At 70.2% G+C, this 461,373-nt stretch carries 377 protein-coding genes, 3 tRNA genes and 1 pseudogene (1 of these 381 cut by a window edge); 196 read left to right on the top strand and 185 right to left on the bottom strand.

Annotation, left to right across the window (positions count from 1 at the left end; genetic code table 11):
- The first annotated feature begins 171 nt into the window (after positions 1–171).
- The 5 genes from LXT21_RS19405 to LXT21_RS19385 all read left to right on the top strand — a co-directional run bounded on the left by LXT21_RS19405 (position 172) and on the right by LXT21_RS19385 (position 4,849).
- Positions 172–705, top strand: a complete 534-nt coding sequence (locus LXT21_RS19405; protein ID WP_254039620.1) for a hypothetical protein — start codon at positions 172–174, stop codon at positions 703–705.
- 77 nt (positions 706–782) lie between these two features.
- Complete coding sequence (locus LXT21_RS19400) at positions 783–2,792, top strand: DNA polymerase (RefSeq protein ID WP_254039619.1); 2,010 nt, start codon at positions 783–785, stop codon at positions 2,790–2,792.
- Between the two features lie 232 nt (positions 2,793–3,024).
- Complete coding sequence (locus tag LXT21_RS19395; RefSeq protein WP_254039618.1) at positions 3,025–3,408, top strand: hypothetical protein; 384 nt, start codon at positions 3,025–3,027, stop codon at positions 3,406–3,408.
- On the top strand, positions 3,339–3,638 hold the full coding sequence (locus tag LXT21_RS19390; RefSeq protein ID WP_323394677.1) for a helix-turn-helix domain-containing protein: 300 nt from the start codon (positions 3,339–3,341) through the stop codon (positions 3,636–3,638). Before LXT21_RS19395 ends, LXT21_RS19390 begins: the two co-directional genes overlap by 70 nt.
- Positions 3,635–4,849 (top strand): tyrosine-type recombinase/integrase, encoded by a 1,215-nt coding sequence (locus LXT21_RS19385; RefSeq protein ID WP_254039616.1) that lies wholly within the window; start codon positions 3,635–3,637, stop codon positions 4,847–4,849. The genes LXT21_RS19390 and LXT21_RS19385 overlap by 4 nt, the downstream gene beginning before the upstream one ends.
- A gap of 47 nt (positions 4,850–4,896) precedes the next feature.
- Here LXT21_RS19385 and LXT21_RS19380 read toward each other — a convergent pair.
- From LXT21_RS19380 to LXT21_RS19355, 6 genes are all read right to left on the bottom strand, one after another.
- Positions 4,897–4,978 (bottom strand) — tRNA-Leu (locus LXT21_RS19380).
- 88 nt (positions 4,979–5,066) lie between these two features.
- Positions 5,067–5,480, bottom strand: a complete 414-nt coding sequence (gene secG / locus LXT21_RS19375; protein WP_254039615.1) for a preprotein translocase subunit SecG — start codon at positions 5,478–5,480, stop codon at positions 5,067–5,069.
- Positions 5,481–5,567: 87 nt separating this feature from the next.
- Entirely contained in the window at positions 5,568–6,341 is a 774-nt protein-coding gene (gene tpiA, locus LXT21_RS19370) for a triose-phosphate isomerase (RefSeq protein WP_254039614.1), read from the bottom strand.
- A 54-nt stretch (positions 6,342–6,395) separates the two neighbouring features.
- Entirely contained in the window at positions 6,396–7,583 is a 1,188-nt protein-coding gene (locus LXT21_RS19365) for a phosphoglycerate kinase (RefSeq protein ID WP_254039613.1), read from the bottom strand.
- Positions 7,584–7,610: 27 nt separating this feature from the next.
- Positions 7,611–8,621, bottom strand: a complete 1,011-nt coding sequence (gap, locus tag LXT21_RS19360; RefSeq protein WP_254039612.1) for a type I glyceraldehyde-3-phosphate dehydrogenase — start codon at positions 8,619–8,621, stop codon at positions 7,611–7,613.
- 102 nt (positions 8,622–8,723) lie between these two features.
- Entirely contained in the window at positions 8,724–11,591 is a 2,868-nt protein-coding gene (locus LXT21_RS19355; RefSeq protein WP_254039611.1) for a golvesin C-terminal-like domain-containing protein, read from the bottom strand.
- A 78-nt stretch (positions 11,592–11,669) separates the two neighbouring features.
- Between LXT21_RS19355 and LXT21_RS19350 the strand changes: the two genes are divergently transcribed.
- Positions 11,670–12,365 (top strand): diacylglycerol kinase family protein, encoded by a 696-nt coding sequence (locus tag LXT21_RS19350; RefSeq protein ID WP_254039610.1) that lies wholly within the window; start codon positions 11,670–11,672, stop codon positions 12,363–12,365.
- Positions 12,366–12,458: 93 nt separating this feature from the next.
- Here the strand turns inward: LXT21_RS19350 and LXT21_RS19345 are convergent, their stop codons facing one another.
- Positions 12,459–12,662 carry a hypothetical protein gene (locus LXT21_RS19345; RefSeq protein ID WP_254039609.1) on the bottom strand — a complete coding sequence of 68 codons (204 nt, stop codon included), beginning with the start codon at positions 12,660–12,662 and terminating at the stop codon, positions 12,459–12,461.
- Positions 12,663–12,992: 330 nt separating this feature from the next.
- Between LXT21_RS19345 and LXT21_RS19340 the strand changes: the two genes are divergently transcribed.
- The 5 genes from LXT21_RS19340 to LXT21_RS19320 all read left to right on the top strand — a co-directional run bounded on the left by LXT21_RS19340 (position 12,993) and on the right by LXT21_RS19320 (position 19,788).
- Positions 12,993–14,588 (top strand): NAD(P)/FAD-dependent oxidoreductase, encoded by a 1,596-nt coding sequence (locus tag LXT21_RS19340; protein WP_254039608.1) that lies wholly within the window; start codon positions 12,993–12,995, stop codon positions 14,586–14,588.
- A gap of 37 nt (positions 14,589–14,625) precedes the next feature.
- Positions 14,626–14,994 carry a hypothetical protein gene (locus tag LXT21_RS19335; RefSeq protein WP_254039607.1) on the top strand — a complete coding sequence of 123 codons (369 nt, stop codon included), beginning with the start codon at positions 14,626–14,628 and terminating at the stop codon, positions 14,992–14,994.
- A 113-nt stretch (positions 14,995–15,107) separates the two neighbouring features.
- Complete coding sequence (locus LXT21_RS19330) at positions 15,108–16,247, top strand: class I SAM-dependent rRNA methyltransferase (protein WP_254039606.1); 1,140 nt, start codon at positions 15,108–15,110, stop codon at positions 16,245–16,247.
- Between the two features lie 49 nt (positions 16,248–16,296).
- Positions 16,297–17,826, top strand: coding sequence for a 3'-5' exoribonuclease YhaM family protein (locus LXT21_RS19325; RefSeq protein WP_254039605.1), 1,530 nt, complete (start codon positions 16,297–16,299; stop codon positions 17,824–17,826).
- A gap of 6 nt (positions 17,827–17,832) precedes the next feature.
- Positions 17,833–19,788, top strand: a complete 1,956-nt coding sequence (locus LXT21_RS19320) for an HD domain-containing phosphohydrolase (RefSeq protein WP_254039604.1) — start codon at positions 17,833–17,835, stop codon at positions 19,786–19,788.
- On the opposite strand, the gene LXT21_RS19315 is transcribed toward LXT21_RS19320, so the two are convergent.
- The 3 genes from LXT21_RS19315 to metG form a co-directional block, all read right to left on the bottom strand.
- A complete protein-coding gene (locus LXT21_RS19315; protein WP_254039603.1) occupies positions 19,775–20,551 on the bottom strand; it encodes a TatD family hydrolase in 777 nt (258 codons plus the stop codon). The two genes, LXT21_RS19320 and LXT21_RS19315, sit on opposite strands and share 14 nt — an antisense overlap.
- Positions 20,548–21,522: a HEAT repeat domain-containing protein gene (locus tag LXT21_RS19310; RefSeq protein WP_254039602.1), complete on the bottom strand. Its 975-nt coding sequence runs from the start codon at positions 21,520–21,522 to the stop codon at positions 20,548–20,550. The genes LXT21_RS19315 and LXT21_RS19310 overlap by 4 nt, the downstream gene beginning before the upstream one ends.
- A 307-nt stretch (positions 21,523–21,829) precedes the next feature.
- Positions 21,830–23,950: a methionine--tRNA ligase gene (metG, locus tag LXT21_RS19305; protein WP_254039601.1), complete on the bottom strand. Its 2,121-nt coding sequence runs from the start codon at positions 23,948–23,950 to the stop codon at positions 21,830–21,832.
- A 114-nt stretch (positions 23,951–24,064) separates the two neighbouring features.
- Between metG and LXT21_RS19300 the strand changes: the two genes are divergently transcribed.
- Positions 24,065–24,874: an NRDE family protein gene (locus LXT21_RS19300; protein WP_254039600.1), complete on the top strand. Its 810-nt coding sequence runs from the start codon at positions 24,065–24,067 to the stop codon at positions 24,872–24,874.
- Here LXT21_RS19300 and LXT21_RS19295 read toward each other — a convergent pair.
- The 4 genes from LXT21_RS19295 to holB all read right to left on the bottom strand — a co-directional run bounded on the left by LXT21_RS19295 (position 24,834) and on the right by holB (position 28,357).
- A complete protein-coding gene (locus tag LXT21_RS19295) occupies positions 24,834–25,385 on the bottom strand; it encodes an AraC family ligand binding domain-containing protein (RefSeq protein WP_254039599.1) in 552 nt (183 codons plus the stop codon). The two genes, LXT21_RS19300 and LXT21_RS19295, sit on opposite strands and share 41 nt — an antisense overlap.
- Before the next feature lie 101 nt (positions 25,386–25,486).
- On the bottom strand, positions 25,487–25,948 hold the full coding sequence (locus LXT21_RS19290; protein WP_254039598.1) for a hypothetical protein: 462 nt from the start codon (positions 25,946–25,948) through the stop codon (positions 25,487–25,489).
- 61 nt (positions 25,949–26,009) lie between these two features.
- Positions 26,010–27,326, bottom strand: a complete 1,317-nt coding sequence (gene holA / locus LXT21_RS19285; protein WP_254039597.1) for a DNA polymerase III subunit delta — start codon at positions 27,324–27,326, stop codon at positions 26,010–26,012.
- The gene (holB, locus tag LXT21_RS19280) at positions 27,323–28,357 is read right to left on the bottom strand and encodes a DNA polymerase III subunit delta' (protein WP_254039596.1); all 1,035 of its coding nucleotides are present in this window, start codon (positions 28,355–28,357) and stop codon (positions 27,323–27,325) included. Before holB ends, holA begins: the two co-directional genes overlap by 4 nt.
- A gap of 81 nt (positions 28,358–28,438) precedes the next feature.
- Here holB and LXT21_RS19275 point away from each other — a divergent pair, with 81 nt between their 5' ends.
- From LXT21_RS19275 to nadE, 10 genes are all read left to right on the top strand, one after another.
- Positions 28,439–29,935, top strand: coding sequence for a mechanosensitive ion channel family protein (locus LXT21_RS19275; RefSeq protein WP_254039595.1), 1,497 nt, complete (start codon positions 28,439–28,441; stop codon positions 29,933–29,935).
- Positions 29,936–30,103: 168 nt separating this feature from the next.
- Entirely contained in the window at positions 30,104–30,784 is a 681-nt protein-coding gene (locus tag LXT21_RS19270; protein ID WP_254039594.1) for a hypothetical protein, read from the top strand.
- Positions 30,785–30,931: 147 nt separating this feature from the next.
- Positions 30,932–33,337, top strand: coding sequence for an ABC transporter permease (locus LXT21_RS19265; RefSeq protein ID WP_254039593.1), 2,406 nt, complete (start codon positions 30,932–30,934; stop codon positions 33,335–33,337).
- Positions 33,338–33,524: 187 nt separating this feature from the next.
- Positions 33,525–34,388, top strand: coding sequence for a hypothetical protein (locus tag LXT21_RS19260; protein WP_254039592.1), 864 nt, complete (start codon positions 33,525–33,527; stop codon positions 34,386–34,388).
- 46 nt (positions 34,389–34,434) lie between these two features.
- A complete protein-coding gene (locus LXT21_RS19255) occupies positions 34,435–34,938 on the top strand; it encodes an acyltransferase (protein WP_254039591.1) in 504 nt (167 codons plus the stop codon).
- The gene (locus LXT21_RS19250) at positions 34,935–35,525 is read left to right on the top strand and encodes an acyltransferase (protein ID WP_254039590.1); all 591 of its coding nucleotides are present in this window, start codon (positions 34,935–34,937) and stop codon (positions 35,523–35,525) included. The genes LXT21_RS19255 and LXT21_RS19250 overlap by 4 nt, the downstream gene beginning before the upstream one ends.
- Before the next feature lie 91 nt (positions 35,526–35,616).
- A complete protein-coding gene (locus LXT21_RS19245) occupies positions 35,617–35,871 on the top strand; it encodes an acyl carrier protein (RefSeq protein ID WP_046713040.1) in 255 nt (84 codons plus the stop codon).
- 12 nt (positions 35,872–35,883) lie between these two features.
- Complete coding sequence (asnB, locus tag LXT21_RS19240) at positions 35,884–37,851, top strand: asparagine synthase (glutamine-hydrolyzing) (protein WP_254039589.1); 1,968 nt, start codon at positions 35,884–35,886, stop codon at positions 37,849–37,851.
- Complete coding sequence (locus LXT21_RS19235; RefSeq protein WP_254039588.1) at positions 37,848–39,431, top strand: class I adenylate-forming enzyme family protein; 1,584 nt, start codon at positions 37,848–37,850, stop codon at positions 39,429–39,431. The genes asnB and LXT21_RS19235 overlap by 4 nt, the downstream gene beginning before the upstream one ends.
- A 22-nt stretch (positions 39,432–39,453) precedes the next feature.
- The gene (gene nadE, locus LXT21_RS19230) at positions 39,454–40,449 is read left to right on the top strand and encodes an NAD(+) synthase (protein WP_254039587.1); all 996 of its coding nucleotides are present in this window, start codon (positions 39,454–39,456) and stop codon (positions 40,447–40,449) included.
- A gap of 64 nt (positions 40,450–40,513) precedes the next feature.
- Here the strand turns inward: nadE and LXT21_RS19225 are convergent, their stop codons facing one another.
- Positions 40,514–41,506, bottom strand: a complete 993-nt coding sequence (locus tag LXT21_RS19225; RefSeq protein ID WP_254039586.1) for a hypothetical protein — start codon at positions 41,504–41,506, stop codon at positions 40,514–40,516.
- Positions 41,507–41,676: 170 nt separating this feature from the next.
- Between LXT21_RS19225 and LXT21_RS19220 the strand changes: the two genes are divergently transcribed.
- From LXT21_RS19220 to LXT21_RS19210, 3 genes are all read left to right on the top strand, one after another.
- Positions 41,677–43,122 (top strand): C39 family peptidase, encoded by a 1,446-nt coding sequence (locus LXT21_RS19220; protein ID WP_254039585.1) that lies wholly within the window; start codon positions 41,677–41,679, stop codon positions 43,120–43,122.
- Between the two features lie 105 nt (positions 43,123–43,227).
- The gene (locus tag LXT21_RS19215; protein ID WP_254039584.1) at positions 43,228–43,434 is read left to right on the top strand and encodes a hypothetical protein; all 207 of its coding nucleotides are present in this window, start codon (positions 43,228–43,230) and stop codon (positions 43,432–43,434) included.
- A 114-nt stretch (positions 43,435–43,548) separates the two neighbouring features.
- On the top strand, positions 43,549–44,301 hold the full coding sequence (locus tag LXT21_RS19210) for a hypothetical protein (RefSeq protein WP_254039583.1): 753 nt from the start codon (positions 43,549–43,551) through the stop codon (positions 44,299–44,301).
- Positions 44,302–45,066: 765 nt separating this feature from the next.
- Here LXT21_RS19210 and LXT21_RS19205 read toward each other — a convergent pair.
- Both LXT21_RS19205 and LXT21_RS19200 read right to left on the bottom strand, forming a co-directional pair.
- A complete protein-coding gene (locus LXT21_RS19205; protein WP_254039582.1) occupies positions 45,067–49,992 on the bottom strand; it encodes a myxosortase-dependent M36 family metallopeptidase in 4,926 nt (1,641 codons plus the stop codon).
- Between the two features lie 228 nt (positions 49,993–50,220).
- Positions 50,221–50,961, bottom strand: a complete 741-nt coding sequence (locus LXT21_RS19200) for a PLP-dependent lyase/thiolase (RefSeq protein ID WP_254039581.1) — start codon at positions 50,959–50,961, stop codon at positions 50,221–50,223.
- A 232-nt stretch (positions 50,962–51,193) separates the two neighbouring features.
- On the opposite strand from LXT21_RS19200, the gene LXT21_RS19195 reads away from it, so the two are divergent.
- The 3 genes from LXT21_RS19195 (at position 51,194) to LXT21_RS19185 (ending at position 54,659) form a co-directional block, all read left to right on the top strand.
- Positions 51,194–53,023, top strand: coding sequence for a sensor histidine kinase (locus LXT21_RS19195; RefSeq protein WP_254039580.1), 1,830 nt, complete (start codon positions 51,194–51,196; stop codon positions 53,021–53,023).
- Positions 53,020–53,736, top strand: a complete 717-nt coding sequence (locus LXT21_RS19190) for a response regulator transcription factor (RefSeq protein WP_074957595.1) — start codon at positions 53,020–53,022, stop codon at positions 53,734–53,736. Before LXT21_RS19195 ends, LXT21_RS19190 begins: the two co-directional genes overlap by 4 nt.
- Before the next feature lie 167 nt (positions 53,737–53,903).
- On the top strand, positions 53,904–54,659 hold the full coding sequence (locus LXT21_RS19185) for an energy transducer TonB (protein ID WP_254039579.1): 756 nt from the start codon (positions 53,904–53,906) through the stop codon (positions 54,657–54,659).
- Between the two features lie 15 nt (positions 54,660–54,674).
- On the opposite strand, the gene LXT21_RS19180 is transcribed toward LXT21_RS19185, so the two are convergent.
- Complete coding sequence (locus LXT21_RS19180; RefSeq protein ID WP_254039578.1) at positions 54,675–55,790, bottom strand: tetratricopeptide repeat protein; 1,116 nt, start codon at positions 55,788–55,790, stop codon at positions 54,675–54,677.
- Positions 55,791–56,032: 242 nt separating this feature from the next.
- On the opposite strand from LXT21_RS19180, the gene LXT21_RS19175 reads away from it, so the two are divergent.
- Positions 56,033–57,520, top strand: coding sequence for a phytoene desaturase family protein (locus tag LXT21_RS19175; RefSeq protein WP_254039577.1), 1,488 nt, complete (start codon positions 56,033–56,035; stop codon positions 57,518–57,520).
- Between the two features lie 9 nt (positions 57,521–57,529).
- Here LXT21_RS19175 and LXT21_RS19170 read toward each other — a convergent pair whose 3' ends face one another.
- The 6 genes from LXT21_RS19170 to LXT21_RS19140 form a co-directional block, all read right to left on the bottom strand.
- Positions 57,530–58,684, bottom strand: coding sequence for a hypothetical protein (locus LXT21_RS19170; RefSeq protein WP_254039576.1), 1,155 nt, complete (start codon positions 58,682–58,684; stop codon positions 57,530–57,532).
- The gene (locus LXT21_RS19165) at positions 58,681–60,573 is read right to left on the bottom strand and encodes an ATP-binding protein (protein ID WP_254039575.1); all 1,893 of its coding nucleotides are present in this window, start codon (positions 60,571–60,573) and stop codon (positions 58,681–58,683) included. The genes LXT21_RS19170 and LXT21_RS19165 overlap by 4 nt, the downstream gene beginning before the upstream one ends.
- Before the next feature lie 94 nt (positions 60,574–60,667).
- Complete coding sequence (locus LXT21_RS19160) at positions 60,668–61,648, bottom strand: TIGR02757 family protein (protein WP_254039574.1); 981 nt, start codon at positions 61,646–61,648, stop codon at positions 60,668–60,670.
- Positions 61,649–61,777: 129 nt separating this feature from the next.
- Complete coding sequence (locus LXT21_RS19155; RefSeq protein WP_254039573.1) at positions 61,778–63,808, bottom strand: M20/M25/M40 family metallo-hydrolase; 2,031 nt, start codon at positions 63,806–63,808, stop codon at positions 61,778–61,780.
- Between the two features lie 177 nt (positions 63,809–63,985).
- A complete protein-coding gene (locus tag LXT21_RS19150) occupies positions 63,986–64,453 on the bottom strand; it encodes a MogA/MoaB family molybdenum cofactor biosynthesis protein (protein WP_254039671.1) in 468 nt (155 codons plus the stop codon).
- 415 nt (positions 64,454–64,868) lie between these two features.
- Positions 64,869–65,186 (bottom strand): Rieske (2Fe-2S) protein, encoded by a 318-nt coding sequence (locus LXT21_RS19140; RefSeq protein WP_254039572.1) that lies wholly within the window; start codon positions 65,184–65,186, stop codon positions 64,869–64,871.
- A gap of 78 nt (positions 65,187–65,264) precedes the next feature.
- Here LXT21_RS19140 and polX point away from each other — a divergent pair, with 78 nt between their 5' ends.
- The 4 genes from polX (at position 65,265) to LXT21_RS19120 (ending at position 70,760) form a co-directional block, all read left to right on the top strand.
- Positions 65,265–67,007, top strand: coding sequence for a DNA polymerase/3'-5' exonuclease PolX (gene polX / locus LXT21_RS19135; protein WP_254039571.1), 1,743 nt, complete (start codon positions 65,265–65,267; stop codon positions 67,005–67,007).
- A gap of 19 nt (positions 67,008–67,026) precedes the next feature.
- The gene (locus tag LXT21_RS19130; RefSeq protein ID WP_254039570.1) at positions 67,027–67,650 is read left to right on the top strand and encodes an MXAN_2756 family trypsin-like serine endoprotease; all 624 of its coding nucleotides are present in this window, start codon (positions 67,027–67,029) and stop codon (positions 67,648–67,650) included.
- On the top strand, positions 67,647–68,375 hold the full coding sequence (gene mrtX / locus LXT21_RS19125; RefSeq protein WP_254039569.1) for a myxosortase MrtX: 729 nt from the start codon (positions 67,647–67,649) through the stop codon (positions 68,373–68,375). Before LXT21_RS19130 ends, mrtX begins: the two co-directional genes overlap by 4 nt.
- A gap of 288 nt (positions 68,376–68,663) precedes the next feature.
- Positions 68,664–70,760, top strand: coding sequence for a M4 family metallopeptidase (locus LXT21_RS19120; RefSeq protein ID WP_254039568.1), 2,097 nt, complete (start codon positions 68,664–68,666; stop codon positions 70,758–70,760).
- On the opposite strand, the gene LXT21_RS19115 is transcribed toward LXT21_RS19120, so the two are convergent.
- From LXT21_RS19115 to LXT21_RS19085, 7 genes are all read right to left on the bottom strand, one after another.
- Positions 70,757–72,166, bottom strand: coding sequence for a S28 family serine protease (locus tag LXT21_RS19115; protein WP_254039567.1), 1,410 nt, complete (start codon positions 72,164–72,166; stop codon positions 70,757–70,759). The two genes, LXT21_RS19120 and LXT21_RS19115, sit on opposite strands and share 4 nt — an antisense overlap.
- Positions 72,167–72,259: 93 nt before the next feature.
- Positions 72,260–72,598: a DUF1330 domain-containing protein gene (locus LXT21_RS19110; protein ID WP_254039566.1), complete on the bottom strand. Its 339-nt coding sequence runs from the start codon at positions 72,596–72,598 to the stop codon at positions 72,260–72,262.
- Positions 72,599–72,621: 23 nt separating this feature from the next.
- Positions 72,622–74,361, bottom strand: a complete 1,740-nt coding sequence (locus LXT21_RS19105; protein ID WP_254039565.1) for a GYF domain-containing protein — start codon at positions 74,359–74,361, stop codon at positions 72,622–72,624.
- Between the two features lie 221 nt (positions 74,362–74,582).
- Positions 74,583–75,050, bottom strand: a complete 468-nt coding sequence (locus LXT21_RS19100; RefSeq protein ID WP_254039564.1) for a GNAT family N-acetyltransferase — start codon at positions 75,048–75,050, stop codon at positions 74,583–74,585.
- 13 nt (positions 75,051–75,063) lie between these two features.
- Complete coding sequence (locus LXT21_RS19095; protein WP_254039563.1) at positions 75,064–76,485, bottom strand: NAD(P)(+) transhydrogenase (Re/Si-specific) subunit beta; 1,422 nt, start codon at positions 76,483–76,485, stop codon at positions 75,064–75,066.
- Complete coding sequence (locus LXT21_RS19090; RefSeq protein WP_046713014.1) at positions 76,482–76,775, bottom strand: NAD(P) transhydrogenase subunit alpha; 294 nt, start codon at positions 76,773–76,775, stop codon at positions 76,482–76,484. Before LXT21_RS19090 ends, LXT21_RS19095 begins: the two co-directional genes overlap by 4 nt.
- A gap of 1 nt (position 76,776) precedes the next feature.
- Positions 76,777–77,916, bottom strand: a complete 1,140-nt coding sequence (locus LXT21_RS19085; RefSeq protein ID WP_254039670.1) for a Re/Si-specific NAD(P)(+) transhydrogenase subunit alpha — start codon at positions 77,914–77,916, stop codon at positions 76,777–76,779.
- 264 nt (positions 77,917–78,180) lie between these two features.
- Here LXT21_RS19085 and LXT21_RS19080 point away from each other — a divergent pair, with 264 nt between their 5' ends.
- The 16 genes from LXT21_RS19080 (at position 78,181) to LXT21_RS19005 (ending at position 96,210) form a co-directional block, all read left to right on the top strand.
- On the top strand, positions 78,181–79,902 hold the full coding sequence (locus LXT21_RS19080) for an AMP-binding protein (protein ID WP_254039562.1): 1,722 nt from the start codon (positions 78,181–78,183) through the stop codon (positions 79,900–79,902).
- Positions 79,903–80,084: 182 nt separating this feature from the next.
- Entirely contained in the window at positions 80,085–80,471 is a 387-nt protein-coding gene (locus LXT21_RS19075; RefSeq protein WP_254039561.1) for a DUF4280 domain-containing protein, read from the top strand.
- On the top strand, positions 80,464–81,510 hold the full coding sequence (locus LXT21_RS19070; protein WP_254039560.1) for a type VI secretion system protein IglI family protein: 1,047 nt from the start codon (positions 80,464–80,466) through the stop codon (positions 81,508–81,510). The genes LXT21_RS19075 and LXT21_RS19070 overlap by 8 nt, the downstream gene beginning before the upstream one ends.
- Before the next feature lie 4 nt (positions 81,511–81,514).
- Positions 81,515–82,408: a type VI secretion system baseplate subunit TssG gene (locus tag LXT21_RS19065; protein ID WP_254039559.1), complete on the top strand. Its 894-nt coding sequence runs from the start codon at positions 81,515–81,517 to the stop codon at positions 82,406–82,408.
- A gap of 63 nt (positions 82,409–82,471) precedes the next feature.
- Positions 82,472–83,074, top strand: a complete 603-nt coding sequence (gene tssB, locus LXT21_RS19060; protein ID WP_254039558.1) for a type VI secretion system contractile sheath small subunit — start codon at positions 82,472–82,474, stop codon at positions 83,072–83,074.
- 46 nt (positions 83,075–83,120) lie between these two features.
- Positions 83,121–84,611 (top strand): type VI secretion system contractile sheath large subunit, encoded by a 1,491-nt coding sequence (tssC, locus tag LXT21_RS19055; protein ID WP_254039557.1) that lies wholly within the window; start codon positions 83,121–83,123, stop codon positions 84,609–84,611.
- A gap of 58 nt (positions 84,612–84,669) precedes the next feature.
- On the top strand, positions 84,670–85,248 hold the full coding sequence (locus tag LXT21_RS19050; protein ID WP_254039556.1) for a hypothetical protein: 579 nt from the start codon (positions 84,670–84,672) through the stop codon (positions 85,246–85,248).
- Between the two features lie 23 nt (positions 85,249–85,271).
- On the top strand, positions 85,272–86,522 hold the full coding sequence (gene tssK, locus LXT21_RS19045) for a type VI secretion system baseplate subunit TssK (RefSeq protein ID WP_254039555.1): 1,251 nt from the start codon (positions 85,272–85,274) through the stop codon (positions 86,520–86,522).
- A gap of 1 nt (position 86,523) precedes the next feature.
- On the top strand, positions 86,524–86,925 hold the full coding sequence (tssE, locus tag LXT21_RS19040) for a type VI secretion system baseplate subunit TssE (RefSeq protein ID WP_254039554.1): 402 nt from the start codon (positions 86,524–86,526) through the stop codon (positions 86,923–86,925).
- Positions 86,922–88,571 carry a hypothetical protein gene (locus tag LXT21_RS19035; protein ID WP_254039553.1) on the top strand — a complete coding sequence of 550 codons (1,650 nt, stop codon included), beginning with the start codon at positions 86,922–86,924 and terminating at the stop codon, positions 88,569–88,571. Before tssE ends, LXT21_RS19035 begins: the two co-directional genes overlap by 4 nt.
- 24 nt (positions 88,572–88,595) lie before the next feature.
- Positions 88,596–89,198, top strand: a complete 603-nt coding sequence (locus LXT21_RS19030; RefSeq protein WP_046713003.1) for a hypothetical protein — start codon at positions 88,596–88,598, stop codon at positions 89,196–89,198.
- 13 nt (positions 89,199–89,211) lie between these two features.
- Positions 89,212–90,858 (top strand): type VI secretion system baseplate subunit TssF, encoded by a 1,647-nt coding sequence (locus LXT21_RS19025; RefSeq protein ID WP_254039552.1) that lies wholly within the window; start codon positions 89,212–89,214, stop codon positions 90,856–90,858.
- Positions 90,858–91,496, top strand: coding sequence for a DotU family type IV/VI secretion system protein (locus LXT21_RS19020; RefSeq protein WP_254039551.1), 639 nt, complete (start codon positions 90,858–90,860; stop codon positions 91,494–91,496). The genes LXT21_RS19025 and LXT21_RS19020 overlap by 1 nt, the downstream gene beginning before the upstream one ends.
- A 7-nt stretch (positions 91,497–91,503) precedes the next feature.
- A complete protein-coding gene (locus LXT21_RS19015; RefSeq protein ID WP_254039550.1) occupies positions 91,504–91,812 on the top strand; it encodes a hypothetical protein in 309 nt (102 codons plus the stop codon).
- A 4-nt stretch (positions 91,813–91,816) separates the two neighbouring features.
- Positions 91,817–95,689: a type VI secretion system membrane subunit TssM gene (locus tag LXT21_RS19010; protein WP_254039549.1), complete on the top strand. Its 3,873-nt coding sequence runs from the start codon at positions 91,817–91,819 to the stop codon at positions 95,687–95,689.
- Positions 95,686–96,210 (top strand): hypothetical protein, encoded by a 525-nt coding sequence (locus LXT21_RS19005; protein WP_254039548.1) that lies wholly within the window; start codon positions 95,686–95,688, stop codon positions 96,208–96,210. The genes LXT21_RS19010 and LXT21_RS19005 overlap by 4 nt, the downstream gene beginning before the upstream one ends.
- A 48-nt stretch (positions 96,211–96,258) precedes the next feature.
- Here the strand turns inward: LXT21_RS19005 and LXT21_RS19000 are convergent, their stop codons facing one another.
- The 3 genes from LXT21_RS19000 to LXT21_RS18990 all read right to left on the bottom strand — a co-directional run bounded on the left by LXT21_RS19000 (position 96,259) and on the right by LXT21_RS18990 (position 100,605).
- A complete protein-coding gene (locus LXT21_RS19000) occupies positions 96,259–96,483 on the bottom strand; it encodes a hypothetical protein (RefSeq protein WP_254039547.1) in 225 nt (74 codons plus the stop codon).
- A 500-nt stretch (positions 96,484–96,983) separates the two neighbouring features.
- Entirely contained in the window at positions 96,984–98,624 is a 1,641-nt protein-coding gene (locus tag LXT21_RS18995) for a YhgE/Pip domain-containing protein (RefSeq protein WP_254039546.1), read from the bottom strand.
- Positions 98,625–98,670: 46 nt separating this feature from the next.
- Positions 98,671–100,605 carry a hypothetical protein gene (locus LXT21_RS18990; protein WP_254039545.1) on the bottom strand — a complete coding sequence of 645 codons (1,935 nt, stop codon included), beginning with the start codon at positions 100,603–100,605 and terminating at the stop codon, positions 98,671–98,673.
- Positions 100,606–100,833: 228 nt separating this feature from the next.
- Between LXT21_RS18990 and LXT21_RS18985 the strand changes: the two genes are divergently transcribed.
- Complete coding sequence (locus LXT21_RS18985) at positions 100,834–102,279, top strand: OmpA family protein (RefSeq protein WP_254039544.1); 1,446 nt, start codon at positions 100,834–100,836, stop codon at positions 102,277–102,279.
- On the top strand, positions 102,276–110,768 hold the full coding sequence (locus LXT21_RS18980; protein ID WP_254039543.1) for an Ig-like domain-containing protein: 8,493 nt from the start codon (positions 102,276–102,278) through the stop codon (positions 110,766–110,768). The genes LXT21_RS18985 and LXT21_RS18980 overlap by 4 nt, the downstream gene beginning before the upstream one ends.
- Before the next feature lie 54 nt (positions 110,769–110,822).
- Here the strand turns inward: LXT21_RS18980 and LXT21_RS18975 are convergent, their stop codons facing one another.
- From LXT21_RS18975 to LXT21_RS18940, 8 genes are all read right to left on the bottom strand, one after another.
- Entirely contained in the window at positions 110,823–111,458 is a 636-nt protein-coding gene (locus tag LXT21_RS18975; protein ID WP_254039542.1) for a T9SS type A sorting domain-containing protein, read from the bottom strand.
- Positions 111,459–111,616: 158 nt separating this feature from the next.
- Positions 111,617–112,039 (bottom strand): hypothetical protein, encoded by a 423-nt coding sequence (locus LXT21_RS18970; RefSeq protein WP_254039541.1) that lies wholly within the window; start codon positions 112,037–112,039, stop codon positions 111,617–111,619.
- Between the two features lie 32 nt (positions 112,040–112,071).
- A complete protein-coding gene (locus LXT21_RS18965) occupies positions 112,072–112,749 on the bottom strand; it encodes an STAS domain-containing protein (RefSeq protein WP_254039540.1) in 678 nt (225 codons plus the stop codon).
- Between the two features lie 24 nt (positions 112,750–112,773).
- Positions 112,774–113,262, bottom strand: coding sequence for an STAS domain-containing protein (locus LXT21_RS18960; RefSeq protein WP_254039539.1), 489 nt, complete (start codon positions 113,260–113,262; stop codon positions 112,774–112,776).
- Positions 113,259–113,834, bottom strand: coding sequence for a SpoIIE family protein phosphatase (locus LXT21_RS18955; protein ID WP_254039538.1), 576 nt, complete (start codon positions 113,832–113,834; stop codon positions 113,259–113,261). The genes LXT21_RS18960 and LXT21_RS18955 overlap by 4 nt, the downstream gene beginning before the upstream one ends.
- On the bottom strand, positions 113,825–114,514 hold the full coding sequence (locus tag LXT21_RS18950; protein WP_254039669.1) for an ATP-binding protein: 690 nt from the start codon (positions 114,512–114,514) through the stop codon (positions 113,825–113,827). Before LXT21_RS18950 ends, LXT21_RS18955 begins: the two co-directional genes overlap by 10 nt.
- Positions 114,511–114,969: an ATP-binding protein gene (locus LXT21_RS18945; RefSeq protein ID WP_254039537.1), complete on the bottom strand. Its 459-nt coding sequence runs from the start codon at positions 114,967–114,969 to the stop codon at positions 114,511–114,513. Before LXT21_RS18945 ends, LXT21_RS18950 begins: the two co-directional genes overlap by 4 nt.
- Positions 114,970–115,241: 272 nt before the next feature.
- Positions 115,242–116,078, bottom strand: coding sequence for a class II glutamine amidotransferase (locus LXT21_RS18940; RefSeq protein WP_254039536.1), 837 nt, complete (start codon positions 116,076–116,078; stop codon positions 115,242–115,244).
- A gap of 200 nt (positions 116,079–116,278) precedes the next feature.
- On the opposite strand from LXT21_RS18940, the gene dnaK reads away from it, so the two are divergent.
- From dnaK to LXT21_RS18920, 3 genes are all read left to right on the top strand, one after another.
- Positions 116,279–117,883, top strand: coding sequence for a molecular chaperone DnaK (gene dnaK / locus LXT21_RS18935; protein WP_254039535.1), 1,605 nt, complete (start codon positions 116,279–116,281; stop codon positions 117,881–117,883).
- 1,128 nt (positions 117,884–119,011) lie between these two features.
- A complete protein-coding gene (locus LXT21_RS45390) occupies positions 119,012–120,133 on the top strand; it encodes a J domain-containing protein (RefSeq protein WP_254039668.1) in 1,122 nt (373 codons plus the stop codon).
- A gap of 21 nt (positions 120,134–120,154) precedes the next feature.
- Positions 120,155–120,922, top strand: a complete 768-nt coding sequence (locus LXT21_RS18920; RefSeq protein WP_254039534.1) for a CvpA family protein — start codon at positions 120,155–120,157, stop codon at positions 120,920–120,922.
- Here LXT21_RS18920 and clpX read toward each other — a convergent pair.
- Positions 120,912–121,988, bottom strand: a complete 1,077-nt coding sequence (gene clpX, locus LXT21_RS18915; RefSeq protein WP_254039533.1) for an ATP-dependent Clp protease ATP-binding subunit ClpX — start codon at positions 121,986–121,988, stop codon at positions 120,912–120,914. The genes LXT21_RS18920 and clpX overlap by 11 nt on opposite strands.
- A 227-nt stretch (positions 121,989–122,215) precedes the next feature.
- Here clpX and speA point away from each other — a divergent pair, with 227 nt between their 5' ends.
- Entirely contained in the window at positions 122,216–124,222 is a 2,007-nt protein-coding gene (speA, locus tag LXT21_RS18910; protein WP_254039532.1) for a biosynthetic arginine decarboxylase, read from the top strand.
- A gap of 82 nt (positions 124,223–124,304) precedes the next feature.
- Here the strand turns inward: speA and LXT21_RS18905 are convergent, their stop codons facing one another.
- The 4 genes from LXT21_RS18905 to LXT21_RS18890 all read right to left on the bottom strand — a co-directional run bounded on the left by LXT21_RS18905 (position 124,305) and on the right by LXT21_RS18890 (position 126,213).
- Positions 124,305–124,874, bottom strand: coding sequence for a hypothetical protein (locus tag LXT21_RS18905; RefSeq protein ID WP_254039531.1), 570 nt, complete (start codon positions 124,872–124,874; stop codon positions 124,305–124,307).
- A gap of 61 nt (positions 124,875–124,935) precedes the next feature.
- Complete coding sequence (locus LXT21_RS18900; protein WP_254039530.1) at positions 124,936–125,370, bottom strand: OsmC family protein; 435 nt, start codon at positions 125,368–125,370, stop codon at positions 124,936–124,938.
- A gap of 90 nt (positions 125,371–125,460) precedes the next feature.
- Complete coding sequence (locus LXT21_RS18895; RefSeq protein ID WP_254039529.1) at positions 125,461–125,730, bottom strand: hypothetical protein; 270 nt, start codon at positions 125,728–125,730, stop codon at positions 125,461–125,463.
- A 12-nt stretch (positions 125,731–125,742) separates the two neighbouring features.
- Entirely contained in the window at positions 125,743–126,213 is a 471-nt protein-coding gene (locus tag LXT21_RS18890) for an RrF2 family transcriptional regulator (protein WP_254039528.1), read from the bottom strand.
- An 85-nt stretch (positions 126,214–126,298) separates the two neighbouring features.
- Between LXT21_RS18890 and LXT21_RS18885 the strand changes: the two genes are divergently transcribed.
- The 3 genes from LXT21_RS18885 (at position 126,299) to LXT21_RS18875 (ending at position 129,268) form a co-directional block, all read left to right on the top strand.
- Positions 126,299–127,117 carry a PHP domain-containing protein gene (locus LXT21_RS18885; protein ID WP_254039527.1) on the top strand — a complete coding sequence of 273 codons (819 nt, stop codon included), beginning with the start codon at positions 126,299–126,301 and terminating at the stop codon, positions 127,115–127,117.
- Positions 127,118–127,251: 134 nt separating this feature from the next.
- Complete coding sequence (locus LXT21_RS18880; protein WP_254039526.1) at positions 127,252–128,919, top strand: arylsulfatase; 1,668 nt, start codon at positions 127,252–127,254, stop codon at positions 128,917–128,919.
- A gap of 124 nt (positions 128,920–129,043) precedes the next feature.
- A complete protein-coding gene (locus tag LXT21_RS18875; RefSeq protein WP_046712978.1) occupies positions 129,044–129,268 on the top strand; it encodes an amphi-Trp domain-containing protein in 225 nt (74 codons plus the stop codon).
- A 3-nt stretch (positions 129,269–129,271) separates the two neighbouring features.
- Here the strand turns inward: LXT21_RS18875 and LXT21_RS18870 are convergent, their stop codons facing one another.
- A complete protein-coding gene (locus LXT21_RS18870) occupies positions 129,272–130,837 on the bottom strand; it encodes a methyl-accepting chemotaxis protein (RefSeq protein ID WP_254039525.1) in 1,566 nt (521 codons plus the stop codon).
- Between the two features lie 248 nt (positions 130,838–131,085).
- Between LXT21_RS18870 and LXT21_RS18865 the strand changes: the two genes are divergently transcribed.
- Positions 131,086–131,457 carry an NADH-quinone oxidoreductase subunit A gene (locus LXT21_RS18865; protein ID WP_254039524.1) on the top strand — a complete coding sequence of 124 codons (372 nt, stop codon included), beginning with the start codon at positions 131,086–131,088 and terminating at the stop codon, positions 131,455–131,457.
- A 6-nt stretch (positions 131,458–131,463) separates the two neighbouring features.
- On the top strand, positions 131,464–132,027 hold the full coding sequence (locus LXT21_RS18860) for an NADH-quinone oxidoreductase subunit B (protein WP_046712975.1): 564 nt from the start codon (positions 131,464–131,466) through the stop codon (positions 132,025–132,027).
- A gap of 91 nt (positions 132,028–132,118) precedes the next feature.
- On the opposite strand, the gene LXT21_RS18855 is transcribed toward LXT21_RS18860, so the two are convergent.
- On the bottom strand, positions 132,119–132,595 hold the full coding sequence (locus tag LXT21_RS18855; protein ID WP_254039523.1) for a PaaI family thioesterase: 477 nt from the start codon (positions 132,593–132,595) through the stop codon (positions 132,119–132,121).
- Positions 132,477–134,615, bottom strand: a complete 2,139-nt coding sequence (locus tag LXT21_RS18850) for a sulfatase-like hydrolase/transferase (RefSeq protein ID WP_254039522.1) — start codon at positions 134,613–134,615, stop codon at positions 132,477–132,479. Before LXT21_RS18850 ends, LXT21_RS18855 begins: the two co-directional genes overlap by 119 nt.
- 77 nt (positions 134,616–134,692) lie before the next feature.
- Here LXT21_RS18850 and LXT21_RS18845 point away from each other — a divergent pair, with 77 nt between their 5' ends.
- The 7 genes from LXT21_RS18845 to LXT21_RS18815 all read left to right on the top strand — a co-directional run bounded on the left by LXT21_RS18845 (position 134,693) and on the right by LXT21_RS18815 (position 142,675).
- On the top strand, positions 134,693–135,973 hold the full coding sequence (locus LXT21_RS18845; protein WP_254039521.1) for an adenylate/guanylate cyclase domain-containing protein: 1,281 nt from the start codon (positions 134,693–134,695) through the stop codon (positions 135,971–135,973).
- A gap of 180 nt (positions 135,974–136,153) precedes the next feature.
- Positions 136,154–136,672 (top strand): NADH-quinone oxidoreductase subunit C, encoded by a 519-nt coding sequence (locus tag LXT21_RS18840; protein ID WP_254039667.1) that lies wholly within the window; start codon positions 136,154–136,156, stop codon positions 136,670–136,672.
- A gap of 10 nt (positions 136,673–136,682) precedes the next feature.
- Positions 136,683–137,942 carry an NADH dehydrogenase (quinone) subunit D gene (gene nuoD, locus LXT21_RS18835; protein ID WP_254039520.1) on the top strand — a complete coding sequence of 420 codons (1,260 nt, stop codon included), beginning with the start codon at positions 136,683–136,685 and terminating at the stop codon, positions 137,940–137,942.
- Positions 137,939–139,825 carry a 2Fe-2S iron-sulfur cluster-binding protein gene (locus LXT21_RS18830; RefSeq protein ID WP_254039519.1) on the top strand — a complete coding sequence of 629 codons (1,887 nt, stop codon included), beginning with the start codon at positions 137,939–137,941 and terminating at the stop codon, positions 139,823–139,825. Before nuoD ends, LXT21_RS18830 begins: the two co-directional genes overlap by 4 nt.
- 2 nt (positions 139,826–139,827) lie before the next feature.
- Complete coding sequence (locus LXT21_RS18825) at positions 139,828–141,252, top strand: complex I subunit 1/NuoH family protein (RefSeq protein WP_254039518.1); 1,425 nt, start codon at positions 139,828–139,830, stop codon at positions 141,250–141,252.
- A 29-nt stretch (positions 141,253–141,281) separates the two neighbouring features.
- Positions 141,282–142,058 (top strand): NuoI/complex I 23 kDa subunit family protein, encoded by a 777-nt coding sequence (locus LXT21_RS18820; protein WP_254039517.1) that lies wholly within the window; start codon positions 141,282–141,284, stop codon positions 142,056–142,058.
- 248 nt (positions 142,059–142,306) lie between these two features.
- The gene (locus tag LXT21_RS18815; RefSeq protein ID WP_254039516.1) at positions 142,307–142,675 is read left to right on the top strand and encodes a (2Fe-2S) ferredoxin domain-containing protein; all 369 of its coding nucleotides are present in this window, start codon (positions 142,307–142,309) and stop codon (positions 142,673–142,675) included.
- Positions 142,676–142,872: 197 nt separating this feature from the next.
- On the opposite strand, the gene LXT21_RS18810 is transcribed toward LXT21_RS18815, so the two are convergent.
- Positions 142,873–145,410 carry an adenylate/guanylate cyclase domain-containing protein gene (locus LXT21_RS18810; protein WP_254039666.1) on the bottom strand — a complete coding sequence of 846 codons (2,538 nt, stop codon included), beginning with the start codon at positions 145,408–145,410 and terminating at the stop codon, positions 142,873–142,875.
- 168 nt (positions 145,411–145,578) lie between these two features.
- On the opposite strand from LXT21_RS18810, the gene LXT21_RS18805 reads away from it, so the two are divergent.
- A complete protein-coding gene (locus tag LXT21_RS18805) occupies positions 145,579–146,448 on the top strand; it encodes a hypothetical protein (RefSeq protein ID WP_254039515.1) in 870 nt (289 codons plus the stop codon).
- Positions 146,449–146,455: 7 nt separating this feature from the next.
- Here LXT21_RS18805 and LXT21_RS18800 read toward each other — a convergent pair whose 3' ends face one another.
- From LXT21_RS18800 to LXT21_RS18765, 8 genes are all read right to left on the bottom strand, one after another.
- Positions 146,456–147,349 carry a hypothetical protein gene (locus tag LXT21_RS18800; protein ID WP_254039514.1) on the bottom strand — a complete coding sequence of 298 codons (894 nt, stop codon included), beginning with the start codon at positions 147,347–147,349 and terminating at the stop codon, positions 146,456–146,458.
- Between the two features lie 162 nt (positions 147,350–147,511).
- A complete protein-coding gene (locus LXT21_RS18795; RefSeq protein WP_254039513.1) occupies positions 147,512–147,805 on the bottom strand; it encodes a YtxH domain-containing protein in 294 nt (97 codons plus the stop codon).
- Positions 147,806–147,850: 45 nt separating this feature from the next.
- On the bottom strand, positions 147,851–148,303 hold the full coding sequence (locus LXT21_RS18790; RefSeq protein WP_254039512.1) for a hypothetical protein: 453 nt from the start codon (positions 148,301–148,303) through the stop codon (positions 147,851–147,853).
- Positions 148,304–148,338: 35 nt separating this feature from the next.
- On the bottom strand, positions 148,339–148,539 hold the full coding sequence (locus LXT21_RS18785; RefSeq protein ID WP_046712964.1) for a hypothetical protein: 201 nt from the start codon (positions 148,537–148,539) through the stop codon (positions 148,339–148,341).
- A gap of 63 nt (positions 148,540–148,602) precedes the next feature.
- Positions 148,603–148,824, bottom strand: a complete 222-nt coding sequence (locus LXT21_RS18780) for a DUF3618 domain-containing protein (RefSeq protein WP_254039511.1) — start codon at positions 148,822–148,824, stop codon at positions 148,603–148,605.
- Positions 148,814–149,275 carry a phage holin family protein gene (locus tag LXT21_RS18775; RefSeq protein ID WP_254039510.1) on the bottom strand — a complete coding sequence of 154 codons (462 nt, stop codon included), beginning with the start codon at positions 149,273–149,275 and terminating at the stop codon, positions 148,814–148,816. The genes LXT21_RS18780 and LXT21_RS18775 overlap by 11 nt, the downstream gene beginning before the upstream one ends.
- Positions 149,276–149,415: 140 nt before the next feature.
- A complete protein-coding gene (locus LXT21_RS18770) occupies positions 149,416–150,183 on the bottom strand; it encodes an endonuclease/exonuclease/phosphatase family protein (protein ID WP_254039509.1) in 768 nt (255 codons plus the stop codon).
- A 10-nt stretch (positions 150,184–150,193) separates the two neighbouring features.
- Entirely contained in the window at positions 150,194–150,730 is a 537-nt protein-coding gene (locus LXT21_RS18765; protein WP_254039508.1) for a hypothetical protein, read from the bottom strand.
- A gap of 306 nt (positions 150,731–151,036) precedes the next feature.
- Between LXT21_RS18765 and LXT21_RS18760 the strand changes: the two genes are divergently transcribed.
- Complete coding sequence (locus tag LXT21_RS18760; protein WP_254039507.1) at positions 151,037–152,026, top strand: M23 family metallopeptidase; 990 nt, start codon at positions 151,037–151,039, stop codon at positions 152,024–152,026.
- 10 nt (positions 152,027–152,036) lie between these two features.
- Here the strand turns inward: LXT21_RS18760 and LXT21_RS18755 are convergent, their stop codons facing one another.
- The 11 genes from LXT21_RS18755 to LXT21_RS18705 form a co-directional block, all read right to left on the bottom strand.
- A complete protein-coding gene (locus LXT21_RS18755) occupies positions 152,037–152,831 on the bottom strand; it encodes an enoyl-CoA hydratase/isomerase family protein (protein ID WP_254039506.1) in 795 nt (264 codons plus the stop codon).
- Complete coding sequence (locus LXT21_RS18750) at positions 152,768–153,481, bottom strand: TetR/AcrR family transcriptional regulator (protein ID WP_254039505.1); 714 nt, start codon at positions 153,479–153,481, stop codon at positions 152,768–152,770. Before LXT21_RS18750 ends, LXT21_RS18755 begins: the two co-directional genes overlap by 64 nt.
- Positions 153,482–153,591: 110 nt before the next feature.
- Positions 153,592–155,130 (bottom strand): hypothetical protein, encoded by a 1,539-nt coding sequence (locus LXT21_RS18745; protein WP_254039504.1) that lies wholly within the window; start codon positions 155,128–155,130, stop codon positions 153,592–153,594.
- Positions 155,131–155,288: 158 nt separating this feature from the next.
- The gene (locus LXT21_RS18740; RefSeq protein WP_141329836.1) at positions 155,289–155,639 is read right to left on the bottom strand and encodes a helix-turn-helix domain-containing protein; all 351 of its coding nucleotides are present in this window, start codon (positions 155,637–155,639) and stop codon (positions 155,289–155,291) included.
- Positions 155,640–155,698: 59 nt separating this feature from the next.
- The gene (locus LXT21_RS18735) at positions 155,699–158,359 is read right to left on the bottom strand and encodes an LPS-assembly protein LptD (protein ID WP_254039503.1); all 2,661 of its coding nucleotides are present in this window, start codon (positions 158,357–158,359) and stop codon (positions 155,699–155,701) included.
- Positions 158,360–158,405: 46 nt separating this feature from the next.
- Complete coding sequence (locus LXT21_RS18730; RefSeq protein ID WP_254039502.1) at positions 158,406–159,782, bottom strand: AMIN domain-containing protein; 1,377 nt, start codon at positions 159,780–159,782, stop codon at positions 158,406–158,408.
- Between the two features lie 94 nt (positions 159,783–159,876).
- A complete protein-coding gene (locus tag LXT21_RS18725; RefSeq protein ID WP_254039501.1) occupies positions 159,877–161,151 on the bottom strand; it encodes an alpha/beta hydrolase in 1,275 nt (424 codons plus the stop codon).
- Between the two features lie 176 nt (positions 161,152–161,327).
- On the bottom strand, positions 161,328–162,620 hold the full coding sequence (locus tag LXT21_RS18720; RefSeq protein ID WP_254039500.1) for a bifunctional folylpolyglutamate synthase/dihydrofolate synthase: 1,293 nt from the start codon (positions 162,618–162,620) through the stop codon (positions 161,328–161,330).
- A 25-nt stretch (positions 162,621–162,645) separates the two neighbouring features.
- Positions 162,646–163,497 carry an acetyl-CoA carboxylase, carboxyltransferase subunit beta gene (gene accD / locus LXT21_RS18715; protein WP_254039499.1) on the bottom strand — a complete coding sequence of 284 codons (852 nt, stop codon included), beginning with the start codon at positions 163,495–163,497 and terminating at the stop codon, positions 162,646–162,648.
- Between the two features lie 81 nt (positions 163,498–163,578).
- The gene (locus LXT21_RS18710; protein WP_254039498.1) at positions 163,579–164,334 is read right to left on the bottom strand and encodes an MBL fold metallo-hydrolase; all 756 of its coding nucleotides are present in this window, start codon (positions 164,332–164,334) and stop codon (positions 163,579–163,581) included.
- 1 nt (position 164,335) lies between these two features.
- Entirely contained in the window at positions 164,336–164,992 is a 657-nt protein-coding gene (locus LXT21_RS18705) for a Crp/Fnr family transcriptional regulator (protein ID WP_256571785.1), read from the bottom strand.
- A gap of 152 nt (positions 164,993–165,144) precedes the next feature.
- On the opposite strand from LXT21_RS18705, the gene purM reads away from it, so the two are divergent.
- Genes purM through LXT21_RS18690 form a run of 3 tightly spaced genes read left to right on the top strand, consistent with a single transcriptional unit; the run spans position 165,145 to position 167,665 of the window.
- A complete protein-coding gene (gene purM, locus LXT21_RS18700; protein ID WP_254039496.1) occupies positions 165,145–166,182 on the top strand; it encodes a phosphoribosylformylglycinamidine cyclo-ligase in 1,038 nt (345 codons plus the stop codon).
- Positions 166,179–166,844, top strand: a complete 666-nt coding sequence (gene purN, locus LXT21_RS18695) for a phosphoribosylglycinamide formyltransferase (protein ID WP_254039495.1) — start codon at positions 166,179–166,181, stop codon at positions 166,842–166,844. The genes purM and purN overlap by 4 nt, the downstream gene beginning before the upstream one ends.
- On the top strand, positions 166,841–167,665 hold the full coding sequence (locus tag LXT21_RS18690) for a 2-thiouracil desulfurase family protein (RefSeq protein ID WP_323394650.1): 825 nt from the start codon (positions 166,841–166,843) through the stop codon (positions 167,663–167,665). Before purN ends, LXT21_RS18690 begins: the two co-directional genes overlap by 4 nt.
- Before the next feature lie 494 nt (positions 167,666–168,159).
- Here LXT21_RS18690 and LXT21_RS18685 read toward each other — a convergent pair whose 3' ends face one another.
- Positions 168,160–168,633 (bottom strand): MarR family winged helix-turn-helix transcriptional regulator, encoded by a 474-nt coding sequence (locus LXT21_RS18685; RefSeq protein WP_254039494.1) that lies wholly within the window; start codon positions 168,631–168,633, stop codon positions 168,160–168,162.
- A gap of 104 nt (positions 168,634–168,737) precedes the next feature.
- Between LXT21_RS18685 and LXT21_RS18680 the strand changes: the two genes are divergently transcribed.
- Positions 168,738–169,550 carry an alpha/beta fold hydrolase gene (locus LXT21_RS18680; protein WP_254039493.1) on the top strand — a complete coding sequence of 271 codons (813 nt, stop codon included), beginning with the start codon at positions 168,738–168,740 and terminating at the stop codon, positions 169,548–169,550.
- A gap of 4 nt (positions 169,551–169,554) precedes the next feature.
- Here LXT21_RS18680 and LXT21_RS18675 read toward each other — a convergent pair whose 3' ends face one another.
- The gene (locus LXT21_RS18675) at positions 169,555–170,634 is read right to left on the bottom strand and encodes an enoyl-CoA hydratase/isomerase family protein (RefSeq protein WP_254039492.1); all 1,080 of its coding nucleotides are present in this window, start codon (positions 170,632–170,634) and stop codon (positions 169,555–169,557) included.
- Between the two features lie 85 nt (positions 170,635–170,719).
- On the opposite strand from LXT21_RS18675, the gene LXT21_RS18670 reads away from it, so the two are divergent.
- The 6 genes from LXT21_RS18670 (at position 170,720) to LXT21_RS18645 (ending at position 176,676) form a co-directional block, all read left to right on the top strand.
- On the top strand, positions 170,720–171,406 hold the full coding sequence (locus LXT21_RS18670) for an HAD family hydrolase (protein WP_254039491.1): 687 nt from the start codon (positions 170,720–170,722) through the stop codon (positions 171,404–171,406).
- 85 nt (positions 171,407–171,491) lie between these two features.
- The gene (locus tag LXT21_RS18665) at positions 171,492–173,015 is read left to right on the top strand and encodes an NAD(P)-binding protein (RefSeq protein WP_254039490.1); all 1,524 of its coding nucleotides are present in this window, start codon (positions 171,492–171,494) and stop codon (positions 173,013–173,015) included.
- A 105-nt stretch (positions 173,016–173,120) separates the two neighbouring features.
- A complete protein-coding gene (gene rpmB / locus LXT21_RS18660; RefSeq protein WP_043403428.1) occupies positions 173,121–173,312 on the top strand; it encodes a 50S ribosomal protein L28 in 192 nt (63 codons plus the stop codon).
- Positions 173,313–173,328: 16 nt separating this feature from the next.
- Positions 173,329–174,303, top strand: a complete 975-nt coding sequence (locus tag LXT21_RS18655) for an N-acetylmuramic acid 6-phosphate etherase (RefSeq protein ID WP_254039489.1) — start codon at positions 173,329–173,331, stop codon at positions 174,301–174,303.
- Positions 174,304–174,313: 10 nt separating this feature from the next.
- A complete protein-coding gene (locus LXT21_RS18650; RefSeq protein ID WP_254039488.1) occupies positions 174,314–175,468 on the top strand; it encodes an anhydro-N-acetylmuramic acid kinase in 1,155 nt (384 codons plus the stop codon).
- Positions 175,465–176,676, top strand: a complete 1,212-nt coding sequence (locus tag LXT21_RS18645) for a GTP-binding protein (RefSeq protein WP_254039487.1) — start codon at positions 175,465–175,467, stop codon at positions 176,674–176,676. Before LXT21_RS18650 ends, LXT21_RS18645 begins: the two co-directional genes overlap by 4 nt.
- Before the next feature lie 22 nt (positions 176,677–176,698).
- Here LXT21_RS18645 and LXT21_RS18640 read toward each other — a convergent pair whose 3' ends face one another.
- A complete protein-coding gene (locus LXT21_RS18640) occupies positions 176,699–177,784 on the bottom strand; it encodes a DUF4388 domain-containing protein (RefSeq protein WP_254039486.1) in 1,086 nt (361 codons plus the stop codon).
- A gap of 32 nt (positions 177,785–177,816) precedes the next feature.
- Here LXT21_RS18640 and LXT21_RS18635 point away from each other — a divergent pair, with 32 nt between their 5' ends.
- The 7 genes from LXT21_RS18635 (at position 177,817) to LXT21_RS18605 (ending at position 190,843) form a co-directional block, all read left to right on the top strand.
- A complete protein-coding gene (locus LXT21_RS18635) occupies positions 177,817–178,752 on the top strand; it encodes an alkaline phosphatase family protein (RefSeq protein WP_254039485.1) in 936 nt (311 codons plus the stop codon).
- Positions 178,753–178,772: 20 nt separating this feature from the next.
- Positions 178,773–179,699 (top strand): hypothetical protein, encoded by a 927-nt coding sequence (locus LXT21_RS18630; protein WP_254039484.1) that lies wholly within the window; start codon positions 178,773–178,775, stop codon positions 179,697–179,699.
- A gap of 145 nt (positions 179,700–179,844) precedes the next feature.
- Positions 179,845–181,704, top strand: coding sequence for a hybrid sensor histidine kinase/response regulator (locus tag LXT21_RS18625; protein ID WP_254039483.1), 1,860 nt, complete (start codon positions 179,845–179,847; stop codon positions 181,702–181,704).
- A 225-nt stretch (positions 181,705–181,929) separates the two neighbouring features.
- Entirely contained in the window at positions 181,930–183,108 is a 1,179-nt protein-coding gene (locus LXT21_RS18620) for an MdtA/MuxA family multidrug efflux RND transporter periplasmic adaptor subunit (protein ID WP_254039482.1), read from the top strand.
- The gene (locus LXT21_RS18615; RefSeq protein WP_254039481.1) at positions 183,109–186,219 is read left to right on the top strand and encodes a multidrug efflux RND transporter permease subunit; all 3,111 of its coding nucleotides are present in this window, start codon (positions 183,109–183,111) and stop codon (positions 186,217–186,219) included.
- Positions 186,216–189,320: a multidrug efflux RND transporter permease subunit gene (locus tag LXT21_RS18610; protein ID WP_254039480.1), complete on the top strand. Its 3,105-nt coding sequence runs from the start codon at positions 186,216–186,218 to the stop codon at positions 189,318–189,320. Before LXT21_RS18615 ends, LXT21_RS18610 begins: the two co-directional genes overlap by 4 nt.
- 17 nt (positions 189,321–189,337) lie before the next feature.
- The gene (locus tag LXT21_RS18605) at positions 189,338–190,843 is read left to right on the top strand and encodes an efflux transporter outer membrane subunit (RefSeq protein WP_254039479.1); all 1,506 of its coding nucleotides are present in this window, start codon (positions 189,338–189,340) and stop codon (positions 190,841–190,843) included.
- Between the two features lie 22 nt (positions 190,844–190,865).
- On the opposite strand, the gene LXT21_RS18600 is transcribed toward LXT21_RS18605, so the two are convergent.
- The 4 genes from LXT21_RS18600 to LXT21_RS18585 form a co-directional block, all read right to left on the bottom strand.
- Entirely contained in the window at positions 190,866–191,843 is a 978-nt protein-coding gene (locus LXT21_RS18600; protein WP_254039478.1) for an OmpA family protein, read from the bottom strand.
- A 492-nt stretch (positions 191,844–192,335) separates the two neighbouring features.
- A complete protein-coding gene (locus tag LXT21_RS18595; RefSeq protein ID WP_254039477.1) occupies positions 192,336–194,021 on the bottom strand; it encodes a TldD/PmbA family protein in 1,686 nt (561 codons plus the stop codon).
- Positions 194,022–194,192: 171 nt separating this feature from the next.
- The gene (locus tag LXT21_RS18590) at positions 194,193–195,512 is read right to left on the bottom strand and encodes a nucleotide sugar dehydrogenase (protein WP_323394688.1); all 1,320 of its coding nucleotides are present in this window, start codon (positions 195,510–195,512) and stop codon (positions 194,193–194,195) included.
- A gap of 67 nt (positions 195,513–195,579) precedes the next feature.
- On the bottom strand, positions 195,580–197,655 hold the full coding sequence (locus LXT21_RS18585; protein WP_254039476.1) for an alginate lyase family protein: 2,076 nt from the start codon (positions 197,653–197,655) through the stop codon (positions 195,580–195,582).
- A 204-nt stretch (positions 197,656–197,859) separates the two neighbouring features.
- On the opposite strand from LXT21_RS18585, the gene LXT21_RS45385 reads away from it, so the two are divergent.
- Positions 197,860–198,870, top strand: coding sequence for a histidine kinase dimerization/phospho-acceptor domain-containing protein (locus tag LXT21_RS45385; RefSeq protein ID WP_254039475.1), 1,011 nt, complete (start codon positions 197,860–197,862; stop codon positions 198,868–198,870).
- Between the two features lie 188 nt (positions 198,871–199,058).
- On the opposite strand, the gene LXT21_RS18575 is transcribed toward LXT21_RS45385, so the two are convergent.
- From LXT21_RS18575 to LXT21_RS18550, 6 genes are read right to left on the bottom strand one after another with little or no spacing between them, the layout of a single operon-like run.
- Positions 199,059–201,602: a hybrid sensor histidine kinase/response regulator gene (locus tag LXT21_RS18575; protein ID WP_254039474.1), complete on the bottom strand. Its 2,544-nt coding sequence runs from the start codon at positions 201,600–201,602 to the stop codon at positions 199,059–199,061.
- Positions 201,603–201,611: 9 nt separating this feature from the next.
- Complete coding sequence (locus LXT21_RS18570; RefSeq protein WP_254039473.1) at positions 201,612–202,172, bottom strand: chemotaxis protein CheW; 561 nt, start codon at positions 202,170–202,172, stop codon at positions 201,612–201,614.
- 7 nt (positions 202,173–202,179) lie between these two features.
- Positions 202,180–202,587: a response regulator gene (locus LXT21_RS18565; protein ID WP_254039472.1), complete on the bottom strand. Its 408-nt coding sequence runs from the start codon at positions 202,585–202,587 to the stop codon at positions 202,180–202,182.
- Positions 202,584–204,188, bottom strand: a complete 1,605-nt coding sequence (locus tag LXT21_RS18560; protein WP_407667000.1) for a methyl-accepting chemotaxis protein — start codon at positions 204,186–204,188, stop codon at positions 202,584–202,586. Before LXT21_RS18560 ends, LXT21_RS18565 begins: the two co-directional genes overlap by 4 nt.
- A 28-nt stretch (positions 204,189–204,216) precedes the next feature.
- A complete protein-coding gene (locus LXT21_RS18555; RefSeq protein WP_254039471.1) occupies positions 204,217–205,686 on the bottom strand; it encodes a CheR family methyltransferase in 1,470 nt (489 codons plus the stop codon).
- Positions 205,683–206,246 (bottom strand): chemotaxis protein CheW, encoded by a 564-nt coding sequence (locus tag LXT21_RS18550; protein WP_074957366.1) that lies wholly within the window; start codon positions 206,244–206,246, stop codon positions 205,683–205,685. Before LXT21_RS18550 ends, LXT21_RS18555 begins: the two co-directional genes overlap by 4 nt.
- Positions 206,247–206,493: 247 nt before the next feature.
- Here LXT21_RS18550 and LXT21_RS18545 point away from each other — a divergent pair, with 247 nt between their 5' ends.
- Positions 206,494–208,536, top strand: a complete 2,043-nt coding sequence (locus LXT21_RS18545; RefSeq protein ID WP_254039470.1) for a protein kinase domain-containing protein — start codon at positions 206,494–206,496, stop codon at positions 208,534–208,536.
- 74 nt (positions 208,537–208,610) lie between these two features.
- On the opposite strand, the gene LXT21_RS18540 is transcribed toward LXT21_RS18545, so the two are convergent.
- The 3 genes from LXT21_RS18540 to LXT21_RS18530 are packed head-to-tail and all read right to left on the bottom strand — an operon-like array spanning position 208,611 to position 210,981.
- A complete protein-coding gene (locus LXT21_RS18540; RefSeq protein WP_254039469.1) occupies positions 208,611–209,525 on the bottom strand; it encodes a myxosortase-dependent metalloprotease, MXAN_2677/MXAN_2678 family in 915 nt (304 codons plus the stop codon).
- Positions 209,522–210,418 carry a myxosortase-dependent metalloprotease, MXAN_2677/MXAN_2678 family gene (locus tag LXT21_RS18535; RefSeq protein ID WP_254039468.1) on the bottom strand — a complete coding sequence of 299 codons (897 nt, stop codon included), beginning with the start codon at positions 210,416–210,418 and terminating at the stop codon, positions 209,522–209,524. Before LXT21_RS18535 ends, LXT21_RS18540 begins: the two co-directional genes overlap by 4 nt.
- On the bottom strand, positions 210,415–210,981 hold the full coding sequence (locus tag LXT21_RS18530) for a hypothetical protein (RefSeq protein WP_254039467.1): 567 nt from the start codon (positions 210,979–210,981) through the stop codon (positions 210,415–210,417). The genes LXT21_RS18535 and LXT21_RS18530 overlap by 4 nt, the downstream gene beginning before the upstream one ends.
- Before the next feature lie 89 nt (positions 210,982–211,070).
- Between LXT21_RS18530 and gltX the strand changes: the two genes are divergently transcribed.
- The 5 genes from gltX (at position 211,071) to LXT21_RS18505 (ending at position 214,049) form a co-directional block, all read left to right on the top strand.
- On the top strand, positions 211,071–212,510 hold the full coding sequence (gene gltX / locus LXT21_RS18525) for a glutamate--tRNA ligase (protein WP_254039466.1): 1,440 nt from the start codon (positions 211,071–211,073) through the stop codon (positions 212,508–212,510).
- Positions 212,511–212,587: 77 nt separating this feature from the next.
- Entirely contained in the window at positions 212,588–212,974 is a 387-nt protein-coding gene (locus LXT21_RS18520; protein ID WP_254039465.1) for a hypothetical protein, read from the top strand.
- Positions 212,975–213,050: 76 nt separating this feature from the next.
- Positions 213,051–213,121: transfer RNA gene (locus LXT21_RS18515), tRNA-Gln, on the top strand.
- A 111-nt stretch (positions 213,122–213,232) separates the two neighbouring features.
- Positions 213,233–213,304: transfer RNA gene (locus LXT21_RS18510), tRNA-Glu, on the top strand.
- Positions 213,305–213,365: 61 nt separating this feature from the next.
- Positions 213,366–214,049, top strand: coding sequence for a DUF2625 family protein (locus tag LXT21_RS18505; RefSeq protein ID WP_254039464.1), 684 nt, complete (start codon positions 213,366–213,368; stop codon positions 214,047–214,049).
- 18 nt (positions 214,050–214,067) lie between these two features.
- Here the strand turns inward: LXT21_RS18505 and LXT21_RS18500 are convergent, their stop codons facing one another.
- The gene (locus tag LXT21_RS18500) at positions 214,068–215,039 is read right to left on the bottom strand and encodes a response regulator (protein WP_254039463.1); all 972 of its coding nucleotides are present in this window, start codon (positions 215,037–215,039) and stop codon (positions 214,068–214,070) included.
- Between the two features lie 58 nt (positions 215,040–215,097).
- Between LXT21_RS18500 and LXT21_RS18495 the strand changes: the two genes are divergently transcribed.
- Positions 215,098–215,694, top strand: coding sequence for a hypothetical protein (locus LXT21_RS18495; protein ID WP_254039462.1), 597 nt, complete (start codon positions 215,098–215,100; stop codon positions 215,692–215,694).
- On the opposite strand, the gene LXT21_RS18490 is transcribed toward LXT21_RS18495, so the two are convergent.
- Both LXT21_RS18490 and LXT21_RS18485 read right to left on the bottom strand, forming a co-directional pair.
- Positions 215,666–216,823 carry a sensor histidine kinase gene (locus LXT21_RS18490; protein WP_254039461.1) on the bottom strand — a complete coding sequence of 386 codons (1,158 nt, stop codon included), beginning with the start codon at positions 216,821–216,823 and terminating at the stop codon, positions 215,666–215,668. The genes LXT21_RS18495 and LXT21_RS18490 overlap by 29 nt on opposite strands.
- Before the next feature lie 238 nt (positions 216,824–217,061).
- Positions 217,062–217,364, bottom strand: a complete 303-nt coding sequence (locus tag LXT21_RS18485) for a DUF2795 domain-containing protein (protein WP_254039460.1) — start codon at positions 217,362–217,364, stop codon at positions 217,062–217,064.
- Positions 217,365–217,542: 178 nt separating this feature from the next.
- Here LXT21_RS18485 and LXT21_RS18480 point away from each other — a divergent pair, with 178 nt between their 5' ends.
- Complete coding sequence (locus LXT21_RS18480; RefSeq protein WP_254039459.1) at positions 217,543–217,788, top strand: hypothetical protein; 246 nt, start codon at positions 217,543–217,545, stop codon at positions 217,786–217,788.
- 69 nt (positions 217,789–217,857) lie between these two features.
- Here the strand turns inward: LXT21_RS18480 and LXT21_RS18475 are convergent, their stop codons facing one another.
- From LXT21_RS18475 to LXT21_RS18445, 7 genes and pseudogenes are all read right to left on the bottom strand, one after another.
- Positions 217,858–219,477: a pyruvate dehydrogenase complex dihydrolipoamide acetyltransferase gene (locus LXT21_RS18475; RefSeq protein ID WP_254039458.1), complete on the bottom strand. Its 1,620-nt coding sequence runs from the start codon at positions 219,475–219,477 to the stop codon at positions 217,858–217,860.
- Between the two features lie 5 nt (positions 219,478–219,482).
- Positions 219,483–220,487, bottom strand: a pseudogene (locus LXT21_RS18470) (pyruvate dehydrogenase complex E1 component subunit beta); the annotation flags it as partial.
- A gap of 31 nt (positions 220,488–220,518) precedes the next feature.
- A complete protein-coding gene (pdhA, locus tag LXT21_RS18465; protein ID WP_254039662.1) occupies positions 220,519–221,643 on the bottom strand; it encodes a pyruvate dehydrogenase (acetyl-transferring) E1 component subunit alpha in 1,125 nt (374 codons plus the stop codon).
- Positions 221,644–221,777: 134 nt separating this feature from the next.
- Positions 221,778–222,524, bottom strand: a complete 747-nt coding sequence (locus tag LXT21_RS18460; RefSeq protein WP_254039456.1) for an HAD family hydrolase — start codon at positions 222,522–222,524, stop codon at positions 221,778–221,780.
- Between the two features lie 55 nt (positions 222,525–222,579).
- Positions 222,580–224,145 carry a hypothetical protein gene (locus LXT21_RS18455; RefSeq protein ID WP_254039455.1) on the bottom strand — a complete coding sequence of 522 codons (1,566 nt, stop codon included), beginning with the start codon at positions 224,143–224,145 and terminating at the stop codon, positions 222,580–222,582.
- Positions 224,146–224,217: 72 nt separating this feature from the next.
- Positions 224,218–225,678, bottom strand: coding sequence for an MFS transporter (locus LXT21_RS18450; RefSeq protein WP_254039454.1), 1,461 nt, complete (start codon positions 225,676–225,678; stop codon positions 224,218–224,220).
- An 84-nt stretch (positions 225,679–225,762) separates the two neighbouring features.
- Positions 225,763–226,443 carry an NUDIX hydrolase gene (locus LXT21_RS18445; RefSeq protein WP_254039453.1) on the bottom strand — a complete coding sequence of 227 codons (681 nt, stop codon included), beginning with the start codon at positions 226,441–226,443 and terminating at the stop codon, positions 225,763–225,765.
- Between the two features lie 141 nt (positions 226,444–226,584).
- Here LXT21_RS18445 and LXT21_RS18440 point away from each other — a divergent pair, with 141 nt between their 5' ends.
- The 4 genes from LXT21_RS18440 to LXT21_RS18425 all read left to right on the top strand — a co-directional run bounded on the left by LXT21_RS18440 (position 226,585) and on the right by LXT21_RS18425 (position 234,456).
- Positions 226,585–229,095, top strand: coding sequence for a bifunctional metallophosphatase/5'-nucleotidase (locus LXT21_RS18440; RefSeq protein ID WP_254039452.1), 2,511 nt, complete (start codon positions 226,585–226,587; stop codon positions 229,093–229,095).
- Positions 229,095–231,101 (top strand): hypothetical protein, encoded by a 2,007-nt coding sequence (locus LXT21_RS18435; protein WP_254039451.1) that lies wholly within the window; start codon positions 229,095–229,097, stop codon positions 231,099–231,101. The genes LXT21_RS18440 and LXT21_RS18435 overlap by 1 nt, the downstream gene beginning before the upstream one ends.
- A 79-nt stretch (positions 231,102–231,180) precedes the next feature.
- A complete protein-coding gene (locus LXT21_RS18430) occupies positions 231,181–232,713 on the top strand; it encodes a hypothetical protein (RefSeq protein ID WP_254039450.1) in 1,533 nt (510 codons plus the stop codon).
- A gap of 294 nt (positions 232,714–233,007) precedes the next feature.
- A complete protein-coding gene (locus tag LXT21_RS18425) occupies positions 233,008–234,456 on the top strand; it encodes a hypothetical protein (protein ID WP_254039449.1) in 1,449 nt (482 codons plus the stop codon).
- A gap of 78 nt (positions 234,457–234,534) precedes the next feature.
- On the opposite strand, the gene LXT21_RS18420 is transcribed toward LXT21_RS18425, so the two are convergent.
- From LXT21_RS18420 to LXT21_RS18390, 7 genes are all read right to left on the bottom strand, one after another.
- Positions 234,535–236,379 (bottom strand): GspE/PulE family protein, encoded by a 1,845-nt coding sequence (locus LXT21_RS18420; protein ID WP_254039448.1) that lies wholly within the window; start codon positions 236,377–236,379, stop codon positions 234,535–234,537.
- Positions 236,364–238,160, bottom strand: coding sequence for a zinc metalloprotease (locus LXT21_RS18415; protein WP_254039447.1), 1,797 nt, complete (start codon positions 238,158–238,160; stop codon positions 236,364–236,366). Before LXT21_RS18415 ends, LXT21_RS18420 begins: the two co-directional genes overlap by 16 nt.
- Positions 238,161–238,283: 123 nt before the next feature.
- Entirely contained in the window at positions 238,284–239,018 is a 735-nt protein-coding gene (locus LXT21_RS18410; protein WP_254039446.1) for a uroporphyrinogen-III synthase, read from the bottom strand.
- Positions 239,019–239,060: 42 nt separating this feature from the next.
- A complete protein-coding gene (gene hemC, locus LXT21_RS18405) occupies positions 239,061–240,002 on the bottom strand; it encodes a hydroxymethylbilane synthase (protein WP_254039445.1) in 942 nt (313 codons plus the stop codon).
- The gene (hemA, locus tag LXT21_RS18400; RefSeq protein ID WP_254039444.1) at positions 239,999–241,333 is read right to left on the bottom strand and encodes a glutamyl-tRNA reductase; all 1,335 of its coding nucleotides are present in this window, start codon (positions 241,331–241,333) and stop codon (positions 239,999–240,001) included. The genes hemC and hemA overlap by 4 nt, the downstream gene beginning before the upstream one ends.
- Positions 241,334–241,335: 2 nt before the next feature.
- Complete coding sequence (locus LXT21_RS18395) at positions 241,336–242,151, bottom strand: cytochrome C assembly family protein (protein WP_254039443.1); 816 nt, start codon at positions 242,149–242,151, stop codon at positions 241,336–241,338.
- Between the two features lie 34 nt (positions 242,152–242,185).
- Positions 242,186–242,566: a hypothetical protein gene (locus LXT21_RS18390; RefSeq protein ID WP_254039442.1), complete on the bottom strand. Its 381-nt coding sequence runs from the start codon at positions 242,564–242,566 to the stop codon at positions 242,186–242,188.
- A 178-nt stretch (positions 242,567–242,744) separates the two neighbouring features.
- Between LXT21_RS18390 and trxA (LXT21_RS18385) the strand changes: the two genes are divergently transcribed.
- Together trxA (LXT21_RS18385) and LXT21_RS18380 are read left to right on the top strand one after the other, a co-directional pair.
- Positions 242,745–243,074: a thioredoxin gene (gene trxA, locus LXT21_RS18385; protein WP_254039441.1), complete on the top strand. Its 330-nt coding sequence runs from the start codon at positions 242,745–242,747 to the stop codon at positions 243,072–243,074.
- A gap of 465 nt (positions 243,075–243,539) precedes the next feature.
- Positions 243,540–243,866, top strand: a complete 327-nt coding sequence (locus tag LXT21_RS18380) for a hypothetical protein (protein ID WP_254039440.1) — start codon at positions 243,540–243,542, stop codon at positions 243,864–243,866.
- Positions 243,867–243,980: 114 nt separating this feature from the next.
- Here the strand turns inward: LXT21_RS18380 and LXT21_RS18375 are convergent, their stop codons facing one another.
- The 5 genes from LXT21_RS18375 to mreC form a co-directional block, all read right to left on the bottom strand.
- The gene (locus LXT21_RS18375) at positions 243,981–244,667 is read right to left on the bottom strand and encodes a PilZ domain-containing protein (RefSeq protein WP_254039439.1); all 687 of its coding nucleotides are present in this window, start codon (positions 244,665–244,667) and stop codon (positions 243,981–243,983) included.
- A gap of 137 nt (positions 244,668–244,804) precedes the next feature.
- The gene (gene rodA / locus LXT21_RS18370) at positions 244,805–245,956 is read right to left on the bottom strand and encodes a rod shape-determining protein RodA (protein ID WP_254039438.1); all 1,152 of its coding nucleotides are present in this window, start codon (positions 245,954–245,956) and stop codon (positions 244,805–244,807) included.
- Positions 245,940–247,979 (bottom strand): penicillin-binding protein 2, encoded by a 2,040-nt coding sequence (mrdA, locus tag LXT21_RS18365; protein ID WP_254039437.1) that lies wholly within the window; start codon positions 247,977–247,979, stop codon positions 245,940–245,942. Before mrdA ends, rodA begins: the two co-directional genes overlap by 17 nt.
- Complete coding sequence (locus tag LXT21_RS18360) at positions 247,976–248,476, bottom strand: hypothetical protein (RefSeq protein ID WP_254039436.1); 501 nt, start codon at positions 248,474–248,476, stop codon at positions 247,976–247,978. The genes mrdA and LXT21_RS18360 overlap by 4 nt, the downstream gene beginning before the upstream one ends.
- Positions 248,473–249,333 (bottom strand): rod shape-determining protein MreC, encoded by an 861-nt coding sequence (gene mreC / locus LXT21_RS18355; protein WP_046712898.1) that lies wholly within the window; start codon positions 249,331–249,333, stop codon positions 248,473–248,475. Before mreC ends, LXT21_RS18360 begins: the two co-directional genes overlap by 4 nt.
- 218 nt (positions 249,334–249,551) lie before the next feature.
- Between mreC and LXT21_RS18350 the strand changes: the two genes are divergently transcribed.
- On the top strand, positions 249,552–251,120 hold the full coding sequence (locus LXT21_RS18350; protein WP_254039435.1) for a peptidylprolyl isomerase: 1,569 nt from the start codon (positions 249,552–249,554) through the stop codon (positions 251,118–251,120).
- Between the two features lie 82 nt (positions 251,121–251,202).
- Here LXT21_RS18350 and LXT21_RS18345 read toward each other — a convergent pair whose 3' ends face one another.
- The gene (locus LXT21_RS18345; RefSeq protein ID WP_254039434.1) at positions 251,203–252,297 is read right to left on the bottom strand and encodes a sensor domain-containing diguanylate cyclase; all 1,095 of its coding nucleotides are present in this window, start codon (positions 252,295–252,297) and stop codon (positions 251,203–251,205) included.
- Between the two features lie 50 nt (positions 252,298–252,347).
- On the opposite strand from LXT21_RS18345, the gene LXT21_RS18340 reads away from it, so the two are divergent.
- Positions 252,348–252,947, top strand: a complete 600-nt coding sequence (locus tag LXT21_RS18340; RefSeq protein WP_254039433.1) for a Maf family protein — start codon at positions 252,348–252,350, stop codon at positions 252,945–252,947.
- Entirely contained in the window at positions 252,944–253,615 is a 672-nt protein-coding gene (locus LXT21_RS18335; protein WP_254039432.1) for a YggS family pyridoxal phosphate-dependent enzyme, read from the top strand. Before LXT21_RS18340 ends, LXT21_RS18335 begins: the two co-directional genes overlap by 4 nt.
- A 15-nt stretch (positions 253,616–253,630) precedes the next feature.
- Here LXT21_RS18335 and LXT21_RS18330 read toward each other — a convergent pair whose 3' ends face one another.
- Entirely contained in the window at positions 253,631–253,861 is a 231-nt protein-coding gene (locus LXT21_RS18330) for a hypothetical protein (protein ID WP_323394638.1), read from the bottom strand.
- A gap of 308 nt (positions 253,862–254,169) precedes the next feature.
- Between LXT21_RS18330 and LXT21_RS18325 the strand changes: the two genes are divergently transcribed.
- The 6 genes from LXT21_RS18325 (at position 254,170) to LXT21_RS18300 (ending at position 261,761) form a co-directional block, all read left to right on the top strand.
- A complete protein-coding gene (locus LXT21_RS18325) occupies positions 254,170–254,976 on the top strand; it encodes a DUF3108 domain-containing protein (protein WP_254039431.1) in 807 nt (268 codons plus the stop codon).
- 25 nt (positions 254,977–255,001) lie between these two features.
- Positions 255,002–256,693 (top strand): DUF4091 domain-containing protein, encoded by a 1,692-nt coding sequence (locus LXT21_RS18320; protein ID WP_254039430.1) that lies wholly within the window; start codon positions 255,002–255,004, stop codon positions 256,691–256,693.
- Positions 256,694–256,715: 22 nt separating this feature from the next.
- A complete protein-coding gene (locus LXT21_RS18315) occupies positions 256,716–257,630 on the top strand; it encodes a DUF3108 domain-containing protein (protein ID WP_254039429.1) in 915 nt (304 codons plus the stop codon).
- Positions 257,631–257,766: 136 nt separating this feature from the next.
- A complete protein-coding gene (locus LXT21_RS18310; protein ID WP_254039428.1) occupies positions 257,767–259,251 on the top strand; it encodes a hypothetical protein in 1,485 nt (494 codons plus the stop codon).
- A 41-nt stretch (positions 259,252–259,292) separates the two neighbouring features.
- Positions 259,293–260,396: an imelysin family protein gene (locus tag LXT21_RS18305; RefSeq protein ID WP_254039427.1), complete on the top strand. Its 1,104-nt coding sequence runs from the start codon at positions 259,293–259,295 to the stop codon at positions 260,394–260,396.
- 27 nt (positions 260,397–260,423) lie between these two features.
- Complete coding sequence (locus tag LXT21_RS18300; RefSeq protein ID WP_254039426.1) at positions 260,424–261,761, top strand: di-heme oxidoreductase family protein; 1,338 nt, start codon at positions 260,424–260,426, stop codon at positions 261,759–261,761.
- Between the two features lie 42 nt (positions 261,762–261,803).
- On the opposite strand, the gene LXT21_RS18295 is transcribed toward LXT21_RS18300, so the two are convergent.
- On the bottom strand, positions 261,804–262,697 hold the full coding sequence (locus LXT21_RS18295) for a LysR family transcriptional regulator (protein WP_254039425.1): 894 nt from the start codon (positions 262,695–262,697) through the stop codon (positions 261,804–261,806).
- A 108-nt stretch (positions 262,698–262,805) separates the two neighbouring features.
- Here LXT21_RS18295 and LXT21_RS18290 point away from each other — a divergent pair, with 108 nt between their 5' ends.
- Complete coding sequence (locus LXT21_RS18290) at positions 262,806–263,699, top strand: SDR family oxidoreductase (protein WP_254039424.1); 894 nt, start codon at positions 262,806–262,808, stop codon at positions 263,697–263,699.
- A gap of 70 nt (positions 263,700–263,769) precedes the next feature.
- Complete coding sequence (locus tag LXT21_RS18285; protein WP_254039423.1) at positions 263,770–264,132, top strand: hypothetical protein; 363 nt, start codon at positions 263,770–263,772, stop codon at positions 264,130–264,132.
- 320 nt (positions 264,133–264,452) lie between these two features.
- On the opposite strand, the gene LXT21_RS18280 is transcribed toward LXT21_RS18285, so the two are convergent.
- From LXT21_RS18280 to cysS, 6 genes are all read right to left on the bottom strand, one after another.
- Positions 264,453–265,817, bottom strand: a complete 1,365-nt coding sequence (locus LXT21_RS18280; RefSeq protein WP_254039422.1) for a hypothetical protein — start codon at positions 265,815–265,817, stop codon at positions 264,453–264,455.
- Between the two features lie 70 nt (positions 265,818–265,887).
- On the bottom strand, positions 265,888–266,406 hold the full coding sequence (locus tag LXT21_RS18275; RefSeq protein WP_046712884.1) for a DUF507 family protein: 519 nt from the start codon (positions 266,404–266,406) through the stop codon (positions 265,888–265,890).
- Positions 266,407–266,543: 137 nt separating this feature from the next.
- The gene (gene uvrC, locus LXT21_RS18270) at positions 266,544–268,484 is read right to left on the bottom strand and encodes an excinuclease ABC subunit UvrC (RefSeq protein ID WP_254039421.1); all 1,941 of its coding nucleotides are present in this window, start codon (positions 268,482–268,484) and stop codon (positions 266,544–266,546) included.
- 12 nt (positions 268,485–268,496) lie between these two features.
- On the bottom strand, positions 268,497–270,599 hold the full coding sequence (gene uvrB, locus LXT21_RS18265; RefSeq protein ID WP_254039420.1) for an excinuclease ABC subunit UvrB: 2,103 nt from the start codon (positions 270,597–270,599) through the stop codon (positions 268,497–268,499).
- A gap of 84 nt (positions 270,600–270,683) precedes the next feature.
- Positions 270,684–272,381: a M28 family peptidase gene (locus LXT21_RS18260; RefSeq protein WP_254039419.1), complete on the bottom strand. Its 1,698-nt coding sequence runs from the start codon at positions 272,379–272,381 to the stop codon at positions 270,684–270,686.
- A gap of 44 nt (positions 272,382–272,425) precedes the next feature.
- On the bottom strand, positions 272,426–273,898 hold the full coding sequence (cysS, locus tag LXT21_RS18255; RefSeq protein WP_407666998.1) for a cysteine--tRNA ligase: 1,473 nt from the start codon (positions 273,896–273,898) through the stop codon (positions 272,426–272,428).
- Positions 273,899–274,090: 192 nt separating this feature from the next.
- Between cysS and LXT21_RS18250 the strand changes: the two genes are divergently transcribed.
- The gene (locus LXT21_RS18250) at positions 274,091–275,875 is read left to right on the top strand and encodes an FHA domain-containing protein (RefSeq protein WP_254039417.1); all 1,785 of its coding nucleotides are present in this window, start codon (positions 274,091–274,093) and stop codon (positions 275,873–275,875) included.
- Here the strand turns inward: LXT21_RS18250 and LXT21_RS18245 are convergent.
- Positions 275,838–276,506 carry a hypothetical protein gene (locus LXT21_RS18245; RefSeq protein ID WP_254039416.1) on the bottom strand — a complete coding sequence of 223 codons (669 nt, stop codon included), beginning with the start codon at positions 276,504–276,506 and terminating at the stop codon, positions 275,838–275,840. The two genes, LXT21_RS18250 and LXT21_RS18245, sit on opposite strands and share 38 nt — an antisense overlap.
- Before the next feature lie 72 nt (positions 276,507–276,578).
- A complete protein-coding gene (locus tag LXT21_RS18240; RefSeq protein WP_013939202.1) occupies positions 276,579–277,073 on the bottom strand; it encodes a CarD family transcriptional regulator in 495 nt (164 codons plus the stop codon).
- A gap of 191 nt (positions 277,074–277,264) precedes the next feature.
- Between LXT21_RS18240 and LXT21_RS18235 the strand changes: the two genes are divergently transcribed.
- Complete coding sequence (locus tag LXT21_RS18235) at positions 277,265–279,724, top strand: DNA internalization-related competence protein ComEC/Rec2 (RefSeq protein ID WP_254039415.1); 2,460 nt, start codon at positions 277,265–277,267, stop codon at positions 279,722–279,724.
- A gap of 4 nt (positions 279,725–279,728) precedes the next feature.
- Positions 279,729–279,983, top strand: coding sequence for a hypothetical protein (locus LXT21_RS18230; protein ID WP_254039660.1), 255 nt, complete (start codon positions 279,729–279,731; stop codon positions 279,981–279,983).
- 18 nt (positions 279,984–280,001) lie between these two features.
- On the opposite strand, the gene LXT21_RS18225 is transcribed toward LXT21_RS18230, so the two are convergent.
- Complete coding sequence (locus LXT21_RS18225; protein ID WP_254039414.1) at positions 280,002–281,198, bottom strand: carbohydrate-binding family 9-like protein; 1,197 nt, start codon at positions 281,196–281,198, stop codon at positions 280,002–280,004.
- Between the two features lie 152 nt (positions 281,199–281,350).
- Between LXT21_RS18225 and LXT21_RS18220 the strand changes: the two genes are divergently transcribed.
- From LXT21_RS18220 to LXT21_RS18205, 4 genes are all read left to right on the top strand, one after another.
- A complete protein-coding gene (locus tag LXT21_RS18220; protein WP_254039413.1) occupies positions 281,351–281,968 on the top strand; it encodes an LppP/LprE family lipoprotein in 618 nt (205 codons plus the stop codon).
- 19 nt (positions 281,969–281,987) lie between these two features.
- On the top strand, positions 281,988–282,701 hold the full coding sequence (locus tag LXT21_RS18215; RefSeq protein WP_254039412.1) for a hypothetical protein: 714 nt from the start codon (positions 281,988–281,990) through the stop codon (positions 282,699–282,701).
- A gap of 64 nt (positions 282,702–282,765) precedes the next feature.
- The gene (locus LXT21_RS18210) at positions 282,766–283,521 is read left to right on the top strand and encodes a YqjF family protein (RefSeq protein WP_254039411.1); all 756 of its coding nucleotides are present in this window, start codon (positions 282,766–282,768) and stop codon (positions 283,519–283,521) included.
- A 109-nt stretch (positions 283,522–283,630) separates the two neighbouring features.
- Entirely contained in the window at positions 283,631–284,488 is an 858-nt protein-coding gene (locus LXT21_RS18205; RefSeq protein WP_254039410.1) for an FHA domain-containing protein, read from the top strand.
- 4 nt (positions 284,489–284,492) lie between these two features.
- On the opposite strand, the gene LXT21_RS18200 is transcribed toward LXT21_RS18205, so the two are convergent.
- From LXT21_RS18200 to trxA (LXT21_RS18160), 8 genes are all read right to left on the bottom strand, one after another.
- Positions 284,493–284,924, bottom strand: a complete 432-nt coding sequence (locus tag LXT21_RS18200; RefSeq protein WP_254039409.1) for a PH domain-containing protein — start codon at positions 284,922–284,924, stop codon at positions 284,493–284,495.
- 63 nt (positions 284,925–284,987) lie between these two features.
- Entirely contained in the window at positions 284,988–286,601 is a 1,614-nt protein-coding gene (locus LXT21_RS18195) for a tetratricopeptide repeat protein (RefSeq protein WP_254039659.1), read from the bottom strand.
- Between the two features lie 104 nt (positions 286,602–286,705).
- On the bottom strand, positions 286,706–288,016 hold the full coding sequence (locus LXT21_RS18190) for an adenylosuccinate synthase (protein WP_254039408.1): 1,311 nt from the start codon (positions 288,014–288,016) through the stop codon (positions 286,706–286,708).
- A 12-nt stretch (positions 288,017–288,028) separates the two neighbouring features.
- On the bottom strand, positions 288,029–291,694 hold the full coding sequence (locus LXT21_RS18185) for a UvrD-helicase domain-containing protein (protein ID WP_254039407.1): 3,666 nt from the start codon (positions 291,692–291,694) through the stop codon (positions 288,029–288,031).
- On the bottom strand, positions 291,691–294,930 hold the full coding sequence (locus LXT21_RS18180) for a PD-(D/E)XK nuclease family protein (protein WP_254039406.1): 3,240 nt from the start codon (positions 294,928–294,930) through the stop codon (positions 291,691–291,693). Before LXT21_RS18180 ends, LXT21_RS18185 begins: the two co-directional genes overlap by 4 nt.
- A 187-nt stretch (positions 294,931–295,117) precedes the next feature.
- Complete coding sequence (locus LXT21_RS18175) at positions 295,118–295,936, bottom strand: GNAT family N-acetyltransferase (protein ID WP_254039405.1); 819 nt, start codon at positions 295,934–295,936, stop codon at positions 295,118–295,120.
- Between the two features lie 506 nt (positions 295,937–296,442).
- Positions 296,443–298,092, bottom strand: a complete 1,650-nt coding sequence (locus LXT21_RS45190; RefSeq protein ID WP_267145411.1) for an FHA domain-containing protein — start codon at positions 298,090–298,092, stop codon at positions 296,443–296,445.
- Between the two features lie 3 nt (positions 298,093–298,095).
- Positions 298,096–300,402 carry a thioredoxin gene (gene trxA / locus LXT21_RS18160; protein ID WP_254039404.1) on the bottom strand — a complete coding sequence of 769 codons (2,307 nt, stop codon included), beginning with the start codon at positions 300,400–300,402 and terminating at the stop codon, positions 298,096–298,098.
- A gap of 72 nt (positions 300,403–300,474) precedes the next feature.
- On the opposite strand from trxA (LXT21_RS18160), the gene LXT21_RS18155 reads away from it, so the two are divergent.
- Together LXT21_RS18155 and LXT21_RS18150 are read left to right on the top strand one after the other, a co-directional pair.
- Complete coding sequence (locus LXT21_RS18155; protein ID WP_254039403.1) at positions 300,475–301,392, top strand: phosphatase PAP2 family protein; 918 nt, start codon at positions 300,475–300,477, stop codon at positions 301,390–301,392.
- Between the two features lie 128 nt (positions 301,393–301,520).
- Entirely contained in the window at positions 301,521–302,633 is a 1,113-nt protein-coding gene (locus tag LXT21_RS18150; RefSeq protein WP_254039402.1) for a dienelactone hydrolase family protein, read from the top strand.
- A 13-nt stretch (positions 302,634–302,646) separates the two neighbouring features.
- Here LXT21_RS18150 and LXT21_RS18145 read toward each other — a convergent pair whose 3' ends face one another.
- From LXT21_RS18145 to LXT21_RS18135, 3 genes are all read right to left on the bottom strand, one after another.
- Positions 302,647–303,558 (bottom strand): metallophosphoesterase, encoded by a 912-nt coding sequence (locus tag LXT21_RS18145; RefSeq protein WP_254039657.1) that lies wholly within the window; start codon positions 303,556–303,558, stop codon positions 302,647–302,649.
- A 192-nt stretch (positions 303,559–303,750) separates the two neighbouring features.
- On the bottom strand, positions 303,751–306,696 hold the full coding sequence (locus tag LXT21_RS18140) for a choice-of-anchor D domain-containing protein (RefSeq protein WP_254039401.1): 2,946 nt from the start codon (positions 306,694–306,696) through the stop codon (positions 303,751–303,753).
- Between the two features lie 275 nt (positions 306,697–306,971).
- Positions 306,972–307,877: a DMT family transporter gene (locus LXT21_RS18135; protein ID WP_254039400.1), complete on the bottom strand. Its 906-nt coding sequence runs from the start codon at positions 307,875–307,877 to the stop codon at positions 306,972–306,974.
- Positions 307,878–308,058: 181 nt separating this feature from the next.
- Here LXT21_RS18135 and uvrA point away from each other — a divergent pair, with 181 nt between their 5' ends.
- Both uvrA and LXT21_RS18125 read left to right on the top strand, forming a co-directional pair.
- Entirely contained in the window at positions 308,059–310,959 is a 2,901-nt protein-coding gene (gene uvrA, locus LXT21_RS18130; RefSeq protein ID WP_254039399.1) for an excinuclease ABC subunit UvrA, read from the top strand.
- Positions 310,960–311,436: 477 nt separating this feature from the next.
- A complete protein-coding gene (locus LXT21_RS18125) occupies positions 311,437–312,885 on the top strand; it encodes a POT family MFS transporter (RefSeq protein ID WP_254039398.1) in 1,449 nt (482 codons plus the stop codon).
- A gap of 118 nt (positions 312,886–313,003) precedes the next feature.
- On the opposite strand, the gene LXT21_RS18120 is transcribed toward LXT21_RS18125, so the two are convergent.
- The 4 genes from LXT21_RS18120 to LXT21_RS18105 form a co-directional block, all read right to left on the bottom strand.
- Positions 313,004–314,398, bottom strand: coding sequence for a peptide MFS transporter (locus LXT21_RS18120; protein WP_254039397.1), 1,395 nt, complete (start codon positions 314,396–314,398; stop codon positions 313,004–313,006).
- A 176-nt stretch (positions 314,399–314,574) separates the two neighbouring features.
- On the bottom strand, positions 314,575–317,493 hold the full coding sequence (locus tag LXT21_RS18115) for an ATP-binding protein (RefSeq protein ID WP_256571725.1): 2,919 nt from the start codon (positions 317,491–317,493) through the stop codon (positions 314,575–314,577).
- Positions 317,490–318,278 (bottom strand): methyltransferase domain-containing protein, encoded by a 789-nt coding sequence (locus LXT21_RS18110; RefSeq protein ID WP_254039396.1) that lies wholly within the window; start codon positions 318,276–318,278, stop codon positions 317,490–317,492. Before LXT21_RS18110 ends, LXT21_RS18115 begins: the two co-directional genes overlap by 4 nt.
- Positions 318,269–320,698, bottom strand: coding sequence for a PilZ domain-containing protein (locus LXT21_RS18105; protein ID WP_254039395.1), 2,430 nt, complete (start codon positions 320,696–320,698; stop codon positions 318,269–318,271). The genes LXT21_RS18110 and LXT21_RS18105 overlap by 10 nt, the downstream gene beginning before the upstream one ends.
- A gap of 369 nt (positions 320,699–321,067) precedes the next feature.
- Here LXT21_RS18105 and nadA point away from each other — a divergent pair, with 369 nt between their 5' ends.
- From nadA to LXT21_RS18090, 3 genes are all read left to right on the top strand, one after another.
- Entirely contained in the window at positions 321,068–322,000 is a 933-nt protein-coding gene (nadA, locus tag LXT21_RS18100) for a quinolinate synthase NadA (RefSeq protein ID WP_254039394.1), read from the top strand.
- Between the two features lie 77 nt (positions 322,001–322,077).
- The gene (locus LXT21_RS18095) at positions 322,078–322,677 is read left to right on the top strand and encodes a zinc-ribbon domain-containing protein (RefSeq protein WP_254039393.1); all 600 of its coding nucleotides are present in this window, start codon (positions 322,078–322,080) and stop codon (positions 322,675–322,677) included.
- A gap of 7 nt (positions 322,678–322,684) precedes the next feature.
- A complete protein-coding gene (locus tag LXT21_RS18090; RefSeq protein WP_254039392.1) occupies positions 322,685–323,497 on the top strand; it encodes a methyltransferase domain-containing protein in 813 nt (270 codons plus the stop codon).
- On the opposite strand, the gene LXT21_RS18085 is transcribed toward LXT21_RS18090, so the two are convergent.
- Entirely contained in the window at positions 323,490–323,873 is a 384-nt protein-coding gene (locus tag LXT21_RS18085) for a metallothionein (RefSeq protein ID WP_254039391.1), read from the bottom strand. The genes LXT21_RS18090 and LXT21_RS18085 overlap by 8 nt on opposite strands.
- Positions 323,874–324,051: 178 nt before the next feature.
- Here LXT21_RS18085 and LXT21_RS18080 point away from each other — a divergent pair, with 178 nt between their 5' ends.
- Together LXT21_RS18080 and LXT21_RS18075 are read left to right on the top strand one after the other, a co-directional pair.
- Positions 324,052–325,617 carry a hypothetical protein gene (locus LXT21_RS18080; protein WP_254039390.1) on the top strand — a complete coding sequence of 522 codons (1,566 nt, stop codon included), beginning with the start codon at positions 324,052–324,054 and terminating at the stop codon, positions 325,615–325,617.
- A gap of 277 nt (positions 325,618–325,894) precedes the next feature.
- Positions 325,895–327,127: a hypothetical protein gene (locus LXT21_RS18075; RefSeq protein ID WP_254039389.1), complete on the top strand. Its 1,233-nt coding sequence runs from the start codon at positions 325,895–325,897 to the stop codon at positions 327,125–327,127.
- 24 nt (positions 327,128–327,151) lie between these two features.
- Here the strand turns inward: LXT21_RS18075 and LXT21_RS18070 are convergent, their stop codons facing one another.
- The 3 genes from LXT21_RS18070 to LXT21_RS18060 form a co-directional block, all read right to left on the bottom strand.
- A complete protein-coding gene (locus LXT21_RS18070; protein WP_254039388.1) occupies positions 327,152–327,958 on the bottom strand; it encodes a hypothetical protein in 807 nt (268 codons plus the stop codon).
- Positions 327,959–328,114: 156 nt separating this feature from the next.
- Positions 328,115–330,856 (bottom strand): serine/threonine protein kinase, encoded by a 2,742-nt coding sequence (locus LXT21_RS18065; protein WP_254039387.1) that lies wholly within the window; start codon positions 330,854–330,856, stop codon positions 328,115–328,117.
- 205 nt (positions 330,857–331,061) lie between these two features.
- Positions 331,062–332,144: a hypothetical protein gene (locus LXT21_RS18060; RefSeq protein ID WP_254039386.1), complete on the bottom strand. Its 1,083-nt coding sequence runs from the start codon at positions 332,142–332,144 to the stop codon at positions 331,062–331,064.
- A gap of 151 nt (positions 332,145–332,295) precedes the next feature.
- On the opposite strand from LXT21_RS18060, the gene LXT21_RS18055 reads away from it, so the two are divergent.
- Genes LXT21_RS18055 through LXT21_RS18045 form a run of 3 tightly spaced genes read left to right on the top strand, consistent with a single transcriptional unit; the run spans position 332,296 to position 334,461 of the window.
- On the top strand, positions 332,296–333,114 hold the full coding sequence (locus LXT21_RS18055) for a glycerophosphodiester phosphodiesterase (protein WP_254039385.1): 819 nt from the start codon (positions 332,296–332,298) through the stop codon (positions 333,112–333,114).
- Between the two features lie 11 nt (positions 333,115–333,125).
- Positions 333,126–333,887: a deoxynucleoside kinase gene (locus LXT21_RS18050; RefSeq protein WP_254039384.1), complete on the top strand. Its 762-nt coding sequence runs from the start codon at positions 333,126–333,128 to the stop codon at positions 333,885–333,887.
- Positions 333,888–333,942: 55 nt separating this feature from the next.
- The gene (locus LXT21_RS18045) at positions 333,943–334,461 is read left to right on the top strand and encodes an acyl-CoA thioesterase (protein ID WP_254039383.1); all 519 of its coding nucleotides are present in this window, start codon (positions 333,943–333,945) and stop codon (positions 334,459–334,461) included.
- Positions 334,462–334,545: 84 nt separating this feature from the next.
- On the opposite strand, the gene LXT21_RS18040 is transcribed toward LXT21_RS18045, so the two are convergent.
- Positions 334,546–334,935, bottom strand: coding sequence for a HesB/IscA family protein (locus LXT21_RS18040; protein ID WP_223746714.1), 390 nt, complete (start codon positions 334,933–334,935; stop codon positions 334,546–334,548).
- A 134-nt stretch (positions 334,936–335,069) separates the two neighbouring features.
- Between LXT21_RS18040 and moeB the strand changes: the two genes are divergently transcribed.
- Together moeB and LXT21_RS18030 are read left to right on the top strand one after the other, a co-directional pair.
- On the top strand, positions 335,070–336,230 hold the full coding sequence (gene moeB / locus LXT21_RS18035) for a molybdopterin-synthase adenylyltransferase MoeB (RefSeq protein WP_254039382.1): 1,161 nt from the start codon (positions 335,070–335,072) through the stop codon (positions 336,228–336,230).
- 18 nt (positions 336,231–336,248) lie between these two features.
- The gene (locus tag LXT21_RS18030; protein WP_254039381.1) at positions 336,249–336,581 is read left to right on the top strand and encodes a rhodanese-like domain-containing protein; all 333 of its coding nucleotides are present in this window, start codon (positions 336,249–336,251) and stop codon (positions 336,579–336,581) included.
- 51 nt (positions 336,582–336,632) lie between these two features.
- Here the strand turns inward: LXT21_RS18030 and LXT21_RS18025 are convergent, their stop codons facing one another.
- Positions 336,633–338,957, bottom strand: coding sequence for a serine/threonine protein kinase (locus LXT21_RS18025; protein ID WP_254039380.1), 2,325 nt, complete (start codon positions 338,955–338,957; stop codon positions 336,633–336,635).
- Between the two features lie 112 nt (positions 338,958–339,069).
- Here LXT21_RS18025 and LXT21_RS18020 point away from each other — a divergent pair, with 112 nt between their 5' ends.
- From LXT21_RS18020 to LXT21_RS17955, 14 genes are all read left to right on the top strand, one after another.
- Positions 339,070–339,711 carry a hypothetical protein gene (locus LXT21_RS18020; protein WP_254039379.1) on the top strand — a complete coding sequence of 214 codons (642 nt, stop codon included), beginning with the start codon at positions 339,070–339,072 and terminating at the stop codon, positions 339,709–339,711.
- A gap of 213 nt (positions 339,712–339,924) precedes the next feature.
- Complete coding sequence (locus tag LXT21_RS18015) at positions 339,925–341,247, top strand: hypothetical protein (protein WP_254039378.1); 1,323 nt, start codon at positions 339,925–339,927, stop codon at positions 341,245–341,247.
- A gap of 15 nt (positions 341,248–341,262) precedes the next feature.
- Positions 341,263–341,976 (top strand): VTC domain-containing protein, encoded by a 714-nt coding sequence (locus LXT21_RS18010; RefSeq protein WP_254039377.1) that lies wholly within the window; start codon positions 341,263–341,265, stop codon positions 341,974–341,976.
- A gap of 5 nt (positions 341,977–341,981) precedes the next feature.
- Positions 341,982–343,697 carry a dTMP kinase gene (gene tmk / locus LXT21_RS18005; RefSeq protein ID WP_254039376.1) on the top strand — a complete coding sequence of 572 codons (1,716 nt, stop codon included), beginning with the start codon at positions 341,982–341,984 and terminating at the stop codon, positions 343,695–343,697.
- Between the two features lie 15 nt (positions 343,698–343,712).
- Positions 343,713–344,417: a DUF4956 domain-containing protein gene (locus LXT21_RS18000; protein ID WP_254039375.1), complete on the top strand. Its 705-nt coding sequence runs from the start codon at positions 343,713–343,715 to the stop codon at positions 344,415–344,417.
- Complete coding sequence (locus LXT21_RS17995; protein WP_254039374.1) at positions 344,414–345,196, top strand: hypothetical protein; 783 nt, start codon at positions 344,414–344,416, stop codon at positions 345,194–345,196. The genes LXT21_RS18000 and LXT21_RS17995 overlap by 4 nt, the downstream gene beginning before the upstream one ends.
- A 132-nt stretch (positions 345,197–345,328) precedes the next feature.
- Positions 345,329–346,954, top strand: coding sequence for a metallophosphoesterase (locus LXT21_RS17990; protein ID WP_254039373.1), 1,626 nt, complete (start codon positions 345,329–345,331; stop codon positions 346,952–346,954).
- A 131-nt stretch (positions 346,955–347,085) separates the two neighbouring features.
- Positions 347,086–348,519, top strand: coding sequence for an RsmB/NOP family class I SAM-dependent RNA methyltransferase (locus tag LXT21_RS17985; RefSeq protein WP_254039372.1), 1,434 nt, complete (start codon positions 347,086–347,088; stop codon positions 348,517–348,519).
- Between the two features lie 25 nt (positions 348,520–348,544).
- Positions 348,545–350,323 (top strand): M61 family metallopeptidase, encoded by a 1,779-nt coding sequence (locus LXT21_RS17980; RefSeq protein WP_254039371.1) that lies wholly within the window; start codon positions 348,545–348,547, stop codon positions 350,321–350,323.
- A gap of 12 nt (positions 350,324–350,335) precedes the next feature.
- Positions 350,336–351,787, top strand: a complete 1,452-nt coding sequence (locus LXT21_RS17975; protein ID WP_254039370.1) for a hypothetical protein — start codon at positions 350,336–350,338, stop codon at positions 351,785–351,787.
- Positions 351,784–352,221, top strand: coding sequence for a carboxypeptidase-like regulatory domain-containing protein (locus LXT21_RS17970; RefSeq protein ID WP_254039369.1), 438 nt, complete (start codon positions 351,784–351,786; stop codon positions 352,219–352,221). Before LXT21_RS17975 ends, LXT21_RS17970 begins: the two co-directional genes overlap by 4 nt.
- 282 nt (positions 352,222–352,503) lie before the next feature.
- Positions 352,504–353,388: a ribonuclease HII gene (locus tag LXT21_RS17965; RefSeq protein ID WP_254039368.1), complete on the top strand. Its 885-nt coding sequence runs from the start codon at positions 352,504–352,506 to the stop codon at positions 353,386–353,388.
- Positions 353,385–354,020 (top strand): hypothetical protein, encoded by a 636-nt coding sequence (locus LXT21_RS17960; RefSeq protein WP_254039367.1) that lies wholly within the window; start codon positions 353,385–353,387, stop codon positions 354,018–354,020. The genes LXT21_RS17965 and LXT21_RS17960 overlap by 4 nt, the downstream gene beginning before the upstream one ends.
- Positions 354,021–354,081: 61 nt before the next feature.
- A complete protein-coding gene (locus LXT21_RS17955; RefSeq protein ID WP_254039366.1) occupies positions 354,082–354,720 on the top strand; it encodes a histidine phosphatase family protein in 639 nt (212 codons plus the stop codon).
- Positions 354,721–355,221: 501 nt separating this feature from the next.
- Here the strand turns inward: LXT21_RS17955 and LXT21_RS17950 are convergent.
- From LXT21_RS17950 to LXT21_RS17940, 3 genes are all read right to left on the bottom strand, one after another.
- Positions 355,222–356,577, bottom strand: a complete 1,356-nt coding sequence (locus tag LXT21_RS17950; RefSeq protein ID WP_254039365.1) for an aminotransferase class I/II-fold pyridoxal phosphate-dependent enzyme — start codon at positions 356,575–356,577, stop codon at positions 355,222–355,224.
- Between the two features lie 274 nt (positions 356,578–356,851).
- On the bottom strand, positions 356,852–358,807 hold the full coding sequence (gene acs / locus LXT21_RS17945) for an acetate--CoA ligase (protein WP_254039364.1): 1,956 nt from the start codon (positions 358,805–358,807) through the stop codon (positions 356,852–356,854).
- A gap of 67 nt (positions 358,808–358,874) precedes the next feature.
- Positions 358,875–359,354, bottom strand: a complete 480-nt coding sequence (locus LXT21_RS17940) for a hypothetical protein (protein ID WP_254039363.1) — start codon at positions 359,352–359,354, stop codon at positions 358,875–358,877.
- Between the two features lie 70 nt (positions 359,355–359,424).
- Between LXT21_RS17940 and LXT21_RS17935 the strand changes: the two genes are divergently transcribed.
- The 3 genes from LXT21_RS17935 to LXT21_RS17925 all read left to right on the top strand — a co-directional run bounded on the left by LXT21_RS17935 (position 359,425) and on the right by LXT21_RS17925 (position 362,643).
- The gene (locus LXT21_RS17935; protein ID WP_254039362.1) at positions 359,425–359,847 is read left to right on the top strand and encodes an NUDIX domain-containing protein; all 423 of its coding nucleotides are present in this window, start codon (positions 359,425–359,427) and stop codon (positions 359,845–359,847) included.
- A 15-nt stretch (positions 359,848–359,862) separates the two neighbouring features.
- Entirely contained in the window at positions 359,863–361,809 is a 1,947-nt protein-coding gene (locus LXT21_RS17930) for a M50 family metallopeptidase (RefSeq protein WP_254039361.1), read from the top strand.
- Between the two features lie 156 nt (positions 361,810–361,965).
- The gene (locus LXT21_RS17925; protein ID WP_254039360.1) at positions 361,966–362,643 is read left to right on the top strand and encodes a hypothetical protein; all 678 of its coding nucleotides are present in this window, start codon (positions 361,966–361,968) and stop codon (positions 362,641–362,643) included.
- Between the two features lie 7 nt (positions 362,644–362,650).
- Here the strand turns inward: LXT21_RS17925 and moaD are convergent, their stop codons facing one another.
- The 11 genes from moaD to LXT21_RS17870 form a co-directional block, all read right to left on the bottom strand.
- Positions 362,651–363,325, bottom strand: coding sequence for a molybdopterin converting factor subunit 1 (gene moaD / locus LXT21_RS17920; protein ID WP_254039359.1), 675 nt, complete (start codon positions 363,323–363,325; stop codon positions 362,651–362,653).
- Positions 363,322–365,184, bottom strand: coding sequence for a PKD domain-containing protein (locus tag LXT21_RS17915; protein WP_254039358.1), 1,863 nt, complete (start codon positions 365,182–365,184; stop codon positions 363,322–363,324). The genes moaD and LXT21_RS17915 overlap by 4 nt, the downstream gene beginning before the upstream one ends.
- Positions 365,185–365,190: 6 nt before the next feature.
- Positions 365,191–365,919: an MXAN_2562 family outer membrane beta-barrel protein gene (locus LXT21_RS17910; protein WP_254039357.1), complete on the bottom strand. Its 729-nt coding sequence runs from the start codon at positions 365,917–365,919 to the stop codon at positions 365,191–365,193.
- The gene (locus LXT21_RS17905; RefSeq protein ID WP_256571723.1) at positions 365,916–366,812 is read right to left on the bottom strand and encodes an MXAN_2561 family MXYO-CTERM-anchored protein; all 897 of its coding nucleotides are present in this window, start codon (positions 366,810–366,812) and stop codon (positions 365,916–365,918) included. Before LXT21_RS17905 ends, LXT21_RS17910 begins: the two co-directional genes overlap by 4 nt.
- Positions 366,813–366,937: 125 nt before the next feature.
- Positions 366,938–367,966 (bottom strand): aspartate-semialdehyde dehydrogenase, encoded by a 1,029-nt coding sequence (locus tag LXT21_RS17900; RefSeq protein WP_254039355.1) that lies wholly within the window; start codon positions 367,964–367,966, stop codon positions 366,938–366,940.
- A gap of 59 nt (positions 367,967–368,025) precedes the next feature.
- Entirely contained in the window at positions 368,026–368,760 is a 735-nt protein-coding gene (gene tsaB, locus LXT21_RS17895; protein WP_254039354.1) for a tRNA (adenosine(37)-N6)-threonylcarbamoyltransferase complex dimerization subunit type 1 TsaB, read from the bottom strand.
- 9 nt (positions 368,761–368,769) lie between these two features.
- Positions 368,770–369,261, bottom strand: a complete 492-nt coding sequence (locus tag LXT21_RS17890; protein WP_254039353.1) for a septal ring lytic transglycosylase RlpA family protein — start codon at positions 369,259–369,261, stop codon at positions 368,770–368,772.
- 7 nt (positions 369,262–369,268) lie between these two features.
- Positions 369,269–370,909, bottom strand: coding sequence for an RIP metalloprotease RseP (gene rseP / locus LXT21_RS17885; protein ID WP_254039352.1), 1,641 nt, complete (start codon positions 370,907–370,909; stop codon positions 369,269–369,271).
- An 84-nt stretch (positions 370,910–370,993) separates the two neighbouring features.
- The gene (locus LXT21_RS17880; protein ID WP_254039351.1) at positions 370,994–371,824 is read right to left on the bottom strand and encodes a phosphatidate cytidylyltransferase; all 831 of its coding nucleotides are present in this window, start codon (positions 371,822–371,824) and stop codon (positions 370,994–370,996) included.
- Entirely contained in the window at positions 371,821–372,612 is a 792-nt protein-coding gene (locus LXT21_RS17875) for an isoprenyl transferase (RefSeq protein WP_223746684.1), read from the bottom strand. The genes LXT21_RS17880 and LXT21_RS17875 overlap by 4 nt, the downstream gene beginning before the upstream one ends.
- Positions 372,613–372,764: 152 nt before the next feature.
- Positions 372,765–373,724: an SDR family oxidoreductase gene (locus tag LXT21_RS17870; protein WP_254039350.1), complete on the bottom strand. Its 960-nt coding sequence runs from the start codon at positions 373,722–373,724 to the stop codon at positions 372,765–372,767.
- Positions 373,725–373,839: 115 nt separating this feature from the next.
- Here LXT21_RS17870 and LXT21_RS17865 point away from each other — a divergent pair, with 115 nt between their 5' ends.
- On the top strand, positions 373,840–374,811 hold the full coding sequence (locus tag LXT21_RS17865; protein ID WP_254039349.1) for a helix-turn-helix transcriptional regulator: 972 nt from the start codon (positions 373,840–373,842) through the stop codon (positions 374,809–374,811).
- Between the two features lie 158 nt (positions 374,812–374,969).
- Here the strand turns inward: LXT21_RS17865 and LXT21_RS17860 are convergent, their stop codons facing one another.
- Both LXT21_RS17860 and LXT21_RS17855 read right to left on the bottom strand, forming a co-directional pair.
- A complete protein-coding gene (locus tag LXT21_RS17860; RefSeq protein ID WP_254039348.1) occupies positions 374,970–375,914 on the bottom strand; it encodes a DUF6624 domain-containing protein in 945 nt (314 codons plus the stop codon).
- Positions 375,915–376,212: 298 nt separating this feature from the next.
- Entirely contained in the window at positions 376,213–378,294 is a 2,082-nt protein-coding gene (locus tag LXT21_RS17855; RefSeq protein ID WP_254039347.1) for a serine/threonine protein kinase, read from the bottom strand.
- 130 nt (positions 378,295–378,424) lie between these two features.
- On the opposite strand from LXT21_RS17855, the gene LXT21_RS17850 reads away from it, so the two are divergent.
- Positions 378,425–379,552 carry a serine/threonine-protein kinase gene (locus tag LXT21_RS17850; RefSeq protein WP_254039346.1) on the top strand — a complete coding sequence of 376 codons (1,128 nt, stop codon included), beginning with the start codon at positions 378,425–378,427 and terminating at the stop codon, positions 379,550–379,552.
- Positions 379,549–380,505 carry an RluA family pseudouridine synthase gene (locus tag LXT21_RS17845; protein WP_254039345.1) on the top strand — a complete coding sequence of 319 codons (957 nt, stop codon included), beginning with the start codon at positions 379,549–379,551 and terminating at the stop codon, positions 380,503–380,505. Before LXT21_RS17850 ends, LXT21_RS17845 begins: the two co-directional genes overlap by 4 nt.
- A 117-nt stretch (positions 380,506–380,622) precedes the next feature.
- Here LXT21_RS17845 and LXT21_RS17840 read toward each other — a convergent pair whose 3' ends face one another.
- From LXT21_RS17840 to LXT21_RS17815, 6 genes are all read right to left on the bottom strand, one after another.
- Positions 380,623–382,620, bottom strand: coding sequence for a protein kinase domain-containing protein (locus LXT21_RS17840; RefSeq protein ID WP_323394620.1), 1,998 nt, complete (start codon positions 382,618–382,620; stop codon positions 380,623–380,625).
- A gap of 51 nt (positions 382,621–382,671) precedes the next feature.
- Positions 382,672–383,085, bottom strand: coding sequence for a secondary thiamine-phosphate synthase enzyme YjbQ (locus LXT21_RS17835; protein WP_254039344.1), 414 nt, complete (start codon positions 383,083–383,085; stop codon positions 382,672–382,674).
- A 302-nt stretch (positions 383,086–383,387) separates the two neighbouring features.
- On the bottom strand, positions 383,388–383,639 hold the full coding sequence (locus LXT21_RS17830) for a hypothetical protein (protein WP_254039343.1): 252 nt from the start codon (positions 383,637–383,639) through the stop codon (positions 383,388–383,390).
- A 48-nt stretch (positions 383,640–383,687) separates the two neighbouring features.
- A complete protein-coding gene (locus LXT21_RS17825; RefSeq protein WP_254039342.1) occupies positions 383,688–383,981 on the bottom strand; it encodes a hypothetical protein in 294 nt (97 codons plus the stop codon).
- A gap of 110 nt (positions 383,982–384,091) precedes the next feature.
- Positions 384,092–384,388, bottom strand: coding sequence for a hypothetical protein (locus tag LXT21_RS17820; protein ID WP_254039341.1), 297 nt, complete (start codon positions 384,386–384,388; stop codon positions 384,092–384,094).
- Positions 384,389–384,505: 117 nt separating this feature from the next.
- Positions 384,506–385,108: a hypothetical protein gene (locus LXT21_RS17815; RefSeq protein ID WP_254039340.1), complete on the bottom strand. Its 603-nt coding sequence runs from the start codon at positions 385,106–385,108 to the stop codon at positions 384,506–384,508.
- Positions 385,109–385,586: 478 nt separating this feature from the next.
- Between LXT21_RS17815 and rpsD the strand changes: the two genes are divergently transcribed.
- Positions 385,587–386,219 (top strand): 30S ribosomal protein S4, encoded by a 633-nt coding sequence (gene rpsD / locus LXT21_RS17810; protein ID WP_254039339.1) that lies wholly within the window; start codon positions 385,587–385,589, stop codon positions 386,217–386,219.
- A 58-nt stretch (positions 386,220–386,277) separates the two neighbouring features.
- On the opposite strand, the gene LXT21_RS17805 is transcribed toward rpsD, so the two are convergent.
- Together LXT21_RS17805 and LXT21_RS17800 are read right to left on the bottom strand one after the other, a co-directional pair.
- Complete coding sequence (locus LXT21_RS17805) at positions 386,278–386,907, bottom strand: HAD hydrolase-like protein (protein WP_254039338.1); 630 nt, start codon at positions 386,905–386,907, stop codon at positions 386,278–386,280.
- A 64-nt stretch (positions 386,908–386,971) separates the two neighbouring features.
- Positions 386,972–387,892 carry a LysR family transcriptional regulator gene (locus LXT21_RS17800; protein WP_254039337.1) on the bottom strand — a complete coding sequence of 307 codons (921 nt, stop codon included), beginning with the start codon at positions 387,890–387,892 and terminating at the stop codon, positions 386,972–386,974.
- An 81-nt stretch (positions 387,893–387,973) separates the two neighbouring features.
- Between LXT21_RS17800 and LXT21_RS17795 the strand changes: the two genes are divergently transcribed.
- A complete protein-coding gene (locus LXT21_RS17795; protein WP_254039336.1) occupies positions 387,974–388,957 on the top strand; it encodes an aldo/keto reductase in 984 nt (327 codons plus the stop codon).
- Positions 388,958–389,015: 58 nt separating this feature from the next.
- Positions 389,016–390,224: a DNA polymerase IV gene (dinB, locus tag LXT21_RS17790; protein WP_254039335.1), complete on the top strand. Its 1,209-nt coding sequence runs from the start codon at positions 389,016–389,018 to the stop codon at positions 390,222–390,224.
- 11 nt (positions 390,225–390,235) lie between these two features.
- Here the strand turns inward: dinB and LXT21_RS17785 are convergent, their stop codons facing one another.
- From LXT21_RS17785 to LXT21_RS17750, 8 genes are all read right to left on the bottom strand, one after another.
- Positions 390,236–391,168, bottom strand: coding sequence for a DMT family transporter (locus tag LXT21_RS17785; RefSeq protein ID WP_254039334.1), 933 nt, complete (start codon positions 391,166–391,168; stop codon positions 390,236–390,238).
- On the bottom strand, positions 391,165–392,889 hold the full coding sequence (pcnB, locus tag LXT21_RS17780) for a polynucleotide adenylyltransferase PcnB (RefSeq protein ID WP_254039333.1): 1,725 nt from the start codon (positions 392,887–392,889) through the stop codon (positions 391,165–391,167). Before pcnB ends, LXT21_RS17785 begins: the two co-directional genes overlap by 4 nt.
- Before the next feature lie 512 nt (positions 392,890–393,401).
- Positions 393,402–394,451, bottom strand: coding sequence for a phosphatase domain-containing protein (locus LXT21_RS17775; RefSeq protein WP_046712794.1), 1,050 nt, complete (start codon positions 394,449–394,451; stop codon positions 393,402–393,404).
- On the bottom strand, positions 394,448–395,494 hold the full coding sequence (gene plsX, locus LXT21_RS17770; RefSeq protein ID WP_194869621.1) for a phosphate acyltransferase PlsX: 1,047 nt from the start codon (positions 395,492–395,494) through the stop codon (positions 394,448–394,450). The genes LXT21_RS17775 and plsX overlap by 4 nt, the downstream gene beginning before the upstream one ends.
- A gap of 1 nt (position 395,495) precedes the next feature.
- Complete coding sequence (locus LXT21_RS17765) at positions 395,496–396,776, bottom strand: MFS transporter (RefSeq protein WP_254039332.1); 1,281 nt, start codon at positions 396,774–396,776, stop codon at positions 395,496–395,498.
- Between the two features lie 115 nt (positions 396,777–396,891).
- Complete coding sequence (gltC, locus tag LXT21_RS17760; protein ID WP_407666995.1) at positions 396,892–398,982, bottom strand: adventurous gliding motility protein GltC; 2,091 nt, start codon at positions 398,980–398,982, stop codon at positions 396,892–396,894.
- Entirely contained in the window at positions 398,979–399,761 is a 783-nt protein-coding gene (locus LXT21_RS17755; RefSeq protein ID WP_254039331.1) for an outer membrane beta-barrel domain-containing protein, read from the bottom strand. The genes gltC and LXT21_RS17755 overlap by 4 nt, the downstream gene beginning before the upstream one ends.
- Positions 399,758–400,582, bottom strand: a complete 825-nt coding sequence (locus LXT21_RS17750) for an outer membrane beta-barrel domain-containing protein (RefSeq protein WP_254039330.1) — start codon at positions 400,580–400,582, stop codon at positions 399,758–399,760. Before LXT21_RS17750 ends, LXT21_RS17755 begins: the two co-directional genes overlap by 4 nt.
- 264 nt (positions 400,583–400,846) lie before the next feature.
- On the opposite strand from LXT21_RS17750, the gene cglC reads away from it, so the two are divergent.
- From cglC to ybaK, 5 genes are all read left to right on the top strand, one after another.
- A complete protein-coding gene (gene cglC, locus LXT21_RS17745) occupies positions 400,847–401,380 on the top strand; it encodes an adventurous gliding motility lipoprotein CglC (protein WP_254039329.1) in 534 nt (177 codons plus the stop codon).
- A gap of 86 nt (positions 401,381–401,466) precedes the next feature.
- On the top strand, positions 401,467–402,885 hold the full coding sequence (locus tag LXT21_RS17740) for a vWA domain-containing protein (protein ID WP_254039328.1): 1,419 nt from the start codon (positions 401,467–401,469) through the stop codon (positions 402,883–402,885).
- A 130-nt stretch (positions 402,886–403,015) separates the two neighbouring features.
- Positions 403,016–403,513 carry a 5-(carboxyamino)imidazole ribonucleotide mutase gene (gene purE / locus LXT21_RS17735; protein WP_046712787.1) on the top strand — a complete coding sequence of 166 codons (498 nt, stop codon included), beginning with the start codon at positions 403,016–403,018 and terminating at the stop codon, positions 403,511–403,513.
- Positions 403,510–404,652 carry a 5-(carboxyamino)imidazole ribonucleotide synthase gene (gene purK / locus LXT21_RS17730; RefSeq protein WP_254039327.1) on the top strand — a complete coding sequence of 381 codons (1,143 nt, stop codon included), beginning with the start codon at positions 403,510–403,512 and terminating at the stop codon, positions 404,650–404,652. Before purE ends, purK begins: the two co-directional genes overlap by 4 nt.
- A 4-nt stretch (positions 404,653–404,656) precedes the next feature.
- Positions 404,657–405,133, top strand: coding sequence for a Cys-tRNA(Pro) deacylase (gene ybaK, locus LXT21_RS17725; RefSeq protein WP_254039326.1), 477 nt, complete (start codon positions 404,657–404,659; stop codon positions 405,131–405,133).
- 14 nt (positions 405,134–405,147) lie between these two features.
- Here the strand turns inward: ybaK and LXT21_RS17720 are convergent, their stop codons facing one another.
- Positions 405,148–406,176, bottom strand: a complete 1,029-nt coding sequence (locus LXT21_RS17720; protein WP_254039325.1) for a zinc-binding dehydrogenase — start codon at positions 406,174–406,176, stop codon at positions 405,148–405,150.
- Between the two features lie 73 nt (positions 406,177–406,249).
- On the opposite strand from LXT21_RS17720, the gene LXT21_RS17715 reads away from it, so the two are divergent.
- Together LXT21_RS17715 and LXT21_RS17710 are read left to right on the top strand one after the other, a co-directional pair.
- A complete protein-coding gene (locus tag LXT21_RS17715) occupies positions 406,250–407,455 on the top strand; it encodes a hypothetical protein (protein ID WP_254039324.1) in 1,206 nt (401 codons plus the stop codon).
- A 204-nt stretch (positions 407,456–407,659) separates the two neighbouring features.
- Positions 407,660–408,793 (top strand): EAL domain-containing protein, encoded by a 1,134-nt coding sequence (locus LXT21_RS17710; RefSeq protein WP_254039323.1) that lies wholly within the window; start codon positions 407,660–407,662, stop codon positions 408,791–408,793.
- Positions 408,794–408,889: 96 nt separating this feature from the next.
- On the opposite strand, the gene LXT21_RS17705 is transcribed toward LXT21_RS17710, so the two are convergent.
- From LXT21_RS17705 to plpQ, 4 genes are all read right to left on the bottom strand, one after another.
- On the bottom strand, positions 408,890–410,560 hold the full coding sequence (locus LXT21_RS17705; protein WP_254039322.1) for a hypothetical protein: 1,671 nt from the start codon (positions 410,558–410,560) through the stop codon (positions 408,890–408,892).
- Positions 410,561–410,590: 30 nt separating this feature from the next.
- Entirely contained in the window at positions 410,591–412,948 is a 2,358-nt protein-coding gene (locus LXT21_RS17700; RefSeq protein ID WP_254039321.1) for a PhoX family protein, read from the bottom strand.
- A 160-nt stretch (positions 412,949–413,108) separates the two neighbouring features.
- Positions 413,109–413,663 carry a DUF192 domain-containing protein gene (locus LXT21_RS17695; RefSeq protein WP_254039320.1) on the bottom strand — a complete coding sequence of 185 codons (555 nt, stop codon included), beginning with the start codon at positions 413,661–413,663 and terminating at the stop codon, positions 413,109–413,111.
- Complete coding sequence (gene plpQ, locus LXT21_RS17690) at positions 413,660–414,061, bottom strand: motility regulator PlpA (RefSeq protein ID WP_046712779.1); 402 nt, start codon at positions 414,059–414,061, stop codon at positions 413,660–413,662. The genes LXT21_RS17695 and plpQ overlap by 4 nt, the downstream gene beginning before the upstream one ends.
- Positions 414,062–414,086: 25 nt before the next feature.
- On the opposite strand from plpQ, the gene LXT21_RS17685 reads away from it, so the two are divergent.
- The 3 genes from LXT21_RS17685 (at position 414,087) to LXT21_RS17675 (ending at position 417,580) form a co-directional block, all read left to right on the top strand.
- Complete coding sequence (locus tag LXT21_RS17685; RefSeq protein WP_254039319.1) at positions 414,087–416,447, top strand: hypothetical protein; 2,361 nt, start codon at positions 414,087–414,089, stop codon at positions 416,445–416,447.
- 65 nt (positions 416,448–416,512) lie between these two features.
- Positions 416,513–417,040, top strand: coding sequence for a hypothetical protein (locus LXT21_RS17680; protein WP_254039318.1), 528 nt, complete (start codon positions 416,513–416,515; stop codon positions 417,038–417,040).
- A gap of 72 nt (positions 417,041–417,112) precedes the next feature.
- Positions 417,113–417,580 carry a nuclear transport factor 2 family protein gene (locus LXT21_RS17675; RefSeq protein WP_254039317.1) on the top strand — a complete coding sequence of 156 codons (468 nt, stop codon included), beginning with the start codon at positions 417,113–417,115 and terminating at the stop codon, positions 417,578–417,580.
- A gap of 4 nt (positions 417,581–417,584) precedes the next feature.
- On the opposite strand, the gene LXT21_RS17670 is transcribed toward LXT21_RS17675, so the two are convergent.
- Complete coding sequence (locus LXT21_RS17670) at positions 417,585–418,556, bottom strand: homoserine kinase (protein WP_254039316.1); 972 nt, start codon at positions 418,554–418,556, stop codon at positions 417,585–417,587.
- Positions 418,557–418,648: 92 nt separating this feature from the next.
- On the opposite strand from LXT21_RS17670, the gene LXT21_RS17665 reads away from it, so the two are divergent.
- Positions 418,649–420,229: a tetratricopeptide repeat protein gene (locus tag LXT21_RS17665; RefSeq protein ID WP_254039315.1), complete on the top strand. Its 1,581-nt coding sequence runs from the start codon at positions 418,649–418,651 to the stop codon at positions 420,227–420,229.
- Between the two features lie 107 nt (positions 420,230–420,336).
- Here the strand turns inward: LXT21_RS17665 and LXT21_RS17660 are convergent, their stop codons facing one another.
- The 3 genes from LXT21_RS17660 to LXT21_RS17650 are packed head-to-tail and all read right to left on the bottom strand — an operon-like array spanning position 420,337 to position 424,226.
- Positions 420,337–420,831: a hypothetical protein gene (locus LXT21_RS17660; RefSeq protein WP_254039314.1), complete on the bottom strand. Its 495-nt coding sequence runs from the start codon at positions 420,829–420,831 to the stop codon at positions 420,337–420,339.
- Between the two features lie 7 nt (positions 420,832–420,838).
- Positions 420,839–422,170 (bottom strand): cyclic nucleotide-binding domain-containing protein, encoded by a 1,332-nt coding sequence (locus LXT21_RS17655; RefSeq protein WP_141332363.1) that lies wholly within the window; start codon positions 422,168–422,170, stop codon positions 420,839–420,841.
- Between the two features lie 37 nt (positions 422,171–422,207).
- On the bottom strand, positions 422,208–424,226 hold the full coding sequence (locus LXT21_RS17650) for an FHA domain-containing protein (RefSeq protein WP_254039313.1): 2,019 nt from the start codon (positions 424,224–424,226) through the stop codon (positions 422,208–422,210).
- Between the two features lie 254 nt (positions 424,227–424,480).
- Between LXT21_RS17650 and LXT21_RS17645 the strand changes: the two genes are divergently transcribed.
- From LXT21_RS17645 to LXT21_RS17550, 20 genes are all read left to right on the top strand, one after another.
- Positions 424,481–425,959: a TldD/PmbA family protein gene (locus LXT21_RS17645; protein WP_254039312.1), complete on the top strand. Its 1,479-nt coding sequence runs from the start codon at positions 424,481–424,483 to the stop codon at positions 425,957–425,959.
- 18 nt (positions 425,960–425,977) lie between these two features.
- Positions 425,978–427,324 (top strand): TldD/PmbA family protein, encoded by a 1,347-nt coding sequence (locus tag LXT21_RS17640; protein WP_254039311.1) that lies wholly within the window; start codon positions 425,978–425,980, stop codon positions 427,322–427,324.
- Between the two features lie 125 nt (positions 427,325–427,449).
- Positions 427,450–428,460, top strand: coding sequence for a ParB/RepB/Spo0J family partition protein (locus LXT21_RS17635; protein ID WP_254039310.1), 1,011 nt, complete (start codon positions 427,450–427,452; stop codon positions 428,458–428,460).
- 33 nt (positions 428,461–428,493) lie between these two features.
- Complete coding sequence (locus LXT21_RS17630; protein ID WP_254039309.1) at positions 428,494–429,885, top strand: sigma-54-dependent transcriptional regulator; 1,392 nt, start codon at positions 428,494–428,496, stop codon at positions 429,883–429,885.
- Between the two features lie 195 nt (positions 429,886–430,080).
- Positions 430,081–430,983: a type II secretion system protein GspC gene (gene gspC / locus LXT21_RS17625; protein ID WP_254039308.1), complete on the top strand. Its 903-nt coding sequence runs from the start codon at positions 430,081–430,083 to the stop codon at positions 430,981–430,983.
- A gap of 24 nt (positions 430,984–431,007) precedes the next feature.
- Positions 431,008–433,617, top strand: coding sequence for a type II secretion system secretin GspD (gene gspD, locus LXT21_RS17620; RefSeq protein ID WP_254039307.1), 2,610 nt, complete (start codon positions 431,008–431,010; stop codon positions 433,615–433,617).
- A 5-nt stretch (positions 433,618–433,622) separates the two neighbouring features.
- Positions 433,623–435,437, top strand: coding sequence for a type II secretion system ATPase GspE (gene gspE / locus LXT21_RS17615; RefSeq protein WP_254039306.1), 1,815 nt, complete (start codon positions 433,623–433,625; stop codon positions 435,435–435,437).
- A 40-nt stretch (positions 435,438–435,477) separates the two neighbouring features.
- Positions 435,478–436,734: a type II secretion system inner membrane protein GspF gene (gene gspF, locus LXT21_RS17610; protein ID WP_254039305.1), complete on the top strand. Its 1,257-nt coding sequence runs from the start codon at positions 435,478–435,480 to the stop codon at positions 436,732–436,734.
- A 12-nt stretch (positions 436,735–436,746) separates the two neighbouring features.
- Positions 436,747–436,902: a hypothetical protein gene (locus LXT21_RS17605; RefSeq protein WP_170300454.1), complete on the top strand. Its 156-nt coding sequence runs from the start codon at positions 436,747–436,749 to the stop codon at positions 436,900–436,902.
- Between the two features lie 58 nt (positions 436,903–436,960).
- Positions 436,961–437,386: a type II secretion system major pseudopilin GspG gene (gene gspG / locus LXT21_RS17600; RefSeq protein ID WP_254039304.1), complete on the top strand. Its 426-nt coding sequence runs from the start codon at positions 436,961–436,963 to the stop codon at positions 437,384–437,386.
- Positions 437,387–437,423: 37 nt separating this feature from the next.
- A complete protein-coding gene (locus tag LXT21_RS17595) occupies positions 437,424–437,870 on the top strand; it encodes a type II secretion system protein GspG (protein ID WP_254039303.1) in 447 nt (148 codons plus the stop codon).
- On the top strand, positions 437,867–438,592 hold the full coding sequence (locus LXT21_RS17590) for a prepilin-type N-terminal cleavage/methylation domain-containing protein (RefSeq protein ID WP_254039302.1): 726 nt from the start codon (positions 437,867–437,869) through the stop codon (positions 438,590–438,592). Before LXT21_RS17595 ends, LXT21_RS17590 begins: the two co-directional genes overlap by 4 nt.
- Positions 438,589–439,500 carry a type IV pilus modification PilV family protein gene (locus LXT21_RS17585; RefSeq protein WP_254039301.1) on the top strand — a complete coding sequence of 304 codons (912 nt, stop codon included), beginning with the start codon at positions 438,589–438,591 and terminating at the stop codon, positions 439,498–439,500. The genes LXT21_RS17590 and LXT21_RS17585 overlap by 4 nt, the downstream gene beginning before the upstream one ends.
- A complete protein-coding gene (locus LXT21_RS17580) occupies positions 439,497–440,168 on the top strand; it encodes a type II secretion system protein GspJ (RefSeq protein WP_254039300.1) in 672 nt (223 codons plus the stop codon). Before LXT21_RS17585 ends, LXT21_RS17580 begins: the two co-directional genes overlap by 4 nt.
- Positions 440,168–441,559: a type II secretion system minor pseudopilin gene (locus LXT21_RS17575; RefSeq protein WP_254039299.1), complete on the top strand. Its 1,392-nt coding sequence runs from the start codon at positions 440,168–440,170 to the stop codon at positions 441,557–441,559. Before LXT21_RS17580 ends, LXT21_RS17575 begins: the two co-directional genes overlap by 1 nt.
- A 1-nt stretch (position 441,560) precedes the next feature.
- A complete protein-coding gene (pilM, locus tag LXT21_RS17570; protein ID WP_254039298.1) occupies positions 441,561–443,165 on the top strand; it encodes a pilus assembly protein PilM in 1,605 nt (534 codons plus the stop codon).
- A gap of 2 nt (positions 443,166–443,167) precedes the next feature.
- On the top strand, positions 443,168–443,722 hold the full coding sequence (gene gspM, locus LXT21_RS17565; RefSeq protein WP_223746636.1) for a type II secretion system protein GspM: 555 nt from the start codon (positions 443,168–443,170) through the stop codon (positions 443,720–443,722).
- Between the two features lie 4 nt (positions 443,723–443,726).
- A complete protein-coding gene (gene gspN, locus LXT21_RS17560; RefSeq protein WP_254039297.1) occupies positions 443,727–444,698 on the top strand; it encodes a type II secretion system protein GspN in 972 nt (323 codons plus the stop codon).
- A 93-nt stretch (positions 444,699–444,791) separates the two neighbouring features.
- Positions 444,792–446,432, top strand: a complete 1,641-nt coding sequence (locus tag LXT21_RS17555; protein ID WP_254039296.1) for a sigma 54-interacting transcriptional regulator — start codon at positions 444,792–444,794, stop codon at positions 446,430–446,432.
- 235 nt (positions 446,433–446,667) lie between these two features.
- Entirely contained in the window at positions 446,668–447,177 is a 510-nt protein-coding gene (locus tag LXT21_RS17550) for an RNA polymerase sigma factor (protein ID WP_254039653.1), read from the top strand.
- 6 nt (positions 447,178–447,183) lie between these two features.
- Here LXT21_RS17550 and LXT21_RS17545 read toward each other — a convergent pair whose 3' ends face one another.
- On the bottom strand, positions 447,184–447,846 hold the full coding sequence (locus LXT21_RS17545) for a high-potential iron-sulfur protein (RefSeq protein ID WP_254039295.1): 663 nt from the start codon (positions 447,844–447,846) through the stop codon (positions 447,184–447,186).
- Complete coding sequence (locus LXT21_RS17540; RefSeq protein ID WP_254039294.1) at positions 447,846–450,023, bottom strand: S46 family peptidase; 2,178 nt, start codon at positions 450,021–450,023, stop codon at positions 447,846–447,848. The genes LXT21_RS17545 and LXT21_RS17540 overlap by 1 nt, the downstream gene beginning before the upstream one ends.
- Before the next feature lie 140 nt (positions 450,024–450,163).
- Here LXT21_RS17540 and LXT21_RS17535 point away from each other — a divergent pair, with 140 nt between their 5' ends.
- From LXT21_RS17535 to LXT21_RS17525, 3 genes are all read left to right on the top strand, one after another.
- Positions 450,164–450,901 carry a M50 family metallopeptidase gene (locus tag LXT21_RS17535; RefSeq protein WP_254039293.1) on the top strand — a complete coding sequence of 246 codons (738 nt, stop codon included), beginning with the start codon at positions 450,164–450,166 and terminating at the stop codon, positions 450,899–450,901.
- 96 nt (positions 450,902–450,997) lie between these two features.
- The gene (locus LXT21_RS17530; protein WP_254039292.1) at positions 450,998–453,142 is read left to right on the top strand and encodes an InlB B-repeat-containing protein; all 2,145 of its coding nucleotides are present in this window, start codon (positions 450,998–451,000) and stop codon (positions 453,140–453,142) included.
- Positions 453,143–453,462: 320 nt separating this feature from the next.
- On the top strand, positions 453,463–454,188 hold the full coding sequence (locus LXT21_RS17525; RefSeq protein ID WP_254039291.1) for a hypothetical protein: 726 nt from the start codon (positions 453,463–453,465) through the stop codon (positions 454,186–454,188).
- A gap of 61 nt (positions 454,189–454,249) precedes the next feature.
- Here LXT21_RS17525 and LXT21_RS17520 read toward each other — a convergent pair whose 3' ends face one another.
- On the bottom strand, positions 454,250–454,906 hold the full coding sequence (locus tag LXT21_RS17520; protein ID WP_254039290.1) for an MBL fold metallo-hydrolase: 657 nt from the start codon (positions 454,904–454,906) through the stop codon (positions 454,250–454,252).
- Between the two features lie 96 nt (positions 454,907–455,002).
- On the opposite strand from LXT21_RS17520, the gene LXT21_RS17515 reads away from it, so the two are divergent.
- The 6 genes from LXT21_RS17515 to LXT21_RS17490 form a co-directional block, all read left to right on the top strand.
- Positions 455,003–455,674 carry a hypothetical protein gene (locus tag LXT21_RS17515; protein WP_254039289.1) on the top strand — a complete coding sequence of 224 codons (672 nt, stop codon included), beginning with the start codon at positions 455,003–455,005 and terminating at the stop codon, positions 455,672–455,674.
- A gap of 204 nt (positions 455,675–455,878) precedes the next feature.
- Positions 455,879–456,394 (top strand): TlpA family protein disulfide reductase, encoded by a 516-nt coding sequence (locus tag LXT21_RS17510; RefSeq protein ID WP_254039288.1) that lies wholly within the window; start codon positions 455,879–455,881, stop codon positions 456,392–456,394.
- A 35-nt stretch (positions 456,395–456,429) separates the two neighbouring features.
- Positions 456,430–456,735 carry a hypothetical protein gene (locus tag LXT21_RS17505; protein WP_254039287.1) on the top strand — a complete coding sequence of 102 codons (306 nt, stop codon included), beginning with the start codon at positions 456,430–456,432 and terminating at the stop codon, positions 456,733–456,735.
- A gap of 153 nt (positions 456,736–456,888) precedes the next feature.
- A complete protein-coding gene (locus tag LXT21_RS17500) occupies positions 456,889–457,158 on the top strand; it encodes a hypothetical protein (protein ID WP_254039286.1) in 270 nt (89 codons plus the stop codon).
- The gene (locus LXT21_RS17495; RefSeq protein ID WP_254039285.1) at positions 457,159–458,715 is read left to right on the top strand and encodes an efflux RND transporter periplasmic adaptor subunit; all 1,557 of its coding nucleotides are present in this window, start codon (positions 457,159–457,161) and stop codon (positions 458,713–458,715) included.
- Between the two features lie 3 nt (positions 458,716–458,718).
- A protein-coding gene (locus tag LXT21_RS17490) for an efflux RND transporter permease subunit (RefSeq protein ID WP_254039284.1) crosses the window boundary here: on the top strand, positions 458,719–461,373 show its 5' portion. The gene runs 489 nt beyond the window's last position; 2,655 of the gene's 3,144 nt are visible here — the first part of the coding sequence; the start codon lies at positions 458,719–458,721; its stop codon lies off the right edge, out of view.

The following is a 461,373-nucleotide window of genomic DNA, read 5'->3' as shown; positions in this document are numbered from 1 at the left end:
TTCAGCACCTCGGCCACCTAAAATTCCAGACACATTCGCCGCAATGCGATTCTGTTCTGTCCGCCATCTGGCCCCAATAGGCCATACGTGGACCACTCCCGGAAAGCGTCCCCATAAAGGGACGTGAGGACGTCCTCTCGACGTCTCGCCACCTGACCGGGAACACGGGACATGAGCAACGCCGCACTCGCACGAATCGCCACCGCCCAGGCCGCCGTCGGCGCGCAGTACCTCAAGGCCGGACGCTACCGCCTGGAGGTCCAGTCCATCCGCACCAAGGACGGCTTCAAGGGTCTTTCCGCCATTGCTGAAATCAAAGTGGTGACGTCCGAACGGACCCAGCCCACAACCACCGAGCCTACGCGGGCCGGCCTCATCGCCAGTTACGTAGAGAACCTCTCGGACTCGAAGAAGAACGGGGGCGGACGCTTCAAGGCGTTCCTCATGGCCCTGGCCGGCGCCGAGGAGCACGAAGTCACGCCCGACTTCATCGCCAAGTTCACCGAGGCGAAGCAGGCCGGCGCCTTCCTCCTGGTGGACTGCGACGTCTTCCCCAAGACGCTCCCCGAGAAGGACGGAAGGCCCGGCAAGGTCATCGAAGGCTACCGCTGGAGCAACGTGAGCCCCACGGACGCGGAGCTGGCCGCCATCGAGTCCAAGCGCGCCGCCGCGAAGCTCCCGCCGCTCGCTGACGCCCTGGCCTGACGCCCCCTTCTGCTCTGGACGTCTTGGCGCCCTTTCAAGGGCGCCCGGCTGGCCCACGTCACGGGCCTTTCGGTGTTGTGCCCGTCCTCTTCAGCTTCGACACCGAGACCTATCCAATTCAGCCCGGACTCCTGGCGCCGCCGCTCGTCTGCGCATCAATCGCCCACGAAGCACCGGGTAGCGAGCGACTCCTCTCCGCCGACCTTGCGCGCACGTGGTTCCGTGAGGCCCTCCGCACGCCGGACGTACACCTGACGGGCGCAAACCTCGCCTACGACCTGGGCGTCATGTGCGCGGATGACCCGCGACTTGTGGACGCCGTCTTCGCCGCCGCCGAGGCGGGCCGCTTCCATGACGTGGCCATCCGCGAAGCCATCCTGGACATCGCCCGGGGGCTCCACGGCGTGGACCCGGAGACAGGCCGCCCGCTGGGCGATGACGAGGGCGCCCGCTATCCGCTGGCCCTCCTGGTGCGGCGCCACCTCGGCCTCGACATCAGCGCGGACAAGCATGCCCCCGACGCATGGCGCCTGCGCTACGGCGAGCTGGATGACGTGCCGCTGGAACAGTGGCCCGAGGGCGCCCTGAAGTACCCGCTGCGCGATGCGCGCTACACGCTGGACGTCCACCTGTCCCAAGAGCGCGCCGCGTCCAGCGTCCCCAACGAAGGCAACCTGCACGCCGAGGCGGACCAAGTCCGCGCCGCGCTCGCGCTCCACTTCGCTGCCATCTGGGGCCTACGCACTGATGCCGGACGCGTCGAGGAGCTGCGCCACCGCGTCGAAGCGGAGTGGAGAGCGAACCGCGCGCGCTTCCAGGCCGCCGGCATCTTCCGCGCCAACGGCTCGAAGGACGCCAAGCGCCTCGCCCACCTTGTCACCACCGCCTACAACGGCACGCCCCCCGTCACCCCTCCCTCGCCGCGATTCCCCGAGGGCCAGGTGGCAACCGACAGGGACACCCTCTTGGACTCCGGAGACGCGCTGCTGGAGGAGCTGGGCAAAGCCGGCAAGGTCGACAAGTACCGCTCCACCTACCTGGGCAAGTTGGAGGCCGGCACCACCGTCCCCCTCAACCCGCGCTTCAACGTGCTGGTGTCGACGACGCGCGTTTCCAGCGACTACCAGCAACTTCCCCAGCGCGGGGGCGTGCGCGAGTGCCACGAGGCCCGCCCCGGCTACGTGTTCTGCTCCGTCGACTACGCGGGCCTCGAGCTGCGCACCATGGCTCAACGTGCCATCTGGGATGTCGGCTATTCGCGCATGGCCGAAGCTCTGCTGGCCAAGGAAGACGTCCACACCTCCGCCGCGGCCACTTTCTTGGGCGAGAGCTACGACACCCTCCTTCCGCGAGTGAAGGCCAAGGAGCCCACGGCCACGTCCTTCCGCTCGCTCGCCAAAATCTTCAACTTCGGCAAGGGCGGGGGCCTCGGGGCCGGGGGCATGGCGTACCACGCACGCGCCAAGGACGGCGTCCGGTTCTGCCTGCTGGCGAAGGTACCGGACACATGCGGCGTGGAGCGCGTCCCGGTGAGGGTTCAGGGCAAGTTGAAGATGGTCTGCGCCGCGTGCGTCGAGGTGTCGCGCCACTACGGCAACCGGTGGCTGGACGCATGGCCCGAGCAACGCGCCCTCTTCGGACGCGCCAGCGCTCTCACACGTAACGGACAGCTCGTGGACGTGATGATTCCAGGCGCCAACATCCTCCGGGGAGGTTGCGGCTACACCCAGTGGCTCAACACGCCTTTCCAGGGCCTCGGCGCCGTGGGTGCGAAGCTGGCCACGTGGCGCGTGTCCCGGGAGATGTACGCGGACCGTCGCTCCCCTCTCTGGGGCTCGCGTCTTGTCCTCATGGTGCACGACGAGTTGGTGGCGGAGCTGCGCGCGGACTGTCCTAACCGCCTCCACGATGCAGCCGAGCGAATGGCGGAACTCATGCGGCAGGCCATGCGCGAGGTGACTCCGGACCTGGCGGGCGCCATCGAAGCCGAGCCGGCCCTCTCGCGCGTGCTCTCGAAGGACGCGGCCACGGTGCGGGACGCGGGCGGGCGGTTGCTGGTGTGGGAGCCGGAGGCCAAGGCTGCCTGAACCATTCGGGGAAAGTGTCCCCATTGAAGAAGGAGTGAGCACCTGCCTCCTTCCTGAGACTCCCTCCGAGCAACGCCCCGCGAAGCTCGTGTCCATTGACCCGGGCCTTCGGCACTGCGGCGTTGCCGTGTTCGACATGCCGATTGGCGAGCGCGCAACGCTCCTGGCGGCCGGACTCCCGAAGAACCCCGCGCGTCAGGACGGGGAAATGTCGCTGGCCTCGTGGGCCTCCATGGCCTTCGCAGTCCGCGAGTGGCTCCGTCCACGCCTAAGCGACGCGCCCCACCAACTCATCATCGAGTTGCCCCGCGTCTACAGCGCCGCGCACCAGAAGGGCGACCAGAACGACCTCATCCAACTGGCGGGCGTCGTCGGCATGCTCGGTGGTCTCCTGCCGAGCGTCGCCAGCCGCCGCAGCGTCTACCCACGCGACTGGAAGGGCACCCTCGACGCAGACGCGTTCATCGAGCGCATCAAGCAGCGCCTCGACGCCACCGAGCACCTACGCGTGGAGCTGCCCGCCACCTCCTCGCTCCATCACAACGTATGGGACGCCATCGGCATCGGGCTTCACGCCCTCGGTCGCCTCGCGCCCCGCCGCGTCTTCCCGAGGTAGCCATGTCAGCGCCCACACCTAACAGCCCGCCAGTTCTCCCGGACTTCCTCACCGTGGACGAAGCCGCCAACTTGCTGCGCGTGAACCGGAAGACGCTCTACGAGGCAATCCGGCTCGGCAGCGTCCCCGGCGTCGTCCGCATCGGGAAAGCCCTCCGCGTCCGGCGAGACGCACTGGTAGGGTCCTCTCTGGGTCAAGGCGGTCCTGCACTCAAGGAGCACCACTCATGAGTGTGAGACTGAGGAAGTACACCGACAAAGACGGAAGGAACCAACAGGTGTGGTTCGTGGACATCAAGTTCAAGCACGCGAACGGGAAGGTCGAGCGCGTCCGCAAGGACAGCCCGGTCAACACCCGACGCGGTGCCGAGCAGTACGAACGCGACGTCCGTGCAGCCCTCTTGCTGGGGACCTTCGGAAAGGAAGTGCCAGAGGACACGAAGAAGGAGGAATCGAAACCCCTGACGCTGAAGGAGTACACCCAGCGATTCCTCACCTACAGCGAGAACAACAACAAGCACTCCAGCGTCGTGAGCAAGCGGCAGATCTTGGACGACCACCTCATTCCGTTCTTCGGGGGGATGGCACTCGACGCCATCGGCCCGGCCGAGATTGAGGACTTCAAGGCCGCGATGAAGAAGAAGCCTCGACGGCTCAGCGGCCACTCGGAAACCGCCTCCAAGCGCGCTCTCCGCAGGCGCAAGGTCCGTACAGCCAAGCTTTTGAGCCTGAAGACCATCAACAACGCCCTGGCCGTCCTCAGCAAGCTCCTCAACCTCGCCCAAGAGCAAAGCGTCCTGGCTCATGCCCCGGACGTGAAGCTCTTCAAGGTGCAGAAGCCCGACTACGACTTCCTCGCGTTCGAGGAGGTGGAGCGGCTCATCGAAGCCGCTGCGCCTCAGGACCTGGCCCTGCTGACGACAGCTCCCAAGACGGGACTACGGCAGGGGGAACTCATCGGGCTCCAGTGGTCGGACGTCGACCTCGTCCGCGCCAAGCTCCACGTCAAGCGGACCATCTGGCGCGGCGTCGAGGGCACTCCCAAGGGCGGCAGCTCCCGGACGGTGGATCTTCCGCAATCCGTCGTGGATGCCCTCAAGGCCCACCGGCACCTCCGAGGCCCCTTCGTCTTCTGCCAGGAGAACGGAGAGCACCTCACCCCGGGAATGATGGACCACCTGCTCATCACCACGCTGAAGCGGGCGGGCGTCACGCGCGACAAGAGCACCATCGGATGGCACGACCTCCGTCACACCTACGGAAGCCACCTCGCCATGAGGGGCGTGCCGCTGAAGGTCATCCAGGAGCTGATGGGCCACGCCACGCTCGACATGACCATGAGGTACGCGCACCTGAGTCCCCAGGTGAAGCAGGACGCGGTGCAGCTCCTCGACGGCCCCTTGCTGGCGAGGGGCAATACAGGGGCAATGACCGGAAGCTAAAAAAGCAGAAGGCCCGTAACCCCGGAGGATTACGAGCCTTCTGAGATTGCCCAGGGCGGGATTCGAACCCGCACACCTTTCGGCGCCACCCCCTCAAGATGGTGTGTCTACCAGTTCCACCACCTGGGCGTTGCTGCGCGGACCATCTACAGGACCGCTTCGGATCACGCAACGAGTTTCTAACCGCTGCGTGCTCCGATTTGTTTCAACCGGCCCCTCAGGGAGCCGGGGTCGGCGCGGGGGCCTGCTGGCCCTCGGCCGGAGCCGCCTCACCGCGCGGCTGCTCCACCGTCCCAGGGGCCGCCTGCTGACCCGCCGGAGACGACGTCTCACCCGCTGGAGCCGGCGCCGCGGGAGCCGCCGGAGCAGGCGCCGCGATCGAACCGCCCGCCGCCACCGAGGACTTCAGGCCCACGAAGGACAGGCCCAGCGACGTGAAGAAGAACATCGCCGCGCACACGCCAGTGAGCTTGCTCAGGAAGGTCACCGCGCCACGACCACCGAAGGCACTCGTGGCCGCGCCGCCGCCGAGGGCCGAGCCCATGCCAGCGTCCTTACCCGGCTGCAGCAGGATGACGAAGATCATGAACACGCACACGAGGACGTGCACGATCGTGACGAAGGTCAGCATGTGGAGTTTTCCGAACGTTCCGTGAAAAGAGGGCGCACCTTATTGCAGAAAACAGTGCGCCGATAGCACCAAATCGCGCGCCCTACCCTACCGGGCCGCCTGGATGATGGCCGCGAAATCGCCGACCTTCAGGCTCGCCCCACCCACCAACGCCCCATCCACGTCCGGCTGCCCCAGCAATTCCGCGGCGTTATCCGGCTTCACACTGCCGCCGTACTGGATGCGCACCTGGGCGGCCGTCTCCTCGCCGTACAGCCGGCCCACCAGCGCCCGGATGGCCGCGTGGACCTCCTGCGCCTGCGCCGACGTCGCGTTGCGCCCCGTCCCAATCGCCCACACCGGCTCGTACGCCAGCACGAAGCCCGCCACGTCCTTCGCCTCGAAGCCCTCGAGCCCACCCCGGACCTGGCGCTCCACCACCTCTAACGTCCGGTTCGACTCGCGCTCCGCCAGCGTCTCGCCCACGCAGAGGATGGGCGTCATCTTCGCGGCCAGCACCGCCTTGGCCTTCTTGTTCACCGTCTCGTCCGTCTCGCCGAACAGCTGCCGGCGCTCCGAGTGCCCCACAATGACGTAGGCACACCCGAGCTCCGCCAGCATCGACGCGGACACCTCGCCGGTGAACGCACCCGACGACTCCCAGTGGCAGTTCTGCGCCGCCAGCTGCAACGGCGCGCCTTCCAGCGCGACGTGCACCGCCTGCAACGCCAGGTACGTCGGCGCCACCACCACCTCCACCACATCTCCCACGGAGGTCACCGCCCCCCGCAGCTCACGGACCAGCGCCAGGGCCTCCGGCACCGTCTTGTTCATCTTCCAGTTGCCGGCGACGATCTTCCGACGTCGAGACGAGACGGCCATGTGTCACTCCCCCAGCGCTGTGGATGTGGTGGTGCTGCTTGGGCGCCGCAGAGACTACCGCGTCTCCAGCGCCTTGATGCCCGGAAGCTCGCGGCCTTCCAGGAACTCCAACGAGGCCCCTCCGCCCGTGGACACGTGGCTGAGCTGATCCGCCAGCCCCATCTGCTCCACGGCCGCCGCGCTGTCCCCGCCGCCAATCACGGTGGTGGCCTGCTTGTTGTTCGCCATGGCCGTGCCCACCGAGCGCGTGCCCTCGGCGAACTTCGCCACTTCGAACAGGCCCATCGGCCCGTTCCACACCACCGTGCGCGCGTCGCGGATGTGCTGCGTGAAGAGCGAGCGCGTCTTCGGACCGATGTCCAGGCCCATCATGTCCTTGGGCACCGCGTTGTCCGGCGTCTCCTGCGCGGAGCTCTTCTCCGTCGGCTCGGTGCCGACGATGTGGTCCACCGGGAGGACAATGGGCGTCTTCAGCCGGTGCGCCGCCTCGAGCAGGCGCGTCGCGAGCGAAAGCTTGTCCTCCTCGACGCGGGACTTGCCCACCTCCACGCCCTGCGCCTTCAGGAACGTGTACGCCATCGCCCCGCCCACCAGCAGCGCGTCCACCTTGGGCAGCAGGTTCTCGATGACCTTGATCTTGTCGCTCACCTTCGAGCCACCCAGGATGGCCACGAAGGGCTTCTCCGGCGTCTTGAGCACGCGGCCCAGGTACTCGATCTCCTTCTTCATCAGGAGGCCCGCCGCCTTCTCCTTCACGAAGGGCACCATGCCCGCCGTGGAGGCGTGGGCGCGGTGCGCGGTGCCGAAGGCGTCGTTGACGTAGACGTCCGCCAGCGCGGCCAGCTCGCGCGCGAAGGCCTCGTCGTTGGCCTCCTCCTCCTTGTGGAAGCGCAGGTTCTCCAGCACCACCACCTGCCCCTCCTTCAGCTCCTTCACCTGCTTCTTCACGCCGTCACCCACGCAGTCATCCGTGAGGATGACCTCGTGCTTGCCCCCGAGCAGCTCGGCCAGCCGCACGGCGACCGGCTCGAGCGACAGCTTGGGGTCCGCGCCTTTGGGACGTCCCAGGTGGGAGGCCAGGATGACCTTGCCGCCCAGCTCCAGCGCGCGGCGGATGGTGGGCAGCGCCTCACGGATGCGGGTGTCGTCCGTCACCTTCCGGCCGTCGAGCGGGACGTTGAAGTCCACGCGGATGAAGGTGCGCTTGCCCGTGAGTTGCAGCTCGTCGATGTAGCGGATCATCTTGGCTCTCCCTGGACCGGAAACGGACTACACGCCCTTCGACACGAGGAACTTCGCCGTGTCGACCATGCGGTTGGAGAAGCCCCACTCGTTGTCGTACCAGGCCATGACCTTCAGCAGGTTGTCGCCCATCACGAAGCAGTTGGTGGAGTCGAAGATGGCCGAGTGCGGGTTGCCGTTGTAGTCCACCGACACCGTCTGCGCGTCGCTGAACTCCAGGATGCCCTTGAGCGGGCCGGCGGCGGCCGCGCGGTACGCCTCCACCACGGCCTCCTGGGTGATCTTCTTCTCGGTGTTCACCGTCAGGTCCACCAGGGACACGTTCGGCGTGGGGACGCGGACGGCCAGGCCGTGCATCTTGCCCTTGAGCTGCGGAATCACCTCGCCAATGGCCTTCGCGGCGCCAGTGCTCGTGGGAATCATGGAGAGCGCGGCGGCACGAGCGCGGCGCATGTCCTCGTGCGTGAGGTCCAGGATGCGCTGGTCGTTGGTGTAGCTATGCACCGTCGTCATCAGGCCCTTCTCGATGCCGAAGTGGTCCACCAGCACCTTGGCGATGGGCGCCAGGCAGTTGGTGGTGCACGAGGCGTTGGAGACGATGTGGTGCTTGGACGCGTCGTACTCGCCGTGGTTGATGCCGAAGGCGATGGTCAGGTCCGGGCCCTTGGCCGGCGCGGAGATGAGGACCTTCTTGGCGCCCGCCTTCAGGTGCTTCTCGGCGCCCTCGCGGCCGGTGAAGCGGCCGGTGCACTCGAGCACCACGTCCACGTTCAGGCTCTTCCAGGGCAGCGCCGTCGGGTCCTTCTCCGCGGTGACGACGATCTCCTTGCCGTCCACCACGATGCCCTTGTCCGTCGCCTTCACCTCGCCCGGCCAGGTGCGGTGCACCGAGTCGTACTTGAACAGGTGCGCCAGGGCGGCGGGCTTGTCCAAATCATTGATGGCGACGATCTCCAGGTCTTCCTTGCGGCTGAGCGCGGCGCGGAGGATGCAGCGACCGATGCGTCCGAAGCCATTGATGGCGATGCGAGTGGCCATGTGCGTGTCTCCTTGAAGAGGTGGGCGCGAAAGGCGCGCCCACAAACGGTTTTCACGTCAGAAAACGAGGGCCGCCGACCGTAGGCACGCGGCCCCGCTGAGTCAACGCTTCACCTCGCGCGTGCGACGGCGCGCGCGTCGAAGCTGAACAATCACCCCGAGCAACAGCCACAGCCCCGCGCCCGTTCCCCCGCCGGCCCCACAGCCGCAGCCCGAGTCGCCGAGCGGATAGTAGAACTGCGGCAGCTCGTCCAGGACGATGGGCGCCGGGGGCTCCGGAGGCTCGGGCTCCTCGGGCGGATGCGGGTCCACCCCGCGCGGTGCCACGCATCCGCTCAGCAGGCCGGGCCCCGTCTCACCGGAATCCCCGACGGGCGGCGAGCTCGGCGAGGGGAAGCCCGCGCGCACCAGGAACGCGGACAACAGCCGCGCCCGCGCCGCCCGGTCCACCACCGCCTCGAAGGGGACACCCAGCAAGAGCACCTGCCCCGCCGGCATGGAGAACACGCCCGCCCCCAGCTCCGTGCCCGAGTACCGCACCACCGCCGAGCCTCCCGAGGCCGGGGTGAGCAAATCGGTGGACCCCACCGGATAGGCGCCCCGGGTGCCGTCGTCCAGGGCCACGCCCGTCCAATCCGCCAGGAAGTCTCCCGGCACGCCCTCCACGCTCCGAGGCGGCGCGCCGGTCCCCACCGACGCCCGGAGGATGTCCGTGAGGAAGGCCTTGTCATCCACGTCCCCCACCGACAGCGCGGACGCGACCTGGCTGCCCGACAGCAGCAGATGTCCACCGCCCATCACATACGCGCGCAGCGTGTCCTGTTGCGCGCGCGTCAGTCCGGCGCCGGCCTCGCCACCCCGCCCGGTGAACCAGTCCACCACCCGGTAGCCCGCTCCGACGGACACCAGCCCCGCCGCCACCGCCCCGCTCGTCGCGCTGTCGAAGGCCACGCCCGACTGGCTCATCGCATCGCCGTGCCGGCGCACGTAGGTGCCGTCGTTCATCGTCTCCAGCAGCACCCGCAGCGGGGCCTCCAGGTCGTACGCGTCCAGCGCCTCGCCGCACGCCAGCGCGGAGTCCAGCCGCTCGAAGGCGTTGACCACCAACGCCGGGGGCCCGTCCCCCGAGCGCACGCCGACGATGGCGGAAGGGAAGCCCTCGCCGCCCGCGCTCACCGCCGCGACGCGGAAGTAGCGCGAGACGCCCGCCGCCAGCGGCACGCTCAGGCTCGTCACCGACACCTCGGTGCCGTCGTCCCAGGCCTGGCCATCCTCGCTCTGGTAGACGCGGTACGCGGTGGGCGCGTCGCGGCCCTCCTCGTCCGGGTTCGCCTCGGGCGCGGCCCAGCGCACCTCCACCGTGCCAGCCGAGACGTTGCGCGCCACCACCGCGTCGGGGGGCTCGGGCGGAAGCGTCACCGCCACGCCGTCCCGCGCGGCGTAGTACTTGATGAGCCCCTGGAGGATGGCGCGCGCGGCGACGCGGCGGAACGCCGGCTCCTTCAGCCGGTTCGAGTCCGCCACCGCGTCGTGGTACGCGATCTCCAGCAGCACCGACGGCATCTCCGGGTTGTGCGTGGGGTTGACCTCGCCCAGGTTCGCCGAGCGCAGGCTGCGCACGCGCCAGGTCGGGTCCACCTCGCGCTTGAGGTCCGTGCCCAGCTCGTCCAACAGCGCCCGCCCCAGCACGTCGCTGCCGGGCACGCCCGTGAAGTTGAGCGTGCCGTCCACCGGGTTCGGCCCGTAGACATACGCCTCGGTGCCCACCACGTTGCCGGTGGTGGAGGCGTTGGTGTGCCAGGCCACGTACACCGCGTCCTCGCCCTCCTCGTGCAGCCACGCGGCGAAGCGAGCGCGGGCCGTCACGTCGGCATTGCGCTCGTTGGCGATGGCGTTGGCCCCGGTGGGCGCGTACACGGTCGCGGGCGCGCCGCTGAACTGCACGTGGTAGCGCGCGGCCTCCTCGTAGCGAGGGCGCTGCAGCGCGGCCATCTGCGCGTCGCCGATGACGCCCGAGCCTCCGCCGAAGCGCACCGCGTCCACCGACACCGTGGCGCCATCCTCCGCGTCGTTCATCAGCAACACCGCCGCGCGCTCCGGCCCCGCGTTCGCCTTGAAGAAGAAGCGGCCCAGCAGCACCCACGTCCCGCCGTGGCGGCGCTGGTTGACGCGGAAGTGGCTCTCGCCGCCCGCGTGGCGCACGACGTAGTGCGCGTTCTGGGTGCGCGTGGGCGCCGCGCCATAGGAGACGTACACATGGTAGTTGCCGTCCGCGGGCACCCCCGGCGCCCAGGTCGCCGTCGCCGTGGGCGCCTGCGTGGTGAGCAGCTCCCGCGTGGTGCCTTGCGTGAACGGCTCCACGCCGTTGCCCATGGGGAAGACAGGCGTCGCCCAGCCCTTCTGCTCCGTCGCCCGGAACCGCCCCGTGTCACCCGACTCGGAGTAGCCCGCGCCGCCGTCGTCGACGATGACCATGCGCGAGTTGAGGTCCGCCTCGCGCACCGGCACCACCGTGGCGCCCGCGCCCATCAACATGGGCAACAGGTACTGGTTCACCACCTCCGCGGAGATGAGGTCCTCCACCACCGCCCAGGTGTTGGGGCGCTGCGTGGCCCAGCGCGACAGCGTGGGCGCCCGGTAGAAGCCGTGGCCGGGGCTCAGGTAGATGACCTTGCCGGACAGCGCGCCCGCCCGCGTCCGCGTCTGGGGCACGCCCGCGAGCGAGGCCCGGGTGGTGCCGTCCCGCTGCTCGCGCCGGACCACGGGCGCGTCGGAGGCGCTCAGCTTCCTCGTCTCGTGCGCGCGGCGGGTCGGCGCTGGCAGGTACACCGCGTCCGGGGGCTCCAGGCCACAGGCGCCCACTTCTCCCTCGTGGGTGTGGAGGGGGGCCTGGGCGGAGGCGACGGTGGAGGTCAACAGGAGGGCCAGCAGCACGCCACCTGGACGCGCCCGGAAGAAGTCGGTGCTCATGGCCGCCGACCTTACCCATTCACATCTCCACGGCAATCGAACCCGTGAGTGCTAGCCTGCCCGTCCCTTCAGGTTCCGATGACCGTACCTGCCCGGCCACCTCCCAGCTTCCCTCCCCGTCGCGGCTCGGGGTTCCTCGCCTCGTTCGGCCATGCCTGGGCGGGCCTCATCCACACCGTCGTGTACCAGCGCAACATGCGCCTGCACCTCATCTCCGCCGTGCTGGTGGGGCTGGTGGGCAGCGGCATCCCCCTGGGACTCGCCGAGAAGGTCACGCTCATCTTCTGCGTGTTGCTCATCTTCTTCGCGGAAATCCTGAACAGCGCGCTGGAGCACCTGGTGGACCTGGCCGTCCAGCAGTTCGACGAGAAGGCCCGGCTCACCAAGGACGCGGCCGCCGCGGGGGTGCTGGTGCTCGCGCTGGGCACGGTGGTCATCTTCGCCGCCATCCTGGTGCACAACTGGGAGACGGTGCGCACGAGCACCGACGCCATCGTCCGCCAGGTGGCGCTCGGCCTGCCGCTGACGGCGTGCGTGGTGGTGCTGGTGCTGCCCCAGCGCCGGCCCGTCGGCGTGGACGTGGGCGCGTTCATCGCGGGGGGCGTGCTGCTCGCGTTCCTCGCCCAGTACACGGCCAGCACGGTGTTCAGCGCGATGACGGCCGGGCTGCTCTTCGTCGCGGGCTCCGCGGCCTACACCCGCCGACGCGAAGCCGGCTCTCCAGGGGCGCCGGCGGGCGATTCGCCAGTCAACGGACATAAAAAAACCGGCTGACGCCGGTCCACCACCACCTCGAGGGCGGGAGCCCCGGAACCCGTCCGGAGCTCGCTCACCCGCCGAGGGTCGCTTGGGGTGAGTCTCGCACGCTCAGGCGCGCTGACGCCACTCGGAGCCCTGCTCCGGGGACGCAGGCACGGCGACGGACTTGTCGCCTTCCTTCAGGTCCGAGGTCACCAGATCGAGCAGCTCCGTGGCGATACCGATGACCTGGTGCGGCGTGTAGCCGCTGGCGCGGAGCTGGTTGAAGAAGGTGCGCGCCAGGATCCGGGTGCCCTTTTGATCGGTGCTCACAGTCAATGCCTCCAAATGGGGGGCGGCGCGAACAGAGGGGGCCGCCGGCTAATCACTCGAGCCTTGTTCTTCAACCCCCGTGCCAGTCGTTCTCTTCCAGAGGGATTCACCAGCAGTTCCCAGGGGTTGAAGAGCACCAAGGGTCGGCATGGGGTGAAATGGGGTGCGAAGGGGCCTACGCACCCAGGGAGACCCCCGAGGGAACTGGATGGCCGGGTGCATCACGAGGTACGCACCCGTTCCGCGGCCTCGAGCCCCTCGTGGTTTCAAGTGCTTGCAATCTTTCAGCAGGGTGGAGCAGAACGCGCGCCCCACCAGGAGCGAACGGCAATGGCGTATCGGGTGAACAACATCGGGCTGTGGCTGGACGAGCCGGAGGAGCTGCTCGGTCAGCGGGCCGCGGAGAAGCTGGGCGTCACCCGCTCCGACCTGGCCTCCGTGCGGGTGGTGCGCTCCGTGCTGGATGCCCGCAAGAAGGGCAGCCCGCGCTACATCTACACGCTGGAGGTGGAGATGGCGCCGGGGAAGAAGCCCAGGCAGCTGCCTCCGGACGTGGGCGAGGCGCCGCCTCCCCCCGAGCCGCTGTCGTCGGTGAAGCCGCCCGAGCAGTGGCCCATCATCATCGGCACGGGCCCCGCGGGGCTGTTCGCCGCGCTGGGGCTGCTCGAGCGCGGCGTGAAGAGCATCCTCATCGAGCGGGGACGCGAGGTGGTGGCGCGGCGCAAGGACGTGGCGAAGCTGATGCGCGACGGCACGCTGGACCCGGAGAGCAACATGAACTTCGGGGAGGGCGGCGCCGGCGCGTACACGGACGGCAAGCTGTCCACGCGCATCAACCACCCCATGGTGCGCAAGGTCATCGAGGCCTTCGCCCGCTACGGCGCGCCGGACGCCATCCTCGTCGAGGGCAAGCCGCACATCGGCTCGGACCTGCTGCCGGGCGCGGTGGCGAAGCTGCGCGAGGAGCTCATCGCCGGCGGCTGCGAGGTGCACTTCGGCCAGCGCGTGGACGACCTGCTCTACAAGGACGGCCGCATCGCCGGCGTGAAGCTCGCGGACGGGCGCACGCTGGAGAGCGACCGCGTCATCCTGGCCCCCGGCAACTCCGCGCGCGAGCTGTACGAGCGCTTCGCCGCCGACGGCCGCGTCAGCGTGGAGGCCAAGCCCTTCGCGCTGGGCTTCCGCGCCGAGCACCCGCAGGCGCTCATCAACGGCATCCAGTACGGCAGCGCCGCGAAGAACCCGAAGCTGCCCCCCGCCGACTACAAGCTCGCCGAGAACCTGGACGTCGACGGCGAGGTGCGCGGCGTCTACTCGTTCTGCATGTGCCCGGGCGGAATCGTGGTGCCCACGCCCACCGAGGACGGGCTGCAGTGCACCAATGGCATGAGCAACTCGCGCCGCAACGCGCGCTACGCCAACGCGGGCATCGTCGTCTCCGTCTCCGTGGCGGACTTCGAGCGCGAGGGCTTCCACGGACCGTTGGCCGGTCTACAGTTCCAGCGACACTGGGAGCAGAAGGCGTACGAGCTGGGCGGCGGGAAGTTCTTCGCCCCGGCACAGACGATTCCGGACTACCTGGCCGGGCGCGTGAAGAAGGACCCGGGCGGCACCAGCTACCGTCCGGGGCTGGCGCACGTGGACCTGAACCGGCTGTTCCCGGAGCGGCTCACCACGTCCCTCAAGCAGGCGCTGAAGACCTTCGAGCGGAAGATGCGCGGCTTCATCAGCGAAGAGGGCAAGCTCATCGGCATCGAGAGCCGCACGTCGTCCCCCGTGCGAATCACGCGGGGCGAGGACCTGCAGTCGGTGTCCTGCAAGGGCCTGTACCCCGCGGGCGAGGGCTGCGGCTATGCGGGCGGCATCGTCTCGTCGGCCATTGATGGTTTGCGCGTCGCGGAGCAGATTGCCACCGAGCTGGCGTGAGCCACGCCAGTGCCCGCAAGAGGGAGGGAGCCCTGCCATGCGTTACGTCGTGCGCACTCCGGATGGTGAGCTGACCTACCCCAGCCTCCTGGACGTGGAGCGCGCCTACGTCCAGGGTCTGGTGGACGCCGACGACGAGGTGCGGGAGGAGAGCTCCCAGACGTGGCGCAAGGCGGGCAGCCTGCCGGTGCTCGCGCGCGCGAAGTCCCCGGCCTCGGGGCTGGCGGCGCGGGGCCAGTGGCTCACCGTGGCGGGCGCGGTGCTGGTGGGCGCGCTGGCCCTGTCGCTGGTGCTGCGCGACTCCTGGCACCTGCGCATCCTGGGCATCGTCCTGGCGCTGGTGGTCAGCTCGCTGCTCACGCGCGTGACGTTCAAGGCCTTCAAGCGGCCCCCTCCCCAGGCCTGAGGCCCGCCTCCTCCCCTGCTCTCCAGCCGGAGGGCCCGACGCCCGCCGACATCGGCAAGCGGACGGCCCATCTTGTCCGCTGGAAGTCAGCCACGCGAGAGGGGAGGACGCACTTGCTCAGCACCTATCTGTCCAAAGATGCCGCCCGCCGTCTGCGCCATGGAGCCCCCTGGTTGCGCCGGGAGGACATCGTCTCCATGGAGGGAACGCCCCAACCCGGCGAGCCCGTGCAACTGAGAGACGAGGACGGCGCGGTGCTCGGGCTGGGGGACGTGGACCTGGAGGCGTCGCTCGCGGTGCGGCGGCTGGGCATGCCCGACGAGGCCGTGGAGGGGCTGATTCCGCGCCACCTGCGCCGCGCCTTCGAGCGCCGGGGCCGCATGGTGGACGACCCGCGCTTCTGCAGGGTGGTGAACGATGACGGGGACGGGCTGCCCGGCCTCATCGTGGACCGGTACGACACCCACTTCGTGGTGCAGACGCTGACGCGCTCCATGGACGCCCGGCACCAGGACATCACGCGCGCGCTGGTGGAGGTGACGGGGGCCAGCTCGGTGCTCCTGCGCAACGACTCTCCGCGCCGCAAGGCCCTGGGCCTGCCTACCCAGCGCCCCCATGTCCTCTACGGCACCCCGCCCCGCTGGTGCCGGCTGTTGGAGCTGGGCGCGCGGTTCACCGTGGATCTCACGTACGGCCAGGGCACCGGCTACGCGTATGACCAGCGGGAGCTGCGCCGCGTGGTGGGCCGCATGGCCTGGGACGGCCGGGTGCTGGACGCCGCCTGCAACGTGGGCGGGCTCTTCGTGCACGCGGGCCTGCACGGGGCGCGGCACATCCTCGCCTTCGACGCGGACGCGGACGCCGCGGACCTGGCGCGCGAGAACGCCGAGGCCAACGGACTCCTGGGACGCGTGCTGGTGGAGAAGGGCACCGCGCTCCAGGCCTTGCGCGCGGTGCGGGAGACCTTCGACCTGGTGCTGCTGGACACACTCCGGGTGGCATCCGAGGAGGAGTTCGTGGAGCACCTGCGGTACGCGCTGCGACGCACCCGGCATGGGGGCCGGCTGATGGTGGTCGGCTATCACCCACCCCTGGCATTCGGCGGCTTCGACGAGCTGGTGGCCACCGCGTGCGAGGCGGAGGCGCGAATCGCCACCCGGCTGGCCCGGCCCGGGTTGCCTCCGGACCACCCGACGCTCGTGGGGTCCCCGGGCGCGGAGTACCTCGACACGGTGGCGCTGGAAGTGAGCTGACGCGGAAAGCACCGCACAGCCGTGGGGAGTGCTAGTGTCCGCGCCCGCGATGACCAACGAAAACGCCCCCCAGACCGCGACCTCCACCCCGGCGGATTCCGTCGAGACCGTCCGCAAGGTGTACGCGGCCGACCTGCGTGAGAAGGACCGCGTCCACACCGTCTTCCGCGTCACCAAGAAGGAGAAGGTGACGGCCCGCAGCGGCAAGGTGTTCCTGGCCCTGACGCTCGTCGACAAGAGCGGCGAGGTGGACGCGCGCGTGTTCGACAAGGTCGACGCGCTCGAGCCGTCCTTCCAGTCCGGCGACTTCGTGCTCGTCCAGGGCGGCGTCATCCAGTTCCACGGCCGCACGCAGGTGGTGGTGGAGGGCCTGGAGCGCCTGGACCCCGAGCCCCTGGACCCGAAGGAGTTCGAGCCGCCCCCGGCCCCGCCCGCCGAGGCCAAGGCCGCCCCGGAGGCGAAGCCCGCCGCCGAGCCGCGCGCCGAGAAGGCCGACAAGGTCGAGCGGAACGACAAGAGCGAGCCCCGTCACGACGGCGGCGGTGGCGCCCGGGCCGCGGGCCTCATCCGCGAGCTCATCCACGAGCGCATCAATGATCCGTTCGTGAAGCAGCTGTTGATTGCCTTCCTGGACGACCCGCAGGTGGCCGCGGGGCTGCCGGTGGCGCCGGCCGCCAAGGGCATGCACCACGCGTGGCGCGGCGGGCTGGCCGAGCACCTGCTGTCGGTGATGCGGCTGACGCTGCGGGTGGCGGACCACTACCCCATGGCGGACCGCGACCTGTTGCTCGCGGGCGCGTTCCTGCACGACGTGATGAAGGTGGCGGAGATCTCTGCGGACAAGGGCTTCGACTACACCGACGAGGGCAAGCTCGTGGGCCACCTGGTGATGACGGCCCAGAAGATCCGCGAGAAGACGCTGTCCATCCCCGGCTTCCCGCCGCTGCTCGAGAACCACCTCACGCACCTGGCCATCTCGCACCACGGGCAGCTGGAGTACGGCAGCCCCAAGGTGCCGATGACCATCGAGGCGCACATCGTCCACGCGCTCGACTCGCTCGACTCGCGCATCGCCTCGTGGCTGGAGGCCATGCAGCGCGACTCGAACGAGAAGTGGACGGACGTGCAGCGCCACTACGACCGTCAGCTCTGGAAGGGTCCCCTGCCCACCGTGCGGGGCCGCGGCCCGGTCGAGGGTGGCGGCGGCGGTGGAGGCGGACGCCGCAAGTCACGCGAGGAGAAGCGCAAGAACCGAGGCGACAAGGCTCCGCAGCAGCCGCCGCAGCAGGCTCCCGCGCAGGAGGGCGGCGCGCCGGTGGTGGCGCGTGAGGAGCAGCAGCCGCAGCAGCGTCCTCCCCGCCGCGAGCGTCCGCCTCGCGAGGAGCGCCCGCCCCGTGAGGAGCGCCCGCCGCGCGAGGAGCGCGCCCGGGACGAGCAGCGCGCGCCCCGCGAGGAGCGCCCGCCGCGTCCGCCGCGGGATCCCAACAGCCTGCCGAAGGAGCTGACCTTCAAGCCCTTCAGCGCGCTGACGACGCTGTCGTCGGGCGACAAGAGTGGCGAGGGTTCGTCGGAAAGCTGAGTCGTCATGGCGAAGAAGCTGGGTGAGCGCCTCATCGAGGCGGGGCTCGTCAATGCCGGGGCCGTGGAGCAGGCCCTGGAGCACCAGAAGATCACCGGCCACAAGCTGGGGGACTGTCTGGTGGAGCTGGGGCTCCTCCAGGAGGCGGCGCTGCTGCGCTTCCTGGCCGCGGAGTTCCAGACGCGCTTCGTGAGCGCGGACAAGCTGGCCAAGGCGAAGATCGCCACCGAGGTGCTCGACAGGCTCCCGGTGCGACTCGCCGAGGCGCAGAACGTGCTGCCCCTGGCGGTGGACCCGGACCGGAAGCTCCTGTCCGTGGTCGCCGCCGAGCCGCAGAACAAGGCGCTGATGGACGAGATTGCCCTGGTCACGGGCATGTCGGAGGTCTACGCGTACGTGGGCCTGCGCGGCGCCATCGCTGCGGCCATCCGCAAGCACTACTACGGCGACCCCACCGCGTTCGCCGCGCTGTTGGAGGCGGCGAGCGCGCAGTCCGGCCCCGCCGAGTCCACGTCGCGCACCGGGGCGCCGGAGCACAACCGCACGTCCACCAGCAACCGCAGTAGCCTGTCGTTCCGCATGGAGACGGACCCGCGCATGCGGGTGCAGCGTCCCAGCGGCGGCACGCAGGTGGCCGGTCGTCCGTCGTCCACGCAGCGGCGCGAGCCGGGTGGCCCGCGAGGGCTGGTCAGCGACATCGACTACGTGGAGACGCTGGGCATCCTCGTGGGGCTGCTGGAGCAGGACCGCCAGCGGCACCGGGGACACTCCGCGCAGCTGGCGCGTCAGGCGGGCATCGTCGGTCAGCGCATGGGCATGCCCCACAAGGAGCTGGCCGCGCTGTCCATCGCCGCGTACCTGCATGACCTGGGCAAGCCGTCCGAGCGGCACTTCTCGCTGGCGAGCAACGCCGTCAACTCGGAGTGGAAGGCGCAGGCCCGCGCCGCGTGCCGCGCGCCCACCAAGTTGTTCGAGACGGTGCACCTGCCCGCGCAGGTCAACACCATCCTCGCGCAGCTGTACGAAGCCTGGGATGGCTCGGGCACTCCGCAGGGCGCCAAGGGGGAGGAGATCACCCTGGGCGCGCGCATCCTCGCGGCGGTGGACAGCTTCCTGGAGCTGACCAAGAACCCCGGCAACGCGCTGGGCAAGGCGCTGCCCAAGGAGCAGGCCCTGGAGCACCTGCGCACGAACGCGGGCGTGCTCTACGACCCGGTGGTGGCCGACATCGTCATCCAGTTGCAGAGCGGCGAGCTGCTCCGCCACCGGCTGGAGAGCGAGGGCCGGCAGGTGCTCGTGGTGGAGCCGGACGAGACGGCTCGCGGCGAGCTGCTGGAGGCCGTGCTCAAGCAGGGGCTGGTGGCGCACGCGCTGTCCACGCAGGAGGGCGCGCAGGACGGCCTCGCCCGGCAGGACTGCGATGTGCTGGTGGTGAGCCTGCGTCTGGGTCAGCAGGAGGTGCTGGACCTGCTCCAGCAGGCCCGCTCCACGCCGGAGACGGCGGGGCTGCCCATCGCGGTGGTGGGCGAGCCGGATGCGCCCACGCGCGAGCGGCTGATGATGGGCGGCGCGACAGAGCTGCTGCCTCCCGGGGACAAGTCCCTCATCGCCAAGGCGGTGCGCGCGCTGCTCGAGGACCGGGTGCTGCACAACGGCCCGGGGCGCGTGGTGCGTGGCAGCTTCGACGAGCTGCCTCCGCGGGAGCTCCTGCGCACGCTGGGCAGCGCTCGCAAGAGCGGCAAGCTCAACCTGCGTCAGCACACGCTGGAGGGCTCGATGCACCTGGAGAGCGGCCGCGTCGTGTTCGCCTCCTTCGGCGGACACACCGGAGAGCCCGCGCTCCAGGCGCTGCTGAAGCTCAAGCAGGCCGACTTCCAGTACGACCCGGACGCGCTGCTGCTGGACGTTCCGCAGATGGACCAGGACCTCCAGGCCCTGGCCGGCGGCGTCAGCGCAGGTTGAGGTTGAAGAGGGCGGCGGCGTTGGCGGTGGTGACCTCGGTCACCGTCTCCAGCGTCACGCCCTTGAGCTCCGCCAGCTTCCGCGCCGTCTCCACCACGTGCGAGGGCTCGTTCTTGCGCCCTCGGTGCGGCACCGGCGCCAGGTACGGGCTGTCGGTCTCCACCATCAGCCTGTCGAGCGGCGCGAAGCGCACCGCGTCCTGCAGCGCCTCCGTCTTCTTGTAGGTGATGACGCCGGAGAGCGAGAGGTAGAAGCCCCGGTCCAGGTAGCGCCGCGCGGCGTCGGTGTGCCCGGTGAAGCAGTGGATGACGCCCTTGGACACGCCCACCTCGCCGAGAATCGCGTCGCAGTCCTCGTGCGCGTCACGCACGTGCACCACCAGGGGCTTGCCCAGCTTCACGGCGAGCTCGCACTGGAGTCGGAAGATGCGCGCCTGCGCCTCCCGGGGCGAGTGGTCGTAGTAGTAGTCGAGGCCCGCCTCGCCCACGGCGCGGACCTCGGGACGGGCGCAGGTGCGCTCCAGCGTGGCCAGGTCGTCCTCGGTGGCCCGCGCGGCCTCGTGCGGGTGGATGCCGAGCGTGGGCGAGAGGAACTCGGGATGCGCGGCGGCCAGCTCCAGCGCGTTGCCCCAATCGCCGGGACCGTGGAACTGGCCCACGATGATGGCGTGGATGAGGCCCGCGGCGCGCGCGCGCTCCAACACGGGGGCCGCGTCCGCGAAGTCCTTCACTTCCAGGTGGCAGTGCGCGTCCACCAGTCTCATGTTCCCTCCTGAAACAAGTCGTCCAGTTCCTGCCGTGCCTCGGGTGAGGTGAAGGTGCTCACCGCCGCGCGCACGCGCTCGCGGCCCTCGGGGAGGCCCAGCCTCCACAAGCCATCCGCCGCGTCCAACCGGTCCTCTTCCTGGGCGCTCATGTCCTGCAGCACCGCGAGCAGCCAGGGCAGGGCCCGCTCGTCCCCCAGACGTCCCAGGCCGCGCGCGGCGGCGCCTCGGCAGGAGTCCTTCGGGTCATCGAGGATGGCCTTCAGTCGCTCCAGCGCGCCGGCGGCCTTCACCTCACCGAGCAGCTCCACCGCGAGCGCGCGGTCCTGACTCCACGTCTTGCGCGAGCGCTGGAGCAGGTGCGCGGCGCCGTCGGCGTCACCCAATCGGGCGAGGACTCCGGCGGCCTGCGTCTTGTCGAAGGCGGGGAGCAGCCAGCGGCTGAACAGCTTCTTCACGGCGGGCAGCGCGCGAGCGTCCTCCAGCTCAGCCAGGGCGCCCAGGGCACGGAAGCGGAGCAGGTCCGCGTCCAGCGCGTCGATGAGCACCTCGAGACCGGCGGGGTGCTTGAGGGCGGCGATGCCTCGCGCGGCCTCGAAGCGCACCTCGGGGACAGCGTCTTCCAGCATGCCCGCGAGCGCGCCGCGCAGCTCCGGACGGGCCATGTCCGCCAGTCGGCCCGTGGCCTCCAGGCGCACCAGCGACTCCTCGTCGCGAAGCCGCGAGATGAGCAGCGCGATCGCCTCTTCTTGAGGCAGCACCACGGTGGCCAGCGCGATACCGGAGCGCTTCACCTCCGGCTGCGCGTCCGACAGCATCCGAGGCACCACCTCCGTGAACTCGGGGGCGCGCGAAGGCACCTCCGCCGCGAGGTGATGGAGTTGCTCGGCCGCCTCCGCGCGAAACGCGGGGCGCTTCTCGTTCTCCAGCGCCAGCAAGGCCCGGTCCCGCTCCGCACGCCAATCCGTCACGTCCCATCACCTCGCTTGCCCGACAGCGTCCGCTTCGAGCGAAGCACAACACCTCGACGACTTCACGCCGCCACCTGGCGCGACGTTGCCCGAGTCGAACGGGAGCAGGCTGTCGTCTGCCCGCCCCGTCCGCACCGACGGCCTCACGTCGCGACCCGGCGGGACACTGCCCGATTCGAACAGGGGCAGGCGGTTGTCGCCCTGCCCCTTCCGCCCACCGCTCGACGACTTCACGTCGCTGTCCGGGCGGGACACTGCCCGATTCGAACGAGGGCAGGTCGTTACCTCCCTGCCCCGTCCGCGCCGACTACTTCACGTCGCTGCCGGGAGGGACGTTGCCCGGGTCCAACAGGGACAGGTCCTTGCCGCCCGGGCCCGCCGTCAGGAGCATGCCGCGCGACGAGATGCCCTTGAGGCTGCGGGGCTTCAGGTTCGCCACCACCACGACGTTGCGCCCCACCAGCGTCTCCGGAGCGAACGCCTCGGCGATGCCCGAGACGATGGTGCGCGGGCCCGTCGCCTCACCCACGTCCACCGTGAGCTTCAGCAGCTTGTCCGCCTTGGGGACCTTCTCCGCCGCGAGCACCTTGCCCGACTTGAGCACCACCTTGGCGAAGTCCGCGTACTCGATTTCAGCGGACGCCTCCCCTGCCCCCGCGCCCTCCGTGGCCTGAGTGACGGGCGCGGCCTCGGCCGGCTTCTTCTCGGCCTTCTTCTCCTTGCCACCCTCCGCCTTCTTCACCTCGGCGGCCGGGGGCGGCGCGCCACCCGCGGGCAGCGAGAGGATGGCGTTGACGCGCTCCTCCTCCAGCCGGGGCAACAGCGGCTCCGGCGTGCCGATGGGGCGGCTGCGGTCCAGGAGCGGGTACTTCGCACCCTCCAGCGCCTGGAACGTGAGCGGCGGCGCGCCCAGCTGCGCGAACAGCTTCTCGGACAACCGAGGCGTCACCGGGGCCAGCAACGCGCCCAGCAGGTACACGACATCCGCCGCGTCGGAGAGGTCCGCGCGCGCCGCCTCCGCGTCCTTCTTCACCAGCGCCCACGGCGCCTGCGCCTGCACGAAGGCATTCGCCGCCGACGCGATGTCCGTGATGACGCGGATGGCGTTGCGGTACTCGAGCTTCTCGAACGCCTCTCGCGCCTCGCCGACCCGGGCCAGCACCGACTCCACCAGCGCGCGTCCAGGCCCCTCGGCCCGCGCCGGCGCCAGCGTCCCGCCCAGCGGCCCGGCCAGGAGCGACAGCGCGCGGTTGGCCAGGTTGCCCACGTTGTTGACCAGCTCCCCGTTCACCCGCAGACGGAAGTCCTTGAGGTTGAGGTCCAGGTCCTCCACGCCCGCGCCCAGGTTGGCCGCGTAGAAGTAGCGCAGGTAGCTGGGGTCCAGCTGGGTCAGGTAGTCGCGCACCGGAATCATGGTGCCGCGGCTCTTCGACATCTTCTCCCCGTTCACCGTGAGGTGCCCGTGGACCTTGATCTCACTCGGCACATGCAGGCCCGCCACGTCCAGCACCGCGGGCCAGAACAGCGCGTGGAAGTAGACGATGTCCTTGCCGATGAAGTGGACGATGCGCGCGCCGCTGTCCTTGCTCCAATAGTCCAGCGCGCTCTGCGCCTTGCCCGTCTGCTTCGCCCACTTCTCCGTCGTGGCGATGTAGCCGATGGGCGCGTCCAGCCAGACGTAGAAGTACTTGTCCGTCTCACCGGGAATCGCGAAGCCGAAGTAGGGCCCGTCGCGGCTGATGTCCCAGTCCGCGAGGCCCTTCTCGAAGAAGCCCTGCAGCTGCGTCGCGAGCCCCGGGTGGAGGAAGCCCGGCTTGCGCAGGAGCGCCTGGAGGAAGTCCGCGTGCTTCGAGAGCTTGAAGAACAGGTGCGCCGATGACTTGCGCACCGGCGGCGTGCCACACAGCGAACAGTGCGGGTCGATGAGGTCCGTGGGGCTGTACGCCTTGCCGCACTTCTCACAGACGTCACCGTACTGGTCCGGCGACTTGCAGTTGGGACAGGTGCCCTTGATGAAGCGGTCGGGCAGGAACCGGCGGTCCTTCTCGCAGTACGCCTGTTCGACGTCCTTGCGCTCGATGTCGCCCTTCTCCTTCAGCCGCCCGTAGATGAGCTCCGCGTAGTGGCGGTTCTCCGGCGAGTTGGTGGAGTGGAAGGCGTCGAAGCGCACGTCCAGGTCGTGGAAGTCCTTCTGGTGCTCGTCCTGGAAGCGGGCGATGAACTCCTCGGGCTTGAGCCCGTGCTTCGCCGCGTTGAGCTCGATGGGCGTGCCGTGCGTGTCGTCCGCGCAGAAGTAGACGACGTCCTTGCCGCATGAGCGGAGGAAGCGCACGTAGATATCGGTCTGGATGTACTCGACGGCGTGCCCGAGATGGATGGGGCCGTTCGCGTACGGAAGCGCACTGGTGACGAGGATTCTCTCCGCCATGGACTCTCCTGGGGGCGGCGGACATTAGCCGCTCGGGGGGCCGAGGTCATCGACGGCGTGGGGCCGCGCGCACGAATGCACGACGGAGCCGGGGATGTTATCGACCGGATACGAATGTGCACCATCGTCATCCTTCGTCAGGTCCACCCCGAATGGCCGCTGGTGCTCGCGGCCAACCGGGACGAGTTCTACGCACGTCCCACGACGGGCCCCCAGGTCCTGCTCGAGTCCCCTCGCGCCGTCGGCGGACGGGACGTGGAGCGCGGCGGGACGTGGATGGGAGTGACTAACGAGGGCCTCTTCGTGGGCCTGACGAACCAGCGCGGCGGACAAGGGAAGGGCCCGGCCCCCCGCTCGAGGGGAGAGGTGGTCCTCCAGGCCCTGCGGGCCGCCAGCGTGGAGGGCATCGAGCGCTACCTGGACACGCTGTCCGGCGAGGACTTCCTGCCCTTCAACCTCCTCTACGGTGATGCCCGGACGCTGCGGGTCGCCTACGCCAGGACCGGCCAGGCCGAGCTGCGGCGCGAGGACGTCCCCCCAGGCATCCACGTGCTCCCCAATGACGTGCTCGACAGCCCGGAGCTCCCCAAGGTGGCGCGCGCCCGGGTGCTCGCCGCGGAGCTGCCGCACGAGCCCTGGCCCCGGTTCGAAGCGGGGCTCAAGGCCCTGCTCGGCGACGACCTGCTGCCCCCGACGACGGGGACACCGCTCCCCGCGCCCGGTGAGTCACTGCCTCCCGAGTTCCTGCGTCGCCTGCAGGCGCTCTGCATCCACACGCCCGCCTACGGCACGCGCTGGTCCTCCATCGTCGCCCTGGCTCCGGGACGCGTGGGGCACTACCTGGTGTCGCAGTCCGCGCCGTGCGAGGGCCCCTGGGAGGACATCACGGCGATGCTCGATGTCCCCCACCCCACGTCGCGCTGAGCCCACCGCGGCCCTGACGCAGGCGCGCCAGCAACCGGGAGAGCAGGGGCCACAAGTGCGCCCCCGACTCGGCGGCGAGCCCCCGCAGCGCGCGGTGCAGCGCCACGAAGTCCCGCGCCACGTCCGGGTCGGCGAGCACCGCGCCCCCTCCGGGAAAGAGGTCGTCGACGATGGGCGGTCCCTCCTCCTCCCGGGCAGGGCGCGACGGCGGCCTGAGGAGGGCCACCGGCACGAGCATCCCGCACAGCACCCCAGGCCGACCGCTCTCGGCGTGCAGCGCGTGGACCTCGCCCGGAGGAATCACGACGAGGCTTCCGGGGGGGGCCATCAGCCGGACCCCTCCGCAGCACACCTGCTGGACATGCCCCACGTCCAGCGTGAGCTGGAGCTCGTCATGGACATGCAACGCCTGCGTGGTGGCTCGGCCACTCACCCGGTACAGCACCAGTCCTGGGTATGTGCCGGGTCGCCAGACCTGCGCCGTCGCATGCCCGTCCCACTCCGTCACCATCTCCCGCTCCCCGCGTCGATGTCCGGGAAGCTAGACGCCGAAGCGGGGTCGGGGCAGCCAGCCCCCGGGACACCGGACGTGTCGTCGGGCGGGCACTCGCCTCAGGCCGGCCCGACGGGGGCAGGCTCGCCCACGAGGACGCGTGCCCGGCCGTCCATGGAGAGCTTCACCTCCTCGACAGTGGTGAAGCCGGACGCGCGCGCCAGCTCCGCCAGGTGACGCATCCACGGGTTGTAGGGCATCCCGTTGTCCGAGCAGCACGGCACCACCGCGAACGGCAGCCGATGCCTCGCCGCGTACTCGATGATGACGCGGGTGGCGCCGTCCGGGTGCATGCCCACCACCAGCTCCGCCTCGCACGGCTCGTCGACCGTGAAGATGCGCTGGGCGTACGTCACCGGCAGGTGCTTGTGCCGCAAATCGAAGGTGGTGACGGCGCGGCCCCGCCGCGTCAGGGCCTCGTTGAGGCGCCCCTGCCCTCCCGCCACGTCGAAGACGCGAGGGGCCATGAAGCGCGACACGATGAAATCCGCGAAGAGGTCGAAGCGACGCTTGTCCGCCATACGCCGCCTCCTCTACCCGAGCCGGACTCCGAGTGCACGTCCCAGCGTGCCCGCCCGCCCCTCAGGCGCCGAGGCACACGGTGGCCAGCAGCCGCTCGATGACCAGCCGCCCGTTGCCAGACGACTTCAGCGACAGGTCCGCCTCCGCGCATGCCACCAGCGCGCCGAGCAGCTCCTTGCGCTCGTAGCCCGCGGCCGCCTTCATGCTGAAGGTGAGCGCCCACGCGTTGGGCATCTTGCGCCGGGTGCCCTTCAGCTCCGCCTCCAGCTTGGGGAACACGCGGGCCTCCACGTCCTTCGCGGTGCGCGGCGGCGTGCCTCCCGCGTAGCGCGTCAGCCACTCGTGGCTCTCCAGCAGCGTGCGGACGATGGAGGCCACCGCGCCCAACAGCTGCAGCGCGTGCGTCCCCTGCCCCATCGCGTCCTCCGCGTAGGACAGCGCGCCGCGGAAGTCGCGCTTCTGGAGCGCCTCGGACAGCTCGAAGAACTCCTCCTCGCGCGCGTGGTGCACCAGCATCACCACGTCGGAGCGCTCGATGGCGGGCCCCTCCGAGTACGTGGCCAGCTTCTCCAGCTCCGACTGCAGCAGGCGGATGTTGCCGCCCACGCGCTCCTTGAGCTCCTCCAGCGCGCCAGGCCCCAGCTTCTTCTTGAAGGGCGCCAGGAACTCCTTGGCGATGTCGGAGAGGTCCAGGTCCTTGTGGCGCGCGGCCACCTTGCGCTCGACGACGTGGCCCTTGTCCTGCGCCAGCTTCACCAGCGGGTTCTTCGCGTCCACCTCCGTGGCCGCCATCACCAGCGCGTGTCCCGCCGGCGCGCCCTTCTGGATGAGGTCGATGAGCACGGTGGCGTCGCCCTCGGGGGCGCTGATGCGCTCCTCCTTGCAGAAGGCCGCGGCCTCCTTCAGGAACGCCACGTCCGCCTCCGCGAGGTCGACGTTCAGCTCCTCCTTCCACTGCTCCACCGACGGCGCCTTGGACGCGGACGGGTCCAGCTGGTCCACGCCCCAGCCCGCGCGCGCCGCCAGCGCCAGCAGTCGCCGGGCGCCCTCCTTGCGCTTGCCCGCCTTCCACGCCTCGCGCGCCTTGGCCAGCGGATCTCCGCGCCCCTTCTTCGGCGCGAGGAACTCCGGGTCCCTCACCACCACGACCTTGCGGCCGGGGAACAGCGGCAGGGTGGCCAGCTCCTGCGCCACCTCGCGCGGGCTGCCCGCGTCCAGCGTGACGAGGTTGAGGCCCACCGCCGCGTCGGGCACCAGCAGCTTGACCAGCTCGTCGGCGCCCTTGCGGACCAGGAACTCCTCGCCCCACAGCAGGTACAGCGGCGCGAGCTTCCCGGCCTTCACGCCCGCCAGCACGTCGTCCAGCTCCGAGCTCATCGGGACGTCTCCGTGAACAGGTCGATGAGCATCCGCTCCAACTGCAGCCGGGGCGCGCCGTTGCGGGCCACCGCCGCGCGCGCGCCGTCGAGCAGCGCATGGCGACGGTGCAGCCACGCATCGGACAGCCGCGCGCCCACCTCCACCGCCAGCGCACGCAGGTCGCGGTTCGCCAGCGAGTCCTCGCGGCCGACCTTGGCCAGGGCCACGTCGCGCGTCCAGAGCGTCAACAGCTCCAGCGTCGCCTCCGCGTCCTCGCGCGAGCCGCCGTGCTCGTCCGCGAAGCGCAAGAGCCCCACCGCGTTGTCGCCGCGCAGGCTCTCGAAGGCCGTCACCACGTCCTTGCGGCGGGCCAGCGCCTCCACGTCCAGCGACAGCGCGCGGCCCAGGCTGCCTCCGGCCATGATGGCCGCCAGCTGCGCGGTGTCCGCGTCCAGCTTGCGCTCGGTGCGCACGCGCTCGGCGACCAGCTCCACCGGCAGCGGGCCGAAGTGCACCTTGCTGCACCGGCTGCGGATGGTGGGCAGCAGCTTGTCCATGGCGCTGGCCACCAGCACCAGCGTGGTGTCCGACGGCGGCTCCTCCAGCGTCTTGAGGAACGCGTTCTGCGCCTGCACGTTCATCGCCTGCGCGGAGACGAGGATGGCCACCTTGCGGCGCGACTCCAGCCCGCGCAGGGCCAGCCGCTCCTGCAGCTGGCGGATCTGCTCCACGCGCAGATCCCGGCTCGGCGTGCCCGTGAAGTCCGAGCGCCCCGCGAGGCCTCGCGACACGCGCTCATCGTCGGGCATCACCCAGGTGACGTCGGGGTGGAGGCCGCGCGCCACGCGCGTGCAGCTGGCGCAGGTGCCGCAGCCCACGTCCGGCTGCTCGGGGCAGGTGAGCGCCTGGGCCAGGCCCACGGCTGCTCGCTCCTTGCCCACGCCCTCCGGCCCCGCGAAGAGATACGCGTGGTGCACCGCGCCAGAGCGAAGTGCCGCCTGAAGTGAATCAATCGCGCGGGGCTGTCCCAGCACCGATGCGAGGGTCATGGCGCGTGTATCCCCGCTTGCGCGCCACGCGTCAACCGCTGCCTTGACCCCCATGTACGCGCGGGAGAGAGTCAGGGGGTCTTGCTGCCTTTCCTCCAGAGCAATCTGTCCCTGGCCGTCGGCGCGATATTGGCGCTGGTGCTGCTGGGAACCCGGGCCTCCAGCCAGGACGTGGACCTGAAGCGGGATCTCACCGGGGCCCTGCGGCTGATGGTGATGTTCCTCATCCTGCGCGTGGCGGCCTGGGCGATGCCCGCCACCACGCCGCCCGGGCCGATGAAGGCGCTGCAGGTCGCCTGGATGCTGACGTTCGCGTTCGGCGTCATCCGCGCGGGCGTGGGCTTCGGGCTGAAGCTGATGAGGCTGCGCTCGACGTCGGTGGCGACGCCGAAGATCCTCCGCAACGTCATCGACTTCCTGCTGTACACGCTCGCCGCGGTCCCCATCGTCCAGACGCAGCTGGACCTGGACCTGACGGGCCTGGTGGCCACGTCCGCGGTGCTGTCGGTGGTCATCGGTCTGGCGCTCCAGGAGACCCTGGGCAACCTCTTCGCGGGCCTGTCCCTGCAGTTGGACAAGCCCTTCGAGGTCGGCGACTTCGTGCGCATCGGCGAGCACGTGGGGCGCGTGGCGCAGGTCAACTGGCGCTCCATCCGCATCATGACGTTCCGCCGCGAGCTGGTGACGCTGCCCAACTCCATGGTGGCCAAGGAGCAGCTCAAGACGTTCAACCAGGACCGCGAGCCGGTGGGCGTGGACATGCAGGTGCGCGCCTCGTACGACACTCCGCCCAACGTGATGAAGGCGGCCCTGATGGACGTGGCGCGGGAGATTCCGCAGGTGCTGGTGGACCCGGCGCCCATCACCCGCACGCTCGCGTTCGACGAGCAGTCGGTGCGCTACATGCTGCGCTTCTTCGTGAACGACTTCTCGCTCGCGGACGCGACGATGGCGGAGGTGCACACGCGCCTGTGGTACCGGATGCGGCGCGACGGCATCGAGCCGCCCGTGCCCCACCGCGTGGTGCGCATGCGCGAGGACGCGGACAAGCCGGAGCTGCCCGCGCACACGGTGCTGCGCCTCTTGCGCGCGGTGGACCTGTTCGAACCCCTGTCGGACACGGACCTGGAGCGGCTGGGCCAGGAGGTCCACGTGCGCCGCTTCGGCCGCGACGAGCACATCATCCAGGAGGGTGATGACGGCCGGACGTTCTACGTGCTCGCCTCCGGCGAGGTCAGCGTGCGCGCCGGCAAGTCCCAGTCCGAGGTGACGCGGCTGGGCCAGGGCGGCTACTTCGGCGAGATGTCGCTGCTCACCGGCGAGAAGCGCGCCGCCACCATCGTGGCCCTGGAGGACTCGCTGCTGCTCGAGGTGGACCGGCCCACCTTCGCGCGCCTGTTCGGCGAGCACCCCAACCTGGCCCGGCAGCTGTCCTCCATCCTGGCGCAGCGGCGCACCCAGCTGCGGGCCGTGGCCCAGGCCAGCGGCGCCGCCGGGGACCCCATCCCCGCCGAGGTGGGCCGGATCCTCGGCCGCCTGCGCCAGATTTTCGGCCTGCACGGCGCCCACCACGAGTAGCCCGCAGCGGGCCTCCAGAACCCGCCTCTCAGCCCCGGTCGTGCCTGCCCGCCCTACCTGCCAGGGCGGCCATCTTCCGGGGCGCTCGGGCCGCCCGGCCTCCGAGGGAATGTCAGACCCTTCCGGTAGTCTCTCTTCATTCCCGCTACCGGAAAGGAAGTCGTCGACATGACCACCCCTCGTGAGAACCCGTGCGTCTCGGTCAACCAGCTCGGCCAGTACCTCACCGGAACGCCGTCGCTGCGAAAGCGCATCATCCAGGGGCAGAAGAACCCGGTGGATCCGCAGTACCTGCGCTACCCCGCGGCGGCCCAGGCCATCACCGAGTTCCTCTGCGAAGGCCGGGACGAGGTCATCCTGCGCTATCACCAGCGCCGGCTCCTCAACGCCCAGGCGGACTCGGACTTCGACGCGCACCGGCTCGCCCTGTGCGCGGAGGCCCTCCAGCGCTGCCTCGTCGCCGCGGATGACCTGGCCACCCGCGCCGTGGCCAGCCCCGCGGACCCGGAGCTCGCGCCCCTGGACGTCGCGGGCGTCGCCGTGAAGGTGCGCCCGGAGGTCCTCCTGCGAGGCGTGGACGCGCGCGGGCAGATGCGCTCGGGCGTCCTGAAGTTCTACTTCTCCAAGCACACGCCGCTCGACGAGCGCGCCGGCCAGTACATCGCCACCGTGCTCCAGCTCTTCGCCGAGGAGCGCCTGGAGCAGCAGGGCCCCGTGGACCCGCGCCTGGTGGGCGTCTTCGACGTGTTCGCCGGCCGCCTGTTCGTCGCGCCGAAGGCCCGCCAGCGCCGGCTCCAGGACGTCGTGCTCGCCTGCGAGGAGATCGCCGGCCGCTGGAACTTCCACTGACGGTCCACCGTCCCGTGTCCGCTTCCGGGACACGGACTTCCCGCATCCGCGAACGGCGCGGGGACTCGGGCGAGCATCCCTCCAGGGAACTTGGGGGGTTGCCTCGCCCCATGCGGGCTGGCATGGCCTTCGCTTTGGGGGCCCGCCATGGACTCGCTTCGTCAAGACTTCCGCTACGCGCTGCGCACGCTGAGACACACGCCGGGCTTCACCCTGGCCGCCGTGGTGACGCTCGCGCTGGCCATCGGCGCGAACACCGTCCTCTTCAGCGCCATCCACGCGATGCTGCTCAAGCCCCTGCCCTTCCAGGCGCCCGAGGCGCTCGTGCGGCTGTGGTGCAGGCAATTGGATTTCCAGCAGGCGTCGGTGGCGCCGCCGGAGCTGCTCGGCTGGCGGGAGCATGGCCGCTCCTTCGCGCAGCTCGCCGGCTTCACCCGTCGGGACATGAGCCGCACGGGCGCGGACTCCGCCGAGCGCGTCCGCGCGGGCCGCGTCACCCCCAACTTCTTCCAGACGCTCGGAGTAACCCCCACGCTGGGGCGGGACTTCCGGGACGAGGACGCCCAGCCGGGCAATCCCCCGGGCAGCGTGGTGGTGAGCCACGCCTTCTGGAAGAAGGCCCTCGGCGGAGCTCCGGCCGCGGTGGGCGGGACGGTGCAGTTGGATGGGCGCACGTACACGGTGGCGGGTGTGCTGCCGGAGAGCTTCACCTTCCCGGAATACTCCGAGGACGTCGACGTGTGGCTGCCCAACTGGCTCAACCCGGAGCAGCACGGCAACCACTACATGAGCGTCATCGGGCGGATGGCGCCGGGCGTCACGCTGGAGGCGGCGACGGCGGACCTGGCGCGGGTGGCCCAGCTCATCGCCCGGCCGGACGCCCCGGGCGACAAGGCCCACGGCGTGACGACGGACCTGTGGCAGCGCTACCTCACGTCCTCCTCGCGGCCGGTGCTGTGGGCGCTCTGGGCGGCGGTGGGCTTCGTGCTGCTCATCGCTTGCGCCAACGTGGCCAACCTCCTGCTGGTGCGCGCGCTGGCGCGGCAGCGGGACGGCGCCATCCGCGCGGCGCTCGGGGCCAGCCGGGGACGGCGCATCCAGCAGGCCCTGGCGGAGAGCGTGCTGCTCGGCCTCGTCGGTGGACTGGTGGGCCTCTTGCTCGTCATGTGGGGCATGGAGCTGGTGCGCGCGCTGCTGCCCGCCTCGATGTTGCGCATGACGCCGGTGGAGCTGAGCATGCCCGCGCTCCTGTTCAGCGTGGCGCTCTCGCTGGGCGCGGGGTTGCTCTTCGGCCTGGCGCCCGCGCTGCACACCTCCGGCACGGACGTGCTGCCGCTGCTCAAGCAGTCCGGGAGCGCGGTGGGCGCGCGCGCCAACCACCCGCTGCGCAACGGGCTGGTGGCCGTGCAGCTGGCCCTGGCGCTGGTGCTGCTGGTGGGCACGGTGCTGATGGTGCAGACGCTGCGCAACATGCAGGCGGTGGACCCGGGCTTCGACGCGCAGCGGGTGCTGCACGCGCGGCTGGCGCTGCCGGACCTCAAGTATGGCGGCTTCGACAAGCAGCGCGGCTTCTTCGCCGACTACCTCGAGCGGCTGCGCGCGCTGCCGGATGTGGAGGCCGTGGGCATGGTCAACGACGCGCCCCTGGGCGGCAGCAACTCCAACGGTGACTTCACGCTGGAGGGGGCACCCCAGGACTCGAACGTGCGCTACGTCACCGAGTTCCGGGTGGCCTCGCCGGGCTACTTCCGGGCCCTGCGCGTCGCGCTGCGCGAGGGGCGCGACTTCGACGGCCGCGACGCGCAGAAGGGCGCCCCCAGCGTCATCGTCAACGAGGCCTTCGTGCGCAAGTACCTCGGGGGTGGCGAGGCCCTGGGCCGCAGGATCCGCCTGGGCTGGAGCGACAACGAGCCCTTCCGCGACATCGTCGGCGTGGTGGCGGACGTGCGTCACAATCGCCTGACGGAGCCCGCCCAGCCGGAGGCCTACCTGCCCTACGAGCAGTACCCGGTGCCCACCATGTCCATCCTGCTGCGCACCTCGCGCGACCCGTCCACGCTGGTGGCCGCCGTGCGCCAGGAGCTCAAGGCCGTGGACGCCGAGCAGCCCGCGTATGACGTGGCCCCCCTCATCGACCGGATGGACCGGCAGGTGTCCCGGCCCCTGGCGACGGCGCGGCTGCTCGCGGCCTTCGCGGCGCTCGCGGTGGTGCTCGCGGGCGTGGGCGTCTATGGCGTCATGGCCTATGCGGTGGGCCAGCGCACCCGGGAGCTGGGAATCCGCCTGGCATTGGGCGCCCACCCCCGACAGGTGCTCGGGCTGGTGATGCGCCAGGGTCTGATGCTCACGCTCCTCGGCGTGGGGGTGGGCCTCCTGGCCGCCTTCGGCTGCATGCGACTGCTCGCGACGCTCCTCTATGGTGTGAATGCCAATGAGCCAGGCGTCTTCCTGGGAGTCGCGGCGGCGCTGGGACTGGTGTCGCTGTTGGCCACCTGGATTCCCGCGCTGCGCGCCAGCCGGGTGTCACCGTCCGTGTCACTGCGCGCGGAGTAGCGTTCTCTCCTGGCGGAACGCCGTCTCCCGCCAGCGTCAAGCCCCGCCACGAGCCCGCGCTGGCCTGGCGAGCAGGCATGGGGTGACTTCGCCCCAGCCCTTCCGTCCCACGCGGTTGAGGGGACCAGCGGACGTCCCGCTTGGTTGGCCCTTTGACGCTTGCCGACGGAAGGGTTTAAGAGTCCGCATGCACTTCGACTGGACGTTTCTGGTTCGCGTGAGCGTGCTGGCTTTGCCCGCCATGCTGCTGATGGCGTTGCACGGCACGGTGGCGCAGGCCTCCGCGCCGAGCGCTTCGCTGGAGAAGCTGTCGAGTCGTCGCATCTTCTTCGGCCACCAGTCGGTGGGGGGCAACATCCTGGATGGCGTCAAGGCGCTGCCCAACTCGGCCCAGGGCGTGGTGCCGCGCGTGGTGGAGGTGCAGAGCCCCACCGAGTCGCTGGCCCCCGGCACCCTGGCGCACGCCCTGGTGGGACAGAACGAGAAGCCCGAGTCGAAGATCGCCGACTTCGAGCGGCTGATGGACGGTGGGCTCGCGAAGTCGACGGACGTGGCCTTCTTCAAGTTCTGCTACATCGACATCAACGGGGCCACGGACACGCGCGCGCTGTTCGAGAAGTACCGCGTGGCGATGGAGGGCCTGAAGGCGCGCCACCCCGGCACCACCTTCGTGCACGTGACGGCGCCGCTGACCACGGTGCAGCGCGGCGCGAAGGCGTGGCTGAAGGAGCTGCTCGGCCGGCCCGTGTGGGGCGTGGCGGAGAACGTGCAGCGCGAGACGTTCAACGAGCTGATGCGCAAGACGTACGCCGGCAAGGAGCCCCTGTTCGACCTGGCGCGCCTGGAGGCCACGGCGCCCGACGGCTCGAAGGAGACCTACGAGCTCAATGGCCAGACGTGGCCGGCCATGGTGCCCGGCTATTCCGACGACGGCGGCCACCTGAACCCCGCGGCCCAGGCGCGCCTGGCCACCGAGCTGCTCAACTTCCTGGCGAGCCTTCCCGCGCCGGTGGTGCAGCCTCCCATCCCCGCGGTCCAGGCCACGCCGTGACATGAGGCCGTTACCGCAATCACTGTCGAGTCAGTGGGGGAAGCTCATGGCGCGCCTGAAGCTGAGGCGCTGCCAGGAGATAGGGGACTCGCCCACGGTGCTGGGCCGGGTGTGGGTCCACGGCGCGGGCCGGGTGCTGGTGGGAAACCGAGTGGTGCTGGATGGACGGCTGGCGCCCATCGAGCTGCACGCCATGTCCCCGGACAGCGTCATCGTCCTGGGCGACGACGCCCACATCGAGGGCGGCGCGTCGCTGGAGGCGCTGAGCTCCATCACCGTGGGACGCGGCGCGCGGCTGGGGCCGTTCAGCAAGGTGATGGACAACCAACACCATCCGCTGAGGGGAAACCGCCATGAGCGGCCTCCGTCGGTGCCCCTGGTCATCGAGGAGGGCGTGACGGTGGGCAGTCGTGCCATCCTGTTGCCGGGCGCGCAGCTGCAGAAGGGCTGCACCGTGGCGCCCGGCACCGTCGTCTCGCGTCGGATTCCGGCGGGGGTGACGGTGGGGGGCGCGCCCGCCAGGGTGCTGCGCAGGGAGGTGATGGGATGACGTCGCGGAGCCCATTCGTCCGGATTCCCGGAGTGGTCGCCCAGCTCGAGGAGATGGGCCGCGCGGCCCGGCCCCGCGCCGAACGCGCGGTGGCGATGGTGCGGGCGCGCTGGCAGTTCCGCGCCGTCCAGACGCTGGGCCGCAACGTGGCGGCCTACGGGCCGGTGAGCGTGCACAACGCGGGGGAGATGCTCCTCGGGGACCGGCTGACGTTCTCCGGCGGGATGCTGCCCAGCTCCCTCGTGTGCCACCCCGGGGGCCGGCTGGCCATCGGCAACGAGACGCAGTTCAACTACGGCGTGTGCCTGGAGGCCTGGCGCTCGGTGAGCGTGGGGGCCCGGTGCATGTTCGCGTCGTTCGTGCGCGTGGGGGACCGGGACGGGCTCCACACCGCGCCCATCATCATCGAGGACGATGTCTGGGTGGCGCACGGCGCCATCATCATGCCCGGCGTGCGCGTGGGAGCGCGCTCGGTGGTCGCCGCCGGGAGCATCGTCACCCAGGACGTGCCGCCGGACACGCTGGCCATGGGCAACCCCGCGCGCAACATGAGCCTGGAGCTGGTTGCCCGCGACACGGGCAGCTGAGCACCTCAAGTCTTCGTCCCGGGCGCGTCTTGAGTCACGCCCGGGTTGTTCCATCACCCCACCACCGCATTTCCAGACAGGACGTCCTACCGTGAGCATTCGTGAACGCATCCGTACCTTCATCGTCGACACGTTCTTCGTGGACGACTTCGGCGATGACGACTCCTTCCTGCGCAAGGGGCTCATCGACTCCACGGGGATGATGGAGCTGGTGGCGTTCCTGGAGTCGGACCTCGGCATCAAGCTGGAGGACAAGGAGCTGGTTCCGGAGAACCTGGACTCGCTGACGCGCGTGGTGGCGTTCGTCGAGCGCAAGCAGAACCAGCGCCTGCCGCAAGCAGGCTGAAAAGAGCGCGCCATGTGTGGCATCGCGGGATTCACCTACCCGGCGGGAGGGGGCGCCGGGGCCGAGGCGGGCGAGCGACTGCGCCGGATGACGGCGAGCATCCGTCACCGGGGGCCGGACGCGCAGCGGGCGTTGGTGTTGAACGGGGTGGCCCTGGGCCACACGCGGCTGTCCATCGTCGACCTGGAGGGCGGTCACCAGCCGATGCGCGACGCGGCGACGGGGCTCACCGTCGTCTTCAACGGTGAAATCTTCAACCACGTGGAGCTGCGCGAGCAGCTCTCCGGGCGGTATGCGTTCCGCACGCGCTCGGACACGGAGGTCATCCTCGCGGCGTTCCTGGCGTGGGGCATCGACTGCGTGCGCCGGTTCGAGGGCCAGTGGGCCTTCGCGCTGTGGGACCCGAGGGACGCCACGCTGTGGATGTCGCGCGACAGGGTGGGCATCTGCCCGCTGTATTACGCAGAGCTTCCGGGTGGACAGCTCGCGTTCGGCTCGGAGGCCAAGGCGCTGTTCGCGAGCGGGCTGGTGACGCCGGCGCTGGACGCGCGGGGGCTGAAGCAGACGTTCCAGCTCTGGTCGCCGGTGGCGCCGCGCACGTCGTTCGAGGGGGTGCGGCTGTTGCCGCCCGCGCACTCGGCCCGGTTCCGCGCGGGGGTGCTGGAGACGTTCAGGTACTGGGATTTGGACTTCGGCGTGGAGCCGAGCATGGCCGGCGACGCGCGCATCCAGGAGGAGCTGGGCGAGGCGTTGGAGCGCGCGGTGCGGCTGCGGCTGCGCGCGGACGTGCCGGTGGCGGCGTACCTGTCGGGCGGGTTGGACTCGAGCCTGCTGTGCGCGCTGGCGCAGGGGCAGCTGGGTGGGACGCTGCGGACGTTCTCGGTGGGCTTCGCGCACGCGCGCTTCGACGAGCGCGAGCACCAGGCCGCGGTGGCCGGGGCGCTCCGCACGGAGCATCGCGTGGTGGAGATGCGCGACGGGGACATCGGCACGTTGGTGCCCGGCGTCATCTTCCACGCGGAGCAGGCGATGATGCGCTCGGCGCCCGCGCCGTTCCTGCGGCTGAGCGAGTGGGTGCGGCAGAACGGCATCCGCGTGGTGCTCACGGGGGAGGGCTCGGATGAGATGTTCCTGGGCTACGACCTCTTCAAGGAGACGAAGGTCCGGCAGTTCTGGGCGCGGCATCCGGCGTCGAAGTGGCGGCCGCTGTTGTTGCGGAGGCTCTACCCCACCCTGTCGGTGAGCCAGCAGAACGTGGAGTTGCTTCGCGAGTTCTTCGGCATGGGGCTGGACGACCCGGGCAGCCTGGGCTTCTCGCACCTGGTGCGTTGGGCGAACAGCGGGCGCATCACTCGCTTCCTCGCGCCGGACTTCGCCGCGAGCGTGGCGGACGAGGAGCCGACGGCGTCGGTGCTCTCGACGGTGCCCGAGCGCGTGAAGGGCTGGAGGCCGCTGGCGCGTGCGCAGTACCTGGAGGCGAAGACGCTCCTGTCGGGATACCTGCTGTCGGCGCAGGGAGACCGGATGCTGCTGGGCAACGCGGTGGAGGGCCGCTTCCCGTTCCTCGACACGTCGGTGATGGAGCTGGCGGCGCGCATCCCCGAGCGCATGCGGCTCAAGGGGCTGGACGAGAAGCACGTGCTCAAGCGCTACGCCAAGGGCCGCGTCCCCGCGTCCATCCTGGAGCGCAGCAAGTTCCCCTACCGCGCGCCCATCGCCGGAGCGTTGGTGGGACCGGAGGCCCCCGCGTGGGCGCGAGAGCTGCTTGCGCCCGAGGCCGTGGCGAAGGTGGGCGTGTTCGACGCGCGCAAGGCGGAGCGGCTCGTCGCCAAGCTGCGCGCGCCCAACGCGGCGGAGAGCGAGGCGGACACCATGGCCCTGTTCGCCATCGCGTCCACGCAGTTGCTCGCGCACCACTTCCTCACGCCGCGCGCGCCGCCTCAGGCGGACCTCGACGCCGTGGTGCTGGAGGCGGCATGAGCGCCAGCGCGACGGACTCCGCCCCCGCGTGGGTCTTGGCCCACGCGCAGCGCACCCCCACGGCCTCCGCGGTCGACTCGCCGTGGACACGGCTCACGTATTCACAGCTCGCGGAGCGGATGACGGCGCTCGCGGGACACCTGCGCTCCTCGGGCGTCTCCGCCGGAGACAAGGTCCTCATCGCCCTGCCCCTCGGCTCGGCGGGCGCGGTGGCCGGGCTCGCGGTGCAGGCATTGGGCGCGTGCGCGGTGGAGCTCGACCGTGAAACGGGCGCGACGTCCGTGGACGCCATCCTCGCGCAGACAGGCGCGCGACATGCCTTCGTCTTCGGTCAGGACGCGCGCAAGTGGACCGGCAAGCCGGGCCTGACGCACGTGTATGTGATTCACGCCACGCGCCCGCCGGAGCGGATGCTCCAGGCGCTCGCCCCCGCGACATGCACGTGGGTGCAGGAAGACGGCGCGGTGGACCCCGAGGCCAAGGCATCCCCCCTGGACGCCCTGCCCTCCACACCGTCCAGCGCACACGCGTCCATCGTCTACACGTCCGGCAGCACGGGCACGCCCCGAGGCGTCATCCAGACGTTTGGCAACATCGCCGCCAACACGCGCTCCATCGTCGAGTACCTGGGTCTCTCCTCACGAGACCGGGCGCACCTGGTCCTCCCGCTGCACTACTGCTACGGCAAGAGCGTCCTCCAGACGCATCTGCTCGTCGGCGGCTCGGTGTTCCTGGATCCGCGCTTCATGTATCCCCAGGTCGTGCTGGAAGCGATGGCCGAGGAGCGCAGCACGGGCTTCGCGGGCGTCCCACTCACCTTCGAGCTGCTCAAGCGGCAAGCCGGCGCGGAGGCCCTCTCCAAGCTGCGCCTGCGCTACGCCACCCAGGCCGGCGGCGGCATGTCCCCGGACACCGTCCAGTGGACACGCGAAGCCCTCTACCCCGCCGAGCTGTACGTCATGTACGGGCAGACCGAGGCCACGGCGCGACTGAGCTACCTGCCCCCGACACGGGCCACCGAGAAGGCAGGCTCCATCGGCGTGGCGATCCCCGGCGTGGAGCTGCGCGTCGTGGGCGAGGACGGCAAGGCGCTGCCCACGGGCGAGACAGGCCACCTGGTGGCACGCGGCGCCAACGTGACGCCGGGCTACCTGGGCGCCCCCGAGGAGACCGCGACCATCCTGCGCGACGGCTGGCTGTGGACGGGGGACCTGGCCTGGCGCGACGCGGATGGCTTCATCTTCCTGGTGGGGCGCGCGAAGGAGATCCTCAAGATTGGCGGCCACCGGGTGAGCCCCGCCGAGTTGGAGCATCAGCTCGCGCGGCACCCGTCGGTGCGAGAGGTGGCCGTCGTCGGAGTCCCGGACGCGCTGGGCGGCGAGGCGGCCTGCGCCGTGGTCGTGCTCCAGGAAGGGGCCGCGGTGGAGGAGGACACTCTGCGGCGCTTCTGCAGGGAATCGCTGCCGGCGCACAAGGTACCCCGGCACGTGGTGTTCACGGACGCGCTGCCGCGAGGGCCCAGTGGCAAGGTGCTCAAGGCGGAGCTGCGCACCCAATATTCATCCATCGGTTCGTCGTGAAGGGTTCGAGAGGGGTCACACAATGAAGTTTTCCAAGCAGGTGTTGGAGCTGGACTGGGAGGCGAAGGCCGCCGAGCTGTCCGAGGGGCTGCGCGAGACGGTGCTCAAGAAGCTGCGCAAGCGCGGCCTCGTCGTGGCCATCTCCGGCGGCATCGACTCCGCGTGTGTCGCGGCGCTGGCCGTGCGGGCCCTGGGCCCCGAGCGCGTCTTCGGCATCCTCCTGCCCGAGCGCGACTCCAGCGGTTGGAGCTCCCAGCTGGGCCGCAAGCTCTGCGAGAAGCTGGGAATCAAATACCAGCTCCACGACATCGCCCCCGTCCTCGAGGCCGCCGGCTGTTACCGCCAGCGCGACGAGGCGGTGCGCTCCGTCTTCCCGGAGTTCACCCCGGACATGAAGTGGAAGATTGTCATGCACGGCGACCGGCTCAACACGGACGCGGTGAACTTCTTCTACGTCGTGGTGCAAGTGAATGGCGAGGAGCGCCGCTTCCGGCTGCCTCCCCAGGCCTATACCCAGATTGTCGCCGCGACGAACTTCAAGCAGCGCACGCGGAAGATGATGGATTACTTCCACGCGGACCGGCTGAACTTCGCGGTGGCGGGCACGCCCAACCGTCTGGAGTATGACCAGGGCTTCTTCGTGAAGCTGGGCGACGGCGCCGCGGACGTGAAGCCCATCGCGGGGCTCTACAAAACCCAGACATATCAATTGGCCAGGCACCTGGGCGTCATCGACGAAATCACCAGCGGCGAGCCGACCACGGACACCTTCAGCCTTCCCCAGTCGCAGGAAGACTTCTATTTCTCCGTGCACTACTCGCAGCTGGACCTGCTCATGTGGGCCAAGAATCACGCCGTGCCCACGGACGAGGCCGCGCAGGTGATGGGCCTGACGCCCACCCAGGTGCAGCGCGTCTACGACGACATCGACCAGAAGCGCCGCAGCACGGCCTACCTGCACTCGCCGCCGCTGCTGCTGGAGAAGGTCGCGGAGCTGGAGCCCTTCAAGCTCGGCTGAGGCGCGATGCCGTGCACACGGACGGGAGGCACCCTCGCCTCCCGTCCCTCGCGAACAGGGGCGACTACTCCTCCTCTTCGCAGACCTCCGCCTTCACCGGGATGCCCTTGCGCGCGTCGTCGCGCACGTAGAGATACCCCTCGCGGAAGTAGTCCTTCCCGCCCTGCAGGCGCATCACGTTCCGCTTCGCGTCGGTGACGGTCCACTTCAGCGTCTCGCTGGCTCCGCTCGGGTAGGCCACCTGCAGCGTCGAGCCACCGCCTGCCTCGGACTTCGCGGACTTCACCTTCCCCGTCAGGTCATCCTGACCGAAGTCGATGAGAATCGACCCGGCCGCATCCACCGTCACCGAGGGCGTGTTCGCCCCGCACCACTCCTCGATGAGGTAGCCCTTGCCCTTGCGCCGCACCTGGAGCCATTTGCCGGCCAGGGCCTTGAGCGCTCCGGAGGACGCGGCCTCGACGCCAGCCGCCTGAGTCCCGCACTCCAGCTCGGCGCCCGGCAACACCCCCGTGACGACCTGCGGCCCCTTCACCACGCGCACGGGGACCACGTCCGGCAACGGTGACGCCGCGTGCGCCTCCACCTGATCCCCGCTCACCACCGTGGGCCCCTGCCGAGTCCCATCCAGCGGCTGCAGGCGCGCCTCCTTCGCCTTCACCGTGCACGTCGAGAGCGCCCGGGTGAATGGCCGCGAGAAGCTGTCCTGTCCAGACCACCCCGCACCGCAGCAGTCCGTCCCAGGCCCCTTCAACACCAGCCGGTTGGACTCCAGGTCCAGCGTCCATTTCCCCTGGGACTGGAAGGTCGTCAGGGCCCACGACTTCGGGGATGTCTTCTTCTGGACAGCCAAGGTGCATTCACAGGCGCCCATGCTCTGGCCCTGCGGAAAAGTTGACTCATATTGGATGAGTGTCTGCCCATCGCCCTCCAACACCACGAGGGTGCCGCCCTCCTTGGCATAGACCCCCGTGAGTGGCTGTTGCTGCGCGGCCGCGGGGCCCGCCCACAGACACAATGCCGCGCCAGTCACGAGTCCGTAACGCAGTGCATTCATTCGCGACTCCTTGTGTGGATTCACCCAGACAGGCTCGACGTCCTATCGCTCTCCGAACCCGGAAGTCAGGCCAAACCGACCTGGGTCGCCGCAACTCTTTTTCTCAGCCCCCGACAATCGGTCATCAGTCGTTTCCACACCCCCCTGTTCTCCACTCGTGGAGTGACCCCATGTCTCCTCGCATCGAGCGTCGCCAGCAGACGTACTCGCCCACTTCCGCGCAGGCCGAGGGCCTGCCGCAGGGCCGTGACGCGCAGCTCAACCTCCAGCAGCTCTGGCCGTACATCGAGAAGTACGCGCAGAAGTACGGCGCGGACCCGAAGGTGCTCGCGGGCATCGTCGCGCAGGAGTCATCGTTCAAGAACCACGGCGTGCACCAGGACGGCACGGGCCACGGGCTCATCGGCCTGGACGACAACGGCCTGCTGCCCTCGTTCGAGAAGTGGTCCGGCATGCAGGTGGGCCGCGGGGCGAACGCCAAGACGATTCCGCCCGAGAAGCAGATGGAGTTCCTGGCGAAGACGATTGGTGACCTCACCAAGAAGCACGGCAGCAGCCTGGCGGCCGCGCGCGAGTGGCACCGGGGCGCGGGCAACATGAACGACGCTCGGGGCTACGACTACCAGAGCAAGATCCAGAACCACATGAGCCGCCTGTTCCCGGGCGGAAAGACGCCGAGCGGGACGACGGCCGACGTGCCCGACACCACGGTGGGTGGCACGGACACGTCGAAGCCGGGCAGCAAGCCGGGGTTGAAGCCGGGCAAGACGGACGACTCGCGCACGCCCGTGGAGGGCTCGGACCGCGAGATCAAGAAGGGCGACACGCTGTGGGGCATCGCCTCCGAGCTCAAGGCCAAGGGCATGGAGGGCTCGCACTGGGATATCATCAACCAGATTCGCCAGCTCAACCCCAAGATCACCGACCCCAATCTCATCCTCGCGGGTGACACGCTGAAGATGCCGGGGGTCGCGGGCAAGGACCAGAGCACCTTCACGCCGGGCACGAACAAGCCGGGGCCGGTGGATTTGAATCCCAAGCCCACGGGCCCGCAGGCCACGGACGGCGCCGCGCCGGTGACGGGTGACGGCCGCGTGGACCCGAGCAAGGTCCCGCAGATCAGCCAGTACAACCCGGCAGGCAAGAACGGCTCGTATACGAATGGCCCGGCCAACTGCGGCCCCACGTCCATGGCGCAGATCGCGCGTGCCTTTGGTTATGGCAAGGACATGACGGATGCCCAGCTCATCAACCACCTGGGCGGGATTGGCGGCACGTCGGGCAACGGCACGGACGTCAACGGCATCGCGAAGATGGCCAAGGCGATGGGCAAGGACGCCGTGACGAAGGGCCCGGGCGCCAACGTGGAGTGGATTGCCGACCAGCTCAAGCAGGGCAAGCTGGTGGTGGCCAACGGCGACTACCACGCGATGCCGCCGCACCAGAACGAGGGCCGCACGTCCGGCCACTACGTCACCGTGGCGGGTATGGATGCGAAGGGCAACTTCATCGTGCGCGACCCGGCGGACGCGAACGTGAAGACGATTACGCCCGAGCAGATGCGGCACTTCCTGAACTCCAACCCCAACGGCGGCTACCAGATGTCCATCGGGTGAGCTGACTCGCGCCTGGATGGAGTGAAGTAGGCTTCGAGCGGACCGGCACTGCGGCAAGGGTGTCGGTCCGTCCGCGTTTCCACACCCCGACCCGAGGACTCCCAGATGACGCAGAGCAAGCCGACGCATACCTGCATTTCCTGCAAGAAGACCGAGGGCGGCGAGGTGGTCGGCTCCACCTACGTCTCCACGGGTGACAACGGGATGATCGTCCGCTTCTGGATGTGCGACGAGTGCGCCCTGCCGCTGGGTCCGGGCCAGGGTCCCATCGACATGGACGACCCGACGAAGACCGAGCAGGCGCGGAACTGAAGTCCCGAGGCCCTCGGGCGAGGAGCCGCGCGAGGGCCTGGCGACGACGGGGGTGGAGCAAGGTGGGCGCGACGGGGTATGGAATACGTCGCTGCCGTCCCCGTCGGAGAAGACATGAACAAGCTACTGGGTCCCGCCTCCTTCGTCCTCGCCTCGGCCGCGCTCGCGGTGGCCCTCTGGGCCCCCGGGCGTGTCGAGGCGCCCTCCCCGTCCCAGACGCCCGAGCCCGTCGCCGAGCGCCCCGCCAGCCAGGAAGGCCTGGAGCGGCGCATCCAGGCGCTCGAGGACACCACGCTGAGCCTGTCCCGGCGCCTGATGGAGCTGGAGAATCGGCCCGGAACGGGGGCCGCGCCGGCGGGTGGCACGGCGGTGGCGGCGGGCGAGCTGGAGCAGCTGCGTAACGAGGTGCGCGGGCTGATGGCCGGCGAGACATTGACGACGGAGGGTGGCCGTGAGGCGCTGAAGGACGCGATGCGCTCGGTGCAGCAGGAGATGCGCAACGACCAGCTCAACCGGCGCCAGGAGGAGTGGATGCAGGCGCAGGCCCGCGGGCAGGAGCAGCGCCAGGAGCGGGTGAAGCGGCTCGTGTCCGAGGCAAAGCTGAACTACTCGCAGGAGCAGGAGCTGACGCGCCGGCTGGAGCAGGAGGAGACCTCCCGCAACACCCTGTTCGACGAGGTCCGCGCCGGGACGAAGTCGGCGCGTGACATCCGTCAGGCCCTGCGCACCCAGCGCGAGGAGACGGACCAGGTCATGAAGGGGATGCTCGACGCGGACCAGCTGTCCAAGTACCAGGTCATGCGCCGCGAGGAGCAGATGAACTCCCGTCCCCGTGGACCTCGCGAGGGGCGGTTCGGAGACCAGTGACGCAATGACTCACATGGAGGTCTGTGCGGGCAAAGGCAGACCTCCGGATGATTGCGAGAGCGCCCGAATCTCGATTGCAATCCTTGGCAGCTCTCACCTGGGAGGCATCTCGAGAGCATCCTTGCTCGAGCTCTCATCCTGGATGGATGGCATGGCCCCGGGCAGTTCGTCATCCTCGACCAAGACATCGATTTGAGCGATGGGCATCGAGAGGGAATGACCTGTCCGGGCCCGCCCGGGGGAGGAATCCTCGCGGGCACGCCCCTGGCGGGGGACCCGTGCTGTCGCGCCTGAGCCGCTACTTCGTCAGGGTTGGCGGCATGGGGCGCGGGTCGCAAGCAATGCCAGGACACCCCTTGCTGTCGCCGCAGCTCCCGTCACAGCACGGGTACTGACCTTCCGGGCAGACCGTACGCCCCCCGTCCATTTCTGGCGCCGCCACCCGGGGGCGCTCCTTCGGCTTCGGCACCTCGGCCGACGCGGGGGCCTCGGCGGCGGGCGCTGTCACCGTCTCGGGGGCCGAGGCGGCGTCACGACGCTGCTCCTCGCCTCCGCCCTTGCACCCGAGCGCCCACACCATCACCACACACCCCATCCATCGCAGGGCCTGATTCCACGTCCTGGTCATCCGCATCCTCCCTTCCTACCCGAGCACTTCGCGCGCGGGCCCGTTGAAAAACAAAGGGCGGCCCCGGAAGACATCCCGGGACCGCCCCTCAGACTTCGCTCGCCGACCTCACACGCCGGCCGGCGGGCTCATTTCCGTTACTTGCGACGACGGCGCAGCGCGAGGCCCAACATGGCCAGGGCCGGCAGCAGCGCGCTGGTGGCGCTACCACCCGCCGCCGTGCAGCCGCCGCTGTCCGTCAGGTTGCGCACCGTCACCGCCACATCGACCGTGTCGCTGTTCGCCACGCCGTCGTTGGCGCGGACGCGGAACAGGAAGATGGTCGTCTCGGAGACCTGGGGCGCCACGAAGTAGGCCTGGGCCTTCTCCGCGTCATCCAGCTTCACCGTGGGACCCGCGACCTGCACCCAGCGGTACGTCAGCTCGTCACCATCGGCGTCCGTGCCCGTGGCCGTGAGCTTCACGCCCGAGCCCTCGTGCACCGTGTAGCTCGGCGTCGCGCTCACCACCGGCTTGGTGTTGGTGCGCGTCACGGTGACCGTCACCGTGCTCGCCGCACTGGCCTGACCCGCGGCCGTGGCCACCAGGCTGAACGTCAGGTCGACGGAGTTACCCGTGATGCTCGGCGCCGTGAAGGTCGCGGTGGCCGCGTCGGCCCCCGTGAGCGTCACGGACGGACCCGCCGTCTGCGTCCAGGCGTAGGTGATGGTGTCGCCATCCTCGTCGGTGGCGCTGCCGGTCAGCGTCACCTCGCTGCCCTGGTTGACCGTCTGGTTCTCACCCGCGTTCGCCACGGGAGCACGGTCCACGTTGCGCACGGTGATGGTGATGGTCGCCGGGGCGCTCGCCGCGATGCCGTCGTTGGCGACCAGGGTGAAGGTGAAGGCCGTGTCCGCCGTCACCTCGGGAGGCGTGAAGGTCGGCGTGGCGCTGGTGTCGTCATCCAGCTCCACCGCCGGGCCCGCCGTCTGCGTCCAGGCGAAGTCGAGCGGCTCGCCGTCGGCGTCCGTCGAACCCGTCGCGTCGAGCGTCACGCTGCCCGAGCGCTCGTCCACCGTCGTGGGGCCGTTGTCCTTCACACGGGCCACCGCGATGGGCGCCGCGTTCACGTTGTTGACCAGGACCTGCACCACGCGCGGGTGGCTGGAGTCCGTGCCATCATTCACCACGAGCTGGAACGTGAAGATGGTGGCCGCGGGAACCTCCGCGCTGAAGCTCGGGGTCGCCGTGTTGGCGCCCGTGAGCGTCACCGCGGGGCCACCAATCTGGGTCCACGCGTACGTCAGCGTGCCGCCCGCGACGGCGTCCGGATCGAAGCTCGCGGAGCCGTTGAGCGTGATGACGCGCAGCGTGCGCGTCCCATTCGGGTTGACGATGTACTCCGTCACCGTCTGGGAGAGGCCCGGCTCGGCGATGGGCGCCACGTTGCACGTGGCGGAGCCCGCCTCGGCGACGCGCGAGTAGAACGGCGTCGAGTTGGTGATGCCCGTGACGCGGATGTTGGCCACGTCCCAGCCGTACGCACCCACGAAGCCGTCCGTGCCCAGGCGGAAGCGCAGACGCACCTGGTGCCCGCCGAAGATCTGACCGAAGTTGCTCTGGGCCGCGATGAAGCCCGGGTAGCCCGTGCTCATGCGCACGTAACCCGGCCAGCCACCGACGTAGGGGTTCCCCTCGTCGATGTTGCCCTGGTTGGTGAGCCGCGCCCGCTCGGCCGCGGACAGGTACAGGTACCAGTTCTCCCACGGCCCCTCATCGACGGAGACCTCGACGACGCCCGCGTCGAAGTGCACCAACTGCCCCTGGACGACGGCGGACTCGAACGAGTGGCGGTGGACGAAGGACAGCACGAAGTTCTGGCCCTGGGCGACGCTGAACAGCGGCGACGTCAGGCGGATGTCACGCGACTCCGACTCGTTCGCCGCGTGCCAGTAGCCCGTGGTCGCGTGGCCGTTCTGCCACAGCGGACGGGAGTTGAACGTGGAGTTCGTCCAGCTGGTGTTCTGCGTCTCGACGTAGTCCGTGTTGGAGGAGTTGGCCACCTCGTCGTAGTTCACGTTGGCGCGGAACTCGTGGACCGTCCCGCCCTGCAGCAGGGTGACAGGGAACGTCACGTCCACGCCCACGACCGCGAGCGCGCCATTGGCCTGCGCCGGCGCCGCCGTCAGGGAGACCGGGATGGTCGCCACCGCGGTGCCACCGCGCGCGATGTTGCCGAACGTCAGCGTGTTGCCGCCGCCGAAGGTCGCCTCGACCCCCGCGCTCGACTCGTTGAAGGCCGCCGTGGCCGTCACGCCGTTGACGCTCTCGGCGCCCACGTTGCGCAGGGTGACGCGCAAGAGGCCCGTCTCACCGGCATCCAGGATGCCGTCCTTGTCGCAGCCCACGGAGGAGTCATCCAGCGTGACGCTCACGACCTCGAGCGCGTTGCCGGTCTGGTAGCTCTCCACCACGCCGATGTGGTCGGCGCTGTCGCGGTCCGCCACCCTGGCGCCGAAGCCGGCGCCGCGCTTGGCGAACGCCGCCACGAAGCGCTGGTAGTCGGCCGGGTCGGCCGCCGCGACGACCGACAGCATCGCGTCACGACCCTCGAGGAAGGTCGGCGACGACGGGGTGGCCTTGTACGACGCCACCAGGTAGCGCTTCATGCGGTCCTGCGCCTCGGCGAACGGGTGCGCGTTGAGCAGGCTGGCGTAGCACTCCCACAGCATCGTGGCCCAGACCTCGCCGGCGTTGTGCACCTCGGCGTTGTTGGAGCCCGCGTAGTCGGGGTTCGACGCGACGTTGGCGGGAATCGTCGTGCCGTCCGCCATGTGGCGCAGCGTCAGGCCGTTCTTCGCCAGGTTCGTGCTGTACGGGACGCGGCGGATGCCCCAGTAGTAGCCGTTGTTGCGGCCACCGGCCTGGGTGTAGCCCGCCATGCCGTACGTGCCCTGCCAGTTGTTGTTGCCATCGCGGTTACGGTCCTCCTCGCGGACGGACAGCATCATCGCGTGGAAGTCGCCCCAGCCCTCGCCCATGGAGCCGCCCTGGTTGTTCGTCAAGCCAGAGCCGTTACCCACGAGGCGGTTGGAGATGTAGTGCCCCCACTCGTGCGCGATGATCTCGTTGTCGAGCGTACCGTCGCGATCCAGGTCCGCGTTGCGGCGCAGGCGGCCCTTGACGGTCGCCGACTCCAGCGCCGTACGCCAGGCATCGCCGTCCGGCTTGGACACCATCAGCGCGGGAACGGTGATGGCGTTATCGACCGCCGCGACGCCGCTGGCGCCCATCGTGCCCATCACGCCCGTGGCGCTGTTGGTGATGATGACGGCCACGGCGCCCGCGTTCTGGGCGTTGAGGACCTTGTACGCGAAGCTGCAGTTGCCGCGCTCGATGAGGGCGACCTTGCCCGTGAAGAGCTTCTGACCGCCGTACGGGTCAGCGCCGTTCGCGTCCGCGCAGCCCAGGCGGTAGCCCAAGGCAATCGCCGGGTCCTCGTGCACGGGAGGCGCGATGAAGTCCGCCTCGAGGTTGTACACGCGCGCGCCGAACGACCCGTTGTTCGTGGCGTAGCCGCGGGCCAGGGGCGACGGCTCGGAGATGGTGAGCTCCGCGACGCCATCGAAGATGTACTGCTGCATGCGGGGACGCGCGCCGTCGGCCGGGGTGGCCATGTTGGCGTTGTTGCGGCCGCCGAAGTCCTGCGCCTCGACGCGGAGGCTGTCGCCCTCCAGACCGCCGCGCCCGTAGTTGCTCATCTGGGCGTTGCCGGAGGCCTCGTCGAAGCCCGCGTCGTAGAACCAGTCGTGCAGGAAGTTGGTGATGTAGAACAGGTTCACCACCGCCGCCTGCCGCTGCTCGACGCTGGCCGCCGGAGACTTCGTCACGTCGAACGTGTAGTCGAACGAGCGCGAGCCCGCGTTGCTCAGCGACGCGCGCAGGTCGAAGCCCTCCTGGTAGCCGTCAGTACCGCCCAGGTCCGCGTACGCGTCGACGTTGTTGCCCTGCGTCACCTGCGCGTTGGCCGGAAGCCACGGGTCGTTCCTGCTGAACGGGAAGTTCTGCAGGGTGACCAGGTTGGAGGGGTTGTCCAGCGGCTCCTGGTGGCCGTTGGGCGTGCCCGTGGGGTGCGGCGTGGCGTCGTTGCCCTGGGGACCGTCGTAGGGCAGCAGCGTGGTCGGGTCCGCCCACACGCGGTAGGTGAAGGACTCCGACTTCGTCAGGTCGTGCTTGAAGAGGACCGAGCCGTCCTGCGCGTTGACCACGAACGCGATGTAGTTCGCGTCCGGGTTGCTCGCCAGGCCCGCGTTGACCTCCACGTAATACGCGGGGACCAGACCGTCAGGCAGCGGGAAGAGGACCTTCTTCGCGCGCGGCGCATCGCCAAAGCCGTGCGTGGAGAGCAGGTTGCGGTCCACCTGGTAGTGGCTGTAGTCGCCCTGCGAGCCCGTGGGCGCCAGCGCCCGGGCATCCAGCGACGCGCCGGTCACGTCCTGGAACGCGCGGGCAATCGCCTGCGGCGCCGAGACGCGGAAGGCCGAGGCCTGGGCGTTCTTCTCGTCATCCTTGTTGCGCGGCTGGAGGTAGCCGGAGATGGCCACGAGCTGCTGGCTCGGGTCCATCACCACCTTGACCTCGTTGCGGAACACCTCGATGCCGTTGACCCGACGACCGTAGGTCGCGATGACCGCGCCGTCGTTGTCCTTCGGCAGGTGCACCTGGCGCAGCTCCGCGCCATCCACATCCGCGGCGCCCAGGCGGTACAGGTCCGCCACGCCGCGCAGGTGCTCGCGCGCCGAGGCGTTCACGCTCGCCTTGGTCAGGGGACGCGCGGCCTTCGGGGCCGACGTCGAGTTCAGGGCGCGCTCGCTGAAGACGAACGTCGGGACGCCCAGACGACCTTCCACGCTGTTGATGCGCAGCCCACGCTGGGATGCGTTCGCCGCGGACGAAGGCAGGGAGCGATCCGCCGGAGAGCGGAGGAAGGCATCGACCGAGGCCCCTCCTCGCGCGGAGACCGACGGGGACCACATCAGCACGGCGAGCACGGCGCTCACTGTGCCCATCCAGAGACGCTTCATGAACGACAACCTCTTTCGGGGGTTTGAGGAGGAGGGCCCCTCGCCGTCGGACGCCTGCTCGGCTGGGGCGTCCAGAGGTTATTTACTATTTTGTTATGAACACAATAGGCCCCCCTGAACTCACTCCCTCAGGGTGCCAGCAAACCCAGGATAGACGCTAAGCCTGACGGCCAATGCCAGGAATTCGCGTCTAGGATTATTCCCAGACGCGAATTTGAGGCCGCCTTGTCACCCGAAAGGAGGGCGGGCGTTGTGTCCGATGACGAGCATCTCCTCCGGGTGCGTCTCCGCGCGAGCATACGTCAAGAGCGCGGCGAGGCTGTCGGAGTGCTTGGGGGCTGCGGTCTCCAGCACCACCTCCTCGCGGTGGGGATGGAACAGGTCCTCCTTGCCCAGGTTCTGCTCCTGCCATCTGCGCCAGCCCGGCAGCGACGAGCCCTTGGCGGGTTGGAGGCCCACCACCTCGTACCCCTCGGGCGTGAAGGCGCGGTGCAGGCCCACCAGCGTGGCGCCGGTGCCGAAACCGCACACCACCCGCCGCACGGAGGGGAAGGCGTCCCGGACGAACTCGCGCAGCTCTCCGGCCCAGCCCTCCACGCACCCCACGAGGGCGCCGTTGGAGAGCTGCCGGGGCCAGCACCAGCCCTGACGCTCGTAGCCCAGGGCCACCTCCCAGGCCTCGGACAGGCGGCGCACGGTGCGCACCTCGCCGCCGAAGCCCTGGTCTCTCAGGTACGCGGCGCCAGCGGTGTCGGTGAGCGCGAGCACGGGCAGGCCTCGTTCTCGGCCCAGCGCGTCGAGCGCGAGCGAGGACGAGGAGCCCGACAGCTCCACGAGTCCGCACGCACCCTCCGGCACCGTCTCCAGGTAGCGGGAGAAGGTGAGGTATTTGAGACCACCGGAGGGAAGCTCTCCCCCCCACAGCACCACCGGCCCTTCGGGGGACAGCCGTGACAGGGGAAAGTACATGGGTGGACCTCCCTCCATTTTGAGTGAGGGCCCCGCGTGGACTCCTCGGGCCCACGACGCAAGCTCGGCACCCTCTCGCGTCGTCGGCCAGTCCCCTCCCCTCGCGGCTGTCCTCCCGTGGACCGCGAGCCCGGCCGTCCGCCCACCAGGGACACTCGACCCGTCCCCGGGGGTGATGTGAAAGACCTCCGGAAGCCGGGGGCTGTGCGATAGTGGCCCGCAGCGAAAACGCATGCTGCGCCGGCTCCTCCCCACCCTCGTGGCCCTGGGCTGTGGGCTCCTCGCCCTCGGTTGGGGGCTGGTGAGCCTCCAGCGCATCTTCACGCGCGAGCGCGAGGACGCGCACGCGCAGGTGCGCTCACGCCGGGACGCGCTGGCGCACGCCGCCACGGAGTCGCTGCGCCAGGTGCTCGCGCGTCAGCTGGAGGAGCAGGTCTCCGCCATCCACGCCGCCGTGGACAACCCGCTCGCGCCGGGCGAGGGCTTCTACCTCCAGTTCCGGGGCCACCAGTTCCTCCCCCGCCTCACCCGCCCCCTGCCCGGCCACGACATGCCCGCGCGCGCGCTGTACGAGACGCTCGCGGACCACCTCCGCGACGGCGCCACGCCCGGCCCGTGGGAGGCGCGCCTGGCCCGACTGCGCGCGGCTGAGTCCGCGCTCCGGGAGGGCAGCGCCGCTCGCGCCACGGCCTTGGTGGAGGAGCTCCTGCGCTACCACGCCAACCACGCGCTGCCCGCGGACCAGGAGCTGCCCTTCCTGCTGCTGGCGGTGGAGCACCTGCAGCAAGGCGCCCGCTCCACGCCGCTGGTGCGCTCGCTGCTGCGCGAGGGATTGCCGGAGGAGTTCGGCGGCATCGGCCGGGGTGCGGGGCTGCAGCGTGACCTGCTGCGCGAGCGCTCGCGCTTCACGCAGGCGGACTTCGACTTCCTGCAGGCGCGCATCCTCCTGTTGAGCAGCGCCCTGGGCGAGCCCATGGGAGACTTCCTGGAGCGCTCGCGCGAGACGGGCGCCGGCGCGCTGGTGATGCCCGAGCAACTGGTGGAGCCCACGCTGCTGGGCCAGCAGTGGTACGTGGAGCCCCGGGGCGAGGTCGTCTACGGCATCGCGGTGGACGTCGCCGCGCAGCTGGTCCCCATCGCCGAGGACATGCGGGCGCGCGGACTGTTCGGCAACGGCGGTCAGGTGCGGCTGGTGGGTGACCGCCCGGCGATTCCGGCCCGCGAGCTGCCCGTGCGCGTGGACCTGCCCGAGTGGTCCCGCGCGGAGGTGGACATCGAGGCGCGCTACGGCCTGAAGACGCTGCTGGTGGCGGTGTGCGGCGTGCTGGCCGCGGCCATCGTCGCGCTGGCCGTCGTGTCGCAGCAGCGCAAGTACCGCTTCCTGGAGCTCAAGAGCGACTTCGTGGCCACCGTGTCCCACGAGCTGCGCACGCCCCTGGCCTCCATCCGGTTGATGGGCGAGACGCTGGAGCGCAAGCTCGCGCACGCGCCCGAGGTGCGCGACTACCCGACGCGCATCGTCCAGGCCGCGGACGGGTTGCACTTCCTGGTGGAGAACATCCTGTCGTTCAACCGCATCGACAAGGGGCGCTGGACGCTGCGCCCCTCGCGGGTGCGGCTGGAGGAGCTGGTCAACCCGCTGCGCGACGACCTGGCCGCGGCCACGTCCACGCCGGTGGAGCTGACCACGGACCTGAACGACGCGGAGCTGGAGGCGGACCCCACGCTCCTGCGGCTGCTCTTCTCCAACCTGGGCCGCAACGCGTGTGCCTACAACCAACGCACGCCGGTGCGCCTGTCGGTGAGCGCCCGGGTGATTGAGGGCCACGGGTGCACCGTGCTCTTCCGCGACAACGGCGTGGGCATCCCGGACTATGAATGGGAGAACGTCTTCCAGGACTTCTATCGGTTGACGCCTGCCGGACAGGATGTCCACGGTAGCGGCCTGGGACTGGCGCTCTGCCGCAAAATCATGAAGCTGCACCACGGCGACATCCAGGTGGCCTCGTCCACGCCCGAGGGCACCACGTTCGCGCTGACCTTTCACGAGCCGCGTCGATGACCACCACCTCACCACCCTCCACCACCCGCCCCACCATCCTCATCGTCGAGGACGACGCGCACCTGCGCGTGGGCCTCCGGGACAACCTGTTGGACGAGGGCTACGTCGTCTCCGAGGCCCCCAGCGCGCGCGACGCGGAGCCGCTCTTGCGCGAGCGCGAGTTCGACCTGCTCATCCTGGACGTCATGCTCCCGGGCGAGGACGGCTACAGCTTCTGCCGTCGCCTGCGGGCGCAAGGGGTGAAGAGCCTGGTGATGATGCTCACCGCGCGCTCGCTCGAGGACGACATCGTCCGGGGGTTCGAGGCGGGGGCGCAGGACTACCTCACCAAGCCCTACCGACTGCGGGAGCTGCTCGCGCGCGTGGGCGCGTTGGTGCGCCGCGCGGGCACGGCGCCGGCGCAGGTGACGACGTTCGGCGGGTACTCGTTGGATTTGGGACGCCGCACGGTGACGAAGCCGGATGGCGTGGGCGTGGAGCTGACGCGCACGGAGTTCGACCTGCTCGCCTACCTCTTGCGTCACCGCGAGCGCGCGCTGCCCCGCGGCGAAATCCTGGACGCGGTGTGGGGCCGTGACGTGGTGGTGGACCCGCGCACGGTGGACAACTTCGTCTCCAGTCTGAAGAAGAAGCTCGGTTGGACGAGCGCCTCCGGTTTCAGCATCCACACGCTGCGCGGTGTGGGGTACCGGATGGAGGTCTCGTCACCATGACGCAACCATGACCAACGGATGGACGGCCCTTCGCCATCGCTCACCCGGGACTTCGTAGTTTGAATCCTGCGTGGACGGGGCACTCCGAAGCCAAGAGGCCCACGCCGGAGAGACGCCGCATGGCGTGGTGGACCTCCGGGAGTGCCCAATCGGGGAGGAGGCCTTCCATGTTCAAGTCGGTCATCGAGCGGCAGCGAGCTGGGCGTCTGGGAGCGGGGATGTCGTGGTCCATCGCCGTGCACGCGGCGCTCTTCGGCGCGGTCCTGGTCATCTCCGCGCGGCCCACCGAAGTGGCACCCGAGCCGGAGCCGGATATCGTCATGAAGCTCACGGCGCGTCCGCAGGTGGCCAAGGGCTACACGGCGCCGGCGCAGCCCAAGACGCAGGCCCCGCCGCCCAAGACGCGCAAGCCCAAGCGCGACACCTTCCCCACGCAGATCAACCCGATGCCGGTAGACCCCAAGCCCGCCGACGTGGAGCCGGAGCCGGTGGCGAACACGACGGACACGGGTGACACCGAGCCCACGGGCGTCCCGGGAGGACACCCGGACGGAGACCCGGACAGCACGGTCATCGGGCTGCCCTACGTCCCCGGCCTGCCCCCGGGCGGAATGGGTGAGGGTACGGGCGAGGACGTCATCCCGTTCGGCGGAGGCATGACGCCACCGGTGCTCATGGGCGGCCAGCCGCTCGACTACACGGAGCAGGCCCGCATGGCGCGTGTGGAGGGCACCGTCATCGCCAAGTGCGTCATCACCCGCGAGGGCGACGTGCGCGACTGCCGCATCATCAAGGGCATGGCGCACATGGACGAGCACGTGACGGAGGCGCTGCACACCCGGCGCTACAGCCCGGTGAAGTTCCAGGGCAAGGCCGTGAGCGTCTCCTACGTGTTCACGCTCCGCTTCAAGCTGCCGCGCTAGTCGCGCGGTCGTGCCTCACAGGTCGTACTTGTCCACCGATGACGCCGGCACCAGCACGTGCTTGAGCACGTAGGTCTTGAGGCGCTGGCGCATGTCGTCATCGAGGGTGAGCACGACCTGGGGGTGCACCCGGGCCCCCACCTCGAAGAGCACCGCCTGCATCAACAAGCCCTCCTCGGTGATGCGGGACAGTCGTTCGAGCGTGGGGTCCGAGCGCTCCGTCTCCCCCTTCTTCTTCTGGTTCTCGTGGACGAGCAGCGCCGAGCCCAGGCACTCCAGCTCCTCCACCGACGTGAAGTGCTCCTTCGTGGTACCCGTCATCTCCTGGCGGTGTGACGGCTCGCCCAGCCACAGCGCCTTGCAGTTGGCGAAGGCGAACCACGCCGGGTCGTGGTCGGGGTCGAACTGGATGGAGATCTCCTCGCCGGCCCGCTCCGCGTAGCCGCGAGGGACGATGACGTCCTCGCGCACCACCAGCCCCAGCCCCACGTTGGCGCGGAAGAACTGGCGGATGACGGGGTAGCGCGGGTTGAGCACCAGGCACCACGCCCACGACTCCAGGGCCTCCTCGAAGCGGCCGAGCCGCGCGAGCGCGTTGCCCTGGAAGAACCACGAGCGGTGGTCATTCGGGTTGAGGCGCGTGGCCTGCTGGTAGTGCCCGAGCGCGGTGGTCGCGTCGCCCGCGAAGTACGCCGCGTCGCCGCGGAAGTTCCACGCGAAATAGCACTGCGGGCACACGCTCGTGGCCTTCTCGTACAACGCCCCCGCCTCCTCGTAGCGCTTGGCCTGGAAGTGCGGTTCAGCCGCGTCGAGCAGCGCGCGCACCTCGGGGCTCTCGGGCCACTCGACGATGACGCGCTCACCCTGTTGCTCCACCACGCGCGGCGCCTCGAGCGAAGCCACCCGCTGCGGCCAGAGCTGGTCCGCCCAGCCGCCCGGCGGCGAGTCCTTCCCGTCCACGCGATACGTCACCGGCGAGTCCTCGATGCGCTTCATGATTTCAGCCGGATTGAGGAACGGAGGCCGCTTCGAGGGCTCCGGCGCGGCGGCCTTGGGCTCCGGGTTGCTCTTTGGGGCGGAGGCGCAACCAGCCACGAGCACGAGGCAGAGGACGGCGAGGAGGCGGTGCACGGGAGCCCTTTCAGTGAGCAGTCGACAACAGTCTACGCCCTCCCTGCTCCAGCCTCCTGACTCCTCCCTCGAATCGAAACGATTTCTCCCCGCGAATTCCACGGCTCGCTCCGGGGCGAGTCGTGGCGTACTCCCGCGAGGCCCGTGCGCGCATCAGTGTCGGACGCACCACCCTTGTGACGAAAGAGTCGACCGACTGGCGTGGACTCGTTAGGAGGTCCGCCCCTGGACTCGACCTGGAGATGTCGGACTTGGATTACGACGTGGTGGTGGTGGGCGCGGGTTTCGGAGGGCTCGCCACGGCGCTGGAGCTGACCCGGAGAGGCGCGCGCGTGGCGCTGTGCGAATCGCTCAGCTATCCCGGCGGCTGCGCCAGCACGTTTCGTCGCGGGGGCTTCGCGTTCGAGTCCGGCGCGACGTTGTTCTCCGGCTTCGAGCCTCATCAACTCTTCGGCCGCTGGATTCGCGAGCATGCGATGGACGTCACGGTGGACTGGTTGGACCCCGTGGTGGAGCTGCGCACGCCCGGACTGCGGTTGCCGGTGACACGAGCGCGCGCCCGGTTCATCGAGTCCCTGTGCGCCCTGCCGGAAGCCCCCGCTCCCGCGATTCGTCGCCTGTTCGAGCTCCAGTCCCAGGTGGCCGGCGCGCTCTGGTCCATGTTCGATGACCCGGACCTGTTGCCACCCTTCGACCTCCGCGCGCTCTTCCGCCACGCCGCGCGACTGCATCGCTATGCGCCCCTCGCGAGGTGGCTCGGTCGTCCGCTCGGAGCAGTGCTCGAGCACCTGGGCCTCTCGCGCTTCACCCCGCTGCGCACGTACCTGGATGCCCTCTGTCAAATCACCGTGCAGTGCTCGGCCGCGGAAGCGGAGACGCCCTTCGCGCTCGCGGCGATGGACTATTACTGGCGAGGCACGGGCCACGTCCGGGGAGGCATCGGACAGCTCGCGTGGGCCCTGGCCCGAGCGATGGAGGCACGCGGCGGAACGCTGATGTTCGCGAACCGTGTGAAGGGCCTGTCTCGTCAGGAAGGGCACTGGAAGGTGGACACCCGTCGAGGAGTGCTCCGAGCCCGGCACGTGGTGGCCAACCTGCTTCCGGGAGGATTGATGCGTCTCGCGGGTCTGTCTCCCGAGCGCGTCAGCGCCATGCGTGTGTTGTCGGAGCGGGTCGCCGAGGGTTGGGGCGCGGCGATGCTCTATCTCGTCATCAAGGCTCCGGACACGGTGTCACGCGAGGCGAGCCACCTGGAGCTCGTGCGCGACGAACAAGCCCCGTTCATTGAAGGCAACCACGTCTTCATGTCCATCAGCGGCGAGGAGGACACGGGCCGCGCGCCCGAGGGGCATCGCACGGTGACGACGTCCACGCATGTCCCCCTGCGCAAGCTGGGAGCGATGCCCACCGAGGAGCAGGCCCGCTACATCGCGGACATCCAGACGCGCATGCGCGAGTCCCTGGAGCAGCTCGCGCCCGAGTGGATGCCCCACGTCACACGGGTCCTCCCGGCGTCTCCGCGCACCTTCCAGCGCTTCACCCAGCGGGAGTCCGGCGCGGTGGGCGGCGTGCCCCGTCGCGCGGGCCTGAGCCACTACCGACAGCTGGGCCCGCTGCGCGTCATGGAGGGCTTGTGGCTGGTGGGCGACTCGGCGTTCCCCGGACAGAGCACCCTGGCCACGGCGGTGGGCGGCGTGCGCACGGCGGTGAGCGTCGCGCGCGAGTGCTGAGTTGGTGCCTCACTCGTCCAACAGGCTCGACCAGAAGCCGACCATCCGCACCATGTCCGCCGCGCCCGCCTTCTTGTCCACCTCCGCGTGGCTGATGAGCGGAGTGGAGAGCTGATGGACCTCCGTGTACGGCCGCAGCGCCTGGGCCAGCAACACGGACTCCATCGACGGAATCACCGTGTCGCCCAGGCCATGCAGCAGATAGACGGGCGCGGCCGGCGCGGGTGAGCGGGCCGGAGACATCGACGGGTCCGCGGCGAACTCACGCACCAGCGGCAGCAACAACGGCCCCAGCGCCGCCACGTTCCTCAGGTTCACGTAACCCATCAACGTCGACGCGGGCTCGAGCATCCGCGTCTCCAGCACCCGCGCGTGCGCGAACGTCTCCTCCGCCAGCTTGCGGTCCGTCTGCGTCTGATGCGAGGCCCGCAGGAACGTGCGGATGCCCTCGCGCAGCGGCTCCACCTGCGCGGGTGGCACCAGTCGGTCCGCCACGTTGAGCAGGATGATGACCACGCCATAGTCATGCGGCGTCAGATGCGAGCCGTCGGGGAGCTGGCCGCTGCACAGGAAGGTCAGCACCCGGGGCAGGTCCCCATGGCCTCCGAACGAGAGCGTGGAGGCCACCTTGTCCCGGAGCGCGGGCCGTCCCGCGGCCACCACGGAGAGCCCTCCCGAGAAGCTGATGCCGAACAGGTCCACCTTCCCACCCGGAGCCAGGTCCTCGCGGCCACTCACCCACAGCGCCGCGTCCTCGATGACGTCCGGGAGGCGCGGGGTGATTTCGTAGCGCAGCAGGTCCGGCGGCTCGGGCGAGAGCACCATCTGACCGCCCCGGGCCAGGTCCTCCGCCAGCTTCACCAGACGCGGCTCGTCGATGCCATCCGCGTGCACGCCCGAGGTCAACACCACCGTGCGCCCCCGGACCTCGCGCGGTCGATACAGCCGCGCGCGGACCTCGCCGTGCCGGGTGGGGACCCGCAGCTCGCGCTTCTCGAACGGAGTGTCGCGAAAGCCCGCCACCGCCTCCGGCACCGGGCCCTGCATCCCCGCGGCGCGCACGACGAAGGACAACCCTCGAAGCCAGTCGGCGCCCACGAACACCAGGGCCCCGAGCATCGCCAACAGGCCGATGCCCATCCACCGCCACGTCTTGCGCTTCATGGGAACAGGTGCTCCACGAAGGTGCACAGGCGCTCGCGCTCGAAGGGCTTCTCCAAGAGCCCTCGCGAGTGGCGCCCCACGAACTCCCGCGCCTGCGCGGTGAAGGCCCCACCCGTCATCAGCCCGGTGCGCAGCACCAGCTCCGGCGCCAGCCGCTCCAGTTCCACCACGAAGTCCATTCCGCTCATGCCCGGCATCATCAGGTCACACAGGATGGCATCGAATCGCTCGCCCGTGGACAACCGTCGCAGCGCCTCGCGCGCGTCCTGCACCGCGTGCACCTCATACACGTCCCGCACCAGCCGGCTCACCGAATTGCCCACGGAGGGCTCGTCGTCGATGAGCAGGAGCCTGCGTCGCATCGCCAGCGGCACCACGTTGCCCAGCACCGGAGACTCCGGCGCCGCGACAGTGCCCACCGCGAGCGCGGGCAACACCACGCGGAAGGTGCTGCCCCACCCCTGCGCGCTGCTCACCTCGATGCGCCCACCCATCGCCTGCACCAGCGTGAGACAGATGGACAACCCCAACCCCGTGCCCTCCCCCACCGGCCTCGTGGTGAAGAACGGGTCGAAGATGCGCCGTTGCACCTCCGGCGCCATGCCGTGCCCGTTGTCGCCGACCTCCAGCTCCACCTGTCCGGCGCGTCCGGTGCGCAGGCTGACGCGCACGCGGTTCTCCTCGGCCGGCCGCTCGGGCAACGACTGGAGCGCGTTGACCAGCAGGTTGAGCACCACCTGTCCCAACCGCACCTCGTTGCCGTGCACGGGCGGCACGCGCTCGAGGGTGCACACCATGCGCGCCCGGTGCGTCAGCTCGTTGCGCACCAGTCGCAGCGCGCCCTCCACCGCCCGCACCACGTCCACCGGACCATGTCGCTCCTCGTCGCCCCGGGCGAACGTGCGCAAGTCCCGGACGATGGCGCAGACGCGGCCCGCGCCGTCGAGCGCCTCCGCCACCACCTCCCGCAGCTCCGGCAGCTGCTCCGCGGACAGCTCCGGCAGCGCGAGCAGATCCCTCACGTACGCGAGGTTGGAGCTGACATAGGCCAGCGGGTTGTTGATCTCGTGCGCCACGCCGGCGGCCAGCGTGCCCACCGACGCCATCCGCTCGGCGAGCAGCAGCTGCGACTCCAGACGCTTCTGGTCCGTGATGTCCCGGATGATGCAGACGAGGAAGTTCTCCCCCGCGCCGTCGAACACGGCCTTCTTCGTCACCAGGACGCGGGCCAGCCCTGTCCTGTCGGTGAGCGTCTCCTCGCTCTCGTCGGCGACGCCGGTGAGGAACACCCGCTCATCGTTGCGCCAGAAGCTGTCCGCCTCGTGCGCGGCGACGAACGCGTGGTCGGAGCGCCCCAGCAGCGCCTCCGCCGGATGGCCCATGACGCCGCAGAAGGCGTGGTTGACCGCCACCCAGCGGTGCTGTCGGTCCTTGACGAAGAGCGGCTCCGGCACCGCGTCCAGCGCGCTGCGCAGGAACGTGTTGGCGCGGCGCAAGGCTCGGACGTCATGCGCGTCCGTCTCCGATGCCAGCCGTCGACGCAGCGCCACCACCCGCGTGCCCCAGCCCGACCCCACCGCGGCCACGCACTCGTCCGCGCCCGCCTCCGCCAGCGCCTCGGTCTGCGCGTCGTCCCGCGAGGTGAGCACCACCAGGTGCGTGCGAGCCACCACGCGCAGCGCATGCAGGCGGCGCACGTCCTCGAGCAGGACGTCCAGCGGCCCTCCCGCATCCCACGTCACCAGGAGCCCCTCCTCCACTGGAGAGGCGATGACATCGGCCCCCGTCACGCTCAACACATGGCAGGACGGGCTCGCCCCCGACGCGCGCAGGCCGCGCTCCACCGCTTCCGCCACCGCCGGAGGCACCGACACCAGTGTCGCGAGCACCGCATCACGCTCCTCGGCCCGGGCAGGCCCTGATGTCCCCGTGGAATTGACACGCAGACACCCGGACGGATTGCAGCGTTCCCTCATGCAGGAATCAACGACGTTCCCCACCCGACATTGCGCGGCCCTTGAGCCGCGAGGTCCTCGGGACCCGTCGGGTCGCCCCCGCCACCACGTCTGGCCCGACCTGGCAGGCAAGCAGGAGCGGACACCGCTCGCAGTTCTCCGGGAGGGGCCGGGCCGGACACGCGCCACTCATCCCATAGTGGCAGAGCGCGAAGTCGTAGCGGACGGGGTCGGCCGCATCCAACGCCCGCAACGACGCCGTGACCTCCTCCGCCGTCCGCCATGTCAAATCCGTGCGACGCGTCAGGCCCAGGTGTCCGGCGATGCGGCCGATGTGCGTGTCCAACGGAATCAGCAGCGCCGACGCGGGCACCCGCTTCCAGAGACCGAAGTCCACCGTGTCCGGGCCCCGGACCATCCACCGCAGGAACAGGTTCAACCGCTTGGCGGCGCCCGGCCCCAGGGGTGAGGGCAGCAGGTGATGAAGCCCCCGCTCGGGGCCCATCGCCTTGCGCAAGGGCTCCATGGGGATGCGACGCAGCGCGGTGGTGAAGGCACTCAAGCCGCCGTGCAGCGAGCCCTCGGCTTCCAGGCCCCTCACGAACAGCGCCTCCAGGCTGCCGTGCTCCCGCAGCGCCTGCCCCATGCCGAGCAGCAACACCGCCAGGTCGGTGCCCACGTTGAAGCGGTAGACGAAGCCCGTCAGCAGGGCCTTGGCGCCGGCGATGTCCAGCGTCCGCACGAAGGCCGCGGGAGACGGGCCCATCCGCTTCAGGAGCGAGTCCACCTTGGGGCGGAACAGGTCCGCGCGCCCGTAGGCCAGACAGGCGGCGAGCAGCGCGGCGACCTCGATGTCGCGGGCATCCTGGTAGCGGTGGGGGAACTCCACCGGGTCGAACCCGATGCGGGCGCGGGCATCCGTGGAGGCCAGCACGGCGTCGAGCCGGGGGCGCAGGTGCTGCACCGCCCGAGGGCTCAGGCCAGGGTGCGTCTTCGAGCGGCGTGTCACGTCGGGGCTCCCAAATGTTCCTGGAACGGCGGCCCGCCGCCCACGCTTCCCGAGCCCCTCCGGGCCCGGGAGTCCCGCGCCTCCTCCACCGATTCGGGAGGAGGCGCGGGAGGGCATCCTACGCGATGACTACGGGTTCACGGCGAACACGATGTCGTCGTGGTCGTCGTAGGCCCCCGTGGTGCACGGCGTGGCGCTGCCCTGCTTGCGGAAGTGCGCCCTCACGACCTGGTTGGCACCCGCCGGCAGCGTGAAGGTCGCCGACAGCGTGTGCTGGCCACCGGCCGGCGGAGCGAGGGTGGTGATCTTCGTCCACACCGGGTTGTTCGCGTCGGGAGCGTGGAACAGGTCCAGCTTGTCGGGACGCGCGGCGAGCGCATACACCGTGGCCTCGATGAGCACCGTCTCACCGGCGGCGAAGGGGTTGCCGCTGACGGTGGAGACCTTGATGCGGTCATTCGACTCATCGACGTGGAAGAAGCCGTTGACGCCGTCCGTGCACGAGTTGTTGACGGTGTTGGGGCCGTTCGCCTCGGGCCCCAGGCTCGCGCGGCCGACGAGCAGCGTGGTGGAGTCACACATGTTGGACACGTTCGCGCAGCGCGGGACGCGCAGCACCGGGTCATAGATGGCGTTGCCCGAGGAGTTGCTGGTCGTCACCGTGACGGCGGCGCTGTCCGTGGTGTTGCCGATGAGGTCATAGGCCCGGGCAACGACGGCGTGGCTGCCATTGGCGATGACGGCGGTGTTCCACGCGATGGAGTACGGGGACGTGGTGGCGGTGCCGACGACGGCGCCGTCCACCAGGAACTCCACGCGGCTGATGCCCTGGTTGTCCTGCGCGGTGGCGCTGGCGGTGACGGTGCCGGACACGGTGGTGCCCGTCGTCGGAGCGGTGAGGGCCACGGTGGGCGGCACGGGGTCGGACAGCGTCGCGGAGCCCTTGGCGAGCTCGACCATGTACGAGCCGGCGACCTTGGCGAACTTGAGCGCGTGGTTCGCGTTGTTGTTGCTCACCGCGAGGGTGTCGTTGGCGGTGTGGATGGTGCTGTTGTGCTGGCCCATCATCGACTCGAACGGAATGGAGGCCGCGAAGCCCGCCGCGTTCCAGGACGCGTGGTCCGAGCAGCCATAGCCGCAGGCCGAGGTCGACTGCTGCACGCCGGCGACGTAGGTGGAGATGAGGCTGCCGATGAACGCGTTCTGCGCCGCGTTGGTGAAGTCCGTCATCAGCACGACGTCGGCCACGGAGCCCTTGTAGTTCGTCATGTCGAGCTGGAGGACGCCGACGACCTTGTCGCCGTCGTTCTTGGCCTTGTCGGCGATCTCCTTGGAGCCGCGCAGACCCACTTCCTCGGCGGCGTACGCCATGAACTTCACCGTGCGCAGCGGCTGGTAGTTGGCCGCCATCGCCACGCGGATGACCTCGGAGAGCGTGGAGATGCCGGACGCGTTGTCGTCAGCGCCCGGGGCCAGGGTGCCCGACAGGTTGGTGGAGTCCAGGTGGCCACCCAGGACGACGATCTCCTCGTCCCCCACCGGCACCTGCTGCGTGCCCTTGATGGTCAGGATGACGGACGGCTGCGCCCACGCGGCGTGGGTGAAGAGCTCCACGGTGACATCCCCGCCCGTCTGGGCGCGAGCACCGGCGTAGCCCGCCCACAAGTCACGCACCCACGTGGCGGCCTGCACGCCCGTGGTGGAGGTGTAGTAGCGCGTGGGGTAGCTGGAGAGGTGCTGGATGTTGGTCCGGATGTTCGACTCGGCCATGTTGCCGATGAGCGTGTTGACCACCGGGGCCTTGTCCAACGAGTACGTCACGGCCAGCGAGGGGGCCAGCTGCGGCGCGCCGTCGTGGGTCAGCTCCGCCAGCGCGTCCGCCTCCGTGTCGTGGTAGAGGAAGCCGCCGCAGCGCTTGAGCTTCTCGTGCATCACCTCGGAGACGAGGTCGATGCGCGACTCGGGCAGCTTCATCGCGACCACGTCGCCCTTGCGCCCCGCCAGCGAGGGGACCCGCTCTCCGGCGACGATGAACGCGGCGTTCACCTCCGTGACGGCATCCGCGCCGAGGGTGATCCACACCTCGCGCTCCGGCGCCTTCGCGTACGCCGAGACACAGCCAAGCATCAACGCCAACGAACCCAGTCGTTTCATATGCATGGGGCTCCTCCTCTCCGGGAGGGTCAACTTTGAAGGGACGACCAACGGGACCTATTCGCGACAGAGCAGCGAATTGCGTATACTCTGCGTAAACATTTCCCGTGGGTCAATCCTCAAAGCCCCAGCAATAAGGGAAAACCGTAACAGTTCTCACGCGATGAAAATCCCGCGCGTTCGTTACCGGGTCAGCTCCCGTACGGCGTGGCCCAGCTCGGGGAGGATGAGCGCCTCCAGCGCGAGTCGTACGGCCTGCGGCGAGCCCGGCAGGGCGAAGATGATCATTCCCTGGTACGTGCCCGCGGTCGCGCGCGACATCATGGCCGGGCTGCCGATCTGCTTGTACGAGAGCATGCGGAACAGCTCACCGAAGCCGGGGAGCTCCTTCTCGAACAGGCCGCGCAGCGTCTCCACGGTGGTGTCGCGTCGACCGATGCCGGTGCCCCCCGTGAAGAGGAGGGCCCGGGCCCCCACCGACTGGGCCTCCGCCACCGCCTTCCGGATGGCCTCCGGGTCGTCCTTCACGACGAGGTAGCCGGCGACGCCGTGGCCCGCGGACTCGAGGCCCTCGCGCAGCACCCGACCACTCGCGTCACGTGAGGCATCGCGACTGTCGGAGCACGTCACCACGAAGGTGCTGACATGCACGGGCGCACGCGACTTGTGCTCCTGCGCGACACCTCCCTCACCACCGTGCACGGGCTGTCCGTGGCTGTGCGCGTGCCCGTGGTCATGGCTGTGGCCGTGGTCATGGCTGTGCCCGTGGTCATGCGCGTGGCTGTGGCCATGGTCATGCGAGTGCCCATGGTCATGACCTTGGCTGTGGTCATGGCTGTGGCCGTGGCCGTGCCCGTGGTCATGCGCGTGCCCGTGGTCATGCGCGGGGTCCTTCCCGTGCTCGGCGCCATGCGCATGGGCGTGCTCGTGCTCATGGGCGTGTTCGTGGGAATGCACCACGCCATCCTCATGGGTGTGGGGGTGCTCGTGCCGATGCGAGGGCGGCGTGCCGCCGTGGTCATGGTCGTCGTGTGCCATGAGGAGGTGACTCCGGTGCCGGGGCACGTCAGGTGTTGTCGGGGAGCTCGAGGACGAGGGTGCCGTCCTCGACCTCGACGCTCACTGTCGGCTGGTCGTCACAGACCCCAGGCGAGGTCTCGTTCTTCCCCGTGTCCATGTCGAAGCCGACCTCATGACAGGGGCAGACGACCATGTTGTCCTCGAGGCGTCCGCCGGACAGCAGACAGCCCGCGTGGTTGCACCAATCATCAAGGCCCTTGTAACGGCCGTGAATCTTCGCGATGCAGACATTGCGCTTGCCGACTTCGTAGCCGCGCATTTCCTTCTCGGCGAAGTCCGCCGGTCCGAGCTTGATCTTCGTCATCGCCGCCCTTTTCCCACAACGAGAAGCAAGCTGCACCCCCGTTCCCCGGGCATTACCTTCTTCCAGGTGACCTCTGACGTGACCGCGCCCATCGTCGACAAAGCCACCGTTGCCCAGGTCCTCCGGGACATCTCCCTCCTGCTCCAGCTCCAGGGCGAGAACGGCTTCCGCTCCCGTGCCTACGACATGGGGGCCGACCGCATCCTCGGCCTCACCCAAGAGTTGGGGACGCTCGTCTCCGAGGGGCGCCTGGAGAGCCTGCCGGGCATCGGCCCCGCGCTCGCCGAGAAGATCACCGAGTTGGTGACCACCGGACGGATGACCTACTTCGAGGAGCTGCGGGCGAAGTTCCCTCCCGGACTCCTGGAGCTGATGAAGCTGCCGGACATCGGCCCGCGCAAGGTCGCCACGCTCTGGAAGGAGCTGGGCATCGGGAGCGTCGAAGAGCTCGAGCAGGCCTGCCGCGAGGGCCGCGTGAAGCAGCTGAAGGGCTTCGGCGAGAAGAGCCAGGCGAAGATCCTCGAGGGCATCACCCTGTACCGACGCGCGCGCGGAGAGCGAAAGCTCCTGGGCGACGTGCTCCCCATCGCGGAGGCGCTGCTGGAGCGCGTACGCGCCTCGCCCGGAGTCATCCGCGCCAGCCTGGGCGGCAGCGTGCGCCGCCGCGCCGAGACGGTGGCGGACGTGGACATCATCGCCTCCGCCGCGGACCCCGGTCCCGTGCTGGACGCGCTGGCGACCTCCCCCGGCGTGGCCACCCTCATTGGCAAGGGCGACAGCAAGTGCTCCGTGCGCATGGAGGCCGGCGACCTCCAGGTCGACCTGCGCGTGCTCCCCGACGAGGACTTCGCCACCGCCCTGCACCACTTCACCGGCTCCAAGGCCCATCACATCCGCCTGCGCAGCCTGGGCCACGAGCGCGGCATGAAGATCTCCGAGTGGGGCGTGCACCGCGACGACGGCACCAAGCTGCCCGTCGCGGACGAGGCCGCGCTCTACGCGCTGCTCGACATGCAGTTCGTCCCGCCGGAGCTGCGCGAGGACAACGGCGAGGTGGAGGCCGCGCGCGCGGGCAAGCTGCCCACGGACCTGGTCACGATGGAGGACCTCCAGGGCGCCGTGCACGCCCACTCCACATGGTCCGACGGCCGCAACACGCTCGAGGAGATGGCGCTCGCCGCCAAGGCCCTGGGGTTGAAGTACCTCACCATCACCGAGCACAGCGAGGCGGCCATCTACGCGGGCGGCCTCAAGGTCGAAGCGCTCGAGCGCCAGTGGGAGGAGATCGACCGCGTCAACGCCGCCGTCCCGGGCGTGCGCCTGCTCAAGGGCATCGAGGTGGACATCCTCGAGTCCGGCGCGCTCGACTACGACGACAAGGTGCTCGAGAAGCTGGAGGTGGTCATCGCCTCCATCCACGTGCGCCACTCCATGGACGAGGACCAGATGACGAAGCGGGTCCTCACCGCGTTGGACAACCCCCACATGCACATCCTCGGGCACCCCACCGGACGGCTGCTCCAGAGCCGCGAGCCCTATCCCCTGCGCATGGAAGAGGTGCTCGAGCACGCCGCCCGGCGCGGCGTCGCGGTGGAGATCAACGGCAAGCCCGCGCGGCTGGACATCAAGGCCGAATATGTCCGCAAGGCCGTCCAGCTGGGCGTGAAGCTGGTGGTGAGCTGCGACGCGCACCGCCGCGAGGACCTGGCCAACCTGGCCTTCGGGGTCGCCACGGCCCGGCGGGGCTGGGCCCGCAAGCAGGACGTGCTCAACACCCAGAGCGCGGAGCGCTTCCTCACCGCGCTGCGCGCCGGGCGGTGATAGGCTCCCCCGCGCGCCGATGTCCCGCCTGTCCCCGCTCGTCCTCTCACTGTGTCTCCTCGCCCTGCCCGCCTTCGCGGCGGACAAGGCGCGGCCCTCACGCGCGGACCTCCAGCGCGTGCTGGAGCAGCACACCCGCTCCGTGGTGAAGGTCAGCGGCCCCCAGCGCACCGGACACGGCGTCATCGTGGGCGCCGCGGGCCAGGTGCTCACCTCCGTGGAGCCCGTGGGCGAGGAGTATGTCGGCCTCCAGGTCGCCACCGTCGAACACGCGGGGCAGGCCCTGCCCGCGCGCGTCCTGCTCGCCAACGGCGCGCTGAAGGTCGCCGTCGTCGCGGCCCCGGATGGCACGTACCCGGCCGTGGCGGTGCGGCTGCTCAAGGACGGCGACAGCCTGGAGGGACGCTGGGTGGTGGGCGTGGTGCCCGGCACCCGGGGTCGTCCCGCGAAGCCGGAGGCGGCCCAGGTCTCTCGCGCGCCGGCGCCCTTCTATGACGTGCCCCTCGCGCTTCCTCCCGGCAGCCCCGTGTTCGACGGGGACGGCAGGCTGGTGGCGGTGGTGGTGCAGCGCACCCGGCGCGGTTGCAGGGTGCTGCCCATGGGCGAGGTGAAGGTGACGCTCGCCTCCGCGGACGGACCATGACCCAGCAGTCGGTGGCGACTCCCTGGCGCCCCAGCGCCGTGCAGGAAGCCGTGGGCCTGTGGGCCCTGGGCTTCGCGGGCATCATCGCCGCGTTCCTCGCCTTCGGCGGCACCAGCATCCCCAAGCTGGTCGCCACGGTGGGCTTCCTCTACCTGCCCCTCATCCCCATGCGCTGGCGGGACGAGGACTACCGCGACTACGGCCTGTCCGCCCGCGCGTGGCGTGAAGATCTGGTGTTGTTCCTGAAGGTCTCCGCGCTGGTGGGCCCGCTCTTCTTCCTGGCGTTCGCCGGGTTCGCCGAAGTCCTCCCCCACCTGCCCGAGGCGCTCGCGCGCCACCTCACGCCCCTGGGCGGCGAGGTCCACTTCCGCCTCCGGCTGCCGCCGCGCTTCGGCGAGTGGGTGGTGGATCAGCTCTTCGTCGTGGCCCTGCCCGAGGAGTTCTTCTACCGGGGCTATCTGCAAGCGCGCCTGAGAGACGCCTGGCCCCAGGGCCGCAAGTTCCTCGGCGCCCGGCTGGGACCCGCCTTCTGGGTGACCGCCCTGCTCTTCGCCCTGGGCCACCTGGCCATCTTCCAGACCTGGCGGCTGTCGGTCTTCTTCCCCGCCCTGCTGTTTGGCTGGATGCGCGAGCGCACCGGCACCGTCGTCGGCGCCGCCCTCTTCCACGCCGCCTGCAACCTCTTCGTGCGCGTGCTCGAGGCGTCCTTCTTCGGCGGGCCCTGATCCTCCCCCAAGCCCCGGAAGGGCCTCTTTCCATGCCGGTGAGGCTGGAAAAATCCTGGGATAATTCACGGTTAATTCGGCTTCGCGGTCCGGAAATCCGCCGGGGGCGACTCGCACCCCCGGAGTTACGGACAACACTCCGCGTCCTCAAAACCGCGTGAAAACACTGAAACACGGGCTGAAACAAGCCGACAAACCCGAATTGGCGCGTCGCAGCAGGGGGAGCGGAAACTCCATGTGACGTGGGTGCGACAATTCTCGCATCCCCCGCTGTGAATGAGCTTTGAAATGACCATCCGCCGAGTCGACACCAAGCCCGTCAGCGTTCGTCCCGCGACCACGGAGACGCAGCCCAAGAACACCGCGAAGGCGGCCAACGCCCCGCTGCAGACCAAGGACGGCTTCGGCCCCTCGGCGCGCACGACGGACCTGGCGCGCGCGGAGAAGACGCTGACGCAGGCCCCCGCGGGCCCCGGCCGCCTGGCGCTGCAGAGCCCCGAGGCGCAGAAGGCCGTGCAGACGGCGCTCACCCACCTCAACCCGCTCAAGGGCGCGCAGACGCTCATGGCGCAGCAGCCGGCGTTCGCGGCCGCCAACGTGGAGAAGGACGCGCTGGGCATGACGCACGTGCGTCTGGACCGCGTTCACGAGGGCGTGAAGGTCTTCGGTGAGCAGGTCATCACGCACCTGGGCAAGGACGGCCAGGTGACGAGCGTCACCGGCGAGCAGTCCGTGGTCCCCGAGGGCCTGGGCAAGGAGCTGCCCAAGCTGAACACCCAGTCCGCCATCGACATCGCGCGCAAGGAGTTCGGCGCGAAGCCGGACAAGCAGCCGCACGCCGAGCGCGTCATCTACCAGGACAAGGCCGGCGAGTATCACTCCGCCTACCGCGTGCAGCTGTCGCAGATCGAGGGCCAGGACCGCCCCCGCAAGATGAACTACCTGGTGGATGCGAACACCGGGAAGATCTTCGAGTCGTACAACGAGATCGGCGGCTTCTACGGCTCCAACAAGGGCCTGCCGAAGGCGGGCGTCGCGGCCGGGCAGATCTCCGCGACCAACACCACCAAGGCGGAGATCCTCGACAAGTCGACCGTCACGTCCAAGGTCACCATCGACCAGGACGCGACCATCGACAGCCTGAAGCTGGACCTGGACATCGCCCACACGTTCAAGGGCGACCTGAAGGTCACGCTGACCAGCCCCTCCGGCAAGAGCGCCGTGGTGCACAACCGCACGGGCGGCAGCACGGACGACGTGAAGGGCACGTTCGACCTGAGCGACTTCGCCGGTGAGTCCACCAAGGGCGAGTGGACGCTGACGGTCGAGGACAAGGTCAAGTTCGACACGGGCTCGCTCAACGGCTGGGGCATCAGCATCACCCCGAAGGAAGTCCCCCCCGAGCCCGGCAGCAAGGCGGACGACACGTCGCTGTACAGCGGCAAGGTGGCGCTGGACACCAAGCAGCAGCCGGACGGCACGTACACGCTCGAGGACAGCACGCGCGGCAAGGGCGTGAACACCTACGACGCGATGAACAAGTCGACGGCGTCGGGCAAGACGCAGCTGACGGACGACAACGACGTCTGGGGCGAGGCCACCGACGGCGCGCGCACCAAGGCGGGCGTGGACGCGCACTACGGCGCGGCGATGACGTACGACTTCCTCAAGGACGTGCTGGGTCGTGACTCCATCGACGGCGCGGGCGAGGCGCTCAACTCCTTCGTCCACGTGCGCACCAACTACGTGAACGCGTTCTGGGACGGCACGAAGATGAGCTACGGCGACGGCGACGGCAAGACGTCCGGCCCGCTCACCGCGCTGGACATCGCGGGCCATGAGATCGCCCACGGCCTGACGGAGCGCACCGCCGGCCTCATCTACCGCAACGAGTCGGGCGGCCTGAACGAGGCGTTCAGCGACATCATGGGCGCGGGCGTGGAGTGGTACGCGTCCACGAAGAACCCGGCCGTGAAGTTCAACTGGACGGTGGGCGAGACGGCCTGGACGCCGACGAACGGCGACTCCGAGGACGGCCTGCGCTACATGGACGACCCGAAGAAGGACGGGTACTCCATCGACAACTACAAGGACTACCCGAAGCAGACCGAGGTCCACGGCTCCAGCGGCATCGCGAACAACGCGTTCTACCTGCTGGCCAACGGCGGCACGAACCGCACCTCGCAGATCGAGGTCAAGGACGGCATCGGCATGGACAAGGGCCTGAAGATCTACTACCGCGCCCTCGCCCACTACATGACGCCGAACACCACGTTCGCCCAGGCCCGCACCGCCACCCTGCAGGCGGCCACGGACCTCTACGGCGCGGACTCGGCCGAGGTGGCGAAGGTGAAGGAGAGCTGGACCGCCGTCGGCGTGAACTAGCGCTGGCGCGAGCCGGGAGGACGGGGACCGAACTCCTCGCCCTCCGGCTCCAGTCGCCAGGATTGTGATTGCAGTCCCGAGGCCCGGGACTCCGCGCCAGCCCACTGGCGAAGGAGTGCCTGGGCCTCGTTGCGTTCGGCGACGGGCAGCTGGGAGATGCGCGCGCCATGGTTGCCCGCGGGCACGGAGAACAGCGCGGACTCGCGCGCCCCGCCCAGCTCGTAGGCCGCCGCCGTCCACGGGTCCTGCCCGCCATAGATGAACATCAAGCGCTCGCCCTCGCGTGACACCCAGGCCTGGATGTCCGGCATGGCGTCCTGGACGAAGGTGGCCGTCACACCTTGCGGCAGGTACGACGCCGGCACGTCGGTGCCCGGGAAGCGGAGCAGGTCCGTGAGGTGTGCCTCGAACGGCCGGGGGAAGCCCAGCTCCGTGGCGGACTGGTAGTAGTAGGGCCCGTAGGCATCCACGTCCGCGTCGGAGAAGAAGCCGAGCCCCACCCGCCCGTCCAGTTCGTCCATGAGCGCGGTGTCGCTGGCGGTGGCCGGGGGCACGGTGTCGCAGCGCGAGAGGCTGTCGTACTGCCAGAAGTAGAAGTAGTGCTCGATGAGGGCGTGCTCGAAGGCGCGCTCCAGGCCCAGGTGCGTGAAGGAGAGCTCCCGCTCGCGGGCACGGGTCTCCATCTGCGCCTGCAGCGCCTCTCGCCGGGAGAGGGCCGCGCGCTGGAAGGACTTCAAGCGCTCGCGGCACGCGGCGGTGCCGACGGACTCCTGGAAGGCGACGAAGCGCGCGTCGTCGTAGCGGGCGATGGGCGCCACGTACGCCACCGTCCCGTCCACGTCGTCCGGGTAGAAGCGCCGGAAGAACACCATCGTCTCGCCGCCCTTGCTGCCGCCGGTGGAGATCCACTTGCGGGGATACAGCGGCTTGAAGGCCTCGACGATGCGGTGGAAGTCGTCCGCGGACTGCTTGATGGTGAGCAGGCTCCAGTCCGTGGGCACGGGGCGGCTGGGGCCGAAGAAGCGGTGCTCGATGGAGAGCTGGTTGGCGTCGAGCAGCTGCGTGGGCTCGCGCCGCGAGGCCTGGAGCGAGACGAAGTAGCCGCCCGCGTAGAGCACCATGGGGTTGTCGCTGGAGACATGCAGCAGCGTCATGCGCTGACGGAAGCGCGGGCCGTCCGGACGGGTGTGGTCCGCGGGCTGTTCCAGCTCCATGACGAAGAAGCGGGCGGACGCGGGGAACTGCGCGTCCAGGGCCTCTTCTCTCACCGTCAGCCCGGGGATGGCGGACAGGCGCGCGAGGATGTCCTCCTCGACGACGGGGTCGCCGTCATCACAGGCCAATGACAGACAGGCGGCGAGAGCGAGGGCAAGAAGCCCACGACGCAGGACAGGCTCGGCGGACATGACGCTCCAGTTCGCACCGCTCCGCTCGCGCCGGGACGACGCGCGGGACGGGCTCGGACCTGGAGGCTACTCCGATTCGCCCGGCGGGCCCGCTCAGGGCGCCAACGTGGAGACGCCGCCGACCACCGGGAGACCCTCGTCGAGCGGCAGTCCGTCCATCAACAACATCATCGTGTTCGCGCTCGCATGACGCAGCGCCTTCGCGGCGGCGTACTCGGGCGAGGACCACCAGGAGCGGGCCTGCTCGATGTTGGGGAACTCGAGGAGGACGAAGCGCGGCGGCTGCCACGTCCCCTCGAGGGCCTCCGTCGCCCCGCCCCGGACCAGGTAGCGCCCGCCGTACCGCGCGATGGAGGGCGGCGCCAGTTGCCGGTAGCGCTCATACGTCTGCACGTCATGCACCGCGATTTCGACGACGACGTATGCAGGCATGGGCGCTCTCCTGTCGGTGGGCTTCAGAACACGAACGGGAAGCGCACGGGCCCCCCCTGCTCCTGGTGCTTGGGGAAGTCCCACGCACGGACCTTGGCCTCGATGCAGCGAGCGAACGACGTGCCCCTCAGTGACGCCGTCTCGGTGACGACCTCGGACACCTCGCCACTGGGGAGGACGGACCAGCGCACGACGACGCGCGTGCCCTCGTCCACCGGGCGCGGCTTCACGTTCGCGCACGCGGTGACCTCGCCCTTCTTGGCGAGAACGACTTCGAAGACGTCCGACTGGGTCAGCGACAGGCGCGGGTTCTGGATGGGCGCCACCGGCGGGATGTAGACGGACGGCGGCGGCTCACGCTTGCGCGTCCCCGACGCCGGGCCCGACAGCTCGCGCGCGTAGGCCGCGTCCGGTCCCAGGTCGTTCTCCAAGTCACTCAAGTCATCATCCGCCGCCTCGGGCGCGGCGGCGGGCGTGGGGGCGGGCGCGGTGGGCCGGGATGACAGCTTCACGTCGGCGACGCGGAAGCCCTGCGCCACGGGCGGCGCGGACTCCACGTCCCGCTCCTGGCGCGACGTGCGGGAGATGCCGCTCACCTCCGAAGCGAGGCTTCCACCCGACGCGGGCACCACGGGCACCGAGCCACCCCGCTCCACCGTGACGACCCCGGTGAGCGAGGGACGCGCGGACCCACTCGACGCCGCGGCGGCGGCCACGGCGCCCCCTGCCGGAATCACGGCGCCAGGGCCGGGCGTCCCCACGGCCGAGCGCGCGAGCGCATCGTCCACGACGGGCGCGGGAGGCTTCGCCGCGACTCCGGGAGGAGGCTCGACGAGGACGGGCGCCACCGAGAGCTCCGTGGGCACCGGCGCCACGGCGGGCGCAGCCGGAACCACCGGGGCGGGAGCGGGCGCAACAGGCGGCTCGGACTTCATGAGCGCGGGCAGGCGGGACAGGAGATGAGAGACCCCGCCCCCTGAACCGAACAGGCCCATGACGATGGCCACGGTGACGCCTCCGGCGACCCCGCCGGCCAGCGTGAACCACCAGCCCCCCAGCCTCCACTTCGCCTCGACCTGCTCGGTGGCGGCGGTGACCTCGGCCAGCACCGCGTGCGCGCCCACCGGATCCACCGGCATCGAGGCGCTCGGCACAGGAGCGCTCGGCTCCGACGCGGAGGCCACGACGGCCCACGCGGGGATGCCCGAGACATCCGCCTCGCTCACGGCCGCGAGCGACGGCGCGCCCGGCAGCTCCGTCAGGGCGGCGTCCAGGGCCGCGCTGAGCTCCTGCGTCGCCGGCATCAGCGTTTCCACCAGCTCCGGCACCTGGCTCACCGGCACCCAGGCCTGGAAGCCCGCGCGCCAGCACAGCGTGTCCGGCCTCAGCTCACCGCGCGCCCACGGCTCCTTGAGGGCCTCTGCGTCGAAGGGCCCCGAGGGCTGGGCGCCCAGCGCGAGGAACCAGGAATGGTTCGCCGCGATCACCGGCGTGGGCGTGGCGTCCTCCTCCACCAGCACGGAGGACACGAGCGAGCGACGCACACCCTTGTGCAGCCGCTCTTCATTCACGTCGTTGCGGGCACGGGCGCTCGCCGCCGCCGCCACGCGGGGGTTCTTGTCCGTGCGCAGCTTGCTGACGAAGACGTCGAGCTCCGCCTCGGACACCCCGCCGAACACAGGGGCGCCTCCGCCATCCGGCTCGTTGGGGCCCGCGGTTGTTTCATCCGGCTGGGACTTACCGTCCCGTGAATCGCCGACCATTCGAGAGCTCCTTACTTCCACCACGCCCCAACGCCATCAGAACCCCAACAATGGAATGCCGACGCGCGATTTCGTCAACGGGGAGTCTCTGCGCGAAGGTGGCCAGGGTCCACACTCAAGAAGGAGAGGGGGCGGAAATCTCCATTCTCACGCCGAATCAGAAGACACACCACCGCACATCTCCCCACGCATGCGGCGGAAGACCTCCAGTCTCGCTCGGCTCAGAGGTGCTTCTCCAGGACGAGGAAGGTAGGCGCGAGGAAGCCCGGGTGGGTGCCCCGCGAGTGGAGTTGGTAGCCGAGCCGGCCATACCAGACATGGTGGTCCGTCAACACGAGCCGGACGCAGAGGCGCACCCTGTCCCGTCCCGCCGCGCGGGCGCGCGCCTCCACGGCGTCGACGAGCCGACGGGCCAGTCCCTGCCCACGATGGGCGGGCAGCACCGCGAGGCGGTCCAGGTACACGTGGTCCGGCTTCACGTGGAAGAAGACACAGCCCACCGGGTCACCGGTGTCCGCCTCGGCCACCAGCGCGCCGCCGTCCTCCAGCTCGCGGCGGACCGCCTCCTCCGTCTTGCCGTGGGCGCTGGAGGGAGGCTCCAGCCGGCCCCGGTACTCCTCGAACGACTCGCGCAGCAGGCGGGCGAGGAGCGCGGCGTCGTCCGAGGTCGCTTCGCGCGGATGGGGCATGTCCCCGTTCTAGCTACTCCTTGAGCGCGGAGGTGAACTGCATCAGCGTCTTCTTCGCGTCCCCCAGCACCATCATCGTGTTGGAGCGCACGAAGAGCTCGTTCTCGATGCCGGCGAAGCCCGCGTTGAGCGAGCGCTTGAGCACGACACACGTCTTCGCCAGGTCCGCGGAGAGGATGGGCATGCCGTAGATGGGGCTGCTCTGGTTGCTGCGCGCGGCCGGGTTGACGACGTCGTTGGCCCCCACCACCAGCGCGACGTCCGTGGCGGTGAAGTCGTCGTTGATGACGTCCAGGTCGAACAGGTGGTCGTACGGCACGTTGGCTTCCGCGAGCAGCACGTTCATGTGGCCCGGCATGCGGCCCGCCACCGGGTGGATGGCGTAGCGCACGTCACAGCCGTTGGCCTGGAGCACGTTGGCCAGGTCCCGCACCGCGTGCTGCGCCTGCGACACGGCCATGCCATAGCCCGGCACGACGATGACGGAGCGCGCGGCGCGCAGCACCTCGGCGGCCTCCTCCACGCTGCCCACGTTGGGCGCGGGCCCCGAGGGCTGGGCTCCCTCCGTGACGGCCTTGGCCTCCGGCACCGCGCCGAACGCGCCGAAGAGCACGTTGGAGAACGAGCGGTTCATCGCCTTGGACATCATCATGCCCAAGAGGAAGCCGGAGAAGCCATCCAGCGCGCCGCAGATGATGAGCACGTTGTTGCCCAGCGCGAAGCCCGTGGCCGCCGCCGCGAGGCCCGCGTACGAGTTGAGCAAGCAGATGACCACCGGCATGTCCGCGCCGCCGATGGGCAGCACCAGCAGCACGCCCAGGAGCACCCCCAAGGCGGCCACCAGGTAGAAGGCCCACGCCGAGCCCGGCGAATACACGAGCAGGCCAATCAGCCCCAGCGTGCCGACGATCATCAGCATGTTGGTGAGGTTCTGCCCCGGATAGGTGACGGGCCGTCCGGTGATGAAGCCCTGCAGCTTGCCGAACGCCATCAAGCTCCCCGTGAAGGTCAACGCGCCGAGCGCCACCTCCAGGCCCGTGGCCGAGATCTGGAGCGTGGTCATCTGGGGGCCGCCGTGCTGGAGGTACTCGACGACGCCGACGAGTCCCACCGCGAGCCCACCGAAGGCATGCGAGAGCGCGATGCGCTCGGGCATCTTCGTCATCGGAATCCACAGGCCCATGCCCGTGCCCACCGCCGAGCCGATGAGCAGCGCCACGACAATCCATTCCCAGCGCACGATGACGTGCGTCACGCCCACGCCATACAGCAGCGTGCCGGCCACCGCGGCCACCATGCCCAGCTCCGCGAGCAGCACCCCCCGCCGGGCCGTCTGCGCGTCGCCCAAATCCTTCAGGCCGAGCACGAAGAGGATGGAGGCGACCAGGTACAACAGCTGGACGAACGTCTCCGTGAGCGAGAGGGTCGCCGTCATCGCGCGCCGCCCTTCTTCTTGAACATGCGCAGCATGCGGTCGGTGATGAGGAAGCCGCCGACCACGTTGATGGTGGCCGCCAGCACCGCCACCGCGCCGAGCACCGTGGACACCGTGCCGTAGTGCCCGCCGGCCGCCAGCAGCGAGCCCACCAGGGAGATGCCAGAGATGGCGTTGGTGAAGGCCATCAGCGGCGTGTGGAGCAGATGCGGGACCTTGGAGATGACCTGGTAGCCCGTGAAGGCCGCCAGGAAGAAGACATACAGGCCGAAAATCAGCGTCAATGACATGTCAGCCCTCCCTCATCGCCACATCCGCCACGGCGGGGTGGACCACCTCGCCGCCGCGGGTGATGAGCATGCCCTTCACGATTTCATCCGAGACATCCAGCTTCAGCACGTTGTCCTTGTCGGTGACGTGCGCGAGCAGCTTCTCCATGTTGCGCGAGTACATGGCGCTGGCGTGCACGGAGAGCTGGCTGGGCAGATTCCGCTCACCGACGATGGTGACACCGAAGTCCGTGCGGTAGCGCTCCCCCACCCGCGTCAGCTCGCAGTTGCCGCCCTGCTCCGCGGCGATGTCCACCACCACCGAGCCGCTCTTCATCCGCCGCACCATGTCCGCGGGCAGCAACACCGGCGCGCGCCGCCCGGGAATCTGCGCCGTGGTGATGACCGCGTCCGATTTGGCCACGTGCTGGGCGAGCACCTCCGCCTGCTTGCGCCTGGCCTCCTCGCCCAGCTCCTTCGCGTAGCCACCCGAGCCCGCCGCGTCCTCGATGTCGATGTTCACGAAGCGCGCGCCCAGGCTCTCCACCTGCTCCTTCACCACCTTGCGCACGTCGTACGCCTCCACCACCGCCCCCAGCCGACGCGCTGTGGCGATGGCCTGCAAGCCCGCGACGCCCGCCCCCAGCACCAGCACCTTCGCCGGAGGAATGGTGCCCGCGGCGGTCATCAACATGGGGAACAGCCGGGGCAGCGCCTCCGACGCGAGCACCACCGCGCGGTACCCCGCGATGGTCGCCTGCGAGCTGAGCACATCCATCATCTGCGCCAGCGTGGTGCGCGGCACCATGTCCGCCGCCAGCAGCGTCACCCTCCGCTTCGCCAGCGCCCTGGCCAGAGCGGGCTTCGCCAGCGGATAGGCCAGGCTCACCAGCACCGAGTCCGGCCGCAGCCGCTCCACCTCCGCGTCATCCGGAGGCTGAATCTTCAGCAGCACCTCCGCTTTCGCATACAGCGCGTCGGTGCTCGGTTCGATGCGCGCGCCCGCCGCGTGGAGCTCCTCGTCGGAGCACTCCGCGCCCAGGCCCGCGCCGCTCTCGACCACCACTTCGTGCTTCCTGCCGACGAGGCGTTTCACGCTCTCCGCCACGAGCGCGACCCGCCGTTCGCCCGGCACCGTTTCACGGGGGATGGCGATGATCATGCGGGCCAGCAAAGCCCATCCGCTCCATCCGATTCAATCCCAGCCACGCAAGCTTGTTGGCAATTCCAGTCAAGCTCGACCGCGTCACGACTGTTGGCAATGCAAGCCATTGCCCCCGCCCTAGTGGATACCCCCGAGCCCCACCCCACCTCGCGTCCACGGGCTCCGTCGGAGCGGCCGGGCGTGTCACCGACGGCCCGAGTCTTGCCTACGGGTGGCCCACACGTCCGCCGCGTCGCGTAGACTCACCCCGAGAACGCCACCATGCCCTTCGACCTCCGGGAAATCCTCCGCCAGACGGAAGCCACGACCAACGACGGAGGGCTCCCGGCGTGGCTGCGGGACAGTTGGAGCGACGCGCCGGGCTTCATCGCCACGCTCTCCGCCCACCACGCCAGCCGAGGGGGGACCGCGCCCAAGAGCCGCCCGGGCCAGCACCACGACTTCTTCCACGACCTGGTCGTCCGTCACGCGGACTCCACCGCGCCCGCCCTGCGAGCCTGGGACGGCGCCCGTTGGCAGTCGCTCGGCTATCGGGAGCTGGCGGACCGCGCCTCGCGCCGCGCCACCGAGTGGGCCGCCCAGGGCGTCAAGGCGGGCGCCAAGGTCGCGCTGGTGCACCCGCTGGGGGCGGAGCTGCTCGTGTCGCTGCTGGCCTCGCTGAAGCTGGGCGCGTGCATCACCGTGCTGCCGCCCACCGGGACGCACTTCCTGGCCCGCCGGCTGGCGCGCCTGGAGCCCGCCCACATCTCCGCGGAGGCCCACCAGGCCCCGCTCATCAAGGGCCATGAGGCGCTCCTCCTGCGCTCCAAGGGTGACGCCGCGCCCGCCTTCACCTCGCACACGTACAAGCCCGGCGACACCGTGGCCCTGCTGTTCTCCCCGCTCGTCGACCCGCCGGACACGCCCGTCCCCCTCACGGCCGAGCGGGCATGGAACGGCGCGCTCGTCGACGGGATGCTCACCTACGGCCTGGGAGCCGGAGAGGCCTTCGCCGCGCCCGGCTTCCACTTCCTCCAGCACCAGCCCGCGCTCCTCTTCGCCGCGCTGCTGCGCGGCGCCACCTACGTCCACCTGGAGCCCGCCGAGGTGGAGCGCGCGCCCGCGCGGCTCACGGAGCTGCCCCTGCGCTCGCTCGGCGTCTCCCCCGCGCTGCGCGAGGCGCTGGTCCGCGCCAACAAGGGGGCCTTGCGCGGCGTGGCCCACTGGTTCCGCTCCGCCGATGACGCGCTCGACTGGGAGTCGTGGCGCGACTGGATGCGCCAGTGCGACGTGGCCAACGTGCCCCACACCCACGTGCTCATCGACGCGGCCGAGGGCGGCACGGCGCTCGCGTCCCGCCGTCACACCGGCGAGCTCCACACCGCCCTGGCCCCCGCGCCGGGCCGCGCCTGGGCCTTCAAGGACCTCAACCTGAGCGGCCAGGAGGCGGCCGGGGACGTGGGCCTCTTCACGCCGATGCCGGACAAGGGCCGCCCCCCACCCTTCGTCCTGCTCACCCGCCAGCGCGAGCAGTACCTCTTCTCCGGCACCCGCGACACGCGCCGCGAGGGCCGCGTCTACCCCGCCGCCGAGGTCATCGAGGCGCTCGCCGACCTGCCCTTCTGCCACGGCGCGTCCGTCACCCCCGCCGCCTCCGCGGGCACCTCGCGTCACGCACCCCATGTCCTGATCCTCTTCACCGGCGCGGAGGACGCGGAGACCTTCGCCCGGGAGCAGGACGCGCGCCGCGTCGAGGTGAGACGCAGGCTGGAGCTGCGCCTGGGCGCGGAGCACCTCCCGGACCGGGTGGAGCTCTTCCCCTTGCTCCCCCACCGGACGAAGGAGGGGCGCATCGACGAGGCGTGGTGCCGCGCCCAGTACCTGCTCGGCGCGCTCCACCAGAAGTCCACGGATCCCCTGTTCCAGGCCCTCACCGCGCTGCGCGGCCGGCTGCGTGAGAGCGTCCGGGCCCCAGGAGAGGACGAGCGTACAGGCTCGCGGTAATCCACGCGTACGCGCCGGACGCGCCCGCGTTCGTCGACAACGCGTACCGCCAACGCGCCCCGCCCCCGCCCCGGAGTCCCCAGAGGGGAGCGCGGCTGTCCACTGGCTGGCACGACTCGCGCAATGGGCTGGCTCCGCGTCAGGCGCTCCATCCCGGAGCCCGGGACGCCGCGAGGTGGACCATGGGTGCCCAGGTCGTCATGGGAGCGATGCTGCAATGCAGCTTCGGCGTCGCCCCCTCGTCACTGGTGGTGCTACCCACCAACAAGGTGGTCAGCACGACGCCCGCGGCCAACATCCTCGACAGCAAGCCCATGGTGAACATCCTGCCCTTCGGGATGTGCCAGTCGCTGGCCAACCCCACGGTGGCGGCGGCGACGGCGGCGGCCCTGGGCGTGCTCACCCCCATGCCCTGCATCCCCGCCACCGCGGCGCCGTGGGTGCCCGGCTGTCCCAAGCTGATGCTCGGCAACGCGCCCGCGCTGGAGAGCAACTCGAAGCTGATGTGCTCCTACGGCGGCGTCATCCAGGTCGTCTCCCCCGGACAGGTGAAGGTCATCGATGGCTGACGCGGCCCTCAGCTTGCCGCCCTTCGACGGCACCCTCCTCGAGAAGCTCCTCGAGGGCGCTCCTCCCGCGCCCACGCCGGACGGCGAGCCCGACGCCCGCGTCGAGGCCGTCACGGAGGCGGTCGCCGGCGGCGAGTACGCCCAGGCCGCTCGCGGCGCGGAGACGCTGCTGCGCGAGGGCCAGCGCGACACGCGGCTCGTCGGCGTCTACCTCTTCGGCGGGTTCCAGGAGCGCGGCCTTTTGGCGATGCCGGGGATGTTCCGCTCCATCCACCACCTGCTCACCGACAGCCTCCCCGCGTTCGGCCCGGAGGCCAAGCGCGACATCTTCCTCGAGAGCGGCCTGCGCTGGCTCCTGCGCTCCATCAACAAGCACCTGGCCCACCACGAGAAGAAGCAGGACGCCACGTGGCGCCGCTGGTGCGAGGCCGACATCCGCGCGCCGCTCGAGGAGGCCCTGTCGCTGGGCGAGCCCATCCTCGCCGCCATCCCCGTCACGCTGCCCAAGAACGGCTGCGAGGAGCCCTTCCGCAACCTGACGCACTGGCTGCGCCGTCACCTCGAGGCCCTGCCCCAACCCGCCCCCGTCGCGCTCGTGCCCCCGCCCGCTCCGGAGCCCGTGGCCGCCGCCGCGCAGCCCGCGCCCACGCCCACGCCCGTGGCCGCCGCGCAGCCCGTCGTCTCGCCGCCGCCCGCGCCCGCGCCGCCTCCCGCGCCGGGGGTGCCCATCTCCCCGCAGCTCGCGCTGCTCATCCGCAAGCTGGAGGCCTTCACCCTCCTGCTGGACAAGGGCGAGCTGCCCAAGGCGGGCGTGGTGGCCTCCGACGTCATGGCCACGGTGGAGCGGTTCGACCCGCGCGTGTTCCTGCCGTCGCTCTTCACGAGCTTCTTCGCGGGCCTGAGCAGCCACGCCCACCACCTGGAACCCTTCCTGCAAGAGGCTGACTCGCTGCCGATGCGAGCGCTCGAGCAGCTGTACCGCGTCGACCTGGACGCGTTCATCGCGCAGCAGCCGCCCGGCGGCCGAGAGGAGGACTGACATCATGCAGCAGACCACGCCCCAGTCCCCCGTCCGCCTCGCCCCCGTCGAGGAGCGCATCCGCGAGCACGCCGGCTCGTTCGACATGCCGGCCCTGCTGGAGCTGCTCACCAAGGAGGGCTACGGCCCCGACGACGTGGAGCTCAAGAGCCACCGCGGCACCGTGCACGCGCCCCGGCTCATCCAGTCCATCGACTTCGCGCGCAACCCGCGCCGCGCCATCATCACCGTCAACCTGGGACTGCTCAGCGTCCAGTCGCCCCTGCCCTCCTTCTTCCTGAAGGCCATGGAGTCGCTGGAGCACGACGCCATGGAGAGCTTCCTGGGCTACTTCGACCACCTGCTGCTCAGGGCGCGCTTCGCCGGCCTGTTCCCCGAGCGCGACGAGGCGCTCCTGCCCGGCTGGGAGTCCGCCGCCGCGCACCGCCTGCGCCTCTTGCGCCCCGGCTGTCCGTCCACGCTGCACTGGCTGTTCTCCCAGGCGTATCCAGAGGCCGAGGTCCGCGTGCGCCGCGCCACCCGCCGCCAGCGCATCGACACGCGCGGCATCCGCCTGGGCGGCGCGGCCCTGGGCGACGGCACCTCGATGGGCGGCTTCGCCACCGTGCCCACCGGCGGCCTGGAGGCGTGGCTCTACGTCAACGAGTCCTTCTGCGGCACCGGCGCCGCCTGGGCCGTGGAGGCGCGCCGCCGCCTGCGCTCGCGCGTGCTGCCGCACCTGGCGGACACGCCCGTGTTCCTCACCGTCGCGCTGGTCATCCGGGACCAGCACGGCCACGCCCGCGTCGAGGACTCCAGCTACCTCGGCTACGAGCCCATCATCGGCGGCCCCGAGAATGACCAGCAGGTCGTCCTGTTCTCCGGCGACACCGCCGCAAGAGCTTCACCCCCGCAGTGACGTGCAGTACCCCGGCACGTCGCCGGGCAAGAAAGGCCTTCAAACCGAGGGAGTATCGTAGCCATGTCTATCCAGGATCAGTTGCCCAAGTCACGAATCACGCTCACGTACCGCACCACCATCAACGGCGAGCAGGAGACGGTGAACCTGCCCCTGCGTCTCCTGATGCTGGGTGACTTCTCGCTCGGTTCTTCCGAGGACCGGAAGGTGGACCTCGAGGCGCGCAAGCTGCGCTCCGTCAATGGCAAGAACATCGACGAGCTGATGAAGGACATGAAGATGTCCGTCAGCTTCCAGGTCCCCAACCGCATCAACCCGGACGTGGAGGCCGACCTGAACGTCGACCTGCCCATCGACCGGATGAAGTCCTTCCACCCGGACGAGATCGTCAACCACGTCCCGAAGCTCAAGGCGCTGCGGCTGCTCAAGAAGCTGCTCCTGGAGATGCAGTCGAGCATCGACAACCAGAAGGCGCTGCGCAGCATGGTCTACGAGCTGTTCTCCAACAAGGACGCGCTCAAGGCCGTGCTCGCCGAGCTCAAGGAGTACGAGTCGCTGCGTCTGCCGGGCAAGCCCGCGCTCACCTCCGACGCGACGCCCGCCGCCAATGGCGCCGCCGCCACCAAGCCGGCCACCGTCTCCGAGCCCGCCACCGTGAAGGCGTAAGGGCCCGCTTCCTCAACCACTCCTTTTCCATCTCAAGGTAACCGTCATGGCTGAAACCTCATATCTGCCTGGGTTGTTCAAGAGCGTGCGGCTGGAGCGTCCCACGGACGCCAAGCCGATGATCTCCGAGAAGTTCGTCCCCACGCTGGACGAGAAGGAAGTCACCATCGAGGCGCGCTTCATGTCCGCGCTCGCCGCGCTGGTGCAGAACGTCACGCCCGCGGAGACGGATGCCGGTGACGCGCTCCGCTTCGACAAGGGCAAGGTGCTCGACGTCGTCAGCCGCATCGACTCGATGATCGACGACCAGATGAACGAGATCCTCCACCACGAGCGCTTCCAGCAGATGGAGTCGGCGTGGCGCGGTCTGGATGACCTGGTCGCCAACACCAACTTCAAGGCGAACATCGCCATCGACCTGCTGGACGCGGCCCGCGACGAGCTGGGTCAGGACTTCGAGAACAACTCCGCGGACGTGTTCGCCGGGGCGCTGTTCGACAAGGTCTACATCCAGGAGTACGACCAGTACGGCGGCCGTCCGTTCGGCGCCATGGTGGGCCTGTACGAGTTCTCCTCCTCGCCCGGCGACATCAAGTGGCTGCGCGCGATGGGCAAGGTGGCCAACGCCGCCCACTGCCCCTTCGTCGCCGCCGTCAGCCCCAAGTTCTTCGGCTGCGAGAAGGTCGAGGAGATGGAGGCCATCAAGGACCTGGAGGGCGCGCTCGCCCACCCGCGCTACGGCAAGTGGAACGAGCTGCGCGACAGCGAGGAGGCCGCGTACCTGGGCCTGACCTTCCCGCGCTACGTGCTGCGCCTGCCCTGGCATCCGGACAAGAACCCGTGCGACGACCTCCACTTCACGGAGAACGCGCAGGGCGACTCCAGCAAGTACCTGTGGGGCAACTCGTCCGTCCTCTTCGCCCGCAACATGGTGAAGGCGTTCGAGAACTCCGGCTGGTGCCAGTCCATCCGCGGCCCCAAGGGCGGCGGCCTCATCACCGGCCTGCCCGTGGACACGTTCTTCCTGCGCGGCCAGGAGGAGCTCAAGGCCCCGGTGGAGATCGCCATCCCGGACTACCGCGAGTTCGAGTTCGCGCGGTGCGGCTTCATGCCGCTCGTCTACCGCAAGGGCACGAGCGAGGCGACGTTCTTCAGCACCCAGTCCGCCAAGGTCTCCAAGCGGTTCAAGGACCCGAAGGACTCGGAGAACTCGCAGCTCGTCACGAACATGGCGTACACGTTCTCCATCACCCGCCTGGCGCACTACGTGAAGTGCATCATGCGCGACAACATCGGCTCCACGGCCGATGCGCCCTACATCCAGCGGCAGATCGACGCGTGGCTCGCCGGCTACGTCACCACGGTGGCCAGCCCCGACGACATGACGGTGCGCCGCTTCCCGTTCAAGGCCACCAACGTGATGGTGGAGCAGCGCACGGGAGAGATCGGCTGGTACGACTGCAAGGTCGCCGTGCTGCCGCACATCCAGTTCGAGGGCCTCAACGTGGAGCTCATGCTGGAGTCCCGGCTCGGCTGAAGTCCCCCCGCTGCACCCCCACCAAGCAGTCCCACCCAATCCAATGCAGGAGTGAGTCATGCCTCAGTTCGCCCGAGACCTGGATGTGTACCAGGGCTACAACTTCAAGAAGGACAAGCAGTCCCCCGTCGGCTACATCCTGTCCATCACCATCGGCGGAGAAGCGCTGGTGGCGGACCAGGAGACGCTGAAGGACCCGGAGCAGCCGGACAAGGCCCTGGCCTCCAAGGCCGTGGCGGTGCTCAACAACTACCTGTGGGAGACGGGCGTCACCGACGCGCTGTATTTCTCCGGGCAGATCTCCACCGCCAACAAGCAGAAGATCTCCGAGATGCTGCTGGGCAGCTTCTCCAACATCGAAGTGGTCGTGAAGTACGTCATCTACGAGTACGACCCGCTCGCGAAGAAGTACTTCAAGTCCAACTTCGTGGACGCGGACCTCAACGGCCTGCTCGAGAAGAACGGCGACGCGCTGAACATCGCGGTGGCCGAGAACGAGTCGCGTGAGGTGCAGTCGCCCAAGAACTTCACGTTCCAGATTGGCGTGAAGCCCAAGACGCTGGAGCAGTCCATCAACGTCGCGGCGGCGTCCTCGAAGAACATCGTGAAGAAGTGGGGCGTCACGGAGACGGCCTAGTCGTCCTGCGGTAAGAGAGCCCCATGCCCCCCTTCAAGCTCGCCCGGGTCCGGTGGCACGTCGGTCAGACGCTGCTGCCGGAGCACTTCGAGGCCCAGGAAGAATCACTGGAGGCCCAGGTCCGCCTCCAGGCTTCGCTATCCGGTACGCCGAGTCACGGCGTGGCGGCCATGGCCTGGAGCGAGCCACTGCTGGCCGGTGGGAGCCTGTCCATTGCCACGTTGACGGCGGTGACCCCCGCCGGCTTCGTGGTGGATGTGCCGGGCAACGCGGTGCTGCCGCCCTTCTCGCTCGAGGGGACCGGCCGCGCCGAGGCCACCGTCTACCTGCACGTGCTGGGGGGCAGCCAGGGCGCCGCGGGGGTGCGGCTGTACGCGGAGGACTCGCCGGTGTTGGAGCGGGTCATGCGTCGGCTGCGCCTGTCCGCGGAGCCGGTGCTGGACGGGGCCATCGACACGCTGCCCCTGGCCGTGTTCCAGCGGGACACCGAGGGCGTGTGGGGACTGACGGAGGACCTGGTGCCTCCGCTGCTGCTCGTCGGTCCCCACCCGTTCCTCTCGGCCCTGCTCGTCAGGCTCGATGACCTGTTGGAGCAGGCGCGGCTGCAGCTCATCGCGCGCCTGTCCGACAGCTACCTGCGCTCGGACCGGCTCACCAATGCCCGCCGCGCGCTGTGCGAGGTGCAGCGGCTGCAAGCGCTTCGCGGCGACATGAGTCGCCACGTCTCACCCCACCCGTACGACTTCTTCGACGCGCTGCGGGACCTGTACTTCGAGTCCTGCTGCTACCTGGAGATGATGCCGGACACGGACCTGCCCACGTATCAGCACGACAGCCCGGGCAAGGGCCTCATCCGCTGGGTGGAGCTGCTCACGCGCGCGCTCCAGCCGGAGTCCACGCGCGCCACGCACCGCTCGTTCACCGCCCGCGACGGGCAGTTCATCTTCTCGCCGCTGCCGCCCGAGGTGCTGGAGAGCGGCGAGCTGTACATGCTGGTGCAGCGCAAGCGGGCCGGAGAGCCCCTGGTGGTGGACGGGGTGAAGCTCGCGGGGCCCTCGCGCCTGGCCACGGTGCGGCGCATGGCCCTCAAGGGCATCCCCTACCACCACGTCCCGCACCCCTCGTTCCCGCATGCGCTGGGACCCGAGATAGACTGGTACCAGCTCGTGCAGGGCGAGGAGTGGCAGTTCGCGCTGCGCGAGAATGGCCTGGCCTTCTACGCCACCCCGGCGTTGCAGGGAGCCCAGGTGTCCCTCTTCTGGCGCAGGGCGTGACATGGGCCGAGCCTCCTTCCTCGACAAGTTCGCCACCCGCGCCGACTCCGGGCGCGCGTCCGGCAAGAAGGGCCACAGCGAGCTGGAGCACGTGGTGCGCAACCTGGAGGCCGTGCTCAACACCAAGGAGGGCTACGGCTTCTTCCGCCGCGACTTCGGCCTGGGTGAGTACACGGAGAAGTACGGCACGCGGGAGCTGGTGGAGACGCTCACCCGCGAGCTGACCGAGGAGATCTCCCGCCACGAGCCGCGCCTGTCGAACGTGGAGCTGACGATGCGCGGGCGCGACGCGGGGCTGTGGCTGCACTTCGGCCTGGTCGGCACGGTGGGACAGGAGCGCCGCAAGCTGCGCCTGCGCTTCGACACGCTCAGCGGCCACGTCCGCGTGGAGGAGGAGCCATGAAGGGCCAGGGTTTCGCGGACCGGCTGAAGGTCGCCGTCACGCTCACCGCCGGCGGCACCGCGCACGTCATCCCTCCGGGGGACGTGAAGTCCTTCGCGCTGAGCTTGCGCTCGTTCGGCTTCGAGGGCCGCGTGGCCTTCGACCTCGCGGACAACAAGGCCGCGGGCGGCCTGGAGAAGGACACGCTCAAGAAGGCGTTCCTGGAGCAGGACCTGATGGAGGTCCAGCTCGAGCTGACGGCGGTGCACACCGACGCCGCGCCCCAGCCCGCGCTCACGTCGCTGAAGGTGAAGGGCCTGGTGTCGGAGCGCTCGCTGGTGGAGGTGCCCGGCGTGCCCCGTCCCGGCGCCCCGCTATTGCACCGGCGCTACGAGGTGAGTTTCCAGGACGCGGCCGCGCTCCTGTGGAGCCAGCACTTCCCCTGTGTGCTCTACACGCAGAAGACGATGAAGGACGTGCTGGACGCGCACAAGGGCACGCACATCCCGCTCGTGCACGACTGGAGCGCGGGGCTGGACGCCACGTGCCCGCAGCTGTTCCTGGGCCTGACGCCCGAGCACGGCGCCAGCTTCTACGACTTCTTCCTCTGGTACGTGGACACGCGCGACGGCGTGCTCGCGTACGACTACACGACGGCGAAGTACAAGCTGTCCGCCGCGAAGGCCGCGGACGGCGCGCCCGTGAAGCTGTGGGGCCCGGACGTGGACTCGGTGAGCGTGCGCTTCCCGGAGGTCCCGCGCCACGAGGTGACGGTGCTCAACGCGGTGGCCGAGGGCCCCGCCACCCGTCCCATCAACCAGAAGAGCGCCGTCACCGGCATCCGCCACGACGTGCTGCTGCGCACGCCCATCACCAACGAGGTGGACGCGCGGGTGACGCTGGAGACCTCCCGGCTCAAGGTGCGGGGCAAGGAGGTGGAGCTCGGCTGGAAGCGCTTCCCCGCCACCGCCCTGGTCCCCGGCTCGCTCGTCAAGCTGCCCACCACGGAGGCGTGGGCCGCGGCGGGGCTGTCCGGCGGCGAGACGTTCCGGGTGCGCTCCCTGGCGTTGCGAGGGGACGCGCTCGCGTCCACCCCGGACGCGGAGCACCTGGCGAAGAACGGGGGCTTCGACTTCCAGATGGCCACGCTGCTGGAGCCCCAGGCGGAGAAGTGGGTGGACCTGCCGCCCTACCTGCCGCCCACCTGGCCCCGGTACGTGGAGGGCCTCATCGTCAGCGAGATGGGGGACGAGCCCCACGAGACGTGGCAGGCCTACACCGACGCCAAGACGTCGCAGGACGGGTACAAGGTGAAGATTCCCCTCTGGGCGAATCAAATCGTCACCCTGCCCTTCAACCCGAACCTGCTGCCCGGCCACTTCTACTTCCCGGCCTACAAGGGTGAGCGCGTGCTGGTGGGGCTGGACTTCCAGAAGGCGTGGCTCAAGCGCTTCCTGGACTGGCGCGACACGGGGCGCATGCCCGCGGACGGCCAGGGGACACACCTCCTGGTGGGCAAGACGCCGGAGAACGGCACGTCCATGAAGCACTCCTACGTGGACGGCAAGCCGGTCTTCCTCTTGCAGAGGACGAACGCCAAGGACACGGCCCGCATCGAAATCAAGGAGGGGACGCTGGTCATCCGCGTGAAGGAAGAGCCCGCTTAAGGCGGCTGGAGGCGTGAAGGAGCCATGGGAACGCTGGTCTGCACCATCGAGCTGGACAAAGTGAAGGGCATCACCGTCACGGTGGACAATGCCGACGCGAACATCGTCCAGACCGTGACGATGGACGGCACCGCCATCACCCTGAAGGTCGCCGGGCCGAGCGACACCAGCACCGTCGTGCAGAAGGCCGACAGCATCGTCGTCACCGTCAAGGACTTCAAGGTCGACGCCCAGACGATAACGCTCCTGTCCAAGGGCACGTCGGAGTGGACGAGCCAGGACACGCTCAAGGTGACGAGCACGAAGGACATGAGCCTCACCACCCAGGCGAAGCTCACGCAGACGGCCACCCAGGACGCGAGCATCAGCTCCTCGGCGAAGGTCAACGTGGAGGCCACCCAAGCGCTGGCGCTCAAGGGCCTGACTGCTTCCATGGAGGCCACCGGCGGCGAGGCCAAGATTGAAGGCCTGACGCTGAAGGCCGCGGGCAAGACGGACACGCAGGTGACAGGGCTCAATGTCAAGGTGGCCGGGCAAGCCGCGCTGGACCTGGAAGCCCAGGGAATGGCCAACCTCAAGGCATCCGGTATCACCAGCGTCTCGGGCGCGCTCGTGAAGTTGGGGTAAGGAGTCATTCAAGATGACCCGCCCGAAGGACCGGCTGCACCAGGACTTCCTCGAGGAGATGGCCTCCCTCGAGCGCTTCCGCCAACGCTTCCACGAGCGCTACCCCGCCGCCCCCCTGGAGCGGGAGGACCCGGACGTGCGCCGCCTCATCGAGGCGATGGCGTTCTTCTCCGTGCAGACGCGCCACGCGACGCTGCACAACCTGCGCTCCACGTGGCGCCGGCTGTTCGCCGGCTTCTTCGACTTCCTGCTGGAGCCCCTGCCCACGCGCGCGGTGGTGCAGGCGCAGCCCATGGGGAAGATGGGGGAAGCGGTGCTCCTGCCGCGCGGCACCGAGCTGCGGCTGTCACCCGCCGAGGGAGAGCCCGGCACCTTCCGCCTCCAGCGGGATTTGCGCGTGCTGCCCATCACCCTGGAGTCCACCGAGGTGCGCCCGCTGGTGAAGGGTGGCCACCGGCTGATGCTCCACTTCGAGTCGCGGCACGAGCGCGCGGACGCCATCGGCACGATGAGCCTGCACGTGCGCCACCTGGACGAGTACCTGCCGTCCCTGGCGGTGTTCCACGCGCTGCGCCAGCACCTGCGCGAGGTCAGCGTGGTGTACGGGCCGCCCGCCGACGAGCACGTCACGGGTGAGCGGTGCGAGGTGTCGTTCGACCGGGAGCCGCCGGCGCCGGACGACTCGGAGACCTTCGCCCATCCGCTGCAGCGGCTGCGCTCGTTCTTCCTCTTCCCGGAGACGGAGCTCTTCCTCCACGTCGCGGTGCCGCCGTCGCGTGGCGGGTGGCGGCGCTTCAGCCTGTGCTTCGACCTGGCGCAGGCATGGACGGTGGGCCGCTCCCACCGGCCGGACTTCCTGGTGCCCTTCGCGGTGCCGGTGGAGAACCTGCGCGCGGAGCCCGCACAGGTCATCACCACGGACGGCACCCGCTCCGAGCACCCCATCCGCAACATGAGCGCGGGGCGGGAGTTGGCGCTGCACTCGGTGACGGGCGTGTTCGAGATGACCAAGACGGGGCTCGCGCCGCTGAGGCCCGCGCACCTGCCCGGCACCGGCCCCGGCTACGAGGTGGAGGAGGTGCCGTCGGAGAACGGCCCCTCCCCGCACCTGGTGCTGCGCATGCCGGAGGCCTTCACCACGCCGCGCAAGCTGGTGGTGGAGGCGCTGTGGCACCAGCCGCGCTTCGCCTCGGAGGCGTCGGGGCGGATGTCGGTGAGCGTGCCGGCGCGCCACATCGAGGGCCTGGAGTGGCGGCTGGTCGGCCAGCTCCAGCCGGACCGCGAGAGCCCGCTGCGGGATGATTTGACGGCGCTCACCCAGCTGCTCGCCTGGAAGGCGCAGGCCACGATGGGGCTGGACGAGCTGCGCTCGGTGCTCCAGCACCTGGGCACGCCCTCCGAGGGTCCCTTCCGCCGGTGTCTGCCGCTCCTGCGCGAGATGAGCGTGTCGCGGGTGCCCGACAGCGCGATGAAGGGCTCCGGGCTGCGGAACATCTACGAGGTGGTGCTGGAGCCCTTCGAGGAGGGCTTCGAGCCGCTGGTGGTGACGTTCCTGACGCGGGTCCGAGATTTGCTGGATGCGTGGAACCACGAGGCGACGGTGGAGTTGAAGGCGACCATCGCCGGTCAAGGTCCCCTCGCCCTTCCTGGAGCCTCCTGATGAAGATGCCGCACTGGAAAGCCATCCTCCTGGCCTACCGCCACGTGGAGGAGCTGCTCGAGCGGGAGCTGGGCACGGTGAACCTGGACCCCTCCTTGCGCGAGCACCTGTCCGAGGGCGCCCTGGACGCGATGTCCCGCACGCTGATGGCCGAGCTGGACACCCTGCGCGCGGTGCTGGAGCAGGACCTGCGCTCCGACGACGTGGAGAAGGTGCTCCAGCCCTTCGCCTTCCTGGTCGACGAGAAGGTGCTCGCCCGCCTGTCCAACGAGGACGCGCAGCACTGGCCGCTGTTGCAGCTGCGCGCGTTCGGCGTGGACGCGGGCGGCGACCTCTTCTTCGAGCTGGCGGACACCGCCCTGAGGCGCCCGGACACGGCGCCGCTGCTCTTCGAGATGCTGCACTTCTGCCTCACGGCGGGCTTCATCGGCCGGCACGTGGGCCACCCGGCGCGGCTGCGCGACTACCGCGAGCAGCTGGCGGCCCGCATCCCCCGCCCGGAGACGCAGATGGGCGAGGTGCAGACCGAGGCGGCGCCCCCTCCTCCCACCCTGTACGACTTCCCCTGGCGCTACTACGCCGTGACGGTGTCCATCATCATCGCGGTGCCGGTGGTGCTCTGGCACCTGTCCAACTGAGGCCCGCGTGACGACTCCCCCCGGCGTCCGGAAGGACGCGAGTGCGTCCCGTCAGAACGTGGCCGAGCTGGTGGAGCGGCTCCAGAAGGCCCTCTCCTCGTCCCTGGGGAGCCTCTCCGAGGGGACAGCGCCCCTCGTGGACGTGCTCCGGGAGGGGGCCAAGGCCCTGGAACCCGGCCCCGGAGGCAAACGGTTGTCACCCAAGGAGCGGGAGGCATGGGGTGTGCAACTGGAAGCCGTACTCGAGCGACTGGAGGACGTGATGGAAGGCCTCCAGCTCGCGGTCCGCACGCAAGCGGGCGGGAAGAGGGACTAGAGCCATGGCGGGCGAGAAGAACCCCGTTGCCGCGGCCGCGAGCGCGGCGGCGACGACAGCGGATGCGGCGCGACCCTATCTGACGTGGATATTGATAGGGCTCGGGGTGCTGCTCGCCTTGGCGCTCGTCGTCGGGCTGGTGTGGTGGTGGCGCAAGCGGCGGGTGGCGCCGATGGTGGAGACGCGCAAGAAGCTGGACACCAGCGCGCTCGTGCGCATCCGCAACCAGTTCCTGAGCGCGCTGCCCATCCGCTACCGGGTGGCGGTGCTGGACTTCCCCACGGTGGTGGTGCTCGGGCCGGCGGGCGCGGGCAAGACGACGCTCATCGACCTGGAGGTGGACTGGCGGCGGCAGGAGCGGCAGTTCATGCCCAGCTACACCTCGGACCCGCTGCTCCAGATGTTCCTGGGGCCGGACAAGGTGGTCCACGAGGTGTCCGCGGCGCTGCTGGAGGACGACTCGCAGGAGGCGCGCAAGGCGCTCAGCCGCCTGTGGAAGGCGAGCTTCCGTCGGCAGAAGGGGCGCGTCGTGGTGGCGCTGGACGCGCGCTGGCTGGCGGAGACGCCGCCGGACGAGGTGCGCCGGGTCATCCAGCTGGTGCGCGGGAAGATCAACCTGCTGTCCGAGGCGAGCCGGGGCGCGGTGGAGACGCGCCTGTGTCTGACGCACATGGACGCGATGGTGGGCTTCTCCGACTTCGCCCAGTTGCTGCGCAGCCATGGCATCCCCCTGCACTGGGACGTGCCGCCCGCGGGCGAGGAGGGCCGGCTGGCGGCGGGGCTGCAGCCGCTGGAGCAGTACTTCGCGCTGGGCCTGGTCTCGCTGTCGGTGGACGCCTTCGGGCGGCTGGAGGAGTTCTACGCGCGCGGGGGTGAGTCGTTCGCGGCGCTCGCGCGGTTCGTGACGGGGCTGGTGGAGGGCGGCACGCTGTCCTACCGCCCGGAGCTGACGCGGGTGTACGTGTCGTCGCCGGTGGCGGAGGCCCGCTCGGCGGGCGTGCTCGCCATCGCTCCGGAGAAGCGCAACGTGGAGCTGCGCGCGCGCTACCGGGGCAAGCACCTGACCCGCTGCGCGGTGTTGCTCGCGGTGGGCGTGCTGCCGGTGGTGGCGGCGTACGCGAACTTCTACAACCGCCTGGCGGAGGCCCAGCGGCACATGGAGGACTTCGAGTCCACGGTGCAGCGGCTGGGGCAGCAGCACCTGACGGCGTCGGGCGAGGTGGTGGTGGACAAGGGCCAGGGCGCGATGCAGGCCATGGACGCGCTGCTGCTGGCCGCGCGCTACTTCCCGCTCTTGAGCAGCAGCTTCCAGGACGAGAAGGAGGTGCTGCGCGCGCAGCTGTCCAACACGGTGCGCCTGTCCTATCTCAAGCCCCTGTTGGAGTCCTGCCAGGAGCAGTGCCAGCGCTGTGGTCCCCTCATCCCGGGCTGCGCGCCGACGGAGATGGTGGGCAGCCGCTCGCTGTGGACGGCGTCGCACGCGGAGGAGCGCTGCGAGCGGGAGACGCTCTGTCGTCCCGAGCAGATGCTGCACCTGATGGCGGTGGCGCGGGCGTCGCGCAACGACGACATGGGGCGCTTCGTCCTGTCGTACCTGGATGGGCAGTACCGCAAGCGCTGGAACTGGGCGGCGGACTCGCTGGGGCTGTTGGGGACACGCGCCGCGGAGAAGGGCGGCGACTGGATGGAGGCCACGGGGCTGCGCGAGGAGGTGGTGGGCGACTACGTCATCTCCACCGACCAGGCCTGGCGCACGGGACTGCAGACGCAAGGCCAGGTGCCGTGGATGCGCTGGCCCTACGAGTGGCTGTCCGAGGAGAGCTACCTGGGGCCGTGGCGCGACCACCTCATCAAGCTGCAGCTGGTGTTGAGCGCGCGGGAGATGGACCTGGAGCGGTGGCGCTCGCTGGCCAGTGAGCGGCAGCGGCTGAGGCTGACGCTGGCGCAGAGCATGGCGTACACGTCCGCGCACAAGGTGCTGGCGCTCCTGGATGCGTCCGGCGCGCCGGAGAGCCAGGCCACGCTCAAGGGCGTGGACAACACGCTCGTCGCGCTCGACTGGCTGCGCGAGCACGAGCCGATGCTGTCCGCGGTGCTGCGCATGGAGGACGAAATCGACGCGGGCCTGAGGGCCGCGTCGGAGATGTCCACCGCGGAGCTGCTCACGCGCACCGGGGGCCTCTTCGTGCCGGCCAACGGCGACGCGCGCCTGGAGGTGCGGGTGATGCAGCAGTCCTTCGAGTTCCGCCCGAAGGAGCTGTCGCGCTCGCTGCTGGACAAGCTGCTGCGACAGATTGAACAGGGCCAGCGGCCCTTCAGCCGTACCTCGCTGGGGCTGCCTCCGGGCGCGGTGGCGTCCGCGGCCGAGGCCGGGATGGGGCTGTCGCTGGAGGACGCGATGGACGTGGGCGCGGTGGACGCCCTGCCCTCGCGCCGCGGCGTGGAGTGGCTGAGCTTCGAGACGGACATCAAGCCGCTGGTGGACGAGTTCACCCTGCGCATGGCGGACTCGAAGCTGTCGCGCGCGGAGGCCGCGCAGCGCCAGGGCTACGTGCTCAAGAAGGTGGCCAACTTCGGGCAGCGCTACCGGCAGGACCTGCTGGTGAAGTACCGCGACTACCGCTTCACGGCGCTGACGACGACGCTGGCCTCGGAGCTGTCCTCGGTGACGCAGCCGACCTCCGAGCTGGTGGCGATGCTGCGCGAGGTGGCCACGGGGGCGGGAATCGGCCCGATGGAGGGCCCGTACTACGAGCCGCTGCGCCAGGAGCTGTCGCTGTTCCGGCCCATCGTGCAGCTGATGACGCCGGACAAGGACGGGCAGACGGCGCAGCTCGCGGCGTACCTGCTGCTGGTGTCGCAGCTGCACACGGAGGTGTCGGGCTTCAGCGCGCCGCCGGCGGCCGGGGCCGCGCGCACCATCGTCCCCGCGTCCCTGCGTTCGGGCGCGGAGGAGACGCCCGCGTCGAACGAGGATGGCGGACGGCAGCTGACGGACCTGCTCACGCCGCTGGGCCGCGTGGGCCTGTCCATGTTGCTCGACGAGGAGGGCTCGTACCTGCGCCGCGTGGACGAGTGGCTGGACAAGCAGGGCATCCTGGGCGAGCTGCGCCGGCCCTTCCGCGAGCCCTTCCTGATGACGCGTGAGCTGGGCCGGGCCGAGCTGGAGCGCGTGCTGGAGGAGCAATGGGAGTGGCGCTTCCGCACGCTGCTCACGCCGCTGCTGCGTCGCTACCCGTTCGCGGTGGAGGCGAGCCAGGAGTTGGACCCGACGGAGCTGGAGGTGCTCAAGCGCAAGGACGGCGCCTTCTGGCAGTTCGTGGCGCAGGTGCTCTCGCCGGTGGTGGAGGAGCGCGGCACGGAGTGGATGCTGCGCCGGCCGCTGCGTCAGCAGCTCGCCGTCCCGCCGCGCATGCTGGTGATGCTCGGCCGGCTGTCGAAGCTGGCGAAGCTCTTGTGGAACGACGAGGGCAAGCCGCAGCCGCTGCAGCTCCAGGTGCGCCCGTTGCCGCTGCCGCCGTCGGGTGAGAACGGCTTCGTCACCATGTCCTTCCTGAAGTGCGGCGAGGCGGCGGCGTTCGGCTTCAACCAGACGCCCGCGTGGCAGGACTTCGCGCTGGCGTGGTGGGAGCCGCGCTCGGCCTCCGTCGGCGTCGAGTTGCGCGTGCCGGGCCGGGAGGCCAAGCGCTACCGCTCGACGGAGCTCTCGCGCTCGTCGTGGAACTGCTTCCGCATCCTGGATGCCGCTACATTCGACGCCGAGCAGAACGCCATCTGGCCCTTGCCGGGCCCGGATGGTTCACAACACTCGGAGATTCGTTTGCGCTTCGGCATGCGTGGCGGCCCCTGGACGCTGTTCCAGGAGGTGACGCGATGAGGTCCCCCTGGCTGTTGATGCTGGCGCTGGCCCTGGGCACGGTGGCGTGCGCGCCGACGCACCTGTCCATCCACGTGAACTCGCCCCAGGGGACGAACCAGGGGCGTCCGCTGCACATGGTGGTGCGCGCGGTGGACTCGCAGCGGTACATGACGGAGTTCTACGCCGACGTGGCGGAGCGGGTGGTGCACCCGGATGACTCGGTGGTGCAGACGCTGGTCATCTACCCGGGGGAGAAGACCCAGACGCGCGTGAAGATTCCGGAGGAGTCGCCGCTGGCCATCTCCTTCCTGTTCACCACGCCCGACGGCGCGTGGCAGGTGTTGCTCGACTCGCCCATCCCGGGGCGCGTGGACATCGAGCTGGAGGAGAGCCGCATCCGCACGGATGCTCCGTCGAAGCGCAAGAAGCCCAAGGGTGAGCCCAAGAAGGAGGAGCCACCCAAGTTCGAGCCGCCGAAGGTCGAGCCCCCCAAGGTCGAGGGGCCGAAGGTCGAGGCCCCCGCCCCTGGCGGCAAGTAGCCTGGCGGCGTCCAGCCTGCGGCCTCATCGTCGAGCGTCTACCAGGGTTCACGCCCCTCGTGCCCTGGAGCGCCACATGAGGCCGGAGCCCATCATCGCGACGCCGAGAAGGAATGCGGGCCAGAACAGCACCAGGGACTCCTTGTCGACGAAGCTGAACGACTGGCTGCACCCGGTCGTGTTCATCCCGCACGCCAGGGGCACCACGTAGCCGTAGAAGACGAGGGCCGCCAGCGCGAGCAGCGCGCCGACGATGATGAGCAGGAACTTCATGGTCCGAGCGACTCCAAGGTGGCTCCACCAACGGTGAGCGCGGCAGCGAGGTCGGGCTGGCGCGACGAGGGCGCCCCAGCCGCGCCCCCGCATACGAGCACACTCCGCCGCCAGCTCCGACAACAACCGGAGGCGGGTGCGGACACCCGAGGGCGCTGAGCCGCAAAACCCAGGCGACCCGATGATGCTCACGCCTTCGAGGGGTGCTTGCCGGTGGGCACAGCGGGCGTCCGCGCAGCGAGCTCCGCCTCGGACTTCAGCGCGGCCTCGGACGTGACGCTCACGCCTTCGAGGGACGCTTCCCGGTGGACACAGCGGGCGTCCGCGCAGCGAGCTCCGCCTCCGCGCGGCGCTCCGCCTCGGACTTCAGCGCGGCCTCGGACGTGACGCTCACGCCTTCGAGGGACGCTTCCCGGTGGGCACAGCAGGCGTCCGCGCCGCGAGCTCCGCCTCCGCGCGGCGCTCCGCCTCGGACTTCAGCGCGGCCTCGGACGTGACGCTCACGCCTTCGAGGGACGCTTCCCGGTGGGCACAGCAGGCGTCCGCGCCGCGAGCTCCGCCTCCGCGCGGCGCTCCGCCTCGGACTTCAGCGCGGCCTCGGACGTGGGAGCGCGAGCCTGCGCCTCCGCTTCGGCCTTCGCCTGGGCGGACTCGACCTGGGCCTTGGCCTCGGCCTCCGCCTTCGCCTGCGCGGACGACGCCTGCGCCTTCGCGGACTCGACCTGGGCCTCGGCTGACGACCGCGCCGACGCGACCTTGGCCTGCGCGGCCGCAGCGCTCGCGGCCAGCTGCTGCTCCACCGAGGACGCCGTCGGAATCGGCCGCGCCTCCAGCGCATCCAGCTCCGCGTTCACGCTGCTCGTCGTCGCATCGACCTGGGACTTCAGCGTCGCGCGCGTCGAGGCGACCTGGTCCTCGGCCGAGGCTCGCGCGGTCTCCACCTGCGCTTCCGCGGCCTTCGCGCCCGCGTCCACCTGCTCCTGCAACGTGGGCAGCTGGGACTTCACCTGCGTCTTCACCGTGTCCACACGCGCGGCCATCTGGTCCTGCACCGTCGTCACCTGGGCGATGGCCTGGTCCTTCGCCGTGCCCACCTGGGTGACAGCGGCCGCGACAGCCTGGTCCATCTGCGCACTGACGGGCTGCACCTGCTGGAGGATGGTCTGCTTGAGCGTGTCCACCTGCTGGACCAGCTGCTTCTGCACCGTCTCCACCTGCGCGAGCGCCTGCGTGCGCACCTGGTCCACCTGGGTGAGCACCTGGTCCTGGAGCGTGCCCATCTGCGTCGTCATCTGCGAGGAGAACGTGCCCAGCTGCGTGGTGATTTGCGTCACCACCTGCTGGATGGCCTGCACCGCGGGCGTCACCAGGGGCTTGGGCAGATTCGCCGCGGGAATCGCGTCCAGGAGCGTGTTCACCTTGGTGAGCAGCGCCTCCAGCGAACCGACGAGCGTCTGATACAGCGTCTGGAGTTGCTCCAGCACCGCGGGCAGCGGCATGAAGAGCGCCAGCACCTGCTCCTTGAGCGCGGCGAGCTTCTCGACGACGGCGTCCAGCGTCTTCATCGCCGTGTCCACCGCCATCTTCAGCGGCTCACGGATGGCCGCGACCGAGGCCAACGCCCCCGCGACCAGCATCTCCAGCGCCTCGTTGGCCTGCTTGATGAGCGAGTCCACCTGCGCCTGCGCGGGGACGATGGCCTTCTCCACCGCCTCCACCTGCCCCGTCAGCGACTGCACCTGCGTGGACAGCGTCGTCTCGAGTGAGCCCAGCGACGTCGCCGCGCCATCCTTCGCGGACGTCAGCGAGCCCCCCGCCCCACCCTCCAGGCTCGCGAGGCTCGACGCCATCGACTGGGACGCGCCATCCACCCGCGAGCGCAGCGGCGCCAGCTGCTCGCGCATCCGCTCCGCCTCCGGCTGCTTCGTCGCCGCGAGCTTCGCGTCGAACGCATCGATGCGCGCGAGCAACCCCATCAACGGAGGCTCCAAATCGGGACGAATCGAGGCGATGAGCGCGGTGACGCCCTCCGCCATGGACTCGATGGCCGAGCGGGCTCCACCGATGCGGGCCACGCCCCCCGAGCCCGTCGTCTCGAGGTCTCCCCGCAGCTCCGCCAGCGTGCCCAGCAATGCCTTCACGACTCGACCTCCACTCCCGGAGAATCAACCCCACGCGCGCGTGTCGTCACTTGAGCTGCTCCAGCGCCGCGCGGGCCTCGGAGGCCGCGCTGGTGAGCGAGGACGTGCTGCCCTCGAGTCCGGAGAGCGCGCCCTGGAGCTCGGCCTTCGCCTCGGAGACCTTCGCGGAGACCTCGGCCTGCGCGGCCTCGAGCGCGGCCTGCGTGTCGGACGACGCCCCGTCCAGCTTCGCCTGCGTGCTGCCCGAGGCCACCCGGTACGCGGCGGTCGTCTCCCCCACCGCCCCTCCAACCCCCGCCGAGAGGTCCGCGCGCGCGGTCTCCACCTGCGGCGAGACATCGAACGTGGGCGTGACGGACGCGGCGCCGGGCAGCTCCTTCGTCCGGAACATCATCGTGCCCTCGGCCATGCGCACCGTCTCGGTGTCCGGTCCCGAGGTGCGCTCCAGGTGCCACACCGGCTTCATGTCCTGGAAGTCGTGGACGATGGACGTCTGGCTGGTGTCGTTCTTCCCCAGGAGGATGCCGTCCCCCTGCCCGTCCTGCGGCAGCCGCGCCGCGTCCGCCCAGTCCAGGTGACGGTGGAGCTCCGCCCGGTCGAAGTGCAGCGCCACCAGCACGCGCGCGTTCTTGTACGGCGGGAAGTAGAAGTGGCCCGGGAAGAAGCCCGGCTCCGCCGGCACGCTCACATCCTTGTTCCACAGCGGCACCTTCACGCGCCACGTGAGCACCGACGTCTTCTTGTCCTCGGACAGCAGGTAGTTGCGGTCCTTCTCCCCGCCTCCGGGGCTGAGCACCTTGCCCTCGACGTGGATGGGATAGCGAGGCGCGTGGTGCGCGGGCAGCGACACCGTCGTGTCCGACGCGCGCTCCGCCAACAGCGACATCTCCACGTCGAACCCCGTGTCCTTCAACTGCATCCCCGCGTGAGGCCCCTCGTCGAGCGTCCGCGCCGACAAGGAGAGCTCCACCACGCGGAGGTCCTCCCCGCTCCCCACCACCGACGAACCCCACAGCGGCCCCTCCAACCGGAGCCCGGCCCAGGGGCTCACCGGCACGGTGGGGAAGTGGTTGAACGTCATCCGATACCTGCGCTGAGGAACGCGCAGCCGGTGGACCTCCAGCGCCTGGCGCTGCTCCACCTGGGACACGATGGGCGAGCGCACCAGGTGGTCCTGGTGGATGCCCGACACGCCCGCGCCCTTGCTCGCGGGGACATCCAGCGTGGAGGACTTGAGCGTGGAGGCGTTGAGCACCCGCGCCGCGTTGCGAGGGATGGCCGGGATGACCACGTCCAGCCGCTCCACCTTCGCGCGCGACAGCGGCTTCGCGCCGCTCACCGCGGGCTTGCGTCCCCACAGCCCATACTGGTCCTTCACGCAGTCATAGGCCCACACGCCGCCCCGCGTGTCCGCGAGCCACGCGACGAAGTCGTACAGGCCCACACCCGGCGCGTCCTCGCCCAGCGCCAGGCAGACCAGGGGGCGCTTCTCGTCGAGCACGTCCCAGTCGAAGTCGAAGGTGAACGCCCCCGCGGTGTGCTCGGTCAGCAGCGTCTTCAGCGCGAAGTCCGTGCGCAGCTCCGTGGGGCGGTGCTGGCGCCAGAGCACGCGCGCGGCGTCCTCGAACGCCACGGTGTAGCGCCGGAAGCGCACCGGCGCCCCCCCCACCGGGCCATGTGTCCGGGCCTCCAGTGAGCGCGCCCGGGCCAGGCCATGGAGGATGAGCGGCTTGGGTGGGGGCTGGGGGACGGGGTAGCCGCCGGAGATGGACAGCTTCACGTCCAGGAGGTCCGGGGTGGCGAAGGCCGTGAAGAGCGGCCCATCGTCCTTCTCCAGGCCGGTCCAGAAGCTCACCTCCGCGGTGAACCCATGGGGCGAAAGCTCCACGGAGAAGGCCTCCACCTGCCCCCCCGGGATGACGAAGGACTGCCCGCCCAGGGTGAGGGTGAGGGACAGCGCGAGTCGTTCCTGGAAGGCCATGCGCCGGCGAGCACTTGCCCTTTCCGTGCCAGCGCTTCCCCTGGGGAGAACCTCGCCTGGCCGCCGCTCCTGCGGTCCTCACGGACGCAGCCGCGTTCCACCGGTACGCATCCAGGACCCTCCCCCGGGGTGCTCGCGACACGCCCCTCCCGCACCCCTCCTTGGTACGTGCCTTGCTCTCAGGCCGAGCCGGCGTGTGTCCGCGGGCTGTCTCCCGCATGAGCACCAATGTCGGTCATGCGCCATGGGACGCGGATGAGTGGGTGGTGCCTCACGTGGCAACGGATAGGGACGCTGGCGCTGCTGCTGCTGGCGCCGGGCGCGCTCGCACAGGAGGCGGCGGCCCTGCCCGCCTTCTTGATGGAGCGACTGGAGATCAACCCAGGTCCCGGCCCTCTCGCGACGGGTGGCGGCACCGTGCTGCGCGCAGCCGAGCTCCGGGTCATCATCCTGGGTCACTACCAGCACGAGCCACTCACACTCAACGCGAAGGGCGAGACGATGCCCATCCTGACGAGCCGCACGACGGGCGTGCTCGCGGTGGCGCTCGGCTTGAGCTCACGGCTGCAGCTCGACGCGCGAATCCCGGTGCTGACCCAGCGAGAGGGAGACGACCTGGCCTCGCAGGGGTTGCTCGGGCCCACTCGGCATGGCGTGGGCTCACCGCGCGTGGGAGCGCGGGTGGGGCTGTTGCGCACGGAGGAGGATGACGCCGTGGACCTCGCCTCGGAGGTGAGCGTCTACCTGCCGTTCGGGACCCAGGGCGCGTTCGCGCGCGGAGATGACACGAGCATCCTGGCGCGCGTCATGGTCGGCGGCATGCTGGGCTCCATCCTGGCGCCGTCGTTCGAGCTGGGCGTGCTGTTGCGGCGCGGGGTGACCATCCAGGTCCCCACGCTGGAGGAGCGCGAGCTGGGAAGCGAGCTGCGCCTGGGCGCGGGCCTGATGACCACGGGGGCGCCGCTGCGCGCGGAGGTGGCGCTCAACGCGGCGCTCTCCTGGAAGCAGGCACGGGGCGCGGTGGAGGTGCTGGGCGGTGCGCGCTATGCGCCGCGCGAGGGCGTGGAGCTGTTCGCGCTCGGCGGCCTGGGCTTCGGCTCGGAGCCGGGCATCCCGATGTTCCGCCTGGTCGCCGGCGTGGCGTTCAACTCGCTGTTGGGCGAGGACACCCGGCCCGACAGTGACACGAGCATCGTGCACGAATCGGTGCCGCTGCCCACGCCCGCGCCGAACCGGCGCGTGTCGGACATGCAGGGCTCGATGATTCCCAACCCCGGCGAGGCCTCGCCCATCGCGAACGTGTCGCGGGACAGGTTCGTGCTCGACGGCCGGGTGTACTTCCGCGTCGGGAGCGCGGAGCTGCCCGAGTCCTCGCCGGACCTGGAGCGCGCCGTGGAGCTGATGCTCACCAACCCGTCCGTGAAGCTGATGACGGTGGACGGGCACACGGACGACTCCGCCACGGAGACCTTCAACCCACGGCTCGGTCGCGCTCGCGCGGAGGCCGTGTGGCGCTACCTGGTGGAGCGTGGTGTCGCTCCCCAGAAGCTGCGATTGCGGAGCTACGGCCCGGAGCATCCCGTACAGAGCAACGGAACCGCCGAGGGGCGCGAGAAGAACCGCCGGGTCGAGCTCCTCCTCATGCTGCCGACGAACCAGGAAGCCACGCCATGAAATCACTGAGATGGTTGCACCTTCTGACCTGCGTCGTGGCGTTGGGAGCGCACTCCGCTTTCGCCGAGGCGGATGTCTTCGGACTGGGCGAGGCGCGTGACGAGTCCCTCACGGTCCCCGCCGACTCCAGCCAGGTCGTCAACCACTACGCGGCGGTGACGGGCCCGGTGCGCAAGGGCGACCGTCAGCTGCGCGTGGAGACGCTCGAGGGCTTCGCCGCGGGCGACCTGGTGATGGTGCTGCAGAGCGCGGCCGCGGGGCCCGTCGCCGCCCTGTCGCTCTCCACCTTCACGTTCGGCCCGCGCGAGGAGAGCCCGCTGGGCCTGTGGGAGCTGGCGCGGGTGTCGCGCGCGAAGGACGGCGTGCTGCTGCTCACGCGTCCGGTGCTCAATGACTTCGCCTTCCCGGGCACGCAGGTCATCCGCGTGCCGGAGTTCCAGTCCGTCACCATCCACCCCACGGGCGAAGTGCGGGCCCGCGACTGGAACGGTTCGTCGGGCGGCGTGGTGGCCTTCCTCGTGTCGGGCACGCTGCACAACAACGGCGTCATCACCGCGAGCGGCGCGGGCCCGCAGAGCGGCTCGACGAGCGGCGGCGGCGTGGTCTTCTTCCGCGCGAACAAGCTCACCGGCGCGGGTCGCATCGAGGCCGACGCGCGGGCCTGGCCGTGGGAGCTGGAGGGATTCAACCAGGGCGGCGCGGGCGGGAGCATCTCCGCGCGCATGGTGGAGAGCGCGGACTGCGAGGCGCTGCTGGCGAGGAGCGCGGGCAGCGTGCTGCTCCAGGCCGCGAGCCTGAGGGGCTGCCCGGTGTTCGTGGAGTCGGAGGCTCCGGGAGCCAGGTCCTTGGCGGCGCGCGCTGGGGAGGCAGGTGGCGCGACGCTGATGGAGCATGGGCTCATCATCCCGGTGCGTCCGGTCATCACCGCGCCGGGGGATGGCGCCAACGTGAAGGCCGAGTCCCCGCTCGTCACGGGCACCGGTGACCCAGGTGCCGTCGTCCACGTGAAGCTGGGCAACACCGACCACCCCACCACTCCCGAGCGTGAGCTGCCCGCGACGATGGTGAACGAGTCCGGCGCGTTCTCGGTCGAGGTGCCCGGCCGCCTGGAAGATGGTCTGTACGCGGTCACCGCGCACACGGAGCTCGAGGGCCTCGCGAGCCCCACCAGCGACCCGGTCTACTTCTCCGTGGAGGCGCTGCTCGCCCCCGCGGCTCCCGTCATCCAGGTACCGCTGGCGAACGCGGTGGTGGGCACGGCCGGCACGGGCTTCTCCGGCACCGCCGAGACGGGCAGCACCGTGAAGGTCACCGTCGACGACCTCGAGTGGGAGGCCACGACGGGCGCGGATGGCCGGTGGTCGGTTCCTCCGAAGACGGACATCGAGGATGGAACGCACATCGCGTCCGTCACCGCCACCAACGAGGATGACGAGACGAGCCCACCCGCGACCGTCAGCTTCCGGGTCGACACGGCTCCGCCGAGCGCGCCCATCATCACGACGCCTGCCGCGAACGCTCAGGTGGGCGCGGTGGGCACCGGCTTCTCTGGCACCGCCGAGCCGAGCAGCACCGTGAAGGTCACCGTCGGCGCCCTCTCGTGGACCGCCACCGCCGCCGCTTCGGGTGGCGCCTGGTCGGTTCCCGTGACGACAGACATCCCCGCGGGCAGCAGCACCGCCTCCGTCACCGCCACCGATGCCGCCGGCAACGTCAGTGCCCCGACGACCGTCACCTTCACCGTCGACAAGACCGCACCCACCTCCCCCATCATCACGACGCCTGTCGCGAACGCCTCTGTGGGCACGAGCGGTACGGGCTTCTCCGGCACCGCAGAGCCCAGCAGCACCGTGAGGGTCACCGTCGGTGCCCTCTCGTGGACCGCCACCGCCGCCTCCTCGGGTGGCGACTGGTCGGTTGCCGTGACGACAGACATCCCCGAAGGCAGCCGCACCGCCTCCGTCACCGCCACCGATGTCGCGGGCAACGTCAGTGCCCCGGCGACCGTCACCTTCACCGTCGACAAGACCGCACCCACCGCCCCCATCATCACGACGCCTGCCGCGAACGCGCGGGTGGGCGCGGTGGGCACGGGCTTCTCCGGCACCGCCGAGCCGAGCAGCACCGTGAAGGTCACCGTCGGCGCCCTCTCGTGGACCGCCACCGCCGCCGCTTCGGGTGGCGCCTGGTCGGTTCCCGTGACGACAGACATCCCCGCGGGCAGCAGCACCGCCTCCGTCACCGCCACCGATGCCGCCGGCAACGTCAGTGCCCCGACGACCGTCACCTTCACCGTCGACAAGACCGCACCCACCTCCCCCATCATCACGACGCCTGCCGCGAACGCCTCTGTGGGCACGAGCGGTACGGGCTTCTCCGGCACCGCAGAGCCCAGCAGCACCGTGAGGGTCACCGTCGGTGCCCTCTCGTGGACCACCACCGCCGCCGCCTCCTCGGATGGCGCCTGGTCGGTCCCCGTGACGACAGACATCCCCGCGGGCAGCCGCACCGCCTCCGTCACTGCCACTGATGCCGCCGGCAACGTCAGTGCCCCGACGACCGTCACCTTCACCGTCGACAAGACCGCACCCACCGCCCCCATCATCACGACGCCTGTCGCGAACGCCTCTGTGGGCACGAGCGGTACGGGCTTCTCCGGCACCGCAGAGCCCAGCAGCACGGTGAAGGTCACCGTCGGCGCCCTCTCGTGGACCACCACCGCCGCCTCCTCGGGTGGCGCCTGGTCGGTTGCCGTGACAACAGACATCCCCGAAGGCAGCCGCACCGCCTCCGTTACCGCCACCGATGCCGCGGGCAACGTCAGTGCCCCGGCGACCGTCTCCTTCACCGTCGACAAGACCGTCCCCACTGCCCCCATCGTCACGACGCCTGCCGCGAACGCGCGGGTGGGCGCGGTGGGCACCGGCTTCTCCGGCACCGCCGAGCCCAGCAGCACGGTGAGGGTCACCGTCGGCGCCCTCTCGTGGACCGCCACCGCCGCCTCCTCCTCGGATGGCGCATGGTCGGTTCCCGTGACGACAGACATCCCCGAGGGCAGCCGCACCGCCTCCGTCACCGCCACCGATGCCGCGGGCAACGTCAGTGCTCCGACGACCGTCTCCTTCACCGTCGACGCAACCGTTCCCACTGCCCCCATCATCACGACGCCTGTCGCGAACGCCTCTGTGGGCACGAGCGGTACGGGCTTCTCCGGCACCGCCGAGCCCAGCAGCACGGTGAAGGTCACCGTCGGCGCCCTCTCGTGGACCGCCACCGCCGCCGCTTCGGGTGGCGCCTGGTCGGTTGCCGTGACGACAGCCATCCCCGAGGGCAGCCGCACCGCCTCCGTCACCGCCACCGATGCCGCCGGCAACGTCAGTGCCCCGGCGACCGTCACCTTCACCGTCGACAAGACCGCCCCCACCGCCCCCATCGTCACGACCCCGACGGCAGGCTCCACCGTGGGCATGAATGGCACGGGCTTCTCCGGCACCGCCGAGCCCAGCAGCACGGTGAAGGTCACCGTCGGCGCCCTCTCATGGACCGCCACCGCCGCCGCGGGTGGCGCCTGGTCGGTTCCCGTGACGACAGACATCCCCGCGGGCAGTCGCGTCGCGTCCGTCACCGCCACCGACGCCGCGGGCAACATCAGCACCGCGACCACGGTGAACTTCACCGTCAACAAGACGCCCGCCAGCGCGCCCGTCATCCAGGCTCCGGGCGCGAGTGCCATCGTGGGTCCCACCGGGCTGATCATCTCGGGAATGGCCACGGCCACCAATCAGGTGACGGTACGCCTCGACGACAACCTGGTCGACACCGTCACCGTGGCGGGCAATGGCCGCTGGAGCGTCCCCGCCAACAGCACGCTCATCGAGGGCCCCCACACCGTCACGGCCCGCGCCACGGACGGGATTGGCAACACCAGCTCCATCGCGACGGTGTCCTTCACCGTCGACGCGACCGCGCCCAACGCGCCCGTCGTCACGGCGCCCGTCGCGGACGCACGGGCGGGCAAGAACGGCATCGGCTTCGCTGGCACCGCCGAGGCAGGCAGCACCGTGAAGGTCACCGTCGGCGCCCTTTCGTGGACCGTCACGGCAGGCGCCAACGGCCTCTGGTCCATCGCCGCGCAGACGACCATCCCGGATGGCAATCACACAGCCTCCATCACGGCCACGGACCCCGCTGGCAACATCAGCCCGGCGGCCACCGTCAACTTCACCATCGACACCACGCCTCCCCCCAAGCCCGTGGTCACGACGCCCACGGAAGGCGCCGTAGTCGGCAACCTCGGCACGGGCTTCTCTGGCACGGCCGCCGTTGGCAGCACGGTGACCGTCACCGTCGGCAGTCTCTCGTGGACGGCCGTGGCCTCCGGCCCGTCTGGCGAGTGGTCCGTTCCCACCAAGACGAACATCCCCGAAGGGACCCGGACGGCATCCATCACCGCCGAGGACACCCTCCACAACGTCAGCGACCCGACGACGGTCACCTTCACCGTCAACAAGACGCCCGCCGTCGCGCCCGGCATCACCGCGCCCGCCAATGGCTCCGTGGTGGGCCCGGCCGGCACCGCGTTCAGGGGAACCGGCACCATGAGCAACGAGGTGACGGTCGAACTCGACGACGCGCCGCTCGGCACCGTCACGGTGGCGGCCAACGGACAATGGTCCGTTCCCTTCAGCGGGACCCTCTCGGAGGGACCGCACAAGGTCACCGCCGTGGCCACCAACGAGCTGGGCAACATCAGCTCCACCACCACGTCGAACTTCACGGTCGACCTGACGCCTCCGCCCGCGCCAGTCATCGAAGTGCCCACCGAGGGGGCCCGCGTGGGCACGAGCGGCACGGGCTTCTCCGGCACCGCGGTCGCGGGCACCCTCGTGAGGGTCACCGTCGGCGGCAGCTCGTGGACGGCCACCGCGGCCGCCAACGGCCGCTGGTCCATCGCCGCGCAGACGACCATCCCCGATGGCAACCGCACCGCCTCCGTCACCGCCACGGACCCCGCGGGCAACACCAGCACGGCCACGACGGTGAGCTTCATCGTCGACACGGTGCCTCCGGCGGCGCCGACCGTCGCCACGCCCATCTCCGGCGCCCGCGTGGGCCCCGCGGGCACGGGCTTCTCCGGCACCGCCGAGGTGGGCACGCTGGTGACGGTCAACGTCAGCGCGCTCGGCTGGACGGCCACGACGGGCGCGGATGGCCGCTGGAGCGTCGCGACGACGACGGCCATCCCGGATGGCGCTCAGACGGCCTCCGTCACCGCCACCGATGAGACCGGCAACGTCAGCGGCGCCACGGAGGTCCTCTTCAGCGTCGACACCCAGAAGCCGGCGCGCCCCGTGGTCGAAGTCCCCGTCGAGGGGGCCCACGTGGGCCCCGCGGGCACGGGCTTCTCCGGCACCGCCGAGGCGAACAGCACGGTGCGGGTCGTCGTGGGCGCGCTCGAGTGGACGACCACGGCCGGCGGCAACACCCGCTGGACCATCCCGACGAAGACGGACATCCCCGAGGGCCCGCGCACCGCCTCCGTCACCGCCACCGACGCCACCGGCAACGTCAGCGACGCGCGGGAGGTCCACTTCACCATCGACAAGACGGCTCCCGCCGAGCCGGTCATCGTGACGCCCGTCGCGGGCGCCCGCGTGGGCCCCGCCGGCACGGGCTTCTCCGGCACCGCCGAGGCGGGCAGCACGGTGAGGGTCACCGTCAGCGGCGTCACCTGGAGCGCCACGACGGACATCGACGGGGATTGGGCCCTCGCGCCGGTGACGACCATCGCGGACGGCAACCGCACCGCGTCCGTCACCGCCACCGACGCCGCGGGCAACGTCAGCCCCGCCGTGACGCGCTCCTTCACCGTCGACACCACGCCGCCCTCCATCCCCCTCATCGAGACGCCCATCGGCGGCGCCCAGGTTGGCGTCGCCGGCACGGGCTTCTCCGGCACCGCCGAGGCGGGCAGCACGGTGAAGGTCGTCGTGGGCGCGCTCAACTGGAGCACCACGGCGGGCGCCGACACCCGGTGGACCGTTCCCGTCCAGACGAGCATCCCGGATGGCAACCGCACCGCGTCCGTCACCGCCACCGATGCCACGGGCAACGTCAGCAACGCGGCCGAGGTCTCGTTCCTCGTGGACACGACGAAGCCGGACGTGCCTGTCATCACGACGCCCGCGCTGAATGCGCGGGTGGGCGTCACCGGCACCGCCTTCACCGGCACGGCCGAACCGTCGAGCCGGGTGGACGTCGTCGTGGGCACGCTGTCGTGGACGGCCACCACGGCCGCCAACGGTCAGTGGTCCGTCCCGACGAAGACGAACATCCCGGATGGCGACCACACCGCGGTGGTCACCGCCACCGACGCGCTCAACAACAAGAGCGACCCGGCGACGCGCCCCTTCAGCGTCGACACCACGCCGCCAGCCAAGCCCATCATCACCACCCCCAGGGCCGACACCGTCGTGGGGACCGCGGGCACGGCCATCGCGGGAGAGGCGGAGGCTGGAAGCACGGTGGTCGTCACCATCAACGGCACCGCGGCCGCCCCCGTCCAGGCCGGCGCCAGCCGCATCTGGACCCTGCCCACGCAGATCTTCACCACCAGCGGCATCTACACCCTGAGCGTCACCGCCACCGACGCCACGGGGAACCGGAGCGAGGCCACCGTCGACACCTTCCTGGTGGACGTCACCGCGCCGACCGCGCCGGTCATCCTGGTGCCGAACTCCGGCATCCTGGTGGGCAGCGCGGGCGTGGACTTCTCGGGGACGGCCGAGGCGGGAAGCACCGTGGAGCTCTTCATCGAGGGCAACGTCCGCGTCAACGCCCGGGTGGTCGCGGCCTCCAATGGGACGTGGGTCATGACCAAGGTCACCACCCTCCCCGGCGGCGAGCACACGGTGACGGCCAAGGCGACGGACGCCGCGGGCAACACCGGCCCCGCCTCCAATGGCATCGACCTGGAGGTCGACATCACGCCCCCCAGCCGCCCCAGCATCACCTATCCCGTGGATGGCACGGCCATCACCGCCGCGCGCCCCACCATCACCGGCACCGGTGACGTGGGCACCACCATCATCCTCTCCATCGATGGAGACGAGCGCGGCAGCACCCTGACCACGACGGTGGGAGAGAACGGGACCTGGTCCTTCACCTCGCCCACGCTGACCCAGGGACTCCACGACCTCCAGGCGAAGGCGCGGGACACGGCGGCGAACCTGAGCGAGGCGTCCATCCCGGTCCGCTTCACGGTGGACTCCACCTTCAACCCGCCGCTGGTCGTCGCGTCGCCCAAGGAGGGGGATGTGCTCACCCTGCCCAGGCCGCGCTTCATGGGGACCTCGGAGCCGAACAGCACCGTCTCCATCACCCTGGATGGCAAGCCGCTCGCGACCGTCACCGCGGACGCGTTGAACAACTGGAGCTACGAGCCCGTGGAGCCCCTGGCGAACGGCCCCCACGAGTTCTCCGTGGAGGCGAGGGACGCCGCGGGCAACACGTCGCGCATGACCCTGCGCAGGTTCTCCCTGGACCTGGAGGACCCCACGCCCCCCGTGCTGCTGTCGCCGGCGCCGGGCGCGCTGCTGCGCTCCCGCAGGCCCTCGATTCGCGGCACCGCCCAGCCCCAGTGCCGGCTCACCGTCCATCTGAACGACCAGCCCCAGACGCCGACCATCACCGTCAATGGCGCGGGCGAGTGGACGTTCACGCCCGCCGCCGACCTGGCCGAGGGCGCGTACTCGCTCACCGCGGACTGCCTGGACGCGTTCGACCGACGCGGAGAGAAGGCCGAGGCGCGCACGTTCACGGTGGACGCCACCGCGCCAGGAGCGCCGCTCATCATCACGCCGACGGAGGGGAGCATCCTGGGCCGGGACTTCGACACCATCACCGGCACGGCCGAGGCGCGCACCACGCTCACCGCGGAGCTCAACGGCCTGGTGGTGGGCACCGCCATGGCCAATGATCGCGGCGAATGGACGCTCGTCGTGGACAAGGCCACGGTGCACGGAGACCAGGCCCTGCGCGTCTTCTCGGTGGACGCCGCGGGCAACACGGGCACCCGCTCCGACCCGCGCCTGTTCCGGCTGGACTTCATCCCGCCGGTGACGACGTTGACCGGAGGCCCCACGGGCACCAGCACGCTCGCCAACGTCACCTTCATCCTGGACACGTCGGAGGAGGTCGCGAGCTTCCAGTGCTCGTTCGATGGGAGGGACCCGGAGCCGTGCGCGAAGGAGCACACCCTGCGAAACCTCGCGGAGGGCGACCACACGCTGGACGTCTGGGCGACGGACTTCGCGGGCAACGTGGAGGTGGCGCCCGCCCACCGCGCGTGGCACACCATCCGCCCCAGCCTGGTGGAGGGCGGCGGCGTGGGCTGCGCGTCGACGGGCGGCAGTCCCCTGGATGTGTTCGGGTGGCTGTTGTGTGTCGCGGCGCCGGGCCTGGTGGCGATGTTCCGCCGCCGGCGCTGAAGGACACGCGTCAGGCGAAGCGCTCGCCCCCGCACACGGGGCGAGCGCCTCACGTCACTGGATGACGAACGAGCCCACGTAGTCGTTCGTGTACGCCAGCGGGCCCTGGCCGCCGTTGAAGTACCAGCCGTCGTTCAGGTAGATGCCGATGAACCAGTACGACGCGTAGACCAGGTAGGTGCCGGCCGTCAGGCCGTAGGTGTTGGTGACCTCCTGCTGGTGCGCGATGACGCAGTTGTCGTGCGAGTGGTGCGTCTGGTGCGTCTTCACCAGGTTGCCCAGCGTGTCGTAGATGGAGATGTTCACCTTGGTGCTCGGCGCGACGACACCGCTGAAGGTGAGCGAGCCGCCGGAGCTCAGCGGGCTGGTGTAGCTCATCGACACGTAGCTCGACTGCCGGCACCAGTCCCGGGGGCGCCCGTAGGCCAGCGGGTACATGGGGGTGTTGGCGTTGATGTAGACGGGCGGCGTGGTGTTCTGCGCCGTGCTGATGGTGACGGGCGTGGAGCCGCCGCCACAGCCGCCGCAGCCTCCCCCACCCGGCTCCTCCTCGTTGGGGTCCGGGAAGGGCGGGAGCTCCTGCACGCTCGTGTCGAGCGAACCGGACGCGTCCTCCGGCGAGGGCTCGCCGCAGGCGGTGAGCAGGGAGGCGAGGCACAGCGAGGCAAGGGCCGTACGCAACAGCTTCATGGGGTTCATCTCCGGGCTGACGCTGGCGCGCCTGTCGCGCCAGGACGCGGGACAGGCTCGGCGCCTTCGCGCCGCTCCCCCCTCGTTCGCCAGGAGGTCGGCACCCGGGGATTTTCTTTGCATCGAGGGGTGACGATTTCTCCGCCCCCCTGCCCCGCTCAGGAGGCGCGAGGGACCGCCTGGGTCTGGGCGCGGAGGTCCGCCACCCAGGCGCGGGCCTGGTCCTCCGTGTCCACCATGCCGAACGGCGCGCTCCGCGTCCGCCCGAGCAACGTCGAGGCGCGGCCCATCATGTTCGCCATGGTCCGCAGCGAGAAGCTGGCGCCGAAGATGACCGAGCCCGCGAAGGGCATCACCTCCGGCGTCTCGCTGAGGATGCGGCGCGCCTCCGAGGTGATGCTCGAGGTCCGCCGCGAGTCATTGATGAGATAGAGCGTGGGGTGCGTCTCTCGCAGCTCTCGCGCCACGGCGGCCAGGTCGTGGATGAGCTTGACGTCGAACGGGCCCACGTTGACGAGCCGCACGATGTCCGGGGACTCGAGCCACACCTTGCTGTCACCGAACGTCCACATGCGAACCATGTCGTGTCTCCTCGTGGGGCCGCGCGGGCGATTCAGCGGTGGGGGCCCGCGGACGCTCCGGGGCCATTCAGGTGCAGGAAGCAGTCGCGCAGGCCTTCCTTGAGGCTGCCGAGCGTCCTCACCTCCCGCAGGTCCACGCCAATCTGGACCAGCGTCTGCGCAATCACCGGGCTGATGCCCGTCACCACGCAGTAGGCGCCGAGCAGCCGCGCCGAGCCCACCATCTTGATGAAGTGGTTGGCCGTCATCGTGTCCACCACCTCCACGCCGGTGATGTCGATGATGACACAGCGGGCCTTGCCCTGGACCACGCGGCGCAGGAGCCGCTCGGTCATCTCCATGGCGCGCTGGGTGTCCACCACGCCGACGATGGGCAGCGTGAGGACGTCGTCCCACAGCTCGATGATGGGCGTGGACAGGTCCCGGATGGCGTCGCGCTGACGGTCGATGGTGGCCAGCTTCTCCTCCAGCTCCCGGTGGCTCGTCGCCAGGCGCGTGAGCGCCTCCTCGTGCTCGCGGCGGGTGGAGGCCAGCTCGCGCACGAAGATGTTGAGCGTCTCCTCGAGCGCCGCCAGTTCGTCCTGGTCGCGGATGTCGATGGTGGTGCGCTCCGAGGAGAACTCTCCCACGGAGATGAGCGACAGCACGTCGATGATGCGGCCGACACGCTCGGGGGCGATGGACAACGGGGCGGACGGGGTGTGGCTCATGGCGCCTCCTGCTTCGGACGACAATCAGACGACGTTGCGCGAGGGCCCCGCGGGGGCGAGGCCGAGCATCTCGTCGGCGAGCCGCTGCGCCTCCTCGCGCTCGGACTCCTCCGTGCGCGCGCCCACCGCCCGGACGCCGAGCAGCAACAGCCCCTCCTCCAGCCCCAGCGCCGTCTCCACGCCGTCCAGCTGGATGCCCATGCTCTGGAGCGTCAGCGCCACGTCCGCGCCCATGCCGCACAGCACGGTGCGCGTGCCCATCAGCCAGGCCGAGCCCGCGAGCCGCGCCAGCACCGCGCACAGGTGGCTGTCGACGATCCATAAGCCGGAGATGTCCACCACCATCCCCTTGGCGCCGGTGCGCTGGATGTCACGCAGCACGTCCGAGCAGAGCTGCGCGGCCTGCGCGTCGGTGATGTCGCCCTGCAGGGGGACGATGAGCTGCCCCCACAGCTGGATGATGGGGATGCGTGACAAGTCGCGCGAGGACGGAGGGAATTCAGGGTGGCTCATGAAGGCTCCACGTCCGCCACCAGCACGGTGGCGTCATCGGTGGCGCGGCCGAAGCGCTCGAGGAGCGTCGCGCAGGCCGCGTCGGGGGTCTGGTCCCGGACCTGTTCCAGGTCCAGGCGGAAGCTCAGGCCGTCTGAGAAGAGGACCAGGCGGTCCTTGGGCAACAGCGGCGTGGACACGGTGCGCAGCGTCCGGAACGACTGGCCGAGGATGCCCGGCGTGGGGAGCACCGGCACCCGCGTGCCCAGCGTGCGCAGCTCCACGTTGCCCACGCCGCCAGCGTGCAGGACGCGCCCGTCGAACAGGGTCAGCATCACCGCGGAGCCCCGGCCGTGCTTGAGCGCCACGTGCAGCGCGGCCACCAGCTCCTCCACCGAGGACGTCAGCGGCATCCGCGTCAGGCACTGCGTGGCGGCCGCCGTCGCCTGGGCCGCGGCGGGCCCGTGGCCCAGCGAATCCACCACCGCGAGCAGCGTGACGCCCGACTCGGAGCGCACCACCACGCCGTCGCCGTTCTCCACTTCGCCCGGCTTGGGCCGCGTCAGGTGGGCGACGGCGAGCCTCACAGCCACACCTCGAACTCCACCTGGGTGCCGGCCGGGCCCGTCTTCACCTCGAACTTGTCCGCCAGCCGCTTGACGCCCAGGATGCCCAGGCCCATGCCCGTCTTGCTCCGGTAGGTGCCGGACAGCACGCGCTCCAGCTCGGGGATGCCCTTGCCCTGGTCCTCGGCGCGCACGCGCAGCAGCTTGCGCGGCGTCTGCACCGGGATGAGCTGGATGGTGCCGCCGCCGGCATAGGACACCTGGTTGCGCGCCAGCTCGCTGACGGCCGTCGCGACCTTCTGGCACTCGTAGCCGCGGCCGCCCAGGGCCTCGCACAGGGCGCGCGCCGCGAGCCGCGCCTGGCTGGCGTCCGCCTCCGTGCGCACCTGATACGTCGTGGGCCGCGCCTCCATGGGCGCGCTGGATGTCGCCAAGGGCTCGCGCGGGCCCAGGCCGCTGGGCACGGTGGGCGTCGCCAGCAGGCCCTTGAGCCGCGCGGACAGGTCCGGCCGTCGCGACGGGTCCACGAAGTGCCGCGTGGCCGGCTCCAGCGCCTCGATGACCCGGGGCAGCTCCGATGTGCCCAGCGTGTCCGCGTTCAACCGCAGCGGCTCCAGGGTCCCCCTCAGCACGAGCCTCGCGGCGGTCTCCGACATGAAGTGCTGGAGGACACCGAGCAGCTGCGAACTGGTCCCACCACGACTCACCACGGCTTGCTTGCCTCCAGCTTCATGCGCTTGCGAGCGAACACTTCCAGGCCACCCCCCTCGCGGTTGGACACGCGGACCTCGTCCGTCAGCCGCCGCACCGCCGCGCCGCCCTCGCCCAGGCTCTCCCCGGGCAGCGGCCCGGGCCGGCCCTCGCGGCCCAGGAAGAGGCGCTCCGGCTCCGTCATGCCCGGGCCCCTGTCCCGCGCGCGGATGCACAGCCAGGTGTCCTCGCGCCACAGCTCCACGGTGCCGCCCACCGGCGTGTGGCGCACCAGGTTGGTGGCCAGCTCGCTCACCACCACCGCCACCTCCGCGCTGGACGCCGCCGACAACCCCGACTCCCGCGCGAAGCGCCGGCTCAGCGAGGCGGCCACCACCGCGTCCACGGGGTGTCGGACGGACACCGACAGGTGCGGGTCCAGCGTGGCGGAGGCAGGCAGAGGCGACGGCAAAGGGCTCGTTCCCGGAGTAAATCCCTTGGGATTACGCGGGTATGAGGCAATGAATCCCGAAGCCTTGTAAAGAGGTTCACAATCCACCCATGGATTTGGCTTCCGTTCTCCGGAAGAGGTGTCTAGAATCCAGGGTTTTTGCTTTTTCGATTCCGCGCTTCACCGGCTTCGGCCAGGAAGCGCTGGGAATCCCCCACTCGGGCTCCTCGGCACGGGGCGCGGAGGACCCACGCGCCCCGAGGGAGCCTGCGAGCGGGAAGGCGACTCCGGGCTCAGCTGCCCTGGAGCAGTTGGACCTGGAGGTCCAGGCCCACGGCGAGCGTGGTGCCGCGAGGCAGCTCCACCCAGCTGCCGGGGCGTTGGAGGTGGCTGGCCACGACGACGGTGCGACGGCGACGGTGCGCGCCGACGGCGGGCTGACTCTCCGGGGTGCTCGCCGTCACGCCACAGGGCTCACACTCCGCTCCGCCCTCGAGGCGCGAGTAGTAGAGCGGCTCCTCGCCGCAGCGGCTCGCCACGAGCAGCAGCCCGTTGGTGGCCACCAGGTTGAGCGTGGAGGCGCGGGGGATGCCCAGCTCCAGGGAGCGCTTGACGACCTCGCGCGCGGTGTCCGCCAGCAGGCGCGCGGCGACGAGGGGCTCCAGGCGGGGATCATCAGTGCGGCCGACGTCGCGGAGCTGACGCAGGAAGAGCGCGAAGAGGACCTCGCTGTCGGTGCCGCCGCGCACCTGACGTTGGAGGTGTTCGGGGAGCGAGGCCATCAACGGCCCGCGCAGCTGGTCGAACCCGCTGATGGCGCCCTGATGGGCGAACAGCCACCGGCGCGAGCGGAACGGTTGGGTGTTCTCCTCAAGCGATGCCCCGAGGGGCAGCCGGCCCGCGTGGAACAGGAGCGCTTCGGACTCGGTGGGTGGAGCGAGCGACTGCAGCGAGGGCACCTCGTCCACGTCGGCGAGCCGCCGGAGGAGGACCTCGTCCTGGGCATACGCGCCCACCCCCATCGCGTTCGCACGAGGCTCCGTCTGGACGAGCACCTGCCCGGCGAGCCGGGAGAGCTCACACCTCAGCAGGTTCGGGTCGGACGTGAGGGCGGCGAGGACGACGGACATGAGGGAGAACTCCTTTGCTCCATAGATAATGACGTCCCCTCCCCCCCTCAAGCCAGCGGGCCCGTCCCCTTAACAGCCCGCTAAGTGCCTGAAATGGCTGGGGTTTACTTTGAACGAACATTGACACGTGAAAAGGAGGCTCCTAACCTCCGGGCGCTTCACCGACGGCCTCGGGCTTCGAGACCTTCACCGGAGATGGAATGTCGGACGACATCGCAATCGGCATCGACCTCGGCACGTCGTATTCGTGCGTGTCGGTGGTCCAGGACGGGCAGCCCATCGTCATCCCCAACGAGTGGGGTGAGACGACGCATGCCTCCTGCGTGTCCTTCCTCGAGGACGGCTCGGTGCTGGTGGGCAATGCCGCCAAGAAGAACATCATCACCAGCCCCGAGACGACGGTGTACTCGGCGAAGCGGCTCATCGGCCGGTACTACTTCTCCGATGAGGTGAAGAAGGCCCAGGCGGTGATGCCCTACCGGATTGTCGAGGGCGAGAACAACTCGGTGCGCATCGGCGTGCGCGAGCGCGCGTACTCGCTGCCGGAGATCTCCGCGCTGGTGCTCAAGGAGATGAAGGCCGTCGCGGAGACGTACCTGGGCCGCGAGGTGACGAAGGCCGTCGTCACCGTCCCCGCGTACTTCAACGACAACCAGCGTCAGGCGACCAAGGACGCGGGCCGCATCGCGGGGCTGGAGGTGCTGCGCATCCTCAACGAGCCCACCGCGGCGGCGCTCGCGTACGGGTTCGGACGGGACGTCAACCAGCGCGTCGTCGTCTACGACCTGGGCGGCGGCACGTTCGACGTGTCCATCCTGGAGATCGGCAAGGACGTCTTCGAGGTGCTGGCGACGGCGGGCGACACGTACCTGGGCGGCGACGACTTCGACGACCGCATCATGACGTACCTGGCGGACGACTTCCTGAACAAGACGCGGCTGGACTTGCGACAGAACAAGTTCTGCCTGCAGATGCTCAAGGAGGCTGCGGAGAAGGCGAAGATCGACGTGGGGCAGACGGGCTCGGCGGACATCCTCTGCCAGGGCATCTGCCAGGACGCGCAGGGCAACGTGATGGACCTGCGCAACACGCTCAACCAGGACCAGTTCAACAAGATGGTGATGGACCTGGTGCAGCGCACGTTCAAGGTCTGCGACGAGGCGCTGCAGAGCGCGCGGCTGACGGCGGCGGACATCGACGCGGTCATCCTGGTGGGTGGGCCCACGCGGCTGCCCATCATCCGCAACTCGGTGAAGCACTACTTCCAGAGGGCGCCGCTGGAGGGAGTCAATCCCGACCAGGTCGTGGCGATGGGCGCCGCGCTGCAGTCGCACGCGCTGCTCGACAGCAAGACGGAGACGTTCCTGGTGGACGTCACGCCGCTGACGCTGCGTATCGGCACGGTGGGTGGGTACACCGAGAAGATCATCGACAAGAACACGCCGGTGCCCATCGACCGCTCGAAGGCGTTCACCACCAGCCGTGACGGGCAGGAGAAGGTGAAGATCCGCGTGTACCAGGGCGAGTCCAACCGGGCCGACGAGTGCGAGATGCTCGGCGAGTTCGAGTTCGCGGGCTTCCGCATCGGGTATCGCGGCGAGGTGAAGATCGAGGTCACCTTCGAGATCAACACCGACGGCCTGGTGAACGTGTCCGCGTGCGACACGGAGACGGGTCAGAAGACGTCGACGACGATCACGCTGTCCTCGGGCATGTCCGAGGCGGACATCCAGAAGTCCATCCAGACGAACCGCAGCACCCGGCTGGCTGGGCACAACTCCGACCTGCCCGCCGTGGCCCAGTAGACGAGCGCGATGTCCGAGCCTACCGATCCCAGCTCCGGCAAGCCGCCGGGAAGCCCGCCCGGGACACCGGCGGCTGCCTCGCGACCGGCCATTCCGCGGATGACGGCGGCCTCGCCGGTACCGCCCACGCCCGCCCCCGTGGCGAAGCCTCCGGAGGCGGCGCCTCCTCGCGCCCCGGTGCCCCCGGCCGCGAAGCCTCCGGGTGTCGCGGCGCCCGCCGTGCCCCAGTCCCAGCGGCCCACGGTGTCCATCCCCGCCGTCACCGCGCCGGTGCCACAGCAGACGAGTGCCACGGGGCTCCCCACCGTGGGCGCGCCCGCGTCCACGACGCCCACGGGTGCCCGGCCCACCGTGGCCGCGATGCCGGCCGTCGGAGCGCAGCCCGCGCGCCCGGCCACGCCCCCTGCCCCGGGCGTTCCCCCCACTGCGCCCCGCATCCCGGGCGTCGCGGCCATGACACCGGCGCCCGTCACTCCACCTCGCGCTCCGGGAGCTGGCCCCGCCTCCACCACGGGTGCCGTGCCGACAGTCGCGCCTGCTGGCGTGCCCCGTGCCCCGACGGGCACTCCGCAGACACCCGCACCCGTGGCTCCTCCTCGCCCGCCGGGTGCCGTGCCGACGGTGGCGCCCGCCGGCGTGCCGCGTGCCCCGGTCGGCACTCCGCAGACACCCGCGCCCATCGCGCCTCCTCGCGCGCCTGGCATCGCGACGGGTGCCGTGCCGACGGTAGCGCCCGCGAGTGTGCCCCGTGCCCCGGCGGGCACTCCGCCGACACCCGCACCTGTCGCGGCGTTGATCCCCCCGCCTCCGCCCGTCCAGGCCGCGGGCTCGAATCCCGGAGCCATCGTTCCGCCGCCTCCGCCCGTCGCGGCCGGAATGCCTCCGCCGCCACCAGGCTCGGGCCTCGCGCCGAGGGCGACTCCAGTCGGACTGACGCCACCTCCACCTCCCGGCTCGGGCCCCGCGCCAAGGGCGACTCCGGTCGGACTGACGCCTCCTCCACCTCCCGGCTCGGCCCCCGCGTCGAGGGGAACTCCCGTGGGACTGACGCCTCCGCCGCCCCCCGGCTCGGGCCCCGCCCCCCGAGGGACCCCGGTTGGCCTGACGCCACCGACGCCCGCCCCCGTCGTGGGAGCACCTCGCGCGGCGCCCGCGAACCGTCCTCCCTCGGGAGCCGTTCCCGCCATCTCTCCCGTCGTTCCGCCCATCGCGCCCGCGGTGCCGTCCATCGCGCCGGCCACGGGCGCCCCCTCGGTGCCCTCCATCGCGCCGGCCACGGGCGCATCCTCGGTGCCTCCCATCGCTCCGGCCACGGGCGCACCCACGGTGCCCTCCATCGCGCCCGCGACGGGCATCCCCGCCGCGCCGCGCGGTCCGGCCCTGACGCCGCGCCCGCCTCCGACGCTCGCCGTGGGCCAGCTCGCCCCTCCACCGCCCCCGCCCTCGGTGCCCGTGCATCGCCCCGGCGCCCGGCCCACCATGTCGTTGCCGGCCATCGCGCCGTCGGACCTCGCGCCCCGGCCTCCCGTCCCGGGCATCCCGCCGGTCGCCGCTCCGCGCGTGCCCGCGGTCAGCCCCATCACCCCGGCCATCCCGTCCGTGGCGCCAATGACGCCGCCACCTCCACCGCCGGGCGCGCTGTCACCCCCGCCGCCTCCGAGCGCCGCCAAGGGCCCCGGGCTCGACGGGCAACAGCTCGCGGACCTCGCGTCACGCTGCGCGAAGCTCGAGCAGCTCGACTACTTCGAGGTGCTCCTGCTGGAGCGCACGGCCACGCCCTCGGACATCAAGAAGGCGTTCTACCGGGAGAGCCGCACCTACCACCCGGACCGCTTCTTCCACATCACGGACAAGCAGCTCAAGGAGCAGGTCCACGAGCTCTACAAGCGCGTCACCGAGGCCTACTACGTCCTGCGCGACGACACGAAGCGCAAGAAGTACGTCTCCGACGTGACGGGCCCCGAGCGCGCCCAGAAGCTGCGCTACACCGACGCCTCCGAGGCGGAGACGAAGGCCGCCGCCAAGAAGGAGCAGGAAGAACAGATCGGCACCCACCCCAAGGGCCGCCAGTTCTACCAGCAGGCGCAGAAGGACATCGACGCGGGCAACTGGTCCGCCGCCGAGCGCAACCTCAAGATGGCCCTCACCTACGAGCCCTCCAATCCGCGCTACAAGGAGAACCTCGCCGAGGCCCAGAAGCGCCTCCAGGAAGAAGCCAAGGGCAAGGGCGACTCGTTCAAGATCCGCTGACGCCCCGCGCCCCGACTCCCCATGGTCATCGACCTCGTCATCCTGGGCCTGGTGCTGTTCTTCGGCATGATCGGCGCCTTCACCGGCGCCTCGCGCCAGGTCGCCCACTGGGTGGGGCTCGCGCTGGGGTACTTCACGTCCCGCAAGCTGGGGCCGCTGCTCGCGCCCCGGTTCGCCGAGGCCGTGGATGGCCCGCTCGTCGTGGGCCTGGTGCTGGGCACCGCGCTCCTCTTCGTATGCGTCTGGCTGACGGTGCGCTACGCCCTCGGAGCGCTGCTCGCGCGCTTCCTCGCCACCGGCAAGGACAACGAGGACCGGAGCATCGACCGCTTCCTGGGCTTCGTCCTCGGCGCGGCCAAGTCGGCGGCCTTCGCCTGGTTCGTCCTCAGCGCCATGGCCTTCTTCGAGCAGCACGTGGTCATCGCCGGCAAGCGCCTGGGCATCTCCCCCAAGGACTCGCTCGCGGTGTCCGCCGCGCGCCGCTACAACCTCTTCGAGATGAGCCAGTTCGCCCCCATGGACGACATGGTGGCGGTGGCCCGCGCCAGCACGGACCCCGAGCGCGCCCCGAAGCTCAAGAACGACCCGGCCTACAAGGCCCTGCGCAAGGACCCGCGCTTCCAGCGCCTGCTCCAGGATGACCAGGTGAAGCAGGCGCTCGCCCGGGGCGACACCGCCGCGCTCCTGCGCAACGACCTGGTCCTCCAGCTCATCCAGGACCCGGACATCGCCGCGAGGCTGGGCGCCGCCGCCCAGGCCTCGGAGCGTGACGCGGACGTCACACGTTGAGCTCCACGGCGTCCAGCGTCGCCAGCCTCGGGCGCACGTAGTCCGCGTCCACCTTCACCTGTCGACGCTTCCGCTCGGGGGCCTCGAACATGATGTCCGCCATCACGTGCTCCAGGATGGAGCGCAACCCTCGCGCCCCCAGCCCGCGCGCCACCGAGTAGTGCACCACCTCGCGCAGCGCCCCGTCGTCGAAGTCCAGCTCCAGCTCGTCCATGGCGAGCAGCTCCCGGAACTCGCGGATGATGGAGTCCGGCGGCTCGGTGAGCACGCGGATGAGATCCGCCTCGCCCAACAAATCCAGCTGCACCACCACCGGCAGGCGCCCGAGGAACTCCGCCAGCATGCCGAACTCCACCAGCTGCTTGGTGCCGATGCGCTTCTTCGCGCGCCGGAAGCTCTCGTCGGCGCCGAAGCCCAGGGGCCTGCCGCCGCCGGGCTCGTCCCCGTAGTCGTGCAGGTCGCTGAACGTGCCCGCGCAGATGAAGAGGATGTCCCGGGTGTCCACCTGGACGAAGTCACTCTTGTTCCACGCTTGTGTGACATTCAGGGGGACATAGACCTCGCGCCCCTCCAGCAGCTTGAGCAGGCCCTGCTGGACGCCCTCGCCGCCGATGTCGCGGCTGCCCGCGCCGTTGCGGGCCCCCTGTGAGCGCCGGGCGATCTTGTCCACCTCGTCCACGAAGATGATGCCCCGCTGCGTGTCCTCGACGGAGTGGTTCGCCTTGAGGAGCAGGTCGGAGATCATCACCTCCACGTCCTTGCCGTAGTAGCCGGCCTCCGTGTACTCGGTGGCGTCCACCGTGGTGAACGGGACGTGGAGGATGTCCGCCAGGTTGCGGGCGATGTGGGTCTTCCCGCTCCCCGTGGGGCCGATGAGCAGGATGTTGGATTTCTTGATGAGGGACTGTCGGCGCAAGCGCCGGGCCTGCACCCGCTTGAGGTGGTTGTGGGCGGCGATGGCCACCGCGCGCTTGGCGGCGTCCTGGCCGATGACGTACCGGTCCAGTCGCTCATAGATTTCCCGAGGGGTCAGCGGCGCTTCTTCCCTGCGTGCGGACGACTCCATGTACCCTTCCCTTCTATCCACGCGTCCTCCCGACACTTCGGACAAAGGGTAGGAATCGGATGGAAGGTCCGCCCGCCAGGACAGGGGCCCCGGAAGGACGCCTGCCCGCCAGCTCGCCCCACTTTCAGGCGGCTGTTGAATGCCGGGGGGCTTTCCTATAGTTCCCGCGCCCCTCCACAGTTGCCTGGAGTCCACCCCCTCTCTTCCCAGGGAGCCTCGAACCGCCGATGCCCGCAAACGCCCCTCCGCACCGCTGGACCCTCGCTGACGCGCACGAGCTCTATGGAATCCGGAACTGGGGCTCGCCCTACTTCGGCATCAACGACAAGGGACACGTCTGCGTCCACCCGGACGGGCCCCAGGCCCCCAGCATGGACCTGAAGGACCTGGTGGACGAAGTGCGCCGCCGCGGCATCGGTCTGCCGCTGCTCTTGCGCTTCACGGACGTGCTGCGCCACCGCGTCGTCCACCTCAACGAGGCCTTCCGCAAGGCCATGACCGACCAGGGCTTCAAGGGCGGCTACCGGGGCGTCTACCCCATCAAGGTGAACCAGCACCGCTACGTGGTGGAGACCATCATCGAGGCGGGCAAGGGCTACAACTACGGCCTGGAGGCCGGCAGCAAGCCCGAGCTGATGGCGGTGATGGCGCTGCTGGAGAACGAGGACGCGCTCGTCATCTGCAACGGCTACAAGGACGAGGAGTACATCGAGACGGCGCTCTTCTATTCGCGCCTGGGCCGCAACGTCATCCTCGTGGTGGAGAAGCCCAGCGAGCTGCCCCTCATCGCCGAGGTGGCGCGTCGCACGGGCATCACCCCGCGGCTGGGCATGCGCGTGAAGCTGTCCACGCGCGGCGCCGGCAAGTGGGAGGCCAGCGGCGGAGACCGCTCCAAGTTCGGCCTGTCCTCCTCCGAGCTGATGACCTGCATCGCCTTCATGAAGGACACGGGCCTCTTGCCCGCGTTCGAGCTCTTGCACTTCCACCTGGGGAGCCAGATCTCCAACATCCGCAACGTGAAGAACGCGCTGCGCGAGGTGGGCTGCTTCTACGTGGAGGTGGCGCGGCAGGGCGCGCCGCTGAAGTACCTGGACGTGGGCGGCGGCCTGGGCGTGGACTACGACGGCTCCCAGACGAACTTCGCCTCCTCCATGAACTACACCACGGAGGAGTACGCCAACGACGTGGTGTTCGGCGTGATGGAGGCGTGTGACCGCGCGGGCGTGCCGCACCCGACGCTCGTCTCCGAGTCGGGCCGCGCCGTCGTCGCGCACCACGCGGTGCTGGTGGTGGACGTGCTGGGCACCAGCGAGTTCGACCCGGCGCACGTGCCGGACAAGGTGGACGACAAGGCGCCCTCCGTGGTGCGCAACCTCCTGTCCACCTTCCGCGAGGTGACGAACAAGAACCTGCTGGAGGCGTGGCACGACGCGCAGGACGCCAAGGAGGAGAGCCTCACCCTCTTCTCGTTGGGTCACCTGTCGCTCGAGCAGCGCGTGGCGGCCGAGAACATCTACTGGGCCACCTGCCACAAGATCATGCGCATCGCGAAGGAGGCGGGCGAGATTCCCGAGGAGCTCGAGTCGCTGGAGAAGGCGCTGAGCGACACGTACTTCTGCAACTTCTCCGTGTTCCAGTCGCTGCCGGACTCGTGGGCCATCGACCAGCTGTTCCCGATGATGCCCATCCACCGTCTGGCGGAGAAGCCCACGCGCCGCGCGACGCTGGCGGACATCACCTGCGACTCCGACGGGAAGATCGAGCACTTCATCGACAAGCGCGAGGTGAAGGACGCGCTGGAGCTGCACGCGCTCAACGACGACGACTACTACCTGGGCATCTTCCTGGTGGGCGCGTACCAGGAGATCCTGGGCGACCTGCACAACCTCTTCGGTGACACGCACACCGTGCAGGTGTCGCTGGCGCCCAACGGGGGCTACCTGATCGACCACGTCGTCGCGGGCGACACGGTGACGGAGGTGCTCAACTACGTCAGCTACAACAAGGACGACCTGGTCGCCCGGCTGCGCAAGTTCACGGAGATGGCCCTGCGCCAGGGCCGCATCTCCCTGGACGAGTCGCGCACCCTGCTGCGCATGTACGAGGACGGCCTGTCCGGCTACACGTACCTGGAGCGCGGCGTGGACGCGAGCTTCGCGGGCAGCGCCAGCCAGCTGCGCCTGGTGCCGCAGCCGGACGCCACCCGGCCTCCGGTGTCGCCCTCGGGCACCTGACGTCTCTGCTGGAACCAGCGCTCGAAGCACCCACGCCCTCCGCCGCGAAAGCGCCGGGGGGCGTGGTGTTTCCAACACCGCCTCAGTAGCTGGCGATGGCCGTCTCGCCCGAGCCGAACGCCATGGGCGCATCCGCGAAGGCCACGTCCGAGGCACGGGCCTTGAGGCGCTGGAGCGCGGCCTTCTGCAGCTCGCCTCGGGCGATGAGCGACTCGAAGTCGAACGGCGCGAGCCGCGCGTCCTTCCGCTGCAGTCGCGCCAGCGTGGCCCACAAGGACAGGCGTCCCTCGGTCGCGGTGCTCAGCCCCTCCAGTTCCACCAGCCGGCTCAGCGGCGAGTAGCGCACCCAGGAGCCGTTGAGCTTCAACCGGGCGGCCTTCTCCACCACCCACGCGACGCGGGACTTGAGGGGGTCTCTTCGCAGCTCCAGCGCGCGCATCACCGCCTCGAGCGTGCGCTGGTCCTCGCGCAGCTCCGGGACGAGCGTGGCCAGGAAGTGGCCCACGAGGTTGCTGTGGTTCTCCGACTCGGTGCGCCGGGCCAGCTCGATGCCGGCCACGGAGCCCGCGTGGTGGTCGTTGAGGTAGATGCCCAGGCGCTTCGCGTCCATGCCGCTCTCCGGGTTGGAGGTGCCGTCGCGAAGGTTCTTCATGACGAAGCCTCCTGGCAGCGAAGGCCAGGAGGCTCCCGTGCACACCGAGCGGGCGGGCGCGTCAGTCCGGGTAGCTGAACGTCATGGGCAGCTTCAGCTCCGGGTGGAGGCTGCGCGCCACCGGACACTCGCGGCCCACCTGCTCCAGACGGGCGCGGTGCTCGGCGGACAGGCCCGCGGGCATCTGCAGGTCCACGACGAGCTCACCGATGCGGCGCGGCGGCGGCGTCATGCGCTTCTCCACGCGGCCGCGGACCTCGCCCAGGGAGATGCCCTCGCGCGAGGCGAACAGGTGCATCGTCGTCACCGCGCAGGCCAGCAGCGCGGCGCCCACCAGGTCCGTGGGGGAGAAGCTGCCGCCGGTGCCGCCGTTGTCCCGGGGGGCCTCCGTCGCCATCCCGGTGGCGGACGGGCCATGGGTGAGCTGCGTCTTGAACTGGGGGTGGCTGACCAGGGTCATCACCACGCCGGTGGCGGGGGGCTGTTGCTGGCTCATGTCGGTCTCTCCTCGGGCCGGGTGACTTCGGGGCGCACCACTCAAGGGGCGCTCCAGCAACGTCATCATCCACGGCGCGGGGGAGGCCGCCTACTTGTTCCGCTTGCCACGACGCGCGGACTTCGGCGCCGGGGCGGACGCGCTCAGCAGCCGCTCCCGCACGGCCTCGGGGGGCAGGTCCCCGGTGTCCGCCACCACACAGGAGACGTACGCCAGCTCCGCGAGGGCCCGGCGGGCGCGCTCGCGCTCGGCGGCGTCCTTGGAGCCCAGCGCCTCCGAGGCCGCGGCCACGTAGCTGCTGGCGAGCGACTCGAAGAGGTACACCCGGTTCTCGATGTTCGATTCGGATTTCTTGGCCATGGGCCGGGCACTCTAGGCCCGCGCGGCCAGGGGCAGCGAGTCGGGAGGCGGCGAGCCCTTCAGCTCTGTCATCGCCAGACGGTCCAGCGTGGTGGAGCGGTACACATCCAACATCCGCTGCTGGCCCAGCTTCCACACGCCGTACATGGTGCAGCTTCCGGTGGCCCGGCAGCCGTCATGCTGTGTGTCCTGGCAGACGTTGACGTTGACGGGGCCTTCCACCGCCTCGATGACATCCAGGAACGTCACCTCGCGCGCGGGCCGCGCCAGCGCGTAGCCACCGTGGGCGCCCCGGGTGGAGCGCACGAGCTTGCGGGAGACGAGGACCTTGAGGATCTTGGCGAGGAAGTCCTCGGGCACATCCATGCGCCGGGCAATCTCCCGGAAGGGGACCATTCGCTCCAGCGGCTGAGAGGCCAGGAAGGTCATGGCCCTCAGTCCGTATTCAATCTTCCGGGAGATCTGGAGTGGATGCTGCGGCATCGCCGCCCTTGACGTGGCTCGTGGTTTGAAGAAGAGCCTAGGTCGCGACAGTGCGGCTTTCAACCGCTCGCCCTTGGAGACCGATGTGATCGACCTGCACTCCCACACCACCGCCAGCGACGGGCAGTACTCGCCCACGCAGTTGCTCGAGCGCGCCCGGGCCGCGGGCGTGACGGTGTTGGCGGTGACGGACCACGACACGGTGGCGGGGCTCGCCGAGGCGAAGGCCGCCGCGCTCGCCAACGGCGTGGAGCTGGTGCCCGGCATCGAAATCTCCGCCTTCGTGCTCGGCCGCGAGGTCCACATCCTCGGTCACTTCGTGAGGCCGGAGGACGAGGACCTCGCGCGCTTCGCGCAGCGGCTGCGCGGTGAGCGCGAGCAGCGGATGGAGGCGATGGTCGCGAGGATGCAGCAGCTGGGCTTCCCCGTGCGCATGGAGCACGTGCGCGCCATCGCGGGGGACGCGCAGCTGGGGCGGCCGCACCTGGCGCGCGTGTTGGTGGACCAGGGTTGGGCGGTGGACATGAAGGCCGCGTTCGACCGGTTCCTGGGGACGCGGGGCATGGCGTGGGTGGAGCGCTTCAAGCTGGACGGCGCGGACGCCATCCGCCTCATCCGCAAGGCGGGCGGGACGGCGACGCTGGCGCACCCGGGCTCGTCGAAGGTGGAGCGCATGGAGCTGCGCGAGCTGGTGAAGGCGGGCCTCGCGGGGCTGGAGGTGCTGCACGCGGACCACAACCCGGCGCTGAAGCAGAAGTACCTGGCGCTGGCGAAGGAGCACGACCTGGTGCCGACGTCGGGCAGCGACTTCCACGGCGAGGCGGTGTCCGCCGACCACAAGCTGGGCAGCGCGGCCATGCCGCCGGAGCTGTTCGCGAAGCTGCGCTCGCGCGCCACGGCGTGAGCCCTCGGGCTGGGGCGACGCTCGCTCGCGCGCCTGGGCCAGCCCTGGGGACGACGTCCCACCCCACCCTGTCTCCGCACCATTGCCACGGGCCGGACGGAGTCCACCGACGGCGGTCGACGGGGAGCAGGCACATGGCGTTCATCGGCAAATCCAAGGGCAACGGCAATGGCAACGGGCACGGCAAGCAACCGGCGCGCAAGCCGAACATCCTGGTCATCTGGGGCGACGACATTGGGCTGTGGAACATCAGCGCCTACAACCAGGGGATGATGGGCTACCGCACGCCCAACATCGACCGCATCGCGCGCGAGGGCGCGATGATGACGGACTACTACGGGCAGCAGAGCTGCACCGCGGGCCGCGCCGCCTTCATCACCGGCATGAACCCGCTGCGCACGGGCCTCACCACCATCGGCATGCCGGGCGCGGACTACGGCCTCCAGGACTCGGACCCGACCATCGCGGAGCTGCTCAAGCCGCAGGGCTACGTGTGTGGCCAGTTCGGCAAGAACCACCTGGGAGACTCGAACCGCTACCTGCCCACGGTGCACGGCTTCGACGAGTTCCACGGCAACCTCTACCACCTCAACGCGGAGAACGAGCCCGAGTGCCCCGACTACCCGAAGGACCCGGCGTTCAAGGAGCGCTTCGGTCCGCGCGGCGTGCTGCACACCTGGGCCACGGACCGGGATGACCCGACGGAGGACCCTCGCTGGGGCCGCGTGGGCCGCCAGAAGATCGAGGACACGGGCCCGCTCACCAAGAAGCGCATGGAGACGGTGGACGAGGAGTTCCTCAAGTCCTCGCTGTCCTTCATGGAGCGCGCGGCGAAGGACAACAAGCCGTTCTTCCTCTGGCACAACACGACGCGCACCCACGTGTGGACGTTCCTCCAGGAGAAGTACCGCAACAAGACGGGCAAGGGGCTCTACGCGGACGCGATGACGGAGCTGGACGACCACGTGGGCGTGCTGCTCGCGAAGCTGGAGGAACTGGGCATCGCGGACAACACCATCGTCGTGTTCTCCACCGACAACGGCGTGCAGAAGATGGGCTGGCCGGACGGCGGCAACGCGCCCTTCCGGGGTGAGAAGGGCTCCACGTGGGAGGGCGGCGTGCGCGTGCCCTGCGTGGTGCGTTGGCCGGGCGTCATCGAGCCGGGCACCGTCATCAACGACATCTTCGCCCACGAGGACTGGATGCCCACCCTCGTCGCGGCGGCGGGCGGCCCCGAGGACCTGGTGGAGAAGTGCAAGGCGGGACACACCGTGGGCAAGAAGAAGTTCCGCGTCCACCTGGACGGGTATGACCAGCGCGGGCTGCTCGCGGGCAAGGAGCCGGGTCGGCGGCACGAGTTCATCTACGTGCTCGACAGCGGCAACATCGCGGCGGTGCGCTACGACGACTGGAAGGTCATCTTCGCCTACCAGGACGGCCGGGGCCCGGACATGTGGTTCAGCGGCAAGCGCTTCAATCCGGCGTGGCCCTACCTCATCAACCTGCGCTCGGACCCGTTCGAGGAGGGGCTCTTCTCCGGCATGTACACGAGCTGGTACGGCGAGCGCATGTTCCTCTTCGTCCCGGCCCAGGGCCTGGTGAAGAAGTTCGCCGAGAGCCTCATCGACTACATCCCGAGCCAGGCCCCGGGCAGCCTCACCATCGGCAACTTGAAGGACCGGGTGAAGGAGAAGATCAAGGAGACCCAGCGCGACGACCGTTCCGAGGTCGGCGACCAGGTGATGTCGCTCGCCAACGAAGTGGAGCAGGCGCTGCATCGCTTCCAGCAGAGCCACGTCTGAGCGGACGCTCGACCTGAGGGCCCGTGGAGCCACCGTGCTTCACGGGCCCTCGCGTCGTCCTCGCTCGCGATTTCCGACAGGCCCGGAGTTCGACGGTGCCGGCATGCGCTGGCACGATGCGCCGATGGCGAAACGACCCGAGCGAGACATCGAGAAGACGTACCCGCGAGCGCAGTTCGTCGCGAAGCTGCGCCGGCTGGCGGACGCGCTGGAGAAGGGCAAGGCGTTCAGCATCCAGGTGGCCGGCGAGCGGCTGCACGTGCCCGCCGACGCGTACTTCAGCGTCGAGCACGAGCGCGAGGGTGCGGTGGACGAGCTGGAGCTCCAGGTCCGCTGGAAGCGCGAGTAGCCCTCAGCTGCGCGTCGTCTTGAAGCGGGTGGTGACGGTGGTGAGCCCCTCCGCCACCGCCTGCAGGTCCTGCGCGATGCGGGTGGTGCGCCCGGTGGCGTCCACGCCCTGCTTCACCAGCTCCGCCACGTTGCGCGCGCCCTGCACGGCCTGCTCGCTCGACTGACGCTGCTGCCGCGTCGCAATCGTAATCTGGCGCGCGGCCTCGCTCGTCCCACGCGCCAGCTCCACGATGCGCTGGAACACCGAGGACGCCTGCTCCGCGACCTCGACGCCGCGATCACTCGTCGCCATGCCCACCCGGGCCTTCGACGCGGCCTCTTCACCCGAGTCCTGCACCTTCTCGACGATGCGGCCGATGTCGCGCGCGGACACAGACACGTTCTCCGCCAGCTTGCGCATCTCCGCGGCCACCAGCGAGAAGCCCCGACCCACCTCGCCCGCCTTGGTGCCCTCCAGCGCGGCGTTGAGCGCGAGCAGGTCCGAGCGCTCCGCCACCTGATTGATGACGTGGGCGATCTTCGACACCTGCTGCAGGTCCTGGTTGAGGCCGACGATGGCGTCCGCCACGCCCTTGGACTCGGTGCGGATGTCGTTGATGCCCGCCACCACCTGCGCGACCACGGCCATCGCCTCAGCCACCGCCTCGTGGGTGCGCCGGGCGCTCGACTCCACCACCTCCGTGGAGGAGGAGATCTGCTCGGCCGTGCGGCTCAGCTCCTCGAACGTCGCGGCGATCTGCTGCGCATAGGCCGCCTGCTGGCTGATGACGTGCTCCTGGTCCGCGGACGCGCCCAACAACCCCCGCGATGCGCCGGAGAGCTGCTCGGTGCGCGACACCAGCTCCAGCACCGTGATGCGCAGCGTGCCGAGCATCTTGTTGAAGGACTCCGCCATCAGCCGGACCTCGCCCGTCGCGGGCACGTCCAGCTCCATGCGCGACACGTCGCCGCGCGCCACGTCCCGCACCACCTCCGTCACCTGCGACACCGGGTCGACGATGGTCCGACTGATGAGCACCGCCAAGAGGAGCCCCAGGCCCAGCGCGCCCACCAGCCCCACCACCACCGAGCCCTTGAGGTCCGTGACGGACGCCGCCGCCTCGTCCAGGCCCAGGCCCACGACATAGGTCCGCTCGCCGCTCGCGCAGCGCAGCGACACCTCGCGCAGGCCGATGAGCGACGTGACACAACCCTCGCGCACCCGGACCGTCGGGCCGCGCGCGTGCTCCGGCAGACGTGCCAGCGACTCGTACACGGGGCGACCGTCCGGGCCGAGCAGCCCCTGGTAGCTCACCGTGAAGCCCGCGTCGCCGTTGGCGTCACGCGCCTCCACCCGCGCGAGCACGGTCTCCAGCCGCGCCTGGGCCTCCTGCGAGCCATCCCACTGGAGCACCGCCGGATGCTGCGCCACCAGCGAGCCCAGCACCCGGGCGCGCTTCTGGAGCAAGTCGACCGACACCTCATGCTGTCGGGCGGAGAAGTTCCAGATGCACAGGCCCATCACCGTGAGGCAAGGCACCAGCACCGCGATGGCCACCTGCATCCGCAAGCCGAGCCGGCCCCACATGCCCTCTTCCTCTCCCCAAGTGCAGCGCTGATCGCCCGCCAGCGCGGGCCGCACGACGGTAGGCGTCCGTCCCCGGGAGCGTCAAACACGCCCCCGCCCAGGGACACCCGAGGAGACATCCGCCAGCCCCCTGCCTGGCCCGGCCGGGACAAGCCGCGCTTTTCGTCGTCATCTCAAGGGGTTGCGGCGCCGAGCAGGGGACTTTCCCTTTGACATGCGTCAGCCGGTGTCATTAGGTTCCGCGCGCGATGACTCCCTCTCCCCTCTCGCCCTATCTGCCCCTGGCGGTGGTGCTGCTGCTTGCCGGCATCATGGGCGTCGCGATTCCTTTCATCACGGCGCGGCTGGGCCCCAAGCGCCCGAGCGCCATCAAGTCGACCGCCTTCGAGGCTGGCTCCGAGTCGAGCGGCCCGGCACGTCAGCGGTTCGCGGTGAAGTTCTACGTCGTCGCGCTGTTGTTCATCGTGTTCGACGTGGAAGCCGTGTTCATGTACCCCTGGGCGGTGAACTTCCAGGCGCTCGGTTGGTTCGGGTACATGGAGATGCTCGTCTTCGCGGTGACCCTCGTGGTGGGCCTCATCTACGTGTGGAAGAAGGGCGCCCTGGATTGGGAGAGCTGAACCATCATGGCTGATGCAGACATCGCTCCAGTGCTGACGACCCGCCGCGACGAGGCCATGGGCTTCTTCCAGCGGATGGTCTCCAAGGGCCTGGGTTGGGCCCGTAAGTACTCGCTGTTCACCTACCCGTACGCCACCGCCTGCTGCGGCATGGAGTACATGTCCGTGGCGGCCAGCCGTCACGACATCGCGCGCTTCGGCGCGGAGTTCCCGCGCTTCTCCCCCCGGCAGGCAGACCTGCTGATGGTGGTGGGCACCATCAACCTGAAGCAGGCGCCCATCCTCAAGCGCGTGTACGAGCAGATGACCGAGCCCAAGTGGGTCGTGTCGTTCGGCGTGTGCGCGTCCTCGGGCGGCTTCTACGACAACTACGCGGTGCTCCAGGGCATCGACCGCATCCTCCCGGTGGATGTCTACATCCCCGGTTGCCCGCCCCGCCCGGAGCAGGTGCTGGACGGTCTCATGCTGCTGCAGGACAAGATCGCCAACCAGGTCCACCGCATCGCCGACCGCGAGCAGCCCAACCCCACCGCGGCCCGGCACGACCTGCTCATCTCCATGGGCAAGTAGTCCACACGGAAGTCCACGAAGTGCTCCCGGGGCCCCGCGTGCCACCCTCTCGAAGGGCGGCGTCGGGGCCCCTGGTGTTTCCGGGCGCCGCTCACCAGCGGTGGTACGCGGGGTGGCCCTCCTTCACCGCGACGAAGGTGCCCCGGCACAGCGCCGTCACCTTGCCGCCCGCGATGAGGGTGCCTTCAATCACCGCGCGGTCGCCCTTGATTTCGACGGGCTTCGCCTCCAGCCGCACCGGCCCCGTCATCGGCGTGGGGCGCTTGAGGGTGATGGTGTAGTCGGCGGTGACGGTGCACGGCGGGGACTCCGCGCCCTGCGCCTTCATCAGGTGGTACGCCGCCGTCCAGTTGCAGTGACAGTCCAGCAGCGCGCCGATGATTCCGCCGTTGAGCACCCCGGGGAAGGCCTGGTGGTGCTCGGAGGGCGTCCACTCGGCGACGACCAGCTCACCCTCCGCGCGGCTGCGGATGCGCAGGCCCTGGGCGTTGGCCGGGCCGCAACCGAAGCAGCTGTTGTGGGGGGCGTACTGTTCCTGAAGGGACGGGGTGTCTGGGGTCGTCGACATGGCCCGCCACCTTACGCGACTCCCCTGCCCCCGTCCGTCCCTGCACCGCGTCCAGCCACGCCTCCAACGCCAGCGCGTCCAGGCCCTCACAGTCGCCCGTGCAGGCGCGCAGCATGGAGCCATCCGCGCGAGGACGGTCCACCCACCAGCGCTGCCCGTCGTAGGCGCCCCGGTCCTTCTCCAGCACCACCGCCGTGTGCGCGGTGTCGCTCAACTCCACCACGCCGTCCGGACGGATGCGGTACGCGTCGAACGCGCGCGGAGCCCCGGGCCAGTGCCCCTCATCGAAGACCTCTGGCGACACGTGCGTGAAGCCCGTCTCGGCGTACAGCGAGAGCGGCGGCACCGTCTCCCCACGAAGCAACGGCCCGAGCGACACGCCATCCGCGCCGTGCAGCGCGGGCAGGCCCGACAGCTCCAGCAGCGTGGGGCCCACGTCGACCAGGCGCACCAGCGAGCCCAGCGTGGCCGGCGCCGCGCCTCGACCTCCGGCGGGCTTCACCGCGAACAGGATGCGGTTCTCCAGCTCCGACAGCCGGGCCCCGTGCACGGGCGTGGCGCCAGCGAGGTCTGGACGGTCCTCGTGGAAGCTCTCGCCGTGGTCCGACACCAGGACGATGAGCGCGTCGTCGTAGCGGCCCGAGCGGCGCAGCGCCTCCAGCATCAGCCCCACCTGCGCGTCCGCCTGGGCAATCAGCTCGTCGTAGAGCGCCTCCGCGCCCTCGCGGCTCCAGCTCCCCTTGGCCCCCGGTGACACGGGCGCGAAGTGCATGCGCAGCCGCCGCTCCAGCGGCTCGGACGCGGACACGAAGCGCCGGTAGAACGGGTGCACCGGGTCGCCCGGGAAGTGCGCGGCGGTGGCGTGGAAGGCGAACAGCGTGGGCCCCTGCCCCGCCTCCTCGAGCAGCCGGGACGTCAGCCGCTCCGCGTAGCCCATGGGGTCGTGGATGCCCGCCAGCGCGCGGTTGTCGATGAACTCCGGCACCCACGCGGCGCCCAGCGCGTGGTCCGCGAAGACGCCCAGCGCCCGGTAGCGCAGCTTCTCCAGGAGGAAGTTCACCGCCCCGCGCGGCGGCTGCAACCGGGTGGCGAAACCAGAGTTCGGCCCCTCGGCGTGGAAGCGGGAGCAGTCCGTGGCGAACACCGTGCGCCAGCCCGCCCGCGCGAAGTTCTCCGCGAAGGTGGGTTGCAGTTGCATCCGGGACTCCGCTGTCAGCGCGTAGCGGACCCCTGTCTCATGCGGCCAGCGCGCGGTGAGCAGCGAGCGCCACGCGGGCTCCGTCTGCGCCACCGGCGTGTACGCCTGGGTGAAGAACGTGGACTCCGCCACGAAGCGGTCCACGTGCGGCGCCACCGCCCCCGAGCCTCCCTGGCTCAAGAGCCGGTCCGGCCGGAACGCGTCGATGCCGATGAGCACCACCAACGGATGCTTCTCGCCCCCCACCCAGCCGCCCGCGCGTCCCGCGACGAACAGCGCCAGGCCCCCCGCCAGCACCACGCCACCCTGCCGCGCCCGCCGCGTCCACGTGTCCTGCCACCAGAGCCACACCCCGACGTGCAGCAGCGCGACCAGCCCCGCGGCGAGCCTCGGGTGCCAGGGCTCACCGTGGTCCACCAGCCACCCCAGCACCGGCCTCACCGCCGGCAGGTCATCGAACAGCGCGGGCCGGGCGATGGCGCGGTCCCACGCGAGCACCAGGCCAAGCCCGAGCCACCCCGCCAGCGTGGCCAGGACGCCCCCCCGCCCCCAGACGCGCGCGAGCCCCCAGGCCACCGCCGCGAGGACCATGCCCGCCACGACGTAGACGGCCGCCACGCGGGCCAGGAGCCCCGGGAGCACGGGTCGCACCGCCGCCGACAGCGCCGCATAGGGGCCATCCACGGGGATGTCCACGCCCACGAGGCCGGAGCGCAAAAGCCACCAGGTCTCCCCGGCGAACAGCACAAGTCCCAGCCCCAGGCCCAGGGCGAGGCGCCAGACGAGCGGGCGGAGGGGGTGCGAGGAAGAGGACTCGACCATGCAGGGCGTGTATACCGCAATGAGAGAGGCTCGCGAGCCATGGCCCCTTTCCGGCCCGGAAGGCGCAGCGCTCGCGGATGGGGGGAGCCCTGCGTCCCAACGCGCCAGAAGGCATCGAGGACTCGGTCAACCGCGCCCTCGACGGCGAGCGCCACCGCAACGCGCGCCAGCTCGCGTGGATCCGCTTCGTCGCCATCACCGTGATGTTCGCCATCTCCGCCACGCTGGGCCTCTTCGTGGGCAAGGCCGACTGGGCCGAATACCTGGCCCCCTTGAGCGTGTACTGGCTGTGCACCACGGGTGTGCTCGTCGCGGTGGTCCGCTCGCCCCGGGCCGTGCGCTGGGCGGGGCTGTCCGTGGCCTTCATCGACGTGCCCGCGGTGTACTGGCTCCAGAGCCACGCCATCCCCGTGTCCCCCTCCCCCGGGGGCGTCGCTGGCTTCACGCTCGGCATCTACGCGGTGCTGGTGCTGCTGGCCGCGCTGACCCTGCGCAACACCGTGACGCTGGTCGTCACCGCCTTCGCCGCCGTCGCCGAGGTGGCCCTCCAGCACCAGGCCGGCATCGGCGTGGGCGCGCAGATGGCCGCCGTCGTCATGCTCTCCGTGGCCGCCGCCGGCGCCCGGCACCTGCTCAACCGCATCCGCGCCCTGTCCGCCGCCGTCTCCGAGGAGGAGCTCAAGCGCGCCCGCCTGGGCCGCTACTTCGCCCCCGCCGTCGCCGAGCGCCTCCAGCGCCTCGCCTCCCCTGAGCCCGAGCTGCGCGAGGTCACCGTCCTCTTCGCCGACATCCGCGACTTCACCGCCATGAGCGAGCACCTGCCCCCGGGCGAGGTCGTCAAGCTGCTCAACGCCTACTATGGCCGCATGGTGGAGGTGGTGTTCCGCCACGGCGGAACGCTGGACAAGTTCATCGGGGACGCACTCATGGTGTACTTCGGCGCGCCCCTGACCGACGAGGAGCACGCCTCCCGGGCGGTGCGTTGCGCGCTGGACATGGTGAGCGAGTTGGAGGGGTTCAACGCGGAGCGGGCCCTCCAGGGCGTGCCGGCCCTGCGCATGGGGGTGGGCATCCACACGGGCCCGGTGGTGTTGGGGAACATCGGCTCCACGGCCCGGCGCCTGGACTACACCGCCATCGGCGACACGGTGAACCTGGCCAGCCGCATCGAGGGGCTCACCAAGCGGGCCGGAGTGCCCGTCCTCGTGTCCGGAGCGACCCGGGAGCAGGCGGGGGCCCGGTTCGGCTGGGAGGCCGTCGGACAGGCCCTGGTGCCCGGCAAGAGCCAGCCGGTGGCCACCTTCGTCCCTCTGGCGGCGGGGCCCTCGCTGGCCCGGGGACCGGGCTCGGCCGCCTGATTCCCGACCCTTTGGACGATCCGTGAGCCTCCCCGGACGCCGGGTGCGCAACGCTGGCTTCTGGTCTTCCTAAGTGGCCTACATGGTTGAGGGTTTACGTTGACGCCCCCCTTCTGGGCTCCTTATAAAGCCGCGGATTCTTCTCCCTCAGTCATTGGGTCCCCCTTGAGCACTTTCGCGTTGGACAGGGTCTCCGCCCACTTCCCCGAGGCGGTGGTGGAGCGCTACGTGGACCGGGCCGGTGGCGCCTGGGCCGTGATCCATCCCGACTCACTGCCGAAGGTCGCCGCGTTCCTGAAGAACGACGAGGAGCTGCAGTTCAAGCTCTTCGGCTCCGTCGACGCCGTGGACCGGCTGCACCTGGCGGAGAACGACCCGCGCTTCGAGGTCGTCTACTTCCTCTACTCCCTCAAGCGCCACGAGCACGTGCGGCTCAAGGTGCGCGTGAGCGAGCACCAGGCCGTGATTCCCTCGTTGGTCCCGCTGTTCCGCGGCGCCAACTGGTGGGAGCGCCTGGTCTGGGACTTCTACGGCATCCGCTTCGACGGGCACCCGGACCTGCGCCGCATCCTCCTGTACGAGGAGTTCCAGGGCCACCCGCTGCGCAAGGACTACGCGCTGCGAGACAGGCAGCCGCTCATCCCGGAGCGCCCCATCAAGGACATCTTCCGCGGTCCCGGCACCAGCGGGCACTCCTGAGGACGACACCATGGCCGACAGCCACAACTTTGAAGCGAAGGGCCACAATCCGGACACGGACGGCTCGCTGCCGCCCGAGGGCTCGGAGCTGGAGGCGCATCTCCAGGCCAAGCACATGGTCATCAACATGGGCCCGTCCCACCCCGCCACGCACGGCACCGTGCGGCTGAAGGTGGAGCTGGACGGCGAGACCATCGTCAAGATCGACCCGGAGATCGGCTTCCTCCACCGCGGCTTCCAGAAGAGCTGCGAGAACGTCACCTGGACGCAGTGCCTGCCGTACACGGACCGGCTCAACTACCTGTCCGCGATGATGAACAACTTCGGGTTCCTCAACGCCGTCGAGAAGCTCATCGGCCTGGAGATTCCCGAGCGCGCCCAGTACATCCGCGTCATCGGCAGCGAGCTGCACCGGCTGACGGACCACCTGACGTGCGTGGGCGCCACCGGCCTGGAGATGGGCGGCTTCGCGCCGTTCCTCTACGGCATGGAGGCCCGCGAGCTGCTCCAGGACCGCGTCACGGAGCTGACCGGCGCGCGCCTCACCACCAGCTTCGGCCGCGTGGGTGGCATCAACCGCGACCTGCCCGAGGGCTGGGCGGACAAGGTCCGCAAGACGCTCACCCGCACGGAGGAGCTGCTGGTGGAGATGGACGGGTTGCTCACGCGCAACCGCATCTTCGTCGACCGCACCAAGGGCACCGGCATCATCACCGCGGACGACGCCATCGACTACGGCTGGACGGGCCCCGCGCTGCGCGCCTGCGGCGTGGACCACGACCTGCGCAAGACGCAGCCGTACTGGGTCTACGACCGCTTCGACTTCGACATCCCGGTGGGCGAGCACGGCGACAACTACGACCGCTACCTCGTCCGCATGGAGGAGATGCGTCAGTCCATCCGCATCCTGCGCCAGGCGCTCGACACCATCCCGGCCGGTCCCATCATCGTGGATGACTGGCGCATCGCGCTGCCGCCCAAGCCCGAGGTGTACGGAACCATCGAGGGCGTGATGGCGCACTTCAAGCTCGTCATGGAGGGCATCCAGGTGCCCCCCGGCGAGGCCTACGACGCGACGGAGGCCTCGAACGGCGAGCTGGGCTGGTACCTGGTGAGCGACGGGCGCGGTCGCCCGTACAAGGTGCACGTGCGCGCGCCGGGCTTCCCGGTGCTCGCGGCGGTGCCCCACATCATCGAGGGGAAGATGCTGGCGGACCTCATCCCCACGTTTGACACCATCAACATGATTGGCGGCGAGGTCGAGCAGTGAGCGACAACGACACGAAGAAGCCGACCGGTGACGCGCAGCCGCCCCCCAAGGGCGCGCCCACGGACACCCCCGCGGCGAAGATCGGTCCCGAGCCCTCCAACCCTCCGGCCGGCGCGAAGCTGGACACGCCCCCCGCGGCGGCCAGCAGCGTCACCGCGCCCCCCAAGGCGGCCGCGCCTCCGGGCCCGCCGCCCAAGCCCGCGCCGAAGAACCCGGGCTTCGTCACCTGCACCATCGACGGCAAGGAAGTCGTCGTGAAGCCGGGGACGAACATGATCGAGGCGGCCAAGACGGTCGGCTCGGACATCCCCTACTACTGCTACCACCCGCGCCTCTCCATCGCGGCCAACTGCCGCATCTGCCTCATCGAGGCGTCCAACGCGCCCAAGATGGTGCCCGCGTGCCAGACGCCGCTGGCCGAGGGCGTGGTCGTCAAGACGACGACGCCGAAGGTGAAGGAGCAGCAGCGCGCGGTGATGGAGTTCCTGCTGCTCAACCACCCGGTCGACTGCTCCATCTGCGACCAGGCCGGTGAGTGCAAGCTGCAGGACTACTACATGAAGTACGACTACCGCCCCTCGCGGCTCGAGGGCGGCAAGACGCTGAAGAACAAGCGCAAGGTCCTGGGCCCCCGCGTGGTGCTGGACCAGGAGCGCTGCATCATGTGCACCCGCTGCGTGCGCGTGATGAACGAGGTCGCCAAGGAGCCGCAGCTGGGCGTGTTCGGCCGCGGCAGCCACGAGCGCATCGACGTGTTCCCGGGCAACGAGCTCGACAGCGACTACTCGATGAACACCGTGGACGTCTGCCCGGTGGGCGCGCTGCTCAGCCGCGACTTCCGCTTCAAGGCGCGCGCGTGGTTCCTGTCCGCCACGCCGTCCATCTGCACGGGCTGCGCGAAGGGCTGCAACACGTACGCGGACTGGATGTCGCAGGACACCTACCGCATCCGTCCTCGCGAGAACGAGGAGATCAACAAGAGCTGGATGTGTGATCAGGGCCGGCTCATGTACAAGTCCTTCAACCTGGGCCGCGTGCTCCAGGCGAGGGTGGGCCGCGCCACGGGCCAGTCCGGCTCCGAGGCCGTGCCGGTGGTGACGCGCAAGGAGGCCGCGCAGGCCGCCGCCAAGGCGCTCAAGCCGCTGGTGGGCTCGAGCAAGCTCGCGGTGCTCGCCTCGCCGGTGTCCTCCAACGAGGAGCTCCTGGCGGGCCTCACCTTCGCCAAGGCGACGCTGGGCCTCACCACCGTCTACGTGGGGGGTCGTCCGGCGGGCAAGTCGGACCACTTCCTGAAGACGGCGGACAAGAACCCCAACCGCAAGGGTCTGGAGTGGATCGCCAAGGGCCTGGGCCTGAAGGTGGAGACCTACGAGTCGCTCACCCAGGCGCTCTCCAAGGGTCAGGTGAAGGGGCTGTACGCCATCGGCACCGAGGTGCCCGGTGACGTGGAGGCCTTCGCCAGCGCGGCGGCCTCGCTGGACGTCTTCGTGGTCCAGGAGAAGAACGAGTCGCCGGTGACGGCGCAGGCCACGGTGCTGCTGCCCGCGTCCATCCACGTGGAGGACGAGGGCTCGTTCACGCAGATGGACGGGATGACCCAGCGCTTCCGCAAGGCGTACCCGCCCAAGGGCGACGTCATCCCCGGCTGGAAGTGGGCCGCGGAGCTGACGCGCGAGCTGGGGGGCGAGGCGCCGACCTGGAGCAGCGCGCGGGACGTGTGGCGCGAGCTGTCCGGCAAGGTGGCCGAGTTCGCGGAGTTCAACTGGGACAAGGCGTCTCCGCCGGACCGGGAGAAGCCGGGTATCAATCCGCTGCCGACGGGCGCCGACGGGCGTCCTCCGGGCTACCGTGAGTTCGGTGCTCCCCGGGTGAGGGGTATCTAGCGATGAAGCGCGTTCTGACTGTCCTCTTCGCGATGGGCTTCATCGTCGCGACGCTCGCGGGAGTCTCCGCGGCGGCCTACGTGGTCGGCGGCCTCGCCGAGAAGCACGGATTCGCGGGCGCCAGCCGCCTGACGAACATCCTGTTCCTGATGCTCGTCTTCGTGATGATCATCGCGACGCTGCTCACCATCGCCGAGCGCAAGTGGAGCGCGCTCATGCAGGACCGCGTCGGTCCCAACCGCGCGCGCATCAACCTGCCCGGCATCCGCAACCGCTCCCTGGCGGGTCTGCCGCACATCCTCACGGACGTGCTGAAGATGCTGACCAAGGAGGACTTCATCCCGGGCACGGCGAACACGTTCATGTTCAAGCTGGGCCCCATCCTCGCCTTCGCCCCCGTGTTCGCGCTGTTCGCGGTGGTGCCCGCGGGCCCCTCCGTCACGGTGTTCGGCCACTCCGTGGACATGGTGGTGGCGACGCCCGACTTCGGCGTGCTGTACCTCCTGGCCATCGCGTCGCTGGCGGTCTACGGCACCGCGCTCGCCGGCTGGTCCTCCAACAACAAGTTCGCGCTGCTGGGCGGCGTCCGCGCCTCCTCGCAGATGATCTCCTACGAGGTCGCCCTGGGCCTGTCGCTGGTCGGCCTGTTCATGGCGTTCTCCTCGCTGCAGCTGCCGGCGCTCGTCGGCACGCTGGCCCTGGACGGCGCGCAGGCCACGGGGCAGGCGCAGTACCTGTGGCGCACCGAGGGCGGGTTCGACCTGGGCATCCCGGCGTGGGGCTTCCTGTTGCAGCCCATCGGGTTCATCGGCTTCTTCGCCGCGTCCTTCGCGGAGACCAAGCGCGCCCCGTTCGACGTGCCGGAAGGCGAGTCGGAGATCATCGGCTACTTCGTGGAGTACTCCGGCATGAAGTTCGGCCTGTTCATGATCTCCGAGTTCGTGGAGGTCGTGGTGCTGGCCGGCGTGACGACGGCGCTGTTCTTCGGCGGCCACCACCTGCCCTTCGGCAACGAGTGGCTGGCGAGCCAGCCGCTGATGCAGGAGCACGGGTGGCTGTACGGCACCCTGCTGGGCACGGTGTTCTGGGTGAAGGTGGTCTTCCTCATCTGGATCCAGCTGGTCATCCGCTGGACGTTCCCCCGCTTCCGCTACGACCAGATCCAGACGCTGGGCTGGAAGATCCTCCTGCCGCTGGCGCTGGCCAACGTGTTCATCACCGGCGCGCTGGTGCTGTGGGATCCGTCCCTGCGGGCGCTGGCCATCTTCGGCATGCTGGAGATTGGCGTGTTCGTGGTGCTGACGATGACGAAGAAGGCAGACGCGGCGGAGGGTGGTGCGCACGGAGCGCACGGCGCCCACGGCCATGACCACGGGCACGACGCGCACGGGCTTCCGTCCCACGCCAGCGCGGCGTCCTCGCACTAGCTCCCGGCCCGACCAAGGTAGACACCATCATGGCCATCAAGGTTACGAAGGTCACCCAGGACCCCCGGACGGACATCCGCGAGCGGATGTACATCCCGGGGCTGCTGCACGGGTTGGCCATCACCACGAAGCACTTCTTCCGCAACCTCTTCGGCACGCGTGACACCAACACGCAGGTGCAGGACCGCACGGGCACCAGCCTGATGACGACGGTCGAGTACCCCGAGGAGAAGCCCATCTACCCGGAGGGCTACCGCGGTCTGCACCGGCTGGTTCCGCGCGAGGACGGCAAGCCGCGCTGCGTGGCCTGCTACATGTGCGCGACCATCTGCCCGGCGCAGTGCATCTACATCGAGGCGGGTGAGTACGAGGAGTCGGACGCGGACGGCGAGTCGCGCGTCATCGAGAAGTACCCGACCCAGTTCGTCATCGACGAGCTGCGCTGCATCGTTTGTGGCCTGTGCGTGGACGCGTGCCCGAAGGACGCCATCCGCATGGACACGTACATGCACACGCCCTCCGAGTACACGCGGCAGAACTTCGTCTACGACATCCCGAAGCTCCTGAAGGGCCCGGCGGTGTCGCACCCCTCGGACCCGTGGAACAAGCGCGAGGGCTCCGAGGAGCCGCACCACGTGCACAAGGAGGCCCACACGCGCGTCGGCGAGGGCCTGGTGCAGCTCAAGACGCCCCACCTGGCCGGGGGGCATGAGCACCACGCGCCGCACGGCAAGAGCGTGGTGGCGCACGGGCAGACGGTGGTGACCCAGCAGGGTCCCATCCAGGTGACGAAGTTCCTGAAGTAGATCCATCCGGACGTCCCGCGCGTAGGGACTCGTAGCAACCACGGCCCGCCTCCCGCTCCCGAGCGGCAGGCGGGCCGGTGTCATTTCGGGGCGCGGGTGATGACGTTGCAGCTCTTCAGTGGCCCTGGCGTCTGGCGTGCGGACAGTCGTCCCGTGGGACGGCGTGGAGTGCGTTCGGGCGCACAGAGGCGCGGGCGGGTGGCTTTCGTCCCGCGTGAGGCCTGCGTAGGGTGGGTGCTGTCTTGGCGATGAAGCGCTACCGCTTGTCGGTGTGCAAGGGGTCGACCTGCAAGGCCGGCGGCGCGGATGACGTGTACGCGATGGCCCGCACGGAGCTCAGCGCCCAGGGGCTGGTGCCCCGCTGCGAGCTGTACCGGGGCGGCTGCTACGGCTTCTGCCACATGGGGCCCAACGTCGTCGTCCGCGAGGACACCGGCCGCCGGAGGGACCCGCTCTCCCCCGAGGACTACCAACTCATGGGGTGGGACGGAGAGGTGTACTACTCGGAGATGACGCCCGAGAAGATGCGCCGGGTGGTGAGCGAGCACATCGCGAAGGACGCGCCCATCGCGGAGCTCTTCGGACAACCGGACACGCCGGCTCCGGACGACGACTGAGCGGCGGCTCAAGCTGCTCATCGGCCTCTCGCAGTGCGCGAGGCCATGTTCCCTCGCCGGGTCGCGCGCTTCCGTCGACGCCTCGCCCCGAGCGCACCTCGTCGCTGGGAGGTGGCCTCATTCGGCGACGGCGGGCGCCGACGGGCACGCCCTGGGAACAGGCCGTGTGCGCGCCATGCTCTCTCCAGCGCGCGAAGCTACGCGGCGATGGCCGGCGCGTCCCCCTCCTCCAGGCCGTGCACGCCGTCCCACTCCGCGGGCGGCGGCGTGACGAGGAAGCGCGCGCAGCGGGCCGCGTACACGGCGGAGACCGAGTCCTTGAAGTCGGTGGCGGAGCGCTCGAACAGGGCATGCGCCTCCGGGAAGCGGCGCTGGTGATAGGCCGTCAGCGCGCGCTCGTAGACGGAGAGCTGCTCCTGCTGCGGCGTGGTGATTTCACCCTTGCGCCCCACCAGCTCGTGCACGCGCAGCGGCTCCGCGCGGCCCTTGAGGCGCACCCGGTCCACCACGCGAAACACGTAGTTGTCCCCCGCGAGCGTCACCGTGCCGTCGCCCACGAGCACGTAGGTGCCGTACACCTTGTTGAGCGACTCCAGCCGCGCGGCCACCCCCACCGCGTCACCGAGCACGGTGTAGTTGGACTTCAGCTCGCTGCCCATGTCGCCTACGACGACTTCGCCCGTGTCCACGCCGGCGCGGAAGCTCAGGCGGCGCCCGTACTTCTTCTCCCAGGCGTCCTGCCGCGCCGCCAGCACCTCGCGCATCTTCAGCGCGGCCTCACAGGCCAGGTGCGCGTGGCGCTCCGTGCGCACCGGCGCGCCCCAGAACGCCATCACCGAGTCGCCGATGTACTTGTCCATCTGCCCCGCCGTGGAGCGCACCACCGCCGCCATCTCCAGCAGGTACTCGTTGAACAGCCCCACCAGCTGCTCGGGCGTCATGCCCTCGGACAGCCGCGTGAAGCCCTCGATGTCGCAGACGTACACCGACATCCGCCGGCGCTCCGGACGCATCAGGCTCAGGTCGCGCGTCACCAGCCGCGCCACCTCGGGGCTCACGTACCGGCCGAGCGCCGCCTGCACGAAGTCCCGGATCTGCTGCTCGTTGCGGAAGGCGTAGACGGTGGTGACGGCGAACGCGCCCACCATGGCGAGCAGCGGCCCCGCCATGGCCACCCACAGCCGCTGCTCGATGAACACGTAGCAGGCCGCCGCCATGTAGCCCGCGCCCGCGAGCCCCAGGCCGCTCACGTAGAGCAGCGCGCCCCGCAGCGAGCGCAGGAGGAAGCTCAGCGACAGCGCGAGGAAGGCCCCCAGGAAGGCCAGCCCCATGGTGAGCGCCAGGTCGTGGTCCGCCGGCGCGCGGGAGATGCCCTCGGAGCGCAGGATGTTGGCCAGCGCCTGGCCCAGGATGGCGCCACCCGGCGTCTCCGGACCGATGGGCGTGGCCCGCATGTGCCCGGACTCGCCCGCGGTCCGCGTGAGGACGACGGTGCGCCCCTCCAGGTCATTGTCGAACCGCGCGGGGCGCTCGTCCGCGACGTCGAACACGTTGAGCAGCACGTTCCACGCGCGGATGGAGCGCGACAGCGAGCCACGTGAGCCCCGCCCCGCCGTCGGCGCATCCCAGCGCATCAGGCTGAAGCCCGAGTCATCCATGGGCACCGCGTACGCGTCCCCCACGTGCAGCCGCCCGTCCGCGTAGCGGAGCGTGCGCGTGTTCGCCAGGCGCATCGCGGCGGCGAGCGGCAGCGAAGGCAGGATGTGGCGGCCATCCCTCGCCGTGTAGGCCACCAGGTGGGGGATGCCGCGCACCACCCCATCCGGGTCCGTGGTCAGCGTGACGGCGCCATAGCCCGCACCGCCGCCCAGCAGCGGCGCCACCGGGTGCTGGAGCTGGCGCACCTCCAGGAGCTTCGAGGTGTCCAGGCCCTCGACCTGGACCTCGGCGAGCGACACGAACAGGTCCGTGGGGCCCACGCGGAACGTGTCGTCCGACGCGCGCCGCTCGGCGATGACGGCGCCGGGAGCCCCCAGCCGCGAGCCGAGCGACTTCGCGTCCGCCTCGTCCGTGGCGCCGCCCCAGACCTCCACCTGGTTGCCCGCGGGGATGACGAACGCGGGGCGCTGGACCGCGAGCACCGTCTGCGTCCGCTCCCGCGCCTCGCTGGTGCTGGGGAACGTGCCCACCTTCACCCGGTACGGCCACAGGCGGCTCGCCGGTGGCAGCACGCGCGAGCCCTGGCTCTCCCACGAGAACGACAGCAGCGCCTTGCCCGAGTCGCGCTCGAGGAACTCGCGGAAGGACGCGTCATCGCTCGACGTGGCGCCGAGCGACAGCTTCGGGTTGACGCAGGCGTTGGGGCTCAGCTCCGGGAAGGGCAGGTCCAACAGCACCAGCAGGGCGCCCTCCTCCACCAGCCGGTGGGCCATGGCTCCGACGAGCTGCCGGGGCCAGGGCTGCGTCGCGATGCCGGGCCGGTCGTCCTGACGGGCCTCGGCGAGCGTCTCGTCGTCGATGGCCACCACCACGGCCTCGTCCGGGCGCTCCGAGCGCGCGCCGAGCTCCAGCACGCGCCAGTCGTAGGTGCGGCGCTCCAGCCCCTCCAGCCAGCCCTGCGCCACTTCCACGGCGCCTGACGGAACCCACGCGGGAGAGTCCTCGCGCGGCGCCGCGGGCTGGGGTGCCCGCAGGTACACGAGGATGCCCAGCACACAGCCGAAGAAGACGGCCATCGCCAGTGAGAAGCCGAGCCGCTTGAAGAAACGCCAGCTCGCGAAGTGTACGCGGTGTGCTTGCACGGGTGCGCGGGAGGATACCCCGAGATTCCCATGCGCGAGGGGTCTGTCACGGGCCCCTGCTATGCTCCCTGCCCCCGCTCACACACCCCAGGAAGACTCCTGATGAAACGCATCCTCGTGTCCGCCGCCGTCACCGCCCTCTTCCTCGCTCCCCTGGCGTGCGACCTGGAGAAGACGGGGGCCCAGCTCACCGCCGAGCACGTCATGGTGGGCACCCTGCTGGCCACGCCCGAGGTGGAGCTGTCCGCCTCCGCGCTCGCCGGCTTCGACGGGGGGACGTTCGGCCCGGATGGTGGGGACGTCATCGCGATTCCGGCCCAGACGGCCGCGCTCGTGTTCTTCGGCACCCGCTCCGGTGAGAACTCGCAGCCCTCGGGCGTGACGGGCGCCACCGCGACTCTCCAGCCCCAGGGTGGGCAGGCGACGGTGCTGAACGAGGACGGCTCGGGCAGCTACAGCCGCACGAACGTGGGCGGGAGCGACTCGGCGCTGACGTACGCCTCGGGCGCGACGTACCAGTTCATCGCCGCGCGCAACGGCACGCGCTACGTGGGGCAGGTGGACGACGCGCCCGTGCAGGAGGCCATCACCCGCTTCCATCCGCCCGAGGGCTTCGTGCGCCATGCGTCCGGCACGGCGCTCAGCTTCGAGCGCGCGGCGGTTTCCGGTGGCAAGGAGCGCACGCTGGGCTTCGTCACCGTGGTGCCCCTGAGCTCGGACGGCTCGAAGGGCGAGCCCACCTACTCCAACGTGCCCACCACGCCGGTGGAGTTCCTCCAGTTGGTCGCGGTGCCGGGCTCGTACCGCGAGGCCCAGGTGACGATTCCCGGCTCGGCCTTCCCGCAGTCCAACAAGACGTACCTGGTCATCTTCCAGGCCGTGCGCCTGGGCGGCGCCGAGTCCAACAACCTGTTCATCGGCAGCGCCCTGCTCGCGGGCACCGCCGACGTGGGCGTCATCCGGACAAACTGAAGGCGCTTCAGCCCGCTTCGATGTCCAGCTCGATGCGCCCCGACAGCTTGAGGCGCAGGAGGTGGCCCGCGAAGCGCTCCGACTCCTCTCGCGAGAGGACGTTGCGGAAGCTCGCCCCGTCCGCCACCTCGACCTCCAGCACCGCGCCCCGCTGGAGGAGCCGGAAGAAGTCCTCGTCCCCACCGGGCCGGGGGATGGACAGCGGAAGCATCCCCTTGAGCGGGAGGACCTCCTCGCCCGCGCGGATCCGCGCCACCAGGGCGGCCGCGTCGGGCCGCACGTCGCCGGGGGCCACACCCTCTTCGGGATAGAGCGGCGCGGGTGGCAGCGCCACGTCCTCCGTCGAGTCATCGAGCAGGAAGCCGTACCGCGACGGAATCCGTCCGGAGAAGAGCATGCACAGCAGCACGGGCGTGTCGCCCGAGACGCGCTCCAGGTGGAGGATGGAGCGCTCCGCGCCCACGCGACGGAGCAGCAACGTCAGCCGCGGGCGATGGACCGACAGGTGACGCAAGGCCCGGTCCTTCAGCGTCGCGCGGATCTCCGCGAAGGCGGACGCATAACCCGCCTCGGTCTCGGCTTCGCGTGAGGACAGCGCCTCGCGAGCGCTCGCGAGCTTCGCCTCCGCGTCGCGCAGGAAGTCCCCCGCGGACGTGGGCGCGAGCCCTGGCTCCGATGAGGCGGACGCGTCGAGCCCCGCGGCGCGCACCGCGCCCAGGAGGAACGAGCCTTGTTGCGTCAGTCGCTCGCGCTCCTCGCGAAACCGCGCGACGGAGGCCGCGTGCTCCAGCTTCAGCTCCAGCCAGGCTTCGTAGCCGGACTCGAGCGTCTCCAGCGCGCGCAGCCGCGCCAGCGCCGCCTCCGGTCCCACCGCCCCATCACCCTTTGCCAGGTCACTCACGATGCCAACTCTACACCCGCTTCGGGTCGGCCCGGCCGCTCGGGACGCGCGCGAAGCCGTGACAGGACCCGCCCGAAACGACGAAGGCCCCCACCCGCCTGCGCGGATGAGGGCCCTCACGTCAATCACGGTCCACGCAGCCAAGGCCGCGGGCCGACAGGCTCACGCCGTGCGCGACACGGGCGACTGCGTGCCCTGCGCCGGAGCGCTCTCGCCCCGGTTCAGCTGGTTGTTCAGGTAGTCCTGGCCGGTCTGCAGCTTCTGGCGCAGGTCGTCCCGCAGCTGGGTGCCCGGCTTGGGGGCCAGCAGCAGCCCCAGGCCCGCGCCCACCAGCAGGCCGGCCGCGAAGGCGCCGATCACCGGCAGCACATCCTCCGCCGCGCTGCGACGGCTCTCCAGGCCGATGAGGTTGAGCAGGTCGTCCTTGTCCATCTTCTTCAGGGCGTTCAGGTTCATGGCGACTCCAAAGGAAAATAAAACGACGAGGGAACGACGAGAAGCCTAGTAGGACGGGGGACGGGGCGTGCCCGCGACGGACGCATCCGCGGACGCGGCACCGGGCTCCCGCGAGACCGCGGAGCTCACCGCGCCGCGACCCGCCTGATAACCCTGGAACGCCGTCTCCGCCATGCCCAGCAGCTCGTCCTTCACGAACGGCAGCGCGGCCAGGCGCACGCCCAACCGGAGCATGCGCGCCGTCAGCGGCGTGAACAGCCCCCCGCCCAGCACGTAGCCCACGCCCAGCGCGGCGGCGATCATCCCGTACGGGTTGCGCTCCACGCGGCCCCGCAGGTCCAACGTCTGGCCCAGGTCATCCACCGCGCCCCTGGCATCACTCCAGAGCTGCTGCGCCTCCGAGCCAATCTGGTCCACCCGCTGGCCGAACCCCGCGTCCGTGCCCGAGGGCCGCGACGAAGGGTTGCCATTGCCTGAAGCCCCTGGATAGTTCGTCATGAGTGTCCTCTCTCGTGTGCCGTCCCAGGACGGCTTCAGCGGCGGGAAGCGATGCGGCCGACCAGGAACCCCACGGCCACCGCGCCCAACAGACACGTGCCGGGGTTGGCGCGGATGAAGCTCACCACGCGGTGGTTCATGTCCACCAGGTTCTGCCGGGCCTCGTCGAGCTGCGGCAACACCTGGTCCTGGAGCTGTCGGGCCCGGTCGGCCACCTGCTGCGGATTCATGTCCATGAACGTGCTCTCCTCGATTCGAAAAATGGAACTGCGAAAGTCTCGGGGCCCACGCGCGCCGCTTCAGCGACGCGAGCCCAACAACATCCCCACCGCGAACGCCGCCCCCACGCACGCGTAGGGATGACGGCGCACCCACTCACGCCAGTCGGCGGCGACCGCCACCTCCTCGCGCAGCGCGCTCACCGACGTGGCCAGCTCCGCGCGCGTCCGCTCGATGTCCTGACGGAGCATCGCGCTCGTGCGAGGCCCCGTCGGCTTGGGATGTCCGTTGCTAGCGCCCATGCGGGGGCTCCTTGAAGAGATGACCGTCCCCACCCTGCAGCGAGTTGCCCAGGGACATGGGGGCCGGGGCCGTGAGCGCCGCCATGCTGCGCGACAGCTCGTCCGTGGTGTCGTCCATCATCCGCCGCGTCTTCAGCTTGTGCAGCGCCCAGGCCACACCGCCACCACCCGCCACCAGGTTGAGCAGCGCCACCACGCCGAACGCTCCCGCCCACCCCAGCCAGGGGAACAACACCGCCGCGAGCGCCGCGCACGCGAAGGCATAGCCCACCAGGATGAAGGGCACGAAGGCGGCGATCATCGCCACGTTCATGCTCGCGGACTTCAGGTCCTCCTCGAGCTCCAGGCGCGCCAGCTGCAGGTGCTGGGTCACCAGCCGACTGAAGCTGTCCGCCATGCGGCCGACGAGCGCGGTGAGCCCACGCTCCGTCTGTTCGCTCCCCACGTGCATTCACTCTCCGGCCGGCGCTCGCGTCCTCACAGAAGTGGCGCCAACCTAGGCACCCCTGCCCTTTGGGACAACCTCCCTGGGGCATTTCTGTCCGGCGTTCACAAGCGTCAGCCACTCAACGTGACGCCGGTTCCCGCACGCTAGCCGATGAGCTGCACCGGTGGAGAGTCGGACGTGCTCTCGGAGAGGATGGGCGCCTGGAAGCGCAGCACCAGCGGCAGGTGGTCCGACGCCACCCGGCTGAGCTCCGTGCGGTGGGGAAAGATTCGAAGCGGCCGGACGCCCGAGTCCACGTAGATGCGGTCCAAGCGCAGCATGGGCCACCGCGTGGGATAGGTGCGCGCCGGCGTGCCCAGCTCCAGCGCGGCGTCGTGGATGGCCTTGCGCACCAGCGAGGGCACCGCGCCGTTGCCCCAGTAGTTGAAGTCCCCGCACACCACCGCCGGGTCCTTGCGCACGGCGTCCCGCAGGATGTCCGAGCCGAGCAGCAGCGCCTCCTGCCGCCGCCGCTCCGACACCCGGAGGCCCAGGTGGAGCGAGAACACGTGGAGCTGCTGGCCCCCGCCCATGTCCAGGTCACACCGCAGCGCGCCCCGAGGCTCGCGCCGCCCCACGCTCAGGTCGTAGTTCTTCGAGTGGAGGATGGGCAGCCGCGTGAGGATGGCGTTGCCATAGCGCCGGCCGTTGCGCACGACGTTGGGGCCGAAGGCCATGTGCATGCCGAGCACGTCCGCCAGGTGCTCGGGTTGGTCCTCCCGCGAGGTGCGCGCGCGAAAGTCGCCCACCTCCTGCAGGGCGACGATGTCGGCGCCCACCTCGCGGAGCACCTCACCCACGCGGCCCAGGTCGAACCGGCCGTCCGTCCCGATGCCGCTGTGGATGTTGTACGAGACGAGCGTCAGCTCCACGCGCGCGGGCTCAGCCGTGGAGGGGATTGAGGCGCCGCGCCGCCAGCCGCACCACCTCCAGCGGCAGCACCGCCAGCCGGGCCACGGCCTTCGCCGCGTCCCCCAGTCCGCCCTTGAGCGTCTGGAGCTGACGGTTCGCCTCGTCGAGCAGGTCCGGGAGCCGGCCGCGCGGAGGCTGCTCGCGCGTGGGCGGCAGCGCGCCGATGGGCGTGGTGCTCCGGACGACGGGCTCCGCCTTGCGCTGCTCCTTCTCACGCGAGGCGCGCTTCGTGGCGCGCTGCGCGGGCGCGGAGGTGCCGTGGGAGAACTTGCCATCCGGCTCCAGGCGGGCCAGCTCCTCGAGCTGCGCCTCCATCTGCCGGGCGTTGTAGTGGTCCTCCGTCTCCGCGAAGGACTTGCCGTAGTGGACTCCCTCGCGCGCCGCCAGTTCCTCTGGCTGCGCACGGGACTGCGCCAGGTGCGCCTTGTCCCGTCGACGCAGGCTGCGGCTCTGCTTCGGCAGCGTCTTCGGAACCTGGAAATGGTCGAAGCTATAGGGACGAGGCATCCGCGAATCTCCACAAGGTAATTGGGTCCGAGCAGAAGCTAGGAAGCCTGGAGGCGCGCCGGTACGGCTTGACGCCACGACATGCAGCCGGCTGCCTGCCCTCCAGCCCGCCGGCCCGCGATTCCGCGCCCCTGCGTCGCTCAAGTGCCGACAAATCCAGGCGCGCCCCGCTGGCCCGGTGGGCAGCCGACGCGCCTCTGTTCAGCAGGCGACCCGACGGGCGCTCCCGGGCAGGGAGGCAGGCGTCCGATGCGCGGATTTCTCACCCTGGGAAGAGTCCGGCCATCCGTGGTGTAAAGAACGCCCATGGCTCCGCACCCCGCCCGCTGGTTTCATTCCGCGCCATCCCACCTGCTGCTCGCGCTGCTCGCCCTCGGTGCGAAGGCCCAGGCCTCCGAGCCGACGCCGACGTCCGCGGCCCTCCCCTCCTCCGCGTCGACGACAGCCCAGGGCCAGCCGCTGCTCTCGCTCCAGCCCGGCTCGGCGCGCCCGGGAGACCCCGTCATCGTGACGGTGCGGGGCATGACGGGGATGCCCGCGGGCACGCTCGCGGGACGCCCGCTGCGCTTCTTCGCGTGGGGTGACGGCTTCCTCGCGGTGACGGGCCTGCCGGTGGAGCTGACGCCGGGCACGGCGCCCGTGCGCGTGGTGGGCCCCGGCGCGTCCGCGGGCGCGCCGCTGGAGCTGATGGGCACGCTGGACATCGTCGAGCCGGGCTACCCCTCGCGCGAGCTGAAGGTGTCGGGCAAGTACGTGGCGCCGCCCGCCTCGGTGAAGGCGCGCATGGCCGCGGACCGCCGCGCCTTCGCCACCGCCTTCTCGCAGCCGTTCAGCGCGCCCCACTTCGCCCAGAACTTCGCCTGGCCCCGGCAGGACCGCATCACCGCGCCCTTCGGAGACCGGCGCACCTTCAACGGCAAGCTGTCCAGCCAGCACTTCGGCGTGGACATCGACGGAGACCCGGGCACGCCGGTGATGGCCAGCAACGAGGGCACGGTGGTGATGGCGCGCGACAACTACTCCGCCGGCAAGACGGTGCTGGTGCACCACGGCGGGGACCTCTTCACCGCGTACTTCCACCTGTCGCGCATCCAGGTGAAGCAGGGCGACAAGCTCCAGCAGGGTCAGCAGCTGGGCCTGGTGGGCAGCACCGGCCGCGTCACCGGCCCCCACCTCCACTGGGGCGTGAAGGTGGACGGCATCTGGGTGGACGGCGAGTCGCTCTTGCGTCTGGACTTCTTCCCGCCCGCCCTCCCCGCCGTCGCCAGCGGGGAGACGCGACTGGGCACGCCCTGACGTCGCGCGGCTAGCGGTCGTTCCACTTCGGCGGGCGCTTCTCCAGGAAGGCGGAGACGCCCTCGCCCGCGTCGTCCGCGAGCACGTTGAGCGACAGCTGGGACGCGAGGAACTCCAGCGCGGCGGGCAGCGGCAGGTCCTCCGCGGTGAAGAAGGCCCGGCGCCCCAGCGCGAGCACCGCCTGGCTCTTGCCGGCGAGCTTCCCCGCCAGCGCCGCCACCGCGCCGTCCAGCTCCGCGGCGGGCACCACGCGGTTGATCAGCCCCAGCGCGAGCGCCTCGCGCGCGGGCAGCTTGTCCCCCGTGAGCACCAGCTCCAGCGCGCGCTTGCGGCCCACGTGACGCTGGAGCAGCGCCATCATCATCATCGGGAAGAGGCCCACGTCGATTTCGGGCGTACCGAAGTCCGCGCCCTCCACCGCGACGGCCAGGTCACACGCGAGCACCAGCCCCAGGCCGCCCGCCAGCGCGTGCCCGTTGACGCGCGCCACGGTGGGCTTGCGCGCCTCCTGGAACCGGGCCAAGAGCTTCCCGTAGGAGCGGCGGCCGTCATGCGTGGAGAGGAAGCCGCCGTCGCCGGCCATCTGCCCCAAGTCCCCGCCCGCGCAGAAGACCTTCTCACCCGCGCCGGTGAGCACCACCACGCGCACGGCGGGGTCCGCGTCCGCGCGGTCCAACCCATCCATCAGCGCCTTCACCACCGTGGGCGACAGGGCGTTGCGCGCCCGGGGCCGGTCGATGGTCAGGTGCGCTTGGGGACCTTGGACTTCGTAGCGGACTTCTCCGACGACTTCTCCGGCTTCCATGCAGTGGACTCCGCGCCTGGCGACGCGTCGGCCAGGACGCCGTGAAGGAAGGTTTCGGCGATCTGCGCCTTCGCGCGCTCCAGCGCCTGGGTGTCGCGCGCGTCGGCCAGCCCCGTGACGAAGGCCGTCAGCCCCATCTCGATGGCGCCGAAGAGCAGCGCGGACGACAGGAGCGGGTCCGTGTCCGCGCGCAGCTCCCCTGCCTCCTTCGCCCGGGTGAACAGCTCCGAGGAGAGGCGGATGGCGTCCACGAAGGCCGTCTGCCGGTTGATGCGGGAGCCCGCGGGGCTGCGGGCAATCTCCAGGATGAGGACCTTCACCGCGCGCGGGTCCACCCGGTACGCCTCGAAGGCCACGTCCACCACGCCGCGCACCTTCTGCGCCAGCGCCCCCTCGCCCTCCACCACCGCGCGCACGCGCGTGACGAAGCCGCTCCAGCCCGTGTCGAACACGGTCTCCAGCAGCTCATCCTTGTTCTTGAAGTAGTGGTAGACGAGGCCGTAGGCGACTCCAGCCTCCTTCGCCACGTCCGCGATGCGGCAGCCGTGATAGCCCTTTCGGGCGAACACATCGATGGCCGCCCGCAGGATGGTGCGGCGGCGCTCGCTCTCGCGGTTGCCGTTGTCCGCCGCCGACTTGCTCTGGCCCACGACGTCCTCCACCGGCCGGTTGATTCTTCAATCAGCCGAGGTGGACCCTACGAACGTGGGCTCCCGGGGTCAATGGGTACTTCTCCGGGAGCCCGCGTCAATCGCGTCTACTAGAGGACGGTGCCCGTCACGGTGGGGGCGACGACCTGGACCTTGTGGCCGTCGAGCTGGGCGGCCGTGTACGTGCAGACCGCGTCCGACTTCCAGGGGATGGGCTGGGGGAACGGCCCCGGCTGAGGCTCCTGGGAGACGTCATGCTTGTCCTTGATGAGGTAGCGCACGACGGCGTACGACGGGTAGGTCAGCGGGATGGCGCCCGTGATGGCCGGCTCGATTTCAATCGGGCCCTCCGCGCCGGCGTTGCAACCGTCACCCTGCGAGTTCTGGGCGATCATGTTGTACCAGGGGTCCGCCACCAGGAACGTGGCGCTGGCCGAGCCGAAGTGGTCGATGCCGACGTTGGTGGCCGGGGGCGGCGGCGAAATCTGACGCACCGTATCCGGGCGGTCCAGCGAGTGCGGCACGCCCGTCCAGAGGATGCGCTCCTGCACCCAGATGAGCGTGCTGGTGTCGTGGACGCCGTTCTTGCCATCCCAGCGGCCGTTGCCGTTGGTGTCCACGAAGCGCTCGCCCGGATCCCACGTGCCGTTGTCGTTGTTGTCGACAAAGGGCTCGGTCAGGTCCACGAAGGCCTCACCCGTGTCCCACTGGCCGTTGTTGTTGTCGTCGCTGAAGGCCTCCTCGCCGGAGGTGACGGCGATGAGCGAGACCAGGTTGTCGCGCGGGTTGTTGATCTTGTTGGGGCGGATGGGGTCGGCGCGCTGGGGCTCGGGCCGGTTCGACTGGGGCTGCGCCGGGGTGCCGTGCGCGGCCAGCGGGTTCTGCTCCCACAGGAAGGGCTGCATCCACAGCGGCGCCAGGTACTCGCCCGTGTGCGTGGCGTCGTTGGTGGGGTTCCAGGTGAACTCACCCGGGTCCACGTCCTGCGGCAAGGGCAGCGAAGTCTTGTAGAGCACCTGCGCGTTGCCCACGACGTCCGTGAGGGACGTGGCGGTGGGACCGATGGTGCCGGCCTCCGTCAGGAAGGACACCTGGGCGCCCTCGATGCCGTCGCCGTTGCGATCACCCACGTGGGCGATGCAGTTCACCTTCACGCCGGCGATGAGCGAGCGCGCCTCGTCCCACGCGCCGATGGCGTGGTGCAGACCGGAGGCCTCACCGGACCACGAGCCACACTGGAAGGTGAGCTGGCGGGAGCTCGAGTTGGTGCCCGCGAAGCTGATCACAGGAGAGATGACCGACTTGGCCTCCGCTCCCTCACCCGCCGAGGCGACCACCACCACGGAGGTGACGCGGCCTCCCGTGGCCGTCACCTGCATGGACACGATGCCGTCCCCGGGGTTGGTCGTCCCCTCGGTCGGCGACAGTTGGACCCCCGGCACCTCGGACTGCAGTGAGAACCGCACCTGCGTGCCGGCTTGCGGCATGCCACGCGAGTCCACCGCCCGGAACCGCAGGGTGGTGATCTCACCCAGCCGCGGCCTGGCCGGATTCTGATCCACGAATTCAAGCGTGGCGGGAGCTGGCGAGGAACACGCCAACAACACCATGCTCGTGAGGGCCATCCACGAGGCAAGACCCGGACGCATCAGCGAAGACTCCTTGGACGAAGAAGGAAGCACGCTGTGCGCACGCGGCGCACAGCGCATTTCCGCCATCTTCCCGGTCTACCTACCGTCCAGTCAAGGACAGGACAGGAGGACCGAGGGGCCCCTTGCGTCCAGCCAGGGCCCCTTGAGGGTGGGATTCACGCGATGGTGCCGCTGAACATCACCCGGGCGACCCCGAGCAGGCGGTCCACGTCCCGTGCGGTGAGGCCCCGGGCGCGCGCGAAATCAGACAGGGGACGCAGCAGGTCCTCCGTCTGGGCAAGGGTCTGCTCCGTTCCCGTGAACAACTCTCCCAGGCTGACGCCAAGGGCGTTGGCCAGGGCGGCGAGGGTCTCCACATGAGGGACACGCTCGCCGCGTTCGATCATGGAAAGGAAGGAGACGCTGATCTGAGCCCGCTCCGCGAGCTCTTCCTGCGTCCACCGCTCCGGCCTCTGCGTACGAAGCTCGCGGATGCGCTGGCCGATTCGTTTTCCGAGGTCCGACACGAAATACTTCTCCTGGCTGCTTGGGGGTTGTTGGAACCACCATTCACCTACGGTGATTCCTAGCCGCCCGAACCGAACGATCCCAACCCAGTGACGCTGAAATTCACACCGGAAAATTCCAGTCCGATATCACGTCTGAGGGTCACCACCCCTTCAATGCGCCAGCAATTACACGCTGGCCCATAAGACACCCCCAGTGTTTGCTGGGCGAAGGGCGCCGACGCCTCTTGGTTTGCGAGATCCTGGTAGAGGGGCTGCACCAGGGCTTCGTACCGCACCCCGAGGCCAAATCCGAGCGTCAAACGCGTACCCGCGATGAGAGCCTGGGCCCGCTCGGCCGTGGGGAGGCCGGGCGTTTCCCGGGATACGCGGCCTACCAGGGCATCCAGGGGGCGGCGGATGGAATCGGGGCCCAGGGCGTTGGGGATTTCACCCCGGTCGATGGCCGTCTGCGCGGTGGTGAGGATGTCGTCGTAGCGCGCGTAGAGCGCCTGACCCTTGCCGTTGTCGATGTTGAAGTCGCCGGAGATCTGCGTGACGCGCCCCGAGTTGGGGTCGAAGCGAACCATCCCACCGGCGGTGAGCATTCCCACGCTCGTCGACAGACGCGCGAAGGTGTCGCGGAGGACCGGCTCGGGATCCCCGAGCTTGTTCGCGGCGGGTGCGTAACGCGTCAGGTCGAAGCCCTGACCGATGCGCAGCCGGAGCGGCTCGCGGTACACGTTGCCCACCTTGACGCGCAGCGTCTGGTCCACGGCGAAGACGCCCTGGAGGAAGCCCCGCGTGCGGCCGTCCAGGTCCAGGGGCACGGCCGCGTCGACCTCGTCGTAGGGCTGGGCGAACCCAGGCCCCCGCTGAGCGCCCGCGGACGGCACGTGGCCCCAGCCGCCCGGCACATAGCGCAGCTCCAGCGAGGGCGCGAAGGCGTGCCGGTAGCGGTTCTTCTCCCCGTCCCAGGTGCGCGTCAGCTGGGTGTCCACGAGCAGGCCCGCGATGGGGTAGCCGCGCTGCCAGGTCCGGCCCGAGTACTCACCGGCCCACACGTCCTGGCGCACGCCCAGCGACGGCGTCACCCTGGCCACGTTCCCCAGGGGGATGGACGTGGCGAGTCGGGAGGTGAGGTCGATGCGATCTCTCGCCTCGCGATCTTGCGTATCGAAGAGGCCGTTGCCCTGCCCCGGGTCCAGGGGCCACGTCGGGTCCGTGTAGTAGTAGCCCAGCGGGAGGTAGATGCCTTCGCGGCGGAAGATGCCGTCGACGCCCTCGTCCCCGAAGCCGCCCGTCATGGGCGCCAGGCGGGTGAACTCGGCGCGCAGCCCGCCGACGACGCCACCGAACAGGGGGCGCTCCGGCAGCGCGTAGAGGATGCCGGGCAGGCGCTGGAAGGTCACCGGCGAGGGCAGGTCCGGCCGCAGCGGGTCCACCTGCGCCGGCACGCGGTTGTCCTGGAAGAAGCGATAGGGCCAGCGGATGTCCTGGCGCAGGGACACGTCCAGGCCCGCGTACGAGTCCTCCTTGCGGCGGAACACGGTGGCGCTGCTGCGCAGGTAGTCGAGGTCCCGGATGATGATGTCGGCGGTGAGGTCGCGCGTGTAGTTGCCGTCCGAGACGAACGCCGCGTCCACCCGGTCGTACCAACCGGAGCCCAGGTCCTGGAAGTGCTGCCAGGACGCCTCGCCGCGCCAGCCCCGGGCCACGTCCACGTATCGGCCCTCGTTCGGCGTCCCCTCTGGGTAGATGTAGAAGTTGCCGTTTTGAGGGTTCCGCACGGGCTGGGAGTCGTGCAGCAGGCCGAGCGTCACCCGACCTCGCGTCGTCTCGCTGGGCACGTAACGGAACTCCGTGCGCAGCCGAGGGCCCTTCACGCCGAACAGCCGCGGTTCGTCGGAGGTGATCAACCTGCCTGACGGCAGCTCCCGCGTCACCGACTGCTTCGACGAGCCGAGGTAATAGCCCGGGGTGAAGGTCATGTCGTAGCTGCGCCCCAACGTGAGGAAGAACGGCTGCTCGAGGCTGAAGCCGCTCTGGCCCGAGAAGTTGGGGTTGGGGAAGAGGAAGCCCGTGCGGCGCTCGGCCAGGGGCAGATACACCCAGGGCAGCGCGAAGATGGGGACGGACTCCACGTACACCACGGGCCACGACAGGGTGGCGCGCTCGCCGAGGATGACGTTGGCGGACCGTGCCTCCATGCGCCAGGTGGGCTCCCCGGAGCCGCACTCGCACGGGGTGAAGGCCAGGTCATCCACCGTGAAGGCGTTGGGCCCGGTGCGGCGGATGCGGGTGCCGCTGAGGATGATGGGCGTCTCGCCCATGGAGCGCAGCTCCTCGGGCGTCTTCGCCGCGAGCATCGCCTCCTGGGTGACGCCCTTCTTCTGCATGAAGAGGCCACCCTGGAGCGTGGCCTCGAAGGAGCGGATGTCCACCCTCACGTCGTCCGCGACGGCCGCCATGCCGCCGGGGCCCACGAACATGACGTTGCCGGTGGCGGTGGCCACCTGGTTCGCCTCGTCGTACGTCACCTCGTCCGAGCGCAGCAGCATCTCGCCGGTGCGCAGCTCGCAGTGGCCGCGCGCGGTGAGGACCTGCTTGTCGGCCTCGTAGGTGAGGAAGTCGGCGGCCAGCTCCACCGTCTCGCCGGAGGGGAGCTGGACCTGGGTGGCGAGCGGAATCTGCGCCGAGGAGACCAGCAGCGCGGCGGCGAGCGGAACGAGGAGGCTCATTCAGGGGTGCAAGGTATGCCGCGCCACGGCCGCGCGGGGGCCCTTATCACCGAGCGGTGCGCTGAAAATCCAACGAAATGACGTTCCCGTCCTGCCGCGCCTGCACCGGGGCCTGCTGCCGCAGCTGCACGGTGACGCGCACGTTGCGGCCTTCCGCGTCCGCGTCCACCCGGGTGACGGGCGAGTTGAAGTAGGACGTGTCCAGCGGCCGGGTGTTGTTGCTCAGGTCGATGCGGCTGTTCTCCAGCTCCAGCACCACCGCGTTGCCCGTCTCGCTCACGCTGTAGCGCACCGGCTCGTTGGTCCGGATGAAGACGCGCGACACCCCACCCTGCTGCTGGAAGCCCACCAGCGTCATCGTCTTGCGGCGCGACGACACCTCGGACGAACCGCCGCTCGACACCTCGCGGCGCTCCCGGGGCTGGGCCGCCATGGCGACGCGCTCCTGCTGGCGGCGCTCACGCTCGGCGCGGGCCTCCTCCTCGCGCTGACGGCGGGCCTCGGCGGCCTCCTCCTTGGCGGCCTGGGCGGCGGCGCGCTTGTCCTCGGCGGCCGTCTTCGCGGCGGCGAGAGCGTCCTCTTTCGCACGCTTCTTCTCGTCGGCGGCGGCCTGGGCGGTGGCGCGGCGCTCATCGGCGGCGGCCTGCGCGGAGGCACGGGCCTCCTCCTCCTGGCGCTTCCGCTCGTCGGCGGCGGCCTTGGCGGAGGCCTGGGCCTCGGCCTCCTGGCGCTTCCTGTCGTCCGCGGCGGCCTGGGCGGAGCGCTGCTCCTCCTCGCGCTGGGCCACGGCCCGGGCCTCGGCCTCCTTCTGGCGCTGGCGCTCGGCGTCGGCGTCCTGCTGGGCGCGGGCGGTGGCCTCGGCGGCGGCCTTCTCCTGGGCCTGACGCTCGGACTCGGCGCGGGCGGCGGCCTCGGCGGCGGCCTTCTCCTGGGCCTGGCGCTCGGACTCGGCGCGAGCGGCGGCCTCGGCGGCGGAGCCATCCGTGGCGGGCTGGGCGGCCGGCGGCGTGGGCGCGGCCTGGGCCACGGCCTGTCCCGCGCCCCCGACGACCTTGACGACGAGCTGGCTGTCGGTGGCCTGGATGTCGGTCTCCACCTCGCGCTCGAAGCCGATGAGCACGCGGGCGATGGCGGAGTCATCCGAGCCGTAGCTGGCGGTGCGGATGCCCGTCACCGTGCCATTGCCCACCTGCGTCTCCTCGGGGACGCCGTTGAACACGGCCTCCGCGATGTCGATGACGAGCCGGGGCGGGTCCGTCATCGTGAAGGTGGTGAAGTTCGCCTTCTTCGAGCCGGAGATGGTCACCGTCCCGCCATTCACCTGCACGCTGGTGATGGTGTTCAGGTTCGCCGCCGGAGCCTGCGCGAGCGCCATGCAAGGCACGAGCACCACACCGAGCAGCCACACCGCTGAGGCCTTCATCGACCACTCCCCTTCACGTTGACAGTGGGCGCGGATGCTAACACGCGCCCATCACCCTCCAACTTTCCAGCCACACCGCCTCACCCAGGCGCGACTAGCGCAGGCGAGGCAGGGTCGGCGCGCGGTTGCGGTGGGTGCGCGCGTACTCGATGAGGTTCTTGATGTCGTAGCAGATCTGCCGGATGTCGTGCCCCATCGTCAGCTCGATGTGGCTGTTGCCCTTCACCGGCCGCCAGAGCAGGTACTCGCTCTTGGCTGCGCGGTACACGCTCCGGGTGGACTCCACCGAGGCGAGCGGGTCCATGTCCCCGAAGATGATGGCCATGGGGATGTGGATCTTCTCGAAGCCGCGCTTGAAGTCGTAGCCGGTGCGGTAGCAGACCATCTCCCCGCGGCGGATCCACCTGGCGAACTGCTCGATGACCTTGCGAGGCTCGCGCTCACCGCCCTCGCGCAACAGCCACCGGATGTCGTCGGCGCCCACGCGCTCCGGGTTGATGAGCCGGTTGAGCCGCGTGGTGAGCTGTTGATACAGCGGCGAGTCCTCCGCCTTCCCAATCTGCCGCTCGACGAACTTGAGGATGAGGTCCACGGGCACCGCGTCGAAGCGCAGCTTGCGGCGCTCCTCGGGCACCAGCTTGCGGCCCCACTTCGCGTTGAACGCGCCCACCCCGCGCGACAAGAGCTTCTTGCCCAGGCCGTTGACGTCGCCGCCCAGGTTCACCCCGGCGAGCGTCATGTCGATCATCCCCGCGAGCATGGGCGCGCCGTGCGCGAGCATGCGCAGCGCCATGAAGCCCCGCCCCAGGTCCGCGGGCGAGCCGATGGTGATGAGGCCCTCGAAGTCGTCGTGGATGCCGGTGTAGCCGTAGCCCAGCATCCCGCCCATGGAGTGGCCGCAGTAGAAGATGCGCTCGCGGCGGGTGATGCGCTTGACGCCAGACACGGCGGCCGGCAGGTCGTAGAGGAAGTAGCTGTCCAGGTCCCAGCCGTAGTCCAGGTCCGGAGGCAGCGGGCGCTTGAAGCGCTCGGCGCGCTCCTTCTGGAAGGCGATGGAGCTCTTGCCGTGGCCGCGCAGCTCCAGGATGTGGATGTCCACGCCGAAGAAGAGCAGGTTCTTGACGAACTGGCCGCTCGTCCACGTGTGACGGTTCTGCGAGAAGCCATGCACCAGGAGCAGCGGCTCGCCGAACAGGGGCTGGGCGAACGGTTGCTTCACCGGACGGTAGCGCGTGATGACCAGCGACCAACCGTCCGCCGTCTCCACCACGTACTTCGTCTTCGTGTAAAGCGCCCGGAAGTCGACTTCGTCGATGGACGGGATGGCGGGTCCCGTGGTGGTCGCGGCTCTCCAGTCCGGCAGGCGCATGTCTCGAATCTACGGCGCCTGATGCAACGCGCCAAGGATTCACCCCGTCGGCCCATGTGTCTTGCCCGTCCTGGACGCAAGGCCCCTCCTCGAAGGTCACCCCCTGGGGCAGCACTCCGGCGGCCCTCGCCCGAAGGCACCAGGTCGATGTCCGACGCCGGGCGCGGGCTGGCCCCTCAGGGTGTGCTCGTTCGCCCCAGGCGGGCCCGCACCATGCCCACCAGGAACAGCGAGCCGGTGCACAGCACCAGCCCCTCCGGGCCCGCGCGTCGCCGTGCCGCCGCGAGCGCCGCGTCCACGTCCGGCCACGCGGCGACGTCGGGCGTCAGCGCGCGCGCCTCGTCGAGATAGGCCCCGGGCACCAGCGAGCGCGGAGTGTCCAGGGGCGTGAGCTGCACGGAGGCACACGCGGGGAAGAGGGCCCGCATCATCGGCCCCCGGTCCTTGTCCGCCACCACGCCGAAGACGCAGTGCACCGGGCGTCCCGAGTACAGGGCGCGCAGGGACGCGAGCAGCACCTCCACCCCCGCCGGGTTGTGCGCGCCATCCAGGAGGACGACCGGTCGCTCCCCCACTTCCTCCAGCCGCCCTGGCCAGCGCGCCGAGCCGAGCCCCACCCTCGCCTCCTCGCCCGAGACGGCCACGCCACGCGTGGACAGGCTCTCCAGGCAGGCCAGCGCCACCGCCGCGTTCTGGACCTGGTGCGGGCCTCGCAGCGACAGGCGCAGCCCCTCCAGCCGCCACGCCCCCCCCTGGTACGACAGGCTCCCGTCGGGCTGGAGCCACGCCTCGAAGTCCCGCCCTTCCACGAGGAGGGGCGACCCGAGCACCCGCGCGTGGGCTTCGATGGCCTCCAGCGCCTCGGGGGCCTGTCGGGCGACGACGCAGGGCACGCCGGGCTTGAGGATGCCGGCCTTCTCGCCGGCGATCGCCGCCAGGGTGTTGCCCAGGTACTCCATGTGGTCGAACGAGACGGGGGTGATGGCCGTCACGATGGAGGGCGCCGCGGTGGTCGCGTCCAGCCGGCCGCCCAGGCCCGTCTCCAGCACGACGACGTCCACGCCCACGCGCGCGAAGTGCCACAGCGCGACGACGGTGCCGAACTCGAAGTACGTCATCGGCTCGGCGACGGCGGAGGGATAGCGCTCCAGCACGTCGAGGATGGCGCGGCCGAAGTCCTCGTCGGAGATGTCCTCGCCGTCCACGCGGATGCGCTCGTTGACGCGCACCAGGTGCGGGGACGTGTAGAGGCCCACGCGGTGGCCGGCGGCCTGGAGCGCGGTGGCGGCGAAGGCGCAGGTGCTGCCCTTGCCGTTGGTACCGGCGACGTGCAGTACCGGAGCGCGGCGCTCGGGGTGGCCCAGGGCCTCGAGCGCCTCGCTCACCCGCTCCAGCCCCAGCTTGATGCCGGAGGGGTTGAGCCGCGAGAGGAAGGCGAGTGCTTCCTCCGGTGTCCTGGGCGCGCTCATGGGGGACTCAGATGAGCGCGGGGGCTCAGCCCAGCAGGCCGAGGATCTGACCCAGCCGGCCGCGCAGGTCCTTGCGGTTGACGATGTTGTCGATCATTCCGTGCTCGAGCAGGAACTCCGAGCGCTGGAAGCCCTCGGGCAGCTTCTGGCGGATGGTCTGCTCGATGACGCGCGGACCGGCGAAGCCGATGAGCGCCTTGGGCTCGGCGAGGATGACGTCCCCCAGCCAGGAGAACGAGGCCGCCACGCCACCCGTCGTCGGGTGCAGCAGCACGGAGATGTAGGGCTTGTTGCCGGTGCGGAAGCGGGCGATGGCCGCGGACGTCTTCGCCATCTGCATCAGCGAGAAGATGCCCTCCTGCATGCGCGCGCCGCCGGACGCCGAGAAGATGAGCGCGGAGCACTTCAGGTCATGCGCGCGCTCGAAGGTCCTCGCCACCTTCTCCCCCACCACCGAGCCCATGGAGCCCCCCATGAACTCGAAGATGAAGGCGCCCACGGACACCTGGTGCCCGCCGATGCGGCCCACGCCGGAGACGAACGCGTCGTTCTCCTCCAGGTTCTTGCGCGTGGACTTCAGCCGGTCCTTGTACTTCTTCGAGTCGCTGAACCCGAGCGGGTCCTGCGGCTCCAGCTCCTTGTCGAACTCCTCGAAGCTGTCCGGATCCAGCAGCGTCGCCAGTCGCGCGCGCGCGTTCCAGGGGTGGTGGTGGTCGCAGTGCGGACACACCATCCAGTTCTTCTCCAGCTCCTGCCGGTAGATGATTTCGTCGCAGCTCTCGCACTTGGCCCACAGGCCCTCCATGCGAGACGGTCCGGGCTCGGGCTGCTGCTGGGTGTCGACGGCGATGCGCGGCTTCTTCGAAAACCAGGCCATGAGAACGGCGGGGGTTAATCCGACCGTCCGCGCCCGTCAACCGTTCCGTGTGGCGCGCTGCGTCGCCGCCCGGGGGACGGGCTAGAACTCGAACACGTCGTTGAGCTCCAGCACCTCCACCGGCATGCTCGCCAGCTCCTTCTTGAGCTGGGCCACGAACGCCGGCTTGAGGTGGTAGAGCATCACCGAGGCCCCGTTGCGCTGGAACTTCTGCAGCTCCAGCCCCAGGGTGTGGGGCGTCAGGTGGCCGGAGATGTCGGCCAGCGATTGGAGGGCGTTGGGGAACGACGTCTCCAGCAGGAGGGCCTTGAGGTTCTTCGTCTCGTTCAGGGCCTTCCAGAGCTTGTCGGTGGGCCCGGTGTCCCCGCTCATGGCGAGCGTGCTCTTGCCGTTGGAGATGATGAAGCCGCAGGACTCCACGGGGTGGCTCACCGGGACGCTGCGCACGGTGTAGGGCCCCACCTGGAAGGTGCCGCCGGCGCGGAACGTCTGGATGCGCAGGACGGGGTTGGCCTTGGTCGGGATGCGGGTGAAGTCCGGCCAGAGGGCGTTGTTGAACATGTTCTCGCGCAGGGCCTTGGCGCACTCGCGAGAGGCGTGGATGGTGACGGGCTTGTCCCGGCGACCGATGACCAGGTCCGCCATCAGCGGCAGGTCCTTCACGTGGTCGAAGTGGCTGTGGCCCACGAGCACGTGGTCCACCCGGCACAGCTCCTCCAACGAGAGCGTCCCCGTCAGGGCGCCCGCATCGAGCGCCAGCACGTCATCGACGAGGAAGCACGTGCTCTTGCACGTGGGAAGCTCGCCACCGTGGCAGCCGAGGACGCGGAGCTTCACGCTAGAGGTCTCCGAACTTCCACTTCATCTCCAGGTATTGGAGGAAGTCGTGGAGTCTGGCCGTGTCATACACGGTGAGTCTGTCACCACTGCGTGAGATGAGGCCCGCGCGGATCAGCCGCTCCAGCACGTTGCGCACCGCGGGCTCGCCCACGCCAATCTGTCGGGGCATCTCGCGGATGACGAAGTCGATGTCCGTCCCCGTCCCCTCCTCGGAGGGGCGGCCGCGCGACTGGGCGGTCTGGATGAGCTGGTGCACGACCCGGCTGGCCGGATCATTGTGCAGCAGGTTCTCAATCTGGGCGTCCGCCTCCGACAGGCGCTCGGCCAGCTTCTTGATCATCCGGACGGCGATCTCCGCGTTGCCGCGGATCATCGCCTCGAACGTCTTGGGGTCGATGACCAACAGCCGGGCGTCTTCGTTGACCACCGCGGACGCGTTGCGCGGCTTGTTGGAGATGATGGCCATCTCCCCGAAGAACTCGCCGGGCCCCAGGACCGCCAGGACCTTCTCCACGTCGCGTACGCGCTTGGAGATGGAGATCTTGCCCGCCTGAATGACGAACATCTCCCGGCCCGCCTCTCCCTCACGGAAGAGTTCGGTGCCCTTTGGGAATTCCTTGCCGAAACGTTGAAAGAGGGTTTCCTCGGCGCCCATCCTGCGAGGAGTCAATCAGCCCCTCCCCCCCTGGTCAAATTACCTTTTGTACGGACCGGTGGGACACACCGTGCGTCCGGGCTCGCCGCAAACCCGACACCGGGGTTCCGGAGCCCGAGACAACGGACTCCGGGGTCGATAGAAGGCCGCCCGTGGGAACGACCTACAAAGACTCCGGAGTGGACATCGAGGCCGGCGACGCGTTTGTCGACCGAATCAAGCCCTACGCCGCGCGCACGATGCGTCCGGAGGTCGTCGCGGGAGTCGGCGGCTTCGGGGGGTTGTTCGCGCTGCCGCCCGGCAAGTACCGCGAGCCGGTGCTGGTGGCGGGCACGGACGGGGTGGGCACCAAGCTGAAGGTGGCCTTCACCGCGGGCCGGCACGGCACGGTGGGCATCGACCTGGTGGCCATGTCGGTGAACGACATCCTCACCTGCGGCGCGGAGCCGCTCTTCTTCCTGGACTACTTCGCCACGGGCCGCCTGGAGGTGGACGCGGCGGCGGAGGTGGTGAAGGGCATCGCCCAGGGCTGCGAGCAGGCCGGGTGCACGCTGCTCGGCGGCGAGACGGCGGAGATGCCGGGCTTCTACGCGCGGGGTGAGTACGACCTGGCGGGCTTCTGCGTCGGGGTGGTGGAGCGCTCGGCCATCATCGACGGCAAGAGCGTCAAGCCGGGGGACGCGCTCATCGGGTTGACGTCGTCGGGGCTGCACAGCAACGGCTACTCGCTGGCGCGCAAGGTGCTGCTGGAGAACGCGAAGCTCGCGCTGGACGCGACGCCCGAGGGGCTGGGGCGGACGTTGGGCGACGCGCTGCTGGAGCCCACGCGCATCTACGTGAAGGACGCGCTGGCGCTGACGCAGGCGGTGAAGGTGAATGGCATGGCGCACATCACCGGGAGCGGAATCCCCGGCAACCTGCCCCGGTGCCTGCCGGACGGGACGCGCGCGGTGCTGAGCGAGAAGTCCTGGGTGAAGCCGCCCATCTTCGACCTCATCGCGAAGCTGGGGAGCGTGGCGCGCGACGAGATGTTCAGCACGTTCAACATGGGCCTGGGCCTCATCGTCGTGGTGGCGAAGGAGGACGTGGCGCAGGCGCTCGAGGTGCTGAGGGCGCGGGGCGTGGAGGCGTCCGAGGTGGGCCGCGTGGAGGCGGGCTCGGGCGAGGCCACGGCGGTCATCGAGCCATGAGCGCGGCGCGGGTCCGGCTGGGCGTGCTCGTCAGCGGCGGCGGGAGCAACCTGCAGGCGTTGCTCGACGCGTGCGCGCGCGAGGACTTCCCGGCCGAGGTGGCCTGCGTGGTGTCGAACGTGCCCACGGCGTATGCGCTGGAGCGGGCGCGGGCCGCGGGCGTGCCCGCGGTGGTCGTGGACCACAAGGCGCATGCGAGCAAGGCCGCGTTCGAGGCGGCGATTCTCGAGGCGCTGGGCACCGCGGGGGTGCAGTGGGTGTGTCTGGCGGGGTTCATGCGGCTGCTCAGCGCGGACTTCCTGGGGCGGTTCGCCGGGAAGGTGCTGAACGTCCACCCTTCCCTGCTGCCGTCGTTCCCGGGGCTGCATGCGCAGCGGCAGGCGCTGGAGCGCGGGGTGAAGGTGGCCGGGTGCACGGTGCACTTCGTGGACGCGGGCACGGACACGGGGCCCATCATCGGACAGGCGGCGGTGCCGGTGCTGTCGGACGATGACGAGAAGAGCCTGAGCGCGCGCATCCTCGTCGAGGAGCATCGGCTGTATCCGTTGGCTGTGCGGCTCGCGGTGACCGGACAGGTGACGCTGGATGGCGTGAGGACGCGCGTGACGGCGGCGCCGAGCACGGGTGAGCTGGCCCTGCGCAGCCCCGGGGCGACGACGTGACACGCGAGGACGCGCGGGCCGGTACGAGCCTCGCATCCTCGGTGGACAGTGACGCCGAGGGTCCGGCGGACGAAGGTGGAATCACGCAGTCGAGTCGCTCGCGCGCCACTCCGGAGGCAAGGTCGGCTTCGGACGCCAGGCTGACGGCCAAGGGTGGCGACGGAGCCACCCATCCGCGCCAGTCGGCCTCCGAGCACTTGAAGCCCACCGATACGGACGCTCGGGCAGCGAGCCCCACCGAGGGCGACGCCATTCCGCCAGGGCACGCCTCAGTGCCGCGTTCGAGCACGACCGCGTCACCCTCGGCAGCCGCGGGCTGTCACGCACGGGGGCGAGAGGTACCGCCACAGGAAGCGCGCCGCGCCGCCCTTCGCGAAGCCCCCGTGGTGCTGGTGAGCGCGTGCCTCCTGGGCGAAGCGTGCCGCTATGACGGACGCTCGCAGCGCTCGGAGCGAGTGCTCGCGGCCCTCGAGGGAAAGGCGGTCGTGCCGATCTGCCCCGAGGTCGCCTCCGGGCTGCCCGTTCCTCGCCCTCCGGTCGACCTGCGCGGCGGCACGGGCGTCGACGTCTGGGCGGGGCAGGCTCGCGCGCTGGAGCGCGAAGCACGCACGGACCGCACCGAGGACTTCCAGCGTGGAGCCCTCCTCGCGCTCGATGCCGCGCAACGCTTCGACGTGACGGTCGCGCTGCTCAAGGAGAAGAGCCCCTCCTGCGGGAGCCAGCGCGTCTACGAGTCCGGAGTGCTGCGCTCGGGCGAAGGCATCACCACCGCCCTGCTGCGCTCCAAGGACATCACCGTCGTCAGCGACGAAGAGCTGTAGCCAGCAACGTCCGGAGCACCCGGCGCCTCGGCCCGCGAGGCGGCCTCTACCGAAGCCCGACGACGTGTCCTCGCCCCGACGGCCGAGGCGCGCTCGCCAGCAACGTCCGGAGCACCCGGCGCATCGGCCCACGAGGCGGCCTCTACCGAAGCCCGGCGACGTGCCCTCACCTCGACGGACGAGGCGCGCTCGCCAGCAACGTCGGCGAACTCCAACGCCATGCTCACTCGGCGCAATCCCCGACGCCGACAACGAGGCCCTGTCCTTCGCCGCCCCAGGCCTCACGACTCCACGACGCCGTGCTCACTCGGCGCAATCCCCAACGCCGACAACGAGGCCCTGTCCTTCGCCGCCCCCGGGCCTCACGACTCCACGACGCCGTGCTCACTCGGCGCAATCCCCGACGCCAACAACGAGGCCCTGTCCTTCGCCGCCCCCGGGCCTCGCGGCTCCACCTCAAGAGTGACGACGCCGCCCCGACAAAGGCACGCGCTTCAGTCCCGCGCCTTCAGCACCTCGAACAGTCGGGTCAAGAGCCCGTGCAGCTCCCGGGTCTCCTCCGCGCCCAGGCGCTTCGCCACCCGCCGATCGATCTCCACCAGCTTCGTCGTCCCGTGCCGCATGGCCGCGATGCCCTTCTCCGTCAAGACGACCCGCCGCGCACGGGCGTCATCGGGGTCCGGTTCAATCCGCACCGCGCCGAACTCCGCGAGCTCCGCGATGACCGGCTGCACCGCCTGCTTCGTCACGCCCAGGCTGCGCGCGAGCTCCGTGATGCGCACGCCGTCCGGATTCTCCAGGTACGGGAGGATGCGCGCGTGGACCTCTCGCATCATCGGGTAGCCGGCCTCGGAGTTGACCGCCTGCATCCCCAACTCGTTGAACAACTGCCCACACCGGATGAGCACGTAACCCAGGCTGCTGGCCTGAAGCTTCTTCACATCCTCGAGCGCGTCCTTCCTCTTCATCCAGTCAAGTCTACTTGACTTTATTGGTCAAGAACCATTGACTATCCTCCATGCAAGTTCCCGCCTGGGTCGACCGAGAGGCTTTTCCCTTCAACGTGCGTGAGGTGGCTGGACTGTCAGTGGTGGACGAGGGCCAGGGGCCGCCCATCGTCTTCGTGCATGGAACCCCCACCTGGTCCTTCGAGTGGCGTGCGCTCATCCGCGCCTTCTCCGCCACGCACCGCTGCATCGCGGTGGACCACCTGGGCTTCGGCCTGTCGCCCCGGCCACCGGACGCGGACTACTCGCCCGAGGCCCACGCGCGCCGCTTCGCCGCGGTCATCGAGGCGCTGAACCTGCCCCCCTTCACCCTGGTGGCCCACGACTTCGGCGGCCCCATCTCGCTCGACTACGCGCTCTCCCATCCGGAGCGCATCGAGCGCGTGGTGCTCCTCAACACCATCGCCTGGCCCTTCGTCGACGAGCCCTCGCTCGCCAGGGCCGCGCGCATGGCGGGCGGCGGGCTCTTCCGCTGGCTGTACCGGAAGGTGAACCTCTCGTTCCTCATCGCGAAGTCGGCCTGGGGCAAGGGGCCGCGCCCCGAGAAGATGTGGAACCAGTACACCTTCATGTTCCCCGACGCGGACTCGCGCGAGCGCGTGCTGTGGGCCCTCGCCAAGAGCCTCGCGGGGTCCACGCCCTTCTTCCAGTCCCTCTGGGACCGGCGTGAGCGGTTCGCGAAGACCCCCGTCCACTTCATCTGGGGCCTGCGCGACGCCGCCTTCCCTCCGGTGGTCCTCGAACGGTTCCGGAAGGCCTGGCCTCACGCCACCGTGGACACGCTCCCCGACGCGGGCCACTGGCCCCACGAGGAGGCACCCGAGGCCTGCGTCGACTTCGTGAAGCAGGCCCTGAAGAGCCCCTCCAGCACACGCTGAGCGCTCAGCTGCGCGACAGCACCAGCTCATCCCCATCCGGGGACACGAAGCACGCCTCCACGTCCGCATCGGAGACGTCGCCCAGCGTTCCCGGGTGCCAGCGCGGCTTGTTGTCCTTGTCCACCAGCACCGCGCGGATGCCCTCGCGGAAGTCGGCCCGCGCCGTCATCGACTGGCTCAGCCGGTACTCCACCGACAGCATCTCGTCGTAGTCGCGCGTGCGACCCATGCGCAGTTGGCGCAGCGTCACCTTCAGGCTCATGGGGCACATGCGCACCAGCGTGGCCCACGTCTCCTGCGCCCACGCCGTCCCTTCTGCCTCCAGCGCCTGCTGGATGTCCTCCACCCGCTCGGCCGCGAAGCACCGGTCCATCCCCACGTGCTGCGTGGCCAGCACCGACGTCCCCGCGTCCGCGTGGAACTCCTTCAGCAGCCGCTCCACCACCGCGCTCGACAGGCCCTCGCCCCACTCGGCGCCCACCAGCGCCTCCAGCACCGTCTCCAGTCGCGCCGACTCCACGAAGTGAGTCCCGTAGCCGAGCCACATCGCGTCCGCCGCGCTGCACCGCGCGCCCGTCAGGCCCAGGTACGTCCCCGACTCGCCCGGGAAGCGCGGCAGGAACCAGCCTCCGCCCACGTCCGGGAACAGGCCAATCCCCGTCTCCGGCATCGCCAGCACCAGCTTCTCGGTGACGACGCGGTATGCCCCGTGGATGGACAGGCCCAGCCCGCCGCCCATGCAGATGCCGTCCACGAGCGAGATGTACGGCTTGCCGAAGTGGTGGATGAGGTGGTTCAGCGCGTACTCGGCGCGGAAGAACTCCCGCGACAGGCGCTCCGCGTCGGCAGGCCGGGGCTCCGCCATCGAGGCCGCCACGGCGCGCACGTCCCCTCCCGCGCAGAAGGCCCGCCCGCCCGCCCCCCGGACGACCACGGCCTTCACCGCGGGGTCCGCACGCCAGGCCTCCAACTGGGGCAGCAGCCGCCGGCACATCTCCAGATTCAACGCATGGAGCGCCTTGGGCCGGTCCAACGTCACCACCCCCACCGCGCCTCGCATCTCTGTCCGCACGCCGTCGCTCATGTGAGGCCCGAATATCAGTCCTCCAAAGCAGGCGCGCACGATTCGGCCGCCTCCACCCCTCCGGCCGCGCTATGGGTGGGAAACCATGACACCCTCCGACGCGCCCCTCCGAGCCGCCGTCTTCGACATGGACGGCACCCTCGTCGACAACATGGTGTTCCACAACCAGGCGTGGGTGGCGCTCGCGCGCAAGCTCGGCCTGTCGCTCACCGCCGACGACTTCCAGACGCGCTTCGCGGGCCGGAAGAACGAAGAAATCCTCCCCGAGCTCCTCGGCCGCGCCCTGGACCCGGAGGAGCTCCAGCGCCTGGCCGACGAGAAGGAGGGCCACTACCGCACCCTGTATCGGCCCCACCTGCGGCTGCACCGCGGCGCGGAGGCCCTCCTCGCCCGGCTGCGCGCGGCCGGCATCCCCATGGCCATCGCCACCGCCGCGCCGGAGGGCAACCGCGAGCTGGTCATCGACGGCCTGGGCCTGCGCCCCGTCTTCCAGCGCATCGTCGGCGCCGAGGAGGTCTCCCGGGGCAAGCCCTTCCCGGACATCTTCCTGGCCGCCGCGCGCGGGCTAGGCGTGGACCCCTCCGAGTGCCTCGCCTTCGAGGACGCCATCCTCGGCGTCATGTCCGCCAGGGACGCGGGCATGCCGGTGGTGGGCCTCACCACCACCACCACGGCCCTCCAATTGCGCCAGGCCGGCGCCCAGTGGACGCTCCCAGACTTCACCACCTTCCCGCCCGAGTTGGAGGCCCGCCTCTTCGGCGCGGGCGCCTGAGGGCCCGGGGCCCCGAGCACCCCGCCCTCTTCCTCTCGTCAAAAGGGAGCCAGCCGGGAGGACGTTGTGTAGTGTTGCGCGCCGCATGACGTCCGCAGCCAAACTCAAGCTTCCCTCGGGCCCGTCGCGGCACGTGTACGACGTCATCGTGCTGGGCAGCCAGCTCGGTGGCGCGCTCGCCGCGGCGCTGTTGGCCAAGCGCAGCCACCGCGTCCTCTGGGTCGAGCACGACGGCATGGGGCCCGGCTACGAGCACGGCGGCTACGTGCTCCCCTACGCGCCCTTCGTCGCGCCCCCGCTCAAGGCCATGCCCGCCGTGGAGGAGGCGCTCACCGAGCTGGGCCTCACCACCACCGTACAGCGCGCGCTGCGGCCCCACTCGCCCGAGCTCCAGCTGGTCCTGCCCAGGAACCGCATGGACCTGCACGCCGACGCCGCCCGGCGCAAGGCCGAGGTGACGCGCGAGCTGGGTGACGAGGGCGAGGCGCTCCTGGGCGCGCTGTCCGGCACCACCGCCCAGCACGAGGCGAGCGACGCCTTCTTCAAGGCCCAGCCCGCCCTGCCCCCGGACGGGTTCTTCGAGGGCTGGGGACTCAAGAAGCTCATCAAGGCCCACCCCGGCCTGGAGAGCGCGCCCCGGCTCGCCTCGGACGCCCCCGCGGCCGCGTTGATCCGCGGGCTGCGCCCCTTCATCAACCATCTGGACAAGCCCGAGTCGCCCCTGGCGCTCACCCGGCCCCTGTCCCAGGTGCTGTCGGCCCCGTCCTCGTTCCAGGGCGGCCACGACGGCCTGCGCGAGCTGCTCACGCGCCGGCTCGCGGAGCTGGGCGGGGACGTGCTCGGCCGCGACAGCCCCACGGGCTTCATCGTCGACGAGATGTCCTTCGACGGCAGCAAGTTCGCGGGCGTCAAGCTGGTGCGCTCGGACACGCTCTACCGCGCCTCCTGCCTCGTCGCCGCCACCGACTCTGGCGCCCTGCGCAGGCTGGTGACGGACAAGAAGCACCACCGCGGCCTGCTCGAGCACCTGGACCAGTCCACCACGAAGTCGCTGCTCTTCACCGTCAACTGGGTGGTGCCCGAGTCGGCGCTCCCCCGGGGCATGGGAGAGCTGACGCTGGTGGACACGCAGGACGCGGAGCTGGGCCCCATGCTGCTGCAGCTCCACCCGGCGCGCACCACCGCCTCGGGAGGCAAGGAGGGCAAGGACGTGGAGGGCGTGCGCGTGGTGTGCGCCGGCGTCTTCGTCCCCGCGTCCGCGCGGGAGCTGGGCGACGAGCACCTGCAGGGGCTGGCCGTGCGCATCGACGGGCAGCTCGACGCGCTGATGCCCTTCACCGCGTCCCACCGCCTGCTGCGCTCGGTCCCCTACCTGGACGCCAGCGGCTCCCGAGGGACGCGGCTGATGCCCCACCCCCTCTACAGCTTCGAGTCACAGGCCTTCCTGGGCGTCACCGGGTTGAACCAGCGCACGCCCGTGAAGAACCTGCTGCTCGCGGGCCGCGAGGTGCTTCCGGGCCTGGGCCTGGAGGGCGAGCTGCTCGCGGGCGTACGCGCCGCGCGGCTGGTTCAGGACATGTTGAAGAAGAAGGATCCGCTCAAGGGCTGATCCAAAACGGCTGAAAGGCTGGATTTCCAAGCGGCTTTCTGGCAGGTTCCGCCGCTCTTTTAATGGCAGGCGTCCAACGCCCCAGTTTTCAAGGAGTTAGAGGTCATGGCGTGGAAGTGTGACATCTGTGGCAAGCGTCCGCTCGTCGGCAACAACGTCAGCCACGCGAACAACAAGACCAAGAAGCGGACCCTCCCGAACCTCCAGAAGATTCGGGCCAGCGTCGAGGGTCGCACGGAGCGCGTTCTGGCCTGCACCCGCTGCATCAAAGCGGGCAAGGTGACCAAGGCAGCTTGAAGTCGGGCGCTCGGGGGTGGGTTCCTCTCGCGCTTCATTCACGAAACTCCCTCCCACCGAGCGGCTTCACCCCCGCGCGGACGGCCTCGATCTGCTTTCTCTCGGGTCGGTCGTCCGCCGGTTACATGACGAGGACGTTGTCGCCGTCCGTGCGGTTCGCCCCGCGCTACCCGCTGTCGCCCGAGCCGCGACAGCCGTGGTGGCTGCGTTGCGGGCGGGCGGGCGGCTCCTCTACATCGGCGCTGGCACGAGTGGACGTCTCGGCGTCCTCGACGCCAGTGAGTGTCCTCCGACCTTTGGCAGCGCCCCCACCCAGGTCCAGGCCCGCATCGCGGGTGGACGCCGGGCGATGACGCATGCCGTGGAGGGCGCCGAGGACGACGTCGAGGCAGGCGCCCGGGACGTGGCCGACTTCGCCGCGAGCCCCCGGGACGTCGTCTGCGGCATCTCCGCGAGCGCCTCCACCCCGTATGTCCGCGCCGCGCTGCGTGAGGCGAAGCAGCGAGGCGCCCACACGGTGCTGGTGTGCTGCAACCCGCCCGGAGCCCGCGCGGACGTGGACACGCTGGTGCTGGCGCGCACGGGGCCGGAGCTGGTGGCGGGCTCCACGCGGCTGAAGGCTGGCACGGCGACGAAGCTCATCCTGAATGCCATCACCACCGCGGCCTTCGTGGCGCTGGGCCGGGTGTACCGGGGCCGGATGGTGGGCATGCGCCCCGTCAACGCGAAGCTGCGGGCCCGCGCCGCGCGCATGGTGGCCGAGCTGACCGGACTGCCCGGCGAGGACGCCGAGGCGCTGCTCGCGAAGGCCGGGGGCGAGGTGCGGGTCGCGGTGGCCATGGCCTTCACCGGTCTGGGCGCCCGGGAAGCCCGGAAGCGTCTGGAGGAGAACGGCTTGCGCGCGCTCGGCCGGCCGGGACGTAAGGGCGCGCACGCATCGGCCGCCCACCCGCCCGCTCCACGAAAGCGGCGTGTGGGGACCGGGACTTAGACTTGGAGGCATGCGCCTCCCTCCTCCTCTCTCCGATTCCGAGCGACCGCGCCTGTGCATCGGGCTGTTGTCCGGCACCAGCGCGGACGCGGTGGAGGCCGCGCTGTGCGAAGTGACTGGCACGGGCGGCGGCGCGCGGCTGCGGCTGTTGTCCCACGTCTCGGCGCCCTTCCCTCCGGACGTGGTGGCGCGGATGCTGGGCCCCCAGGACGCACACTCGCTCAGCCGGCTCGACTTCGAGCTGGGGGAGTACTTCGCCCGCGCCGCGCTCCAGGTGATGGAGCAGGCGGGCGTGGCGCGCTCGGACGTGGCCGCCATCGGCTCCCACGGCCAGACGATGGCCCACCATCCCCCGGGCACCACCGACGTGCCCTCCACCCTGCAGATCGGCGAGTCGTCCGTCATCGCCGAGCTCACGGGGCTGCCCGTCATCAGCGACTTCCGCACCCGGGACGTGGCCGCCGGGGGCCACGGCGCGCCGCTGGTGCCCTACTTCGACTGGGTGGCCTTCCGAGGACTCCAGGCCCCTCGCGCGCTCCAGAACCTGGGCGGCATCGCCAACGTGTCCGTCGTCGGGCCGCTCCTCGACGACACCTTCGCGTTCGACACCGGCCCCGGCAACATGGTGCTGGACGGCCTGGCCCGGCGCGCGACGCACAACCGGCTGGCGTGCGACCTGGACGGGACGCTGTCCGCGGAGGGCCGGGTGATTCCGGAGCTGCTCGAGGAGCTGCTCGCCGACGCCTTCCTCGCCCAGCCTCCCCCGAAAAGCACGGGCCGGGAGCGCTACGGAGACGCACTCGTGGAGCGACTCTGGGCGAGACACCCGGACCGGGCGAATGACTTGCTGGCCACCGCGTTGGAGCTCACCGTGGAGAGCACCGCGAGAGCGTACGAAACCTGGGTTTTTCCCCGAGCGCCGGACCTGGAGGCGATGTACGTCTCAGGGGGCGGCACACGGAATCCCCGATTGATGGGGCGACTCGAAGCGCGACTGGCTCCCCTCCCCGTGCGCCGGCTTGATAGCCTTGGATTTCCAGAAGGCGCGAAGGAAGCGGCCTTGTTCGCCCTGCTGGCCGCCGAGTACCTCGTGGGAACCCCCGCGAATGTCCCGTCCGCAACTGGCGCGAAGCGTCGAGTCGTTCTAGGAAAGCTGACACCGTGAGCAGCGTGAACCTGATGGCCCGCGAGGTGGCCGCCAAAATCGTCTTCTACGGACCGGGTTTGTCCGGGAAGACGACCTCGCTGCGGAAAATCTACGAAACCGTCCGGCCCGCGCATCGAGGCGAGATGATGTCCATCGCCACCGAAGGCGACCGGACCCTCTTCTTCGACTTCCTCCCCGTGAAGGTGGAGCGCGTCGGGGACTGCTCGGTGCGGCTGGCGCTGTACACCGTGCCCGGCCAGGTCTTCTACAACGCGACGCGGAAGCTGGTGCTCCAGGGCGCCGACGGCGTCGTCTTCGTGGCGGACTCGCAGCCGGAGGCCATGGACGCCAACCGCGAGTCGCTGGCGAACCTGGAGGAGAACCTCTTCGAGCACGGCATCCGGTTGGACCGCTTCCCACTGGTGATGCAGTGGAACAAGCGCGACCTGGACCACGTGCTGACCGTGGAGCAGCTGCGCCAGGAGCTCAACCCGCGCGGCGTGCCCGACTTCGAGACCGCGGCCACCAACGGCCGGGGCGTGCTCGACACGCTCAAGGCGATCACACGGCTGGTCATCAAGGATTTGCGCGCCAAGCGCATCGTCCCGCCGCCCCGCCCCGTGGCGCCCGCCGGTGTGCAGCCCGCGGGCCTGGAGGCCCAGCTCGCCCAGCACCTGCAGCACCGCCAGCCCCCGGCCGCGCCCCCCGTGGCGATGTCCGGCGGCCATGCGCCCGCGATGGCGGTGGTGCCCAACACGCCCGTGCCCCATCGGCCGTCGGGCTCGTTCCCCGCGATTGCGCCTCCGCCCCGCGTGGAGCCGGTGACGCCGCCGCCGGTGACACCGCCGCCCGTGGCGCCCGCCGTCCTGGCCCCCGCCGTGGTGGCCCAGTCCGCGGGGCCCAAGCTGCTGGGCGCCGCGAGCGCGCTGGCACCGGGTGACCTCTTCGACCACGCGCGCGCCGCCGAGGCCGCGTTCATGGCGGGCAACTACTCCACCTGCGTCACCGCGTGCACGGACGCCATCCGGCGCGCGCTGGCGTACGCGGGCGAGGGCACGCTGTCGCAGCAGGCGTTCCTGTTGCGCATGGACGGCGCGGACCTGCTGCGCGTGCAGGGCCTCTCCACCCAGTCGCACCTGCGCGTGGACGACGCGGCCTTCGCGCTCTACGTGCTGATGCAGTCCTTCGCGCGGCTCAACGCGGTGGGCCTGCCCGCGTCGGAGTAGGCCCGGCCCCGCCGCCCCTCCCTCAGCGAGGGGCGGTGAGCTGGAGCAGCCCCATCCGGAGCAGCTTCGCCAGCGTCTTGAGCGTCTCCAGCTCCCGCGAGGGGCTGGCCAGGACGATGGTGGACACGTCCCACGTCCCGCTCACGAGGCCCGCGATCTGCCGCTCCTCGGGCTTGAGCAGCGCCATGCCCTGCGGGTCGTGCACGACGACGGGAATCAGGAGCGGCGGCATGTCCGAGTAGAGCGCGGCCACGTGCTCGCGCTGCACCAGCCGGGCGAACTCGCGCACGCGCCGGTCCGCGGGGTCGCTCGCGAGCAGCGACGCGCAGACGATGCCCGCCGCGTCGTACTGCCCCTCGCGCATCAGCACCGCGCCCTTCTCCAGCATCTCCGCCACCGGGTCCGCCTCCACCTGCGGCGCGCCCTCCACCTCCACCAGCTTCGAGCGGAGCAGCTCGTACACCCGCCGCGTCACCGACGAGCGCGACACGCCCATCGACAGGCGCAGCCGCCCCAGGTTCTGCGGCGTGGCGCACAGCCCCAGGATGATTCTGTGCATCAGCGGCTGGCTCGGGCTCGGCGGCGCCAGCGCGCGCACGCTGAGCGCGTCGATGGGCAGCGCCTTGTCCACGTCCGGCTGCTCATCCACCCAACGCAAGGACTCGAAGAGCAGCTCGCGGATGCCCATGTCCGACGGCACCCAGTCCTCGCCCGAGCGGTCCGCGTCCTCCGTCCAGTGGAACGTGCCGCGCCCGGCGATCGTCAAATCCGTCATCGCCGCGAAGAGCTCCTCGCGGCCCAGGTCGCGTATCCACCGCGACTGGATGCCGTGCACATCGAAGGCGGCGTCCACGTCCGGCGTGCGCGACAGCTCATCGAAGGCGGCGAGCACCTTGGTGCCCGAGGCCAGCTTCGCCAGCGCGAGCAGCCGGGCCACGCGGCCACGGAGCCCCTCGGAGGCGGTGGCCCCCACCTGACCGGAGAGCAGGAAGAGCTTCCGCTCGCCGGCCTCCCAGGAGAGCTGGAGCGTGCCCGTCTTGCGGGAGCTGTCCAACCATTGAAGGAACTCGGGAAGCGGGTAGCTGAAGAGGTCGCCGTGGAGGGCCATGCGGTATGCGTTCGAGGATACAGTCACGAGCCGTGCGCGTCGCGCTCCTCTTCATCGATGGCGTGGGCATCGGCCGGAAGGACCCGGCCATCAACCCGCTCGCCCACCGCGAGCACCTGCTTTCCCGCTTCCAGGACGCCCCGAGCCCCGCGCTGCCCGACGGCGGCCTGTGTATCCCGGTGGACACGACCTTCGGTGTGTCCGGTCGGCCCCAGTCCGCTTCCAATCAGACGGCCATCCTCACCGGAGAGCCCGCCCCCGCGCTCCTCGGCCAGCACGTTCTGGGCTACCCCAACGCGGCCCTGCGCGCGCTGCTCGCCGAGCGCTCCATCGTCAAGCGCCTGCGCGCCGCCGGCCGCGAGGCCACGTTCGCCACCGCCTACCCCGCCGCGTACCTGGACGCGCTCGGTGTCCCCCGGCGCCCCACCACCTCGCCTCCGGAGTTCACCCCGCCCCCCGAGGCCCGCCGCCGCATGAAGCCCTCCGCCGCCAAGCTGGCCTTCGCCGCGGGCGACGTGCCGCTGCGCACGCTGGAGGACGCACGCGCCGCGGACGGCATCACGCCCGACATCACCGGCGCCCACGCGCGCGCCTTCGGGCTGCCCGCGCCCGAGCGCACGCCCGAGGAGGCCGCGGACATCTTCTGGCGCGTGGCGATGGGCGCGGACTTCACCTACTTCGAGCACTACCTCGCGGACGAGGCCGGGCACGCCCAGGACTTCACCGCCGCCCACGCCGCGCTGGACACCTTCGACGCCTTCCTGCGCGCGGTGCTCGCCACGCGCCCCGCCGACGCGCGGCTCATGGTGTGCAGCGACCATGGCAACGTGGAGGACCTGTCCACGCGCGGACACACGCTTCACCCCGTCCCCGTGCTCTACTTCGGGCCTCCGTCGCCGGAGGTGGAGGCGCTCTCCACCGTCGCCGACGTGGGACGCACCGTGATGCGCTGGCTCGCAGTGGAGTGACGCTCGTGACGAGGGGATGGATGGACGGACAGGGACGCGCGGGCCTCCTCGTCGTGGGGGCGGCCCTCATGGCCATGCTCGCAGGCTGTCAGGCTCCACGCCGCAGCACGGTGGACATCTCCCCGGCCGTCCCTGCCGGCGCCCTCGCGAAGACCACGGCCCTGCCCACCTCCAGCGGCGCGCGCATCACCCTGGAGTTCCAGCCGCGCGACACCGCCGCCGCGGACCAGGTGCGGCTGGCCGTCGAGCGCGCCCTGCCCCGGATGGCGCGCTGGGGCAGCTTCGATGACTCGGTCTCCATCATCATCCACCCCAACCACGCCGCCCTCGAGCGCGCCGCCAACCGCCCCAACCACGACTTCCTCAGGGCCTGGGCCCGCTACGAACAGATAGAGCTCCAGAGCCCGCGCACGTGGACGCTCATGGGCGCCAGCCAATCCCAGGTGGACGAGCTGCTCTTGCACGAGCTCACCCACAGCCTGATGTACCAGGTGGCCTCGGACCGGATGGGCTGGACGCGCAAGCGCATCCCCCTGTGGTTCCGCGAGGGCATGGCCTCGTACACCGCCGAGCAGGGCTACCGCACCGCGTCCCTCGAGGACCTGGCCCGCTACTACGGCCTGCATCCCCAGGCGGACCCGCTGGCCCAGGCGGACTCGCTCTACCGACGCGAGAGCGACATCGTCTACAGCGCCGCCCACCACGCCTTCACCTTCCTGGTCCGCCGCTACGGCGAGCCCGTGGCCCGGGGCGTCCTGCGCGTCATGAGCCAGGGCCCCGACTTCCCAGAGGCCTTCGCCCAGGCCGTGGGCCTGTCCCAGGAGGCCTTCCTCCGGGACTTCCGCCGCTACGTCCAATGGCGTGGCTTCAAGGGCGGCCGCCTGCTGCGCCCCCACTCCTTCCCCACTCCCGACCACCTCACCGTCCCTCCACCTCCCTCGCTCTGAGCCCCGCACACCACCTTTCGCCGGGTTGAAGTTTTCAAAACTGCACACTGGATGCAGAGAACAAACCAGTGGCATTATTCCGGCGCGACTGAAATCCACGTCACGGGTTGGGGAAGCCCGTGCGGGGAGAGTGGAGGGGGTATCGATGACGGAGCCGCCGCGGAACAGCCCGGAGCTGTCCGCCGATGCAGCGGACTCGAGGACCTTGCTGGAGCGACTCCAGCGGTCCGCCGACGTCCTGGAGAACCTCAGCGGAACACAGGCCCCGGAGCTGTCCGAGGGCACGTCCGCGGCGTTGCGGCAGGAGGCCGCGTCGCTGCGGCGCATGCGTGGGGAGCTGGGGCTCTTGCTCAAGAGCTGGTCGCTGCTCACGGACACGTCCCAGAAGCTGCTCAACCTGCCTCCGGACGAGCTGGAGTCGGGCGTGCGCGCGGCGTTGGAGGTGTTGGGGCGGAACATCGACGCGCAGCGCGGCTACGTCACGCTGCTGTCGGATGACGGCGAGCACCTGTCGGAGGCGTACGAGTGGTTCTCGCCCGGCATGCGGGCCCATGGGCTGGCGCAGCACCGCGGGCGCTCGCTGGTGAGCTTCCCCTGGTCGCTCGATGAGCTGCGCGCGGGGCGCATGGTGACGGTGACGGACGCGGGGCGGCTGCCGCCCGAGGCCGCCGAGGAGCGGCGCGTCTGCGCGTTTCTGGGCGTGCGCTCGTACATCACCGCGCCGCTGCTGCTCGCCGGGAGGCTGCTCGGGTGGATGGCCTTCGACTCGGTGGACGCCGCGCGCGAGTGGACGCCCGAGGAGCGGCACCTGATGCGACTGACGGCCCACGTGGTGGTCAGCGCGGTGGACCGCAAGCGTCGGGACGCGCAGCTGTTGCAGGAGAAGGAGCGCGAGCAGCGCGCGCAGTCGCTGGGCATCCTCGCGGCGGGGCTGGCGCACGAAATCAACAACCCGCTGGCGTACGCGACGGGCAACCTGGAGTACCTGCGCGAGCGGCTGCCCGACGTGAGCGAGCCGACGGACGCGGAGTGCCTCCAGGTGCTGGACGAGGCGCTGGAGGGCACGCTGCGAATCCAACGCATCGTCGCGGACCTCAAGGCCCTGTCCTCCACGCACGTGGAGGCCACGGAGCCGGTGGACCTCAAGGCCGTCACCGAGAGCACGCTGAGGATGGCGGCCAACCAGCTCCGCCACCGCGCGCAGGTGGTGCGAGACTATGGCGAGGATGTGCCTCGGGTCCGTGGCACGTCGACGAAGCTGGGCCAGGTGCTGCTCAACCTGGTGCTCAACGCGACGCACGCCATCCCCGAGGGCCACGTCTCCGAGAACCGAATCACCGTGAGCCTGCACGCCGGGTCCAACGAGGTGCGGCTGTCGGTCTCCGACACGGGCTGCGGCATTGCGCCGGAGGTCCTGCCGCGCATCTTCGACCCCCTCTTCACCACGCGCCGCGCGGGTGAGGGCATGGGCATGGGGCTGGCCATCTGCCGCGACATCGTCACGGCGCTGGGAGGCCGCATCGACGTGCGCAGCGAGCCCGGGCGAGGCACCACGGTGGAGGTCACCCTGCCGCGCGCCGAAGCCCCCCTACCGCTCGCGCCGAGCCTCCAGACCCTCGCCCGCTCCGAGGGCCGGCGCGTGCTGGTGGTGGACGACGAGCCGCGCGTGCTGGACCTGATGCGGCGGCTCTTGCGCGGCCATGAGCTGGTCACCGTGCCGGATGGACGCGCGGCCCTGGCGCGACTGAGGGGCGACAGCGCCTTCGACGTCATCCTGTGTGACTTGATGATGCCGGAGCTGACGGGCGTGGACGTGTACCAGGCCGTCCGCGACACCTGGCCGGGGCTGCACGAGCGCATCGTCTTCATCAGCGGTGGGGCCTTCACGCCGGAGACGAAGCGCTTCCTGCAGGAGGTGAAGAACCCCGTGCTCGCCAAGCCCTTCGATGCCCGACACCTGCGCGACGCGGTGATGGCCGTTCCCCTGCCGACGACGCGGGGCTGAGCCGCGCACGGCCAGGTGTCGGCCATGGACAGAGCCCCGGCCCCACCGGGGTGATTGAAGACGCCCGGGCCCGTATCCACCCTGGGGGCCCCAGCAGGACGCGGCCTCTCCCATGGGCTTCGGCACGGGCGTATGGACACGAGTTCTGCCTCCGAACATCCTCCCGCGGGAGCGGAGGGCACACAGCCCTCCCCTCCGCCCAGGCGCCGCCGCTGGCCCTGGCTCGTGTTGGCCCTGGCCGTGCTCGTCGGTGCCGCCGTCTTCCAGGTCCGGCGACGCGGTGACGCGGCCGCGGGACACCTGGCGGGCCCACACGGCGCGGACGCGGGGCAGGACCGAGCCCAGCAGGTGGTCCCCGACACGGCCCGGGCTCGCGACGTGCCGGTCTTCATCGCCGGCCTGGGCGCGGTGACGCCCACCCACTCCGTCACGGTGCGCACCCGGGTCGACGGCCAGCTGATGCGGCTGGCCTTCAAGGAGGGCCAGCTCGTCGACGAGGGAGACGTGCTGGCGGAGATAGACCCCCGTCCGTTCCAGGTCCAGCTCGAGCAGGCCCAGGGCCAGCTGCTCCGCGACCGGGCCCTGCTCACGAACGCCCGTCTGGACCTCCAGCGCTACCGCACCCTCTTCGCCCAGGACTCCGTGGCGAAGCAGACACTCGACACGCAGGCGGCGCTCGTCCGGCAATACGAGGGCATCGTGAAGACGGACGAGGGCGCGGTGGCCTCCGCGGAGCTCAACCTCACGTACTCACGCATCACCTCGCCGGTCGCCGGACGCGTGGGCCTGCGACAGGTCGACCCCGGCAACATCGTGCACGCGGCCGACTCCACGGGCATCGTCATCGTCAACAGCCTGCGGCCCATCACGGTCATCTTCTCCGTGCCGGAGGACCGCGTGCCGGACATCCTCGCCAGACTGGAGGCCCACCAGACGCTCCCGGTGGACGCGTATGACCGCGGCGACCAGCGCCTGCTCGCGCGAGGAACGCTGGCCACCGTCGACAATCAAATCGACCCGACGACGGGCACCGCCCGCCTGCGCGCGGACTTCCCCAACCACGACTTCAAGCTCTTCCCCCAACAGTTCGTCAACGCGCGGCTGCGCATCGACGTGCTCCGCGACGCGACCGTCGTCGCCACCGCGGCCATCCAGCACGGCGTGCAGGGCCCCTTCGTCTACGTCCTCCAGCCAGATGACACCGTCCGGGTCCAGCCCGTGTCGCTCGGCCCCACGGACGCCGACGACACCGTGGTGACCCGCGGCGTGAGCGTGGGCGAGCGGGTGGTGGTGGAGGGAGCCGACAAGCTCACCGACGGCGCGCACGTCCGGGTCCAGGCGCACGCGGCGCCGGGCCTCGGGGTGGGCGGGAGCGGCCAGGGCGGGACGGACGGCGGTCGCTAGATGTCCCATCCCTTCATCCTGCGCCCCATCGCGACGTCGCTGCTGATGTTGGCGCTGCTGCTCGCCGGGGTGCTGGCCTACCGGCTGCTGCCCGTGGCCGCGCTCCCGGAGGTCAACTACCCCACCATCCAGGTGATGACGTTCTACCCGGGCGCCAGCCCGGACGTGATGGCCTCCGCCATCACCGCGCCGCTGGAGCGCCAGTTCGGGCAGATGCCCGGCCTGGACCAGATGACCTCCTCGAGCTCCGAGGGCGCGTCCGTCATCACCCTCCAGTTCACGCTCGCGATGAGCCTGGACATCGCCGAGCAGCAGGTCCAGGCCGCCATCAACGCCGCCACCAACCTGCTGCCCACCGACCTGCCGAACCCGCCGGTCTACAGCAAGGTGAACCCCGCGGACACGCCGGTCATCACGCTGGCCCTCACCTCGCGGGTGATGCCACTGCCCCAGGTCGAGGACCTCGCCGACACCCGGCTCGCCCAGCGAATCTCCCAGCTGCCCGGTGTCGGGCTGGTGAGCATCAGCGGCGGCCAGCGGCCCGCGGTGCGCATCCAGGTCAACACCACCGCGCTGTCCGCCCAGGGGCTGACGCTGGAGGACGTGCGCACCGTGGTGGCCGCCGCGAACGTGAACACCCCGAAGGGCAGCTTCAACGGACCGCGACAGGCGTACACCCTCAACGCCAATGACCAGCTGCTGACCAGCGCGGACTATGCGCCGCTCATTCTCGCGTACCGCAACTCGGCCCCCGTGCGCCTGTCCGACGTGGCGCGCGTCTTCGATGGCGCGGAGAACGTGCGGCAGGCCGCCTGGATGAACCAGGTCCCCGCGGTGATTCTCAACGTGCAGCGGCAGCCGGGCGCCAACGTGATTGCCGTGGTGGACAGCGTGAAGCAGCTGCTGCCGCGGCTCCAGGCGACGCTGCCCGCGACGGTGAAGGTCGCGGTGTTGACCGACCGGACCACGACCATCCGCGCCTCGGTCAGGGACGTCCAGTGGGACCTGGGGTTCTCCATCGGGCTCGTCGTGCTGGTCATCTTCCTGTTCCTGCGCAACCTCCCGGCCACCTTCATCCCGAGCGCCGCGGTGCCGCTGTCGCTCGTGGGCACCTTCGGGGCCATGTACCTGCTGGGCTTCTCGCTGAACAACCTCACGTTGATGGCGCTCACCATCGCCACCGGCTTCGTCGTCGACGACGCCATCGTGATGATCGAGAACATCACCCGCTACATCGAAGGGGGCACGCCGCCCATGGAGGCGGCCCTGAAGGGCTCCCGGCAGATTGGCTTCACCATCCTGTCGCTGACCGTCTCGTTGATCGCCGTGCTCATCCCCCTGCTCTTCATGGGGGACGTCGTCGGGCGGCTGTTCCGGGAGTTCGCCATCACGTTGGCGGTGACCATCCTGCTGTCGGCCGTCATCTCGCTCACCTTCACGCCCATGTTGTGCTCACGGCTGCTCTCGCACCGCGCTCCGGGCCGGGAGAGCCGCTTCGAGCGGGTGATGGGGGGCGGCTTCCAGCGGGTGGTGGACCGCTACGACGTCGCGCTGAGCTGGGTGCTGGACCACCGGGGGCTGACGCTGCTGCTGGCGCTGTCCACCGTGCTGCTCACCGCGCTGCTGCTGTGGACCATCCCGAAGGGCTTCTTCCCGGTCCAGGACACCGGTGTGCTCCAGGGCATCTCCGACGCGCCCCCGTCCATCTCCTTCCCCACCATGTCCGAGCGGCAGCAGGCGCTGGCGGAGGTCGTCCTCCAGGACCCGGCCGTGGAGAGCCTTTCGTCCTTCATCGGCATCGACGGGACGAACACCACGCTGAACAGCGGGAGGATGCTCATCAACCTCAAGCCGATGGGCGCACGGGACGTCACCGCCGCCCAGGTCATCCGCCGCTTGCAGCCACGGCTGGCCGAGGTCTCCGGCATCAGCCTCTTCCTGTCCCCGGTGCAGGACCTGACCATCGACACCCGGGTGAGTCGCACGCAGTACCAGTACAGCCTCGGCTCACCGGACGCGGCGGAGGTGTCGCTGTGGACGCGGCGACTCGTCGACCACTTGAAGCAGCAGCCCGAGCTGGGCGAGGTGTCGAGCGACCTCCAGGAGGGCGGACTGAGGATGAACCTCCACCTGGACCGCGACACCGCCGCGCGCCTGGGCATCACCACGCAGCAGTTCGACGACGCGCTCTACGACGCCTTCGGACAGCGTCAGATTTCGACCATCTTCACCCAGTCGAACCAGTACCGCGTCGTGCTGGAGGCCGCGCCACGGCTGCAGCGCGCCTCGCTCGCGCTGGACACGCTCTACCTCCAGTCCGCCACGGGAGGCCCCGTCCCCCTGGGGGCCTTCACCCGGGTGTCCCAGGGCGTGGGTCCGCTCATCATCCACCGCCAGGGCCAGTTCCCGGTCGCCGTGGTCTCCTTCAATCCGGCGCCCGGCACCTCCCTGTCGGAGACGGTGCGCGTCTTCGCCCAGGCGAAGCAGGCGCTCGGGATACCCGCCTCGGTGCAGACCGCGTTCGAGGGCACGGCGAAGACGTTCGAGGACTCGCTCGCGAACGAGGGCTTCCTCGTGCTCGCCGCCATCGTCGTCGTCTACATCGTGCTGGGGGTGCTGTACGAATCGTACATCCACCCCATCACCATCCTCTCCACGCTCCCGTCGGCGGGGATGGGGGCCCTGCTCGCGCTGCTGCTGTGCGGCATCGACCTGGGGATGATCGCCATCATCGGCATCATCCTGCTCATCGGCATCGTGATGAAGAACGCCATCATGATGATCGACTTCGCGCTGGAGGCCGAGCGCACGCGCCACCGGAGCGCGCGCGAAGCCATCCATGAAGCCTGCCTGCTGCGCCTGCGCCCCATCCTGATGACGACGATGGCGTCGATGCTGGGCGCGGTGCCGCTCGCCTTCGGCGGCGGGATGGGGTCCGAGCTGCGTCAACCGCTCGGCATCGCCATCATCGGCGGGTTGGCCGTCAGCCAGGTGCTGACGCTCTTCACCACCCCCGTCATCTACCTGGGCTTCGACAGCCTCTCGCGCGGGGCCTCCCGCTGGTTCTCCTGGCACACCGCGCCACGCGCGCCGACGAGGCAGACGCGGTGAACCTGTCCGAGCCCTTCATCCGTCGCCCCATCGCCACGTCCCTGCTGGGCGTGGGCATCGCGCTGCTGGGGGCGCTCTCGTTCAAGCTGCTGCCGGTCGCCCCACTGCCCCAGGTGGAGTTCCCCACCATCTCCGTGCAGGCGCAGCTGCCCGGCGCCAGTCCTCGAATCATGGCCACGTCGGTGGCCACCCCGCTGGAGCGCCAGCTGGGCCGCATCGCCGGCATCACCCAGATGACCTCGGCCAGCAACCTGGGCTCGACGAGCATCGTCGTGCAGTTCGACCTGTCGCGAGACATCGACGGGGCGGCGCGCGACGTCCAGGCGGCCATCAACGCCGCGCGGGGCAACCTCCCCGCGAACCTGCCGAACAACCCGAGCTACCGGAAGGTGAACCCCGCGGACGCGCCCATCGTCCTGCTCGCGTTGACGTCGGAGACCTTCACTCGAGGGCAGATGTACGACTTCGCCTCCACGCGGCTGCAGCAGAAGCTGTCGCAGGTGAGCGGCGTCGGGCAGGTGATTGTCGGCGGAGGGGCGCTGCCGGCCGTGCGCGTCGAGGTGAACCCGACGGTGCTCAACCAGAACGGGCTGGGGCTCGAAGCGGTCCGGACCGCGCTCGCCGCGCAGAACGCGAACCGGCCCAAGGGACAGTTCGACGAGGGGGCCCTCACCTATTCCCTCCAGACGAACGACCAGCTCTTCACCGCGGAGCAGTACCGCGCCGTCATCATCGCCTACCGGAATGGCGCGCCGGTGCGGGTCCAGGACGTGGCGGACGTCACCGACGACAACGTCGAGGACGTCCACAGCCTGGGCCTGGCCCGTGGCAAGCAGGCGGTGCTCCTGGTCGTCTTCAAGGAGCCAGGGGCGAACGTCATCGACACGGTGGATGGCATTCGCCAGATGTTGCCGACCCTCCAGGCGCAGATGCCGGCGGGCATCGACATGACGGTGACGATGGACCGCACGACGACCATCCGCGCCTCGCTCCATGACGTGGAGTTCACCCTGCTGCTGGCCATCGCCCTGGTGATTCTCGTCGTGTACGCGTTCCTCGGCAGCGTTCGCGCCACCCTGATTCCGAGCGTGGCGGTGCCGCTGTCGCTGCTCGGCACCTTCGCGGTGATGTACCTGCTGGGCTACAGCCTGGACAACCTGTCGATGATGGCGCTGACCATCTCCACGGGCTTCGTCGTCGACGACGCCATCGTCGTGCTGGAGGACATCGAGCGGCACGTCGAGGAAGGGATTCCCCCCTGGGAGGCGGCGCTGCGAGGCGCGCGCGAGGTCGGCTTCACCGTCATGTCGATGAGCCTCTCGCTCATCGCCGTGTTCATCCCCCTCCTGTTGATGGAGGGCATCGTCGGCCGACTGTTCCGCGAGTTCGCCGTCACCCTGTCGGTGGCCATCCTCGTGTCGTTGCTGGTGTCCCTGACCGTGACGCCCGTCATGTGCGCCTGGCTGCTGCGAGCACGTGCGCCCCGGACGAAGCCGCGCTCGCGCTTCCACCCGCGGCTGTTCGAGCGGCTGCGCGACGGCTACGCCAGGAGCCTCGACTGGGCGCTACGACATCCCGGGCTGTTGCTGCTCGTGCTGTTCGCGGCCATCGCGCTGAACGTGACGCTGTTCATCGCCGTGCCGAAGGGCTTCTTCCCGCAGCAGGACACGGGCCGGCTGAGCGGGAGCGTCCAGGCGGAGCAGGACATCTCCTTCGACGCGATGGCCCGGAAGTTCACCGCGTACGCGAAGATCATCGGCGAGGACCCCGCGGTGGAGGCCGTGTCGGGGACGCTGGGCGGCACGAGCGGCTCCACCAACTCCGGCTCATTCTTCGTGACACTCAAGCCGCTGGAGGTGCGCAAGACGAACGCGGACGCCATCATCCGCCGGCTTCGCGGAAGGTTGGCGGCGGTGCCGGGAGCATCCGTGTTCATGCAGTCCGCGCAGGACCTGGTGATAGGCGGGCGGCAAGGCGGGGCGCAGTACCAGTACACGCTCTCCGCCGACAGCCTGGACGTCCTCAGGCAGTGGGGCCCTCGGGTGATGGCGCGGCTGCAGCAGCTCCCCGGCGTCGTCGACGTCAACACCGACCAGCGGGACCGGGGCCTGCAGACCTTCGTCACGGTAGACCACGACACGGCCCGTCGCTTCGGCATCACCCCCGCGCAGATCGACACCGTGCTCTACGACGCGTTCGGCCAGCGGCAGGTGTCGACGATGTACACCCCCAGCAACCAGTACCACGTGGTCATGGTCGTCCAGGAGCGCTTCTGGCGGCGCCCGGAGAGCCTGAACGACATCTACGTCCCCTCCGCGAACGGCAAGCAGGTGCCGCTCGCGGTGTTCTCGAGGTTCGCCGCGTCCGACACGCTGCTCTCCGTGAATCACCAGGGACAGTTTCCCTCGGTGACGCTGTCCTTCAACCTCCAGCCGGGGACCTCGCTGGGCACGGTGGTGACGCAGATCGAAGCGGCCGTCCAACAACTGGGGCTGCCAGCCGGCGTGCACGGCGACTTCAGCGGCACGGCGCAGGCGTTCCAGGCCTCACTCGCCTCCGAGCCGATGTTGATCGCCGCCGCCCTGCTCGCCGTCTACATCGTGCTGGGAATCCTCTACGAGAGCACCATCCACCCCATCACCATCCTCTCGACCCTGCCGTCGGCGGGCGTGGGGGCGCTGCTCGCGCTCCTGCTCTTCCGGCTGGAGCTCTCCATCATCGCGTTGATCGGCATCATCCTCCTGATTGGCATCGTCAAGAAGAACGCCATCATGATGATCGACTTCGCGCTGGCGGCGGAGCGCGAGGAAGGGCTGGGCCCGCGCGAGTCCATCTACCGCGCGGCGCGACTGCGCTTCCGGCCCATCCTGATGACGACGATGGCCGCGCTGCTCGGGGCGCTGCCCCTGGCGCTGGGAACGGGCGTCGGCTCCGAGCTGCGCAGGCCCCTGGGGGTCGCCATCGTCGGGGGCCTGTGCGTCAGCCAGGTCCTGACGCTCTACACCACGCCGGTCATCTACCTGACGTTGGACCGCTTCGGACACTGGGCCCGACGACAGCGCGGCCGGCGCGCCCCCCTCGTCACTCCGAAGGCTCCGTGATTCGGGAGAGCAGCCTCATGTCCGCGAGTCCCCCTCCATGTCGCGCCAGCCTCCTCCACCGGTGGGGCCGCATCCGCTCGTGCCGGCTGGGAGCCCGGGTGCTCGCCACGGTGATGCTGGGCGGCTGCGCGGTGGGCCCCGACTATCAACGGACGCAGGTCGCCATCCCCGAGCGCTTCAAGGAGGCGACGGAGGGCTGGAAGCCCGCGCGCCCCAGCGACCACCACGAGCGAGGCGTCTGGTGGGCGGTGTTCGAGGACCCCACGTTGAGCGCGCTCGAGGAGCGCGTCGCGCTCGCGAACCAGACCGTCGCGGGCTTCGAGGCGGCCTATCGGCGGGCTCGGGCGTTGGTGGCCCAGGCTCGCGCGGGGGCCTATCCCGTGCTCGGGGCCTCCGCGTCGGTGGGGCGCTCCCGGGGCCGAGGGCGCGGAACGGGCGCGGACGCGGGCGCGACCAGCGTGGGCAACGACTACAGCCTCGCCCTGGATGCCTCATGGGAGCCGGACCTCTGGGGGCGCGTACGCCGACAGGTGGCGGGCGCGAAGGCCTCCGCGCAGAGCGCGGCCGCGAACCTGGCGAACGCGAAGCTGTCCGCGCAGGCCTTGCTGGCACAGAGCTATTTCCAGCTGCGCGCGGCGGACGCGACCCAGCAACTGCTGGATGACATCGTCCTCGCGTACCAGCGGACGCTCACGCTGACCCAGAACCGCTACGAGCAAGGGGTCGCGGCCCGCACGGACGTGCTCCAGGCCCGGACCCAGTGGCTGCTGGCGCGCGCTGCGGCGGCCGAGAACGAAATCGCGCGGGCACAGCTCGAACATGCCATCGCGGTGCTGGTGGGCGAGCCCGCGTCGAGCTTCGCCATCGTCCGCGAACCGCTCCGCGCGACGCCGCCGGAGATTCCCGCGCAGCTGCCTTCATCCCTGTTGGAGCGACGCCCCGACATCGCGGCGGCCGAGCGCGCCGCGGCGGCCGCGAACGAGCAGATCGGCATCGCCATCTCCGCCTTCTTTCCGTCGCTGACGCTGTCGGCGTCCGGAGGGTTCAGCAGCCTGACGCTCGCGCATTGGTTGAGCGCGCCCGCCTTGGTGTGGTCGCTCGGCCCCCAGTTGGTGGCCACGCTCCTGGATGGAGGCCTGCGCGCGGCCCAGACCGAGGCGGCCCGCGCGGAGTACGACCAGAGCGTCGCGAACTACCGGCAGACGGTGCTGGCCGCGTTCCAGGACGTCGAGGACACCCTCGTGTCGTTGAGGATGCTCGAGCAGGAGGTCGCCCTTCAGGAGGAAGGCGTCCAGTCGGCCCGGCAGGTCGTGGACATCGTGACGAACCAGTACAAGGCGGGCACGGCGACGTACCTCGACGTGATTGTCGCGCAGACCACGGCCTTCGGCGCCGAGCAGAAGCTGGTGAGCATCCGGGGGCAGCGGATGGTCGCCGCGGTCGGCCTCATCAAGGCCCTGGGAGGCGGCTGGGACGCGCGGCAGCTCGGCACGGCCCCACCCAAGGAGACCAAGCCCCGGTAGCGCGCGTCATCCTCGCGTCCAGCTAGGGCGGCGAGGACTCCACGAGCAGCTCCACGCGGCGGCTGCGCGCCATGCATCCCGGAGTGCCGTCGTTGCACGGTGGCAGGTCCGCGCCCTGGGTCTCCAGGACGAGCCGCGCGCCCTCGATGCCGAGCGCCTGGAGCTTCGCGGCCACGGACTGCGCGCGGCCCAGGCCCAACGAGGCGTTGACGGACTCGGGGCCGAGGATGTCCGCGTGTCCGCGCAGTCGGACGCGCAGCTGTGGGCCCCGGTGGAGACACTCCGCCGCGCGCAGCAGCGAGGCCTCGCCCTCCGTCGAGAGTCGGGTGTCGAAGAAGGCGAAGAAGACGGGCTCGAGCTCGCACGAGACGGGCGGCGCGACGGTGTCCGAGATGGACGCGGTGGCTTGACGCTGGGGCGAGAGTCGGCGCGCCTCCGCGAGCACCTCGTCGACGACACGCGCGGCCACTTCATCGGGGAGCGGCGTGTTCACCACGGGGCCGTATTCGATTCCGACGATGGCCTCCTGCGGCTGGCCCAGGAGCATGAAGGCAGGACGCTGCTGCCACTGCACCGTGACGCCGTCGCGCTCGTAGGCCATCGAGGTGACTCGCACCGTGTCCCCGGGCCGCGCGTCGAGGGTGACACGCCCGCGCATCACGAAGCGGTATTCATCCACGTACGAGAAGACCTGCGAGCGCCCCTCGTACACCACGGACACGTCGAGCCAGCGCAGCCCGAGCGGCAGCGCGTGTCGAGGCACGGAAGCCCCCGGAGACGTCGCGGACGGCAAGGTCCGCCCATCCAACGTGTACTCCACGGAGACGAGCTCCCAGGCCCCGTCCTTGCCGAGCCTGTCATCGTGCGCCAGCTCCAACCACGCATCACCGGTCGCCACGGGCTCGGCGCCCGCGCTGCCCGCCATGAGCATCGCGAGCAGGAAGAGACACCCCGCGAGCACACGCCGCCCCCGTGACCGCAGTCCGAGGGCGTGCCCCATGCCGCCTGGCTCCCCTTTCGGGTGGGATGGAAGCCAAAAGACCGTTGTCCTCGCCCGAGAATCCAGCGTCCGCGCGAAAAAGTGGGGACGCGGGGCCCTGGCGGAGTGAAGCCACGACACCGCGAACGCCCTCGCCGCGCGACGGCGCCCGAGGCCCTGGGACGCCTGTCGACGTCGGGCACGCGCCCCGACACCCGAGAGAGGACGCGACGAAGCCACGACCCGACGCAGCGGTGACGCCGAACCACGCCTCTCGCACAGCCGATTCCGCACGACATGGCCCCCTTTCGGGAACACCCCGCGCATCACCCTCACTCCGCGGCATCCGGTCTCAGGCGTTCGAACGACACATCCCCACGCGCCTCGGCCTGGCACCGCGTCGCGCGGCGGTGACAGGACGCGCGGCGCCTTCGGGAGCAACGCCTCCACCCGACCGTCACTCCCCGGAGACGCCGGGGGTCTGTCTCGCCGTGCCCCCCGCATCGGCGTGCCTCAGGGCTTCTCGGCCGGCGCCGGAGCCTGCTGCGCCGCGGGGCTCGGCAGGAGGGGCGGACGGTCCTTGCCCTCCACCGCGCGCTGCAGCTCGATCTCCTGCAGCAGCGCCGCCGGCGCCACCGTGGACACCGGCACGTTCCCGCTCTCCGCGCCGCAGAAGCCGTTGAAGATGCCGCGCTTCTGTCCCGTGGCCACGATGCGGTTCACCGCGGACAGCGGCGTGCCGACGATCTCCACGCCGCGCACCAGCGTCTCCTTCCCCGTCTTCACGTCCACCCGGTACACCATGCGCGGCACGCCCTTGAAGGCCTGATAGCCATAGCTGGACGTGTTCGTGTTGCCACCGGTGATGTCGCGGATGATGAGGCCGTACGGCTTGCCCTGCTTCTTCGCCTCGTCGATGAGCATCTGCTTCAGCTTCTCGTCGCTCACCTGGCGCGTGCTCTCCACCATGAGATTGGCCATGCGCGCCACCGGCTTGAGCGTGCCCTGGCTGCGACCGTGCCCGTTCGACTGGAGGAAGCCCTCCACCGGACGGCGCCCCAGCAGGTAGTTGCGCAGCACGCCCTTCTCCACCAGCGTCACCCGCTGCCCCTTCACGCCCTCCTCGTCGTAGAGGTAGTAGCCGTTGAGCGGCTCCCCCGCGAGCGCGCGCTGCGACGGGTCATCATGGATGGACAGGAAGCCGGGCAGCACCAGCTTGCCCACCTGTCCCTTGAAGGTCTTCCCCTCGTTGTCGCCGTCCTGCCGGTCTCCCTCCAACCGGTGCCCCACCGTCTCGTGGAAGAGCACGCCGGAGGCCTCGGGCGCGAGGATGGCGGGGCCCGTGTACGGGTCGATGGCTGGCGCCTGCCGCAGCGCCATCAGCTCCTCGATGACCTTCGCCGCCGACTGACGGATGCGCTCGTCGTCCGGCAGCCCCGCCTCCGTGGGCGCGTAGAAGTCCCGCGAGTCATCCAGCAGCTGTCCATCCGGCGCGCGCGTCACCGCGGAGACGTGGAACCCGTACAGCGTCTCCTCCGTCACCAGCCGCGTGCCCTCCGTGGACACGAACAGCCGCGTCACCTTGTCGGCGGTGATGCGCACCTCCGAGTCGAACAGCTCCGGATGCGCGTTGAACTGCGCGGACACCTCGCGCGCCACCTTCAGCCAGCGCGCGCGGTCGAAGGGACGGGCCACCGGCGGTTGGACGAAGGTGCTCGGCTTCTCCTTCGTGAAGGAGGCGGGCCGCTTCGGGTCCTCCACCGAGTAGACGTCCTCGCCCTTCTTCTTCAGGAACTGGAAGAGCGCGGATTTGTACTTCTCGTCGGTGATGAGCCACAGCGCCGTGCGCAGCGCCAGGGGCGAGTCGTCCAGCGGCCCCTCCTTGCGCGCCGTGAAGCTGGTGCCCTTGGTGGAGAAGGAAAAGTCCAGGCCCTCGGCCACCGAGCTGTCGAAGGCGTAGTCGCCCACCCGCACGTCGACATACAGCCGCCGCTCCCGGTAGCCGTCGTCCATGAAGATGGCGCCGAAGCGCGCGGCCACGACCTCCTGCTCGTAGTCCTTGAGCTGGTAGCTCATGAAGTACGGCGGCTCGTGGCTCTGCAGCTTGAGCTGTTGTTGATTGCGCGTCAGCTCGCTCGACATGGCGTCGAGGAGCACCTGGCGCGAGTCGGTCTGCGCGGGAGCCGCCGCCAGCAACATGGCCGAGGCCACCAGCAGGGGGAGAACGGGTCGGGTGAGGGCTGTCACGCCCCCACTGTACCCAAACCACCCCGCAAGACGAGCAGGTCCGCTGACTCCAGGTGCCCCTCCCGACACCTGGAGTCGCGAACCCCTGCCCGGAGGGTCGGCTTCCGGGCCCTGGCTCGTCTCTTACGCCTTCGTCACCTTCTCGCGGCCCTGGGGCACGCCCTTGGTGGCGTTGCGCGTGTCAATCACACACGTCGCGTTGGCCACCACGGCGGCGTAGTCGATGTTGGTGTGGTCCGTGAGGATGAGGACGGCGTCGTACTCGCCGAGCTTCTCCGGCTCGAGCGGGACGGACTTCATCTCCATGTTGAAGCCGTGGCCCTTGTGCAGCTCCGGCACGTACGGGTCGTGGTAGCACAGCTCCGCGCCCTTCTCCGCCAGGAGCGTCATGATGCGCAGAGACGGGCTCTCGCGCATGTCGTCGATGTCCTTCTTGTACGCCGCGCCCAGGCACAGCACCTTCGCGCCGTTGAGCGTCTTCTTCGCCTTGTTGAGCGCCTCCATGGTGCGCTGCACCACGTAGTAGGGCATCTGCCAGTTCACCTCGCCGGCCAGCTCGATGAACTTGGTGTGGAACTCGTACTCGCGCGCCTTCCACGTCAGGTAGAACGGGTCGATGGGGATGCAGTGACCGCCCAGACCCGGGCCCGGGTAGAAGGGCTGGAAGCCGAAGGGCTTGGTGCTGGCGGCCTGGATGACCTCCCACACGTCCACGTTCATGCGGTCGCAGAGCATCTTCATCTCGTTGACCATGGCGATGTTGACGCAGCGGTAGATGTTCTCCAGCAGCTTGGCGAGCTCCGCCACGCGCGTGGAGGACACCGGCACCACTTCCTTCAGCGCGCTGCCGTACAGCGCCGCCGCGACCTCGGAGCACTCGGGCGAGTAGCCACCGACAATCTTCGGAATCGTCTTGGTGTTGAAGCTCTTGTTGCCCGGGTCCTCGCGCTCGGGGCTGAAGGCCAGGTGGAAGTCCACGCCCGCCTTGAGGCCGTTGCGCTCGAGAATCGGCTTGAGCACCTCCTCGGTGGTGCCCGGGTAGGTGGTGGACTCCAGGATGAACAGCTGGCCGCGGCGCACGTGCGGCGCGAGCGACTCACCCGTCTGGATGATGTAGCTCATGTCCGGCTCACGCGAGGCCGTCAGCGGCGTGGGCACGCAGATGATGACGCAGTCCAGCTCCTTGGACCGGGAGAAGTCCCCGGTGGCCTTCAGCTTGCCTGCCTTCGTCAGCTCCGCCAGCGGCGCGCTGGGGATGTGCTTGATGTAGCTCTCGCCCTTCTCAATCTTGTCGAGCTTGCGCTTGTCGACGTCGAGCCCGACGACCGGGAAGCCGGCCTCGGCGAACGCCATGCCCAGGGGAAGACCCACGTACCCCAGCCCCACCACACCGACCTTCGCCTCCCGCCGACGAATGCGCTCCAGCAGCGGGCTGCCCACCATCACCCTCATCGTCCTCACCTCTCCTGATGCGACGTGCCGCAGAGCGGTCACGCCCCGACCCAGACACTCACCTGAAGACCACGACCCACTTCAAACTCGTCGGAGGCTTCACCTGCCCCCGGAACTCCACCGTCACCGCGGGCACCACCCGCCCATAACCGGGCGAGTAGCGCGAGGGCACCACCTGCGACTCCAGGCCCTCTTCCAGCAGAATCCATGCGAGCGGCGCCCCCTCCGGGCCCAGCTCCACCGCGACACGCGAGAACACCAGCGGCTCCTCCGCCGCGCGCTGCGCCCGTGCCAGCACCTGCGCATCCGGCGTCACCCGCCGGGCCTGCTCATCGGGAAGATGAAAGCGTCCAATGACCTCGTGAGCGCCGGTGCCGATGAAGGAATCCCGCCCCGCCAGTGAGCGCTCGCGCCGGTCCAGCCGGAACGTGCGCTCGATGCCGACCGGGGCCGGCAACAGGCGGTAACCATCATGGCGGACCCGCAATCTGTCCACGAGGGTGCCAGGAAGGAAGGCCACCACGCGCGCTTTGGCTTCCTCGGGCAGCGCGAACAGCCGGGCCGGGTCCAACGTGGACTGCTCCGCGCCATCCACCTGCACGGTGTTGTGCGCGGCGGTGCCGCGGAACGCGTTGCGCATCGCCGGGTCGCGCGTGTACGAGCCGGTGCCCGGGTCGACGATGACGGGACGGCCGCCCAGGTGCAGCTCGAAGGAGAGCTTGTCGTTGTGGCTGTGGCCGCCCACCCCGCGCTGGCCCTGCTTGCCCGCGCTCACGGTGACGACGGCGCCCGCGCCGCGCAGCACGTGGAAGCCGCCCTCCGGGAAGCTGATGGACTGCGGCGCCGTGCCCGGTGACAGGCGCTGGTGACGCTCCAGGCCCACGTGCCCGAGCAGCCACGCGGCCTCGTCCGGGAGCTCGCTGCCCGCCAGGCCCGCGTCTCCGAAGAGGGCCGCGCCCAGGCCCACCAGATAGCCCTGCTCCATGTCGCCGCGGTCTCTCAGCGGGAAGACGCGGCCGGAGTCGTTGTCGCCAATCTGCGGCGCGAGTCCCGTCTCCGAGGACCACGCGCGCACCGCGTGGAACATGCGCTTGAGCCGCGTCTCGTAGGCCGTGCCCAGCGCCACGCCCGCGCCCCGCGCCACCAGCAGCGCCAGGGTGAACAGCTCCACCGAGAGACGGTGGTAGGGAATGGAGCCCTCGAAGGAGGTGCCCTCGACGTGGACCTGCGCGGACATCTGCTCGCACAGGCCCGCCACCGCCAGCGCCACCTGACGCGAGGCGCCGGGCAGCTCCGGGAACAGCAGGCCGACGACGAGCAGGCCCACGTAGTTGGAGACCAGGTGGTTGTTGGGCACCGCGCCCCGGTCCTCGAGGTGGGCCTCCACCCAGGACAGGTGGTCGGCGAGCGAGCCGAGCAGCGGCACCAGGAACTCCGCGCGGCGCACCTCAGGCGCGTCGGCGAACATGGCCAGGGCCTGCGCCAGGTTGGCCGCGCGCAGCGCCACTTCCATGGCACAGGACCACTGGACGCCCTGCCCCACCGGATTGGCCTGGAGGAAGTCGAGCACCTGCATCACGAAGGCGGAGGCCAGTCGCGAGCGCTCACGCGGAGCGTTCTCCACCCAGAAGCCCTGCGCCAGCGCGATGACGCTGTCGAGCCGCCCCATCACCCAGGGGTACTTCGGATCATTCCCCTTCGACAGGAGCGGCATCCGCTCCACCGGCGCCAGCGGATAACGGTGGCCGCTGAGCACGTCGAGCGACCAGTCCACCGGCTTGCCTTCACCGAAGACGACGCGCGTGCCGAAGACGTCCCACTCCTGACGGAGCGCGGCCTGGGCGCGGGCGGTGGCGCGCTCACGGGCGCCTGGAATGGAGGAGAGCGTGGCGAGCACGGACTCGCGCTGGGAAACCTCGCACCAGGCGCGAGAGGTGCGCTGGTCGAGCGCCTTCTGGGCCAGCTCGTCCGCGCGGGCCACGCCGAACGCGCTCAAGAGCCGCACCTCATCGGTGCGCTCACGCCGTCGGTATCGTGCCTGCCGTGCCACGCCCTGCACGCGCCGCACCGCGCTGAGGGCCAAGGCCCCCGGAGCCAGTCTGGCGATTGCCGCGTAGTAGTCGAGTGTGCCCATCGGTCCCTTCCGCCGCCCTTCGCAGTGGCCGTTAGCAAGGGTCCGGCCAAGGGGGCTCTCCGAGGAGTTGAGAGGGTTTGGGCGATCATCCCTCCCCGCGGGACAGTAAAAAGTCGGGAGGTCGCCGATGGGCATGGGTAAAGGATTGCCGGGTGCCGGCGCCTTCTTTGCCCACCGTGGGCAGTGTTGCGCCCTGGAGGTGCCGTGCCCATACCTCTGCACGTGCAAGCGGGTGCTTGGAGTGGGCGGAGCGTCGACCCGGATGTCGCCGCGGGGGTGGAACAGGCGCTCGTGGCGGTGGCCGAGAGGGCACTGTGCCGCGGCGCCCAGGCGGGCATGGAGTTGTTGCTGCGCGAGACGCTCCGATTGACGGGGGCCTCCGGCGCGGCGCTCTTCGATGGACGTGTCTGTGTGGCGCGCGTGGGCACGGGCATTCCGCTGCCGATGTCCGGTGGTGGACGGCTGCTGAAGGTCTGGCCCGAGCGCGCGGACGGCGAGGTGCTCGGACGGTTGTCCGCCTTCGGGAGCACGCTGCTCGCGGCGCGTGCGCGGGAGTCGGCCGCGAACACACGTCATATGAGGCTGCTGGCCCAGCGCAGGGAACTGGAGCGTGAGGTGGCGCGGTGGGAGCAGCGCCGCTCACACGCGGCCCATGACCTGCGGACGCCCCTGATGGTCATCAAGGGCTACCTGGACATGATGATGAAGGGCATCGCGGGGCCGGTGAACACGACGGCGCAGCGCTATCTGGACCGGATGATGCGCGCCGCGCAGGACCAACGGGCGCTCATCGACCATCGACTGGGGCGTGGGGCACTCACGGACCTGCGGCCCCTGCTGCTCGCGGCCTTCGGTCCCGCGTCGCGACACGCGCAGCGGTGCACGGTAACGCTGGTGCTACCGGAGCGTCCCTTGCTGGTGAAGGGTGCCCGCGTCGAGGTGGAGACCTGGATGCGGGCGATGTCGCGAGGGCTCGCGTCCACGCGCGCCACTGCGATGGAGCTCCAGGTCGAGGCCATGGAGCCCACGAGCTGCTGGCGGGTGCTCGTGACGCCCCGGAGCGGAGAGGCGCCCCCGGCCAAGGCCCTCACGCAGATGCGGGAGCTGACGCGCCGGCTCGGAGGAACCCTGGAGACGCCGACCGACGCGGCGCCGCGCTGGGTCGCTCAACTTCCGGCGGAGCTCGGACCTCCCGGCGCCGCCGGCACCCACTGAGCGAGCGGAAACCGAGCGATTCGCACACCCGGCCACTGCCGGCGCGGCGCCTCCACTCCGCCCTCTCGCGAGTCACGCGGCAGGCCTGCGTGAAACTTCCGGGCGCGACACATCCATCCACTCCGGCGCGCGGCTCAACGCCACACGCCGGGACAGCGCCGCCCAGGCCGATTCCGCGACGCGAACCGCTACGCCGCGTTCGCGGGCAGGAGCTGTCGCACCAACTCCAGCAGCCTGCCGCGCTCCACCTCGCGCTTGACGAGGTAGCCATCCGCGCCCGCCTCGAGTCCCGCCGCGCGGTCCTCGGGGCTGTCGAGCGAGGTGACGAGGATGATGGGCGTGGAGTGCAGCGTCGGGTGCGACTTGATGCGCCGCGCGAGCCCGACACCGTCCAGGCGAGGCATCTGCCAATCGCTCACCACGAGCTGACACGAGGTGCGCTCCAGGATGCCCCAGGCTTCCTCGCCGTCCGCGGCCGTCACCACCGGGAAGCCGGCGATCTCGAGCAGCGACTTCATCGCGAAGCGCGTCGTGAGCGCGTCGTCGCACACCAGGATGCGCGGACGACGCGACTCCGTCGCCATCGAGCGCGTCTCCGGCCTCGCCGCGCGGACGAGCTCCGGCGCGTTGAGCACCGGCACCACGCGCCCATCGTCCAGCACCGCCGCGCCGGCCAGATGCCGCACGCTCTGCAGGTGCTTGCCCAGCGAGCGCACGACAATCTCCTGCTGCCCCACCACCTCGTCGATGGCGTAGAGCACCTTGTCTCCCCCCACGACGACCAGCGCCGCCGTCTGCACGCGCCCTGACTCGATGGCCAGCGGCAGCCGGGGCAGACCGATGGCCTCCGCCAGGGGGAGGAACGTGAGCTGCGAGCCGTCCACGCGCGCCACCACGCGACCGGCCACCGTGCCCACATCGTCCGGCGTGAGCCGCAGCACGCGCTCCACGCTGTCGGACGGAATCGCGGACACCGTCGTGCCCGTGCGCACCAGCAGGCCCAGCGCCGCGGCCAGCGTCAGCGGCAGGTCCACCGTGAAGCGCGTCCCCTTCCCCGCCCAGAACTCCACATCCACCGAGCCCTGCAGCCGCGCCGCCGTGGCCTGCACCACGTCCAGTCCCACGCCGCGGCCCGACGTCGCCGTCACCTGCTCACGCGTGGAGAAGCCCGGCTGGAACACCAGCCGCGCCGCCTGCGCATCGGTCAGCTTCGCGGCCGCGTCCTCCGTCAACAGGCCCCGCCGCACGGCCGTGGCCCTCACACGCTCCGGGGACAGACCGTAACCATCGTCCTCCACCACCACGGCGATGCGCGCGCCCCGAGGCTCCACGCGCACCGTCAACCGCCCCGTCCCGGGCTTGCCCACCGCGCGGCGCTCGTCCGGCGTCTCGAGGCCGTGGTCGATGGCGTTGCGCACCAGGTGCAGCAACGGGTCCTTGAGCGCATCCAGGATGCGCCGGTCCAACCGGACCTCGCCTCCCGCCAGGTCCAGCGCCACGTCCTTGTTCAACCGCGCGGACACCTCGCGCACCGTGCGACGCAGCGGCTCCAGCAGCTGCGAGGCGGGCACCATGCGCAAATCTCGCAGGTCATCGCGCGCCACCTGCGCCACCAACGCGAGCTGCTCGCTGTCCCGGTGCGCCTCGCGCGACACCTCCAGCAAGCGCTTCTGCATGCTCCGCATCAACGCCACGCCCGAGCGCAGCGAGTCCAGCGCCGCTCCGCCTCCCGCGAGCGTGAGCTCCGACGCGGCGCGCTCCAGCTGGCGAAGCACCTCGTGCGTCCCATCCGACAACGCGCGGTAGCTCTCCGAGCGACGCGCCTGCTGGGAACGACCCGCCACGAGCAGCTCCACCTGGAGCGCCAGCGAGTCCAGCGTCTTCACCGCCACGCGCACCGTGTGGTCCGTCGCGGCCCGAGCCTCCTGCGGCGCGGGCGCCTGCGCCACACCGGACGCGCCGTTCTCCACGGCCACCGGCGCCGCGCGCAACGTCTCCACCGCGCGCGCCACGGCTTGAGGCGGCCGCTCGAACTCGAGCTGACCGCGCAGGTCCACCAGCGTGCCCGCGACCTCGGAGGCCGCGAGGCTCGCCGCGTCGCCGCCCGGCTCCATGCGCGCGAACCCCAGCGCGGCGGACTCGGACAGCGTGGCCAGCCGCGCGGAGCCGGCCTCCAGCGCCTGCAGCTTCAACCCGCGCGCCCGCTCCATCGCCTTGCGGACCACGGCCGCGCGGTCCGGCACGTCCGGCGAGCACAGCGCGCCGAGCGCGGCCTCCAGGAGCTCCAGCGCCTCCAGCCCCTTCGCCGCGAGCCCGGACAGCACCGCGGCCGACTCGGGCATCGCGACGTCGCGGCCCAGCGACTTGAGCAGGCCCGCCAGCCCATCCACTTGAGGCGACTGCCCCGCGTCGCCCCGGGCCATGGCGGCCTCGATGCCCGACAGGCCGCGCAGCATCGACTCCACCGCGGCGCGGGGAAGGCCGTCATCCGTGCGGATGTGGGTCAGCCCGTCCTCGATGGCGTGCACCACCTGCTCGATGTCGTCGAGCCCCAGGCTCGCCGCCGAGCCCTTGAGGCTGTGCACCAATCGCTTGAGCGAGGGCAGGAGGTCCGCCTCGCGCTCGTGCGAGGGGCCCTCCAACCCGAGCACCTTCGCTCCAATGGCTTGGATCTGCTCACGCGTCTCCGCGGAGAAGACCGGCCAGATGCTGCGCAAGAGCTGCGGATCCATGTCGCGCCCCTATTCCTGCGCCTGCCGTCCCGCGGCCGGGCCCCCGAGCTGCTCCAGCTCCAGCACCGTCAGCCGGTCCGGAGTCAGGTACAGGAAGGGTCCCGGCGGGGGCTGCGAAAGCTCTGACTTCGGCAACTCCTTACGCCCCTCCACCGTCTCCGCCGCCAGGCCGAAGCACTCCTCGTCCACCTCCACCACCACGATTTTCCCCAGGTCCGACATGCCGCCGCCCTCCAGCCCCAGCAGCTGGCGGAGGTCCAGCACCGGCACCACGCGCGAGCGGCTGGCCAGCGCGCCCAGCACGTGCCGCGGCGCCCCGGGCAGCGAGGAGATGCCCCGCGCCTCGAGCACATGGTCCACGTGCTCGATTCGGACGGCGTAGCGCTCCCCGCCCACCTGGAAGGCGAGCACGGACAGCACTTCTTGATGCTCCTCGTGACGAGACTCGGCCAGGGCGCGAGCGCGCGCGCCGAGCACCTCGCGGCGCTTGTCCCCGCTCACCCCGGACGTCCCGAGCTGGGGCCTGGGCCCCGTGGAGTCTTTGCTCACCTTGACCTCGTCACCCGGCATGGGCGCGTCACTTCGTCGCGGGCAGCTTCAACATGTCACGCACCTTCGAGCGCAGGTCGTCCACCGACACCGGCTTGTTGAGGAAGGCGCTCGCACCCACCAGTTGCCCCTTCTTGCGACTCGCGTCGTCCTTCAGGGAGGTGAGCAGCATGAAGGGCGTGTCATGCAGGTTGGAGTCGGCGCGCACGGCCGCGCACAGGGCGAAGCCGTCCATCTCCGGCATCTGCACGTCGGAGATGATGAGGTCCGGCTTGAACTCCCGCGCCTTGTTCAGCCCCACCGCGCCGTTGGGTGCGTCGAAGAACTCCAGGCCCCAGCCCATCAGGTAGACCTGGAGCAGATTGGTGATGGTCTTCGTGTCCTCCACGATGAGGACCTTCAAGGACTTTCGTTCCGTCGCCACATTCACATTCATAGCTGGTACCTACCCACCAGGTCCGAGAAGCGCTTCGAGAGATTGGTCAGGTTTCCAGCCACCTGTTCGATGCGTCGCGTCCCGATGACCGAGTCTCCCATGGCCGACGTCAGCTCGCCCATCGCCGCGGCGATCTGCTCCACGCCAATCGTCTGCTGCCGGGTATTGCCCGCAATCTGTCGCGCCGCGCCGGACGACTCGCGAATGACTTCGGACAGTCCGAGGATGGCGTTGCCCGCGCCGCGCGCCAGCTCCATCGCCGCCTGCGCCCGACGGCTGCCCTCCTCCGTCGCGGTGACGGCCGCGCGCGTCCCCTTCTGCACTTCGTTGAGGAGCCCGCGCACCTGCTCCGCGGCCAGTCGGGACTGCTCGGCCAGGGTGCGCATCTCCGTGGCCACCACCGCGAAGCCGCGTCCGTGCTCGCCCGCCTTCGCCGCCTCGATGGAGGCGTTGAGCGCCAGCAGGTTCGACTGCTCGGCCACGTCCTTCACGGTGCTGATGATGTCGCCAATCTGGAGCGTGCGCTCGTTCAAGTCCGTGATGGAGAGGGCGATGGCCTTCACCTGCTCGCCCAGCTTCTCCATACCGGACACGCTCTCCGACACGACCTTCTGGCCCTCGGTGCTGAGCGTCTCCGACTTCTGCGTCTGGGAGATGACCGAGTCCGCGTAGGCCGTGGCCTGCTTGGACGTCTGGGCAATCTCCGCCACCGTGGTGCTCGTCTCGCTGATGGCGGACGCCTGCTGGTGCGCCATCGCGGACTGCTGCGAGGACGTGGTCAGCACGCCCGCCGCCTCCTTCTCCATCTCCGTCGCCGCGCCCTTCAGGTCCTCGAGCAGGTGCGCGAGCCCCTCCGACATGGCCGCGAAGCTGCGCGACACCGCGCCAATCTCGTCGTTGGCCTCGGTGTCGAAGCGCTGGCGCAGGTTGCCCCCGGCGATGCCCGCCGCCGCGTGCGACAGCCGCTCCAGCGGCACCACCAGCAGCCCGGACATGAACCACGAGGCCACCAGGCACGCGGCCAGGATGAAGACGCCGAGCACCAGCGTGAAGCGCGTGGTGCCACGCAGCGCGTTGGTGAGCGCCTCCTCGTGCAGGGCCACCTGCACGGTGCCCACCCGGCGCGAGGTGCCACCCTGCGGCGCCACCACGGGGGTGGAGGACTCCACCACCGCCTCGTCGTTGATGACCAGCCGGCGCTCCACCGCGTCGTCACCCCCCGCCGAGGGCTGGTCCGCGCCCGCGAAGCGCTCCGCGGCGACCTCCGCGAGCAGCTCGCCCTTCGCGTCGCGGACCAGCACGTAGGCCACGTCCGGGACATGGCGGAGGACGCCGTGCGCGGTGGCCTGCAGGCGACTGGCGTCCGGGTTGGCCGACAGCATGGGCGTGAGCGTCTTCGACAGCTCCGCGCTCACCGCGTGCGAGCGCCGGGACAGGTCCTCGCGCTGCGCGTTGCTCATCTGCAGCCAGAAGGCGAGCACGAGGATGCCCGCCACGAGCACCCCCGTCACGCCCGTGACGGCGACAATCTTGAAGCGCAGGCTGAGGCGGCCCATCGCGAGCAGCCCTGGCAGCGTCAGCTTCGTCTTCTCGAGGTCCACGTTGACTCCCACGGGCGAAAGCGCGCCGCTAGCGCGCGCCCTGCCATCCAGCCTGAGTTCTGGGTACCAGGGCCTGTCGCAGGCCACCGGCGGTCATCGTCTCCACCCCACGCAGCGGGTGTTCATCATCCAATCCGTCGAGCGAGCGCAGCGCGTTCTGTCGCGCGCGCTCCGCGTCCTCGGGCCGGTCCATGCGTCCGTAGAGCGCCACCAGCGTCGCGTGACCGAGCGCCAGGCGCGGCTCCAGGTACAGCGCCTTGCGCACCGCCTCCACCGCGCCGTTCAAGTCCCCGCGCCCCTCCGCCACCATGGCCAGCAGCAGGTACGCCTCCGGCACCAACGCCTTCGCCGCCTCGCGCGCGAGCGCCTCCGCTTCCTCGAAGCGTCCGGCGCGGGCCGCGTCCAGCGCGCGCTCCATCGGCCCGGCCGTCCCACTCGCAGGCCGCGTCTCCGAAGCGGTCACCGCCTGCGGGCCCCGCACGGCACCCGCGCTCGGGGACTGGTGCGGGAGCGCCACGGAGGGAAGCGAGGACAGACTCACGACGGGCGTCTCGGTCCCCGAGGGCGTGCGCGCGGGCTGCGTCGAGGTCCCATCCCCCAGCGCAGGGGGACGCGCCGCGGCGCGCGCCGCCGTCCGGAGCAGCGCCTGGGCCGCGTCGCGCACGGCCCGGGGCGTGGGCGGCGCGGGACGCGTCCAACCCGGAGGCGGCACCCTCAACGCCACGCTGCCCTCGGCGTCCACCGTCTCCAGCCCCAGCCCGTTGGTGAGCGGCACCTCGGCGGGCGACACGAACAGCAGACCGCCCGGCGCGAGCACGGAGACGAAGTGCGTGAGCACCTCGCGCACCAGCTCGGGCGGGAAGTAGATGAGGACGTTGCGGCAGAAGATGGCGCTCGGCCCGCTCACGGGCGGCGGCTCGGTGGCCAGGTTGTGGCGACGGAACTCCACCGAGCGGCGCACCTGCGCGACGACGGAGAGCTGCTCACCTTGCGGCTCCAGGTAGCGGCGCTCCAGCTCCGGCTCGATGTGCCGCAGCGACCACGGGCCATAGAGCCCCGCGCGCGCGCGGTCCAACGCACGGTTGGACACATCCGTGGCGAGCACCCGGAAGCGACCCTCGGGCACACCCGCCGCGAGCAGCGCCATGGCGATGCTGTACGGCTCCTCGCCCGTGGCGCAGCCCGCGCTCCACACCTGGAAGAAGGGCCCCGCCTGCGGCACGGCCAGCCGCGCCAGCGAGCGCAGGTGCTCGGGGTGGCGGAAGAAGTACGTCTCGCCGATGACGGCGTGCTCGATGAAGGTCTCCACCGCCTGCGCGTCGCGACGCAACAGCCCCCGCAGGAACGACGCGGGCGAAAGCCCCCGCGCTTCCGAGGAGCGCGCCAGCGCCGTCTCCAACGTGCGGCGCAGGCTGTGCGCGAGCGTCAGGCCGCAGGCGGCCCGGAGGACCTCCTCCACCTGGATGAGCGTCGCGTCATCGAGGACGGCCTCGCTCACGCCCCCTCCGACCCCACCAACACCGCCGAGACGCGCAGCAACGGCCGCACCCCTTCGGGCGTCCGGCACAGGCCCGCCATCAATCCCGTCCGGTCCCACGGCAAAGTCACCGTGCCATCGGGAGTGCCCTCCACCAATGTGGGCGCCTCCACCAAATCCCTGACGCGGTCCACCAGCACGGCCACCGGGCGAGCGCCCTTGCAGATGACCAGGTGCGCATCCAGCTCCGGCTGCCGCGTCACGCCCAGCAACACCGCCAGGTCCACCGCGACGGCGGGATTGCCTCGATAGATGAAGGTGCCCGCGACATGGGGCGGCGCCCCCGGCAGCGGCTCCAGCTCCACCAGTCGCACCACCTCCTGCACGGCGTCCGCCGCGAGCAGCGCGCTGGTGCCCGCCGCGTCCAGGGTGAGGAAGAGTCCAGGCAGTCGCAGCTCTCCCGACAGGGAGATCAACTCCTGACGCAGCCGCGCCTGCTCGAGCTCCAGCGCACCGAGTCGCTCCTCGACGGAGGCCCGGCGCACCTGTGTGTCCACGGGGTTGTTGGGGGTGTCTGCCATGGGGACGGCCCCGCCCGCTTTCGGCCCTGGCGCGCGGGTCGACTCACGCTAGTCCGAGCCTGGAATAACCGTCAATGCGGGGTCAAACTGACCGTCCCCCACACGACGCGGCGGATGTGTGCGTTGACCCGCCTCGCCACGTCGGGTGTCCACCGGGTGGGGAGTGCGTCCGGAAGTGAAGATATGGTTTGATGCGGACCCGGCACACTCCTGGAGAATCCATGTTGCTTGTTGTCAGGGGGTACGAATGATCAAGGGCGACTCGCCGAACCCCGAGACGCCTGGCGCGCCGGGCGCGGATCCGCTCATCGGTCGCACCCTGAATGGCCGCTTCAGCATCCTGGAGCCCCTGGGTGTCGGTGGAATGGGCAAGGTCTACCGCGCCTTGCAGACCCCCCTGGAGCGAGTGGTCGCGCTCAAGGTGCTCAACCCCAGCTTCCCCAGCAGCAGGGATCCGGGCTTCCAGAAGCGCTTCCTGCGTGAAGCCTCACTGACGTCGAAGCTGCGCCATCCCAACACCGTCACCGTCATCGACTATGGACAGACGGACGACGGCATCTTCTACATCGCCATGGAGTACCTGGAGGGTCGCACGCTGGCCCAGGTGCTCGGGCAGGTGGGGCCGCTGTCCTGGTCGCGCTCGGTGGCCATCGCCCAGCAGATCTGCCGCTCGCTGCGCGAGGCGCACAGCCTGGGCGTCGTCCACCGCGACCTGAAGCCCGCCAACATCATGCTGCTCAACGAGCAGGATCAGGACCTGGTGAAGGTCCTGGACTTCGGGCTCGTGAAGTCGGTGGCGGCGCCGCAGGAGGGGCAGATCTCCCCGGAGATCACCCAGAACGGCACGTTCCTCGGCTCGCCGCAGTACATGGCGCCCGAGCAGGCGCGCAACCAGACGGACGCGCGCAGCGACGTGTACTCGCTGGGCATCGTCATGTTCCAGATGCTGATGGGCCGGCCGCCGTTCATCGCGCGCGACCACATCGAGCTCATCTTCGCCCATTACAAGGAAGCCCCGCCCACCTTCCAGCAGCTGCGTCCGGACCTGGCCATTCCGCCCGAAATCGAGGGCGTGGTGCGCCGCTGTCTGGAGAAGGACCCGGCGCGCCGCTTCCAGACGATGGACGAGCTGCTGGAGGGCCTGCGCGAGGCGAGCATGTCCGCGGGCGGCAACAGCGGCATCTTCAAGCGCCCCGGCGGCGCGACGACGACGGGCCCCTACCCCTCGCCGCTGTTCTCCAGCGTCGGCAGCGCGGCCACCGAGTCCGGTGACACCATCGCCGTGGACATCAGCGTCGAGGTGCCGGTGGCGGTGCAGCGCGCCCGGCAGCGCACGCTGCTCATGGGTGGGCTCGGCGGCCTGGTGGTGGCCGGCCTCATCGCGGGGGGCGCGGTGCTCTTCCTGGGCAACAAGGAGACGCCCAAGCCCGCCGAGCCGCAGCCCGCCGCCGTGGCGCAGGCGCCGGTGCAGGCGGCGCCCGCGGCGCAGGCGGCGCCCACGCCTGCGGGCCAGCAGAAGGTCCGCTTCAAGCTGATGAGCCAGCCGAGCGGCGCGCGCGTGTTCTACCGGGGCAAGGAGCGCGGCGTGACGCCGTTCACCCTGGAGCTGCCGCCGGGCGAGGATGGCACCATCACCGTCGAGCTGACGTTCGCGCTCGAGGGCTACCAGATGGAGACCGTCGTCACGGGCGGCTCCGGTGACGTGGTGCTGTCGCAGAAGCTGCAGAAGCGCCGCGGCGGCCGGAGCGGTGGCGTGGAGGTGGCGACCGCTTCCTCCTCACCCGCGGACGAGGTCGACGTGCCCGAGCCCGTGGCCACGCCCGGCGGCATGTCCGCGCCGGTGATGCTCGCGCCCACGCAGGCGCCCGTGGAGCCGGTCGTTCCGCCCACGGCGGGCGCGGTGGGCGCGGCGGCGGCCACGCAGGCCAAGGGTGTCTCCGGCGGACTGACGGTGCCCGTGCTGCCCACGGCGGCGCTGGCCTCCGCGCGCGGCGACGTGCTGCCCTACAACGAGGACATGCCCCGGCCGGAGATGGTCGACCAGAGCAAGGACCTCATCTACACGCGCGAGGCGATGGCGGCGAAGGCGGAGGGTGTGATGATCACCCGCTGCACCATCACCACCAAGGGCCGCGTGGAGAAGTGCCGCGTCATCAAGACGGTGCAGTACATGGAGAAGGCCGTGTTGGACTCGCTCCAGTCGCGCACCTACAAGCCCGTCATCTACCAGGGCCATCCGGTGAACGTGGACTACACCTTCAGCATGCGACTGGTGGCTCCGCGCCGCTGACGTCCCACCGAGTCGTCGATGACGTGAGCGCCGCCCCCGATCTCCGGAAAGGGCGGCGCTCTTGTCTCCAGGCCTCAGTGGCCCGGCGTGCGCCGCCGCCGTCCACGCCACAGCGCGAGCGCGGCCAGCCAGCCTCCGGCGACGACAGCGCCCGGAGCCGAGGCACAGCCGGTGCCGCGCCCGTCGCCCAGCAGCGCCAGCCCCGTGTTCTTCATGAGGCACTGATTGGGCGGCAGCCCTTTGGGGTAGATGGAGCAGAAGCCCTCGGCGGAGCCCGCGTCGATGATGCGCTTCTGCGTCTCCCCGAGCGGCGCGGTGCGCTCCATCGTCGCGCCCGGATAGGGCACGTGGTCCAGCCCCACCACATGGCCAATCTCGTGCGTCATGGTGTTCTGCAGGTCCATGGCCACGCAGTCGACGGACTCGGAGCCCTCCACGCAGGGCGGAGCGTCCACGGTGGTGAAGAGGTAACCCGCCGCGTTGACCTCGATGTCCGCGTCCCACACCCGCCCGCTCTCCACGCCGTGGGAGGAGATGGTGATGGCGAGCGTGCGCGAGTCCTCGTCCCAGCACGCGTACTTGTTGGCGCACGTCATCTGCGCCCAGCACTCGTCGTCCTCGGGGGCGACGTCGAAGCAGTAGTCCTCGCGGAAGGTGATGATGTTGTAGTTGGACGCGGGGTTCTCCTTCACGTACCCCACCTCCACCTTCCCCTCCCAGTCCCTGCCCCGGCGGAACGTGTAGTCGCTGCAGGTCGCGGCCACGCGCCGCCACGACTCGAAGGAGGCCTCGATGGCGGCCACCTCCGTGTCGCCCGGCGTGCGCGCGCTGCCGGCCGCGTCCAGGTGGTAGACGTACTCGGGCGCGGGCCACACCAGGCACATGCGGCTGTTCCCGTTCGCCGTGGTGCGGCGATAGGGGAACGTGTCCTGGGCCACGGCGGGCGCGGTGGCGACGAGCGCCAGCCCGAGCACCAGGGGCCTTCTCACGAGCGGCCCTCCGCCGCGCGCCTGCGCCGACGCAGCCACGCCCAGGCGAGCAGCGCGGGCCCCATCGACGTCGCGGTGGCGCCGGTCGCGGAGCAGCCCTCGTCGCCCTTGGGGCCGCCCACCAGCGTGTCCATCGCCGGGTGGAAGTCGGACTGGCTGGGCTTGCCCTTCGGATAGACGTCGCAGACGAACTCGCGCGAGCCCGAGTCGATGTTGCGCTTGGACACCTCGCCCGGCGGCGCGCTCGGGAACATGGTCGAGCCCGTCACGCGCGTGTGGTCCAGACCGATGAAGTGGCCAATCTCGTGCGTGGCGGTGTTCTGCACGTCGGTGGCGACGCAGTTGCCCTGCCCCTGCGCCGTGCACGGCGGCCCGTCCACCGCGGTGAAGAAGTACCGGCTCGCGTTGAAGGAGATGTCCGAGTCGTAGATGATGCCCGAGCGCTTGTCGTACGTGGTGAGGGTGATGGCGAGCGTGCCGTCGTCGTCATCCCAGCAGTCGTACACGTTGGCGCACGTCTCCGCCTTCCAGCAGGGGTCCGTCGGCGGCGCCAGCTCGCCGCAGTCCTGGGTGCGGAAGAGCACCAGGTTGTGGTTCGTCTTGCCGCGCAGGTAGCCCACCTCGCGCGAGTCCACGAGGGGCCCCTCCTGCAGCGACAGGTTGCCGCAGGTGGTGAAGATGTCCTGCCAGCTCTGGAAGGAGGTCCGGACGGCCTGGAACTCGGTCTCCCCCGGCGTGACGGGGTTGCCCTCGCGGTTCAGGTTCCAGGTGACGAGCGGCACCGTCCAGTAGAGCGCCTGCGTGGACGGGTCTCCCGCCGTCACCCGGCTGCGCACGTACGGGTCGAACTGCCCGACGGCCATCAGCGTGAGCAGCGTGGCCACGGGCATCACGGCGTGGACCCCTTCTTCAGCGCCGCGCGCACGGTGGCCTTCAGCGCCTCCAGCGTCTGGGGCTTCTGCGTGGCCGTCGTGGGCTTGCGCGTGACGGGGTCCAGCAGGAGCGCGTCGGAGTGCTCGGGGACGGCCATGGCGGGCTTGCCGACCTCGTCGCGGCGCACGTGGAACTTGCCCTGGGCCATGCCGGCGACGCGGAAGGCGCTGGCGCCGCGCTTCTGCAGGAAGACGACCACCTCCTCGTCCTTCTTGAAGGTCGCCAGGCCATGCACCGTCTGGCCGACGTCGCCCACCTCGCCTCCGGGCTGCGTGACGAGCACCGTGTTGCCCGGCTGGCCCTTGAGCGGGTCGGTCACCTGGACCTCGATGTCGGTGACGATGCGCCGACCATCCCCGCTCCAGCGGCTCTCCACGCGGCGCACGACGCCATGAACGACGGCATCCGCTTCCTGGGAGAGTTGCGTCACGTCCACGCGAAGCTGCGTGGTCGCGGACGCGGTCCATCCCCCCAGGAGCGCCACCGTCAACATTCCCAAGCGAAATCGCTGACGAATCGACATACGCGGTATCTCCCTCGGCGCGCACCATACCTCAGCGCGCCCATCCGCGTTGACCCCTCGACCGCCTCCCTGCTAATCCGCGCGCCCGTATGACTTCCGCCCCTCGCGTCCGCTTCGCTCCGTCTCCCACCGGATACCTCCACATCGGCGGTGCCCGGACGGCGTTGATGAACTACCTGCAGGCCCGCCGCTACGGCGGCACCTTCATCGTCCGCATGGAGGACACGGACCGCGTGCGCTCCACGGAGGCGTCGGTGCAGGCCATCCTCGACGGCCTCGAGTGGCTGGGCATCGACTGGGACGAGGGCCCCGGCAAGGAGGGCCCCCACGCGCCCTACTTCCAGACCCAGCGCCTGGACACCTATCGCGAGCACTCCCAGCGCCTGCTGGCCGAGGGCAAGGCCTACCGCTGCTACTGCACCCGGCAGGACCTGGAGGCGCAGCGCGAGGCGGCCGAGAAGTCCGGCGCCTTCTACAAGTACCCGGGCACGTGCCGTGAGCTGAAGGGCCCGCCCGAGGGCCGCCGCGAGGAGGAGGCCGTCATCCGCTTCAAGATGCCCTCCACCGAGGGCACCGTGTCGTTCGACGACAAGGCGCTGGGCGTCATCACCAAGCCCTACTCGGACCTGGACGACTGGGTCATGCTGCGCGCGGACGGCATCCCTCTCTACAACTTCGGCTGCGTCATCGACGACCACCTGATGGACATCACCCTGGTGGCGCGCGGGCAGGAGCACGTCAACTCCACCTTCCCGCAGCTGATGCTCTACATGGCGCTGGGCTGGAAGCCGCCCGAGTTCGCGCACCTGCCGCTCATCCTGGGCCCGGACCGCGAGAAGCTCTCCAAGCGCAAGCACCCCGAGGCGGACGTGATGCTGCACAAGCGCACGGGCATCATGCCGGAGGCGCTCAACAACTTCGTCATCCGGCTGGGCTGGAGCCACGGCAATGACGAGGTCATCAGCCGCGCGCAGATGAAGGAGTGGTTCGACTTCTCCGGCGTCGGCACCACCTCCGGCGTGTGGAACCCGGAGAAGCTCCTGTGGCTCAACCAGCAGTGGATGAAGGAGCTGCCGGAGGCCACCGTCGCGGAGCGGCTGGTGCCCTTCCTCGAGGCCAAGGGCTTCCAGGTGAAGGGCGACTCGCGCCTGGTGCCGCTGGTGCACGCGCTCAAGGAGCGCTCCCGCACGCTGGAGGAGATGGCCACCACGGCCTCGCTCTACTTCCGCTCCGGCGTCACGCTGGACGAGAAGGCCGCGGCCAAGCACCTGACGGGGGATTCGCTGGGGCTGCTGCGCAAGGTGCGCGAGGGAATCTCCGCGCTGCCGGAGTGGACGGTGGAGGCGCTGGACGGGGTGGTGAAGTCCGTCAGCGAGTCCTCCAGCGTGGGCATGGGCAAGGTGGCACAGCCCGTGCGGGTGGCCATCACGGGCAACACGACGAGCCCGGGCATCGGAGAGACGCTGCTGCTCGCGGGTCGTGACGAGGCCCTGCGGCGCATCGACGCCGCCCTGGCGCGCGGCGCGTGACTTCTCACGGCCGAAGCGGTGGACGTCCGTCGCTTCGGCCCCTATCTTCGCGAACCATGATGCGAGCGCTTGACACCATGAGACAGCGTTTTTATAAGGCGCGCCCGCTCGGCGCGTTGATGTGTGCGCTCTGGGCGGTGGTGGCGAGCGCCGAGGTGGTCAGTGGCGCCCAGCTCCCGGACGGCTCCCAGAAGGTGGGGGAGAATCGGTACCGGGCGCCGAAAGATTTCGAGGCGACGTTGGATTACTACCGCTCGGTCTACTCGACGAGCAGTTATCCTCGGAGGCAGATCGTCAACCAGCCGGGCGTGAAGGCGGTTCACATCACCAACCCCTCGGGGAAGAACTTCGCGGGGCTGAATATTTACGAGGCGAACGAGGAAGTTCGCATCTACATCGTCCCGACGCAGCAGGCGGTCAAGCCGGCGAAGAAGCCGGAGCCGAAGTCAGGGAAGAAGAAGTAGAGCAGTCCGCAGGAAACGCCCACCGAAGTTGTTGCAGTCGATGGGCGGTGTTGGTAGTAGAGGCAGCCGCAGTGATTGGGGAATCGTCTAACGGCAGGACAGCAGACTCTGACTCTGCTTATCTAGGTTCGAATCCTAGTTCCCCAGCTCGCAGCACCGCAGTCCGCAGCAAAAAAAGCTCGAATCAAGGTGGTTGACGAGAGCTGAAGCAGGATGTAGGAAGCAGCAGCAGAAACACGGTGGTTGCAGCGAAATGTCGGCCCTGTCGTCTAGCGGTTAGGACGGTGCCCTCTCACGGCACAAACTCGGGTTCGAATCCCGGCAGGGTCACTCGGACGCCCGCCTTCTGAAAAGAAGGCGGGCGTTTTGTTTTTCCGGAGCGTGGTGGCGCATGCGGTCGCTCGAGGCTTTGCTCGAAACCACGGACCCCGCGTGGCCGTGGGTGCGGGAGCGGTTGGGCTCGGCGAGCAACCTGGCCGAGGTGCTGCCCCGAGACGAAGCCACCGCTGGAGAAGTGCTCCACCAGCTTCAGGTGACGACGCGCTCTCCCCTGGGCGCGGTGGCCTACGAAACAGGAGGCCTGCTCATCGACGGAGGTTGGCTCCGAGTCCTGGGCGGCGGCGGGGATCCGCGCATGCGCGGCAGCCTGGCCACCTGGAATGCGCTGGGCCCGCATCCGGCGGTGGCCTCGACGCGAGGGATGTTGCTCGTGGCCCATGACGCCGTCGGCGGCTTCTTCGCGCTCGATGGCGGGGCGCTCGGCGAAGGACGCGGCGGCGCGTTCTACTTCGCGCCCGACACGCTCCGCTGGGAAGACCTGGAACGTGGCTACTCGGACCTGCTCGCGTTCTTCCTCGGTGGAGACCTCGCCGGGTTCTACGGTGGGTACCGCGCGGCCGGCTGGAGCGAGGACGTCTCGAAGCTCTCACCGGACCAGGGCTTCTCCCTCCACCCTCCCCTCTGGACTGCGGAGGGCAAGGACCTCACCCGCGTGTCCCGCCGGCCTGTTCCGATGACGGAGTTGCTGGCGCTCCAGCTCGACCTCGCGCGCCAGCTCGACGGCGACGGGACCTGAAGCGGCCCCGCCCCCGGCTCAAGCCGACGGCGCGAGGATGCTCTGGCGGAACGTGGTGAGCGCGGCGGCCAGTCGGTCCTGCGCGCGCTGGACACCGCGGCGAAGCAGCAGCATCCGCACCTTCTCCGGAAGGACGCTCGCGCCCTGCGTGGTCCCGAAGCCCACCAGGTCCATGCGCAGGGTGATGGCCTCCAGCAGGTCGCCCAGGTCCGCCTCGGGACTGGCCAGCAGCAGCACATCCGGGGGCCGGCTCTGGAGGCGCTCCGCCAACGTGCGCCACTGCGGATCTCCCGTCTCCACCACCACCACGTCCACTTCCTCGAGCTCCGGCGCGTACGGCGGCAGCTCGCGCACCTCGAAACCGGACTCGCGCAGCGACTCCAACGCCTCGACGCTGCCCACCACCGCCACGCGGCCCGCCTGGACCTGACGTGACGACTCCTCGTAGGCCCGGAGCTCCTCCTCCAGCGCCACGTGCGCGGGCTCCGGCGCGTCCTGCCCCGCGGCCAACAACGCGGCGGCCTCGCGGGCCACCTCCCGCGCCTGCTCGCGAACGCGTGTCCCGGACGTGCGCCGCTCCAGCGCCGCGCGCACCTTGGCGCGCAGCACCCGCAGGTCGTCGAAGGGCTTGAGGATGTAGTCGCTCGCCCCCGCCGCGAAGGCCGCGATGACGGACTCGCTGCTCGCGTAGGCCGTAATCATCAGCGCCTCCAACGTGGGCTGCAGCGTCCGCGCCTGCGCGACGAGCTCCACCCCGCCCATGCCGGGCAGGTTCTTGTCCGTCACCAGCACGTCGATGCGCTGCTCACCCAGTATCGGCAGCGCCTCCTCCGCGCTCGCCGCCACCAGCACCACGAGGTCCGACTCGCGCTCCAACAAGCGGGCGCAGATGTCGAGCACGACCGGCTCGTCGTCCACCACCAACACCGTCGAGGCGAGCGTTCCCCCCTCCCCACCGTCGCCCTCACCGGTCTCGAACGGGAGATCCATGGCTTTGGAGATTCGCACAGCTTCACGCGGACTTCGAGGCTCGCATGCGAGGACCGGTATGCTTCCCGCCGTGGCGAGCTTCGAGGACGCGTTACAGGAGAATCGGGTGCCCCCGCTGTTGGGGGACGTGCGCCTGCGTTACGACGGGGGCCGGCTGGTGGGAGAATCCCGCCCTCCCCGGTGGGACGCGCGCATGCTGCCGGGCCTGTGTGTCGGTGTCGCCGTGGGTTGTGCCCTGGGCGCCGCCGTCCTGGTGGGACAGGAGAAGGGCTCGCTCCCCGCCGCCTCCGCCGCCCTGGCCCTGGTGGCCGCGGCCCTGATAGGAGCCGCCCTCCGGCTCGAGTCGAGGCTCGTCCGCCGCCGCTTCGTGCTCCACTTCCGCTCGGAGACCCTGCGAGTCGAGCGACTGGCCTGGGCCCCCAGCGCCACCCGCGCGGAGCTCATCCCCTTCGACGAGGTCCGCGCCGTGCACATCGTCGAGCGCCCCGGCTCCGGCTACGCGCTGGTGGTGGAGTATGGCCCCCAGGGCGCGCAAGCCCGCCGCGCCGTGCTGGTGGAGCAGGTGCGCCACGCGGAGGGGGAGACGCTCCACCGCGTGTGGCGCATGCTCAGCAACGCCTTCGGACTCAGAGGGGCGGGGCTCGCCGGAGGGTGATTTCGATGTCCGTGCCCTCACCGGGCGTGGACGACAGCCGCAGGTTGCCACCCGCCTGCGCCACCAGCTCGCGGCAGATGGACAGGCCCAGGCCCGTGCCGATTCCCACCGGCTTCGTGGTGAACAGCGGCTGGAACACGCGCTCCTGCAGGTCCACGGGGATTCCGCAGCCGTTGTCCGCCACCGTCAGCACCACGTCGTCGGGCCGCACCGTCCAGCGGACCTCGATGCGTCCCTGGCGCCCCGTGCCCGACATCGCCTGCGCGGCGTTCACCACGAGGTTGAGCAGCACCTGGCACAGCTTCACCGGCCCGAAGATGACGCGCACCGCCTCGCCGTTGCTCGTCAGCCGCGCGCGGTCTCTCACCTCCGCCCGCGCCAGCTTCACCGCGAAGGACACCACTTCGGCCACGTCCGCGGTGGCCTCCATGTCCTCGCCGCGCGCCTGGGCCCTCAAGCCCAACGCCACCTGGCGAAGGTGCTCGGCGCCGTCCGACAGGTCCTTGATGAGCGCGGGCAGGTCCTCCACCGTCTCCGCCACCGACGGGTTCGGGTCCGCGGACAGGTGCTTGGACACGTACTGGATGACGCTCGTCAAATCCCGCTGCAGCGAGGACACGTTCTGCGACAGGTAGCCCACCGGGCCCATCAGCTCGTGCGCGATTCCCGCCGTCACCTGCCCCAGCGTGGCCAGACGCTCCGACTTCATCATCCGCCCTTCCACCTCGCGGATGCGCAGCTCCAGCCGGGCAATCTTCAGCGCGTCGTCCAGCGCCGCCTGCAGCTCCGAGCGATCCCACGGCTTGACGAAGTAGCGCGTCACCTGGCCGCGGTTCACCGCGTCGATGACCGCCTGCATGTCCGCGTACGCCGTGACGAGCATGCGCTTGGCGTCGGGCGCAATCGAACGCGCGCGCTCCAGCAGCTCCACGCCCGTCATCCCCGGCATCCGCTGGTCGGAGAGGATGACGCCAATCTCCCCCTTGCGCTGCTCGAGCAACGCCAGCGCCTCGCTGGGAGACGCGCTGCGGAAGATGCGGAAGCGCTGTCCGAAGTTCGCGTCGAAGACCCGCAGGTTCAGCGCGTCATCGTCGACGTACAGCACCGCGGGCAGTTCAGACGGGTTCATGACGCTCCTCCTGGCCGGCTATCCCTCAAAGAGGCCAGGCTGGTGCCGCCTAGAATAGCGCCTCCTCCGACTCCCTTTCTTCTGGGTGCCGACGGAACCGTCCCCCCGGGACGTAATGCCTCACGAACTCTAGACCAGCCAGACAGGTTTGACCCCCAGGAAAATCCAGACGAGTGCCCGTCACCCTGCCCGCTCACCGGGCATGCCGGCAACGGGAGGGCGTGGGGTGATGGAGGCTTCAGCGAGTGGAGGTGAGGACGGGCGTGGGTGCGTCCGGGGACGCCAGCGCGTCGCGGGTGTCCTGCTCCAGGGCCACCGCCACCGCGTCCACGGAGGCGAAGCGGCCCCTGGGGAGGGCACCCAGCAGCGAGAGCACCGTGGGCGGGGCCTCGTTCTCACGAGCCACCCAGGTGAGCTCTTCCGCGGTGAGGGGGAACACCGCGCCGAGCAGGGCCTGGTGCAGCGACTGCGCGAGAGGCAGCGGCGGGCCCACCCGCTCCTCCAACTCCGACACACCCTGGACAAGCCGTTCGCGTGTCATGTCGTCGTTCATTTGGACGAAGTTAAGCAGCGAACCGATTCGGCTGCCGGCCTTTTTTTCGTGCTCGCCCAGCAACCGAGAGGGCGGGCCGCACAGCGGGCCCCGGGTGGCCACCTTCCGAGGGGCGCCCCACCGTTAATCGCGCAACTTCACACGCACCCTCAGGAGGGACTTCGTCATGGCGCACCAGGACAAGCCCGACGACAAGCCGCGCAAGGCGGGCAGTGACGCGGATTACGCGGAGCGCATCGACCACGTGGAGGCCACGCGCCCCGAGCCCTGGCCCGGCATCCGCGGACGCTCGCACGAAGACGAGCAGGAGCTCCCCACCGGCACGCCGCGCGAGCAGCAGGCCCGGGTGACGGAGGCGCAACGCAAGCTGGAGGAGGAAGAGGCGAGCGGGCGCGAACCCACCCGTGAGTAGAAACGAGAGGGCCCGCTCCCAGTCGCTCCGGGGCGGAGCGAGGAAGCGGGCCACTCACCTGCCAGCGGACTAGAAGAGCAGCCGCGTGGGGTGCTCCAACAGGCCGCGCAGCTCGCGGAGGAACTCCGCGCCGATGGCACCGTCGACGATGCGGTGGTCACACGACAGCGTGGCCGACATCATCTTGCGGATGACCATCTGCCCGTCGCGCACCACGACCTTGTCCGTCACCGCGCCCACCGCGAGGATGGAGGCCTGCGGCGGGTTGATGATGGCGGCGAAGTTGTCGATGCCGTACATGCCCAGGTTGCTCACGGTGATGGAGCCGCCCGTGTACTCCTCGGGCTTGAGGGCCCGCTTGCGCGCGCGCTCCGCCAGCTCGCGAATCTCCGTGGCCAGCGCCTGCAGCCCCTTGGTGTCCGCGTCGCGGACGATGGGGGTGATGAGGCCCTGCTCCAGCGCCACCGCGATGCCCACGTCCACCGAACCGTGGTGGATGACCTGGTCACCCTGCAGCGACACGTTGACCTTCGGGTAGCGGCGCACGGCCATGGCCACGGCCTTCACGATGAGGTCGTTGACGGAGACCTTGAGGTCCATCGCCTTCGCCTCCTCGCGCACCTTCACCGCGGCGTCCATCTCCACCTCGATGGTGAGATAGAAGTGCGGCACGCCGGGCTTCACCTCCGTCATCCGCTGCGCGATGACCTTGCGCATGGAGGACAGAGGCTCGGTGCGGGACTCCGCGCGCGCCACCGTCGGCGCAGCGGGGCCCTTCCTCACGGCCGGCGCGGACGGCGCCTGCGCGGGGGCCTTCGCTCCACCCTTCGCCAGCGCCTCCTCGATGTCGCGCTTCACCACGCGACCCGAGGGACCCGAGCCCTGCACCTGCGCGATGTCCAGCCCGCGCACCTGGGCGATCTTCTTGGCGAGCGGACTGGCCCGGACCCGGCGCCCCCCGGACGCGGAAGGCGCCTGCGGAGCAGCGGCCTGGACCGGCTGCGCGGCCGGAGCCGGCTTGGGGGCCTCGGGCGCGGCGGCCTTCGGCGCGGGAGCAGGCGCGGCGGCGGCCGCCTTGCCTCCCTTGGGCGTGAGGTACGCGATGGGCGAGCCGACCGGGGCCGTCTGGTTCTCACCGACGACGATCTCCGCCAGCGTCCCGTCGTCGTACGCCTCGATCTCCAGGTTGGACTTGTCCGTCTCCAGCTCGGCCAGGGCCTCGCCGGAGGAGACCTTGTCCCCCACCTTCTTCAACCACTTGACGATCTTCCCCTCCGTCATCGTCGGGGACAGGCTCGGCAACTGGATGGCGATGCGGTCCCCACCACCGGACGCGGCCGGAGCCGCGGGCTTGGGGGCCTCGGGCGCGGCGGCCTTCGGCGCGGGAGCAGCGGCGGGCGCGGGAGCAGCGGCCTTCGGCGCGGGCGCGCCACCGGCAGCGACCTTCTCCCCCTTTGCGCCGACATAGGCGATGGGGGCGCCGACGGGGGCCGTCTGGTTCTCGCCGACGACGATCTCCAGCAGGTAGCCGTCGTCGTAGGCTTCGATCTCCAGGTTGGACTTGTCCGTCTCCAGTTCGGCGATGGCCTCACCGGAGGTGACCTTGTCCCCCACCTTCTTCAGCCACTTGACGATCTTCCCCTCCGTCATCGTCGGGGACAGGCTCGGCATCTGAATGGGCGTGGCCATACGGATCAGGCTCCCTCGCGGTACAGCACCTTCTTCACCGCCGCGATGATCTTGGGCGCGTCCGGCTGCGTCGCGTTCTCCAGGTTCGCCGCGTACGACATGTTCACGTCGAGCCCCGTCACGCGCTCCACCGGCGCATCCAGGTCGTCGAACGCCTTGGACTGGATGATGTCCACCACCGAGGCGCCCACACCCGCCAGCGCCCAGCCCTCCTCCACGATGACGGCGCGGTTCGTCTTGCGCACGCTCGCGAGGATGGCCTCCTCATCCAGCGGCCTCAACGTGCGCAGGTCCAGGACCTCCGCGTTGATGCCCTCCTTCGCCAACTCCTCGGCCGCCTGCATGCAGAAGTAATACATGCGGCTCCAGGTGATGATGGTGACGTCCGTGCCCTCCCGCTTCACGTCCGCCTTGCCCAGCGGCACCACGTGCTCGCCCTCGGGCACCTCGCCCTTGAGCGCGTAGAGCCGCTCGCCCTCGAACATGATGACCGGGTTCTCGTCGCGGATGGCCGCCTTGAGCATGCCCTTGGCGTCCGCGGGCGTGGCCGGCGCAATCACCTTCAGGCCGGGGAAGTGCGCGTAGTTGGCCTCCAGCGCCTGGCTGTGCTGGCTGGACAGCCGGCCACCGGCGCCGCCCGGGCCGCGGAACACGATGGGGCAGCGCAGCTGGCCGCCGGACATGTGGCGCAGCTTGGCCGCGTTGTTGACGATCTGGTCCATCGCCAGGATGGCGAAGTTCCAGGTCATCATCTCCACCACCGGACGCAGGCCCACCATGGCCGCGCCCACGCTCATGCCGCCGAAGCCCAGCTCGGAGATGGGCGCGTCGATGATGCGCGCGCTCCCGAACTTGTCCAGCAGCCCCTGCGACACCTTGAAGGCGCCGTTGTAGCGGCCCACTTCCTCGCCAATCAGGAAGACGTTGGCGTCGCGCTCCATCTCCTCGGCGAGCGCCTGGTTCAGGGCCTCGCGGTACATCAACTCGGGCATCGTCGGCTCCGACTCGAAATCAAAAAGGGTTGGGGTGTGACGGGCCGGGCTAGTTGCTCAGGCCCGCCTTCTTGTCCGCGGCTTCCGCCTGCGCGCGCGGCTCCAGGTCCCAGGTGACCTTCAGCTCCTGGCCGCTCGGGTACTTCGGCCAGTTCGTCACCTTCGTGCCGAGCACGCGCTCACGCGGGCGCACGTCCTCCTCGCCCGGCTCGACGATGGTGTCGCGCCACAGCTCCTCCAGGCTCGGCTCCGGGGACTCGTCCGCGAACTTCACCGCGGCGTCCACCTGCGCCTTCACCTCTTCCTCGATGCGCTCGAAGTCGGCGTCCGCCCCCAGGCCATTCTTGAGGGCGTAGTCGCGCAGCTTGGGGATGGGGTCGTTCTTGCGCTCCTCCTCCACCTCCTGCTTGGTGCGGTAGTTGGCCGGGTCCGCCATCGAGTGGCCCCGGAAGCGGTACGTGTTCGCCTCCAGCAGCACCGGGCCCTTGCCCGCGCGGCACCACGCGGCCGCGTCCTTCACGGCCTCGTACATCTTCAGCACGTCCATGCCGTCCACCGGCTCACCGCGCATGTCGTACGCCGCGGCGCGCTTGTAGATCTCCGGCACCGCCGACGTGCGCGCGATGGCCGTGCCCATGCCGTAGCGGTTGTTCTCGCAGATGTAGATGACCGGCAGCTTCCACTTGGACGCCATGTTGAACGTCTCATGGAGCGCGCCCTGGTTGGCCGCCGCGTCGCCGAAGTAGCAGACCGTCACGCGGTCTTCATTGCGATAGCGGCTGGCGAAGGCCATGCCCGCCGCGAGCGGAATCTGCCCGCCGACGATGCCGTAGCCCCCGTAGAAGTGGTGCTCGATGTCGAAGATGTGCATCGAGCCGCCCTTGCCCTTGCTGTAGCCCGAGCCCCGGCCGAACAGCTCCGCCATCACCATGCCCGCGTCGCTGCCGCGCGCCAGGGGCTGGCCGTGGTCGCGGTAGGCGCTGAGCATGTAGTCGTCCTGGCGGATGGCCTCCACGGGCCCCACCGCCACCGCCTCCTGCCCGATGTACAGGTGGCAGAAGCCGGCGATCTTCCCCAGCGTGTACTGCTGGCCCGCGCGCTCCTCGAAACGGCGGATGAGGTACATCTTCCGGTACATCGTCAACAGCTGTTCTTTCGAGTACGGGCTGGCCACCGCGGGTGCCTCCATGCAGGCCGCCCCTCCTCACCCGGGGACGGCGAATGCCGTGCGCCTCATAGCGCGCGGACCTGGGACTTCAAAGCCTTTCAAACCCCGCGCCCTTCCCCCGAAAATTCAGGCGCGGTGCGTCAGGAAACCCGCGTGAAATGCGGCACGCTGATGATGCCGTCCAGCAGCGTCACGGGCCGGCCGGAATGATCCGTGGCCAGATGAATCACGGTGGCGTCGGGGAAGCGGCGCCGGTAGTCGTTGGCGTGGGTGGGCTCGTTGTCGAAGGCGGCCACCACGGTCCCCAGCCGGCCCAGTTGCGCGTGGGCCTCGCGCTTGAACGCATCGTCGTCGTCGTAGGGCGCGGGCTTCATCACGAGCATCACCCGCTCCCCGTCCGGGATGGCCATGCCGAGGCGGCGCATGCAGGCGACGGAGCCCTCGCGCATGCCCTCGTGACGGCCCGTGACGTAGACGAGACGCGCGCCCGTGCCCACCACCGCGTGCGTGAAGGCCGCCGCGCCCTCGATGGCCTCGTCCACCGCGCAGTACTCGCTGGTGAAGAAGCGCTCGCCCCAGTACTGGCGCGCGGGCTCGAAGTGCCGCTCCACCAGGGACGCCTCCAGGCCGCACGCGCGCATCGCCTCGCGCATGTCCCAGCCGGAGTTCCAGTGGTGGGCCGCGCACGTGGAGAGCGGCTCCACCGAGTGCGCCGCGCCGTATTCCCGGAGGATGCGCGCCTGGCGCTCCCGGTTGTCGAGCAGGGTGGAGTCCAGGTCGAACGCGAGCACCGCCTGCTCGCCGAGCGAGCGGGCCTTGGCCAGGATGGCGTGGAGGCTGTCGCGCCAGTCGTCGCGGATGCGCTTCTTGAAGTCTTCGTGGGCCATGAGCGCGGCGAACATTACCCGCGCGGGCCCGGAAGCGCCGCCGAAACCGCCCGGGTCAGGCGGCCGACTGCCAGGGCATGGGGCCAGGGGGCGCCCCGGCCGCCGTGTCCGCGAAGCGCAACATGCGCTGGATGCCGTTGCGGTCCAGCACCAGCCGCACCAGCTGCGTGCTCTCCTGGCGCCGGTCCGTCTCCTCCTCCTCGACGGTGAAGCGCAGCACGACGTCCACCGGATAACGCTTGGCGCCCCGGATGTGACCCACGGACAGATCCGCCAGGTCCACGTACTCGAGCGCCAGCTCCGGCTCGTCCATGTCGCGCAGGAAGCGCTCCACGTTGAAGCGCAGGATGTCCGTCACGCCCGACAGGCCCCGCTCCGTGCGCGGCAGGAGCCGGGCGTCCAGGATGATGTGCTTCTGGTAGCGGATGACCATCTCCGTCAGCTCGCCCTGGGACACGGTGAGGAAGTCGTCCTGGTGGCGCAGCGAGGCCACGGAGTCGGGCACCTTGGGCGCGTAGTCCACGCGCTCCTCGCACGTGCCGATGGTCCGCCCCGTCACCGGGTCCACCAGGTCCGCGGTGCGGTCCGACAGGTGCGTGGCCGCCACCCGGCTGAGCACCCGGCGCAGGCCCTCCTTGATGCGGTCCTTCATCATGTAGCCGACCACGGCGATGAGGAAGAAGTTGAGGCTCACCTGCGTGAAGCGGATCTGCGCCCACAGCGCCACCGCCGTGGCGAAGGCCATGGCGATGCCCGCCGCCAGCGCGAAGAGCACCTCCTCCCAGCCCTGGCGCTTCTGCCGGCGGCGCGAGGACAGGAAGAGCACGTTCATGCAGAACTTCTTCAGCATGCCCAGCCGCTGGAGGTACTCCTCGTTGTCCCCCGTGGGGCTCAGCACGCTGCGAAGCCGGTGCTCCTTGCGGTAGGACTCCTCGCGCAGCACCGCCTCCATCAGCCCCTTGCGAAGCTGCAGCCACGGCTCCCCTCGCGGCAGCGCCTTCATGTCCGCCACCGCGCGCCGGAAGCCGTTCTCCACCAGCAGGCTCACGTACTCGTCCACCAGCCGCAGCGACGCGCGCGAGCGCTCCTGCAGCCGCAGCTCCCCCACCGAGCGCAGCCACTGCCGGAAGCGCGCGAGCACCTGCGTCACGCCCGCCTGCATCGCCACCACGTCCGACTCCAGCGTCGCGCACGCCTCCGTGGGCAGCGCCACCGGCCCCTCGCAGCGCGTCTCCACGCCCGTGGCGAAGCGCCTGAGCGCCCCGCGCAGCACGCACGACAGGAGCTTCGCCTGGTAGACGATGTCCTTCTCCGAGCCCAGCCCCGTGCGCAGCCACGCCTCCAGCCGCACCAGCGGCGAGGCATCCGACGTGAGCACCTCCTGCACCGCCATCACCGGCGTCTTGAAGCGCACGTAGTTGTGGATGTCCGCGTAGAAGTCCGCGCGGGGGTACGTCTCCGCGTCGATGTTCAGGCTCCCCGGGAGGAACAGATGCGCTTCCACCAGGTAGCGCGTCTCGTCCACCCCCGAGGGCTGGTACTCGAGCTTGATCTCGAACTGCTTCCGGTCGTGAACCTCGAAGCGGCTCTGCAGCGGCAGTGGGGCGGTAACCTGGGACACGTCCACACTGTACGTCACAACCCTGTCACGGGGGAGTGACGCCCCCGTGACGTCCTGCGGTCCACAGGGGCCTCAGCCTCCCGTACCGGTCTTCTGGGTTGCAACGGGTTGGGTGACCGCCGAGGCCCCCCCGACGGGGGCCGCCTTGGCCTGGGGGCGGGCGTTCCACACCCGCGTGGCCAGCAGCAGGCCCGCGAAGGACAGGGGCAGCATGGCCAGCGGCCAGTTGCCCCAGTTGTTGGGGTCCTTGGCCACCTCTCCCGCCGGGAGGATGCGACCCAGCAGGATGGCCTGGAGGGCGGTGCCCGCATAGACGGCGCCGTCGATGATGCCCACCGCGAGGCCCGCGTTCTTCTTGCCGCCGAAGTCCATGCTCGCCGTGCCCGACAGCATGCCGTGCACGCCGATGACACACAGGGACATGAAGATGACCGTCCAGCCGAGCGCCGGGCTGTTGAGCAGGAACAGCGTGGCCACCGCGCCCACGCTCATGCCCGCATAGAGCACCGTCGACACGGGCCCGCGCCGCGAGTCGAACACGCGGTCGCTGATGACGCCCGCGAACATGCCGCCGGTGATGCCCGCGACACACAGCAGCATGCCCCAGTTGGCCGCGACGAACGACTCCGACAGGCCCGTCGCCTTCGCGAACTTGGGGTACCACTGCATGATGGCGTTGCGCATGAAGCCGCTGCAGAACTCCACCATCAGGATGATGATGATGGTGCGGTTGCTGATCATCTTCTTGAAGACTTCCCACACGCTGCTGGACGCCACCTCGCCGCTGGACGCGTCCGCGGTGTCGAAGTCCGGGTGACCCGTGTGGCTGGGCGTGTCGCGGATGACGAAGAAGTCCAGCACCACGAAGGCCGCGAGAATGGCCGCCGGCACGAAGAACACCCAGTACGTGGGCGCCGCCCTGGCGATGAAGCGGCTCCAGTCGTAGGCGAAGTAGACGCCCAGCGAGATGAGGATGCCGAAGACGCCGCCCAGCTGCCCGCGCTCGCGCACGTGGAACCAGGACGCGTTCACCTTGACGATGGAGACCGCGCCGAAGCTCTGGAAGTACATGTTGACGGCGTAGAGGAACGACAGCGTCCCCACGATGCCGCCCGGCGGCTGCCAGCCTTCCGTCAGCACCTTGTAGACGACCACGCCCATCAGCACGTTGGCCACCGACGAGCCCGCGGCCGACAGCAGGATGGTCTTCCGACCGCCGAGCCTGTCCGTCAGCGGTCCGTTGATGAGGAACGCGAATCCGTAGACGAGCGTGCCCCAGAAGAAGATGGTGCCGAAGTCCGCGTTGGACGTGTGGCCCTTCATCGCGCTGGTGGCTTCGTTGACGTTGTAGCGCCCCATGTAGAGGAACGCGTACGTCATCCCCAGCGGGAACCAGTTGAAGAAGCGGCGGCGGCGGAAGGCGTCCGTGTGGCCCAGCTCCACCTTGGGCAGCCGCGCGAGCACGAGCGCGACCGCTCCCAGCAGGATGAGGATGGGCAACAGGTTGGCCAACCACGGGGGCAGCGACGACATGCAGCGACCTCGGCAGTGGAGTGCGAAAACGCCGCGCACCCTACCCCGGCCGCCGTCCCCTGAGAAACTCCGACCTCGCTTCGCTCAGCCCCATCGGGCGAGCAACCTCGTGAGCGCCACCTCCGTCTTCGCGTCGGGGATGTCTCCGCGCCGGCACGCCTCCAGCACCTCCTGCAGCGGGCGCCAGTGCAGCTGCGTCCCCTCTTCCAGGGGCGAGCCATCTCCCTCCGGCTCCTCCTGAGACACGTCCGTGACGTCCACCGCCGCGGGGAAGACCTTCTCCGACAGGATGCCCGGCGCCAGGAAGAACGAGCCGCCCAAAAGCTGGATGTCCTCGGGCCTCACCGGATAGCCCGCCTCCTCGTGGACCTCCGCCGCCGCGCGCTTCCTCAGGCCCTCCTCGCCCTTGTCCTCCGGCTCCAGCAGCCCCGCGACGATCTCCTCCACCCGCAGGTAGCCCGCGCCCGGGTCCGGCACCGTCATCGCGTCGCGCTGATCCTTCCGGAAGTACGCCGCGGGCCGGAGGTTCATCCGCGTCAGGACCTCGAGCCCCGCCGCACCGCGTCGATAGACCAGCACCGCGACCGCGTCCAACCGGGGCCGGTCCACCACATCCACGCGGTACACGGACGACGAGGAACCATCCGCGCGTCGGTTTCGACACCGCAGCCGCTTCACTCGGAGGAAGCCTTCGTCGCAGCGCGCCGTAGACGAGAAATCCTCGATGATCTCGATGTCAGTCACACTGGAATGACGCTGCCGCATGTCTGCTTGCTCTCCGTGAAGGGGACCCAGAATAGGGGGACTGTACGAATGCCATGGCGGCGTTGCTTGCCCGCCCGTGTCCGATACCGTACCTTGCGCCCGCTTTACTCCCGACGTCCTACCGAAACACGGAATCTCCTGATGCGTCGCCTCCTGCTCGGCCTCTTCTGCGCCCTGGTCTCGGCCTCATGCATGCCAGTGATGGAAGGCCAGGACTACCACCTCGAGGGGCAGGAGGTGCGGCTGACGCTCCTTCATACCTCGGACATCCACTCACGCCTCATCCCCTACGACTTCGCGCCGCTGAAGACGGACCAGGACCTGGGACTCATCCCGGAGGCCGGTCCGTTCGGTGGCGCCACGCGCATGGCCGCGGTGCTCAAGCGCGAGCGCGCCAAGGGTGAGCGGGTGCTGCACGTGGACTCGGGCGACTGCTTCCAGGGCGCCCCCATCTTCAACCTCAACAACGGTGAAGTGGAGTTCCGCTTCCTGTCGCAGGCCCGGCTGGACGCCGCGGTCATCGGCAACCACGAGTTCGACGCGGGCGCGCTGAACTTCACCAACCAGGCCAAGCAGTTCGCCTCCTTCCCGCTGCTCGCCGCCAACTACAACTGGAACGACTGGCGGCAGAACGGCAGCAACGAGACGGCGCTGGAGGCCGCGCCGTACACCATCCGCAACGTCAAGGGCCTGCGGGTCGCCATCCTCGGCATGGCGAACATCTCCTCGCTCAACTCCATCGTCGAGGGTGGCAACAGCCTCCAGGTGACGCCGCTGGAGCAGAACGAGGTGGTGCGCGCGTACGTGGACCTGCTGCGGCCGGTCTCCGACCTCATCGTCATCGTCAGCCACCTGGGCCTCACTGAGGACCAGGACGTCATCCAGGGCTACGAGGCCTATTACGAGTACGGCCGCGCCCGCTCCTTCATCCGCCGCGACAAGAACCCCTGGCAGGTGCTCGAGTGGTTCGGCCCCGAGGGCAACGACAAGTCGGTGGTGCGCGTCCACATCCCGGGCGTCAGCGGCGTGGACGTGGTGATGGGCGGCCACCTGCACGTGGTGCTCAACCCGCCGCAGCTGCTCGCGGACCCCAGCGGCCGCAAGGTGGTGCTGTCGCACTCCGGCGCGTTCGCCAAGTACGTGGGCCGGCTGGAGCTGGTCGTGAAGATGCCGGAGGTGCTCGGCAGCGGCGAGGGCGGCGAGGTCGTCAGCCAGGACTACCGCGTGTTCCCGCTCGACAGGCTCTGGTGCAACGAGGCCATGCGCAAGTACCGGTATGACTCGAACATCTTCTGGGAGGACGGCCAGTTCATCCAGACCCCGGAGGTCCGCGCGGCCATGGAGGCCTGCGAGACGCAGGAGGACCGCCCGACGACGCACCTGCTCCAGCCCTACATCATCGGCATGGACATGCGGCTGCAGCTCACCAACATCTTCTCGTACGCGCCCGCGGACGTGACGCGCCGGAACAACTCCACGGGGGGTGACTCGCCCTTGGGCAACATCGCCGCGGACTCGATGCGCAAGCGTCGCCGCGTCGATGCGCAGATGGCACTCACCAACTCGCTGGGCATCCGCGACAACCTCTACGCGGGCGTCATCACCCAGGAGTCGATGTTCAACGTGTTCCCGTTCGAGAACACCATCAACATCATGTACCTCTCCGGCAAGGAGATGCAGGAGATGTTCAACTTCGTCGCCGAGCGCTCCGCCGAGCGCGGCTGCGTCAGCCAGGCGCAGATCTCCGGCGCGAAGTTCACCATGGACTGCGCCCAGGTGCAGATCAACGACCTGCGCATCTCCTGCGACATCGCCTTGAAGGGCGCCGACTGTCCCCCGGAGAGCCGCACCGGCCACGCGCCGTGGCAGTGCCTCCAGGACGAGAGCAGCGCCTCGAGCCGTGGCCGCTGCTACGCCAACCCCGGCACGGACATCCGCATCGGCCCCGAGCCGCTCAACCCCTTCGGCACCTACCGCGTGGCGGTGAACGACTACATCGCGAAGGGTGGCTCGGGCTTCAACGTGCTCAAGCGCAACACCACGCGCCAGGAGACGGGCATCTCGCTGCGTGACTCGCTCATCGGCTACATGCAGGACTTCTGCACCTGCGACGACATCAACGCGGGCCACGCGACGCGCGGCAACAAGCCGGGCGCCCAGAGCTGTGGATCCCTCGTGAATGGCCAGTGGGTGGTCAACGACCGGCTGCGCGCCGCGTGCCGGGAGATGCAGGACTACAAGAACGAGCTGGAGGTGCGCGTGGGCAGCTGCACCTGCGGCGACCTGCTGCGCAATGGCTTCAACCCGGCGGGCTGCGGCGTGGACACCATCACCAACCCGGACCAGGCCCGCGCGGCCTGCATCGCGGCCAAGCAGGTGGGCACCTGCACCTGCGGCGACCTGGCGGCCCGCGGCTACAACCCGGAGGGTTGCAACATCCCGGACGTCACCGAGCCCGTGGAGGTGCAGGCCGCCTGCGCGCTGTCCCCGGGTCCCTTCACCGGTCGGTGTGACTGCCGGGAGATCCTGAGCGGCAGCAACCCCGTGTGCGGAACCGTGACGCAGCAGCTGCGCAACTTCTGTGACAACCCGACGGCGATGCCCATCGCCGACGCCGTGGAAGACGGCCGCATCGGCCGGAGGGTGAAGTAATGAAGCGACTGGTTCTCCTGTCCGCGCTGACCCTGGCTGGCGCTGGCTGCTACACCGACGAGACGCCTCAGCCCACGGGGGTCTCGTCGTTCAAGGTGACGGTGAAGGGGTTCTACGTCGCGGACTCCAACCCGCGCACGGCCGTGCCGGTGGTGGCCAGCTGTGCCACCGAGCACGGCTCCGGCAACCAGGCCGCGGTCCCGCTCGAGCTTCGGGGCACGAAGGACTGTCGCCTCGCCATGCCCCGCAGCGCGGTGGACGTGGACATCGACATCCAGGCGCTGGACGTGAAGGGCCAGCCCATGGCGTCGTTCACCGGCCCGGTGTCCTTCCGCACCGTGCCGGGCAACCTCACCGGCCCCTACCGCTACCGCTGGGTGCAGCTGACCAACGGCGTGGGCACGGGCACCGTGCGCTCCTCGCAGCTGTACGGCGAGGCCCATGTGTGGGTCGAGGATGATCCGGTCGAGGTCGACTACGCGGACGGCGCCGTCGTCGACGGTGAGCTCCCGGTGGAGCCCGCGACCCGCACCTCGGCCACGGGCCTGTCGCGCTCGGTGTTCTTCGAGGAGCCGACCATCGCCACGGTGCAGGTGCCGCAGAACAGCGACCAGCTCACCGCGTACGCCGGCACGTTCATGCGCATCGGCCGCGCGCCCGAGGGCGGTCCCCCGCTCCTGCAGAACTGCGACGCGGACGACCCGAACCACAACCAGCCGGTGACGCTGCTGGTGACGGGCACGGACCCCAGCGGCTTCTTCGTGACGGACCTGACAGCGTGCCGCGTGCGCGAGGGCACCATCCCCGGCGCGAACACCCAGACGGCGGAGCCCTCCGGCTTCTTCCCGGGCCGCTTCAACTCCATCTACATCTACAACTACTCCTTCCCGGAGGGGTTGGATCCGGGCGACCTGCTGTGGTCCATCGCGGGCTCGGTGCAGGAGTTCACCGCCACCACGCAGCTCACCTTCCCGTCGTGGAGCATCCGCGAGCGGGTCCGCCTGCTGCCGCAGACGGAGTGGAACAAGTACCTGGCGCTGGCGCCTCCGACGGAGATCAACGGCCGGCTGTGCGGCTTCAGCGGCTCGCCCTACATCACGGACGTGATGTGCGGCTACAGCTACGGCAACTACAAGATGGAGGGCCTGGAGTCCTCGCTGGTGAAGGTGCGCCAGGTGAAGTTCCCCACGGTGTTCCGCAACTGCGACGCCAATGGCAACGGCTCCGTGCCCTTCTTCTGCCCGGACGCGCGCAACGGCACCTTCGGCGCCTGCGGCGCGGACACGCCCAATGATCCGGACGTCCCCGAGCGGCAGTGCAACGTCGACTGCACGCTGGGCATCGGCCAGTACCGCAACCAGATCTGCGCGGAGAAGAACACCTACGACAGCTTCGGCCAGTTCGTGGTGGAGATGGTGCCCATGGGCGCGGCCGAGGCGGGGTTGGACAACTCCGTGGCGGGCCGCCTGCACACCCTCAACGCCGCGCCTCCGGTGGCCCCGGCCACCGAGGCCTGGACGCGCTCGACCAACACCTACAGCATCGGCGTGACGCTCAACATCTGGTGTGACAAGGCCACGAACGTGCGCTTCGGTGGCACGAGCGCCCCGGGCCCGGCGACCAACGTGGCGCTGCCCGCGGCCACCCGCCTGGAGCACCTGATGGACAACAACCAGATGGTGGTGTGGGTCTCCGTCGCGGACCCGGCCAACGGCGCGGCCCGCTGCACGGTGAGCCAGCACCCGAAGGCGCGCATCAACCTGGTGACGAAGGACGCCGTCCCGGACCTGGTGGTCAACTGCAGCGAGACGGACGGCGACGCGGAGCGGGCCCGGCAGTGCAAGCTGTTGCACGAGGCCACCTTCGACATCGTGGGCCACCTGCGCCACGTGAGCGCGGCGCGGCCTCGCTGGATTGTCCTGCCGCGCGACCAGGACGACCTCTGCTGCTATCCCGGCCCGGGGCTGGAGTGCCCGAAGCCCATCAAGCCTTGCGTGATTCCTTAGACTTTTGACGAGCTCGTGCCCCGGTTCCACCGGGGTGCAAGGAGGAGCGTTCCAAGCGGGCGCTCCGTGGAGAGGGACATTGAAAACGCTGCAGAAGCTGGCCCTGTCGGGGCTTATCTCCTTGAGTGCGCCCGCCTGGGCCAGTGACTTCGTGGACACGCGTCTGTCGTTCGTCTTCGCGGACGACAACGTGCTTGCGGGTTCGGGTGAGACGACGCCCAACAGCCCCAATGCGCGGTTTGGCGCGGGCAATCAGAACACCCAGTTCTACGACAACTTCAACACCCGGTTCTCCGGCTTCGAGTCGCTCTCGAACGTGGTCCTTTACAAGAAGGCGCCCGCCTTCTTCGAGGGACTGACGACGGAGGCGGCCCTGACGCTGCTGGTGCTCGAGCGGCCCAGCGGCCAGGTGGCCATCCAGGACAACTCCAGCTACATCCGGCTCAACTACCAGCCGCCGGGCTGGGGTGAGAAGGAAGGCATCTCGCTGGTGGGCTTCCCGGTGTCCGCGGACCGCTTCCGTCTGGGCTATGCGTACCGCATCTCCTGGGGTGGCAGCGGCGCGTTCACCACGCGCTCGGCGACCAACGGCGTGCCTGGCGCGAAGCTGCAGATCACGCGGGACCGGTGGTACGCGTACGTCGGTGGCAAGACGGCGCTGGTGCAGAACGAGCTCATCCGCGAGGAGGAGACGCTCTACGGCGTGATGGCGGGCGCGGGCTGGGACATCCTGGACACGCTGCGCATCGAGGCGGGCGGCGGCTACTTCCAGAAGGGCCTGGTTCCGGGTCTCGCCACGCTGGGCGTGGAAGCGCCGGTGAACGCGGCCGGCGTGTCCGGCCAGGTCGTCTACCACGTGGGCGTGCCGGTCGGCACGAGCGTGGACTTCCGGCTCTACAAGAACGACCCGGAGATCTACGAGCGGTTCTTCGCGCCCGAGCAGTACCCGGGTGGCCTGTCCTACTCCGTGTCGCTCGAGGGCAGCTACCTGTCCCAGACGCTGGAGAAGCCGGACACGTTCGGCGCGACGCAGCCGCAGGGCGCCACGGCGCTGGCGCTGCAGGGGCGCGCGAAGCTCGGCCTGCTGCGTGTGAGCCTCCTGGGCCTGTACCGCAGCCTCTCGTTCATCCAGTTCGACGTGCCGGGCTTCCCCCCGTTCCAGGACTTCCCCGAGGGGACGAAGCTGAACCCCGAGATGTTCCTGGCGCTGGGCGCGGACTATCACCTGCCCGAGCTGCACTTCACGCCGGGATTCATCCTGGGCGTGCAGCGGCCGGCGTCGTTCCGCAGCCCCCGGCCGCTGCTGGGTGGCAACGACACGCCGCCGGGCCTCGCGGGCACGCGCACGGTGGTGGTGCGTGACGTGAACATGCTGAGCATCCTGCCGGAGACGTGCGGCGGGTCGGGCTCGTGCGAGGCGGAGCCCATCTACTCCGCGAAGGCGACGTTCCGGTGGGACCTGTCCGACTCCGTCGCGGCGGTCGGCGAGGTCTACTACACGTACGACACCAACCGGACCACGTTCCGCGACGACATCACGGGCGTCGCGCAGGCGACGTTCGAGAAGCCGCACGCGCTGGGCTTCAACACGCTGCTGCAGGCGCGCTTCTAGGACTCACTTGAAGTGAGACATGCGGCCCGGTTCCCGTCCTGGGAGCCGGGCCGTTGTCGTTCGTGGGCGTCATCAGGGCCTTTGCCGCCGACACCCCGCGATATGCCTGTCATCGCTCAAGACAGACATCTCTTGCGTCCCACCCATCATCTCACCGCCCCGCCTCGGCCGGGTCTGACCCTTCCGGTTACGAACCACTGACACTCCCGCCCTCCCCTGCCTGCTACTCAGCAAGACCTGAGCGGCCCTCGGGACGACCTCTCGTGTGCCCATGAACAGCGAGCAGGAGACGACATGCGTGGAATCGTCATGACATCGGTCCTGGTCATCCTCTGGATGACTGGGTGCGACGGAGCGGCACCGGAAGCCCCTGCGCCGAGCGAACCTCCCAGCACCGAGGACTTCTTCCGCAGCGGCTCGCGTCTGCGCTTCGAGGTCACGACCACCCGCGACGGCCTGCGCTGGCCCGGAAACCTCTTCGACCCGGAGCGCGGCACCGTCTGCCACTGGAGGAGAGCCGCTCCCGACGGAGCCTTCTACTGCGTCAGCGGAGTCGCACAGCAAGGCATCCTTCTGCGCGGAGCGGAGACGGGTGACTTCTTCGCCGATGCGGACTGTACGCAGCGACTCTGGCTCACCTCCAGCAGGGAGAAGACCGAGCCCTTCATCGCACTGCGCTCCGCGCCCCCCGAGCAGCTCCCTCGATTCTTCACGCGAGGTGAGCCCTTCACCGGGACGGTCCACACCAGGACACAAGGCGGCGATTGTGTGCGGCGAGGGAGCTCCCCTGGAGTCACTGCCTTTCACGTCGGTCCCGAGGTTCCCGCTGGGACCTTCGTCCGCGGCGAGCTCCGTGAGCGGCACGCAGGCCCTGGCATCGCGACTGTTTTCATCGAGGGAGAAGATGGCTCCTCCCACTTCGACCATCTCCGCGCCACCGAGCACGACCTCTCCTGCATCGCGGGCCTCGCGAGCGATGACGTCTCCCGCTGTCTTCCCCTCCCCCTCAACAACCCGATGGCGTCGGGCCCTGCGCCGCACGTCTGGGCGAACGAGACCTGTACCGAGCCCGCATATCAATCCCTGTCCTGCACACTTCCGCGCCTCGCGGTGCACTTCGAATCGAAGCAATGCACCCCTCGAATCCACGTCCTCTCCGTCAAGGAGCGGCTCACCCAAACCCATCTCCAGCAAGCGGATGGGACCTGCCAACCCACTGTCCTCGCCTCCCCCTGCTACGTGCGAGCTGGCGAGGAAATCCCAGCCCAGACCTGGCCCGAAGCCATTCCCATCGACCTGAAGACACATGGACGACTCACGGTCCGCGGATTGAGCCTGGCCCATTCGGCGGTGATACCCACGGCCCTGTTCGACCCTCAGGTAGGAATGGAGTGTCGATTCGCGAAGGACGTGGAGGGACGCTCGCGCTGCCTCCCATCTTCACTCGAGCTCAACTTCGCGGGCATTCATGCGGACGAAGCATGCACCCAGCCCCTGCTCGAGTCCCTTCGAGACGAATGTCGTCAGGCCTCGTTTGCCACGCTCCGTGACGCGTCGACGGGAGGCTTCCGGGTCCATGCGACTGGGCCTCGGCATGACGGAGTAATCTTCAAGCAGTTCGTCTCGCTCGATGGCTCCACGCAGTGCTTCGAAATGGCCAGGCAACCTGGAGCCACCTACTGGCGAGTGGGCGCCGAGATTCCCGCGACATCCTTCGTGCTCGGAGAGCCCACGGTCGAATGACACCCCTTCGCCATCGGCCAGCCGCCCCGCTGCGCCGAAGTGGCCCCCCCGCCACACCAGCAAGCGCGGGTTGCTCGGTCACGCGGACGTCATCCGCACCACTTCGTCGAACGCGGTGAGCCCTTGCGCCAGCTTGCGCACGGCGGCCTCGCGCAGCGTGCGCATCCCTCCGAGCCGGGCCACCTCCACCAGCTTCTCGTACGGAGCCTCGCGGGAGATGTGCTCCCGCAGCTCCCTGCCCGTGGTGACGATTTCGAAGACACCCGTACGACCGATGAAACCCGTGCCACGGCAACGCACGCAGCCCGCGCCCTTGAGCAATCGCACACCGCCGGGGAGCAGCGGCAACGGCACCTGCAGCGCGAGCAGCTCGTCGGGCGTCAACGCCGTCTCCTCCGCGCAATGACTGCACACCCGCCGCAACAGGCGCTGGGCCATCACCCCCAACAGACTCTGCGCCAGCAGGAACGACGGCACGCCCAAATCCCGCATGCGCGCCACCGCGCCGAGCGCGTCATTCGTGTGCAGCGTGGACAGCACCAGGTGTCCGGTGAGCGCGGACTGGATGGCGTTCTCCGCCGTCTCCGCGTCGCGAATCTCGCCCACCATGATGACGTCCGGGTCCTGACGCAGGATGTGCCGCAGCGCCCCGGCGAAATCCAGCCCGACCTTGGGCTGCACCTGCACCTGATTGAACGCGTCCCACACCATTTCGATGGGGTCTTCAATCGTGGTGACGTTGACGTCGGGCCCCGCCAACGCCTTGAGCGCGGAGTACAGCGTCGTCGTCTTCCCGCTTCCCGTCGGGCCCGTCACCAGGATGAGCCCGTGCGGCTGGTCGATCCACGACTCGAAGTTGGCCTTCTCGTCCGGCTCGAAGCCGAGCTGGGCGATGTCCTGCACCAACGTCTCCGGGTCGAAGATACGGATGACCACCTTCTCGCCGAAGGCCGTGGGCAGCGTGCTGACGCGCAACTCCACCTCGCGCCCGTCCCGCTCCGTCTTGATGCGCCCATCCTGCGGTTTGCGCTTCTCCGAGATGTCGATGCGCGAGAGCATCTTCACACGCGACACAATCGGCGGATGCACCTGCGCCGGCAGCGAATACACCGGGTGCAACACACCATCGATGCGCAGCCGCACCATGCTCGTGGCGCGCTTGGGCTCGATGTGGATATCCGAGGCGCGGTTGTCGAACGCGTAGCGCAGCAGGTAGTCCACCGCCTGCACCACGGGCCGGTCCGAGGCCTCCAGCTCCTGCGTCCCGCTCAGGGAGACGAGCTGCTCGAAGTTGGCGACCTGCCCCCCACCCGACGCCGCGCTGAAGTCATCCGCCGCCCGCGCCAGCGTCTTCTTGAAGCCGTAGATGTCGGCGATGGACTTGAGGATGTCCGCCTTCGAGCTGAGCACCGGCTCCACCGGAAGCCCCGTCAGCCGGTGGAAGCTCTCGAACAGCTCCCGGTCGAACGGGTTCGCCACCGCGACCACGAGGCGCCCCTGGGGCGTGCGCTCCAGCGGTAGCAGCACGTGCTTCTGCGCATAGGGCCGTGACACCGTGCGCGTGGCCAGCCCCATGTCGAGCTTCAGCGGGTCGATCTTCCGGTACGTCAACCCCGAGGCCCGGGCGGCGGCCTCGGTGACGCGGTCCTCGTCCAGCACGCCGCGGCCATTGGCCAACGGCACCTGGAACGCGGCCACCACCTCCACCGGAGACACGTCGTAGCGCGCGGCGTCCTTGCCGCTCGCGGCGGTCTGCGCCTTGAGCACACGCGCTCGCGCGGCGGACTCCTTCGCGAGCACCTCCTGGGCCTGCTGGGGCGTCAACAGCCCCTGGCCGACGAGCGCCTCCAGGACGAAGAGCGTGGTGAAGTCCACGCGGCTCCTCACGGCAGACGCATTCGGGCCGCTCACGGCTTGTGCCACGTCCTTCTCCTTCCAGCGACCAGCAGCAACAAGACCAGTCCACCCAGGAACGCCGCCGCCGACACAGGCGCTCCCTGGCAGCCACACCCGTCCGGGCCACCCGGGCCCTTCGGCGGCCCCGCGTCCACGGGCGGCGGAGGCGGCGTCCCCGCGTCGTTGCACAGCGTGCACGAGCCCGCGTCCGGCTTGGCCAGCGGATCGTAACAGGTGCCCGCGCTCGAGCAGAGCATGGAGGGCGCGCAGTCCTGCTCCGTCCGACAGACGGGCAGACAGGCGGAGCTGCCCTGCTCCACCGTGCCGCACCTCAGCGTCGTGTCACAGGACGAGGCCGAGCAGGCCCGGACACAGGCTCGCTCGCCGTCCTTGTTCACCACCTGACACGACGTCCCACCCGGGCACGCGCACGACGACACCGAGCACGGCTGCGCGCAGACGCCCTCCGTCCCCCCTTCCGCGAAGAGGCAGTACTGGTTGGTGCCGCACTGCGCATCCGCCGTGCACGCGTCCCCCACCTGCTTGCCCGCCGTCTGACGACGCACGCAGATGCGGTCACACGTCCTGCAGACGGAGTTGCTGTCGCAATCCGCGTCACCATAGCAACCGGGCACGCAGAGGTTTCCCTCGGGGCGCGCCTCGCAGGTATAGCCGGGCCGACAATCGCTCCCACCGGGCGTACAGGTCTTCAGACAGATGGAGCCCTGGCCGGGGACATTCGAGCACTCGGCGCCCGCGGGGCACGAGTCCGCGCCGCTGCACGGCTCCGTGCAGTAGCCCAGGTCCCACCGGTCGAACTCGCCGTTGCCCGAGGGCAGCGCCACCGGCGCGATGCAGATGCCGTTCGTGTTGCCGCAGCTGCGCGGGCCCGGCGCGCACTCCCGGCCCACGGGGGTGATGCCGTCGGGCAGCGCCGGCAGACAGGCCTTCGTATAGCCATTCACCGCCGACGAGTCGCGGCAGACATAGGGCGCAGGGCACTCGCCGGAGGTGTTGCCGAAGCAGCCCTTCGCGCAGACCTTGAGGTCCTTGCCCGACACGGTGGACGGCGCGGTGACACACGTCAGGCCCGTGGTGCACGTCCCGCTCTCACACGGGGAGCCGACCGCGCCCGTCTTCGGATAGAAGCGGCACAGCGCCGTCCTGTCGTAGTCCGCCAGGTCCCTGCGCGTCTCGCCCGCGGGCAAATCGAACGACATCACCGCGCCGATGGCCTCATATGTGTCGCCGAGCCCCAGGCAGTGACCGATTTCGTGGGTCAGCACGCTCTGGATGTCCATGCGCCCCGCGGGCGTGGGCGTCAGCGTGGACCAGGAGTAGTTCACCGCGTTGAGGTAGATGTCACACTGGTAAACGTAGCCGCTGAAGGTCAGCGCCCTCGCGGCCGCGGGCCTGTCTCCACCGTTGAGCGTGTCCCTGTAGCGAGGGTCGCTCGAGCTCGTCACCCAGACGGGGACGACGTTGAAGCGGTCCGCCGGGTCATCGACGTTCGCCATGGGCGAGCCCGTGGTGGCCACGCCCCCGTCCGCCGGGAAGGAGAACGTGGGCCACGCGCAGCTCGTCCCCTGCCAGGTCTGGAAGGCCGCGCGGCTGGCCGCCGTCACCAGGGCCAAATCGTTGCCGGCGGGCTGGGCCACCCGCCCATCCACGTAGAAGACGAAGGGGTCCGACGGCGTGCTGAGCACCCGGTGCCCCAGGTCCTTGTATTCCAGCACCTGCTGCGCCGCCGCCGTGGCGGCCAACAACAGCCCAAGTACGACGGCGCTCCGCTGCGAACCCCGATTCATCGATGAGACCCCTCCACGTCGCCTGGCTCCCGGCATGCGGCCGGCAGGGCGATGGGACGGCCAGTCTACTCGCGAACGATTCGCCTCGTGGCACCCACGCCACTTTCCAGCCGGGACGGGGCTTCAATTCCCCCGGACGGCGCGCACCGTGGCGTCCACCAGCGACTCGGGCGTGGGCCGCTCGGCGATGGCCGAGGCCGGCAGCCCCAGCTGCTCCAACGCGGAGGCCGTCGTCGGGCCGATGGCCACCACCCGCGCGGCGCCCAACCGCTCACGCCCCGCGACCTCCAGGAAGGCCTCCGCCGTGCGCGGCGAGGCGAACACCGCCACGTCGGGCGGCGAGGCCCCCAAAAGCTCCAGCGCCTCCGCCGGCAGCTCCGCCGGCAGCGAGCGATAGGCCGTCACCCGCGTGACGAGCACCCCGGCCTCCCGCAGCGCGTCCTCCAGCTCGCGCCGACCGTCCTCCGCGGCGGGCAGCAGCACCTCGTCCCCCGACTGCAGGCCGTCCTTGAGCATCTCGAACAGGGCCTGCCCCGTGCCCTCCTCGGGCTCCGCGGCGACGTCCAGCCCGTAGCCCCGCACCGCGCGGGCGGTGCGCGGCCCCACCGCCGCCAGCTTCGCGCGGGAGAGCCTGTCGGACGTGCCCGCCTCCCGGAGCGCGTCCAGCAGCGCGTCCACCGCGGAGGGGCTGGCGAACACCACCCAGCGGTAGCGCTGGATGTGCTCGGCGGCCGACGCCAACGGGCGCGGGTCCTCCGGCGGACGCAGCTCCAGCAGCGGGAGGCTGAGCACCTCCGCGCCCTCGTCCTCGAGGAGGAAGCACAGCTCTTCGGCCCGCTCACGCGGGCGCGTCACCAAGACTCGGATGCCTTCCAGTCGCCGTTCCACGCGCGCGGCAGTCTAGGGCCGCGCGCCCGGGCGGCGAGCGAAATCACGCAGGATGTCCGCCGCGCCACGCGACAGCAGGTCATCCGCGAGCGCCTCGCCCAGCTCGGCCGCCTTCGCCACCGGGCCACGCACCTCGCCCCGCACCACGTGTGCGCCATCCGGCCGGCCCACGAGTCCGCGCAGGTGCACCAAGCCGTCGGACACCGTGGCATGTCCCGCCAGCGGCACCGTGCAGCCCCCCTCCAGCTTCGCCAGGAGCGCCCGCTCCGCCGTCACCGCCACCCGCGTCGTCGCGTGCTCCAGCGGCGCGAGCAGACCGCACACCCGCGCGTCGTCCCCTCGGCACTGGATGGCGAGCACGCCCTGCCCCACCGCCGGCAGGCTCACGTCGGTGGACAGCACCTCCGTGATGACGTGCTCCAGCCCCAGGCGCTTGAGCCCCGCGTGCGCCAACAGCGCGCCGGCGAGCCCCAGCTCCTTCGTCTTCGAAAGGCGCGTCTGCACGTTGCCGCGCACGCTCACGATTTCGAGGTCCGCCCGACGCGAGCGCAGGATGCAGCTGCGGCGCAGCGAGGACGTCCCCACGCGCGCGCCCTCGGGCAGCGACGCCACCGTCGTCTGACCGCCGATTCCACAGAAGGCGTCCCGCGGGTCCTCGCGCTCGGGCACCGCCGCGAGCACCAGCCCCTCGGGCAGCTCGGACGTCATGTCCTTCAGGCTGTGCACCGCGATGTCGGCGCGCCCGTCGATGAGCGCCTGCTCAATCTCCTTCACGAACAGGCCCTTGCCGCCCACCGAGGACAGGGGCGCGGACAGGAACCGGTCCCCCTCGGTGGTCATCTCGACGAAGGACACCTCGAGGCCCGGGTGGTGGGCCTTCAAGAGCGCGCCCACGTGACGCGCCTGCCAGAGCGCCAGCGGGCTCTGCCGGGTGGCGATGCGCACGGACGTCATCGCTTCGCCCCCGTGGCCACCTGCGCCGGGCCCTGCGCGGGCATGGCCTGCGACTGCTGCTCCGCCGCCTCCAGCTCCGCCTCGAGCAGGCCGAACAGCTCCGCGGCCGCGCCCGCCAGCCGGTTGCCCTCACCCTCCGGGCCCACCGCGCGCAGACGCGAGGTCGGCTCGTGCAGCAGCTTGTTGACGATGGCGCGCCCCATGGCCTCGATGCTCTTGCGCTGCTTGTCCGTCAACCCATCCCCCAGCGACGTCAACGTCCGCTCCACCTCCGCGCGGGCAATGGCCTCCGCGCGCTGCCGCAACCTCGCGAGCACCGGCATCCCCTCGCGCAGCGCACGCTCCTTGACGAAGCGCGCCACCTCCTGCGCCACCAACACACCCGCCTTGTGCGCCTCCTCGGCGCGCGCGGCCGCGTTGTCCGCGACGAACTTCTGGATGTCGTCCACGTCGTAGGCGTGCACCCAGTCCAGCGTGCCCACCCCGGGGTCGATGTCCCGCGGCACCGCCAGGTCCACCATGAACAGCGGGCGGCCACGGCGCGCCTTGCCCACCGCGCCCACGTTCTCCCGCGTGAACAGCGGCACCGGCGACGCCGTGCTGCACACCACCACGTCCGCCGCCGTCAGCAGCGTGAAGAGCTCCTCGAAGGGCCGCGCCGTCCCGCCCACCTCGGCCGCCAGCGCCTCCGCGCGCGCCAGGGTGCGGTTGGTGATGAAGAGCTTCGTCGCGCCCGCCTGCTGCAGGTGCCGCGCCGCCAGCTCCCCCATCTCCCCCGCCCCCACCACCAGCACCGTCTTGCCCTTCAGCCCGTCGAACACCTTGCTCGCCAGCTGCACCGCCGCGGACGCCATGGACGTCGCCGCCCGGCCGATGGCCGTCTCGGTGCGCACCCGCTTGGCGCAGCCGAACGCCGCCGCGCACGCCCGCGTCAGCTCACCGCGCACCGCGCCCGCGCCCTGCCCGCGCTCGAACGCGTCCTTCACCTGGCCCAGGATCTGGGCCTCGCCCAGCACCATGGAGTCCAGGCTGGACGCCACCCGGAACAGGTGGATGAGCGCGGCCTCGCCCCGGTGCTCGTACAGGTGTTCGGCCGCCTCGGGCCCGCCCAGCGCCTGCAGCTCCGACACGGCGCGCTCCCGCGCCACGACGCCATCCGGCGCGGACAGGTAGACCTCCACCCGGTTGCAGGTGGACACCCACAACACTTCCACCGGAGCCTGCGCCAGCTTCTGGAGCACCTCCACCTGACGCGCTTCGGACAGGGCCAGCCGCTCGCGCACCACCAGGGGCGCCGTGCGGTGGGACAGGCCAATGCAGACGAGCTCCATACTCAGGGAATCCTCATGACGGCCGCCGCGCTCGGCGTCGCGTCGTACGAGGTGAGGAAGGACACCAACACCAGGCAGAAGCCCGCCATGGTCAGCAATGCCACACGCCTCCCACGCCAGCCCGCGAAGATGCGCGCGTTGACCAGCGCCGCGAACACCGCCCACGCCACCACCGTGGCGATGGACTTGCCATCCCATTGCCAGCCCACCGTGGTGGTCACGAAGAACGCCCCCGTGGCCAGCGTGATGGACAGCGCGATGAAGCCCCACACCACCAACCGCCGGTTGAGGGTGTCCAGGAACTCCAGCGACGGCAGCCGCGCGAACAGCAGCCCGAAGCGCTTGGCCCGCACCTGCCGCTCCATCAGCAGGTACATGACCCCCACCCCCGCGGCCACCGCGAACGCCGCCAGCCCCAACAGCGCCAGCGAGATGTGCAGGGGCAGCAAGGGCTGACGCACCCCGGGGGGCAGCGGCGACTGGCCCCCATGCAGCAGCAGGCCCGGCAACAGCACCGTCACCGCCAGCGGCGTCAGGAACGCGCCGATGACCGGCCTGCGGTAGCGCACGTCCAGCGCCAGGAAGATGGCGAGCAGCAGGAAGGCCAGCGTGGAGAAGCCCTGCGCCAGGCCCACCGGGCGGCCGCCCTGGGCCCCCAGCAGCTCGAACAGGGCCACTCCGTGGAGCACGAGCCCGCCGCCCACCAGGACGCGACCGGCCATGGCCAGCCCGTCCGACTGGCGGACGAGGTAGGCGAGGTAGGCCACGGCGGCGATGCCGTAAGCGTGGCAGGCGAGCGATACGAGCGTGTGGCTCATGGAATCAGGCACATAACCGCGGCAGACAGGCGAATCAGCCCATCTTGTTGAGGAGGAACGCCGCCAACAGGTCCGTCTCCGAATCGGGTTTCTTGCCCGCCGACTCCGGCTTGGGAGCGCCGGCGGACACCTCCGCCACATACCCCGGAACGACCTCGTAGGCGGACTCCCCCACCAGCACCGAGTCGGCCATCTGCTCGGCCCCCAATCGGGAGAGCTGCTCCTCGGTCTTCACCTTGGCCACCAGGCCGTGGGTGTCCTCGCCCGACACCAGTTGCAGGAAATGCACGGCCGGCGAGACGGCGAAGGCCGTTCCACCCTCGGCCATGACCACCAGCCGGCCGTCACGCAGGTCCGCTTTGTCCGCCAGTGCCCACTCCTCGAGCTGGGCCTGGGGCAGGAAGAGCTTCGTCACGCCCGGCAGCCTACACCAGCGCCGCGCCCGGGGGCGGATGTTCCTTCCAGGTGAAACCCGGGGGCCCCGGCCGCATCATTGCGGGCGGACTGGCCGTGGCCCACCGGTTCTTGCAGCCCCACGACGCGCGTACTAGACGACGCGCCGTGCAGGCCACAGCGGGCCCCAAGGAGACATCATGGCAGGCGACAACGTGACGAATGTCGGAGACAACGACTTCCAGAAGCAGGTGCTGGACTCGGAGCAGCCCGTGCTGGTGGATTTCTGGGCGACCTGGTGCGCGCCGTGCCGCGCCATCGCGCCCTCCATCGACGCGCTCGCCGACCAGTACAAGGGCCAGGTGAAGTTCACCAAGCTCAACATCGACGACAACCAGGGCACGCCGCAGAACTACGGCATCCGCTCCATCCCCACGCTGCTCGTCTTCAAGGGCGGCCAGGTCGTGGAGCAGATTGTCGGCGCCGTCCCCAAGGCGCGCATCGAGGAAGCCCTCAAGAAGGCGCTGTAGCCACCCAGGCGCCGGGCACGGGCGCGCGGTGAGGCCAATGCCTCCCGCCCACGCCCTGTCCGGCGCTTCGTCGCACCCTCCCAAAGCTCGAGACGCCCCCTGGCTGTTTCGCTTCCGGGACGCTGCTCCCCCGCGTGACGCGCTTCGTCTCGCACCCGGCGTGAGCCAGTGCCGCGGCCGCCCCAATCCCACGCCACGCGCACGCAAACTTTTCGCGCCCTCTCAGCGATTTCTCAGACTCCGCGCCATTTTCATCCGCGCGGACAAATCCACCGCGATGCGCAAATCAGCGCGCATGGCACGTGTGGGAAACACGTATCCCTTTGCAGTCGTGTCACCAATTTTTCGGCACGACTTGCGAGTCATGAGAGACCCCTCCCAGGCTGTATTGACAACGTTGACATCCACCGCCAAATAAGCGCATTGGGAGTCTGGCTTTGTTTGACTGTTTTCACGGGAGTTTTCATGGCACGACCACGTAAGGAGTTGTCGAAGGTCCCCCTGACCCCCGCCATGGTGAATTGGGCGGAGGCGCTGGGCGACGCGATTGGCCGAGGCGTCCTCCGGGCAATGAACCACGGCATGCCGCTGTCGAGCAGCTCGGGTGGCAATACGCTGGCGGCGAGCCGTCGGCGGGGCCGTCCGCCCAAGGCCCTTGCGGGCAACATGGTGGCGGCGGACCGGCGTTGCACGATGCCGGATTGCACGCGGGAGCAGCGCTCGAAGGGGCTGTGTTCAGCCCATTACCAGGCGGAGCGGCGTCGATTGCTGGCGGGTGGCAAGCCCGCCTGAGACAGCAGTTCGCGGTGGCGCCCACGGCCCTGGGCGAGCCACCCGTCGTCAATGCGTGTCAGGGGTGGGCATTCCCTCGCAAGATGAGCAGGCTCGCGAGCGAGGGACGATGCGTCACTTGGCCTGCCAGGGGTCCGCTTCCGTGCTCGTCGCCTTGAGCAGCTCCCAGGCCGAAAGCACATCCACCACCCGCTCCAGCTCATTGGGCAGCGAACGCGCCCGCTGCGAGCGCAGGTAGTCCTCGGCGAAGGCGCGCAGGCGATTGCCCACGAAGAGCCGGGCCAGGGCCACCTCCGTCTGTCCACTGAAGTCGAGGAAGCGGATGCCGAAGCCGCTGCGTCCGTCCGGACCGTCGTCGCGCTCCTCGCGGACGATTTCCGCCCGGGCCCTCACCGGCGCCGCGCCCGGCTCCAGCGCGAAGCTCACGCCCAGCACCGTCCCCAGCGGCAGGAAGAAGGTGCTCTCCAGGAAGGCGCCGCTGACGCTGACGTTGATGGACGCCAGGCTCGCCGCGAACCGGCGCCCGCCCTGGTCGTCGTCCACCCAGACCTCGAAGCGCGTCGTCAGCTGCGCCCGGGGGAACTCCCGGTGCTCCGGCTCCCCCTGGTTCTTCTCGATGACGGGCAACAGCGCCGCCACGGGCGTGGGGGCCACCGTCGGAGGCCTGCGCGGCTCCTCCTTCACCGGGAGGCCCGGCCTGCTCACCCCCGTCGCCGCCTGCGGCTTCACGTCCCTGGCCGCCTGGGGAAGCTCCGCCACGCGGACACTCCCCATCGCCTTCTGCCCACCCTTCCTCTGCATGCCTGACCTCCACCGGCCCGGGAGGGATTCACCCTCCCCCCGGAATTGGTGGGTTGATTCATACACCACCCTTGGCCGTGCGCCGAGCGCTCGTCACGACCTCGTGGGTTCTCGCGTCGTCGACGGCTCGCGATGTCTCAGAACATGTGACGACGCATGCTGATGTTCACCAGCAATCCAATGCTGAGCATCACGGACATCATGGAAGACCCGCCATAACTCATCAGCGGCAGGGTGATTCCCGTCACGGGCAACAAGCCGATGACCATGCCGATGTTCTCGAACACCTGCCAGAAGAGCATGGCCACGACGCCCACGGCCACGAAGGCGCCGAACCTGTCGCGGGCGCTGAACCCCACGCCCAGGCCGAAGATGAAGATGGCGCCATAGAGCACCAACAGGAGGGTGCACAGCACGAAGCCGTGCTCCTCCGCCCACACCGAGAAGATGAAGTCGGTGTGCTGCTCGGGCAGGAAGCGCAGGCCCGTCTGGGTGCCCTCGCGCCAGCCCTTGCCGGACACGCCGCCGCTGCCCACGGCGATCTTCGACTGCGCCGCGTGGTAGCCGCTGCCGCGCAGGTCCGCCTCCGGGTCCAACCACCCGGAGATGCGCTGGCTCTGGTGCTTCTTCAGGTGGTGCCGGACGATGGTGGGCCGAGGCTCGGGCACCTCGCGGATGTAGTCGTTCCAGATGACGATGGCGCCCGCGAGCACCCCCGCCACCAGCGTGGCCACCAGGTACCAGCGCACCTTGCCGAAGAGGATGACGGTGAGCGAGGACAGGCCGATCATCAGCGCGGTGCCCAGATCCGGCTGCACCAGCACGAGCAGGAAGGGCACGCCCACCACCAGCAGCGGCTTCCACAGCCGCACCAGGCCGTAGGACGGCTCATTGGGGCGGAAGTCGTCGTGGTAGACCTTGGCCAGCATCAGCACGACGCCAATCTTCATGAACTCCGCGGGCTGCAGGCGGAACGGGCCGATGGCGAACCAGCTCTCCGCGCCCTTGGCCGTGTGGCCGACGAAGCGCAGCGCGATGAGCGCCAGGATGTTGGCGACGTAGATGGGCATCGCCATGCGTTGGATCCAGCGGTAGTCCACCAGGCACACCACCAGCACCGCGACGACGCCCAGGCCCAGGTACAGGGCCTGGCTGGACCACACCGGCGCCAGCGGGGGACGCGACGCCGAGGCCAGGTTCCAGATGCCCAGCAGGGCCACGGCCAGCACGCAGAAGATGAGCCCCCACGGCACGTGGGGCACCATGCGCCGCTCAATCCTGAGTTGCATGCCTGTCCTCGGACTCCTCGTCGCCCGGAAGCTGCGTGGGGGGACGCACGCCGCGCGTCATGGCCGCCTCGTCGGGGGACGGCGCGCGGAACATCGACGGGGTGTAGGGCTGGTTGGGACGCGGCGGCGGCGCCGTGGCGTCCAGCTTCTTCAGGTCCAGGTACTTCTGGATGACGGCCATCGCCGTGGGCGCCGCGTCCGAGCCGCCGTGGCCGCCGTGCTCGTTGAGCACCACCACCGCGATTTCAGGATGGTCCGCCGGGGCGAAGCCCGCGAACCAGGCGTGATCTCTCTCGAAGAAGCTCATCTGGTGCGTCTTCAGGCGGATGGCGCCCAGGCGCGCCACCTGCGCGGTGCCCGTCTTCGCCGCCACCTTCACGTCCAGGTCCCGCATGTGCTTCAGGCGCGAGCGGTACGAGGTGCCGCCCGGCTCGTGGGCCACCTTCACCAGGCCCTCGATGACGGCCTTCAGGTGCGCGGGCGGCAGGTCCACCTGACGGACGATCTCCGGCTTGAACTCCTCGATGACCTGGCCGTCCAGGTTCTCCAGCCGCTGCACCATCTGCGGCTTGTACAGCGTGCCGCCGTTGGCGATGGCCGCGTACATCAGCGCGAGCTGCAGCGGCGTGACGTTGTTGTCACCCTGGCCGATGGCGCTGTTGAGCGCCATGCCCTTGGTGTAGCCGCCGGGCGAGGCTTTGTCGTGGTACGCGCTGGTCGGCATGATGCCGGGCACCTCCGCCACCACGCTGATGCCGGTGGGGCTGCCCAGGCCCAGGGACTTGCCCATCTCGCCAATCGGGTCCAGGCCGATGGTGTCCGCCACCTTGTAGAACCAGGTGTCGCAGGAGCTCTTCATCGCGTCCAGGCCGTTGACGTGGCCGTGGCCGCGGTCCAGGTGGCAGCGCCAGGTGCGCGCGCCCAGCCGGTAGCCGCCGGGGCAGTTCACCACCGTCTCGGGGCGGAACGCGCCGGACTTGAACGCCGCCAGCGCGGTGACGACCTTGAAGGTGGAGCCCGGGCTGTAGTGCTCGGCCGCCACGCGGTTGACCATGGGCTCCAGGGGGTCTCTCGACAGCTGCGCCATCTGCGTGGGCGTCACGCGGCCGGTCAGGAGGTTCGGGTCGAAGCCGGGCCGGGACACCAGCGCGCGGATGAAGCCCGTGTGCACGTCGATGGCGACCACCGCGCCGGTGACGCCGGGGAAGGCGCGCTCGGCCTCTTCCTGCAGCCGCATGTCGATGGACAGCACCAGGTTGCTGCCCGCCTTGGGCTGCACCACGGCGTTGTCGCCCAGCTTGACGTTGAGCTCTTCGATCTTCTGGCCGCGCGCGTTGACCACTTCCTTGCGCACGCCGTCCTGGCCGCGCAGGCGCTGCTCGAAGTAGCGCTCCAGGCCGCGCCGGCCAATGTAGTCGCCCAGCGCGTAGCGCGCGCCGTCGCCGTTGAGCCGCTCGAGCTCCTCCTGGGTGATTTCGTTCATGTAGCCCAGCACGTGCGACAGCACCGTGTTGGTCCGGTAGAAGCGGTGCGGGACGGGCGCCACCTCCACGCCGTCCAGGATGTCCCGGCGCGCCGCCAGCCGGTCGTACTCGTCGCGCGTCAGGTCCACGCGCACCGGCACCGGCTGGAAGGGCGCGTTGCGGCGGCCCTGGCGCACCAGGTCCTCCACCTTCTTCGCCTGGTCCGCGTCCCACTGGAGCAGCTCCGCCAGCCGGGGGATGACCTGGTCGAAGCAGTCCGTGCAGAACGCGGGCGTGACGACGGCGTCGAACGACGGGCGGCTGTCGACGAGGATGGTGCCGCGCGAGTCCTTGATGACGCCGCGGTCGGCGCGCAGCCGCACCTCCTTGACGAAGTTGGCCACGCTCTTGGCGGAGTACTCCTCGCCGCGGGTGATCTGCAGGCGGTAGAGCTGGATGGACAACAGGGCCAGGCCCACCGTCATGGCCAGGCCCAGCCACAGGAAGCGCCGGCGCAGCTCGCGGCCCGGCGTCGTGTTGCCCAACGTGGGGGGCGTCACCTCAGCAACCCCGCCGGACGGTCCTGCGCGGCCTCGAAGCGGCGCAGGAGCGGGAAGAGCGCCAGCGCCGCGGCGCCGGTGAGCGCCACCTGGAGCGGCAGCCCCGCGAGCGCCGGCGCCGTGCCGCCGTCCTTCACCGTCAGCCAGGTGAAGAAGGCCGCGAGCAGGCCGTGCCCCACGTCCGCGCCCATGGCGAACAGCGCGAACGACAGCGCGCCGCGCACGTCCACGAAGGTGGAGACCAGCCGCCCGACGAGGAAGGTGAACACCGCGAGGAAGGTGAACAGCCCCGTGGGCTGGCCACTCATGAGGTCGAGCAGGTAGCCCACCGCGAACGCGGAGAAGGCCCCTTCGAGCAGCGTGGCGCGCAGCGCGAGGAACGCCACCAGCACCACGGTGACGTCGATGCGGCCGAGCACGAGCCCCGCCTGCTTGACGACCACGGACTCCAACGTGAGCAGCGCCAGCGCGATGCCCACCGTCACCAGGAACTTCATTTCGACGCACCCTCCGCCGCGCTGCCCTGCGCCATCGCCTTGTAGGGACTGCCCACCACCAGCACCTCCTCCAGCTTGCTGGTGTCCACCGCCGGCACGATGTCCGCGCCCTGGAACATGCCGTGCTCCTTCTTCTCCAGGTTCGTCACCCGGCCCACCACCAGGCCCGGAGGATAGATGCCATCCGTGCCGGAGGTGATGATGAGGTCGCCGTTGTCCACGTCCTCGGTGCGCAGCATGTTCTCCAGCTTGAGCGGCCCGCTGCCCGCCCCCGACGCCGTGCCCCGCGCGCGGGAGCGCTGCACCAGCACCGCCACCCGGCTCTGCGTGTCCGTCACCAGCGCCACGTCCGAATAGCTGGAGGTCGCCCGGATGACCTGCCCCACGATTCCGTCCGGCGTCACCACCGACATGCCCCGGAACACCCCGTCCTTCTCCCCGCCGCTGATGCGCACCGACAGCAGCTTCGCCACCGGGTTGACGCCCACCACCCGCGCCGGAATCTCCGGCCCCGGCGCCACCTCCGCGTACCCCAGCAGCTTGCGCAGCCGCTCGTTCTCCGTGCGCGACTCCCCCAGCGCCTGCACCGAGGCGCGCAGCTGGAGGTTCTCCAGCCGCAGCGCGTCATTCTCCTGCCTCACCCCGCGCAGATCGAGGTAGTGGCGCACCGCGGACACCGAGCCCTCGATGGTGGCGGTGAGCGCCTGCTGCACGGGCGAGGTGACGGCGATGACCGCCCGGTCGATGGGGTTGGGGTCCCTGCCCTTGCGCCCGCTCAGCAGGAAGGCGACCAGCGGGTAGAGGAGCAGGACGCCGACAATCAGGGGACGCCGGTATCGCTTGAGGAGCGACAGCACAGAGGGGAATTCCGGGGTGGGAGGAGGAAGCGGAGGCAGGGGGTGCGGCTAAACTCTCTAAATCGCTTGCATTTTCTGGTGCAGTGTCCTAGGCAGTCAAGGCCCGCGAGGGGGGTGGTCGCTGGTCCGCCACCCTTCAGCCGGGCTACCAACAACACCGCGTCGCGAGTCCTTCCGCACGACTTTTCTCGGCGCGTTTGCTCTCCGAAGTGACGACAATGGACGGTCTGAACCCCCGGAAGGTCCTCTCCCTGCTGTTCATCATCGGCATTGCGGTGGTGTTCACGCTGCAATTCGGGCCGGGCAGCACCGGCTTCGGCGCCTCGGGTCCGGTGACGGCACCCGGCTCGGTGGCCACGGTGAACGGCAAGGAGATTCCGCTGCGCGACTTCGCCACGGCCTGGGCCCGGCAGATGAGCTTCCTGCGAGCGCAGGGCAGCCCCATCCCCGAGTCCGTGGCCCGCCAGTTCGGCATGCACAATCAGGTGCTCGACAGGCTGGTGAACACGGAGTTGCTCGCCCAGGCGGCCGAGCAGCGCGGCATCACCCCGTCCGATGAGGAGCTGCGCAAGCTCATCCATCAGAACACGGACTTCCACGCCAAGGAGGGCGGGTTCGACTTCGCGCGCTACCAGCAGGTGCTGCGCGACTTCTACCGGAAGACGCCGCCCGAGTTCGAGACGGAGCTGCGCCGGCAGCTGGCCGCGCAGAAGATGATGGAGGTCGTCCGCGCCAACGCCACCGTCTCCGACGACGAGGTGCGCGCCCGCTACGAGAAGGACGGCAACCAGGCGAAGGTCGTCTTCGCGCGCTTCCTGCCCACCATGTACGCGGACAAGGTCGCCGCGCCCACGCCCGCGCAGCTGACGGAGTGGAAGAAGGCGCACGAGAAGGAGATGAAGGACTACTTCGAGGCCAACCGCTTCGTGTACCAGCAGCCCGAGCGCATCCGCGCGCGCCAGGTGCTGGTGAAGCTGCCCCCGGAGGCGACCGCCGAGCAGAAGGCGGAGGCCCTGAAGAAGGCCGAGGCCCTGAAGAAGGAGATCGACGGCGGCAAGGACTTCGCGCAGGTGGCGCGTGACTCCAGCGAGGACCCGGGCAGCAAGGCGCGCGGTGGCGACCTGGGCTGGGTGGAGCGCGGCAGCTGGGAGCCGGTGCTGGCGGACGCGGCGTTCGCGCTCAAGGCGGGCGAGGTGACGGCGCCGGTGGAGACGAAGTTCGGCGTGCACCTGGTGAAGGTGGAGGAGAAGCAGGCCGCCCAGGACAAGAAGCTGGAGGAGGTCCAGGACGAGATCGCCACCACGCTCTTCAAGCAGGAGCGCGCCAAGGAGACGGCGAAGGCGGAGGCCCAGAAGGCGCTGGCCACGGTGCAGGGTGGCAAGACGCTCAAGGAGCTCTTCCCCGCGGAGAAGGAGCAGCCGGCGCTGCTGCGCTTCGAGACGGAGACCCGTCCGGAGGCGGTGGAGACGGACAGCTTCACGGCCGAGGGTGAGGCGGTGCCGCACCTGGGCCCCGCGCCCGCGCTGGTGAAGGCGGCCTTCGCCGCGAGCGGCCCGCAGGCGCTGGGCGAGGTCTTCCCGGTGGGCGAGGGCTTCGTGGTGGCGCAGGTGGTGGAGCGCCAGAAGCCGGACACCGCGGGCTTCGAGCAGAAGAAGGAAGGGCTGCGCGTGCAGGCCCAGCAGGCCAAGCAGATTGAGGTGACGGAGTCCTTCCTCAAGGCCCTGAAGAAGGGTGGCAACGTGGTGACCAACCCCGAGGCCATCGACTCGGTGGTCGGCGCCGGGTAGTCACCGCTTCGTCGAGCAGCACGTGAGGGCCGGGCCGAGGGACTTCCCTCCCCGGCCCTCTCTCTTTTGCGAGGTCCGTGGTTCAGCGCACCGGGAAGTCGGAGCCACCGGAGGACGAGTCCGGGCCTGGAGGCTCCGCGACACAGAGGGCATCCCTGCCCCGGGCCTTGGCGCCGTACATGGCGAAGTCCGCGGAGCGGATGAGGTCCAGCGCAGAGGTGGCGTGGTCCGGGTAGGTGGCCACGCCGACGCTGGCGGTGACGCGCACGTCCAGGCCGTGCTCCACGAGGAAGGAGCGCCCGCGGAAGGCCTCGCACACCTTCTGGCCAATCTGGGCCGCCCCGTCCTGGTCCGTCTCCACGAGGAGGATGGCGAACTCGTCGCCCCCGTAGCGGAACACGGCGTCCAGCCCGTTGCGCCCCAGGGACATGAGCAGGTCGCCCACCTCCTTCAGCGTGGCGCTGCCCATCAGGTGGCCGAACCTGTCGTTGACGCTCTTGAAGTGGTCCAGGTCCAGGAACACGAGCGACAGCGGGTGGCGGAAGCGCGCCGAGCGCTTCACCTCCGTGTCCAGGAGCGCGCGCAGGTGCCGGGCGTTGTAGCAGCCGGTGTGCTCGTCGGTGATGGTGAGCTCCTGCACCCGGCGGAAGTTGCGCGCGTTCTCAATCGCGATGGCCGCGTAGTCCGCGATGGCCGTCAGCGTGGTGAGGTCGTCGTTGGAGAACGGCGGATCCGTGGGGCCGTTGACCAGCTCGATGACGCCCAGCACGTGGCCGCGCGACAGGAGCGGCACGGCGAGGATGGAGCGGGTGTGGAAGGCGGAGGCTTCGTCGAAGCGGGGCGCGAAGCTCGGGTCCCCGCCCACGTCGTGCACCAGCCGGGCGACGCCGGAGGAGAACACCGCCCCGGCGATGCCTTCACCGGGGTTGAGCTGCAGGCCCTTGAGGACGCCGGCGCCCTCGCCCACCGCGATTTCGAAGTAGAGCTTCCCGGTGCGCTCGTCTTGAAGGATGAGAGACCAGTTGCGAGGCAGCAGCAGGCTGCTGACCTTCTGCATCACGAGCGCGAGCACCTCGCGCAGCTCCAGCGTGGACGTCAACGCCTTCGCCATCTCGTTGTAGGCGGCCAGTTGCTCCACCGTCCGCTTCATGGCCGACAGGAGGTCCGCGGGATTCATCCGTAGAGTCCACTCCGAGGCGCAAGTCTGCTAAGGCCTGGAGCCGTAACATGCACACGCACGCTGATCAAACGTTGCTCGTCCTGGCCTCCGGTTCTCCCCGCCGCCGGGACTTCCTGTCGCAACTGGGGCTCACTTTTACCGTCTCCGCGGCGGACATCGACGAGACGCCCCACCCAGGCGAGGAGGCGGCCGCCTATGTCCTGCGGCTGGCTCGGGAGAAGGCCCGCGTGGTGGCCGAGCGCTCCCCGGGGTCCTTCGTGCTCGCGGCGGACACCACGGTGGCGCTGGGCATGACGCTGCTGGGCAAGCCGCAGGACCCGGCCGAGGCCCGCGCCATGCTCACCAGCCTGTCCGGCAAGACGCACGACGTGTACACGGGCGTGGCGCTCGCGGGCCGGCATGAAGAGGCGCTCGCGGTGCACACGCGCGTCACCTTCCGGGCGCTGAGCGCCGGCGAAATCGACTGGTACGTGGGCACGGGCGAGCCGGTGGACCGGGCGGGCGCCTACGCCATCCAGGGCAAGGGCGGCTTCCTCGTCGCCCGCATCGAGGGCAGCCCCACCAACGTCGTCGGCCTGCCGCTGGGCGAGACGCTCGCGCTGCTGACGCGCGCCGGCGTGCCCCTGGCCTGGAGGCCCGCGCCATGAGCACGGGCCTGGCGGAGCGGCTGGCGTCGGTGAAGGAGCGCATCGCGAAGGCGTGCGCGCGCGCGGGCCGTCCGGTGGAGTCGGTGACGCTGGTGGCGGTGTCCAAGCTCAAGCCGGCGGCGCTCATCCGCGAGGCCCACGCCGCGGGTCAGCGCGACTTCGGGGAGAACTACGCGCAGGAGCTGCGCGACAAGGCCCAGGAGCTGTCGGACCTGGAGGGCCTGCGCTGGCACGCCATCGGTCCCCTGCAGACGAACAAGGTGAAGTACGTGGCGAAGGTGGCCAGCGCCTTCCACGCGTTGGACCGGCTGGAGGTGGCGCGCGAGCTGTCCAAGCGTCGCGAGGGCACCTCTCCCCTGCCCTGCTACGTCGAGGTCAACGTGGGCGGGGAGGCCACCAAGTCGGGCCTGGAGCCCGCGGCCCTCGCCGACTTCCTGGGTCAGGCGCGAGCCTTGCCCGGCCTCACGCTGGTGGGGCTGATGTCGCTGCCGCCGCCCACGGACGACGTGGCCCGCGCGCGCGGAGACTTCGACGCGCTGCGCGAGCTGTCGCGGAGCCATGGCCTGCCCGGGCTGTCCATGGGTACCACGCACGACTTCGAGCTGGCCATCGAGGCGGGCGCCACGCTGGTGCGGGTGGGCACCGCCCTCTTCGGCGAGCGGGACTGAGGCCCGGCGCGCGGGTCAGATCTCCTTGAACTTCGCGCGCCCCTCCGCGCTGATCTTCACCTTGTACTCACAGCCGCAGTAGTTGCAGCGCAGCTCGTCCCCGTCCCCGAAGCCGTCGTGCACGGGGTTGTTGGCGTCGCAGCCCGGACAGTCGAACTCCTTGAGGCTGCCGCCCTTGGTGGTCTCCTTGGCGTCGTCGTCGTCGAAGTCGTAGTCACCGGCCATGTTCGCGCGTCTCCAGGGCAAGGGGGCGGCCTCCATCCGGGGCCGCCGTCCTCCGTGAGGCTAGCAGCGGTGTCGGCCGGTGGACACGCCCGGCTCGCCGCAGAGCGACCGGGTTCAGGGGGCGGGCAGGCGCCGTGGGGCCCCTCCGTGCGAGACTACCGTCCCCTTCCGCCCTCCAGGTCGCCCCCACGACGAGGGAGCGGACACCCGTTGAATGCCCGCCGCATAGGCACGTCCATGGGAAATGTGGAGTGGCGGGAATGGTTCGGGGGCATGGCCTGGCGAGTAGCAGGCGGGCTACTTAACTTCCTTGCGATGGAGCTCACTCGATGCGTGCGCAGTCCAATTGGGGGTTCGCGGCGGTGGTGGCGGGCCTGGTCTGGTCGGCGACGGCCCTGGGCCAGGAGGCTTCCGCGAACCCGGCGTTCGGCCCCGGTGAGCAGGCGCAATATCGCGTGAAGTACCTGGGCATGACAGCGGGCACCGCGCAGGTGACGGTGGGCGCGCCCATGAAGCAGTGGGGCGAGGACGTGTGGCCCATCGTCGCGGTGGCGCGCTCGGACGCGCTCATCGGCGTGTGGCCCATCAAGGACAAGTTCGTCTCCTACTGGAAGGCCGACACCCAGCGCGTGGTGGGCAGCGACTTGCACGCGGACGAGAACGGCAAGCGCCGCCGCCAGCGCATCAAGATGCAGCCGGATGGCAAGAGTGTCTTCGTCGTCAAGCAGAAGGAGGGCGAGGCGCCGCGCGAGTCCACCGCCGAGGTGGTCGAGGGCACGCTCGACGTGACGGGGGCGACGTTCGCGCTGCGCAACCGCGAGCTCGTCGTGGGCGGCGAGTACGCCTACCCGGTGTTCACCGGCAGCAAGAGCTTCACCATGCGCGCCAAGGTGGAGTCGCGCGAGACGCTGAAGACGGAGCTGGGGGCGCAGGAGGTCTTCAAGACGCGGGTGCAGGCGGAGTTCGGCGGCAACCTGACGTCGAAGCGGGACATGTTCGTCTACCTCACCACGGACGGGCGGCATGTCCCGGTGCGCATCGAGGCGGACTTCGCGCTCGGCACGGTGGTGGCGGAAATCACCGACTACCAGCCGGGGCGGACCCTGGCGGTGGCGAGCGCGGAGAGCGGTGAATAGCACCGCTGGAGAGTGAAGGGGGCGGATGGGCGCGGGATGGGCGTGGGTGGTGATGGCGGCGCTGGCCTCCACACCGGAGCCGAGGGTGGTGTCCCCCCTGGTCAAGGTGCGCCCGGGCTCCGCCTTCGCGTCGCGCTCCATGGCCCGCCTGAGCGTGGCCCGCGGCGAGTGCGAGGGCACGCAGGTGGTGCTGCCCGACTCCGCCCGTCGCCTGAAGGTGAAGCCGCTCCTGCTCGGCGGTCCATCGGACGCGCTACGCGCGGACATCTGGCGCGTGGGCTACCTGGACGTCGAGGTGCCCTCCAACTCGGAGGGCGACGTGGGCCCGTGGCCCGACGCGCTCCTGCCGCTCGGCGCGCCCGAGCGTGACGACGCGCCACCCCGCCCCGTCGTGCTCTACGTGGAGGTCTGCGCGAAGGCGGACCAGACGCCGGGCACCTATCAGGGGCGCCTGCGCGCGAACTTCAACAAGCTGGAGCACGTGAGCGTGCCCTTCACGGTGGAGGTGCAGCCCTTCGCGCTGCCGGTGACGTCCTCGCTGGCCACCAGCTTCGGCATCTCCCTGTACAGCATCGCCCGGGGCCACGGGCTCGCCCCCGAGTCACCGGAGGCCCGCGAGCTGCTGCGCGATTACGCGCGCGTGCTGTTGGAGCACCGCGTGAGCGCGCACGGCATGAGCATGACGCCGCCGTCCGTGAGCTTCAAGGGCGACACGCCCGTCATCGACTGGAGCGCCTACGACGCGGAGATGGCGCCCTTCCTCGACGGGAGCCTGCTCGAGTCGGGCGCGCGCTTCACCACCACGGATGTGCGCGACAGCCGCAAGGCGGACACCGACGCGCGCAAGATTGCGTACTACCGCGCGTTCGCCGAGCACCACCGGGCGAAGGGCTGGCCCGCGCAGCTCTTCTTCTACGCCAAGGACGAGCCGAAGCCGGAGGACGTGCCGCTCGTGCTCGAGCAGTCGCGCCGCGTGCGCGCCGCCGGGGGCAGCCGCGTGCTCATCACCACGCCCATGGAGGAACCCCTCGCGAGCGCGGCCGACATCCTCGCGCCCACGCTCAACTGCTTCTTCCCACGCACCGGCCCCCAGACGTGCCGCGCCGTGCACACCGTGGCCGAGATGCGCGAGCACCTGCCCGAGGGCACCCGCGTCTGGTGGTACCAGAGCTGCAACTCGCATGGCTGTGACGGAGGCCCGTCGCGGAAGCGCGCCCAGGAGAACAGCTACAGCGGTTGGGCCTCATACATGGTGGACCACCCCGCCGTGCTCAACCGCGCCATGGGCCTGCTCGCCTTCACGAGCGGCGTGGATGGCGAGCTCTATTTCGACACCGTCTTCGCCTACAACACCAAGCACGACGTCTGGACGGACGTGTTCGAGTTCGGCGGCAACGGCGACGGCACCCTCTTCTACCCAGGCACGCCCGGCCGCCTGGGAGGTTTCCGACACCACCCCGTGGCGTCCTTGCGCCTCAAACACCTGCGCGACGGGCTGGAGGACTACGAGTACCTCCGGCTGCTCAGCGCGCTGGGAGACGAGGCCTTCGCGAAAGACGCGGCGCGCAAGCTCGTGCGGTCCGGTTGGGACATCCGCCGGGATGCGCGAGAATGGGCGCAGGTCCGCCAGCTCGTGACGGCGAGGCTCCGGCAGCGGTGGTTGGCATCAGAATTCGCGAAGCGTCCGGGCCGTCACACGCCCAAGAGCACCCCGTAGTCTCTCTTTGGAAGGATGAAGGATGAGCACCCTGCGCACCCTCCTGGCGACCTGCCTGATGCTGACCTCCGGCGGTGCCGCCTGGGCCCAGCTCCCCGACACCGAGGCCGACAAGCCCGAGGGCGACAAGCCCGCCGAGTCCACCGAAGCCAAGCCCGAGGAGGCCCCCGTCACCGTGGAGCCCTGCGCGCAGGCGCTGCCCGCGCTGCGCATGCCGCTCGCGTTCATGCCCGGCGAGGTGCTCGAGTTCGACCTGGACGCCATGGGCGCGCAGGCCGGCAAGATGACCTTGCGCGTCCAGAAGCCGCAGGACGGCCAGATTCCCGTGCTCGCGCAGGCGGAGACCAACTCCTTCTTCTCCAAGGTCCGCCGCGTGCGCGGCAGCGCCACCACCTGGCTCAACCCGCGCACGCTGCGCCCCAAGCGCTACGTCGAGGACGCCACCGAGAACGAGATGCGCCGCAAGGTGGAGGTCGCCTTCACCCACAAGGACCGCGCCATCAAGGTGGACTACCAGATCGGCCAGCGCCCCAAGGGCCAGTACAACTACACCTACGACAAGGACGGCCTGGACGTGGCCGGCTCCATCTACCTGCTGCGCCAGCTGCCGCTCGAGGAGAACCTGTCGGTCTGCTTCGACGTGTACGGCGTGCGCCGGCTGTGGCGCATGCAGGGCCAGGTCCTCAAGAAGGAGAAGGTCACCACGCCGCTGGGCCAGTTCGACGCCTGGCACCTGGTGGGCACCGCCGTCCGCCTGGACCGCCCCAAGCAGAAGCGCGAGGTGCACGTGTGGCTCTCCGACGACGCGCGCCGCCTGCCGCTCGCCGCCGTGGGCACGCTCGACCTGGGCGCAGTGCGCGCCACCCTCACCTCCGTCAGCCGCCCCGGCGAGAAGCGCCAGGAGGCTGGCGCCGGCAAGGAGGAGATGAAGTGGTGAACCTCAGTCGCTGAGAAAAGAAGACCCGGTTCGAGAAGAGGCCCGGTGGACGGTGTTCCCGGGCCTTTCACTTTGAACCAAAATTGATTCTGGTTTGCAAAATCAAAATCCCGAGCGTAGGGTGCGCGCCGCTCCGATGCGCCCACGCTCTTGTCTTGTCTCCTCGTCGTTCCTGCTCTGTTCCACCCTGCTGCTCTCCACGACGGTCGCCCGTGCCCAGGATGTGGCCGGTGCTCCGGTGGTCTCCGCCGCACAGCCGAGTGATTCGCCCGTGGCCCAGGCGCCCTCCGTCGAGGAGCCCGCCACACCGGCTCCCGCGGAGCCCGCGCCCGCGCCCGTTCCGGTCACCGTCGAGCCCGGGGCCAGGCCCACGCCGCCCGTCCCCGCGGCGGTGAGCCAGGCCCGCTCCAAGATTGATTTGTTCGTCACGGCCTACGGCGAGCTGCTGTTCGGCTACCACAACTACGGCTTGAACCAGAACCGCACGGGTGGCGCGCAGCGCGACTCGCGGCTGGAGTTCGACACCACGCGCTTCGTGCTGGAGATGAAGGGCATGTTGCCCGACTACGGCCTCGAGGTGGAGGTGGAGGTCGAGTTCGAGCACGGCGGCACTGGCACCGCGATGGAGCTCGAGTACGAGGAGTTCGGCGAGTTCGACCAGGAGCTCGACAAGGGTGGCGAAATCCTCGTCGAGGAGCTGTTCATCTCCAAGAAGCTCGGTGACAACGCGGCGCTCGCGGTGGGCCGCTTCTACGTGGCCGTGGGCACGCTGAGCGAGTTCTCGCGCCCCACCGACTACCTGGGCACCATCCGCGACGAGGCCGAGACGGGCATCATCCCCAACACGTGGGACGAGATGGGCGTGCGGCTGCGCTACAAGTTCCCCTGGGGCCTGCGGCTGACGGGACAGCTGGTCAACGGCCTGGACTCCACGGGCTTCAGCTCGCAGCTGTGGGCGGTGGGCGGCCACCAGCGCCGCTTCGAGGTGCAGCGCGCCACGGACATGGCCGTGGTGTTCCGCGCGGACGTCACGCACTTCGACGGGTTCATCTTCGGCGTGTCCGCCTACCGCGGCGACACCACGCGCAACCGTCCCAAGCCCGACCTGGTGAAGAGCTGCGAGCAGGCGAATGACCGCGAGGTCGCCCCGTGCGGCTACGTGTCCGCGCCGCTGACGCTGCTGGACGTGCACCTGTCCGTGGCCAAGGGCCCGTGGAGCGCGAAGGGCATGGTGATGTACGGCCACCTGAAGAACGCGGACCTGGTGTCCCAGCGCAACGCGCGCCTGTCGAACCTGCTGGGTGTGATTCGCACGCCGGTGTCCGACAACGCGTTGGCCGCGTGGGGCGAGCTCGGCTACGACATCGCGTCGGTGGTGGGGCTGAGCAACTCGCACCACCTGCTGCCGTTCGTCCGCTACGACTACGTGGACACGCAATACAAGCCGCGCGCGGAGCTGTTCGACAACCCCCGCTTCCGCCGCACCGTCTACACGGTGGGCGTGGCCTACAACCTGCTGAACACGGTGTACGCGAAGCTCGACTTCGGGCACCGCCGCATGGGCTCCAACGCCTTCCGGCCGGAGAACACCCTGCGCCTGGCCACCGGCTTCAACTACTGACGCGGCCAACGCGTCCCCCAACCCCCAACGAAAGGTCAGTCATGAAGCGTATCTCCCTGCCCCTGCGTCTGGCGCTCGCGCCCGCGCTCCTCACCGGCTCGCTGCTCGTCACCGCCTGCGGCGACGATGACTCCAGCCCCCCCGCCGATGGCGACTCCAAGGTCACCACCGAGCTCGTCGTCACGTTCGCGGACAAGGTCGTGGTGCCGACCTATGCGCGGCTGGCCACGCGGCTGACCGAGCTGGACGCGGCCTGTGCGGCGCTCGCGGCGGCGCCCTCGGCGGACAAGCTGACGGCGGCCAAGGCGGCGTGGCGCGCGGCGCGCATCCCCTGGGAGCAGAGCGAGGGCTTCCTCTTCGGTCCCGTGGACAGCTTCGGCTATGACCCGGCGCTGGACAGCTGGCCCGTGAGCCACACCGAGCTGGACGCGGTGCTCGCCAACAACGACGCCCTCACCCAGCAGTACGTGAGCAACCTCAAGAACGAGCAGAAGGGCTTCCACACGCTGGAGTACCTCATCTTCGGCGACGGTGGCACGAAGACGGTGGCGCAGCTGACGCCCCGCCAGCTCGAGTACGTCACGGCCCTGTCCGCGGAGCTCAAGGCCGTGGGCCAGTTGCTGCACGGCGCGTGGGCGCAGGCGCACGACGGCAACCCGCCGTTCCGTGACACGCTCGCCACCGCGGGCCAGTCGGGCAACAGCGCGTACCCGTCCGTCGAGGCCGCCGCACAGGAGATGGTGGGCGGCATCACCACCATCCTCGACGAGGTCGCCAACGGGAAGATCGCCGAGCCCTACGACACCAAGGACCCGGACGTGGTGGAGAGCCAGTTCGCGTACAACTCGCTCGAGGACTTCACCAACAACATCCGCAGCGTGGAGAACGCGTACCTGGGCCACCTGCAGGGAGAGGCGAAGACGGGCACGTCGCTGCAGGACGTGGTGGGCGTGGACACCGCGCTCGACGCGAAGATCCGCCAGCAGATCGCCGGCTCCATCAGCGCGCTGGCCGCCGTCCGCGAGCCGTTCCGTGAGTCCATCAACGACAACACGGAGCGTCCCAAGATCGTCGCCGCGCAGGAGGCCATCCGCACCCTGCACGACACCTTCCAGGGCGAGGTCCTGCCCCTGCTGTCCAAGTGATGTAGGAAGTCAGGCCAGGTGAATGCCATGCGACGTGCGGTGATGCTGGGAGCCCTGCTGCTGTGGTCCGCCGGTTGTGGAGAGGAGGCGCCGAGGGTGCCCCTCGAGCCACCGAGGGCGGGCGGGGCCACCACCGTCGACAACCGCACGTCGCAGGCGTTCGCCCAGCCGGCCGCGAACCTGCGACCCGAGTACGACCGGCTGCACCGTGCGGGCGACGCGGCGTTCGCGGCCATCTTCGTTCCGGCGCCGTCCCGAGTGAACCCGGGGCTGGGGCCCACGTACAACAACGTCTCCTGCAACGGCTGTCACCTGCGCAACGGGCGCGGCATGCCGGTGATGGGCCATACCGCGCAGCGCACCCAGCTCCTCGTGCGCGTGAGCCTGCCCGAAGGCGTGCCCGACCATCCGAACGGCGCGGTGCCAGTCCCGGGCCTGGGGCTGCAGGTGCGCGACCAGGCCATCTATGGCGAGGTGCCGCCCGCTTCGCTCACGCTGTCGTGGGTGGAGCGCCCCGGACAGTATCCGGACGGCACGCCGTACACGCTGCGCTCGCCGAACGTGAACATCGTCAAGTCGGATGGCACCGCGTTGCCGGAGCGCATGATGATGTCGCTGCGGCTGCCGCCGCCCGTCTTCGGACTGGGGCTGCTGGAGGCGGTTCCCATCGAGACGCTGCGCGCGCTCGAGGACCCGGATGACCGGGACGGTGACGGCATCTCCGGTCGGTTGAATGAGGTCTGGGACGTGGCGCTGCGCACGCTCCTGCCCGGGCGCTTCGGGTGGAAGGCGAACAGCCCGCACCTGCTGCAGCAGTCCGCGGAGGCGTACTTCAACGACATGGGCATCAGCAGCCCGCTCTTCCCGGAGCCGGACGGGACGCACGAAATCACCACGGACATCCTGCAGGCGGCCGTCTTCTATTCCGAGTCGCTCGGCGTCCCCGCGCGCACCGCGCTGGAGGACCCCGTCGTCCAACGTGGCGAGAAGCTGTTCCGCACGATGGGCTGCGAGTCCTGCCACCGCGAGACGCTGGAGACGGGCGAGGCCGCCTATGAGGAGCTCGCCTTCCAGCGCATCCATCCGTACACGGACATGTTGCTGCACGACATGGGGCCGGAGCTCGCGGACGGCCGGCCGGATGGCGCGGCCACCGGGACGGAGTGGCGCACGGCGGCGCTGTGGGGCCTGGGGCTGACGCACACGGTGCTGCCCTACTCCGGCTTCCTGCATGACGGTCGCGCCCGGACGATTGAAGAGGCGGTGCTGTGGCACGGCGGCGAGGCGCTCACGGCGCGCGACGACTTCCGACGTCTGTCCGTTGACGACCGCGCCGCGGTGTTGAAGTTCCTCGGCTCGCTCTGAGGTGAGCGCACGAAGGCGCGGTGGAGGTCCCCGCGCCCGGCCTCACATCGGGAAGGCGCGCTGCTTCAGCGTCTCGAGGAGGAAGTCGCGGAAGGCGGCGACCTTGCGAGGCATGTGGCGCTCCGCGGTGGAGACGAACCACACGCTCCCCGCGGGCATGCTCCATTTGGGCAGCAGCGCGACAAGGCGTCCCTCCGCGACCTCCGACTCCGCGAGCATCGTCGGCAGGAATCCGACGCCCGCGCCCTGACGAAGCGCCTCCCGCATGAAGAACATGTCGTCGCAGACGATGGCGCCATCCTGCGGCATGAGGAGTGTCTCGCCGGGCCCGACAAGTCGGAAGGGCTTGGGGGAGCGGAACGACACCCAGGTGTGACTGGACAGCTCGCGAGGATGGCGAGGCGTGCCCCGGCGCGCCAGATACGCCGGCGAGGCATAGAGCCGCAGCGAGAGCACCCCGAGGCGGCGGGCGCGCAGCGATGAGTCCTTCAGTGGCGCGATGGCGAGGCGCAGGGCGGCATCGAAGCCCTCCGCCACCAGGTCCACGACGCGGTTGTCCAGGTGCAGGTCCACCTTCACCGCGGGGTAGCGCGCCACGAAGCGGGTGATGACCTCCGCGAGCACCGTGGTCCCCCAGTCCACCACCGACGTCAGTCGCAGCACGCCCGACGGCTCCTCCTCCAGCTCCGGCAGCTCCCCCACGGACTTGCGCAGCGCGAGCAGCATCGGTGACACCCGCTCGTAGAGCGCCTGTCCCGCGGTGCTGAGCGACACCCGGCGCGTGGTGCGGTGGATGAGCTGCACGCCCAACGAGGACTCCAGGCGGGCGATGCCCCGACTCACCGACGACTTGGGCAGGCCGAGCTTCTTCGCCGCGCTGGAGAAGCTGGCGCCCTCGGCGACGGCGACGAAGAGGGTGAGCTGGTTCAGGTCCATTGTTCCTCCAATGGAACAGTATGCTCCACGGGGCTGCATTGTGCAGAGCGCCGCGCGGAGCTACCCATGAGCCGGAGCCAATGTCGCTCCCTCGCTCTGGAGATTCACATGACGGCCACATCCCCCACCCTGCTCGTCACCGGCGCCTCCGGCCATCTGGGCCGCCGCGTCGTGGAGTTGCTCCTCGCAGCCAGGAAGGGGCCTCTCATCGTCACCACGCGCGAGCCATCGAAGCTCGCGGACCTGGCGGCGCGCGGCGTCGTGGTGCGCAAGGCGGACTTCGATGACGCGTCGACGCTGGACGCGGCGTTCGCCGGCGCGGAGCGACTGTTGCTCGTCAGCACGGACTCGCTCGATGTCCCCGGCCGCCGAATCACCCAGCATCGGCACGCCGTGGAGGCCGCGCGGCGCGTGGGAGTGAAGCACGTCGTCTACACGTCGCTGACGCGGCCGGAGCCGGACTCGCCCATCACGCTCGCCAAGGACCACTGGGCCACGGAGCAAGCGCTGGCGACGAGCGGACTGGGCTTCACGGTGCTGCGCAACAACGTCTACATGGAGATGCTCTTGCACAGCCTGCCCCAGGCCGTCGCGCAGGGGCGGCTCGTCACGGCCACGGGGACAGGGGCCACGGCGTATGTCACGCGTGAGGACTGCGCCAGGACGGCGGTGGCGGCGCTCACCTCGACGTACGAGGGACAGCGTGTGCTGGAAATCACCGGGCCGTCTGCGGTGACACAGGCGGAGCTCGCGGGGTTCGCCCGTGAATTGTCCGGACGCCCCGTCGAGTACGTCGCCGTGGACGCGGCGAGCCTCGCGGCGGGCCTGGTGGCGCATGGGTTGCCCGCACCGTTGGCGGAGGCCTACGCGTCGTTCGACACGGCGGTGGCGCAGGGCCGCATGAGCGGAGTGAGCTCCGCCATCACGGACCTCACCGGACAAGCGCCGGTCAGCATCCAACAGTTCCTGTCGGCACATCGCGAGGCGTTCGCGGCGAAGTGACGCAGGGGGAGCCGAGGCGGCACGGGGTGGGAAAATTGACGGGGTGCTACGGGCCTGTAGCGTCGAGCCCATGCCCCCTCTCGCCCTCGCCGCCCCCGTGCTCTCGCGCCAGGCCGACCCGGTCCGAGTGGCCACCGAGCGCCTCGCCCGCGCGCTCCCCGCTCGCACCGACGCGGCGGTGCTCGTCGACCTGCTCGAGGACGACTTGAGGGAGGGGCTGGATGCGCTCGGTGACGTGGAGGCGCACTTCCACGACGTGTTGGGCACACTGCGCGGGGCGACGTTGTCCCCGGTCAATCTCATCAACGCCGGGGACGACCTCCGCGTGCTCGAGCGACTCGACGAACTCCACGACGTCGTCGTCCAGATTCGCAAGCGATTGGCCCAGGCGGCAGCGATGGCCTCCCAGGCCGCGCCCTCACGGGTCCGCTGACCGCAAGACACCACGGCGCGTTGATGCGGGAACCGTGGGTGCCACGGAACGGACTCCGCGACATCGCGTCGACGCCGAGCGTCCTCTTGCCCACGCGACGGATGAGTTAGCCAACACCGCGCTCTCGCAGCGGGCGCGCGAGCGATGAGCGCTCGCGGTCCACCCTGTCACGTCGACGCGTCCCCACATCAATGCGCCGGAGCCTCGCATCCTCCTGCCCGCGAGGCGGATGCGCTGGCCAGCGTCGCGTGCTCTCAGCGGGAGCGCGAGCGATGACCGCTCGCGGTTGCCGCGCTGTCACATCGGCGCCAAACCCCGTCTCAATTCGCCGGAGCCGCGCTCCCTGCTGGCGCCGTCGTGGCAGGCGCCGCATTGGCCGGAGCTGGCGCCGCGGGCAGCGACGTGGCGGCCCCCGCGTTCAGCGGAGTGGGTGTCCCGAAGAGCGGCGGCGCGGGCGTGGCGTTGAGCGGCGTGGGTGTTCCGAGCAACCCCGACGGAGGCGAGCCCGGCGCGGCGTTGAGCGGCGGCGCCGTGGAGAGGATGCCCGGGCTGACTTGCGACGTCCCCAGGAACGCATCGAAGTTCGGCGCCGACACGGAGGGCACCGGCACCGAGAACGACCCCGTGGTCGCCAGACTCGACGTCGTCCCCGACGAGCCGAAGAACCCAGGGGCCGTCCCCGCCGGCGCCGCGCCCGTCGTCAGCACTCCCTCGGACGCGAGCGTCGGGCTCGTCGTCGGCGTCCCCAACGTCGCCCCCGAGCTGTTCACCGGCGGATCCGCCACCACCGTCGTGGGGAAGGTCCCGCTGATCACCTCGGGCGACTCGGGCGTCGTCGTGACGCCAGCCGTCCCCGTCGCCAGCCCGCTGCCCCCCGTGGCCGTCGGCTGCGGGAGGATGGGCGGCAGACCGGGCGCGACGTTCGCCGGCACCGGCGTCAGCCGCGACGGGTCCACCGTCAGGCCCCCCGTGTTCTCCACCACCGCCACCGAGCGCACCGGAACCCCGGCCACCTCGATGGCCACGTCCTCGAACACGAACTGGACGAAGCCCCGACGCTCGACGTCCGTCGGCAGGTTGTAAGCGAGCACCACCAGCTCCGTGTCCCCCGCCCGCGCCTGACGCAGCATCCGGTGCGTCGAGTCGTCCGCGAAGGCCCCCGCGTCCAACGCCGCCACGTGGATGAGCGCCGTGTCCGTCAGCAGCCGGCCGTCACGCCACACGCTCCCCACGCCCCACACGGCCACCGCCGCGTGCGAGCGGGTCATGGCCGACCACCCCAGCCCGCTGTCCCCGTAGATGGGCACGTTCAGGAGCACGCCGCCGCCCACCGTGTGGCGGGGAGGCGGGGGCAAGGCAGCCGAGGCCTGGGAACGGGCCTGGGCGGGCGGGAAACCCGCCTGGGCGAGCTCCACCCGGTACTCCGTGTTCCCCAGCCGGAACGACGCCTGGAAGCTCGCCTTGTCGCCGTACGTGGCCTGCGCCAAGTCCACCCGGTCCTCCACGGTGAGCTCGGCGCTCCCCGTGCCGGATTCGGCCAGGTCCGTGAAGGGCAAGGGGCCTTGGATGAAGAAGCCGTCCGGTCGCTCGGTCCCCGCGCTGGCCTCCCGGCCCTCGAACGTGAACCCGCCTGGCCCGGCGGCCAGTACTCCGGACAAAAGAAGCGTGGTGAGAGGTCCCGCCATCGACGCTGCCTCCTTGTGCAACAAGGTAGGCAGCGGAGCGGGGAACGACAGTCCCCTCTCTCCAATAAGACTAGATGAGACCCCGAGCGCGGCGGATCTGCTCCACCGTCTTGTTGTACTCGATCTCGAAGCTGCTCGTTCCCTCCTGCAGGTGCTTCAGGCGGGAGCGCGCCTCCTTGTCGATGTCCTCATCCACGTCCAGGTGCTTCTTCATCACCACGTGGATCTTCTGACGCAGCGAGTTATCCGCCGAGAAGACCTCCTCGACGTTCCGGCTGATGAGCAGGAACTCGATCATCTGGTTGATGACGTACTCGATGCCCTCGTCGCCCATCTTGAAGCCGCGGACGTCGGCCATCTCGCGCTTGACCTGGTTGAACTTGGAGGGGTCGTATCCACGACGCTCCAGCGCCTCGCGCGTTGCCTGGTTCACACGCTCTTCGTTCGCGAGGTACTCACGCATGATGGCCGAAAGGTCCATCTCGGCGTCCGCCACGCGCATCGGCTCCACCTCGATGTCCCCATCCTGCATGAGCCGTTGAATCGTCTCTCGCGAAATGATCGGGATCACCTTCGGATACAGCCTCATGTCGGTCCCTCGCCCTCTTTGTGAGGTGCTCGAATCGTCAACCGCTATAAATCAGCGCGGAGCCCAGTCGCAATTAAAAACCCCAGGAACGTCGCGGTTCCAGCGCGCTTCCCCCCGCAGTCTGCAGCGGAAATTAATCACGCCGCACCGGGTGGCGACCCTCCCCGTGTTTTTTCGTGGGAGGGTTCGGTGGCGTCATCCAGGGAAGCCTCCCGGACGGGGTCCTCTGCCTCTTCGTCGGGGTGTCCATGAAGCCCCGCATGGACCCGCTCCGCCACCGCCGGACCGACGACTTCCGCCAGCTCCTCGATGCTCGCCTCGCCCACGCGCTTGAGCGAGCCGAAGTGCTTCAGGAGCGTCTTGCGCCGCACCTCCCCCACCCCCGGGATGTCCTCCAGCGCGGAGCGCACCCGGCTCTTTCGCAGCACCTGTTTCTGGAAGGTGATGGCGAAGCGGTGCGCCTCGTCCCGCATGCGCGTCAGCATGAACATCTCCGCCGAGTTCTGCGCCAGGACGATGGGGTCCTTTCGCCCCACGACGAACACCCGCTCGGGGCTGCGAGCGCTCTCCGCGTCCCGGTCGAAGACCTCCAAATCGCGGCTCTTGGCCAGGCCCACCACGTCCACCGTGTCCACGCCCAGATCCTTCATGGCCGCGTGCGCGCTGGCGAGCTGGCCCTTGCCACCGTCGATGACGAGCAGGTCCGGCAGGTCGCCGTCCTCCTGGCCGCGCTTGAGCCGGCGCGTGACGACCTCGTACATGCTGGCGAAGTCGTCCTGCTTGTCCAGGGTCTTGATCTTGTACTTCCGGTAGCGGGACTTGTCGGCCTCGCCATCCGTCACGGCCACCTGCGAGGCGACGATGGCGGAGCCCTGGAAGTGGGAGATGTCGAAGCACTCCATGCGGCGCGGGAAGTTGCGCAGCCCCAGCCGCTGCTGGAGGCGGGAGAGCACCTGGTCGGTCTCGTCCTTGGTGCGCCTCCGCTCGATGAAGGCCTGCTCCGCGTTCTTCTCCGCCATCTTGACCAGCTCGTGCTTCTCCCCTCGCTTGGGGACCAGGACGCGCACGCGCTCGCCCTTCCGCTCGGTCAGCAGGCCCTCCAGCCCGGCATGGCCGTCCTCGGGCTCCAGCGGCAGCAGCACCTCCTCCGGCACGAAGCTGCCGTGGTCGTAGTAGAGGTTCACGAACGAGGCGAGCAGCTCCTCGTTGGGGAACTCCTGGCTGCCGAAGGGAAACGCCTGTCCGCCGTTGAGGCGGCCCTGCCGGACCCAGAGGACGTAGAACAGGATGCGGTCCCCCTCCCGGTAGAGGGCGAACACGTCCTGGTCCTTGAAGTCCGTGGTGGCGACCTTCTGACGCTCCAGGCTTCGTTCGATGGCGAGCAGTTGGTCGCGCACCCGCGCGGCCTCCTCGAACTTCAGCTCCTGCGCCGCGCGCTTCATCCGCAGCCGCAGCCCCTCCACCAACTCGCTCGCCTTGCCCTCCAGGAACATCACGACTTCGTCCACGCTGCGACGGTAGTCGTCCTCGGGGACGGGGTGGACGCAGGGGGCGGGGCAGCGGCCGATCTGGAACAACAGACAGGGCCGCTTGCGGTTGGCCAGCACGTGGTCCGTGCAGGTGCGCAGCCGGAAGTAGCGGTTGATGATGCGCAGCGTCTCTCGGATGGCGCCGGCGCTGGAGTACGGGCCGAAGTAGCGCGCGCCGTCGCGCTCGTACTTGCGGACGACCTCCAGGCGCGGATACGCGTGGGTGCGGTCCAGGCGCAGCGAGATGAACTGCTTGTCGTCCTTGAGCAGGACGTTGAAGCGCGGGCGGTGCTTCTTGATGAGCTCGTTCTCGAGGAGCAGCGCCTCCTTCTCGTTGTGGACGAGCACCGTCTCCAGGTCGCCGAGCAGCTCGTCCAGCAGCGACACGAAGACGCGCGTGTCCCCCGTGCGCGTGAAGTACGAGCGCACGCGGCTGCGCAGGTTGATGGCCTTGCCCACGTAGATGATCTGCCCGCGGCGGTCCTTCATCAGGTACACGCCGGGCTCGGTGGGGAGGGCGTCGAGCTTCTCCTGGAGCTTCACGTCCATGACAGGCGCCTCCTAGCGGCGCGGCTTCGCCCGTGACGAGCGACCCCGGCCCCGACCCTTCTTCGGCGCGTCGTCCTCCTTGGCCTTCAGCGGGCCCTTGAGCAGCGAGCGCGACGCGGGCTTGAGGCCCAGGTCCATGTCCTTCAGCAACTGCACCTTGTCGCGGTACTCGGCGGCCTTCTCGAACTCCATCGACTCGGCGGCCCGGTGCATGTCCTGGGTGAACTCCTCGATGAGGCGCTTGAGTTCCTTGGACTCGAGCACGTCGTCCTCGCCCTCGGCCGCCATGGGCAGCGCGCCGGCGGACTCCGCGTCGTAGAGGTGCTCGGACAGGTCCGTGATGTGGCTCTTGACGGAGCGCGGGGTGATGCCGTGGTCCTGGTTGTACTGGCGTTGGATGTCCCGGCGACGGGAGGTCTCCTCCAGCGCCTTCTTCATCGAGTCGGTGATGGAGTCCGCGTACATGATGACGCGGCCATTCAGGTTGCGCGCGGCGCGGCCGATGGTCTGGATGAGCGACACGTGGCTGCGCAGGAAGCCCTCCTTGTCCGCGTCGAGGATGGCCACCAGCGACACCTCGGGGATGTCCAGGCCCTCGCGCAAGAGGTTGATGCCCACCAGCACGTCGAACTCACCCTTGCGCAGGTCGCGGATGATGGCCGTGCGCTCGATGGCGTCGATGTCCGAGTGCAGGTAGCGCACGCGCACGCCCACGTCCGCGTAGTACTCGGTGAGGTCCTCGGCCATGCGCTTGGTGAGCGTCGTCACCAGGACGCGCTCGTTGCGGCTGACGCGGACGCGCACCTCCTCGAGCAAGTCGTCCACCTGGTTGCCGACGGGGCGCGTCTCCACCTCCGGGTCCGTCAGGCCCGTGGGGCGGATGATCTGCTCCACCACGACACCCTGGGACTTCTGCAGTTCGTACTCGGACGGCGTCGCCGAGACGAAGACGGCCTGGGGCACCAGCTCCTCGAACTCACCGAACTTCAGCGGGCGGTTGTCCAGCGCGCTGGGCATGCGGAAGCCGAAGTTGACCAGCGTCTCCTTGCGCGCGCGGTCTCCCCGGTACATGGCGCCAATCTGAGGCACCGTCTGGTGGCTCTCGTCGATGAGCACCAGGAGGTTTCGCGGGAAGTAGTCGATGAGGCACGGCGGCGGCTCCCCCGGGGCCCGCCCCGAGAAGTGCCGCGAGTAGTTCTCGATGCCGTTGCAGTAGCCGACCTGCTCCATCATCTCCAGGTCGAACATGGTGCGCTGCTCCAGCCGCTGCGCCTCCAGCAGCTTGCCCTCGCGCTTGAAGGTGCCGAGCTGCTCGGACAGCTCGTCGCGGATGGTCTGGATGGCGCGCCTGCGCGAGTCCTCACCGGCGACGTAGTGGCTGGCGGGGAAGATGACGACTTTCTCCAGCACGCCGAGCGTCACGCCGCGCAGCGGGTCGAACTCGGTGATGCGCTCCACCTCGTCGCCGAAGAAGCTCACGCGGATGGCGCGCTCCTCCTCGTAGGCGGGGAACACCTCCACGGTGTCGCCGCGCGCGCGGAAGGTGCCGCGGTGGAAGTCCATGTCGTTGCGCTCGTACTGGGACTCGACGAGCCGGCGCATGAACGCGTCGCGCTCCATCTCCCCGCCCTGGTCCACGCGCACCGCCAGGTCCACGTAGCTGCGCGCCGTGCCCAGGCCGTAGATGCAGGAGACGCTGGCCACAATCACGACGTCGTCGCGCGTGCGCAGCGAGTGCGTGGCCGAGTGGCGCATGCGCTCGATGTTGTCGTTGATGGACGAGTCCTTCTCGATGAAGGTGTCCGTCGACGGGACGTAGGCCTCGGGCTGGTAGTAGTCGTAGTACGAGACGAAGTACTCGACGGCGTTGTTCGGGAAGAGCGACTTGAACTCGCCGTAGAGCTGGGCGGCCAGCGTCTTGTTGTGCGCGATGACCAGCGTGGGCCGCTGCACGTTGGCGATGATGTTCGCCATCGTGAACGTCTTGCCGGAACCGGTGACGCCCAGGAGCGTCTGGTAGCGGTCGCCCCGCTGCACGCCCTCCGTGAGCTCGCCAATGGCCCTCGGCTGGTCGCCCTCGGGCTGGTGTTCGCTGACGATCTGGAACTCAGGCATATCCGCGAGGTTTAACACCCTCGCGGAGCGAAACACTGCACATTTGTACCCGCTCGTCGACCGGCGGACGGAGCGCGCCCTGCCCTACTTCGAGGCGCCCTCCGACGGAGGCGTCCTGGGCGACTCGAGCGCCTTCAAGGCCGCCAGGCGGGCCGCCTCGAACTCGTCGCCCTTGTTCCAGCGCGGCAGCTCCGGCACGCGGGCCACGTGGGCTCCCAGGAGGAAGAACAGCCGGGCGTCCTCCACCGCGCCGGACATGTCCCAGTCGGCGCGCAGCTCGTCGGACGGCTGATGGTAGTGCTTGGCCTCCCACGCCTCGCGCTGCTGACGGCCCCAGCCCTCCGGCTTGCCGATGAAGTCCATGCCGCTGCCGAAGTACGCGGCGGGGATGCCCTGGCGCGCGAAGTTGAACTGGTCCGAGCGGTAGAAGAAGCCCCGGTCCGACAGCTGGTCCGCCTTCACCACGCGGTTCTGCGTCTTCGCCAGCCCCGTGATGACGGCGTCCAGGTTGGACTTGCCCAGGCCGATGACGGTGATGTCGCGCGTGCGTCCGTGGATGTTGGCGCCGTCGATGTTGACGTTGGCGGCGATGCGGCCCGCGGGCACCGGCGGATGCTCCGCGAGGTACTGCGAGCCCAACAACCCCTGCTCCTCCGCGGCCACCGCGGCGAAGAGGATGGAGCGGCGCGGGGCCTTGGGCAGCGAGCGATACGCGCGCGCCACCGACAGCATCGCGGACACGCCCGCCGCGTTGTCGAGCGCGCCGTTGTAGATGGTGTCCTCGCCCGGCTTGCCGCCCTCCTTCTTGCCCAGGTGGTCGTGGTGCGCGCTGTAGAGCACCACCTCGTTGGACAGCTTCGCGTCGCCGCCGGGCAACAGCGCCAGCACGTTCGCGGTGGGCCTGCGGCGCACCTCGTTGGCGAAGCGCGTGGACACCGTCACGCCCAGCGGCACGGGCTGGAAGTCGCGCGACTGGGCCGCGGCGCGCAGCGTCTCCAAGTCCTGCCCCGCGAGCTGGAGCACCCGGCGCGTGGCGTCCTCCGTCGTCCACGCCTTCACCTGGAGGCGGGGACCGGTGGTGGCGGGGAGCTCGAACTGCTCGCCCGTCCACGACGACTGGACCACCTGCCACGGATAGCCGGCGCTCTGCGTGGTGTGCAGGATGATGGCGCCCGCCGCGCCCACCTTCGCCGCCTGCTCGTACTTGTAATCCCAGCGGCCGTACCACAGCCGCGTGCGGCCGCCGAAGATGCGCGGGTCATCCTCCGGGTCGCTGTTGAGGATGAGCAGCGTCTTGCCGCGCACATCCATCCCCTTGAAGTCGTCCCACGCGTACTCGGGCGCCTGGATGCCGTAGCCCACGAAGACGAGCTCGGAGCCGTCCAGCCGGGCCTCGGCGCTCTGCACGCCCGACACCGCGATGAAGTCCTCGTGGAACTTCAGCTCCGCGCCGCCCTGGGGCGCGCGCACGGACAGGGTCTCCGGATGGCCGGTGACACCCACCAGGTCGAAGGGTTGGAAGTACGTGCCGTCCGCGCCCGCGGGCTTCAGGCCCAGGGCCTCGAACTGCGAGGCGATGTACGCCTGTCCCAACGCGTCGCCCCGGGTGCCGGGGCCGCGTCCCTCGAGCAAGTCGTGCGCGAGGAAGCGGATGTGCGCGCGCAGCACGTCCGGGTCGATGGTGCCCGCGGCCGTCTTCTCGGCGGGCGTGACGAGGGGCGCGCGCTGGGCGAGCGCGGGAGCGGAGGCCAGGGCCAGTAGCAGTGACAGCAGGTGCTTCATGGTGCCCCGAGCCCTAACACGAAGGCCCGGGGCACCGCAGCCCTTCAGCCCTGCTGGGCCGCCACCTTCCACGAGGTGCCAGCGGGCGTATCCATGATTTCCACGCCCTTCTCCTTCAGCGTGGTCCGCACCCGGTCCGCGGCGGCGAAGTCCTTGGCCGCTCGAGCGGCCGTCCGCTCACCGAGCAGCCGCTCCACCTCCGCCACGTCGATGCCCCGCTCGCGCACCGCGCGCTCACGCCGGCGCAGCAGCCACGCGCCCGAGTCGTCCTCGAACAGGCCGAGCACGCCGGACACCTTGCGCACGTCCTCGCGCAGCGCGCGCAGCGTGCGCCCCACGAGCGCCTTGTCCTTCACCGGCGGCTTGTCGGTCAGCTCGTTCATCAGGCCGAACAGCCCCGACAGCGCGCCCAGGCCGCCCGCGCTGTTGAAGTCGTCGTCCATGGCGCACTCGAACTCGGCGAGGAAGCGGTGGGGCTCGCCGTGCAGCGGGCCGTCGCCGAAGTCCTTGCCCGCGAGCCGCTCGTCCACCTTGCGCAGCGTCTCGTAGAAGTACTCCATGCGCGCCTCCGCGTCGGCCAGGGCCTTGTCGGAGAAGCTGAGCGGGTGGCGGTAGTGCGTGGAGAGGAAGAAGAAGCGCAGGGCCTCCGCGTCCACCCGCTGGAGCGCGTCGCGCAGGCGCACCACGTTGCCCAGCGACTTGGACATCTTCGCGCCTTCCAGGTCCAGGAAGCCGCAGTGCATCCAGTACTTCGCGAACTCCACCCCGTTGGCGGACTCGCTCTGCGCGATTTCGTTCTCGTGGTGGGGGAAGATGAGGTCCAGCGCGCCGCCGTGGATGTCGAACGTCTCACCCAGGTACTTCGCGCTCATCGCGGAGCACTCGATGTGCCAGCCCGGACGCCCCGGGCCCCAGGGGCTCTCCCACGCGGGCTCGCCGGGCTTGGCCGCCTTCCACAGCGCGAAGTCGAGCGGCTCGCGCTTCTGGTCGCCGGGCTGCACGCGCTCACCCACGCACAGGTCCTCGAGGTGTCGCTTGGACAGCTTCGCGTAGTCCTTGTCGGCGCTGACGGAGAAGTACACGTCGCCCTGGGACGCATAGGCGAAGCCCTTGTCCACGAGCTTCTGGATGATGCCGATGATTTCCGGGAGGTGGTCGCTCACCTTGGGCGCCACGTCCGGCTCCAGCATGTGCAGCGCCTTGGCGTCCTCTCGGAAGATCTCCACGTAGCGCGCGGCCAGCACCACCGGGGCCTCGCCCGTCTCATGGGCGGCCTTGATGATCTTGTCGTCCACGTCCGTGAAGTTCCGGACATAACGAACCTGGAGCCCCCGGTACCGGAGGTAGCGGACCACCACGTCGAACGACGTGAAGGTGCGAGCATTCCCGATATGAATGTAGCTGTAGACCGTGGGCCCACAGACATAGACCCCCACGCAGCCCGGGACAGAGGGCTGCAAGAGCTCCTTCTGCATGGTCATCGTGTTGAAGAGCCGGATGGTGGGGGGAGTCGTCACTTGCGCCATTCCTCCTGGAGGTCCGTCTTTGTGCGTGTGGCCGCCACTCTAGATTCCCGGTCCCTGTACAGGCCAGCATTCACGGGGTCTTGAATCCGGAAGGGCTTGGGGAAACCATCGGACCTGGACAACTTCGGACGCCCAGGCCCTGAGAACCTTCCAGCCGGTCCTCAATCAGCGAGAATGGTGTTCATGGCTCCACCGAATCCCAAGCGCCCGCCCCGCCCTCCCCGCCCGCCGGGTTCGCAGGCGCCGAAGGAGCCCGAGGTGGAGCTGCCCTTCGACGACGACGAGGTCGCGCCCCTGCAGGCCGACGACCCGCGTCCCCAGCGCGTGCCCCAGTATCCGGCGGGTCCGCGCAAGGCGCCCCGGCAGGGCTCGGGCAAGGGTCGGGACAAGGCAGACCGGGAGCTGTCGCCCAAGTTCGACTGGGGGCGCGAGTACTCCAACCCCGGCCACCCGCCGGCCTTCCTGTACGTCGAGCGCGGCCCCGGAATCGGGCAGCTGGTGCCCGTGCAGCAGGGCTCGCTGGTGCTGGGGCGGTCCTCTTCGTCGGACCTGAGGCTGCAGCACCCGTCCATCAGCCGGCGGCACGCGCAGATCATCCGCACGGGAGACCAGTTCCTCCTGAAGGACCTGGGCAGCCAGAACGGCACCTTCCTCAACCGCGTCCGCGTCACGGGCGAGGTCGAGGTGATGTCGGGCGACGAAATCACCCTGGGCAACGCGCTGCTGCGGCTGCGCGGTCCGGGAGGCACGCCCGCCGCGGGCCTGCCCGCCATCTCCCAGGCCATGCCTCCGCCAGTGCCACACAAGCGAGGGTTGGGGCCGCTGGGCGTCGGGCTCGTCGCCGCGGGCGTGGGCTCCACCGTGGCCGCGCTGGTGACGGTGCTGGCCGTGGGGTTGAGCTCGAATCGCGCGGTGAATCCCACCGAGGGCGCGACGACGAACACGGGAGCGGCGACGGCGCGCGGCGACACGAATACCGAGCCGCCCCTGCTCGTGGACCCGGGCAACGCACGCGCCGTGACGGGGCGCGCGCCCCAGGAGGGTGCTGGCGGAGAGAACGCGGGGACAGCGAAGGTCGAGCGGGCTGCCTCGGATGAAGGTTCGAGCGCGCCGCGCACGGGGAAGGTCACCTCGGCGCCTGCTGGACTCAGCGCTCGCGACATCGCCCGGAATGGCAGCCGCACCGGTCAGCAGCAGGACACGGGCTCGGGTGGCTCACGGACCGGTGAGGCCTCGGATGGCCAGAGCGCATCGAACACGGTGGCAGCCACCGGAATGAGCGCGCGCGACATCGCCTCGGGAGCGAGCCGGGGTTCGCCGTCGGGCAGCACGGTTGCATCACCGACGCCGAGCGCGAGAGACATCGCCTCCGGTGCGAGCCGGGGTTCGTCGTCGGGCAACACCGTTGCCTCACCGACTCCGAGCGCCCGCGACATCGCCTCGGGCGCCGTCCGGCCGAGCAGCCCCAACGCGGACGTGGAGGTGACGGCCTTCCCCGAAGCCACCGCCTCGGCGTCGGATACCAAGGCGCCTCCCGCGAAGCCCACGGGCCCCGTGACGGAGACGGACGTCCTGCGCCTCTACGAGGCCAACGACCTGACTGGCGCGATGGACCTGGCCAAGGGCGGCCGACTCACCACGCTCCACGCCCAGCTCGTCCGCTTCGAGGCCGCCAACGCCGAGTCCCGCAAGGCGCTCGCGAAGGGCGACACGGCGCGCGCCATCTCCCAGCTCGCGCTCGCGGCGCAGCTCGACCAGGAGCTCTCCAAGGGCTGGAGCCGTCAGGGGCCGCAGCTGCGCAAGCAGCTCTCCATCCTGTACGTCCGCTCCGGCGTGGACCACGTGAAGGCCCACGACCCGAGCGCCGCGCGGGCCGCCTTCCAGCAGGCCCTCAAGTACGACTCGGGCAACCGCAGCGCCATCGAGGGCCTCAGGCGCCTCGAGACCACCGCCGAGTCAGTCCCCTGACCAGCAGCACCGCGTTCAACACCGCGAACGCGAGCAGCGCCAGGGCCACCAGCACCCGCCCCCGGTCCTCACCGGGGCGCTCCCCCTCGATGAGCAGCCACAGCCGCCCCTCGTGGGGCTGAACCGCACCCATGCCCTTCAACAACGCGAGCGCGTCCCCGTAGCGAGGCGCGTCCTCCTGCGCCAGGAGCCGGCCCCGGATGCCGAAGGGCCTCGAATCCGGCGACGGAGGCGGTCTGCCCTCCACCCAGTCCTCCCCGGGCAACGCGAGCCTGCGCACGACGAACGGCGACTCGCGCAGGCCCACCAGGACGAACGTCGCCCCGCCCTCGCGCTCGTACGCCCCCCGGGCCGCCGGGAGGCCATGCACCTGGGCATAGCGATTGGAGACCAGCGCGTCGAACCGATAGTCCCCTTCCACCCCCAACGTGAGCGGAGCGGCCGGAGAGAAGACATAGGCCAGCTCACGGCGCTGCATCGCCAGCAGCGAGAGGCTCACCACGATGCCCAGCACCGCGGCCAGCGGCCTGACCCCCACGCGCCGGCGCGCGAGCCTCGCCTCCAGCTCGGCGATGCGAAGGTCCCGCTCGGCCCGCGCCGACGACGAAGAGGAGGATGACGGCTCAGTCATGACGCACAAAGACGAAGCCCCGAGCTCCCTGTGCGGGAACCCGGGGCGGGAGTGTCGGGCTGGAGGCCCGGATCAGGCCAGGTTGAAGATCTTCTTCAGGTCCGACTCGATCTCTTCCTCGGAGCAGTCCTTCGCGAGCGACAGCTCCTTGATGAGCAGCGAGCGCGCGGTATCGAGCATCTTGCGCTCGCCGAACGAGAGGTCCTTGTCGCCCTTCAGGAGGTAGAGGTCACGCAGCACCTCGGCGATCTCGAAGACGGAGCCCGTCTTGATCTTCTCCATGTACTCCCGGTACCGACGGTTCCAGGTGGTGGAGTCGACCGAGATGTCCTTCTCCTTGAGGATGGAATAGACCTGCTTCACATCCTCCTCGCTGATGATCTCCCGGAGGCCGACCGATCCGACCTTGTTGATCGGGATCATGATCCGCATCCCGTTCTCCAGGATGCGCAGGACGTAGAATGACTGGCGCTGCCCGGCCACTTCGGTGTGCTCGATACCCATCACCTCACCGACGCCCTGGCCCGGATAAACCGCCTTGTCACCAGTCTTGAAGCTGGTCTGCACTAACTGCCTCCTTGAAAGACTCGCAACCGGCCTTCCATCAACAAGCCGGGCACTACTACCACAAACCACATCAACGGGCAACGATAACGCCTTGACCACCCAGAACGCGTCCGACTACGTTGTCGGTTTTCGTACGCGATGACGCTCGGTGTGCGAGCTGGCGTGACGGACGGTGCAGGTCGGGGTGGTGGGTGGAACGTTACGCTTGGCGCGACCTGGGGACGCGTCCCCTCTTTTTTCCTTCGTTGAGCCTGCTGCTAGGCGCTCTCTGGTCACCCGGAACGGATGGCTCGGCGGAGCTATTTCTGGTCTGCGGGGTTTTGCTGGGGCTGTGCGGCCTGGCGCTCGCCCGGCTGCCTGGTGCTCACCTGGCGGTGTTGGGGGCACTCTGGATGGCGGGAGCCGGCCTGTCGCACTGGGAGGCCCGGGTGCGGGTGCCCGCGTCCCTCCAGCGTGGTGGAGAGGCGGTGCTGGAGGGCGAGGCGGAGCGGGTGGACCCCGTGGAGGGCGGCACGCGCGTGAGGCTCGTGGTGGCCCGGGCGGGCCCCTCGGAGGCGGCGCTCGAGCCGGCCCGGTTCAAGGTGAACCTGACGTTGCGTGGAGCGCCCCTGGAGCTGCTGCCGGGTCAGCGGCTCCGCGCGCGGACGCGGCTCTCCCCGGACGCACCGGCGGCCAACCCGGGTGAGAAGGACTTCTCCTCGGTCCGGCGGCGACAGGGCGTGGCCTTCACCGGGTCCACGAGCACGGAGCGGGTGCTGGTGCTGTCGCGCGCGTCGACGTGGCGGTGGACGCTGGAGGGGACCCGAGAGCGGCTCGCGGAGCACACGCACCGGGTGGCGCCGTCGCGTGACTCGGCGGCCCTCTTCCTGACGTTGGCGGCGGGACGCCGGGCGGAGCTGGACGCCGAGTGGGAAGACGCCTTCTCACGCGCGGGCCTCGCGCACGTGCTCAGCGTGAGCGGCCTGCATGTCGCGGCGCTCGCGTTGATGACGCTCGCGGTGCTGCGGCGGTTGCTGGTGCGAGCGGGCGCGCGGTGGCGGATGTTGGATGCGCGTCGGGTGGCGGCCCCCGCGGCCGTGCCCTTCGTCTGGGCCTATGTCCTGTTCACCGGGAACCAGCCTCCGGCGGTGCGCTCGGCGGTGATGGCCACGGTGGTGCTGCTGGGGCTGGCGTGGTGGAAGCGCGCGGACGGGCTCAACGGACTCTCCGCCGCGGCGCTGGTGCTGGGCTTGTGGGCGCCCTCCAGCGTGGAGGACCTGTCGTTGCGGCTGTCGTTCCTGGCGGTCTTCGGACTGGTCGTGCTGGTGCCCGCGCTTCGGCTGGCGCTGCCCCTGACGCCCGCGGACCCTCGCGAGCCGCGCAGATGGGTGCGGCTGTGGCATCAGTCGCGTGAGGCCATGGCGCAGACGCTGTGCGCGAGCGGCGCGGCCACGCTCGCGGGGCTGCCCGTGGTGGCCTCGGCCTTCGGGCGGGTGAGCCTGGCGGGGCTCTTGTCGAATGTCGTCGCCCTGCCCCTCTGTGGCCTGCTCACGGGGCTGGCGGCGGGAGGCGCCGCGCTGTTCGTCATCTCGCCCGTGGTGGCCACGCCCGTGCTGTGGGCGGGCGCGTGGGCGTCGGAGGCCCTGTTGTGGGTGACACGCGTGTTCGCGGCCATGCCCCTGGCCTCGGTGGAGGTGCCGTCGCTCGGTGTCTGGGCCGCGCCGTATGCGCTGGGATTGCTGGTGTGGGCCCTGGGCTCGGGGCGGTGGAGACACGGCCTGTGGCTCACGCCCGCCGCGCTCGTCGCCACCGTGCTCGTGCCCCGACTGATGCCGCAGCCAGGCCTGCGCGTCACCTTCCTCGCCGTGGGGCAAGGCGACGCCATCGTGCTCAGCTCGCGGGGCCACCATGCGCTGGTGGACGGAGGCGGTGCGCCCAACGGCGCGGACACGGGCACGCGCTTCGTGCTGCCCTACCTGCGCCACCAGGGCATCTCCGCGTTGGATTTGACGGTGCTGTCCCATCCCCATCCGGACCATGCGCTGGGATTGATATCGACCTTGGGACACGTGCCCACCGCGCGCCTCTGGCTGCCCGCGGGTGACGAGGGAGGTCCCTTGTCACGGCAGGTGGTGAGGGCCGCGGGGAGCGCGCGTGTCGAAGAGGTGGAGGCGGGCCATCCACCGCTTCGCCTGGGAGACGCGACGGTGGAGGTGCTGGGGCCACCCGGCCCGACGGAGCGGGAGCTGCTGGAGGGCGTCAACGACCGCAGCGTGGTGCTGCGGGTGCGCCATGGCGACGTCACCGTGCTCCTGCCCGGCGACATGGAGCACGACGCGGAGGAGCTGCTGACGGAAGGCCTGGGCCCGGTGACGGTGATGAAGGCACCACACCACGGCTCCCGGACGTCCTCCACCCAGGCGCTGCTGGAGCGGGTGCGGCCCCGGCACGTGGTCTTCTGTGTCGGCCGGCGCAACCGCTTCGGCTTCCCCCATCCGGAGGTCGAGGCGCGCTACCGCGCCCTGGGCAGCGAGTGTTGGCGGACGGACATCGACGGCGCCGTCACCGTGGAGAGTGATGGGCGGGAAGTCCGGCTGGTCCCTCACCTGACGCGCGAGCCGGAGCCCTCCACGCCGCGACTTGCCGTGGGTGAGCGTCATTCCCATCGTTGAGTCGATGATTCCCGAGGACATCGACCTGCGGCAGTTGACGGCGGACCTGAAGTCCAAGCTCGGCCCCGGAGAACCCGTGGGCTATCTGCGCGGCAAGTCGCTCATGCGCGACCTGCTCGTGGACCTGAAGGGGTACTCCCAACAGGAGGCCGAGGAGCTCATCGACACGCTCGAGCTCCAGGGCTTCCTCCGCTTCCTCGGGGACCCCTCCGAGCGCTCCGTCGCGGATGCCCAGTGGGACATCACCCCGCACGCCTGAGCGCGCGGGAGCGACACCTCACTGGAACGTCAGCCGCCCGAAACGTGGCAGCGCGTGGAAGTCACCGACGTAGAGCGGCGAGAAGGCCTGGCCTTCCACCGTCTTCCGGCCGTGGTGCTCCAGCCGATAGAGGTTGAAGCGCCACGTGTCCCCGGGCTGGGGCGGCACCCGGGGAACCTCCGCGAGCTTCGCGAAGGGGATGCGCATCTCCACGGACCAGCCCTCGTCCTTGTCCGAGGCGTCGTCCAGCGTGCCCCGCACCTTCACGGCGGACGTCATCCCCGAGTCCCACGACAGGTCCATGCCCTGCCGACGCGCGGGGAAGTACGCGTCGAACTGGACGTTGTGCGGCGACACCTGCAGCTCGTTGTACGTGCGCCCGTCCGCGTTGGCGTCGAGGAAGATCTCCACCACCTCCTGCTCGTAGATGGGGTCGTCGCGCTTGCGCAGCGTGCCCCACACGTCCGGGTCCTCGCAGTCGAAGGCCACGTACAGGTACGCGTCGTCGTAGGCCAGGCGCGCCTCGGTGCGCAGCCGCACCGCGCGCCCGTCGAAGCTGCCCTTCAGCACCACCGGCGTCGCCGTCTTCCAGACCGCGTCATCGAGCACCCCATCCAGCTTGGGCGCCGTCTGCGCCCGACGCACGACGTACTCGGGGAGCTCCGGCGCGGCGCCGCCGAGCTGGGGCCCGAGCATCCGGTTCGCGCCGTCCTGCGCGGAGGCGTCATCCACGGCCAGGCGCTCGTCGCCGCGCCAGAACCCCAGCATCACCCGCGCGGGCGCGTTGGGCATGGGCACGACGTGGACATCCTCGATGACCTTGCCCACCGGCCACGAGGCCAACGGCGCGGCGCCGTCCTGGATTTCGTGGTCCGCGTTGACGACCATGCCGCCGCTCGCCACGTCCACCACGTGGACGAAGAAGCCGTAGCCCTGGGGCGGCTGGGTGCGCGCCTGGAAGTAGTGCGCGAGCTGGACCTGCTGGCCCGGAGCGGCGTTCGCGGGCGTCACCTTCGAGCCCAGATACACCACCGAGCCCCCGGCGAACGTCGTGCCCGCGCGGAAGGTCAGGTCGGAGGGCGCGGCGTCCAGCATGCGGGCGCGCGCGGGCTCCGGCAGACGCTGCGTGCGTGGCTTGGGGCCCGCCTGTTCATCGCGGCACGCGGCCGTGAAACACGAGAGGGTCAGGAAGAGGACGATGGAGGGAGTGCGCATCGGCGCCGGGCATCCTAGCGGCCTTCCCGCGACGAGGTGGGCTCCATCGCGCCTCCGTCCGACCCGGGCGGCCCTCCGCTCACCTGCCCGCCCGCGCGTCCCACGTCCCTTTCGCGCGCGCCAGCGCCATCTTGCATCCGGAGGTCCCGCCCATGTCGCGACGTCGAGTGCTCGTCCCCGCCGTCCTGTACCTCGTGGCGCCGCCCTCCCTGGCCGCGTCGCCTGGGACACCCGACGCGCCCCAGGCCCTCGGCTCCGCCTGGGTGGACACCCAGCCCCTGGCCTCGTGGAACGTCTCGGGGGCCCCGCTGCCCAAGGCGCCTCGTGGCGATGGCCAGTCCCTGCGCACCGGCCCCTGCGCGAAGCTCACACGCAAGCCCACCACCGCGTCGGACCGGGCCCTGGTGAAGGCGGGCTGGACGCTCTTGGGCGCGCTGCAGGTCTACGACACGACGGAGGTCATCACCGCCGCGGCCGAGGGTGATGGCCAGTGCCGCGCCATGGGCTACCAGGTGTTCGTCTTCGTCGACGGCCGCTTCGCGGGCACGCTGTCCCCGGAGCCCATGTCGGACCGGTTCGACGGGGCGCTCGGGGACGTGCGGCTGGTGAACGCGAAGAGCCTGACGGGCCAGGTGCGCCGCTACGCCGACGAGGACCCCCTGTGCTGTCCGTCCCGACAGGCCTCCGTCGACTACGAAATCCGGCCCGGCCCCAAGGGGCCCGTGGTGACGGCGACCTCGGCCACCACGAAGCCGACATCCTCGCAGTGACAGGACCTGGAGGCCACGCATGAGCACGTCATCCCCGGTTCCCCAGGAGCTTCGCAAGGAGCTCGCCGACGCCCTCCTCCACCTGCGCCCCGCACGCGAGCGCCGGCGCGAGTACGCGTTCGAGTTGATCGCCACCGTGCTGCTCGCGCTCGCCACCGTCGGCTCCGCGTGGAGCGCGTACCAGGCCACGCGGTGGAGCGGCGAGCAGTCCTTCCAGTACAGCAAGGCGAACGCGCTGCGCGCCGATGCCATCCGCGCCGCCAACGAGATGGCGCTGCTGGTCGAGGTGGACACGAGCACCTTCGCGAACTGGGCCGCCGCGTGGAGCGACGGCGACGAGAAGCGGGCGCGGTTCTTCGAGCAGCGCTTCCGCGAGGAGTTCCGTCCCGCCTTCGAGGCGTGGCGCGCGCAGGGCCTCGCGCCGGGCATCGCCCCGCCGGACACGCCCTTCACGCGGCCCGAATACTACCCGGCGCCTCGTGAGCGCAGCCGGCTGCTGAACGACGAGGCCGCCACGACGTTCGAGCGGGCGCGACAGGCCACCCAGCACGGCGACAACTTCACCTTCTGCGTCGTGCTCTTCGCCTCCGTCCTCTTCTTCGCGGGCGTGGCGACGAAGCTCGACCACCCGTCGCTGAAAATCGCGTTGCTCGCCCTGGGCGTGGTGATGATGGTGGTCGGGAGCGCTTACATGTTCTCGCTCCCACAGAACATCGGCTTCCGACTCCAGTAAGGCGGAGTGCGGGGGCCTTGACGGCCTCCCGGACGCACGGGCCTCGCCCGGATTACGAAGGGACATGGGCCCCTTCCTGACAGCCACATGGCGCTACCTCGTGATGCTCAACTACGAGGTGGATCCGAAGGTGCTCGCGCCGCTCGTCCCCCGAGGCACGGAGCTGGACACGTGGCAGGGCAAGGCCTTCGCCAGCATGGTGGGCTTCCGCTTCCTCGACACGAAGGTGCGTGGGCTCGCGGTGCCCTTCCATCGCGACTTCGACGAGGTCAACCTCCGCTACTACGTGCGCCACCGCGGACCCGAGGGATGGCGCCGAGGCGTGGCCTTCGTGCGGGAGCTCGTTCCCCGGTGGGCCATCGCGACGGTGGCGCGCGTCGTCTACAACGAGCCGTACCTGGCGCTGCCCATGCGACACACGGTGGAGATGGACGGCGCCGAGAAGGGCGCACCGGGCCACCTCGAGTACGGCTGGAAGCACGAGGGCCGCTGGCATCGACTCGCGGCCCGCACGCGAGGCGCTCCCCTCCCCAGCACTCCGGATTCGCAGGAGGAGTTCATCACCGAGCACTACTGGGGCTACACCCCCCAGCGGGACGGCGGCTGCGCGGAGTACCGCGTGGAGCACCCGCGCTGGTCCGTGTGGAAGGCGGAGGACACGGTCTTCGAGTGCGACGTGGCGAAGCTTTACGGCGAGCGTTTCGTGCCCTTCCTGAGAGGCACGCCCGCCTCCGCGTTCGTCGCGGATGGCTCCGCGGTGGCCGTCCATCCCGGCGCGCGCGTGTCGGAAGTGAACACTTCCCTGAACCCGAGCCCCTGAGCCGTCTCGCGGCGAGGACGGGCCGGGCCCGCGCCCGGGACGCACCCGCGCGCCAAGCACGCGAATCCCCAGGCACCGGGGCGGTCCATCCGTTGCTCCAGGCCGGGCCATGCGCTTCGAATTCCAGCACCTGGGCACCACCACGCCCTTCGAATTGCCCGAGGGTCATCACCTGCTGGGCGGCGGTCCCGAGGACCATGTCCGCCTGGAGGCCCTGCCTCCCCACCTCTTGTCCCTGCACATCGAGGGGCAGCGGCTCATGGTGGAGGCGACCCGGACCTTCGACGTCAACGGCGTGCTCGTGCCACCGGGTGTGTCGAGGCTGGTGCTCCCCGGCGAGGTGGTGGGCCTGCCCGACACGATGCGCCTGAGTGTCCTCCCGGAGACACCCGAGCAACGCGCCCAGGGCACCGTCGCCGTGCTCAAGGGACTGCTCACGGGCCTGGACGCGGCCCCTTCCCGCGCGGCCACCCTCACCTGCCTGACGGGACTCGATGTCGGCCGGATGCACGCGCTCGCGGACACGCGCACGGACCTGGGCCGGGGACAGGAGGCCACGCTGCGCCTTCGCGACAGGTCCGTGTCCCGCAACCACGCGCGCATCCACCACGAAGAAGGCGTGTTCGTCCTGGAGGACCTGGGCAGTCCCAACGGCGTCTACGTCAACGGGGAGCGCGTCCAGGAGCCTGTCACGTTGTGCGACGGCGACGTGCTGGAGCTGGGGCGCACGCTGCTGCGCTTCCAAGCCGCGCTGGATGAGGCCCCCGTGGGGCCCGCCCCCTCCGAGCCTCCCGAGGAAGATTCTGTGAGCGCCGGGCCCTCGGACGTCCCGCCCCCCTCGGGGACGGAGCCATCGGAGACGGCGCCCCCTCGGCGGAAGGCTCGCGCGGAGTGGTGGCTCATCGGACTGGGAGGCGCCGCGGCGCTGGCGGGGCTGCTCGTCACCTATGTCCTGACGACGACCTAGCGCGTCAACCCGGCAGCGGGGCCAACCCCGCGCGTTCGACGAGAATCCGGGCGAGCATCTGGTGGTGCAGGAAGAAGCTGGTGAAGTGGACGAATCCCCACTGTCCACGGATGGCGTAGACGGTGACGGGGCCTGGCAGCACGTCCACGTTGCGGATGTCCGAGAACGCGAAGCGTCGGGTGCGCACCATGCCCCGGTAGGTGATGCCCCGGGCGTCCACGACGATGAGCGTGCGCGCGTAGTACGTGAGCGAGACGCCGAAGAAGAGGATGAAGAAGCCGGCTGAGAGGAAGGTCTTCAGCGGCACCCCTTCGAACTTGAAGAGGTAGAGCAGCACCGCCACCCAGAGCAGACCCGCCGCCGCCATCGCAGCCGAGAGGCTACGACGAGGGCGAAAGACCTGCCGTCCGTTCATCTCCGCGTCGCGCCCGGTCATGCCTCCAAATTAATGCTTGGGGCTGACAGGGTCCACCTGCCCTCCGGCCCGCCTGGCCGCCGGTCAACGCAGCTTCACGGCCTTCTGTCGAGATTCCTCCTGGAGCTGAGGCCGGACGTCCGCGGCCGACGAGGCGGCATAGCGCTCGTAGAGCCCCCGCGCCTCCGCGTTGCGACCCAGGGCGCGGTAGGACTCGGCCAACCCGTACAGGGGGGACGCCGCCTGGGGCTCCAGCTCCATCGCGAACTGATAGTCCGCCGCGGCCTCCGCGTAGCGACGCAGGCCGATGTTGGCGCTGCCGCGCGCGGTGTAGGCCACCGCGAGCATGGGCTCCAACTGGATGGCCTGGGTCAGGTGCGTCAGCGCCGTGGCGAAGTCGCGCGAGCCGATGCGCTGCACGCCCTGCTCATACGCCCTCCGGGCCTGCGCCCGCGTCGTCTCCGCGACAGGTCCGGAGCCCGGAGCCTGTCCCGCCGCCTGCGGCGAGGCACCCGACTGCGCCATCTTCGTCCGCGCTCGCGCGATGTTGTCCTGCGCGCTCTGACGGATGGCCACATCCTTCGTGAGCTGGATGGCGACCTCCCACTTCTCCACCGCCTGCCCGTAGTAGCCGAGCACCGCCAGCGCGTTGCCCAGCTTGAACAGGGCCTCCACATGGCCCTCGTCCGCGTGCGACGCATCCATGAAGGCGAAGGCCGCCTCGCGGTAGCGGCGCTCCTTCATCAACGCGTCGCCATCCCGGATGCGCGCCGCCGCCAGCGCGGGGTTCGGCGTGCGTGCCGGGGCCACCTCGGCCGAGGGCTTCGACGGGAAGGGCACCGGCTCCTGCGCCGTGGGCGTCGCGGCGGGCGGGGCCACCGCGGCGCTCGGGGGCATCCCCTTCTCACGCAGGTCCGCGCCGTCGGCCGTCGCCGCCGAGGGAGTCGTCACCGGCGCGACGGCCAGCGTGCCCGTCGTCGGTGCCGCGACGACGCCCGGGAGCGGCTTCGGGGTCTCGGGCGAGGCGCCGGGGGGGCTCGTTGCCGCGACGACGCCGGGGAGCGACTTCGGGGTCTCGGGCGAGGCGCCAGGGGTGCTCGCCGGAGGCGCCGACGCGACGGCACGCGGGAGCGGCTTCGGGGACTCAGGTGGCAGGGGCGAGGCGCCGAGCGACTTCAGGTAGCCACGCGCCTTCTGGACCCAGATCTGCTCCGAGGGCCGGTTCTCCCGCGCGATGTAGCCCTGATACGCGGCGATGGCCTTGAACTTGTCGCCGAGCTGACGGTGGCTCTCGGCCAGGCCGTAGTAGCCGTCCGCGTCCTCCGGCTCGAGCTCGACATAGCGACCGTAGGCGCGGGCGGCGGTGGCGGCGTCCCCGGCCTTGCGCGCGGCATAGCCCAGGTTGAAGTACGCCATCTTGTGGAGCGGGTCCGCCTGCGTGGCCTCGACGAAGCGCGCGATGGCGTCCTTCAGCTTGCCCTGTCGGAAGGCGACGCTGCCCAGGCCGTTGAGCGCCGGGGCATAGCCAGGCGTGGCGGCCAGCGCTTCACGGTACGCGGCGGCGGCCACCTCCAGGAGACCGGCGCCCAGGGCGGACTCGCCGCGAGCGAAGGCGTCCCGAGCGGACTCGGAGGGCTCCGCGGCACCGAGCAGCAGCACCGCGGACAGGACGATGACGGACTTGCGCACCAGGTGCATGACGTCCCCCAAGGGGTTGCACCGGTTGCCGTAGCAGAAACCGGGGACGACGTCACGGTGCGCCCACACCCTCGGTGGGAGTTTCTCCGAGGGTGTGGCCCGTCTCAGCTCCGGAAGGGGTTCTGCAGCAGCACCGTCTCACCGCGGTCGGCGCCCACGGAGACGCACACCACGGGCACGCCGCTGACCTCTTCCACGCGGCGCACGTAGCGCTTCGCGTTCTCCGGCAGCTCGTCGAAGCTGCGCACGCCGGCGAGGTTCTCCTCCCAGCCAGACAGCGTCTCGTAGATGGGCTTGACGCGCGCCAGGTCCTCGTAGTCGCCGGGCAGCTCGGTGATCTTCTCGCCGTCCAGGTCGTACGCGTTGCAGATCTGCAGCGACTTCAGGCCGCTGAGCACGTCGAGCTTGGTGAGCGCCATGCCCCACAGGCCGTTGACGCGCGCCGCGTAGCGCAGCACCACGCCGTCCAGCCAGCCGCAGCGGCGGGGACGCCCCGTGGTGGCGCCGAACTCGTCGCCCACCTTGCGCAGCTGGTCGCCGATGGCGTCGCTGAGCTCCGTGGGGAACGGCCCGCCGCCGACGCGCGTGGTGTAGGCCTTGCTGATGCCCATCACCTTGTCGATGGCCGTCGGGCCCAGGCCCGAGCCCACCGCGGCGTTGCCCGCCACGCAGTTGGACGACGTGACGAAGGGATAGGTGCCGTGGTCCACGTCGAGCAGCGTGCCCTGCGCGCCCTCGAAGAGGATGCGCGCGCCGCGGCGCACCTGACCGGCGAGGTACAGCGAGGCGTCGTGCACGTAGGGCTTGAGCCGCTCACCCAGCCCGGAGAACTCCGCCAGGACCTGGGGCACCTCCAGCTGGGGCACCGGCACGCCCGCCTTGCCACACAGCTCCCGGAGCTCCTCGAGGGCCTGGGGCAGCCGCTCCTCGATGCGCTTGCGCAGGCGCTCGGAGTTGAGCAGATCCCGCATGCGGATGCCCCGGCGCGCCACCTTGTCCTCGTAGCACGGGCCGATACCGCGGCCAGTGGTTCCGATGGCGCTGCCACCGCGGGCCTTCTCGCGGAAGCTGTCCAGCAGCTTGTGCCACGGAAAGATGACGTGGGCATTGTCGGAGATGATGAGCTGCGAGTCCTCCTTGAGGAAACCGCGCGCCTTGAGCGCGTCGATCTCCCCCACGAGCACCGCGGGGTCCACCACCACTCCGTTGCCAATGACACACGTCTTGCCCTGGTGGAGGATGCCCGAGGGAATCAGGTGCAGGACCGTCTTCTGCCCACCCACCACGAGCGTGTGCCCCGCGTTGTTGCCGCCCTGGAAGCGGACGACCAACTGGGCATGCTCGGTGAGCAGGTCCACGACCTTGCCCTTACCTTCATCTCCCCACTGCGCTCCGATGACGACGACGTTCGGCATGGTGCCCGCCGCTTAGCACGCGGGAGGGGCCGGGTGACAGTGTTCCGAGAAGCCACAATGCAGGGCCTGGCAGGTCGCCCTCTCTCGTCCCGCCCAGGCGCCACGCACCTCCCCCCGGGCCAGGGCCCGCGTCGCGTCAGCGAGCCGCCTGGCGGCCTCCTCGGGGCGAGCCACGTCCGCTCGCCACTCGGGCTCCGGTCGCTCCTCACCCAGGAAGACGACGCCCACACGCACGGGGACGCCCGCTCGCACCATCCGTCGCGCCGCCAGCTCCAGCGCGTCCAGCTCGTGCGCGTACGCGGCCGCCCCCAATGGATGTCGTCCGCCCGACTTGTAGGTCACCACCACCGCCTCGCCGCGAGGTGACTCCCAGAGGACATCCATCTCACCCTCCAGGGAGATGCCCTCCGCCGCCACCAGGGTGAAGGCCAGGCTCCGGTGCACGCCGCGCGGCGGAGACTCCGCCAGCAGCCTCGCGAAGTCGGTGCCGAGCCAGCGCTCCGCCGTGCCCAGGACCGCCTCCATGCCCGGGTCCTCCGCCAACGCGCCGGCCTCGCGCAGTACGGCCTCCAGGTGCGCGCGGCGCTCCGTGACATCCACGTCACGCGCCGAACACAGCCGCAGGTCGGAGGCGCGCAGCAGGTGGCGCACCAGCTCCGCGGGGCCGCGTTCGGGGAGCCAGCCCTCCGGCTCGACGACGAGCGCCGTCTCGCGCGGAGCGACCTCCCAGGGCCATGGCGCGCCACGAAGTCCCAGACGGTGCAGGTAGTGGAAGCGGCGCGGACAGGTGATGAAGTCCTGCACCGAGCTCACGGGCGCGCTGAGGGACTCCGCGGACTCGGCCAGGTCCAGCGTGCCGCCGCGCACGCGCAACAACGCGGCCTCCACGCGGGCACCCGCGCGCGCCAGCGCCTCGGGCCCCGGCGGCTCTGGGTCCCTGGGTGGAGGCAGGTCGTCCACGTCCACGTCCGTGACGAGCTCGCGCGTGGTGATGTCCTCCAGCCTGGCGTCGACGAGGTGCCACCACGAATCCTTGCCCGCGCGCGGCTCCTCGCCACCGGAGAGCACCAGCAGGTCCCTGGCGCGGGTGAGCGCCACGTAGAGCAGGCGGCGATACTCCGCGTCCTCTCGGGACTTCAGCTCCTGGCGCACCGCCTCGAAGCGGTTGGAGGTGTAGCCGTCCAGCGAGTCCGGCACCCAGGGGCGAAGGGCGATGCCGTGCGAGCGCTCGAAGTGGGCGCGCGCGGAGGTGCTCCGGCGTCGCCCCCCCATGCCGGGCACGACGACGATGGGCCACTCCAGACCCTTGGCGCGGTGGATGGTGAGCAGTTGCACCGCGCGCGGGTCTCCCGCGTCGAGCAGGTCCGCCTGCGCTTCGTTCGGCGAGGACTCGGCCAACATGCGCAGCTCGCGGGCGAAGGCCACGCAGCCACCCGAGCCCCGCTCGTCGCGACGCGAGGCCAACGCCAGCAGCTTCTCCACGTTGGCGCTCGCCTGCTCCGCATAGGGAGAACCCGCGAGCGCCTCGCGGTAGCCCGTCAGGTCCAGCGCGGAGAGCAGCAGCTCCCTCACACCCAACCTGTCTCGCTCCTGGCACAGCGCGGGCAGTGCCTCCAGGAAGGTCCGCAGGCGCTGTCGCTCGCGCTCCGGCAGCGTGGCGAGCACCTCATCGTCCCTCAGTCGAGGTGACGCCAACGACAGTGGCTGCTCCCCGGCGAGCAGGAACAAGGTCGCGTCCGAGAGGCCCACGAGCGGCGAGCGCAGCACGGCGGCGAAGGCGAGCGCGTCCTCCGTGTCCGCCAGCAGCGCCAGCAGCGAGGCCAGGTCCAGCACCTCCTGCGCGCCGTAGAACCCGCGTCCGCGCAGCACCCGGTGCGGCACGCCGTGACGGATGAGCGCCTGCCGGTACACCTCCAGGTGCGTGAAGGTCCGGAAGAGCATCGCCACGTCGCCACCGCGCGCGGGACGCGAGCCCTCGCCGTCCTCGCGAGCCACCGTGGGGAGCGCGCCGGGCGCGAGCAGGATGCGCAGCCTTCGCGCGGTGCAGTCCGCGTCCAGCCACCGCAGGTCTCCGGCCGTCTCCTGTTCCTCCAGGTGGACCCGCTCCACCACGGGGGCCTCGGTGAGCGAGGCACGCACGGGCGACAGGTCGTCCTCCTCCGGGACGTAGACGACCTCGAACGGACGGGGCGCGTGCGAATCCGCCGCCACCAACACCCCGGCGAAGGCGTGGTTGAAGAAGGACAACAGCCCCGGCACCGAGCGGCGGTTGTGCTGGAGGAAGCCCCGCGTACCGCCCTCCTCCTCCACCTTCTTCGACAGCTGCGTGAAGACGGAGACGTCCGCGCCACGAAACTCGTAGATGGACTGCTTGCGATCTCCCACCGCGCAGAGGAACGCGGGCTCCAGCGGCAGCGCGGAGAGCAGGTCCATCTGCGGCGTCAGCTCGCGAGGCCCCCCCTCGCGCTGCTCCGCGAGCAGCAGCACCAGCTCGAGCTGGAGCCGGTTGGTGTCCTGGAACTCGTCCACCAGGAGGGCGCCCACGCGCTCCTGCACCTGCCGGCGGAACTCGGGATGGTCGCGCAGCAGGTCGCGCGCCTTGACGAGCAGCGAGGTGAAGTCGAACACGTTGCGGCGGGCGAACTCCGCGTCGTGGCGGGTCTCCACGCGGCCCAGCAGCTCGCGGAAGGTCTCCTCGAAGGGCGCGGTGTGCCACGCGGCCCACGCATCGACGAGCATGCGCACCGAGCCGTCCGTCTTTCCCTTGTAGATGCGCCAGTACAGCTCGCGCACCGGCCCCGCGGCGCCCTTGCTGAGCCGCGCGATGTTGCGCGTGTCCGTCGCGAAGCAGGCGCGCAGCCACGGGTAGCGGTCCCCCTTCTGGAAGTTCTCCGCCGTCATCCCGTTGAGCGCCTTCTCCAGCGCGCCCACCAACAGGCTCCACTCGCCCTTGGCGTCCAGGGCCCGCACTTCCATGCACAGGCGCAGGCACTCCTTCAGCGCCTCGTCGAACTCCTCGCGGGCCTGCGCCACGTCGGCCACCGCCGCCGAGGCCGCGCGCAGTCCCTCTTCGCGCAGCTTGCCGTAGACCGACACCAGCGCGGCGACCAGGCCGTCCGAGAAGCCGGAGCCGGAGAACCCCAGCTCCTGGCACAGCTCACGCACGCGCGCGTCGCCGGCCTCCAGCGCGTCCAGCACGACGCGCTCGCACACGTCCTGCACCAGACTGGACGCCTCGAGTTCGTCGAGCACCTCGAAGCTCGGGTCGATGCCCACCGCCGGCGGCGCGCGTCGCAGCAACTGACCACAGAGCGAGTGGAACGTGCCCACCGTGGCCGCGCCCAGCTCCTCGCGCAGCTGTCGCCACGCCTCGGGCAGCGGGAAGGGGCGGTCCAGCCGGGAGAGCGACGCGCGCAGCTCCACCTCCTGGTCCAGCTTCGCCTCGCCCTGCGCCAGACCATCCAGCCGCTGCCGCACGCGCGAGCGCATCTCCGCCGCGGCCTTGTCCGTGAAGGTCAGCATGCACAACCGCGCGGGGCGCAAGGGGCCCCCCGCCTCGCGCGCGCCCGCGAGCAGGTGCAGCGTCATCGTCACCAGGCTGTACGTCTTGCCCGCGCCGGCGCCCGCCATGAGCGCCAGGTTGCGCTCCAGCGCGAGGATGGAAGGGGCCGTGCTCAACTCCCCTCCTCCGTCATCCGTCGCTCGGTGATGCGGCACACGGCGCGGAAGCCGCAGGAGCCACAGTCCTGGGGCCGCGCGGCGAACTGGCCCTCGCGAAGCGTGCGCACCAGCGACTCCACGGCGTTGGGCAGGTTGCGTCCGCCCTCCTTCTCCGCCACCTTCGCGCGCACCTCGGGGTCCGTGGACAACAGCTCGTCGAGTTCCTGCGCGGGGACCACCTCCGACAGGTGGATGGTGTTGCCCGTGCGCAGCGAGAACCACGCGGCCTGGCTCGCGTTCTGGTGGCCACTCTCCCTGGCGGCGAAGAGGTACAGCGGCAGCTGGAAGTCGGACGTGAGCAGCCGCTTCTTCAGCTCGTTCTTGTCCAGGCGCCCGGACTTGTAGTCGATGACGCCCACCTCGGAGCCCGACACATCGAGCCGGTCGATCTTCCCCTCGAAGACGATGGCGTCCCCGTCGATGGGCAACATGACGTGGCGCCATCGGTCGTCATCGGCGGCGGGGCCGAACTGGAGCTCGAAGCCCTCCGGCACCATCCGCTCGAAGGGCAGCCCGCGCCGCTCGTCCACCAGGATTCGCCGCGCCATCGACCGCGCGCGCTCGTGCGCCAGCTTCCACAGCGCGGGGTGCCCCACGTGGTGGAACTTCTCGAAGTGCGCCACCGCGGACTGGAGCGCGGAGTCCAGCAGCTCCTCGGGAATCTCCTCCGGCGCCTTGCCGAGCAGTTGGTGCTGCTTGAGCGACTGGAAGACCTCCTCGACGACGCGGTGCCAGAAGGTGCCGCGCCCGCGCGCGTCGAACTCCTCGCCCGGACGGTCCGGCTCCGACACCTTCAGGCCGTACGTGAGGAAGCCCTGGAAGCCGCAGTTGCCGAAGCGCGCGAGCGCGGACGCGGACAACGGTCGCGTGAGGTCGAAGCGGAAGGCCTCGCGCAGCGACGCGCGCATCGTGTTGGCGTCGACCGAGCCCGTGTACTTCCCGGGCTTCATCTTCGGGTCTCCGAAGAAGTACAGCCGCTCCACCTCGACCAAGGACAGCTCGCGCGCACCCGAGTACCAGGCCTCGCGGTCGAAGTAACGCTTGAGCAGCGGCGCAGCGGCGTCCGGCTCGGTGACGCGCAGCTTCGGATACGAGAGGACCTCGAGCGCCACGCAGCGCCGCAGCTCCGACTCGGTGAGCACCTCGTCCAACGGAGGGATGGGCGGCAACGAGCGCGGCGTCCACTTCAGCGCGGTCAGCCGGCGAACCTCCTCCAGGAACGAGGACGGCACCTGCTCCTGTCCGCCCGCCCCCTCCACCGCGAAGGACAGGCTCAGCGTCTCCTCCGCCGCGGCGAGCGCGCTGGCGAACAACAGGCGGTCCTCGGTGAGCCGCCACGCCGCCCGGTCCTCGAACTCACCGCCCGTCAGCCGGAACACATCACGGCCCAGGTGCTGATTGAGCGCCGAGCGCTCCGCGTCCGCGAGCAACGGCGAGGGCACATCCCGTCCCGGGAAGCGTCCCTCGGTGAGCCCCGCGATGAAGAGATGACGGAAGGAGCGTCCAGGCACCTCCGCCGCCTCCAGCACCTCCACCGCCGCGCCCCTGGGACCTCGCGCGGGCAGGTACGCTTCCGACATCGCGTCGCGCAGCCATCGACCGAACGTGCGCCGACGCAGCACCGGGCCACCGCCCACCGCCTTCATCGTGCGCAGCAGTCCCTGCACGCGCTGCCGCAGCGCCTCACGCGCGGCCTCGTCACGCGCCCGCGCATCCAGCGCCCGCTCCGCCAACCCACCCTCCGCTCGCGACTCCAACGGCCCCTCGGAGTCCATCAGCCCCAGTCGCTCCACCACGTGCCACCACGCGGCCAGCTGCTCGGCGACAGGCGCCTTGTCGGGGATGCGTCGGCAGTAATCCAGCAGCAGGCCGCAGCGCTCGCGCAGCACCCGCACCGACTGGATGCGCGCGCTGCCGTCCTTCTTCTGTGCGCCTTGCAGCGCCTGGAGCCGACGCGCGAGGCCCTCCAGTCGCACGTCGTACGCACCGCGTCCTCGCAGCGCGCCCAGGCGGTCGTCCCGCACGGCGGCCAGCGCGAAGAGGCTCGCGGGCGACTCCGGACCTCCGCGCGACAGGATGTGCGCGTAGCGGCTGCCCACCAGCTCCGCCACGCGCTCGGCGGGGAAGCCGTCCTCCACCAGCAGCGGCAGGTCCAACGCCAGTCGCACCGGCCCGGCCAGCGAGAGCGGCTCACCCCAGGGCAATCGCACCGGTACGCCCAGCTCACCGAGCGTCTCGGCGAGCCACCCCGCCTCCGCTCCCAGCTCGCGGTACGCAATCGCGATGTCCGATGGCGCGGCCCCTTCGGCGATGAGCCGGCGCACGTCCCGCGCCACCAGTCGCGCCTCCTCGCGTGCCGTGGCCGCGCTCCAGATGCGAGGCTGGGTCTTCGCGTCCTCGAGCACATTGCGCGGCGCCCGGGGCGAGAAGGCGAAGCGGCCCAGGTCGATGAACGGCCGGGACTCGAAGGTGACGTCCGCCTTGAAGAGGTCCACGTGCGGCATGGACTCGCCGCGGTTCTCGAAGGCGCGGAACAGCGAGGCCAGGGCCGCGTCCGCCACCGGAGAGCCTCCCACCGGCGTCTCCACCCGGAGCGTCACGCGCCGCGACTCACACGCCGCGGCCAACGCCAGCAGCAGCTCCAGGCCGGAGGGGCGCACGTCGTACACCCCATGCAGCACGAGCGTCCCCACGCCATCCCAGCTCACCGGCCACGAGCCCTGCCCCAGCGCCTCGCGAGCACCGCGCAGCACATCCTCGCGGTCCGCGAGCCCCAGCTCCGCCAGCTTCTGCTCGTACAGGTGATACAGCCGGGCGAGCACCCGCACGTGCTTCTGCCGCTCGGGCGGGAGGACCTCCACCGCGTCCTGGAGCTCCCGTGGCGACAGGCGCCCGGCCTTCAGGTCCAGCACCACCTCCAGCCCCGCGCGCGCGAAGGCCGGCTCCCGGACGTACTCGCCGAAGTGCGTGTTGCCCAGCTGCGGCCCCAGCGAGGACATCACCGCGCGCGCCAGCACCGCCGGACAAGGACGCCGGTTCAGCTCACGAGCCCCGCCCAGCGCGACGAGCAGCTCCTCCCACGTGAGCAAATCCCGCCCCACCGCCAGCCCCCGCGCGTTCCCTTCCGCGCGCAACGCGGCCTGACGCCGGCTGGCGTCGGGGAACACATGGAGGGTGCGGACGGGACGGGCCATGGATGCGTGGAGTCTAGAACGACCGGACGGGTCGCTTTCATGCTCCATTCCTCACTCCGCGCCCAGTGTGTTCGCGAGCCCGCCTGCCTGCCCACCTGTTTCCCATGGTTGGCCCACGAACCGGACCTCCATGACCGGCTTACCCAGAAGCCCTGGAGCTTCCGGGTGGCCCTGGAGCGGGTGAGGCTCAGAAGGTGTGCGCCAGTTCGAGCTGCGAGAGCGCCGGGGAGGTGAAGCCCTCGCCCAGGAAGAAGCGGTCACACAGGCCCTCGGGAACGATGGCGCTCACCGCCAGGGGCTTCCCGGGGTGCGCGGCGGCCAGGGCTCGCAGCAGCCTTCGCCCGGCGCCCCGTCCTCGGGCCGAGGGCTCCACTCCCAGCGAGCGCAGGCCGAGCGTGGGTGCGGAGACGTCCGCCACCACCGCGAAGGCAGGACCGAGTCGGAAGGCCTTGGCTGGGGAGGACAAGCCCATCACCGTCGCCGCATCGAGCTGCCACGGCAGGTCCGCCGGCAGAAGCTTCGCGCAGTCTCGAGGGTCCACTTCCTCCAGCGCACCGGGCTCTGGCGTTGGCGTCCCCGTGAAGCCCACCAGACGCCGTACGCGTCGGAAGCCGAGCCGCTCGTAGAGCTTCACCGCGGGCGCGTTCTGCTCGATGACCTCGAGCACCATCCGCGCATCTCCGCGCGCTCGGGCGGATTCCAATAAGGGACGCAGCATGTCGCCGCCCAGGCCCTGCCCTCTTCGGCTGGGAACGATTCCCATGCCCGCGACCCGGCTGATGTTGCCCCGTCTCGCCATCAGCACGAGCCCCACCGCCTCACCGCTCACGCGGGCGACCCGACTCTCCGTCAACGAGATGTGCTCGCTCCGCACCCGCGCATCGAACGCCTGCGGGGCATCGGGCACGGAGACGAAGTAGCCCTCGAAAGAACGGGCGAACAACGTGGACAGCGACAGGAAGGACCACTCGGACGCGGGGACGAGGTCCATGTGCTCGCGGTTCATTGCGCGCCACGCTGCCGCAATGATCGGAATCCCGCAACGGTTCGCGGATGCGCCCGTTCGCGTTACGACTCGGTCGTCAGCAAGAAGCGCTCGCGGAGCATGACGCATCACGCGGATGCGATGAATGGAGTCCCGCAGCAGTTGGCTGATGCGCCCATTCGCGTTGCGACTCGGTCATCAGCGAGAAGCGCTCGCGGAGCATGACGCACCACGCGGCTGCGATGAATGGAATCCCGCTGCGGTTGGCGGATTCGCCCGTTCGCATTGCGACTCGGTCGTCAGCAAGATGCGCTCACGGTTCACGATTCGTCGCCCTGCCGCGATGAATGGAATCCCGCTGCGGCTGGCGGATGCGCCCATTCGCGTTGGTACTCGGTCATCAGCGAGAAGCACTCGCGGAGCATGACGCGCCACATGGCTGCGATGACTGGAATTCCGCAGTGGTTCGCAGATGCACCTGCCCGCCTCCACGAACATGAGGTCCGTGGAGGCGGAGAGCCTCCGCGTTACGACTCGGTGGTCAGAGAGAAGGTGATGCGGATGCCGCCCAGCAGGTACTCCTCACCATCGGAGACCTGACGGCGCGCGATGCGCGTGTTGTCGAACCAGGTGCCGTTCGAGGACTTGAGGTCCTCGATGAACACCTCGTCACCGTCGCGCACCACCACCGCGTGCTCACGTGACACCCGGGCTGACTTCACCATCAGGTCCGCGCTGGGGCCTCGGCCGATGATGAACCGCTCGCGTGCGACGAGCACCGGTTCGCCATCGTCGAGCTTCACGTGCACCTTCAGCTCCGGCGGAGCCTGCACGATGATGGTCTTGTCCGGCTTGCCCGCTGGCGCCTTCGGCTCGGGCTTCGCCTCCGTCACCAGGTCGGAGGAGTCTTCGTCCACGAACGCTGGCTCGACGGAAGCCGCTGCCGCCTTGCCCGCTGCGGGCTTGCCTGCCGCCGGCCTGCCTGCGACGGCATTGGCTCCAGCTGCCTTGCCTGGGATGGCCTTGCCTACCGCCGCCTTGCCAGCAGCCGGCTTCTCGTCCTGGTCCGAGTCCTCAGAATCATCATCGTCCGCGTCGTCTTCGGAATCATCGTCCGAGTCCTTCGCATCCGCGTCGCTATCCGAGTCCTCAGAATCATCATCGTCCGCGTCCTTCGCATCCGCGTCGCTATCCGAGTCCTCGTCGGAATCGTCCGCGTCCTCATCCGCGTCGCTATCCGAGTCCTCGTCGTCCGAATCCTCGTCATCGTCCGAATCCTCGTCATCGTCCGAATCGTCGTCCGAATCCTCGTCATCGTCCGAATCGTCGTCCGAGTCCTCGTCGGAGTCGTCGTCCGAGTCCTCGTCGGGCTTCGCGTCGACGGGTTCGAGCAGACGGTCGACGTCACCCACGATGTCACGGACGCGCGCGGCGACAGCCTCACGCAGCTCGGCCTCGTCGACCGCGGGCTCCTTCTCCGTGGCGGGCTCGTCCTCGGAGTCCTCGTCACTGTCTGAGTCCTCGTCGCCGGAGCCCTTGGCACTGTCGGCGTCCTTGGCCTCGGCGCCCTCTGCCTCGTCGGCTCCGGGAGTCCCTTCGTGTTCCCCGGTCTTGGACTCTTCTTCATCGGTGTCCGCGAGCGCGACGGCCCGAGGCGACTGCACCTCCACCGTCTGGTCCACCGCGCGCACCACTTCGCGAACACGCTCGGCGACCGCCTCGGGCTCGGCGCCCTTCGGAGCCTCCACCTCCGCGGGCTCGTTGGCCGCGTCCGCGACCTTCGCGGAGGCCGGCGCCTTGATCGACGGCACCGCCGTGGGCGGTGGAGCCACGGGCTCCGCTGCCGCCGCAGCAGCAACCACCGAGGGCGCCGCCACAGGGGCGCTGACCGAGGGCGTCACCGCGACCGCGGGCGTCGCCACGGGTGCATGCGCAACCACCGAGGGCGCCGCCACGGGTGCATGTGCAACCGCCACGGGCGCAGCCACCACGGCCGGCGCACTGCCCACCTCGGAGAGGCTCACCTGCGTGGGCTGGATGAACCCGAACTGCCGCGCGAGCGAGAAGACCGCCTGATTGACGAGGACATCACGGTCCACGCCCATCTCGCGGCTCATCGTCTCCAGCGCCTTCCACAGCGGGTCGGCGATCTCGACCTGTCGAGGAGTGCGGTTCATGACTCAGCTCCCCCTCAGGTTGTCCTGCCAGGGCGAAACGTTGTGGCTGTCCGTCAGCCAATAGAACATCGCCTGCATCTCCGCGTAGTGCAGCTCCACCATGCCCAGGAGGTTCGGGTGCAGGGCATCGATGTCCATGCCCGCGAACTCGAAGCCCGCGGCGCCCGACGCCTGCGCGCCACGGCCCCCCGTCACCTTGCGGTCCCTCACGCGCCAGTGACGCTGGCTCGACATGCCCGCCGCCTGTCCGAAGTTCGCCGGGGGCGCCACCTTCTTCGGCAGCACCACCTTCGACTCACCACAGGCCCACAAGAGCCACGTGAGCGCATTCCAATCCCCACGGGCCCGCTGGATGACGTCCGGCAATCCCAGCCCCGAGAGGGACACCGTCTCGTCGACGGAGACCGAGTCCTCCCCAATCTCCACCTCCTCCTCGGCCAGCTCCACCGGCCCCGCCGGCAACAGGGCGGACAGGTCCGGCGGCATCCACGGCAGCACCGCGCCAGGCTTGAAACGCCCCAGGAGCTCCGCCCGGATGAGCTGCAACCGCGTGGCGTACTTCTGGACGATGCGCACGATGGCGTCGAGCGTCTGCGCGGGCTTCTCCGGCAGGTCCTCGTACGTCGACACCGGCGTCTCCTTCGCCGGCCAGAAGTCGAACACCGGGTACAGCCCCCGCGCATACGTCCCCAGGAACGCGGCCGTCCCCGGCTCCGCCTTCGCCAACGCCTCCGCGTCCTTCAACGCGTGCGCGTCCATCCCCATGTTCAACAGCACGAGGCCTCGGGTGAAGAGGAACGCCGTGCGCTCCGGAGCGACCAGCAGCGCCGCGTTCACGAAGTCCAGCGCCGCCCTCGGCCGATCCAACTGGTCCAGCCGCACCGCATGGGCCCGCAGCAACATGCCCGCGTCGCCACCGCGCACCAGCGTCTCCGCCAGCGCCGAGCTGGAGTCCGCCGCGTTCTGCAGCGCCTCGCCCGCCGTGGCCTTCGCGTTGTCCGGCGTCCTCGGCAGCGCCACGCGCTCCATCAACTCGAGGAACGGCGCCACCTGCTGGTCCATCGCCACCGAGCGCGCCAGCGCCAGGAGCGCCTCGCGGTGCTTGCGCGCCGCCACGCACGTGGCCGCGTACTCACGCCAGGCCTCCGCGCTGCGGGGCACGTTGGAGAACACCGGCGACGCCGACAGCTCCGCCTCCTCCTGCGCGACGCCCAAATCCCGCGTCAACACCACCTGCCGGTCCGCGTCCAGCAGCGTCCACTTCCCACAGGCCACGTCCTGCTCGTACCGGCCCTCGTCGAACGTGACGCGCGGGTCCAGGTACTCGTCCTTCGCCAGCGAGCGATAGGCGCCGTGGCGCTGCCCCTCGACGAACTCGCCCTCCCACAGCAGCTGGCCGTCCTGGAGCCAGAAGCGCGCGAGCCCATGACGCTCGCCGTCGGTGTTCAGCTCCACGTGGGACCACTGGTTCAGGTCCTCGCGAAGCTCCGCCTCCACCGGGATTCCCTCGGGGCGGTCGGGGTACGGCTCACCGGTGGACGGCACCACGCGGCGCTCCTGGCCGTCGTAGTGCTTCACGCCGGTGACGCGGCCGTGCTCGTACATCATCACCGTCTTGCGAACGAGCGTGGAGACGCCGTTCTCGTGCATGCGCTCCGTGGTGAACTTCTCGGACGCGTACCAGGTGCGCGGCCCGTGCAGCTCCCCCTTCACGAAGTCGCCGTCCTGGGAGACCTCACCGCTCTCGTGGAAGCGCTTGAAGGGGCCGTGGGGCTTGTCGTTCTCGAAGCTGCACTCGTTGCAGAGCGTGCCGTCCGCGCGCCAGTACTTGTAGGGGCCCTGCTTGCGACCCTTGGGGTCCGTGGCGCCGTACACCCATTCGCTGTCACCCTCGTCCCACGTCGCCTCGGGGTGCACGCCGGGCGGGACGATGCCCTGCTCGGTCAGCTTCTTGTTCTCCTCGGCCTGCTTCGCGTAGGCGACGTCCAGCGTCTTGAGCGACTTGACCAGCGCGTCCAGCCGACCCGGCGACATGGCCCCGCTGGAGCGGTGGACCACCGTGCCATCCTTGAACGCCATCAGCGTGGGGATGGACTGGATCTGGAAACGGCCCGACAGCTCCTGCTGCGCCTCGGTGTCCACCTTGCCGAACACGACGTCCGGGTGCTTCTCCGCGGTGGTGGCGTAGGTCGGCGCGAAGTTGCGGCACGGGCCACACCACTCCGCCCAGAAGTCCACCAGGACCAGCCCTGGCTTGCCAGTCATCTGTTCGAAGGTCTCGGCCGTCAGGTCGACGGGGTGCGTACTCACGATGAAGCCTCGGATGCGAATGGGAGTCGGACGCTTGTAGTCAAACCCTTCGCGCCGCGCCAGCGTCGCTCTATGCTGCGCGACGTGCGCCCGTCCTTTCCCATTCTCGCACTCACTGCTGTCCTCGCTCTCTATCCGCTGACTCCGGCGCTGGCCCAGCCCGCGGAGGACGCCCCCCGTCTGCATGAGCTGAAGTTCGACTGGGCTCGCGACGGCGTCATCACCGGCTCCGCCGCGGTGCTCTGGATTTCGAGCGAGGCGCTCTTCAAGAGCGACCTGGCGCCCGCGACGTGCCGCTGGTGTGATCGGGCGCCGGACGGGACGGACCGACTCAACGGGTTGGACCGCTGGGGCCGGGGGCTGGCGGGAAAGACGGAGGCGTCGCGGCACCGCGCGGGGCAATGGAGCAACATCATCGGCTTCGGCGTGCTGCCCGTGGGTGTCATGGGCTTGCAGTACGCGCTGGGGCGGGGCTCGGATGGCCCCAGCCGGTTCTTCGCGCAGGACGCGACCATCATCCTGGAGAGCGCCATGCTGTCGACGCTGGCGAACCAGACGGTGAAGTTCCTGGTCGGCCGCGAGCGGCCCTTCGTCCACGTGCTCCCCGAGGACCAGAAGCGCCTCACCGAGCAACCCAGTGACAACAACCTGTCCTTCTACAGTGGTCACACCAACCTGGCCTTCTCGCTGGTGGTGTCCGCGGGCACCGTCGCCGCGCTGCGCGGCTACGAGAACCAGGCGTGGATCTGGGCCGTGGGGCTGCCGCTCGCCACGTCCGTGGGGCTGTTGCGCATGGGCGCCGACAAGCACTACCTCACCGACGTGGCCACCGGCGCGGTGCTGGGCGCGGCCTTCGGCGTCGCGGTGCCCCTGCTGTTGCACGGCCGCACTGGCGGCGCGGAGTCCAGCGCCACGCGTCGCGCCCCTTCCGCCGCCCGGCTGATGCCCGTCGCGGGCGCGCGCATGGCTGGCATCTCGGGCGTCTTCTGAGGCCCGCCCTCTCCGGAGGTCTCTGGCGAGCCTCCCTGCCCGGCCCGGCGTGGCGCGGAGGACTGCTGGCGCTGCTGCTCGTCGCCGGCTGCAACTCCGCGAGCCGCTTCGCGCCCAGCTACCTGCTGGTGCCGCCCCAACCCTTCGTCACCGCACCGCCCATCTGGGGGCCGGTGGAGGCGGGACACTGGAGTGTCGGGCTGCGCGTGCAAGCCATCGCCGCCACGGCGGAGGACCCCTCGGCGCTCCAGCTCACGGTCTGGTACCCGACGCGGGAGAGCGACGCGGCCACCCGCCTTCACTATCGCGACTACGTGGGCCTCATGGGCTTCGAGTCCCAGCCCGAGACGCCTCGCGACGAGGCGCGCGCCACCGCGGCCATCACGCTCTACGAACAGCAGCTGGTCGACCTGGGCATCCCCGAGGAGAGCACCGCCGCGTGGCTCGACGCGCCCATGACGGCCACCCCGCATGCGCCGCCCGCGCCGGGGCGATTCCCGCTGGTGCTGGTGGCGCAGGGCCGTCATCACTCCGCCCACCATCAGGCCGTGCTGGCCGAGTACCTGGCGAGCCACGGCTACGTGGTGGCCACCACGCCCTCGCCCACTCGCGGAGAGGCTCCGGGACCGGACCTCGACGTGCTCGCCACCGCGCGGCGCCAGACGCGAGACCTGGAGCGCGCGCTCCGCGTCCTCCGGATGGATGCGCGCATCGACACCTCGCGCGTCGCCGTGGTGGGGCACAGCCTGGGCGCCCGCGCGGGCTTCCTCTTCGCGCTCGCGCACCCCGAGGCGGGCGCGCTGGTGAGCCTGGATGGCGGCATCGCGACCCGGCGTGGCAAGGAGTGGTTGAAGGGCCTGCCGGACTTCCAGCCCGAGCGCCTCCAGGTCCCCCTGCTCCACCTGTTCCAGGAGGATGACGCCGTGGTGGTGCCCGACTTCGAGCTGCTCGAGTCGCTGCGCGGCGCGCATCGGTGGATGATTCGCATCCCGGGCATGCGGCACGTGGGCTTCACCAGCGTGGGCGCCGCCGCCACGCTGGCGCCAGGAGTCGTGTCGACGGAGACCGCGCGGTCGGTGGCCCGGGGCTGGGCGACGTCCACGGACGTGACGCGCAGGTTCCTGGACGCCACCGTGCGACGCAGGCTCGTGCGGCCCAACGCGCCGCCGCCGTCCGCCAACGCCCTGGTCGTCCCGGGCACGGACGTGCTGCTCGAGCACTGGGAGCCCGGTCAGCCCTGACGCCCGCGCCGGGCTACATCGCGCCCACGGGGGCGTCATCCCCGTCGTGCTCTCCCTCCACCACGGGCAGCCGGGACAAATCCCAACGGCGCCCCGGCTCCCAGGCGACGGCGCCGGAGACACCCCAGCCAGCCCGCACGACCTCGCGGCCCTCGTACTCCAGCCAGAAGACGGACTCCTCGGGACGCGTGGCCTGGTCCAGACAGGCGATGCGCGTCGCGGGGCGGCCGCCCCCCTCCAGCGTCACCGCGAAGGCCTTGTGCGAGTGCCCACACAAGAGCCACTTCGGCTGCACCGTGTCCACCAGCCGGCGCGTCACGCCATTCCCAATCCAGTACGAGGGCAACGGCCGTGGCGGAGAGGGGTTCTCCTCCCGCGCGCGCTGGACGATGCCTCGGGGCCACTCGTGCACGAGCATCAGGTCCACGTCCCGGAGCAACATCACCCGGTCGACCTCCGCGGCGCGGAAGTAGCCCGCCTGTTTCATCAGGTCCTGCGTGACGGGGCGCTTCAAGGGCTGGTCGATGAAGCGCGGCGCGTGGATGCCGGACAGGAAGCCCACGCGCAGCCCCGACAGCTCACGCACGCCGGCGCGGCCCAGGTAGGTGACGCCCGGCGCCAGCTCGCCTCCGTCCTGGAAGTCGTGCAGCGCCTCGAAGTCCTCGTTGTTGCCGCCGATGAAATACAGGGGCCGCTTCACGCGGCGCACGCCGTCCGCGTACTCGGCGAACTCCGCGGGCATGGTCCGCTTGGCGGCCTTGCGACGGTGGTCGTCCGCGCGGCGGAACGCCTCCACGTCCCCCACCGCGAGCACCATGGACACCGGCCGACCACGCGACTGCTCCAGCGCGTCCAACCACGTCTCCACGCGGTGGAAGCGACCATGGACGTCGCCCAGGGCGGCAACCAGGAGGGGCTCCGGCATCACCCTGGAAGGCTGCACCCGCGCATCCACCCTGTCGAGTCATCCCCGCCCCATGGGACGGAGGGCTGACAGAAAAGCCACACTTCGGCTCACGTCTTCCATGAAGGCAGCGCGCCGACACCAATCACAGACAAACGCCGCGCCCCTCCGAGGAGAAGCACGGCGCCGTCACACCTCCGACTGACGTGAGCGCTAGTTGCAGCCCAGCGGGTACGTCACCTCCACCAGCGAACCCGGCGCGGGAGCGGAGTCCCGGTCGAAGATGATGCTGTTGGTGCGCGCGTCGTACTCCCAGCCCGACAGCACCTGCACGCCGTCCACGTGGACGACGATTCGCGTGGTGTCCGCGGGCTCCTCGGACAGCGGGAACTTGCGGTTGGGGCCGAAGGCGCTGTTGGAGAGCTTCTCCAGGGACGCGGCCCAGTTGGGCGTGCAGATGCTCTCCACCACGCCGCCCGTCGTGTTCGCCAGCTGGATGTAGCGGCTGCCGGCGCTGCTCGACGTCGGGCAGGTGGCCAGGTCCATGGGGCCGACAATCGCGTTGATGCTGAGCTTCGCCTTGTCGTTGCCCTTCAGCGCCAGGAAGTACGTCTCGTAGAAGGACACCGGCTGCGAGCTGAAGTCCTCCTCGTCCGACAGGAAGATGATGGCCAGCTTCGCGTCCTCGCGCAGGAACCCGCCGTTGCCGTCGTTGGGCTGCGGCGTGCGGCTGTCATCCAGGTTGTAGAGCAGCGGGTCCGACAGGGCGCGGTGCGCCGCGTCCAGGCCCTGCTCGTTCCAGTGACACACGCCCACGCGGGTGTTGTCCGCGAACACCGCGGCCGCGTTGGGCGTGTCCGGCGTGATGATGCGGGGGCGCGAGCCGTCCACGGGGAACAGGCGCCCGTTCTCGCCGCCCTGCGCGCCGCCCGGGCACTCGGACCAGCCGCCCGGGGACTCGTCCAGGCCCGTCGTGGTGACGCCAATGCGGTAGTCCACCGCCGCCGCGCTCGCCGCGCTCAGGAAGGCCGCGAAGTTCTGCCCCAGGCTCTGCTGCTCCTCCATCATCGAGCCCGAGTTATCCACCACGAAGAGCACGTCCACCTTCGCCTTCGACTCCTGGAAGAAGCGGTCCGTCTGCTCCGCCTTCGTCACGCCCCGGCCCAGCAGGCCCGCCGTGTACTCGCTGCCATCCTCCAGCCGGAAGCGCACCGCCGCCGCGTCGTCGCCGTCGTCCGTCGGCGTGTAGCGCGCCGTCAGCTTCACCCGCCCGCCCGCCGCAATCGCGGAGGGGAACGCGTTCGCCGACTCCACCGAGAACTCCTCGCCCGCCTGCTCCAGCGTCATCCCGGCCACCTTCACCGGGCCGATGCACTCGTTGATGGCGACCAACTCCCGCGTGCGCGGACCGCACGACAGCTTGGTGACGCCGAAGTCCACCGTCGTCGGCTGCAGCGCGAAGCAGCCCTTCACGCCCTCGCCCACGAGCGACACCAGCGGGTGGCCCAGCGTCGGGTGGTTCACCCACGCCTCCGCGAGCCCCTCGAAGGGCCCCTCGTCCTCCGGCTTGAAGCGCACCACCAGCGTCGCCTTCTGGCCCGGCTCGAGCACGTGGTTGGGCACCGCCTGCGCGAGGAAGGACGCGTCGGAGCCCGCCACCAGCTGCATGGACGCCAGGTAGCACGCCTCCGTGCCCGTGTTGCGCAGGGTCACCCCCAGCCCCACCTCCGCGCCCACCGGCACCTTCCCGAACTTCAGCTGCTGCGGCAGCGTGTACTGGCACGGCTTGAAGGCGCGGCCCTCGCCCTTCAGCGTCACGCCCTCCGTGGACGTGGTGCTCCCCGCGCGCACGCTCACCGCGAGCTGCCCCTCGCTCTTGCCCGCGGCGCCCACGCGCGGGCTGAAGGTGATGCCCACGAAGGCCGACTGGCCCGCCGGCACCGTCACGCTGGCCGGCGCCTGCGCCAGGGTGAAGTAGCCGCCCTGCGCCGTCGTCAGGTTCAGGTTGTTGACGAGCACGCTGTCACGGCAGCGGTTGATGACCTCCACCGGCCGCGTCGCCGTCATGCCCTCGGCCACCACGCCGAAGTCCAGGTCACGCGGCTTCACCGCCACGCACGACGTGCCGCCCTCGCCCGCGAGCGACACCTTGGGCCCGGGCGCGGCGGAGCCCTGCTCGCGCACGCCCACCTCGATGCGCCCCTCACCCGCGCGCCCCAGCACCACCGGGGTGAAGGCCACGCGCACCTCCACGCTCGCGCCCGCCGCCAGCAGGCCGCCGCTGAGCACCGGCGCGCTCACCACGCGGTACACGCCGCCCGGGTTGAGCTGCAGCTCCACGCCGGACCAGCGCAAGGACTCGGTGCCCTGGTTGCGCACGGTGATGGACTGCTCCGCGCTGGCCCCCAGCGCCACGCGCCCGAAGTCCAACCGCAGCGGCGTCACCTCCAGCTTGGACGCCACGCCCATGCCCTTGAGCGGCACCACCGCCGGCTCGCACCCCTCGCACACGGCGACGTGCAGCTCCGCCGCGGCCGCGCCCAGCCGCCGGGGCGCGAAGGCCACCGACAACACCCGCTCCTCACCCGGCGCCAGCGTGGGCGCCTCGCCATGCTCCGCGGTGAACTGGTCCGCGTCCACGCCCTGCACCGACACCCCCAGCGGCGTCTCCACGTCGGAGGGGTTCTTCACCGTCACCTGGCGCATCTCCACGAAGCCCATGGCCACGTTGCCGAAGTCCAGCTCCGTCAGCGGCACCTCCACGAAGGCCTTCACGCCCCGCCCGGACACCGGCACCTGGCCCTGGGCGTCCGCGTCCGTGATGAGCTCCAGCGAGCCCTGCACCGTGCCCTCCACGTCGGGCTTGAAGTGCACCTCGATTTCGCGCTCCGCGCCGGCCCCCAGCGTGAAGGGCTCGAACGGGGGCACCGTGACGTTGGGGATGCTGGAGAGGGCGCCCTCCACGCGGTACGACGCCCGGCCACCGTTGGTCACCTTCAGCTTGAAGCTCTTGGTGCGGCCCAGCGCGGCGGGGCCGAAGTCGATGGTCTCGGGGCGCACCACGAAGGCGCTCTTCGCCCGCTGGGACGACGGGCGCTCACAGCCCGTCCCCACCACCAACGCCACCGCCACCCACGCCACCCAAAACAGACGTCTCATCGTTGCTGCCTCCCCACGACTCCCGGGCCCGGATTCCGCGCGGCCTCGCACCCGCGCGATTCCGGCGGAGGGGGCGCTCTGCAACCCAGGTGCCCGACGCACGGCGGCGACAGACGTCCACCGGCCAACGTGGCAACTCTTGGGCGTGGCTGGGGAAAGGGGTTCTCCGCCGTGGGAAGAACGTTTCCCTCGGGGCGGGTAGGACTGGAATTACTTCAGGAACGCCAGGTGACAGTCAGGACAAACCACCAGCCCGCCCTGGGCACCGGCGGACCTCAGGGCGCGGGCCTCGACTGCGGGGCGCGCAGGCGCTCCAGCACGCCCGTTCCCCACAGGACGCCCACCATGCACACCAGGGCGCCCGTCACGGCCAGGGGGGACACGGCTTCATCCAGCAGCAGCGCCGCGAGCACCCACGAGAAGACCGGCGTCGACTGGGTGGCGACCCCGCCGGCCACCGCAGTGACGTAGCCCAGGGCATACGTGAAGGCCATCTGCGCCACCACGGAGGAAACGCCCACGCCCAGCAGCGGAAGCACGACATCCCAGCCGAGCGGCCTCCAGTCCGCGAGCGCGAAGGGCAGGCTGAAGAGCAGGCCGAACAGACAGAAGGAGAGGAACACCGTGGCCGCGTCCGTCTCGTGCCGCAGCGCGCGTATCACCACCACGGCCGCGCCGCCCAGCACGGCCGACGCCATGCCCGCCCACGCGCCCAGCCCCAGCGTCAGCGAGACGTCCTGGGCCACCGTGCTCCACATGACGAGCCCCGCGCCCACCGTGGTGAGCACGAGCCCCGCGAGCAGCGCCCCCGTCACGCGCTCGCCCAGGAACAGCCAGCCGATGATGGCCGCGTAGATGGGCCAGCACGCGTTGAGCAGCACCGCGGGCCCCACCGACAGCCGGTCCAGCGCGACGAAGTAGAGGTAGACGGCCGCGCCGCCGAAGATGCCGCGCAGCGCCCACAGGTGCACCCGCCCGAAGCGGGGCCTGCGCCGCGTCAGCGGGAAGAACAACGCGAGGAACAGCAGGCCGATGGCGAAGCGCCCGGACGCCACCTGGCCCGGGGACAGGCGGCCGGCGAGCAGGCGGGTGCACAACGCCATCACCGCGAACAGCACGCTCGCGAAGACGAGCAGCGGCGTGCCGCGGTAGCGCACGGGGAGGACCCAGCGGGAGGACATAGGAGGAGGCGCCCCTCTACCGGAATCCCGGGCGGGGCTCCAGCGGCGCATGGCCGCTCGCCCGGGCGGCCGGCACGGGTGGGAGTGGGAGCGCAACGCCACGCGTTGAGGACCATCCACCCGCCTCCCCAGGTTTTTCCACCACCGGAACACCTATTCAGTGGTAGATCGCCCGCCCATCATGTCCGAGCCCGACGTCATCTCCCTCCGAGGCGCCAAGGAGCACAACCTCAAGAACGTCTCCCTGGACATCCCCAAGAAGAAGCTCGTCGTCTTCACGGGGGTCTCCGGCTCCGGCAAGAGCTCGCTCGCCTTCGACACGCTCTACGCGGAAGGCCAGCGTCGCTACGTCGAGAGCCTCTCCGCCTACGCCCGCCAGTTCCTGGGGCAGATGGAGAAGCCCAAGTACGACACCATCCGGGGCCTGTCGCCCACCATCTCCATCGAGCAGAAGGCGGCCAGCAACAACCCCCGCTCGACGGTGGGCACCGTCACCGAGGTGCACGACTACCTGCGCGTGCTCTACGCCTCCATCGGCGTGCAGCACTGCCCCAACTGCGGCCGCAAGGTGGGCAAGCAGAGCGCGCAGCAGATTGTCGACGAAATCCTGAAGATGCCCTCGGGCAGCAAGCTCCAGGTGCTGGCGCCGCTGGTGACGAACCGCAAGGGCGAGCACAAGGACCTCCTCACCGAGGCGCAGAAGCGCGGCTTCTCCCGCGCGCGCATCGACGGGGCGCTCAAGAGCCTGGAGGAGCGCATCGAGCTGGACAAGAAGTCCAAGCACGACATCGAGCTGGTCATCGACCGGCTGGTGCTCAAGGCGGACATCAAGACGCGGCTGACGGACTCGGTGGAGACCGCGCTGCGCGAGGGCAAGGGCACGCTCATCATCACCAACGAGACGGGCGCGGCGAGCGCGGACCGGGTGATGAGCGAGCTCAACGCGTGCCCCTCCTGCGGCATCTCCTTCGGGGATTTGACGCCCGCGTCGTTCTCCTTCAACAACCCGCTGGGCATGTGCACGGACTGCAACGGCCTGGGCACCCGGCCGGAGATGGACCCGGACCTCATCGTGCCGGACCCGTCTCGCAGCATCCGCGACGGCGCGATTGAACCCTGGGCCAACGGGATGAACCGCGGCGAGGGCTGGACGGCGGACTTCGTGGAGAGCCTGTCCAAGGCGTTCAAGATCGATCTGGACGTGCCCTACGGGAAGCTGTCGAAGCGCGAGCGCGACACGCTGATGAACGGCGTCAAGGGCAAGAGCTTCACCGTCGAGTGGGGCGACAACGGCAAGTACAAGATGGAGTGGGAGGGACTCGTCGAGCGCATGATGCGCAACTTCAAGACGACGACGTCCGAGGCCCGCCGCACCGAGCTGCAGAAGTACTTCAGCAACAAGCCCTGCCCCACCTGCAAGGGCGAGCGCCTGCGCCCCGAGAGCCGCGCGGTGAAGGTCCACGCGCACTCGATTGTCGAGCTGAGCCGCCTGACCATCGCGGACGCGCTCGCGTTCCTGGGCGCGCTGGCGCTGTCCGAGCACGAGCGGAAGATCGCCACCGAGCTGCTGAAAGAAATTCGCAGCCGTCTGTCCTTCCTGGTCGACGTGGGCCTGGGCTATCTGATGTTGGACCGCACCGCGTCCACGCTGTCGGGCGGCGAGAGCCAGCGCATCCGGCTGGCGTCGCAGATGGGCAGCGAGCTGACGGGCGTCATCTACATCCTGGATGAGCCCTCCATCGGCCTGCACCAGCGCGACAACGGCAAGCTGCTCACCACGCTCAAGCGCCTGAGGGACCTGGGCAACTCCGTCATCGTCGTGGAGCACGACGAGGAGACGATGGAGGACGCGGACTGGCTGGTGGACTTCGGCCCGGGCGCGGGTGAGCTGGGCGGTCAGGTGGTGTCCCAGGGCACGCCCAAGCAGGTGATGGCGGACGAGAACAGCCTCACCGGCGGCTACCTCTCCGGGCGGCTGGAGATTGAAATCCCCGAGGAGCGCCGCGCGCCCAATCCCAAGCACCAGCTGGTGATTCAAGGCGCGAAGGAGAACAACCTCCGGGATGTGGACGCGGTGATTCCGCTGGGCATCTTCACCGCCGTCACCGGCGTGTCCGGCGCGGGCAAGTCCACGCTCATCAACGAAATCCTCTACCCCGCGCTGGCCAGGCACCTGTACGACAGCCGCGAGTCGCCCGGGAAGCACAAGGCGGTGCTGGGCTTCGAGCACCTGGACAAGGTCATCGACATCGACCAGCGGCCCATCGGCCGCACGCCGCGCAGCAACCCCGCCACGTACACCAAGGTGTTCGACGCCATCCGCGAGGTGTTCGCGATGACGCCGGAGGCGCGCGCGTTCGGCTACGGGCCGGGCCGCTTCAGCTTCAACATCAAGGGCGGCCGCTGCGAGTCGTGCGAGGGCGACGGCGTCAAGCTGGTGGAGATGCACTTCCTGGCGGACGTGTACGTGCCGTGCGAGGTCTGCAACGGCAAGCGCTTCAATGAAGCGACGCTGCGCGTGCGCTACAAGGGCAAGAACATCGCGGAGACGCTCGACATGAGCGTGCGCGAGGCCCAGGAGCACTTCGGCGCGCACAAGGACATCATGCGCGTGCTGCAGACGCTGGGCGACGTGGGCCTGGGCTACATCCGCCTGGGCCAGCCCTCCCCCACCCTGTCCGGCGGCGAGGCCCAGCGCATCAAGCTGGCGCGTGAGCTGGCGCGCGTGGCCACCGGCCGCACGCTCTACATCCTGGACGAGCCCACCACGGGCCTGCACTTCGAGGACATCCGCAAGCTGTTGTCCGTGCTCAACCGGCTGGTGGCCGCCGGCAACAGCGTGCTCGTCATCGAGCACAACCTGGATGTCATCAAGAGCGCGGACTGGCTCATCGACATGGGCCCCGAGGGCGGCGCCGGCGGAGGCCAGGTGCTCGCCGTGGGCACCCCGGAGAGCGTGGCCAAGGTGCAGGCCAGCCACACCGGCCGCTACCTGGCGCACGTGCTGGGCAAGTCGCGGCGCGCGCGCGTGGGCAAGCGCGTGGCGGACACCAGGCCCGCACAGTCCGGCGCGACGGGCTGAACACACACACACCAGCCGCTTCCAGCAACATGGAGCGGGGGGCAGGGGTGCCTTCATTCACCCCTTACCCCCCGTCCACCTTGGAGGAAGACTTCACAGGTGGGGTGTGAGACGCGAAATCAGTTTCAGCCGCGTGTCATATGATAGGGCCTCATCAATTCCTGTCAAACAGGCCCAGCCCGCTTAAGTTGCATCAATAAACACGCACTCGCATCGGAACGCACGGGGCAAGCTCGCGCGAGAATTCCGGTGCCGCTGCGCCATGGGTGCGGGGCCCGTGACGCACGCCGCATCGCGGCACGGGCGAGGTGGGCTGCCAGGCCCAGGCCGCCCCACCGTGGAGGGAGGGGCCGCTCGGGGTGGCGGAGTGACGTGGGACGCGGGCCTTCAGTGGAGTCCCGCGCGCGCGTTGGGTAGGGTTGGGCCCCTTGCCTTCCAGGCGCCCCCACCTTTCTCCACCAGGGAGCACCCCGACTCATGGCTGAGAGTCCCGCGGTACCGCAGAACAACAAGTTCCCGCCGCAGATACCGTTCATCATCGGCAACGAGGCGTGTGAGCGCTTCAGCTTCTACGGGATGCGGAACATCCTCACGGTGTTCCTCATCGACTACCTGCTGCGCAACGCGGTGCCCGACACGGGGCTGCGCGAGGCCCAGGGCAAGAGCCTGATGCACACCTTCATGGCGGGGGTGTACTTCTTCCCGCTCATCGGTGGGTACCTGGCGGACCGCTTCTTCGGGAAGTACCGCACCATCCTCTGGCTGAGCATCGTCTACTGCATCGGCCACGCGCTGCTCGCCGTCTTCGAGAACAACGCCACGGGCTTCTACACGGGCCTGGCGCTGATCGCCGTGGGCAGCGGCGGAATCAAGCCGTGCGTCGCGGCCATGGCTGGAGACCAGTTCAACGAGTCCAACAGCCACCTGGTGAAGAAGCTCTTCGCCATCTTCTACTGGACCATCAACTTCGGCTCGTTCTTCGCGTCGCTGTTCATCCCGCTGTTGCTCAAGAACTTCGGGCCGTCGGTCGCCTTCGGAATCCCGGGCGTGCTGATGTTCATCGCGACCCTCATCTTCTGGGCGGGCCGGCGCCACTACGTGATGGTGCCGCCGACGGGGGCCAACCCGCACTCGTTCTTCAAGGTGGTGGGCAGCGCGCTGAAGAACAAGGGACAGGGCGGCCACTGGCTGGACGGCGCCAAGGCCACGCACCCCGAGGAGGCCGTGGAGGGCGCCAAGGCGGTGTTCCGGGTGAGCGGGCTGATGCTGCCCTTCGTGCCCTTCTTCTGGATGCTGTTCGACCAGAAGGCGTCCACGTGGGTGGTGCAGGCGCGCTCCATGGACCTGAATGTGGGCGGGTTCGTCTTCCAGCCCAGCCAGATGCAGTTCGTGAACCCCATGCTGGTGATGCTGCTCATCCCCTTCCTGACGGCGGTGGTGTACCCGCTGTTCCAGCGCTCGGGGTGGGAGCTGACGCCGCTGCGGCGCATGCCGCTGGGGCTCGTCTTCGGCGCGGTGTCGTTCATCATCGCCGGCTTCTTCCAGGTGGCGATGGAGGGCGGCACGACGCTGAACATCGCGTGGCAGATTCTGCCGTACGTGGTGCTGACGCTCGGCGAAATCCTGATGTCCACCACGGGCCTGGAGTTCGCGTACACGCAGGCGCCCCGGCAGATGAAGGGCACCATCCAGAGCGTGTGGCTGGTGACGAACACGCTGGCCAACGTGGCGGTGGCCATCGCCGCGGCGCTCAACGTCTTCTCCGGCTCCGGGCAGTTCTTCTTCTACGCGGGCATGGCCCTGGTCGCCGCCGTGGGCATGGCGCTGGTGGCCCGCCGCTACGTGGTGCGCGACTGGTACCAGACGTCCGCGCCGCTCCCCACCGAGGAGCGCAACGCGGCGGGAATCACGGCGAAGTCGGCCTGAAGAAACAGCGACGCCGGAGCGCTCGACTTCTCGAGCAGCTCCGGCGTCGGGTGCTTCGTCGAAGCCAAGGGGCGCGCTTCTCCTTTCAGGGAGGCGCGCCCCTCGTCGTTTCCGCCACTCAGGCCGCGGCCACCGAGGAGCCGCCCTGGGCCTGCTCGTGGGTGGCGGAGACGGGCCGCACCTCGTCGGTGCCGTGCATCATCTTCTTCAGGACGGGCGAGACGACCAGCAGGATGAGGCCGGCGATGCCCGTGCCGATGGAGATGTAGAGGAACACGTCGAACTCGCCCAGCTTCTCCGAGTAGCCGCCGATGACGCCGGAGAGCTTGTTGGCCGCCGCGTTCGCCAGGAACCACACGCCCATCATCGCGGAGACGATGCGCTGGGGCGCCACCTTGGTCACCATGGAGAGACCCACCGGTGACAGGCACAGCTCGCCCATGGTGTGGAACAGGTACGCCAGGATGACCCAGTACGCGGCCGCCTTGCCCGCCGCCTCGCTCTGGTTGGAGGCGCCCAGCATGAAGACGAAGCCGATGGAGAGGAACACCAGGCCCATGCCCATCTTCACCGGGATGCTCGGGTCCTTGCCGCGCGCGGCCAACCACCCCCACAGCCCCGCGAACACCGGCGCCAGGGCGACGATGAAGAGCGAGTTGAAGTTCTGGAACCAGGTGGTGGGGACCTCGCCGAACAGCAGGTGACGGTCCACCTTCTCGTTCGTGTAGAGGTTCATCAGACCGCCGGCCTGCTCGAAGCCCGCCCAGAAGGCGACGACGAAGAGGGCGATGATGAAGATGACGATGATGCGGTCGACCTCCTCGCGGCTGAAGCCCTTCTTCTCCCCGCCGCCCTGCGCCACCTGCGCCTGCGCCGAGGGCTTCACGGGGGCCAGGCCCACTTCGCCCAACAGCTTCTTCTGCAGCGCGAGGAAGGCGATCAGGCCCAGGAACATGCCGACGCCGGCGGAACCGAAGCCCCAGTGCCAGCCGACCTTCTCACCCAGCGTGCCGCAGATGAAGTTGCCGAGCATCGCGCCCACGTTGATGCCCATGTAGAAGATGGTGAAGGCACCATCCCGACGGCCATCACCCGGCGCGTACAGCCCGCCCACCATGGTGGAGATGTTCGGCTTGAAGAAGCCGTTGCCGATGATGAGGAAGCCCAGGCCCACGTAGAACATCATCACGCTGGGGAGCGCGAGGACCAGGTGGCCTATCATCATCAACACGCCACCGAGCACCACCGCCCGGCGCTGCCCCATGAAGCGGTCCGCGATGAAGCCGCCGACGATGGGCGTCAGGTACACCAGGCCCGTGTACGTACCGTAGAGGCTGAGCGCTTCGCTCTTGGTCCACCCGAAGCCCCCGTTGACCTGGCTCGTGAGGAATAGGACGAGCAGGCCGCGCATGCCGTAATACGACATGCGCTCCCACATTTCGGTGAAGAACAGGAGGTACAACCCTCGCGGGTGCCCCTGACGGGCAGCGCCCGCGGCGACGGTTCCTTGCATGCCGAGGTTTCCTTCGGTGGATGGATGGGGGTGTGACGTAAAGAGCACTTGACTGTAGCAGACCCAACGACAGTCGTGCGTGAGTGGACAACGGGGACGGCCGAGAATTCCCCTGCCCTCCGCCCCGCCCTGCGGACGTCACGCCGCAACGAGTCGACCCTCCGCCCGCGGGAGGCTCAGCCCAGCCGGCCCACGCGGGGCTCGGGCTGTCCCTCGGGGCCGCCGTTCGACGAGGAGCGCCCGGGCGGACGCAGGGGCAGCCGCACCTCCACCTGGGTGCCCTTGCCCGGCGCGCTGCTCAGGTGGATGCGACCGCCGTGACGCACGACGATGCGCCGGCTCAGGGCCAGTCCCAGCCCCGTGCCCTCCCCCGCCGCGCGGGTGGAGAAGAAGGGCTGGAACAGCCGCTCCATGTCCTCCTGGCGGATGCCCACGCCGTTGTCGCTGATGGTGACGACGGCCTCGTCGCCCTGGCAGGCGGTGGCCACGCGCACCCGGCCGTGCTCGCCCACCGCGCGCAGCGCGTTGTCCAGCAGGTTGAGCCACACCTGGTTGAGCGAGCCCGGGTCTCCCTGCACCGGCAGCGTGCACTCGTAGGCGCGCTCCACCGTCACGCCCGACGGGACGCGCCACATCAGCACGCCCAGCGTGGAGTCCAGCAGCGTGTCCAGGGACAGCATCACCGGCGTGTCGGTGGTGCGGGTGAAGGACAGGAGCGACTCGGCGAGGTGGCGGATGCGCTGGCCGCACTCCTCCATCACCTCCACCATGGCGCGGCTCATCTCCGCGTCCGGCGTGTTGTCCGCCAGCACTTCCTTGAGCGGCGTCAGCGCGTTCATCAACCCGTTGAGCGGGTTGCGCACCTCGTGCGCGAAGCCGGAGGTGAGCAGGCCGATGGCCGCCAGCCGCTCGTTCTCCGCGGCGCGCACCGCCGCCTCGCGCAGGCGCAGCTGCGTCTCGATTCGCGCCAGCAGCTCGCGCGGGCTGAAGGGCTTGCCCAGGTAGTCGTTGGCGCCCGTGCCCAGGGCCTCCACCTTCGCGGAGACCTCCTGCCGCGCGGTGAGGAGGATGACGGGGATGTCCACCGTCTGGGAATGCGAGCGCAGGGCCTCGAGCATCTGCAGGCCCGAGAGCACCGGCATCATCACGTCCGACACGATGAGCTCCGGCCGCTCGGCCAGGGCGCGCTGCCGGCCCTCCTCGCCGTTGACGGCCTCCATCACGCGGTAGTGCTGCTTGAGCAGCCCCGCGATGAAGCCGCGAATCTCCGCGTCGTCCTCCACCACCAGGACGCGGGGCGCGTCCGGCCCCGGCCCGGCATGATCTCTGGCGGGCAGCGCCGACGGGTTGCGCCCGTTGTCCGGCACGCCCGCGTCCAGGGAAGGGTACGAGCCGGAGATGCGCCGCTCGCGCCGCACCGGCATCTCCGAGCGGCGCCGCTCCCGCAGCTCCTCGCGGATGTGGGCGCGGCCCTTGGGCAGGCGCACGTGGAAGGTGGAGCCCTGGCCCAGCTCGCTCGTCACGTGGATGCCGCCCTCGTGCAGCTCCAGCGTCTCCTTCACCAGCGCCAGGCCGATGCCCGTGCCGCCGAAGCGTCGGGTGCCGCTGTTGTCCGCCTGGGCGAAGCGGTCGAAGATGACCTTCGTGTCCGGGGCGGAGATGCCCTGGCCGGTGTCCACCACGTCCACCCAGACGTCCTTGTCGTCCTCGTGCACGCGCACCGTCACCCCGCCCGCCTGGGTGAACTTCAGCGCGTTGGACAGGAGGTTCTGGAAGACGATGTCCATGCGCTCGTGGTCCACCTCCACGGGCGTCACCGTCTGGCCCTCCAGCTTCAGCCACACCCCCTGCCGCTCCGCCATGGCGAGGAACGGCGGCAGCACGGTGCTCAGGAACGCGTGCAGCTCCAGGGGCTGGTAGCGCAGGCGCGCCTTGCCCGACTCGAGCTGGGCCAGGTCCAGCAGGTTGTTGATGAGGCGCAGGAGGCGCTGGGCGCTGCGCTCCATGGTGGCCACGTGCTGCATGACCACCTCCGGGTTGTTCTCCTCGCCCCGGCGCTCCAGCGACTCGAGCGTCAGCAGGATGAGCGTGAGCGGCGTGCGCAGCTCGTGGCTGACGTTGTCGAAGAACTCGCTCTTGAGCCGGTCCAGCTCCTGCTGGCGCACCAGCGCGTCCCCCAGCTTGCCGTTGGCCTCCTTCAGCTCCTGGGTGCGCTCGGCCACGCGGTCCTCGAGGGCCACGTTGGCGCGGAAGATTTCGTCGTAGCGCTGCTGCAGCTCCGACAGCGAGCCCATGATGGCCTGGTTCTGCGAGCGCAGCGCCTCGTCCTTGCCCTTGAGCTCGCGCCGCCCGTCCAGCCAGCCGCCCACCGCGAAGCCCGCCGTGGCGAGCGCCCCCACGCAGAACACCGGGTGGCCCAGCCCCACCGCCGTCGCGGCGAGGCCGCACACCGTGCCCAGCACCAGCCCCAGGTGGTGGCCCCACAGCGACGGCGGGTCCGTCCACGTCAGGTGGTAGCGGCACGCGGGCGCGCCGTGCACCTGGCACTCCAGCTCCCGCACCTCCGCGGGCGCCAGGCCCCAGATGGTGGGGAACGAGGCGAACTGCCCCATGCGCAGCTCGCAGATGTTCCGGTCCTGCTCGACGATGGTGCTGCGGTACGTCAGGTCCAACCGCTCGCGCTCCAGGCGCTCCACCGTGAAGTGGCCCACGCGGTTGTAGCTGGGGGAGAACTCAATCGTCTGCCGGTAGCACATGCGCGGCGAGCCGACCGCGCGCAGCATGTAGAACACGAAGCCGAGCGCCTGGGGCGAGGCGGTGAACAACCCCGCCTGCCGCATGAACTGCGGGTCCCCCGACTCCTGCTGGAGCATCGCCGCCACGCGCTCGAGGAAGCGCAGCGAGACGAAGTTCGTCGGCGTGCGCATGTACTCCAGCGGCAGCCCGAAGCCGTGGCGCTCCCAGATGCGGTGCAGCCGCTCACCGCCATAGCGCTGCTCGAAGTACAAGAGCAGCGTGGAGGTGGCGCGGGTCCCCACCTCGGGAGCGTTGTCGGGCGTCTGCGACTCTTCCCGTTGTGGGGCACTGTCACTCAAGGCCGGGTTCCCTCCGTTACCAGGGTCACCGCATACTTGAGTCCGGCGGGGTCCGCCAACATGGCCAGGAAGTCACGGCAATGCGCCTGGTAGGGTTCCATCCCTCCGAAGGCGGGCGCGGCCACGGGCGCCAGCGCGGCGAAGCGCACCTCCCAGTCCTGCATCAGCCGGGTGTCCGCGGCCCCGGCCACCAGGTAGAACGGCAGCAGGTGCACCTTCACGTCCACGAGCCCCGCCTCGCGGAACTCCGAGAAGAGCTTGCGCCCGACGTGCAGGTCGAACCCCCGCGTGGCCAGCGCGTCGACGATGCGCTGGGTCCCGTCACGCAGCGCGTCGGAGAAGGGCCAGTTCTGGAAGCCCAGCCCGTCGATGTCCGACACCACGACCTTGCCGCCCGGGCGGGTGACGCGCATCAGCTCCGCGAGCGCCACGGGCCGGTCCGGCAGGTACTCGAAGACGTACTGGCTCCAGACGTAGTCCACCGACGCGTCCGGCAACCCGGTGCGGCGGATGTCCGCCTGATGGAAGCGCAGCCAGGGACGGTGGGCGTTGCGCAGGGAGGCGTCGCGCAGCCGGTCCTCGTTGAGGTCCACGCCCGTCACCTGGCCGGTGGGCCCCACCAGGTCCGCCATCGTCTCGGAGATGCCACCGGGGCCGCAGCCCGCGTCGAGCGCGCGCGCCCCGGTGACGAGCCCCGTGGAGCCCAGGAGGGTCCTCATGTTGTCGGACGCGCCTTCCTGCGCGAGCAGCCGACGGCCCTCTTCCGTGGACTCCATCAAGTACATGAAGGTTCCTCGGCGGAGGATGACGGCTGGGCGGCGGCGCGGCGCGGGCGGCTGAGCCGCTCGAAGAGCGAGCGCCACAGGTCGCACCAGCGGCGGACCATGGAGCGGTGGAAGATCCACTCGCAGAAGCGCCCCTGGTCCCCGAAGCCCATGGACGCGAGCAGCGGCGCGTCCTCGTCCGCCACCAGGCCCACCGCGGAGGGCCGGCCGCGCGAGCGGGCGTGGGCGATGCACCGGTGCACCAGGGCCTCCAGCGCCTGCTTCGCCAAGGGGTGCGCGCGGTCCGCCACCTCCAGCCAGAAGCCGTTGGTGACCTCGATGTAGCTCAGGCCCGGGGACGCCTCCTCCACCAGCGCCAGCGCCAGCGGGCCGTGCTCCCCGTCCACGACGAACATGCGCCGGTCGCGGTACAGCCCCGCGGCCGCGAAGCGCGCGCGCATCTGGTCCTCCGCGTCCGGCTCCGCCTGGAGGTCCTCCGCCAGCACGCGGACCACCTCGCCCCGGGCGCGAAGGTGCGCCTCCAGCCAGGCGCGGTCCTCGGACGTCCCCTCGCGCACCGTCAACATCGTCGCCGGGGCCTGGGGCGCCAGCTCCAACGGCAGCCGCATGTAGTGGAAGGCCCGCAGCATGCTGAAGCCCCGGTGCTCCATGACGCGGGCCAGCCACGTGCCCAGCCGGTTGGGCCACCGGTTGTCGCTGCGCCACATGTAGCGCAGGAACTCCACGTCCTCGATGGCCTCGCCCATCTCCACCGCGAGCGCCGTCAGGTCGTTGGCGATCTGCTCGTGCCGGTGGTAGCCGGGCCGCACCGCCAGGTGCTGCACCAGCCACGAGCGCGAGTGCATCCTCAAGCCCCCCACGTGGCCCATGATGGCGCCCGCGTCCGCGTAGAGGATGGAGCGGCCCAGGTCCTTGGCCTCCGCGAGCCGCCGATGCGTGTGCTCCAGCGCGTCCAGGTAGCCCGACTCGCCGCCGAAGGGGTAGTCCGGGTGGAAGGTGTAGTGGGACTCCTCCATCATCTTCCAGATGTCCGCCAGCTTCTCCTGGCCGCCATCGCGCGAGGCCCCGCTGCGCGACGCCATGAAGGCGTCGTGGATGGCGTCGCGAATCTTCGTGGGCACGTCGAGCAGCCGCACGCCGCAGCGGTACGGGCGCAGGCTGCGGTCGAACCGGCTGTCGGTGTTGACCGCGTCCACCGAGCGGACCTCCGCGCGGCACGGCACCTCCGAGCCATCCGGCAGCAGGAGCGACACCTCCAGCTGGGAGCCGGCGGGCAGCACCTCGCAGGACGCGTCGAACGGGAACGCGAAGCCGCGACCGCTCAAGTCCAGCACCGAGCGGGTGATGCGCTCGCCGTTGATGGGCGCGTGGAACGTGACGAGGAAGCGGTGCTCGGGCCCCAGCCGGAAGCGCTGCAGGCCGCGGCGGTTCTGCAGCCCCACCGAGCGCGGAACGCTCAGCGCCACGTCGTTGTCGCCGCGGCGCAGCACGCTGGTGGCGCCCGAGTAGCTCTGTCCGCCCACCTCGAAGGAGAGCTGCAGCACGTCCCCCACGTCCGCGGGGAACGCGCCGTCATTGAAGCCGCGCAGCACCGCGCGCCCGTCCTGCAGCTCCACCACGGGCGCGTCCAGGCGGAAGTGGGACGACGGGGTGTCCAGGTAGTGCAGCCAGATGGGGGTCTCGCGGCGCACCGCCTTGCGCAGGAGCGCCAGGACGATGACGGGGTCCCGCATGCGCGAGGACGGCGCCGTCACCGGCTCGTCCAGGCCCTCGCCCCAGGTGATGCCCAACCGCAGATAGGGCTGCTGGGTGGCGTGGACCTGCTGGGCGTGGCGGATGAACGCGCGCGGGACGTGGAGCACCGCCTTGCCGTGGCGCTCGAAGACCAGGTCCTCCAGCGCGGTGCCCTGGATGAACGCGCCGATGGAGGCGGTGAGCGGCACGCGCAGCGCGGCGCCGAAGTTGCCCACGTCCAGGCAGCCGGCGGGGTACGTCACGCCGTGGAGCCGGAAGCGCACCGACAGGGTGCTGGCGGGCGTCACCCGCGCCGAGGAGCGGTGCTGCAGGATGCTGGTGAGCCGCCGGCCCAGCTCCGACACGGTGAGGCTGTCATCCAGCGTATTGAAGACGTGCCCTTCGGCCGCGGTCTCCACCAGCTCCTCGAGCCCCTGGCGGTCCGACTGCGAACAGACGAAGACGCGCACGGCCTCGGGCGCTGCCCGGTCGACATGTCTCAAGAAGCGTCGCGCGTTCTCTGGAGGAGCGATGATGAGGGTGGGCGCCGTGGACTCCATGCGCCGCGTGGCTTCCACCTGGGACTCCACCGCGACAACCCGGTGGACGCCCAGGACCTCGGCCAGCGCGGCGCGCCGGCCCTCGTTCGGATGCACAATCAGGACGTCCTGAGTGGGGACACTCATGCTCTCTCCTCGACGGGAAAGGCGTTCAAATGGAGAAGGGACAGGGCCACTGCCTGCCCACGGCCACGGGTCCGGTGCCGCCCCCTCTCCACCAGCCGATCGCGTGTTCTCGACCCCGAATGTGTGGCTTGTCCAAGCTTGACAGCAAGGCGACTGCCCCCCCGGGCCGACCCGGGGGATTGCGCGCAGTCTACCCTCTCCGCGCCGTCAGGTGATGCGGGCATGCGCCTCGCTTGCACGAAGTGGGACGGTGGCAGAGTCGACCCAGGGAACGCCAGCGCCGGTCATCCGTTCGCCCGGCAGCCAACTTCCGACGATGTGGCCCAACCCCGCCGGGCGAGTTAAGTGTCGACCAGGCAAGGAGGTGCCATGGGCACCGAGGTGGATTACGCGCGGGAAATCGAGGAGCTCAAGCGTTCCATGAACGCTGTGATTCTCGCGCACTACTACCAGGAGAGCGAAGTCCAGGACGTGGCGGACTTCGTCGGGGACAGCCTCGCGTTGGCGCAGGCGGCGGAGCGCACCCAGGCGGACGTCATCGTCTTCTGTGGCGTGCACTTCATGGCGGAGACCGCGAAAATCCTGAATCCCTCGCGGCAGGTGCTGCTGCCGGACCTGAAGGCGGGCTGTTCGCTGTCGGACCGGTGTCCGCCGGCGGCCTTCAAGGTCTTCAAGGAGAAGCATCCAGGCGCCTTCGTGGTGAGCTACGTGAACAGCTCCGCGGCGGTGAAGGCGATGAGCGACGTCATCTGCACGTCCTCCAACGCGGTGAAAATCGTCAATCAGGTCCCCCGGGATCGGCAGATCCTCTTCGCGCCGGACCAGCATCTGGGCCGCCACGTCATGAAGCAGACGGGCCGGGACATGGTGCTGTGGCCGGGCAGCTGCATCGTCCACGAAATCTTCAGCGAAAAGAAGCTGGTGGAGCTGAAGGTGAACCACCCGGACGCGGAGGTGGTGGCCCATCCGGAGTGCGAGGCCCCGGTGCTGCGGCACGCGGACTTCATCGGCTCGACGAAGGGCATCCTCGACCACGTCATCAAGAGCCCGAAGCAGAAGTTCATCGTCGTGACGGAGGCGGGCATCCTCCATCAGATGAAGAAGGGCGCGCCGCACAAGCACTTCATCCCCGCGCCGCCCGACAATGGCTGCGCGTGCAACGAGTGCCCGTACATGCGGCTCAACACGCTGGAGAAGCTCTGGAAGTGCATGAAGGAGCGCACGCCGGAGCTGACGATGCAGGAGGACCTGCGAGAGGCGGCCCGCGCTCCGCTGCAGCTCATGCTGGAGTGGTCCAGATAGAGCGGAATCTGTCGTCACAGCGGACATTTGCCAACTCGCGTCTTGCGCCGGGAAGGCCAGGGTGCAATGGAGCATCCGTGGCCTTCCGATTTCTCGCAGTTCCGTCGCACCGACTGGTGGACCACCCCCAGTCGCTGCCGGTCGATGAGCGCCTCGAGCCGGACCTGCCGCCGGTCCATGAGGCGGTGGAGCGCGCCCTGTCAGGCGCCGAGTTCCGAGACATGCGCGCGAAGGACCGCCTGCGTGCCCTGCTGCAGGGCGACAAGCCCCCGACGCTGGGCGCGCCCGAGGCGGGCTTCGGTGCCTCCGCCGTGTTCGCGCAGCCGCCTCAAGACCTGCCGGCGCTGCTGCGACTGGCGGATGAGCTGGAGGGGTTGGCCCGACGCGAGGCCGGTGAGCGCGCGCTGGTGTGGAAGTGCGGCGACTGCGGCGCCCGGTACGCGGTGCCGGTGGCGCTGGTGCGCCAGGTGTCCATCCGCTGCGAGCGGTGCGGCACCCCGGTGGAGCTCAACGCCACGCGCAGCCTCGGTGAGGAGGCCCTCATCGACCCCTTCCAGGGCGCGGTGAACCACAGCCGCCGGGAGCTCGCCGCCTTCTTCCGCGAGGCGATGGCGCGGGGCTGGCCGGTGCTCGTGGCCGAGGACCGGCGCGTCGCCCAGCCGCCGCCCCAGGCCTGACGCCCGAGTGCGGCACGCGCTCGTCCAGCTCCTCCGATGTCCCCGCTGTCGCAAGGGCGCGCTGCGTCCCGAGGCGCCCGCGCCCGTGCTGCTCTTCGGCCCGCTGCGGTGTCCGGAGTGTCGCACCAGCTACCCGGTGGCCGAGGGTGTGGCGGACCTGGTGCTGGAGCCTCCGGCGTCCACCGGTCTGCAGCGCGGGCTGGAGAACCGCTGGGTGGCTCGCTCCTACGAGCGCTACGTGCGCCCCACCCTCCAACGCGCGCTGCTGCGTCAGCCGCTCGACCCGGACAGCGAGTACCTGCTCTATCGCAGCCTGCTGGGCACGCCCGACGGGCCGGTGCTGGACCTGGGCTGCGGCACGGGGCTGGTGGCGCGCAGGCTGGCGCGTGAGCCGGGCTTCCCTCCCGTCGCGGGACAGGACGTGAGCCCCGCGATGCTGGAGGAAGGCATGGCGCAGGCGCGCGAGGCGGGCGCGACCGTGGACTTCCTGCGAGCCAAGGCGCCCTACCTCCCCTTCCAGGACGGAGCGCTGGGCGCGGTGCTGATGGTGGACTCGCTCCACTACGTGGAGGACCTGGGCCGGCTGATGCTGGAGGTGGCGCGGGCGCTGCGGCCCGGGGGACGCTGGGTGGCGAGCACGTATGCGCCGCCAGGGTCCGCGTCGGGACTGCTCCACCGTCGCGCGGGGCTCCACCCCAGGAACGAGGCCACGCTGCGCGCGGCGGCTGGGGCGGCGGGGCTGGTGCGCTTCGAGCGGGTGGCGCTGCCGCCGCTGCTGGTGCTCAAGGCGGAGAAGGCCTCCGCCGAGACGCTCAGATGAAGATGCCGGCGGACGCGTCGGTGCGGCGCGCCTCGTCCAGCTTCAGCTCCGCGGGCTGGCCGCGCAGCGCGTCCATCACCTGCCGCTTGGGCTTGCAGCGGGCACACTCACACGTGCCCTTCTTGCACGTGCAGTCCGCCTTGCTGCCGCACTGACACTTCGCGGCCATCAGCGAGTCGAGCGCGTCCAGCGGGCGCTCCTGCTCGCTCGTGGCCGGACGGGCCTCAGCAGCCTTGTCCGCGGAGGGCGCCTGGGCCTGCTCGCTCTTGGCTCGCGCGGCCTGGGCGTGGGCCTCGCAGGCGCTCGCCGCTCGGGGCGCGAGCATCAGCAGACCGCTGGCCAGCGCCGCAACCATCATCGTCGCGTTGCGTGTCATGTGCGCGCTCCTCGAGAGGCCCTCGGCCTCGGCTCCCGTGCTCCGGCGCCTATAGCGCAGGCCCCAACGACTGCCAAGGTCGACGGCCATACCTTTGTCTACCTCGCCGCGTCACGTCGAGCGTCTCTGTTGGCTGCTCGCCGGGCAGGGAAGCGGCGCGTACAGTCCTGCCCCTCTCGTGACGAACTCCAACGCTCGCTTTATTCACGTGACGGCCCTGGTGCTCGGCGCCCTGCCCTTGTGGGTGTCCCGCCACCTGCCCATGGTGGACCTGCCGCAGCACCTGTACCTCATCTCCGTCCTCCACCGGCTGGATGACCCGAGCACGCTGTACCCGCAGCTCTTCGAGGCGCGGCACGCCCTGACGCCGTACCTGGGGTACTACTACCTGGTCAGCGCGCTGAACTGGCTGTTGCCGCTGGACCTGGCCAACCGCGTCTTCCTCACCGCCTACGTGGTGGGCCTGCCGCTGAGCCTGGGCTTCCTCTTGCGCTCGCTGGGCAGTCCCACGTGGCCGTCGCTGCTCGCGCTGCCCTTCGCGTACGGAGACAGCTTCGGCTGGGGCTTCATCAACTACTGCGCCGCGCTGCCGCTGACGTTGCTGTGCTGCGGCTTCTTCGTGCGCGCGCTGGAGGACGCGCCCAGGCGCAGGCGCTGGGCGGCGTGGCTGGCCGGGTGTCTGGTGGCGGTGCTGCTGTTCCATGTGCAGGCGTTCGGGTTCCTCGCCTTCGGGCTGCCCTGGCTGCTCCTCACCACGGCGGTGCCGGAGGACGCCTCGGCGCGGGGGCTGGTCGCGAGGCTGAAGCCCCGCGTGCCGGCGCTCGCGGGCGTGGTGCCCGGGGTCGCGCTGTTCCTCGGCTGGGTGGTGCTGCGCTTCGGTGAGCCGCCCGACATCCAGCCCGGTGCGCCGTGGAAGGCGTGGGGGCCGACGTTCTCTCCGCAGAACCTGGGGTGGAAGAGCTTCGCGCAGAACCGGGCGGAGCTGTTCGACGTGCTCGCCAACACGCTCCGGGATGGCTCGGACCGGTGGGCGATGTACGCGGTGGGCGCGGTGGCGCTGGCGGGGTGGGTGGCGGGGCTGGTGCGTCCGGAGGGCGCGGGTTCTCGAGGCTGGGTGACGCGCTCGCGGCTGCTCGGGCTGGGCGGGCTGGCGCTCGCGCTCTACTTCCTGCTGCCGTTCGACATCCGGGGCTATGTCTACTACCTGAACACGCGCTACGCGCACCTGGCCGCCGCGCTGCTGGTGGCCACGGCGCCGGTGACGGTGGCTTCGTGGCGGGTGCCGCTGCGGTGGGCGGCGGGGGCGTGCGCGGTGGTGCTGGCCGTCACGTTGGGCCGGGGCTTCCGCGCATTCTCACGCGAGGCGGCGGAGTGGGAGGGGCTGGTGTCGGCCACGGCGTCGAAGCCGCGGGTCATGGGGCTCATCCATGATCCAGGCTCGCGCGTGGTGCGCTTCCCCGTGTTCATCCACTCGGCGGCGGTGCTCGCGCGCGAGCGCGGGGGCGTGCCCAACTTCACGTTCGCGTCGACGCCCCACTCTCCGCTGAAGTATCGCGGCGAGGTGCCGCCCACCTTCCCCTCGGAGTGGCGACCCCAGGACGTCGACTTGGACACGCAAGGCGCCTGGTACGACACCTTCGTGGTGCGCGGCGCCCACCCGTCCCAGGTGTTCGGCGCGAGGCTCCAGTCGGAGTTCGTCATCGCCGGCCAGTCGGGCCGCAGTTGGCTGGTGCGCAGGCGCTGAGCGGGGCTGCCGACCTCTTCGGCGCGAAGGTCGAGGCGAAGCGCGTCCCCGACGGACCGCGACCAACCGGTGCGCTGGCACGCAGCGCGGCGCCCTCGATGTCCGGCCGCAGGCTCCGCTCGAGGCAGACCGAGGTCGGTCCCTCGTCGAGCTTCGGTGCCACCACGACACTCGCACATGAGCGCCGAGCCCCGCGCCATCCCGAGTGTGGCCCAGTGGTCGCGCGCCCCGCACGGACGATGCCCCGAGACACACGGCGCGGGGTACAAGGCCCGGCATGAAATCCCCCGCCTCGGACCCTCGCGCCCTGCTGGATGCACTCCGCGCCGGCACCAGCCTGCCGGACCTCCCCGCCGACACGGTGGAGACCGCCCGCGCCCTCGCGCGTGAAGGCCACGTCGCCACGTCCGCCGAGGTGGAGGCCCTGCCCGAGCCCCTCGCCGCCGCCCTCCTCGAAGCCTCCGTGCTCGCCGGCCAGCCCGCGCTCGCGGAAGGACTGTCCTCCTCCTCGTTGAAGCCCCTGGCCAAGCTCGCCAAGAAGGCCCTGTACCGCCTGCGCTCACGCGGTGTCGCCGTGGCCGAGGCTCCGCGCCCCGCGCCCACCGAGTCCCCCATCCCCGCGAGCGATGCCCTCCCCGCCCTCGCCAGCATCATCACCGGCCGGGGCGAGCGGGCCCTGGTCCTGGGACGCTCGATTCGCGGCGGCGGCGTCGAGGTGGTGCAGGCACTGCTCACCGACGAACACGGCGTCATCCAACTCCAACTCGGCGAGAAGGGCCGGGGCGCGTGGCGCCGCGTCATCAAGGAAGGCCTGGAGCAGGGAGGCACCATGGAGCTGCCCGTGCACGAGGCCGCCGCCCTGCTCGCCGAGGCCGCCGGGCTCAACCTGCGCACCCACACCCCGTTCCCCGAGGGCCTGGACGTCGCCCTGCGTCACTTCGGCATCCAGCCCCAGCTCGAGCCCACCGCCCTCCCCCCTCCCGAGCCCGATGACGTCCGACGCTCGCGCGAGGGCGACCTGCTGCACGAGACGTCCGAGATGGCCGCGTGGCTTCCGCCCGAGCCCGTGGTGAAGCGCCTGCTGGCGAAGCTGGACGAAGTCGTCGTCAGCCCCCTGGCCCTCAGCGACGTGCAGCGCCAGGACCAGCTCCAGTCCGCCGTGGCCTCCGTGGCACAGGACTTCTTCTCCCCGGACATGGCCCGGCGCTACGCCCTGCGACTGTGGCGGATGGCGGACTTCTTCGAGCGCACCGACCGCGCCCGCGAGGCCGACGTGGCCCGGGGAGAGGCGCGGCGCCTGTTCCACGGCGCCGACCAGCCCTTCTCCCGCTTCGCCGAGCGCCTCTTCGAGAAGGTCCTCGGCCTGGTGGCGGCGGCCGGAGCCCGCGCCGAAGCCACCGCCCAGCGAGCCCCCGGCGCCGCACCCTCCGGCGCCCGGGAGCCCACCCTGTCCGCCGAGGCCGCTCCCTCTCAGGAGCGGCGCAGTCCAGGCGGACTCATCCTCCCCTGAAGGCCAGGGGAGGCCCCGCGCGCCTCACTCCGGTGAGACGCGGGCACGCAGCAGCAGGTCCAGGTTCTCCTGCTCCCAGGCCTGGGCCCGCGAGTAGTCATGGAAGCGCTTCTCGTGCTCCATGAGCTCGGGCGGATGGATGCACCGTCGCCCGTCCTCGCCCCGCCGCATCCGGTAGATGTGGTGGAGCATCTCGTGGAAGACGATCCACTCCACGAAGTAGCGGGGCACCACCGGCTGGTCCAACGCCGGGTGGATGCGGATGACCTTCGAGTCCGCCGAGTAGGAGCCCATCTTGATGCTCTTGCGAGGCCCCTTCACCCGGGGCGCCGGCCCATAGGTGATGGCCGCGTCGATGCGCCGACCGAAGTACCGCTCGTTGAGCCGGTCGAAGATGCGCTCCAGGTCATGCGTCTGCCCCAGCGGCTCCAGCCGGATGCGCTTGCGCATCTGCGCCGGGGACAGCCGCCGGATGTAGCTGCGGTTGCGCTCGATGTAGCGGTCCAACAACGCGCTCGCCTCGGGGTCCCCCTTGCGCACGAAGCTGGCGAGCGCCTGCACCACGTCGTCGGGCGCCGCCAGGAACATGTGGTGCAGCCGAAGCCGCCACATCGTTCGCTGACGTTGGAAGGTCAGCATGGTGTGCGTGTTGTCGTGGACCTCCACCGCCACCTTCGCGCGCAGCCGCGTGCGGAGGCGGCGTTCGAGCACGCGTCTCCAGACCTTCAAGAGCCGGTTCGGTTCCGGCGCGACAGGCAGCTGTCGCACTACCCGCCCGGCCGTGTAACTCCTCTTCGTCACGATGTTTTTCTGCTTCTTGAGGCGCGCCATGGAGCGCCGGATTCTACGGCCCCGTCTGACATGCGCAATGCGCTCGCCAAGCGGAAAACCTAGGAAATCCAACGACTTAATGGCACTCGAGCCCACCCGGTCCCACTTGTCCGCCCGTGGGGGAGCCCCGCCCATACGGGCAAACGCCCGTCCCGACTAGCGACGCGGTTTGCAGGGGACCGGGAGGACGAGCGGTCCCGGATTTGCCTGCTCGATGAGGTAGGATTTCGTCCCCCGTCCGGTCCGTCGGCCGGGGCAGTCGAAATCGACCCGGAGGGGGCCAGGGGGAAGGCTGACGAGCCGATTGACGGGCAGCCGCTCGCCGCCCTCCTGGCGCAACACCGTCTTGGGGGGCGCCTCGAAGCGCACCTCCACCAGCGAAGGCGGTGCGGGCTCGACCTTCACGGGGACCTCCGGCGCGGCGACAGGCGCCGGGGCCTCGGGCGTCGCGGGGCCGGGGGCGATGTCCGCGGTGGGCTGCGCGGCGGCGACCACCGGGGCCGCGACGGGCGCGGGCGGCGGATTCGCGGAGCGCACCGGCACCGTGAGGGCCGACTGCTGCTCCTCGCGCGCCTTCTGGGAGAGGTCTCGCGGCGGGATGGGCAGGGGCGTGGGGCCCTTGAGCCGGGTGTAGAGGCCCCAGCACAGCAGGCTCAACAGCACCAACAGGAGCAGCCCGCCGACGACGACCAGCAGCAGCCCTCGCGAGCCGGTGCGCGCGGGCGTCGCGCTCGTGTCGGAGTAGTCGTAGCCACCGCCGTACCCCATGGTGGACTCGTCGTCCTCGCCATCGCGCAGCGAGGCCGTGGGGCTGGTGAGCGCCCCCGACAGGCTGGAGTCGGTGTGGAAGTGGTCGTCGTCGTCCCCCACCGCCACGGCGGGAGCGCGCGCCGCGGGCATCAGCGGACGGGAGGCGGCGCGGTGGCTCACCGTCGCGGGGGTGATGGACACCGACTGCGACGGCTCCAGCTCCACCGAGGACATGCGCCGCATGGGCGTCGTCAGCGACACCGACTCGGACGTCTCCACGTCCAGGGGCGACAGGCGCCGCATGGGCGTCGTCAGCGACACCGACTCGGACGTCTCCACGTCCAGGGGAGACAGGCGCCGCATGGGCGTGGTGAGCGACACCGAGGCCTCCGCGTCCACCACCGACTGGCGGCGCAGGGGCATCGTCATCTCGCCAGGGCCGTCGTCCAGGTCCTGCGGAACCGGCGTGGGCGTACGGCGCGGCGGCGCCACCGGCGTGGGCGGGGAGGACATGCGGCGCGCGCGCGCATCCGTGGGGGTGCGGGGCGCGGAGGCATCCGCGAGCACCGCCGCGCGCGGCGAGGGAGGTGGCTCCAGCGGCGCGACGGCGCGAGGCGGCGGCTCCACCGGCAGCGGCCCCGACGCCGAGCGCTTCGAGGCCGTGGGCGGCGCGGTGAGCGGCTCCGGGGTGATGGGGCCTCGCTGCGCGGAGGACACCTCCGAGTGGGTGCTGGCGCGCCGCGCGGGAGGCGGCGGCGTGCGGCCCCGGCCGCGCAGGGGGATGGTGGACTCGCCATCACCCGCGTCCTCGTCTTCCTCGTCCCCCGGCCGAGACAGCACCGAGTACCCCGTGGGCGCCGTGCGCACGGCGGTGGACATCTCCGAGTCCACGTCCTCGTTCACCGGAGGCGCACTGCGGCCGCCGCTCGGCAGCTCGCGCGGGCGCGCCATCTGCGTGGCCGGCTCGGGCTCGTCCCGGTAGCTGGCGGCGGGCAGCCCGTCCGCGGAGTGGCGACGCGGCGTGGGGCGCGCGGTGAGGCCGGGCACTTGAGCCACCGCCGGCTCCGCCATGGGCGTGGTGGAGGACAGCGTGGGCGCGGTGACATCCATCGGCGGCGGGCGCTGGGGCACGGACGCGTCCGCCACCCGGTTGGCCACCATGGGCACGGTGGCGTTCATGCGGCCCACGGGCTTGGACACCGGGATGTGGAGGATGGTGCGCTCCTCCTCCTCGCCCATCAGCCGGGCGATGTACTCGGACACATCCAGGCTCTGCTGCAGCGAGCCCGACGCGAGGAACGCCTCCAGCTCCGCGTGCACCACCGACGCGCGCGGGTAGCGCTGGTTGCGGTCCTTCGTCAGGCACCGCATGACGATGCGCGAGAGCTCCAGCGGATAGTCCGGGCGGAGCAGGTGCGGCGGCGTCGGGTCCTCGTAGCGGATGGCGTAGAGGATTCCCTCCGTCGTCGGCTTGGAGAAGGGCTGCTTGCCGGTGGTGATTTCGTACAGCATGGTCCCCAGCGCGAAGATGTCCGCGCGGTGGTCCAACCGCTCCTGCGACACCTGCTCCGGCGCCAGGTAGAGGAACTTGCCCTTGATGACGCCCGGCTTGCTGCGCTCCATGAACGCGCCGGCCTTGGCGATGCCGAAGTCGACCAGCTTGACGCGCCCGTCGTAGCCGATCATCACGTTCTGCGGGCTGACGTCCCGGTGGATGAGCTCCAGCGGACGGCCATCCACGCCCCGGCTCTGGTGCGCGTAGTCCAGCCCCGACGCCACCAGCGAGCAGATGCGCGCCGCCACGCCGCACGGCACCGTCGCCCCGAACTTGAACTCCTCCAGCACCACGTGGCGGAGGTCCACGCCCTCCACGAACTCCATGGCGATGAAGATGTTGTCGCCCTCCTTCCCCAGTTCGTGCACCTGCACGATGTTGGGGTGGTGCAGCTGGGCGGCGATGCGCGCCTCGTCCAGGAACATCTGGACGAACTCCGGCTCCTCCGAGAGGTACGGGAGGATGCGCTTGAGGACCACGAGCTCGGGATTGGGCGGACGCTGCGCCAGGAACAGCTCCGCCATCCCACCCACGGCGAGCCGCTTGATCAGCAGGTACTTTCCGAACGGGATGGCCGTCTGGGGCGAGCTCACGGAAGGAACGAGGCGTCTGGCAGGGTGGGACAGGTTGGACTTTTTCCCGAGCTTACCCACAATCAAAGGGTTGGGGGAGCCGGGGGCCCACATCGACCGGTAGCGGACACCGTCTTGAGGTGTTCGTCCAAAAAGAAGCCGCCCCTCCCGGTACGGGCGAGGGGCGGCGACTGCGCGGATCATCCCCGAGGGGATGCGCCTGGGACTACGGCGCCGCGACGGTGCCGACCATGTCCGGGTCGCAGTTCATCGGGTACAGCACGTGCGTGTAGTCGTTCGTCGTGCCGGGGATGATGCCGTCGTTGTACTTGTTGCACGTGAAGCGCGTGCCACCGTCGGCGGTGGGGGTCGTGGTGCCCTCCGCGCAGGGCGTGTTGGTGAAGGTGTCCCAGACGCCACGGATGCCGTTGGGGAACGTCACCGTGCCGCCGTCGTCCGCGGACAAGCGCAGGTCGCACGTCTGGTAGGTCTTGTAGTTGGCCACCAGCACACCGCCCGTCACCTCGAAGCCCAGGTAGTTGTCGTTCGTCGGATCATCCGGGAACTGGCGGAAGGCCGGCGGACGGGCGTTGGTGATGGTGATGGGGCCCGGGATGTGGACGCGCGTGCCGGCGACCTCGGGGTTGGGCTTGGTGCTGCCGCCCTCGGAGTTGCCGAAGCCCGGAGGAGCCTCGAAGTCCGCGGGGACCGTGGTGGTGCCGCGCTTGTCGATGGTGAGGCCGCCGGTGGAGCCGCTCACGTTGAGCTGGAAGTCGCTCTTGACGACCGGGCGGTACGCGTCACGACCCGAGGGGACGTTGTCGTCACCGTTCGGGAGGAAGCGGCGGAAGAAGCCGGTGATGTCCAGCACGTCGCCGACCACGGGCTCGTAGTTCTTGACGACGTCCGTGTAGAACTTGTCGACGTAGATGCCTTCCTTCGGGAAGCAGGGGTTCACCACCCAGAAGCGGGCGATGTAGTCACCGGCGCTGCCGCGGTTGATGTTGCTCACCGCCGTCACCACCACGCCGGTCAGCGTGGCCCGGTCGCCGCGCTTGCCCGTGGCGCGCATGTTGCCGATGGGGCCCATGCCATTGACGGGGGCAGGACATACGGAGGAGCCCGCGTCACTACCGGCGTCGGGGTTGCCCGAGTCCGGGGTGCCCGCGTCGCCACATGCGCCCGTGCAACCAGGTCCGGAGTCGGGAGTGTCCTTGTCGTCATCGTCACGACCAGAGCAGCCCGCCACGGAGGCCAGTACAGCCGTGGCGACCAGCGCCGCCGCGCCAAGCGTCTTGCGCAGTTGCATTTCGTGTTTCTCCATTCTTGTCGCGGCGCCAGGGGTTGATGTCGACGCCGGTCGGTCCGAGGATGTCGGCCTTATACCGGCGCCCGGAGGGGGCCGGCAAGGAACCCCCTCCCCCGCAGGTGACACCCGCGTGAAATCAGGGAACAACCCCATGAGAGCCCCGCCTGCTTTTCTCCGAGGACTGCGGCCCACGCTGCACATCTCGCACCGCGGCGGCGCGCTGCTCGCGCCCGAGAACACGATGGAAGCCTTCCGCCAGGCGGTGGAACGGTTCCGCACGGACATGCTGGAATTGGATGTCCACGTGACGCGTGATGGCGAAATCGTCGTGGCGCATGACGACACACTGGAGCGTTGCACCAATGGCATCGGACAACTGGCCGCGCACACGCTCTCGGAGCTGATGCGATTGGACGCCGGGTATGGCTTTACCCCGGATGAAGGCCAGACATTTCCTTTTCGGGGACAGGGCGTGCGAATCCCCACACTGCGGGAGGTGCTGCGGGTCTTCCCTGACTTACGTCTCAACGTGGAGCTCAAGCCGGACGTGGCCGGGCAGGAGGAGCTGCTCGCGAAGCTGCTCGAGGACGAGGGCGCGGTGGAGCGCGTCTGCCTGGGCAGCGAGCAGGACGCCGTGGGGGAGCGGCTCGCGGCGCGGCTGCCCGACGCGTGTCACTTCTACCCCCGCGATGCGCTGGCCGCGCTGGTCATCGGGCTGAGGGGCGGAGAGTCCCCGCCGGATGACCCTCGCTACACCGTACTCGACATGCCGCTGTACTTCGGTGAGGTGCGGCTGGTGGACGCGCAATTCCTGCGCGAGTGCGCCGAGCGCGGCAAGTGGGTCAACGTCTGGACGGTGGACGATGCGGCGGAGATGACCCGCCTCATCGAAGAAGGTGTCGGCGGCATCATGACCGACCGGCCAGACCTGCTGAGGCAGCGAATGGACGCCACCACCAAGCCGGGTTAAGCCCCGGTTCCATGCCTCGTTCCAGCTCGCGCCCGTCCCCCTCCCCGGCCGCTGCCCCGAAGCCCTCCGACACTCCCGCCGAGAAGACGTCCGCGCCGCGCGCGCGCAACACGGTGAAGACGGCGGCGAAGACGAAGGTGAAGGCACCCAAGGGGCGGCGCTTCGTGGCGCTCGCGGGCAACATCGGCGCGGGCAAGACGACGGCGGCGAAGATGCTCAGCCAGAGCTTCGGCTACGAGCTGTTCGACGAGCCCGTCATCGACAACCGCTTCCTGCGTGACTACTACGCGGACATGTCGCGCTGGTCCTTCACGCTCCAGCTCGAGTTCCTCATCCGCCGCGTCGAGCACCACGAGCTCATCCACTCGTACCGCCGCAGCTGCGTGCAGGACCGCACGCTCTACGAGGACCCGGAAATCTTCGCCAAGTACCTGCACGGCCTGGGGCACATGACGAACGCGGAGCTGGACCTGTACTACGAGTACTTCCAGCGGCTGTCGCGTCACATCATCCGCCCCGACAAGGTCATCTGCTTCGAGGTGGGCAGCGTGGACGTGCTGCTCGACCGCATCCGCACCCGGGGCCGCGAGGAGGAGAAGGGCATCCGCCCACAGTTCCTGCGAGGGCTCAACGGCTACTACGCCTCCTTCCCCCAGGTCCTGCAGGAGAAGTACGGCGTGGAGACCCTGGTGATGGATGTCTCACGCCAGGACATCCGCAAGGGCCGCGGGCGCGAGGAGTTCCTGGACCGCATCTCCACCTTCCTGGCATGAGACACGGCGGGGCCTCGACCGTGAGCCCTCCGTCTCTGTCTGGAAGGTATGAGTGATGTCGGATTTGACGCCCAAGCGAGCCAAGGACACCGAGGTGGTGATGACACAGCTCATCCTGCCTCCCGACGCCAACAACCTGAACGCCGCGTTCGGCGGGAAGGTGATGGAGTGGATCGACATCTGCGGCGCGGTGGCCGCCCAGCGCCACTGCCGGCAGGTCGTGGTGACGGCGTCCATGGATGACCTGCACTTCCACGCGCCCATCAAGGTGGGCTGGGTGGCGCTGCTGCACTCGCGCGTGCTGGCCGCCTTCCGCACCTCCATGGAGGTGGGCGTCACGGTGCACGCGGAGAACCCGCTCACCGGCGAGCGCACGCTCACCACCAGCGCGCTGCTCACCTTCGTGGCCATCGACAAGGACGGCCAGCGCGTCCCCGTGCCGCCGCTCCTGATGGAGTCGGACACGGAGAAGGAGGCCTTCCGCGAGGCCGAGGCCCGCCGCGCCCAGCGGCTCGCGCGTCAGAAGGAGAACCAGTCCTGGCTGAAGGTGATGCAGCCCATCGCCGGGGCCTGAGGGCCCGCTCGGCGACGCGCGCAGGCTCGACGAGGGCGGTGCTGCCACCGCCCTCGCCGGGAGAACGTCGAACGACGGCGGGGCTCAGGTCGTGAACGACGTGCCGCAGCCGCAGGAGGACTTCGCGTTCGGGTTGTTGAACTTGAAGCCCGCGCCCGTAATCGCGGACACGTAGTCGATCTCCGTGCCGGCCAGGTACTGGCTGCTCATGCCGTCGGTGGCGAGCTTCACGCCGTCCTGCTCCCAGACGCTGTCGCCAGCCTTGGTCTCCTTGACCAGGTTCAGGTCGTAGCCCAGGCCGCTGCAGCCGGCGGGGACGACGCGGATGGAGAAGAAGTAGCCCTCGAAGCCCTGGGCCTTGATGACCTCCTTCACCTGCCGGACAGCGGCCTCCGTCAAACGCACCGCCGTCGGGGGCGCGGACTGGGGGGCCGTCGAGGTGGCGGAAGCGGGGGTCGTGGTCGTCGTATCCATGTCGGAAAAATCTCCTCTCGAACCGAGCTTTATAACGCCCGGGGCCGGAAAATCCATGGGAGCGGCCGCTCGTCCGCCCCGGGACACTTCATCCCGCACGGGCCCGCCCCCAAGCCTCGGGTTATACCGGCCCCATGGCGCCCACCTTCCGAGAACTGCTGGCCGGAGTGAAACAGGAGATTCGCGAAGTCACCGTGGACGAGGTGAAGCGGCTCCTGGACACCCGGGCCCCGGTGAAGCTGGTGGACGTGAGGGAGGCGGACGAGTACGCGGGCGGCCGGCTGCCCGGCGCGGTGCACATCCCCCGGGGCTACCTGGAGCTGCGCATCGAGGAGCGCGCGGGCCGGGACGAGGAGCTCATCGTCTATTGCGCGGGCGGCACCCGCTCGGCGCTGGCGGTGAGGACCCTCAAGGAGCTGGGCTACACGCGCGTGGCGTCGCTCGCGGGCGGCTACAACCGCTGGAGCGACGCGGCCCTGCCGGTGGAGAAGCCCTTCGTGCTCTCCGCTGAACAGAAGGAGCGCTACCGCCGGCACCTCATCCTCCCCGAGGTGGGCGAGGAGGGTCAGGCGCGCCTCTTGAAATCCCGCGTGCTGCTGATGGGCGCGGGGGGGCTGGGCTCCCCGGCGGCGCTGTACCTGGCGGCCGCGGGCGTGGGGACGCTGGGCATCGTCGACTCGGACGTGGTGGACCTGAGCAACCTGCAGCGTCAGGTGCTGCACACCCAGGAGCGCCGGGGCCAGCCCAAGGTGGTCAGCGCCCGCGCCGCGATTGAAGCCCTCAACCCGGACGTGAAGGTGGTGCCCTTCCAGGAGCGCCTGACGTCAGCGAACGTGCTGCGCGTGCTGGACGGCTTCGACCTGGTCCTCGACGGCGGCGACAACTTCCCCACCCGCTACCTGCTCAACGACGCGTGCCTCATGCGCGGGCTGCCCAACATCCACGGCTCCGTGTTCCGCTTCGAGGGTCAGGTGACGACCTTCGTGCCGGGACAGGGGCCCTGCTACCGCTGCCTCTACCCCGCCCCGCCGCCGCCGGAGCTCGCGCCCTCGTGCGCGGAGGCCGGCGTGCTGGGCGTGTTGCCGGGCCTCATCGGTCTGCTCCAGGCCAACGAGGCCCTCAAGCTCCTGCTCGGCAAGGGCGAGCCGCTCGTCGGCCGGCTGCTGACGTTCGACGCGCTGGGCACCCGCTTCCAGGAGCTCAAGCTGCGCCGCGACGCCCAGTGCCCGGTGTGCTCGCCCGGCGCGAAGGTGGAGCTCATCGACTACGAGCGCTTCTGCGCCACCGCCCCCTGACATCCTCCACGCACCGCCATGCCCATCCCCGAAATCACCCCCGCCCGCCTCGCCCAGCTCCTCGAAGGCCCCGCCGAGACTCGCCCCGCCCTGCTGGACGTGCGCTTCCCGCACGAGCACGAGTACGTGGCGCTCCCCGACTCCGTGCTCATCCCGCTGCCGGAGCTCGACGAGCGCGCCGAGGAGCTGGAGGCGCTGCGAGGCCGCCCCGTCGTCGTCTACTGCCACCACGGCGTGCGCAGCCTGGATGGCACCGCGTACCTGCTGTCGCGCGGACTGGAGGCGGTGTCGCTGCGCGGGGGCATCGACCTGTACTCGCTCCAGGTCGATTCCTCCCTGCCGCGCTACTGAAGACCGAGGAGACGCGGAGGTGCTCGCGGGCGACGTGCCGCGCGCGAGCGGCTACCCGATGAAGGCCGACAGGTCCTGCGTGTCCTTCAGGACCGAGTTCGGCTTGATGTCGACCTCGAAGATGAACGGCTCCTTGAGCGGCCCGCCGATGAGCTCGAGCTTGTGCTTGCCCTCCATCAGGTCGATCTTCAAGCCCTTGCCGCCGCCGCCCTGGTACAGGCCCACGTCCTGGCCCCGGCGGCGCACGGTGATGCCGCGCACCGTCTCCGGCTTGAGGAGCAGCTGCAGCGAGCCCCGTCGGAACTCCTGGGTGAGCACCTTGGACTCGCCCGGCACGCCGAAGGCCAGCGTGTCCGTGTCCTCGGTGAAGATGCCCTGCTGCTCGTTCTCCAGGATGAGCGTGTCCTGCAGGTGCGCGCCCGACACCATCGTCAGCGGCGTCAGGCCCAGCTCGGTGACGGGCTGCGAGCTGCCGCAGCGCTCCGTGTGCCGCACGGACACCTTCACCCGCTCGTTGGTGTTGACGGTGAGCTTCACGCCCTGCCCGTCCGACGCCGTGGCGCTGAGCACCGCGAGGATGGGCTTGTGGAAGACGGCCACCACCCCGAGCATGCCCACGATGAAGCCCAGCATGGCGATGTTGCGCTTGGCCAGCGGCTGACCCGCGTGCCGGCGCGCGTCCTTCGCCAGCGCCCGGTCCACGTCGTCCTCTTCCCGCACCGCGGGCGCGGAGGCGAGCGAGGCGCGGGAGCGTGACGGGGGCGGCGGCGAGGGCATCTCCGCGCGACTGGAGGTGCGCCGACGCGCCGGGGCCTCCGGCACGGACACCTGCGACTGCATCCCCGTGCGACGGCGCGGCGGCGGCGAGGGCTCCGGCGGCGGCAGCATGGTCCGCTCGTCGTCGTCCTCGTCCTCCATCCGCGTGCGCTCGTCCAGGTCCAACGACGCGGAGGTGCGCGAGCGGCGCGGCGCGGGCGGCTCCACGTCCACCGCTGGCGCGGCGCGCGTCATGGAGCGGCGCGGAGGAGGCGGCGCGGGCTCGGAGGGCTCTCCCGGATTCGTCGTGGCGCCGCGCAGGTCCGAGCGCGAGCTGGTGCGGGCCACCTGCGTCACGTTGGCGCTGCTCGGACGGCGCGTCGAGTCCGACGTCCCGCCCCGGCGGCGCTGGGGCGGCACCTCCATCACGCCGGACGGCGCATCCCACTCGCCCGGGTCCTCCTCCACCACCGGCTGCGGCACCGCGCCCGTGCGGCGCGCGGGAGGCGGCGGCGAGGCGCGGGGCGGCGCGGAGCGGCCCCGCTCGCGCGGAGACGACGACTCGCCCGGAGGCGCGTCCCAGCTCATGTCCGACGACGCGCGTCCCCGGCCCCGCTCCTGCTGCGGCGGGGGCGGCGGCGCGGAGCCGCCAGACTCCTCGTCCGCCAGCACCACCTGGCCCTGGGCCCGCTCATCGGACAGCCGGTCCGCGAAGAGCGTCTCCATCAGCTCGGAGATCTGCACCGAGCCGGCCACCCAGCGCTGGCCGACGAGGATCTCCTCGAGCGCCGTCTGGAACTGGCGTGCGTCCCGGTAGCGGTCATCCGAGCTCTTGGCGACGGCCCGCATCACCACCGGGTCCATCTCCTCCGGCACGTCCGCCACCTGCGACGGCGGCTGGATGGCGCACTCCATGGCGGCCTGGAGCGTGGCCAGCTCCGAGTCCCGCTTCAGGGGTCGCACGCCGGTGAGCAGCTCGTAGAGCACCAGGCCGATGGCGAAGATGTCCGCGCGCCCGTCCAGGGGCTTTCCGGCCGCCTGCTCCGGCGCCATGTACGCGAACTTGCCCTTGATGGCGCCCGACTTGGTGAGCGACGCCTGATCCGCCGCCTTGGCGATGCCGAAGTCCACCAGCTTCACCGAACCGTCGAAGCTGATGAGGATGTTCTGCGGCGAGATGTCCCGGTGCACCACGCGAAGCGGCCGGCCCGCGTCGTCCGTGCGGCTGTGCGCGTAGTGCAGGCCCTCGCACGCCGCGGCGACGATGCGGATGGCCAGGGGCCGGGCGATCCACTGCCCCGCGCTGGCCGCCTTGCGCATGACCCGGCCCAGGTCCTCGCCGTGGATGAACTCCATGGCGATGTAGTAGGTGCCGTTCGCCTCGCCGAACTCGTAGACCTGGGCGATGTTCGGATGGTTGAAGCGCGCCGCGATGAGCGCCTCGTTCCGGAACATCTCCACGAACTCACGGTCCTCCGCCAGGTGCGGGAGGATGCGCTTGACGACGAGGTTCTTGTGGAACCCCTCGATGCCCGTCTGGCGCGCAAGCCACACCTCGGCCATGCCGCCGGTGGCAAGCTTCTTCAGGAGCTGATATTTCCCGAATGATTGAGGGTTCATCCCGGGTCTCTGGCCGGGGGAGTTGGCTCAGGTGGAATGCGTCAGGGCTCGGCATCCTAGAGGACAGCGGTCGCCGAGGCAAAGGTGGCATGTGTGGAGATCGACTGGCGCGTTGATTGCCTGCCTGCTCACGACGGGTGCGGTCGCGGCCACTCCGGGTGCGGATCAACTCCGCACCGAGCGACGCGGTGACGTGCTGGAGCTGCGCTGGGCGGACGCCGAGGAGCGGCTGCAGGGTACGCTTCACCCCGCCCTGCCCCGCGAGGGCGAGCCCGCGATGCTGTCCCTGCACGTGGGCGCCTTCCAGGGCGCGGAGTTCACCGGACCGCTGACGCTGACGCTGCACCTGAAGGACTCGCCCTCACAGCTGACGCGCACGCTCACGCACGACGGCGTCAACTGGCACACGCAGCTGGAGTTCGACGAGCCGGGCCTCTACGAGCTGGAGGTCCGCTACCAGAACACGCGCCTCAAGGTCCTCACGGGCTTCATCACCGTGGCCTCCACGCCCCTGCCCCGCGGCCTGAGCTGGGCGCTGGTCATCGGCGGCTCGGGCCTGGTGCTCGCGCTGGGGGTGAGGGGCGCGCTCAAGCGCCTGCGGGGTACGCCTGCGCCCACCGAGCCATCCGACGTCGACGCTCCGCCGGCCATCACCCCACCGGTGGAGGCATCCGCTTCCACTGACGCGGCCGGCGCCACCGCTGAAGCGGCCAGCGCCACCGCACCGGCGCCGGATGCGGCGTCCAACCGGTAACTCCTTCCACCGGTTGATCGACATTCGTACAGGGGTGGGTGCCCACGAAGTGGAACTTTCGTTCCCACCGAGGGCTCCGTAACGCCCGCGTCACGACGTTTCCGGGCCCTCTGACGGGCTTGCGTCGTCCACCGCCGTCCGCCACCCGACGTTGTCGAATCGGGCACCGCTGTTGCACAAGCGCTCTGCCGGCTGCGACGGGGAGGCGGGGACATGGGCGGGTGTCGGTGGGATGAGCTGGGGAGGCGGGGTCTCCTCGTCGCGGTCCTCGTGGGTGGACCGGCGTGGGCGACCCCGGCATCCGAGGGGGCCGAGGCCTCCGGTTCCGCCGCCTCGGTGGATGCGCTCTCTGGCGGCGTGGTGGATGGCGTGGAGCCCGTGGACTCAGGCCCGCCCGAGGGCTCCGAGCCGCTCGAGTCCACGCCGAGCCTGACGGAGGGCGCGCTGGCACAGGCGCTGCCGCCCCGCATCCAACCCGGAGATGCCGGCGACGCCGTGCGCCCGACGCCGACGACGAGCGCGGCGCCCACGGTGGAGCCCGCCGAGGCCGCGGCGGCCGCGAAGAAGAAGAAAAAGAAGCGCAAGCCGGGCGCGCAGCAGGAGGACTCCATCGGCGAGGACTCCACCGCGCTGGACGACACGCCGGACGACGAAATCCAGACGGTGCGCGTGTTCGGCCGTGTCTATGCGCAGGCCAGCGCGGACGAGCGCGAGAAGTTCGCGCGCACGCTGAGCATCAACTCGGCGCGCGTGGGCGTGGCGACGTCGCTGCCCAACCTCGAGGCCGAGGTGAGCGCGGACCTGGCCGACTCGACGATACTCAAGGACGCGTTCGTGCGGCTGTCCGACGACAACAAGCGCTTCCGCCTCTATGGCGGCCAGTTCAAGTCGCCCTTCCTGCAGCGTCGGCTGGAGGGCGCGTGGAGCCTGCCCATCCAGGGGCGCGGACTGGTGGAGGACTACCTGGGGGACGTGCACGAGCTGGGCGGACGGCGGCTGGGCTTCATGGGCGAGGTGCGCCTGAAGGGCCTGTGGGATTTGCGCATCTCCGCGGGCGCGTTCCAGGGCTCGCGCGACGAGCTGGGCGCGCGCACCAAGGAGGACCTGGCCGGGCGCATCACCGTGCGTCCCCTCAAGAAGATGCTCACCCTGGGCTTCAGCACGTACGTGGCGGAGGCGCTGGACCGCGCGCGCAGGCACGCGGTGGCGGCCGACGCGGAGCTGCGGTTCGGCGGCTTCAACGTGAAGGGCGAGGCCGTCACGGGCCGGCTGCCGGTGGGGCCGTTCACCGCGCAGCTGCTGCTGGCGAGCTGGACGCTCCCGGTGACGACGGAGTGGGCGCTGCAGCCGGTGGTGGGCGCGGAGGGTCTGCAACTGCGGGGGAATGTGGAGGGGCGAGGCCACTCGTTGCTCGGGGGTCTCAACCTGTTGTTGGGGAGTCGGTTCCGGGGGCAGTTCCAGGTGGAGCGCGCGCTGCGGCCGGGGGACGAGGCACCGGGCCTCGAGTACTCGCTGCAGCTCGCCACCCGCTTCTAATCACGGAGACACGCCATGCTCTCGTTCGCCGAGGGGGAAGTGACCAGGCTCCGGCGTGAGTTCAAGCTGGTGCTGGAGGAGGAGACGGCGCTCGCGCTGTGCGCGCGCCTGACGCGGGAGTTGGAGGGACAGGTGCCGGCGCCCACGCGCATCGTCTCCGTCTACTTCGACCGACCGGGCTGTCCGTTGGCGTCGCGCGCGCTGCGCACGCCGGAGGACTGCCTCAAGGTCCGCACGAAGGAGTACTCGCCGGACGTGGGCGCGGGGGGCGTGGAGCGCGTGGTGCTGGAGGTGAAGCGCGAGCGCCATGGCCTCACGCAGAAGCGGCGCGTCTGGGTGCCACGCTCGGAGCTGGGCCGCGTGCTCCGGGGCGGCGCGCGGCTGTTGCCGCTCATCGCCGGCGGCAGCCTGCAGCCGGTGCTCGCGGTGACGTACCAGCGCCACGTGTATCAGGCGTCGCAGGCGTGGCGGGTGACGGTGGACCGGGACATCGGCTACCACCACGTTGCCCCGGAGCTGGCCATGTCCCAGCTTGCGCTGACGAGCGAGCGGCTGGAGCCGCCCTTCTTCCGCGAGGGCCGCGTGGTGGTGGAGGTGAAGCACCTGGGGGAGGAGCTGCCCGATTGGCTGTCGTCGCTCAATCCGGGCGGCGCGCCGACGTACAGCAAGTTCGCAGAGGGGATGGCGAGGGCACCTGCCTTCGCCGTGGATGGGGTCGCGAGGGGATAGGCACCGTGTTCATCGACTTCGAGGGGATTGACGGCAGCGGCAAGACGACGCTCTCCAACCTGTTGGCCGGGAGGTTGAAGAAGCTCGGCTACCGGGTGGCGCACGCACGGGAAGGAGGCGAGCTGCGCTCGTCCACGGCCCGGCGCGTGCGGGAGCTGACGCGGGACGCGCGCCTGTTGGAGATGTCACCGCGCGCGGAGTTCTTCCTCAACCTGGCGCGCGACGCGCAACAACTGGAAGAGGTGGTGGCGCCCGCGCTGTCGCGGGGCGAGGTGTGCATCACGGACCGTTATCTGTACTCGCAGCTGGCGCTGAGCGGCGGGGGCCGGGGGCTGCCCATGTCCGAGCTCAAGCCCGCGTGCGAGCTGGCCTCTCAGGGCCTGTGGCCGGACCTGGTCATCCTGGTGGACGTGGACCCGGACCTGGCCCGCTGGCGCAAGCGGCTGGGCAAGACGCTGACGAACAAGTCAGAGGCGGGCGACAGCCGCAAGGGCATGGTGGGCGCGGGCCTGGCGGTGCGCGTGCGCGAGTCGTTCCTCGCGCTGGCGAAGGAGGACCCGCGGCGCTGGCTCATCATCGAGAACAACGACGCGCCGCTGCACGTGCTGGAGCAGCGCCTGGTCGACGCGGTGGTGGCGAGGCTGGAGGGGCGTGACACGCCCGTGCAGCGCATCGTCCCCGCCCCCGCATCGGTGCCCGCCTCGGGCCCCGTCGAGGTGGAGGACGTCGAGGCCCGCTTCTTCCAGGCGCTCGACACCGTGGAGCCGCGAGAGCCCGCGCTGGCGGTGTGGATGCTGGGGGGCCTGCCCGGGCTCGCCGCGCATCAGCGGCGACTGGACTTCGTGGAGCGCTTCCCCGCCCTCACGGCGCGCGGCCTCCAGGGCCTGGATGACGAGCCCGCGTGGACGCTGCGCGAGGTGCTCGCGCCGCTGGCGCCGACCCACGTGGCGTCGAGCATCTCCGGCCTCCGGGGCGCCCGCGCGGGGATGCTGCGGGAGCGGCTGTATGCCCAGGCGCCCGCGGAGGCGCTGCAGGGCCTCAAGGGCGACAGCTCACCCCAGGCGTGGAGCCTGCGCGAGCGCGGCGTGCGCGACGGGAAGCTGAGCGACGTGCTGCTGGGCCTCGCCGGCGTGGACGGCGAGGAGTCCTGGGTGGTGCGCGAGGCGGGCATGCAGCGGGGGCTGTACACGGAGGTGGCCCGCAGCCTGGGGGGGCTCTCCGACGCCCGCTCGGACGCGCTGCGCGAGGCGCTGTTGCCCCACGACAGGCTCGCGGTGCTGCGCGGGACGCAGGGCCTGGACACGCCGGTGGCCCGCGGCCTGCGGGAGGCGCTGGCGGACAAGGCCACCAAGCTGGTGCTGCGCTCGCTGACGGGGCTCTCCACCGAGGAGGCCTGGGCGCTGCGCGAGCGCGGCGCGCCGAAGACGAAGGAGGCGCTGGACTCGGTGGACGGGATGAACGACCCACGGGCGTGGCGCCTGCGCGTGGCCCACGCGAACCGCTGGCCGGCCACGGTGCTCTCCTCGCTCAAGGGCCTGCCGCTGGTGCCCGAGGCGCGCGTGCTCATCCAGCGCGTGCTGGAGGCCCAGCCCCGGAAGCTGCCCGCGCTTCGCAACGCCTATGCCGTCATCGCCACCGCGGCGGTGCTCGACACCCGGACCCCGCAGGCCCGCGCGAGTCGCCCGGCGGTGGAAGCACCCACGCAGCACGTCGAGCTCTGAGGGAACGCACACACCATGGAGGCCTCCATTCCGGCGCTCTTCGAGAGCGCCAAGTCGGAGCTGAACAGCCTGTCCATCACCGTGATGCTGCCGCGGATGCTCGCGGCGGCGCTCATCGGCACGGTGCTGTCCCTGCGGCCCTGGCGGCTCATCATGCGCCGGGCGCTGCCGAAGGCGGACATGATTCAGGCGCAGGTGCTGCTGTGCGCGGCGGCGGCGGTCATCACCGCCGTCATCGGTGACAGCGTGGCCAAGGCCTTCGGCCTGGTGGGCCTGGGCGGCTTCGTGCGCTTCCGCTCCGGCCTCAAGGACCCGCGCGACGCGGCCATCCTGTTCCTGATGATTGGCCTGGGCATGGCGTGTGGCCACGGCAGCCTGGGGTTGGCGGGCGTGGGCACGGTGTTCGTGGCGGCGCTGCTGTTCGTGCTGGACCTGTTCAACCGCGAGGCGCCCGCGGCGCCGAAGCAGCGGCTGCTGGTGTCCGCCCAGGCCGACGACCTGGTGGGCGCGGAGGCGTCGCTCCGCAGCGCGCTCGGGGAGCGCAACGTGATGGTGAAGAGCTGCGCGCTCGACTTCGACGGGCGGCGGCTGGAGCTGGAAGTGGAGGAGCCCGTGCCCGGCTCGCTGACGGCGGCGCTGGGACGGACGGAGGGCATGCCCCTGCGGGGGCTGCGGTGGACGGCGGTAGGCCCCAAGGGGACACGGGAGGAGCTGACATGACGCGCAGGTGGGTGGTCGCGCTCGCGGCCGGATGGTTGCTCGTGGGATGTGGTGGTGGAGGAAGCCTGCCGGGCGCGGGCCCCGGTCCCTCCAACCCGGACGGAGACGTGGGCCTGCCGGGGGACTCGCAGAACCCCGACCCGTCGAACCCGGACCCGGCCGCCACCACGCTGTGGCCGCTGACGACGGGCTCGCTCTGGGTCTACGACATCCAGGACCCGGTGCACGGCCGGTTCCAGAAGCGGGTGGAGGTGCTCGGCCCGCGCGACGTGCCGGGCGCCCCGGCGGGGACGACGGGCGTGCTGGTGCACAGCCGGCAGGACCGCGTGGCCACGGGCATCCTCTACGAGGAGTACTCGTGGCAGCTCGAGCAGAGCAACGGCCTCGTCGTGCGGCTGCGCGAGGAGGACCACCGCGACGGCGTGCAGGTGCGCACCACCACGTGGAGCCCCGCGACGGTGAAGTCGCTGGCGCGCGCGCCCACGACGGTGCCCTGGGCCTATACCAGCGCCGTGCAGGAGTTCACGGTGATGGGGGACGGCAGCAAGGACGACAGCGACCCGACGTACACGTGGCGCGTGCTGGAGGTGGGCGTGACGGTGCAGACGCGCGCCGGCACCTTCACCAACGCCATCAAGATTCGCCGCGACAAGCTCAACGACGCGGGCGAGGTGAAGGACGGCAAGGAGCGCTACTACTGGCTGGTGCCCGGCATCGGCAAGGTGCGCGAGGAGGGCGAGCGCACCGAGGACCTGGCCGCCTACGACATCAAGAAGTAACGCCTGCCTGCTGTCCTGGAGAGGGGCGTGCGAGGGCCCGCCTCGCCGCCCGCTCCATGACGGGAAGGTTGGATGAAGGTCGCGGAGTGAACGGTTGGGCCTCCGTCCCGAGATGGTTCGGGAGGAGGCTGCATGCATCGGAAGAACCGCTTCACCCCACTTCCCCTCGCCGTGGCCCTGACGCTGGTGTCGGGCATGGCCTCCGCGGGCGTCCTCGCTCGCGACCCTTATCTCCAGAAAGTGGGTCCCGACACGGCCCTGGTGGCGTTCCGCCTGGCGGCCAACTGCTCGCCCGAGGTGCGCTACGGCGTGGGAGCGACCAACGAGGTCGCCCGCTCGGAGGACTCGGGCAAGGTCCACGCGGTGGTCCTCACGGGGCTCAAGCCCGGCACCGAGTACACCTATGAGGTCAGCGCCTGCGGCCTGAAGACGCCCGCGAAGCAGTTCACCACCGCGCCCGTGCCCGGAACGCGCCGCGTGCACTTCGCCGCCATGGGGGACTTCGGCACGGGTGGCTCGGACCAGAAGCGCGTCACGGCCCGGATGCTCCAGACGAAGCCGGAGCTCTTCGTCGCCCTGGGCGACAACGCCTATCCGGACGGCACCGAGGCCGACTTCCAGGAGCACCTCTTCGTGCCCATGGCGGACCTGCTCGCGCAGGTGCCCCTGTTCGCCTCGCCAGGCAATCACGAGTACGTGACGAACCAGGGCCAGCCGTACCTGGACAACCTGTACATGCCCACCAACAACCCGGAGGGCTCGGAGCGTTACTACTCGTTCGACTGGGGGCACGTGCACTTCGTGTCGCTCGACTCCAACTGCGCCATCGGCCTGTCGTCCGCGGAGCGCTGCTCGCTGGCCAGGCAGAAGGCGTGGCTGGAGACGGACCTGGCCGGCACCACGCAGCCGTGGAAGGTCGTCTTCTTCCACCACCCGCCCTGGTCCAGCGGCGAGCACGGCTCGCAGCTCACCATGCGCCGTCAGTTCGCGCCCCTGTTCGAGAAGTACGGCGTGGACCTGGTGCTCACCGGGCATGACCACAACTACGAGCGCAGCAAGCCGATGAAGGGCGACGACGTCGCATCCTCGAACGGCATCCCCTACCTGGTGGTGGGCGGCGGCGGCGCGACGCTGCGCACGTTCGCCGCGAGCCAGCCGGCCTGGAGCGCCATGCGCGACAACAAGGCCTACGGCTTCCTGGACGTGGAGGTGGTCGACGGGCTGCTCACCGCGAACCTGCTGACGACGGACGGCAAGGTGCTCGACAGCCTCACGCTGCGCAAGGACCTGCCGCCCGTGGAACAGCCGCCCCCGGCGGACGCGCTGTCCGTCACCGTGGAGGGTGAGCGCGGCGTGGCCCCCCACCGCGCGCTCTTCCTGGCGACCACGTCCACGGACGTCCCGGTGAGCTGGGACTTCGGAGACGGCGGCTCGGCCCAGGGCCGCTCCGCGGAGCACACCTACGCCAAGGCGGGCCAGTACACGGTGACGGCCACGGCCACGTTCGGCGCGGTGACGCGCACCGCCACTTCCGTGGTGACTGTCAGCGCCGCGTCCGGCGGCGGAGGCGGGGGCACCGACGCGGGCACGCCCGACGAGCGCCCCACCCCCACCCTGCCGGGCACGCCCGGCACCGGGGACGAGCCCGGCGGCGGCTCCGGAGGCTGCGCCGCGGGCCCCACCGCCACCCTCCTCCCCCTGGCGGGGCTGCTGGTGGCGGGGCTCCTGCGCCGGCGCCGAGCCGGCCGCTCCGACTGAAATCCCCCGCCCTCCCCGAGGCGCGGGCCTCCCCGGGTATGTCGGCGGGCGCGAAGGGCGTCCGGCGGCCACCCGGGTTTGCTTTCCCCGCTTGTCAACCCGCCCCGGGGATGCAAAGGCCCCTGCACGTCATGGCTCCCCCATCCAAGTCCCGCCGCTTCGCGCGGCCGTCCACGAAGAAGAAGTCCCCCTCCCCTTCGTCCGGCAAGAAGAAGCTCACGGCCGCCGAGCGCGAGCGCTCCACGCGTCCGCTGCGCGAGGACCTGGTGCTCCAGGCCTGCCTGGAGGCGTACGCGCTGGTGCGCCACGAGGGCCGGCTGTCGGACCGGGCGCTCGACTTCACGCTGCGCCGCAAGGCCAACCTCTACTCGTCGGAGCGCCGCGCCGTCGCCGAGCGCGTCTATGCGCTGCTGCGCCGCCAGCGCACCGTGGACTTCCTCCTGTCGCGCGCCCACCCGCGCTTCGAATCGCTGGATGCGACGCGGCAGGACGTGCTGCGCCTGGCCACCTCGCGCGTGCTGCACGGAGAGCCCCTGGCGGACGTGGCACGCACCTCGTCGCTCGCGCCCGGTGACGCGCAGGCCCTCTCCGGCCTGCCCCAGGCCGCCGCGGCGCTGGAGGCCCTGCCGGAGAAGAAGCGCTTCCCCATCGCCGCCTCGCTGCCGGACTTCCTCGCCGAGCGCTTCCTCGCGCTGTACGGCAAGGACGCCGCCCGCGCCGCCGAGGCGATGAACGAGCGCGCCCCGCTCACCGTGCGCGCCAACCTCCTCAAGGAGGACCGGGACGCCTTGGCCAAACGACTCGGCGCCGAGGAGGTGGAGTCGAAGCCCACAGCCCTGTCGCCCATGGGCCTGCACCTGGAGACGCGCCTCAACGTCTTCTCGCTGACGAGCTTCCGCGAGGGCTTCCTGGAGATCCAGGACGAGGGAAGCCAGCTGCTCGGCATGCTGGTGGACGCGCCGCCCACGCGCGTCGTGGACGCGTGCGCGGGCGCCGGCGGCAAGACGCTCCAGCTGGCCGCGCAGATGAAGAACCGAGGGGACTTGCACGCGCTCGACATCGACGAGCGGCGGATGGAGGACCTCAAGAAGCGCGCGCGCCGCGCGGGGGTGCACAACGTGCGCGCCCAACTCATCCCCGCGGAGGGGCCGGAGGTGGACACCGCGCTGGAGGCGCTGGTGGGCAAGGCGGACCGGGTGCTGGTGGACGCGCCCTGCAGCGGCACCGGGACGTTCCGCCGCAAGCCGGACGCGCGCTACCGCCTGACGCCCGAGGACCTGGAGACCCACTCCGCCCGGCAGAAGGCGCTGCTGGAGCGCTTCTCGCGGATGGTGAAGCCCGGCGGCCGGCTCATCTACGGCACGTGCAGCGTGCTGCGCGAGGAGAACGAGGCCGTCGTCGAGGACTTCCTCTCCCGCCACCCCGAGTACAGCGTGCGCCCCGTGGCGGAGCTGTTGGGCGCGGAGCTGGGAGCAAAGCTCGGCCCCGGTCCGTTCCTCCGGCTGGCGCCCCACACCCACGGCACCGACGGCTTCTTCGCGGCCGTCCTCGTCCGGGCGAAGTAGCCTGCCCGGGAAGAAAGGCCCGGCCATGTCCCCCACCGTCGTCCGCTACCGCGTCAGCCTGCCCCGGCCCCACTCCCACCTGCTGGAGGTGGAGGCCACCTTCCCCGAAGGCTCCGCGGCCCTGGAGGCACGGATGCCGGTGTGGACGCCGGGCAGCTACCTGGTGCGCGAGTTCGCGCGGCACGTCCAGGACGTCACCGCGTCGACGGTGGACGGGACGGCCCTGCCGGTGCGGCGGGTGGACAAGCAGTCGTGGCACGTGGACGCACGGGGCCAGGCCGTCACGCTGCGCTACCGCGTCTACTGCAACGAGCTGACGGTGCGCACCAGCCACGTGGACGGCACGCACGCGTACCTCAACGGCGCCTGCGTGTTCCTCTACACGGAGGCGACGCGCGAGCGGGAGCACCACGTCACCGTGGACGCGCCCCCGGGCTGGACGTCGTTCTGCGCCCTGGGTCAGCGCGACGGGGCCTTCGTGGCGAAGGACTACGACACGCTGGTGGACAGCCCCATCGAGGTGGGTCCGCACACGCCGCTGACGTTCAGCGTGGCGGGCGTGTCCCACGAAGTCGTCGTCTGGGGCGACACGCCGGCGGACCCGGAGCGGCTGTGCTCGGACTTCCAGCGGCTGTGCGAGGTGCAGGCGCGGCTGTTCGGCGGGCTGCCCATGTCGCGCTACCTGTTCCTGCTGTACCTGACGGACAAGGGCCGCGGCGGATTGGAGCACCAGGCCAGCACCGCCCTGCTCTTCCCCCGCACGGGCCTGTCCTCGGGGCGCGGCTGGGAGGATCTGCTCACGCTGGCCGCGCACGAGTACTTCCACCTGTGGATGGTGAAGCGGGTGAAGCCCCGGGCGCTGGTGCCCTTCGACTACTCGAAGGAGAACTACACCGCGCTCTTGTGGGCCTTCGAGGGCAGCACCGCGTACTACGACAACCTCATCGTCCGCCGCGCGGGGTTGATGTCCGCGCAGCGCTACCTCACGCGCCTGGGCGAGACGCTCACGCTGCTGCACTCCACGCCGGGCCGACGCACGCAGACGCTCGCGGAGGCGTCGCTGGTGAGCTGGGTGAAGCACTACCGGCCGGACGAGAACTCGCCCAACAGCGCCATCTCCTACTACCTGAAGGGCGAGGTGGTGTCGGCCCTGCTCGACCTGGAGATCCGCCGCGCCACCAGCGACGAGCGCGGGCTGGATGACGTGATGCGGCTCTTGTGGGAGCGCCACGGCGACGGCTCCGGGGTGGACGAGGGCGGCGTGGAGGCGGCCGCGAGCGAGGTGGCGGGCGTGGACCTGTCGGCCTTCTTCGAGCGGGCGCTGCGCACGACGGAGGAGCTGGACTACTCGGTCCTCGCGCACGTCGGGCTGGAGGCGAGCTTCCGTCCGCGCGAGTCCGCCAGTGACAGGGGCGGCACCCCGCCCAAGGGCAAGGCCACGGAGGCTCGGACCAAGGGCTGGCTGGGCCTGACGCTCAAGGGCAGCGCCACGGTGGCCACGGTGCTGGACGGCTCGCCGGCGCAGGACGCGGGGCTGTACGCGGAGGACGACGTGCTGGCACTGGACGGCTGGAAGGCGGACGGCGCGGCCCTCGTCGCACGGTGTGAGGACAAGCGCCCCGGGGAGACGGTGCGCGTGACGCTGTTCCGCCGGGACAAGCTGCTGGAGGTGCCGGTGGTGCTGGGCGCCAAGCCCGCGGAGGCGGTGTGGCTTTCGCGCGTGGACAAGCCCACCGAGGCCCAGAAGGCCGCGTACCAGTCCTGGCTCGGCGCCCCCTGGGACGAGGCCCCCGGCGCGTCATAGGCTTCGGGGGACATGTCCTCCGCCTCCATCGCCTGTCGCCAACATCCCCGGGAGCTCGCCGGGTGGCAGTGTCAGTCCTGCGACGCGTCGCTGTGTCCGGAGTGCGCCGTGGGGCGCCGCGTCCAGACGGTGGAGCTGGTCGGGTGCGGCCTGTGCGGAGGCGACGCGGAGGTGCTCCACCTGCACCGCGACGTGGTGCCCTTCACCCGGCGGCTGCGCAAGGCCTGGCGCTACCCCTTCTCCGCCGCGGGCCTGCAGCTGCTCGTCGCGCTGAGCATCTTCCTGGCGACGGTGGGCTGGCTCGCGGAGAACGCCTTCCTCGTCATGCGGCCGCCGCTCATCGCCTTCTACGGGGGGCTGTTCTGGGCGACCTTCTTCGGCCTCGTGCGCGAGACGGCGCGCGGCGACACGGCGCTCGACATCCCGGACTTCAGCGACATCTTCCGCGACGCGCTGCTGCCCGGCCTGCGCGGGCTGCTGGTGTTCCTGGTCGCGGGCCTGCCGCCGCTCGTCTACGGGCTGTGGGCGCACCCGGGCGGCGGCGCGAAGCTGGACATGTTCGCGTGGTTCATCCAGTGGCGGATGCCGCCGGGGCTGACGGCGGACCCGGTGTTCTGGCTGCTCGTGCTGGTGGGCTGTCTGTGGCTGCCCATGGGCCTGTTGCTCGCGGCGTCGGAGCACCCCGTCTCGCACATGCTCAACCCGGCCATGGTGCTGCGGCTGGCGCGGGGCCTGGGCGCCGACTACCTGGTGGCCTGCGCCGCGCTCGCGGGGCTGCTCGTCGTCCATGGCGCCGCGCACGTGCTCGCGATGGCGGTGCGCGCGCTGGACCTGGTGTTCATCTCCCGCTTGCTCGCGGAGGCCGTCACGCTGGTGGTGCCCTTCCTGGCGGCGCACGTGCTGGGCCTGCTGTTGTACGTGCGCGGAGACCGCGTGGGCTACGCAGAGGCGAGCGACTACGTCTCGCCCGTGCTGGGGAGCGCCCAACCCACCCGGGGGTCCGCCCCGCTGGGGGGAGCTGGCGTGCAGCGGGACACCCCCGCGCCGGAAGCGGAGGCTCCCGGGGTGGAGACACCCGGCGCCCAGGTGGACGCCGCCGAGCAGCTCGCCGCCCTCGCCTCGGCGGTGGGAGGGCGCGACGTGGCCCGGGCGCTGTCGCTGTATGCCGGCTTGGAGCAACTGCCCGCCGCGAGGGTGCCTGCCGAGCACCACCTGTTCATCGGCCAGGCCGCGGCGGTGGAAGGAAACTTCCCACTGGCTGTCACCGCGTTGGAACGCGCCGCGGACGTGGCACCGGATTCGCCCACCGCGCCCCGGGCGCTGGTCATGCTGGCGCGCGTGCTGGGCGAGCGGATGAATGACGCGGCGCGCGCGGAGGAGGTCTACCAGTACGTGCAACACCGCTATCCGGACACCCAGGCCGCGAGATTCGCGAGCGAGCGCAGTCGCCCGCGCGCGGATTGAACGGGGTATTGCCGCACGCGGGCATCGGCATCACCTTCCAGTGCATGATTCGGGCGTGTGGATGGGTGGGTGGGCTCCTCGGACTCGGCATGATGCTGTCCGGCTGTGACGACGCGCCTCGCATGTCGCGAGGCCATGACGAGTGCGAGACGACGCTGATGGCCGTGCGCGTGGCCGTCGTCTCCGCGGACGGCGCTCGCGTGCGAGGCGCCACCGTCACCGCCACCAACGTGACCTCCCACATCAGCATCTCCGGCGTCACCGGCTCCGACGGCGTCACCACCGCCGTCAACGAGACGCTGGCGCCCAGCCCGGTGCGAGTCACGGCCACCGCCGGCTCCAAGGTGTCCCCCGCCGCCCATGTGGAGTGGGTGTGTGACAGCTGCAACTGCGCGCCCGAGCCGTCCGAATTGACCCTGGAGTTGAGCCCCTGACAGGCCCTCGGGCCCCCAACTTCCCGGGCATCTCACGGTTTTCCATGTGAGATGGCACCGCAGAGGTTGTGTTCGGCCGGTCCGATGCGGTACGGCTTGGAGCCATGCGTCAGACCCGCATGCTCGCCACCTCCCGCCTCTTCCTCGTCCTCGGAGCCTCCCAGCCTTCGGGCGCTCCCGTGTGTACGGCGGTGGGGACGTGTTGTGGCGGGAGCCGCGTTCCCCCTCTGGGGAGCCCCGCGTGGCGTCCTACCGTTCCGGTAGCTCTTCGGGTCCGCCAGCATGTCCATCGATAGCCGGGAGCAGTGGCTCCAGTGCGCGCTCGGCGAGCTGACCGAGCGCTTCGTCAACCAGGCACAGCCCCTCCCCTCGGGCCTGCTGGAGGCGCTGGACGCGGACCCTCGTCGGGGTGCCCAGTCGCTGGCGCGGCGCATCCGCGCGAGGCAGGAGCGCAACCGCTCGGAGGGCCAGCGGCTGCGGCACCTGCTGCGCTTCGAGACGGAGCTGTGGGAGCAGGGGCTGGTGCACGTTGCGGGGGTGGACGAGGCGGGCATGGCCCCGCTCGCCGGCCCCGTCGTGGCGGCCGCCGCGGTGCTGCCCAGGAGCTACCGGCTCAAGGGCCTGGACGACTCCAAGAAGGTGCTGGACGCGCAGAAGCGCGAGGCGCTGGCGGAGTCGCTCAAGCGCGACGTCGTCGCGTGGGCGGTGGGCCGGGCGGAGGTCGAGGAGATCGACCAGCTCAACATCTACCACGCGGGTCTGCTGGCCATGCGCCGCGCGGTGGAGGGGCTGGGGCTCAAGCCCGACTACGTGCTGGTGGACGCGCGGACGATTCCGCAGTGCCCGGCGCCGCAGCGCGGAATCATCAAGGGTGACTCGCTCTCGATGAGCATCGCGGCGGCGTCCATCCTGGCCAAGACGACGCGGGACCGGCTGATGGCGGAGCTGGACGCGCGCTACCCGGGCTACGGCCTGGCCGACCACAAGGGTTACCCGACGGCGCGCCACGTCCAGGCGCTGCGGGAGAAGGGAGTGCTGCCCATCCACCGACGCAGCTTCGGTCCGGTGAAGGAGGTGCTCGGGCTGGTGGAGCCCGGTGAGCCGTCCCCTGCGCAGGCAGAGCTGTTCACCGTGGAGCCCATCGCGACGACGAGGCGCAAGTCATGAGCACGGACCGAGACATCGACGGTTGGCTGTCGGAGCGGGGCATCTCCCTCCCGGACGCGAAGCAGCGCGCGCGCGCGGTGTTGGAGGAAGCGGGCCTCACCCGCCCCGGCAAGGCGCGGATGAGCGAGCCCAAGCTGCTCAAGGCGGCGGAGGTGCTGGACGGGCGGTTCTTCTCCGTGTGCTCGGATGGGGCGTGCGTGAAGGTGGCCCAGGCGAGCGGCCGGGAGCCCCTGCGCGTGGAGCCTCGCAGCCACTGCGCCAGGTGTGGGGGCTCGGCGAACCACCGGGCGGAGGTGGCCTTCGTGGAGACGTGTCACCGGCTCGGCGTGAGCAAGGTGGTGGTGGTGGGCGGCTCGCCGGCGGTGCGCGAGGAGCTGGAGTCGAAGCTCGGGCCGCACATCGACCTGCGCATGGTGGACGGCACCGAGCGGCGCACGTCGGACCGGGCCCGCAGCGACTTGGAGTGGGCGGACCTGGTGCTGGTGTGGGGGGCCACGGAGCTGCACCACAAGGTGAGCGGGCACTACACGCATGGAGGCCCGGCCTACAGCCGCAAGGTCGTCCACGTGGTGCGCCGGGGAGTGGCCGCGCTGCTCGAGGAAGGCATGACGCACCTGGAGCGGGCGCGCTGAACCGCCAACAGTGCCGCACGGAGCCCTTGCCCCGTGCGGCCGACGCCGTCAGTCTTCCTGGATGAAGACCGAGCTCATCCTGCTGCGGCACGGCGAGACGGAGTGGAACGCGCGGGGGCTGCTGCAGGGCCACCAGGACAGCCCGCTGAGCCCCGAGGGCGTGCGGCAGGCGGACGCGCTCGCGGCGCGGCTGGTGACGGTGTCCTTCAGCGCGCTGTACTGCAGTGACTTGGGCCGGGCGGTGCAGACGGCGAGTCGCATCGCCGCGCGCACGGGGCACGAGGTGCGTCCGGATGCCCGGCTGCGTGAGCGGGGGCTGGGCGTCCTGGAGGGGCTCACCCGAGAGGAGGCGAGCCGCCGACACCCGGAGGTCTTCGGCGCGTACGCCACCAACGCCCCGGACTTCGTCGTCCCCGGAGGGGAGAGCACGTCCCAGCGGCTGGGCCACGCGGTGGAGTGCCTGGGCGAGGTCGGCACCCGCCATGCGGGCGAGCGCGTGGTGGTGGTGATGCACGGGGGCGTGCTGAGCAGCTTCTTCCGCCACAGCCTGGGCATCCCGCCGGCCACGCCCCGCGCCTTCTCGGTGCTCAACGCCTGCTGGAACCAGTTCGACTACCACCAAGGCGCGTTCCGACTGGTGACGTGGGGCGACATCACCCACCTCCAGGAGCTGAGCGCGGACGACTCCTCCGCGCGCTGAGGAGGAGCCGCCACGTCTCGGAGGTATCGCGAGAGCCAGCCGCCATGCGGCACCCGGACGCCGTCGAAGGGGCGCGGCGCCTCATCAGCACGGGGCGCGCCTCCGTGCGCAACAACGCGGGCGATGGAGGAGGCGCGGCGCCTCATCAGCACGGGGCGCGCCTCCGCGCGCAACGACGCGGGCGATGGAAGGGGTGCGGCGCCTCATCAACACGGGGCGCGCCTCCACGCGCAACGACGCGGGCGGTGGATGGGGCGCGGCGCCTCATCAGTACGGTGCTTCGCGCCCTCCACGCGCAACGGCGTGGGCGATGGATGGGGCGCGGCGCCTCATCAGCACGGGGCGCGCCTCCGCGCGCAACAACGCGGGCGATGGAGGAGGCGCGGCGCCTCATCAGCACGGGACGCGCCTCCACGCGCAACGACGCGGGCTCCCGACGATGGGAGCGTCAGCGCGGGGCCCCGCACCCTCCACATGGAACCGCGCGGGGCCCCTGACGCGTCAGACCTCGGCGCGCTTGCCCGACTCGACGCGCGCGGCGCGCAGGGGGCTGGGCTGCGGCGCCTCCACCAACTCCCGCGCCTCCGCCACCGCGCGCAGCACCACCTCGGCGCCGAGCTTCATCTGCTCCACCGAGTGCGACGCCATCACCTGCATGCGGAAGCGCGACTCGCGGATGCGCACCGCGGGGTACTCCACCATGTTGGGGAACACGCCGCGCTCGAACACGAGCTTGCCCGCCACCCGCGCCACCTTCGGGTCCCCCACCGGTACGGGCACCACGTTGGAGGGCTCACCCAGACACTTCACCCCGCCCTCGGCGAACGCGGCGCGCAGCGCGAGGATGTTCTCCATCGCCTTCGCCCGCAGCACCTCTCCCTCATCCGAACGGACGATGCGCAGCGACTCCAGCGCCACCGCGGCCTGCACCGGGAGAATCGCGTTGGAGAAGATGTGCGGCCCACCCATGACCCGCACGAACTGGCGCACCGCCGGCGAGCGCGTCGCCACGAAGCCACCGTTCGACGAGAACGTCTTGGAGAACGACCCCACCACCAGGTCCACCTTCCCCAACACGTTCTGCGCGCCCAGGCTGCCCGTGCCCCGAGGCCCCAGCGCACCCAGGTCATGCGCCACGTCCACCAGCAGCGTCGCGCCGAACTCGTGACAGAGGTTCTGCAGCTCCTCGATGCGAGGAATGTCCGAGTCCATGGAGAACAGGCCCTCGGTGACGACGAGGATGCCATTGGCCGTGTCGTGGGCGCGCAACTCCTGGAGCTTGCGGCGCATCGCGCGGTTGCTCAGGTGCGGCACCCGGCTCACCTTCTGCGTCGCCGCGCTGGCGCCCTGCTGGAGGCTCGCGTGCGACAGCGCGTCCAGCACCACGTGGTCCTCGGGACGCACCAGCCCGGCGATGGCGCCGAAGCCCGCGCCCCACCCCGTCGCGAACAGCGCCACGTACGGCATCTCCAGGTGCTCCCCGAGCGCCTGCTCCAACTGGAGCCCCGGCGTCGTGTTGCCGCCGAACATGCCGGAGCCGGCGCTGTGCACGCCGTAGTCCCGGATGGCCCGATGCGCCGCCTCGACCACCGCCGGATGCGTGGACAATGACAGATAGTCCTGCGAGCCGAAGTTCACCCCGTGCCGCGCCACCCCGCCCTCGCTGCGCACGCCACACTCAGCGGTCGGCGCCCCCTCCAGGCTGCGCGAGTACGGCCACAAGCCTGTCTGTCGCCGCGACTCCTGCCATTGGAAGAACGCCTCCGTCCGCGCCAGCAGATCAGGCCCGGTCGGATGCGTGTAATTGGCAATGAAATGGGTGAACAACGGCGAATCGAGCTGATCGCGCAGATCCATGAACACATCCGAGGGGGAGGGGGAACGACGCCGGAACAGGACCTGGAGCGTCGCGCTCGGGGGGTGAGCGCGGCCTTTAATGCCCCTGCATCTTTCCAGTGTCAACAACTCCTCAACACCTGGATATTTCGAATTATGAGTGCGGACCGGCCTTCGTACGTCGGGTGAAATCCAATTGCGTTTCAAACCTTCGGAGTCATGTCGTTGTAACACGACGTGACACATCCACCGTGAGAGGCGGAGGGCCAGGACAGACCCTCCGCGCCTTCACGCGCTACTCGTCGTTCTGTTGGAGCGCCGCGAGGACATTGAGGTCCTCGAGCGTGGTGGTGTCGCCCGATGCCTGCTTGCCCGCGGCGACGTCTCGCAAGAGCCGCCGCATGATCTTCCCGGAGCGAGTCTTCGGCAGCGCCTCGGCGAAGCGAATCTCATCCGGCCGGGCGATGGCGCCAATCTCCTTGGAGACGTGCTGAGCCAATTCCTTCTTGAGCTCCGCGGAGGGCGCGTTGCCCTGCTTGAGCGTGACGAAGGCCACCAGCGCCGTGCCCTTGAGGTCATCGGGGCGGCCCACGACGGCGGCCTCGGACACGAGCTTGTGGGCCACGAGCGCGCTCTCCACCTCGGCGGTGCCCAGGCGGTGGCCCGCCACGTTGACGACGTCGTCCACGCGGCCCATCAACCAGAAGTAACCATCCGTGTCCGTGCGCGCGCCGTCGCCGGTGAAGTACTTGCCGGGCAGCTCGCTGAAGTACGTGCGCACGTAGCGGTCCGGGTCTCCGTACACGGTGCGCAGCATGGAGGGCCAGGGCCGGGTGACGAAGAGCAGTCCGCCCTGCCCCTTCGGCACCGGGTTGCCCGCGCGGTCGAGAATCTCGGCGTGGATGCCCGGCAAGGGCAGCGTGGCCGAGCCCGGCTTGGTGGGCGTGGCGCCCGGGAGCGGCGAAATCATGATGCCGCCCGTCTCCGTCTGCCACCACGTGTCCACGACGGGGCAGCGGCCCTGGCCGATGACGTCGCGGTACCACATCCACGCCTCGGGGTTGATGGGCTCACCCACGCTGCCCAACAGGCGCAGCGAGGACAGGTTCTTCTTGCGCGGGTGCTCGTCGCCCAATCGCATGAAGGCGCGGATGGCCGTGGGCGCGGTGTAGAGGATGGTGGCCTTGTAGCGCTCGATGATGTCCCAGAAGCGGTCCGGCCCCGGGTGCGTGGGCGCGCCCTCGTAGATGACGGTGGTGGCGCCGTTCATCAGCGGCCCGTAGACGACGTAGCTGTGGCCCGTCACCCAACCCACGTCGGCGGTGCACCAGTAGACGTCGTCCTCGCGCAAATCGAACACCCAGCGCGTGGTGAGCGAGGCGACGACCGCATAGCCCGCGGTGGTGTGCAGCACGCCCTTGGGCTTCCCGGTGGAGCCGGAGGTGTAGAGGATGAACAGCGGGTGCTCGCTCTCCACCCACTCCGGCTCGCACGTGTCGGACTGGCCATTGACGAGCACGTCCCACGCCACCATGCGCGAGTCGGTGAGCGACAGCGCGTCCCCGGTGCGGCGCGCCACCACCACCTTCTCCACGCTGGGCATGTTCTTCAGCGCGGCCTCCACGTTCTTGAGCAGCGGCACCACCGCGCCCTTGCGCCAGCCGCCGTCCGCGGTGAGCACCACCTTGGCGCCCGCGTCCTTCATGCGCTCCTGGAGCGCCTCCGTGGAGAAGCCACCGAACACCACCGAGTGCACCGCGCCGATGCGCGCGCACGCCAGCATCGCCACCGCGGCCTCGGGCACCATGGGCAGGTAGATGCCCACGCGGTCGCCCTTCTTGACGCCCAGCGACTTGAGGCCGTTGGCCAGCCGGTTCACCTCCACGGCCAATTGCCCATAGGTGAGCTGGCGTCGGTCTCCGGGCTCGCCCTCGAAGAGGATTGCGGGCTTGTCGCGGCGCGTGGCCAGGTGCCGGTCCAGACAGTTGTAGGCCAGGTTGGTGCGCCCCTCGACGAACCAGCGCGCGTGCGGCGGCTTCCACTCGAGCACCGTCTGGAAGGGCTCCTTCCAGTAGAGCTCCTCGCGAGCGCGCTCACCCCAGTACTTGTCCGGATTGCTGGCGGCCTCGTCCCAGAGCCGCTGGTAGTCCTCCATGCTCTTCAGATGAGCACGCTGGGAGAACTCCTTCGGCGGTGGGAAGACGCGGGTCTCGGTCAGGACCGAGGAGATTTCTTGCTGCGTTTCAGCCATGGGCTCCTCCGCAGAGTGGGCGACAACCCCTCTGTTCTAGGAACCCCCGAGGCCGGGCTCAAGCACGCTATTCGCAGCGATTCGCTTCCTTGACGGCTTCAAAACGCATCCACAGCTCGCACGCGCACTCGGCGGGCCGCTGTTCGGAGGCGTAGCGCACCCGCATCGCCCCATCGAAGCGCGTCTCGCACTTCGTCGTCGCGTCGATGTGGATGCTGGCTTCATCCAGCAGACAGTCCACCCCGCGCACGGGCGTGGCGGCGTTGATGGTGGTGCCGTCGATGGCGAAGTCGTCGCCCTCGGCGAGGAAGTAGCCGATGAGCTGCGTGTCGAGCAGCCCGAAGTTCAGGCGCACCACCCGGCCGGTGACCTGCAGGCTGCCGTTGAACAAGTCACGGTTGGCGTCGTAGAGGCCGCAATCGTCGCGGAAGATCTCCACGGGGGTGAACTCGTAGTCGCCCGCCTCCTGGATGAAGGGCAGGCAGCCCGACATGGCGCTCACGAGGAGGGCGGGCACGAGCAGGCGGAAGCGTCTCGAGGTGGACACGGGGCGCACCATACCCCACGAATGCATCGAGTGCAGTGCGCTCGTGGCGGTCGGGGGTAGAGTGGCCTCCATGCCTGAATACCGCAACCCCAAGCCCACCGTGGACTGCATCATCGAGCTGGCCGGTGGACGCATCGTCCTCATCCGCCGCGCGAACCCGCCCATCGGCTGGGCGTTGCCGGGGGGATTCGTGGACGAGGGCGAGCCCCTGGACGCGGCGGCCATCCGCGAGGTGAAGGAGGAGACGGGGCTGGAGGTGAAGCTGGTGGAGCAGTTCTTCACGTACTCGGACCCGAAGAGAGACCCGCGGCAGCACACGCTGTCGACGGTGTACATCGGCACGGCGGACGGTGAGCCGAAGGGCTCGGATGACGCGGCGGAGGCGCGCATGTTCGCGCTGGACGCGCTGCCGCGGGACTTGTGCTTCGACCACGGCACCATCCTCTCCGACTACCGGACGTACAAGCAGACCGGGCAGCGGCGGAAGTTGTAGGGAGCGCCGTCCAGGATGCACTACGCGCTCGTCCTGCTGGCCCTCGGAGGGCTGTTGGCCCTGCATGAGCTGGGGCACCTCGTCGCCGCGAGGCTGCTCGGGGTGCGGGTGCCCCGCTTCGTGTTTGGCTTCGGTCCGCCCATGGCGTCCTTCCGGTTGGGGGGGACGCAGTTCGTCGTGGGCGCGGTGCCGCTGGGCGCCACGGTGCACATCCAGGGGATGAACCCCCACCGCGCGGAGGTGGCGGAGGCCGCGAGCTTCCGGACGCTCGGACCGCTCAGGCGCGCGCTCATCATCCTGGCGGGGCCGCTGTCCAACTACCTCTTCGCGCTGGGCGTGCTGTTCGCGCTCTACACGTCGGGGACGCACGTGGTGGTGCCGCTGACGGTGGGCACGGTGCGGCCCGGCTCGGAGGCGGCGCGGGCGCAGCTGCTGCCCGGAGATCGCATCGACTCGGTGAACGGGCAGGCGCTGCGCACCTGGACGGAGTTCGTGGAGAAGGTGGCGGTGGGCGTGGGCGGCACGCTGGAGTTGCGGGTGGACCGACACGGCGAACAGCGCACGGTGACGGTGCGCCCGCGCGCGGACGAGCGTGGCGAGGGACGCATCGGCGTGAGTCAGCAGTACGTGTACCGCACGCATGCGCCGGGCGAGGCGCTGAGGCACGCGACGGTGCACACCATGAACCTCGCGGCCGAGGGCGTGACGATGTTCACGCGGCTGGCGAAGGGAGAGCAGGCGCGGGGTGGACCGACGGGGCCCGGGGCGCTGGTGCGACAGGAGTCGTCCGACGCGGCGTCGTCGGGATTGGACTCGGTGCTGCGGGCGCTGGTGGCCGCGTCGCTGGCGCTCGCGCTGCTGACGTTGTTGCCGATTCCGGGGTTGGATGGTGGGCGGGTGGTGCTGCTGTTGGTGGAGGCGGTGAGCGGCCGCAAGCTGCCACCTCGCGTGGAGACGGTGGCTCAGACGGTGGGCTTCCTCGCGAGCGCGACGGTCATCGTCGCGGTGGCGCTCGCGGAGATTCGCGGGGCGTTGCCCGAGCGGTTCAAGTCGGAGGCCGCGACCGTGTCACCCGCGACGGCGGGCCCCAGTGCCACCACAGGGGCGCCGGGTGTCGCGCCCACGGCCGGAGCGGCCGTCACGACGGGAGCAAGTACACCCGCCATCGGAGGGCCCGCCGCGCCAGGAGCGGCTGGAGCGACGGCCACGACAGGAGCAAGCACACCCGCCATCGGAGCGCCCGCCGCGCCAGGAGCGGCTGGAGCGACGGCCACGACAGGAGCAAGCACACCCGCCATCGGAGCGCCCGCCGCGCCAGGAGCGGCTGGAGCGACAGCCACGACGGGAACGGGTGCACCCGCCATCGGAGCGCCAGCGGGAGCGACCACGCCCGTGAGCGGGGCACCCACGACAGCGACACCGGGCGGCACCGGTATCCCTGTCCCCGGAGGACCTGCGGCGCCGCCCGTCGCCGGCTCCGGAGCAACGGCGGCGGCAGGAGCAAAGGCAGCGCCTGTTCCTGTGACAGGCACACCCGCTGGAGCTGATTCTCGCGGCGTGACGACCCCTGCATCCGGCGCGGCGGGCACGCCCAATCCGACGGGAGCCAGCGGAGCAGGCTCAACACCCACGGCGGGAGCACCACCGCCCACGGGCTCCGCGACGACGACGAGCACGGGAGCCACACCCACCACGGCAACGCCAGCCGGCGCGACGGGCGCCCCCGCGAACAGCGCGGCGCCAGCAAACGCACCGTCGGGTCCGCCGACCACCACGACGCCCGCGGGACAGCCCTCGGGCACGTCCGCCGCGGGCTCCCAGCCTCCCGCCGTGAGCCCGACCCCCGCGACGTCCAAGCCGCCCCCCACGGAGAGCCCTCCACCTCCGCCACCCGCCGAGTCAGGAACGAAGGACACCCCCTCCTCCGGAGGTCCCTCGGTGATGGGCAGGACCACAGCCTGACCATTCGAGCCTCGCTCGGCGCGGCCCTCCCCTGCTCCCGGACCACGGCCCTGGAACCGCGAGCCTCCCCTGGTTGTCGAGCAGGCGAACGGGCGCATCCTGTCCACCTGTGGGCTTCCGGGTCCGATGATGCGGCCGACACGCGACGGGACGCATATGCTTACGCGCGAGATGAGCACCAAGGCGGACGGCGGGCTGTACTTCGAGCTGTACTGGGGCGAGAACCTGGCCGAGGCCTGGAGCTACGGGCGCGAGCAGGCCCGGGTCCACGCGGCGCCCGACGAGAAGGCGCCCCTGCCCCTCTACGGCTTCACCCTCCCGGAAGAGCCGTTCCTCATGGCCGAGCGCACCGAGCGCGGCTGGCGCATCCACCTGCCCCCCAAGGTCCAGGTCGAGCACAAGCAGCGCGGCGACGCCTTCACCGCCCTCCCCGACGCCCACCTCGTCCAGGACCAGGGCCGCAGCTCCGTGACGCTCTCGGACGGAATGACGCTGCGCCTCACCGAGGGCCAGCTATCCCTGCTCATCCAAGGCTCCGTCGTGAAGGAGCGCGTCGGCCCGCTGCAGTGGAAGGACATGGGCTGGCTCGCCATCGTCGGCCTGCTCTTCCTGAGCCTGCCCGTGGGCTTCCTCATCGCGGGCCCCACGCCCGAGCGCGCCGCCGAGTCCAACGCCCGCGCCCTCCAGCTCGCCGCCGAGAAGGAGGCCGCGCGTCGCAAGGCCATGGGCCTGGACACGCCCATGCGCCCCATCACCGACGCGGAGCGCGACCAGCAGCAACCGTCAGACGCGGGGCCCGAGGTCCACATCCCCGCCACCTTCCGCATGCGCTGACACGGCCTCACGGCCCCAGGCCGACCCACACCTCTCCATCCTCGAAGAACTCCTTCTTCCAGATGGGCACGTCCTGCTTGAGCCGCTCGATGGCGTGCTCACAGCCCCGGAACGCCTCCTTGCGATGCGGCGCCGCGGCGGCGATGACCACCGCCAGCTCCCCCGGCACCAACACCCCCACGCGGTGCACGATGGCCAGCCGCACGCCCGGCCACGACGTCGCGGCCTCCGCGCCAATCTCCGCCAGCTTCTTCTCGGCCATCGGCGCATAGGCCTCGTACTCCAACCGCAGCACACGCCGCCCCTTCGTCGCGTCGCGCACCGAGCCGCTGAAGGTGACGAGCCCGCCGTAAGCCTCGCCGCCCACCGCCTCCACCACCTCCTCCAACCGCAGCGGCCGCTCCACCACCCGGAACAACCCCGGAGAGCCCCCCGCCACGGGAGGAATCAACGCCACCTCGGCACCCGCACGCACCGGCGCCTCGGCGCCCACGAACGCCTGGTCCACCGCCACGCGCAGGTGCGGCAACAGCGGAGCAAGCCCCGGATGCGCCGCCGCGAGCAACCGGAGCAACTGCTCCACCGTCGCGCCCTCGGGCACCTCCACGCGCTCCCGAGCCGTCCCCGCGCGCTCCCGCGCGGCGGCGAAGTACAGCACCGTGACGGCGCCGCCCAGGCTCACTTCCACTCCTGGCCCGTGCGGGCGTTCTCCCTCAATCGCAGACTCCCCTTCAGCCGCGCGCCGCCCTCGGCGAGCGAGAAGTCCAGGAAGCCCGAGTCCAGCGGCGTGAAGCCCTCCAACACCGCCTTGATGAGCGCCTGCGCGGACGCCAGTCGCTCCGCGGGCACCCCCGGCAGCGACTCCTGCGCATCGAGCTCCGCGCGCAGCCGCCCCAGGTCCGCCATCACCGACATGTGCCCCGGGCTGAACGCCTCGCCACCGAAGCGCTCGCGCAGCGACTTGCCGACATCGCCGCGAGGACGTCCCTCCAGCGGCTCGCCCGCAATCAACGTGGCGCGCTCGGGACCGATGCGCAGCTGCACCGGCTGCCCCCACAGGAGCGTCTTGTAGAGCCGGCCTCCAGGAATCTTCTCCACCGCGAAGCGCAGCGACGAGCCCTGCGCGCGCTCATCGAGCAGCCGCAGCACCGGCTCCACGGACGTGAGGCCCGCGTCGATGAGGACGGTGCCCCGAGGCTCGGGCCGCTGGTTCTGCGCGAAGCGCCGCAAGAAGCCCGGCGCATCGAAGTACACCAGCATCGCCACGTCGCCACGCAGCGCCTTCAACAGCGCCTCCGCGTCCAGCCCGCGCGCGCGCCACCGCTCCACCATCCGCTCACGACGCGGCGAGCCCGGCGCACCGAACGCCAGCTTCGCCAGCTCCTCGGGAGGCACGGACAGCTGCGCGGCGGCCACCGGCCCCAACCCGCTCTCCGCCATCAGCGCGGACGGAGGCGCACTCGCCCCCTGCAGCAGCGGCCGCGTCGACGACAGGAATCCATCCAGCGACACATGCTCGGGGCGCACCGTCATCGACGCGAAGAAGCCCCGCACCGGCCCCTCCTCCTCGCCCTCGTCGAGCCTGGGCGCGCCCGTGTACAGGTAGACGTTCCCCTCGCCCACCTTGGGACGCAGCTCGTTGAGCAGCGCCACCTCGGACATCCCGGGCCCCGTCAGCCCCGTCACCGCCCGACGCACCAATTGCACGTCCGCGACGGCCGGCCGCGACGGCTCCACCGCGAGCACCTCCAGCGGCACGCCCTCCTCGGACTCCTCGTCGTCCTCCTCCTCCGGCCCGTCCGGGATGGCCAGGTACAGGTAGCCCCGGTCGACGAACAGCAGCATCGGCTCGCTGCCATCCTGCGGCACCACGCGCATCGCGCCGTCGTCGGTGGGCATCACCTGGTGGCCCGAGCTCTCCAGCTCGCTCGCCACCGCGGACATCGCCGCGTCGGGCTCCGTGATGCCCAGCACCGCCACCACGCCGTCGAACTCCGGCAGGATGAACAGGCCGAACCCCTCCTCCGGGTCCACGACGCTCGAGCCCTGCGTCAGGCTCTGCAACACGAGCGACACCAGGGGCGCCTCGCGCAGCGCCTCCTCCGCGTCCTCGTGGCCCACCAGTCGCTCGTGGAAGTCCACCAGCGGCTCCACGTTGCCCTGGAGCCGGGGCATCCACAGCACCGTCTGCGCCTGGGCCGGCACCGCGCGCAGGAGCGGACGCGGCACCACGGTGAGCCGCACGCGCCCCACCTCCTGGCCCTCGTGCAGCGCGCGCACGGTGTACGCGCCGGGACGGGCGAAGGCGTGCGAAAGACGGGCGCCCTGCTTCGCGGGAGTGCCGTCACCGACCTCCCAGGAGAGGGCCACCGCGCCCTCCTCCTCGGAGCCCAGCGTCACGGGCACGCCCGCCTCCACCGTGCGGTCCTCGCCCAGGTCCGTGCGCACCGCGCGCCGACAGCCGGGGCCCATCAGGCCCACGGCGGTCAACAGGAGGAACAGCGTGACGGACGGGCGGACGGAGCGCGGGGAGTGCGGCATGAGCCGCTAATAGTCCAGCGCGAGTCCGAACATCCAGCGCCGGCTGGACAAGTTCAGACCCTTCCCTCCGAAATCGTCCACATCCGAGTAGGTGTACTCGGCGAACAGGTAGCTGTGGTTCACCCCCAGCCCCGAGTCGAAGTCGCGAGCGAAGCGCGGCTGCAGCACGTCCAGCAGGAACGACAGGCCGGCCGTCGCGCCCCAGCCCCACTTGCCGCCCTTGCCGGTGACGCCGCCAGCGACCTCGGTGTCGCTGCCCTTCGTCACCCACCACGGCGAGTAGATGAGGCCCAGCTTGCCGTACGGCACCAGCGGGATGCCCCACTCGAAGGCCGCGTAGTCGAACTTGTAGAAGAGGTTGAACGCGAGCGGCACGATCTTGAGCGCCGTGCGCTCCGCCGCCTCTCCACCGCCGTCCGCCAGCTTCGCCGCCGCGTACTTCTCACCGTAGCCCGCCGACACGCCGACGCCCGCGGTGCCGATGCCCTGGTAGAAGTAGCGCTGGAACTCCAGCTCCACCAGCAGGAGCGACGAGTCACCGAAGGTGTCCTTGTAGGGCGTACCGCCCAGGCCCTTCTCCTCATCGATGAGCGGCTTGTAGCCCCCCAGGCGGAAGATGATGCCGCCGGTGCGGGGGGACTCGACCAGATCCGGAGACACCACGCCTGCGTCCTGCGCCCACGCGGGCAGCGCGGCGAACGCCACGGCCACACCCAGGCCCCATGCCCGACTCATGACTGCTTCCTCCTCGACACCGTCCAGAAGCCCAGGGCCGCCACCACGGCGCCCACGGCAAGTCCGCCACCTCCCGCCCCACACCCGCCCGTCTCCGCGCCCTGCGCGCCCCGGTATGCCGCCCAGAAGCCGTTGCTCGCGATGGGAGTCCCCGTCGCCAGCGGCGACGCCTCGCTCTGGTTGCCCGCCTTGTCCAGCGCGAACACCCGCACGCCGTACTCCACGCCGTTCTCCAGGTTGTCCATGCGGAACAGCGTGTTCGACGACGTCTGCTCCTTCGAGCGCACCACGTCACCCGCGGTGGCGCTGCCGCCGTCCGTCCCCGCCACCAGCGACACCACTTCCACCTTCATCTGCGACGAGTCGCTCGGCGCCGTCACGTCCACGCTCAGCGCCGTGTCCAGGCCCGTCACCGTCGGCAGGATGGGCGCCGCGGGCGGCTTGGGGTCCAAGGTCAGGCTGATGGCGGGCGTGCCCACGCTCGTCGCGGTCGCCTCGCACGTCGTCCCGGTGCTGTTGAAGGGCCGCACGGACGCGCACAGCTTGAAGGTCTTGTTCTCCGTCTGGGCCTCGCACGTCTGGCCCGCCTTGGTGAGCGCCTCGCTGACGTTCAGGCTCACCGTGCCCGTCGTCAGCGACGAGGACCGCTCGATTTCCGCCAGCGTCACCTCGGTGGTGCTGGGAATGTCCGAGCACGTGTCCGGCGACAGCCAGATGTAGAGCGTGTCGCACAGATTGGTGGCCTGGCGTTGCCAGGTGACCTGGGTGATCTTGGCGCAGTCGGCCTTGGAGACGACGATTTCGTTGCCCTGGCTGCCCGAGACCGAGAAGGTCACGGTCTGCCCCAGGGCGGTCGACGCGGAGAGCAAAAGCAAGGCGAGTGTGAGGCGCATGGGTAGCCGGACGCTAGCAAGCGGGGGGCCACACTCAATGCCTTCCGACAGGCCCTTTTTCGGACGTTTCGAGCCGCCCGGGCGCGCCAAACAGGCAGGACGGCCCCCGGGGCCGTGCCAATTTGTCAGACGGGACGCTCGACGAGCTTCAGGCCGGCCTCCACCAGGTTGAGGGCGGCGCCCCGGGTGGCGTTGTCCACGGCGGCGAAGAGCGTCACCCACTCGGGGGCCTGGGGGAAGGCGCGCACCCGGCCCACGTGCACCGTGGGGTCCGACGTGACGAGCATGGGCATGGGGTAGATGCGCTCGCCCGGGGCGTCCAGCACCTTCAAGGCCGGGGACGTCTTGAGCGCGGCGCGCACCTGCTCCACCGGGCCCGCCTTCTTGAGCTGCACGTGGAGCGACACGCCGTGGCCGTAGAAGGTGGGCACCTGCACCGCGGTGCCGGCCAACACGGGCGCCTCGCCCCGGGACGCGAACAGGCGCGCGGCCTCCAGCGTCCAGCCCGCCTCCTCCTCCGTCCAAGGCGAGTTCACCATGAAGTTGCCCACCTGCGGCACCAGGTTGAAACCCACGCGGTGGGGGAAGGCATGCGGCTCCGGCTCGCGCCCGGACAACAGGTCCGCGGTCTGCTTCTCCAGCTCCGCCACGCCGCGCACGCCCGCGCCGGACACGCCCATCATCGCCGTCACCTGCGCGCGCACCACGCCGAAGGCCCGACGCAAGGGCTCCACCACGTGCACCGCCGCCGTCGTCACGGCGCCCGGCAGGCACACCACCCGCCCCTTCGTCACCTGCGCCAGCGCCTCCGTGTTGAAGCCCGGCAGCACCAGGGGCACGTTGCCGTCGCTCCGGAAGGCGGAGCTGATGTCCACCACCCACGCGCCAGAGGCCTGCGCCGCGGGCGCCAGCGAGCGCGACACCTCCGCGGGCGTCGCCAGCAGCACCAGCCCCACGCCCCGGAAGACGTCCGGCGCGGCGCGCTCCACCTCGATGGAGTCCTCGCCGTACTCCACCTCCAGCCCCTTCGAACGCTCGGAGCCGAAGGCGCGCACCTGCTCGGCGGGCACGTCACGCGCGTACAACGCGGCCAGCACCTCACGGCCCACCACGCCGGTGGCACCCACCACGGCAATCTTCAAGTCGTCCTTCATGACGCGTCCTCGTGCGTGCGGGCCTCACCCGGGCGCAAGGCGCGTCCCGGACGAGTGCCTCAGTCGTCCTTCAGCCGCGCCGTGGGCACGGGCCCTGGCAGCGGAGGGAACTTCGGATTGCGCTCCGGCTCGGAGGCGCGCACGTAGTGCGGCTCCATGGAGAAGAGCGCGTCCAGCGAGAAGGTCTCCGGCATGCGGGACAGCCGCACCAGCTCCACCGCCGACGGGAAGTCGTGCCCCGACAAGAGCCGCTGGGGCGCCACGCCGTGGGACTCGAGCGCCGCGCGGTAGTCCACCAGCGCGGGCCCCAACGCCACCGCGCGGGGCTCGGCGGCCATGCGCGAGGCCACCTCCTGCGGCGACATGGCCGTCTCCGGCTCCAGCGCCTCCACCGTCCCGCCGCGCCGCACGTAGGCGCCCAGGTACAGGTCATCCTTGCGCGCCACGGCCAGCACGTAGAGCGGCACGTGCTCGGGCCCCTCCATCGCCACCGCCGCCAGCGACGACGCGCCCGCCACCTTGAGGCTCGCCGCGTACGCCAGCGACTTCACCGTGGCCAGGCCGATGCGCAGGCCCGTGAAGGAGCCGGGCCCCAGGCCCACCACCAGCCCCTCCAGCGCCGCGAGCTTCACGTCGTGCCGCGCGAGCAGCTCGCCCACGACGCCGGGGAGCGCCTCGCTCTGCTTGATGGGCGGGCGCACCACCTCGTGCTCCACGACGCGCACGCCGTCCGGCCCGCGCTCCACCAGGGCGAGCGACATCGTCAGCGTGGAGGTGTCCAGCGCGAGGAACATGGGCGCTCCCTACACCGGCGCGGCCCACATTGCTTGGGGAATCTCCGACACGGTGTCATCGGGGCAGCGATACAGCCGCACCCGCACCACGCCCTTGTCCAGCATCCCCAGCTTGGACGCGGCGGCCTTGGACACGTCGATGACGCGGCCATCGACATAGGGGCCCCGGTCATTGATGCGCACCTGCACGGAGCGGCCGTTCTCCATGTTGACCACCTTCATGCAGGAGCCGAAGCGCGCCTTCCTGTGCGCGGCCGTGAGCGCGTTCTGGTTGAAGCGCTCCCCACTCGCGGTGGGCCGGCCATGCAGCCCGGGGCCGTAGAACGACGCCAGCCCCTCGCCCAGGTACGAGCGCGGCATCTGCTCACGCCGCGTCACGCCGGGAGTCGAACCAGAGCGGGTCCGGGTCTCCTCGTCGCGCGAGTCCGGCTTCGCCGCGCGCGAGGCGCACCCCGTGGAGAAACCCAGCGCCAGCAGGAGGAAGACGGTGCTCGCGCGCATGGGGCCTCTAGCGGGTGATGTCGTTGGTGAAGACCAGCAGCATGAGCAGGAAGAGCAGCGCCAGGCCCACCATGTTGGCGGCCTCGCGGACCCGCGTGGGGATGGGACGGCGGCGGATGCCCTCCCACGCCGCGGACAGGAGCGCGAAGCCATCCAGCACGGGGATGGGCAGCAGGTTCATCACGCCCAGGTTGATGGAGATGATGGCCATCAGGTGCAGGAACGAGTCGAGCCCCTGCTCGGCGCTCTTCGCCGCCAGCTGGTACATCATGATGGGGCCGCCCACCGAGGACAGCGGCACGTCGCGCGTGAAGAGCCCCGCGAGAACCTTCACCATCTGCCCGACGATCTTGGGTACCACGACGGCCGCCTGCTTGAACGCGGCGGCGGGCCCCAGGTGCACCGTCACCTCGTCCACCTTCGGCGCGTCCGCGTCCATCAGCGCCCAGCCGCGCGCGCCCAGCGCCAGCCGCGAGGTCTCCTGCCCCATCGCGTCCTCGCTCTTGAGCGGCGCCTGCGTCAGCTTCTCGGTGTGCTCGGCGCCCTTCGCGTCACGCCACGTCAGCGTGAAGGGCTGGTCCTTGAGCTCGGTGAGCTCGTTCTCCATCATCCGCAGCGACTGCACGGGCTTGCCGTTGAACGCGACGACGAGGTCTCCGGGCGCAAGGCCCGCCTTCTGCGCCACGCTGCCGGAGGCCACCGTCGCGACATACGTGTCCGCGGGCTCCGCGCCCACCGCGGCCAGGCCCACGCCCGGCTGCCGGGGCACCGTCACCTCCACCACGTTGGGCACCTGGCCCGTCACCACGCCCGCCGCCACGGTGGACATGCGCCGCACGACGAGCTTCAGCGGCTCACCCTCCGGGTGCCGGCCCAGCTCCTGGTACAGCCGCGCCTCGTCCGGCACGTGCACGCCATTGACGCTCAGCACCCGGTCGAAGGTGCGCAGCCCCGCGGCCTCCGCAGCAGAGCCCGCTCGCACGCCCACCAAGGGCGGCTTGGACACCGGCGCCACGCCGATGAGGCCCCGCTCCACCGTGTCGATGGGCGACGTCTCCGTGCTCTTCTTCGGCGTCACCGTCAGCGTCACCGACTGGCCACCACGGTCCACGACGATGGGGATGGGCCGCTCGAAGCGCCCCACGAAGGTCTCCCGCATGTCGTCGAAGGTGCGAACCGACTCGCCCTCCACCGACAGGACGCGGTCTCCGGGGCGCATGCCGGACAGCTCCGCCGGGCTGCCCGGCTCCACGAAGCCCACCAGGGTGGACGTGGCCTGGTGCGGGCCCAGGAAGACGAAGAAATAGACCAGCACCGGGAAGATGAGGTTGAAGGCCGGCCCCGCCAGGACGATGAGCCCGCGCTTCCAGGGCGGCTGCGCCAGGAAGCCCCGCTTCGCCTCGTCCGGGCTGAGCTCCTCGTGGGGCAGGTCCCCCGCCATCTTCACGTAGCCGCCCAGCGGCAGGATGGCGATCTGATACTCGGTCTCACCCTTGATGAAGCCGATGAGCTTCGGCCCGAAGCCGATGGAGAACTTGAGGACCTTCACCCCGCAGGCCTTCGCCACGAGGAAATGGCCGAGCTCGTGCACTGTCACGAGCACGCCGAGCAGCAGGATGAAGAACCCCAGGTTCTGAAGTGAGGGCATGGCGGCAAGAGTAATCGTGTACCCCCGGACGGACAACGCACATCGGGGGTCGCCAGCCAGCCAGCCGAGCGAAATCTCACGCTTCTACGGCAGGAGCACTCGCACGAACTGCACGTAGACGAACACCAGGGGTGCGTTGAAGAGCAAGGCGTCGATGCGGTCCAACACACCGCCGTGCCCCGGGATGAGGAACCCCGAGTCCTTCACGCCGTACGCCCGCTTGAGCATGGACTCGCACAAGTCGCCCACCGGGCCCAGCAGGCCGCCAGCGATGCCCAGGATGATGCAGTCCCACACGGTGAAGACGGGGAAGAAGAAGCCCCGGGCGATGAACATGCCGCCCACCGAGCCGAGCATGCCGCCGAAGAAGCCCTCCCACGTCTTGTTCGGGCTCACCTCGGGGTAGAGCTTGTGGCGCCCCATGAAGCGGCCGAAGAAGTAGGCGGCGGTGTCGTTGGCCCACGTAATCGTCAGCGCGCAGATGACCCACGCCAGGCCGTGGTCCGGCAAGAGGCGCAGCGCGGACAGCGCGGTGAGGCCCACGGCGCCGTACAGGAAGCCGTTGACCAGGTGGGCCGTGCGCGTGGGGGCCTCGGCGAGCGGGCCCTTGAACAGGTGGAAGATCCACGCGAAGAACGCGAAGACGATGGTGAGCCAGAAGGCCGTCTCACCCGTGCGCGCCGCGTCCCTCAACGGCAGGAAGGGCAGCACCGCCGCGAAGGCCATGCCCACCCACGCGGCCGCGTTCAGCCGCTTCTGCACGATGAGGTAGTACTCGCCCACGCACGCGGCGGCGGCGAGGCCGAGCAGGCCCGCGCTCCACACGCCCCCCAGGAAGAGCAGCACCAGCACCAACGGCAGGAGCGTCAGCGCCGTCACGATGCGGATGACGAGGTTCTTGTTCTTGTCGTTCACGCCTTGGCCCGCTGAGGGGGGTCTTCCCGCTTCACCTGCGCCGTCGTCAACCCGAAGCGCCGCTCACGCTGCTGGTACTGCGACACGCAGCGCAGGAACTCATCGGTGCGGAAGTCCGGCCAGAGCGCGTCCGTGAAGCACAGCTCCGCGTACGCCATCTGCCAGAGCAGGAAGTTGGACACGCGCAGCTCGCCGCTGGTCCGCACCATCAGGTCCAGGGGCGGCAGGCCGTTGGTCCAGAGGAAGGACTCGAAGTCGGCCTCCTCGACGCGGTCCGCCGCCAGCTCCCCCCGGGTGATGGCCTGGGCCATGCGCTGCGCGGCGCGGAGGATCTCCTCCCGGCCGCCGTAGGACAAGGCCAGCGACAGCACCATCCCGGTGTTGTGGCGGGAGTCGGCGATGAGCCGCTCGAGCGGGTCCTTCACGAACCGGGGGAGGCGGTCCACGTCCCCCACCGCGTTGAGTCGGATGCCGTTGTCGAGGATCTCGGCGCGCTCGCGCTCCAGGTAGTCGCGCAGGAGGTCCATCAACCCGGCGACCTCCTCGGCGGGACGGGCCCAGTTCTGCGAGGAGAAGGCGTAGAGGGTCAGGGCCTGGATGCCCAGGCGGCGGGCGGTGCGGGTCACCTCACGCACACTGGCGCTACCCTCGCGGTGCCCCTCCAGTCGGTCCAGACCCCGCGACTCCGCCCACCGACCGTTGCCATCCATGATGATGCCCACGTGGCGCGGCATGGGCCGGGCCTTGACCTGATTTTCGAGGGCGGAAACCACTAGGGGGCGTTCCATTCGAGCCGCGCACCCTACCGGCGACACCGCGCCGCGTCCACGCCAGCGTGGCCCAACCGTCACCCCTGGCCCCTGGTCGGTCGCCCGGCCTGGGTGAGCGGCCTCGGGCCTCGCGCACATGTGGGCACAGGTGCGCGAGCTTGGGTTTGGGCTCAGGGTTCGGGCCAGTTGGGGCGGAGGGCCTCGATGGGGCTTTGACCCCAGGTGGCGTACCGGGCCTCGTCGGCCACGGGGTAAGGCAGCCCGTGGGTGCGAGTGAAGTGATCCACCCAGTGCGGCTGGGAGCCGTCCACATCGGTGAAGCCGTACTCGCGGGCCAGGGCCCAGGAGCTGTGGACGCGGCCGGCCTTGGACGCGACGTTCGGGTCGGCGGCGAGCGCGGCGACGGCGCGGCCCACGTAGGCGGGGCTCTCCGAGGCGATGAAGTCCGGGTCCACCTTCGTGCCATCGCGCCAGTTGGATTCGGTGACGCCGAAGTGCTCGAGCATCTCCTCGGAGCGCAGGAAGCCCGGCGTCACGGCGAGCGCGGTGATGCCCGTGCGGCGCAAGTCGCGGGACATGGCGAAGGCGAGCCGGATGACGGCCATCTTCAGCACGTCGTAGAGGACGTGGCCCCGGTAGGCGAAGTGGTCCCCGTCGGTGATTTCGACGACGAGCCCCGTGTCGCGAGGGAGCATGAGGGGGACGGCGTGGCGACTGGTGATGACGTGCGTAAGCACGGCGCGCTCCAGCATGGTGCGCGCGTCCGGGATGGACTGCTTCCAGAAGGGCTGGCCGAAGTGGGTGAGCCTGTCGCAGCCCCAGATGTCGTTGACCAGGATGTCCAGGCGCCCCTGCTCCTTCTGGATGCACTCGCACAGCGAGACGACCTCCTCCTCCACGGTGTGGTCGCAGCGCACGGGGATGCCGTGGCCGCCGAGTGAGGAGACCTGCTCGGCGGTCTCCTCGAGGGTCTCCGGGCGGGAGTCTCCCGAGGCGGGACGGCCCCGGACGCTGCGGCCGGTGCAGTAGACGGTCGCGCCGGCTTCCCCGAGTCGGGTGGCGATTCCGCGCCCCGCGCCTCGGGTGGCGCCGGCGACCAGGGCGATGCGGCCTTCGAGTGGCTTCTTCATGGGGTGTCTCCTCACGACCGACCGGGGCGGTCGGCGATGGGGGCCACCGTACGGGGGGCAATATGACAACCTCTGTCATGTTGGTTCCGTACCGTTCACGGCGGAGGTCTTCGAGATGCGCGCCGACCGACTCGTCAGCCTGATGATGTTGTTGCAGAGCCGCCCGAAGCGGACCGCGGGCGAGCTGGCGCGTGAGCTCCAGGTCTCCGCGCGGACCATCCATCGAGACCTCGACGCCCTGTCTGCTTCAGGCGTGCCGGTGTACGCGACGCGAGGCTCGGAGGGCGGCGTGGCGCTGCTCGAGGGATGGAAGACGCAGCTGACGGGCCTGACGCGCGCGGAGCTGCACGCGCTGGCGGCGATGAGCGCGACGCCGGGGGGATTGGGGGACCTCGGGCTGAGCGCGCCCCTGCGCAGTGGGCTGGTGAAGCTGGCGGCGGCGCTGCCCGCGTTGCAGCAACCGGCGCTGGAGTACGCGCGGCAGCGGCTGCACGTGGACGCATCGGGTTGGTTCGCGGAGCGCGAGTCAGTGCCCTACCTGGAAGCGCTGCGGGAGGCGGCGTGGGAGAACCGGCGGGTGTCCCTGATGTACCGGGACTTCGATGGCAAGCGCGGGCGGAGGCAGGTGGAGCCCTACGCGCTCGTGCTGAAAGCGGACCGTTGGTACCTGGTCGCGGGGACGGAGGCTGGCACGCGCGTGTACCGGGGCTCGCGCATCGACGGCGTGAAGGTGCGGGCGGAGACCTTCGAGCGCCCCGCACGGTTCGACCTGCCCGCGTTCTGGAAGGAGTGGTGCGCGCGCTTCGCGCAGAAGCGGGCCCAGTACGAGGTGACACTGCGATTGACGCCGGAGGCCGAGGCCGCGCTGCGGCGGATGCGCCCGCCCACGGACGGGGCCCGATTCGACACAGGCAATCCTGCACACGGCCCAAAGACAGTCACCGTCGACTTCGAGCGCGAGTCCATCGCAATGGACCAACTCTGTACGGTAGGTCGGGGCTTCGAGGTCATCGAACCGCAGGCACTCCGATTGCGGTTCATTGCCCTGGCGAAGGCGGTCCTGGAAACCCATCACGGCGAGGGTTGACGTCTGGGAGTCATGTGAGCCTCTCGTGGACATGAGCAATCATCGAGTCCGGGGGCTCTTCAACGATCTCTGTCGCAGGGTCCTCGCGTGTGCCCTCACGGGAGGCCCCCATGCACCACACGCGAACACCACCTCCGTTTCCGCAGGGCCTCCCGACCTCACTCGAGGAGAGACATCGACTTCAACAGCTCCGTGTGGGAGGCGATGGACTCGGCCAGCGGCGGCAGGCCCACTCCGGCGCGGCGCGCATCCACGCCGGCGGAATCCTCGAGAGCCTTTGGCACCACGACGCCATCCACCACGGTCAGTTTGGTGCCATACCGCTGCGGCTTGCCCTGATTCAACAGGACACTGTCCGTCAGGCTCGCGAGCCTCGACGCCGAGTCCTGCTGCCCTCGTGCCACGGCCTGCTCCATCAACGTGATCACCCGCGCCTGGAACGCGACATCGTGGTCCGAGCTCGACGCCAGCACCCACGCCGCGTTCGAGGCGCGCGGCCCCACCAGCGCAGCATCCGGCCAACCCGTGCGAGCGACAACCTCCGCGAGCCAGGCGGTGTTGCGCACGTCGACCTCCGCCAGCTTCTTCCTCGCGGTCTCGCCCCGGAGCCTGGACTCGAAGACGACCTGACGAACCTTGGCGTTCTCCATCGCGCGAGCGAGCAACTCGTCGCGCAATACGGGGTCCGTCGCCCGCAGGGCCTTCGCCTCGGCCTCGGCGACGCGCTGTTCGATGACGGCATAGCCCGGCAGCCTCCGAACGCGCGCCAATCGAGGGTCTTCGCGGAACCGGCTGACCTCATCGAACCCCAGGTCCGCCGCGCGCCCCAGCCACAGCAGGGCCTCCGTGTCCTCCTGCAGCACTGCCGCCGAGCAGGCCGCGTCATACGCCCTGAACCGGTCGCGGCTCCCTCGCTCCCAGGCGCGTCGGAACAGAGGCAGCGCGGACGCATGCTCTCCTTGCCAGGAGAGGAAGCCCGCCTCCGACGCCTCCTTCCGCGCCGCGGCGGCAGCCCCTTCCGGCGTCGCCGTGGACACACTTCCCGCCGAGCGAGCACACGCCACGACAGACAGCGCCGCGCACAGGATGACGAGACGTCTCATGGGGCCTCCAGGAGAGGAAGAGCGCTTCGCGTCCCGAGGCATCTTCGCGGCGCGAGGCGGGCCAAAGAGTACCCGACGACAGGCCTCCTCCGATGCGTCTACCCATCACAAACATGTCAAGAAGCTTCGCCCGCACGGACGATAACCGGGTGAAGAGAGGCAGCGTGGCGCACAGGACGCTGCTGTCCATCCCAGACATCCGATGGCCACTCGGCCTCGCATCTGGCGCGTCGACCCGCCGCACGGCATCGAATAGAATCGGGTCGAGGCCACGCCAGGGCCTTGAAGCGGGGTGAGCCTACTCCGCCTCGAAGTTGTACTTGATGACCTTGGTCTCCCCTGCCCCCACCTCCACGGTGACCTGCTGTGTCTTGTGGAGGTCGGGGTTGTGCAGCTTGATGCGGTGCTTTCCCGCCGGGACTTCCTTGGGAGCGAACGGCGTCGGTCCCAATTCCTGGTCATTCAACGTGACGACGGCATAGGGCCGGATGCGGAACTCCAGCGTCCCCTTGCCCACGCGCGCCGGGGGCTTCGCACGGGCAGAGGGCTTCGCCTCCGGCTTCGCTTCGAACACGGGAATCTGCGAGGGCTTCTGCGCCGTGGGGCTCGCGGCCCCCTGACGCGCCGACGCGTCCTGTGCCGCCGGCACGGGCACAACGGGAGCCCGCGCGGCGCTCGCCCCTCCCGCCTGCTCCACCCCCGAAGGCTTCGCCTCCGCCCCACTCCCCTTCACGACCTCCACCGGGTTTTCCACGGGCGCGACAGAGGGCTGTGCGACCGGAGCCTGCGCCGCCGACGGCGGAGTCTCCACCGGGGCAGCGACCTCGGGTGACTTCGCGACCGGGGCCACGCCCTCGCGCACCGGCTCGCGCTTCGCCGTGACAGGCAGCGGCGGCGGGTTCACGAACTTCGGAGACTCCTCGCGCGTGGCCAGCACCAGGCCGCCACCAACCACGAGCACCACGGCCGCCGCCATGACTCCGAGCAACCACCCACGCCCCTGTCCCATCGGCGCGGAGACCTGCACGCCCGTGGAGATGTGGTCCTCATCCGAGGCCCCCGCGTCCGTCCGCACGCGGTCATTCGCATCCCGCTCGACCTCGGCCCCCTGGGCCACCTCCGCGGCACCCGCGAGCGACGCGGCCTTCCACCCGTCATCCGCTCCACGAACCTGCCCCGCCACCCCCGCCTGCGCCGGCAGCGCATGCCGCGCGCTCACCCGCTTGCGAGCCCCTTCCTTCTCACGCGCCTCCGCCGAGACAGGCCGGACCTGCGGCACCTCGCCCCCCATCACCCCACGCACCGACAGCGGCATGGGCGTCGTCGGTGACGTCGAATCCACCGTCACCGGCAGCGGCGTGGTCTTCACCGGCCGCTCCTCCACGGGGGCGGACATCGAGCGGGGAGCGCTCGCGGGCTTCGGGGGCGTCATGCCCACCGGCGCCACCACTCCCGCCGCGGGCGTGCCCCCCGCCTCCGCCATCACCTTCGCCACGAACTGCGAGAGCTGGTACGCCCCCACCGGCTCGCTCGACGAGCGAAGATAGCGCTCCAGGTCCGCCTCGAGCGCGCGGCAGTCCGGGTAGCGCGCGTCGCGGTCCTTCATCAACGCCAGCTCGAGAATCCTCCGCAGCGGCTCGGGCACATCGGGCCTGCGCGCCTCCACCGGCACGAAGGGCTCGAACAGGATGGCCTGCATCGTGCTGGCCTCGGTGGTGGCCTCGAACGGGCGCTTGCCCGTGAGCAGCTCGTACAGCACCACCCCCAGCGCATACACATCCACGCGGCGGTCCAGGGGACTGGCGCGCAGCTGCTCCGGCGGCATGTACGCCACCTTCCCCTTCACCACGCCCGTCTGCGTGCGGTGCCCCTGCCCCGCCACCTTCGCCACGCCGAAGTCCACCACCTTCACCGCGCCCTGCCGCGACACCAGGATGTTGTCCGGGCTCACGTCGCGGTGGATGAGCCCCAGGGGCTCGCCCGTCACCGCGTCACTGAACTCGTGCGCGAACGCCAGGCCCTCCGCCGCCTGCGCCACCAGCTTCGCGCAGACCACCGGCGGCAACGGCTGCTCCAGCGCGCGCTTCACCAACCGCCGCAGCGTGGGCCCGTCGATGAACTCCATCGCCAGGAAGTAGCTGCCGTCCGCCTCGCCGAAGTCGAAGATCTGCACGATGTTCGGGTGCTCGAGCTGCGCGGCCAGCCGCGCCTCGCCCAGGAACATCTCCACGAACGCCGGGTCCTCCGCCAGATGCGGCAGGATGCGCTTCAGGACGAGCGTCTTCTCGAACCCCATGGGGCCAGCGGCCTTCGCGAGGAAGACCTCCGCCATGCCCCCCGAGGCAAGCTTCCGGACGAGTTGATACTTCCCGACTTGCATTGGGCTGAAGGTTCTCCCAGGTTTTCCTGGAAAAGTGAAATCCCTCCGCGAGTGTTCTGCCCTGGACCCTGCAACCAAGCGTCAACGAGTTTGCCCTGGCGCGACCGGCTCCGTAGGATCCACGCCACGCATGCCCCCGAAGCTCATCGGTCCCTACCGCGTCCTGGAGACGCTCGGCAGCGGCGGGGCTGGCACCGTGTACCGGGCCCTGGACCGCCGCAGCAACGACGAAGTCGCCCTGAAGCTGCTCTCGGCCGGCCCGACGCTGGACGAGCGCGCGGCACGACGGCTCGCGCGCGAATTCGAGACGCTGGCGGACCTGTCCCACCCCAACGTGGTGAAGGTCTTCGAGGCGGGGGTCCACCAGGGCTGGCCCTACCTGGCCATGGAGCTCATCGAGGGGCTCACGCTGCGCCACTACCTGGACATCCGCGGGGACGACCTCCTGTCGCCCAGCAGCTCCAGCGCGCCCCGGAGCCTCTTGTCGGTGCGGCGCACGGCGGACGACGACTTCGGAGTGGGCAGCGACTCGGACCTGGACATGCCGGGGGACTCGCGCTCGGGGCACGAGGGCCTGTTCAGCATGGACGCCTTCAACGAGGAGCCCCCGAGCGAGGATTTGCGCAGCTATGGCGCGGAGGACAACCAGGACGCGCTGGACTCGGACGACTCGCTGGAGGGGTTCGATGTTCCCGCACCCGCGCCCCGCAAGCCCGCGGACGACAGCCGGGCGCCCCGCGAGGAGGACCTCAACCGGCCCGAGCGCATGGGGCGGCTGAAGGACACCATGCTCCAGCTGTGCGAGGCGCTGGCCTACATCCATGGGCACGGGCTGGTGCACCGCGACCTGAAGCCCTCCAACGTGATGGTGGACGAGGACCGGCAGGTGCGGCTGATGGACTTCGGCCTGGCGAAGTTCCTCGCGGACGACGTGGCGATCACGGAAGCCGGCAAGATGGTGGGCACGTACCGCTACATGGCGCCGGAGCAGATTCTGGGAGAGCCGCTGGATGGACGCTCGGACCTGTACAGCCTGGGCGTCATCCTCTATGAGCTGCTGAGCGGGCGGCCCCCCTTCGACGCGAAGACGCCGCACGAGTTGTGGCGGCAGGTGTTGGAGACGGAGCCTCCGCCCGTATTGGCGTTGAACCTTCATGGGGACCCGCAGTTCGCGCGGGTGGCCCACCGCCTCATCCGCAAGGAGCCGGACGACCGGTTCCAGACGGCCGAGGAAGTCTACGAGGCACTTTCCGAGTGAGCTCCTCCCAGCTTCACACCTTCACGGTGGCCGCCGACAAGGCGGGCCAGCGAGTGGACCTGTTCGTGGGCGAGGCGCTGAGCCTGTCGCGCGCCCGCCTCAAGCGGCTCTTCGAGTCCGGCGCGGTGAAGGTGAATGGCCGCGCGGCGAAGAAGGGCCTGACGTTGGTGGAGGGCCAGTCGGTGGCCGTCGTCCTCGAGGAGGAGACACGCGAGGCGGTGCCGGACCAGGACTTCCCGCTCACGGTGTTGCACGAGGACGCGGAGCTGGTGTTCGTGGACAAGCCCGCGGGCCGGCCCTCGCATCCGCTGCAGTCGGGGGAGACGGGCACGGTGGCCAACGCGCTCGTGGCGCGCTACCCCGAGTGCGCGCAGGCGTCGGTGGACCCGCGCGAGGGTGGGCTGTGCCATCGGCTGGACGTGGAGACGTCGGGCGTGGTGGTGGCGGCGCGCACGCGCGCGGCCTGGAACACGGTGCGCGAGGCGTTCGGTGAGCGCGCGGTGGACAAGCGCTATCTGGCGTTGGTGACGGGGCCGCTGGTGGACGAGGGCGACATCGAGCTGCCGCTGCGCCACCACCCGCGCCATCCGGACCGGGTGGAGCCGGCGCCACACGGAGCGGAGGACGCGCGCGAGGCGGTGTCGCGCTTCCGGGTGCTGTCGCGTGTGGGGGAGCACAGCGTGGTGGAGGTGCGAATCCTCACCGGCGTGTTGCATCAGGTGCGCGCGCATCTGGCGGGCATCGGCGCGCCCATCGTCGGGGACACGCTGTACGGCGGGCGCGAGGCGCCGGAGCTGGGTCGCTTCTTCCTGCACGCGCGGGCGCTGGGGCTGTCGCATCCGGTGACGAAGAAGCCCCTGCATGTCACCAGTCCCCTGCCCCCGGAGCTGCGCGCGGAGCTGGAGCGGCTGGGATTGCCGCTGCCGCGCGGTGAGCAGGGCGACGCGAGCTGACGGCGACGCTGACCATGTCGTCGGCGGCCTCTGTCGCGGACGCGCAAGGCTTTTGGCGGTCCACCGCTCCCGCAGCCAGGCCTTCCCGCATGAGTACGGGCGCGTCGAAGTCCACGCTCAGCGCTTCAGGTCCTTGAGCATCGCTCGAGCCACGTTCGCGGCACCGCCCGTCGGCTCCAGCACCAGATACCTCTTGAGTGCTTCCTCGGAGGCAACCTTGTGGCCCAGAGAGAAATTGGCCATTCCCAGCGACAGCCAGGCGCGGGCATTGCGGTCGTTCGCACGGACAACCTCCTGCAGCAGCATCGCCCCCTCGCGCAGTGCTGGTAGGGACTCGAAGCTGTTCACCAGCAGGCGCCCCAATTCCGCTTTCGCCTCGAGCGAATCCGGGCGCAGGGCCAACGCCTTTCTGTAGGCGGCAATGGCTTCTGTCAGGTCACTCCCCTCATCCGCCAGTCGCCCCGCCTTCATGAGTGCGGCGAACGCCGATTCGGAGGACGCGGGCATGGGCTCCGTCGTCACTCTCGGCGCACGTGCGAGTTTTTGGTGCGCCAGCGGAGTCGTGGGTTTCTTCTTCGTCGCAACCGGTGGCGCTTGTTCCACATCCCCTGAAAGCAACCTCTCGTCGACCGCCAAGGGCTCGGGGCGAGTCGCTTCAGGCGACGGCGATGGCACGGATGACCCAAGCGGCGGGCCGAAGGTCGCGCCTCCCGAGAGCGAGAAGTCCGTCGAGTCCGAATCCACCAAGGGGCTCGCGGAATCGATGACGGGAGCCGCGGGAGGAGGTGGAGAACTTGGGACGACCACCTCATCGACAGGCGGCGCCGCGACTTCCTTGGGCACACGCGAACTCCAGGTCACGACGGCCATGCCAGCCGCCAACAGGAACCCGGCTCCAATACCCATTCCGAAGCTGCGTCGAGAGGATGCCCACTTCCGGGTGGACTGTCCCGTCTCGGCGGGCACGTCGTGCGTCGTCACGGACGTGCCTGTCTCCGCAGCACGCGCCAGTTCCTCTCGGAACAGGGTGGGCACTCGCGGCTCACGCCCCTCCTCACGAAGCTCCATGGTGAACAGGGTCTGGACGAGCCACGCCACAGACATCGGAGAGAAGCGCGGAGTCATCCCATAGAGGAAACCCGAGAGCGCCTCCGCGAAGGCGTGCGCCGACTCGAAGCGGGCCTCTCGCTTCACCGCCAGAGCCTTCAGGAGGATCTCCTCGAGCTCCACCGGTAGCTCCGGACGAAGAGCGCGCGGCGGCGGAAAGCGCCCTTCCTGGAGTTGGTGCATCACGACATAGGCCGGCCCCTGCAAGGGCAGCCTGCCGCACAGCATCTGATAGAGCACGACCCCCGCCGCCCAGACATCCGTTCGGGCATCGACCTCTTCGCCACGCGCCTGCTCCGGCGAGAAGAAGAGATACTTTCCCTTCACCACGCCGGGCTCGGTACTGAATCCTCGCAGCTCGCGCGCCTTCGCGATGCCGAAGTCGACAATCTTGACCTGTCCCTCATAGCTGACCAGGACGTTCTCCGGGGAAATGTCCCGGTGCACGATGCCCAGAGGGACTCCTCCGCCATCCACCCGCGTATGGGCATAGTGGAGACCTCGACAGACCTCCATGGCGATGAAGACCGCCTGAGCGACCGGCACTGCGGTCAGCCCGTGCTGGAGCGCTCGTTTGACGATGCGATGGAGGGGCGGCCCATCCACCAACTCCATCGCCAGAAAATGCTCGCCCTCCGTCCGACCGAACTCGAAGACCTGGGCGATGTTGCCGTGGGACAGCGAAGCCGCGATTCGCGCCTCACTGATGAACATCTGGATGAATCGCTCGTCCTGCGCGTACTCAGGCAGCACCTTCTTGATGAGCACGGGCTTGGTCACCCCCGCCTCGCCCACCAGACGCGCACACCACGCCTCGGCCATCCCCCCTTTGCCCAGTCTCGTCACCAACGAATAGCGCCCAAAGGGCTTGGACGTCGCGGAATCCATGGGCGCGCAATGTAAACCCGCGGCCTGCCGGCCCAGCTCCATGTCGACATCGAATGCCTGATGCCTTGCGTTTGCCCCGGCTTGATGACGGCCCCATGCAGCACAGACGTAATTCAGCACACACTCGCCTGTGTGTTTGTCATCAATCGACTCCGCCCCGAGGGCCCTTCCCTACTCGCCCATCACCTTGACGATGACGCGCTTGCGCCGCTGTCCGTCGAACTCCGCGTAGAAGACCTGCTGCCAGGGCCCCAGGTCCAGTTTGCCTTCGGTGACAGGGATGATGACCTGGTGGTGGACGAGCATCGACTTGAGGTGCGCGTCTCCGTTGTCCTCGCCTGTCCCATGGTGGCGATAATCCGGACCGAATGGCGCGAGCTTCTGGAGCCACTCCCAGATGTCCTCGTGCAGTCCGGACTCGTCATCGTTGACGAAGACTCCCGCCGTGATGTGCATGGCGGAGACCAGCACCATCCCCTCCTGGATGCCGCTCTTGCGCACCAGCGAGGCCACCGTGTCCGTCAGGCGCACCAGCTCCCGGCGCTGCTTCGTCTCGAACCACAGGTACTCGGTCAGGGTCTTCATGGGCCGCACGATAGCTGAGCAGGCACCGCCCCCGCTGCGGGGATGCGCCCGACCCGCAGCGAAAAGACATCCATCCCGCAACATCTCCTTCCTCGCATCGAAAGACAGAACACCTTGCGAACGAGCCGGCGACTCATCACACTCTCGATGAATCACCCAGAGCACGTGCACGGGCGTCTCCCAAGGAGCGCACCGTCCGACGCGCGCGGAGCGCTCGGCATCGATACTTGTCGAAGTACGCGGAGCAGGACGCCAACGACAACGGCGTCCTGCTCGCGGCCCGCTGACACGCCGTCACAGGCTCAGAGACAGCCGAAGACCAACGTATCGGGCTGACAGACGCAGAAGCCAGGCATCCCGGTGTTGGAGTTGAAGCAAGTCACTTCGAAGTAGGGCGTGGGACACCCCGACCCCTCGTAGTCCTGACACTCCGGGAACAACTCCGACGACGTCGTCGCCTCTGTTTCAGGCGCCTGGACTTCCATTTCGAGCCCACCACAGCCCACGGACATTCCCAGCACCAGCAGACCGCCCAACATGAGGCTCGGCTTCATTCGTCATCTCCAGGATTCGGGTTGAATCACACACACGACGATTCACACTCAGCTCTCGGGGCTCGATGGCGGAACACACTGGTTCGTGACCGCGGAGTACGCCGTCGTGAAGCCCCAGCTCGTCCAGCGGCCACAGCCACAACCGGTGTACCCCACCATGGAGGTCTGTGCCGCCGATGAATAGAAGATGACGCCCTCGCGACTGCTCGTGCAATTGGGAATCAGCGCCTCACGTGACGTGAGCGCCTCCGTCCCGTCCTCCTCCTCCGCGGGGCCACCACACCCCGTCAGCATCAACCCCACGGCAAGCAACGCACCGCCAAACAACGCTCCCGCTTGCATTCGAACCTCCAGTCACCCGCAATCCCGAGCCAGGTCGGCCAGCCAGACAACGGCCCGCCCAGGGACTCACCGGGACGGGCCGCCGTCGACTCACACGGACACGCACTTCCTCACGCTTCGGGCGGACTGACCGGCGGGATGCATGCATTCGTGGACCGGGAGTACGCCGTGGTCGTGCCCCAGCTCGTCCAGGAGCCACAACCACACCCCCTGAACCCCACGATGCGATTGCTCGTCGCGGAGGGGTAATAGACAGTCCCCGCCGACGTCGTGCTGCAGTCGGGGACCAGGCCCTCACGCGACGCGGCCTCGTGCTCCCCGAGGTCCTCCTCCAGGGGACCACCACAACCAGCCAGCATCAATCCCACCGCAACCAACGCACCGCTGATGAACCTTCCAGCCTGCATTCGTGCCTCCAGGGACGGCTCTTCGGGTTGTACTGCCCCGTCAGCCTAACACACCCAGAGTACGACTCGTCCACGCGGGCCCGCGGAGCCAGACACTCCGCGAGCCCACGGCCTGCGTCAGTAGGCGTAGTAGACGGGCGGCGTCGTGCTGGTGAAGTAGTTGTAGTACGTGGCCACGTAGTTGCTGCCGCTGCCCGTCTCACCCGGGAGCGGGCCCGTCTTCGTCCCGTAGACCACCAGCGTGGCGCCGGCGTCCGTCTTGTCCAGGTTGCACACGGGGACGTTGCCCGCGCCGAAGTTCACGACGATGGTGTCGTCGCGCACCTTCCCGAGCGTGGCCACGTCGATGTGATTGACGCGGCACTGCGTGTTGGCGCTGCCGCTCGGAGAGCCCTTCGTCGAGTACGCCGTCGCCAGGCCCACGCCCGTCCCCAGCACGGCGATGTGCGGCGGGTTGTAGGAGCGACCCAGCTCCACGCTGCCCGCCGCGTGGGGACACGTGCCCGAGGCGGCGCGCGTCAAGGTGATGGCATAGCGCGGCGGAAGCTCCCCGGGAATCACCGCCGAGGAGATGGTGAAGCTACACCCTCCGAAGGAGCTGGTGGTCAGCGCGTCCTCACGCGCCCCCAACGTCTCCTCGGGCGAGGACTGCTCGGGAACACCACAGGCGGACAGGGACACGGCGGCGCAAGCCCAGACAAGCTTCTTGAAGGCAGTCATGTTGTGAGTCTCTCCGGGAAAGGGAGGGCCGCGACTCTATGCCCTTCCCGCAACCCCTCACAACATCGGCCGCTGTAACCCGCTCCGACACACCCTCGTCAAGAATGACCAACCCCACGCAAATCGCAACGCTCGGTGTCTCGATGGACCACGTGTCCGCTGTCCTCGAAAACATCCGCAAAGACAGACACCCCGCACGACAGCACGCGTCAAACCCGGGCCGACCCAACCATGGTGTCGTTTGAGCCTCTACCAAAACCGGCTCGACCCCGCCTTGAACCACGCCACGCCTCCGCCCAACCCGTCAGGCCCCACGCCGCGGCCCCTCCCCTCCACATCCTCCGCGAAACGTCCCGCACACGGAGTCCACGACCCCCTTGACCCGCGGGCCGGTTTCACGGTACTGATCTTGATATTGATACTGATTATCAAAATCAACTGTGCCTGACAGTATCGGGCCGGACACGGAGGACACGACGTGGCGCGTGACTTGGGACCAAGGGGCAAGATGTGCCGGCGACTGGGGATTCCTCTTTCGCGAATCACCGCGAAGGATCCGGACAAGGACCCGGTGCTGCGCAGGCCCTACCCGCCCGGCCAGCACGGCGCCACGGCGCGGGTGAGCAACAGCGACTTCTCGCGCCGCCTGCGTGAGAAGCAGAAGCTGAAGCTGTACTACGGCCTCTTGGAGAAGCAGTGCCGGCGCGCGTTCATGGAGGCCCGCCGCTCCCCCGGCAACACGGGCACGGTGCTCCTGCAGCTGCTGGAGAGCCGCCTGGACTCGCTCATCCTGCGCGCGGGGCTGGCCACCAGCATCCGCCAGGCGCGCCAGTTCGTGCGCCACGGCTACTTCCAGGTCAACGGCGCCGCGACGGACATCCCCAGCTTCCGCGTCAAGCCGGGCAGCGAGGTGAAGTACCACCCCGCGCACCTGAAGCTGACCATCGTCCGGGAGTCGTTCGAGCGCATGAAGGGCCGCAACGTGCCGCCCTACGTGCAGGTGCTCGGCGACGGCGAGGGCATGCGCTACGTGCGCCTGCCCGAGCGCGAGGAGATTCCCGTCGACGTGAACGAGCCGTTCATCGTCGAGTTCTACGCGCAGCGCAGCTAGCCCGCTGCATCCCCGTGCGGAGGGCGGGCCCCGAGGGCCTTCCCTCCGCGCGTGCGTTTCAGCCCAGGAGCGCGGCGCGCAGCTCCTCCATGGAGCGGAACAGGTGGTCCGGCGAGTGTCGGGCCAGCGCCTCCGGCAGCGTGTAGCCCCACGCCACCGCCGCCGCGGGGATGCCCGCCTCCCGGGCCGCGTCCAGGTCTCGAATCTCATCCCCCACGGAGATGACCTCGCGGGCAGGGACCTTCACGCGCTTCACCATGCGGCGGAACTTCGCGGCCTTCCCGAAGAGCGCGGCGCCACAGTCGAAGTGCGCCACGGCCCTGGCGCACTCCCCCAGCACCGCGCGCACGGAGGCCTCGCTGTCGGAGCTGATGACGGCCACCGTGACGCCCGCGGCCCGCAGGTCCGCGAGCAGCTCCGGCACCCCGGGGAACAGGGGCGTCGACGCCGCGGCCGCCAATTTCTCCCGGCGCATGTGGTTGACGATGGAGGGCAGCCGCCACATGGGCACCTTCGCCTTCGCCAGGATTTCGTGGCCGGACAGCCCCCGGAGCGCCTCCAGCTCCTCGGGCGTCAAGCGCTTGAACCCGAAGCGGTCGGCCACGTCGTTCAAGATGGAGCGGAACCATGGCAGCGAGTCCGCCAGGGTGCCGTCGAAGTCGAAGATGACCAGTCGAAAGGGCGTCATGCGGGGAGCTCCGTCGGCGGGCGGGGGTCCTCCGGGGAGCGACGCGAAGTCATAGCAGAACCGCTCAGGTCGAGGGCCTCAGGCTCCGGGCAATCCGGGCCACGTGTTCGCGGATGAAACGCAGGGCCTCGTCGTCCTCGGACGTGACGCGCCAGAACAGCTCCAGGGGCGAGCCCTCCACCGCGAAGGGCGGCTTCACCATCCTCAGCGCCGGACGCAGCGCCACCACCTGCCGCGCCACCATCCCCGGCACCGTGGCCACGAGCGCGCTCCCCTCCACCAGGTCCCCCACCCCGTGGAACGAGGGAATCGACACGCGGACCTTGCGCTGGATCCCCAGCGCGTCCTCCACCACGCCGCGCAAGTCGCCGTTGTACGAGACGATGATGTGCTCGTGCTCCAGGTAGCGCTCCAGCGTGAGGCGCTTGCCGGGCCGCGCGTGACGCGGGTCGTAGAGGCAGAAGAAGCCCTCGTGGAAGAGCGTCTGCCTGCGGATGTTGGGCGGCAGCTCGTCCGCCACCGTCAACGCCACGTCCACGGCGGACGTGCTCATGAGCGCCCCCACGTTCCGGAACTGCGCGGGCAGCATCACCAGCCGCATCCTCGGCGCCTCGCGCGCGAGGACCTCCAGCAGCCGGGGCAACAGCCACGCCTCGCTCGCGTCGGAGAGCCCCAGGCGCACGGTGCGCTCGCTCGTGCGCGGGTCGAACGCCGCGGGGGCCAGCGCCGCCTCCACCAACGCCTCGAGATGGGGCCTCGCCGTGGAGAGCAGCCGCCGCCCCCTCGCGCTCAACGCCAGCCCCCGCCCGCTGCGCACGAACAGGGGGGCTCCCACGGCCTGGGTCAGCCGCCGGAGCGCCGCGCTCACCGCCGGCTGGGTGAGGTACAGCCGAGCGGCCGCCGCCGTGACACTGCCCGCCTCCGCCACCACGACGAAGACTCGGAGGAGGTTCAGGTCGAGCGACTTCTCATAGAGCGCGTTCATGTGAGGAATCCATCCTATTGATTGGATTCAAGAATGGCGATGCCTCACCTTTCCCGCGTCACACCGAACCAGGAGACACGCATGGCAACGACGCACACGGTGAAGCTGGGGAGCACGGGACCGGAGGTCTTCCCGCTCGGACTGGGCTGCATGGGCATGTCCGGGATGTACGGGGCAACGGACGACGCGGAGAGCCTCCGCACGATTCACACCGCCCTGGAGCGCGGCGTGACGCTGCTCGACACCGGGGACTTCTACGGCATGGGGCACAACGAGCTGCTCGTGGGCCGCGCCATCGCCGGACGCCGCGACAAGGTGCGGCTGTCCGTCAAGTTCGGCGCGCTGCGCGGACCGGATGGGAGCTGGGGCGGCATCGACCTGCGCCCCGCGGCCGTGAAGAACTTCGCCGCCTATTCGCTCAAGCGATTGGGCGTGGACGTCATCGACATCTACCGGCCCGCCCGCCTGGACCCGAACGTCCCCATCGAGGAGACCATCGGCGCCATCGCCGGGCTGGTGAAGGCCGGCTACGTGCGCCACATCGCCCTGTCGGAGGTCGGCGCGGAGACGGTGCGTCGCGCCCAGCGCGTGCATCCCATCGTCGACGTGCAGCTGGAATACTCCCTCGCGAGCCGGGGCCCGGAGACGAACCTCTTCCCCGCGCTCCGGGAGATGGGGGTCGGCGCCACGCTCTACGGCGTCCTCTCGCGCGGCCTGCTCACGGGCAGCAAGCCCGCTGGCGCGGGGGACTTCCGCGCGCACCTGCCCCGCTTCAGCGGCGAGCACCGCGCGACGAACGAGGCCTCGGTGCAGGCGCTGCACCGCTTCGCCCAGGAGCGGGACCTGTCGCCCGCACAGCTCGCCATCGCCTGGGTGCTCGCGCGTCAGCCCGGCTTCGTCCCCATCATCGGCGCCCGCCGCGTCGCCCAGCTCGAGGACGCGCTCGCCGCCCTGGCACGTCCGCTGTCCCGCGAGGACGTCTCCGCCCTCGAGTCTCTGGTGGCTTTCACCGGCGAGCGGTATGGGGCCGAGCAGATGCACATGCTCGACAGCGAGCGCCCCTGACCTGGAGCGTCTTACGAGTCCGGAAACGTCAGACAGAGCCGGTAGAGTGGCTCTTGCAATGAGAGCCATCATCCACGTGGACATGGACGCTTTCTATGCGTCCGTGGAGCAGCGGGACAACCCGGCCCTGAAGGGCAAACCGCTCATCGTGGGCGGCCATGCGCAGCGGGGCGTCGTCGTCGCCGCATCCTACGAAGTCAGACCCTTCGGCGTGCGCAGCGCGATGCCCATGGCCCGCGCGATGAAGGCCGCGCCGCACGCCATCGTGGTGAAGCCACGCTTCCCCGCCTACGCGGAGGCCAGCGAGCACGTCTTCTCCATCTTCGAGCGCTACACGCCGCTCATCGAGCCGTTGTCACTGGACGAGGCCTTCCTGGACGTCACCGCCTCGGTGGGCCTGTTCGGCGCGCCCTCGGACATCGCGCGGCGCATCCGCAAGGACATCGCGGACGAGCTCCAGCTGCCCTCCTCCGCGGGCATCGCCACGGTGAAGTTCGTGGCGAAGATTGCCTCGGACCTGGCCAAGCCCAATGGACAACGCGAGGTGCGCGCCGAGGAGACGGTGGCCTTCCTCGCGGGGCTGCCGGTGTCGCGGCTGTGGGGCGTGGGGCCCAAGACGGAGGAGGCGCTCCAGCGCGCGGGGCTGAAGACCATCGGCGACGTGTCGACGAAGGACGTGGCGTGGCTCGAGCAGCGGCTGGGCACCAGCGGCCGACACCTGTGGGAGCTGGCCCAGGGCATCGACGCGCGCGACGTCGTGCCGGACCGCGCCGCCAAGAGCGTGGGCGCCGAGGACACCTTCGAGGAGGACCTGGTGGGCGTGGACGCCTTGAAGCCTCACATCCACGCGCAGGCCCTGCGGGTGGCGCGGCGGCTCAGGCGCGCGGGCGTGCAGGGGCGCGTGGTGCAGCTCAAGCTGAAGCTCTCCGACTTCACCCTGCTCACCCGCCGCACCACGCTGCGCGAGGTGACGGATGATGGACAGACGCTCTACCGCGCGGCGCTGGAGCTGTTGGAGCGCGCGCACGAGGGCAAGCCCATCCGCCTCACCGGGGTGAGCGTGCAGCTCGACGAAGCCCCACCGCAGCTCGGCCTGTTCCCGGCCGCCCCGCCCCGCACGGCCAAGCTCAACGCCGCGCTGGACCGCATCGCCGACCGCTTCGGCAGCAAGGCCATCACGACGGCGGACATCGCCGGCAGCGACGCCCCGAGCGACGACGCGCACCGCTCCGAGCGCCCCGTCGACAAGACGCCGCCCAAGCGCTGAGGCCCTGGCCCTCAGTCCGCCGCGGGCACCATGTCCGGAGGAGGCGGCTGCCGCGCGGCCTCGTCCCGCGACATCACCAGCACGCCCACCAGCGCGAGCCCGCCGCCCACGAGCTGCACCCAGTCCGGCGTCTCGCCCAACAGCGGCACCGCCCACAGCGTGGACAGCACGGGCTCCCCCAGCGAGGCCACCGCCACGAAGGGCGCGGACAGGTGGCGCACCGAAGCGTTGAGCAGCGAGTGGCCGATGAGCTGCGGCACCAGCGCCAGCCCCAACAGCACCCACCACGTGCGCGACGAGAAGCCCGTCAGCGGCGAGTCGACGAAGCCGTGCGCCAGCAGCAGCGCCACCGCCGCCACCGCGTAGACGACGCCCACGTAGGTGCCCAGCGACATGGACTCGCGCACGCGGCGGCCCACGACGAAGTACACCGCCGCCATGATGGCCCCGGCCACGGCGAGCAAGTCCCCCCACAGCGCCGTGCCGCCGGCCGCGAAGTCCCGCGCGCCGATGAGCACGCTGCCCGACAGGCACAGCACCAGCGCCGCCACGCCCCGCGAGCCCACGCGCTCCGACAAGGCGAGCCACGCGAACAGCGTCACCCACACCGGCTGCGTGGTGACGAGCGCCACGGAGCTGGCCACGGTGGTGTACTGGAGCGACGCAATCCACGTCGCGAAGTGCAGCGCCAGCGCGAGCCCCGACACCAGGAGCCAGCCCCACGTGCGCCAGGAGAAGGAGGCCAGCTCCGAGCGCCCTCGCACCCACGCGAGCGCCAGCAGCGGCGCCGCGGCGAAGGTGAGGCGCCACGCGGAGATGGCCAGCGACGGGGCCTCGGCGAAGCGGATGAGCGGCGCGGCCCAGGACACGGCCACGACGCCCAGCACCAGCCCGCCGTAGACGCGCGCACGGGACTCGTCCGCGCGCGGCGCCTGCGTGCTCACGCCTCGCCGGCGCCCGAGCCGGAAGAACCCGCCGAGGCGGCCCCTTCACCGGAGGAACGACGACGACGACGACGGCGGCGGCGCTTGCGCTGACCACCGGGCTCCGAGCCACCCTCTCCATCCGAGGACTCGGCGCGCGGCTGCGGCACCTCGCCGGCCTTCCACGCCTCCAGTTGCTCACGCCCCTCGCTGGTGGCCTCCACCGACATCTCGAACACGGTGAGCGCCTCGCCGAACAGCGGGTGCCGACGGAAGGCCGCGCTCTTGCGACGGCGCTCCCCCGACAGCGTGCGCTGGGCGAGCAGCAGCATGCGGCAGCGCTCGGCGATGCGGCGCGGCAGCCGGGCCGACTGCACGAAGCCCGCGAGCAGCTCCTCCACCACCTGCGACACCGACGGACGGCCCCCGTCCTGCGGCTCGGCCGGAGGCGCAGAGTGGCTGATGGGCACCAGCAGCGCCGCCAGCAGGATGGCGTCGTCGAGCGGCTCGCCCGCGGCCACCCGGCGGTCCAACGCCTGGGCGAAGGCGTAGAAGGTCTTCTCGCCCTCCTTGCCGTGCTGCTTGAGGTACGCGTTGACGGGCGGCAGGAGCAGCTTCAGCGCGTCGAGCGCGTCGAGCAGCTTGAGCGCGGGCGCGGACACCCCACCGCGGATGAGGCGGAAGGTCTCCTCCAACAGGCGCGCGGGCGCGCAGCGCGGCAGGTCCTCCACCGCGCCCTCCATGGCCGCGTACGTGCGCGACTCGATGTCCAGGTCCAGCTTCGCGGCGAAGCGCACGGCGCGGAGGATGCGCACCGGGTCCTCGCGCATGCGCACCTCGGGGTCGCCGATGGTGCGGATGAAGCGCTCGTCCAGGTCACGCCGGCCGCGGACGTAGTCGATGACCCGTCCCTCGCTCACGTCGTAGAACAGGCCGTTGATGGTGAAGTCGCGGCGGCGCGCGTCCTGCTGCGCGGTGCCGAAGACGTTGTCGTGGGTGATGAGCAGGTCATCCCCCTCGCCGCTCTCCCCGTCCTCCGGCGCGGCCGGCGCGGCGGCCTCCAGCTCCGTGGGGTTCGCGCGGAAGGTGGAGACCTCGATGATCTTCCCCCCCTTGAAGTAGACGTGCGCCAGCCGGAAGCGACGGCCGATGAGCCGGCAGTTGCGGAAGATGGCGCGCACCTCGTTCGGGTGCGCGCTGGTGGCCACGTCGAAGTCCTTGGGCTTGCGGCCCAGGAGCAGGTCGCGCACGCAGCCGCCCACCAGGTACGCCTGGTGCCCGTGCTGATGCAGCCGCAGCACCACCTTGAGCGCGTCCGGGTCCAGCTCGTCCGGGTCGATCTCCGCCGGCTCGCCGGTGGAGCGCACGTGGGGCGCGTGCAGCTCGCGCTCGTAGGGGGTCGGCTCGGGCTCGGGCTCGAGCACGGTGGGCACCTGCTCCACCTCTTCGTCGGCGGCGGCCTCGGCCGCGTCCTGCGCCTCCGCGGCCGCGAGCACCTCCGCGGCGGCGCCCAGCACCGGGTCGTCGAAGCCCGCGTCGAGCGCGTCCGCCTCGTCGTCGTCATCCTCGTCGTCGTCCGCCTCGTCTTCCGACGGGGGCTCCGGCGCTCGGGCGGTGGGGGCCGACTGGGCCAGCAGGGGGGATGGGGACTCGACCTCGGAAGGGGCGGAAGCAGTGGCCTCGTTCTCGGGGGCAGTCGCCTGTTCCGAGGGGGCCGCCGTCAGCTCCAGATTGGAAGACATGTAGAAAACCTCTTGGTCGCCGCGCCTGGAGCCCACCGCCGCCTCGAAGGAGGCAACCTCGCGCGCGTCAAAATCGGGCGCAGGTGGCGGGGGACCGCCGGCAGGCGGCGTCTCAGTCAAAACTCGCGTCATCGCCTTGGACACCCCGCACGGGGCGCTTCAGGGGCAGCCGTCTATAGCGCATCCGCCCCGGGAGGGAGTAGCGCCCTTTCAGCGAGCCCACCGGGCAGGTGGAGCGACAGTGCCCCACCCTCCGCTCGTCCGGCGAGAAGGGGCTCATCCGCGCATTCGAAGCAGCGTCGAAGGACATCCGGTTCCAGTTCGCTCCAGGCCGTTAATAGGGTCCGCCACGAGTATCGACCTGGGCGCCGGACACCGGCCCCTGGCCCGAGGCCCGCCTGCGGACTCTGCCTGGGTATCAACACTGGTACGGACCGAAACGTTCTGGAAACGTCCCAAGCACCGTGCGCCCGCCCCCCTGGACAAGGGGCTGGCGAGCGACCCTGCCCGCCCTACCCACCAGGTGAGGGCCGGGTGCGCCCCTTGTGGTTGCGAGGCAGCGCGTGGTGGATGAGGGACACGTAGTCCACCGCCTGCACTGGCGGTGGGGGCGGCGGGGTGCCCAGCGCGGCCAGCCGCTTGCTGAAGGCGGACAGGATGTCCGGCATCGGACGCATGGCGGCCAACAGCTTGTTGGGCCCTTCCAGCGCCTGGGACAGCGCCACCGCCGCCTGCTGCAGCGGCAGGCCCCGGCGCAAGAGGTCCTGGAAGGAGTTGGAGAGGGTGATGATGTTGTGGCCGGCCGTCTGCACCATCTCCACGGCGATCTTGAGCACCTGGGGCGCAGACAGGTGGCCGTCGGCCAGCAGCACCAGCGCCGCCTGGAAGTAGTTGAAGATGGGCACCACGCGCGGCCCGTAGGGCGTGAAGTGCGCGGGCGGCGTCAGCTTGTCCAGGTGGATGAAGATGCGCCGCACCGGGTCCGCCACCGGAATCTGCTTCCACGCCGCGCGCACCCGCTCCGCGTCGTCCGGGTACACCCCGCCCGCCTCCAGCACCTGCGACAGCACCCGCTCGTCCACGCGCCCGGCGATGAGGTCCGCGAAGAGCGAGTAGATGAACGCGTCCGCCTCCGCGTCGTCCCCGAAGAGGACCTCCTCCGCCTCCGCGGGCGCCTTCACCCGGCTCTCCAGGATGGCCGGCAGCTTGTAGCCCACCTGCCCGCGCAGGGCCCGGAAGCGGCCGCGCAAGAGGTTGCCCACGTTGTCCTTGAGGACGAACTCGTCCCAGCGCACGCCGTCCAGCTTGAGCTTCTCCTCCAGCACCGCGCGCATCTGCTTGGGGCTGCCGGAGACGATGCACAGCCGCGAATCGCCGCTCTCCGACAGCTCGCGGATGAGCGCGCTCGCCCCCGGGACGGCGACCTTCTCGTGCGCCTTCTGGAACGCGGTGCGCAGCAAGTCCCGGAGCGAGTCGAAGTCGGTCTGGAGGTACGTCTTGTCCAGGTCCCAGCGGTAGATGCGCCGCGGAGGCCGCGGATCGATACGGTCCGGCAGACTCACTTCTGGAGGCCTTCCCGGATGGCGTTGCCCAGGTTGTTGGCCACCACCTTGGCGGCCACCTTGCCCGCGTTGGCGATGGCGTGCGCCTTGGAGCGCCCGTGCGCCTTGATGAAGATGCGGTCGAACCCGAGGATGGGCGCGCCCCCGTACTGGTTCCAGTCGGTGATGTCCTTGATGCGCTGGATGCCGCTGGACAGCATGGCCAGGCCCGCGCGCCAGCGCAGGCTCTCCTTGTAGGCGTACTGGGCCAGCTCCACCACCGTCTCGTGCACGCCCTCCAGCATCTTCAGGCACACGTTGCCCACGAAGCCGTCCGTGACGATGACGTCCGCGGTGCCCTTGGGGATGTCGATGCCCTCCACGTTGCCGATGAAGTGGATGTCCTTCATCTCCGACAGCCGCGCGTGCGCCTCCACCACCCGGGGCGGGCCCTTCTGGGGCTCCACGCCGTTGGAGAGCAGCGCCACCTTGGGCCGCTCGTTGCGGGAGATGATGCGCGCGTAGTTCGAGCCCATCACCGCGAACGTCACCAGGTCATCCGCGGTGGCCTCCACCGTGGCGCCCACGTCGAGGATGAGGGAGAACGGGTCCTCCTTCGCGCCGCGCACCGAGCGCGTGGGGTACACGGTGGCGAGCGCCGCCCGGCGCACCCCGGGGATGAGCTGGAAGTGCCGCGCGCACGCGAGCACACCCGCGCCCGTGTTGCCCGCGGACACCAGCGCCTGCGCCTCGCCCTCGGCCACGAGCCTGGCGGCCACGGCCACCGAGGCGTTGGGCTTGCGCGCCAGGGCCTCGCCGGGCTTCTCGTCCATGCCCACGAAGTCGGAGGCATGCTGGACGGAGATGCGCTCGCCGTTGTGCTTCGTCTCCGCGAGCGCGTTGTCGATGAGGGTGCGGTCCCCCACCAGCAACGCATGGATGTGGGGGGAGTCCAGGGAGAGCTGCGCGGCGCCGCGCACCACCTCCGCGGGCCCATGGTCCGTCCCCATCACGTCGAAGGCAATCGTCACGGGCTGCGGCTGCTTGACCACCATGGCCTCCATCTTACGACCTTTGTTGGGCCCTCGCGCCTGCCATTCTTGCCTGCCCCACCAACGAGGCCGCCACCAGCGCCCCCACGACGAGCATTCCCGCCGCCGTGCCGTACGGCGCCCCAGGCCCCAGACGGGTGAAGAGCCACCCGCCCAGCGCCGGGCCCACGATTCTCCCCAGCGAGCCCGCCGCCTGGAAGCCCCCCAGGGCCGCGCCCAGCCGGTCCGCCGGCGCATGGAGGGAGACCAGCGCGGACAGGCACGGGTTCGTCAGGGCCGAGCCGACCGCCAACAGGCCCATGACGGGGAACAGCCACCCATACGTGGGGGCAAGCGGCAGGAGCGCCAGCCCCATCGCCGTCACCGCGAAGCCCGCCAGGGCCACCTGCGCCTCGCGCCCGGAGCCGCCGCCCTCCTTGCCCACCAGCCGGCGCACCACCCCACCCTGCACCAGCGCGCTGAGGATGCCCACCACGGCGAAGAGCCAGCCGGCGCGAAGGCTGGCCTCCTTCAGCACCGCCGCGTCGGTGCGCACCGCGTGCAGGAACAGGCCGCCCTCCTCCAGCGCCACCGGCCCCGAGGAGAGGAAGCGCGTCAGCAGGTAGACGGAGAAGGTGCCCTCCATCTGGGCGAAGGCCGTGGTGAACAGCAGCATCAGCACCAGGCACTTCGCCACCACGGGCAGCCGCAGCGCCTGGGCGACGCCCTTGAGCGTGCGCGCGTGGCCCTCCGGTCCGCCCGGCGCGCGCGACTCCGGCAGGAACAGGTACGTGCAGACCAGGTTGACGGCCACCAGCCCCGCGGCGAACAGGCCGATGGCCAGGTTGCCGCCCCACGCGCCCAGGAAGCCCCCGAGCGCGGGCCCCAGCACGAAGCCCAGCCCGAAGGCCGCGCCGATGACGCCCATGCCCCGCGCCCGCTCCTCCGGTTTGGTGATGTCCGCCACCACCGCCTGCGCCGTGGCGATGTTGCCGCCGGAGATGCCGTCGATGACGCGCGCCAGGAACAACAGCGGCAGCGAGTGCGCCACGGCGAACAGCAGGTAGCCCACCAGCGAGCCCACCTGGCTGGCCAGGAGCACGGGCCTGCGGCCGTACTTGTCCGACAGCCGCCCGAGCACCGGCGCCGCGATGAGCTGCATCAACGAGAAAACGGAGATGAGCAGGCCCACCGTGAAGGGCGACGCCCCGAACTTCACTCCGTACACGCCCAGCTGCGGAATCAGGATGCCGAACCCGATGAGGTCCAGCGACACGATTCCGAAGACGACGCGCAGTGACGCCGTCCGGCTCACCCGTAGCTCCCTTTGCCTGAAATGAAAAACCGCCGGAGCGCGGAAGATAGCGCTCCGGCGGTCGAAAAGGCGCTCCGTGCGAGCCCCCCGCGACGATTCGACGCGGGGATTCCCGCTACAGGGCCTCCGCCGACTGGACGCTGCGGTTCGCCGAGTCCCGGTCGATGCAGCCCTTGGTCAGCGTGTACTGGTAGGTGCCCAGCTCGTCGCGCCAGTACTCACCCTCGTACGGCCAATAGAGCTGGTCGTCCGCCACCGCCACGGAGAAGCGGTACTTCTTGACGATGGCCGTGCGGCCGCCCGCCTTGAGCTGCTCCTCCAGGAACTCCTTCTCCTTCGTGGTGGTCTCGAACTTGATGCGCAGGCCATTGGCGAGCAGCTGCTTGAGCGCCACGAGCTCCGTCTCCAGCTTGCCCTTGGCCATGATGCCGGCCTTGGAGGTGAGGCTCAGGCGCTGCACCTTGAGCTCCTCGAGCAGTTGCTTGGACAGCTCGGAGTACTTGAAGGTGTCGCCGCGGCTGGCGAAGGCGTCCATCTCCCCCTCGAGCTCGAGGATGGAGTCGTTCGTCTTGCGCAGGTCCTGGTCCGTCAGGGCCAGGCGGAGGATGCGCTCCAGGATGAGGTCGGTGTCGTTCTTCTCCAGCCCCTCCTTGTTCTTCTTCTGCACGTCGGAGAGCACCGAGTAGTAGGCCGAGGCCTCCATGTCCTTCTTCACCAGGCCCTCGAGCTGGTCATGCACCGGCAGGTACGTGCGCTCGAAGTCCTGGAGGATGATGTTCGACTCGCGGTAGCGGCAGTTCTCGTAATAGATGACCGCCTTGAGGATGAGCGCCTCCGGGAAGTACTCCTCGCGGAAGAAGGGCGACGACAGGGTGATGAGGTTGCCCAGCGCCTGCTCGTACTGGCCCACGCGGTAGTTGGCCCAGCTCGACTCGAAGAGCGACTCCAGCCACTGCGTGTTCCCGCGCTCCACCTTGCCCAGGTAGAACAGCGCGTAGCGGTTCTGCTGCATGCCGTAGTGCGTGCGCGCCAGCTGCATGAACGCCAGCTCACGCAGGGACTTGTCCGCCTTGGCCTGGTCCGCGGACTTGCCGGCCATCGGGCGGGTGAGGCGCACCACTTCCTTCATCGCCTCCACCGACGCGAGCATCTCCCCGTTGCCGCGCTTGGACGCCGCGTCCTTCTGACGGCTGCCGTTGCGGAACGACGCGATGCCGTCCAGGTACCGCGCGCGGGGGTAGAACACGTCCGTCTTCGGGATGAGCAGCGTCAGCCGCTTCACCTCGTTGAAGCTCTTGTCCGCGTCCGCCGTCTGGCCCACCTGGTCCAGCGCGCGGCCGCGCACGAAGTGGTAGCGCGCCAGCAGGTACCGGAACTCGTTGCGGTACTTCTCCGGGAACTCCTGGTTCGCGTGCCGGGCGATCTCATCGAGGATGACCGTCTCGTTCTTCGTCTTGCGGCTGATGAAGAACAGCCACTCCAGGCTCGTCTTGAAGAACTTGGTCGAGGGTCCCAGCGAGAGGATCTTCGAGAACTCGCCGAGCGACGAGTGGTACATGCCCATGCGGTAGAGCGACTTGGCCAGCACGTAGCGCGCCTCGGTGTGCAGACCCGCCAGCTTCGGGTCCGCCAGCAGCTCGTGGGCCGCCATGGAGGCCTTCTCGTACTCGTCGTTCTTGAAGAGGCTGACCGCCACGTCCAGGCGCTGACGGTCCGCCGTCTTGCCCGACACGTCCACCGCGTCGAACGACATGGTGGGCGCCGGAGTCTTGGGGGCCTCCTGCTGCGTCAGGTCCAGCCCGAAGCCGCCGGAGCTGTCCTGCGCCGGAGGGGCCGCGGGCGTGGGCGCCGGAGGCGTCGCGGGCGTGGAGGTGGTCGCGGCGGGCGTCGCCGCCGGAGCCGTGACGGCCGAGGGAGCGGCCTCCACGGGCGCGGGCGAGGCGAGCGACTCGTCCTCGTCCGGCGTGTCGTCCACCGCGGGAGCGGCCTTGCCGCGCCCGTTCTTCTTCTTGCCCTTGGCGGACTTGGAGCCCTTGGCGGACTTGGACGCCTTGGATGACCTGGAAGAGCTCGCGCCCTTCTTCTTCTTGGACTTGGACTGACCGCCCAGGTCCAGGCCCTCGAAGCTCTGGGCGTAGGAGGGAGCCGTCCACGCGAGCGCGAGCCCGAGGACGGCAAGACGGATGAGCCTGAAGGAACGCATCATGACTCGGGGTTGGACGAGGGGAAGAAGAAGGACACACCCAGCTCGAACATCAGCTGGTTGCGCAGGTAGCTGTCGGAGGTGCGGCTCTTCTCCACGTAGATGAGGTCGCGCACCTCGGTGCGCAGCGACACCCAGCGGTTGAAGAAGAAGCGCAGGCCCACGCCCACGTTGCCGCCGGGCGTCAGGTAGTTCTTCGCCAGCAGGGCCGTGGTGTCATCCAGGTCCGGTCCCCGGTACTGGACGACGGACGCGCCGACGATGCCGTAGAGGTCGAAGTGGACGAACTTCTCGGCGAGCAGCGACAGCTTGCCGTAGATGGGCGCCCACTGGACGTCCACGCCGCCCAAGAGCTTGAGCTGCCCGGGCGCCTGACCGTCCAGGTCGTTCATGGTCGGCGACGCGCAGCCGCGCGTGGAGCCATCCGTGCCGTCGGAGAAGGTGCAGATCTGCGCCGCGCCCGCCACCGACGTCACCGCGTAGCCCAGCCGCAGGCTGACGCCGAGCGTCTCCATGGGGTGGTAGGTGAGCGTGCCGCCGAAGATGTACTTGGTGAAGAAGGCGTCGCGCAGCGACAGCGTCGCGGACGGGCTGAACTCGAAGCGGCCCTTCTTCAGGAACACGTGACCGGACACCGGACGCACCCGCTCACGCAGCGGGCCCAGGCGGTCCTTGTCCACTTCCGACACGTCGCCGGCCTCCTCCTCCTCGGAGGCCTGCGCGTGCGCGAGCACCGGCGCCATCAGACACAACGCGAGCAGCCAACGGAAGACAGGCTTCATTCCGCGTCCCTCCCCGTCGAACGGAAGGGCAGGAACAGCGAGATGCCGGCGTTGAGGGTCATGACGTTCTGCACGGCGCCCTTGGCGCTACCCAGGGGCTGATCCACGTAGGAGGTGTTGATGAGCGCCACGTTCACGGCGATCCAGTCCTGGGCGACGAAGCGCATGCCCAGGCCCAGGTCGGCGGCCGGGTTGAGCCCGCGGCCTGGCAGGGACGAGGTCTCCGTGTTCACCACGCCCGCACCCGCCAGCAGGTAGCCGTCGAAGTGGAGGATGGAGTTGAGGAACGCCACCTTGCCGTACAGCGGGCTCCACTCCACGTCGCCCATGGCGGACCACTGGGGCACCGAGTTGTAGATCTTGCTGTTGAAGGTGCGCTTGGCGGTGCGCACGTCGTCGGACGGAACCACCTGCATCAGCGAGCCACGCGCCGAGATGGCCAGCGTGTCCGCCAGGTAGTACGCGCCTCGCACCGACACGCCCACCTTCGAATAGAACGGATCGTTGACGGAGATGCTGATGAGCGGCGTCAGCTCGAAGCGGCCCTTCTTCCGATACACCTTGCGCTGGACGCTCTTCACCCGATCCTCCTGGGTGATGTCCGTCAGCGGCATCAAGGCCTCGGGAGGCGGAGCCTCCTCCTCGACGGGGCGCGTGGCCGTGCTCGCGGGCGCGGCCTCCTCCGCCGGCGGTGGCGTGGTGGACTCTTCCGACTTGGGCTGGGTCTCTTCCGTGAGGTCGAGTCCCATGCCCTCCTGGCTCTGCGCGGATGCCAGACCAGGCACCAGGCACAGCGCGAGCAGCAAACTGTGGCGATTCAAACCGGGGGCTCCGTGGGGGAGGGGGGGAAAGACTCCACCGGGGGGTTCAGCGCGACTCTTTCTGCTTCGCCATCCTATCGGTCGTATTCCCGAGCGGCAACCGCCCTATTGATGCCTGTCTGCCCTGTATCTCTCCGGTATTCCTGCACAATTCCAGAGCGGACAGTGCGACTCTAGGGTCGTTGGCACCGGGAGGTGCTGTGCTACCCTGGGGAGCGCTGAGCGTGGCCCCTCCACGCCCCTCCCCCCTTTTGAAGAGGTCTCATGAAGATGTCCGTCCGAGCCGCGTTCCTCGCGACCACCGTGTTCGTCCTGGCGGGATGCAAGGTCAGCAGCGAAATCGGCAAGCCCTGCACCCTGGTGCGCAAGGCGGCCACGCCTCAGGAGGAGACCGACTATCCGACGGGCGCGGTGCCGGTGTTGGAGAGCGAGGTGGCGGACCGCCAGGACTTCATCTCCTTCGGCTCCGTGGAGTGCGAGGACCTCATCTGCGTGCGGGATCAGGAGTACCCGCGAGCCCGCACCGCGGAAGGTGAGGTGGACCTGACGGCCCCCGCGCGCGGCTACTGCAGCAAGCCCTGCATCGACGGCGCGAGCACCAGCGCGTGTGAGGTGAAGGACACCACGGACGTGGAGCCCAACCTGCCCAAGCGCATGACGTGCCGCTCGTTGCTGCTGGACCAGGAGACGCTGGAGGCGCTGCGCTCCGCGGACGAGAACTTCTATCGGAACACCTTCGGCGAGAACAACTCGCCGTTCTTCTGCGCAGGGAGCCTGGGCACCTCGCAGGGTGGGTGACACTTTCCGGCGCGGGGGATAGACCTTTTCCCCGCGCTGGTTCGTAAAGGCAGGGCCCGCGTCCTCACGCCCTGGAGCCCTGCCTCATGAATCGAACGGTCCTCTTCCTCTCCCTGGCTGGAGTCCTGGCCCTCACCGCGCTGGTGTTGGGCCTGCCCCAGGTGAGCCTGCCGAAGACGCAGCCCGTCGTGGTGGTGGACCCGCCTCCCAGCAAGCCCCCGCCCCTCCAGGGCGCGCCCGGCTCGCTGACCATGACGAGCCGCCTGTCGCACCCGTACGTCCCCGCGGGCAGCTCGGAGCTGTTCGCCACGGTGGACCTGATGGGCGCGGAGGTGCCGGGGGCCAAGCGCAGCCCGGTGAATCTGGCGCTGGTCATCGACCGCTCGGGCTCCATGAGCGGCTACAAGCTGGCGCAGGCGAAGCAGGCCGCGCGGCACCTCATCGGGCTGATGCGCGAGGAGGACCGGCTGGCCATCGTCCACTACGGCTCGGACGTGAAGAGCCTGCCGGCGGCGCTCGCCACGCCCGCGCAGCGCGAGCGGATGCTCCAGTACGTGGACGGCATCTGGGATGACGGCGGCACCAACATCGCCGCGGGCCTGTCCGCGGGCCGCTTCCAGCTGTCCACCGCGCAGTCGTCCTTCCGCGTCAACCGCCTCATCCTGATGAGCGACGGCCAGCCCACCGAGGGAATCACCGACGACGAGGGCCTGAAGCGCCAGGTGCAGGAGCTGCGCGCGTCCGGAATCACGGTGAGCTCCATCGGCGTGGGCACCGACTTCAACGAGGACCTGATGCAGGCGTTCGCCGAGTACGGCGCGGGCGCGTACGGCTTCCTCGAGGACGCAAGCCAGCTGGCCGCGCTCTTCCAGAAGGATTTGCAGCAGGCCTCCACGACGGTGGCGCGCGGCGTGACGCTCACCTTCACGCTGCCGTCCGGCACGTCGCTGGGCGAGGTGATGGGCTACAACGCGCGGCAGTCCGGCAACCAGGTGACGGTGTCGCTGCCGGACTTCTCCGCCGGCCAGCTGGAGCGCGTCGTCGTCAGGCTGGTGACGATGGGCCAGGCGGTGGGCAGCACCGTGCGCGTGACGGACGTGTCACTGAGCTACTCGGACCTCATCCGCCAGGCGCCGGTGGAGAGCAACGCCGCGCTGTCCGCGGTGGTGACGGACCGGCAGGAGGAGGTCCTCGCGCGCCAGGACAAGGACGCCACGGTGTACGCGGTGCGGGCGCGCAGCGCGGCGAACCTCCAGAAGGCCGCCGAGGCCCTGCGTGACGGCCGCCGCGAGGAGGCCAAGGGCTACATCCAGCAGAACCAGGTGATGCTCCAGGAGGCCGGCACGGTGGCCAGCCCCGCCGCGGTGGCCGCGGACCTGGCCGAGCAGCAGGCCACGCTGGACGAGTACAGCAGCGCCGGCAGCGAGGAGGAGCTCCGCTCGGCGGTGAAGAAGTCCAAGGTGAAGGCCCTGCGCGGCTTCGGCAAGGTCGGCTCCACGTACTGAAGGGCGCGGCTGTGCGCTCTCCCACTCCCCGGGCGTGGGGACGTCTTTCCAGGTTGACCGTCCCCCGCCCCCCGCCTATCTCCGCCCTCCTCCAGGCTTCGGCCGGAGAGCGCATGGAGGCGTGGACCGAATGGCGAGCGGCAACACCCCCTGGGTCGGGGTCATCATGGGCGGCAAGAGCGACCTCGAGTACCTGCAGCCGGGCATCGATGTCTTGAAGGAGCTGGGCATCCCCCACGAGGTGCGCGTGGTCTCCGCGCACCGCACGCCGGACTGGATGATGGAGTACGCGTCCACGGCCGAGTCGCGCGGACTGTCGCTCATCATCGCGGCCGCGGGAGGCGCGGCCCACCTGCCGGGCATGGTGTCCGCCAAGACGCTGCTGCCGGTCATCGGCGTGCCCATGCCCACCACGCTGCTCAACGGCATCGACGCGCTGCTCTCCATCGTGCAGATGCCCAAGGGCGTGCCGGTGGGGACGCAGGCCATCGGCAAGCCGGGCGCCGCCAACGCCGCGCTGCACGCCGCGTCCATCCTGGCGCTGAAGTATCCGGAGCTGCGCGAGCGACTGGCCGCGTGGCGCAAGGCGCGCACCGACGAGGTGCTCGCGCACCGGGAGCTGTCATGAGCCCGCGCGTGGTGCTCCCCGGCGGGACGATTGGCATCCTCGGCGGAGGGCAGCTCGGGCGGATGATGGCGCTGGCCGCGCGCACGCTCGGCTTCCAGGTGCAGGCGTTGGACCCGGACCCGACGTGCCCCTCGCGCTCCGTGGTGGACCGCTGCCTCACCGCGTCCTTCGCGGACATCGTCGCCGCGGAGGAGCTCGCCAAGAGCTGCGACACGGTGACGCTCGAAATCGAGAAGGTGCCGCTCGCCACGCTGGAGGCGGTGGCGCGCCACGCGCCCATGCGCCCGGGCGCGTCCGTGCTGAACATCATCCAGCACCGGGGCCGGCAGAAGGGCTGGCTCGCCAAGGGCGGCTTCCCCGTGGGGCCGTGGCGCGAGGCGCACTCCGCCGACGAGCTGGCGCAGGCCATCCAGGCGCTGGGCGGACGGTGCTTCGTGAAGTCCAGCGAGGGCGGCTACGACGGGCGCGGGCAGGTGGAGGTGAAGTCCGCGAGCGAGGCCGCTTCCGCGTGGCGCGAGCTGGGTGAGCGCTCCGTCGTCGTCGAGGCCGCGTTGGATCTGGAGTCGGAGCTGTCCGTGCTGGTGGCGCGCAGCCCCAAGGGAGAGCTCGCGGTGTACCCGCCGGCCTTCAACCACCACGAGGAGCGCATCCTCGCGTGGTCGCTATTGCCGGGCCCCCTGCCGGAGAAGGTCGCCGCGCGGGCCACGGAGCTGGCGCGCGCCATCACCGACGCGCTGCAGGTGGAGGGCCTGTTGGTGCTGGAGCTGTTCCTGCTGCGCGACGGCACGGTGCTCGTCAACGAGCTGGCGCCGCGTCCGCACAACAGCTTCCACTCCACGGAGGTCGCCTGCCTCACCTCGCAGTTCGAGCAGGCCGTGCGCGCGGCGTGCAACCTGCCCCTGGGCTCGGTGGAGGTCGTGCGTCCGGCGGCCATCGTCAACCTGCTGGGCGACTTGTGGCTGCGCGAGGGTGGGCCGCGCTTCGAGGACGCGCTGGCGCTGCCCGGCGTGCGGCTGCACCTGTATGGCAAGCGCGAGGCGCGCAAGGGACGCAAGATGGGGCACCTGTCCGCGGTGGGCACCACGCCCGAGGACGCCCTCGCGCGGGTGAAGGCCGCGGCCGCCGTCCTCGGGGTGTGACGCGATGAAGACGAACGCCGCCCGGCTGCTCGACTCGCTGGGCGTGAAGTACTCGCTGCGCGACTACGAGGTCGACCCGGAGGACCTCTCCGCGGAGTCGGTGGCCGCCAAGGTGGGCATGCCCGCGGAGCAGGTCTTCAAGACGCTCGTCGCGCGCGGAGACCGCACCGGCGTGTTGATGGCGGTGGTGCCCGGCAACGCGGAGCTGGACCTGAAGGCGCTGGCCCGGCTGAGCGGAGACCGCAAGGTGGACACGGTGCCGCTCAAGGAGCTGCAGCCGCTCACCGGCTACGTGCGCGGCGGCTGTACGGCCATCGGCGGCAAGAAGGACTACCCGGTCTTCGTCGACGAGACGCTGGAGCTGTTCGACGAGGTGGCCGTCTCCGCGGGCGTGCGCGGCACGCAGCTCGTGCTGGCCCCGGCCGACTACCTGCGCGTGACGAAGGGCAAGGTCGGCTCCATCTCCCGCGACAAGGCCTGAGCGCGGGCCTTGGTTCAGGTCAGCGAGCCCTGCGCCGGCATGAAGAGCACCTTGCCGGACGTCATGTCCGCGGAGGCGATCTTCACCGCCTCGCCGGCGGACTCGAGCGGCAGCCGCGCGCGCACGGGCGTCTCCAGCTCCCGGCCCACCAGCGCCGGTACGCCCATCAGCGCCTTGAGCTGCTCGCGGCCGAAGCCCCGGCGCGCCCACTCCGACAGCGCGAAGCCGTCCACCGTCTTGCGCCCGAAGATGACGTCGCCCGGGTCGAAGCGGCACTCCTGCTCCGACAGCGCGCCATACACCGTGACGTGCCCGCCCTCGGGCAGCGCGCTCAACAGCTGCCCCGTCAGGCGCCCCGCCACCGCGTCGAAGGCGAGCGTCACCTTGAGCTCGTGACACATGAGCCGCAGCCGCTCCTGGAACTCGGGCTCGTCGCTGCTCAGCACGTGCTCGGCGCCCAGGCCGCGCAACAGCTCCACCTGCTCCTTGCGCCGCACCACGTGCACCATGGCCACGTTCCGACGACGGGCCAGCGAGCCCAGCATCCGCCCCACGCTGCTCGCGGCGCCCGTCTGCGCCAGCGCCACGTGGCCCCCCTCTTTCGCGCGGTCCATCAGCACCCACGCGGTGAAGGGGTTGACGAAGAGGCTGGCGCCCTGCTCCACGGAGATGTGCGCGCGAAGCGGGATGCACTGCTGCAGCGGCACCACCGCGTACTCGGCCCACAGGCCGTCACCGCCCACCGGGGCCACGCACGCCACGCGGCGCCCCACGAGCAGCTGTCCCGCGAGGCTCCCCGCGGACACCACGGTGCCGCTGCCCTCGAAGCCCGGCACCACGGGCAGCGCGTTTCGCACGCCGTACTGGCCTCGCACGAATTGGAGGTCCGCGGGGTTGATGGGCGAGGCGGCCATGCGCACCAGCACCTGCCCCGCGGTGGGACGCGGCACGGCGCGGGTCTGGACCTGGAGGGACTCGGGGCGCCCGTCATAGGCGTGGAGGACCAGCGCGCGCATCGCCACGGGGACCGGGGGGGTTCTCATTCCGGCAGACCTTTTAATTCGGCCGTGCGTGAAAGGGGGAGCCCCTTGCCCTGCCCCCATGCTCGGAGTGTCGATGAACGCCACCATTTTGCAGTTGCACCACCGCGAAGCCTTCGAGCGCACCGTGACGAGGGCGCTGGCCGCGGGCGCGGGCGCGGGGCTGGTGCAGCTCGTCACGGCGAGGCTGGGCGTGCCGTTGCCGTTGGTGTGGCTGGTGCCGGCGGCGGTGGTGCTGGCGTGCGCGCAGGGCGACAAGTGGGACCGCGTGCTGCTGGGAGGCCTGGGCGTGCTGCTGACGGCGGTGCCGTATGCGCTGGGGATGGCGCCCGCGTGGACGGTGGCCTGCAGCGCGGCGGCGGCGGGCTCGCTGCTGGTGCGCTCGCGGCTGAGTGAGAAGGGCGTGGAGGGACAGGTGGCGGAGGCGCGCCCCACCCTCGTGCATCTGGGACTGGGGGCGCTCCTGGGCGCGGGGCTCACGCTCGCGGGCTCGGAGATTGCGCGGGTGTTCTCCGCGCGGCTGGCGGACCTGGCCACGCCCGCGCTGCTCGCGGCGGGAGCGACGGGCGCCATCCTGGGCCTCTTCGTGGGACTGAGCTCGGTGGCGGCGCACCTGGCCCTCACGGCGGACCCGGTGGAGGCGCGCGCGGAGGAGCTGATTCCGCGGCTCGCGGGGGACTTCCGGACGCAGTGCGAGCGCGCGCTCGCGTTGTATCGCCAGTGTGGTCAGTCGCTCGCGCTGTTGCCGCGAGAGCCCGCGCGCGAGGAGCTGGCCCGCACGCTGGCGCGCATCACCCGCGACGCGGTGGAGCTGTCCTCCGAGTGGGCGGGCGTGGAGTCGCAGCTCGAGGAGCGCGCGCAGGCGGAGCTGCGGGCCGAGCGAGATGAGCTGGAGCGCAGCGCGCGCGCCACCACGGACTCGGTGGCCCGCAGACAGTTGGAGGCGGCCGCCGCGTCGCTCGCGGAGGAGGTGGAGCGACTGGGTGAGCTGAAGGTGCGTCGCGAGCGAATCCTCGCGCGGCTTCGCTCCGAAGTGGCGTTGTTGGAGCGCGCGCGCGTGGCGCTGTTGTCGCTGCGCAGCGGACAGGCGCAGCTCAAGGCCGCGGAGCTGTCATCGCTCGCGCGACGCTTCCGCGCGCTGTCCTCCGTGCAGTGGGAAGAGGGCCAGGGACTGGACGCCGTGGCCTCGCAAGCCACCCTCGCGCACGTCCCCGAGCCCGTCCAACCCGTCGGGGAGGAGGTCTCCTCGGAGGCCGAAACCGCTCGGATTCGCACGTCCTGAGCAGGGAATTCCCGGATATCGAACACGGGCAGAGGAGGAAACGGGCGCTGGCTCGTACGCTGAGTGGTGGTTGTGGTGGTGGTTCGCAGGCATGAACTGTAGACGTGGGTAGCGTCAGGTAACATTTGCCACGTCATGACCCACCCCCTCGTCCGACAGCCCGGTCTGATTCCTCTCTGGTTGTGGAACGGCACTGAGCCTGGGGTGACCTCCGCCTTCCAGCCCATCGTGGATCTGCGCTCGGGCGAGGTCATCGGGTACGAAGTGCTGTCGCGTGGACAAGGCTCGCTCGAGTCACCGCACGAGCTGTTCACGCATGCGCGAGTCTCCGGCTACACGTGGGAGTTGGAGCGCGCGTGTTGGACGTCGGCGCTGCGCTGCATCTCGAAGTTGCCGGAGGACCAGCGTCGCGCGCCGTTCTTCTTCAACGTGAGCCCGGATGTGTTGAGTGATCCGCGCTTCGGGGATGGCTCGACGTTGGCGCTGTTGGAGCGGCACGGGTTGGGGCCTCGGCATCTCGTGTTGGAGATCACCGAGAAGGCGGTCATCGAGGATGGCGCGCTGTTGCAGCGGCTGACGCGCGAGTGCGCGGCGCAGGGCTTCGGGCTCGCGCTGGATGACTTCGGCGCGGGGCACTCGGGGCTGGTGACGTTGGTGCACTGCGCGCCGCGCTTCATCAAGCTGGACCAGGCGTTGGTGCGCGACATCCATCTGCATGCGTACCGGCAGCACCTGGTGAAGTCGCTGGTGGACTTCTCGTCGAGCGTGGACGCCATCCTCATCGCCGAGGGCGTGGAGACGTGGGAGGAGATGACGGTGTTGCTGCGGCTGGGCATCCGTCACGCGCAGGGCTACCTGCTCGCGCGTCCGACGCCGAGCCCGATGCGCCCGGCGGAGGCGTTCGAGTCCCGGCGACGCGAGGCGATGCGCGCCCTGCTCCTGCGGGAGCGCGCGGCGGACACGACCGTGGGTGGACTGGTCATCCGTCGCGCGACGGTGGAGGGGTCCGCGACGGTGGCCACGGTGAACGACGTGTTCCGCGACGCGCCGCAGGCGGACCACGTGGTGGTGCTCGAGGGCTCGCGGCCCCTGGCGTTGGTGACGCGGCGCAATCTCGCGTCATGGGTTCCCGGAAGCGCGGCGCATGTGCCCTCGCTCATCATCGAGGACGAGGTCGCGGTGACGGCGCTCGTGGGGCTCGCGATGGCGCGGCCTCCGGACGCGGTCTACGACCCGGTGGTCGTCACGGATGCGCAGGGACAGTTCCTGGGCACCGTGACGATGAAGCAGTTGCTGCTGCGCGCCACCGAGCTCGCCGAGCGCCCTGCCGCGAAGTAGCGGTGGGACTGCGCGGTCCTCCCCCGCGCCTGGAGCAGGCGGAGCGTCACCCGCGCTCGCCGATGACGCTCCCTCGTGAGCCGACGACGTCCGCGACTACTCCCACGCGAGGTGCAGTCGGCCGTCCTCGAAGATGAGGCCCGCGTCCTCCAGGCCCGTGGAGCCGTTCTCCACCGAGGGCAGCACGTTCGTCGGAGGCGCCAGCAACGTGTCGCGCCCCTTCGCGAAGCCCTGCTCGCGAACCAGCGCGATGTACGCCCGCCCCAGCGCCAGCGCCCGCTCCCGTGACGGCGTCAGCAACCAGGCCAGGTCCTTGTCCCCGCCCACCGCGGCCCGACGCACGGACGCCTCATCCACCTTCCCCTCCGCGAAGAAGCGCGTGAGCAACTCCTCGTTCGCGCGGAACTCGTCGCCGCCCTTCACCCGCTCGAAGTACGTGAGCACCTCCGGCTTCGCGTGCCCCGCTTGCGGCACGTCCGCGATGCCACGCAGGTCCTGGTGTCGCCACCCTTCCCTGCCCGGCACCTTGCGCGGGAAGCCGAAGGTCTGGTCCACCGTCACCCCCAGGTTCGTGTGACAGCCCATGCAGAACACGTGCTCCTCCATCGTCTGCACGCGCAGCCGGCCCTTCGCATCCTCGATGAAGCCCTGCAGGCGCCAGCCGAACTCGTTGATGAGCCCCAGCTCCGGCGTGCCCGGGAACGCGGGCAACCGGTTGCGCATCTTCTTCTCCTGCTCCGCGCCGTAGAACGCCATCACCTGGTCCCCGGCGTACTCCTCGTCCTTGCGCGAGTAGCGGACCTCCTTCATGCGCGCCGACAACAACGCGGGCGCATCCGGGTCCACGTACCGCACGGTGTGCAGGAACTCGACGCCGCGCGGATAGAAGTCGCGCCGCACCGGCACCTTCGCCGCCGCCCCCGCGTAGTGCGTGGGCAGTCCCTTCACCACCTCCACGCCCCGGGCCAGCACACCGTCTCCATCCAGGTCCACCCCGCCCGAGCGCTCGTCCACCGGCTCCACCCGGCGGCGCGACTTCGCCGCGTCCAGCAGCGCCGGGTCCACCGTCATCGCCGCCTCCAGGATGGCCAGGTTGAGCCGATACACCTCGCGCGACGGCTGCCCTCCCGCATCGCGGCGGAACGCATCCGGAAGCCGGATGAACACGTCATCCGTGCTGCCATTCGTCGGCCAGAACGTCCCGAGGAACGGCTTGTAGCGCACGGCCCGCCAGCCACTGCCGTCCTTCGCGAAGCCCTCCGCGTCGAACCCTCGCGAGAGGTCCACGTCCGGCACCCAGCCCTTGAATCCACCGGGCCGCTGCATCAACGCCTCGCGCAGCGGCGCGTAGTTGTCCTCGCGGATGTAGCGCAGCACCTCGTCGTCGGAGATGGCCTTCATCGCCCGCGAGCGGTCCGTGAAGAGGTTGCTCCACTGGTTGAGCAACCCCACGTCGCTGAAGGCGTACTCGGCCTGCAGCGACTCATCGTCCATCGTGTTGAAGCCGACGCCGCCCGTGTGACACGTCCAGCACGGATTCGAGACGCCCTCCGTCTTCGTGTAGCACATGGACGGAATGGGCGCCTCGCGGTTGGCCACCGTGCTCCCGCTCGCCAGGGCCTGCGCGAGCGGGTCGAAGGGAGGCTCCACCTGCGAGGGCGCGGACGTCCCCCGCTGACGCCACACCGCCGCGGATGCGAGCAGACTTCCCAGCGCGAGCAACAACCCCAAGGCGGCTCGCGCGCCTCCCTTCGACCTGAGCGACATCGGTGGCGTCCCTCCTGGCTTCCCGCGTGACTACGGCCAGACGCTGTAGCTGTCCTCGCCCGGGTGCTGGACGCTGACGAAGAGCGTCTTCATGTCCGCGCTGAACGCGGGCCCGGTGGCCTCCGCGTCGCTCGGCATGGACAGCACGCGGAAGGCGCGGCGGAAGTGCGCGTTGCCCCGGTGCGCCGGCTTCTGGTTCAGGTAGTAGACGCCGTCGGCCACCTTGTTGACGCCGAAGTTGCCGTCCGTGCCGAACCACACACCGCCATCACGGTCGATGACGAGGTTGTCCGGCTTCGCCGCCGAGAACTCCGGCGCCGCGCTGGTCGCCGCCGTCTCGCCCTTCCACACCCGGAAGTAGACGAAGGTCTTCGAGCCGCCCGGCGCCGCCGGGTTCGCCTCGCGGATGCCGAAGATGGAGCCCACGCGGTCCACCGCGCGGTTGTCCGTGGCGGCGCGCGCCTTGGTCACCCACACGCCATCCTGCCCTCGCGTCGCCGTGGCGACCCGGCCCTGCTGGTCCAACGCCGTCGGGTCTCCATGCTCGGTGAAGGCCACGTACAGCAGCGGCGTGCCGCTCGGGTCCTTGGGGTTCCACTCCAGGTCCTCGGGGCGGTTGAGCTCCATCACGCCGACCTTGTTCGCCGCCGTCCACAACAGCTTGCGCACCTGGTCGTCGTCCGTGAAGCCGCCAATCGCGTTGTAGCTGACGTCGCGCAGCGCGGCGCCCACCGTCATCGTGGGCACGCCGAGCGCCTCGCCGTTGGGCGTCAGGTCCGCGCTGTCCAGGCTCAGCTCCACCCAGCGACCCTGCCCCGGCGCCTCTTCCGTGGGGATGGCCCCGCCCACCAGCGTGTCGCCCGTGGCGTTGTTCAGCCCCGCGAAGTGCGCCGCGTAGACCTTGCCCTCGTCGAGCAGCGCGCGCGTCTGCGCCTTCGTCATCCCCGCCGTGTACGGCCGGCTGGACACGAACTTGAAGATGCGGCCACCGCGGCGGTCATCGCCGCCGTAGATGACGATGGGCTGGCCCGCGAGCAGCTTCCAGTTCGCGTCCACGACGAAGGCCGCGTTCTCCCAGTGCGCGCGGCCCATGACGCCCATCTTGCGGTGCCCCGCGCCCGGCTTCGTCGCGTCCTTGCCGTACCAGAGGTCCCCAGGCTGGCCCGGGTCGATTTCGGTGAGGAAGCCGTGGCCATCCTTGCGGTGCGTGGAGCGCGTGTCGGAGCTGACCATGTCGCCGGACACGGGCGCCGAGAAGTCGGGCGCGAGCGGCGCGCCGGCCTGCATGCCGGGCGCGGTGGGGACCCAGTCGTTCTTCGACGTCCACAGGCCACCCTCGGGGTCGCCGTAGACGCCCTGCACGTTCTCCTCGCCCGTGAAGAGGGTGCCCCACGGCGTCTGTCCACCCGAGCAGTTGGAGTGCGTGCCCGCCACCACGCCCTCGGCCAGCGGCGCGCCGGAGTCATCGGTGTCCACGCCGGACAGCCGCATGCCCACCACCTTCGACAGCGTGGCGCTGGAGGCGTCGTAGCGCAGGTTCGCCGCGTTGCGGTCCACCGCCCACTCACCGGTGGCCGGGTCCTGCACCACGCGAATCCACGTGCCGCCCACCTGCTTCTTCCATTCCTTGTTGTAGGCGACGAGCGCGTCGTCCTGCCACGTGGTGCCGTCCGTCACCGTGTTGGACAGCGTGCCGCTGTTGCGCAGGAAGCGCGCGAAGTCCAGGTGCTGGCCGATGGGGGCCGTACCCACGCGCGGCTTCGTGCCGGAGATGTACTCGTGGTTGATCCACATCCACCCCGCCGTGCCGCTCCCGTTGAACTGGGGCGCGTTGTCACCCGAGGCCCACCCGTCACCGAAGAACGCGATGTAGTCCACGTTGGCGCCGAAGCGCGCCCCCGTCTTGCTGAAGGTGATGGGGTCCATCCACTTGATGACCGTGGTCGAGTACAGACCCGGCACCGTGCGCACCGTGTCCGTCGACGCGGGCGGCAGCGGGAACACCAGCGGCGAGGGCAGCGTGCCCGCCACCACCTGGTCCACGCGCGACTTCACGTACTCGGCCAGGTTCGTCGCGCCCGTGCCCAGGTCACCGCGGAACGTCAGCGCGATGACCGAGGACAAGGGCGTGCCCGACTCCACGCCGGGCGCGCGCGTCACCGCGCCAGGTCCCGGCTGTCCCTGCGAGCCCGGACCCGCCGGACCCTGCGGACCCGCCGGACCCGGAGCACCGTCACCACCCGGGGCACCATCCTCACCGGGCGCGCCATCCTGACCATCCTGCCCGTTCGCACCAGCGGGGCCCGTGTCCCCATCACAGGCGATGAACGACAACGAGCTACCCAGAAGCATCGCACTGGTCGCGAGCCGCAACAGACGAGAAGACATGAGCCACTTCCTCCAGGGGTTCGCGTCGCGCTCGCCATGCGGGCGAACGGACGCGAGCGCATCCTGAGGAGGCCGTGTGGCGAAGGCTTGTTCAGTGCGTCACTTCTTCATCACGTCACGGCCCCATGACGTCACGCGCGAGCAACGTCGCGCGAGGACGTCACGGGTCGATGCGGAGGTTCGACACGCCCTCGAACTCCACCTGGGAGCCCTTGCGCACGCCCACCTTCTCCGCCCAGCCGCCCGGCACCTCCAGCACGTACTGGCTGGGCGCGCCCACCGAGCGCGTCTCCATCGACTTGGGCACCGCGCGCGACACGATGCCCGCGATGCGCAGGTCCGCGGTGATGAAGATGATGTCCAGCGGGATGAGCGTGTTGCGCATCCAGAAGCCCTGCATCGACTCCTGGGGGAACAGGAACAGCATCCCCTTGCCCTCGGCGAACTCCGTGCGCCACATCATCCCGCGCTCGCGCGAGTCGCGCGTGGCGGCCACCTCCACCTCCACCCGATGCACTCCGCCGAAGGCGTCCTTGAGCCGCACGTGCGCGCGCGGCAGCGTGGGGCCCACATAGTCCTTCGCGGTGACGTCGGTGACGGGAGGCTTCACGGGCGCGGGGGGCGTGGACGACGGCTGTCGACCCTGCGCCTCCTGCTGACAGGCGCCGAGCGCGAGCGACAGGAGGACGAGGCCGAGCCGACGGGAGGTCTTCATGGGTGTTGGGGGTGCAGCGGCTTGTTGAGCAGCTTCTCGGTGAGCTCGGGCCCCAGGCTGTCGGACATCAGCCGCTCCACCACGGTCTCGAACTCCACCCGCTGCGTGTCGCTGCTGTAGATGAAGCGGATGCCCATGCCCGGCTCGTCGCCGTCCGCCTTGGACCAGACGACCTCGCCGAGCAGCTCGAACGGCGCCTCCCGGTGCGGCACCGTCAACTTGAAGAGGAAGCGCGTGCCGATGGGCAGCGGCTTCTTCGTCTTGATGAAGGTGCCACCCTTGCTGATGTTCTTCGTGTAGTCCGCGAAGAACGAGTTGAGCTTCTTGTAGTCGACCTTCAGCTCGATGGGCGCTCGCCCGTGCTGGCGGTGCTCGGGACCTGTCTTCTGTTCGGACATGCGGCCCGGGAGTATACGGAAGCCCATGGAGCAAGTCCTCACCCGAGCCCGCGCCTTGATGCGTCGCCCGGCCGTCCTGGCCCCCCTGCTCCTCCTGGCGGGCGGAGGCTCGGCGCTCGTCCTCCTCCCCCTGTTCGGCGTCCCGGGCTTCGAGCTGGGCCTGGCCCTGGCCATCGCCGTGGGCCTGCTCGGCGGGGGAACGGGCGTGGCCGCCGCCGCCCAGGAGCGCCGGATCCTCCTCGGACAGGAGCCCCGCCCCCCTGGCGCCCTCCGCCCGGACGCCCCCGGCACCGCCGTGGCCCGCGCCCTGGGTGCGACCCTGGTCCTCAACGTGGCGGCGCTGGTGCCCCCCTTCCTCACCTCCACCGTCTTCGCGTGGCTGCGCACCGCGTGTGATCCGTTCGAGCTGGTGGGTTTCTATCCCATGCTCACCCTCCCCTCGGCCGTGCTGGCCTCGGCGTCGGGGGTGCTGTGTGGCCTGGGCGCCCGGCGGCCCTCGCGGGGGGTGGGGCTGCATGTGCTCCTGGTCCTGCTGTCGCTCGTGCCCACGGTGTGGCCCATCGTCGCCGGCCCCCAGGTCTTCGCCTTCAACCACTACCTGGGACATCTCCCCGGCCCCCTCTACGACGAGGCCCTGGTGATGACGCCCGCGCTCGGCTGGTTCCGGCTGGAGACGCTCTTGTGGGCCTGGGTCCTCGCGGGCCTCGCCGCCGCGTTCCTGAAGCTGGACTCGGGGCACCTGTCCCGCGCGGCGCCGCGCGTGGGCGTGCTGGTGGGGCTGCTGCTGCCCGTCGTGGCCATCACCTTCCTGGAGGTGAAGGGCCCCCAGCTGCGCACCCGGATGACGGACGCGTACCTGGCCGAGACGCTGGGCGGCGTGCGTGACACGGAGCACTTCCGGCTGCACTACCCGCGGGGCAAGGCGCGCGAGGACGTGGACCGGCTGGCCCGCGACATGGAGTTCCGCTGGACGCAGGTCCAGCGCTTCCTGGGCGTCGCCCCCACCGAGCGCATCCGCGTGTGGCTGTATCGCAACGAGGAGGAGAAGCAGCGCCTGGTGGGCGCCGGCCGCACCCAGTACGCCAAGCCCTGGCGCCACGAGCTGCACATCCAGGACAAGGCCTTCCCCCACTCCACGCTGCACCACGAGCTGGCCCACGTGATGGCCGCGCCCGCCGGCAGCGGTCCGTTCCGCGTCACCACGCGCCTGGGCCTGTGGCCCCTCATGGGCGTCATCGAGGGGTTCGCCGTCGCCGCGGACGGCCCCGCGCAGGGAGACCTCACGCTGCACCAGTGGGCCGCGGGCATGCGCCGCCAGAAGCTGGCGCCGGACATGCGCAAGCTGATGGGCCCGGAGGGCTTCTACCAATCCGCTCCCGCGCGCGCGTACACCGTGGCCGGCTCCTTCCTCTTGTACCTCGCGGACACCTACGGCTCCGACAGGCTGCGCGCGCTCTACGCGCACGCGGACTTCCAGGAGGCCTATGGCCGCCCCCTCGACGAGCTCGTCGGCGAGTGGGAGCGCCATGTCGACGCCCTGCCCCTGGACGACGCCGCCGTGGCCCGCGCCTTCGCGCGCTTCCGCGCCGGCAGCCTCTTCAGCCGCGCCTGCGCGCGCGAGGTGGCCCGCCTCACCGAGCCCGCCCGCGCCTCGCTCGTGACGGACCCGGCGGACGCGCTGGAGCGCTACACCCGCGCCGCCACCCTCCAGCCCGAGGAGCCCGCCTACCGCCTGGGCGAGGCCGCCGCCCTCTCCGCGCTGGAGCGCTACGACGAGGCCACCACCGTGCTCGACACGCTCGCGGGCAAGGTGAAGGGACAGACGGTCTCCGAGGCCGAGGTGGCCATGGCGCTGGCCGACGTGGAGACCCGCCGCGAGCGCCCCGAGCAGGCCCGCGCGCACCTGGACACGGTGCTGGCCCTGGACGCCACGCCGGATTTGACGCGCACCGCCCAGGTGAAGCTCGCCGCGCTGGAGTCCACGGCGCGCCGCGCCGGCATCGACGCGTACTTCCTGGCCCCCAAGGAGGAGCTGCGGCTGTTGCTCCTGTCGCGCGCCCTGCAGGCCCTGCCCTCGGACCCGTACCTCAACTACCTGTTGGGCCGCAGGCTGCAGCAGGTGGGCTCCCCCGTCCTGGCCGGCGAGTCCCTGCAACGTGCGCTGTCGGACGATTCGCTTCCCCTGTCCCTTCGCCGCGAGGCCTTGCGCCTGAAGGTGGAGGCTTCCTATCTCTCTGGCGACTGCGGCGCGGTGCGCCACGAGGTGGGTGTCCTCCCGGACTTCGGCACGGCCTTCAAGGCCACCGCCCAGGAGTGGGTGGAGCGGTGTGATTTCGAGGAGAAGACCTTCCGGGGCGTGCTCGTGCCACGACAGGCTTTCCGCTAGCCGCGCTTTCCGCTAGGCAGGCAGCCCACACAGCGGCGACGAGCCAGGTCATCAGGAGGGAAGCGATGCGGTTCGAGACGAGGCAGCGAATCCAGGGGACGGTGGACGAGGTGGAGCGCGCGCTCCTCGACGAGCGTTACTTCGAGTTCCTGCTCAAGCACCATGGCGTGCTGCTGGAGCTCCAGCCGCTCGAGGTGAAGGTCGAGGGTGACGTGGTCCGCCGCAAGGTGCGCTACCGCCCCAAGCCCGTCATCGAGAGCATCGGCCCCAAGCGCGTGCCCCCCGAGTGGTTCGCCTTCATCGAGTCGTCCACCTACGACAAGCGCCGCAAGGAGCTCACGTTCACCAACGTGCCCACGTCCCACACCATCTCCAAGATGCTGGTGAACACAGGCACCATGCGCTTCCGGGATTTGGGCGCCGGTCAGACGGAGCGCACCATGGACGGTGAAATCTCCCTCAAGCTGCCCTTCCTGATGAAGCCCCTGGCGCTCATCGGCGAGAAGATCATCCAGGGCGAGGGCCTGAAGATTCTCGACAACGAGATTCCCGTCCTCAACCGCTTCATCTCCGAGGTCATCCGCAAGGGCTGAGGCACGCGAAGTGCAGGCGGGGCCGTGGGGAATGGGTTGACTTCCTCCGCATTGTCTTCGTAAGGCCCCGCCATGCTCTACCGCTTCCTCGCCATCTGCGCCCTGTCCCTCCTGGCCGCCTGCGCTCCGAAGCGCATCCCCGGCACCGAAATCGACGACACCTCCGAGACCCGCGCCATTTTGGCAGTGATGGAGGCCTATCGGTCTGCCATCGAGGCACGCGACGCCCACGCCATCCAGGCGCTGGTGTCCAAGGACTTCCGCGAGGACGGCGGTACGCCGAGCGACCCCGAGGACGACCTCACCGCGGCCAACCTGGGGCCCTATCTGGAGACGCTCTTCCCGCAGCTCCAGTCGCCCAAGGTGGAGATGGAGGTGCGCCGCGTGGAGGTGGGCAAGGACATCGCCAAGGCCATCTACTACTGGAAGCTGAGCTTCCGGATGCCGGGCCTCACCTCGCGCCCGCAGAAGGAGGCGGAGCTGGAGCAGATGGTGTTCCGGCTCGAGGGCAACCAGTGGAAGATCCTCACCGGCATCTGAGGACTCACAGCCCCAGGAGCGTCGCGTAGCCCTGGGGCCCCATGGCCGTCAGCGCGCGGGCCCGGGTCAGGTAGGTGCGGTAGTCCTTGCGCACCAGCTTGTCCGCGGGCAGCGCCGACAGGTGGTAGTCCCGGATGCGGCTCGCCGTGAAGCGCACCGCTCCGAAGAGCGCGTGGCCGAAGAGGCTCTCGCGCTCCACCGGGGCCAGCGGGCGGACGTCCTGGTAGCCGCGCACCAGCGCGCGACACAGCTCCGGCAGGTACTGCCCGCCGTCGAAGCACCACGCGTTCAACGTGATGACCAGGTCCAGGCCGTAGGCCTCGCGGCAGGCCATCTCGAAGTCGAAGAAGGCGCCCACGCTGTCGCCCAGCCACTTCACGTTGTCGGTGAAGAGGTCCGCGTGGATGACGCCGAGCGGCTCCAGGCCCTGTCGCCGTGACTCCGCGTTGGCGAGCATCCCCTCCAGCTCCCCGGAGAGCGAGGACAGCGTCGTGTCCGGATGGCGCGCGAGCTCCACGAGCCAGCCGCGCACCACCTGGGGTGAGTACGGGTTCTCACGGCTGCCGCCGAAGGACTGGGTGTCGCGGTGCAGCTTTCCCAGCTCGGTGCCCAGTCGCTCCAGGTGCTCGGCGGTGAGGCCGGGGTGGCGCTTCTCCTCGCCCGGGAGCCAGCGGAAGACGCTGACGCGGCCGCCCGCGAGCTCGACGAAGGTGGCGCCCTCGCGCGTGGTGAGCTGCACGGGCGAGGGGAAGTGGTGCGCGGCCAGGTGCGCGAGCAGGGCGGACTCGAAGCGCAGGTCCTCCGAGGAGCGCACCGTCGTGTGGCGGACGAAGTAGCGGCCGGAGTCGGTCTCCAACCGGTGGTTGGTGTTGATGGAGCCCTGGGGGATGGGCGTCACGCCGCGCACGTTTCCCAGCCCGAAGGTCTCTGCGATGCGCGTGAAGATTTCGGGGGACAGCACCGTGTGGACCGCCATTGCTCACTCCTCCCGTGCTCCGGGCTCCATCCATTGACACCCGCGAGGGGCGTACCTAATAGCATCCAACTCCAGCGCGGGGAGACAGGTCCATGGGCACCGAGAATCACGGCGACTGGAAGCGACGCGAGAGCTGGAAGAGCGCGCTGACGCAGGTGGCGGTGGTGGCCGTGGTGCTCGCGGGCGCCGTGGCCTACTTCGTCCACCGGGGAACGGTGCGCAGGGAGACGGATGAGCACCTGCGCATGGCCCGCGCCGCCGCGCTGCGAGGCAACCCGTCCGATTTGACGCGCGCCATGGCGGAGCTGGAGAAGCTCTTCCAGTTGGACTCCGACGCCCGCGACGCCCAGGCGCTGGCCGCCGACATCCAGACGGTGCTGTGGCTGGAGCACCACCAGCCCGGCGCGGATGCCCGTGCCCGTGAGTACCTGGCCCGCGCCGAGGCGCTCGACTCGCGCTCCGGTGAGCGGCATGGCGCCCGCGCGCTGCACCTGCTCGCGGAGGGCAAGACGGCAGAGGCGGAGAAGTACCTGGCGGACCTCCAGTCGCAAGGGGCCAACAGCCCCCGGCTCACGCTGGCGCAGGCGTTCACGCTCCAGGCGAAGGGGGATTTGCCCGGCGCGCGCCAGGCCTTCGCCCGCGCGGCGGAGAATGCGTATCGGGATCCGCGCTTCACCACCGCGTACGGTGAGGCGCTGCTCGATGAGGGACAGCCCGCGCAGGCGATGGAGGCGTTCGAGAAGGCGACCAGCGTCAACCCGGACCACCTGATGGCGCGGCTGGGCATGGGGTTGGCGCGCGCGTATCAGGGCAAGAAGCTGGAGGAGGCGGAGCGCGCGCTCATCACGGCCCAGGAGAAGCAGGCCGAGCTGACGCCCGCGCTGACGTCGCGCGCGGGGGCGCTGAAGGCGGAGCTGGCGCTGTCACGAGGCGCCGCGGACCAGGCACTCCAGGAGGCCGATGCGGCGCTGAAGGCCGTGCCGGATGACGTGCACGCCCTCTTCGCCCGGGCGCGGGCGCTGGCCGCGCGCAAGGCACCCGAGGCGCGAGGCGCGTTCGAGGCCGCGGTGGCGAAGCGCAAGACGGCGCCCCTGCTCTACCTGGACGGCGCTCGCAGCTTGCAGGCGTCGGGCGATACCTCGGGCGCGCTGGCGCTGCTGGATGCGTACGAGGGCGCGTTCGGCGCCATCCAGGTGGCGTCCGCGGATGGGAAGAAGGTTCCGCTGCTGGAGCAGGACGGCCGCTACTGGCTGGCGCGGGGCGGGCTGCTGGAGGCGGCGGAGCGGCAGGACGACGCGCTCGCCGCCTACGACAAGGCCATCGCCGCCAAGGGCGTGGGGCTGGCGAAGGCGCAGTACGCCAAGGGCGCGCTGCTGGTGCGGCGCAAGGACTACGAGGGCGCGAAGGCGTTGCTCGCGGTGATCGCCCCGGACACGGGCGCGGGCTCACTGCCAGAGGCGTACAGCACCATGGGCGACCTGCTCTTCGCCCAGAGCGCCTACGCGGCGGGCTGCCAGCACTACTACTTCGGGCTGGTGCGCGCGCGGGCACAGGGCACGCCGCGCGAGGAGCTGGCTTCGCGCATCGACACGGTGAAGAAGGGCCTGGAGTCCGCGGGCCAGGGCGCCATGGCCAAGGCCTGGCTGAACGAGACGGGCGCCCTGCTCCAGTGAGACGTCCGTAGCACGAGCGGGCACAGGGGACTCCGCGCGATGAGCGCTGGCCTCGCGCATCGCCCCGGATCCGCAGCCTCGGTGAGACGCACGCCGCTCGCCTGTAGCTACAGCAACTCCGTCGCATTCAGCGGCCGGTACTTCGCGCGCACCACGCGCCACTCCCCGTCGGCTTCCTTCTCGAAGGTGCCTTCGATGAGATACGCGTTCAGCACGCTGTCGGCCGCCAGGTCCTTCACGCTCTCCGCCTGGGAGCGGCCGAAGATGAAGCGCGCCTGGAAGTCCCCCTGCGTGGGAGAGACTTCGTGGACCTCCAGGTTGGTGGTGAAGATGCGGACCCACTGGCCCCGCAGCACCTGGCCCGTGAGGATGCCGCGCACCTGCCGCGAGTCCATGCCGCCGTCCGTCTTGAAGCGCTCGGACACGCCCTCCATCACCTTGCTGATGTCCTTGGCCTCCGCCGCCCGCGTCATCGTGATGACCTGACGGGTGACGGCCTCCGGGACACCGGGCTCGTGGCGCGGCCAGAAGTAGAGCACCGCTCCGGCCGCCGCCAGCGCCAGCGCCACGCCCACCACCTTCGAACGCGACAACGTCACCATGCGCTCCTCACGCCGCCTCGGGCTCGAGCACCAGCTCGTCCGCGTCGATGATTTCGGCGGGCCGCAGCGCCTCGCCAATCTGCTTCAACCGCCGATCCGAGAGCTGCTCCAGATACGTCCGGATGTGCGGGAAGGCCTGCACCAGCGCATGGAACGCGTTGCGCTCCAGGAAGGCCGCTGCCGTCTTTCGCGTGGCCACCACCGTGGCCGAGGCACGCAGCCCCGTCAGCAGGGAGATCTCCCCCGCCACGTCACCCTCGCGCAGCACGCCCAGCGTCACCGTGCCGCCCGCCGGGTCCTCCTTCTGGACCACCAGCTCACCGGCCAGCACCAGGAACAGCCCCGGCGAGTGCTCGCCCTCCACCAGCACCTTCTCGTGCCCCTGCAGCGCGCGGAAGGTGAAGCGCTGCAGCAGCGCCCCCCGCTCCGACTCCGGCAGCGTCTGGAACATGGGCGAGGTGGCCATCAGGTTTCGCGCCATGCGCTGCTGCGCGAAGTCCGCCAGCACCTGCGGCACCGCCGGGTGACTCTTCGCCACCGCGTTGAGGTGCTCGCGGCGAATCTCGAAGACCTCCGTGTCGGACACCGCGGACACCGTCGCCGTCGGCGGTGCGCCCGTCAAAAGGGCAATCTCCCCGAAGATGGAGCCACCGCCGAGGAAGCCCAGCGTGCGCGCCTCACCCTCCATCTGCCGCGTCACCTCCGCCTTGCCAGCGACGAGCACGTAGAGATGGTCCGCGGGCTCGCCCTCACGGCTCACCACCTCCTCGGGACGCACCCGGCGCCACGCCATGCGACCCACCAGGTCGATGAACGCGTCCCGGTCCAGGTCCGCGAACAGCGGCAGCGGCGGACGGCTGTTCGGGTCCGCGGAACCACCCGGGTCCGGCGCGGCCAGCACCTCGATGGCGCGGTTGGAGAGCTCCTCGCCCGCCAGCCCCATCAGGTCCGTCTCCACCTTGCCGTCGTAGAGCGTCTCCGGCGGCAGGGGCGGCGGCACCACCGCGCGACCCGGCGCGCTGCGCACCGCGCGCGAGTGGACGCGGATCAGCGTCTCCTTCAACCGCCGCTCGCTGGGCGCCAGATCCAACCCCAGCTTGCACGCCGCCATGGCGGACAGCAGGTAGTCGCGACGCAGCAGGCCCTCGGCCGTCGCGTGGTACGAGGTGACGGCGCGCTCGCGCTCCCCCAGCTCGGCCAGACACCGGGACGCCATCATGCGGGAGCGGTGGTCGGCGGGAACCCGGCGCACGGCCTCCGCGAACACGGCGAGGGCGCGCTCGAACTGGCGCTCCTCGATGAGGTCCATCCCGAGCTCACGCAGCGACGACTCGCTCATCCCATCTCTCCACGTACGAACGTTGTTGGCGAGCGCCTCACGGCTGCATCTCGCTCAGGTACATCTCGGCCTTGCGCTTCGTATCCGAACCCTCGGCCGCCGTCTCGATGACGATCTTGAACTTCTCCGCCGCGGAGCGCGGGTCCCGGTCGCGCTCGATATACGCGCGCATGTAGAGCTCCTCCACCTTCTTGCTCAAGTCATCCAGGCCGTCCCGAGCCCGACGGTCGCCCGGGTTGAGGCGCAGGGCCTCGCGGAAGTTGCTGCCCGCCCCCGCCAGGTCGCCCTTCTTCAGCGCCGCCTGCCCCGCCGCCAGCGCCGCTGACGCGAGCTGCTCGTCCAGCGTCCGCCCCAGCGAGCCATCGAAGCCGATCTGCCGGTACAGCTCCGCCGCGCGGCGCAGGGGCTTGGACGCGGACTCCAGCGCATTGGACGCCAGCTTCTTCTGCGCGTCGTCCAGCGCGCGCTGGAACTGAGGGATGAGCGTCTTGAGCTGGCGCGAGCGGTCCTTCACATCCTTGTCCGCCTTGTACTTCTCCACCACGCGGTCGCACTCGAGCACCGCGCGCTGGTAGTCGCCGCCGTTGAAGCGCCGCTCCACGTCCGTGAAGGCCTCCGCGATGAAGCGCTTGCGCTCCTCCTTGGCCCGCTCCTCGTTGCGCTCCCGGCTGGCCCGATCTCTCACCGCGCTGTCCCGAGCCTCCTTGGCCAGCTCCGCCTGCAAATCCTGCAGCTTCTGCGAGTACGCGGGCCGGTTGAGCTCCGGCACCTGCTCCAGCAGCGACTGCGCCGTGGCGACGTCACGCGCCGCGAGCGCCTCCTCCATCTGCTTGATGCGCCACAGCTCGTCCTTCGTCTTGACCTCCTGCTCCAGCTTGCGCCGCGTGTCGTCCGTCTTGGCGGTGCCCTGGGGCGTCTCGGACAGCTTCTGTCGGGCTCCCGCGAAGTCGTTGGCGTCGATGAGCTCGCGCACGGCCTGGAAGGACTGCTGCACCAGCAGCTCCTTCGCCGCCGCGCGGCCCAGGCCCTCCTCGTCCACGCCCGGCCGCAGCTTCTCCGCCTCCTCCACCAGCTTCACCGCGCTGGCGAAGTCGTCCGAGCGCACCGCCTCGCGCGCCTTCTGCATCAACAGCTTCGAGCGCTCCACGTTGGGGTCCACCGGAGGCGGAGGCGGAGGGCCCGAGGGGATGAGCAACAGACCCAGCATGAGCAGCACCACCACGCCGCCGCCCACGCCGATGAGCAGCTTCGCCTTCGAATTCCCCCCGCCGCCGGTGACGGCGCTGCGCGGAGGCGGACGCGGCCGGGGAATCGCGATGGCGCCCTTGCCCTTCTTCACGCCGCTGGCGTCGCGATTCTTCTCCTTCAGCTCATCCGGCATCCGGTAGTTGGCGTTGGTCGCCTCGTTGAGCCGCGGGTCATTCGGGTCCACGTCGGTGCCCCGGGACGCACCGGCCGCCTTGCGCGCCTCGTCGCGGTCCTTCGCCGCCTCCTCACGCTCGCGCTTCTCGTCCGCCTCGCGGGCCTCCGCCTGTTCGCGCAGCTCCTTGATCTGCTCCGCCTCATCCACGAAGCGCAGGCGCGACTTGCCGATGGCGATTTCATCCCCGTGCTTCAGGGTGCACTCGTCGACGCGCTGATCATTCACCTGGGTGCCGGAGATGCTGCCCAGGTCGCGCATCGCCACGCCGCCCTGGCCGTAGATGAGCTCCAGATGCCGGCGCGACACGGACTGGTCATCCAGGGTGAAGTCGCAGTCCTTGCCGCGCCCCACCACCATGCGCACGCCCTGGAAGCGCTTCTTGCGCCCGCGGTCCGGCCCCGCCAGCACCAGCATCTGCACCGGCGGCCCGGCGCGCGTGGCGTCCGCGTTGTCGTCCTCTTCCTCCTCGCGGCGCCGGGACTCCTCGCGCACGTCCGACACCGAGGCCACCCGCGTCTCGTCCGTGCGCGAGCGTGGCGGCTCGGCGTCCCCGTACAGCTCCGGGTTGGAGGGGCCGTCGGGCTGGCCCTCGTCTCCGGAGGGGGGTGCGGCGAAGTCCTCGTCGGAGGACACCTCGCGCGCAGGACGGCCCCGGGATGGGGGCTTACCTCCGGCACCAGGGCGAGGAGAGGATGGAGGACGAGCAGGCATGGGGTCGGGTCCAGGTTTCCGAAACGTCCGGCATCTTAAAGCGGCGCCACCACGGTGGGAATGCGACAAGCCCGCCCTGGGGGAAAGAAGCGGGGCCATTGTCCGTTGCTCAGGACGTTTCCCCCTCCTATGTAGGTTCCCACACCCCCAACGATTCACCGAGGGAGTCCCGCAAAATGCCCCGAGTGTCCGCGCCGGCCCGGCGTGCCTCCACCTCCCAGCTCGCCCCCCTGGCGGCCCGTCGCATCGCGCCCGCCCCCCTGCTGCCCCAGGCGCTGCTCGAGCGCCTGCTGGCCGTGGCGATGGAGCGCGGCGGGGACTTCGCCGAGGTCTACGTGGAGCGCACCCACAGCACCAGCGTCGTGCTGGAGGAGTCGCGCATCAAGAGCGCCCAGACGGGCCTCATCCAGGGCGTGGGCGTGCGGGTCATCTCCGGAGGCAAGGTGGGCTACGCCTTCTCCGACGACTGGGACGAGCCCGCGCTGCTGCGGGCCGCCTCCACCGCGGCGATGATTGCCCAGGGCACCGGCGCCGAGCGGGCCTTCCCCGTCTCGCGCATCGCCGTGCCCAGCCACTACCGCGTCCCCACCCCACTCGCCGACGTGGAGGTCTCCCTCAAGGCGTCCCTGCTCACGCGCGCGGATGGGGCCGCCCGCGCGTTCGACTCGCGGGTGACGCAGGTCAACGGCGCCTACGTGGACCAGACGCGCCGCATCGCCGTGGCCAACACCGAGGGCCGCTACACCGAGGACACCCAGGATTTGTGCCGCATGTCCATCCAGGTGGTGGCGCAGGGCAAGAAGAACGAGCGGCGCACGGGCTCGTACGGCGGTGGAGGCCGGGTGCCCTTCACCCACTGGGCGACCTTCCCTCCCGAGGACGTGGGCCGCGAGGCCGCGCGCCAGGCGGTGGCCACGCTGGGCGCGGTGGACTGCGCGGCGGGCCCCCAGACGGTGGTGCTGGCGCCGGGCTGGAGCGGCATCCTCCTGCATGAGGCGGTGGGCCACGGCCTGGAGGCGGACTTCATCCGCAAGGGCACGTCGCTGTTCGCCGGCAAGCTGGGACAGAAGGTCGCCTCCGAGCTGGTGACGGTCATCGACGACGGCACGGTGTCGAGCGGGCGCGGCTCCATCAACATCGACGACGAGGGCACGCCGGGAGAGCGCAAGGTCCTCATCGAGAACGGCGTGCTCAAGGGCTACCTCTACGACAGCCTCAACGCGAAGCTGATGGGCCAGCGCTCCACCGGCAGCGGGCGGCGCGAGTCCTTCAAGCACCTGCCGATTCCCCGCATGACGAACACGTTCCTCGCGCCGGGCAACCACCACCCCGAGGACATCCTCAAGGAAGTGAAGCGCGGGCTGTACTGCGCGACCTTCGGCGGCGGTCAGGTGGACATCAGCAACGGCAACTTCGTGTTCGAGGTGAGCGAGGCGTATCAAATCGAGGACGGCAAGCTGGGCCGCCCGGTGAAGAACGCCATCCTCATCGGCGTGGGGCCGGAGGCGCTCAAGAACGTGTCCCGCGTGGGGTGCGACCCGCAGCCGGATCCGGGCATGGGCGTGTGCGGCAAGAACGGCCAGTCGATGCCCGTGGGCGTGGGCCTGCCCACCGTGCGCATCGACAACGTCACCGTCGGCGGAACCCAGGTCTGAAGAGAGAGCACCGACACCATGGACTACCAGAAGCTCGCGAAGCGAATCGTCCAGCGCGCCACCAAGAAGGGCGCCCGCCAGGCCGAGGCCTTCATCGAGGTCAGCCGCCAGAGCACCGTGCGCGTGCGCGAAGGGCAGATTGAAGACCTCACCCAGTCCACCGCCAAGGGCGTGGGCCTGCGCGTGGTGACGAAGGACCGGCTCGGCTTCGCCTTCACGTCGGACTTCGAGCCCTCGGGCATCGACCTGCTCGTGGACCAGGCCCTGAAGCTGGCCGAGGCCGCCGCGCCCAACAAGTTGAATGGCCTTCCCGGCGCTCGGGACTTGGGCCGTTTCGGCGACACCGGTGCGCTGTACGACGAGGCCGTGGCGAACCTGCCCGGCGACTGGAAGGTGAAGGCCGCGCTGGAGATGGAGAAGGCGGGCCGCGCGGAGGACTCGCGCGTCAGCACCTTCAACGCGGTGGGCGCCGGGGACTTCGTGTCGGAGGTCTACGTCGCGTCGTCGGAGGGCATGGCCGGGGGCTACTCGGGCACGTACGTGTTCCTGTACGCGATGCCCGTGGCCGCCGAGGGCGGGCAGCTCCAGAAGGGCTACTGGCTCGACTACAAGCGCTTCCTCGGGGACTTGGAGTCGCCCGAGTCCATCGGCCGCGAGGCGACGCGGCGCGCGGTGCGGATGCTGGGCGCCAGGCGCGTGAAGACGCAGCAGGTGCCGGTGTTGTTCGACCCGCTCGTCACCGCGTCGTTCGTGTCCGGCGTGGCCAAGGCCGCCAGCGGCAACGCCGTGCACCAGCAGGCCAGCATGCTCGCGGCGCTGAAGGGCAAGCGCCTGGCCTCCGAGCACATCACGCTGGTGGACAACGGCCTGCTGCCCCGAGGGCTCGCCACCGCGCCCTTCGACGGCGAAGGCGTGCCCACGCGGCGCACGCCCATCATCGACCGGGGCGTCATGTCGAGCTTCCTCTACGACGCGTTCACCGCGCGCAAGGCGAAGGCGCGGCCCACGGGCAACGCCAAGCGCGGCTACAACGCGCTGCCGAGCATCGGCACCACCAACCTCTACCTGGAGGCGGGCACGGCCTCGCCCGAGGAGCTCATCAAGGAGGTGGACCGGGGCTTCTACGTCACGTCCCTGCTGGGCCACGGGGCCAACCCCGTCACGGGCGAACTCTCCGCGGGGGCCAATGGCCTGTGGATTGAGAACGGCGAGCTGACGCACGCGGTGCAGGAGGTCACCGTGGCGGGCAACGTGCTCAAGATGCTGCAGGACCTGGACGGCGTGGGGAACGACCTGCAGTTCCGCGGAGGCACGGTGGGCGCGCCCACTGTCCGCTTCCGTCAGCTCACCCTCTCGGGAGGGTAGCCCTACCTGCCGCGTCCCCCTAGCGTGGGCGACGCCGGAGCGCTCCTCCTCCCCCACTCGCTGGGGGAGGACGTGTCAGGGTCTCCTGCTACATCACTCGTCCGCAGCGCGAGGAGGACGCACCCATGGCAGCGAAGTCCGCACGCAAGAGCGTCGCAGCGAAGAAGCCCGCCGCCGCCCCCAAGAAGGCCCGCCGAAAGAAGGCGGAGCCGAAGTCGCGCGGCCTGTCCCCACAGGACGTGGCCAGCGACTCGGTGGAGTACCCCACGGACATTCTCGAGGCGGTGCGCACGGACGGCGGCGAGGTGCTCGGCGTCTATCGCGACCCCTTGGGCGGCCACCCGGTGGTGCTCGCGGTGCTGCCCATCGACAAGGTGGAGCCCACGCCGTACCAGCGCGACCTGTCCGAGCCCCACGTGAAACGGCTCGCCAGCGCCATGGAGCGGCTGGACCGGTTCCTGGACCCCGTCATCGCGGTGCGCAAGGAGGGGCGCTACTGGACGCCCAACGGCAACCACCGCCTGCACGCGAGCAAGCTGCTGGGTGCCAAGTCCATCGTCGCGCTGCTGCTGCCCGACGAGGACGTGGCCTATCAAATCCTCGCGCTCAACACGGAGAAGGCCCACAACCTCAAGGAGCGCTCGCTCGAGGTGGTGCGCATGTACCGGGGCCTCGTGGGCGCGGGCCGCGCGGGCAAGGAGTCCGCCTTCGCGCACCTGTTCGAGGAGCCCGCCTTCATCACGCTCGGCGCCGCGTACGAGAAGCGCCCCCGCTACTCCGCCGGCGCCTACCACCCCTTCGTCAAGGCGGTGGAGGACTTCATGGACGTGCCGCTGGAGGACGCGCTGAAGGTGCGCGACGCCCGGGCGGACCGGCTGCTGGAGCTCGATGACGCCGTCGTCGCCGTCGTCGATTCCCTCAAGGCCAAGGGCCTGCAGAGCCCCTATCTCAAGAACTTCGTCGTCGCGCGCATCAACTTCCTGCGCTTCAAGAAGAACGGCGGCAAGCCCGACTTCGACGACACCGTGGACCGGATGCTCGCCAGCGCGCGCAAGTTCAACGTCGACGCCGTCAAGCGCGAGGACATCGGCCGCATGGGCGGAGGCCCCGCGGAGGCGGACGAGGAGCACGCCTGACGGGAACGGGTATTGCATAGTGCGGCCCCCACCATGACCACCTCCACCGTCCTCGTCGTCGACGACGACCGCGCCAACCTCGACTCCGTGACGCGCATCTTCCAGCGGGAGAACATGGCCACGCTCTCCGCGGCCAACGGCACGGAGGCATTGGAGCTCCTGCGCCGCCCCGAAGTGACGGTGATGGTGACGGATTTGATGATGCCCGGCATGGACGGGCAGGAGCTCTTGCGCGCCGCGCGCACCATCCGCCCCGACGTGGAGGTGGTGCTGATGACCGCCTACGGCACGGTGGAGACGGCCGTGGCGGCGATGAAGGACGGCGCCTACGACTTCATCACCAAGCCGCTCAAGCGCCACTCGCTGGTGAAGGCGGTGCAGAAGGCCCTGGAGAAGCGCGCGCTCGTCTCGGAGAACCAGACGCTCAAGGCGAAGCTCGCGGAGATGAGCGCCCAGGGCGGGCGCAGCATGGTGGGCCAGTCCCCCGCCTTCCGCGCCATGCTGGACACCATCCGCCAGGCCGCGCCCTCCACCGCCACGGTGCTGCTGCTCGGAGAGTCGGGCACGGGCAAGGAGCTGGCCGCGCGCTCCGTGCACGAGTACTCCAGCCGGGCCAAGGGCGCGTTCGTCGCCGTCAACTGCGGCGCGCTGCCGGAGAACATCCTGGAGGCGGAGCTGTTCGGCGTGGAGCGCGGCGCCTTCACCGGCGCGGTGGCCCGGCGCGAGGGCCGCTTCGAGCGCGCCCACGGCGGCACCCTCTTCCTGGACGAGGTGGGCGAGATGCCGCTGCCCGCGCAGGTGAAGCTGCTGCGCGCGCTGGCCGAGGGCGAAATCGAGCGGCTGGGTGGCACGCAGACGGTGAAGGTGGACGTGCGGCTGGTGGCCGCCACCAACAAGGACCTGCAGAAGGAGGTGGCCGAGGGCCGCTTCCGCGAGGACCTCTACTACCGGCTCAACGTGGTGGAGATCCGCGTGCCCGCGCTCGCCTCGCGCCGCGAGGACATCCCGCTGCTGGCGGACGCGTTCCTGCGCCGCTTCGCCGCGAAGAACGGCAAGGCGCTGCGCGGCTTCTCCCCCGAGGCGCTGCAGACGCTGGAGAACTACGCCTGGCCCGGCAACGTGCGGGAGCTGGAGCACGCCGTCGAGCGCGCGGTGGTGCTGGCTCGGGGCGAGGTGCTGGAGGCCAGCGACCTCCCCGAGTCGGTGCGCAAGGGCCCCCTCGGCGCCGCCACCCAGCTGGTCATCCCCATCGGCACGCCCATGGAGGAGGTGGAGCGCAGGGTGATCCACGAGACGCTGCGCCACACCAAGGGCGACAAGACGCTGGCCGCCCGGCTGCTGGGCATCGCCGCCCGCACCATCTACCGCAAGCTGGAACGCGAGCAGTCCACCGGCGGCGAGCCCCCCGCCGGAAGCGACGACTGACAGGCCGTCACAAAGGCCCCCACCCCGCTTTGACAATTTGTCCCAAGCCCTGGAGCAGCCCGCTCCCCTGCCTGGGGTGCCCGCCCTTTTCGGAATAATTACGAGTGCTTGGCCGTCCCCTTTGGATGGCCCGTCTGACCCGCGGATGGCACCTGCCTTGCTCTTCCCGGGTCCGGCTTTCTTCTCGGAAGCGTGATGGAACTCTTCTTTCGCAAATACTTCTGGACGGTGAACCTGCTGTTCATCCTCCTCGTCGCGCTCCTGGCGGCGAAGACGGTGAACCTGTTCGTCGAATCCTCCATCTCCCCCGTGCCGTCGTCGGGGGCCACCGCGCGTGCGCCGACCAACCGGCCCGCGCAGGCCGCGCTCGCGCTGCCAGACATGGAGGGCCTGTCACGGGTGACGGGCATCAAGATTCCCGAGCCGCCCGTCGCGGTGAGGGAGCCCACGACGCCGGAGGTGGACCCCAACGCCGCCCCGGTGAAGAGCGGCCTCCGGGTGAAGCTGCTCGGCACGCTCGTCGCGGGCAACCCGGACTGGTCCTTCGCGTCGGTCCAGGACATGGTGACGCAGCGCTCGCAGACGTACATGGTGGGCAATGCCCTGCAGGGCGCCACCGTGCTGGAAATCGAGCGTGAGCGCGTCATCATCCTCAACGGGGGCCGCAAGGAGTTCATCGACGGCAACCCGGGTGACGGCGCGCAGGCCTTCACCCCGCCGACGCCTCCGGTGGCGCAGACGAACACCGCATCCCCCAGCGGCATCCGCGCCGTCAGCGACAACGAGTACGAAGTGCCCCGCGCGGAGATCGACAAGACGCTCAACAACCTCAACGACGTGGCCATGCAGGCGCGCATCGTTCCGGCCTTCAAGGACGGTCAGGCGGTGGGGTTCAAGCTCTTCTCCATCCGCCCGGATTCCATCTACTCGAAGATCGGCGTCCAGAACGGCGACGTCATCCGCCGCATCAACGGGTTCGACCTCAACAGCCCCGAGAAGGCGCTCGAGGTCTACTCGAAGATGAAGGACTCCTCCCGCATCGAAATCGAGATCGAGCGCAACGGCGCGCCGATCCGCAAGTCCTACAACGTTCGTTAAACCCCACGTCGCGCCCGCTCCTCCATGAAGACGCTCCCGTCCTGGATGCTCTGCCTGTGCCTCGCGCTCGCCATCCCCGCGCAGGCCCAGCGCCGCCCCACCCCGCCCGGCTCCTCCGCGCCTTCCGCGCCCGGTGAGCGGACCATCACGCCCCAGGCTCCCGGCGCCGCCGAGGAAGCCAATCAGGGGCCTCGCCGTACGCCCACGTGCGAGGAGGCCCGGCGCAACGCGCGCTACGGCATCTACTTCGACAAGGTGGAGATCGAGAAGCTGGTGCAGACGGTGGCGGACGCCACCTGCCGCACGTTCATCCTCCCGGAGAACGTCCGCGGGAAGATCTCCATCATCGGCCCGGAGAACGGCCGCGTGGAGGTGGACGCGGACGCGTTCTACTCCGCGTTCCTCGCCTCGCTCGACGCCAACGGCCTGGCGGTCTACCAGTACGGCCGCTTCATGAAGATCGTCGACAAGCGCTCGGCGAAGCAGAACCCCATCCCCACCATCGTCGAGGACGGCCAGCCGTACACCACCAACGAGCAGATGGTGACCAAGCTGTTCCGCATCCGCAACGTGGAGGTGGAGCCGCTGCGCGGCGTGCTGCAGCAGCTGGTGTCCAAGGACGGCGACACCATCCCGTACCCGCCCGACACCATCATCGTGAACGACGTGGGCTCCAACATCCACCGCCTGGAGCGCCTCATCAACCAGCTGGACACGCGCGCCGCCAGCGACGAGCTGCGCGTCATCCAGGTGCAGTACGCCAGCGCCCAGGACGTGGCCGGCACGGTGCAGAAGCTCTTCGAGTCCAAGGGCACGCGCCCCGGCGCCACCCGCCCCGGCAACTTCACCCAGGGCGTGCCGCCCGCGGGTCAGCCCGGGGGTGAGATTGTCGCCCAGCCGTCCCAGGGCGGTCAGGAGTCCGCCGGTGGCCCGGTGACGCTGTCGCAGATCATCCCGGACGAGCGCACCAACAAGCTCATCATCGTGGCCAGCCCCGCCGCGTTCGAGCGCATCCAGGACATCGTCACGCAGATCGACATCCCGTCCGGCACGGGCGGCCGCATCAACGTCTACTACCTGGAGAACGCCAACGCGGAGGAGCTGGCGAGCACGCTGCAGTCGCTCGCGCAGGGCACGGCCAACCGTCCCCGCACGCCGGGCGCCCCCAACCTCCCCCCGGGCATGCCGCGCGGCAACTCGCCCACGCAGGCCGCGGAGCTGTTCAGCGGCGAGGTGAAGATTTCGGCCGACAAGGGCACCAACTCGCTCGTCATCGTCGCCAGCCAGACGGACTACAAGAACATCGTCCAGGTCATCCAGCAGCTCGACACGCCCCGTCGTCAGGTGTTCGTCGAGGCCGTCATCATGGAGGTGAACCTGGACCGCAATGCCGAGTACGGCGTCAACCTGCACAGCGGCTTCTCGCTGCAGACGGATGACGGCGCGGTGCCCGGCCTCATCGGCACCAACAACACCGGCTCGGGCCTGCCCCCGTCGCTGAGCCTGGCGAACCTGGCGTCCTTCGGCGGCTTCCTCGCGGGCCTTCAGGGCCCCGTCATCCCCGCCCTGGAGAAGCTGGGCCTGGACATCCCCGCCTTCGGCGTGGTGCTGCACGCGATGCAGCAGAGCTCCGACGTCAACGTGCTGTCCACGCCGCACATCCTCACCAGCGACAACGAGGAGGCGGAGATCACGGTGGGCCAGAACGTGCCCTTCCAGTCCGGCTTCTCGCCCTCGTCGCTGGGCACGGGCGTGGGCACCGGCGCGCAGGGCGCGGGCGGACTGAACACGTCGCTGCTCGGCGCGCTGGGCGGCCTGGGCTCGCTGTACGCGCCCATCCAGCGTCAGAACGTGGAGCTGAAGCTGACGGTGAAGCCGCAGATCAACGAGAGCGACTACATCCGCATGGTCATCACCGAGCAGACGGAGGAGATCGCCTCCAACGACGCGGTGCTCGGACCGACGACCAGCAAGCGCAGCGCGAAGACGACGGTCATCGCCAAGGACCAGGAGACGGTGGTGCTGGGCGGCATCATGCAGGACCGCACCATCGAGTCCGTCACCAAGGTCCCGGTGCTGGGCGACATCCCCATCATCGGCAACTTCTTCCGCGAGACGACGCGCAAGAAGACGAAGACGAACCTGCTCCTGTTCCTGACGCCCTACATCATCCGGGGCCCCGAGGACTTCCGCGTCATCTTCGAGCGCAAGATGAAGGAGCGTCAGCAGTTCGTGGAGCAGTTCTACGGCCAGGTGCCCGGCTACGACGTGGCGGTGGACTTCAGCCGCAAGCCCGGCCCGCTCTCCAAGATGAACCAGGCCGTCATCCGCGAGCGGCAGCGCGCGGAGAACGGTGGCCCCGGCGTGCAGGGTGAGCGCGTCATCTCGCCCAACGCCTCCACGCCCTCCCGCTCGAACACCCCGGCCGGCCGCTCGGGGAGCACGCCGCCTGGGCGGGGCCCGGCCCCCGTGTCGCCCGAGCCCGAGGTGCGGGAAGCGCCGCTGCCTCCCGCCGGTTCCGAAGAGTCAGCCCCCGCGACTCCGGCGCCGCAGACGCCCGAAGCGCCGGCTCCGGAGTCCACCGGAGACGCGTCGCCCGAGCGCCTGCGCATCCAGCCCGAGACCGGGGAATAGAGCCCATGAACGTGACCGCAGACCCCACTCTCGCCACCGCCGCGTCCGGCGCGGCCCCCGCCCGGAACGACTCCACCCAGGTCGTCTCCCACGGCCAGGCCTTCCTGTGTGGCAGGCCGCTGGGGGAGATCCTCCGCGCGCTCGTCCCCTCGCTCACCGAGGAGAAGCTGCGCGAGGCGCTCGCCCTCCAGGAGGAGAAGGGCGGACGCATCGGTGAGGTCCTGGTGGGGCTCAAGGCGGTCGGCCCCGAGGACGTCGCCAAGGCGCTGGGGCACCAGCTGGACCTGCCCTACCTGGCGCGCATCTTCACCGAAGAGGTGGACGCGGAGCTGGTCAAGCGCATCCCCATCAACTTCGCCAAGCAGGCGCACATCCTGCCCCTGTCCCTGGAGAACGACAGCGTGGTGCTGGCGGTCGCGGACCCGCTGGACACGTCCGCGCTGGACCACGCGCGGCTCTTGTTGGGGCAGAGCATCAGCCCCCGGCTGGCGCTCGACACCACCATCACCGACGCCATCAACAGCGTCTATGACCGCTCCATCAACGAGGCCGAGCAGCTGGTCGACGAGATGGAGACGCAGGACCTGGACGCCATCGCCCACGAGCTGGACGAGCCGCAGGACCTGCTGGACACGGACGACGAGGCGCCGGTCATCCGGCTGGTGAACTCGGTGCTCTTCCGCGCCGCCAAGGAGCGCGCGAGCGATATCCACATCGAGCCCATGGAGCGCGAGCTGCTCGTGCGCTTCCGCGTGGACGGCGTGCTTCAGGAGGTCATCAAGCCGCCCAAGCGCTACCAGAACGCCATCGTCAGCCGCGTGAAGGTGATGGGGCAGCTCAACATCGCCGAGAAGCGCCTGCCGCAGGACGGCCGCATCCGCATCAAGCTGGCCGGCCGCGACATCGACATCCGCCTGTCCACCATCCCCACCACCAACGGGGAGCGCATCGTCATGCGTCTGTTGGACAAGACGGCGACGCTGCTGGACCTGGCGGAGATCGGCATGAGCCAGGTGACGCTCCATTCGATGGAGGCCGTCATCAAGCGCTCGCACGGCATCATCCTCGTCACCGGCCCCACGGGCTCCGGCAAGACGACGACGCTCTACGGCGCGCTGTCGAAGATCAACACCCCGGACCTCAACATCCTCACCGTCGAGGACCCGGTGGAGTACCAGCTCAAGGGGATTGGCCAGATGGCCATCAACCCCAAGATCGGCCTCACCTTCGCGCAAGGGCTGCGCTCCTTCCTGCGCCAGGACCCGGACGTCATCATGGTCGGCGAGATTCGAGACAAGGAGACGGCGGAAATCGCCATCCAGGCCTCGCTCACGGGCCACCTGGTGCTCTCCACGGTCCACACCAACGACGCGGCCGGCGCCGTCACCCGTCTGGTGGACATGGGCGTGGAGCCGTTCCTGGTCGCCTCGTCGCTCACGGGCATCCTCGCCCAGCGCCTGGTGCGCCGCGTGTGCCCGGACTGCCGCGCGCCCTACCAGCCCACGGACGCGGAGCTGAAGGAGATTGGCCACTCGCGCGCATCCTTCAAGGAGCGCTACGGCGTCGAGCGCATCTTCAAGGCCGTGGGCTGCCCCACCTGCAACCGCAACGGCTACCGCGGCCGCACGGGCATCTACGAGTTCCTGCCGGTGGACGACGACGTGCGCCAGCTGGTGCTGAAGAACGTGGACGCCTCCACCATCAAGAAGTCCGCCACGTCCAAGGGGATGATCTCCCTGCTCGAGGACGGCGCGCGCAAGATTTCCCTGGGCGAGACGACCATCGCCGAGGTGCTGAGCATCACCCAGGAGGACATGTAACCGACAGCTCCTCCCTGGGAGGGGCCGGGGTCAATGAGCCATGCCGGTCTTCGAGTACAGAGGTCTCAACTCCACGGGCAAGCAGATCAAGGGCCTGCTGGAAGCCGACTCACCCAAGACGCTGCGTTCCAAGCTGCGCGCCGACGGCATCTTCCTCACGGATGTGCTCGCCCAGGCGGAGGGCAGCCGGGGCGCGGTGTCCAAGGGCGCCAACGCCGGGCAGGTGGCGCGCGACATCGACCTGCGCAAGCTGGGCCGGGGCCGCGTCAACACCGACGACGTTGCCATCTTCACCCGGCAGCTGTCCACGCTGCTGGGCGCCGGCGTCACGCTGGTGGAGTCGCTCACCGCCCTGGTGGACCAGGTGGAGAAGGAGCGCTTCAAGCGCGCCCTCTCCGACATCAAGCAGCGCGTCAACGAGGGCTCGTCCCTGGCGGACGCGCTGGGCCAGCACCCGAAGATCTTCCCCAGCATCTACGTCAACATGGTGCGCGCGGGCGAGGCGTCCGGCGCCCTGGACGCGGTGCTCACGCGCCTGGCCGACTTCACGGAGAACCAGGCCCGGCTGCAGCAGAAGATTCTCAGCACCATGCTCTACCCCGCCATCATGATGGTGGTGGGCGGCGGCATCCTCGTGGCGCTGATGGTGTTCGTCGTCCCGAAGGTGACCAAGATTTTCGAGACGATGAAGGCCACGCTGCCGTTGAGCACGCGGATGCTCATCGCCACGAGCAACTTCTTCCAGGACTGGTGGTTCATCGCCGTCCCGGTGATGGTGCTGTGCGGCTGGCTGTTCATGCGCTGGACGGTGAGCCCCAAGGGCAAGCCCAAGTGGGACCGCTTCACGCTCAAGGCGCCCATCGTCGGCAACCTGGTGCGGCTCTTGTCCATCTCCCGCTTCGCCCGCACGCTGTCCACGCTGCTCAAGAGCGGCGTCCCGCTGCTGGCGGCCATGGACATCGTCAAGGCGGTGATGACGAACACGGTGCTGGCGGACGTGGTGGAGAAGGCCCGCGACTCCATCCGCGAGGGCGAGAGCATCGCCAACCCGCTCAAGCGCTCCGGGGAGTTCCCGCCGCTCGTCTACCACATGGTCGCCATCGGTGAGCGCTCCGGTCAGCTCGAGGAGATGCTCACCAACGTGGCGGACAACTACGAGACGCAGGTGAACGTGCGCATCGGCGCCCTCACCTCGCTGCTCGAACCCCTGCTCATCGTGGTGATGGGCGCGGTGATTGCATTCGTCGCGCTCTCCATCCTGATGCCGATCCTCCAGGTGAACTCGGCCATCCGGTGAGGTGCGACGCCCATGACGAATGAGACGTTAGACCGTTGGATTCAGCGTGTGACGCTGGCGGCGATGATTGCCGTCGCCGCGGCGCTGGTGACGGTGGGGGCCCGGCTGTACGGCCCCCGGGCAGCAGTGCCCCCTCCCGGAGTGGTGGACGTACCCCGGGTCCCCTGACAGGAAGTCCAGAACACGAAGCGGTGGCTTGCCAGAAAGTCACCCCGAGGTGAGAGACATGAACCAGACGACCCAGAACAGCCAGCCGCGCCGCCGCCGCAACCGCCGGGGCATGACGCTCATCGAAATCATGGTGGTCATCACCATCCTCGGCCTCATCGCCGCCGCCGTCGGCGTGGCGGTGATTCCCCAGCTCGAGGCGGCCCGTCGGGACAGGGCCTCCCTGGACATCAAGAACATCCAGGGTGCGCTGAAGCTGTACTACACGAAGAAGGGCAAGTACCCGGACACGTCGGCGGGCCTCAACGCGCTGGTGGAGACGCAGTCGCTGGAGTCGATGCCGAAGGACCCGTGGAACAACGACTACGTGTACCTCAACGAGGGCGGCAAGCCCGTCATCATCTCCTACGGCGCGGACGGCACGGCCGGCGGCGAGGGCAACGACGCGGACATCTCGTCCGCGGACGGGGCCGCCACCAAGTGAAGAACCGGCGCGCCCCGTGTGTTGACAGGACTTGGGTATGAACGAGCAGAGCGCAGTGACATCCCCGACGTCCTCACCCACGGGGAGCGCCCGTCCGAACAGGTCGGGTCAGCTCATCCTGGGCGGCATCTTCCTGGTGGCCACGGTGCTGGCGTTCGTCCTCGTCTACGTGACGGAGGACCGCACGCTGGCACCCGAGCAACGGCGCGCCCGGTCGGAGATCCGCAAGCTGGAGGGCCTGTTCAAGGCGCACCACCGGCTGATGGGCCACTTCCCCTCCAAGGAAGAGGGCTTCACGCCGCTCATCGAGGCGAAGCTCATCGAGGGCGTGCCCAATGACCCCTGGGGCCACCCGTACATCTACTGGATGGACGGCAAGAGTGGCGCCGTGGTCTCGCTCGGCGCGGACGGCAAGCAGGGCGGTACGGGGCTGGACGCGGACCTGAGCAGCGGAGGCGTGCTGGCGGACTGGGGGCAGCCATGAGGTGGAATGCGGCGACACGGCGGCGCTCGGAGCGCGGCCTGACGCTCATCGAGATCTCCATCGCCATCATCATCGTCGCGATGCTGTTCTCCGCGGCGGTGATGGGCATCGGCTCGCTCACCGGCGCCAAGGCCAAGGGCGCGGCCGGCGAGCTGGCCGGCACCATCCGCTCGCTCTACGACTCGGCGGCGCTGCGCGGCAAGACGTGCCGGCTGGTGTTCGAGATTCCGGAGGCCAAGGAGGAGAAGGCCACGCGCTACCACGCCGAATGCGCGGAGAGCGGCGTGACGACGGCGAGAGATCGCGACAACGCCCTGCGCGACGTGAACTCCGAGCGGGACCGCGCCCGGCGCTCCAACCGCGGCGGCGCCAACGGCGAGGAGCGCCGCAGCTACGTGGCCTCGGCCGGGGAGACGGTCAGCGCGCAGGAGTTGATGGAGGCCGAGAAGCAGCGCGTGGAGAGCCAGTCGCGCTTCTCGTCCTTCACGTCGGAGGAGATTCCCCCGCGCGAGCTGCCCTCGGACGTGCGCGTGTCGGTGTGGACGCGCCAGCAGCGCGAGGCCGTGGACAGCGGCGTCGCGTATCTCTACTTCTTCCCGCAGGGCTACACCGAGAAGGCCTACGTGTACCTGAGCCAGGGCGACAACGTCTGGACGCTGGACGTGTCCCCGCTCACCGGCAAGGTGAACATCGTGGGCGAGGCGCTGGAGGTGCCGCGATGAGACAGGCCCGGGGCTTCACGCTGCTGGAGGTCGTGGTGGCGCTCGCCATCCTCGGCCTCGCGCTGATGGCCATCTTCGACCTCAACGCGGGCGCGGTGGCCAACCACGTCTACACCAAGCGCCTCACGGTGGCCTCGCTGCTGGCGCGCTCGAAGATGACGGACGTGGAGCAGCAGCTCTACGACGACGGCTTCACGCCCGACGACGACGAGGAGTCCGGCGACTTCTCCGACGAGGGCTGGCCCCAGTTCAAGTGGAAGGCGCGCATCATCGCGCCCAAGCTGGACGGCGTGTCGCCCGACCAGCTCATCGGCGCGCTCTTCAACCTGCCCATCGGCGGGGACTCGAGCGACCCGATGAGCGGCATCGCCAGCCTCTTCGGCGGCGGAGGCGGCGACAAGGATGGCAAGGGCGGCTCCAGCGGACCGCAGCCCGCCGGCGGCGGCCTGGGCGGCGCGGCGATGGGCATGGCGCAGCCGATGTTCACGCAGATGGTGCAGCAGCTCACCCAGACGGTGCGCGAGGTGCACCTCACGGTGTACTGGCAGGAGGGCACGCAGCTGGAGAGCATCGACCTGGTGACGCACGTGGTGTCGCTCGGGCCGGGCTCGGACAGGAACGGCGGCTTCTCGCCCAACGCCGGTGGCCAGACGCCCGGCGCGGACAACCAGTGGGTGGACCCGGACAGCCCGGGGATGATCGTCCAGAACCCCATCCCCGGCCCCAACGGCGTCATGCTGCATCCGCAGACGCGCAAGCCGCTGATGCGCCGCTCGGAGTGGCTGAACCGCGCCAACGGCGGCCAGCAGGGTGGCCGTGGCGCGGGTGGCATCCTCCCGCCCGGCATGGGTGGTGGGCGTCCGCAGATTCCGAACCTGGGCGGCGGCCTGATGAGGAACGACCGATGACCCGGCGCGCGCGAGGCTTCACGCTGATGGAGGTCATGGTGGCGGTGGCCATCACCGCCCTGATGGGCACGGTGGTGGCCATGGCCTTCCAGACCGGCCTGACGGCGAAGGAGACGGTGGAGGCGGACGCGGACCGCTACCGGCAGCTGCGGGTGGCGATGAACCGCATGTCCCGCGAAATCGGCTCCGCGTACGTCAGCGACAGGTTCGACCTGAAGCGCTTCCGGGACCAGCAGGACCGGCCCAGCAACTTCATCGGGGAGAGCGACCGGCTGCTGTTCACCACGTTCGCGCACCAGCGGCTGTACACGGACGTGAAGGAGTCCGACCAGGCGGTGGTGGAGTACTTCGTGGACGCGTCCGACGACAAGACGGCGCGCGGGAGGCAGGACCTCAAGCGCCGCGTCAACCCGAACGTGGACGACCGCATGGACCGGGGCGGCACCACGGACGTGCTGCTGGAGGGCGTGAAGAAGCTGGAGTTCGAGTACTGGAACTCGGAGCGCAAGGAGTGGGATGACGAGTGGGACACCCGGCGCCCCGAGCAGAAGAGCATCCTGCCCACGCGCGTGCGGGTGACGGTGACGGCGGTGGACGAGACGGGCAAGGAAGCGCGCTACAGCACCCAGACGCGCATCATGTTGAACACGGAGCTACCGAGGTACTGATGCCCCTGCCCTTCCCCAAGCAGACGTCCCGGCGACGTCCCAAGCCCTTCGCCGCGCCGCGCTCCGCGGCCGCGAACGAGCGGCGCTCGCGTGGCGTGGCGCTCATCATCGCGGTGGTGTCCATCGCGCTGCTCACCATCATCGCCACCGAGTTCGCCTACAACAGCCGCGTGGACCTGCAGCTCGCCGCCAACCAGCGCGACGAGGTCCGCGCGTACTACATGGCGCGCTCGGGCGTGGCGCTGTCGCGGCTGCTGCTTCGCTTCCAGAAGCAGGTGGACGCGACGCCCATCCCCAACCCCGCGTCGCTGCTGAGCGGCTTTTTGGGTGGCAACGTGGGCGCGCAGGGCAACACGCCCCAGCCCTCCAGCCTGAACCTCCAGCTGTGGCGGATGGCGCGGGTGGACTGCCACATGCTCAAGGGCCTGGTGAAGAGCGAGGGCATGGACAACGGCAAGGAGGACGCGCCGTCCCTGGACCCGGTGGACGAGGACAACGGGAACTTCCGCATGGACGGCGAGGAGGACCCGGCGTCGAAGGAGATGTCGGCGCAGATGACGCGCCGCTCGTTCGGCGGCTTCGAGGGCTGCTTCCTGTCCACCATCTCCGACGAGGAGGAGAAGCTCAACGTCCACCGGCTGATGGCGGGCGCCGGCGACGCGCTGCCCACCGCGCTGCGCATGCTGGACATGCTCGAGGACAAGCGCTTCGAGTTCCTGTGGGAGCGCGACGACGCGAACAAGGTCCGCAGCACGCCCCAGGACGTGATGCTGGCCATCAAGGACTACGCGGACGACGACGAGACGGGCTCGGCCATCAACCGCAATGACCCGGTCAACCCCATGCCGTCCGGCTTCTCCGACGAGGGCTCGCCCTACAGCCGGTACGAGCCGAGCTACGAGCCGAAGAACGCCCGGTTCGACAGCGTCGACGAGCTGTACCGGGTGCACGGCATCAATGACCAGTTCATGTCGGCCTTCCGTGACAGGCTCACGGTGTATCCGGACATCAACTCACGGCCCAACATCAACACGGATGACCCTGTGATGATGGGGCTGGCCATCATGTCGGTGGCGGACCCGGCGCGGCCGGACCCGCGCTTGAGGGACCCGGTGTTCCTCAACGAGCTCATCACCCGCATCCGCTCCGCGCGCATGTTCAGCTTCTTCGGCATGGCGGTGCAGGACTTCGTGGCGGTGGTGGAGAGCGCCGGCATCGTGGTGAATCCGGCCGTGAAGTCCAACGTGGCGGGCAACCGCCTCATCGGCGACAAGAGTCAGACGTTCACCATCAAATCCGTGGGAGAGGCGGGCAGCGTGCAGAAGACGCTGACCGCGGTGGTCCGGCTGGACGACACGCTGGGCAAGCTCCTGTACTGGAGAGAGGAATAGCATGGCCCGCATTCTTGGCCTCGATTTGGGCAGCCACGCAGTGAAGGGCGTGGTGCTGGAGGCGCGGACGAAGGGACACGCCACCCGGAGCTACGTGGAGGTGCGCCGCGCTCAGGAAGGCGAGCGCGCCGACACCCTGCGCGCCGCGGTGACGGAATTGCTCGGCAAGCTGCCACCGGGCCACGCCGACCAGGTGGTGGTCTCCCTGCCCGGCCCCGCGCTCATCACCCACACGCTGACGCTGCCGTTCTCCGACAGCAAGCGCATCGACGCGACGCTGCCGTTCGAGATCGGCAGCCAGCTCCCGTTCGACATCTCCGAGGTCGTCTACGACTACCAGGTCGTCGGCCAGAAGGACCTGGAGGGCAAGGAGAAGGCGAGCGACCTGCTCGTCGGCGTGGTGCGCACCCAGGAGCTCAAGGCGCTGCTGGAGGTGCTGGAAGAGCTGAAGGTGGACCCGCGCGTCGTCACGCACCCGGGACTCGCCTACCAGAACCTGCTGCAGCAGGCGGCGGGCCTCTTCGAGGGCGCGAACGAGGGCGGCGCGGTGGCCATCGTGGACATGGGCCACGAGCGCACGTCGGTGGCCATCGGCACGCCGGGCACGGGGGTGCGCTTCGCGCGCACGTTCGCCGGGGGCGGCAAGGACTTGAGCAAGGCCCTGGCCACGGAGTTCCAGACGTCGCTGGCGGAGGCGCACCACTGGAAGGAGCAGCACGGGGCGCTGGCCAGCGCGGCGAAGGGGCCGGACGCGGAGCGCGCGGCGGCGGCCTTCACCCGAGGGCTCCAGCCGGTGTTGCGCGAGCTGCGTCCCACGCTGAAGTCCTTCACCGCGCGCACCCGGCAGCAGGTGGGCGCGCTGGTGCTGTGTGGCGGCACCGCGCGCATGCCGGGGCTCGCGGAGCAGCTCTCAAAGGACTTGAACCTGCCGGTGCGCGTGCTGGCGCTGCCCGCGGACACGACGGAGGCCATCGCGGCCGAGGAGCAGCCCACGGCGGCGCAGGCGTACGCGCTCGCGCTGCGAGGCAACGCGACGGGGGCGCGCGCGCCGCGCTTCAACTACCGACGGGGCGCGCTCGCCTTCAAGGGTGACTTCGACTACGTGAAGGACAAGCTGGGCCTCTTGGCGTCCTTCGCGGCGACGCTGCTGCTCCTGCTCATCGCCTTCGGCGTGGTGCGCAACTCGGTGCTGTCGCGGCGCGAGGCGCAGGTGGACGCGGCGCTGTGCGAGACGACGCAGCGAATCCTGGGGCGGTGCGAGAAGGACTACAACCGCGCGCTCAACATGCTCAAGGGCGTGGAGAGCCCCGCGGCGGCGCTGCCGCGCATGTCCGCGGTCAATCTCCTGGCGGAGGTCACCGAGCACGTCCCCCAGGACATCCCGGTGAAGTTCGACCGCATCCAGATTGATACCGAGCGCGTCATCCTCCAGGGGGAGACGGACTCCTCCAAGCAGGTGGACACGCTGTCCAACGCGCTGCGCAACCACGCGTGCTTCAAGGAAGTGAAGCAGGGCAAGGTGGAGCGCACGCGGGACGGACAGAAGGTGACGTTCCGTCTGGACGTCCAGGTGCAGTGCCCCGGGACGGAAGGGGGAGAGAGCTAGTCATGGCCAGACTTCAGGAAGCACTCGCGCCGTTGCAGACGTGGTTCGAGCGGCTCAGCGAGCGTGAGCGGCGCATGGTGGCCATCGCCGGCACGGCGGTGGCGGTGTTCGTGGTGTTCGTGGTGCTGATGACGTTCGCCAACAGCGCGTCCGGCTACCGCAAGCGCACCGAGGACAAGCTGGGCAAGCTGCAGGAGGTGCAGGCGCTGGCGGCCAGCTATCGCGAGGCCCAGGCGTCACGGCAGGCCGTGGAGACGCAGCTGACGTCCAGCAACGTGCAGCTGATTACGTACATCGAGGACAAGGCCACGGCGGCGGGGCTGCAGGTGCCCAACATGACGCCCAAGGGCGACGTGGGCATCGGCGACGGGAAGATCATGGAGAGCTCGGTGGAGCTGACGTTCTCCGACGTGGACCTCCGCAAGCTGACGGACTTCATGCGCACGGTGGAGAGCGGGCCGGGCGTGGTGAAGGTGAAGTACCTGCGCATCGAACCGAGGCCCAACGACACGCTGACGGCGTGGACGACGGTGGCCACCTACCGGATGAAGCAATAGCCCTATGTCCTCTGACTCCAAGCCCGCTCGTTGGAAGGTCATCCTGGGCTACGGCGCGTTCGCGCTCGTGGCCTTCGTCCTCTGCCTGCTGCTCACCTTCCCGTACGAGACGGTGCGCGCGCGCATCATCAGCGAGGCGGCGCAGGCGGGGCTGGCGGTGCGCATCGGCTCGCTGCGGCCGGGGCTGTCCGGTGTCACGGCCACCAACGTGAAGGTGAGCAAGCCGCCCCAGGCGATGAGCGCGGACCTGCTCGGAAAGCTCATCAGCGGCGAGGGCCTCCCGGGCGCCGCGGAGCTGGGCGAGGCGGTCATCATCGACAGCCTGGCGGTGCGCCCCACCCTCTTCCCTCCGGGCGTGGCGGTGCGCGCCCACGCGCTGGGTGGGACGGTGACGGCGTCGGTGGGGGTGCTGGGGGACTCGAAGGTGCGCGCGGACATCGACGGGCTCAAGGCCAGCGGCGGCAACCTGCCGGGCTTCCTCGGCGTGGATCTGGACGGCGTCATCAACGGCACGCTGGCCTTGACGCTGCCCAAGGGGAAGAGCCCGGAGCCGGACCTGTCCCTGGCGAACGGCGAGCTGACGCTCGACACGCAGGGGCTCATCATCAAGGGCGGCAAGGCGTCCATCCCCATGGGGGGTGGCAACTCCATGCCCATGGACCTGCCGCAGGTGGCGCTCGGCGCGCTGGTGGGCCGCATCAACTTCGACAAGGGCCTGGGCACGGTGCAGGAGCTCAAGCTCAAGGGCGAGGACATCGAGGCGCTGGCCACGGGCACGCTGAAGCTGGGCAAGCGGCTGGAGTACAGCGAGCCGGCGATGGACGTGAACCTGCGGCTGGACCCGGAGGCGCAAAAGCGCCTGGGCCTGCTGGCGGCGGGCATCACCATCTTCCCCCCGGACAAGAAGGACCCGAGCTTCCGGGCGGCCAGGCTCGGCGGGTTCCTGAACCGGCCGACGTTCCTGCCCCGGCGGTAGCGGCCGACGGCTCGTGTGCGCCCTTCCCGGGGCGTGGTGGTTGAAGTCAGCGCGCCGGGACGTGTAAAGCGCGGGCGCACAGGAGGGCCGTGGATGCCGGAGCTGGTGTTTTTCCGTCGTGGCGAGGAGGTGTTGAGGGTGGGTGTGGACCGGGCGAGGTTGGTGCTCGGTCGCGGCGAGCAGAGCGACGTCGCCATCCCGGACCCGGAGGTGAGCCGTCAGCAGGTGGCGCTGCTGTGGGACGGCGTGGAGTGCCGGGTGCAGGACCTGTCGGGCAAGGGCACCACGGTGTCCGGCACGTCAATCACGGAGGCGGCGCTGCCGGACGGCGCGGACCTGGCGCTGGGCCAGTGGCGCGCGGTGTTCCGGCTGAGCGGCGGTGGCGAGGGCGCGGACGTGGCCACCGAGGTGGGGCACACCACGTCCATCCAGGCGCGTGACGCGCAGTCCTTGCGCTGGCTGCCCGCCCAGGTGCGCGTGAAGCAGGGGCCCAACGAGACGGTGCACCGGCTCACGGGCGACAGCTTCACGGCGGGCAAGGACGCGGGGTGCGACCTGGTGCTGCAGGATCGCTTCGCCTCCAGCAAGCACCTGAAGGTGACGCGGCGGGACGGGACGTTCCACGTCGTGGACCTGCGCTCGACGAACGGCACGTGGCTGGGGCCGGTGCGGGTGTTCGAGGCGGAAGTGTCGCTGCCGACGACGCTGCGGGTGGGCGAGACGGAGCTGGTGCTCGAGGCGGCGGCGGCGGGCAACCGCAAGGAGCCGACGGCGTTCCACGGCATCATCGGGAGCGACAACGCGGTGAAGGGGCTGTCGGACCTCATCGAGCGGGTGGCGCCCTCCACGGCGGCGGTGACGATTCTCGGCGAGTCCGGCACGGGCAAGGAGCTGGTGGCGCGCGCCATCCACCAGTGCTCGCAGCGGGCCAACAAGCCGCTCATCCCCGTCAACTGCGCGGCCATCTCCAAGGAGCTCATCGAGAGCGAGCTGTTCGGCCACGAGAAGGGCTCGTTCACGGGCGCGGCGAACGCGCGCAAGGGCGCCTTCGAGGAGGCGGACGGCGGCACGCTGTTCCTGGATGAGATTGGCGAGCTGCCGTTGGATTTGCAGGCGAAGCTCCTGCGCGCGCTGGAGAGCGGCGAAATCAAGCGCGTGGGCGCGAGCCGGCCGATGCACGTGGACGTGCGGGTGGTGGCGGCGACGAACCTGGACCTGCTGGCGGCGGCGCGTGAGGGCAAGTTCCGCGAGGACCTGTACTACCGCCTCTGCGTGATTCCGCTGCACCTGCCGCCCCTGCGCAGCCGCAAGGGGGATTTGCCGGCGCTGGCGGACCACTTCGTGAAGCTGTACTCGCCGAGAGGGCAGACGGTGAAGCTGTCCGCGTCCGCGATGGACCGGCTGCAGAACCACGCGTGGCCGGGCAACATCCGCGAGCTGCGCAACGTGGTGCACCGGGCGCTGCTGCTGCGCAAGGGGCCGGTCGTCGACGCGAACGATTTGACGTTCGACCAGGAGATGAACAAGGAGACGGGCATCTCGGTGCCCGAGCTGCCGCCGGGGATGACGCTGGAGCAGATGTTGGAGAAGCTCGAGCGGCAGATCGTCGAGGCCGCGCTGCGCCGGTACAACAACAACCGCGAGCGCGTGGCCCGCGAGCTGGGCGTGGCCCGCTCCACCCTCTTCAAGCGCCTGAAGGACTGGGGCCTGACGAAGCAGGACGAGCAGGAGTAGTCGTCGCGCCCGTGCCTCGGGGACTTCGCGCGAGGCACGGGGCGCGTGCCGCAGCGCCTGGAAAATACGCGCACGGCGAGAGGTTCTCGAAATGGACCATGGCGCCACCCTGCCCTGCAGGGTGAGCTTCGTCGCGTCCGGTGAGAAAAAACCGTCACACAGGCGCGTAGACCCTTTTCGCAGGTGGTTCGTTCCAAGGGAGGTCCCCGCTGGGGTGTCCAGGAGCCCACCCGTGATGCACGCCGCCGCCATCGACCTTCCGCCCCTCACGCAGCTCTACAACGAGCACCGCGCCCGCGCGCTCGCCATCGCCCGCCGCATCGTCGGTGACGCGGATGACGCCGAGGACGTGGTGCAGGATGTCTTCGCCCGACTCGCCTGGAAGTCGCCCGGATACGGCGGGCGCGCCGCGTGGACCACGTGGCTCCACCGCGTCATGGTGAACAGCAGCATCAACTGGCTGCGAGCACGCAAGCGCCGCGAGCGCCTGAGCCACGAGCCCGCCGAGCCCCTCTCTCCCGAGCGGCAGGCCATGGGCACGCAGATGGAGCAGCACTTCACCGCCGCGCTCGAGGACATCAACGAGCAACAGCGCCAGGTCCTCTACCTGCGCGAGGTCCGCGGCCTGACGTACCCCGAAATCGCGCGCCTGCTGCGCATCCCCGAGGGCACCGTGAAGAGCACCCTCCACCGCGCCCGGCAACGCACCTTCGAGCTGCTCGAGGAGCGCGGCCAGCGCCCCTGAAAACAGCTACTCGTCGCCCTTGGCGCCGACGAACTGGTCGCCCTTGTCCTTGAAGAGGACGTTGAAGCTGGTGAGCGAGCCGTACACGCGGGTGATGTAGCTCTGCATCTCCACCTTCTCCGCGTCGGACAGCTTCGGGTGCGCGTTGAGCTTCTGCTCGAGCACGCGCAGCCTGTCGCGCACCATGACGACCTTGTGGAACAGGTTGTCGATGGGCAAGTCCTTCGCCTGCAGCTCGGGGTTGCCGGGGACCAGGCGCACCGTGCCGCCCTCCCACTTGCCCGCGAGCGGCGGCGCATCCGTGAGGCCCGACGCCTCCCGGAAGATGTCCATCAGCTCTTCACGCGTCATGTTCAGCCCATCCAGGTCGATGACTTCGTTGGGGTCCGCCACCCGGCGGCGAATCACCACCGGGGCCACGCTCCGGGCGGTGCGCTCGCGAGTAGGGGACTGCGCCGCCGGGGCCACGGCCGTGCCCCGGGGCGCGTACTTGTCACAGATGGGGGCGGACGGCGGAAACATCCCCCGAGACGACTGGAGCCGGCAGGGCCCCACCCACCCCCGGCGCTCATCTACCGAGTGAGGGCTCCACAACTTGCAGTTGCCACACACCTGCTCTTCCGGCCGGAAGACAGGCAGTGGCAACGAGGTGTCCGCCGGCTCGGTCATCAGCGCGTCTCCCCCGCCACCGGCGGGCCCTTGCGCACGCCCAGCTCCCTCAGCAGCGCGTCCGCGTTCTCCACCTGGTCCAGCATCCACAGCACGTAGCGCACGTCTACGTTCACGTTGCGCGCCACGTCCGGGTTGTAGCCGAAATCGTTGGCCACGTTCTCCCAGACGCGGTCGAAGTTCACGCCCACCAGCTGCCCTCGGCCGTTCACCGTGGGGCTGCCCGAGTTGCCGCCCGTGGTGTCCGCGTCCGCCAGGAAGTTCACCGGGACCTCCTTGAGCTTCTTGTCCGCCCACGCACCATAGCGCTTCGCCTCGGCGACCTTCGAGACGCGCTCGGGCACGTCGAAGGGCTCCTCGCCCGTGTGCTTGGCCAGCATGCCCGACAGCGTCGTCTGCGGCGTGTACACCGCGCCATCCCGGGGCGAGTAGCCCTGCACCTTGGCGAACGTCACCCGCAGCGTCCCGTTCGCGTCCGGCGCCACGGGCTTGCCCGCATGCGCCAGCACCGCCTTGCGCCAGTCGGGCCGCAGCCGCGACGAGGCGCCATCGCGACGGTCCTGCGCCTCATCCAGCGCCTCCTGCTCGCGCGCCAGGTCCAGGCCGAACGCCAGGAGCGGGTCCTTGCGCGCCTGCAGCTGCGCGAGCGTCTCCGTGCCCATCTTCATCCGCTCGGCGAGCGTGAGCACCTGCGTGCCCGCGTACATCGCGTCCACCTTCGCGGCCACGTCCTTCTCCACGAACGTCTTGCCGAAGTGCTTGTCCACCGCCGCGATGCGCTCATCCGCGCCCAGCGCCTGCGCGCGCCGCACGAAGGCCGTGAGCAGCCGCTTCTCCGCGGGCAGGAACACGTTCTTCTGCTCGCGCTCCAGGCGGTCCTTGATGCGCACCTGCTCGCGCTCCATGTATGCCGGGCGGCGCTCCAAATCGGGCTTCGCGCGCTCGGTGGCCAGCCGCGCCAGCGTCACCGCCAGCGACGGGCCCCGGGCGAGCCGGCCCGTGGCGCCGAGCAGGAACTCGCGCTCGAACACCTTCGCGTTCGCCTGCTGCTCGGTGAGCAGCTCCTCGCGGGACTTCAGCGCCCCACCCCACTTCGCGGTGCTCTTCGTCGCCCAGGCCGCCACGTCCGCCTCGGCCTCGCGCTGCTTCTCGACGATTCGCCCGCGCTTGAGGCCCGCCAGCTGCCCGCCCGCGTTCTTGTGCACGTTGTGCAGGCCCTTGAGCGTGGAGGCCACGGCGATCTTCCCGGCCGGGTCCTTGTCGCCCTCCTCCTCGAGGATGCGGATGGCCTCGCCGAACACGTCGCGCATGCGCGGGTAGAGCCGGGACTGGCGCTCCGCCATCTCCTCCGCGAGCAGCGCGCGGTAGGTGCGGCCCGGGTAGCCCAGCACCATGACGAAGTCACCGGGCTTCACGCCCTCGGTGGACAGCGGGAAGAAGAACTCCGCCTTGTAGGGCACGTTCTTGTCGCTGTACGCCGCCGACGTGCCGTCCGGCGCGGTGTACGCGCGGAGGATGGCGAAGTCGCCGGTGTGGCGCGGCCACATCCAGTTGTCCTCCTCACCGCCGTACTCGCCCACCGCGCGCGGCGGGGCGTAGACGAGCCGCGAGTCCTGCAGCTCCACCGCGTCCACCAGCGTGTAGTTCACGCCGCCGTCGAACGTGGACACCTGGCAGCGGGTGGCGGGGCGCTTCTCGCACTCGGCCACCAGCTCCTTCTGCTTGCGCTCGATGGCCTTGAAGCGGGCCGTGTCGTCCGCGCCCTGGGGCACCGCCGCCAGCACCTGCGCCGTCACGTCCGTGAAGCTGCGGGGGACCTGCACGCGCGCGCCCTTGCCGGGCAGCTCGTCCTTGCGCTCCGTGGCCAGGAAGCCCTGGGTGATGAGGTCCCGCTGGGGGGTGCTGTGCTCCTGGATGATGCCGAAGGCACAGTGGTGGTTGGTGATGACCAGGCCCGTGTTGGAGATGAAGGCGCCGGTACACCCGCCCACATTCACGGCGCCCGCGAGCAGGCCGGTGCCGCGCTTGGGGTCCCAAAGCTTCTTGGGGGGCACCTGGAGGCCCTGGGCGCGCAGCCAGGCCGGGTCCAGTTCCAGGACCTGCTGAGGGGTCCACTTCCCTTCCCCGGCGAGCGCCGGGGCAGCCACGAGCGAGAGCAGGAGGAGCGTCTTCTTCATGCCCCATCCCTACCCCGTCCGGCGCCCGCAGGCGACATCCGCCTCACGTCACGACGCCCCGCGGCAAGCCAGGAGTTTCCCGGGAAGAGGGACCCGACTTAAGTGTTGGGGTGTCCCATGGTGGGGAGGCCCCGGTACCGATGAAGACCGCCAGCGGTGCACAGCTCGATTTCGGCCGCCTGGCCCTCCTGCTCGTCATGCTGGGGGTCGGTTGGTACTTCTGGTACTCGCCCGTCTTCTGGCCACTGAAGCTGCTCGTGGTGATGATGCACGAGAGCGGACACGCGCTCGCCACCCTGTTGGTGGGGGGCTCCGTGGACCGCATCCACCTGGCGGCCGATGAGTCGGGCTCCTGCCTGTCGCGCCTGCCTCCGGGCATGCTGCGGCAGATCGCCGTGTACTCGGGCGGCTACCTGGGCAGCGCGGTGGCCGGCGCGGGCCTGCTGCTCGCCACCTTCCGCTTCCGGCTGCGCCGGTGGGTGCTGGGGGCCGCGTGTGTGTGGCTCGTCGTGATGGGCCTCTTGTACGCGGGGGACGCCTTCACCCTGGCCTTCTGCGTGGGCACCGCCGCGGTCATGGGCATCGGCGCGAAGTGGCTGCCGGACGGCGCGGTGGACTTCGTCAACCTGTTCATCGCCGCCTTCACCGCGCTGTACGCCGTGTTCGATTTGCGCGACGACCTGTGGAACAGCGCCGTGCGCTCGCGCAGCGACGCGGCCCTGCTCGCGGACCTCACCTATGTGCCCGCCGTCGTCTGGGCCGCCCTCTGGACGCTGCTCGCCGTGGGCCTGCTCTCCTTCGCGGCCTACCGCTCGCTCCACGCCCGGCCCCAGGGCCTGCAGATGCCCCCCGTCGGCTCCCGGGCCCGGAGGGCATGACAGCCTCGAACACTCCGAAACAGATGCAATCTTGAAACAATTGCAGAGCGCCTACTAGAGTGGGTCGGGTCGTACTCCCCCTCGAAAGGTGTTCCCATGAGAAGCGTCGTCCTCCACGTCGCCCTGGTGCTCCTGGCGGCGTGCGGTCCCGGCGTCGAAGAAGGCTTCCCGCAGGCCCTCGACGTGCAGCGCTCCGCGGTCAGCATCACCGTGGAGAACCAGATTGTGACCCGGCTGCCGGGCGCCTCTGGAGCCACGCTCGGCTACTCCGAGTACCTGCCTCCTGGATATCTGACGTCGACGCAGCGCTACCCCGCCATCATCCACCTCAACGGGATGGGGGAGCTGGGCCGGGCGACGACGGAGTCGGAGCTGTACACCATCACCACGAAGCACGGCGCGCTGGCCAACATCCGCACCAGCGCCACGTGGAAGACGTACTTCGGCAACAAGCAGGTGATGGTCTTCGCGCCGCAGAGCGTGGACAACTACTCGCCCACGGAGCTGCGTCCGTTCATCCAGTTCATCGTCGCCAACTACCGGGTGGACCCCACGCGCGTGTACCTGACGGGCCTGAGCATGGGCGGCTGGGGGACGTGGCGCTATGCGCACCAATACGGCACGGAGCTGGCGGCCATCGCCCCGTTCGCCACCAACATCGGCGCGCCGGGTGACACGCTCACCTCGCTCAAGGACGTGGCGGTCTGGGCCTCCAGCAGCTACGGCGAGGTGGCCGCGCAGCAGTCATGGCTCGTCGGCTACACGAAGGTGTACGGCGCCTCGCAGGTGGTGGGCGTCCCCGAGCCCACTCAGACGACGACGTACCAGTTCGACAAGACCACGAAGGCGTGGACGTCCCAGACGGGCGCCGTGGGCACGGGCAGCGCGGTCGCCCGGCTCATCGTGCTGACGGGCAGCGCGCACACCGGATGGACCCAGTCGTACAGCACGCAGGCGTTCTGGGACTGGATGCTCGCCCAACAGCGCGGCACCACGCCCGCGCCCGTGACGTACGCGCTCACCGTCAACGCGGGCTCCGGTGACGGTCAGTATGCGAGCGGAACCCAGGTCACCATCACCGCGGACGCCCCGGCCTCGGGCCAGGTCTTCGACAAGTGGACGGGCGCCACCGTCGCGAGCGCCACCTCCGCCACCACGACGCTGACCATGCCCGCCGCCGCCACCACCGTGACCGCCACCTACCGCGCCGCCACCACGACGAAGTACACGCTCACCGTCAACGCGGGCTCGGGCGACGGCCAGTACACGAGCGGCACCCAGGTCACCATCACCGCGGATGCGCCGGCCACGGGCTACGTGTTCGACCGCTGGACGGGCGCCACCGTGGCGAGCGCGACGTCCGCCACCACCACGCTGAGCATGCCGGCGGCGGCCACCACCGTGACGGCCACCTACCGTCAGTCCACGTCGGGCCTGCCCATCACCGTCGAGGACCAGGTCATCGGCCGGCTCACGAGCGTCACCGGGACGACGTACGCCTACGGCGAGTACCTGCCCCCCGGCTACCTGACGTCCCCGACGACGACGTACCCCGTGGTCATCCACCTGCACGACTCCGGCGAGATTGGCACCACCAGCACCGAGGCCCAGCTCGTCGAGGTGGTGTCCCGCTACGGCCCGCTCCAGCTCATCCGGAGCAGCGCCACGTGGAAGACGTACTTCGGCGGCAAGAAGGCGCTCGTCTTCGCGCCACGCGCGTCGGCCAACTGGGACCCCGCTCAGCTCGACGCGCTCGTGGACTTCCTGGTCGCCCAGTACCGCGTGGACACCTCGCGCATCTACATCACCGGCCGCGTGCTGGGAGGCTCCGGCGCGTGGAACTACGCCTATCAGCATGGGGACCGCATCGCCGCGCTCGCCCCGGTGGGCGCCAACCTGGGCGGCCCCGGTCCCGCGCTCTCGCTGCTGACCAACGTCCCCGTGTGGATGGTGGACGCGTGGGTGACGGCCAACGCGGGCACGGCCCAGCACTCGTGGCTGCGCGGCCTGACGAAGGCCTACGGCTGGGACCAGTTCCTGACCTTCCCCGCGCCCACGGCGACGCTGACGTACCTGTTCGACGCCTCCAACGACACGTGGAGCACCCAGCCCGGCGCCCATGCCGCGGGCACCTCCCCCATCCGCTTCACCGTGCATCCGCAGGGCACCACCGACTTCGGGACGCCCACGTACCAGAGCCAGTCCTTCTGGGACTGGATGTTCGCCCAGCATCGGCCGTAACCGGTTACAGGACCGTCGCGCCCATGAGGCAAGACAGGCTGGATTCTTCCATCTCCGCCTGAATCGACCCTGGGCGCGACGGCCCTCCCCTTCCAACACGACAGGCATTCTCCAGACGCGCACGGGCACGTGTCGCGCCGACGCGGATGTGCGCGCGCGACTCCGTGACAGCCGCGCCCCAGGTCCAGCGGAACGTGAGTCTAGATTTAATCGCTAAACAAAAATTCACTGATTTGTCTGCCACAGAACAGACACGCTATGAGTGCGGGCGACGCGGCCGGAACGGGCCGCGGTCATCCCCACACCCCCAGGAGCAGGCAATGAATCTCAAGTCAGTGATGGGTTCACTGGTGTTGGCGTCGCTGCTGTCGACGGGCGCGGCCTTCGCGCAGAACATCGAGCCGGTGCCCGAGCACACCACGGGCGACCTGCCCAACAAGGAAGGCGAGCTGGCGCGCATCCCGTTGAGCCGGGTCCTGCGGGACGCGCCGCGTGAGGACATCGAGAAGCAGCCCGTGGAGGGCTTCCTGCCCGAGCTGCCCATCCTCGTCGACGGCGTGAAGTACACGGCGAAGGAGCTCCAGGAGAAGGACATCCACCTGTCGCACTACGTGCTCGACGGCAAGTCGGCGGAGCAGAGCGTCGTGCAGGGCTTCCGCACCACGGCGGACCTGACGAAGTACTTCGAGCAGACCCAGCAGTTCCCGTCCGAGCAGCCCACGGGCCAGGAGCTGTACCCGTGCAACCCCTGGTCGGTCTTCTTCGAGCACTCGTGGTACGGCGGCGCGGCGTTCTCCGTCTACCCGGGCTGGGGCTACAACACGCTGGGCTGGTGGAATGATCGCATCTCCTCCATGTGGAGCACCCAGTGCGGCCGCTGGACGCTGATGACGGAGCACTCCTACTTCGGCGGCCACGTGCTGTGGGTGGGCCGCGCGTGGGCCATCGGCAACATGGGCAGCTACGGCTGGTACACGGGCTTCTGGCCGTTCCGCCGCTGGCACTCGTGGAACGACCGCGTCTCGTCGGTCGCCGTCTACTGGTAGTCCCGTCGTGACGTGAGTGGACCGGAGGCCCGTGGTCGCGCCTCCGGTCCCGCGTCAGCGCTCACTTCCTCGGGCGCATGCGGAACGCGACGAACGAGGCGACATCCGGGAACGAGAAGTACGGGTTCTTCTGTCGCACGTCCCCCAGCGCCGCCACCGGGACGTCCGCGTAGTCGTGCCCGGGCCACAGGCGCGTGGAGTCGGGAACCTTCAGCAGCACCTGCGACAAGGAGCGGTACATCGCCTCCGGGTCGCCGCCGTTCATGTCGCACCGCCCGCACCCGTTGATGAACAGCGTGTCCCCGGACACGAGCGCGTCCCCGGCCAGCAGGCAGTGCGAGCCCGGCGTGTGTCCCGGCGTGTGCAACGCATGGAACGTCTCCTCGCCCACCGGCACCGCGTCTCCGGGCCCCAGCGGGCGCAGCGCTCCGGACAGCTCGCGCAGCTCCGCGGAGAAGTCCACCTCCGCGCGCTGCGCGTAGACGGGCACGTCGTGCCTGGACAACAGCTCCGGCAGGCCGTTGATGTGGTCGAAGTGGCAGTGTGAGACGAACGCGCCCGCCAGGCGCTTGCCGTCCTCCTCCACTGCCCGTTCAATCGCAGCCACATCCCAGGCCGGGTCCACCACCACGACGTCGCGCGAGTCCGCCGCGCCGACGAGGTAGACGAAGTTGTCCATGGGGCCCAACTTGAGCTGACGCACGTAGGGATTCCGCATCTCTCACACCTCCCGGGGAGACTCTAACGCCCAAGACTTGAAGGCACGGGCGCTTCCCACTTGAATGGACGTCTTTTCCCTGGAGGTCCACACCCCGTGAAGCGCTCTCTGCCGTTGCTCGCCTGTACCCTCCTCGCCGGCTCGAGCGTCGTCGCCAAGGAACGGTCCACTTTCAAGTACACCGCGCCTCCGGACGGCGAGCGTCCGGTCATCGTCGACGCCGTCATCGCCCCGCAGGGCAGCGACTTCGCCATGCGCCTGCGCTTCGACAAGGAGCCGTGGGGCGAGGAATGCAAGAACCGCTGCTCCAACGCCACGCTGCTCATCGACGCGGACTCCAGCAAGCAGACGGGCCTGAAGCTCGCGGCGGGAGCCCCGGGCAATGGCGCCGACCTGGCCGTCATCATCCAGGGCGTGCGCGAGTACGCGACGGAGAGCGGCAAGGGCGCCAAGAACTGGCTGCGCGTCAAGGTGCGCCTGCTCAACAGCGAGCCGAGCAGCGTGGATGACGGCGAGCTGCTCGCCGAGCTGAGCCACAAGCACGACACCGACCGCATCCAGTCCGATGGGAAGACCGTCTACCTGCTCATCGACAGCACCCACCCGTCCATCCCCGCCGGCCGCAAGGCGCGCGTCGTCTACCAGCCGCCCGGAGGCAAGCCCATCCAGGCCACCGTCACGGGCCTGATTGGCGGAGGCGGATCCAAGGGCAACGTGAAGATCTTCAAGGACGGCAACTGGGGCAAGGCGCCCAAGGCCGACCCCTGACGTTCCAGTCGCCACGTGTGTCGCGTCCTCGAGCCCGCGGTGGGCTCGCGGGACGCGCGCGTCGAGGCGGGCCCGTGCGCTTGTCCGCCGCACAGCGACTCCCGGACGCCCGTCACGGCATCACGTCCGGAGCTGCGCGGTGAAGGCCTCCCCGTCGCGGGATGCCCCGGTGGACCCTCGCACCTTCGAGTCCGGTGCCGCGCGATGATGCGTCGCTCCCACGTCGGCGCCCGTGTCGCCACCCTGCTCTTCTTGTCACCGCTCGCGGGCTGCCGGACGGAGCCGCCGCCGAGCTATCTCCGGGTCGAAGGTCCGGCCCCGCGGCTCGCGGAGGTTCCCGACTCACGGGCCCTGCTGGTGGTCTTCTGGGCGACGTGGTGTCCGCCCTGCCGCACCGAGACGCCGCAGCTCGTCGCGCTGGCCGAAGCGCCTCCTGACGCGCTGCGTGTCGTCGTGTTCAGCCACGACACGGACGCGAAGGCGGTGGAGACGTTCCTCGGTGGGCCGCCCCCCGCCGCGCTGCATCTGCGACTGGACGAGGGACACCCGGTCGCCCGCGCGTTCGGCGTGGACGCCCTGCCCCAGAGCTTCCTGGTGGTGGACGGGCGCCTGGTCGCTCGATTCTCGGGGCCTCGTGAATGGGATTCCCGAGCCATGCGCCGCCTGCTGGAGAAGTTGATCCGCGAGCACCCGGCACCCTCGTCGGCCCCGTCGCGTTGACTCTCCGCGGAGACCTCCAGTAAGCCTTCGGGTCGATGCGGTTCCTCCTGCGCACCCTCGCGCTCCTCCTCGTGCTGATGACGGGTGGCGTCTTCCAGACGCTCGCCTTCGCATCGGACACGCATGCGGATTGCGAAGAGGAAGCCGAAACGGGGGACTGCTCGGACTGCGCCGCGGATTGCGCGCTGTGCCTCTGCTGTCCGCTGCGGGCCGCGCCCGTGCCCCTGCCCTTCGTGAGCCAGGTGGAGGAGCCGCTCGTCCGGCCCCCCATCCACGTCCACCCGGACGTGCTGCTCCCCGGCGGCGTGGGGCGCGACATCTTCCAGCCTCCCAGAGCCTGATTCCGCCCGTCACGGGAGACGTGTGTCCAACGAGTCCCCTTCCAGGGTCTCGCGTGGAAGCGCACGTCGCCGTGCTGCCCCGCTGAAGCCACCCTCCGCGCACTCCCGCGCGGACATCCACCGCCGGGGCACCGCCCTGGCCGGAGTCATGTCATGCGTTCCCTCCAGACCGTCGTGCTCGTCGTGTCCCTCGTGTCCTTCCCCGTCCTCTCCGCGTCGGCCGAGGAGCCCAAGCCCGCGCAGACCCAGGCCGCAGAGAAGCCCAAGTGTGAGCACGGCGTGCAGAAGTCGCTGTGCACGCGCTGCAATCCGAAGCTCGCGGCTGTCTTCAAGGCCAAGAACGACTGGTGCGCCGAGCATGAGCGCCCCGAGTCCCAGTGCTCCCTCTGCCACCCGGACCTCGCCAAGAAGGGCGTGAAGTAGATGGGCCCCCGCATCGGTCTGCTGGCGCTGGCGGGCCTGCTCGTCCTGGGCGCTTCGTGCACGAAGTCGTCCCAGCCCGAGGCGGCGAAGCGCCCCCCTTCGTCCGCGCCCTCCGATGCGGGGCCCTCGTCCCCCGAGGCGCGCGCCGTCACGCTGTGCGAGCACGGCGTGCCCGCGGAGCTGTGCACGAAGTGCGACCCCGACCTCGTCGATGTCTACAAGGCCCAGGACGACTGGTGCGATGCACACGGGCTGCCCGAGTCCCACTGCCGTCAGTGCAACCCGTCGCTCACCTTCAGCCCCCAGGCGACGCCGGCCGACTGGTGCAAGGAGCACGCGGTGCCCGAATCGAAGTGCACCCAGTGCAACCCGAAGCGGGTGGCGGGCTTCATCGCGGCGGGTGACTACTGCCGCGAGCATGGCTTCCCGGAGTCCGTCTGTCCCTTCTGTCACCCGGAGCTCGTGAAGGCCGCGGGCGCCGAGATGCCGCTGTTCCCCACGCCCGGCACGCGCATCCGACTGGCCTCCGCCGACACCGCGCGCGAGGCGGGTCTTCAGACGCATCGGCTCCAGCGCAGGCACTTCGCGCGCTCGCTGGAGGTGGTGGGCCAGCTCACCTTCAACCAGAACCGATTGGCGCGGCTGTCCGCGCGAGGCGACGCGCTGGTGAGCGACGTACGCGTGGACGAGGGGGACGACGTCAAGGTGGGCCAGCCCCTGCTCGCGCTCACCTCGCCTTCCGTCGGACAGGACAAGGGGCGGCTGTCCGCGGCCCTGGCTCGACTGGAGACGACTCGCGCGGCGCTCGCGAGGGAGCAGGAGTTGGTGGAGCGTGGCATCAGCCCTCGCAAGGATTTGGAGCAGGCCCGGGCCGAGCTCGCCGCGGCCGAGGGAGAACGCGAAGCCGCCCGCGCGGCCCTCAGCGCGGCGGGCGCGTCGCGAGGAAGCAGCGAGGGGCTCTACAACCTCTCCGCGCCCTTCGCTGGGACCGTGGTGGCGCGCGACGCGGTGTCCGGCAGACACGTCGCCGCGGGACAGACGTTGCTCGAGGTCGCCGACCTCTCCACGCTCTGGGCCCTGCTCGAGATTCCGGAGGCGGACTCCGCCCAGGTGCACGCGGGGCAGAAGGTCACCCTGAGCTTCGAGGGCCTGCCCGGAGAAGTCCGCGAGGCCACGCTCACCCGCGTGGGGGCCTCGGTGGACCGCGCCACCCGCACGGTGCGCGCCCGCGTGGAGCTGCCCAACCCCGACCGCGCCCTCAAGGCGGGCCTGTTCCTGCGCGCTCGCATTCAAGTGGCCGAGGAGCACGAGGCGTTGATGGTGCCCCACTCCGCCATCCAGCGCGCCAAGGGACGGGTGCTCGTCTTCGTGAAGAAGGACGCGACGCTCTACGAGCCCGTCCCCGTGGAGCTGGGCGCGGGCACGCGCGACGAGGTCGAGGTGGTCAAGGGCCTGCGGCCCGGCATGGAGGTCGTCACCACGGGCGCCTTCCTGTTGAAGACGGAGGTGCTCAAGGACGCCATCGGCGCGGGCTGCTGTGAGGAAGGAGGCCCGTAGCCCATGCTCACGCGAATCATCGACTGGTCGCTGGAGCACCGTGGCGCGGTGCTGCTGGGCACCGTGGCGCTCGTCATCTCGGGGCTGCTCGCGTTCCGAGCCCTGCCCCTCGATGCCTTCCCCGACACGACGCCCACGCAGGTGCAGGTCAACACGGTGGCGCCCGCGCTCTCGCCCGTCGAGGTGGAGCGCCAGCTCACCATTCCGCTCGAGCAGCAGCTCGCGGGACTGCCCCACCTGGAGGAGCTGCGCTCCATCTCCAAGTTCGGGCTGTCACAGGTGACGCTCCAGTTCCGCGACGGCACGGACGTGTGGTTCGCGCGTCAGCAGGTCTCGGAGCGGATGGGCCGCGTGAAGATGCCTCCGGGAATCGAGGCACCGACGCTCGGGCCGGTGGCGACGGGGCTCGGTGAGGTCTTCCACTATCTGGTCAAGAGCAAGCGCCGGAGCCTGGAGGAGCTGCGCACGCTGCACGACTGGGTCATCGCCCCCCAGCTCCGCGCGGTGCCCGGCGTGGCCGAGGTGAATGCGTGGGGGGGCCGCGAGAAGCAGTGGCACGTGGTGGTGGAGCCGCAACGGCTCCGACAGTTCGACCTGTCCCTGGGCGATGTGTACCGGGCCCTGGAGGCGAACAACGCGAACGTGGGCGGCGGCGTGGTGGAGCGTGGCGGTGGCTCGAGCCTGGTGCTCGGCATCGGCGTGCTGGAGGACGGACGGGCGGTGGGCGACGTGGTGGTGGCCGCGCGCGACGGCGTGCCCGTGCGCGTGCGCGACGTGGCCCAGGTGGAGGTGGGGCACGAGATTCGTCGAGGCGCGACCACCGCGGATGGCGAGGGTGAGGTCGTCCTGGGCCTGGGCTTCATGCTCATGGGGGAGAGCTCGCACGGGGTGACACGGGCGCTCGCGCAGCGCATGGACGAGGTGAAGCAGCGCCTGCCCGACGACGTGCAGGTGGACGTCGTCTACGAGCGGACGGAGCTGGTGGACCTGGTGCTGCGCACGGTGCGCACCAACCTGCTCGAAGGCGCGCTGCTGGTCGTCGCCGTGCTCTTCGTCTTCCTGGGCAACTGGCGCGCGGGGCTCATCGTCGCCTCGGCCATTCCGCTGTCCCTGCTGTTCGCCTTCAGCGGCATGCTGCACCTGGGCATCGCGGGCACCCTCATGTCCCTGGGGGCCATCGACTTCGGCCTGGTGGTGGACTCGTCCGTCATCCTCGTGGAGAACGCCGAGCGACACCTGGCCGAGGCTCGCGATGGACGGAGCCTGAAGCAAGTGGTGCGCGACGCCGCCGTGGAGGTCCGCAAGCCCACGCTCTTCGGCGAGCTCATCATCATGGTGGTGTACCTGCCCGTGCTCGCGCTGGAGGGCGTGGAGGGACGGCTGTTCCGTCCCATGGCGCTCACCGTCATCCTGGCCCTGCTGGGCAGCGTGCTGCTGTCGCTGACGTTGATGCCCGTGCTCGCGTCGTTCGCGCTGGAGAGAGGCAAGCAGCAGCACCAGGAGCCGCGCATCGTGCGCTGGCTCCAGCGAGGCTACCGGCCGCTGCTGGCGTGGAGCGTGTCCCATGCGCGCACGGTCCTCATCGTCGCGGGGCTGATGGTGGTGGGCACCGGGCTGGCGGCCACGGGGCTCGGCCGCGAGTTCGTCCCGCGCCTGTCCGAGGGCACCCTCGTCATCAACACCGTGCGCCTGGCCGAGGTGTCCCTCACCGAGTCGGTGCGCTACGGCGGGCAGGTGGAGAAGGTGCTCCGGAGCCGGTTCCCCGACGAGGTGGCGCGGGTGTGGACGCGCACGGGCACCGCCGAGGTGGCGACGGACCCGATGGGCATCGAGCTGTCGGACGTCTTCGTCACGCTCCATCCCCGCGAGCAGTGGAAGCGCGCGGGGACCCAGGAGGAGCTGGTGGCGGAGATGAAGGCGGAGCTGGCGGACCTGCCCGGCATGCGCATGGCGTTCGTCCAGCCCATCGAGATGCGCGTCAACGAGATGATCGCCGGGGTGCGCGGTGACGTGGGCATCAAGCTGTTCGGCGATGACCTGGATGTGCTCAAGTCCAAGGCGCGCGAGATGGAGGCCCTCGTCCGCGCGGTCCCCGGCGCCACGGACGTGACGCTGGAGCAGCTCACCGGGCAGCCCGTGTTGGAGGTCACCGTCGACCGGGCCGCCATCGCGCGTCATGGCATCGCCGCGCGCGAGGTGCTCGACGTGGTGGAGGCGGTGGGCACGCGCGTGGTGGGCGAGGTTCGCGAGGGTGAGCGCCGCTTCGACCTGGCCGTGCGCCTGGCCGAGGCGTACCGGAACGACCCCGCGCGGCTGGCCACCGTGCCCGTCACCGCGCCTGGCGGCGAGCGCGTGCCCCTGGGACGACTGGCGACGATTCGCGAGGTGTCCGGCCCCACCACCCTGCAGCGCGAGTGGGGCCAGCGGCGCATCGTCATCCAGGCCAACGTGAGCGACGGCGACCTGGGCGGCTTCGTCTCCAAGGTCCGCGACACCCTGGCGAAGGTGGAGCTGCCGCCGGGCTACCACCTCCGCTACGGCGGACAGTTCCAGAACCTGGAGCGGGCCCAGGCGCGGCTGGCCATCGTGGTGCCCATCGCGCTGGGCCTCATCCTCCTGTTGCTCCACCTCACGTACCGCCGCTGGGTGGACACGCTG

Origin of the sequence: Myxococcus guangdongensis, from assembly GCF_024198255.1 — a bacterium.
GTDB lineage: Bacteria > Myxococcota > Myxococcia > Myxococcales > Myxococcaceae > Myxococcus > Myxococcus guangdongensis.
Note: the sequence above shows the minus strand (reverse complement) of the source record. Positions and strands in the feature narration are given on the sequence as shown.

Excerpts from the sequence above, each read along its gene's own strand:
- LXT21_RS19110 (WP_254039566.1), bottom strand. The coding sequence starts at position 72,598 with ATGCCTGCATACGTCGTCGTCGAAATCGCGGTGCATGACGTGCAGACG.
- LXT21_RS19185 (WP_254039579.1), top strand. The coding sequence starts at position 53,904 with ATGTTCAAGTCGGTCATCGAGCGGCAGCGAGCTGGGCGTCTGGGAGCG.
- LXT21_RS18855 (WP_254039523.1), bottom strand. The coding sequence starts at position 132,595 with ATGTCGACGACCCCAGACACCCCGTCCCTTCAGGAACAGTACGCCCCC.
- gspF (WP_254039305.1), top strand. The coding sequence starts at position 435,478 with ATGCCGGTCTTCGAGTACAGAGGTCTCAACTCCACGGGCAAGCAGATC.
- LXT21_RS18125 (WP_254039398.1), top strand. The coding sequence starts at position 311,437 with ATGGCTGAGAGTCCCGCGGTACCGCAGAACAACAAGTTCCCGCCGCAG.
- LXT21_RS19025 (WP_254039552.1), top strand. The coding sequence starts at position 89,212 with ATGACCCGCCCGAAGGACCGGCTGCACCAGGACTTCCTCGAGGAGATG.
- LXT21_RS17700 (WP_254039321.1), bottom strand. The coding sequence starts at position 412,948 with ATGTCTTCTCGTCTGTTGCGGCTCGCGACCAGTGCGATGCTTCTGGGT.
- LXT21_RS19070 (WP_254039560.1), top strand. The coding sequence starts at position 80,464 with ATGGCTGACGCGGCCCTCAGCTTGCCGCCCTTCGACGGCACCCTCCTC.
- LXT21_RS18480 (WP_254039459.1), top strand. The coding sequence starts at position 217,543 with ATGGCGCACCAGGACAAGCCCGACGACAAGCCGCGCAAGGCGGGCAGT.
- LXT21_RS19300 (WP_254039600.1), top strand. The coding sequence starts at position 24,065 with ATGTGCACCATCGTCATCCTTCGTCAGGTCCACCCCGAATGGCCGCTG.
- LXT21_RS17540 (WP_254039294.1), bottom strand. The coding sequence starts at position 450,023 with ATGAAGAAGACGCTCCTCCTGCTCTCGCTCGTGGCTGCCCCGGCGCTC.
- LXT21_RS19090 (WP_046713014.1), bottom strand. The coding sequence starts at position 76,775 with ATGTCATTGACGCTGATTTTCGGCCTGTATGTCTTCTTCCTGGCGGCC.
- LXT21_RS17930 (WP_254039361.1), top strand. The coding sequence starts at position 359,863 with ATGCACTACGCGCTCGTCCTGCTGGCCCTCGGAGGGCTGTTGGCCCTG.
- LXT21_RS18050 (WP_254039384.1), top strand. The coding sequence starts at position 333,126 with ATGCCTCGTTCCAGCTCGCGCCCGTCCCCCTCCCCGGCCGCTGCCCCG.
- LXT21_RS18015 (WP_254039378.1), top strand. The coding sequence starts at position 339,925 with ATGGGCGGGTGTCGGTGGGATGAGCTGGGGAGGCGGGGTCTCCTCGTC.
- LXT21_RS18335 (WP_254039432.1), top strand. The coding sequence starts at position 252,944 with ATGAGCACGGGCCTGGCGGAGCGGCTGGCGTCGGTGAAGGAGCGCATC.
- LXT21_RS17500 (WP_254039286.1), top strand. The coding sequence starts at position 456,889 with ATGCGTTCCCTCCAGACCGTCGTGCTCGTCGTGTCCCTCGTGTCCTTC.
- holA (WP_254039597.1), bottom strand. The coding sequence starts at position 27,326 with ATGAGCTCGGAGCTGGACGACGTGCTGGCGGGCGTGAAGGCCGGGAAG.
- LXT21_RS17850 (WP_254039346.1), top strand. The coding sequence starts at position 378,425 with ATGCCCCCGAAGCTCATCGGTCCCTACCGCGTCCTGGAGACGCTCGGC.
- LXT21_RS18190 (WP_254039408.1), bottom strand. The coding sequence starts at position 288,016 with ATGCCGAACGTCGTCGTCATCGGAGCGCAGTGGGGAGATGAAGGTAAG.
- LXT21_RS18895 (WP_254039529.1), bottom strand. The coding sequence starts at position 125,730 with ATGGCCAAGAAATCCGAATCGAACATCGAGAACCGGGTGTACCTCTTC.
- LXT21_RS18135 (WP_254039400.1), bottom strand. The coding sequence starts at position 307,877 with ATGTCCTCCCGCTGGGTCCTCCCCGTGCGCTACCGCGGCACGCCGCTG.
- rpmB (WP_043403428.1), top strand. The coding sequence starts at position 173,121 with ATGGCGTGGAAGTGTGACATCTGTGGCAAGCGTCCGCTCGTCGGCAAC.
- LXT21_RS17595 (WP_254039303.1), top strand. The coding sequence starts at position 437,424 with ATGAACGAGCAGAGCGCAGTGACATCCCCGACGTCCTCACCCACGGGG.
- LXT21_RS17835 (WP_254039344.1), bottom strand. The coding sequence starts at position 383,085 with ATGAAGACCCTGACCGAGTACCTGTGGTTCGAGACGAAGCAGCGCCGG.
- LXT21_RS18375 (WP_254039439.1), bottom strand. The coding sequence starts at position 244,667 with ATGCAGAGGAAGGGTGGGCAGAAGGCGATGGGGAGTGTCCGCGTGGCG.
- LXT21_RS17860 (WP_254039348.1), bottom strand. The coding sequence starts at position 375,914 with ATGAGACGTCTCGTCATCCTGTGCGCGGCGCTGTCTGTCGTGGCGTGT.
- tssK (WP_254039555.1), top strand. The coding sequence starts at position 85,272 with ATGCCCCCCTTCAAGCTCGCCCGGGTCCGGTGGCACGTCGGTCAGACG.
- LXT21_RS18000 (WP_254039375.1), top strand. The coding sequence starts at position 343,713 with ATGGAGGCCTCCATTCCGGCGCTCTTCGAGAGCGCCAAGTCGGAGCTG.
- LXT21_RS18905 (WP_254039531.1), bottom strand. The coding sequence starts at position 124,874 with ATGAAGAACCTTCGCGACGGCACCTCCAACCCGGAGAGCGGCATGGAC.
- LXT21_RS18825 (WP_254039518.1), top strand. The coding sequence starts at position 139,828 with ATGAAGCGCGTTCTGACTGTCCTCTTCGCGATGGGCTTCATCGTCGCG.
- LXT21_RS18545 (WP_254039470.1), top strand. The coding sequence starts at position 206,494 with ATGATCAAGGGCGACTCGCCGAACCCCGAGACGCCTGGCGCGCCGGGC.
- gltX (WP_254039466.1), top strand. The coding sequence starts at position 211,071 with ATGACTTCCGCCCCTCGCGTCCGCTTCGCTCCGTCTCCCACCGGATAC.
- metG (WP_254039601.1), bottom strand. The coding sequence starts at position 23,950 with ATGGCGGAGAGAATCCTCGTCACCAGTGCGCTTCCGTACGCGAACGGC.
- LXT21_RS17675 (WP_254039317.1), top strand. The coding sequence starts at position 417,113 with ATGCTCTACCGCTTCCTCGCCATCTGCGCCCTGTCCCTCCTGGCCGCC.
- LXT21_RS18550 (WP_074957366.1), bottom strand. The coding sequence starts at position 206,246 with ATGGCAGACACCCCCAACAACCCCGTGGACACACAGGTGCGCCGGGCC.
- LXT21_RS18295 (WP_254039425.1), bottom strand. The coding sequence starts at position 262,697 with ATGGACCTGAACCAGCTCACCCTCTTCGTCGCCGTCGCCGAGGGCGCC.
- LXT21_RS18600 (WP_254039478.1), bottom strand. The coding sequence starts at position 191,843 with ATGGGGCACGCCCTCGGACTGCGGTCACGGGGGCGGCGTGTGCTCGCG.
- LXT21_RS18195 (WP_254039659.1), bottom strand. The coding sequence starts at position 286,601 with ATGCACCTGGTGCGCAAGTCCGTCATCGTCCTGTCCGCGGTGCTGCTG.
- LXT21_RS19265 (WP_254039593.1), top strand. The coding sequence starts at position 30,932 with ATGGACTCGCTTCGTCAAGACTTCCGCTACGCGCTGCGCACGCTGAGA.
- asnB (WP_254039589.1), top strand. The coding sequence starts at position 35,884 with ATGTGTGGCATCGCGGGATTCACCTACCCGGCGGGAGGGGGCGCCGGG.
- tssB (WP_254039558.1), top strand. The coding sequence starts at position 82,472 with ATGTCTATCCAGGATCAGTTGCCCAAGTCACGAATCACGCTCACGTAC.
- LXT21_RS17630 (WP_254039309.1), top strand. The coding sequence starts at position 428,494 with ATGACCACCTCCACCGTCCTCGTCGTCGACGACGACCGCGCCAACCTC.
- LXT21_RS17580 (WP_254039300.1), top strand. The coding sequence starts at position 439,497 with ATGACCCGGCGCGCGCGAGGCTTCACGCTGATGGAGGTCATGGTGGCG.
- LXT21_RS18985 (WP_254039544.1), top strand. The coding sequence starts at position 100,834 with ATGTCGGTCATGCGCCATGGGACGCGGATGAGTGGGTGGTGCCTCACG.
- rodA (WP_254039438.1), bottom strand. The coding sequence starts at position 245,956 with ATGCAACTCAGGATTGAGCGGCGCATGGTGCCCCACGTGCCGTGGGGG.
- LXT21_RS18200 (WP_254039409.1), bottom strand. The coding sequence starts at position 284,924 with ATGACCGGGCGCGACGCGGAGATGAACGGACGGCAGGTCTTTCGCCCT.
- LXT21_RS18900 (WP_254039530.1), bottom strand. The coding sequence starts at position 125,370 with ATGAGCCAGCAACAGCCCCCCGCCACCGGCGTGGTGATGACCCTGGTC.
- LXT21_RS17520 (WP_254039290.1), bottom strand. The coding sequence starts at position 454,906 with ATGCGGAATCCCTACGTGCGTCAGCTCAAGTTGGGCCCCATGGACAAC.
- LXT21_RS17980 (WP_254039371.1), top strand. The coding sequence starts at position 348,545 with ATGTCCCCCACCGTCGTCCGCTACCGCGTCAGCCTGCCCCGGCCCCAC.
- gspC (WP_254039308.1), top strand. The coding sequence starts at position 430,081 with ATGGAACTCTTCTTTCGCAAATACTTCTGGACGGTGAACCTGCTGTTC.
- plsX (WP_194869621.1), bottom strand. The coding sequence starts at position 395,494 with ATGGAGGCCATGGTGGTCAAGCAGCCGCAGCCCGTGACGATTGCCTTC.
- LXT21_RS18145 (WP_254039657.1), bottom strand. The coding sequence starts at position 303,558 with ATGCCGGAGCCCCTCCTGGTTGCCGCCCTGGGCGACGTCCATGGTCGC.
- LXT21_RS18360 (WP_254039436.1), bottom strand. The coding sequence starts at position 248,476 with ATGAAGTTCCTGGTGACGGTGGGCATCGCGCTGGCGCTGCTCACGTTG.
- LXT21_RS17825 (WP_254039342.1), bottom strand. The coding sequence starts at position 383,981 with ATGCAAGCGGGAGCGTTGTTTGGCGGTGCGTTGCTTGCCGTGGGGTTG.
- LXT21_RS18030 (WP_254039381.1), top strand. The coding sequence starts at position 336,249 with ATGCCCATCCCCGAAATCACCCCCGCCCGCCTCGCCCAGCTCCTCGAA.
- LXT21_RS18640 (WP_254039486.1), bottom strand. The coding sequence starts at position 177,784 with ATGGCCCTCCACGGCGACCTCTTCAGCTACCCGCTTCCCGAGTTCCTT.
- LXT21_RS18440 (WP_254039452.1), top strand. The coding sequence starts at position 226,585 with ATGCGTCGCCTCCTGCTCGGCCTCTTCTGCGCCCTGGTCTCGGCCTCA.
- LXT21_RS18850 (WP_254039522.1), bottom strand. The coding sequence starts at position 134,615 with ATGGTCGAGTCCTCTTCCTCGCACCCCCTCCGCCCGCTCGTCTGGCGC.
- LXT21_RS17510 (WP_254039288.1), top strand. The coding sequence starts at position 455,879 with ATGATGCGTCGCTCCCACGTCGGCGCCCGTGTCGCCACCCTGCTCTTC.
- LXT21_RS18575 (WP_254039474.1), bottom strand. The coding sequence starts at position 201,602 with ATGGATCCGCAGCTCTTGCGCAGCATCTGGCCGGTCTTCTCCGCGGAG.
- LXT21_RS18055 (WP_254039385.1), top strand. The coding sequence starts at position 332,296 with ATGAGAGCCCCGCCTGCTTTTCTCCGAGGACTGCGGCCCACGCTGCAC.
- LXT21_RS19035 (WP_254039553.1), top strand. The coding sequence starts at position 86,922 with ATGAAGGGCCAGGGTTTCGCGGACCGGCTGAAGGTCGCCGTCACGCTC.
- LXT21_RS18450 (WP_254039454.1), bottom strand. The coding sequence starts at position 225,678 with ATGTCGTCGCTGCCCCCGTGGTTGGCCAACCTGTTGCCCATCCTCATC.
- LXT21_RS18865 (WP_254039524.1), top strand. The coding sequence starts at position 131,086 with ATGACTCCCTCTCCCCTCTCGCCCTATCTGCCCCTGGCGGTGGTGCTG.
- LXT21_RS17670 (WP_254039316.1), bottom strand. The coding sequence starts at position 418,556 with ATGGCGGTCCACACGGTGCTGTCCCCCGAAATCTTCACGCGCATCGCA.
- gspD (WP_254039307.1), top strand. The coding sequence starts at position 431,008 with ATGAAGACGCTCCCGTCCTGGATGCTCTGCCTGTGCCTCGCGCTCGCC.
- LXT21_RS17640 (WP_254039311.1), top strand. The coding sequence starts at position 425,978 with ATGGACTACCAGAAGCTCGCGAAGCGAATCGTCCAGCGCGCCACCAAG.
- LXT21_RS18300 (WP_254039426.1), top strand. The coding sequence starts at position 260,424 with ATGCGACGTGCGGTGATGCTGGGAGCCCTGCTGCTGTGGTCCGCCGGT.
- gspM (WP_223746636.1), top strand. The coding sequence starts at position 443,168 with ATGGCCAGACTTCAGGAAGCACTCGCGCCGTTGCAGACGTGGTTCGAG.
- LXT21_RS18275 (WP_046712884.1), bottom strand. The coding sequence starts at position 266,406 with ATGAGGCTGTATCCGAAGGTGATCCCGATCATTTCGCGAGAGACGATT.
- LXT21_RS19130 (WP_254039570.1), top strand. The coding sequence starts at position 67,027 with ATGTCCCGCCTGTCCCCGCTCGTCCTCTCACTGTGTCTCCTCGCCCTG.
- LXT21_RS19065 (WP_254039559.1), top strand. The coding sequence starts at position 81,515 with ATGCAGCAGACCACGCCCCAGTCCCCCGTCCGCCTCGCCCCCGTCGAG.
- LXT21_RS18595 (WP_254039477.1), bottom strand. The coding sequence starts at position 194,021 with ATGTTGCTGGCGGCGGCTCCCGCGCAGACCGACTCGCGCCAGGTGCTC.
- LXT21_RS18025 (WP_254039380.1), bottom strand. The coding sequence starts at position 338,957 with ATGAACCCTCAATCATTCGGGAAATATCAGCTCCTGAAGAAGCTTGCC.
- LXT21_RS19190 (WP_074957595.1), top strand. The coding sequence starts at position 53,020 with ATGACCACCACCTCACCACCCTCCACCACCCGCCCCACCATCCTCATC.
- LXT21_RS18180 (WP_254039406.1), bottom strand. The coding sequence starts at position 294,930 with ATGGCCCGTCCCGTCCGCACCCTCCATGTGTTCCCCGACGCCAGCCGG.
- rseP (WP_254039352.1), bottom strand. The coding sequence starts at position 370,909 with ATGCCCTCACTTCAGAACCTGGGGTTCTTCATCCTGCTGCTCGGCGTG.
- LXT21_RS18760 (WP_254039507.1), top strand. The coding sequence starts at position 151,037 with ATGGCTCCGCACCCCGCCCGCTGGTTTCATTCCGCGCCATCCCACCTG.
- LXT21_RS17955 (WP_254039366.1), top strand. The coding sequence starts at position 354,082 with ATGAAGACCGAGCTCATCCTGCTGCGGCACGGCGAGACGGAGTGGAAC.
- LXT21_RS18500 (WP_254039463.1), bottom strand. The coding sequence starts at position 215,039 with ATGGATCTCCCGTTCGAGACCGGTGAGGGCGACGGTGGGGAGGGGGGA.
- LXT21_RS18820 (WP_254039517.1), top strand. The coding sequence starts at position 141,282 with ATGGCCATCAAGGTTACGAAGGTCACCCAGGACCCCCGGACGGACATC.
- LXT21_RS17900 (WP_254039355.1), bottom strand. The coding sequence starts at position 367,966 with ATGAAGGACGACTTGAAGATTGCCGTGGTGGGTGCCACCGGCGTGGTG.
- LXT21_RS18205 (WP_254039410.1), top strand. The coding sequence starts at position 283,631 with ATGCGCTTCGAATTCCAGCACCTGGGCACCACCACGCCCTTCGAATTG.
- LXT21_RS18175 (WP_254039405.1), bottom strand. The coding sequence starts at position 295,936 with ATGAACCGCGAGCACATGGACCTCGTCCCCGCGTCCGAGTGGTCCTTC.
- LXT21_RS18225 (WP_254039414.1), bottom strand. The coding sequence starts at position 281,198 with ATGCGCACTCCCTCCATCGTCCTCTTCCTGACCCTCTCGTGTTTCACG.
- LXT21_RS17830 (WP_254039343.1), bottom strand. The coding sequence starts at position 383,639 with ATGAAGCCGAGCCTCATGTTGGGCGGTCTGCTGGTGCTGGGAATGTCC.
- LXT21_RS18990 (WP_254039545.1), bottom strand. The coding sequence starts at position 100,605 with ATGGCCTTCCAGGAACGACTCGCGCTGTCCCTCACCCTCACCCTGGGC.
- LXT21_RS19365 (WP_254039613.1), bottom strand. The coding sequence starts at position 7,583 with ATGATCCGCTACATCGACGAGCTGCAACTCACGGGCAAGCGCACCTTC.
- nadA (WP_254039394.1), top strand. The coding sequence starts at position 321,068 with ATGGGCACCGAGGTGGATTACGCGCGGGAAATCGAGGAGCTCAAGCGT.
- LXT21_RS19095 (WP_254039563.1), bottom strand. The coding sequence starts at position 76,485 with ATGACGGCGACCCTCTCGCTCACGGAGACGTTCGTCCAGCTGTTGTAC.
- LXT21_RS17820 (WP_254039341.1), bottom strand. The coding sequence starts at position 384,388 with ATGCAGGCTGGAAGGTTCATCAGCGGTGCGTTGGTTGCGGTGGGATTG.
- LXT21_RS18665 (WP_254039490.1), top strand. The coding sequence starts at position 171,492 with ATGACGTCCGCAGCCAAACTCAAGCTTCCCTCGGGCCCGTCGCGGCAC.
- LXT21_RS19260 (WP_254039592.1), top strand. The coding sequence starts at position 33,525 with ATGCACTTCGACTGGACGTTTCTGGTTCGCGTGAGCGTGCTGGCTTTG.
- LXT21_RS18980 (WP_254039543.1), top strand. The coding sequence starts at position 102,276 with ATGAAATCACTGAGATGGTTGCACCTTCTGACCTGCGTCGTGGCGTTG.
- LXT21_RS17695 (WP_254039320.1), bottom strand. The coding sequence starts at position 413,663 with ATGAAGACCTCCCGTCGGCTCGGCCTCGTCCTCCTGTCGCTCGCGCTC.
- LXT21_RS18045 (WP_254039383.1), top strand. The coding sequence starts at position 333,943 with ATGTCGGATTTGACGCCCAAGCGAGCCAAGGACACCGAGGTGGTGATG.
- LXT21_RS19220 (WP_254039585.1), top strand. The coding sequence starts at position 41,677 with ATGTCTCCTCGCATCGAGCGTCGCCAGCAGACGTACTCGCCCACTTCC.
- LXT21_RS18755 (WP_254039506.1), bottom strand. The coding sequence starts at position 152,831 with ATGGAAGCCGGAGAAGTCGTCGGAGAAGTCCGCTACGAAGTCCAAGGT.
- LXT21_RS18845 (WP_254039521.1), top strand. The coding sequence starts at position 134,693 with ATGGGGGGAGCCCTGCGTCCCAACGCGCCAGAAGGCATCGAGGACTCG.
- LXT21_RS19155 (WP_254039573.1), bottom strand. The coding sequence starts at position 63,808 with ATGCATATGAAACGACTGGGTTCGTTGGCGTTGATGCTTGGCTGTGTC.
- LXT21_RS18435 (WP_254039451.1), top strand. The coding sequence starts at position 229,095 with ATGAAGCGACTGGTTCTCCTGTCCGCGCTGACCCTGGCTGGCGCTGGC.
- LXT21_RS17925 (WP_254039360.1), top strand. The coding sequence starts at position 361,966 with ATGCTTACGCGCGAGATGAGCACCAAGGCGGACGGCGGGCTGTACTTC.
- cglC (WP_254039329.1), top strand. The coding sequence starts at position 400,847 with ATGAAGATGTCCGTCCGAGCCGCGTTCCTCGCGACCACCGTGTTCGTC.
- LXT21_RS17720 (WP_254039325.1), bottom strand. The coding sequence starts at position 406,176 with ATGAGAACCCCCCCGGTCCCCGTGGCGATGCGCGCGCTGGTCCTCCAC.
- LXT21_RS18245 (WP_254039416.1), bottom strand. The coding sequence starts at position 276,506 with ATGACTGAGCCGTCATCCTCCTCTTCGTCGTCGGCGCGGGCCGAGCGG.
- LXT21_RS19390 (WP_323394677.1), top strand. The coding sequence starts at position 3,339 with ATGGGACGCCATCGGCATCGGGCTTCACGCCCTCGGTCGCCTCGCGCC.
- LXT21_RS17585 (WP_254039301.1), top strand. The coding sequence starts at position 438,589 with ATGAGACAGGCCCGGGGCTTCACGCTGCTGGAGGTCGTGGTGGCGCTC.
- LXT21_RS17755 (WP_254039331.1), bottom strand. The coding sequence starts at position 399,761 with ATGAAGCCTGTCTTCCGTTGGCTGCTCGCGTTGTGTCTGATGGCGCCG.
- LXT21_RS17715 (WP_254039324.1), top strand. The coding sequence starts at position 406,250 with ATGAACGCCACCATTTTGCAGTTGCACCACCGCGAAGCCTTCGAGCGC.
- LXT21_RS18570 (WP_254039473.1), bottom strand. The coding sequence starts at position 202,172 with ATGCCGGGTGACGAGGTCAAGGTGAGCAAAGACTCCACGGGGCCCAGG.
- trxA (WP_254039441.1), top strand. The coding sequence starts at position 242,745 with ATGGCAGGCGACAACGTGACGAATGTCGGAGACAACGACTTCCAGAAG.
- LXT21_RS18765 (WP_254039508.1), bottom strand. The coding sequence starts at position 150,730 with ATGCCTCGTCCCTATAGCTTCGACCATTTCCAGGTTCCGAAGACGCTG.
- LXT21_RS18860 (WP_046712975.1), top strand. The coding sequence starts at position 131,464 with ATGGCTGATGCAGACATCGCTCCAGTGCTGACGACCCGCCGCGACGAG.
- LXT21_RS45190 (WP_267145411.1), bottom strand. The coding sequence starts at position 298,092 with ATGAACCGCACTCCTCGACAGGTCGAGATCGCCGACCCGCTGTGGAAG.
- LXT21_RS18630 (WP_254039484.1), top strand. The coding sequence starts at position 178,773 with ATGGACGGACAGGGACGCGCGGGCCTCCTCGTCGTGGGGGCGGCCCTC.
- LXT21_RS19120 (WP_254039568.1), top strand. The coding sequence starts at position 68,664 with ATGACCATCCGCCGAGTCGACACCAAGCCCGTCAGCGTTCGTCCCGCG.
- LXT21_RS18230 (WP_254039660.1), top strand. The coding sequence starts at position 279,729 with ATGATTCCCGAGGACATCGACCTGCGGCAGTTGACGGCGGACCTGAAG.
- LXT21_RS18685 (WP_254039494.1), bottom strand. The coding sequence starts at position 168,633 with ATGAAGAGGAAGGACGCGCTCGAGGATGTGAAGAAGCTTCAGGCCAGC.
- LXT21_RS17740 (WP_254039328.1), top strand. The coding sequence starts at position 401,467 with ATGAATCGAACGGTCCTCTTCCTCTCCCTGGCTGGAGTCCTGGCCCTC.
- LXT21_RS18670 (WP_254039491.1), top strand. The coding sequence starts at position 170,720 with ATGACACCCTCCGACGCGCCCCTCCGAGCCGCCGTCTTCGACATGGAC.
- LXT21_RS18280 (WP_254039422.1), bottom strand. The coding sequence starts at position 265,817 with ATGGCGGGACCTCTCACCACGCTTCTTTTGTCCGGAGTACTGGCCGCC.
- LXT21_RS19140 (WP_254039572.1), bottom strand. The coding sequence starts at position 65,186 with ATGACGAAGATCAAGCTCGGACCGGCGGACTTCGCCGAGAAGGAAATG.
- LXT21_RS17935 (WP_254039362.1), top strand. The coding sequence starts at position 359,425 with ATGCCTGAATACCGCAACCCCAAGCCCACCGTGGACTGCATCATCGAG.
- LXT21_RS18505 (WP_254039464.1), top strand. The coding sequence starts at position 213,366 with ATGCGGTCGCTCGAGGCTTTGCTCGAAACCACGGACCCCGCGTGGCCG.
- LXT21_RS17525 (WP_254039291.1), top strand. The coding sequence starts at position 453,463 with ATGAATCTCAAGTCAGTGATGGGTTCACTGGTGTTGGCGTCGCTGCTG.
- tssE (WP_254039554.1), top strand. The coding sequence starts at position 86,524 with ATGGGCCGAGCCTCCTTCCTCGACAAGTTCGCCACCCGCGCCGACTCC.
- gspE (WP_254039306.1), top strand. The coding sequence starts at position 433,623 with ATGAACGTGACCGCAGACCCCACTCTCGCCACCGCCGCGTCCGGCGCG.
- LXT21_RS18585 (WP_254039476.1), bottom strand. The coding sequence starts at position 197,655 with ATGGGCACACTCGACTACTACGCGGCAATCGCCAGACTGGCTCCGGGG.
- LXT21_RS18920 (WP_254039534.1), top strand. The coding sequence starts at position 120,155 with ATGGTCATCGACCTCGTCATCCTGGGCCTGGTGCTGTTCTTCGGCATG.
- LXT21_RS19270 (WP_254039594.1), top strand. The coding sequence starts at position 30,104 with ATGACCACCCCTCGTGAGAACCCGTGCGTCTCGGTCAACCAGCTCGGC.
- LXT21_RS17985 (WP_254039372.1), top strand. The coding sequence starts at position 347,086 with ATGGCTCCCCCATCCAAGTCCCGCCGCTTCGCGCGGCCGTCCACGAAG.
- LXT21_RS17605 (WP_170300454.1), top strand. The coding sequence starts at position 436,747 with ATGACGAATGAGACGTTAGACCGTTGGATTCAGCGTGTGACGCTGGCG.
- LXT21_RS19405 (WP_254039620.1), top strand. The coding sequence starts at position 172 with ATGAGCAACGCCGCACTCGCACGAATCGCCACCGCCCAGGCCGCCGTC.
- LXT21_RS17870 (WP_254039350.1), bottom strand. The coding sequence starts at position 373,724 with ATGAAGAAGCCACTCGAAGGCCGCATCGCCCTGGTCGCCGGCGCCACC.
- secG (WP_254039615.1), bottom strand. The coding sequence starts at position 5,480 with ATGCTGACCTTCGTCACGATCGTGCACGTCCTCGTGTGCGTGTTCATG.
- LXT21_RS18735 (WP_254039503.1), bottom strand. The coding sequence starts at position 158,359 with ATGAGCCTCCTCGTTCCGCTCGCCGCCGCGCTGCTGGTCTCCTCGGCG.
- tpiA (WP_254039614.1), bottom strand. The coding sequence starts at position 6,341 with ATGGCCGTCTCGTCTCGACGTCGGAAGATCGTCGCCGGCAACTGGAAG.
- LXT21_RS18305 (WP_254039427.1), top strand. The coding sequence starts at position 259,293 with ATGAAGCGTATCTCCCTGCCCCTGCGTCTGGCGCTCGCGCCCGCGCTC.
- LXT21_RS19350 (WP_254039610.1), top strand. The coding sequence starts at position 11,670 with ATGACCGTACCTGCCCGGCCACCTCCCAGCTTCCCTCCCCGTCGCGGC.
- mrtX (WP_254039569.1), top strand. The coding sequence starts at position 67,647 with ATGACCCAGCAGTCGGTGGCGACTCCCTGGCGCCCCAGCGCCGTGCAG.
- LXT21_RS18565 (WP_254039472.1), bottom strand. The coding sequence starts at position 202,587 with ATGAATGTGAATGTGGCGACGGAACGAAAGTCCTTGAAGGTCCTCATC.
- LXT21_RS17905 (WP_256571723.1), bottom strand. The coding sequence starts at position 366,812 with ATGCGCCTCACACTCGCCTTGCTTTTGCTCTCCGCGTCGACCGCCCTG.
- LXT21_RS17505 (WP_254039287.1), top strand. The coding sequence starts at position 456,430 with ATGCGGTTCCTCCTGCGCACCCTCGCGCTCCTCCTCGTGCTGATGACG.
- LXT21_RS18875 (WP_046712978.1), top strand. The coding sequence starts at position 129,044 with ATGGCGAAACGACCCGAGCGAGACATCGAGAAGACGTACCCGCGAGCG.
- accD (WP_254039499.1), bottom strand. The coding sequence starts at position 163,497 with ATGGCCTGGTTTTCGAAGAAGCCGCGCATCGCCGTCGACACCCAGCAG.
- hemA (WP_254039444.1), bottom strand. The coding sequence starts at position 241,333 with ATGGAGCTCGTCTGCATTGGCCTGTCCCACCGCACGGCGCCCCTGGTG.
- LXT21_RS18010 (WP_254039377.1), top strand. The coding sequence starts at position 341,263 with ATGCTCTCGTTCGCCGAGGGGGAAGTGACCAGGCTCCGGCGTGAGTTC.
- LXT21_RS18320 (WP_254039430.1), top strand. The coding sequence starts at position 255,002 with ATGGGCGCGGGATGGGCGTGGGTGGTGATGGCGGCGCTGGCCTCCACA.
- LXT21_RS18810 (WP_254039666.1), bottom strand. The coding sequence starts at position 145,410 with ATGGCCGTCTTCTTCGGCTGTGTGCTGGGCATCCTCGTGTACCTGCGG.
- LXT21_RS18380 (WP_254039440.1), top strand. The coding sequence starts at position 243,540 with ATGGCACGACCACGTAAGGAGTTGTCGAAGGTCCCCCTGACCCCCGCC.
- LXT21_RS17555 (WP_254039296.1), top strand. The coding sequence starts at position 444,792 with ATGCCGGAGCTGGTGTTTTTCCGTCGTGGCGAGGAGGTGTTGAGGGTG.
- LXT21_RS18965 (WP_254039540.1), bottom strand. The coding sequence starts at position 112,749 with ATGAGCCACACCCCGTCCGCCCCGTTGTCCATCGCCCCCGAGCGTGTC.
- dinB (WP_254039335.1), top strand. The coding sequence starts at position 389,016 with ATGAGAGCCATCATCCACGTGGACATGGACGCTTTCTATGCGTCCGTG.
- LXT21_RS17545 (WP_254039295.1), bottom strand. The coding sequence starts at position 447,846 with ATGACCGAGCCGGCGGACACCTCGTTGCCACTGCCTGTCTTCCGGCCG.
- LXT21_RS18155 (WP_254039403.1), top strand. The coding sequence starts at position 300,475 with ATGCTGCGCGACGTGCGCCCGTCCTTTCCCATTCTCGCACTCACTGCT.
- LXT21_RS18520 (WP_254039465.1), top strand. The coding sequence starts at position 212,588 with ATGAGACAGCGTTTTTATAAGGCGCGCCCGCTCGGCGCGTTGATGTGT.
- LXT21_RS18220 (WP_254039413.1), top strand. The coding sequence starts at position 281,351 with ATGTCGCGACGTCGAGTGCTCGTCCCCGCCGTCCTGTACCTCGTGGCG.
- LXT21_RS17990 (WP_254039373.1), top strand. The coding sequence starts at position 345,329 with ATGCATCGGAAGAACCGCTTCACCCCACTTCCCCTCGCCGTGGCCCTG.
- LXT21_RS19315 (WP_254039603.1), bottom strand. The coding sequence starts at position 20,551 with ATGAGACTGGTGGACGCGCACTGCCACCTGGAAGTGAAGGACTTCGCG.
- LXT21_RS18975 (WP_254039542.1), bottom strand. The coding sequence starts at position 111,458 with ATGAAGCTGTTGCGTACGGCCCTTGCCTCGCTGTGCCTCGCCTCCCTG.
- LXT21_RS18590 (WP_323394688.1), bottom strand. The coding sequence starts at position 195,512 with ATGGTGGGCAGCCCGCTGCTGGAGCGCATTCGTCGGCGGGAGGCGAAG.
- LXT21_RS18140 (WP_254039401.1), bottom strand. The coding sequence starts at position 306,696 with ATGAGACGTCTGTTTTGGGTGGCGTGGGTGGCGGTGGCGTTGGTGGTG.
- LXT21_RS19010 (WP_254039549.1), top strand. The coding sequence starts at position 91,817 with ATGGCGGGCGAGAAGAACCCCGTTGCCGCGGCCGCGAGCGCGGCGGCG.
- LXT21_RS17575 (WP_254039299.1), top strand. The coding sequence starts at position 440,168 with ATGCCCCTGCCCTTCCCCAAGCAGACGTCCCGGCGACGTCCCAAGCCC.
- LXT21_RS18785 (WP_046712964.1), bottom strand. The coding sequence starts at position 148,539 with ATGGACATGAATCCGCAGCAGGTGGCCGACCGGGCCCGACAGCTCCAG.
- moeB (WP_254039382.1), top strand. The coding sequence starts at position 335,070 with ATGGCGCCCACCTTCCGAGAACTGCTGGCCGGAGTGAAACAGGAGATT.
- LXT21_RS18615 (WP_254039481.1), top strand. The coding sequence starts at position 183,109 with ATGTCCCATCCCTTCATCCTGCGCCCCATCGCGACGTCGCTGCTGATG.
- LXT21_RS17800 (WP_254039337.1), bottom strand. The coding sequence starts at position 387,892 with ATGAACGCGCTCTATGAGAAGTCGCTCGACCTGAACCTCCTCCGAGTC.
- pcnB (WP_254039333.1), bottom strand. The coding sequence starts at position 392,889 with ATGTCTTCCAATCTGGAGCTGACGGCGGCCCCCTCGGAACAGGCGACT.
- LXT21_RS19385 (WP_254039616.1), top strand. The coding sequence starts at position 3,635 with ATGAGTGTGAGACTGAGGAAGTACACCGACAAAGACGGAAGGAACCAA.
- LXT21_RS18120 (WP_254039397.1), bottom strand. The coding sequence starts at position 314,398 with ATGCAAGGAACCGTCGCCGCGGGCGCTGCCCGTCAGGGGCACCCGCGA.
- gspN (WP_254039297.1), top strand. The coding sequence starts at position 443,727 with ATGTCCTCTGACTCCAAGCCCGCTCGTTGGAAGGTCATCCTGGGCTAC.
- LXT21_RS18625 (WP_254039483.1), top strand. The coding sequence starts at position 179,845 with ATGACGGAGCCGCCGCGGAACAGCCCGGAGCTGTCCGCCGATGCAGCG.
- LXT21_RS18490 (WP_254039461.1), bottom strand. The coding sequence starts at position 216,823 with ATGAACCCGTCTGAACTGCCCGCGGTGCTGTACGTCGACGATGACGCG.
- LXT21_RS19000 (WP_254039547.1), bottom strand. The coding sequence starts at position 96,483 with ATGAAGTTCCTGCTCATCATCGTCGGCGCGCTGCTCGCGCTGGCGGCC.
- LXT21_RS18940 (WP_254039536.1), bottom strand. The coding sequence starts at position 116,078 with ATGTCCGTCGTCCTCGCCGCCCTCACGTCCGACCCGAACCTGCTGAGG.
- LXT21_RS18325 (WP_254039431.1), top strand. The coding sequence starts at position 254,170 with ATGCGTGCGCAGTCCAATTGGGGGTTCGCGGCGGTGGTGGCGGGCCTG.
- LXT21_RS17975 (WP_254039370.1), top strand. The coding sequence starts at position 350,336 with ATGTCCTCCGCCTCCATCGCCTGTCGCCAACATCCCCGGGAGCTCGCC.
- LXT21_RS18310 (WP_254039428.1), top strand. The coding sequence starts at position 257,767 with ATGCGCCCACGCTCTTGTCTTGTCTCCTCGTCGTTCCTGCTCTGTTCC.
- LXT21_RS18285 (WP_254039423.1), top strand. The coding sequence starts at position 263,770 with ATGCCCCCTCTCGCCCTCGCCGCCCCCGTGCTCTCGCGCCAGGCCGAC.
- LXT21_RS18415 (WP_254039447.1), bottom strand. The coding sequence starts at position 238,160 with ATGAATCGGGGTTCGCAGCGGAGCGCCGTCGTACTTGGGCTGTTGTTG.
- LXT21_RS19225 (WP_254039586.1), bottom strand. The coding sequence starts at position 41,506 with ATGAATGCACTGCGTTACGGACTCGTGACTGGCGCGGCATTGTGTCTG.
- LXT21_RS17635 (WP_254039310.1), top strand. The coding sequence starts at position 427,450 with ATGGCAGCGAAGTCCGCACGCAAGAGCGTCGCAGCGAAGAAGCCCGCC.
- LXT21_RS19020 (WP_254039551.1), top strand. The coding sequence starts at position 90,858 with ATGAAGATGCCGCACTGGAAAGCCATCCTCCTGGCCTACCGCCACGTG.
- LXT21_RS19320 (WP_254039604.1), top strand. The coding sequence starts at position 17,833 with ATGGCGAAGAAGCTGGGTGAGCGCCTCATCGAGGCGGGGCTCGTCAAT.
- LXT21_RS17865 (WP_254039349.1), top strand. The coding sequence starts at position 373,840 with ATGCGCGCCGACCGACTCGTCAGCCTGATGATGTTGTTGCAGAGCCGC.
- LXT21_RS19170 (WP_254039576.1), bottom strand. The coding sequence starts at position 58,684 with ATGAAGCGCAAGACGTGGCGGTGGATGGGCATCGGCCTGTTGGCGATG.
- LXT21_RS18880 (WP_254039526.1), top strand. The coding sequence starts at position 127,252 with ATGGCGTTCATCGGCAAATCCAAGGGCAACGGCAATGGCAACGGGCAC.
- purN (WP_254039495.1), top strand. The coding sequence starts at position 166,179 with ATGAGCGCGGCGCGGGTCCGGCTGGGCGTGCTCGTCAGCGGCGGCGGG.
- LXT21_RS18425 (WP_254039449.1), top strand. The coding sequence starts at position 233,008 with ATGCGTGGAATCGTCATGACATCGGTCCTGGTCATCCTCTGGATGACT.
- plpQ (WP_046712779.1), bottom strand. The coding sequence starts at position 414,061 with ATGTCCGAACAGAAGACAGGTCCCGAGCACCGCCAGCACGGGCGAGCG.
- LXT21_RS19080 (WP_254039562.1), top strand. The coding sequence starts at position 78,181 with ATGCCCTTCGACCTCCGGGAAATCCTCCGCCAGACGGAAGCCACGACC.
- LXT21_RS18445 (WP_254039453.1), bottom strand. The coding sequence starts at position 226,443 with ATGCGGCAGCGTCATTCCAGTGTGACTGACATCGAGATCATCGAGGAT.
- LXT21_RS17660 (WP_254039314.1), bottom strand. The coding sequence starts at position 420,831 with ATGGTGACGTTGTCGCGTTCGAAGGTGGTGGGCGTGGCGCTGGCGCTG.
- LXT21_RS18730 (WP_254039502.1), bottom strand. The coding sequence starts at position 159,782 with ATGAAGGCCTCAGCGGTGTGGCTGCTCGGTGTGGTGCTCGTGCCTTGC.
- tssC (WP_254039557.1), top strand. The coding sequence starts at position 83,121 with ATGGCTGAAACCTCATATCTGCCTGGGTTGTTCAAGAGCGTGCGGCTG.
- LXT21_RS19195 (WP_254039580.1), top strand. The coding sequence starts at position 51,194 with ATGCTGCGCCGGCTCCTCCCCACCCTCGTGGCCCTGGGCTGTGGGCTC.
- LXT21_RS18745 (WP_254039504.1), bottom strand. The coding sequence starts at position 155,130 with ATGCGTCCGGGTCTTGCCTCGTGGATGGCCCTCACGAGCATGGTGTTG.
- LXT21_RS19335 (WP_254039607.1), top strand. The coding sequence starts at position 14,626 with ATGCGTTACGTCGTGCGCACTCCGGATGGTGAGCTGACCTACCCCAGC.
- clpX (WP_254039533.1), bottom strand. The coding sequence starts at position 121,988 with ATGGAGTCGTCCGCACGCAGGGAAGAAGCGCCGCTGACCCCTCGGGAA.
- LXT21_RS19030 (WP_046713003.1), top strand. The coding sequence starts at position 88,596 with ATGGGAACGCTGGTCTGCACCATCGAGCTGGACAAAGTGAAGGGCATC.
- LXT21_RS18250 (WP_254039417.1), top strand. The coding sequence starts at position 274,091 with ATGGCTCCACCGAATCCCAAGCGCCCGCCCCGCCCTCCCCGCCCGCCG.
- LXT21_RS19050 (WP_254039556.1), top strand. The coding sequence starts at position 84,670 with ATGCCTCAGTTCGCCCGAGACCTGGATGTGTACCAGGGCTACAACTTC.
- pilM (WP_254039298.1), top strand. The coding sequence starts at position 441,561 with ATGGCCCGCATTCTTGGCCTCGATTTGGGCAGCCACGCAGTGAAGGGC.
- LXT21_RS17965 (WP_254039368.1), top strand. The coding sequence starts at position 352,504 with ATGTCCATCGATAGCCGGGAGCAGTGGCTCCAGTGCGCGCTCGGCGAG.
- LXT21_RS19105 (WP_254039565.1), bottom strand. The coding sequence starts at position 74,361 with ATGGTCGGCGATTCACGGGACGGTAAGTCCCAGCCGGATGAAACAACC.
- nuoD (WP_254039520.1), top strand. The coding sequence starts at position 136,683 with ATGGCCGACAGCCACAACTTTGAAGCGAAGGGCCACAATCCGGACACG.
- LXT21_RS19215 (WP_254039584.1), top strand. The coding sequence starts at position 43,228 with ATGACGCAGAGCAAGCCGACGCATACCTGCATTTCCTGCAAGAAGACC.
- LXT21_RS19250 (WP_254039590.1), top strand. The coding sequence starts at position 34,935 with ATGACGTCGCGGAGCCCATTCGTCCGGATTCCCGGAGTGGTCGCCCAG.
- speA (WP_254039532.1), top strand. The coding sequence starts at position 122,216 with ATGCCCGCAAACGCCCCTCCGCACCGCTGGACCCTCGCTGACGCGCAC.
- LXT21_RS17705 (WP_254039322.1), bottom strand. The coding sequence starts at position 410,560 with ATGTCGCTCAGGTCGAAGGGAGGCGCGCGAGCCGCCTTGGGGTTGTTG.
- LXT21_RS18085 (WP_254039391.1), bottom strand. The coding sequence starts at position 323,873 with ATGACACGCAACGCGACGATGATGGTTGCGGCGCTGGCCAGCGGTCTG.
- LXT21_RS18790 (WP_254039512.1), bottom strand. The coding sequence starts at position 148,303 with ATGACGAACTATCCAGGGGCTTCAGGCAATGGCAACCCTTCGTCGCGG.
- LXT21_RS18795 (WP_254039513.1), bottom strand. The coding sequence starts at position 147,805 with ATGAACCTGAACGCCCTGAAGAAGATGGACAAGGACGACCTGCTCAAC.
- LXT21_RS18650 (WP_254039488.1), top strand. The coding sequence starts at position 174,314 with ATGCGCCTCCCTCCTCCTCTCTCCGATTCCGAGCGACCGCGCCTGTGC.
- LXT21_RS19200 (WP_254039581.1), bottom strand. The coding sequence starts at position 50,961 with ATGTACTTTCCCCTGTCACGGCTGTCCCCCGAAGGGCCGGTGGTGCTG.
- LXT21_RS19115 (WP_254039567.1), bottom strand. The coding sequence starts at position 72,166 with ATGTCCGCCGAGCCTGTCCTGCGTCGTGGGCTTCTTGCCCTCGCTCTC.
- LXT21_RS18605 (WP_254039479.1), top strand. The coding sequence starts at position 189,338 with ATGTCCGCGAGTCCCCCTCCATGTCGCGCCAGCCTCCTCCACCGGTGG.
- purE (WP_046712787.1), top strand. The coding sequence starts at position 403,016 with ATGGCGAGCGGCAACACCCCCTGGGTCGGGGTCATCATGGGCGGCAAG.
- uvrA (WP_254039399.1), top strand. The coding sequence starts at position 308,059 with ATGTCCGAGCCCGACGTCATCTCCCTCCGAGGCGCCAAGGAGCACAAC.
- LXT21_RS19235 (WP_254039588.1), top strand. The coding sequence starts at position 37,848 with ATGAGCGCCAGCGCGACGGACTCCGCCCCCGCGTGGGTCTTGGCCCAC.
- LXT21_RS17550 (WP_254039653.1), top strand. The coding sequence starts at position 446,668 with ATGCACGCCGCCGCCATCGACCTTCCGCCCCTCACGCAGCTCTACAAC.
- LXT21_RS18315 (WP_254039429.1), top strand. The coding sequence starts at position 256,716 with ATGAGCACCCTGCGCACCCTCCTGGCGACCTGCCTGATGCTGACCTCC.
- LXT21_RS18475 (WP_254039458.1), bottom strand. The coding sequence starts at position 219,477 with ATGGCCACGCCCATTCAGATGCCGAGCCTGTCCCCGACGATGACGGAG.
- LXT21_RS18350 (WP_254039435.1), top strand. The coding sequence starts at position 249,552 with ATGGACGGTCTGAACCCCCGGAAGGTCCTCTCCCTGCTGTTCATCATC.
- gspG (WP_254039304.1), top strand. The coding sequence starts at position 436,961 with ATGAACCAGACGACCCAGAACAGCCAGCCGCGCCGCCGCCGCAACCGC.
- LXT21_RS18725 (WP_254039501.1), bottom strand. The coding sequence starts at position 161,151 with ATGCGCCTGCCGGACTGGAGAGCCGCGACCACCACGGGACCCGCCATC.
- uvrC (WP_254039421.1), bottom strand. The coding sequence starts at position 268,484 with ATGGACGTGAAGCTCCAGGAGAAGCTCGACGCCCTCCCCACCGAGCCC.
- nadE (WP_254039587.1), top strand. The coding sequence starts at position 39,454 with ATGAAGTTTTCCAAGCAGGTGTTGGAGCTGGACTGGGAGGCGAAGGCC.
- ybaK (WP_254039326.1), top strand. The coding sequence starts at position 404,657 with ATGAAGACGAACGCCGCCCGGCTGCTCGACTCGCTGGGCGTGAAGTAC.
- LXT21_RS19205 (WP_254039582.1), bottom strand. The coding sequence starts at position 49,992 with ATGAAGCGTCTCTGGATGGGCACAGTGAGCGCCGTGCTCGCCGTGCTG.
- LXT21_RS17495 (WP_254039285.1), top strand. The coding sequence starts at position 457,159 with ATGGGCCCCCGCATCGGTCTGCTGGCGCTGGCGGGCCTGCTCGTCCTG.
- LXT21_RS18345 (WP_254039434.1), bottom strand. The coding sequence starts at position 252,297 with ATGAATCCCGCGGACCTCCTGTCGGCCATGAAGCGGACGGTGGAGCAA.
- LXT21_RS17890 (WP_254039353.1), bottom strand. The coding sequence starts at position 369,261 with ATGCGCGCGAGCACCGTCTTCCTCCTGCTGGCGCTGGGTTTCTCCACG.
- uvrB (WP_254039420.1), bottom strand. The coding sequence starts at position 270,599 with ATGCCTGAGTTCCAGATCGTCAGCGAACACCAGCCCGAGGGCGACCAG.
- LXT21_RS19085 (WP_254039670.1), bottom strand. The coding sequence starts at position 77,916 with ATGATCATCGCCATCCCCCGTGAAACGGTGCCGGGCGAACGGCGGGTC.
- LXT21_RS17910 (WP_254039357.1), bottom strand. The coding sequence starts at position 365,919 with ATGAGTCGGGCATGGGGCCTGGGTGTGGCCGTGGCGTTCGCCGCGCTG.
- LXT21_RS17875 (WP_223746684.1), bottom strand. The coding sequence starts at position 372,612 with ATGGAACGCCCCCTAGTGGTTTCCGCCCTCGAAAATCAGGTCAAGGCC.
- LXT21_RS18070 (WP_254039388.1), bottom strand. The coding sequence starts at position 327,958 with ATGGCGCGCCTCAAGAAGCAGAAAAACATCGTGACGAAGAGGAGTTAC.
- LXT21_RS18215 (WP_254039412.1), top strand. The coding sequence starts at position 281,988 with ATGAGCACGTCATCCCCGGTTCCCCAGGAGCTTCGCAAGGAGCTCGCC.
- LXT21_RS18210 (WP_254039411.1), top strand. The coding sequence starts at position 282,766 with ATGGGCCCCTTCCTGACAGCCACATGGCGCTACCTCGTGATGCTCAAC.
- LXT21_RS18890 (WP_254039528.1), bottom strand. The coding sequence starts at position 126,213 with ATGCCGCAGCATCCACTCCAGATCTCCCGGAAGATTGAATACGGACTG.
- LXT21_RS18395 (WP_254039443.1), bottom strand. The coding sequence starts at position 242,151 with ATGAGCCACACGCTCGTATCGCTCGCCTGCCACGCTTACGGCATCGCC.
- purK (WP_254039327.1), top strand. The coding sequence starts at position 403,510 with ATGAGCCCGCGCGTGGTGCTCCCCGGCGGGACGATTGGCATCCTCGGC.
- LXT21_RS17805 (WP_254039338.1), bottom strand. The coding sequence starts at position 386,907 with ATGACGCCCTTTCGACTGGTCATCTTCGACTTCGACGGCACCCTGGCG.
- LXT21_RS19175 (WP_254039577.1), top strand. The coding sequence starts at position 56,033 with ATGTCGGACTTGGATTACGACGTGGTGGTGGTGGGCGCGGGTTTCGGA.
- LXT21_RS19005 (WP_254039548.1), top strand. The coding sequence starts at position 95,686 with ATGAGGTCCCCCTGGCTGTTGATGCTGGCGCTGGCCCTGGGCACGGTG.
- LXT21_RS19325 (WP_254039605.1), top strand. The coding sequence starts at position 16,297 with ATGACCAACGAAAACGCCCCCCAGACCGCGACCTCCACCCCGGCGGAT.
- LXT21_RS18290 (WP_254039424.1), top strand. The coding sequence starts at position 262,806 with ATGACGGCCACATCCCCCACCCTGCTCGTCACCGGCGCCTCCGGCCAT.
- LXT21_RS17915 (WP_254039358.1), bottom strand. The coding sequence starts at position 365,184 with ATGCCGCACTCCCCGCGCTCCGTCCGCCCGTCCGTCACGCTGTTCCTC.
- LXT21_RS17530 (WP_254039292.1), top strand. The coding sequence starts at position 450,998 with ATGAGAAGCGTCGTCCTCCACGTCGCCCTGGTGCTCCTGGCGGCGTGC.
- LXT21_RS17950 (WP_254039365.1), bottom strand. The coding sequence starts at position 356,577 with ATGGATCTGCGCGATCAGCTCGATTCGCCGTTGTTCACCCATTTCATT.
- LXT21_RS19255 (WP_254039591.1), top strand. The coding sequence starts at position 34,435 with ATGGCGCGCCTGAAGCTGAGGCGCTGCCAGGAGATAGGGGACTCGCCC.
- LXT21_RS17960 (WP_254039367.1), top strand. The coding sequence starts at position 353,385 with ATGAGCACGGACCGAGACATCGACGGTTGGCTGTCGGAGCGGGGCATC.
- LXT21_RS18970 (WP_254039541.1), bottom strand. The coding sequence starts at position 112,039 with ATGGTTCGCATGTGGACGTTCGGTGACAGCAAGGTGTGGCTCGAGTCC.
- LXT21_RS18075 (WP_254039389.1), top strand. The coding sequence starts at position 325,895 with ATGAAATCCCCCGCCTCGGACCCTCGCGCCCTGCTGGATGCACTCCGC.
- LXT21_RS18675 (WP_254039492.1), bottom strand. The coding sequence starts at position 170,634 with ATGAGCGACGGCGTGCGGACAGAGATGCGAGGCGCGGTGGGGGTGGTG.
- LXT21_RS18485 (WP_254039460.1), bottom strand. The coding sequence starts at position 217,364 with ATGACACGCGAACGGCTTGTCCAGGGTGTGTCGGAGTTGGAGGAGCGG.
- LXT21_RS19075 (WP_254039561.1), top strand. The coding sequence starts at position 80,085 with ATGGGTGCCCAGGTCGTCATGGGAGCGATGCTGCAATGCAGCTTCGGC.
- LXT21_RS18495 (WP_254039462.1), top strand. The coding sequence starts at position 215,098 with ATGCTTCCCGCCGTGGCGAGCTTCGAGGACGCGTTACAGGAGAATCGG.
- LXT21_RS19395 (WP_254039618.1), top strand. The coding sequence starts at position 3,025 with ATGGCCTTCGCAGTCCGCGAGTGGCTCCGTCCACGCCTAAGCGACGCG.
- hemC (WP_254039445.1), bottom strand. The coding sequence starts at position 240,002 with ATGACGTCCGTGCGCATCGCCACCCGGCAGAGCCCGCTGGCGCTCTGG.
- LXT21_RS17680 (WP_254039318.1), top strand. The coding sequence starts at position 416,513 with ATGCGGTTCGAGACGAGGCAGCGAATCCAGGGGACGGTGGACGAGGTG.
- LXT21_RS17665 (WP_254039315.1), top strand. The coding sequence starts at position 418,649 with ATGGGCACCGAGAATCACGGCGACTGGAAGCGACGCGAGAGCTGGAAG.
- LXT21_RS18105 (WP_254039395.1), bottom strand. The coding sequence starts at position 320,698 with ATGAGTGTCCCCACTCAGGACGTCCTGATTGTGCATCCGAACGAGGGC.
- LXT21_RS19290 (WP_254039598.1), bottom strand. The coding sequence starts at position 25,948 with ATGGCGGACAAGCGTCGCTTCGACCTCTTCGCGGATTTCATCGTGTCG.
- LXT21_RS17535 (WP_254039293.1), top strand. The coding sequence starts at position 450,164 with ATGAAGACCGCCAGCGGTGCACAGCTCGATTTCGGCCGCCTGGCCCTC.
- tsaB (WP_254039354.1), bottom strand. The coding sequence starts at position 368,760 with ATGTTCCTCGCGCTGGACACCTCCACGCTGACGATGTCGCTCGCCCTG.
- LXT21_RS18260 (WP_254039419.1), bottom strand. The coding sequence starts at position 272,381 with ATGAAGCACCTGCTGTCACTGCTACTGGCCCTGGCCTCCGCTCCCGCG.
- LXT21_RS17655 (WP_141332363.1), bottom strand. The coding sequence starts at position 422,170 with ATGAGCGAGTCGTCGCTGCGTGAGCTCGGGATGGACCTCATCGAGGAG.
- LXT21_RS18530 (WP_254039467.1), bottom strand. The coding sequence starts at position 210,981 with ATGTCGATTCGTCAGCGATTTCGCTTGGGAATGTTGACGGTGGCGCTC.
- LXT21_RS17685 (WP_254039319.1), top strand. The coding sequence starts at position 414,087 with ATGGAGCAAGTCCTCACCCGAGCCCGCGCCTTGATGCGTCGCCCGGCC.
- LXT21_RS19295 (WP_254039599.1), bottom strand. The coding sequence starts at position 25,385 with ATGGTGACGGAGTGGGACGGGCATGCGACGGCGCAGGTCTGGCGACCC.
- LXT21_RS18060 (WP_254039386.1), bottom strand. The coding sequence starts at position 332,144 with ATGCAACTGCGCAAGACGCTTGGCGCGGCGGCGCTGGTCGCCACGGCT.
- LXT21_RS18460 (WP_254039456.1), bottom strand. The coding sequence starts at position 222,524 with ATGGCCCACGAAGACTTCAAGAAGCGCATCCGCGACGACTGGCGCGAC.
- LXT21_RS18805 (WP_254039515.1), top strand. The coding sequence starts at position 145,579 with ATGAAACGCATCCTCGTGTCCGCCGCCGTCACCGCCCTCTTCCTCGCT.
- gltC (WP_407666995.1), bottom strand. The coding sequence starts at position 398,982 with ATGATGCGTTCCTTCAGGCTCATCCGTCTTGCCGTCCTCGGGCTCGCG.
- LXT21_RS18775 (WP_254039510.1), bottom strand. The coding sequence starts at position 149,275 with ATGCACGTGGGGAGCGAACAGACGGAGCGTGGGCTCACCGCGCTCGTC.
- LXT21_RS18960 (WP_254039539.1), bottom strand. The coding sequence starts at position 113,262 with ATGAGCCACCCTGAATTCCCTCCGTCCTCGCGCGACTTGTCACGCATC.
- gap (WP_254039612.1), bottom strand. The coding sequence starts at position 8,621 with ATGGCCACTCGCATCGCCATCAATGGCTTCGGACGCATCGGTCGCTGC.
- LXT21_RS19210 (WP_254039583.1), top strand. The coding sequence starts at position 43,549 with ATGAACAAGCTACTGGGTCCCGCCTCCTTCGTCCTCGCCTCGGCCGCG.
- LXT21_RS18705 (WP_256571785.1), bottom strand. The coding sequence starts at position 164,992 with ATGGGCGCCGAGGAAACCCTCTTTCAACGTTTCGGCAAGGAATTCCCA.
- LXT21_RS18720 (WP_254039500.1), bottom strand. The coding sequence starts at position 162,620 with ATGAGCGCGCCCAGGACACCGGAGGAAGCACTCGCCTTCCTCTCGCGG.
- LXT21_RS17795 (WP_254039336.1), top strand. The coding sequence starts at position 387,974 with ATGGCAACGACGCACACGGTGAAGCTGGGGAGCACGGGACCGGAGGTC.
- LXT21_RS17855 (WP_254039347.1), bottom strand. The coding sequence starts at position 378,294 with ATGCAAGTCGGGAAGTATCAACTCGTCCGGAAGCTTGCCTCGGGGGGC.
- LXT21_RS18340 (WP_254039433.1), top strand. The coding sequence starts at position 252,348 with ATGCACACGCACGCTGATCAAACGTTGCTCGTCCTGGCCTCCGGTTCT.
- LXT21_RS18110 (WP_254039396.1), bottom strand. The coding sequence starts at position 318,278 with ATGTACTTGATGGAGTCCACGGAAGAGGGCCGTCGGCTGCTCGCGCAG.
- LXT21_RS19100 (WP_254039564.1), bottom strand. The coding sequence starts at position 75,050 with ATGCCCCATCCGCGCGAAGCGACCTCGGACGACGCCGCGCTCCTCGCC.
- LXT21_RS19355 (WP_254039611.1), bottom strand. The coding sequence starts at position 11,591 with ATGAGCACCGACTTCTTCCGGGCGCGTCCAGGTGGCGTGCTGCTGGCC.
- LXT21_RS17995 (WP_254039374.1), top strand. The coding sequence starts at position 344,414 with ATGACGCGCAGGTGGGTGGTCGCGCTCGCGGCCGGATGGTTGCTCGTG.
- LXT21_RS18815 (WP_254039516.1), top strand. The coding sequence starts at position 142,307 with ATGAAGCGCTACCGCTTGTCGGTGTGCAAGGGGTCGACCTGCAAGGCC.
- LXT21_RS17645 (WP_254039312.1), top strand. The coding sequence starts at position 424,481 with ATGCCCCGAGTGTCCGCGCCGGCCCGGCGTGCCTCCACCTCCCAGCTC.
- LXT21_RS18040 (WP_223746714.1), bottom strand. The coding sequence starts at position 334,935 with ATGGATACGACGACCACGACCCCCGCTTCCGCCACCTCGACGGCCCCC.
- acs (WP_254039364.1), bottom strand. The coding sequence starts at position 358,807 with ATGGCTGAAACGCAGCAAGAAATCTCCTCGGTCCTGACCGAGACCCGC.
- LXT21_RS17590 (WP_254039302.1), top strand. The coding sequence starts at position 437,867 with ATGAGGTGGAATGCGGCGACACGGCGGCGCTCGGAGCGCGGCCTGACG.
- holB (WP_254039596.1), bottom strand. The coding sequence starts at position 28,357 with ATGACCCTCGCATCGGTGCTGGGACAGCCCCGCGCGATTGATTCACTT.
- LXT21_RS19340 (WP_254039608.1), top strand. The coding sequence starts at position 12,993 with ATGGCGTATCGGGTGAACAACATCGGGCTGTGGCTGGACGAGCCGGAG.
- LXT21_RS18870 (WP_254039525.1), bottom strand. The coding sequence starts at position 130,837 with ATGTGGGGCCGGCTCGGCTTGCGGATGCAGGTGGCCATCGCGGTGCTG.
- dnaK (WP_254039535.1), top strand. The coding sequence starts at position 116,279 with ATGTCGGACGACATCGCAATCGGCATCGACCTCGGCACGTCGTATTCG.
- LXT21_RS18780 (WP_254039511.1), bottom strand. The coding sequence starts at position 148,824 with ATGGGCGCTAGCAACGGACATCCCAAGCCGACGGGGCCTCGCACGAGC.
- LXT21_RS17815 (WP_254039340.1), bottom strand. The coding sequence starts at position 385,108 with ATGACTGCCTTCAAGAAGCTTGTCTGGGCTTGCGCCGCCGTGTCCCTG.